General features: G+C 63.9%; 417 protein-coding genes, 4 tRNA genes and 39 pseudogenes (2 of these 460 running past the window's edge). 264 read left to right on the plus strand and 196 right to left on the minus strand.

The features are described 5' to 3' along the window. From ACHMW6_RS12575 to ACHMW6_RS12590, 4 genes and pseudogenes are all read left to right on the plus strand, one after another. Positions 1-909, plus strand: a pseudogene (locus ACHMW6_RS12575) (saccharopine dehydrogenase family protein) (it extends 221 nt beyond the left edge of the window). A gap of 13 nt (positions 910-922) precedes the next feature. After that, positions 923-2,476, plus strand: a complete 1,554-nt coding sequence (locus tag ACHMW6_RS12580) for a class I adenylate-forming enzyme family protein (RefSeq protein WP_395407417.1) — start codon at positions 923-925, stop codon at positions 2,474-2,476. 9 nt (positions 2,477-2,485) lie between these two features. Continuing rightward, positions 2,486-3,727, plus strand: coding sequence for a thiolase family protein (locus ACHMW6_RS12585; protein WP_395407418.1), 1,242 nt, complete (start codon positions 2,486-2,488; stop codon positions 3,725-3,727). Positions 3,728-3,729: 2 nt separating this feature from the next. Beyond that, positions 3,730-5,052 carry an NAD(P)/FAD-dependent oxidoreductase gene (locus ACHMW6_RS12590; protein WP_395407419.1) on the plus strand — a complete coding sequence of 441 codons (1,323 nt, stop codon included), beginning with the start codon at positions 3,730-3,732 and terminating at the stop codon, positions 5,050-5,052. Between the two features lie 76 nt (positions 5,053-5,128). On the opposite strand, the gene ACHMW6_RS12595 is transcribed toward ACHMW6_RS12590, so the two are convergent. Further along, positions 5,129-5,851 carry a hypothetical protein gene (locus ACHMW6_RS12595; protein ID WP_395407420.1) on the minus strand — a complete coding sequence of 241 codons (723 nt, stop codon included), beginning with the start codon at positions 5,849-5,851 and terminating at the stop codon, positions 5,129-5,131. A gap of 429 nt (positions 5,852-6,280) precedes the next feature. Between ACHMW6_RS12595 and ACHMW6_RS12600 the strand changes: the two genes are divergently transcribed. Further along, positions 6,281-6,520, plus strand: a complete 240-nt coding sequence (locus ACHMW6_RS12600; protein WP_395407421.1) for a hypothetical protein — start codon at positions 6,281-6,283, stop codon at positions 6,518-6,520. Here ACHMW6_RS12600 and ACHMW6_RS12605 read toward each other — a convergent pair. Next, positions 6,517-7,545, minus strand: a complete 1,029-nt coding sequence (locus tag ACHMW6_RS12605; protein ID WP_395407423.1) for an AraC family transcriptional regulator — start codon at positions 7,543-7,545, stop codon at positions 6,517-6,519. The two genes, ACHMW6_RS12600 and ACHMW6_RS12605, sit on opposite strands and share 4 nt — an antisense overlap. Before the next feature lie 122 nt (positions 7,546-7,667). Between ACHMW6_RS12605 and ACHMW6_RS12610 the strand changes: the two genes are divergently transcribed. Next, positions 7,668-8,987, plus strand: coding sequence for a spinster family MFS transporter (locus tag ACHMW6_RS12610; protein WP_395407424.1), 1,320 nt, complete (start codon positions 7,668-7,670; stop codon positions 8,985-8,987). A 6-nt stretch (positions 8,988-8,993) separates the two neighbouring features. Here ACHMW6_RS12610 and ACHMW6_RS12615 read toward each other — a convergent pair whose 3' ends face one another. Then, positions 8,994-9,854 (minus strand): acyl-CoA dehydrogenase family protein, encoded by an 861-nt coding sequence (locus ACHMW6_RS12615; RefSeq protein ID WP_395407426.1) that lies wholly within the window; start codon positions 9,852-9,854, stop codon positions 8,994-8,996. Beyond that, positions 9,790-10,281 carry an acyl-CoA dehydrogenase family protein gene (locus ACHMW6_RS12620; protein WP_395407428.1) on the minus strand — a complete coding sequence of 164 codons (492 nt, stop codon included), beginning with the start codon at positions 10,279-10,281 and terminating at the stop codon, positions 9,790-9,792. The genes ACHMW6_RS12615 and ACHMW6_RS12620 overlap by 65 nt, the downstream gene beginning before the upstream one ends. 53 nt (positions 10,282-10,334) lie before the next feature. Here ACHMW6_RS12620 and ACHMW6_RS12625 point away from each other — a divergent pair, with 53 nt between their 5' ends. From ACHMW6_RS12625 to ACHMW6_RS12640, 4 genes are read left to right on the plus strand one after another with little or no spacing between them, the layout of a single operon-like run. Further along, on the plus strand, positions 10,335-10,802 hold the full coding sequence (locus ACHMW6_RS12625) for a Zn-ribbon domain-containing OB-fold protein (protein ID WP_395407430.1): 468 nt from the start codon (positions 10,335-10,337) through the stop codon (positions 10,800-10,802). Next, positions 10,799-11,947 carry a thiolase family protein gene (locus ACHMW6_RS12630; RefSeq protein ID WP_395407431.1) on the plus strand — a complete coding sequence of 383 codons (1,149 nt, stop codon included), beginning with the start codon at positions 10,799-10,801 and terminating at the stop codon, positions 11,945-11,947. Before ACHMW6_RS12625 ends, ACHMW6_RS12630 begins: the two co-directional genes overlap by 4 nt. A gap of 6 nt (positions 11,948-11,953) precedes the next feature. Continuing rightward, positions 11,954-13,099 (plus strand): acyl-CoA dehydrogenase family protein, encoded by a 1,146-nt coding sequence (locus ACHMW6_RS12635; protein ID WP_395407432.1) that lies wholly within the window; start codon positions 11,954-11,956, stop codon positions 13,097-13,099. Continuing rightward, complete coding sequence (locus ACHMW6_RS12640) at positions 13,077-13,244, plus strand: hypothetical protein (RefSeq protein WP_395407433.1); 168 nt, start codon at positions 13,077-13,079, stop codon at positions 13,242-13,244. Before ACHMW6_RS12635 ends, ACHMW6_RS12640 begins: the two co-directional genes overlap by 23 nt. Before the next feature lie 43 nt (positions 13,245-13,287). Here ACHMW6_RS12640 and ACHMW6_RS12645 read toward each other — a convergent pair whose 3' ends face one another. From ACHMW6_RS12645 to ACHMW6_RS12660, 4 genes are read right to left on the minus strand one after another with little or no spacing between them, the layout of a single operon-like run. Then, positions 13,288-14,088, minus strand: a complete 801-nt coding sequence (locus ACHMW6_RS12645; RefSeq protein WP_395407434.1) for an enoyl-CoA hydratase-related protein — start codon at positions 14,086-14,088, stop codon at positions 13,288-13,290. 4 nt (positions 14,089-14,092) lie between these two features. Further along, positions 14,093-15,667, minus strand: coding sequence for a class I adenylate-forming enzyme family protein (locus ACHMW6_RS12650; RefSeq protein ID WP_395407435.1), 1,575 nt, complete (start codon positions 15,665-15,667; stop codon positions 14,093-14,095). Positions 15,668-15,711: 44 nt separating this feature from the next. Continuing rightward, positions 15,712-16,785 (minus strand): phosphotransferase family protein, encoded by a 1,074-nt coding sequence (locus tag ACHMW6_RS12655; RefSeq protein WP_395407436.1) that lies wholly within the window; start codon positions 16,783-16,785, stop codon positions 15,712-15,714. Continuing rightward, complete coding sequence (locus ACHMW6_RS12660) at positions 16,778-18,028, minus strand: acyl-CoA dehydrogenase family protein (RefSeq protein WP_395407437.1); 1,251 nt, start codon at positions 18,026-18,028, stop codon at positions 16,778-16,780. Before ACHMW6_RS12660 ends, ACHMW6_RS12655 begins: the two co-directional genes overlap by 8 nt. A 209-nt stretch (positions 18,029-18,237) precedes the next feature. Here ACHMW6_RS12660 and ACHMW6_RS12665 point away from each other — a divergent pair, with 209 nt between their 5' ends. The 11 genes from ACHMW6_RS12665 (at position 18,238) to ACHMW6_RS12715 (ending at position 31,468) form a co-directional block, all read left to right on the plus strand. Then, positions 18,238-19,023, plus strand: coding sequence for an enoyl-CoA hydratase/isomerase family protein (locus ACHMW6_RS12665; RefSeq protein WP_395407438.1), 786 nt, complete (start codon positions 18,238-18,240; stop codon positions 19,021-19,023). Next, positions 19,020-19,817: a glucose 1-dehydrogenase gene (locus tag ACHMW6_RS12670; RefSeq protein ID WP_395407439.1), complete on the plus strand. Its 798-nt coding sequence runs from the start codon at positions 19,020-19,022 to the stop codon at positions 19,815-19,817. The genes ACHMW6_RS12665 and ACHMW6_RS12670 overlap by 4 nt, the downstream gene beginning before the upstream one ends. Positions 19,818-19,837: 20 nt before the next feature. Next, positions 19,838-20,611 (plus strand): SDR family NAD(P)-dependent oxidoreductase, encoded by a 774-nt coding sequence (locus ACHMW6_RS12675; protein WP_395407440.1) that lies wholly within the window; start codon positions 19,838-19,840, stop codon positions 20,609-20,611. A 31-nt stretch (positions 20,612-20,642) separates the two neighbouring features. Beyond that, positions 20,643-22,757 (plus strand): 3-hydroxyacyl-CoA dehydrogenase NAD-binding domain-containing protein, encoded by a 2,115-nt coding sequence (locus tag ACHMW6_RS12680; protein WP_395407442.1) that lies wholly within the window; start codon positions 20,643-20,645, stop codon positions 22,755-22,757. Positions 22,758-22,945: 188 nt separating this feature from the next. Beyond that, positions 22,946-25,417 (plus strand): TonB-dependent receptor, encoded by a 2,472-nt coding sequence (locus ACHMW6_RS12685; protein ID WP_395407444.1) that lies wholly within the window; start codon positions 22,946-22,948, stop codon positions 25,415-25,417. 17 nt (positions 25,418-25,434) lie between these two features. Then, positions 25,435-26,772 (plus strand): FAD-dependent oxidoreductase, encoded by a 1,338-nt coding sequence (locus ACHMW6_RS12690; protein ID WP_395407445.1) that lies wholly within the window; start codon positions 25,435-25,437, stop codon positions 26,770-26,772. A gap of 16 nt (positions 26,773-26,788) precedes the next feature. Next, a complete protein-coding gene (locus tag ACHMW6_RS12695) occupies positions 26,789-27,685 on the plus strand; it encodes an SDR family NAD(P)-dependent oxidoreductase (protein ID WP_395407446.1) in 897 nt (298 codons plus the stop codon). Next, the gene (locus ACHMW6_RS12700; RefSeq protein WP_395407447.1) at positions 27,682-28,440 is read left to right on the plus strand and encodes an SDR family NAD(P)-dependent oxidoreductase; all 759 of its coding nucleotides are present in this window, start codon (positions 27,682-27,684) and stop codon (positions 28,438-28,440) included. The genes ACHMW6_RS12695 and ACHMW6_RS12700 overlap by 4 nt, the downstream gene beginning before the upstream one ends. A gap of 17 nt (positions 28,441-28,457) precedes the next feature. Further along, positions 28,458-29,759 carry a spinster family MFS transporter gene (locus ACHMW6_RS12705; RefSeq protein WP_395407448.1) on the plus strand — a complete coding sequence of 434 codons (1,302 nt, stop codon included), beginning with the start codon at positions 28,458-28,460 and terminating at the stop codon, positions 29,757-29,759. Between the two features lie 53 nt (positions 29,760-29,812). Next, entirely contained in the window at positions 29,813-30,559 is a 747-nt protein-coding gene (locus tag ACHMW6_RS12710; protein WP_395407449.1) for a TetR/AcrR family transcriptional regulator, read from the plus strand. Between the two features lie 3 nt (positions 30,560-30,562). Then, positions 30,563-31,468, plus strand: a complete 906-nt coding sequence (locus ACHMW6_RS12715; RefSeq protein WP_395407450.1) for an alpha/beta fold hydrolase — start codon at positions 30,563-30,565, stop codon at positions 31,466-31,468. Here ACHMW6_RS12715 and prpR read toward each other — a convergent pair. After that, the gene (gene prpR / locus ACHMW6_RS12720) at positions 31,433-33,406 is read right to left on the minus strand and encodes a propionate catabolism operon regulatory protein PrpR (protein WP_395407451.1); all 1,974 of its coding nucleotides are present in this window, start codon (positions 33,404-33,406) and stop codon (positions 31,433-31,435) included. The two genes, ACHMW6_RS12715 and prpR, sit on opposite strands and share 36 nt — an antisense overlap. Positions 33,407-33,535: 129 nt before the next feature. Between prpR and ACHMW6_RS12725 the strand changes: the two genes are divergently transcribed. After that, positions 33,536-34,726, plus strand: coding sequence for an acyl-CoA dehydrogenase family protein (locus ACHMW6_RS12725; protein WP_395407452.1), 1,191 nt, complete (start codon positions 33,536-33,538; stop codon positions 34,724-34,726). After that, positions 34,716-35,498, plus strand: a complete 783-nt coding sequence (locus tag ACHMW6_RS12730) for an SDR family NAD(P)-dependent oxidoreductase (protein ID WP_395407453.1) — start codon at positions 34,716-34,718, stop codon at positions 35,496-35,498. Before ACHMW6_RS12725 ends, ACHMW6_RS12730 begins: the two co-directional genes overlap by 11 nt. Positions 35,499-35,507: 9 nt before the next feature. On the opposite strand, the gene ACHMW6_RS12735 is transcribed toward ACHMW6_RS12730, so the two are convergent. Together ACHMW6_RS12735 and ACHMW6_RS12740 are read right to left on the minus strand one after the other, a co-directional pair. Then, a complete protein-coding gene (locus tag ACHMW6_RS12735; protein ID WP_395407454.1) occupies positions 35,508-35,807 on the minus strand; it encodes a hypothetical protein in 300 nt (99 codons plus the stop codon). 193 nt (positions 35,808-36,000) lie between these two features. Continuing rightward, positions 36,001-36,225: pseudogene (locus ACHMW6_RS12740) on the minus strand (TetR family transcriptional regulator); the annotation flags it as partial. A 35-nt stretch (positions 36,226-36,260) separates the two neighbouring features. Here ACHMW6_RS12740 and ACHMW6_RS12745 point away from each other — a divergent pair. From ACHMW6_RS12745 to ACHMW6_RS12760, 4 genes and pseudogenes are all read left to right on the plus strand, one after another. After that, entirely contained in the window at positions 36,261-38,201 is a 1,941-nt protein-coding gene (locus tag ACHMW6_RS12745) for an FAD-dependent oxidoreductase (RefSeq protein ID WP_395407455.1), read from the plus strand. 38 nt (positions 38,202-38,239) lie between these two features. Beyond that, complete coding sequence (locus ACHMW6_RS12750) at positions 38,240-38,680, plus strand: SRPBCC family protein (RefSeq protein WP_395407456.1); 441 nt, start codon at positions 38,240-38,242, stop codon at positions 38,678-38,680. A gap of 20 nt (positions 38,681-38,700) precedes the next feature. Beyond that, positions 38,701-39,129, plus strand: a pseudogene (locus ACHMW6_RS12755) (SDR family NAD(P)-dependent oxidoreductase); the annotation flags it as partial. 58 nt (positions 39,130-39,187) lie between these two features. Next, complete coding sequence (locus tag ACHMW6_RS12760) at positions 39,188-39,451, plus strand: SDR family oxidoreductase (protein WP_395407457.1); 264 nt, start codon at positions 39,188-39,190, stop codon at positions 39,449-39,451. Between the two features lie 7 nt (positions 39,452-39,458). Here the strand turns inward: ACHMW6_RS12760 and ACHMW6_RS12765 are convergent, their stop codons facing one another. From ACHMW6_RS12765 to ACHMW6_RS12785, 5 genes are read right to left on the minus strand one after another with little or no spacing between them, the layout of a single operon-like run. Then, on the minus strand, positions 39,459-40,244 hold the full coding sequence (locus ACHMW6_RS12765; RefSeq protein ID WP_395407458.1) for an enoyl-CoA hydratase/isomerase family protein: 786 nt from the start codon (positions 40,242-40,244) through the stop codon (positions 39,459-39,461). Next, the gene (locus ACHMW6_RS12770; protein ID WP_395407459.1) at positions 40,241-40,639 is read right to left on the minus strand and encodes a DUF6285 domain-containing protein; all 399 of its coding nucleotides are present in this window, start codon (positions 40,637-40,639) and stop codon (positions 40,241-40,243) included. The genes ACHMW6_RS12765 and ACHMW6_RS12770 overlap by 4 nt, the downstream gene beginning before the upstream one ends. Then, entirely contained in the window at positions 40,636-41,649 is a 1,014-nt protein-coding gene (locus tag ACHMW6_RS12775; RefSeq protein WP_395407460.1) for a phosphotransferase family protein, read from the minus strand. Before ACHMW6_RS12775 ends, ACHMW6_RS12770 begins: the two co-directional genes overlap by 4 nt. 14 nt (positions 41,650-41,663) lie before the next feature. Beyond that, positions 41,664-42,845, minus strand: a complete 1,182-nt coding sequence (locus tag ACHMW6_RS12780) for an acetyl-CoA C-acyltransferase (protein ID WP_395407461.1) — start codon at positions 42,843-42,845, stop codon at positions 41,664-41,666. A 31-nt stretch (positions 42,846-42,876) separates the two neighbouring features. Beyond that, the gene (locus ACHMW6_RS12785) at positions 42,877-43,662 is read right to left on the minus strand and encodes an enoyl-CoA hydratase/isomerase family protein (RefSeq protein WP_395407462.1); all 786 of its coding nucleotides are present in this window, start codon (positions 43,660-43,662) and stop codon (positions 42,877-42,879) included. A 211-nt stretch (positions 43,663-43,873) separates the two neighbouring features. Between ACHMW6_RS12785 and ACHMW6_RS12790 the strand changes: the two genes are divergently transcribed. The 8 genes from ACHMW6_RS12790 (at position 43,874) to ACHMW6_RS12825 (ending at position 52,197) form a co-directional block, all read left to right on the plus strand. Next, a complete protein-coding gene (locus tag ACHMW6_RS12790; protein ID WP_395407463.1) occupies positions 43,874-44,074 on the plus strand; it encodes a hypothetical protein in 201 nt (66 codons plus the stop codon). A 168-nt stretch (positions 44,075-44,242) separates the two neighbouring features. Continuing rightward, positions 44,243-44,581, plus strand: coding sequence for a UxaA family hydrolase (locus tag ACHMW6_RS12795; protein ID WP_395408597.1), 339 nt, complete (start codon positions 44,243-44,245; stop codon positions 44,579-44,581). Between the two features lie 15 nt (positions 44,582-44,596). Next, complete coding sequence (locus ACHMW6_RS12800) at positions 44,597-45,808, plus strand: UxaA family hydrolase (protein WP_395408598.1); 1,212 nt, start codon at positions 44,597-44,599, stop codon at positions 45,806-45,808. Position 45,809: 1 nt separating this feature from the next. Beyond that, positions 45,810-46,823, plus strand: coding sequence for an aldo/keto reductase (locus ACHMW6_RS12805; protein ID WP_395407464.1), 1,014 nt, complete (start codon positions 45,810-45,812; stop codon positions 46,821-46,823). A 25-nt stretch (positions 46,824-46,848) separates the two neighbouring features. Further along, entirely contained in the window at positions 46,849-47,715 is an 867-nt protein-coding gene (locus ACHMW6_RS12810) for a fumarylacetoacetate hydrolase family protein (protein WP_395407465.1), read from the plus strand. 70 nt (positions 47,716-47,785) lie between these two features. After that, positions 47,786-49,096, plus strand: coding sequence for an L-fucose:H+ symporter permease (gene fucP, locus ACHMW6_RS12815; protein ID WP_395407466.1), 1,311 nt, complete (start codon positions 47,786-47,788; stop codon positions 49,094-49,096). Beyond that, on the plus strand, positions 49,089-49,853 hold the full coding sequence (locus tag ACHMW6_RS12820; RefSeq protein WP_395407467.1) for an SDR family NAD(P)-dependent oxidoreductase: 765 nt from the start codon (positions 49,089-49,091) through the stop codon (positions 49,851-49,853). Before fucP ends, ACHMW6_RS12820 begins: the two co-directional genes overlap by 8 nt. A gap of 187 nt (positions 49,854-50,040) precedes the next feature. Then, on the plus strand, positions 50,041-52,197 hold the full coding sequence (locus ACHMW6_RS12825) for an exo-alpha-sialidase (RefSeq protein WP_395407468.1): 2,157 nt from the start codon (positions 50,041-50,043) through the stop codon (positions 52,195-52,197). Between the two features lie 58 nt (positions 52,198-52,255). Here the strand turns inward: ACHMW6_RS12825 and ACHMW6_RS12830 are convergent, their stop codons facing one another. Beyond that, the gene (locus tag ACHMW6_RS12830; protein ID WP_395407470.1) at positions 52,256-53,899 is read right to left on the minus strand and encodes an alpha-L-fucosidase; all 1,644 of its coding nucleotides are present in this window, start codon (positions 53,897-53,899) and stop codon (positions 52,256-52,258) included. Between the two features lie 203 nt (positions 53,900-54,102). Here ACHMW6_RS12830 and ACHMW6_RS12835 point away from each other — a divergent pair, with 203 nt between their 5' ends. The 11 genes from ACHMW6_RS12835 to ACHMW6_RS12885 all read left to right on the plus strand — a co-directional run bounded on the left by ACHMW6_RS12835 (position 54,103) and on the right by ACHMW6_RS12885 (position 65,450). Continuing rightward, positions 54,103-55,113 (plus strand): zinc-binding alcohol dehydrogenase family protein, encoded by a 1,011-nt coding sequence (locus tag ACHMW6_RS12835; RefSeq protein ID WP_395408599.1) that lies wholly within the window; start codon positions 54,103-54,105, stop codon positions 55,111-55,113. Next, positions 55,114-56,250 carry a mannitol dehydrogenase family protein gene (locus ACHMW6_RS12840; RefSeq protein WP_395407471.1) on the plus strand — a complete coding sequence of 379 codons (1,137 nt, stop codon included), beginning with the start codon at positions 55,114-55,116 and terminating at the stop codon, positions 56,248-56,250. Positions 56,251-56,298: 48 nt separating this feature from the next. Next, positions 56,299-57,213, plus strand: coding sequence for a GntR family transcriptional regulator (locus ACHMW6_RS12845; RefSeq protein ID WP_395407473.1), 915 nt, complete (start codon positions 56,299-56,301; stop codon positions 57,211-57,213). A 52-nt stretch (positions 57,214-57,265) separates the two neighbouring features. Next, positions 57,266-58,096: an amidohydrolase family protein gene (locus tag ACHMW6_RS12850; protein WP_395407474.1), complete on the plus strand. Its 831-nt coding sequence runs from the start codon at positions 57,266-57,268 to the stop codon at positions 58,094-58,096. A gap of 11 nt (positions 58,097-58,107) precedes the next feature. After that, positions 58,108-58,437, plus strand: coding sequence for an L-rhamnose mutarotase (locus ACHMW6_RS12855; RefSeq protein ID WP_395407475.1), 330 nt, complete (start codon positions 58,108-58,110; stop codon positions 58,435-58,437). An 11-nt stretch (positions 58,438-58,448) separates the two neighbouring features. Next, on the plus strand, positions 58,449-59,927 hold the full coding sequence (locus ACHMW6_RS12860) for a tryptophan halogenase family protein (protein ID WP_395407476.1): 1,479 nt from the start codon (positions 58,449-58,451) through the stop codon (positions 59,925-59,927). Positions 59,928-60,043: 116 nt separating this feature from the next. Beyond that, complete coding sequence (locus tag ACHMW6_RS12865) at positions 60,044-61,567, plus strand: tryptophan halogenase family protein (protein WP_395407477.1); 1,524 nt, start codon at positions 60,044-60,046, stop codon at positions 61,565-61,567. Between the two features lie 25 nt (positions 61,568-61,592). Beyond that, positions 61,593-62,786 (plus strand): alpha-L-fucosidase, encoded by a 1,194-nt coding sequence (locus tag ACHMW6_RS12870; protein WP_395407479.1) that lies wholly within the window; start codon positions 61,593-61,595, stop codon positions 62,784-62,786. Then, a complete protein-coding gene (locus ACHMW6_RS12875; RefSeq protein WP_395407480.1) occupies positions 62,780-62,998 on the plus strand; it encodes a hypothetical protein in 219 nt (72 codons plus the stop codon). The genes ACHMW6_RS12870 and ACHMW6_RS12875 overlap by 7 nt, the downstream gene beginning before the upstream one ends. A gap of 121 nt (positions 62,999-63,119) precedes the next feature. Next, a complete protein-coding gene (locus ACHMW6_RS12880) occupies positions 63,120-64,724 on the plus strand; it encodes an alpha/beta hydrolase-fold protein (protein WP_395407482.1) in 1,605 nt (534 codons plus the stop codon). Positions 64,725-64,745: 21 nt separating this feature from the next. Next, the gene (locus ACHMW6_RS12885; RefSeq protein ID WP_395407483.1) at positions 64,746-65,450 is read left to right on the plus strand and encodes a polysaccharide deacetylase family protein; all 705 of its coding nucleotides are present in this window, start codon (positions 64,746-64,748) and stop codon (positions 65,448-65,450) included. A gap of 19 nt (positions 65,451-65,469) precedes the next feature. Here ACHMW6_RS12885 and ACHMW6_RS12890 read toward each other — a convergent pair whose 3' ends face one another. The 3 genes from ACHMW6_RS12890 to ACHMW6_RS12900 are packed head-to-tail and all read right to left on the minus strand — an operon-like array spanning position 65,470 to position 68,458. After that, on the minus strand, positions 65,470-66,138 hold the full coding sequence (locus ACHMW6_RS12890; RefSeq protein ID WP_395407484.1) for a DUF1349 domain-containing protein: 669 nt from the start codon (positions 66,136-66,138) through the stop codon (positions 65,470-65,472). Beyond that, complete coding sequence (locus ACHMW6_RS12895) at positions 66,135-68,282, minus strand: beta-galactosidase (RefSeq protein WP_395407486.1); 2,148 nt, start codon at positions 68,280-68,282, stop codon at positions 66,135-66,137. Before ACHMW6_RS12895 ends, ACHMW6_RS12890 begins: the two co-directional genes overlap by 4 nt. Before the next feature lie 11 nt (positions 68,283-68,293). Further along, entirely contained in the window at positions 68,294-68,458 is a 165-nt protein-coding gene (locus ACHMW6_RS12900; protein WP_395407488.1) for a hypothetical protein, read from the minus strand. A gap of 368 nt (positions 68,459-68,826) precedes the next feature. On the opposite strand from ACHMW6_RS12900, the gene ACHMW6_RS12905 reads away from it, so the two are divergent. The 4 genes from ACHMW6_RS12905 to ACHMW6_RS12920 all read left to right on the plus strand — a co-directional run bounded on the left by ACHMW6_RS12905 (position 68,827) and on the right by ACHMW6_RS12920 (position 74,430). Beyond that, positions 68,827-71,145 (plus strand): glycoside hydrolase family 3 C-terminal domain-containing protein, encoded by a 2,319-nt coding sequence (locus ACHMW6_RS12905; protein ID WP_395407489.1) that lies wholly within the window; start codon positions 68,827-68,829, stop codon positions 71,143-71,145. A 34-nt stretch (positions 71,146-71,179) separates the two neighbouring features. Next, entirely contained in the window at positions 71,180-72,397 is a 1,218-nt protein-coding gene (locus ACHMW6_RS12910; protein WP_395407490.1) for a helix-turn-helix domain-containing protein, read from the plus strand. Between the two features lie 232 nt (positions 72,398-72,629). After that, positions 72,630-73,157 (plus strand): PEP-CTERM sorting domain-containing protein, encoded by a 528-nt coding sequence (locus tag ACHMW6_RS12915; protein ID WP_395407491.1) that lies wholly within the window; start codon positions 72,630-72,632, stop codon positions 73,155-73,157. A gap of 73 nt (positions 73,158-73,230) precedes the next feature. Further along, a complete protein-coding gene (locus ACHMW6_RS12920) occupies positions 73,231-74,430 on the plus strand; it encodes a XylR family transcriptional regulator (protein ID WP_395407492.1) in 1,200 nt (399 codons plus the stop codon). Between the two features lie 45 nt (positions 74,431-74,475). Here the strand turns inward: ACHMW6_RS12920 and ACHMW6_RS12925 are convergent, their stop codons facing one another. Next, entirely contained in the window at positions 74,476-76,152 is a 1,677-nt protein-coding gene (locus ACHMW6_RS12925) for a sodium/solute symporter (RefSeq protein ID WP_395407493.1), read from the minus strand. Positions 76,153-76,348: 196 nt separating this feature from the next. On the opposite strand from ACHMW6_RS12925, the gene ACHMW6_RS12930 reads away from it, so the two are divergent. Next, the gene (locus tag ACHMW6_RS12930) at positions 76,349-77,248 is read left to right on the plus strand and encodes a hypothetical protein (RefSeq protein WP_395407495.1); all 900 of its coding nucleotides are present in this window, start codon (positions 76,349-76,351) and stop codon (positions 77,246-77,248) included. Here the strand turns inward: ACHMW6_RS12930 and ACHMW6_RS12935 are convergent. Next, entirely contained in the window at positions 77,224-79,248 is a 2,025-nt protein-coding gene (locus tag ACHMW6_RS12935; protein WP_395407497.1) for a glycoside hydrolase family 2 protein, read from the minus strand. The genes ACHMW6_RS12930 and ACHMW6_RS12935 overlap by 25 nt on opposite strands. Positions 79,249-79,508: 260 nt before the next feature. Between ACHMW6_RS12935 and ACHMW6_RS12940 the strand changes: the two genes are divergently transcribed. After that, a complete protein-coding gene (locus ACHMW6_RS12940; RefSeq protein WP_395407498.1) occupies positions 79,509-80,261 on the plus strand; it encodes a cupin domain-containing protein in 753 nt (250 codons plus the stop codon). Between the two features lie 39 nt (positions 80,262-80,300). On the opposite strand, the gene ACHMW6_RS12945 is transcribed toward ACHMW6_RS12940, so the two are convergent. The 3 genes from ACHMW6_RS12945 to ACHMW6_RS12955 all read right to left on the minus strand — a co-directional run bounded on the left by ACHMW6_RS12945 (position 80,301) and on the right by ACHMW6_RS12955 (position 82,488). Continuing rightward, entirely contained in the window at positions 80,301-80,648 is a 348-nt protein-coding gene (locus tag ACHMW6_RS12945) for a hypothetical protein (protein ID WP_395407499.1), read from the minus strand. A 105-nt stretch (positions 80,649-80,753) separates the two neighbouring features. Beyond that, positions 80,754-81,407 carry a hypothetical protein gene (locus ACHMW6_RS12950; RefSeq protein WP_395407500.1) on the minus strand — a complete coding sequence of 218 codons (654 nt, stop codon included), beginning with the start codon at positions 81,405-81,407 and terminating at the stop codon, positions 80,754-80,756. Between the two features lie 7 nt (positions 81,408-81,414). Next, positions 81,415-82,488: a 5'/3'-nucleotidase SurE gene (locus tag ACHMW6_RS12955; protein ID WP_395407501.1), complete on the minus strand. Its 1,074-nt coding sequence runs from the start codon at positions 82,486-82,488 to the stop codon at positions 81,415-81,417. A 164-nt stretch (positions 82,489-82,652) separates the two neighbouring features. Between ACHMW6_RS12955 and ACHMW6_RS12960 the strand changes: the two genes are divergently transcribed. From ACHMW6_RS12960 to ACHMW6_RS12985, 6 genes are read left to right on the plus strand one after another with little or no spacing between them, the layout of a single operon-like run. After that, positions 82,653-83,867, plus strand: coding sequence for an acyl-CoA dehydrogenase family protein (locus tag ACHMW6_RS12960; protein ID WP_395407502.1), 1,215 nt, complete (start codon positions 82,653-82,655; stop codon positions 83,865-83,867). Between the two features lie 2 nt (positions 83,868-83,869). Further along, complete coding sequence (locus ACHMW6_RS12965; RefSeq protein WP_395407504.1) at positions 83,870-85,498, plus strand: FAD-binding protein; 1,629 nt, start codon at positions 83,870-83,872, stop codon at positions 85,496-85,498. 22 nt (positions 85,499-85,520) lie between these two features. Further along, positions 85,521-86,276, plus strand: coding sequence for an SDR family oxidoreductase (locus tag ACHMW6_RS12970; protein WP_395407505.1), 756 nt, complete (start codon positions 85,521-85,523; stop codon positions 86,274-86,276). Positions 86,277-86,286: 10 nt separating this feature from the next. Further along, positions 86,287-87,363, plus strand: a complete 1,077-nt coding sequence (locus ACHMW6_RS12975; protein WP_395407507.1) for a 2Fe-2S iron-sulfur cluster-binding protein — start codon at positions 86,287-86,289, stop codon at positions 87,361-87,363. A 15-nt stretch (positions 87,364-87,378) separates the two neighbouring features. Beyond that, positions 87,379-88,968 carry a FadD3 family acyl-CoA ligase gene (locus ACHMW6_RS12980; protein ID WP_395407509.1) on the plus strand — a complete coding sequence of 530 codons (1,590 nt, stop codon included), beginning with the start codon at positions 87,379-87,381 and terminating at the stop codon, positions 88,966-88,968. Further along, positions 88,965-89,129: a hypothetical protein gene (locus ACHMW6_RS12985; RefSeq protein WP_395407510.1), complete on the plus strand. Its 165-nt coding sequence runs from the start codon at positions 88,965-88,967 to the stop codon at positions 89,127-89,129. The genes ACHMW6_RS12980 and ACHMW6_RS12985 overlap by 4 nt, the downstream gene beginning before the upstream one ends. A gap of 1 nt (position 89,130) precedes the next feature. Here ACHMW6_RS12985 and ACHMW6_RS12990 read toward each other — a convergent pair whose 3' ends face one another. After that, positions 89,131-90,000 (minus strand): flavin reductase, encoded by an 870-nt coding sequence (locus ACHMW6_RS12990; RefSeq protein WP_395407511.1) that lies wholly within the window; start codon positions 89,998-90,000, stop codon positions 89,131-89,133. A 286-nt stretch (positions 90,001-90,286) separates the two neighbouring features. Here ACHMW6_RS12990 and ACHMW6_RS12995 point away from each other — a divergent pair, with 286 nt between their 5' ends. From ACHMW6_RS12995 to ACHMW6_RS13080, 18 genes and pseudogenes are all read left to right on the plus strand, one after another. Next, complete coding sequence (locus ACHMW6_RS12995; protein WP_395407512.1) at positions 90,287-91,183, plus strand: VOC family protein; 897 nt, start codon at positions 90,287-90,289, stop codon at positions 91,181-91,183. Positions 91,184-91,193: 10 nt separating this feature from the next. After that, the gene (locus ACHMW6_RS13000; protein WP_395407513.1) at positions 91,194-92,069 is read left to right on the plus strand and encodes a CoA transferase subunit A; all 876 of its coding nucleotides are present in this window, start codon (positions 91,194-91,196) and stop codon (positions 92,067-92,069) included. 10 nt (positions 92,070-92,079) lie between these two features. Further along, positions 92,080-92,845: pseudogene (locus ACHMW6_RS13005) on the plus strand (CoA-transferase subunit beta). Beyond that, complete coding sequence (locus ACHMW6_RS13010) at positions 92,842-93,747, plus strand: enoyl-CoA hydratase (RefSeq protein WP_395407514.1); 906 nt, start codon at positions 92,842-92,844, stop codon at positions 93,745-93,747. Before ACHMW6_RS13005 ends, ACHMW6_RS13010 begins: the two are co-directional and overlap by 4 nt. Further along, positions 93,744-94,835: an NAD(P)H-dependent flavin oxidoreductase gene (locus ACHMW6_RS13015; RefSeq protein WP_395407515.1), complete on the plus strand. Its 1,092-nt coding sequence runs from the start codon at positions 93,744-93,746 to the stop codon at positions 94,833-94,835. Before ACHMW6_RS13010 ends, ACHMW6_RS13015 begins: the two co-directional genes overlap by 4 nt. Next, complete coding sequence (locus tag ACHMW6_RS13020) at positions 94,832-95,590, plus strand: enoyl-CoA hydratase family protein (RefSeq protein ID WP_395407516.1); 759 nt, start codon at positions 94,832-94,834, stop codon at positions 95,588-95,590. Before ACHMW6_RS13015 ends, ACHMW6_RS13020 begins: the two co-directional genes overlap by 4 nt. A gap of 4 nt (positions 95,591-95,594) precedes the next feature. Then, a complete protein-coding gene (locus tag ACHMW6_RS13025; RefSeq protein WP_395407518.1) occupies positions 95,595-96,761 on the plus strand; it encodes an acyl-CoA dehydrogenase family protein in 1,167 nt (388 codons plus the stop codon). A gap of 11 nt (positions 96,762-96,772) precedes the next feature. Further along, positions 96,773-97,828: an acyl-CoA dehydrogenase family protein gene (locus ACHMW6_RS13030; RefSeq protein WP_395407520.1), complete on the plus strand. Its 1,056-nt coding sequence runs from the start codon at positions 96,773-96,775 to the stop codon at positions 97,826-97,828. Further along, positions 97,828-98,982, plus strand: coding sequence for an acetyl-CoA C-acetyltransferase (locus ACHMW6_RS13035; protein WP_395408600.1), 1,155 nt, complete (start codon positions 97,828-97,830; stop codon positions 98,980-98,982). The genes ACHMW6_RS13030 and ACHMW6_RS13035 overlap by 1 nt, the downstream gene beginning before the upstream one ends. A gap of 3 nt (positions 98,983-98,985) precedes the next feature. Next, entirely contained in the window at positions 98,986-99,861 is an 876-nt protein-coding gene (locus ACHMW6_RS13040; protein ID WP_395407521.1) for an SDR family oxidoreductase, read from the plus strand. 11 nt (positions 99,862-99,872) lie between these two features. Next, a pseudogene (locus ACHMW6_RS13045) lies at positions 99,873-100,997 on the plus strand (acyl-CoA dehydrogenase family protein); the annotation flags it as partial. A gap of 24 nt (positions 100,998-101,021) precedes the next feature. Continuing rightward, positions 101,022-102,206 (plus strand): acyl-CoA dehydrogenase family protein, encoded by a 1,185-nt coding sequence (locus tag ACHMW6_RS13050; RefSeq protein WP_395408601.1) that lies wholly within the window; start codon positions 101,022-101,024, stop codon positions 102,204-102,206. Continuing rightward, positions 102,203-102,985 carry an SDR family oxidoreductase gene (locus ACHMW6_RS13055; protein WP_395407522.1) on the plus strand — a complete coding sequence of 261 codons (783 nt, stop codon included), beginning with the start codon at positions 102,203-102,205 and terminating at the stop codon, positions 102,983-102,985. Before ACHMW6_RS13050 ends, ACHMW6_RS13055 begins: the two co-directional genes overlap by 4 nt. Positions 102,986-102,993: 8 nt before the next feature. Then, the gene (locus ACHMW6_RS13060; protein ID WP_395407523.1) at positions 102,994-103,464 is read left to right on the plus strand and encodes a MaoC family dehydratase; all 471 of its coding nucleotides are present in this window, start codon (positions 102,994-102,996) and stop codon (positions 103,462-103,464) included. Positions 103,465-103,480: 16 nt separating this feature from the next. Beyond that, positions 103,481-104,686, plus strand: coding sequence for an acetyl-CoA C-acyltransferase (locus ACHMW6_RS13065; RefSeq protein WP_395407524.1), 1,206 nt, complete (start codon positions 103,481-103,483; stop codon positions 104,684-104,686). Between the two features lie 40 nt (positions 104,687-104,726). Continuing rightward, positions 104,727-105,689, plus strand: a complete 963-nt coding sequence (locus tag ACHMW6_RS13070) for a WD40/YVTN/BNR-like repeat-containing protein (RefSeq protein WP_395407525.1) — start codon at positions 104,727-104,729, stop codon at positions 105,687-105,689. A 564-nt stretch (positions 105,690-106,253) separates the two neighbouring features. Then, positions 106,254-106,568, plus strand: a pseudogene (locus tag ACHMW6_RS13075) (MMPL family transporter); the annotation flags it as partial. 115 nt (positions 106,569-106,683) lie between these two features. Continuing rightward, positions 106,684-109,839, plus strand: a complete 3,156-nt coding sequence (locus ACHMW6_RS13080) for an efflux RND transporter permease subunit (protein ID WP_395407526.1) — start codon at positions 106,684-106,686, stop codon at positions 109,837-109,839. Between the two features lie 85 nt (positions 109,840-109,924). Here the strand turns inward: ACHMW6_RS13080 and ACHMW6_RS13085 are convergent, their stop codons facing one another. Next, positions 109,925-110,857 carry an alpha/beta hydrolase gene (locus ACHMW6_RS13085; protein WP_395407527.1) on the minus strand — a complete coding sequence of 311 codons (933 nt, stop codon included), beginning with the start codon at positions 110,855-110,857 and terminating at the stop codon, positions 109,925-109,927. A 170-nt stretch (positions 110,858-111,027) separates the two neighbouring features. Between ACHMW6_RS13085 and ACHMW6_RS13090 the strand changes: the two genes are divergently transcribed. Together ACHMW6_RS13090 and ACHMW6_RS13095 are read left to right on the plus strand one after the other, a co-directional pair. Further along, positions 111,028-112,062: a Rieske 2Fe-2S domain-containing protein gene (locus ACHMW6_RS13090; protein ID WP_395407528.1), complete on the plus strand. Its 1,035-nt coding sequence runs from the start codon at positions 111,028-111,030 to the stop codon at positions 112,060-112,062. A 27-nt stretch (positions 112,063-112,089) separates the two neighbouring features. Next, positions 112,090-113,238, plus strand: coding sequence for a helix-turn-helix transcriptional regulator (locus ACHMW6_RS13095; protein WP_395407530.1), 1,149 nt, complete (start codon positions 112,090-112,092; stop codon positions 113,236-113,238). A 30-nt stretch (positions 113,239-113,268) separates the two neighbouring features. Here the strand turns inward: ACHMW6_RS13095 and ACHMW6_RS13100 are convergent, their stop codons facing one another. Then, positions 113,269-113,688 carry a nuclear transport factor 2 family protein gene (locus ACHMW6_RS13100; protein WP_395407531.1) on the minus strand — a complete coding sequence of 140 codons (420 nt, stop codon included), beginning with the start codon at positions 113,686-113,688 and terminating at the stop codon, positions 113,269-113,271. Next, positions 113,685-114,536 carry an alpha/beta fold hydrolase gene (locus tag ACHMW6_RS13105; RefSeq protein ID WP_395408602.1) on the minus strand — a complete coding sequence of 284 codons (852 nt, stop codon included), beginning with the start codon at positions 114,534-114,536 and terminating at the stop codon, positions 113,685-113,687. The genes ACHMW6_RS13100 and ACHMW6_RS13105 overlap by 4 nt, the downstream gene beginning before the upstream one ends. Before the next feature lie 147 nt (positions 114,537-114,683). Here ACHMW6_RS13105 and ACHMW6_RS13110 point away from each other — a divergent pair, with 147 nt between their 5' ends. From ACHMW6_RS13110 to ACHMW6_RS13150, 9 genes and pseudogenes are all read left to right on the plus strand, one after another. Then, positions 114,684-115,469 carry an SDR family oxidoreductase gene (locus ACHMW6_RS13110; protein ID WP_395407532.1) on the plus strand — a complete coding sequence of 262 codons (786 nt, stop codon included), beginning with the start codon at positions 114,684-114,686 and terminating at the stop codon, positions 115,467-115,469. Positions 115,470-115,560: 91 nt separating this feature from the next. Beyond that, the gene (locus ACHMW6_RS13115; protein WP_395407533.1) at positions 115,561-117,282 is read left to right on the plus strand and encodes a DUF1302 domain-containing protein; all 1,722 of its coding nucleotides are present in this window, start codon (positions 115,561-115,563) and stop codon (positions 117,280-117,282) included. Between the two features lie 23 nt (positions 117,283-117,305). After that, on the plus strand, positions 117,306-118,697 hold the full coding sequence (locus ACHMW6_RS13120) for a DUF1329 domain-containing protein (protein WP_395407534.1): 1,392 nt from the start codon (positions 117,306-117,308) through the stop codon (positions 118,695-118,697). Between the two features lie 10 nt (positions 118,698-118,707). Continuing rightward, positions 118,708-119,494, plus strand: a pseudogene (locus ACHMW6_RS13125) (fumarylacetoacetate hydrolase family protein). Between the two features lie 28 nt (positions 119,495-119,522). Next, positions 119,523-120,404: an acetaldehyde dehydrogenase (acetylating) gene (locus tag ACHMW6_RS13130; RefSeq protein WP_395407535.1), complete on the plus strand. Its 882-nt coding sequence runs from the start codon at positions 119,523-119,525 to the stop codon at positions 120,402-120,404. Beyond that, complete coding sequence (gene dmpG / locus ACHMW6_RS13135) at positions 120,401-121,441, plus strand: 4-hydroxy-2-oxovalerate aldolase (protein WP_395407536.1); 1,041 nt, start codon at positions 120,401-120,403, stop codon at positions 121,439-121,441. Before ACHMW6_RS13130 ends, dmpG begins: the two co-directional genes overlap by 4 nt. Then, a complete protein-coding gene (locus tag ACHMW6_RS13140; protein ID WP_395407537.1) occupies positions 121,438-122,625 on the plus strand; it encodes an NADH:flavin oxidoreductase in 1,188 nt (395 codons plus the stop codon). The genes dmpG and ACHMW6_RS13140 overlap by 4 nt, the downstream gene beginning before the upstream one ends. Before the next feature lie 9 nt (positions 122,626-122,634). Continuing rightward, on the plus strand, positions 122,635-123,360 hold the full coding sequence (locus ACHMW6_RS13145) for an EthD domain-containing protein (protein ID WP_395407538.1): 726 nt from the start codon (positions 122,635-122,637) through the stop codon (positions 123,358-123,360). Further along, complete coding sequence (locus ACHMW6_RS13150; protein WP_395407539.1) at positions 123,360-123,863, plus strand: nuclear transport factor 2 family protein; 504 nt, start codon at positions 123,360-123,362, stop codon at positions 123,861-123,863. Before ACHMW6_RS13145 ends, ACHMW6_RS13150 begins: the two co-directional genes overlap by 1 nt. 41 nt (positions 123,864-123,904) lie before the next feature. Here the strand turns inward: ACHMW6_RS13150 and ACHMW6_RS13155 are convergent. From ACHMW6_RS13155 to ACHMW6_RS13175, 5 genes and pseudogenes are all read right to left on the minus strand, one after another. Then, positions 123,905-124,766: pseudogene (locus ACHMW6_RS13155) on the minus strand (SDR family NAD(P)-dependent oxidoreductase). A gap of 10 nt (positions 124,767-124,776) precedes the next feature. Continuing rightward, on the minus strand, positions 124,777-125,547 hold the full coding sequence (locus ACHMW6_RS13160) for an SDR family NAD(P)-dependent oxidoreductase (protein WP_395407540.1): 771 nt from the start codon (positions 125,545-125,547) through the stop codon (positions 124,777-124,779). A 17-nt stretch (positions 125,548-125,564) separates the two neighbouring features. Continuing rightward, a complete protein-coding gene (locus tag ACHMW6_RS13165) occupies positions 125,565-126,266 on the minus strand; it encodes an SDR family oxidoreductase (RefSeq protein ID WP_395407541.1) in 702 nt (233 codons plus the stop codon). 86 nt (positions 126,267-126,352) lie between these two features. After that, entirely contained in the window at positions 126,353-127,825 is a 1,473-nt protein-coding gene (locus ACHMW6_RS13170; protein ID WP_395407542.1) for a flavin-containing monooxygenase, read from the minus strand. A gap of 72 nt (positions 127,826-127,897) precedes the next feature. Continuing rightward, the gene (locus tag ACHMW6_RS13175) at positions 127,898-128,695 is read right to left on the minus strand and encodes an SDR family NAD(P)-dependent oxidoreductase (protein ID WP_395407543.1); all 798 of its coding nucleotides are present in this window, start codon (positions 128,693-128,695) and stop codon (positions 127,898-127,900) included. Positions 128,696-128,856: 161 nt separating this feature from the next. Here ACHMW6_RS13175 and ACHMW6_RS13180 point away from each other — a divergent pair, with 161 nt between their 5' ends. Next, positions 128,857-129,039, plus strand: a complete 183-nt coding sequence (locus ACHMW6_RS13180) for a hypothetical protein (protein ID WP_395407544.1) — start codon at positions 128,857-128,859, stop codon at positions 129,037-129,039. Positions 129,040-129,189: 150 nt separating this feature from the next. Here the strand turns inward: ACHMW6_RS13180 and ACHMW6_RS13185 are convergent, their stop codons facing one another. From ACHMW6_RS13185 to ACHMW6_RS13195, 3 genes are read right to left on the minus strand one after another with little or no spacing between them, the layout of a single operon-like run. Continuing rightward, positions 129,190-130,551, minus strand: coding sequence for an MBL fold metallo-hydrolase RNA specificity domain-containing protein (locus ACHMW6_RS13185; RefSeq protein WP_395407545.1), 1,362 nt, complete (start codon positions 130,549-130,551; stop codon positions 129,190-129,192). A gap of 11 nt (positions 130,552-130,562) precedes the next feature. Beyond that, complete coding sequence (locus tag ACHMW6_RS13190) at positions 130,563-130,973, minus strand: bacteriohemerythrin (protein WP_395407546.1); 411 nt, start codon at positions 130,971-130,973, stop codon at positions 130,563-130,565. 17 nt (positions 130,974-130,990) lie between these two features. Next, complete coding sequence (locus tag ACHMW6_RS13195) at positions 130,991-131,359, minus strand: hypothetical protein (protein ID WP_395407547.1); 369 nt, start codon at positions 131,357-131,359, stop codon at positions 130,991-130,993. A 131-nt stretch (positions 131,360-131,490) separates the two neighbouring features. Between ACHMW6_RS13195 and ACHMW6_RS13200 the strand changes: the two genes are divergently transcribed. Beyond that, positions 131,491-134,163 (plus strand): GNAT family N-acetyltransferase, encoded by a 2,673-nt coding sequence (locus ACHMW6_RS13200; RefSeq protein WP_395407548.1) that lies wholly within the window; start codon positions 131,491-131,493, stop codon positions 134,161-134,163. Here ACHMW6_RS13200 and ACHMW6_RS13205 read toward each other — a convergent pair. The 4 genes from ACHMW6_RS13205 to ACHMW6_RS13220 form a co-directional block, all read right to left on the minus strand. Next, positions 134,155-134,628 carry a pyridoxamine 5'-phosphate oxidase family protein gene (locus ACHMW6_RS13205; protein WP_395407549.1) on the minus strand — a complete coding sequence of 158 codons (474 nt, stop codon included), beginning with the start codon at positions 134,626-134,628 and terminating at the stop codon, positions 134,155-134,157. The two genes, ACHMW6_RS13200 and ACHMW6_RS13205, sit on opposite strands and share 9 nt — an antisense overlap. Positions 134,629-134,716: 88 nt before the next feature. After that, entirely contained in the window at positions 134,717-135,619 is a 903-nt protein-coding gene (gene ppk2, locus ACHMW6_RS13210) for a polyphosphate kinase 2 (RefSeq protein WP_395407550.1), read from the minus strand. Between the two features lie 84 nt (positions 135,620-135,703). Next, entirely contained in the window at positions 135,704-136,507 is an 804-nt protein-coding gene (locus tag ACHMW6_RS13215) for a helix-turn-helix domain-containing protein (protein ID WP_395407551.1), read from the minus strand. A 5-nt stretch (positions 136,508-136,512) separates the two neighbouring features. Further along, a complete protein-coding gene (locus tag ACHMW6_RS13220) occupies positions 136,513-137,127 on the minus strand; it encodes a LysE family translocator (RefSeq protein ID WP_395407552.1) in 615 nt (204 codons plus the stop codon). 165 nt (positions 137,128-137,292) lie between these two features. On the opposite strand from ACHMW6_RS13220, the gene phbB reads away from it, so the two are divergent. Next, complete coding sequence (phbB, locus tag ACHMW6_RS13225) at positions 137,293-138,018, plus strand: acetoacetyl-CoA reductase (RefSeq protein ID WP_395407553.1); 726 nt, start codon at positions 137,293-137,295, stop codon at positions 138,016-138,018. Here phbB and ACHMW6_RS13230 read toward each other — a convergent pair. After that, positions 138,015-138,395, minus strand: coding sequence for a winged helix-turn-helix transcriptional regulator (locus ACHMW6_RS13230; RefSeq protein WP_395407554.1), 381 nt, complete (start codon positions 138,393-138,395; stop codon positions 138,015-138,017). The two genes, phbB and ACHMW6_RS13230, sit on opposite strands and share 4 nt — an antisense overlap. Before the next feature lie 96 nt (positions 138,396-138,491). Here ACHMW6_RS13230 and ACHMW6_RS13235 point away from each other — a divergent pair, with 96 nt between their 5' ends. Continuing rightward, positions 138,492-139,364 (plus strand): pirin family protein, encoded by an 873-nt coding sequence (locus tag ACHMW6_RS13235; RefSeq protein ID WP_395407555.1) that lies wholly within the window; start codon positions 138,492-138,494, stop codon positions 139,362-139,364. 16 nt (positions 139,365-139,380) lie between these two features. Here the strand turns inward: ACHMW6_RS13235 and ACHMW6_RS13240 are convergent, their stop codons facing one another. Further along, a complete protein-coding gene (locus tag ACHMW6_RS13240; protein WP_395407556.1) occupies positions 139,381-141,624 on the minus strand; it encodes a putative Ig domain-containing protein in 2,244 nt (747 codons plus the stop codon). A gap of 223 nt (positions 141,625-141,847) precedes the next feature. Here ACHMW6_RS13240 and ACHMW6_RS13245 point away from each other — a divergent pair, with 223 nt between their 5' ends. After that, positions 141,848-144,430 (plus strand): TonB-dependent siderophore receptor, encoded by a 2,583-nt coding sequence (locus ACHMW6_RS13245; protein WP_395407557.1) that lies wholly within the window; start codon positions 141,848-141,850, stop codon positions 144,428-144,430. Here ACHMW6_RS13245 and ACHMW6_RS13250 read toward each other — a convergent pair. Next, positions 144,427-144,960, minus strand: coding sequence for an isochorismatase family protein (locus tag ACHMW6_RS13250; protein WP_395408603.1), 534 nt, complete (start codon positions 144,958-144,960; stop codon positions 144,427-144,429). The two genes, ACHMW6_RS13245 and ACHMW6_RS13250, sit on opposite strands and share 4 nt — an antisense overlap. 65 nt (positions 144,961-145,025) lie before the next feature. Between ACHMW6_RS13250 and ACHMW6_RS13255 the strand changes: the two genes are divergently transcribed. Beyond that, a complete protein-coding gene (locus ACHMW6_RS13255) occupies positions 145,026-145,499 on the plus strand; it encodes a YbaK/EbsC family protein (RefSeq protein WP_395407558.1) in 474 nt (157 codons plus the stop codon). On the opposite strand, the gene ACHMW6_RS13260 is transcribed toward ACHMW6_RS13255, so the two are convergent. From ACHMW6_RS13260 to ACHMW6_RS13275, 4 genes are all read right to left on the minus strand, one after another. Next, complete coding sequence (locus ACHMW6_RS13260) at positions 145,489-146,382, minus strand: LysR family transcriptional regulator (RefSeq protein ID WP_395407559.1); 894 nt, start codon at positions 146,380-146,382, stop codon at positions 145,489-145,491. The two genes, ACHMW6_RS13255 and ACHMW6_RS13260, sit on opposite strands and share 11 nt — an antisense overlap. Before the next feature lie 37 nt (positions 146,383-146,419). Then, positions 146,420-147,619, minus strand: a complete 1,200-nt coding sequence (locus tag ACHMW6_RS13265; protein WP_395407560.1) for an MFS transporter — start codon at positions 147,617-147,619, stop codon at positions 146,420-146,422. Between the two features lie 3 nt (positions 147,620-147,622). Then, positions 147,623-148,672 carry an NAD(P)-dependent alcohol dehydrogenase gene (locus ACHMW6_RS13270; protein WP_395407561.1) on the minus strand — a complete coding sequence of 350 codons (1,050 nt, stop codon included), beginning with the start codon at positions 148,670-148,672 and terminating at the stop codon, positions 147,623-147,625. Between the two features lie 353 nt (positions 148,673-149,025). Further along, the gene (locus ACHMW6_RS13275; RefSeq protein ID WP_395407563.1) at positions 149,026-151,254 is read right to left on the minus strand and encodes an NADP-dependent isocitrate dehydrogenase; all 2,229 of its coding nucleotides are present in this window, start codon (positions 151,252-151,254) and stop codon (positions 149,026-149,028) included. Positions 151,255-151,498: 244 nt separating this feature from the next. Here ACHMW6_RS13275 and ACHMW6_RS13280 point away from each other — a divergent pair, with 244 nt between their 5' ends. Then, the gene (locus tag ACHMW6_RS13280) at positions 151,499-151,666 is read left to right on the plus strand and encodes a hypothetical protein (protein WP_395407564.1); all 168 of its coding nucleotides are present in this window, start codon (positions 151,499-151,501) and stop codon (positions 151,664-151,666) included. An 8-nt stretch (positions 151,667-151,674) separates the two neighbouring features. Here ACHMW6_RS13280 and ACHMW6_RS13285 read toward each other — a convergent pair whose 3' ends face one another. Next, the gene (locus ACHMW6_RS13285) at positions 151,675-152,076 is read right to left on the minus strand and encodes a hypothetical protein (RefSeq protein WP_395407565.1); all 402 of its coding nucleotides are present in this window, start codon (positions 152,074-152,076) and stop codon (positions 151,675-151,677) included. 48 nt (positions 152,077-152,124) lie between these two features. On the opposite strand from ACHMW6_RS13285, the gene ACHMW6_RS13290 reads away from it, so the two are divergent. Both ACHMW6_RS13290 and ACHMW6_RS13295 read left to right on the plus strand, forming a co-directional pair. Continuing rightward, positions 152,125-153,150 (plus strand): SGNH/GDSL hydrolase family protein, encoded by a 1,026-nt coding sequence (locus ACHMW6_RS13290; protein WP_395407566.1) that lies wholly within the window; start codon positions 152,125-152,127, stop codon positions 153,148-153,150. A 49-nt stretch (positions 153,151-153,199) separates the two neighbouring features. Next, on the plus strand, positions 153,200-153,397 hold the full coding sequence (locus ACHMW6_RS13295; protein ID WP_395407567.1) for a hypothetical protein: 198 nt from the start codon (positions 153,200-153,202) through the stop codon (positions 153,395-153,397). A 124-nt stretch (positions 153,398-153,521) separates the two neighbouring features. Here the strand turns inward: ACHMW6_RS13295 and ACHMW6_RS13300 are convergent, their stop codons facing one another. Next, entirely contained in the window at positions 153,522-154,418 is an 897-nt protein-coding gene (locus ACHMW6_RS13300; RefSeq protein ID WP_395407568.1) for a LysR substrate-binding domain-containing protein, read from the minus strand. Positions 154,419-154,512: 94 nt separating this feature from the next. On the opposite strand from ACHMW6_RS13300, the gene ACHMW6_RS13305 reads away from it, so the two are divergent. After that, positions 154,513-156,003 (plus strand): acetyl-CoA hydrolase/transferase family protein, encoded by a 1,491-nt coding sequence (locus ACHMW6_RS13305; protein ID WP_395407569.1) that lies wholly within the window; start codon positions 154,513-154,515, stop codon positions 156,001-156,003. Positions 156,004-156,033: 30 nt separating this feature from the next. On the opposite strand, the gene ACHMW6_RS13310 is transcribed toward ACHMW6_RS13305, so the two are convergent. From ACHMW6_RS13310 to ACHMW6_RS13330, 5 genes are read right to left on the minus strand one after another with little or no spacing between them, the layout of a single operon-like run. After that, entirely contained in the window at positions 156,034-157,269 is a 1,236-nt protein-coding gene (locus ACHMW6_RS13310; protein WP_395407570.1) for an ABC transporter permease, read from the minus strand. Continuing rightward, a complete protein-coding gene (locus ACHMW6_RS13315) occupies positions 157,266-158,510 on the minus strand; it encodes an efflux RND transporter periplasmic adaptor subunit (protein ID WP_395407571.1) in 1,245 nt (414 codons plus the stop codon). Before ACHMW6_RS13315 ends, ACHMW6_RS13310 begins: the two co-directional genes overlap by 4 nt. A 14-nt stretch (positions 158,511-158,524) precedes the next feature. After that, positions 158,525-159,403 carry an HlyD family secretion protein gene (locus ACHMW6_RS13320; protein WP_395407572.1) on the minus strand — a complete coding sequence of 293 codons (879 nt, stop codon included), beginning with the start codon at positions 159,401-159,403 and terminating at the stop codon, positions 158,525-158,527. Beyond that, positions 159,388-160,482 carry an HlyD family secretion protein gene (locus tag ACHMW6_RS13325; protein ID WP_395407573.1) on the minus strand — a complete coding sequence of 365 codons (1,095 nt, stop codon included), beginning with the start codon at positions 160,480-160,482 and terminating at the stop codon, positions 159,388-159,390. Before ACHMW6_RS13325 ends, ACHMW6_RS13320 begins: the two co-directional genes overlap by 16 nt. Then, positions 160,479-161,201, minus strand: a complete 723-nt coding sequence (locus ACHMW6_RS13330) for an ABC transporter ATP-binding protein (protein ID WP_395407574.1) — start codon at positions 161,199-161,201, stop codon at positions 160,479-160,481. The genes ACHMW6_RS13325 and ACHMW6_RS13330 overlap by 4 nt, the downstream gene beginning before the upstream one ends. A gap of 95 nt (positions 161,202-161,296) precedes the next feature. On the opposite strand from ACHMW6_RS13330, the gene ACHMW6_RS13335 reads away from it, so the two are divergent. Then, positions 161,297-162,055 (plus strand): ThuA domain-containing protein, encoded by a 759-nt coding sequence (locus tag ACHMW6_RS13335; RefSeq protein ID WP_395407575.1) that lies wholly within the window; start codon positions 161,297-161,299, stop codon positions 162,053-162,055. A gap of 2 nt (positions 162,056-162,057) precedes the next feature. On the opposite strand, the gene ACHMW6_RS13340 is transcribed toward ACHMW6_RS13335, so the two are convergent. The 3 genes from ACHMW6_RS13340 to ACHMW6_RS13350 are packed head-to-tail and all read right to left on the minus strand — an operon-like array spanning position 162,058 to position 164,870. Then, positions 162,058-162,471, minus strand: coding sequence for a hypothetical protein (locus ACHMW6_RS13340; RefSeq protein ID WP_395407577.1), 414 nt, complete (start codon positions 162,469-162,471; stop codon positions 162,058-162,060). A 22-nt stretch (positions 162,472-162,493) separates the two neighbouring features. Beyond that, positions 162,494-163,765: an MFS transporter gene (locus tag ACHMW6_RS13345; protein WP_395407578.1), complete on the minus strand. Its 1,272-nt coding sequence runs from the start codon at positions 163,763-163,765 to the stop codon at positions 162,494-162,496. Between the two features lie 58 nt (positions 163,766-163,823). Then, complete coding sequence (locus ACHMW6_RS13350; RefSeq protein WP_395407579.1) at positions 163,824-164,870, minus strand: LacI family DNA-binding transcriptional regulator; 1,047 nt, start codon at positions 164,868-164,870, stop codon at positions 163,824-163,826. A gap of 211 nt (positions 164,871-165,081) precedes the next feature. Between ACHMW6_RS13350 and ACHMW6_RS13355 the strand changes: the two genes are divergently transcribed. The 4 genes from ACHMW6_RS13355 to ACHMW6_RS13370 are packed head-to-tail and all read left to right on the plus strand — an operon-like array spanning position 165,082 to position 170,674. Next, entirely contained in the window at positions 165,082-167,940 is a 2,859-nt protein-coding gene (locus ACHMW6_RS13355) for a TonB-dependent receptor (protein ID WP_395407581.1), read from the plus strand. 29 nt (positions 167,941-167,969) lie between these two features. Beyond that, on the plus strand, positions 167,970-169,097 hold the full coding sequence (locus ACHMW6_RS13360; protein WP_395407582.1) for a glycoside hydrolase family 88 protein: 1,128 nt from the start codon (positions 167,970-167,972) through the stop codon (positions 169,095-169,097). Then, positions 169,094-170,410 (plus strand): BNR repeat-containing protein, encoded by a 1,317-nt coding sequence (locus ACHMW6_RS13365; RefSeq protein WP_395407583.1) that lies wholly within the window; start codon positions 169,094-169,096, stop codon positions 170,408-170,410. Before ACHMW6_RS13360 ends, ACHMW6_RS13365 begins: the two co-directional genes overlap by 4 nt. 15 nt (positions 170,411-170,425) lie before the next feature. Beyond that, a complete protein-coding gene (locus ACHMW6_RS13370) occupies positions 170,426-170,674 on the plus strand; it encodes a DUF3297 family protein (RefSeq protein WP_395407584.1) in 249 nt (82 codons plus the stop codon). A gap of 1 nt (position 170,675) precedes the next feature. On the opposite strand, the gene prsT is transcribed toward ACHMW6_RS13370, so the two are convergent. Continuing rightward, entirely contained in the window at positions 170,676-172,409 is a 1,734-nt protein-coding gene (prsT, locus tag ACHMW6_RS13375) for an XrtA/PEP-CTERM system TPR-repeat protein PrsT (protein WP_395407585.1), read from the minus strand. Further along, positions 172,385-173,437, minus strand: coding sequence for a tetratricopeptide repeat protein (locus tag ACHMW6_RS13380; protein WP_395407586.1), 1,053 nt, complete (start codon positions 173,435-173,437; stop codon positions 172,385-172,387). The genes prsT and ACHMW6_RS13380 overlap by 25 nt, the downstream gene beginning before the upstream one ends. A 193-nt stretch (positions 173,438-173,630) precedes the next feature. On the opposite strand from ACHMW6_RS13380, the gene ACHMW6_RS13385 reads away from it, so the two are divergent. Together ACHMW6_RS13385 and ACHMW6_RS13390 are read left to right on the plus strand one after the other, a co-directional pair. Beyond that, a complete protein-coding gene (locus ACHMW6_RS13385) occupies positions 173,631-174,407 on the plus strand; it encodes a hypothetical protein (RefSeq protein WP_395407588.1) in 777 nt (258 codons plus the stop codon). Beyond that, on the plus strand, positions 174,407-174,823 hold the full coding sequence (locus ACHMW6_RS13390; protein ID WP_395407589.1) for a hypothetical protein: 417 nt from the start codon (positions 174,407-174,409) through the stop codon (positions 174,821-174,823). The genes ACHMW6_RS13385 and ACHMW6_RS13390 overlap by 1 nt, the downstream gene beginning before the upstream one ends. Here the strand turns inward: ACHMW6_RS13390 and ACHMW6_RS13395 are convergent, their stop codons facing one another. Further along, positions 174,824-175,744: a M35 family metallo-endopeptidase gene (locus ACHMW6_RS13395; RefSeq protein WP_395407590.1), complete on the minus strand. Its 921-nt coding sequence runs from the start codon at positions 175,742-175,744 to the stop codon at positions 174,824-174,826. It abuts the gene before it with no gap. A 474-nt stretch (positions 175,745-176,218) separates the two neighbouring features. Between ACHMW6_RS13395 and ACHMW6_RS13400 the strand changes: the two are divergent. Beyond that, positions 176,219-176,266 (plus strand): annotated as a pseudogene (locus tag ACHMW6_RS13400) (hypothetical protein); the annotation flags it as partial. 123 nt (positions 176,267-176,389) lie between these two features. Here the strand turns inward: ACHMW6_RS13400 and ACHMW6_RS13405 are convergent. Beyond that, a complete protein-coding gene (locus ACHMW6_RS13405; RefSeq protein ID WP_395408814.1) occupies positions 176,390-176,692 on the minus strand; it encodes a hypothetical protein in 303 nt (100 codons plus the stop codon). Position 176,693: 1 nt separating this feature from the next. Here ACHMW6_RS13405 and ACHMW6_RS13410 point away from each other — a divergent pair, with 1 nt between their 5' ends. Next, positions 176,694-177,215 (plus strand): hypothetical protein, encoded by a 522-nt coding sequence (locus ACHMW6_RS13410; protein ID WP_395408815.1) that lies wholly within the window; start codon positions 176,694-176,696, stop codon positions 177,213-177,215. Positions 177,216-177,610: 395 nt separating this feature from the next. Here ACHMW6_RS13410 and ACHMW6_RS13415 read toward each other — a convergent pair whose 3' ends face one another. The 3 genes from ACHMW6_RS13415 to ACHMW6_RS13425 all read right to left on the minus strand — a co-directional run bounded on the left by ACHMW6_RS13415 (position 177,611) and on the right by ACHMW6_RS13425 (position 178,810). Then, complete coding sequence (locus ACHMW6_RS13415; RefSeq protein ID WP_395407591.1) at positions 177,611-178,246, minus strand: hypothetical protein; 636 nt, start codon at positions 178,244-178,246, stop codon at positions 177,611-177,613. A gap of 70 nt (positions 178,247-178,316) precedes the next feature. After that, a complete protein-coding gene (locus ACHMW6_RS13420; protein WP_395407592.1) occupies positions 178,317-178,583 on the minus strand; it encodes a universal stress protein in 267 nt (88 codons plus the stop codon). After that, positions 178,517-178,810, minus strand: a complete 294-nt coding sequence (locus ACHMW6_RS13425) for a universal stress protein (RefSeq protein WP_395407593.1) — start codon at positions 178,808-178,810, stop codon at positions 178,517-178,519. The genes ACHMW6_RS13420 and ACHMW6_RS13425 overlap by 67 nt, the downstream gene beginning before the upstream one ends. Before the next feature lie 16 nt (positions 178,811-178,826). Between ACHMW6_RS13425 and ACHMW6_RS13430 the strand changes: the two genes are divergently transcribed. The 8 genes from ACHMW6_RS13430 to ACHMW6_RS13465 are packed head-to-tail and all read left to right on the plus strand — an operon-like array spanning position 178,827 to position 182,929. Continuing rightward, a complete protein-coding gene (locus ACHMW6_RS13430; protein WP_395407594.1) occupies positions 178,827-179,501 on the plus strand; it encodes an ABC transporter substrate-binding protein in 675 nt (224 codons plus the stop codon). Continuing rightward, positions 179,428-179,652, plus strand: coding sequence for an ABC transporter substrate-binding protein (locus ACHMW6_RS13435; protein WP_395408604.1), 225 nt, complete (start codon positions 179,428-179,430; stop codon positions 179,650-179,652). Before ACHMW6_RS13430 ends, ACHMW6_RS13435 begins: the two co-directional genes overlap by 74 nt. Further along, positions 179,652-179,828 carry a hypothetical protein gene (locus tag ACHMW6_RS13440; RefSeq protein WP_395407595.1) on the plus strand — a complete coding sequence of 59 codons (177 nt, stop codon included), beginning with the start codon at positions 179,652-179,654 and terminating at the stop codon, positions 179,826-179,828. The genes ACHMW6_RS13435 and ACHMW6_RS13440 overlap by 1 nt, the downstream gene beginning before the upstream one ends. Then, on the plus strand, positions 179,825-180,400 hold the full coding sequence (locus ACHMW6_RS13445) for an SCO family protein (RefSeq protein WP_395407596.1): 576 nt from the start codon (positions 179,825-179,827) through the stop codon (positions 180,398-180,400). The genes ACHMW6_RS13440 and ACHMW6_RS13445 overlap by 4 nt, the downstream gene beginning before the upstream one ends. Beyond that, complete coding sequence (locus ACHMW6_RS13450; protein ID WP_395407597.1) at positions 180,397-180,840, plus strand: hypothetical protein; 444 nt, start codon at positions 180,397-180,399, stop codon at positions 180,838-180,840. Before ACHMW6_RS13445 ends, ACHMW6_RS13450 begins: the two co-directional genes overlap by 4 nt. Then, positions 180,828-181,586, plus strand: coding sequence for an ABC transporter permease (locus ACHMW6_RS13455; RefSeq protein ID WP_395407598.1), 759 nt, complete (start codon positions 180,828-180,830; stop codon positions 181,584-181,586). The genes ACHMW6_RS13450 and ACHMW6_RS13455 overlap by 13 nt, the downstream gene beginning before the upstream one ends. Beyond that, a complete protein-coding gene (locus ACHMW6_RS13460) occupies positions 181,576-182,370 on the plus strand; it encodes an ABC transporter ATP-binding protein (RefSeq protein WP_395407599.1) in 795 nt (264 codons plus the stop codon). Before ACHMW6_RS13455 ends, ACHMW6_RS13460 begins: the two co-directional genes overlap by 11 nt. Beyond that, positions 182,306-182,929: a glutathione S-transferase family protein gene (locus tag ACHMW6_RS13465; protein ID WP_395407601.1), complete on the plus strand. Its 624-nt coding sequence runs from the start codon at positions 182,306-182,308 to the stop codon at positions 182,927-182,929. The genes ACHMW6_RS13460 and ACHMW6_RS13465 overlap by 65 nt, the downstream gene beginning before the upstream one ends. Here ACHMW6_RS13465 and ACHMW6_RS13470 read toward each other — a convergent pair. After that, positions 182,926-183,666: a helix-turn-helix domain-containing protein gene (locus ACHMW6_RS13470; protein ID WP_395407603.1), complete on the minus strand. Its 741-nt coding sequence runs from the start codon at positions 183,664-183,666 to the stop codon at positions 182,926-182,928. The genes ACHMW6_RS13465 and ACHMW6_RS13470 overlap by 4 nt on opposite strands. Positions 183,667-183,749: 83 nt before the next feature. Here ACHMW6_RS13470 and ACHMW6_RS13475 point away from each other — a divergent pair, with 83 nt between their 5' ends. From ACHMW6_RS13475 to ACHMW6_RS13500, 6 genes and pseudogenes are all read left to right on the plus strand, one after another. Then, entirely contained in the window at positions 183,750-184,694 is a 945-nt protein-coding gene (locus ACHMW6_RS13475) for a 4-hydroxyproline epimerase (protein ID WP_395408605.1), read from the plus strand. After that, complete coding sequence (locus ACHMW6_RS13480; protein WP_395407604.1) at positions 184,691-185,818, plus strand: NAD(P)/FAD-dependent oxidoreductase; 1,128 nt, start codon at positions 184,691-184,693, stop codon at positions 185,816-185,818. The genes ACHMW6_RS13475 and ACHMW6_RS13480 overlap by 4 nt, the downstream gene beginning before the upstream one ends. Then, on the plus strand, positions 185,811-186,089 hold the full coding sequence (locus ACHMW6_RS13485; RefSeq protein WP_395407605.1) for a 2Fe-2S iron-sulfur cluster-binding protein: 279 nt from the start codon (positions 185,811-185,813) through the stop codon (positions 186,087-186,089). The genes ACHMW6_RS13480 and ACHMW6_RS13485 overlap by 8 nt, the downstream gene beginning before the upstream one ends. Beyond that, entirely contained in the window at positions 186,086-187,393 is a 1,308-nt protein-coding gene (locus ACHMW6_RS13490; protein ID WP_395407606.1) for an FAD-dependent oxidoreductase, read from the plus strand. The genes ACHMW6_RS13485 and ACHMW6_RS13490 overlap by 4 nt, the downstream gene beginning before the upstream one ends. Further along, positions 187,390-188,302, plus strand: a pseudogene (locus tag ACHMW6_RS13495) (dihydrodipicolinate synthase family protein). Before ACHMW6_RS13490 ends, ACHMW6_RS13495 begins: the two are co-directional and overlap by 4 nt. Positions 188,303-188,327: 25 nt before the next feature. After that, complete coding sequence (locus tag ACHMW6_RS13500) at positions 188,328-189,086, plus strand: YoaK family protein (RefSeq protein WP_395407607.1); 759 nt, start codon at positions 188,328-188,330, stop codon at positions 189,084-189,086. On the opposite strand, the gene ACHMW6_RS13505 is transcribed toward ACHMW6_RS13500, so the two are convergent. Continuing rightward, on the minus strand, positions 189,083-189,505 hold the full coding sequence (locus ACHMW6_RS13505) for a DoxX family protein (RefSeq protein WP_395407608.1): 423 nt from the start codon (positions 189,503-189,505) through the stop codon (positions 189,083-189,085). The genes ACHMW6_RS13500 and ACHMW6_RS13505 overlap by 4 nt on opposite strands. A gap of 116 nt (positions 189,506-189,621) precedes the next feature. Here ACHMW6_RS13505 and ACHMW6_RS13510 point away from each other — a divergent pair. Next, positions 189,622-190,364: pseudogene (locus ACHMW6_RS13510) on the plus strand (SDR family oxidoreductase). A 126-nt stretch (positions 190,365-190,490) separates the two neighbouring features. Next, positions 190,491-191,180, plus strand: a complete 690-nt coding sequence (locus ACHMW6_RS13515; RefSeq protein ID WP_395407610.1) for a hypothetical protein — start codon at positions 190,491-190,493, stop codon at positions 191,178-191,180. A 5-nt stretch (positions 191,181-191,185) separates the two neighbouring features. On the opposite strand, the gene ACHMW6_RS13520 is transcribed toward ACHMW6_RS13515, so the two are convergent. Then, complete coding sequence (locus ACHMW6_RS13520; protein WP_395407612.1) at positions 191,186-191,608, minus strand: NUDIX hydrolase; 423 nt, start codon at positions 191,606-191,608, stop codon at positions 191,186-191,188. A 252-nt stretch (positions 191,609-191,860) separates the two neighbouring features. Between ACHMW6_RS13520 and ACHMW6_RS13525 the strand changes: the two genes are divergently transcribed. The 5 genes from ACHMW6_RS13525 to ACHMW6_RS13545 are packed head-to-tail and all read left to right on the plus strand — an operon-like array spanning position 191,861 to position 196,805. Further along, on the plus strand, positions 191,861-192,763 hold the full coding sequence (locus ACHMW6_RS13525) for a hypothetical protein (protein ID WP_395407613.1): 903 nt from the start codon (positions 191,861-191,863) through the stop codon (positions 192,761-192,763). After that, the gene (locus ACHMW6_RS13530; RefSeq protein WP_395407614.1) at positions 192,733-193,089 is read left to right on the plus strand and encodes a hypothetical protein; all 357 of its coding nucleotides are present in this window, start codon (positions 192,733-192,735) and stop codon (positions 193,087-193,089) included. The genes ACHMW6_RS13525 and ACHMW6_RS13530 overlap by 31 nt, the downstream gene beginning before the upstream one ends. 10 nt (positions 193,090-193,099) lie before the next feature. Further along, the gene (locus ACHMW6_RS13535) at positions 193,100-193,534 is read left to right on the plus strand and encodes a phosphate ABC transporter substrate-binding protein (RefSeq protein WP_395407615.1); all 435 of its coding nucleotides are present in this window, start codon (positions 193,100-193,102) and stop codon (positions 193,532-193,534) included. Then, entirely contained in the window at positions 193,534-196,176 is a 2,643-nt protein-coding gene (locus ACHMW6_RS13540) for an EAL domain-containing protein (protein WP_395407617.1), read from the plus strand. Before ACHMW6_RS13535 ends, ACHMW6_RS13540 begins: the two co-directional genes overlap by 1 nt. Then, on the plus strand, positions 196,173-196,805 hold the full coding sequence (locus ACHMW6_RS13545) for an FABP family protein (protein WP_395407619.1): 633 nt from the start codon (positions 196,173-196,175) through the stop codon (positions 196,803-196,805). Before ACHMW6_RS13540 ends, ACHMW6_RS13545 begins: the two co-directional genes overlap by 4 nt. 47 nt (positions 196,806-196,852) lie before the next feature. Here ACHMW6_RS13545 and ACHMW6_RS13550 read toward each other — a convergent pair whose 3' ends face one another. From ACHMW6_RS13550 to ACHMW6_RS13585, 8 genes are all read right to left on the minus strand, one after another. Further along, a complete protein-coding gene (locus tag ACHMW6_RS13550; protein ID WP_395407620.1) occupies positions 196,853-197,272 on the minus strand; it encodes a hemerythrin domain-containing protein in 420 nt (139 codons plus the stop codon). Continuing rightward, positions 197,253-197,816: a hypothetical protein gene (locus ACHMW6_RS13555; RefSeq protein WP_395407621.1), complete on the minus strand. Its 564-nt coding sequence runs from the start codon at positions 197,814-197,816 to the stop codon at positions 197,253-197,255. The genes ACHMW6_RS13550 and ACHMW6_RS13555 overlap by 20 nt, the downstream gene beginning before the upstream one ends. After that, positions 197,813-198,040 carry a hypothetical protein gene (locus ACHMW6_RS13560; RefSeq protein WP_395407622.1) on the minus strand — a complete coding sequence of 76 codons (228 nt, stop codon included), beginning with the start codon at positions 198,038-198,040 and terminating at the stop codon, positions 197,813-197,815. The genes ACHMW6_RS13555 and ACHMW6_RS13560 overlap by 4 nt, the downstream gene beginning before the upstream one ends. Continuing rightward, complete coding sequence (locus tag ACHMW6_RS13565; RefSeq protein WP_395407623.1) at positions 198,012-198,353, minus strand: SCO family protein; 342 nt, start codon at positions 198,351-198,353, stop codon at positions 198,012-198,014. Before ACHMW6_RS13565 ends, ACHMW6_RS13560 begins: the two co-directional genes overlap by 29 nt. Positions 198,354-198,414: 61 nt before the next feature. Continuing rightward, complete coding sequence (locus tag ACHMW6_RS13570; RefSeq protein WP_395407624.1) at positions 198,415-199,008, minus strand: c-type cytochrome; 594 nt, start codon at positions 199,006-199,008, stop codon at positions 198,415-198,417. Positions 199,009-199,020: 12 nt separating this feature from the next. Beyond that, positions 199,021-199,614 (minus strand): cbb3-type cytochrome c oxidase subunit II, encoded by a 594-nt coding sequence (locus ACHMW6_RS13575; RefSeq protein ID WP_395407625.1) that lies wholly within the window; start codon positions 199,612-199,614, stop codon positions 199,021-199,023. Then, positions 199,614-201,296 (minus strand): cbb3-type cytochrome c oxidase subunit I, encoded by a 1,683-nt coding sequence (locus ACHMW6_RS13580; protein ID WP_395407626.1) that lies wholly within the window; start codon positions 201,294-201,296, stop codon positions 199,614-199,616. Before ACHMW6_RS13580 ends, ACHMW6_RS13575 begins: the two co-directional genes overlap by 1 nt. A gap of 3 nt (positions 201,297-201,299) precedes the next feature. Next, positions 201,300-202,496, minus strand: coding sequence for an NnrS family protein (locus ACHMW6_RS13585; RefSeq protein ID WP_395407627.1), 1,197 nt, complete (start codon positions 202,494-202,496; stop codon positions 201,300-201,302). Positions 202,497-202,588: 92 nt separating this feature from the next. Here ACHMW6_RS13585 and ACHMW6_RS13590 point away from each other — a divergent pair, with 92 nt between their 5' ends. From ACHMW6_RS13590 to ACHMW6_RS13600, 3 genes and pseudogenes are all read left to right on the plus strand, one after another. Next, positions 202,589-203,047, plus strand: a complete 459-nt coding sequence (locus ACHMW6_RS13590; RefSeq protein WP_395407628.1) for an RrF2 family transcriptional regulator — start codon at positions 202,589-202,591, stop codon at positions 203,045-203,047. 87 nt (positions 203,048-203,134) lie between these two features. Then, positions 203,135-204,312, plus strand: a pseudogene (hmpA, locus tag ACHMW6_RS13595) (NO-inducible flavohemoprotein). A gap of 41 nt (positions 204,313-204,353) precedes the next feature. Further along, positions 204,354-204,902, plus strand: coding sequence for a cysteine dioxygenase (locus ACHMW6_RS13600; RefSeq protein ID WP_395407629.1), 549 nt, complete (start codon positions 204,354-204,356; stop codon positions 204,900-204,902). Positions 204,903-204,993: 91 nt separating this feature from the next. On the opposite strand, the pseudogene ACHMW6_RS13605 reads toward ACHMW6_RS13600, so the two are convergent. Together ACHMW6_RS13605 and ACHMW6_RS13610 are read right to left on the minus strand one after the other, a co-directional pair. Further along, positions 204,994-205,834 (minus strand): annotated as a pseudogene (locus ACHMW6_RS13605) (HDOD domain-containing protein). 90 nt (positions 205,835-205,924) lie between these two features. Continuing rightward, positions 205,925-207,213: pseudogene (locus ACHMW6_RS13610) on the minus strand (D-amino acid dehydrogenase). A gap of 101 nt (positions 207,214-207,314) precedes the next feature. Between ACHMW6_RS13610 and ACHMW6_RS13615 the strand changes: the two are divergent. The 3 genes from ACHMW6_RS13615 to ACHMW6_RS13625 all read left to right on the plus strand — a co-directional run bounded on the left by ACHMW6_RS13615 (position 207,315) and on the right by ACHMW6_RS13625 (position 209,665). Then, complete coding sequence (locus ACHMW6_RS13615; protein WP_395407630.1) at positions 207,315-207,809, plus strand: Lrp/AsnC ligand binding domain-containing protein; 495 nt, start codon at positions 207,315-207,317, stop codon at positions 207,807-207,809. Between the two features lie 69 nt (positions 207,810-207,878). Beyond that, positions 207,879-208,061 carry a hypothetical protein gene (locus ACHMW6_RS13620; protein WP_395407631.1) on the plus strand — a complete coding sequence of 61 codons (183 nt, stop codon included), beginning with the start codon at positions 207,879-207,881 and terminating at the stop codon, positions 208,059-208,061. Between the two features lie 65 nt (positions 208,062-208,126). Then, entirely contained in the window at positions 208,127-209,665 is a 1,539-nt protein-coding gene (locus tag ACHMW6_RS13625) for a hypothetical protein (protein ID WP_395407632.1), read from the plus strand. A 193-nt stretch (positions 209,666-209,858) separates the two neighbouring features. Here ACHMW6_RS13625 and ACHMW6_RS13630 read toward each other — a convergent pair whose 3' ends face one another. From ACHMW6_RS13630 to ACHMW6_RS13645, 4 genes are read right to left on the minus strand one after another with little or no spacing between them, the layout of a single operon-like run. Then, complete coding sequence (locus ACHMW6_RS13630) at positions 209,859-210,983, minus strand: HlyD family efflux transporter periplasmic adaptor subunit (protein ID WP_395407634.1); 1,125 nt, start codon at positions 210,981-210,983, stop codon at positions 209,859-209,861. A gap of 10 nt (positions 210,984-210,993) precedes the next feature. Further along, positions 210,994-212,451, minus strand: coding sequence for an efflux transporter outer membrane subunit (locus tag ACHMW6_RS13635; RefSeq protein ID WP_395407635.1), 1,458 nt, complete (start codon positions 212,449-212,451; stop codon positions 210,994-210,996). Positions 212,452-212,460: 9 nt separating this feature from the next. Beyond that, a complete protein-coding gene (locus tag ACHMW6_RS13640; RefSeq protein WP_395407637.1) occupies positions 212,461-213,975 on the minus strand; it encodes an MDR family MFS transporter in 1,515 nt (504 codons plus the stop codon). Continuing rightward, the gene (locus ACHMW6_RS13645; protein ID WP_395407638.1) at positions 213,972-214,409 is read right to left on the minus strand and encodes a MarR family winged helix-turn-helix transcriptional regulator; all 438 of its coding nucleotides are present in this window, start codon (positions 214,407-214,409) and stop codon (positions 213,972-213,974) included. Before ACHMW6_RS13645 ends, ACHMW6_RS13640 begins: the two co-directional genes overlap by 4 nt. A gap of 155 nt (positions 214,410-214,564) precedes the next feature. Between ACHMW6_RS13645 and ACHMW6_RS13650 the strand changes: the two genes are divergently transcribed. Together ACHMW6_RS13650 and ACHMW6_RS13655 are read left to right on the plus strand one after the other, a co-directional pair. Next, a complete protein-coding gene (locus ACHMW6_RS13650) occupies positions 214,565-215,023 on the plus strand; it encodes a hypothetical protein (protein WP_395407639.1) in 459 nt (152 codons plus the stop codon). Between the two features lie 39 nt (positions 215,024-215,062). Continuing rightward, positions 215,063-216,357, plus strand: a pseudogene (locus tag ACHMW6_RS13655) (NAD(P)/FAD-dependent oxidoreductase). 40 nt (positions 216,358-216,397) lie between these two features. On the opposite strand, the gene ACHMW6_RS13660 reads toward ACHMW6_RS13655, so the two are convergent. Then, positions 216,398-217,069 (minus strand): sensor histidine kinase, encoded by a 672-nt coding sequence (locus tag ACHMW6_RS13660; RefSeq protein WP_395407640.1) that lies wholly within the window; start codon positions 217,067-217,069, stop codon positions 216,398-216,400. Positions 217,070-217,196: 127 nt separating this feature from the next. Between ACHMW6_RS13660 and ACHMW6_RS13665 the strand changes: the two genes are divergently transcribed. After that, the gene (locus tag ACHMW6_RS13665) at positions 217,197-217,691 is read left to right on the plus strand and encodes a hemerythrin domain-containing protein (protein ID WP_395407641.1); all 495 of its coding nucleotides are present in this window, start codon (positions 217,197-217,199) and stop codon (positions 217,689-217,691) included. Here ACHMW6_RS13665 and ACHMW6_RS13670 read toward each other — a convergent pair. Together ACHMW6_RS13670 and ACHMW6_RS13675 are read right to left on the minus strand one after the other, a co-directional pair. Continuing rightward, positions 217,681-218,835 (minus strand): ATP-binding protein, encoded by a 1,155-nt coding sequence (locus ACHMW6_RS13670; protein ID WP_395408606.1) that lies wholly within the window; start codon positions 218,833-218,835, stop codon positions 217,681-217,683. The genes ACHMW6_RS13665 and ACHMW6_RS13670 overlap by 11 nt on opposite strands. Further along, positions 218,780-219,304, minus strand: a complete 525-nt coding sequence (locus tag ACHMW6_RS13675) for a two-component system response regulator (RefSeq protein ID WP_395407642.1) — start codon at positions 219,302-219,304, stop codon at positions 218,780-218,782. The genes ACHMW6_RS13670 and ACHMW6_RS13675 overlap by 56 nt, the downstream gene beginning before the upstream one ends. A gap of 170 nt (positions 219,305-219,474) precedes the next feature. Here ACHMW6_RS13675 and ACHMW6_RS13680 point away from each other — a divergent pair, with 170 nt between their 5' ends. Beyond that, positions 219,475-219,894, plus strand: coding sequence for a hypothetical protein (locus ACHMW6_RS13680; RefSeq protein ID WP_395407643.1), 420 nt, complete (start codon positions 219,475-219,477; stop codon positions 219,892-219,894). A gap of 7 nt (positions 219,895-219,901) precedes the next feature. Here the strand turns inward: ACHMW6_RS13680 and ACHMW6_RS13685 are convergent, their stop codons facing one another. The 3 genes from ACHMW6_RS13685 to ACHMW6_RS13695 form a co-directional block, all read right to left on the minus strand. Further along, positions 219,902-220,906 (minus strand): diguanylate cyclase domain-containing protein, encoded by a 1,005-nt coding sequence (locus ACHMW6_RS13685; protein ID WP_395407644.1) that lies wholly within the window; start codon positions 220,904-220,906, stop codon positions 219,902-219,904. 167 nt (positions 220,907-221,073) lie between these two features. Next, positions 221,074-223,926 (minus strand): ATP-binding protein, encoded by a 2,853-nt coding sequence (locus ACHMW6_RS13690; RefSeq protein ID WP_395407645.1) that lies wholly within the window; start codon positions 223,924-223,926, stop codon positions 221,074-221,076. A gap of 105 nt (positions 223,927-224,031) precedes the next feature. Then, on the minus strand, positions 224,032-224,859 hold the full coding sequence (locus ACHMW6_RS13695) for a response regulator (RefSeq protein WP_395407646.1): 828 nt from the start codon (positions 224,857-224,859) through the stop codon (positions 224,032-224,034). A gap of 429 nt (positions 224,860-225,288) precedes the next feature. Between ACHMW6_RS13695 and ACHMW6_RS13700 the strand changes: the two genes are divergently transcribed. The 4 genes from ACHMW6_RS13700 to ACHMW6_RS13715 all read left to right on the plus strand — a co-directional run bounded on the left by ACHMW6_RS13700 (position 225,289) and on the right by ACHMW6_RS13715 (position 226,073). Further along, a tRNA-Arg gene (locus ACHMW6_RS13700) sits at positions 225,289-225,365 on the plus strand. A 56-nt stretch (positions 225,366-225,421) separates the two neighbouring features. Continuing rightward, positions 225,422-225,498, plus strand: a tRNA-Arg gene (locus ACHMW6_RS13705). Between the two features lie 54 nt (positions 225,499-225,552). Next, a tRNA-Arg gene (locus ACHMW6_RS13710) sits at positions 225,553-225,629 on the plus strand. Between the two features lie 174 nt (positions 225,630-225,803). Beyond that, a complete protein-coding gene (locus tag ACHMW6_RS13715; RefSeq protein WP_395407647.1) occupies positions 225,804-226,073 on the plus strand; it encodes a hypothetical protein in 270 nt (89 codons plus the stop codon). On the opposite strand, the gene ACHMW6_RS13720 is transcribed toward ACHMW6_RS13715, so the two are convergent. From ACHMW6_RS13720 to ACHMW6_RS13755, 8 genes and pseudogenes are all read right to left on the minus strand, one after another. Beyond that, entirely contained in the window at positions 226,070-226,234 is a 165-nt protein-coding gene (locus ACHMW6_RS13720; protein ID WP_395407648.1) for a hypothetical protein, read from the minus strand. The genes ACHMW6_RS13715 and ACHMW6_RS13720 overlap by 4 nt on opposite strands. 97 nt (positions 226,235-226,331) lie before the next feature. Next, on the minus strand, positions 226,332-227,669 hold the full coding sequence (locus ACHMW6_RS13725) for an efflux transporter outer membrane subunit (protein WP_395408607.1): 1,338 nt from the start codon (positions 227,667-227,669) through the stop codon (positions 226,332-226,334). Further along, a complete protein-coding gene (locus ACHMW6_RS13730; RefSeq protein ID WP_395407649.1) occupies positions 227,575-227,823 on the minus strand; it encodes a hypothetical protein in 249 nt (82 codons plus the stop codon). The genes ACHMW6_RS13725 and ACHMW6_RS13730 overlap by 95 nt, the downstream gene beginning before the upstream one ends. Continuing rightward, positions 227,823-231,002: an efflux RND transporter permease subunit gene (locus ACHMW6_RS13735; protein ID WP_395407650.1), complete on the minus strand. Its 3,180-nt coding sequence runs from the start codon at positions 231,000-231,002 to the stop codon at positions 227,823-227,825. Before ACHMW6_RS13735 ends, ACHMW6_RS13730 begins: the two co-directional genes overlap by 1 nt. A gap of 6 nt (positions 231,003-231,008) precedes the next feature. After that, positions 231,009-232,261 (minus strand): annotated as a pseudogene (locus ACHMW6_RS13740) (efflux RND transporter periplasmic adaptor subunit). Positions 232,262-232,458: 197 nt separating this feature from the next. After that, positions 232,459-232,581 (minus strand): hypothetical protein, encoded by a 123-nt coding sequence (locus ACHMW6_RS13745; protein ID WP_395408816.1) that lies wholly within the window; start codon positions 232,579-232,581, stop codon positions 232,459-232,461. A gap of 48 nt (positions 232,582-232,629) precedes the next feature. Further along, positions 232,630-233,321 (minus strand): annotated as a pseudogene (locus tag ACHMW6_RS13750) (alpha/beta hydrolase); the annotation flags it as partial. After that, the gene (locus ACHMW6_RS13755; protein WP_395407651.1) at positions 233,318-233,527 is read right to left on the minus strand and encodes a hypothetical protein; all 210 of its coding nucleotides are present in this window, start codon (positions 233,525-233,527) and stop codon (positions 233,318-233,320) included. The gene ACHMW6_RS13755 and the pseudogene ACHMW6_RS13750, both read right to left, overlap by 4 nt. 172 nt (positions 233,528-233,699) lie before the next feature. On the opposite strand from ACHMW6_RS13755, the gene ACHMW6_RS13760 reads away from it, so the two are divergent. Beyond that, positions 233,700-234,653: a LysR substrate-binding domain-containing protein gene (locus ACHMW6_RS13760; protein ID WP_395407652.1), complete on the plus strand. Its 954-nt coding sequence runs from the start codon at positions 233,700-233,702 to the stop codon at positions 234,651-234,653. Continuing rightward, positions 234,650-235,596: pseudogene (locus ACHMW6_RS13765) on the plus strand (D-2-hydroxyacid dehydrogenase). The gene ACHMW6_RS13760 and the pseudogene ACHMW6_RS13765 overlap by 4 nt, the downstream one beginning before the upstream one ends. Here the strand turns inward: ACHMW6_RS13765 and ACHMW6_RS13770 are convergent. From ACHMW6_RS13770 to ACHMW6_RS13785, 4 genes are read right to left on the minus strand one after another with little or no spacing between them, the layout of a single operon-like run. Continuing rightward, on the minus strand, positions 235,589-236,071 hold the full coding sequence (locus ACHMW6_RS13770) for a sensor histidine kinase (RefSeq protein ID WP_395407653.1): 483 nt from the start codon (positions 236,069-236,071) through the stop codon (positions 235,589-235,591). The pseudogene ACHMW6_RS13765 and the gene ACHMW6_RS13770 sit on opposite strands and share 8 nt — an antisense overlap. Beyond that, positions 235,983-236,861: a histidine kinase dimerization/phospho-acceptor domain-containing protein gene (locus tag ACHMW6_RS13775; protein ID WP_395407654.1), complete on the minus strand. Its 879-nt coding sequence runs from the start codon at positions 236,859-236,861 to the stop codon at positions 235,983-235,985. The genes ACHMW6_RS13770 and ACHMW6_RS13775 overlap by 89 nt, the downstream gene beginning before the upstream one ends. Continuing rightward, positions 236,851-237,537, minus strand: coding sequence for a response regulator transcription factor (locus ACHMW6_RS13780; RefSeq protein ID WP_395407655.1), 687 nt, complete (start codon positions 237,535-237,537; stop codon positions 236,851-236,853). Before ACHMW6_RS13780 ends, ACHMW6_RS13775 begins: the two co-directional genes overlap by 11 nt. A 57-nt stretch (positions 237,538-237,594) precedes the next feature. After that, a complete protein-coding gene (locus tag ACHMW6_RS13785; RefSeq protein WP_395407656.1) occupies positions 237,595-238,503 on the minus strand; it encodes a LysR family transcriptional regulator in 909 nt (302 codons plus the stop codon). A 208-nt stretch (positions 238,504-238,711) separates the two neighbouring features. Between ACHMW6_RS13785 and ACHMW6_RS13790 the strand changes: the two genes are divergently transcribed. The 12 genes and pseudogenes from ACHMW6_RS13790 (at position 238,712) to ACHMW6_RS13845 (ending at position 251,599) form a co-directional block, all read left to right on the plus strand. Then, positions 238,712-239,383: a polyphenol oxidase family protein gene (locus ACHMW6_RS13790; RefSeq protein ID WP_395407658.1), complete on the plus strand. Its 672-nt coding sequence runs from the start codon at positions 238,712-238,714 to the stop codon at positions 239,381-239,383. After that, a complete protein-coding gene (locus ACHMW6_RS13795) occupies positions 239,380-239,622 on the plus strand; it encodes a hypothetical protein (protein WP_395407659.1) in 243 nt (80 codons plus the stop codon). The genes ACHMW6_RS13790 and ACHMW6_RS13795 overlap by 4 nt, the downstream gene beginning before the upstream one ends. Positions 239,623-239,627: 5 nt before the next feature. Beyond that, a complete protein-coding gene (locus ACHMW6_RS13800) occupies positions 239,628-240,224 on the plus strand; it encodes an MBL fold metallo-hydrolase (protein WP_395407660.1) in 597 nt (198 codons plus the stop codon). A 288-nt stretch (positions 240,225-240,512) separates the two neighbouring features. Continuing rightward, positions 240,513-241,100 carry a glycoside hydrolase family 88 protein gene (locus tag ACHMW6_RS13805; protein WP_395407661.1) on the plus strand — a complete coding sequence of 196 codons (588 nt, stop codon included), beginning with the start codon at positions 240,513-240,515 and terminating at the stop codon, positions 241,098-241,100. Next, positions 241,031-241,587: pseudogene (locus tag ACHMW6_RS13810) on the plus strand (glycoside hydrolase family 105 protein); the annotation flags it as partial. The gene ACHMW6_RS13805 and the pseudogene ACHMW6_RS13810, both read left to right, overlap by 70 nt. Before the next feature lie 54 nt (positions 241,588-241,641). Continuing rightward, a complete protein-coding gene (locus ACHMW6_RS13815) occupies positions 241,642-242,715 on the plus strand; it encodes a DUF4861 family protein (RefSeq protein ID WP_395408608.1) in 1,074 nt (357 codons plus the stop codon). A 1-nt stretch (position 242,716) separates the two neighbouring features. Continuing rightward, on the plus strand, positions 242,717-245,152 hold the full coding sequence (locus tag ACHMW6_RS13820) for a polysaccharide lyase 8 family protein (RefSeq protein ID WP_395407662.1): 2,436 nt from the start codon (positions 242,717-242,719) through the stop codon (positions 245,150-245,152). A 55-nt stretch (positions 245,153-245,207) separates the two neighbouring features. Further along, entirely contained in the window at positions 245,208-246,269 is a 1,062-nt protein-coding gene (locus ACHMW6_RS13825) for a LacI family DNA-binding transcriptional regulator (protein ID WP_395407663.1), read from the plus strand. Between the two features lie 22 nt (positions 246,270-246,291). Then, entirely contained in the window at positions 246,292-247,533 is a 1,242-nt protein-coding gene (locus tag ACHMW6_RS13830) for a glycoside hydrolase family 88 protein (RefSeq protein WP_395407665.1), read from the plus strand. Positions 247,534-247,608: 75 nt separating this feature from the next. After that, entirely contained in the window at positions 247,609-248,967 is a 1,359-nt protein-coding gene (locus ACHMW6_RS13835) for an MFS transporter (RefSeq protein WP_395407666.1), read from the plus strand. A 188-nt stretch (positions 248,968-249,155) separates the two neighbouring features. After that, positions 249,156-249,959 (plus strand): TonB-dependent receptor, encoded by an 804-nt coding sequence (locus ACHMW6_RS13840; RefSeq protein WP_395407667.1) that lies wholly within the window; start codon positions 249,156-249,158, stop codon positions 249,957-249,959. Then, entirely contained in the window at positions 249,887-251,599 is a 1,713-nt protein-coding gene (locus ACHMW6_RS13845) for a TonB-dependent receptor (RefSeq protein ID WP_395407668.1), read from the plus strand. Before ACHMW6_RS13840 ends, ACHMW6_RS13845 begins: the two co-directional genes overlap by 73 nt. Positions 251,600-251,681: 82 nt before the next feature. Here the strand turns inward: ACHMW6_RS13845 and ACHMW6_RS13850 are convergent, their stop codons facing one another. The 3 genes and pseudogenes from ACHMW6_RS13850 to ACHMW6_RS13860 form a co-directional block, all read right to left on the minus strand. After that, a complete protein-coding gene (locus ACHMW6_RS13850) occupies positions 251,682-253,415 on the minus strand; it encodes an MFS transporter (RefSeq protein WP_395407670.1) in 1,734 nt (577 codons plus the stop codon). A 34-nt stretch (positions 253,416-253,449) separates the two neighbouring features. Beyond that, positions 253,450-254,217, minus strand: a complete 768-nt coding sequence (locus ACHMW6_RS13855; RefSeq protein WP_395407671.1) for a DeoR/GlpR family DNA-binding transcription regulator — start codon at positions 254,215-254,217, stop codon at positions 253,450-253,452. 13 nt (positions 254,218-254,230) lie between these two features. Beyond that, positions 254,231-255,053: pseudogene (locus ACHMW6_RS13860) on the minus strand (NAD-dependent epimerase/dehydratase family protein). A 180-nt stretch (positions 255,054-255,233) separates the two neighbouring features. On the opposite strand from ACHMW6_RS13860, the gene ACHMW6_RS13865 reads away from it, so the two are divergent. Both ACHMW6_RS13865 and ACHMW6_RS13870 read left to right on the plus strand, forming a co-directional pair. Continuing rightward, a complete protein-coding gene (locus ACHMW6_RS13865) occupies positions 255,234-256,415 on the plus strand; it encodes an SIS domain-containing protein (RefSeq protein WP_395407672.1) in 1,182 nt (393 codons plus the stop codon). Between the two features lie 252 nt (positions 256,416-256,667). After that, positions 256,668-257,159 (plus strand): hypothetical protein, encoded by a 492-nt coding sequence (locus ACHMW6_RS13870; protein WP_395407673.1) that lies wholly within the window; start codon positions 256,668-256,670, stop codon positions 257,157-257,159. 48 nt (positions 257,160-257,207) lie between these two features. Here ACHMW6_RS13870 and ACHMW6_RS13875 read toward each other — a convergent pair whose 3' ends face one another. Together ACHMW6_RS13875 and ACHMW6_RS13880 are read right to left on the minus strand one after the other, a co-directional pair. After that, positions 257,208-258,965 carry a polysaccharide lyase family 8 super-sandwich domain-containing protein gene (locus tag ACHMW6_RS13875; protein ID WP_395407674.1) on the minus strand — a complete coding sequence of 586 codons (1,758 nt, stop codon included), beginning with the start codon at positions 258,963-258,965 and terminating at the stop codon, positions 257,208-257,210. Further along, entirely contained in the window at positions 258,949-260,130 is a 1,182-nt protein-coding gene (locus tag ACHMW6_RS13880) for a hypothetical protein (protein ID WP_395407675.1), read from the minus strand. The genes ACHMW6_RS13875 and ACHMW6_RS13880 overlap by 17 nt, the downstream gene beginning before the upstream one ends. 241 nt (positions 260,131-260,371) lie before the next feature. Between ACHMW6_RS13880 and ACHMW6_RS13885 the strand changes: the two genes are divergently transcribed. Next, positions 260,372-261,103: a hypothetical protein gene (locus ACHMW6_RS13885; protein WP_395407676.1), complete on the plus strand. Its 732-nt coding sequence runs from the start codon at positions 260,372-260,374 to the stop codon at positions 261,101-261,103. Continuing rightward, positions 261,100-262,014, plus strand: coding sequence for a right-handed parallel beta-helix repeat-containing protein (locus tag ACHMW6_RS13890; RefSeq protein WP_395407677.1), 915 nt, complete (start codon positions 261,100-261,102; stop codon positions 262,012-262,014). The genes ACHMW6_RS13885 and ACHMW6_RS13890 overlap by 4 nt, the downstream gene beginning before the upstream one ends. Before the next feature lie 43 nt (positions 262,015-262,057). On the opposite strand, the gene ACHMW6_RS13895 is transcribed toward ACHMW6_RS13890, so the two are convergent. The 3 genes from ACHMW6_RS13895 to ACHMW6_RS13905 form a co-directional block, all read right to left on the minus strand. Then, the gene (locus tag ACHMW6_RS13895) at positions 262,058-262,264 is read right to left on the minus strand and encodes a hypothetical protein (protein WP_395407678.1); all 207 of its coding nucleotides are present in this window, start codon (positions 262,262-262,264) and stop codon (positions 262,058-262,060) included. 103 nt (positions 262,265-262,367) lie between these two features. Further along, positions 262,368-262,682, minus strand: coding sequence for a hypothetical protein (locus ACHMW6_RS13900; protein WP_395407679.1), 315 nt, complete (start codon positions 262,680-262,682; stop codon positions 262,368-262,370). A gap of 40 nt (positions 262,683-262,722) precedes the next feature. Continuing rightward, positions 262,723-263,124 (minus strand): hypothetical protein, encoded by a 402-nt coding sequence (locus ACHMW6_RS13905; protein WP_395407680.1) that lies wholly within the window; start codon positions 263,122-263,124, stop codon positions 262,723-262,725. A gap of 200 nt (positions 263,125-263,324) precedes the next feature. On the opposite strand from ACHMW6_RS13905, the pseudogene ligD reads away from it, so the two are divergent. Beyond that, positions 263,325-265,833, plus strand: a pseudogene (gene ligD / locus ACHMW6_RS13910) (DNA ligase D). Between the two features lie 10 nt (positions 265,834-265,843). On the opposite strand, the gene ACHMW6_RS13915 reads toward ligD, so the two are convergent. Together ACHMW6_RS13915 and ACHMW6_RS13920 are read right to left on the minus strand one after the other, a co-directional pair. Beyond that, positions 265,844-266,875, minus strand: a complete 1,032-nt coding sequence (locus tag ACHMW6_RS13915) for a Ku protein (RefSeq protein WP_395407681.1) — start codon at positions 266,873-266,875, stop codon at positions 265,844-265,846. 10 nt (positions 266,876-266,885) lie between these two features. Further along, on the minus strand, positions 266,886-267,869 hold the full coding sequence (locus ACHMW6_RS13920) for an SDR family oxidoreductase (protein WP_395407682.1): 984 nt from the start codon (positions 267,867-267,869) through the stop codon (positions 266,886-266,888). A 161-nt stretch (positions 267,870-268,030) separates the two neighbouring features. On the opposite strand from ACHMW6_RS13920, the gene ACHMW6_RS13925 reads away from it, so the two are divergent. Beyond that, on the plus strand, positions 268,031-269,518 hold the full coding sequence (locus ACHMW6_RS13925) for a GGDEF domain-containing protein (protein ID WP_395407683.1): 1,488 nt from the start codon (positions 268,031-268,033) through the stop codon (positions 269,516-269,518). Positions 269,519-269,667: 149 nt separating this feature from the next. On the opposite strand, the gene ACHMW6_RS13930 is transcribed toward ACHMW6_RS13925, so the two are convergent. Continuing rightward, positions 269,668-270,726 carry an aldo/keto reductase gene (locus ACHMW6_RS13930; RefSeq protein WP_395407684.1) on the minus strand — a complete coding sequence of 353 codons (1,059 nt, stop codon included), beginning with the start codon at positions 270,724-270,726 and terminating at the stop codon, positions 269,668-269,670. Between the two features lie 86 nt (positions 270,727-270,812). On the opposite strand from ACHMW6_RS13930, the gene ACHMW6_RS13935 reads away from it, so the two are divergent. From ACHMW6_RS13935 to ACHMW6_RS13995, 13 genes are all read left to right on the plus strand, one after another. After that, a complete protein-coding gene (locus ACHMW6_RS13935) occupies positions 270,813-271,379 on the plus strand; it encodes a TetR/AcrR family transcriptional regulator (protein WP_395407685.1) in 567 nt (188 codons plus the stop codon). Positions 271,380-271,415: 36 nt separating this feature from the next. Then, on the plus strand, positions 271,416-273,059 hold the full coding sequence (locus ACHMW6_RS13940; RefSeq protein ID WP_395407687.1) for a SulP family inorganic anion transporter: 1,644 nt from the start codon (positions 271,416-271,418) through the stop codon (positions 273,057-273,059). Continuing rightward, positions 273,052-273,573 carry a sugar O-acetyltransferase gene (locus ACHMW6_RS13945; protein ID WP_395407688.1) on the plus strand — a complete coding sequence of 174 codons (522 nt, stop codon included), beginning with the start codon at positions 273,052-273,054 and terminating at the stop codon, positions 273,571-273,573. Before ACHMW6_RS13940 ends, ACHMW6_RS13945 begins: the two co-directional genes overlap by 8 nt. A 112-nt stretch (positions 273,574-273,685) precedes the next feature. Further along, the gene (locus tag ACHMW6_RS13950) at positions 273,686-275,923 is read left to right on the plus strand and encodes an EAL domain-containing protein (protein WP_395407689.1); all 2,238 of its coding nucleotides are present in this window, start codon (positions 273,686-273,688) and stop codon (positions 275,921-275,923) included. Next, a complete protein-coding gene (locus ACHMW6_RS13955; protein WP_395407690.1) occupies positions 275,817-277,565 on the plus strand; it encodes a DUF885 domain-containing protein in 1,749 nt (582 codons plus the stop codon). Before ACHMW6_RS13950 ends, ACHMW6_RS13955 begins: the two co-directional genes overlap by 107 nt. Before the next feature lie 97 nt (positions 277,566-277,662). After that, complete coding sequence (locus ACHMW6_RS13960) at positions 277,663-278,511, plus strand: urease accessory protein UreD (protein ID WP_395407691.1); 849 nt, start codon at positions 277,663-277,665, stop codon at positions 278,509-278,511. A gap of 7 nt (positions 278,512-278,518) precedes the next feature. Beyond that, entirely contained in the window at positions 278,519-278,821 is a 303-nt protein-coding gene (locus ACHMW6_RS13965; protein WP_395407692.1) for an urease subunit gamma, read from the plus strand. Positions 278,822-278,845: 24 nt separating this feature from the next. Next, complete coding sequence (locus ACHMW6_RS13970) at positions 278,846-279,157, plus strand: urease subunit beta (protein ID WP_395407693.1); 312 nt, start codon at positions 278,846-278,848, stop codon at positions 279,155-279,157. A gap of 7 nt (positions 279,158-279,164) precedes the next feature. After that, the gene (gene ureC, locus ACHMW6_RS13975) at positions 279,165-280,865 is read left to right on the plus strand and encodes an urease subunit alpha (RefSeq protein ID WP_395407694.1); all 1,701 of its coding nucleotides are present in this window, start codon (positions 279,165-279,167) and stop codon (positions 280,863-280,865) included. Between the two features lie 7 nt (positions 280,866-280,872). Then, positions 280,873-281,394: an urease accessory protein UreE gene (gene ureE, locus ACHMW6_RS13980; protein ID WP_395407695.1), complete on the plus strand. Its 522-nt coding sequence runs from the start codon at positions 280,873-280,875 to the stop codon at positions 281,392-281,394. After that, a complete protein-coding gene (locus ACHMW6_RS13985) occupies positions 281,394-282,074 on the plus strand; it encodes an urease accessory protein UreF (RefSeq protein ID WP_395408609.1) in 681 nt (226 codons plus the stop codon). Before ureE ends, ACHMW6_RS13985 begins: the two co-directional genes overlap by 1 nt. A 4-nt stretch (positions 282,075-282,078) precedes the next feature. Further along, positions 282,079-282,711 carry an urease accessory protein UreG gene (gene ureG / locus ACHMW6_RS13990; RefSeq protein WP_395407696.1) on the plus strand — a complete coding sequence of 211 codons (633 nt, stop codon included), beginning with the start codon at positions 282,079-282,081 and terminating at the stop codon, positions 282,709-282,711. Further along, positions 282,708-282,902, plus strand: coding sequence for a hypothetical protein (locus ACHMW6_RS13995; protein WP_395407697.1), 195 nt, complete (start codon positions 282,708-282,710; stop codon positions 282,900-282,902). Before ureG ends, ACHMW6_RS13995 begins: the two co-directional genes overlap by 4 nt. Here ACHMW6_RS13995 and ACHMW6_RS14000 read toward each other — a convergent pair. Beyond that, entirely contained in the window at positions 282,862-283,482 is a 621-nt protein-coding gene (locus ACHMW6_RS14000; protein WP_395407698.1) for a 1-acyl-sn-glycerol-3-phosphate acyltransferase, read from the minus strand. The genes ACHMW6_RS13995 and ACHMW6_RS14000 overlap by 41 nt on opposite strands. A gap of 207 nt (positions 283,483-283,689) precedes the next feature. On the opposite strand from ACHMW6_RS14000, the pseudogene ACHMW6_RS14005 reads away from it, so the two are divergent. The 12 genes and pseudogenes from ACHMW6_RS14005 to ACHMW6_RS14060 form a co-directional block, all read left to right on the plus strand. Next, positions 283,690-283,977, plus strand: a pseudogene (locus tag ACHMW6_RS14005) (VpsR-related response regulator); the annotation flags it as partial. A gap of 120 nt (positions 283,978-284,097) precedes the next feature. Beyond that, positions 284,098-285,041, plus strand: a pseudogene (locus ACHMW6_RS14010) (sigma-54 interaction domain-containing protein). A 319-nt stretch (positions 285,042-285,360) separates the two neighbouring features. Further along, on the plus strand, positions 285,361-286,329 hold the full coding sequence (locus ACHMW6_RS14015; RefSeq protein WP_395407699.1) for a hypothetical protein: 969 nt from the start codon (positions 285,361-285,363) through the stop codon (positions 286,327-286,329). A 141-nt stretch (positions 286,330-286,470) separates the two neighbouring features. Beyond that, a complete protein-coding gene (locus ACHMW6_RS14020; RefSeq protein WP_395407700.1) occupies positions 286,471-287,091 on the plus strand; it encodes a hypothetical protein in 621 nt (206 codons plus the stop codon). 38 nt (positions 287,092-287,129) lie between these two features. Beyond that, positions 287,130-287,282: a hypothetical protein gene (locus tag ACHMW6_RS14025; RefSeq protein ID WP_395407701.1), complete on the plus strand. Its 153-nt coding sequence runs from the start codon at positions 287,130-287,132 to the stop codon at positions 287,280-287,282. A gap of 53 nt (positions 287,283-287,335) precedes the next feature. After that, complete coding sequence (locus ACHMW6_RS14030; protein ID WP_395407702.1) at positions 287,336-287,767, plus strand: hypothetical protein; 432 nt, start codon at positions 287,336-287,338, stop codon at positions 287,765-287,767. Positions 287,768-287,779: 12 nt separating this feature from the next. Then, entirely contained in the window at positions 287,780-288,481 is a 702-nt protein-coding gene (locus tag ACHMW6_RS14035; RefSeq protein WP_395407703.1) for a C39 family peptidase, read from the plus strand. Between the two features lie 9 nt (positions 288,482-288,490). Continuing rightward, complete coding sequence (locus tag ACHMW6_RS14040) at positions 288,491-288,988, plus strand: hypothetical protein (protein WP_395407704.1); 498 nt, start codon at positions 288,491-288,493, stop codon at positions 288,986-288,988. 45 nt (positions 288,989-289,033) lie between these two features. Continuing rightward, positions 289,034-289,450 carry a hypothetical protein gene (locus tag ACHMW6_RS14045; protein WP_395407705.1) on the plus strand — a complete coding sequence of 139 codons (417 nt, stop codon included), beginning with the start codon at positions 289,034-289,036 and terminating at the stop codon, positions 289,448-289,450. Positions 289,451-289,475: 25 nt separating this feature from the next. Then, positions 289,476-289,946 (plus strand): hypothetical protein, encoded by a 471-nt coding sequence (locus ACHMW6_RS14050; RefSeq protein WP_395407706.1) that lies wholly within the window; start codon positions 289,476-289,478, stop codon positions 289,944-289,946. After that, a complete protein-coding gene (locus tag ACHMW6_RS14055; RefSeq protein ID WP_395408610.1) occupies positions 289,912-290,415 on the plus strand; it encodes a transporter in 504 nt (167 codons plus the stop codon). Before ACHMW6_RS14050 ends, ACHMW6_RS14055 begins: the two co-directional genes overlap by 35 nt. A 94-nt stretch (positions 290,416-290,509) precedes the next feature. Beyond that, positions 290,510-291,455 (plus strand): annotated as a pseudogene (locus ACHMW6_RS14060) (MBL fold metallo-hydrolase). Between the two features lie 143 nt (positions 291,456-291,598). Here the strand turns inward: ACHMW6_RS14060 and ACHMW6_RS14065 are convergent. Both ACHMW6_RS14065 and ACHMW6_RS14070 read right to left on the minus strand, forming a co-directional pair. After that, positions 291,599-292,000, minus strand: coding sequence for a tautomerase family protein (locus ACHMW6_RS14065; protein WP_395407707.1), 402 nt, complete (start codon positions 291,998-292,000; stop codon positions 291,599-291,601). Positions 292,001-292,022: 22 nt separating this feature from the next. Beyond that, positions 292,023-292,920: pseudogene (locus ACHMW6_RS14070) on the minus strand (alpha/beta hydrolase); the annotation flags it as partial. 146 nt (positions 292,921-293,066) lie between these two features. Here ACHMW6_RS14070 and ACHMW6_RS14075 point away from each other — a divergent pair. The 3 genes from ACHMW6_RS14075 to ACHMW6_RS14085 all read left to right on the plus strand — a co-directional run bounded on the left by ACHMW6_RS14075 (position 293,067) and on the right by ACHMW6_RS14085 (position 295,004). Further along, positions 293,067-293,819: an alpha/beta fold hydrolase gene (locus tag ACHMW6_RS14075; RefSeq protein WP_395407708.1), complete on the plus strand. Its 753-nt coding sequence runs from the start codon at positions 293,067-293,069 to the stop codon at positions 293,817-293,819. Positions 293,820-293,894: 75 nt separating this feature from the next. Then, on the plus strand, positions 293,895-294,359 hold the full coding sequence (locus ACHMW6_RS14080) for a MarR family winged helix-turn-helix transcriptional regulator (RefSeq protein WP_395407709.1): 465 nt from the start codon (positions 293,895-293,897) through the stop codon (positions 294,357-294,359). A 93-nt stretch (positions 294,360-294,452) separates the two neighbouring features. Next, positions 294,453-295,004, plus strand: coding sequence for a nuclear transport factor 2 family protein (locus ACHMW6_RS14085; RefSeq protein WP_395407711.1), 552 nt, complete (start codon positions 294,453-294,455; stop codon positions 295,002-295,004). 133 nt (positions 295,005-295,137) lie between these two features. Here the strand turns inward: ACHMW6_RS14085 and ACHMW6_RS14090 are convergent, their stop codons facing one another. The 3 genes from ACHMW6_RS14090 to ACHMW6_RS14100 form a co-directional block, all read right to left on the minus strand. Further along, positions 295,138-296,196 (minus strand): alkene reductase, encoded by a 1,059-nt coding sequence (locus ACHMW6_RS14090; protein ID WP_395407712.1) that lies wholly within the window; start codon positions 296,194-296,196, stop codon positions 295,138-295,140. A 13-nt stretch (positions 296,197-296,209) separates the two neighbouring features. After that, complete coding sequence (locus tag ACHMW6_RS14095) at positions 296,210-296,515, minus strand: ArsR/SmtB family transcription factor (RefSeq protein ID WP_395407713.1); 306 nt, start codon at positions 296,513-296,515, stop codon at positions 296,210-296,212. A gap of 79 nt (positions 296,516-296,594) precedes the next feature. Next, positions 296,595-296,954 carry a DUF1304 domain-containing protein gene (locus ACHMW6_RS14100; RefSeq protein WP_395407714.1) on the minus strand — a complete coding sequence of 120 codons (360 nt, stop codon included), beginning with the start codon at positions 296,952-296,954 and terminating at the stop codon, positions 296,595-296,597. A 128-nt stretch (positions 296,955-297,082) separates the two neighbouring features. Between ACHMW6_RS14100 and sugE the strand changes: the two genes are divergently transcribed. After that, entirely contained in the window at positions 297,083-297,403 is a 321-nt protein-coding gene (gene sugE / locus ACHMW6_RS14105) for a quaternary ammonium compound efflux SMR transporter SugE (RefSeq protein WP_395407716.1), read from the plus strand. 108 nt (positions 297,404-297,511) lie between these two features. Here the strand turns inward: sugE and ACHMW6_RS14110 are convergent, their stop codons facing one another. Together ACHMW6_RS14110 and ACHMW6_RS14115 are read right to left on the minus strand one after the other, a co-directional pair. After that, positions 297,512-298,129, minus strand: coding sequence for a flavodoxin family protein (locus tag ACHMW6_RS14110; RefSeq protein ID WP_395407717.1), 618 nt, complete (start codon positions 298,127-298,129; stop codon positions 297,512-297,514). 91 nt (positions 298,130-298,220) lie between these two features. Then, positions 298,221-299,183, minus strand: a complete 963-nt coding sequence (locus tag ACHMW6_RS14115) for a succinylglutamate desuccinylase/aspartoacylase family protein (protein ID WP_395407718.1) — start codon at positions 299,181-299,183, stop codon at positions 298,221-298,223. Positions 299,184-299,239: 56 nt separating this feature from the next. Between ACHMW6_RS14115 and ACHMW6_RS14120 the strand changes: the two are divergent. Beyond that, positions 299,240-300,286: pseudogene (locus tag ACHMW6_RS14120) on the plus strand (acyltransferase family protein); the annotation flags it as partial. Positions 300,287-300,346: 60 nt separating this feature from the next. Here the strand turns inward: ACHMW6_RS14120 and ACHMW6_RS14125 are convergent. From ACHMW6_RS14125 to ACHMW6_RS14135, 3 genes are all read right to left on the minus strand, one after another. After that, positions 300,347-300,817, minus strand: coding sequence for a hypothetical protein (locus ACHMW6_RS14125; protein WP_395407720.1), 471 nt, complete (start codon positions 300,815-300,817; stop codon positions 300,347-300,349). Positions 300,818-300,989: 172 nt separating this feature from the next. Continuing rightward, entirely contained in the window at positions 300,990-301,883 is an 894-nt protein-coding gene (locus ACHMW6_RS14130) for a pirin family protein (protein ID WP_395407721.1), read from the minus strand. 26 nt (positions 301,884-301,909) lie between these two features. Continuing rightward, entirely contained in the window at positions 301,910-302,512 is a 603-nt protein-coding gene (locus tag ACHMW6_RS14135; RefSeq protein ID WP_395407722.1) for an FMN-dependent NADH-azoreductase, read from the minus strand. A 112-nt stretch (positions 302,513-302,624) separates the two neighbouring features. Between ACHMW6_RS14135 and ACHMW6_RS14140 the strand changes: the two genes are divergently transcribed. Then, the gene (locus ACHMW6_RS14140; RefSeq protein WP_395407723.1) at positions 302,625-303,536 is read left to right on the plus strand and encodes a LysR family transcriptional regulator; all 912 of its coding nucleotides are present in this window, start codon (positions 302,625-302,627) and stop codon (positions 303,534-303,536) included. Here the strand turns inward: ACHMW6_RS14140 and ACHMW6_RS14145 are convergent. The 3 genes from ACHMW6_RS14145 to ACHMW6_RS14155 all read right to left on the minus strand — a co-directional run bounded on the left by ACHMW6_RS14145 (position 303,526) and on the right by ACHMW6_RS14155 (position 305,322). Next, entirely contained in the window at positions 303,526-303,870 is a 345-nt protein-coding gene (locus ACHMW6_RS14145) for a hypothetical protein (RefSeq protein WP_395407724.1), read from the minus strand. The genes ACHMW6_RS14140 and ACHMW6_RS14145 overlap by 11 nt on opposite strands. A 76-nt stretch (positions 303,871-303,946) precedes the next feature. Continuing rightward, positions 303,947-304,774 carry an archaetidylserine decarboxylase gene (gene asd, locus ACHMW6_RS14150; protein WP_395408612.1) on the minus strand — a complete coding sequence of 276 codons (828 nt, stop codon included), beginning with the start codon at positions 304,772-304,774 and terminating at the stop codon, positions 303,947-303,949. A gap of 119 nt (positions 304,775-304,893) precedes the next feature. Next, the gene (locus ACHMW6_RS14155) at positions 304,894-305,322 is read right to left on the minus strand and encodes a hypothetical protein (protein ID WP_395407725.1); all 429 of its coding nucleotides are present in this window, start codon (positions 305,320-305,322) and stop codon (positions 304,894-304,896) included. A gap of 269 nt (positions 305,323-305,591) precedes the next feature. On the opposite strand from ACHMW6_RS14155, the gene ACHMW6_RS14160 reads away from it, so the two are divergent. The 4 genes from ACHMW6_RS14160 to ACHMW6_RS14175 all read left to right on the plus strand — a co-directional run bounded on the left by ACHMW6_RS14160 (position 305,592) and on the right by ACHMW6_RS14175 (position 308,612). Beyond that, positions 305,592-305,891, plus strand: coding sequence for an H-NS family nucleoid-associated regulatory protein (locus ACHMW6_RS14160; RefSeq protein ID WP_395407726.1), 300 nt, complete (start codon positions 305,592-305,594; stop codon positions 305,889-305,891). 281 nt (positions 305,892-306,172) lie between these two features. After that, a complete protein-coding gene (locus tag ACHMW6_RS14165) occupies positions 306,173-307,237 on the plus strand; it encodes an amidohydrolase family protein (RefSeq protein ID WP_395407727.1) in 1,065 nt (354 codons plus the stop codon). A 39-nt stretch (positions 307,238-307,276) separates the two neighbouring features. Next, positions 307,277-307,891 carry an LON peptidase substrate-binding domain-containing protein gene (locus ACHMW6_RS14170; protein WP_395407728.1) on the plus strand — a complete coding sequence of 205 codons (615 nt, stop codon included), beginning with the start codon at positions 307,277-307,279 and terminating at the stop codon, positions 307,889-307,891. An 88-nt stretch (positions 307,892-307,979) separates the two neighbouring features. Beyond that, a complete protein-coding gene (locus ACHMW6_RS14175; protein ID WP_395407729.1) occupies positions 307,980-308,612 on the plus strand; it encodes an FMN-binding negative transcriptional regulator in 633 nt (210 codons plus the stop codon). On the opposite strand, the gene ACHMW6_RS14180 is transcribed toward ACHMW6_RS14175, so the two are convergent. Continuing rightward, positions 308,599-309,552, minus strand: a complete 954-nt coding sequence (locus ACHMW6_RS14180; protein WP_395407730.1) for a DMT family transporter — start codon at positions 309,550-309,552, stop codon at positions 308,599-308,601. The two genes, ACHMW6_RS14175 and ACHMW6_RS14180, sit on opposite strands and share 14 nt — an antisense overlap. Before the next feature lie 80 nt (positions 309,553-309,632). Here ACHMW6_RS14180 and ACHMW6_RS14185 point away from each other — a divergent pair, with 80 nt between their 5' ends. After that, the gene (locus ACHMW6_RS14185; protein WP_395407731.1) at positions 309,633-310,973 is read left to right on the plus strand and encodes an erythromycin esterase family protein; all 1,341 of its coding nucleotides are present in this window, start codon (positions 309,633-309,635) and stop codon (positions 310,971-310,973) included. A gap of 171 nt (positions 310,974-311,144) precedes the next feature. Here the strand turns inward: ACHMW6_RS14185 and ACHMW6_RS14190 are convergent, their stop codons facing one another. The 3 genes from ACHMW6_RS14190 to ACHMW6_RS14200 all read right to left on the minus strand — a co-directional run bounded on the left by ACHMW6_RS14190 (position 311,145) and on the right by ACHMW6_RS14200 (position 313,135). Further along, on the minus strand, positions 311,145-311,408 hold the full coding sequence (locus ACHMW6_RS14190; RefSeq protein WP_395407732.1) for a DUF1294 domain-containing protein: 264 nt from the start codon (positions 311,406-311,408) through the stop codon (positions 311,145-311,147). Continuing rightward, a complete protein-coding gene (gene trpS / locus ACHMW6_RS14195) occupies positions 311,408-312,430 on the minus strand; it encodes a tryptophan--tRNA ligase (protein WP_395407733.1) in 1,023 nt (340 codons plus the stop codon). Before trpS ends, ACHMW6_RS14190 begins: the two co-directional genes overlap by 1 nt. Before the next feature lie 294 nt (positions 312,431-312,724). Continuing rightward, positions 312,725-313,135 carry a hypothetical protein gene (locus ACHMW6_RS14200; protein ID WP_395407734.1) on the minus strand — a complete coding sequence of 137 codons (411 nt, stop codon included), beginning with the start codon at positions 313,133-313,135 and terminating at the stop codon, positions 312,725-312,727. A 133-nt stretch (positions 313,136-313,268) separates the two neighbouring features. Between ACHMW6_RS14200 and ACHMW6_RS14205 the strand changes: the two genes are divergently transcribed. Continuing rightward, positions 313,269-315,179, plus strand: coding sequence for a CocE/NonD family hydrolase (locus ACHMW6_RS14205; RefSeq protein WP_395407735.1), 1,911 nt, complete (start codon positions 313,269-313,271; stop codon positions 315,177-315,179). On the opposite strand, the gene ACHMW6_RS14210 is transcribed toward ACHMW6_RS14205, so the two are convergent. Next, positions 315,166-316,107, minus strand: coding sequence for an AraC family transcriptional regulator N-terminal domain-containing protein (locus tag ACHMW6_RS14210; RefSeq protein ID WP_395407736.1), 942 nt, complete (start codon positions 316,105-316,107; stop codon positions 315,166-315,168). The two genes, ACHMW6_RS14205 and ACHMW6_RS14210, sit on opposite strands and share 14 nt — an antisense overlap. Before the next feature lie 160 nt (positions 316,108-316,267). On the opposite strand from ACHMW6_RS14210, the gene ACHMW6_RS14215 reads away from it, so the two are divergent. Continuing rightward, complete coding sequence (locus ACHMW6_RS14215) at positions 316,268-316,927, plus strand: SDR family oxidoreductase (RefSeq protein WP_395407737.1); 660 nt, start codon at positions 316,268-316,270, stop codon at positions 316,925-316,927. Here the strand turns inward: ACHMW6_RS14215 and ACHMW6_RS14220 are convergent. From ACHMW6_RS14220 to ACHMW6_RS14240, 5 genes are read right to left on the minus strand one after another with little or no spacing between them, the layout of a single operon-like run. Further along, positions 316,924-317,286: an EamA family transporter gene (locus ACHMW6_RS14220; RefSeq protein ID WP_395407738.1), complete on the minus strand. Its 363-nt coding sequence runs from the start codon at positions 317,284-317,286 to the stop codon at positions 316,924-316,926. The two genes, ACHMW6_RS14215 and ACHMW6_RS14220, sit on opposite strands and share 4 nt — an antisense overlap. Before the next feature lie 29 nt (positions 317,287-317,315). After that, on the minus strand, positions 317,316-317,780 hold the full coding sequence (locus ACHMW6_RS14225; RefSeq protein ID WP_395407739.1) for an EamA family transporter: 465 nt from the start codon (positions 317,778-317,780) through the stop codon (positions 317,316-317,318). Further along, positions 317,780-318,589 carry a substrate-binding periplasmic protein gene (locus tag ACHMW6_RS14230; protein ID WP_395407740.1) on the minus strand — a complete coding sequence of 270 codons (810 nt, stop codon included), beginning with the start codon at positions 318,587-318,589 and terminating at the stop codon, positions 317,780-317,782. Before ACHMW6_RS14230 ends, ACHMW6_RS14225 begins: the two co-directional genes overlap by 1 nt. 8 nt (positions 318,590-318,597) lie before the next feature. Then, entirely contained in the window at positions 318,598-319,845 is a 1,248-nt protein-coding gene (locus ACHMW6_RS14235) for a TCR/Tet family MFS transporter (RefSeq protein WP_395407741.1), read from the minus strand. Further along, positions 319,842-320,489: an HD domain-containing protein gene (locus ACHMW6_RS14240; protein WP_395407742.1), complete on the minus strand. Its 648-nt coding sequence runs from the start codon at positions 320,487-320,489 to the stop codon at positions 319,842-319,844. Before ACHMW6_RS14240 ends, ACHMW6_RS14235 begins: the two co-directional genes overlap by 4 nt. Before the next feature lie 168 nt (positions 320,490-320,657). On the opposite strand from ACHMW6_RS14240, the gene ACHMW6_RS14245 reads away from it, so the two are divergent. Both ACHMW6_RS14245 and ACHMW6_RS14250 read left to right on the plus strand, forming a co-directional pair. Beyond that, positions 320,658-321,125: a chemotaxis protein CheW gene (locus ACHMW6_RS14245; protein WP_395407743.1), complete on the plus strand. Its 468-nt coding sequence runs from the start codon at positions 320,658-320,660 to the stop codon at positions 321,123-321,125. Between the two features lie 8 nt (positions 321,126-321,133). After that, positions 321,134-322,726, plus strand: coding sequence for a methyl-accepting chemotaxis protein (locus ACHMW6_RS14250; RefSeq protein ID WP_395407744.1), 1,593 nt, complete (start codon positions 321,134-321,136; stop codon positions 322,724-322,726). A 52-nt stretch (positions 322,727-322,778) separates the two neighbouring features. Here ACHMW6_RS14250 and ACHMW6_RS14255 read toward each other — a convergent pair whose 3' ends face one another. Continuing rightward, on the minus strand, positions 322,779-323,291 hold the full coding sequence (locus ACHMW6_RS14255) for a ribonuclease HI family protein (protein ID WP_395407745.1): 513 nt from the start codon (positions 323,289-323,291) through the stop codon (positions 322,779-322,781). Between the two features lie 63 nt (positions 323,292-323,354). Between ACHMW6_RS14255 and ACHMW6_RS14260 the strand changes: the two genes are divergently transcribed. Continuing rightward, positions 323,355-325,250 (plus strand): alpha/beta fold hydrolase, encoded by a 1,896-nt coding sequence (locus ACHMW6_RS14260; RefSeq protein ID WP_395407746.1) that lies wholly within the window; start codon positions 323,355-323,357, stop codon positions 325,248-325,250. Positions 325,251-325,294: 44 nt separating this feature from the next. Here the strand turns inward: ACHMW6_RS14260 and ACHMW6_RS14265 are convergent, their stop codons facing one another. Together ACHMW6_RS14265 and ACHMW6_RS14270 are read right to left on the minus strand one after the other, a co-directional pair. After that, on the minus strand, positions 325,295-325,855 hold the full coding sequence (locus tag ACHMW6_RS14265; protein ID WP_395407747.1) for a YXWGXW repeat-containing protein: 561 nt from the start codon (positions 325,853-325,855) through the stop codon (positions 325,295-325,297). Positions 325,856-325,966: 111 nt separating this feature from the next. Beyond that, positions 325,967-326,209: a hypothetical protein gene (locus ACHMW6_RS14270; protein ID WP_395407748.1), complete on the minus strand. Its 243-nt coding sequence runs from the start codon at positions 326,207-326,209 to the stop codon at positions 325,967-325,969. A 190-nt stretch (positions 326,210-326,399) separates the two neighbouring features. On the opposite strand from ACHMW6_RS14270, the gene ACHMW6_RS14275 reads away from it, so the two are divergent. The 9 genes and pseudogenes from ACHMW6_RS14275 (at position 326,400) to ACHMW6_RS14315 (ending at position 339,678) form a co-directional block, all read left to right on the plus strand. Then, a complete protein-coding gene (locus ACHMW6_RS14275) occupies positions 326,400-329,564 on the plus strand; it encodes a penicillin-binding transpeptidase domain-containing protein (protein WP_395407750.1) in 3,165 nt (1,054 codons plus the stop codon). 74 nt (positions 329,565-329,638) lie between these two features. Then, positions 329,639-330,769 (plus strand): hypothetical protein, encoded by a 1,131-nt coding sequence (locus ACHMW6_RS14280; RefSeq protein WP_395407751.1) that lies wholly within the window; start codon positions 329,639-329,641, stop codon positions 330,767-330,769. Beyond that, positions 330,766-331,332 carry a hypothetical protein gene (locus ACHMW6_RS14285; RefSeq protein ID WP_395407752.1) on the plus strand — a complete coding sequence of 189 codons (567 nt, stop codon included), beginning with the start codon at positions 330,766-330,768 and terminating at the stop codon, positions 331,330-331,332. Before ACHMW6_RS14280 ends, ACHMW6_RS14285 begins: the two co-directional genes overlap by 4 nt. A 120-nt stretch (positions 331,333-331,452) precedes the next feature. Continuing rightward, positions 331,453-332,658, plus strand: a complete 1,206-nt coding sequence (locus ACHMW6_RS14290; protein WP_395407753.1) for a hypothetical protein — start codon at positions 331,453-331,455, stop codon at positions 332,656-332,658. Between the two features lie 43 nt (positions 332,659-332,701). Continuing rightward, entirely contained in the window at positions 332,702-333,739 is a 1,038-nt protein-coding gene (locus ACHMW6_RS14295) for a hypothetical protein (RefSeq protein WP_395407754.1), read from the plus strand. An 83-nt stretch (positions 333,740-333,822) separates the two neighbouring features. Then, positions 333,823-336,033 (plus strand): hypothetical protein, encoded by a 2,211-nt coding sequence (locus tag ACHMW6_RS14300; RefSeq protein WP_395407755.1) that lies wholly within the window; start codon positions 333,823-333,825, stop codon positions 336,031-336,033. Between the two features lie 8 nt (positions 336,034-336,041). Further along, a pseudogene (locus ACHMW6_RS14305) lies at positions 336,042-338,325 on the plus strand (SUMF1/EgtB/PvdO family nonheme iron enzyme). A 67-nt stretch (positions 338,326-338,392) separates the two neighbouring features. Beyond that, on the plus strand, positions 338,393-338,800 hold the full coding sequence (locus ACHMW6_RS14310) for an OsmC family protein (RefSeq protein ID WP_395407756.1): 408 nt from the start codon (positions 338,393-338,395) through the stop codon (positions 338,798-338,800). Continuing rightward, positions 338,797-339,678 (plus strand): pirin family protein, encoded by an 882-nt coding sequence (locus ACHMW6_RS14315; RefSeq protein WP_395407757.1) that lies wholly within the window; start codon positions 338,797-338,799, stop codon positions 339,676-339,678. The genes ACHMW6_RS14310 and ACHMW6_RS14315 overlap by 4 nt, the downstream gene beginning before the upstream one ends. Here the strand turns inward: ACHMW6_RS14315 and ACHMW6_RS14320 are convergent. The 5 genes from ACHMW6_RS14320 to ACHMW6_RS14340 form a co-directional block, all read right to left on the minus strand. Continuing rightward, positions 339,656-340,132, minus strand: a complete 477-nt coding sequence (locus tag ACHMW6_RS14320) for a DUF1801 domain-containing protein (RefSeq protein ID WP_395407758.1) — start codon at positions 340,130-340,132, stop codon at positions 339,656-339,658. The genes ACHMW6_RS14315 and ACHMW6_RS14320 overlap by 23 nt on opposite strands. Before the next feature lies 1 nt (position 340,133). Then, a complete protein-coding gene (locus ACHMW6_RS14325; RefSeq protein ID WP_395407759.1) occupies positions 340,134-341,639 on the minus strand; it encodes an FHA domain-containing protein in 1,506 nt (501 codons plus the stop codon). A gap of 144 nt (positions 341,640-341,783) precedes the next feature. Continuing rightward, positions 341,784-342,251 carry an SH3 domain-containing protein gene (locus tag ACHMW6_RS14330; RefSeq protein WP_395407760.1) on the minus strand — a complete coding sequence of 156 codons (468 nt, stop codon included), beginning with the start codon at positions 342,249-342,251 and terminating at the stop codon, positions 341,784-341,786. After that, positions 342,252-343,832, minus strand: a complete 1,581-nt coding sequence (locus ACHMW6_RS14335) for a hypothetical protein (protein ID WP_395407761.1) — start codon at positions 343,830-343,832, stop codon at positions 342,252-342,254. It abuts the gene before it with no gap. 6 nt (positions 343,833-343,838) lie between these two features. Continuing rightward, on the minus strand, positions 343,839-345,164 hold the full coding sequence (locus tag ACHMW6_RS14340; RefSeq protein WP_395407762.1) for an FtsW/RodA/SpoVE family cell cycle protein: 1,326 nt from the start codon (positions 345,162-345,164) through the stop codon (positions 343,839-343,841). Between the two features lie 193 nt (positions 345,165-345,357). On the opposite strand from ACHMW6_RS14340, the gene ACHMW6_RS14345 reads away from it, so the two are divergent. Continuing rightward, the gene (locus ACHMW6_RS14345) at positions 345,358-345,813 is read left to right on the plus strand and encodes a hypothetical protein (protein WP_395407763.1); all 456 of its coding nucleotides are present in this window, start codon (positions 345,358-345,360) and stop codon (positions 345,811-345,813) included. Between the two features lie 346 nt (positions 345,814-346,159). Here the strand turns inward: ACHMW6_RS14345 and ACHMW6_RS14350 are convergent, their stop codons facing one another. The 5 genes from ACHMW6_RS14350 to ACHMW6_RS14370 form a co-directional block, all read right to left on the minus strand. Continuing rightward, on the minus strand, positions 346,160-347,146 hold the full coding sequence (locus ACHMW6_RS14350; RefSeq protein WP_395407764.1) for a protein kinase: 987 nt from the start codon (positions 347,144-347,146) through the stop codon (positions 346,160-346,162). A 42-nt stretch (positions 347,147-347,188) separates the two neighbouring features. Beyond that, entirely contained in the window at positions 347,189-349,663 is a 2,475-nt protein-coding gene (locus tag ACHMW6_RS14355; protein ID WP_395407765.1) for an EAL domain-containing protein, read from the minus strand. Continuing rightward, complete coding sequence (locus tag ACHMW6_RS14360; RefSeq protein ID WP_395407766.1) at positions 349,566-350,018, minus strand: hypothetical protein; 453 nt, start codon at positions 350,016-350,018, stop codon at positions 349,566-349,568. Before ACHMW6_RS14360 ends, ACHMW6_RS14355 begins: the two co-directional genes overlap by 98 nt. 132 nt (positions 350,019-350,150) lie before the next feature. Further along, positions 350,151-350,588 (minus strand): PXPV repeat protein, encoded by a 438-nt coding sequence (locus ACHMW6_RS14365; RefSeq protein ID WP_395407767.1) that lies wholly within the window; start codon positions 350,586-350,588, stop codon positions 350,151-350,153. 104 nt (positions 350,589-350,692) lie between these two features. Then, entirely contained in the window at positions 350,693-351,226 is a 534-nt protein-coding gene (locus ACHMW6_RS14370; RefSeq protein ID WP_395407768.1) for a GNAT family N-acetyltransferase, read from the minus strand. 118 nt (positions 351,227-351,344) lie between these two features. Here ACHMW6_RS14370 and ACHMW6_RS14375 point away from each other — a divergent pair, with 118 nt between their 5' ends. Both ACHMW6_RS14375 and ACHMW6_RS14380 read left to right on the plus strand, forming a co-directional pair. Next, on the plus strand, positions 351,345-352,553 hold the full coding sequence (locus ACHMW6_RS14375; protein WP_395407769.1) for a M20/M25/M40 family metallo-hydrolase: 1,209 nt from the start codon (positions 351,345-351,347) through the stop codon (positions 352,551-352,553). Continuing rightward, positions 352,514-352,777 (plus strand): hypothetical protein, encoded by a 264-nt coding sequence (locus ACHMW6_RS14380; protein WP_395407770.1) that lies wholly within the window; start codon positions 352,514-352,516, stop codon positions 352,775-352,777. The genes ACHMW6_RS14375 and ACHMW6_RS14380 overlap by 40 nt, the downstream gene beginning before the upstream one ends. 86 nt (positions 352,778-352,863) lie before the next feature. On the opposite strand, the gene ACHMW6_RS14385 is transcribed toward ACHMW6_RS14380, so the two are convergent. Further along, positions 352,864-353,718 (minus strand): MBL fold metallo-hydrolase, encoded by an 855-nt coding sequence (locus tag ACHMW6_RS14385; RefSeq protein WP_395407771.1) that lies wholly within the window; start codon positions 353,716-353,718, stop codon positions 352,864-352,866. 364 nt (positions 353,719-354,082) lie between these two features. Between ACHMW6_RS14385 and ACHMW6_RS14390 the strand changes: the two are divergent. The 6 genes and pseudogenes from ACHMW6_RS14390 to ACHMW6_RS14415 form a co-directional block, all read left to right on the plus strand. After that, positions 354,083-354,283: pseudogene (locus ACHMW6_RS14390) on the plus strand (TonB-dependent receptor plug domain-containing protein); the annotation flags it as partial. A 56-nt stretch (positions 354,284-354,339) separates the two neighbouring features. After that, a complete protein-coding gene (locus tag ACHMW6_RS14395) occupies positions 354,340-355,806 on the plus strand; it encodes a TonB-dependent receptor plug domain-containing protein (RefSeq protein ID WP_395407772.1) in 1,467 nt (488 codons plus the stop codon). Between the two features lie 96 nt (positions 355,807-355,902). Continuing rightward, the gene (locus tag ACHMW6_RS14400; protein WP_395407773.1) at positions 355,903-356,289 is read left to right on the plus strand and encodes a hypothetical protein; all 387 of its coding nucleotides are present in this window, start codon (positions 355,903-355,905) and stop codon (positions 356,287-356,289) included. Positions 356,290-356,339: 50 nt separating this feature from the next. Beyond that, positions 356,340-357,695 (plus strand): TolC family protein, encoded by a 1,356-nt coding sequence (locus ACHMW6_RS14405; protein WP_395407774.1) that lies wholly within the window; start codon positions 356,340-356,342, stop codon positions 357,693-357,695. After that, positions 357,692-359,077 (plus strand): multicopper oxidase family protein, encoded by a 1,386-nt coding sequence (locus ACHMW6_RS14410; protein ID WP_395407775.1) that lies wholly within the window; start codon positions 357,692-357,694, stop codon positions 359,075-359,077. The genes ACHMW6_RS14405 and ACHMW6_RS14410 overlap by 4 nt, the downstream gene beginning before the upstream one ends. A gap of 223 nt (positions 359,078-359,300) precedes the next feature. Further along, complete coding sequence (locus ACHMW6_RS14415; protein WP_395407776.1) at positions 359,301-360,509, plus strand: voltage-gated chloride channel family protein; 1,209 nt, start codon at positions 359,301-359,303, stop codon at positions 360,507-360,509. On the opposite strand, the gene ACHMW6_RS14420 is transcribed toward ACHMW6_RS14415, so the two are convergent. Continuing rightward, entirely contained in the window at positions 360,492-361,355 is an 864-nt protein-coding gene (locus ACHMW6_RS14420; RefSeq protein WP_395407777.1) for a DUF72 domain-containing protein, read from the minus strand. The two genes, ACHMW6_RS14415 and ACHMW6_RS14420, sit on opposite strands and share 18 nt — an antisense overlap. Positions 361,356-361,363: 8 nt before the next feature. Beyond that, entirely contained in the window at positions 361,364-362,104 is a 741-nt protein-coding gene (locus ACHMW6_RS14425) for an NF038132 family protein (RefSeq protein ID WP_395407778.1), read from the minus strand. A gap of 359 nt (positions 362,105-362,463) precedes the next feature. Here ACHMW6_RS14425 and ACHMW6_RS14430 point away from each other — a divergent pair, with 359 nt between their 5' ends. From ACHMW6_RS14430 to ACHMW6_RS14465, 8 genes and pseudogenes are all read left to right on the plus strand, one after another. Continuing rightward, on the plus strand, positions 362,464-362,883 hold the full coding sequence (locus ACHMW6_RS14430; protein ID WP_395407779.1) for a DoxX family protein: 420 nt from the start codon (positions 362,464-362,466) through the stop codon (positions 362,881-362,883). An 82-nt stretch (positions 362,884-362,965) separates the two neighbouring features. Further along, a pseudogene (locus ACHMW6_RS14435) lies at positions 362,966-364,389 on the plus strand (cytochrome ubiquinol oxidase subunit I). Positions 364,390-364,391: 2 nt separating this feature from the next. Then, entirely contained in the window at positions 364,392-365,399 is a 1,008-nt protein-coding gene (cydB, locus tag ACHMW6_RS14440; RefSeq protein ID WP_395407780.1) for a cytochrome d ubiquinol oxidase subunit II, read from the plus strand. Next, positions 365,399-365,515: a DUF2474 domain-containing protein gene (locus tag ACHMW6_RS14445; RefSeq protein ID WP_395407781.1), complete on the plus strand. Its 117-nt coding sequence runs from the start codon at positions 365,399-365,401 to the stop codon at positions 365,513-365,515. The genes cydB and ACHMW6_RS14445 overlap by 1 nt, the downstream gene beginning before the upstream one ends. Positions 365,516-365,833: 318 nt before the next feature. After that, positions 365,834-366,043: a hypothetical protein gene (locus ACHMW6_RS14450; RefSeq protein WP_395407782.1), complete on the plus strand. Its 210-nt coding sequence runs from the start codon at positions 365,834-365,836 to the stop codon at positions 366,041-366,043. 145 nt (positions 366,044-366,188) lie between these two features. Next, entirely contained in the window at positions 366,189-366,542 is a 354-nt protein-coding gene (locus ACHMW6_RS14455; protein ID WP_395407783.1) for a hypothetical protein, read from the plus strand. Between the two features lie 271 nt (positions 366,543-366,813). After that, positions 366,814-368,136 (plus strand): PucR family transcriptional regulator ligand-binding domain-containing protein, encoded by a 1,323-nt coding sequence (locus ACHMW6_RS14460; protein ID WP_395407784.1) that lies wholly within the window; start codon positions 366,814-366,816, stop codon positions 368,134-368,136. Then, the gene (locus tag ACHMW6_RS14465; protein ID WP_395407785.1) at positions 368,051-368,434 is read left to right on the plus strand and encodes a sensor histidine kinase; all 384 of its coding nucleotides are present in this window, start codon (positions 368,051-368,053) and stop codon (positions 368,432-368,434) included. The genes ACHMW6_RS14460 and ACHMW6_RS14465 overlap by 86 nt, the downstream gene beginning before the upstream one ends. A gap of 47 nt (positions 368,435-368,481) precedes the next feature. Here ACHMW6_RS14465 and ACHMW6_RS14470 read toward each other — a convergent pair whose 3' ends face one another. Beyond that, positions 368,482-368,700 carry a hypothetical protein gene (locus tag ACHMW6_RS14470; RefSeq protein WP_395407786.1) on the minus strand — a complete coding sequence of 73 codons (219 nt, stop codon included), beginning with the start codon at positions 368,698-368,700 and terminating at the stop codon, positions 368,482-368,484. Positions 368,701-369,043: 343 nt separating this feature from the next. Between ACHMW6_RS14470 and ACHMW6_RS14475 the strand changes: the two genes are divergently transcribed. Then, positions 369,044-371,107: a response regulator gene (locus ACHMW6_RS14475; protein WP_395407787.1), complete on the plus strand. Its 2,064-nt coding sequence runs from the start codon at positions 369,044-369,046 to the stop codon at positions 371,105-371,107. Between the two features lie 304 nt (positions 371,108-371,411). On the opposite strand, the gene ACHMW6_RS14480 is transcribed toward ACHMW6_RS14475, so the two are convergent. Together ACHMW6_RS14480 and ACHMW6_RS14485 are read right to left on the minus strand one after the other, a co-directional pair. Continuing rightward, positions 371,412-371,771, minus strand: coding sequence for a hypothetical protein (locus ACHMW6_RS14480; protein WP_395407788.1), 360 nt, complete (start codon positions 371,769-371,771; stop codon positions 371,412-371,414). Positions 371,772-373,102: 1,331 nt separating this feature from the next. Then, positions 373,103-373,189 (minus strand) — tRNA-Leu (locus tag ACHMW6_RS14485). 316 nt (positions 373,190-373,505) lie between these two features. Here ACHMW6_RS14485 and ACHMW6_RS14490 point away from each other — a divergent pair. From ACHMW6_RS14490 to ACHMW6_RS14500, 3 genes are all read left to right on the plus strand, one after another. Continuing rightward, entirely contained in the window at positions 373,506-374,366 is an 861-nt protein-coding gene (locus ACHMW6_RS14490) for a hypothetical protein (RefSeq protein WP_395407789.1), read from the plus strand. A 19-nt stretch (positions 374,367-374,385) separates the two neighbouring features. After that, on the plus strand, positions 374,386-376,584 hold the full coding sequence (locus ACHMW6_RS14495) for an acylase (protein ID WP_395407790.1): 2,199 nt from the start codon (positions 374,386-374,388) through the stop codon (positions 376,582-376,584). Positions 376,585-376,824: 240 nt separating this feature from the next. After that, entirely contained in the window at positions 376,825-377,055 is a 231-nt protein-coding gene (locus ACHMW6_RS14500; protein ID WP_395407791.1) for a hypothetical protein, read from the plus strand. Between the two features lie 254 nt (positions 377,056-377,309). Here the strand turns inward: ACHMW6_RS14500 and ACHMW6_RS14505 are convergent, their stop codons facing one another. The 3 genes and pseudogenes from ACHMW6_RS14505 to ACHMW6_RS14515 form a co-directional block, all read right to left on the minus strand. Continuing rightward, positions 377,310-378,557: a TCR/Tet family MFS transporter gene (locus ACHMW6_RS14505; protein ID WP_395408613.1), complete on the minus strand. Its 1,248-nt coding sequence runs from the start codon at positions 378,555-378,557 to the stop codon at positions 377,310-377,312. Beyond that, a pseudogene (locus ACHMW6_RS14510) lies at positions 378,554-379,548 on the minus strand (trans-sulfuration enzyme family protein). The gene ACHMW6_RS14505 and the pseudogene ACHMW6_RS14510 overlap by 4 nt, the downstream one beginning before the upstream one ends. Positions 379,549-379,726: 178 nt before the next feature. Further along, positions 379,727-381,103 (minus strand): pyridoxal-phosphate dependent enzyme, encoded by a 1,377-nt coding sequence (locus ACHMW6_RS14515; protein ID WP_395407792.1) that lies wholly within the window; start codon positions 381,101-381,103, stop codon positions 379,727-379,729. 167 nt (positions 381,104-381,270) lie between these two features. Between ACHMW6_RS14515 and ACHMW6_RS14520 the strand changes: the two genes are divergently transcribed. After that, positions 381,271-381,825: a thymidine kinase gene (locus ACHMW6_RS14520; RefSeq protein WP_395407793.1), complete on the plus strand. Its 555-nt coding sequence runs from the start codon at positions 381,271-381,273 to the stop codon at positions 381,823-381,825. A 53-nt stretch (positions 381,826-381,878) separates the two neighbouring features. On the opposite strand, the gene ACHMW6_RS14525 is transcribed toward ACHMW6_RS14520, so the two are convergent. Next, on the minus strand, positions 381,879-382,526 hold the full coding sequence (locus ACHMW6_RS14525; protein WP_395407794.1) for a PEP-CTERM sorting domain-containing protein: 648 nt from the start codon (positions 382,524-382,526) through the stop codon (positions 381,879-381,881). Between the two features lie 307 nt (positions 382,527-382,833). Between ACHMW6_RS14525 and ACHMW6_RS14530 the strand changes: the two genes are divergently transcribed. Further along, positions 382,834-383,295, plus strand: a complete 462-nt coding sequence (locus tag ACHMW6_RS14530; RefSeq protein ID WP_395407795.1) for a hypothetical protein — start codon at positions 382,834-382,836, stop codon at positions 383,293-383,295. On the opposite strand, the gene ACHMW6_RS14535 is transcribed toward ACHMW6_RS14530, so the two are convergent. Further along, entirely contained in the window at positions 383,292-383,633 is a 342-nt protein-coding gene (locus ACHMW6_RS14535; protein ID WP_395407796.1) for a helix-turn-helix domain-containing protein, read from the minus strand. The genes ACHMW6_RS14530 and ACHMW6_RS14535 overlap by 4 nt on opposite strands. Positions 383,634-383,748: 115 nt before the next feature. On the opposite strand from ACHMW6_RS14535, the gene ACHMW6_RS14540 reads away from it, so the two are divergent. The 5 genes and pseudogenes from ACHMW6_RS14540 to ACHMW6_RS14560 form a co-directional block, all read left to right on the plus strand. Next, positions 383,749-384,204 carry a (2Fe-2S)-binding protein gene (locus ACHMW6_RS14540; protein WP_395407797.1) on the plus strand — a complete coding sequence of 152 codons (456 nt, stop codon included), beginning with the start codon at positions 383,749-383,751 and terminating at the stop codon, positions 384,202-384,204. 11 nt (positions 384,205-384,215) lie between these two features. Next, positions 384,216-386,357 carry a molybdopterin cofactor-binding domain-containing protein gene (locus ACHMW6_RS14545; protein ID WP_395407798.1) on the plus strand — a complete coding sequence of 714 codons (2,142 nt, stop codon included), beginning with the start codon at positions 384,216-384,218 and terminating at the stop codon, positions 386,355-386,357. 80 nt (positions 386,358-386,437) lie between these two features. Beyond that, positions 386,438-386,956, plus strand: coding sequence for a hypothetical protein (locus ACHMW6_RS14550; protein ID WP_395407799.1), 519 nt, complete (start codon positions 386,438-386,440; stop codon positions 386,954-386,956). A gap of 118 nt (positions 386,957-387,074) precedes the next feature. Further along, on the plus strand, positions 387,075-389,318 hold the full coding sequence (locus tag ACHMW6_RS14555) for a carboxy terminal-processing peptidase (RefSeq protein WP_395407800.1): 2,244 nt from the start codon (positions 387,075-387,077) through the stop codon (positions 389,316-389,318). Between the two features lie 323 nt (positions 389,319-389,641). After that, positions 389,642-390,361: pseudogene (locus ACHMW6_RS14560) on the plus strand (gluconolaconase); the annotation flags it as partial. Between the two features lie 1,473 nt (positions 390,362-391,834). Here ACHMW6_RS14560 and ACHMW6_RS14565 read toward each other — a convergent pair. The 3 genes from ACHMW6_RS14565 to ACHMW6_RS14575 all read right to left on the minus strand — a co-directional run bounded on the left by ACHMW6_RS14565 (position 391,835) and on the right by ACHMW6_RS14575 (position 394,640). Continuing rightward, positions 391,835-392,695 carry a GIN domain-containing protein gene (locus ACHMW6_RS14565; RefSeq protein WP_395407801.1) on the minus strand — a complete coding sequence of 287 codons (861 nt, stop codon included), beginning with the start codon at positions 392,693-392,695 and terminating at the stop codon, positions 391,835-391,837. A gap of 263 nt (positions 392,696-392,958) precedes the next feature. Further along, positions 392,959-393,924 (minus strand): alpha/beta fold hydrolase, encoded by a 966-nt coding sequence (locus tag ACHMW6_RS14570; protein ID WP_395407802.1) that lies wholly within the window; start codon positions 393,922-393,924, stop codon positions 392,959-392,961. A 2-nt stretch (positions 393,925-393,926) separates the two neighbouring features. Continuing rightward, a complete protein-coding gene (locus ACHMW6_RS14575; RefSeq protein WP_395407803.1) occupies positions 393,927-394,640 on the minus strand; it encodes a dienelactone hydrolase family protein in 714 nt (237 codons plus the stop codon). Between the two features lie 107 nt (positions 394,641-394,747). On the opposite strand from ACHMW6_RS14575, the gene ACHMW6_RS14580 reads away from it, so the two are divergent. The 3 genes from ACHMW6_RS14580 to ACHMW6_RS14590 all read left to right on the plus strand — a co-directional run bounded on the left by ACHMW6_RS14580 (position 394,748) and on the right by ACHMW6_RS14590 (position 398,024). Then, entirely contained in the window at positions 394,748-395,629 is an 882-nt protein-coding gene (locus ACHMW6_RS14580) for a LysR family transcriptional regulator (protein WP_395407804.1), read from the plus strand. A gap of 76 nt (positions 395,630-395,705) precedes the next feature. Next, on the plus strand, positions 395,706-396,896 hold the full coding sequence (locus tag ACHMW6_RS14585; protein WP_395407805.1) for an acyl-CoA dehydrogenase family protein: 1,191 nt from the start codon (positions 395,706-395,708) through the stop codon (positions 396,894-396,896). Between the two features lie 9 nt (positions 396,897-396,905). Then, positions 396,906-398,024 carry an acyl-CoA dehydrogenase family protein gene (locus ACHMW6_RS14590; RefSeq protein ID WP_395407806.1) on the plus strand — a complete coding sequence of 373 codons (1,119 nt, stop codon included), beginning with the start codon at positions 396,906-396,908 and terminating at the stop codon, positions 398,022-398,024. A 72-nt stretch (positions 398,025-398,096) separates the two neighbouring features. Here ACHMW6_RS14590 and ACHMW6_RS14595 read toward each other — a convergent pair whose 3' ends face one another. From ACHMW6_RS14595 to ACHMW6_RS14615, 5 genes are all read right to left on the minus strand, one after another. Beyond that, a complete protein-coding gene (locus ACHMW6_RS14595) occupies positions 398,097-399,011 on the minus strand; it encodes a diguanylate cyclase domain-containing protein (RefSeq protein WP_395407807.1) in 915 nt (304 codons plus the stop codon). Further along, positions 399,008-403,339 carry a PAS domain-containing protein gene (locus ACHMW6_RS14600; protein WP_395407808.1) on the minus strand — a complete coding sequence of 1,444 codons (4,332 nt, stop codon included), beginning with the start codon at positions 403,337-403,339 and terminating at the stop codon, positions 399,008-399,010. The genes ACHMW6_RS14595 and ACHMW6_RS14600 overlap by 4 nt, the downstream gene beginning before the upstream one ends. Before the next feature lie 125 nt (positions 403,340-403,464). Further along, entirely contained in the window at positions 403,465-404,688 is a 1,224-nt protein-coding gene (locus tag ACHMW6_RS14605) for an acyl-CoA dehydrogenase family protein (RefSeq protein WP_395407809.1), read from the minus strand. A gap of 168 nt (positions 404,689-404,856) precedes the next feature. Continuing rightward, entirely contained in the window at positions 404,857-405,927 is a 1,071-nt protein-coding gene (locus tag ACHMW6_RS14610) for a phosphotransferase (protein ID WP_395407810.1), read from the minus strand. Positions 405,928-405,979: 52 nt separating this feature from the next. Next, entirely contained in the window at positions 405,980-406,708 is a 729-nt protein-coding gene (locus ACHMW6_RS14615) for a histidine phosphatase family protein (protein ID WP_395407811.1), read from the minus strand. Between the two features lie 88 nt (positions 406,709-406,796). Here ACHMW6_RS14615 and ACHMW6_RS14620 point away from each other — a divergent pair, with 88 nt between their 5' ends. Together ACHMW6_RS14620 and ACHMW6_RS14625 are read left to right on the plus strand one after the other, a co-directional pair. Continuing rightward, entirely contained in the window at positions 406,797-407,249 is a 453-nt protein-coding gene (locus ACHMW6_RS14620; RefSeq protein WP_395407812.1) for an SRPBCC family protein, read from the plus strand. 74 nt (positions 407,250-407,323) lie between these two features. After that, a complete protein-coding gene (locus tag ACHMW6_RS14625; RefSeq protein WP_395407813.1) occupies positions 407,324-407,572 on the plus strand; it encodes a transcriptional regulator in 249 nt (82 codons plus the stop codon). A gap of 69 nt (positions 407,573-407,641) precedes the next feature. Here ACHMW6_RS14625 and ACHMW6_RS14630 read toward each other — a convergent pair whose 3' ends face one another. From ACHMW6_RS14630 to ACHMW6_RS14700, 15 genes are read right to left on the minus strand one after another with little or no spacing between them, the layout of a single operon-like run. After that, the gene (locus ACHMW6_RS14630; RefSeq protein ID WP_395407814.1) at positions 407,642-408,190 is read right to left on the minus strand and encodes a prepilin-type N-terminal cleavage/methylation domain-containing protein; all 549 of its coding nucleotides are present in this window, start codon (positions 408,188-408,190) and stop codon (positions 407,642-407,644) included. Between the two features lie 24 nt (positions 408,191-408,214). Then, a complete protein-coding gene (locus ACHMW6_RS14635) occupies positions 408,215-409,015 on the minus strand; it encodes a hypothetical protein (protein WP_395407816.1) in 801 nt (266 codons plus the stop codon). Beyond that, positions 409,015-409,899, minus strand: coding sequence for an ABC transporter permease (locus ACHMW6_RS14640; protein WP_395407818.1), 885 nt, complete (start codon positions 409,897-409,899; stop codon positions 409,015-409,017). Before ACHMW6_RS14640 ends, ACHMW6_RS14635 begins: the two co-directional genes overlap by 1 nt. Next, positions 409,896-410,594 carry a type II secretion system protein gene (locus tag ACHMW6_RS14645; protein ID WP_395407819.1) on the minus strand — a complete coding sequence of 233 codons (699 nt, stop codon included), beginning with the start codon at positions 410,592-410,594 and terminating at the stop codon, positions 409,896-409,898. The genes ACHMW6_RS14640 and ACHMW6_RS14645 overlap by 4 nt, the downstream gene beginning before the upstream one ends. After that, entirely contained in the window at positions 410,591-411,331 is a 741-nt protein-coding gene (locus ACHMW6_RS14650) for a hypothetical protein (RefSeq protein ID WP_395407820.1), read from the minus strand. The genes ACHMW6_RS14645 and ACHMW6_RS14650 overlap by 4 nt, the downstream gene beginning before the upstream one ends. Next, positions 411,315-411,779 carry a hypothetical protein gene (locus ACHMW6_RS14655; RefSeq protein WP_395407821.1) on the minus strand — a complete coding sequence of 155 codons (465 nt, stop codon included), beginning with the start codon at positions 411,777-411,779 and terminating at the stop codon, positions 411,315-411,317. The genes ACHMW6_RS14650 and ACHMW6_RS14655 overlap by 17 nt, the downstream gene beginning before the upstream one ends. Next, a complete protein-coding gene (locus ACHMW6_RS14660; protein ID WP_395407822.1) occupies positions 411,776-412,432 on the minus strand; it encodes a hypothetical protein in 657 nt (218 codons plus the stop codon). Before ACHMW6_RS14660 ends, ACHMW6_RS14655 begins: the two co-directional genes overlap by 4 nt. Beyond that, entirely contained in the window at positions 412,429-413,997 is a 1,569-nt protein-coding gene (locus ACHMW6_RS14665; protein ID WP_395407823.1) for a hypothetical protein, read from the minus strand. The genes ACHMW6_RS14660 and ACHMW6_RS14665 overlap by 4 nt, the downstream gene beginning before the upstream one ends. Before the next feature lie 3 nt (positions 413,998-414,000). Then, the gene (locus ACHMW6_RS14670; protein ID WP_395407824.1) at positions 414,001-415,206 is read right to left on the minus strand and encodes a type II secretion system F family protein; all 1,206 of its coding nucleotides are present in this window, start codon (positions 415,204-415,206) and stop codon (positions 414,001-414,003) included. A 2-nt stretch (positions 415,207-415,208) separates the two neighbouring features. Further along, complete coding sequence (locus tag ACHMW6_RS14675; protein ID WP_395407825.1) at positions 415,209-416,912, minus strand: GspE/PulE family protein; 1,704 nt, start codon at positions 416,910-416,912, stop codon at positions 415,209-415,211. A gap of 11 nt (positions 416,913-416,923) precedes the next feature. Next, positions 416,924-417,757, minus strand: coding sequence for a tetratricopeptide repeat protein (locus ACHMW6_RS14680; RefSeq protein ID WP_395407826.1), 834 nt, complete (start codon positions 417,755-417,757; stop codon positions 416,924-416,926). After that, positions 417,754-418,884 carry a hypothetical protein gene (locus tag ACHMW6_RS14685; RefSeq protein WP_395407827.1) on the minus strand — a complete coding sequence of 377 codons (1,131 nt, stop codon included), beginning with the start codon at positions 418,882-418,884 and terminating at the stop codon, positions 417,754-417,756. Before ACHMW6_RS14685 ends, ACHMW6_RS14680 begins: the two co-directional genes overlap by 4 nt. Continuing rightward, positions 418,881-420,740 (minus strand): pilus (MSHA type) biogenesis protein MshL, encoded by a 1,860-nt coding sequence (gene mshL, locus ACHMW6_RS14690; RefSeq protein WP_395407828.1) that lies wholly within the window; start codon positions 420,738-420,740, stop codon positions 418,881-418,883. Before mshL (ACHMW6_RS14690) ends, ACHMW6_RS14685 begins: the two co-directional genes overlap by 4 nt. Positions 420,741-420,744: 4 nt before the next feature. Next, on the minus strand, positions 420,745-421,638 hold the full coding sequence (locus tag ACHMW6_RS14695) for an ExeA family protein (protein ID WP_395407829.1): 894 nt from the start codon (positions 421,636-421,638) through the stop codon (positions 420,745-420,747). Beyond that, complete coding sequence (locus ACHMW6_RS14700) at positions 421,614-422,351, minus strand: ABC transporter ATP-binding protein (RefSeq protein WP_395407830.1); 738 nt, start codon at positions 422,349-422,351, stop codon at positions 421,614-421,616. The genes ACHMW6_RS14695 and ACHMW6_RS14700 overlap by 25 nt, the downstream gene beginning before the upstream one ends. An 88-nt stretch (positions 422,352-422,439) precedes the next feature. Between ACHMW6_RS14700 and ACHMW6_RS14705 the strand changes: the two are divergent. The 4 genes and pseudogenes from ACHMW6_RS14705 to ACHMW6_RS14720 all read left to right on the plus strand — a co-directional run bounded on the left by ACHMW6_RS14705 (position 422,440) and on the right by ACHMW6_RS14720 (position 426,453). After that, positions 422,440-424,147 (plus strand): annotated as a pseudogene (locus ACHMW6_RS14705) (GspE/PulE family protein). A gap of 1 nt (position 424,148) precedes the next feature. Then, positions 424,149-425,379 (plus strand): annotated as a pseudogene (locus tag ACHMW6_RS14710) (type II secretion system F family protein). Next, positions 425,376-425,900 (plus strand): hypothetical protein, encoded by a 525-nt coding sequence (locus ACHMW6_RS14715; protein ID WP_395407831.1) that lies wholly within the window; start codon positions 425,376-425,378, stop codon positions 425,898-425,900. The pseudogene ACHMW6_RS14710 and the gene ACHMW6_RS14715 overlap by 4 nt, the downstream one beginning before the upstream one ends. Then, complete coding sequence (locus ACHMW6_RS14720; RefSeq protein WP_395407832.1) at positions 425,893-426,453, plus strand: type II secretion system protein; 561 nt, start codon at positions 425,893-425,895, stop codon at positions 426,451-426,453. Before ACHMW6_RS14715 ends, ACHMW6_RS14720 begins: the two co-directional genes overlap by 8 nt. Before the next feature lie 57 nt (positions 426,454-426,510). Here ACHMW6_RS14720 and ACHMW6_RS14725 read toward each other — a convergent pair whose 3' ends face one another. Genes ACHMW6_RS14725 through ACHMW6_RS14760 form a run of 8 tightly spaced genes read right to left on the minus strand, consistent with a single transcriptional unit; the run spans position 426,511 to position 431,288 of the window. Then, the gene (locus tag ACHMW6_RS14725) at positions 426,511-426,984 is read right to left on the minus strand and encodes a PilX N-terminal domain-containing pilus assembly protein (RefSeq protein WP_395407833.1); all 474 of its coding nucleotides are present in this window, start codon (positions 426,982-426,984) and stop codon (positions 426,511-426,513) included. Beyond that, entirely contained in the window at positions 426,981-427,877 is an 897-nt protein-coding gene (locus ACHMW6_RS14730) for a type II secretion system protein (RefSeq protein ID WP_395407834.1), read from the minus strand. The genes ACHMW6_RS14725 and ACHMW6_RS14730 overlap by 4 nt, the downstream gene beginning before the upstream one ends. Continuing rightward, positions 427,877-428,338, minus strand: coding sequence for a prepilin-type N-terminal cleavage/methylation domain-containing protein (locus ACHMW6_RS14735; RefSeq protein ID WP_395407835.1), 462 nt, complete (start codon positions 428,336-428,338; stop codon positions 427,877-427,879). The genes ACHMW6_RS14730 and ACHMW6_RS14735 overlap by 1 nt, the downstream gene beginning before the upstream one ends. Next, positions 428,328-428,795, minus strand: a complete 468-nt coding sequence (locus tag ACHMW6_RS14740) for a Tfp pilus assembly protein FimT/FimU (RefSeq protein WP_395408614.1) — start codon at positions 428,793-428,795, stop codon at positions 428,328-428,330. The genes ACHMW6_RS14735 and ACHMW6_RS14740 overlap by 11 nt, the downstream gene beginning before the upstream one ends. 5 nt (positions 428,796-428,800) lie before the next feature. Further along, positions 428,801-429,238, minus strand: a complete 438-nt coding sequence (locus tag ACHMW6_RS14745; protein WP_395407836.1) for a DUF6701 domain-containing protein — start codon at positions 429,236-429,238, stop codon at positions 428,801-428,803. Further along, positions 429,189-429,665, minus strand: a complete 477-nt coding sequence (locus ACHMW6_RS14750) for a DUF6701 domain-containing protein (RefSeq protein WP_395408615.1) — start codon at positions 429,663-429,665, stop codon at positions 429,189-429,191. The genes ACHMW6_RS14745 and ACHMW6_RS14750 overlap by 50 nt, the downstream gene beginning before the upstream one ends. Beyond that, entirely contained in the window at positions 429,590-430,459 is an 870-nt protein-coding gene (locus tag ACHMW6_RS14755; protein ID WP_395407837.1) for a DUF6701 domain-containing protein, read from the minus strand. Before ACHMW6_RS14755 ends, ACHMW6_RS14750 begins: the two co-directional genes overlap by 76 nt. Continuing rightward, positions 430,356-431,288: a polymer-forming cytoskeletal protein gene (locus ACHMW6_RS14760; protein WP_395407838.1), complete on the minus strand. Its 933-nt coding sequence runs from the start codon at positions 431,286-431,288 to the stop codon at positions 430,356-430,358. The genes ACHMW6_RS14755 and ACHMW6_RS14760 overlap by 104 nt, the downstream gene beginning before the upstream one ends. Before the next feature lie 163 nt (positions 431,289-431,451). Between ACHMW6_RS14760 and pilM the strand changes: the two genes are divergently transcribed. The 7 genes from pilM to ACHMW6_RS14795 are packed head-to-tail and all read left to right on the plus strand — an operon-like array spanning position 431,452 to position 437,970. Further along, positions 431,452-432,387 carry a type IV pilus biogenesis protein PilM gene (pilM, locus tag ACHMW6_RS14765; protein WP_395407839.1) on the plus strand — a complete coding sequence of 312 codons (936 nt, stop codon included), beginning with the start codon at positions 431,452-431,454 and terminating at the stop codon, positions 432,385-432,387. Beyond that, the gene (locus tag ACHMW6_RS14770; RefSeq protein ID WP_395407841.1) at positions 432,384-433,037 is read left to right on the plus strand and encodes a hypothetical protein; all 654 of its coding nucleotides are present in this window, start codon (positions 432,384-432,386) and stop codon (positions 433,035-433,037) included. Before pilM ends, ACHMW6_RS14770 begins: the two co-directional genes overlap by 4 nt. Beyond that, entirely contained in the window at positions 433,034-433,726 is a 693-nt protein-coding gene (gene gspM, locus ACHMW6_RS14775) for a type II secretion system protein GspM (protein ID WP_395407842.1), read from the plus strand. The genes ACHMW6_RS14770 and gspM overlap by 4 nt, the downstream gene beginning before the upstream one ends. Continuing rightward, complete coding sequence (locus ACHMW6_RS14780) at positions 433,723-434,073, plus strand: MSHA biogenesis protein MshK (RefSeq protein WP_395407844.1); 351 nt, start codon at positions 433,723-433,725, stop codon at positions 434,071-434,073. The genes gspM and ACHMW6_RS14780 overlap by 4 nt, the downstream gene beginning before the upstream one ends. A gap of 9 nt (positions 434,074-434,082) precedes the next feature. After that, positions 434,083-435,855 carry a pilus (MSHA type) biogenesis protein MshL gene (mshL, locus tag ACHMW6_RS14785; protein WP_395407845.1) on the plus strand — a complete coding sequence of 591 codons (1,773 nt, stop codon included), beginning with the start codon at positions 434,083-434,085 and terminating at the stop codon, positions 435,853-435,855. A gap of 1 nt (position 435,856) precedes the next feature. After that, a complete protein-coding gene (locus tag ACHMW6_RS14790; RefSeq protein ID WP_395407846.1) occupies positions 435,857-436,744 on the plus strand; it encodes an ExeA family protein in 888 nt (295 codons plus the stop codon). Continuing rightward, positions 436,741-437,970 (plus strand): hypothetical protein, encoded by a 1,230-nt coding sequence (locus ACHMW6_RS14795; RefSeq protein ID WP_395407847.1) that lies wholly within the window; start codon positions 436,741-436,743, stop codon positions 437,968-437,970. The genes ACHMW6_RS14790 and ACHMW6_RS14795 overlap by 4 nt, the downstream gene beginning before the upstream one ends. 61 nt (positions 437,971-438,031) lie before the next feature. On the opposite strand, the gene ACHMW6_RS14800 is transcribed toward ACHMW6_RS14795, so the two are convergent. The 3 genes and pseudogenes from ACHMW6_RS14800 to ACHMW6_RS14810 all read right to left on the minus strand — a co-directional run bounded on the left by ACHMW6_RS14800 (position 438,032) and on the right by ACHMW6_RS14810 (position 440,732). Next, complete coding sequence (locus tag ACHMW6_RS14800) at positions 438,032-439,021, minus strand: HD-GYP domain-containing protein (protein ID WP_395407848.1); 990 nt, start codon at positions 439,019-439,021, stop codon at positions 438,032-438,034. Positions 439,022-439,041: 20 nt separating this feature from the next. After that, positions 439,042-440,224: pseudogene (locus tag ACHMW6_RS14805) on the minus strand (pyridoxal phosphate-dependent aminotransferase). Between the two features lie 70 nt (positions 440,225-440,294). Continuing rightward, positions 440,295-440,732 (minus strand): putative toxin-antitoxin system toxin component, PIN family, encoded by a 438-nt coding sequence (locus tag ACHMW6_RS14810; RefSeq protein WP_395407850.1) that lies wholly within the window; start codon positions 440,730-440,732, stop codon positions 440,295-440,297. Positions 440,733-440,771: 39 nt separating this feature from the next. On the opposite strand from ACHMW6_RS14810, the gene yaaA reads away from it, so the two are divergent. Then, complete coding sequence (gene yaaA, locus ACHMW6_RS14815; protein WP_395407852.1) at positions 440,772-441,542, plus strand: peroxide stress protein YaaA; 771 nt, start codon at positions 440,772-440,774, stop codon at positions 441,540-441,542. A 108-nt stretch (positions 441,543-441,650) separates the two neighbouring features. Here the strand turns inward: yaaA and ACHMW6_RS14820 are convergent, their stop codons facing one another. Next, positions 441,651-442,451 (minus strand): outer membrane protein assembly factor BamD, encoded by an 801-nt coding sequence (locus tag ACHMW6_RS14820; RefSeq protein ID WP_395407853.1) that lies wholly within the window; start codon positions 442,449-442,451, stop codon positions 441,651-441,653. 66 nt (positions 442,452-442,517) lie between these two features. Between ACHMW6_RS14820 and ACHMW6_RS14825 the strand changes: the two genes are divergently transcribed. From ACHMW6_RS14825 to ACHMW6_RS14850, 6 genes and pseudogenes are all read left to right on the plus strand, one after another. Further along, a complete protein-coding gene (locus ACHMW6_RS14825) occupies positions 442,518-443,609 on the plus strand; it encodes an RluA family pseudouridine synthase (protein WP_395407854.1) in 1,092 nt (363 codons plus the stop codon). A 9-nt stretch (positions 443,610-443,618) separates the two neighbouring features. Continuing rightward, positions 443,619-444,383, plus strand: coding sequence for a peptidoglycan editing factor PgeF (gene pgeF, locus ACHMW6_RS14830; RefSeq protein ID WP_395408616.1), 765 nt, complete (start codon positions 443,619-443,621; stop codon positions 444,381-444,383). A gap of 227 nt (positions 444,384-444,610) precedes the next feature. After that, positions 444,611-446,333: pseudogene (phaC, locus tag ACHMW6_RS14835) on the plus strand (class I poly(R)-hydroxyalkanoic acid synthase). 187 nt (positions 446,334-446,520) lie between these two features. Further along, positions 446,521-447,085 (plus strand): annotated as a pseudogene (gene phaR / locus ACHMW6_RS14840) (polyhydroxyalkanoate synthesis repressor PhaR). Between the two features lie 202 nt (positions 447,086-447,287). Beyond that, positions 447,288-448,678 (plus strand): annotated as a pseudogene (gene rimO, locus ACHMW6_RS14845) (30S ribosomal protein S12 methylthiotransferase RimO). Positions 448,679-448,790: 112 nt separating this feature from the next. Further along, a complete protein-coding gene (locus ACHMW6_RS14850; protein ID WP_395407855.1) occupies positions 448,791-449,954 on the plus strand; it encodes a cystathionine beta-lyase in 1,164 nt (387 codons plus the stop codon). A 117-nt stretch (positions 449,955-450,071) separates the two neighbouring features. Here the strand turns inward: ACHMW6_RS14850 and ACHMW6_RS14855 are convergent, their stop codons facing one another. Beyond that, the gene (locus ACHMW6_RS14855) at positions 450,072-450,437 is read right to left on the minus strand and encodes a DUF4870 family protein (protein ID WP_395407856.1); all 366 of its coding nucleotides are present in this window, start codon (positions 450,435-450,437) and stop codon (positions 450,072-450,074) included. A gap of 92 nt (positions 450,438-450,529) precedes the next feature. Between ACHMW6_RS14855 and ACHMW6_RS14860 the strand changes: the two are divergent. Then, positions 450,530-451,438 (plus strand): annotated as a pseudogene (locus tag ACHMW6_RS14860) (LysR substrate-binding domain-containing protein). Here ACHMW6_RS14860 and ACHMW6_RS14865 read toward each other — a convergent pair. Further along, positions 451,435-451,782 (minus strand): GFA family protein, encoded by a 348-nt coding sequence (locus ACHMW6_RS14865; protein WP_395407857.1) that lies wholly within the window; start codon positions 451,780-451,782, stop codon positions 451,435-451,437. The pseudogene ACHMW6_RS14860 and the gene ACHMW6_RS14865 sit on opposite strands and share 4 nt — an antisense overlap. A 112-nt stretch (positions 451,783-451,894) precedes the next feature. Here ACHMW6_RS14865 and ACHMW6_RS14870 point away from each other — a divergent pair. Then, positions 451,895-452,884 (plus strand): annotated as a pseudogene (locus ACHMW6_RS14870) (CaiB/BaiF CoA transferase family protein); it runs 207 nt beyond the window's last position.

Genomic DNA, 452,884 nt, shown 5'->3' on the forward strand with positions numbered 1-452,884 from the left:
TGCGAAGGTGGTTTGCAATACTGTTGGCCCCTTCATCAATTCCGGCCTGGTCGCGGTCGAGGCCTCGCTCAAGGCGGGATGCCATTACCTGGACACCACTGGCGAGCAGGCCTACATCCGCCAGGTGCGCGACCAGTTCGGCGAGCTGTATCGCCAGGCCGGCCTGCTGGTATCGCCGTCGAATGCCTATATGTACACCTTTGCTGAAATTGCCGCCGAACTGGCGTTGGAAACGCACGGTGTCGATGCCCTGGAAACCGCGACCCTGTGCCGTGGCCCGCGTGGCGGCGCCGGCATCAGCGTAGGCTCCACCGCCACCATTTTCGAGGGCTATCGCCACGAATCCTGCTTCCTGTGGGAGAAAAAGCTGGTGCCGCACGCGGCCGATGCCTCGTTCAGCGTGGTCGATCCTGCCTTCATGCAGCCGGTATTCAGCCTGCCGTGGGGCGGCACCTCGCTGCCGGTCTATTTCGAGCGCGATTCGCGCGTGCGCAGCTGCATTTCCAGCGTAGGCTTCTACGACAACAACGCCATGCAAATGGTCCATGCCCTCGGCAAGAAATGGGAAGCAGAGTACAAGAACCTGCCACGCGAGCAGCAGGACGCCGTGCTCAAACAGATCGTTGACTCCACCACGCCCGCGATGCCGCCGCGCGAACGCACCACCGTGCAGCGCACCGTCGATTTCGCCATCGGGCGCGGTAGCTGGCCTCCGTGCGCGCCACCCTGCACGGCACCACGCCATACATCTCCACTGGCGCAATCCACGCGGCCGGCGCCATCAAGCTGCTGGACAACGACGCCGCGACCGTGGGCTTTGCCTCGGGTTCAAAGGCCTTTGGCCATCGCTACCTGCTCGGCTTCCTCGAACAGCGCGGCCTGGCGCGTGCAACCATAACCCACCTGTAATCGGGGAACGAAGATGGCTATCATTGATTTCTTCGACCGTGGCTGGCGCATCAATCCCGCCGGCGTCGCCTACATCCAGGACGAGCGCAGTTACACGTTCCAGGAAACGGGCGAGCTTTCCTGCCGTATCGCCAACGCGCTGGTCGCGGCAGGCTTCGGCAAGGAGGCCAAGGGCGCTGTATGGTCCGACAACGACGTTACCGGCTGGACTTGCACGCTTGGCCTGTGGCGTGCAGGCATGACCTATATCCCGGTCAACGGCCGCAACGTCGCCGAGGAAAACCAGTACGTCCTGGACTTTTTCGACTGCGAGGTGCTCTTCTTCCAGCAGGCGTTCGCGCCCGTGCTTGAAACACTGCGTTCGCAGTTGCCCAAGGTGAAGCAGTGGGTTTGCCTGGACGGCAGCCTGCCGTGGGCGCCATCCCTGCCGCAGTGGTGCGAAGGCCAGCCGTCCACGGCGCCGGTGGTCGATATCGGCATGGAGGCGATGGCCACGCTGTCGGCCACAGGCGGCACCACCGGCAAGCCAAAGGGCGTGATGAACACGCACCGTGCTTACCAGACTTACTTCGCGCAGTTCATGATGGCTTTCCCTTACAAAGGCGACCGCCCGGTGAACCTGGCCGCGGCGCCCATGACGCATACGGCGGGCATGCTGTCGCTGCCATGCACGGCGCAGGGAGGAACAGTGGTGGTCGTCGCCAAACCCGATCCGGCATCGGTGCTGGGGGCGATCGCGAAGCATGGGGTGACCGAACTGTTCCTGCCGCCTACCGTGATTTACCGCCTGCTGGACATTCCCGGCATCGAGAAGCTGAAGTTCCCGTCGCTGAAATGCTTCCTGTATGGCGCGGCGCCAATGTCCGTCGAAAAGCTCAAGCGCGCCATCGAGGTATTCGGCCCCGTGATGGCCGGCGGCTATGGCCAGACGGAAGCGCCGGCGTCGATTTCCTACCTGCCGCCGGAAGCTCACATGGTGGACGGCAAGCCCGCGCCGGATCAGCGGCTTGCCTCCGTTGGCCGGCCCAATCCGCTGATCCGGGTGGAAATCATGAACGAGCGCAATGAGATCCTGCCGGTAGGCGGCAGCGGCGAAATCTGCGTGCGCGGCGACCTGGTAATGAAGGGCTATTACAAGGCGCCGGACAAGACCGCCGAGACCATCATCGACGGCTGGCTGCATACCGGCGACATCGGTCATCTGGATGCCGAGGGCTACCTGCACATCACGGACCGCAAGAAGGACATGATTATCTCCGGTGGTTTCAACGTCTACCCAAGCGAGATCGAACAGGTGATCTGGGCGCATCCGGCCGTGCGGGATTGCGCGGTCATCGGCGTGCCTGACGAGAAGTGGGGCGAGGCCGTGAAGGCGGTCGTCGAGCTGAACGCCGGCCACGGCGTGGACGCTGACGAACTGATTGGCTTGTGCAAGCAGAAGCTCGGGTCGATCAAGGCGCCCAAGAGCATTGACTTCGTGACCGCGCTGCCGCGCAGCCCCGTGGGCAAGGTGCTCAAGAAGGACTTGCGCGAGCAGTATTGGCAAGGTGTCGAACGCAGGATCTGAGAGGTAAGCATGAGCAATATCTATATCGCTGGCATCGCCATGACGGTTTTCGGCCGCCACTCGATGCGCAGTGTCGAGAGCCTGGCGGATGAGGCGCTACGCGGCGCCTTGGTTGATGCGGGCTGCAATGCAGGTGATATCGGGGCCGCGTACTACTCCGGCATCACGAATGGGGCTTTGCAGGGACAGCTGTCGATTCCCGGCCAGGTGGTGTTCAGCAAGATCGGCATCGAAGGCATACCCGTGTTCAACGTGGAAAATGCCTGCGCTTCCGGCAGCAGCGCCGTACACCTGGCGGTGCAAAGCCTGAAAGCTGGCGCCTGCGACGTTGCGCTGGCCCTGGGGGCGGAAAAGATGGTTGTCCCCGACAAGGCCCGCTCCTTCGCGCTGTTCGAGGCGGGATGGGACGTTTCGCGCGTCGAGGAAAACTTCGCGACGCTGGCCGCGCTGGGCGAAGGCATCGAGCCGCCGCCCGGATCGGAATCGGACAAGCCCTACAGCCGTTTCATGAAGATTTACGCTGCGCTGTGCCGGTATCACATGGCGACATACGGCACGACGCAGCGGCAGATTGCGGCTGTCTCGGCCAAGAACCACCAGCATTCGGTGCACAACCCGTATGCGCAATTCCGCCAGTCCTTCACGATCGATGAAGTGCTGGCCGCAGCGCCGATCTCCTACCCGATCACATTGCCCATGTGCGCGCCGCTGTCGGATGGTGCGGCCGCGGCGATCCTCTGCACCGAGGAAGGCTTGCGCCGTATCGGCGCCGACCGCAAGCGCTGCATCCGCGTGGCGGCCAGTGTGATCCGGAGTTTCACACACCGGCGCCTGGACGAGCCGGAAAAGAATATCGGCCGTCTCGCGGCACTGCAGGCATACGAGTTAGCCGGGCTCGGGCCGCAGGACATGGACGTCGCCGAAGTCCACGACGCATCGGCGATGGGTGAAATCATCCAGGCCGAGAACCTGGGGCTGGTGAAGCTGGGTGAGGGCGGCCCGGCGGCGGAGCGCGGCGAATTCACACTGGGCGGCCGCATCCCGATCAACACTTCCGGCGGACTGGAGTCGAAAGGTCACCCCCTGGGCGCAACCGGCATCGGGCAGTTGTACGAACTGGTGACGCAATTGCGCGGCGAAGCGGGCAAGCGCCAGGTCGAAGGCGCGCGCCACGCCATCCAGGAAAACGGCGGAGGCCTTCTGGGGCTGGAAGAAGCGGCCCTCGCCATCCACATTCTGAGCAAGGATTGATCATGACGCAGCAAAATCCCTATCGCCCCATCGGAGGCTGGGTCGAGCAGCCGGCGGATCTGCAAGCACCGCTGGATGCACATGTCAGTGCCGACGCCGTGGTCGTAGGGGCAGGCTTTGCCGGCCTGTCGACCGCACTGGAGCTCAGCGCGCGCGGAGCGAAGGTAGCCGTGATCGAACGCGATTTCGCCGGCTTCGGGGCAAGTGGACGCAATGCCGGCTATCTCGCCGGCAGCATGGGGATCGAGTTTGACCTGTTCCTCAAGCGTATTGGCCACGAGCGCGCCCGGCGGATCGTTGAATTCTACGACGAGGGCGTGACCTATGTGGAAGGCAAGTTGCGCGAATACGGCATCGATTGCGACTACGTCAATTCAGGCATCATCCGCGCCGGCGTCCATCAGTCGCAGGAGCGCAAGCTGCGCAAAGCTGCCAAAACGGGCCTGGAGCTAGGAAGCCACACCGAGTTCCTGGATTCGTCGACAATGCGCGCACGCGGCATTCCGCCGGCATTCCTGTTCGGCTGCTATACCGCGCTTGGCGGCACGCTCGATCCCGGCAAGTATGTGATGGGCCTGCGGCGCGCGGCATTGCAGGCCGGCGTGAAGTTATACGAGAACTCGGCCCTGCATTCCTACAGCGAGGGCAAGACGGTGAAGGCGCAAACCGCGCGCGGCAGCGTCAGTGCGCCTTTCCTGGTGCTCGCCACAAATGCCTATACGCCGCAGCTTGGACTGTTGAAGGATAAAGTGGCTCCAATGCGTGTATCGGCAATCGAGACGGAGCCGCTGAGCGCTGCACAACTGGCGGAACTGGGCTGGCATGGCCGCGAAGGCATCGTGACGCCTCACTGGACCATGGAAAGCTATCGCCTCACCGCACGCAATACGCTGGTGACGACGACCAAGCAGCTTGACTACGTTTATGGCTCGCGCACACCGAACGTGCCCGATCACGCGGCCTATGCCGCGCTGGTGGCAGGCCTGCACGATCGCTTCCCGAACTTGCGCGGTATCGGCATGCGCGCCTGCTGGAGCGGCTACGTGAGCCTGGCCTATGACGCCTTGCCGGTCGCCGGCGCGGGCGGCGCCCACGGCAATGTGCTGTATTCGGCCGGCTGCTCGGGACACGGCGTGGGAACGCAGTCGCTGATTGGCCAGCTGCTGGCCGAGCGGATCTGTGGCAACGAGCATCCATTGCTCGAGGCTTTACGCCACAAGACCCCATCGACCTTGCCGGAGCCGCTGCAATGGTGTGCGCTGAAATCCGCGCTTGCGATTACTGGCCTGCTGGACGCGAACGTGAACCGGAAAGCACGCGGATAGACAACGGTTGTCTCCCATCCTTCGCGGATGGCTTTGGCCCGGCCGATAAGGTGACGCCGGGCCTTTTTTTAGTTCTTCACGAATTTCCGGGAAGGCCGTTCATCGTAATGCGCTTGCGGCGGCCATTTCGTCCGGCGCCACTCTTGCGCTGATTGCCGTTGCCAATCATGGCCGCCGGCGCGTCTGGCGCGTTTTGGCGTGAACCGCTTGAATATAAGGCGCTCGCGCGCGCGGCGGGCTGACGCAGGTCACGGGTGCGTTTTCCGCTATCCGCGCCGCGGGTTGTGCGACGTTCCGCAACGCGCCGCTCGCGCCGTCGCTCTTGCGACGGGCGCTCGGTTTGAGCACTGTCTCCAATCAAGCGCGCTATCGCCGCATTCCGCGCGGTACGGCAGACATCGGCAAGCAGCCATTCTTCACCGCCGGGAAAGCAGAGCCAGACGGCCTTCCACGCATTGCGGTTACCGCTGCCATGAAGGTTGGCAAAGCGCGACGGCGACATCGCATGCTCGCCATACTTGATTTCGCCGCCCTCCACGTGCGCGAAATAATTGTGACCGCCAAAGCTGGCGCGCAACCGGGTTCCATCGGGAAGAAAGACCTGCTTCCATTGGTATCCCGTCCCGGAAGCTGCCGCTGGCTGGGCCTGGGCGGCCGCTGCCGGCCGTACATAATTGCGTATGGCCTCGCAAATGAACGGCTCCAGGGATAAAGAATCCGACCAGCATTGGCCGGTGAATTCGCCCAAGGCTTCAAGTACGTCGCTGGGCACGCGGATCGGGTAATGGAGCTTAGACATGGTGGGTCTCCGAAAGTCGGTTTTTACTAAGCGGTACTACTTCCTTCTAAGGCCTGCTAGAACGCCCTGGCTGTTACTAAAATTGCGATTCAGAACGCGAATCGGCACTAAATGTTTGTGGCCTCTGTGTTCATTGGAGTGGGGCAGCGAGAATTAGTTTCCCTAATAGAGCAAACTCCGACAAAATAGCGACGACCCGCGCGAAGTAGTAAGGGATATCGCGTTTTAGTAAAAACCGAAAAATCAAGTCCCCCTCCCTAAACGCGCAGTGCGAGTGTGGCGTGATGATGGGAGAGCCTGCTGGCGTTTCCGGGGCATCCGTGAAGCACCTTTTTTTTGACCATTTGCCTCGCCACTGGCCAATATTCGGCGCAAGTTTGGCAGTTTTGGGCCTAGGTATCGCGGGTCATGCTTTCTATACTCGATTGCATGAGCAGAGAGAAAATTCGCAGCCTGAAGCGCGACGTCGCAATGCGTGGCGATGGCACAGCCATGCTGACATTGTTGGAACGTTCGATACGCTTCGGCCACCGCAAGCTGGCCTTGCTGCGCTGCCTGCAGGCCGAGCGCATGGGACTTCGCATCGAGGCCGAAGCCCTGCGCTACTGCCAGCAGGTTGCCGACAGCATGTCGCGCGAGGAACTGGAGCGGCTGCTGGGGGGCGCTTAAGGGGCCGTATGGCCACAATCGCCGCCGGATCTGGCCTGCTGCCGGAAGGCCGCGGGACTGGCGCCGGTCCATTTCTTGAAGGCGCGCTGGAAGCCGCTGGCTTCCGAGAAGCCCAGCTCATACGCCACCTCCGCCATGCTCTTGGTGCTGTTGCGGAGACAGCTCACCGCCATATCGCAGCGCAGCTGGTCCTTGATGGCCTGGAAGGACTGGCCTTCGTCTCCCAGCCGCCGCCGCAGTGTGGACGGCGTCAGGTTCAGCTTGCGCGCAAAGGATTCGAAGTCCGGCCACTCGGCGCTGTCCGTGCTGCGCAGTTGGCGCCGTATGCGCGCCGCCAGCCCGCTGCTGTTCTTGTACTTGACGACGATATTGGCGGGCGCTTCGCGCAGGAAGTCCCTCACGCTGCGCTCGTCCTGGATCACCGGCAGGGCAAGGCAGGAGCGGTCGAAGGCGAGGGTGGTGCTCTCCTGGCCGAAGCGCAGCTGCTCCGAATACATGCGCGGATATTCTGCGCTGCGCGACGGCTCCGGATAGGAGAACGTGGCAGCCAGCACCGGTATGCGCCGCCCCACCAGCCAGCAGGCCAGTCCATGCTGCATCATCAGCAGCGTCTCGTAGCCCAGGATGGGCGGCGCCGCCGCGCTGCGGCCGTTGCGTATCGCGAGCCGCACTTGGCGTTCGTCGCCTTCCAGGCTGCAGAGGAAATCGTCCAGCAAGAGGTTGAAGAAGCGTACCATGCGCTGCAAGGCCTGCTCCAGCGTAGCGCAGGACACCAGGCTTTGCGCCAGCATCGCAAAACTGCCAACCTTCATGCGGCGCGAATCCTGGCCGAACAATTCGTCGTCCAGCACACGGGCAACGGCCAGCCACAGGGCGCTGAATTGCTGCGGGCTGACCCGGTCCTGTTGCAGCAGCGCCGGCGGCAGGCCAGCGTCGCGCAACAGGGTACCGGCATTGAGGCCGCGCGCCAGCACCGGTTCCAGCGCGGAGTGGACGAAATAAAGGGAAACGCTGCCGTCTTCCATGGTTGCCTATCCTGTTCAGCAATGTACTCGACGGTTAACATATTACTCCGGATTTGCGGATTGACAACCGACTAGTCGGTCGAATAAACTGAAGCAAAGCCACCAACAGACTGGAGCGGTTCATGGATGTCGATCATTCGGGTAACGCAGTAGGGCAGCGGCGCTATATCCTGTTCCTGCTGTTTCTGGTTTCGGTGCTGAGCTATATCGACCGCACCATCCTCTCCATCCTGCAGGTGCCGATCAAGGCCGACCTTGGCCTGTCCGACGCGCAGCTTGGGGCGCTGACCGGCCTGTCGTTTGCGCTGTTCTACGCCACGCTGGCATTGCCGATCGCGCGCCTGGCCGACCGCACGGTGCGCAAGCGCCTGGTGGCCGGCTCGCTCGCAATCTGGAGCGGCATGACGGCGCTCACGGGGCTGGCGACAAACTTCGCGGGGCTGGTGTTCTTCCGCATCGGCGTCGCGGTGGGAGAGGCCGGCAGCATCCCGGCCACCCACTCGATGATTGCCGATATCTATCCGCCCAAATCGCGCGCCACGGCGCTGGCGTTCTGGGGCTTGTCGCTGCCGGCCGGGCTGATGCTCGGTTATTCGGCGTCCGGCGCGCTGGAGCAGGCTGTCGGATGGCGATGGGCTTTCTTCATCATCGGACTGGCCGGCCTGATACTGGCGCCGATCGTGTGGCTGACGATGCGCGAACCCGTGCGTGGCCGCTACGACCCGTCCCCGGCGCTAAACGAGGCGCCGCCGACGATGGCGGCCGCGGTGCGCCACCTGTGGGGCATACGCACCTTCCGCTACCTGACGGCGGCCGGCGCCCTGCATGCCTTTGCCTGGTATTCGGTCAATGCCTGGAGCGCCCCCTTCTATGTGCGGGTGCACGGCATGACGCTGGGCCAGGCTTCGTACTACCTGGCGGTGCTGAATGGCGTGGGCAGCGCGCTGGGCATGTACCTGGGCGGGCGGCTGGCGGACTATTACGGCAGCCGCGATGCGCGCGCGCGGCCGCGCGTGGTGGCGGTGGCGCTGGCTGTGATGGTGCCCTGCGCGCTGCTGCAGTACCTGGCCGATTCCTCGGCGCTGTCGATCGCGATGGGCGCCGTCTCGCTGACGATGATGCTGGTGTACTACGGGCCCATTATCGCTATTGCGCAGATGCTGGTGCCGGCCAATATGCGCGCTTTTACCTCGGCCGTGCTGATGCTGGTACTGAACCTGTTCGGACTTGGACTTGGCCCGCTGGTGACGGGCTACCTGAGCGATATGCTGGTGAGCCACTATGGCCTGGCGGCCGACTCGCTGCGCTACGCGATCAGTTTTTCCGTGCTGTTCTCGGGAGCGGCGGCCTGGCTGTTCTGGCGCGCCGGCGCCTCGCTGCCGGGGGAAATGCTGCAGGAGAGCGGCCGCGCTGCGCCGGCCGCCATCCGCGCGCAGGCCTAAGCCCGTTTATCGCAAGCCCAGGACCTGGCCCGCAATGATGCCGCGCTGGATTTCGTTGGAGCCGCCATAGATCGACGCGGCGCGCGAATTCAGATAGCGCGGCATGCAGGTGGCGTCGAATTCGTCGGTGCCGCCGTCGCCATCGGGTGCGGCGCCACCCAGTGCACGGTAGCCGGGGATTTCCATGGCTGCCTGAGCGACATCCTGTTCCAGGTCGGTCGATACCAGCTTGAGCACCGATGATTCCTTGCCCGGTGGCTGTCCGGCCGCCATCGACGACATCACCCGCAATTCCGTCATTTCCAGCGCTTCCAGCCGGATCTCCAGCCGCGCCAGCCGGTGGCGCACGGCGCTCGACGGTGCGGCGCCGCAGCGCTCTTTCAGGTGCTCCAGCTCGCGCCGGATCATGCCCGATGCGGAAGCGCCGCCGCGCTCCAGTTGCAGCAGGAACTTGGCGTACTCCCAGCCCTTGCCCTCCACGCCGACCAGGTTTTCAAGCGGCACTTTTACGTCATCGAAGAACACCTGGTTCACTTCATGGTCGCCGCCGATGGTGACGATCGGATCGACCCGGATGCCGGGCGATTTCATGTCGATCAGCAGGAAGCTGATGCCCGCCTGCGCCCTGGCGCCGGGATCGGTGCGCACGATGCAGAAGATCCAGTCGGCCCAGTGCGCGTGCGTCGTCCAGATCTTGCTGCCGTTGACGAGATAGACCCCATCGCGCTTCTCGGCCCGGCACTGCAGGGAAGCGAGGTCGGAGCCGGCCCCGGGCTCGGAGAAACCCTGCGCCCAGTAATGCTCACCGCTGAGGATACGCGGCAGGAAAGTCTGCTGCTGCCACGCGTTGCCAAAGGTGAAAATCACCGGCACCCACATAGCGCAATCCCATCGGGATCAAGCGCGGCGCGTCGGCCAGTGCGCATTCGCGCTCGAAAATGAAACGCTGTATCGGCGACCAGCCGGTGCCGCCGAAAGCCGCCGGCCAGTTGTAGGCCAGCCAGCCCTGGTCGTTGAGGATGCCTTGCCATTTCAGCGCCACATCGCGCGAGACGAAGGTGGCGCCGTTGCGGCGCGTGGCCTGGCGTACGTCGGGCGGCAGTTTGGCGGCAAGGAAGGCGCGCACCTGCTCGCGGAAGAGCAGGTCGTCGGCGCTGAACGCGAAGTCGATGGACATGGTGCGATCCCGGTAGTTGTGGGTGGATTGACGATAGCAGAGCGGCTTGGCTATTGTCAACCGACTGGACGGTCGATAAATTTGCCCAAACCGGTTGACTTTGACTTTGAGCTCCACTACGATCAATTTATCGACCGTCCAGTCGGTCGCATAATCGAGAAGGAGGTGTGATGAGCCGTACCCCGCAACAGATACCGATTGCCGACGGACTGTTCACCTGGCCATCGGCCGCGCCGCAACTGATCGGCGGCCAGTGCCGCCAGTGCGCCGCAGTGAGTTTCCCGCTGAAGTCTTCCTGCCCCAAATGCTGCGGCCAGGAGGTCGAACGCCTTGAGCTGGCGCGGCGCGGAACGCTGTGGACCTGGACCGTGCAAGCCTTCGCACCCAAGTCGCCGCCTTATGCCAGCGGCGAAGCACCGGGAGAATTCGCGCCGTTCGGCATCGGCTACGTTGAGCTGCCCGGCCAGGTGCGCGTGGAGGCGCGGCTGACCGAGAGCGACCCGGAGCGCCTGCACATCGGCATGCCGATGGAACTGGCCATTGTGCCGCTGCGGCGCGAGGCCAACGGGGACGAGATCATGACATTCGCCTTCCGTCCACTGGACGGTGCGGCGGCAAGCCATCAGGAGGAAGCATGACCGAAGTCGCCATCATCGGCATTGGGATTCATCCATTCGGCCGCACGCCGGGAGTGACGGGCGCCGAGCAGGGCGTGGTCGCTGTGCGGCGCGCGCTGGAGGATGCGGGGCTGTCCTGGCGCGATATCCAGTTCGCCTACGGCGGCAGCCTGGACGCCGGCAATGCGGACACCATGATCGACAAGCTGGGCCTGACCGGCATCCCGTTTACCAATGTGGCCAACGGCTGCGCCACCGGCGCCAGTTCCTTCATCGCCGCCACCAATGCCATCAAGGCCGGCGAGTACGACGTGGGCGTGGTGGTCGGCTTCGACAGCCACCAGCGCGGCTCCTTCAAGCTCGATCCGGCGGCCTGGGGCCTGGGCAGCTGGTACGGCGAAAGCGGGCTGGCGATGACCACCCAGTATTTCGCCATGAAGATCCGCCGCTACATGCACGAATACGGCATCACGGACGATGCGCTGGTGCGCGTCGCGCTCAAGGCTTTCCGCGGCGGCGCGCTCAATCCGAACGCCTGGCGGCGCGAGGAGCTCAGTTACGAGGAAGTGGCCGGCTCGCAGATGCTTAACACGCCGCTGCGCAAATTCATGTTCTGCTCCCCTTCGGAAGGTGCGGCCGCGATGGTGGTCTGCAATGCCGCCAAGGTGCGCCAGCTGACCACGCGCAAGCCGATCTTTGTGGCCGCCAGCGTGCTGCGTTCGCGCCGCTACGGTTCCTTCGAAGTGCTCAGCCCCTGTCACCCGATCGAGGATGCCGACAGCCCGACGGTGGAGGCATCGAAGGCTGCCTATGCCGCCGCCGGCCTGGGGCCGCGCGACGTGGACATCGCCCAGTTGCAGGATACCGAATCCGGTGCGGAAATCATCCACATGGCGGAAAACCAGTTCTGCGCGCACGGTGAGCAGGAGCAATGGCTGCGCGAGGGCCGCACCGAGATCGGCGGCAGCCTGCCGGTCAATACCGATGGCGGCTGCCTGGCGAACGGCGAACCGGTGGGCGCTTCCGGCCTGCGCCAGGTGTACGAGATTTGCGCCCAGCTTCGCGGCGAGGCAGGGACGCGCCAGGTACCGGGCAAGCCGCAGGTCGGCTATTGCCAGGTCTATGGCGCGCCCGGCATCGGCGCGGTCCAGATACTGAAACTGTGAGGCGCCATGGACTTCGCACTAAATGAAGAGCAGCGCATGATTGGCGATGCGCTGGCGCGCTTCGTCCAGCAGCACTACGACTTCCCGTCGCGCCAGCGCCTGCTGCGCACCGAAGCGGGCTACTCGCACGCGCACTGGCAGCTGTTTGCGGAGATGGGCTTGCTGGCGCTGCCGCTGGACGAGGAATATGGCGGCGTGAACGCCGATTTCAGCTACACGGCGCTGCTGATGGAAGCGATCGGCAAGGGCCTCGTTGTGGAACCCTACCTGGCCAGCGTGGTGCTGGGCGGCGGCGTGCTGCGCCGCGCGGCCGGCACGCCGCAGCATGCGGCGCTGCTGCAGCAGCTGGCGGCCGGCGACGTACTGCTTGCTTTTGCTCACGACGAGCCGGATGCCGTAACGCCTGGCAGGCCGGCCACCCGCGCGCGCCGCAAAGGCGACGGTTATTTGCTCAGCGGGGTCAAGCAGCTGGTCCTGCATGGCGGCGTCGCCGACCACTTCATCGTGTCGGCGAGCGATGCTGCCAGCGGCGCCCTGCTGCTGTTCCTGGTCGATGCAGCCCAGGGCGGCGTCGATATGCGGCGCTATCGCACGGTGGACGGCTTGCCCGCCTGTGATCTTCAGCTGCGCGACGTGATGCTGGGCGCCGGCCAATTGCTGGCACAGGGTGACAGCGCCGCCGCCATCCTCGCTGAAGTGCTGACGGAAGCGCTGGCCGCCTTGTGCTGCGAAGCCAGCGGCTGCGTCCAGGCGCTGCTGGACACCACGCTGGACTACGTGCGCCAGCGGCAGCAGTTCGGCCGCGCGATCGCCGGCTTCCAGGTGATCCAGCACCGGATGGCCGACTTCTATGTCGAAGTCGAGCAAATCAGGAGCATGGCGCTGCTGGCTTCGCGCAGCATTGCCGCCGCCTCGCCGCAGCGCCACCGCAGCGTGGCAGCCGCCAAAGCCTATATCGGCGAAGCGGGCGTGCGTGTCGGCCATATGGCAATCCAGCTGCACGGGGCGATGGGCATGACGGAAGAACTTGCGGTGGGCGCTTACCACAAGCGCCTGTTGATGATCCAGGCGCTGTTTGGCGATGGCGGCGCACAGGTTGAACGCTACATCGCACTGGAGCAGGGAGAGCATGATGACGCAACAACCGAGTAAAGAACTGGTGCGGGAATGGCTGCAAAGGCGCCGTGCCGAGTCGTCGCCGCCGCCGTCGATCGAGCAGGTGCGGCGCGAATTGGGCTGGAAGCTGGAGCAGGGCGTGCAGCGCTGCCTGGCCGCGGTTCCGCAAGTGTCCCGTTGAAGTACGCGGGCGCGGCTTGGGGCCGCGCCTCGCTGCCTACCCTTTATCCCCGGTGAAATTCCGGCTCGCGCTTGTCGAAGAAGGCGCGCACGCCTTCGCCAAATTCCGGACGATCCAGCAGTTCGCGCTGCCGCTGCGCTTCGTAAGCCAGCTGCGCGGCCAGGCCGTTGCCGTCGGCCGCAGCCAGCGCCCGCCGCGCTTCAATCGCAGCATGGGCGGGAGCGCGCGCCAGCCGCTGCGCCACGTTGAATGCTTCCGGCAGCAGCAGCGCGTCGTCGACGCAAGCCCAGATCAGCCCCCAGTCGCAAGCCTGCTGCGCCGGCAGCCGGTCGCCCAGCAGCATCATGCCCAGCGTGCGCGCGCGCCCGGCAAGCCGCGGCAGGAACCAGCTGGCGCCCAGGTCGGGCAGGATGCCCAGCCGGGGCAGGAAGGGAGCAAGGAAGAATGCGGATCTTGCCGCGATCACGATGTCGGCCGCGAGCGCGATGCTCATGCCGGCGCCCGCGGCGGCGCCATTCACGGCGCACACGACGGGGCGGGGGAAGTCCTGCAGGGCCAGGATCAAGGGATTGGCGACTTGCTCCATCATGTCCGCCCCGCGCTGGCCGATCGTCATGCCGTCCTGGTCCCGGTCCATGCCGGCCAGGTTGGCGCCGGCGCAGAAGGCGGGGCCGGCGCCGGTCAGCAGCAGGGCGCGCACGTCGCGGCGCCCGGCCAGTTGCGCAAGCGTATCCAGCATCTCCAGCTGCATGGCCAGCGACAGGCCATTGCGGCTGGCCGGATCGTCCAGCGTGAGGGTGGCGATGCCTGCGTCAACCTGCAGGCGTATCAGGGGCGCGCCCATGGCGTCAGCCCAGCCGGCGCAAGGCGAGGTCGCGCAGGTCGGCCTTTTTGACCTTGAGCGAAGCGGTGCGCGGCAGTTCGTCGAACACCAGCAGCACTTCCGGACGCAGGTATTGCGCCAGCCCTTGCCGCGTCAGAGCCGCATTGACGGATTCCAGCGTGGGCGGGGCGCCGTCCACCACCACGCAGGCGCAAATGCGCTCGCCCAGGCGAGGGTCCGGCAATCCAATGACGGCGGCATCGCGCACGCTGGCCTGCCGGCGCAGCGCTTCCTCGATCTCGGACGGTACGATGGTCACGCCGCCGCGCCGGATCACATCCTTTGCGCGCGAGCCGAAGGTGAAATAGCCCTGTTCATCGACGCGGCCCAGATCGCCCGTGCGGAAATACCCTTCGCCATCAATCGCTTCGTCGCTCAGCTCCGGTGCGGCGAAGTAGCCAAGGCAGCGGCTGGGGCCGCGCACCAGTACATTGCCGGTTTCGCCGGGTGGCAGCGTCTCGCCGCAGTCGTCGACGATCCGCACCTCGGCGCCGGTAATGGCACGGCCGTCGGTGCTGTCGCGTCCATCGGCATCGCCATCCACCGTGCAGGTGGTCTGGCCGGGCGATTCGGACATGCCGAACATCGGCAGCGGCTGAGCACACAGATGGGCAGCAGCGGTGCTGCGCTGTTCGGGCGTGATGCCGGCCAGGATGGCGCGCCGCAGGCTGCTGCAATCGGTGAGCGGCAGGCGAGGGGAGGACAGCAGGTCGATCACGTGGGTCGGCATGAACAGGCTGTAGCTGGCGCGGTGCCGCTCGATCAGGTCCAGCGCATGCTCGGCGCTCCAGCGGCCGACGATCACGCCGGTGGCGCCGCTCGCGAGCGTCAGCAACAGGCCAAGCACGGCGCTGCCGACAAAGCCGAACTGGCAGGCCACCAGCACCTTGTCCTCACTGTTGACAGCGTGCTGCCTGGCGACCTGCTCGGCCGCGTAGCGGATGGTGTTGGCGGAATGGATCACGCCCTTGGGCGCCCCCGTGGTGCCGGACGAATACAGCAGCATGGCCACTGCGTCGGGCGCGCGGGGCGCAGGCTCGGGCACGGCGGCGACGTCCTCCAGCAGCGCCTTCCAGCTCACGCTGCCGCTGCGCGGCTGCATGGTGACCAGGCAGGGCAGGCCGCTGGCGGCAGCCGCCCCGGCAGCCTGCTCCAGCGCTTCGCCCTCAGCGCAGCTGAACAGCACGCGGGCGCCGGCGTTGGCGATGATCGCGCCCAGCTGGACAGCCGAAAACATGGGCGGCACCGGAATGGCAACCAGCCCCTGGCGCCAGCATCCCAGCATCGCGGTGACGGATTCGATGGCGTTGCGGCCGTGGATGATCACCGCTTCGCCGGGCGCCATGCGGCGCGCGCTCATGGCGCCGGCGAAGCGGCCGGCGTCGCGCAGCAGCTCTTCATAACTGATGGTGCGTTCGCCGTCGATGAAGGCAGTGGCGCCGGCGCGCGCATGCGCCACGCGGGCCAGCGTGTCCCACAGGGTCTCGTGGCGCCAGTAGCCGTCGCGGTAATAACCGGCCTTGCGCAGTTCTTCGCTCATCGTGTCTCCTTGCGTGATTAGTATGAACCGGACGGCTGCCTTTGTCAGGCCGGCTTGCCGCCGCTGAGCTGTTCCACCAGGCGCCAGGCCAGTTCGGCGATCGGGCGCGCTTTCCTGCCCACTTCAATGCCGTCCGCGCTGGATGCATTGCCCTCCAGGGCGCGCTTGCCCACGCCTTGCGAAATGGCGGCGATGCGGAACAGATTGTAGGCGATATAGTAATTCCAGGCGGCCGGATCGAGCGGCGGCCGGCCGGTGCGTTCGCAATAGGCTTGCACGAATTCGCTCTCGGTGGGGATGCCGAGCGCCTTGTGATCCAGGCCGGCGATACTGGGGAAGACGGTCACCGGCATGTGCCAGGCCACGGCCAGGTAGGCAAAATCGGCCAGCGGATGCCCCAGCGTCGAGAGTTCCCAATCGAGGACCGCAATGATGCGCGGTTCGGTCGGATGGAAGATCACATTATCGAGCCGGAAGTCGCCATGCACGATGCTCGTCTCGTCGCCGGGCGGGATATTGTGCGGCAGCCAGTCGATCAGCTTGTCCATCGCTTCGATGGTTTCCGTTTCGGAGGCGCGGTACTGCGTCGACCAGCGCCGGATCTGGCGCGCCAAATAGTCGCCGGTCTTGCCGTAGCCTTCCAGCCCGGCGGCGCGGAAATCGATGCCGTGCAGCTGGGCCATCACCCGGTTCAGTTCATCCCAGATTTCGTGGCGTTCGGCGGGCGACATGCCGGGCAGCGACTGGTCCCAGTAGCCGCGGCCCTCGACGAAGTCCATCAGGTAGAACTCGGTGCCGATGATGCTGGCGTCCTCGCAGTACAGCACCGGCCTGGCGACCGGGAAGCCGGCCGGCCCCAGTGCGCTGATCACGCGGTATTCGCGGTCGATTGCGTGCGCCGAGGGCAGCAGGGTGCCGCCGGGTTTCTTGCGCAGCGCGTAGCGGCGGCCGTCGGCGCTGGAGACCTTGAAGGTGGGGTTGGACTGGCCGACCGGGAATTGCTCGACCAGCAGCGGCCCGCGCAGGCCGGGAATGCGGCCGGCCAGGTACTGCGCCAGGCGCTCCACGTCGAACGGTTCGCGCTTGCGCGGCGGGGCGGTCATCGTCGCGTCATCCATGGGCTTTCTCCGCTGACGGCGCGCGGCGCGCATGCTTGGCCAGTTCCAGCTTGGCGATCGTGTTGCGGTGGACTTCGTCCGGGCCATCCATGATGCGCACGGCGCGCTGGTGGGCATACATATAGGCCAGCGGGAAGTCGGCCGAGATGCCGGCGCCGCCGTGCGCCTGGATCGCCCAGTCGATCACCTGGCAAGCCATATTCGGCGCCACGACCTTGATCATTGCAATTTCGGCGCGCGCCGCCTTGTTGCCGACGGTGTCCATCATGTGGGCCGCGTTGAGGGTAAGCAGGCGGGCCTGGTCGATCATGCAGCGCGCCTGGGCGATGCGTTCATGCCACACCGACTGCTCGGAAAGGCGCTGGCCGAAAGCCACCCGTTCCTGCAGACGCCGGCACATGTATTCCAGCGCCACTTCGGCCGCGCCGATGGTGCGCATGCAATGGTGGATGCGGCCGGGGCCAAGACGCGCCTGGGCGATTTCGAAACCGCGTCCTTCGCCCAGCAGGATATTGCCGACCGGGACGCGCACATCCTTGAAGATGATTTCCATATGGCCGTGCGGCGCGTCGTCGTAGCCGAACACCGGGATGCTGCGCACCATTTCCAGGCCGGGCGTATTGATCGGCACCACCACCATCGATTGCTGCGCATGGCGCGCGGCGGCGGGGTCGGTCTTGCCCATCACGATCAGGAAGGCGCAGCGCGGATCGGCCGCGCCGGAGGTAAACCATTTGCGGCCATTGATCACGTATTCGCCGCCCTGGCGCTCGATGCGCGTCTCGATATTGGCAGCATCGGAGGAGGCGACGGCGGGCTCGGTCATGGCGAAGGCCGAGCGCAGTTCGCCGCGCAGCAGCGGGTCGAGCCAGCGCTGCTTGATCTCTTCCGAGCCATAGCGCTCCAGGATTTCCATATTGCCGGTGTCCGGCGCCGAGCAGTTGAACACTTCGCCGGACCACAGCACGCGGCCCATGATTTCGCACAGGGGCGCGTAATCCAGGTTGCTCAGGCCTTCGGGCACGCGTTCGGAGTGTGGCAGGAACATATTCCACAGGCCCGCGTCGCGCGCCCTGGGCTTGAGCTCTTCCAGCACGCTGACGGGCTGCCACGGCGTGCCCGCTTCGCGGTTGCGCTGCACCTCGGCCTTGAAGCGCTGATCGTTCGGATAAATGTGCTCATCCATGAAGGCCAGCAGTCGAGCCTTGTATTGCTCAGCCTTTGGCGTGAAATTGAAACTCATATCCTGTCCTTTCCGTTGGGTCGCAGTGATGGCGTATGGCTAGAACTTATCACCGCCTTTCCGGATTTGTCAACCGACTGGACGGTCGAATGCATTATAATTTTTTTAAAGCGCACAACGGTTGACAGTACCTCGACTGTGCATTAATCTTGATTCAACCGACCGGGCGGTCGGGAGATTTAGCACTCTACAATTTCTATGGAGGTTCCATGTCCGACGTCATTCAGTATGAAGTGAAAAACCGTGTTGCCACCATCTGGCTCAATCGTCCGCACAAGCGCAATTGCGTCAGCCCTGCTGTGCTGGAGCAGATCGGCATCGCGATCGACCGCGCCGAGAAGGATAATGATGTGCTGGCGGTCGTGGTGCGTGGCCGCGGCAACACCTTCTGCTCGGGCGCCGATCTGGGCGAACTGGTGGGCCCGCGCCTTGCCACTACCAACGATTCGATCAATCTTGCCATGGTTTCGGCCCAGACCTATGACCGTTTCTACTCCTGCAGCAAGCCGACCATCGCCGCTGTCGAAGGCTATGCGGTCGCGGGCGGCTTCGAACTGATGATTTCCTGCGACTTCGCCCTGGCCACCACTACCGCGCGCATCGGCGATTTCCACATCCGCCGCGCCCTGTTCGGCGGCGCCGGCCCGATCTACCGCCTGCCACGCTATATCGGCATCCGCCGCTCCAAGGAGCTGATGTTGACCGGTAAGCTGCTGACCGGCGAACAGGCCGCGGACTGGGGCCTGGTCAACGACGTCAGCGCGCCGGAAGACTTCGACAAGCTGATCGAGGATTTCGTGGCGCCGCTGATCGACAAGAGCCCGTTCTGCATGAAGATCACCAAGATGTCGGTCAACCGTGGCCTGGATGCCGATACCCAGAGCCTGATCACGCTCGAAACGCTGGCCTGCAATGTGGTGCACCAGTCGGCCGATGCGAAAGAGGGCGTGGAAGCCTTCCTCGGCAAGCGCGAACCGCAATGGACCGGCCGTTGAACGCGCCTGCCGAAGCCCAGGGCGTGCGCAGCCTGTTCGACCTGCGCGGGCGCACCGCCCTGATCATCGGCGGCCATGGCGAAATCGCCACGGCGATGGCGTCGGCCATCGCCGAACTGGGAGGCAATGTGGTGCTGGCCGCGCGCAAGGTGGAGCAGTGCGCGGCGCTTGCCGCGAAGCTGGTCGACACTTACGGCGCCGCCACCCTCGCTTGCGCCTGCGACATCGCCAGCGAGGAGCAGGTAAAGGCAACCGTGGCGGCCACGGTCGAACGCTTCGGCGCCATCGACATCCTGGTCAACAACGCCGGCGCATCGTGGAGCGGACCGCCGCAGGATATTCCGCTGTCCGGCTGGGATAAGGTGGTCAACGTCAACCTGACCGGCACCTTTATCGCCTGCCGCGAGGCGGCGCGCCATATGCTGGCGCAGGGCCGGGGCGCTATCATTAATATCGCCTCGATCGGCGGCATGATGTCGTTCACGCCGGAGCTGGGCCAGGTGGTGCCCTACACGACCACCAAGGCCGCCGTGCTGCACCTGACGCGCGACCTGGCGGCGCAGTGGGCGGCGCAGGGCGTGCGGGTGAATGCCATTGCACCCGGCTCTTTCGAGTCCGGCCTGCTGCTGGGCATAGCCGAGGACCAGCGCAATGCCCTGCGCAGCCGTGTTCCCATGGGCCGCCTGGGCGCGCCGCAAGACCTGGCGGGGGCGGTGGCTTACCTGGCCAGCGACGCTTCACGCTACGTCACCGGCCAGACGCTGGTGGTCGACGGCGGCGCTATCCTGGTTTAAGACTCATGGAGGATCACACAATGTTCAAGGGTAAGGTGGCAGTGGTTACCGGCGCGGGGCAGGGCATCGGGCAGGGCGTGGCCGAGGCGCTGTTCCGGCGCGGCGCCAGCGTAGTGCTGGCCGACCTCGACGAGGGGTTGGCGCGCGGCGCGGCCGAGGCGCTGGCGGCCAGGGCGGAGGGCGGCCAGCAGGCAATCTGGATGCGCACGAATGTTGCGCGCGAGGAGGATGTGGCGGCGCTGTTCGCCGCTGTCGCCAAGCGCCTGGGCCGGGTCGATATCCTGGTCAACAACGCCGGCATCATCACCAAGGCGCCTTTACTGGAGCTGGACGAAGCGCAATTCCAGCGCGTGCTGGATGTGAACCTGAAAGGGGTGCTGTTCGCCAGCCAGCATGCGGCGCGCGCCATGCTGGAACACGGCGGGGCGATCGTCAACATCGGTTCCGTGGCGGCCCATGCCAGCGTGGCGCACACGGCTTCCTACTCGGTCAGCAAGTCGGCCATGCTGGCGCTGACGCGGGTCATGGCCGTTGAATGGGGGCCGCACCGCATCCGTGTGAATTCTGTCAGCCCAAGCGGGGTGGAAACGGCCATGGGACGCGAGTTGCAACAGCGCGATCCCGAAGCCTTTGCCCGGCGCGCCCAGCGCGTGCCGCTGGCCGGCGCTTTGCAGGTAGCCGACGTGGCCGAGGCGGTGCTCTACCTTGCCTCGGACCAGGCGCGCTACGTGACAGGGCAGGACATCCTGATCGATGGCGGCCTGCTGCTGCAAAACCCGGGCTTCGTGCCCTGAGAGACTGTTCCCTATTAGGAAATCCAATCCCATGACATCCCTGGTACAACTGGAGCGGCATGGCCGCATCGGCGTGCTGCGCATTGCCAATCCGCCAGTCAACGCGCTGTCGGACGCGGTGGTGGCCGGCATGAAGGCGGCGCTGGCCGCCTTCGCTTCCGACCCCGCCTACGATGCGCTGCTGATCCACTGCGACGGACGCAGCTATATCGCGGGCGCCGACATTACGGTGTTCGAGCAGCCCGGCTACAGCGCGGCCCCTTTCAACGCCATGCTGAATGCCCTGGAGCGCGAAGAGCGGCTGGTTGTCACGCTGCTGCACGGTACAGCGCTGGGCGGCGGGCTGGAAGTCGCGCTGGCCTGCCATTACCGTGCGGCGCTGGCCGATGCGCGCGTCGGCCTGCCGGAAGTCACATTGGGCCTGCTTCCCGGCTCCGGCGGCACGCAGCGCCTGCCGCGCCTGACCGGCGCGCCGTTCGCGCTGGCGATGATGCTGGAGGGGCGCATGGTCAGCGCGGCCGATGCCCACCGTGCCGGCATGATCGATGCGCTGGTCAGCGGCGAACCGCTGCAGGCCGGCCTGGCCTACACCGAACAGCTGCTGGAACGCGGCGCGCCGCCGCGCCGCGCCAGCGCCTTGCCGGCGGATGCCCATCCGCTGCCGGCCGGCCTGCTGGAACAGGCGCACGTCGATGCTCGGCGCAAAGCAGCTTACCCTGCCGCAGCGGCCATCGTGCAGGCGGTCGAGGCGGCGGTGACGCTTCCCTATGCGGAGGGTGCTGCGGTTGAAGCGCGGCTGTTCATGGAGTGCGTGCACTCGCGCCAGTCGAAATCGCTGCGGCACCTGTTCTTCGCCGAGCGCCAGGCGGCGCGCGTGCCGGGGCTGGAGCGCAAGCCATTGCGTCCCATCGCCAGGGTGGGCGTGGTCGGTGCGGGCACCATGGGCAGCGGCATCGCGATGAACTTCCTCAATGCCGGCATCGAGACGGTGGTGCTGGAAGCGTCCGCCCCTGCGCTGGAGCGTGGCCTGGGCGCAATGCGCAAGCAGTACGAAGCCAGCGCCGCGAAGGGCAAGATCACTGCGGCCCAGCTGAATGCGCGCCTGTCGCTGCTGCATGGCAGCCTGGATTACGCAGCCCTGGCGAACTGCGACCTGGTCATCGAAGCAGTCTTCGAGGACATGGCCCTGAAGCGCCAGGTTTGCGCGCGCCTGGGCGAAGTCTGCAAGCCCGGCGCCATCATCGCGACCAATACGTCGACACTGGATGTGGACGTACTGGCCGAAGCATCCGGCCGGCCCGGCGATTTCATCGGCCTGCATTTCTTCAGTCCCGCCAACGTGATGCGCCTGCTCGAAGTGGTTCGCGGTGCTCGCACCTCGCCGGATGTGCTGACGACGGCGATGAAGCTGGCGTCCACCATCCGCAAGGTCGCTGTGGTGTCCGGCGTGTGCTATGGCTTCATCGGCAACCGCATGCTGGACGGCTATCTGCGCGAAGCCGAGTTCCTGCTGCTGGAAGGCGCCAGCCCGGCGCAGATCGATGCGGCGGTGGAGGGGCATGCGACGCTTGGCATGGCGATGGGGCCTTGCCGCATGCTCGACATGGCCGGTATCGATGTGGCGGCGAAAGTGGTCCACGAGCGGGCGGCGGAAGGCAAGCTGCCGCCGGACCGGGCCTACCGCTGCGTGACGCAGCGGCTGCTTGCGCTGGGCCGCCTGGGCCAGAAGAGCGGCGCCGGCTACTACCGTTACGAAGGACGCGCGCCATTGCCCGATCCGGAGCTTGAAGTGGTGAGCGCGGCACTGGCCATCGAACATGGCCTGACGCGCCGGCGCGACATCAGCGACGGCGAAATCGTCGAACGCCTGCTCTACCCGCTGATCAATGAAGGGGCGCGCATCCTGGAAGAGGGCATCGCCTATCGTGCCGGCGATATCGATGTCGTATGGTGCGCCGGCTATGGTTTCCCCGATCACCGGGGCGGCCCGATGTTCATGGCCGGGCAGCTTGGCCTGGCACATGTCGCTGCCCGCATTGCGCACTACGCCGCGACACGCGGCAACGCCTATGGCTACTGGAACTGCGCGCCGCTGCTTGCGGACCTTGCGGAAAAAGGCGCCGGCTGGTCGTCCGAAATACGTTGACAACCGACCGGACGGTCGATATATTTTAAGCACTCATTCGGTTTACGACCGTCTAGTCGGTCGAGTATGTGGCCACTGCGCGAAAGACGCGGGGCCGACAGGTATGCTTCGGATAACCCGATCAATCCAGAGGGGACAGTATGTACAAGAATAGAAACAAGAGGAGAGTAAGCCGGCATGCATTAAGGATGATAGCGCTGGCGAACCTGGGCCTGGTGAGCGCGCTGCCGGCGGCGAAAGCGGTGGACACCGATCCGCCAGCAGCAGTCGAAGCGGGTAGCGCCGCCACCGCAGCGGCGCCAGTCGCCGCTGCAGCCGCACCCGCCGCCGAGGAAACAGGGCAGGTGGTCAGCGCAGCACCCAGCGAGGACTCGCAAAAAGTCGTGATCAGTGCGCGCCGCCGCTCGGAGCGCATGATCGATGTACCGGTCGCGGCGACGGCGGTGAATGCCGCGGACATCCGCCAGTATGATCTGACCCAGGTGGCCAACATCAAGCTGGTCGCGCCGCAGATCACCTTCGACCGTGGCTTCACCGGCGGCGGCGCCTCGATCTCGATGCGTGGCGTCAGTTCTTCCAGCCTGGATGCAGGGCTGGAGCAGTCCGTGCTGCTGGATTTCGACGGCATGGCGATCAGCCGCGGCCGCGTACTGAACGACGCCATGTTCGACATCGACGAGATTGACGTGCTGAAAGGCCCGCAAACGCTTTACTTCGGCAAGAACTCGCCGGGCGGCGTGGTGTCGGTCAAATCGGCCTCCCCGACGCGCAAACTGAGCGGCTATGCGCGCCTGGGCTACGAGACCACGAGCGACATGCCTTCGGTCGAAGCGGCGGTGTCCGGTCCGATCAGCGAATCGACGGGCTTCCGCGTGGCCCTCTTGAGCAGCAAGAGCAAGGGTTATATTGAAAACCAGGACAAGGTGGGCGTGCCTGACCTGGTGCGCACCGCTGCCTCGGGCAGCACCTTTGTACCGGCGGCGCCGTCGCGCCTGGGCGCCGAAGAGAAGCTGGCCACGCGCATCTCGCTGTCCTATGAGAACGACGATAATTTCGACGCCTCGTTCAAGCTGCTGCTCAGCCGCTATCGCGGCCAGGGTCTGCAGAGCTTTAGTGAAGTGATGGGATGCCCGGCCGGCGTGACCAAGCCGCGCATCCTGGGCATTACCGATCCCAATGGCGACTGCACGCTGAATAACAAGTCGTCGCAAGGCTGGCTGTCTTCGACCATCATCAATGCCTGGCCGGAGGTCAAGACCAACGGCGGCGGCGAGCCCTATTCGAAGAACGACACCATCCTGCCGACCCTGACGATGAATTACAAGCTGGGCGACATCAAGCTGACATCCGTGACCGGTTACTACGATTACGACTACGTCAGCCAGGGCAATGCCGACGCCACCTCCTACTCGTACTACTGGTCGTACAGTAATGAGAAGAACAAGAGCTTCTACCAGGAGCTGCGCGCCGTCTCTTCCTACCAGGGTATGCTCAATTTCTCGGCTGGTGGTCACTATGAGAACAACCGCCGCACGCTGTATGTGGGCGGCGTCAACGGCCCGGTGCCGCGGGATGCCGCGACCGGCCGCTACGAGAACTACGACAACCAGCAGCACAACCGGAGCCACGCTTTTTCGGTGTTCGGCCAGGTCAGCGTGAACTTCCGCAAGGACCTGGAGCTGAGCGCCGGCGGCCGCTACACCCAAGAGACCAAGAAACTGAGCTCGTCCAACGTCTACGTCAATCCCAATACGGCCGGCTTCCTGCCGCAGGGCGTGCTGATCGAAGGCGAGAAAACGGAGCACAACTTCTCGCCGGAGGCGACGCTGACCTGGCACCCGACAGCGGACACGATGCTGTACGGCGCCTACAAGACCGGCTTTCTGTCCGGCGGCTATTCGAATCCGGGTACGCTGTCGCCTGTGACCAGCATCAAGTCGCTGTCGTTTTCGGCCGAAAAGGTCAAGGGCTTTGAACTGGGCGGCAAGGCCACGCTGCTCAACCACAAGCTGACGGGATCGGTCACTGCCTACCGCTATGAATATACGGGACTGCCGCTGACCTCACTGATCGCGCTGGATGCAACGCGCGTCACCTTCGTCACGCAAAATGCCGCCACCACCATCGCCCGCGGCGTGGAGCTGGAGGGAACCTACCGCCCCGTCAAGGGACTGATGCTGCGCGGCTCGGCGAGCTACAACGATGCCTACTTCTCCGACTTCGCCAAGGCGCAGTGCTATACGGGGCAGACGGCGGCGCTTGGCTGCATTGCCGATCCGGTCACCAAGGCGTCGACGCAGGACCTGTCCGGCAAGGTCGTCTACCGCTCGCCGAAATGGCTGCTGACGGCGGGTGCTGCCTACGAGTGGCTGGCGACGCCGGACTTACGCGTGAACGTGAATGCGGACGCGCGCCGCTCGACCGCCTACTACGCGGGCCTGAACCTGAATCCGACTTCCTACCAGCCCGGCTACACAACGCTGAACGCAGGCGTGCGCCTGACCTTCAACGACAAGTGGTCGTTTGCCGTCATCGGCCGCAATCTCACCAACCGCATTTATGCGACGCTGGCGGTGGACAAGCCTGGCGGCGCCGGCGAGGCCTTTGCGGTGGCGGGCGAGCCGCGCATGGTGGTGATCCAGGTGGAAGGGAAGTTCTGACAAGGCGAGGGGCGGGCATGAGTGCTGAAATCCTTGAATGCGACCTGCTGGTCATCGGCGCCGGCATGGCCGGCCTGTCGGCGGCTGGCTGGGCGGCAGAGCGCGGCGCGAAGGTGGTAGTGGTGGAGAAGGCGTCGGAGCTGGGCGGTTCGGCCGTCCTGTCGGGCGGGATGCTGTGGACCGCATCCTCGCCGGAGCGCATGGCCCTGTATGGCGGCGGCCGGCGCGACCTGGGGCGCGTCGTCTGCGACAACTATCCGGTGGCGCTGGACTGGCTGCGCCGGCGCGGCATCGAAGTCTCGCGCACCATGCAGGTGCTGCACGGCTACGGCTACCAGATCGACATCATCGGCCATTTGCGCGGTTGCGCGGAACTGGTCGAGAAGCACGGCGGCCACGTGGTTTTCGATACCACCACCACATCCCTGCTGCGCGACGCGAGCGGCAGGGTCACCGGCGGCCGCACCACCTGCGCCGACGGCGATGTGGACGTGCATGCCCGCCATACCATCATTGCCACCGGCGGCTATCAGGGCTCGCCGGAGCTGCGGGCGCGCTATATCCATCCGAATGCGGGCGGCATGCTGCTGCGCTCCAATCCCGCCAGCACGGGCGACGGGCTGCGCCTGGGACAGGAGGCTGGAGCGGAAGTAGCCGGCGAAAACCCGGGATTCTACGGCCACCTGGTCAGCGAGTGCGAAGCCTGGGGCAGCGAAACGCGCCTGTACACCATGCTGTCCCAGTACCACAGCGATCACACGCTGCTGCTGAACGAGGATGGACGGCGCTTCTGCGACGAGAGCTTCGGCGACCATAGCAACACCTATCACACGGTGCTGCAAGAGAATGGCCGCGCGCTGTGCTTCTGGGACCAGCGCGTGCAGTCCGGGCACGCCACCCAGCCCATCGTGGCAATCGCGGCGCCAATGGACCGCATGGCGGTGGCGCTGGAATACGGAGGCAAAGGCATCGCCTCCGCCTCGCTGGACGAAATCGCCGCATTCGCCAATGCGCAGGGCTTCGATGGCGCCCAGGCGCTGCGCTCGATCGCGAAATACAACCACCAGTGCCGCAATGGCTGGGAAACACTGTCGCCGCCGCGCGCCGAACATTGCCTGCCGCTGGATGCGGCGCCATTCTATGCGCTGGTGGTGCATCCGGCCATTACCTTCACTTTCGGCGGCCTGACGATCGACACGCACGCCCAGGTGCTGCGCCCGGACGGCACCCCGGTCGAGGGCTTGCTGGCCGCAGGCAGCGACGCCGGGGCGGCTTTCGGCACCGGCTACGCCGGCGGCCTGGCATTGGCAATGACCTTCGGCCTGGAAGCGGCGCGCACCGCGGGCTGGAACTAGAACAAGGGAGACGGGTATGCGGAAATTCGAAGGCCGGGTTGCAGTCATTACCGGCGCGGGCAGCGGCATCGGCGCCGCGCTGGCCTGGCGCTTTGCCAGGGCAGGCATGAAGATCGTCGCCGCCGACGTGGACCATGCCGCCGCCGACGCGCTGCAGGCCGCGCTGGCCAAGGCGGGCCACCAAGCGCTGGCCGTGCGCACGGATGTTGCACAGGCAGACCAGGTGGAAGCACTGGCGGAGCAGGCTTACCGCGCATACGGCTCGGTCGACCTGTTATGCAATAACGCGGGCGTGGTACCGTCTGGTCGCTTCCGCGCGGCGTGGGAATATACGCTGGAGGACTGGCGCTGGTCCCTCGATGTGAACCTGATGGGCGTGGTGCATGGCATCCGCAGCTTCGTGCCGCGCATGCTGGCGCAGGGGACGGAAGCCCATGTAGTCACGACTGCGTCGATCGCCGGCTTGATCAGCGGCGCGGCTTCCGTGCCTTATGGCGCGGCCAAGCATGGCGCGGTGGTCGTGACCGAGGCGCTGTATGCGGCCTTGCAGGAGCGTTCGGCGCCGATCGGCGTCACCGTGCTGTGTCCGGGCGTGGTGAATACCAACATCTATCGCTCCGAGCGCAATCGCCCCGCCGAATTGCGCCCGGCCGGCGGTCCCGCCGAGGAGGCGCCGGAATTGCAGGCGGTTGCGGCCGACCTTTACGGCGGTGCGCTTACGCCTGATGCGGTGGCCGAGCAAGTCTTCGAAGCCGTGTGGAACAATCAGCTGTACGCGCTCACCACCAGCAATTTCGATACCGCGATCCGCGAGCGCGCCGATGCCGTGCTGGCGCGGCGCAATCCGCAGTTCGCCAATCTGCTTGACATGAGCAAGCTGCGGGACGGGCGGTCAGCGCCCGCAATGTCATGAGCGGGCGTCTGCAGGGCAAGGTCGCGCTGATCACGGGCGCAGCGTCGGGGATCGGACTGGCTACGGCGCAGCGGTTCGCCAGCGAGGGCGCCAGCGTGGTGCTGGCCGACCGCAATGCGGTAGCGCTGGAGACGGCCCTGGCTTCTCTCCGCGAGGCCGGCGAAGGACATATGGCCCTGCACCTGGACGTAACAGAGGAAAGCGCTTGGGCCGCCGCCATTGCGGCCGTGGGCGAGCGGTATGGCAGGCTCGATATCCTGGTCAACAATGCGGGCTTTGGCCGCTTCTGTCCGATCGCCGAGACCACGCTGGAGGAGTGGCGCGCCATCATGGCGGTGAACCTGGACAGCGTCTTCCTCAGCACCCGCCATGCGCTGCCCCTGCTGGCGCGCAGCGGTCGCGGCGCCATCGTCAACGTGGCCTCGATGCGCGGGGTGGCGGCGGCCGCCAATACCGGCGCCTATTGTGCGTCGAAAGCGGGCGTGCTGCTGTTCACGAAGACCACGGCGCTGGAGTGTGCGGCGGCGCGCAACGGCGTGCGCGCCAATGCTGTGCTGCCCGGGCATGTCGAGACGCCGCTGACAGCCGCCGCCTATGCCGATCCGGCCATCGCCGGGCCGATGCTGGCGCACACACCGCTGGGACGTTTTGCCCGGCCGGACGAGATTTCGTCGGCCATCGTTTTCCTGGCGAGCGACGAATCGAGCTATATGACGGGCTCGGAACTGGTAGTGGACGGCGGCGTCACCGCCTGAACGCAGCGGAGGTACGCATGTCTGTTCAACTGTTGAAGAATGAAGCCGGCGAGCGGCGCTATGTGCTGTTCCTGCTGTTCCTGGTGTCCGTGCTCAGTTACGTCGACCGCACCATCCTGTCCATCCTGCAGGTGCCGATCAAGGCCGACCTGGGTTTGTCCGATTCCCAGCTGGGCGCGCTGACCGGCCTGTCTTTCGCCCTGTTCTACGCGACCCTGGCAGTGCCGATCGCGCGCCTGGCCGACCGCACGGTGCGCAAGCGACTGGTGGCCGGCGCCCTCGCCACGTGGAGCGCCATGACCGCGCTGACCGGACTGGCGGGCAGTTTCGCCAGCCTGGTGTTCTTCCGCATCGGCGTGGCGGCGGGGGAGGCCGGCAGCATCCCGGCTTCGCAGTCGATGATCGCCGATATCTATCCGCCCGACTCGCGCGCCACGGCGTTCGCGTTCTGGGGGCTGTCGCTGCCGGCGGGACTGATGCTCGGCTATGCCGGCGCCGGGGCGCTGGAACAGATGTTTGGCTGGCGCATCACCTTTGCCATTGTCGGCGGCGCCGGGCTGGTGCTCGCGCCCATCGTGCTGTGGACCCTGCGCGAACCGGTGCGGGGCCGCTACGACCCGGTGGCGGCGCAGGCGGAATCCTTCAGCACCATGCGGTCGCTGCGCTTCCTGTGGGCGTCGCGCTCCCTGCGCTGCCTGTTCGCGGCCGGCGCCTTGCACACCTTCACCTGGTGCGCGGCCAACAGCTGGAATGCGCCGTTCTATGTGCGCGTGCACGGTATGCCGCTGGCCGAAGTCGCGCGCGACCTGGCCCTGTTGAACGGCTTCGGCAGCGCCATCGGCATGTACCTGGGTGGTCGCCTGTCGGACTATTTTGGCGCCCGCAACCCGAGCGGCCGGCTGTGGGTGGTCAGCGCCGCCTTGCTGCTGCTGGTGCCCTTTGCGCTGGCGCAGTACCTGGTGCATTCCGCCGCGCTGTCGATCGCGCTGGGTGCGGTTACCTCGGTGCTGATGCTGGTGTATTACGCGCCTATCGTCGCGGTTACCCAGCTGCAGGTGCCGCCGGGCATGCGCGCCTTTGCCGCCGCGGTGCTGCTGCTGGTGACCAACCTGTTCGGACTGGGACTCGGCCCGCTGGCCACCGGATTCGTCAGCGATATCCTGGTGGACCGCTACGGCATGGCGGCGGAGTCGCTGCGCTATGCACTCAGCCTGGCAGTGCTGCTTTCCTGGGGCGCAGCCTGGCTGTTCTGGCGCGCTTCATCGCGCATGGAGCGGGAAATGCCGGTTTCGCGTATGTTTTTAGCTTCAACCGACTAGAAGGTCGAGACGCTTTCGGATATGCTTCGTCCATCAGACGAAAAGGAGTTGCCGTGAAAGCTGAACTGCTACCAGCAGAAGTAAAGAACCAGGCCGAGCGTGGTCCGACCCTCGCCGCGGAGCAGCGCATCCGCCAGATCGTGGACGAAGCGGCGAAGCTGTTCGACCAGGTGGGCTACCATTCAGCGAATATGGAAATGGTGGCCAAGGCAACGAACCTGCGCAAGCCAACGCTCTACCATTACATCAAGAGCAAGGAAGAAATCCTGCTGCGCATCCACCAGATCCTGATCGACGACCTGGCCGCCAAGCATGAGGAGCGGGTCGCCGCCGGCCTGGGTCGCGAAGACCTGCTGCTGGGCATTGTGACCGACATCCTCACCGCCATTGCCGAAAACCGCGGCTATGTGCGCGCCTTCCTGGAGCATTACCGCGAACTCGATCCGGCCATCCGTCAGCAGATCAGCGGCAAGCGCCAGGCTTATTTCAAGTGCGTGACCGACCTGGTGAAGGATGGCGTGGCCAGCGGCGAATACTATAGCGACGATGTGAACCTGTCCTCCCTGTTCCTGCTTGGCCAGGTCAACTGGGCCTACCAGTGGTATGTGCCTGGCAGCAGCCCGGCGCCCACGGTCATCGCGCGCAAGATGCTGGACACCTTCCTCTATGGCCTGACGCGCCCGGCACCGGCAGCGGCGCCTGCGAAGGCCGCCAAACCGGCGAAAGCCGCTTCCGCAACGCCCGTGAAGGCCGCGGCCAAGACCGGCGCGCGCAAGGCGCCGGCGAAACGGTCGAAGTAGGCCATGGCGGAGGACAGCGCCACGCCTGGCTGGTTCCTGGCGGCTTTGCAGTCGCCATGTTCCGGCGGGATGATCGAAGTGGATGGCTGTCCGCTGCACTACCTGGCCTGGGGCGACCCGGCCAGTCCGCCGCTGCTGCTGGTGCATGGCGGCCTGGCGCACGCCCGCTGGTGGACGGCGATAGCGCCGCAGCTTGCGCGCCACTACTACGTGATTGCGCCCGACCTGGCCGGCCACGGCGACAGTGGGCGCCGCGCCAACTACACGCTGGAAGCATGGGCCGCCGATCTGCTGGCCGTGAGTCGCGCCGCCTGTGGTGAGCGACGACCCGTGATTGTTGGTCACAGCCTGGGTGGACAGATCGCGATTACCGCCGCGGCCCTGTATGGCCGGCAGCTGGCCGGCGTGGTGGTGGTCGATGCGCCCGTGACCCGGCCCGATCCTGAAAGCGGGGCGCTGGTGCAGCATGCGCGCCCGTTGAAGGTCTATCCGGACCTGGCCGGCGCGATGGCGCGCTTTCGCCTGCTTCCCCAGCAGCCCTGCGAAAACGCCTGGCTGTTCAACTATATCGCGCGTCATTCGCTGCGGGAGGCCGAAGGCGGCTGGAGCTGGAAATTCGATCCGGCCGTGCTGTCGCGGCCATTGCCCACGTCGCTGGCCGACTACCTGGCGCGCGCGGCCTGTCCGCTGGCGATGGTGCGCGGCGAGTACAGCGCCGTGGTGCCGCCTGAAACGGCGGAGCTGATGTATGAGCTGTGCGAGCGCAGCGCGCCGCTGATCGAAATTCCCTGTTCCTGGCACCATCTGCTGATCGACCAGCCGCTGGCTTTCCTGTCCGCCCTGCGCGCGCTGCTGGCGGCATGGGAGCACGCCTCAGCTCCCGTCCGGCGCGCGCAGGCGGCGCCATAAGGTGCTGCGGCTGACTCCCAGCCGCTCGGCGGCCAGCTGCACACTGCCGCCGCAATCGCCCAGCACGGCGCGGATATGGGCTGCTTCGCTGGCCTGGCGGCTGGCGCGCAGCGGCATCGGCATCGACAGAGACGCCGGTTGCGGCGCGGGCTGACCGTCCGCTGCAAACCATTCCGGCATCAGCCTGCGCAGCCAGGCCTGGTCGATGCCACTGCCGTTGCCGCACAGCTCCGGCTCGGAAAGCAGGGCACGTTCCAGCACATTTTCCAGTTCGCGCACATTGCCCGGCCAGTGCCAGGCCAGCAGGTAAGGCTGCAGCGCCGCCAGCAAGGCTTGCTGGTGTGCGGCCGGCAGCGCCTGGGCGGCTATGCGCTGCAGGATGGCGCGCGCCACCGGCATGATGTCCGCGCTGCGCGCCCGCAGCGGCGGCACTTCCAGGCGCAGGATGTTGAGGCGGTAATACAGGTCTTCGCGGAAGAGGCCCTCGGCGATGCGTGAGCGCAGGTCGCAGTGGGTGGCGGCGATCACGCGCACGTCGATCGGCGTGGCTTCGGTTGCGCCCAGGCGCAGCACTTCGCGCTCCTGCAGCACGCGCAGCAGGCGGGTTTGCAGCGGCAGCGGCATGTCGCCGATCTCGTCGAGGAAAACGGTGCCGCCGTGGGCTGCTTCGAACAATCCCATCTTTCCGCCCTTGCGCGCACCGCTGAACGCGCCTTCCTCGTGGCCGAACAGCTCACTTTCCAGCAGGGTTTCGGGAAACGCCGCACAATTGATCGGCACGAAGGGGCCGTGCCGCCGCGAGCCGGCGCTGTGGATGCCTTGTGCCAGCAATTCCTTGCCGGTGCCGCTCTCGCCTGTGACCAGCACGGTGGACTCGCTGGCGGCATAGCGCCGCGCCAGTGCGATCACGGCGCGTTGCGCTTCGCTGTCGCCGGCGATCTGCTCCAGCCGGTAGCGCGCCACGTGGTGGCTGGGCCGCGTCGAGTTGCGGATGTGGCGGTCGGCGCGCTGCACGGCGTGCACTTCCTGGCAGGTGATGACGACGCCGCTGCGTTGACCGTTCTCCACCACCGGCAGGGCATTGGCGACAACGGTGCGCCGGCCTAAGCGGACGATGCGATCGGTTTCGCCCACATGGCCGTCCAGCGCCGGCGCCAGGACGGCCAGGGCCTGGCCGGCGGCTTGCGCGGCCGGCAGGTCCAACAGGCGGGCCATGGCGGGATTGATGGTGCGCACCAGGCCATCGCGGTCGAGCGCGACCACGCCTTCGCTCAGGTGGTGCAGCACGGCGTCGAGTTGCTCGCGCCGTGCCTGTTCTGCGCGCCGGCTGCGGCAGATGGCCAGCGCGTCATCCAGCGCTTCGCGCACTGCGTCGGCGCTCAATGCCAGCACGCCGTGCACGCCGGCCCGCCTGGCCAGTTCGACTACCAGCGAGGAACCGATGATGGCGCCAATGCCATCGGCCGCCAGTTGCGTAACGGCTTCCTGCGCTTCGGCCAGCGTGCCGTAGCAGCCCTGGCGCAGCTGCACGGTAAACAAGGGAGCCATGCGTTCCAGTTCGGCGCTGATATGCGGGTAGCGGAGGAGGGCGACTTTCGGCGCGAGCTGGCGCGCGTGGTCCAGCGCCCGCAGCAGGTCGCGCCCGCCCACGCGCAGCGGCAGTACGGGGCTGGCCAGGTGCTGGCGCAGGAAAGCCGAGGTGGCGCCGGTGGCGATGAACGCGTCGGCGCGGCCGTGCTGTTCCAGCTCGCGCGCCAGGGTTAGCGCGTCGGCCAGTGCAGTATCGATCACTTCCACCTGCGCTTGCGCCGCATAGGCGGGCAGCAGCTGGCGCGCCAGCTGCGACAGGGGGCTGGGCGTGTCCGGACGCTGCAGGTGACTAACCAGCAGCACGATGCGCGGCAATCCGGCGGCCGCCGGAGGGAAGGGGTGTTTCATCTTTGATCGCTTTCTTGCGACGGCGTGTCGCAGAATTGAAAACCGCGGGCGCGTTGCGCCCACGGCGCAGGCACGGGCCCGGAACTTGCTGTAGTCATCGCAACAGCAACCCGATATGGAAAGGCCAGGATGGACTTCACGATTTCCGAACAATTGCAGACCCTGCGTGAGCAGACCAGGCGCTTCATCGCCGAACAGGTGATCCCGTTGGAAAACGATGTGCGGCAGGGCAGCCACGGTCCGGACGAACAACTGAAGCAGGAGCTGGTGGCGCGGGCGCGCAAGGCCGGTCTGCTGACGCCGCACGCCGCGCCGGAGTGGGGCGGCCTGGGCCTGTCGCATGTGGCCAAGGCCATCGTGTTCGAAGAAGCGGGCTACTCGCCGCTCGGGCCGATCGCAATGAATATCCACGCGCCCGATGAAGGCAATATCCACTTGCTGGAAGCGGTGGCCACGCCCGCGCAGAAGCGGCGCTGGTTGCAGCCGCTGGCCGAGGGCCGCACGCGTTCCTGCTTTGCGATGACCGAGCCGGCGCCCGGCGCAGGTTCCGATCCGTCGATGATCGCCACCACGGCGGTGCGCGACGGCGACGATTACATCATCAATGGCCGCAAATGGTTCATCACCGGCGCCGAGGGCGCCGCCTTCGCCATCATCATGGCCCGCATGGAAGATGGCTCGGCCAGCATGTTCCTGTGCGATACCGACCGTCCCGGTTTCATCGTCGAACGCATGATGGATGCGCTGGACACCTGCTTCAGCGGCGGCCACGCCGTGCTGCGCTTCGAGAACCTGCGGGTGCCGGCTTCCGACGTGCTGGGCGAGTTGGGCAAGGGTTTCCGCTACGCCCAGGTGCGGCTGGCGCCGGCCCGCCTCACGCACTGCATGCGCTGGCTGGGCCAGGCGCGGCGCGCCCACGACATCGCCTGCGTCTATGCGCGCGAGCGGCAGTCCTTCGGCAAGGCGCTGGGCGAGCACCAGGGCGTGGGCTTCATGCTGGCCGACAACGAGATGGACATGCACGCCACCCGCCTCGCTATCTGGCACTGCGCGGCGCTGCTGGACACGGGCGCGAAAGGCAATGTGGAATCGAGCATGGCCAAGGTCATCAGCTCGGAAGCGCTGTGGCGCGTGGTGGACCGCAGCGTGCAGGTGCTGGGCGGGCAGGGCGTGACGGGAGAAACCATCGTCGCGCGCATCTTCCGCGACATGCGTGCCTTCCGCATCTACGATGGCCCGAACGAAGTGCACCGCATGAGCCTTGCGCGCAAGATCCTGGCGCGCCATGGGCATGAGCAGGGAGGCGGCCATGGCGCATGAGGCGGAAAACACGATGTTTTCGCTGGCCGGGCGCAGGGCGCTGGTGACGGGCGCTTCCAGTGGCCTGGGCTGGCATTTCGCGCGTACGCTGGCGCAGGCCGGCGCCGAGGTGGCGGTGGCTGCGCGCCGTACCGACCGCCTGCAGGCGCTGGTGGCGGAAATCGAAGCGGCCGGCGGGCGCGCCCGCGCATATGCGCTGGACGTGACCGAGCGCGCGTCCGTCGTGGCCTGCCTGGATGCGATGGCGGCAGACGGCGCGCCGCCGGACATTGTCGTCAACAATGCCGGCGTGACCGCGACCTGCAGTGCGCTGGCAGTGGACGATGCGCAATGGGACGCCATCCTCGGCACCAACCTGACCGGCGCCTGGTACGTGGCGCAGGAAGCGGCGCGGCGCATGGTGGCTGCGGGGCGCGGCGGTAGCATCATCAATATCACCTCCATCCTGGCCGAACGCGTGGGCGGCGGCGTGGGGCCGTACAGCGCGGCCAAGGCCGGCCTGGCCCAGCTGACGCGCTCGATGGCGCTGGAACTGGCGCGCTACGGCATTCGCGTCAACGCCATCGCGCCCGGCTATGTTGCGACCGGGTTGAACGACGCATTCCTGCACAGCGAGCCGGGCGAACGGCTGAAGCAGCGCATTCCGATGCGCCGTTTCGGCAGCTACGCCGACCTCGATGGCCCGCTGCTGCTGCTCGCATCCGGTGCGGGCAGCTTCATGACCGGCGCTCAGCTGGCTGTGGACGGCGGCCATCTGTGCAGCGGCCTGTAGTGGCGGGCGCTACGCCTGCTTGCGGCGCGGCGCGGGCCGCGCCATGCCGTGCAGGAAGCTGTCCATGATCTGCCGCGCGATCACGGACGGCGCCGGGCTGACGCCGGGCACATGCCACTGGTAGGTCCAGTTCACCTGGCCGAGCAGGAACAGGGCCGACAGCCGCACATCGTCGGTGTGATAGACGCCGTCGGCCACGCCATCGGCGATCAGGTCGGTCACGCACTTGAAGTAGGCCTGGCGCTTTTCGCTGATCTGCGCCCGCATGGCCGGATCGAGTTCGCGGTAATGTTCGAAGAAGGCGCGCACATAGCCCGCGGTTTTCGGCGATGGCGGTCAGGATGTCGGTCACGATGCCCAGCAGCAGCGCCTCGCGGCCCAGGCCCTGATCCACACGCGCCTGGTGGGTGGCGGCGAAATCATCGATCAGCGCCTGGTGGATGCGCAGCAGGATTTCTTCCTTGCTCTTGATGTAGTGGTAGAGCGTCGGCTTGCGCAGCTGCGCGGCCTCGGCCACCATTTCCATGCTGGTCGCGTGGTAGCCGACCGTATCGAACAACTGCGCGGCGCCGCGTACGATCTGGGCGATCCGCTGTTCCGCCGCCGCGGTCGGGGTCTCAGTGTTCACAGTGTTTCCTCGGATCATTAATCGACAGTTGCAGTATAACGGCAAATAATTCGACCGTCTAGTCGGTTGACATTGTAGTGTGGCTGCTGGTAAGGTCATGTCATCCGGACCTGGTGTCAAATGGGAGAGTGCGCATGGCTTACGAACGACTGTTTTCGCCTTACCAGCTGGGCGGGATGCCGCTGAAGAACCGCATCGTGGTACTGCCTTACGGGACCAGCATGGTGCATGACGGCGCCGTGACCGAAGAGGACATTGCCCACTTCGATGCCGTTGCCGCTTCCGGCGCGGCCCTGGTGATTACCGGCGCCACGGTGGTCCATCCCAGTTCGGCCATGCGGCTGCGCAAGCTGGTGGAAGTGTATGACGAGCGCGTGCTGGATGGCCTGCGCCGGCGTGCCGATGTGATCCACAGCCACGGTGCAAAGCTGTACGGCCAGCTGGTGCACCTGGGGCGCGAGACGATAGGCATGGAGTCGGATCACGCGGCGTGGGCGCCATCGCCACTGCGTTCGCCGCGCGATCCTTTTCCGCCGCATGAAATGGACCGGGCGCAGATCGCCACCATCGTGCAATCCTTCGGCCGCGCCGCTGCGAACCTGAAGCGGGCAGGGTACGACGGCTGTGAAATCCACGGCGCACACGGCTACCTGGTGGCGCAATTCCTGTCGCCTGCCACCAACCAGCGCAGCGACGCCTATGGCGGCACGCCGGAGCGCCGACTGCGCTTCCTGATCGAAGTGATCGAGGCCATCCGCACTGAATGCGGCGATGGCTTCGGCCTGAGCCTGCGCCTTTCCGCCGATGAGGAAACGGTGGACGGCCTGGAAGTGGCCGACACCATCGGCATTGCCACTGCGTTGGCAGCGCACGGACAGGTCGATGTGCTGAACATCACGATGGGCACGCGCGGCCTGTACGTAAAGGACATGACGGCGCCGGAAGCCACGGCGGCCAGCGCCGCCGCCCGCATCCGTCGCGCCAGCGGGCTGCCGGTGATCGTGGGGCAGCGCATCAGCACACCCGATGTGGCCGAGCGCGTGCTGGCCGAAGGCGCCTGCGACCTGGTGGGCATGGCGCGCGCGTTCCTGGCCGATCCGGAATGGGTGGCCAAGGCCGCCGCCGGCGAAGCGCAGCGCATCCGGCCCTGCCTGAACCTGAACCAGGATTGCCGCGCCTTTGCGCCGCACCTGCACTGTGCCGTGAACCCGCGCACCGGGCGCGAATTGTGGCCGGAATTCCGCGACGCCCGACCTGCCGCGCCGTCCAGGCGCATTGCCGTCATCGGCGCCGGGCCGGCCGGACTGGAAGCGGCGCTGATTGCGGCCCGGCGCGGCCACCGCGTGACGGTGTTCGAGGCGGCCGACGGCGTGGGCGGGCAATTCATGTACGCGGCCGCCGTGCCGCACCGCCACAGCCTGGCGCGCCTGGTCGACCAGCAAATCGGCGAGTTGCGCCGGCTGGAGGTACCGATCCTGCTGGGGCGGCGGGTGGACGGCCCGGCCGACCTGGAGGGGCAGTTCGATGCCGCCATTGTCGCCACCGGCGCCGCCGCCCGGCCGCTGGAGGAAGCATTCCGTCAGCCGGGTGTAATGAGTTGGTTTGATGTGCTGCGCGACGGCGCACCGCCGCCCTCGGGGTCGCAGCGCGCCGTGTTCGTCGACGATGGCAGCGGCTTCTGGTGGAACTACGGCGTGGCCGAAGCACTGGTGCTGGCAGGCTGGCAAGTGACGATCGTGACGCCGTCCGCGACCATCGGTCACCAGATCCCGGCCGAGAGCATGGCGCCGCTGCTGGGCAGGCTGGCGATGGGCAAGACCAGCTTCCGCGTCCTGAGCACGCTGGAGGCGGTGGCGCCGGGCGTCGCTACCGTGCTGCCGCTGGGCGGCGATGAGGCGGAGCAGCTGGAATGCGACCTGGTGGTGCTGCAGACCGGGCGTGCCGCCGTGCCGGGACCGGCGCAGGCGCTGCGCGACGGCGGCATGGCGGAGGTGTACAGCATTGGCGACTGCACGGCGCCGCGCCGCATGTCGCATGCGGTGTTCGAGGCGCAGCGCCTGGCGCGCGTCATCTAGGGAAGACTACAATCACAAGCGGAGACAAGGAGATGCACATGGCGGAACTGGAGGCAAGCGCTGAAATCGGCGCAGGGGCCGAGGCGGTATGGGCGCTGCTGGCCGATTTCGGCGCGATACAGCAGTGGTGGCCGCGCGGCGGCCCGGTGGAAATCGAGCGCGTGGAGAATGAAGGCGAGGGCGTGGGCATGGTGCGGCACATCTACAACAAGGGCGCGGCGCAGTGTGTCAGCGAGCGCCTGGAAAGGATCGATCCGGCGGCCAGGAGCCTGACGCTATCCATCGTTGGCCAGCCCCCGGGCGGCATCACGGCCTATATCGCCACCAGCACGGTGTACGCCACCGGTGCGGACAGCTGCCGTATCGAGCACAAGGCGCATGTGACCACGGTGCCTGGGCGCGAACAGGCGGTGGAACGCTTCCTGCGGCAAGCCTACGACCTGATGTTCCGCGGCCTGGCACAGGGAGCATCGTCATGAGCGCCCCGGCAGCGATGGATATGCGCGGGCGCGTGGCGCTGGTCAGCGGCGGCGCCTCCGGCATCGGGCGGGCTTGCGCGCTGATGCTGGCGCAGGCGGGCGCGCGAGTCGTGGTGTCCGACCTGGCGCAGGAAACCGGCCTGGCGGTGGTGCAGGAAATCCGCGCCGCCGGCGGCGAAGCCCAGTTCGTGCAGGCCAACGTCGCCAGCGAGAATGAGGTGCGCGCCATGGTCGGGCAGACCGTGGCGCTGTATGGCCGGCTCGATTGCGCCGTCAACAGCGCCGGCATCTTCGGCAAGATCGCGCCGCTGGAGCAGCATGAGCTGGCCGATGTGGAGCGCGTGCTGGGCATCAACCTGACCGGCGTTTTCCTGTGCATGAAATACCAGCTGGATGCAATGCTGCCCCATGGCCGCGGCTCGATCGTGAACATTGCATCGATCCAGGGGCTGGTGTCCGGCGCGGGGGGCGGCCATCTACAGCGCGAGCAAGCATGGCGTGGTCGGCATGTCCAAAGGGGCGGCAATGGATCATGCGCGCAGCGGGGTGAGGGTGAATGTGGTCTGTCCCGGAACCATCGAGACGCCGCTGGCGCAGAAGTACTACGCCGAGCGCGGGCTGCCGCTGCCGAACGATAACAGCCGCATTCCGATGGCGCGTGTCGGCCAGCCGGAAGAAATCGCATCGGCTGTGCTGTTCCTGTGTTCCGATGCGTCTTCCTATATGACCGGCGTTTGCCTGCCGGTCGATGGCGGGGTGATTGTCCAGTAGCGATGGATCAGCGGCCGTGGAAGGCCGCTGCGCGCTTGTTGAAGAAGGCGTCCAGGCCTTCGGCAAAGTCGGCGCTGCCGGCGCAGGCGCAGAAGGCCCGCTGTTCGGCTTCCAGTTGCTGCCCCAGCCCGCGTCCGAGAGAGGCGCGCAGCAGTTGCTTGGACTGTCCGTAGGCGAAAGTCGGTCCGGACGCCAGGCGCGCCGCCAGGGCCGCGGTTTCCTTTTCCAGCTCTCCGCGCGGCACCACGCGGTTGACCATACCCAGGCGCAGCGCTTCGGCGGCATCCACGGTATCGGACAGCAGCACCAGCTCCAGCGCCTTGCGCAAGCCCACGATGCGCGGCAGACTCCAGGAAGCCGAGCCGTCCGGACTGGCGCCGATGCGCGAATACGCCAGATTGAACACGGTGTCGTCGGCGGCGATACAGATATCGCAGGCCAGCGCCAGGCTGACGCCGGCGCCAGCCACGGCGCCGTGCAGGCTGCCCAGCACCGGCTGCGGCAGCGCCGCCAGGATGGCCAGCGCCTTGTGCAGCGGTTCGATGATTTCGGCCGCCGTGCGCGGCGCGGTCGCCAGGTCGGCCTGGAAGCGGGCCAGGTCGCCGCCGGCCATGAAGGCCTTGCCTTCGCCGCTGATGACGACGGCGCGCAGCCAATCCGCGCCCAGCAGCGAGCGGCTGACTTCCAGCAGGCTTTGCGCCATGTCGCGGTCGATCGCATTCAGCGCGGCAGGGCGGTGGAAGCGGATGCGCGCCACGGCGCCATCGCGTTCAAACAACAGTGGACTGCTCATGGCTGCCCCTCCAGATATCGTGGATTGCTTTGCGCGACCTTGGCGCGGCACACCATGCGCAGCGCAGCCTGTACACCGGGGTGCAGCACCGTGCCGGGATCGGCCTGGCCGGCGCGGATGGCCTGGCACAGCAGGCGGTTGCGCTGAGTGAGCTCCGCCTGCAGCCGTTCGGGCGGCACTTCAAGAGGAAGGCCGAACAATTCGCCGAGCGCCGCCACTTCGCGCTGCTCGGGGGCGTCGCCGTCTTCCAGCTGGCGGCGCGCGATGACCATCGCGTTGGCGATCATCAGCGCCTGGTGGCGCTGCTCGGGCGGCAGGGACGGCGCCAGTTCGCTGCGCAGCAGCTCGCGTGCCGTATCCAGCAGGTCCGCTGCGTTCGGGATTTCGCGCATCATGCCTCCGCTGTCATGTCGAGGATTTCGAACTCGAGTTCCGGCACCTTGTGGCCGGTCAGGGCCAGCATCAGCGAGCGTTCCTCGCCCGAACTGTGGCGCGCCGCCTGCTGCAGGGCGATGATGGCCCAGCTCATATGGGCCATGACTTCCCAGTAGTGCACCTGTGCGCGCGGCAGCGGTGCGCCGGATTCCTCTTCGTAGCCGCGATAGAAGTCTTCGCGCTCGCCGATGCCGCCGGCCTCGCGCTCATTGGCGCCGAAACGCCAGCATTTGGCGCAGAACCAGCCGATGTCTTCCAGGGGATCGCTCCAGCCGGCGAATTCCCAGTCCAGGATGGCGGTGAGGCCATCGGCATCGACCAGGTAATTGCCCGTGCGGTAGTCGCGGTGGCACAGCACTTCCTTGCCGGCCGGCGGCGCATGCCGTTCCAGCCAGCGCAATCCCCATTCGAGCGCGGGACGGGGTACCGGCTGGGTGTCCAGCCAGTCGCGGTAGCGCTGCACAAGACGCAGCGCCGGAGCGCCTTCGCTGCGCGGCAGGAAGGCCAGTTCGCCCGGCTCCGGCACGATGGAATGAATGCGCGCCAGTTCGCTGCCCAGGCGCCATGCCAGCTGCTTGCGGTCGCCGCCCAGCTTGCCATCCTTGACCAGCAGGTGGCCTGCTGCGCTGCCGGCGGCGCGCCGCATCAGGCAGAAGGGCCGGCCCAGCACCGTGCTGTCGGCGCACAGCCAGAGCGGTTCCGGCACGGTCACGCCGCGTGCAAAGGCCGCCCGCAGCAGCGCAAATTCCTCGGCGCGGCCATGGCTGACGCCCACGCCCGAAGGCGCGTCGGTGCGCAGCACGTAGTCAAACGCGCTTTCGTGAGGCCCGCCGTCGATGCTGCCCTGGATGCGCCAGTTTTCCTGGATTGCACCGCCGGACAGGCGCTCGCAATGAGTGATCGTGACCTGCCTTGCACCGGCTTCGCGCGCAATGAAGCCGGCCAGCGCATCGCGCTTGCTTGTGTCCATAACCCGCTCCCGGTTCAGGGCAGCACTTCGAACAGGCCGGCCGCGCCCATGCCGGAGCCGATGCACATGGTCACCACGACATATTTGGCGCCGCGCCGGCGGCCTTCGATCAGCGCGTGGCCGACCAGGCGGCTGCCGGTCATGCCGTACGGGTGGCCCAGCGCAATGGCGCCGCCATTGACGTTCAGGCGCTCGTCCGGAATGCCCAGCTGGTCGCGGCAGTACAGGGCCTGCACGGCAAAGGCTTCATTCAATTCCCACAGGCCGATGTCGTCCACCGTGAGCCCGGTCTTGCGCAGCAGCTTGGGGACGGCGTATACGGGACCGATGCCCATTTCGGCCGGTTCGCAACCCGCCACCGCGAAGCCGCGGAAGACGCCCAGCGGGTGCAGGCCGCGTTTTGCCGCCGCATGGTCGCTCATCAGCACGCAGGCCGAGGCGCCGTCCGACAGCTGGCTCGCATTGCCGGCGGTGATCACGCCGCCTTCGATCACCGGCTTGAGCTTGGCCACGCCGTCGTAGGTGGTGTCGGCGCGGATGCCTTCATCTTCGCCGACGGTGAGGCGGACGATGGATTCGGCGCCGGTGGCGCGGTCAACCACCTTGCTGTCCACCGTGATGGGCGCGATTTCGGTATCGAACTTGCCGGCGGCGCGCGCTGCGGCGGCGCGCTGCTGGCTCTGGGCGCCGTACTGGTCCTGCACTTCGCGCGAGATGCCATATTTCTTCGCCACGAATTCGGCCGTCTGCAGCATGGGCCAATAGACTTCCGGCTTGTGGCCGGCGATCCACGCGTCTTCCAGGTTCACGCGGTTCACATTGTTCTGCACCATCGAGATCGATTCCAGCCCGCCGGCAATGAAGACATCGCCTTCGCCGCCCTGGATGCGGTAGGCGGCGTCCGCGATGGCCTGCAGGCCGGATGAGCAGAAGCGGTTGACGGTGACGCCTGGTACGCTGACCGGGAAGCCGGCGCGCACCGCAATCTGGCGCGCGATATCGTAGCCGGTGGCGCCTTCGGGCGAGGCGCAGCCCATGATCACGTCCTCCACTTCGGCCGGATCGGCGCCGGCGCGCTGCAGGGCTGCACGGGCCACGTGCGCGCCCAGTTCGGCGCCGTGGGTGATATTCAGTGCGCCGCGCCAGCTCTTGCAGAGCGGCGTGCGCGCGGTCGATACGATCACTGCTTGGGTCATGCGCTTCTCCTGGTGATGGATGCGAATGGGCCTAGCGGCCGGTCCATTTGGGTTCGCGCTTGGCGAGGAAGGCTTCCACGCCTTCTTTCGCGTCGGCCGACTGGTGCACCACATTGCAGGCCAGCGTTTCCATCGTGATCAGGCTTTGGGTGTCGGCGTCCAGGCCGCGGTTGATCGCCATCTTGGTGATCTTCATGCAGAACGGACTCTTGTCGATCAGCGGGGCGACGAAGTCCTCGATCAGCTTGTCGAAGTCTTCCGGTGCGCTGACGTCGTTGACCAGGCCCCAATCCGCGGCCTGTTCGCCGGTCAGCAGCTTACCGGTCAGCATCAGCTCCTTGGAGCGGCGGATGCCGATATAGCGCGGCAGGCGGTAGATCGGGCCCGCGCCGCCGAACAGGGCGCGGCGGATGTGGAAGTCGCCGATGCGCGCGGTGGTGGTGGCCAGGGCGAAGTCGCAGGAAATCATCAGCTCGAAACCGCCCGCGACCGCATAGCCTTCGACAGCGGCGATGGTCGGCTTGCTGCAGGAGTAGAAGCGGTCGTAGGTCTGGGCCGAAACCATGGCCAGGTTGATCGAATCGTTGGTGGTGGCCAGGCGCGGGCCCACCAGTTCGCCCAGGTCGGCGCCCGAGCAGAAGGTGTTGCCGCGGCCGCGCACGACAACGGCAAGCACATTGTCGTCCTTCTCGGCGCGATCGATCGCGATCCCGATCTGCTCCAGTACTTCCGGACTGACGCAGTTGCGCTTGTGGGGGCGGTTGAGCCAGATGGTGGCGACCTTGTTTTTCACTTCGTACTGAATGACGTCGGACATGGAACCTCCAGGGTTGGAATGCGACCGACCGGACGGTCGGGTTACTTGAAGCTTAATGTAATCCTTGGACAGTGTCAACACGGTCCCCGGCGGGGGCAACCGGGATTTGGACTACAGGAAAAGCAGGAATTCCCTACAGTAATTGAAAATACTTGAACGTAATATCTTCAGCAACGCCCCAGCCAGGGGAATCACGCGCCCCTGCATTCGAATGGAACCCGAACGCGAACCCGAACCCGACTCGCCCGAAATGCGCGAACTGGTCGCCAGCCTGCTGGCGTTACGCGATTGCCTGGTCAACGCAGGGCAGGCGCTACGCGACATTCACGGCCAGATCGACCTCGAGGCCCAGCAGCGTGCACGCGAGGCGCTGGAAAAACTAATCGCCGCCAGCCGCCGCCAGGGCGACTGAACAAGGTCGAATAGGGCAGTCGGGCACTGGTTGCTTATGTTGCGATGCAGCATAGGAATCGGTCGTATGTTTTGAATTTATAGAATACAATTTTCAAAACACCTGCCCGGCGCCGCAATCCGGCAAAGGCAGGCCATGACCGCATTTCTTTACCTGCAAAGGACAGCCATGCCAAGCATCACCCCGGAGCAGCCCAGTAGCCTGCTGCTCATGTCACCAGAGGATAATTGCCTTATTGCGCGCGTCGACCTCAAGGCCGGGGACACGGTTTACATCGATGGCCACGCGGTGACTCTTCCCGGCAACGTTCGCCTCGGCCACAAAGTCGCCCGCCGCGCGCTGCCGGCGGGAGAGAAGGTGCTGCGCTATGGCGCCATCATCGGCACCGCGACGGCGCCAATCGCGATTGCTGCGCATATCCACACGCACAATCTCGAGAGCGACTACATCCCGACTTATACGCTGGACCAGGACGGCCATCATTTCATCGGAAGCAAAGCACAATGACCAACGCCCACTAGTATCGCCAATATTGCCCTGACGGGTTATCCGCGCGCGGACGGACGCAAGGGCATCCGCAATGTCGTTGTGGTCGCCTATCTCGTGGAGTGCGCGCATCATGTGGCGCGCCTGATCGTCAATGCCTTTCCCGGCCAGCCGGTGCACCTGATCGGCTTCCCCGGATGCTACCCGAACGAATATGCGGACACGATCATGCGCCGCGTGCTGACCCACCCGAACGTCGGCGCGGCGCTGCTGGTGTCGCTCGGATGCGAGAGCTTCGACAAGACCGGCGTAGGGCAAGCCGTCGCGGACAGCGGCCGGCCGGTCCACACGATCACCATTCAGGACGCAGGCGGCACCCGCTCGGGCGTCAAGGGCGGCGTGGAGTGGGTGCAGTGGGCGCTGGAAGACCTGGCCGGCCAGGAGCGCGTCCCGATGCGGCCCGATGAACTGATCGTGGCCACGATCTGCGGCGGCTCGGACAGCACCAGCGGTATCACCGCCAATCCGGCCGTCGGCGCCGCCTTCGACCAGCTGATCGCGGCCGGCAGCGCCTGCGTGTTCGAGGAAACGGGTGAACTGGTCGGTTGCGAATTCCACATGAAGCGGCGCGCGGTCACGCCGGAACTGGGCGAGGCGATCGTGCAGACGGTGGAAAAGGCTTCGCGCTACTACACCATCATGGGGCATGGCAGTTTCGCGCCAGGCAATGCGGACGGCGGCCTGACGACGCAGGAGGAAAAGTCGCTGGGCGCCTATGCCAAGAGCGGCGCCTCGCCGATCAGCGGCATCCTGAAGCCGGGCGATTTGCCGCCAACCGGCGGCCTTTACCTGCTCGACGTGGTGCCGGACGGCGAACCGCGCTTCGGTTTCCCGAATATCTCGGACAATGCCGAAATCGTGGAGCTGATTGCCTGCGGTGCCCACGTCACGCTGTTTACCACCGGGCGCGGCTCGGTGGTCGGATCCGCGATCTCTCCCGTCATCAAGGTGTGCGCGAACCCCGCGACCTATGAGCGCCTGGCTGACGACATGGATGTCAACGCCGGCCGCATCCTGACCGGCCACGCCAGCATCGGCGAAGTTGGCAGTGAGATCGTGGAGCTGGTTGCCCGCGTCGCGAATGGCGAGTGCACCCGTTCGGAAGACCTGGGCCACCAGGAGTTCATCCTCACCTACAAGCAGTTCGAGCCGATCGGCCCCGGCTGCCTGCCACTGAAGGCTGCCTGACATGGAGCTGGCGAATACAGGACGCCTGGCGCGCAGCGGCCTCGCGCTGACAAAGCTGGGCCTCGGCTGTGCCCAGCTGGGCGGTTTGTACCAGGCGATGACGGACGGCGATGCCCGTGCGCTGGTCGATGCCGCCTGGGACCTGGGCATCCGCTACTTCGATACGGCGCCGTACTATGGCTTCACGCTGTCCGAGCGGCGCCTGGGTGCGGCGCTGCGCGAACGGCCGCGCGGCGAGTATGTGATCAGCACCAAGGCCGGCCGCCTGATGCGCCCTGATCCGGGTGTACAGCCCGGCGAGTGCGGCTGGGCTGCGCCGCTGCCGTTCCGGCCGCATTACGACTACACGCACGACGGCATCCTGCGTTCGCACGAGGACAGCCTGCAGCGCCTTGGCCTGGACCGCGTCGACATCCTGTATGTGCATGACATCGGACGCGTCACGCATGGCGACCGCCACGCGCACTATTGGGAACAGCTGACCGATGGCGGCGGCCTGCGTGCGCTCGAACGGCTGCGCGGGGAGGGCGCCATCGGGGCGTTCGGCCTCGGCGTCAATGAATGGGAAGTGGTGGCCGACGCGCTGGACGTGTGCGCGCTGGATTGCGTGCTGCTCGCCGGCCGCTACACCTTGCTGGAGCAGGCCTCGCTGGCGCCTCTGATGGATCGCTGTGCGCGCGAAGGCACGGGCGTCGTCATCGGCGGCCCATTCAACTCCGGCATCCTGGCGGGCAGCAACAAGTTCAATTACGAGGATGCGCCGGCCGCGGTTGTCGAGCGGGTACGGGCCCTTGCCGCTGCCTGCCGCGAATTCGGCGTGCCGCTGCAGGCCGCCGCCTTGCAATTCCCGCTGGCCCATCCTGCCGTAGTCTCGTGTATCCCCGGCGCCCAGGATGCTGCACAGCTGCGCCAGAACGCGCAATGGTTTTCCCAGTCCGTGCCTGCCGCGCTGTGGCAGGCGCTCGCACAATCCGGACTGGTGGATCCGCGCGCGCCGCTGCCCCCTAGTCATTAAAGCAAACCATATTTAAAGGAGTAACATGAAACTGCTGCGCTTTGGCCCCAAAGGCGATGAGAAACCCGGCCTGCTGGACGCCGATGGTGTGATCCGCGACCTGTCCGGCGTGCTGCCCGACCTGACATCGGCCCAATTGGCGCGCGGCGCGCTGGCCCGCCTGTCCGACATCGATCCGTCGCGGCTGCCGGCCGTTGACCAGCCGGTGCGCCTTGCGCCCATCGTGGCCGACATCGGCAAGCTCATTTGCGTTGGCCTGAACTATTCGGACCATGCGGCCGAATCGGGCATGGCGGTACCGGCCGAACCCGTGCTGTTCATGAAGGCCACCAGTTCCATCATCGGCTGCAACGATGCGGTCGTGCTGCCGCGCGACTCCGTCAAGAGCGACTGGGAAGTGGAACTGGGTGTTGTGATCGGCAAGCGCGCGCGCTATGTCGACCAGGCCGATGCGCTGGACTATGTGGCCGGCTACTGCGTCGTGAACGACCTGTCGGAGCGCGAGTACCAGCTGGAACGGGGCGGCCAGTGGGACAAGGGCAAGGGTTGCGATACCTTTGGCCCGGTCGGTCCGTGGCTGGTGACCACCGACGAAGTGCCGGATCCGCAGAACCTGGACATGTGGCTGGAAGTGAACGGCAAGCGTTATCAGACGGGCAACACGCGCACCATGGTATTTACTGTCGCGGAGCTGGTCAGCTATATCAGCCGCTTCATGACGCTCGAACCGGGCGATGTGATCAGCACCGGCACGCCGCCGGGCGTTGGCCTCGGCCAGAAACCCGATCCGGTCTACCTGAAGCCCGGCGACCGCATGCGGCTCGGCATCGCTCACCTGGGTGAGCAGGAGCAGACCGTCCATGCCTGGAACGAGGAACTGATCGACGGCTAAGCGGCAGCAGGCAGGGGCAGCAAACTGGACAAACAGGCGACAAGAGCGCCGGCACGGAGACTTTGCACACATGACGGAACCCTCGGCACGACCTTCTTACCGCTTCGCACTAGTGATGATCACCACATTGTTCTTCATGTGGGGTTTCGTCCATAATCTCGATCCGATCCTGATTCCGCACTTGCGGCGCTCGTTCAGCCTGTCGGTGCTGCAATCGGCCTTCGTGGATTCGGCAGTGTTCATCGCCTATTTCGTCATGGCGCTGCCGGCCGGCTTCCTGATCCGCAAGGCCGGCTACAAGTGTGCGATCCTGGCCGGCCTGCTGCTGTTTGCCATTGGCTCGCTGCTGTTCATCCCCGCTGCGAACACGCAGCAGTACGCGGTTTTCCTGGCTGCGCTGTTTACCATTGCCTGTGGGCTGACGATCCTGGAGACGGCCGCCAATCCCTACGTGACCTTGCTGGGCAGGCCGGACAAGGCGGCACAAAGGATCAACCTGGCCCAATCGTTTAATGGGCTGGCGGCCACCCTTGCGCCCATCATCGGGGCACGCCTGATCCTGGTGCAGGGGGCCAGCGAACAGCAACTGGCCGCCATGCCGGCCGCGGCGCGCCAGGCGGCGCTGGCGGCGGAAGCGGCCAGCGTAAAAGGCCCCTATATGGCGCTGGGTCTGGTGATCCTGGCAATTGCGCTCATCTTCTTTTTCCTGAAATTGCCTGAGGCGGAGACTACGGCGGCGGACAAGCACGGCGACGCGCCGGCCGCCAGTTCGATCGGCGACACGCTGAAGGTCCCGGCCATCCGCCGCGCCGTCATCGCGCAATTCTTCTACGTTGGCGCACAGGTTTGCGTGTTCAGCTTCTTCATCCTGTTTGCCACCAGGGCGGCCGGGGTGTCGGACGTGAGCGCTGCCGACTACCTGGGCTGGGGCTGCGGCATGGCGTTCATGGTCGGCCGTTTCGCCGGCACCTGCCTGATGCGCTTCATCGCCCCTGCGCGGCTGCTGCTGATGTACGCGATGGCCTGCGCCGCACTGGCGGTCGTGGCCATGCTCACGCAAGGACTGGCGAGTATCGCTGCCGTGATCGGCATCGCATTTTTCATGTCGATCATGTTCCCGACCATTTTCTCGCTGGGTATCCAGGGCGCCGGCGCGCACACGGAAATGGGCAGCAGCCTGATCATCATGGCCATCGTCGGCGGCGCCTTGCTGCCGCTGCTGTTCGGCCTGGTCAGCGACCTGACGCACAACGTGCAATTCGGTTATGCGGTGCCGCTGCTGTGCTTCCTCGTCATTGCCTGGTTCGCGCGCGCGTCGCTTCAGGCCAGCCACGGGGAGCGCGCAGCCACCATATCAATAGGAGTCATGGAACGTGTTTAAACTGGATAACAAGAAGGCGGTGATCACCGGCGGCGGCAGCGGCATCGGCAAGGCGATTGCCAGGCTTTTCGCACAGCAGGGAGCCGTGGTGCATGTGATCGATGTCGACGATGCCGCCTGCGAGCAAGTGGTACGCGAGATCCGGGATCAGGGCGGCGTGGTGTCCGCGCATGCCTGCGATGTGACAAGCCAGGCTGAGGTGAGGACACGGCTGGCGGAGATCGGCCCGATCGACATCCTGGTCAATAACGCCGGTATCGCACACATCGGCAAGGCGGACAACACCAGCGAAGAAGACTTCGACCGCGTCATCAATGTCAACGTCAAGGGCGTTTATAACTGCCTGCACGCCGCGATCCCGCAGCTGCGCGCCAATGGCGGCGGCACCATCGTCAACATGGCGTCTGTTGCAGCCTGGGTCGGCGTCAAGGAGCGCTTTGCCTATTCCACGGCCAAGGGGGCGGTCATGGCAATGACGCTGTCCGTCGCCAAGGATTACCTGCAGGACGGCATCCGCTGTAATTCCATTTCACCGGGACGCGTCCATACGCCTTTCGTGGATGGTTTCCTGGCGCGCAACTATCCCGGCAGGGAAGCGGAGATGTTTGCGCAATTGTCCAAGACCCAGCCGATAGGCCGGATGGCCAAATCGGAAGAAGTGGCTGGACTGGCCTTATACCTGTGCAGCGACGAAGCGGCTTTCATCACCGGTACCGACTACCCGATCGATGGCGGCTTCATCACCCTGAACGGCTGATGTTGCGGGCCTGTTTTATGAATTTCACCAGGGGCTTCACAATTTAGCCCAAGCGCTTGTGCGCTATCGCTTCCTAAATTGGCTTTATATATATTGAAGACATTCTTGTGTTGGCTGCCGGCAAGTCTGCGGCGCCGGTGCAGGAATGGATGGTTCAAATATATCTATTCAATAGGAGGCAAGTAAGATGAGGTTCATCAGAACAGTGCTTCACCGCGCGGTGCCCTGGGCCGCGGCCGCAATCGGACTGGCGTCGCTGAGCGTATCGCAGCCCGCGGCGGCCTACACCTGGGACAACGTGGCCATTGGCGGCGGCGGTTTCGTGTCGGCCGTCATACCCAGCAAAACCCAGGGTATCGTGTACGCGCGCACCGACGTCGGCGGCGCCTACCGGTGGGACAACACCAATGGCCGCTGGGTGCCGCTGCTGGATTGGGTCGCGGAAGACCAGATCGGCTATCTCGGCGTGGATTCCCTGGCCGTGGATCCCAAGAACGCGGCCAATGTCTATATGCACGTTGGCATCAGCTACTTCAACGGCGGCAAGAGCGCGATCCTGCGCTCGACCGACTATGGCGCCACTTTTTCCGTCACCGACGTGACCAATCAGTTCAAGGCGCACGGCAATGGCATGGGACGCCAGAATGGCGAGCGGCTGATCGTCGATCCGGGTTCGAGCAATGTGCTGTATGTGGGCACGCGCTGGAACGGCCTGTTCAAGAGCACCAATTCCGGCGCGTCCTGGTCGCAGGTGACCTCGCTGAATGTGACGACCACACCGAACGATAACGGCATCAGCGTGGTCATGGCCGATCCTTCCAGCGTGTCCGGCGGCGTGGCGCAGCGGCTGTTTGTCGGCGTATCGCGCTACGGCTCGGTGGGCGCGAATTTCTATCGCAGCGACAATGCCGGCGGCTCCTTCAGCGCCGTTTCCGGCGGCCCATCGGGCCTGATGCCGCAGCGCGCTACGTTTGACGGCGCCGGCAACCTGTACATCACTTACGCGAACGGCGCCGGTCCTCACGGGAACCAGTCGGGCTCGGAGCCGATGGACACTGGCCAGATCTGGAAGTACACGATCTCGAACGGGGCGTGGACCAATGTGACGCCGGCCGGCGTGACGCGGGCCTTCAGCGGCATCAGCGTCGATTCTTCCAATTCCCAGCGCCTGGTCGCATCGTCTGTCAATCAGTATGCGGCACAGGGCAACGGCTGGGGTGACCATGTCTATATCTCCACGAACGGCGGCGCCAGCTGGACCGACGTGATGGCGCGCGGCTTCGCCAAGGATACGGGCGGCATCAGCTGGATTGCGAACGGTACGATCCATTGGGCCGGTACTGCGGTTTTCGACCCCTTCAATAGCAAGACGGTGTGGCTGACTTCGGGCAACGGCATCTTCAAGACCAGCGATATCGATGCCACGCCGACCACCTGGACCTTCGTTACCAAAGGGCTGGAAGAGACCGTGCCGCTGAATATGGTCAGTATCCCGGGTGGGCCGGCCTTGTCCGCGCTGGGCGACGTCGACGGCTTCCAGCATTACAACGTCTACACCTACAGCAACCCGATGTACTCGCCGACGATGGGCACGACCACGGGCCTGGCCGTGGCTGACGCGAACACGAACAGCGTGGTGCGGGTGGGGAACACGATGTACACCTCCGCCAACGGCGGCACCAACTGGTCGGCAACGACCATGAACGGCAGCAAAGGGCAGGTGGCCTTGTCGGCCAGCGGCACGGTGCTGCTGCATAGCCCGGAAAGTTCCGCGACGACTTACCGTTCCACCAATATGGGCGCAAGCTGGTCGGCGGTGGGCGGCCTGGGCGTAAGCAATGCACGGCCGGTAGCGGATCCTGTCAATTCCACCAAGTTCTACGTGCATAATCCGGGCGATGGCAGCTTCATGATCAGCACGGACAGCGGCGCCAGCTTCTGGAAGTTCAATACGCTCGCCACCGGCGGAGAAAGCATGATCCGCGCCGCGCCCGGCCGGGAAGGGGATATCTGGGTTCCGCTGAATGGCGGCGGCCTGGCGCGCACGACGAGTTCGGGCTGGCAGTTCACGAATATCGCCAATGTCACCAATTGCTTTGCGGTTGGTTTCGGCAAGGCGGCAGCGGGGGCGACGTATCCGACGGTCTTCATCTGGGGCACGGTGGGCGGTGTGCGTGGCCTGTTCCGCTCTACCGACGAAGGCGTCAGCTGGACGCGCATCAACGACAACGGGCACCAGTACGGCGGGCCGGGTAACGGCAGGTTCGTGCTTGGGGATATGAACACCTTTGGCGTGGTCTATATGAGCACGGCCGGGAGGGGAATCGTGATGGGCAAGCCGTAAGCTTGCCCGGAAGCCGGGGCGGAATCGCCCTGGCTTTATTGCAGGTCGCCGACGCGGATCAGACGATCTTCAGAGTAATGGCATAGGGCAGGGCGGCCTTGTCGGCCGGCAGCGTCACTTGCAGGCCGTCGGCGGTCTGGCGGAATGCCAGCGGCGCCTTCCTGCCCACCAGTTCCACCCGCGAGATGCTTTTCTTCAGGTGCTCACTGCCGCTGCGCATTGCGTTGATGGACACCTTGCCATCGGCCGGCCAACCCAGCACGAAGGCGTAGACTGTGCTGTCCTTGGTCGTGAAGCGAATATCGTCGGCGGTGAAGGGCTTGTTCTTGCCCTCATTAAAGCCGGCGCCGGACATGGGGGCCGCCGCTTCGCGCGTGGAAGGGCCTTCGCCGTAAATGTGCCATGGACGCGTGTCATAGATGCCTTCACTGTTCACCGCCATCCATTGGCCGATCTCTTCGACAATCACGCGCTCCTGTTCGTCGATGCTGCCATTGCCGCGCACGGGAACGCTCAACAGCAGATTGCCGTTCTTGCTGACGATGTCGATCAGCGTGTGCACCACTGTCTGTGCGCTCTTGTAGCTCTTGCTGTCGTACACCCGGCGATCGTAGTGCCAGCTGCCGATGCAGGTGCAGGTCTGCCAGGGCAGGGGTTCGATCTGGCTGCTCTGGCCACGCTCGATGTCCATGACCATGCACTGGCGCTGCACGGCATCGAGGATCTTGCCGTTGACGACCGCCTCCAGCTTTCCTTTCTGTGCAATACTGCGGTTGTAGATGTGGGCCGTGAGGCGCAGGCCGACGTCGCTGGCTGGCCACAGCGGCAGAACGGTATCGTCGAAATACACCAGGTCGGGATCATAGGAATTGACCAGGTCTACGGTGCGGTTGTAAAGCTTGTCGGCATATGCCGGGTCCGGAATCGAAGCGCCGCCGCGCCAGTGCCATTGCTCGTCCGAGACGCCGCCCTGCGTGGCATTCTTGCTCAGGGCGTGGCGTTGCGCGTAGAGCGCCTGCGGATCGCGTCCCTCCCACCATTTGCCGCTGCCGTCCGCCCTGGTCAGGTTGCCGTCATAAGGGACGCCGGCGAACGCGCCATTCTTGTCCGCGCCTTGCGCCACTTCGAACCAGGTCCAGGCATGGGCCGCATGCACGCTGACGCCGAAGCGCAGGCCGTGCTTGCGCACTGCCTTGCTCCAGCCGGCCATCAGGTCCTTCTTCGGGCCGATCCTGGTCGAATTCCACTCCGGCTGGTGCTTGCTGTCGTACAGGTCGAAGTTGTCGTGGTGGTTGGCGAGGGCAACGAAGTACCTGGCGCCGGCTTTTTTGTAAAGGCCGACCAGGGCGTCCGGGTCCCAGCGATCCGCCTGCCATTGATTGATGACGTCCTTGAAGCCGAACGCCGATGGATGTCCGTATTTTTTCAGGTGGTATTTATAGGCTTCGCTGCCTTCCTCATACATGCCGCGGGCATACCAGTCGCCGAATTCCGGCTCGCATTGGGGGCCCCAGTGGGCCCAGATGCCGAATTTCGCGTTGCGGAACCAGTCCGGTGTGCGGTAGGCGGTCAGGGAAGTCCAGTCCGGCGTGAACGGGCCGGCGGCCATCGGCTCGCGGCCGTCGGCTGCGTGCGCATACCGGGACAGCGCCAGGGCAGGGATGGCGGCAGCCATCTGCTGCAGGAGGTCTCGTCTCTTCATTCTGTTTTTCCTTCGCTAAAGTGCAACGACCAGCTATGGTGCCCGCCGAATGCCTTTTCGACAATTATAAAAATCACCAGGCGCGGACATGATTAACGCGGGTCCGTGCTGACACTCACAGTATATTTGCATCCTGCTTAAAAATGTTTTAAATTTATAGAATACCGACGAAGAACTACTGAAAAGGCAAAAATATGGGTCAGATGAAGAGTGTCGTATGCGTGGCGCCCGGCGAACTGCGGTTGGGGCATGGGCCGATTCCGTCGGCGGGGGAAAACGAGGTCCTGTTGCGGGTGCGCCGCATTGGCGTATGCGGCACGGACATGCATATCTTTCGCGGCACCCAGCCCTTCCTGCAGTATCCGCGCGTGATGGGGCATGAACTGTCGGGCGAGGTGGTCACGGCGCCCGCCGGGTCCGGTCTCGGGCCGGGCGACCAGGTATTCGTGATGCCTTATCTGTCGTGCGGCGATTGCGTGGCCTGCCGCAAGGGCAAGACCAATTGCTGCACCGGGATCCAGGTGCTGGGCGTGCACCGCGACGGCGGCATGGCCGAATATCTCGCCGTGCCCGCGCAGTTCGTCCTGAAGACCGAAGGCATCTCGCTGGACGAAGCGGCCATGCTGGAGTTCCTCGCCATCGGCATGCACGCGGTGCGCCGCGGCGCGGTGCAGGCCGGCCAGCGCGTGCTGGTGGTCGGGGCAGGCCCGATCGGCGTGGCCCTGTCCCTGTTCGCATCCCTGAAGGGCGGCGAAGTCACGGTGCTTGATACCCGGCAGGATCGCCTGGACTTTTGCAAGGATGTGTTGAAGGTCGCATATGCGGTCAAGGCCGGCGAGGGCGACCGTGAAGCGCTGCAGGAAATCACCGGCGGCGACTTCTTCGACGTGGTCTTCGACGCCACTGGCAATATCAAGGCAATGGAGCGTGGCCTGGAATTCGTCGCCCACGGCGGTGCCTACGTCCTGGTGTCGATCGTGCCGGAGCGGATTTCTTTCGCCGACCCGGAATTCCACAAGCGCGAAACCAGCCTGCTTGGCAGCCGCAACGCCACGGTGGATGACTTCCGCGAAGTGCTGGCGGCGATGAAGGCGGGCCTGGTTCCCACTCTGGCGATGAATACCCATCGGACCACGCTGGATGAATTCATCGAGACCCTACCGCACTGGATGGATCCTGCCAGTGGCGTGATCAAGGCCATCGTCGAGGTGTAAATGACCGCAATTCTGCAATTCGGCACCAGCCGCTTCCTGCAGGCCCATGTCGACCTGTTCATCGGCGAGGCGCTGGCCGGGGGGGCGGCGCTGGGACCGGTCACGGTCGTGCAAACCACGGACAGTGCGGACAGCGCGAAGCGCATCGCCGCCTTCAACCAGCCGGGCGGCTATCCGGTGCGGATACGCGGGCTGCTGGACGGTGTCGTGGTGGACCGCGTGCAAACTGTCGCTTCTGTCCAGCGTGGCCTTTCCGCGCAGCGCGACTGGGCGCAAGTGCGCGAACTGGCCGCCGGGCCGGTACAGGTCATGATATCCAATACGGGCGACAGGGGATATGAGCTGTCGCCCGACGATCATCCGGGCTTGCTGGAGGGCGATGTGGCGCCGCGCAGCTTCCCGGCCAAGCTGCTGGTGCTGCTGCACGGGCGCTACCTGCGTGGCGGCGCTCCCGTCACCCTGCTGCCGTGCGAACTGGTGGCCGGCAATGGCACGGTGCTGCGGGAATGCGTCCTGCAGCTGGCGCGGGATTGGGGTCTCGGCCTGGCGTTCGCCAACTGGCTGGCCGGCGCATGCGTGTGGGTCAATTCGCTGGTCGACCGCATTGTCTCCGAGCCGATCGATCCCGTGGGCGCGGTGGCGGAACCGTATGCGCTGTGGGCCATCGAGGCCCAGCCTGAAATGCAGCTGCCGTGCGCACATGCGCAAATCGTCGTGACCGACAGGCTGGAACCTTATGAGCGGCGCAAGCTGTTCCTGCTCAACCTCGGACACAGTTTCCTCGCCGAATGCTGGCTGCGGGAGGAACGCCCCGAGGGGGAAACGGTGCTGCAGGCGCTGTCCGATCCCCGCCTGGGCGCCGAACTGGAAGCGCTGTGGGAAGAAGAAGTCCTGCCGGTGTTCCGTGCGCTGGGCGAGGAAGAGGCCAGCCGCGCCTACCTGGACCAGGTCCGCGAACGCTTCGGCAACCCGTACCTGGCCCACCGGCTGGCCGATATTGCGAAGAATCACGAGGAAAAGAAGCTGCGGCGTTTCCAACCTGTCCTGGCGCTGGCGCGCGAGCTCGGGCTGAATATTCCCCAGGCGCGCCTGCGCAAAGCGCTGGAAAGGGCTGCAACGGGAGTTCCGGTAAAATGATGCATCGTTCACACGAGCTGACCGCCAGCGCGGCGCATTCCATACTTCATGGCCAGACCTCCCACCATCTTCAAGCGCAGCGCCAATCTGCTGCTGCAGTACATTGCCAGCCATGTGGCGGTTGGCGAACCTCTTCCGACCGAGCAGCACATGGCCGAGCTGGGCGAGGGCAGCCGCACGGCGATCCGCAGCGTGCTCGCGCATTTTCACGAGAGTGGGCTGATCAGCGACCTGAAGGAACGGCGCCTGCTGCGCAAGCCCTTGCGCAAGGATTACTTCGACCTGGCCGAGTTGCAGACGGGGGCGGACCGCATCCGGCAGGTGCTGATGGAGCGGATCTACCAGAGCGACCTGCCGCCCGGCGCGGAGTTTTCGGAATCGGAGCTGGCGCGGGCGGCGGGAACCAGCACGATCAGTGTGCGCGAATTCCTGATCGGCTTTTCGAGCTCGGGCCTGATCGAGAAGAAGCCCCGGGGCGGATGGCGCCTGTGCGCCTTCGACCGCTCTTTCGCCATGGAACTGGCCGATGTGCGCCAGATGTTCGAGTTTGCCGCCATCGACAATTTTGCCAACCTGCCGCAGGGCGACCCGGCGTTCGCCGAACTGCAGCGGCTGATTGTTCGCCACGAGCAGCTTGGTTCCATCATGCCGACGCACCACAAGGATTTTCCGGCGCTCGACCGGGATTTCCATACCTTCCTGATCGGGTTGATGAACAATCGCTTTGCACAGGGTTTCTACGATCTTGTTTCGCTGGTGTTCCACTACCACTACCAGTGGGACAAGGATTCCGAGTCGGCGCGCAACGAGTATGCGGTGCACGAGCACCTGGACATCCTGCGTGCGCTGGCGCGGCGCGACGTCGCCGGGGCGCGCGAAGCGATGCGCATCCACCTGAATTCTTCCCGCAGCACCTTGCTGCAAGCGATCCGCGCGCGCGAGATGAAGGCGCACGCGGCCTGAAGCGGCGTCCGCGGCGGCAGCATGCCTGCCGCCAGCCGGCACGGAAGGAGGCATGATGCTGGTCGACGCACATCAGCATTTCTGGCGCCTGGCGGACCGTCACGGCGCCTGGCCGCCGCTCGCGCTGGAAGCCATCTACCGCGATTTCCTGCCCGGCGACCTGGCGCCCTTGCTTGAACGGCAAGGCGTTGCGAAGACTGTGCTGGTGCAGTCCATGCCCAATGAAGAGGACACGCTGTTCATGCTGGACCTGGCGCGCCGCCACTCCTTTATCGGCGGCGTGGTCGGCTGGGTCGACATGAAGGCGCCCGGCGCGGCCGCGCGTATCGATGCCCTGGCGGCCGATCCCGCGCTCAAGGGTTTGCGCCCCATGCTGCAGGACCTGGAAGACGAGCGCTGGATCGACGATGCCGCGCTGGCGCCCGCGGTGCAGGCCATGCTGCGCCATCGCCTGAGTTTCGATGCCCTGGTCCTGCCGCGCCATCTGCCTGCCTTGCTGGCCTTCGCCGAACGCTACCCCGAACTGCCCATCGTGATCGACCACGGCGCCAAGCCGCTGATCGCGCAAGGCCTGCTGGAACCGTGGCGCAGCGATATCGCGCGGTTGGCGTCCATGCCCCAGGTGCATTGCAAGCTGTCCGGATTGGTGACCGAAGCGGGCGCGCGATGGGATGTCGAGCGCTTGCGTCCCTACGTGGGGAATCTGCTCGCCTGTTTCGGTCCGCAACGGCTGATCTGGGGCAGCGACTGGCCCGTGGTAAACCTCGCCGCTACCTACGCTGATTGGCTCGCGGCCTGCGCATCGCTGCTGGACGGCGTGGGCGCAGCGGACCGGCGCGATATCTTCGGCTTGAATGCCCGGCGCTTCTACCGTATCGATTGAGGAGTATTAGAATGCAAAGAATGGGAATGGTGATCGGCATTGCGCCGGAAAAGATCGCGGAATACAAGGCCTTGCACGCCGCCGTCTGGCCCCAGGTACTGGCCAGGCTTGGCGAGGCGAATGTGCGCAACTACACGATCTTCCTGCGTGAACCGGAGAACCTGCTGTTCGGCTATTGGGAGTACCATGGCGAGAACTTCGAGGCCGACATGCAGCACATCGCCGCCGATCCTGAAACGCGGCGCTGGTGGACTTTCTGCAGCCCCTGCCAGGTCCCGCTGGAGAGCCGCGCCGAGGGCGAACACTGGGCGATGATGGAGCCCGTTTTTCACATGGACTGAATTGAGTTGCCATGAAAATTGATCGCGTCGTTGTCGTTGGCGGCGGCACTGCAGGCTGGATGAGTGCACTGGCACTGGTGACGGGCCTGCGTGGGCGGACCGTCGAGTTGATTGAATCCGAGGAAATCGGCATCGTCGGAGTAGGGGAGGCGACCTTCCCGTCCATCCGCGACTACAACCGCATCGTCGGCATCGACGAAGCCGACTTCCTGCGCGCGACGCAAGGTACTTACAAGCTGGGAATCGAATTCCGCGACTGGCGCGAGCGGGGCGAGAGCTACTTTCACACCTTCGGCGATTTTGGGCATCTGAGCGGAACGGACTCCCTGTGGGGACAGTACCGCCGGCTGGGCGATGCTGCACTCGGCCAGTTCGGCGAGCAATGCCTGCCCACGGTGATGGCCATGCAGCAGCGCTTCTGCGTTCCGGATGCGGGTCCGGCGGAGCCCTTCAAGTATGCCTACCACTTCGATGCGGCCCTGTACGCCGATTACCTGCGCAAGCTGGCGCTCGCGCGCGGCGCGCGCCGCACGGAAGGGCGCGTCGTCGAGGTGCTGCGGCGTGAAGACGGGGGCGTGCGCAGCGTGCGCCTGGCCGATGGCAGGGAAGTTGCGGGCGACCTGTTCATCGACTGTTCCGGCTTCAGCTCCCTGCTGTTGGGGCGCACGCTCGGCGAGCCCTTCATTGATTTCAGCCGCTGGCTGCCGGTGGACCGGGCCTGGGCCTGTCCGTGCGAGCGCGGCAGCGGCGCCCTTGCGCCGTACACGCGCGCCACGGCACTGGAGGGCGGGTGGGCCTGGCGCATCCCGCTGCAGAATCGCACCGGCAATGGTCACGTGTTTTCCAGCCGCTATATCGACGAAGAGCGTGCGCGCGATCAGCTGCTGCAGCAGCTCGATGGGAAGCCGCTTGCCGAACCGCGGCTGCTGCGTTTTACCACCGGCCACCGGGCACGCTTCTGGGTACACAACGTCGTTGCGCTGGGGCTGTCGTCCGGTTTCCTGGAACCGCTGGAGTCGACCAGCATATTCCTGATCCAGAGCGGTTTGGGCAGGCTGATGGAACTACTCACCAGCGGTGCCCAGATCGGCGATGCGGCAATCAAGGGCTTCAATTCAGGGCTTGTGCGGCAGTTCGCCCGTATTCGCGACTTCATCGTGTTGCATTATTGCCTCACTGCGCGCCGCGACAGCGCATTGTGGCGCGACATGGCGAGCATGGATCTGCCGGAAACGTTGGCCTTCCGCCTGCAGGCCTGGCGCGAACACGGCGTTTTGCATTTGTATGACGAGGAAGGCTTCGATCAGCACAGCTGGCTCGCCATCTACGCGGGAATGCAGCACTGGCCCCGTTGCCAGGATCCGGTGTGGCAGGAGTTGTCGTCGAACGACGCCCAGAATGCGCTGCGCGCGCGCCGCCAGGCAATCGCGGAACTGGTCGCACGATTGCCTTTACATCACGATTACCTGAAGGCCGCGCTCGCGCGCTAATACCCGGCTTTTTCATTGAGGGGCTTGGTGATTTTCATAATTGCTGGCCTGTTCTGCGGCCAGCAAAATGGCGGGTAGCAGGGGCGCAGGCAAAAAAAAGAACGCAGGAGGGGGACATGTCCGAGAAGGCTATCCGAAAAATCGTCATCGTCGGCGGCGGCAGTGCCGGCTGGATGACCGCCGCTGGCCTAAGCACCATGTTGCGCAAGGCATGCGAGATCGTGCTGGTCGAGTCGCCGGAAATTGGCACCGTCGGCGTTGGTGAAGCGACACTGCCGACCATCCGCTATTTCAACCGGGCGCTCGGCCTGGATGAAACCGAATTTATCAGGAAGACCCAGGCCAGCTACAAACTGGGCATCGAGTTCAAGGACTGGGGGCAGGTGGGCAACCGCTTCTTCCACGGCTTCGGCAGTTTCGGTCCGCAGATCGAAAACCGGTCGCCGCACCTGCACTGGCTACGCCTGAAGCAGGATTTCAAGGATATGCCATCCTATGAAAACTTCTCGATTGCGACCGTGATGGCGCGGCAGAATCGCTTTACGCCGCCTTCGGCCGAAGTGCCCGGCATATCGGACGCTTATTCCTATGCCTACCATTTCGATGCCGGCCTGTATGCCGCTTACCTGCGGGAGGTTGCCACGGGGCGCGGCGTGCAGCGCATCGAAGGCATGATCACCGACGTCGAACAGCACCCCGAAACAGGCTTCATTACGGCCATCAATCTGCGCGACGGCCGCCGCATCGATGGCGACCTGTTCGTCGATTGCTCCGGCTTTCGCGGACTGCTGATCGAGGGCGTCTACAAGGCCGGCTATGACGACTGGAGCGCCATGCTGCCTTGTAACAGTGCGCTGGCGGTGCCCTGCGAGAAGAGCGCCAACTTCACTCCCTACACCACGTCGACGGCGCGCGATGCCGGATGGACCTGGCGCATTCCGCTGCAGCACCGTACCGGCAACGGCTATGTGTACAGCAAGGAATTCACGAGCGACGACGCGGCCGCGCGCGTGCTGCTCGATGGGCTGGACGGCAAGGCGCTCGGCGAGCCGCGCCAGTTGCGCTTCACGGCGGGCCGCCGCCGCAAGTCCTGGGTCAAGAACTGCGTTGCGATTGGGCTGTCGGGCGGTTTCCTGGAACCGCTGGAGTCGACCAGCATCAATATGATCGAGAATGCCATTGGATGGCTGATCCAGTTCTTCCCCGAGCGGGACTTCCAGCCTTCGCTGGCGAATGAATTCAATCGCCTGGTATCGCAGCGCTATGAATTCGTGCGCGACTTCATCATCCTGCACTACAAGATCACCGACCGGCGCGATTCGGAGCTCTGGCGCTACTGCGCGAACATGGCGATTCCCGACACGCTGCAGCACCAGATCGAGCTGTTCCGCGAAACCGGCCGCGTCGTGCTCTATGACCACGAGGGCTTTTCCGTATCTTCACACCTGTCGATCCTGATGGGACTTGGTGTTATCCCCAAATCGTACGATCCCCTGGTCAACCTGCTCGACTTTAACCAGCTACATGCCCATTTTCGCAACGTGCGCGATGCGGTCGCGAAGGTCGCCGGGCGGGCGCCGCTCCATGAGGACTACGTCAGGCGGCATGTGGCGGCAGCTGCCGCTGCCCGGTTGGCGTAATTTATTCGGCATTGATAAGGAAAAAATGGCAATCATTACAAAACGCCTTGCCCGGCGCCTGGCCGGAACGGTTTCCAGCCTGTTCGCGGCAATGTCGTTGTCGGCGCCCCTGTCCCTTGCCGGGGCAGCAGAAGCACCCGTCATTCAGGCTGCCGGCGACAGCGGCCAGCCTGGCAGGGACAATTGGTGGCGGGAAGCGCGCTTTGGCATGTTCATCCACTGGGGCTTGTATTCCATTCCCGGCCGGGGCGAATGGTTGCAGTGGAGCGAGCAGATTCCCGTGAAGGAGTACGCCAGGCTCGCCGATCAATTCAATCCCGCAGGTTTCGATCCAGCCGTGTGGGCCGATGTGGCCAAGGCCGCCGGCATGAAGTACATGGTGCTCACTTCAAGGCATCACGACGGTTTCGCCCTGTTCGACGATGGCGCCAACCCCTTCACGAGCGTAAACTCCGCCGCTCACCGCGATTTCGTGGCGGACTATGTGAAAGCCGCGCGCAAAGCGGGGCTCGGCGTGGGGCTATATTATTCGCCGCTGGACTGGCGTTTCCCCGGCTTCTATTTCCCCGATCTGCACCGCGATAGCGCGGAAGCGATGCGCGAGCAATACCATCGCCAGCTCAAGGCCCTGCTGTCGAATTACGGCAAGATCGACGTGCTGTGGTTTGACGGTGGCGAAGCGGACTGGCTGAATTTCGCCGGCGACTGGAGCGGGACGGAGGCAGGTGTCGGCTGGGCCAGGCGGCCGCAAGGCAAGCATTACAAGGGCGGTTTCAGCTGGCAGTCCGACAAGGCCTATGCCATGCTGCGCAAACTTCAGCCGGATGTCCTCATTAATGGCCGCGCCGATATGCCGGAAGATTTCCATTCGCGCGAGGGCGATGGCGCGCTCGGCGATTTCGATAACCGCCGCCCCTGGGAGCTATGCACGACCATCGCCGGCGCATGGGGCTACCAGGCGGGCATGATGCCGAAGCCGCTGGATCATTACATCCGTCTGCTGGTGAATGTGGTCGGGCGTGACGGCAACCTGCTGCTGAACGTCGGTCCCGTCCCGATGGCCGTATCGATGAACCGCAGGTCGAGCGCCTGCGCGAGATCGGCAATTGGCTGGGCAAGTACGGCCAGAGCATCTACGCGACCCGCGGCGGTCCCTTCCTGCCGGGCGAGTATGGCGTTTCGACCCACCATGACAAGACGATTTATGTCCACGTGCTGAAATGGCCGGGACAGAAACTGGTCCTGCCCGCCATTCCGGCCAAGATCGTCCGCGCCACGCCGCTGACAGGCGGCAAGGCGAGTTTTGCTCAGACCAGCCAGGGCATCGAGCTCACCGTGCCGGTTGCCTCCCGGGATGCGATGGACACGATCATCGCACTGGAGCTCGATTCGCCGGCGGGCGCGATCGGCACCGTGGCCGTCGCGAAGTGACCGGGCATTCGCTGCGTTCCGCGCGCATTTATCGTTTCCACGACTGGTGAATTTCGCAATTGCTCTGATTGAGAAGGCGTGGCCATAATCGCGCTACAAAAAATCTATAACGGAGCGATTGATGACCAAGACCACCCGTGCGCTGTCCCTATCTGCCTTGCTGCTGGCAGCTTTATGCACCGCGCAAGGCGTTCGTGCGGAAGATGCGGGCGCAAAGGCCGGCAAGCCAGCTTGCGCGATCACGCCGGCCCCGCGTTCCATCGAGTATCCCTGGATGTCGATCGCGCGCTGGCGCGAGATGTTTGGCGAGCAGGTTGCCCGCGCGCGGCAGGGCGATGTTGATGTGATGTTCCTGGGCGATTCGATCACCGAAATGTGGACGAAGTCCGTCTGGGACGAGAATTTCAGCCAGTTCAAGCCCGCCAATTTCGGCATTGGCGGCGACAATACAGGCAATGTGCTTTGGCGCCTGCAGGATCCGGCCATTGCGCGCCTCAAGCCGAAACTGGTGGTTCTGCTGATTGGCGTGAACAACATCAACCTGTGCGACGAAAAGCCTGAAGAGGTATTCCTCGGCATCCAGGCCGTGGTGGCGAAATTGCGCGGGCTGTACCCGTCGGCGCGCATCCTGCTCAATGCCGTACTGCCGGAAGGCGAGCTGCCCGATTCGCCGCGCCGCCGCAGCGTCGTAGAACTCGACAAAATGGTGGCGACGCTGGGGGACGGCAAGACCGTCTTCTTCCGCGACTACGGCCCGCATTTCGTCGGCGCGGATGGCAAGCTGTCCGCCGAGATCCAGCCTGATTTTCTGCACTTCTCGGAGAAAGGCTACCGCATCTGGGCGGCCGCCATGCGCCCGGACATCGAACAGCTATTGAGTAAAGACCCTAATCCGGAACAGCCTCGCCGGCCCGTGCCTGGTCCGGTGGCGCCGGGACCGGATGACGTGCGCGCTTTTCCTGTGGCGCCGGCCGGCTTTGCGGATGAACGCGCAGGTATTGCGCAAGGGCGCGTGGAAGAGTTCAGCTATGAATCGGCCGTTACAGGCGGCCGTCGCAAAGCCCAGGTCTACCTGCCGCCGGGCTACGCGGCCGGCAGACGCTATCCCGTGCTCTATCTGCTGCACGGTATCGCCGGCAACCAGGACGAGTGGCGCGGCTATGTGCGCGCCACGAAGATCTTCGACAACCTGAACGCGGATGGCAAGGCCGTGCCGGCCATTGTGGTGATGCCAAATGGACGCGCACTGCCGGACGACCGGCCGCCGCCGTCCGACCGCCTGTTCACGCCGGAGCACGTGGCCGGCTTCGCGCAGTTCGAGCAGGACTTGCTGTCGTCGCTGGTGCCTGCCATCGACCGGCACTACCCGACCCTGGCGAACCGCGGGCAGCGCGCCATCGCGGGCCTTTCGATGGGGGGCGGGCAGGCGCTGAACTTCGGCCTGGGCCACGCTGATACCTTTGGCTGGGTCGCCGGTTTCTCCTCGGCGCCCAACACGCAGGCTGCCGATGGCCTCCTGCGCGGCCGCGATGGCGCTCAGCTAGGGTTAAAGCTGCTCTACCTCTCATGCGGCAACAAGGATGGCCTGTTCGGCATTTCCCAGTCTTTCCATCGCTACCTGAAGGATCATGGCGTCGCGCACGTGTGGAACGTGGACGAATACGGGCATGACCGGGAGAGCTGGGCGGACAACCTGTATCACTTCTCGCAGCTTGTTTTCCGTTGAGCCGATGCGCACGATCCTGTTTTGGGAGCAGTCCTCTCAGCAAGTGCTTCCGCCGCCACTAGCTGCGACGCCAATGCCCTCGGCACGGCGCGCACACTGGTGCTGAAGCGCGCATACGGCGCCTGGGGCAAGGCCCAGCACGAAGCGCTGCCACTGCAACAAGGCGAAGTCGTGCTGACCTTTGATGACGGCCCTCGCCCTGAGTCGACGCCGCTCGTGCTCAAGGCGCTGGCCGACCAGTGCGTCAAGGCGACCTTCTTCATGATCGGGCGCAATGTGGAGCAATCTCCGGACCTGGCGCGGCAGGTGGTCAGGGAAGGGCATTCGACGGCCTCTCACAGCTACACGCACGCCAGCCTGCGCAAGCTCACGCCGGCAGAGCAGCTGGACGATCTGCGGTTGGCAAACGCCAGTTATCGGGCGGCCTTCGGCGCAGAGCCGCCTGCCTACCGCTTCCCGTATCTCGAGGAGACGCCAGACCTGATGGCGGCGCTCAAGTCACAGGATATCGCCGTGTTCTCGGTCGATATGGGGATCGACGATTGGCAGGAAAACGATACGACCGGCATCCTCGCCGCACGCCTGGCTGAGCGCCTGAAGATCTCCGGCGGCGGCATCGTCCTGATGCACGACGCGCACCAGGCGACGGCGAACGCAATGCCCATTCTGCTCAAAGTCCTGCAGGCCAACGGCTTCCGCATCGTGCATATCGAATGGGAAAAATAAGCTGCCGGCCCGCTGGGCCCTAGCGCAGCTTCCACAGGTCCACGGGTCCCGTGCCGTAGCGGAAATCGCTGAACACGGCGCTTGCTCCCTTGCCTTCCGGCGACTGGACGGCGAAGCCCGCATGGAAGCCGTCCGGTGCATCAAGGTTGAATTTGCGGATGATAGTCCAGTTGCGGCCGTCCGGCGAGGCATAAAAGAACAGGCCGCGCTGCTGCTTGGCGACCTTGAGATAAGTGGAGGTGGCGCTGACCGGGTAGGCGGTGGCGTCGTCGGAAAAGCCGCGGGTAATCACGGACACGATCGCCAGGCCTCCGCCTTCCTGGGCTTCGAGGCACAGCTTGGCCCAGTGCGTTGGCGTGCCGTAGAGGGCGAGGCAACCAGCGTCATACAGGGCATGCGAGCTCACGTCGACTCGCGTGCTGAAACTGAAATTTTCCCCGGCTTTGAACAGCAGCCGCGGCGCTGAGTCGGGACGATGATCGCCTTCGCCGGGCCATACGAACCAGTCGGTCTTTGCGCCGGCGGCGAGCGTGAAGCTGCCGACGCTTTCGGACGACCAGTTGGTGGTACCGTTCTGCCAGATCAGGCTTGCCGGCAGGCCCGGAAGCTTCGGCGGCTCCTGCGGGGCGGCAGCAGCCGCCGCTGCGCAGGACAGCAAAGCCGCCAGCAGTGCGCCCGAGCGCTTCATTTCGCCCCCTTGGCTGCGGCGTCCTCTTCGATGATCGCCAGGTCCCACGGTGCGAGGGTCAGGCTGTCATCCGTGCGCAGGCGGCGGTTGGCCAGAAGTTCCGTGCCCGGCTTGTGGCGATAATTGAAGCTGACAGGCGCGCCGGAATAATTGAAGTAATAGCGCACGGTGCGGCCCAAGCTGTTGGTACCGGTGCGTGCCTGCACGTTGGTCGGCAAGTCCTGGTCAGGGCCGGTCAAGCCCTGCTCGCGCAGGAAAGACTGCAGGACCGCTTTCTGCAGATTGTCCGACAGGTAGGTGCCCTCGTAGAGGACCTTGCCCGCGCCGAAATCGTTGGTGGTGATAGCGGGCCAGCGGCCAAAGAAGGGGTGATCGTAGTAAGCGAGGGCCTTGGCTTTGTCCAGCTGCAGGAACTCGGCCCAGTACTGCACCTTGTTGCTGTCGCCCGTGCGATATGGATCGTCTTTCAGGGCCAGGGGCTGGGCCAGATTGGAGAATTCCTGGTAATGGAAACCCAGCGCTTCGCGCAGCGGCCCCGGCGCCATGGTCCAGCGCACGGCGGTGTTCTCGTTCGCGAAGCCGCTCTTGAACGTCATGACAACACGGCCGCCCTTGCGGATGTATTCCTTGATGCGGCCCAGCAGCGCGTCATCGGCCACATACAGCATGGGGACGATCAGCACCTTATAGGACGAGAAGTCCTCCGTTTCCGGGAAGACGAAGTCGGTGCCCACGTTCAGGTCGTACAGCGCCCGGTGGATCTGGCGGACTAGCGAGGAGTAGTCGGCCTTGGCGCCCGTGCCGGACCACTGAGCGTCCTTCGCGAACGGCATATCCTTGATGGCGTTCAGCGAGTCGCGGCTCCACAGGATCGCTACGTCGTTGTTGATGCGCAGGTTGGCCAGCTTCGGGCCGATCTTTTGTAGTTCCTGTCCCGTTTTGCTCATTTCCGCGTACGCGCGGTTGGGCTCCATATCGTGCGACAGCACCCCTTTCCAGTAGGTTTCCTGGTTCGCGTGGATCGATGCCCAGTGCCAGTATTCGACCATGTTGGCGCCGTTGGCGAGGTGGGTATAGACATCCTGGCGGAACTGGCCGTCATACGGCGGATACTGGAAGGAGGAACTCCAGTCGGTCGTTTGCGCATTGGTTTCGAGGACCAGGAAATTGCCGCGCTTGAGCGAACGCGTGAAATCGGCCTGCAGCTTCTGGTCGGCGCCGTTGTAATACTCCTGCGGCGCCCAGTGATAGATGTTCACTCCCGCGATATCGAGTCCCTTGGCGACGGCTTCCTCGTTCACATCGTTGTGCATCGAACCGGCGAAATCGTGGGTGATGAACTGGCGCGGCGAAGCGCATTCGCGCACGAGCTGCGCCTGCCAGTGCAGGAAGTCGGTGACGCGCATCTGGCTCCAGCGCGACCATTCGAGCTTGTAGCCCGTGCTCTGTGCGCCGTCCGGGCGCGGCAGGTCGGCCCAGCTGTGCAGGTCCTGGCCCCAGTAGTTCAGGAGCCAGGCTTTGCTCAGGTTTTCCGGCGTGCCGAATTTCTTCTCCAGGTAGTGCTGGAAGCGCGCGAAGACGTCGTCGTTGGCGGCGCCGTAGCTGCTCGTTTCGTTGTCCACCTGCCAGCCGATGACGGCCGGATTGTCCTTGTAGCGCGCGGCGATCTTGCGGATCAGGCGTTCGGCATAGAAGCGGTAGGCCGGCGAATCGGTATTCATGTTCTGGCGCATGCCATACATGTTCTTTGCACCGTTGAACTTCTGCGCCAGGATTTCGGGATGCTGCCTTGCCATCCAGGCCGGAATCGAATAAGTCGGCGTGCCCATGATGACCTTGATGCCGGCCTTGCCCATGGCCTCGACCACCCGGTCCATCCACGCGTAATCGAAGCGGCCGTCTTCCGGCTCCCACAAGCTCCAGGTGGATTCGCCAAGGCGGACCACGTTGAAGCCCGCGGCCTTGATCATCGCCACATCCTTCTCCAGCCGCTCATACGGCATGTACTCGTGGTAGTAGGCCGTTCCATACAACACCGTGGGGAAGTCGGGCTGCCTGGCGGAAGGCTTTGCGGCCTCGCCGGCGTGAGCCGATGACGCGATCAGGCAGGAGAGGGCGCACGAAAGAAGTGTCCGTCTGAGCATTCGATACCTTCCTAGGCAAATAGCCAATTGTGAATGGCGGCTGCCGGCTGCGCAATTACGAAAATCACCGGCAAGCGAAATGATTTGTCGTTGATGCTGCGCTGCGAAATTTCATGCGGGGTCTTGGCGGTTTTTGCAATTGCCGCGCCATCGTGCAACTCCCACAATACGACCACATCAGAAGCCTGTTATGACAGCTCGAGTCAGGGGAGACACCGGCCGGGCGCTTTTCAAATGAAAGCTACAACAATATGAAAACCTTGATGTCGAAGGCAGTGTTTACCCTGGCGATCTGCGCGACCCCGATTGTGCAGGCGCAGGCATTTCATGGCGTGATCGGCACCATCGTCAATGCTGCCAAATGATGACGAAGCCCCGTTTCCCGTTGCCGGCATGTCTGGCCCGAATATACCTGGAACGTAACGCTGAAACGGCCCGTCCGGGCAACCAGGTTCCCTTGTAGTCTGCAGTCTCCCACTACCTCACTGGTAGATTTCGGGGTGGCCTCGGCCACCCCATTTTTTTCGCAAAGGATTCCGCCACGATGAAGAAGATCAGCCTCCTGTCCGCCGTTGTCGCACTGTGCTGCGGCACCGTACTGGCCGCGGAGACTGGCGCCGGCAATGCGCAGCCCTGGATGAATTCCCGGCTCAGCGCGGGCGAGCGGGCCGACCTGGTGGTCAGGGAGATGGCGCTGGATGAAAAACTGAAGCTGGTGTTCGGCTATCTGGGCGCCGACTTCGACGCGAAGAAGACCAGGCGCCCGGCGGAGTCGCACAAGCAGTCGGCTGGCTTCATCTATGGCGTGCCGCGCCTCGGCATTCCGCACCTGTGGGAAACGGATGCAGGCGTGGGCGTGGCAAGCCAGGCCGGCCCGGATGCGCGGCCCGGGACGGCGCTGCCCTCGGGCTTAAATACTGCGGCCACCTGGGATTTGCAGACCGCCTATTCCGGCGGCGCGATGATTGGCGCCGAAGCGCGCGCCTACGGATTCAACGTCATGCTGGCCGGTGGCGTGAACCTGATGCGCGAGCCGCGCAATGGACGCAATTTCGAGTACGGGGGCGAGGACCCTCTGCTGGCCGGCAAGATCGTCGGTGCGCAGATCAGGGGCATCCAGTCCAACCATATCGTCTCCACGCTGAAGCACTTTGCATTGAACGACCAGGAGACTGGCCGCACAACGTCCAACGTGAGGATCGATGACAAGTCGGCCCGGATGTCGGACCTGCTGGCCCTGCAGATTGCGAAGGAGGAGGGCAATCCCGGCTCGGTCATGTGTTCCTACAACCGTGTCAATGGCGTCTACGCGTGTGAGAGCAGCTACCTGTTGAGTGAAGTGCTGAAGGGGGACTGGGGCTTCAAGGGATGGGTCATGTCGGACTGGGGCGCTACGCACAGCACCGCGGCCGCCAACGCAGGGCTGGACCAGCAATCCGGCATCCCCTTTGATGTGTCAGACTATTTCGGCGGCCCCCTGAAGGAAGCGGTGCTGAATGGCTGGGTGCCGTCCGCGCGCCTTGACGACATGGCACGCCGCATCACCTACGCCATGTTCGAACACGGCGTGGTCGATCACCCTGTGTCGCCCGCTCCCGGCAAGATCGATTCCAGGGCCAACGCCGCCATCTCGCTGAAGGATGCGCAGGAGGGCATGGTGCTGCTGAAAAACGGCGGCGAGGCGCTGCCGCTCAGGCAAAACCTCAGGCGGATGGCCGTGATCGGCGGCCATGCGGACAAGGGCGTGCTGGCCGGCGGCGGATCCTCGCTGGTGTATCCCGCCGATGGCAACGCGGTGCCGGGGCTGGCGCCGCAGACCTGGCCCGGCCCGGTAATGGTCTATCCCTCGTCGCCGCTGAAGGCCATCCAGAAACGATTGCCAGGGGCCGCGGTGGCCTACAACGATGGCAGCGATCCCGTTGCCGCCGCCAATCTGGCGCGCGAAAGCGAGGTTGCGATTGTCTTTGCCACGCAATGGACGGGGGAGGGCATGGACGTGCCGAACCTCGCACTGACGGGTAATCAGGATCAGGTGATTGCAGCGGTGGCGGCGGCCAATCCGAACACCATCGTGGTGCTGGAAACGGGAGGACCGGTCACCATGCCTTGGCTGCCGAAAGTGTCCGCGGTACTGGAGGCATGGTATCCCGGCAGCAGCGGCGGCGAGGCGATTGCCAGCGTGCTGTTTGGCGAAGTCAATCCTTCCGGCCACCTGCCCGCCACGTTCCCGGCGTCGGAAGCGCAATTGCCGCGTCCCGTCCTCGATGGTTATCCGGAAATGGCGGACAAGCGCTTTGATATCGACTACCACGAAGGCGCCGCTGTCGGCTATAAGTGGTTCGACCTGAAGGGCTACCAGCCCTTGTTCCCCTTCGGTCATGGCCTTTCCTATACCGCGTTCGAGCTGTCCGGCCTGGAGGCCGCAATCAAGGACGGCGCTCTGCAGGCGTCGTTCACGGTGAAAAACACCGGCAAGCGCGCGGGCAAGGAAGTGGCGCAGGTGTACGTGTCGCCGGTCAGCGCGAAGTGGGAAGCACCGAAGCGGCTGGCTGGTTTCCAGAAGGTCGAAGTGAAGGCTGGCGCCGCGGCCAGGGCTTCGATCGCGATCGATCCGCGCCTGCTGGCGGACTACGACTCCGCCACGAAAACCTGGCGGGTCGCAGCCGGCGAGTACAAGATCATCCTGGCTGCCGACGCCGGAACAGGCCAGCGCGCCAGCACCGTGATTCGCCTGAACGAGGCTGTCTACGATGTCAACGGAAAGCGCGTGCAGGGCGACCTGCATTGGGTGGGTGAGCGCTGCTGGCATCAAGTGTCGCCATGGTCAAACCGAGCTGTTATGATGCAGGGACAGAGCCCATAATGGGGTGCATGGAGACATTTGAAGCTGGACCACAATGCAAGAGTTCTATAGGAAGGCGCTGCTCACGCTGATTCTGCTGGTGGTGGCGGACGCGCTGCTGGCCGTTTTTTTCATCCATCAAAGCTATCTGTCACTGACTTTGCTGCCGGGGCATCGGGACGGCGTTCGCTGGCACTACAGCACGTATTCGGATATCGCGACCGGGGGATCGTCCGCCGTGCGCCTGCATGATCCCACCCGGGAGCGCATGCGTTTCGACTTCCGCTTGACCGACCAGGCGCAATTCCCCTTCGTTTCCACCCAGCTGGACCTGGACGATACAAAGGGGCGCCCAGCGCTCATGAACTGGTCGAAATACAGGACCGTGACCTTCCTGGCCCGATGCGCGCCAGCCAATTCCATGATCATGGTGGTTTCCACCTTCGACGCCAAAGTCACAAAGCCAGGCAAACCTGAAACTTTCCGGTCGCCCGGTACCTATTTTTCCTGCAACGAACAAGGCGTGCCGGTTTCCCTGGACCTGACCAAGCTGACGCTGCCCGACTGGTGGTTTGATGCGATGAAACTCGATCTGTCGGATCGGAGTTATTCCCTGGACAAGGTATCGAAGATCGTGATTGGCACCAGTAGCAATACCCGCCGCAATGTGGATTCTTTTTTCGAGGCAAGTGAGCTGACATTGCGCGGCCGCGACCAACGTTATATAGTGGCCCTGGCGGTCATTATTATTGCCAGCTGTGCCGGATTTGGCATCTGGTTTTTCCTGGCTCATTCACGTGCGCTGGTTGCAAGCCTGAACAGCAAGCTAAAAAAAGATTTGCCTCTGGTGGCTTATCGCCAATTAACGCTTGAGCCATATAAAGATAAGGAAAAAGCATCGGTCCTCAGGTTTATTGCCACTAATTACACCAATACTGATCTGGATCTCGATGGCGTCGTCGCCGGCACAGGTGCAAATCGCAATAAGGTGAATGAGGTGCTGAAAACGGAACTGGGCCTGACTTTTACCAGCTATTTGAATAAATTGCGGCTGACGGAGGCCGCCAGGCTGCTGACTGAGAAAAATAGTGCTGCCGTCGCCGAAATTGCTTATTCCGTCGGGTATGCCAACGTGTCCTATTTCAACAAGCTGTTCAAGGACGAATACGGCTGTACGCCGAAGGCTTTCCGGACCCTCGCCAGCCAGCAAGGCGAGCCTGCGGAGAGTTGCTCGGATGAGTCACCTGCCGCCGAAAACCGCCACAGCGCCTGACGCGGCGCTCTCACTCCCTGCAGAAGTAATACAAATTTCTGCACTGTGCTAGTAATTTCCCCCTGTTCGTTAGTGCCGTACAGACACGCGTCCTATCCTTGAACCGGGTCCAGCTCCGCGCTGGTCCGGTACTTCCAAGTTGCAAGTTACCATAAGATCGCCGTCCTCGCGGGCCAGGCGGCGTCCGGACATCGTCCGGCATTCAAAAGAAAAACTAATATGGAGGAGAGAGGTGGTTTTAAAACCAATTTGCGCGCTGCTGCCCGCAGCGTTATTACTCGCTTTTGCCGCCAAAGCGGAAACTTATAAATGGGATGCGGTCGCCATGGGCCACGGCATTTATATGCGAACCGACGCAAGTGGCGCTTATCGCTGGGATATGCAGCGCGAGCGTTGGATTCCATTGCAGGACTGGTTACCAGAGGAACGCACGAGTTTAATGGGCGTTGAATCGGTGGCGGTCGATCCGAAAAATGCCGCCAATGTTTATCTCATGGCCGGCACGGATTATGCCAATGGCAGCAAAAGCGCAATATTGCGGTCCCGCGATTATGGCCAGACTTTCAAAATAACCGGCACTACCCCGCAATTCACAGTTCATGGCAATGCCACGACCCCGTTTGCAATCAACCCTACACCTTTATCGCGGCCGATTTCGATAACATCGCCCGCCGTTCCCGAGCCGGGCAGCCTGGCCCTGATCACGCTGGGTGTGACGGCGCCGGGCTGGCCGCGCCGGCGCAGGAAACGCCCGGTCTGACCACTGCAGCGGCCGCAGAGCCGCCTGGCCGGCCGCGGCTTTGATTTTCATTATAAAAAAGCAGGATGGAGACATGAAAACGAAAGCACACCGCATAGCGTTGCTGTTCAACGCGAACAAGAGCTTTGACCGCGAAGTCATCGCCGGTATCGCTGCCCATCTTGGCAGCACGCGCTCTGCCTGGGACCTGTTCCTGGAAGAGGACTTCCGCCTGCGCCTGGCCGGCATCGAAGACTGGCAGGGCGATGGCATCATCGCGGATTTCGATGATCCGGATGTGGCGGCGGCACTGGCGCGCTGCGACGTTCCCGTCGTTGCGATCGGCGGTTCCTATGCCGATGAATCCGAATATCCGCAAGGCGTGCCCTATGTGGCGACCGACAACTTCAAGCTGGTGAAGCTGGCGCGCGATCATCTGATCGATGTCGGCCTGCACCGCTTCGCCATGTTCAGCCTCCCCATCTCCAGGCAAAACCGCTGGGCGCAGGAGCGTGAGGCGGCATTTCGTCAGATGATGGACGAAGACGGCATCGAGGTGGAAATCTTCCGCGGCTGTGAAACCAGCGCCATGTCCTGGGACGAGGCCGTGCAGAAGCAGATTGCCTGGCTGCGCAGCCTGCCCAAGCCGGTCGGCATCATCGGCGTCACCGATGCGCGCGCACGCCAGCTGCTGCAGGCCTGCACCATTGCCGGCATCTCCGTGCCGGAGCAGGTGGCGCTGATCGGCATCGACAATGATCCGCTGGTGCGCGCACTGACCCGCATTCCGCTCAGCTCAGTGATGCAGGGGGCGCAGGAAATGGGACGCACGGCAGCGCACTTGCTGGACCAGATCCTGCACGGCATGCGCCTGCCGAATACCCGCATCCTGGTGCCACCGGCCGGTATCAACGTGCTCGCATCCAGTCAGCACCAGCCCATCAGGCATCCACACGTGATGCGCGCGCGCCACTTCATCCGCCAGTACGCCTGTCAGGGCATCAAGACGCACCAGGTGGCGGAATATGTGGGCGTGTCGCGCTCTTCGCTGGAAACCTACTTCCGCCAGGAACTGGGATGCAGTGTGCACGATGTCATCCTGAACGCCAAGCTCGATGCCGCCAAGGCAGGCCTGGAGAGCGGTCAGCGCAGCATTGCCGACGTTGCGCTGTGCTGCGGCTTCACCTCGACCCAGTACATGCACCTTGTGTTCAAGCGCGAGCTTGGCTGCACGCCGCGCGCCTATCGTGACCGCGTGCTGGGTGAACGTGAAATGGCGGCCAGCGCCGCCTGAGGTCCAAGCGTGCGCCCTTGCGGCGCACGCTTTCTCATCCCGCCATTACCACCAGGCGGTGTAGATCGTTGCCAGCATCACGCAGATGACGGCCGAGCCGAGGGCGAAGGCGCCATCGACGCGGAACAACGAGGTATCGATATGCAGGGGCTTATGCATCGGATCGCGCCGGGCTTCGGCCATCTTGCTGAGCAGGACCATGCCGGCCACCACGAACCAGAACACGATGAACATGCGGTCCAGGAAGGGGATCTCGGCCACGCCGGCGTCGGTCATCTTGGCGAAACCGACGGGGATCAGGAAGGACAGGTCCATCATCGAGGGCAGGAACTTGAGCACGATCGAACCGGCAAGGCCGCCCACGGTGGCGAACATGGCGGCGCCGGCGGTGGTCTTTTTCCAGAAGAAGCCCAGCAGGAACATGGCCAGGATGCCGGGCGATACGAAGCCGGTGTATTCCTGGATGTACTGGAAACCGCCTTTCTTGTCGATGCCCAGCATCGGCGCGATCAGCACGGCCAGCGCCATGGACACCACCACGCTGACGCGGCCGATCCACACCATGCGCTGCTCGCTGGCTCCCTTGTTGAAGGCCTTCTTGTAGATGTCCAGCGTGAAGATGGTGGCGATGCTGTTTGCCTTGCCGGCCAGCGATGCGACCACGGCGGCAGTCAGCGCGGCGAAGGCGATGCCTTTCAGGCCCGATGGCAGGAGGTTAAGCAGGATGGGGTAGGCGCGGTCCGGATTCAATTCGCCGCCCTGGTGCATGGCGTCGCCCAGCGCGCCGGATTTGTCGAGCGCATAGGCGGCGATACCCGGCAGCACCACGATCACCGGCATCAGCAGCTTCAGGAAGGCGGCAAACAGCAGCCCTTTGCGCGCGGTGGGCAGGTCGGCGCCGAGTGCGCGCTGGGTGATGTACTGGTTGCACCCCCAGTAGTTCAGGTTGACGATCCACATGCCGCCCAGCAGGACGGACAGGCCGGGCAGGTCCATGTAGTTCGGATCATCGCGCTTGAGGATCATGTCGAAGTGGCCGCGGGCACGCACGAACAGTTCGGAGAAGCCGCTCATGGCGCCGTGCTTGCCGGCCAGCGCCGCCACCAGGTCGAGCGCCAGCCAGGTGGTCACCAGGCCGCCGACGACCAGGCAGGTCACCTGCACCACGTCGGTGTAGCCGATCACCTTCATGCCGCCCAGCGTGATGACGGCAGCGAAGATGGCGAGGAACAGCATGCAGGGCAGCAGTGCGATGCCGGACAGGCTGCTGATGGCCAGCGCGCCCAGGTAGAGGATGGAGGTCAGGTTGACCACCACGTACAGGCCAAGCCAGAACAGGGCCATCGTGGTCGCCACCGACTTGCCGTAGCGCTGCTCGAGGAACTGCGGCATCGTGTAGATGCGGTTCTTCAGGTAGACCGGCATGAAGAAGACGGCCACGATCACCAGCGTGGCGGCGGCCATCAGCTCGTATACGGCGATGGCCATGCCGATCTTGTAGCCGGAGCCGCTCATGCCGATGAACTGTTCGGCGGAGATGTTGGAGGCGATCAGCGAGGCGCCGATGGCCCACCAGGTCAGCGAACCTTCGGCCAGGAAGTAGTCATGCGAAGCCTGTCCGGAGCCGGCCTGCTTGCGCCGGTAGACCCAGATGCCGTAGCCGGCCACCAGAACAAAATAGACGAGGAATACGAATAGATCGAGGGTGGAGAAAGTACTCATGGAGTGCTCGGAATGAAAGGTTGTCTCTGGCCAGCGAACCGCGTGGCGGCTCAGGCCCTGTTATTGCCGCACTGGCGGCACGGACGTTCTTGTTTGCTTGTCCGCTGCGTTCGCATTATTGCCCAAGATGGGACGCTTCAGGCTATCCGGCGGCTCAGTTCAGAAGAATCGTTCTGCCGGTTGATGATTTTCGTAATTGAAAGCGCTTTTCATGAATCGCAGAATGGCACAAAAAGGAAAACCGACTTTGATTACGACAAAATCCCTGGCAGGTACTGCAGGCATGCCGCGCGCGCCCCGAGTCTTCATGCTGCGGAACGCCGGCGGCATGACCGTGACGATCAGCGAACGCGATGCGTCCGTGGCTTCATGGCGGGCTCCGGACCGCTATGGCCGCATGGCCAATGTGCTGCACGGCGAGGGCGAGGGGTCGGGTACAGTCAATTTGCAGCCCGCCCGCTGGCGCGGTTTTCAGGCCGACGGCGTTGTAACGCTGCTGGCCCAGGGCATTGCCATCGATTTGCAGGTCCATTACCGTCTTTCCGACGATGGCTGCCTGATCGTCGACTACGATGCCATGGCCGGTTTTCCTGTTCCGCTCAAGCCGAAGGCGGCGCCGTGCTTCAACCTCAGTGGCTGCCATCAAGACATCGGCGACCACATGCTGCAGATCGATTCCGACTACTTCGAAGAAACCGGGGCCGATGGTGCGGCCTGCGGCATTGCCGCGGTGGGCGGCACGCCGTTCGACTTTCGCCAGCCGGCCGCCATCGGTCCGCGCCTGCGCTGGCCCGACGCCCGGCTCGAGATCGATCGCGGCTTCGATCATTGTTTTTTCGTGCGCAATCATGTGCACGGCGGGCAGGGCATGCTGCGCGAGGTCGCCCGCGTTTTTGATCCGCCTTCCGGGCGCTGCCTGCAGGTCAGCAGCACCGAAGCGGCAATACGATTTTCCAGCGGCCTCCGGTCACGCGCATTTTGCCTTGAGTCGCATGCGCGTCCCGGGATTATCAAAGAGAGCTGGCCGCATGTGATCCTGCAACCGGGGCAGATGTACCGGCAAACTTCGGCCTACCGGCTCTCGCTACAGGAATAGACATCGGCAATTCCGGCAGGCGCAGGGCGGTAATGCCACTCGACGGCGTCGCTGGCCGCGCCTGCGCTGACTTCGATGCGGTTAGCGCCTTCCGTCAGCCGCACTGGCCAGGTCGCGATATGTCCGACGACAGGCTGCTCGCCGAGGTCAACTCCATTGACGCGGAGGCGGGCCGTTGGCTGGTTGATGTAGACCTTCAACTGCACGTCCGCGGCCGTGCGTTGCACATAACGGCGTGAAGTGATGTACACCATCGGCGCGGAAGACCAGTTGGCCTGGTACCAGAAATACGCGTCCTTTTTTACGCTGCGATCAAAGCTGACCAGGCCTTTGTCGTTGAAGCCCGCGCTGTCGCCTTCATTGCGTCCCGCCGAGGGAAAGTCGAAACCTACCCAGATAAAGCTCGACCAAAGCCAGGGCCGCGCCTGCAACTGGCGCCATGCCGCTTCGTGATACAGGGCCTGGTATTGCTCCGGATGCCAGCGGCCGCCGGGAGCAGGGCGCAGGGGCGGATCTTCCTGCTGTTGCGCACTGGCGCCGGCGCCATACTCGCTCACCGCCTGCGGCGTGGCGGGCGTTCGGACGTGGTTCCTGTCCAGGAAGGGACCAAGGTCGGCAAACTCGCCGTCATACCAGCCGTAATACACATTGGAGCCGACAGCGTTGGTGTGCGACGCCTGCGGACCTTCAATCGGGGCGCAGCAGTTTGCATAGACTGTCGGCCGGCCGGAATCTTCACGTCGCGCCATTGCGTGCAGCAAGGACAGCACGCGAGCGCTGTCTTCATTGACCTTGTAGATCTCGTTGCCCAGTCCCCATACTGCAACCGACGGATGATTGCTGTTCTGGCGTATCAATTCGCGAAGCTGCTGGACGCTGTTCGCCTGGAATGCCGCGCTGCCGCTCACTTCCGCCGTCAGCGGCATTTCAGTCCAGAGCAGCCAGCCGAAGCGGTCGGCCAGATCGTAAGCATGCTGCGGATGCTGGTAGTGCGCGTACCGCAGGCCGGTGACGCCGAGGTCGGACAGGATCCGGTAGTCGGCATCGATGTCCGCGTCCGAGACGGCGGGGCCTTTACCCGGCAGGATGGTCTGGTGGACATTGACGCCGTGGACAGGATAAGGCGCTCCATTCAGCAAGAGGCCCCTGTCGGCGTCGAGCCGGATATCGCGGATGCCAACCTGGAAATCGAGCTTGTCCAGCACCGCGTCCGAGACGTCGGCATCCAGTTCGGCTTCACTGGTGTACAGATAGGGATCGGGGGCGCCTTGCCACAGGTGAGGAGAGGGAAGCGCGCTTTCCAGTGTGACGGTGGTGACGCTGCGCGGCGGCAGGGCCACCATTTTTCGTGCCGAGGCAACGACCTTGCCTTCCGGATCGCGCAGCCGCGCGTTGACGACTGCTCGTACTGGGCTGGGCCGGTCATTCGCCACGCGCGCAGTCCACGCCAGCGGCGTTTTCGCGGGCGTGACGCCGGGAGACTGGAAGTAGACGCCGGGACCGCCGTAGTCGAGCATGTCGAAGTGCACGTCGCCAGTCGTGACCAGGCGGACCTGCCGATACAGGCCGCCCGCCATCGTGTAGTCCCCGCCGAGCGGCGCCACGTCCGGATTGCGAGCGTTGTCGACTCGCACCAGGATTTCATTGCTGCCGGATTTTAGCCAGGGCGTAACGTCAAAGCGGAAGCGCGCGAATCCGCCTGCATGGGTGCCGGCGTGGCGACCGTTGATCCATGCCTCCGTGACCAGCATGGCGCCGTCGAATTCAAGGAAATGGCGCTGGTCCGTCCGTTTGCCGCGCAGGTCCAGGGAGCGCCGATACCAGGCCGCGCCACGGTAGTAATTGGGGTTGGCGCTGTCGCCGGCATTGAAACTGTGGGGCAGGGCGACGCTTTGCCAGCCCTGCTGGTCGGCCTTGCGGAATTCCCAGCCTGCGTCCAGCGGCACCGTAAAGCGAGCCTCGGCCCAGGCCATCAAAGGCGCCAGCAGTGCTGCCGGCACTATCCACATCCACGCGCGCATAATCCCCCGCCAGATTGAGTCAGCAGGTATTCTCCATACCCTTGCGGCGCTATGCAATTGTGAAATTCGGTAAGCGTTGCTGCGATTTTTACCGCCGCGCGACTGCCTGCGGTGCTGGCGTGCCATTTGACAGCCCAAGAACGGCGTTTTCTGTTGTTCGCGCCCATCTGAATGCGCTCAACTGCGCCGCAGCGCGTGCTGTAATACCAGTCACAGACTACTCACTCGAACAAGCGACCATGACGAATCCGCAACCAGCGTCCGCCGCGCGCCCCGGCGTGCCATCCTTCATCGACCTGCGCCAGTTCGCGCAGGACAAGAACCTGGGCAGTCCGCATGTTCCCTCGCCCGGCGAGGACGGCTTCCTGTCCCGCCGCCGCCTGCTGGATCTTGCGCAGGGACCGGTGACGGTTGGCGTTATCGTACTGGACGCCGGGGGCGGAGAAGTCAGCGCCATGCCGGCCGATGAATTCATTATCGTCACCGAGGGCCGCCTGCGGCTCTCGCAGTTGCGCGGCGTCCTGGAGCTCGGGCCCGGCAACAGCGCTGTTCTCCCGCACGGTGCGGCATTCGCCTGGTCGGCCGACGAACCCGTGTCCATCATCTTCATGCGCTACAGCGGCAGCCAGCCGGGCGAGCGCGCGCTCGTCCCGATCAAGGAAGCGCCAACGCTGGAACCGTCCGGCGCGCCGCTGGCCGAACTGCTCCTCACGCCCACGCCGGCCTGCCGCAACTACACCGATTACCGCTCGGCGGACGGAGAATTCGTCTGCGGCACCTGGGACTCCACGCCTTACCATCGGCGCGCGATGTCCTACCGCCACTACGAGTTGATGTACCTGCTGGAAGGCAGCGTCACCTTTGTCGACGAAACGGGCCGCAGTGGCACTTTTTCCCGCGGCGACATCTTCCTCGTCGAACAGCACGCCCAGTGCAGCTGGGAGAGCCGCGAAGATGTGGCGAAAGTCTACGCGATCTACCGCCCGGCATAAAGCGCCAACCACTTCAGCGCGGTGGCCGCGGCCCTGGCATCAATACAGCCCGCCGATCTTCCCCAGCATTCCAAGGATTGCCGCGCCATAGCCAATCGCGAGTCCGACCAGCCATCGCGTCGTTTTTTGCATTTCCTGGCGCAGCTCTGCAAACCCCTTGTCTGTGTGTGCGCGCAACTCAGCCAATCCCTGGTCAGTATGCGCGCGCAGCTCAGCCAGGCCCCGGTCTGTATGCTCTCGGAGCTCGGCCACTCCCCGATCGCAATGCTCACGCAACGCGTCGATGCTCGCGTGAATCCGAGCAAATTCTTGCTCAAACCGGTCCATCTGCTGCCGATGTTCTTCCACTACTGCCTCAACTTTTGCAATCCGCTCTCCATGGTCCATGGGTCCTCCCGCCCAGTCACCTCAACTTTGGGGCAGGCTGGGCGGAGCATATTGTGATTAGACAGTTAATCCGCAAAAAGTTCCCGGGCCTTTGATGACGAGCCGTTAGCGATAGCTCACCGCATAGCCGTCGAGTACCCGCTTGCCGTCGTCGGCGACGAGCCTGAAGGCCGCAGGCTGATAGTCGAGCGAGCGAATCGCGTAGCCATCGTAACTGCCAGCCAGCGTACAGCCGGCAATGGTCAGCGTGAGCGGCAGGGTGCCCGGCACGGAACTGTCGGTCCGCAGCGTGCCGGACAGCTGGCATGCCCCACCGGCCGCCGTCAGCTTGCCATCGGCATCGAGCCTGAAGTCGGCGCCGTCGCCGCCGAACCGTATGGTGTAGTTGCCCGCCAACTGAGCCAGGGTAACGGCCGACGTGCGCAGCTTCATGCTGCTGGCCTGGTTCAGCGTCACCGGTCCGGCCAGCTCGCCCGGCGCCCGGCGTATCGTCCCGCCGTCGAGGCGATACACGGCCTGTGCGCCCTGGCCGTCGTTGGGACCGACCAGAATGAAGCCGCGGCCTTCGCTATCGGTGAAGGCTTCGCCGTAGCTGCCGAGCGGGTCGCCACTTACCAGCAAGGCGGCGGTCTGGGTCGCCGCAGGTGAACCTTCCAGCACCACATTTGATTGCGGCCCGTCGCCGGAGCACGCCGCCAGGGTCAGGCAGGCAAGGCCTCCAAAAGAAGCAAGGCGCGGTTTGCACAATGGGATCAGCATGGGGGCCTCACTCGACGAAGTTGGCCAGCTTTGCGCGGATGACCGCCTCCTGCGCGCGGCTGCCCTGGTGCGTACCCTGCATCACGGCCACCGCGATGGCGCCCGCGTTGACCACGTTCTGTTCCGACTCCGGATCGTTGTCGGCGACATACGTCAAGCCGGCTGGCGCAGGCGCCGGGCTGAGAACCAGCGTCACGCCGGGCAGGGGCGGGACGCCATTGGGGAAGGCGCGCGCCAGGTAACTCTGCGCCAGCGCATCTTTCGACAGATCCTCCACGAAGTAGGGCAGCGCGATGGTGGCCAGGCCCAGCTTCGCGTACTTGAACGGCAGCGCGGCGGCCCCACCCCTGGTGAATTTGGGCAGGTTGACATTCAGCCCAACGCCGGGCGGCAGCAAGGTATCGCCGCCCACCGTCTTGCGTTTTTCCAGCTCCGCCACCAGCCGCACCACCACGTCGGCTACCTCGTATTCCGGATCGCCTTCGGCCAGCTTGTTGTAAGGGCGATAGTCCTGCGGTTGCTCGGCGCTCACGGCCAGTGCGGGAATGCCGCGGTTGATGGCGATCAGCGCCGCATTGACAGTGCCGGAGCCGTTATTGATCAAGCCCGTGTTGTTGCCGTAATTGGGGCCGGAAATCACCAGGTCGGGCGCCTTGCCGAAGGCCTTTTTTGCTGCGATATCAATGCCGTACAGGGTGGATGCCACCGGCGTGCTGTTGACGTAGTAGGCGAACGGCAGGCCGGGCAGGGTGCCGACGCCCGGCGCTCCCGCCGCCAGCACTCCACCGCGGCTGGGCGAGCTGCCGCAATTGGTCGCCGTGAGCGGTCCGATGGGACGCAGGAACCCGAGGGCGCCGCCCTGGCCACTGTTGTCGCACACCTCGGAGGAGATGATGACATTGTGGCCGGCCGCCGTCAGCCTCTGTTGCAGCGCGTGGACGGTGCTCGCTTCGCTTCCGTCGTCGTTGGTGACGAGGATGTTCAGCGCGTGCGCCGGAATGGCCGTCGTTGTGGCCGCCGCGGCGGCCAGGATCACAGGCGCCAGGGAAAGGCGCTTGAGGGCAAATGCAGGTCGTTTCATGGTGCGGTTCTCCTTTATGGTTTTTCGATGACAGCCTGACCACAGCATGGTTGATTGCCCGGGCCTACTCATCGTCTGTTCGGACGATGTGAGACCCCGCGTCTTGCCGGAACATGGCTTCAGGCAGGTGGCATCCAGACCACCCCACCATCAAGGAGCGAGACATGCAACAGAACGTGGCGCAATTCCCTCTGACCGCCGTCCACCCGGTCAGCCCCGAAGAGCTGATTGCCCGAGCCCGGGCGATGTTGCCGGCGCTGGCAGAACGCGCCGCGCAGGCGGAGAAAGACCGCAAGGTGCCGGATGAGACGATTGCCGATTTGCAGCAGGCGGGCCTGTTCAAGGTCCTGCAGCCAAAACGCTACGGCGGCTACGAAATGGATCCGGACGTCTTTTTCCAGATCCAGATGACTCTGGCCGAAGCGTGCATGTCCAGCGCGTGGGTATATGGCGTGGTGGCGGTGCACAACTGGCAGCTGGCATTGTTCGACGATCGCGCGCAGCAGGATGTGTGGGGAGAGGACGACAGCGTGCTTACTTCGTCGACTTATATGCCCGTGGCGAAAGTGGTGCCGGTCGAAGGCGGCTTCCAGTTCTCCGGCCGCTGGGGCTTCTCCAGTGGCAGTGAGCATTGCAAGTGGGTGCTGCTGGGCGGACTTGTGCCCCCGGCGGAACCGGGTGGCGCGCCGGAATACCGCACCTTCCTGCTGCCGCGCAGCGACTACCGCATCGAGCGCAATTGGGATGTGCTGGGCCTGTGCGGTACCGGCAGCCACGATATCGTGGTCGATGGCGTGTTCGTGCCCGACTACCGCACCCACAAGTCGGCGGACGGCTTCCAGTGCAACAGTCCGGGCAACGCCGTCAACACGGCCCCCTTGTACCGCCTGCCGTTCGCGCAGATCTTCGTGCGTGCCGTATCCACCGCCTCTCTGGGCGCGCTGCAGGGCGCCATCAACCAGTTCCGCGCCTATGCGGCGAAACTGGTCAGCACGAATACCGGACAAAAGACCAACGAAGACACCGGCGCGCAAATGGCTTGCGCCGAAGCGCAGGCGGCAGCCGACGAAATGCGCGTAGTCCTGCTGCGCAATTTCGCGCACATGATGGCGCTGGCCCGCGAGGGCAAGCCGCTGTCGGTGGAGACCCGCGTCGAGTACCGCTTCCAGTCGGCAGCGGTAGCCGAGCGCTGCGCCACCCAGGTCAACCGGCTGCTGCGCTACTGCGGTGGCCGCGGCATCTACCTGACCAATCCGCTGACCCGTGTATTCCTCGACACGCACGCGGCGCGCGCCCACGTCGCCAATAACATCGATCCTTACGGCCGCAACTACGGCGGCGTGCTGATGGGCCAGAACAACCGCGACTTCTTCATCTGACCATGGATAACCTCGCAAGCTTGCCGCCCCTGGTGGTGGCCGATGCCGCGCGTCAGCGCTGGGATGCGGAGTGCGACGTGCTGGTGCTGGGCTTTGGTGCGGCCGGCGCGTGCGCCGCGCTGGCCGCCGCCGAGAAGGGCGCGCGCGTCATCGTGGCCGACCGCTTTAATCGCGGCGGCGCCAGCGCCAAGAGCGGCGGCGTGGTGTATGCGGGAGGCGGCACGCCCCAGCAAGTGGAAGCGGGCGTGCAGGATACGCCGCAGGCGATGTTCGAATACCTGCGCCAGGAAACAGGCGACGCTGTCAGCCCGTCCACCCTGCGTGCGTTCTGCGAGGGCAGCCGCGACATGATTGCCTGGCTGTCCGGCCTGGGCGTCGGCTTCGGCTCGGCCATGCCGCCCCGGAAGACTTCCTATCCAGCCGATGGCTACTATCTGTACTACTCGGGCAGCGAGGCGGTGCCGGAATTTTCCCGCAGCGCCAGTCCGGCGCCGCGCGGCCACCGGGTCAAGGGAAGCGGCATGTCCGGCCGCGTTCTGTTCGGCGTGCTGCGCGAGGCCGTGGGCCGCGCCGGCATAACGGTGCGCGGCCAGGCCATCGGCCGCCGGCTGGTGACCAATGCCAACGGCGCGGTGCTGGGCGCCGAGGTCACGCAAATGAGCGGCTTTGCAGGCCTGCTGCACCGCCAGCTGGAGTGCTTTGCCGACGCGGTACACAACATGGCGCCCGGCCTGGCCGACCAGGCACGCGCCGCACTCGCGCGGCTGGAGGCGCGCCATGGACGCCAGCAACTGGTGCGAGCCCAGGGTGGCGTGGTGCTGGCCACCGGAGGCTTCATCTTCAACCGCGCAATGGTGGGCCAGCATGCGCCACGCTACCTGCGCGCCTGGCGTCTCGGCGCGACCGGCTGCAGCGGCAGCGGCATCGCGCTGGGACAGTCGGTAGGCGGCGCCTGTTCGCATATGCACAAGGTATCCGCCTGGCGCTTCATCAATCCGCCTTTCGAGTGGGCGCGCGGCATGGTGGTCGACCGCAACGGGCGGCGCATCTGCAATGAGGAAGTGTACGGCGCCCGGCTGGGGCACGCGATGTGCGAGCAGGCCGATGGCCGCGCATGGCTGGTCATCGACGACGCCCTGCGCCGCGCCGCGTTGCGCGAATGCCGCTCCGGCAAGCTGTGGCTGTTCCAGAGCGGCCCCGCGCTGATGCTGATGCTGTGGCGCGCCGTCAAGGGCGCGGACGCGGCGCAGCTGGCGTCGCGCATCGGTGTGCCGCCGGTCCAGCTGGCGCAAACGCTTGCCAACTACAACGCCGCAGCTTCCGGCACTGCACCCGATGCCTTCGGCAAATCGGCCGCCATGCTGGCGCCGCTGTCCGGCCCACTGTATGCGATCGATATTTCGATGGACAGCCGCCTGTTCCCATGCCCGGCCATCACCTTGGGCGGCCTGAAGGTCGATGAAACCAGCGGCGCCGTGCTGCGCGGCGACGGCAGCGTCATTGCGGGCCTTTATGCGGCCGGGCGTACGGCACTGGGCATCGCATCGAATCAATACGTCAGCGGATTGTCGCTGGCGGACTGCGTATGGTCCGGCCGAAAGGCCGGTGCCGCCGCGTATTCAACACATTAAACACAACAACCAGGAGACTGAAATGGACAGGGTTAAAGGCAAGGTAGTACTGATCACGGGCGCCGCCAGCGGCGTGGGCCGGGAGAACGCGCTGCTGCTGGCCGCCGAAGGCGCCAAGGTCGTGCTGACCGACGTGAACGAGGAGGGCGTGCAGGCGCTGGCGAAGGAAATCGGCGACAACGCCTATGCGCTGGTGCACAACATCGCCAGCGAAGGCGACTGGCAGCGCGTGGTAGTCGCCGCGCTGGAGCGCTTCGGCCGGATCGATGTTCTGGTCAATAATGCCGCCATCCTGGCCATGGGCACCATCGAATCGACTACCCTGGAAGACTGGCAAAGAATCCAGCGCATCAATGCGGAAGGTTATTTCCTCGGCTGCAAATATGGTGTACAGGCGATGAAGCAGCACGGCGGCGCCATCATCAATATGGCTTCGTTGGCGGCGCTGGCGGGCATGGCCCACTTCTGCGCCTACAGTGCGTCCAAGGGTGCGGTGACGGCGCTGACGCGCAGCGTGGCGGCGCACTGCAAGCAGCAGCGCTACAACATCCGCTGCAATTCCGTGCACCCGGACGGCATCCTGACGCCGATGGTGATGAACCTGATGGCGCAGACTGGCGGCGCGGCGGAAGTCAAGGTGGAGGGCGATCCGATGGCGCGCATGTGCATGCCGAAGGATATCGCCAACCTTGTGCTGTTCCTGGCGTCCGACGAATCGCGCTTCATCAATGGTTCCGAGCTGCGCATCGACAACGGCCAGTTGTCGATCGACTCGTAAGGAGGGCGACATGACCGCCGCCCTGCCTGCCGCCGCCACCACGGCCGCGCCGGAAGCGGCGTGGCACGGGCTTACCGTGGCGCGCGTGATTGCCGAAACCAGCGATGCAACATCGGTGGAGCTGCACGTGCCGCTCGAGCTGGCCGCGCAATTCGCCTACCGGCCCGGCCAGTTCCTGACCCTGCGCGTGGCGCATCCGGACGGCATGCTGTCGCGCTGCTATTCGCTGTCCAGCAGTCCGGGCATCGATGCGCTGCCGCGCGTGACGATCAAGCGCGTGGCGGGCGGGCGCGCTTCCAACTGGCTGTGCGACAGCCTGACGGAGGGCACACAGGTCGAAGTGATGGCTCCGGCCGGCGTTTTCGTGCCGGAGCGGCTGGACGGCGATTTCACCCTGCTGGCGGGCGGCAGCGGCATCACGCCAATGCTGTCGATCATCAAGGCCGTGCTGGCGCGCGGCGAGGGCAAGGTGTGGCTGCTGTATGCCAACCGCGATCCTGCTTCCGTCATTTTTCGCAACGAACTGCAGGCGCTGGCCGAGGCGCATCCGCAGCGGCTGGTCGTCCAGCACTGGCTGGACCAGGTGCAGGGCATGCCGTCAACGCAACAGCTGCAGGCATTGCTGGCCCGCCAGCCGGCCGGCCAGTATTTCATCTGCGGACCCAAGCCATTCATGGATGGTGCGCAGGCGGCATTGAAGGCGCTGAGCGTGCCGCGCGAGCGAGTGCGCGTTGAGCGCTTCGTGTCGCTTGATGTTGCTGGCGCCGCCGCCGACGCCGCCATGGAGGTGCCGCCGTCGGCGGACGCAGTGGCGGCCAGGCTGGAGGTCGCGCTGGACGGCGCAGAGCACGCGCTGGATGTCCCGCCCGGCGCCAGCCTGCTCGACACCATGCTCGCCGCCGGCCTGAAGCCGCCCCATTCCTGCCGCACCGGCTCCTGCGGCGCCTGCATGTGCAAGGTGGAGCAGGGCGAGGTGCAATTGCGCCTCAATGCCGTGCTGGACGAAGACGACCTGGCCGATGGCTGGACGCTGGCCTGCCAGGGCATCCCCGCCAGCGCGACGTTGCGCTTGCGTTTCCCCGACTGATTTTCGGATGAAGTGATGAACGACCTTGATTCCAGCCCCGTCGCCGTGCAGACCACGCCGCAAATGATGGCGGCAGCCGCTGCTCGCTGGCCCTTTGCCTGCGCCATTTATGAAGATGGCGCCAGCCTGACTTATGCGGCGCTGGATGCGTTGCGCTGGAAGGCGGCGCGTGCGCTGATCGCCGCGGGTATCGAAGCGGGCGACCGCGTCGCGGTCTGGGCGCCGAACGGCCACCAGTGGATTGCGGCGGCGCTGGCCATCCACAGCGCGGGCGCCACGCTGGTCCCCGTCAATACGCGGCTGCGCGGCATCGAAGCGGGTGGAATCCTGGCCGACAGCGGCGCGCGCCTGCTGTTCTGCTGCGGCGACTTTCTCGGCGAGTACTACCCGGCCATGCTGGGGCAGCACCGGCCAGCCACGCTGGAACGCATCGTCGTGTTTGGCGCGGCCCGGCCAGGCGCCGGCACGGAGGACTGGGACACTTTCCTGTCGCGCTCGCAGCAAATCGGGCGGGGAGAGGCTGCCGCGCGTGCCGCTGCCGTCACACCTGGTCACCTGTCGGACCTGATGTTCACCTCCGGCACCACGGGCCGCCCCAAAGGCGTGATGGCCGCGCATGGCCAGAACCTGCGCGCCGTCGCCTCGTGGGGGGCGGCAGTGGGCCTGCAGGCGGGCGAGCGCTACCTGATTGTGTCGCCGTTCTTCCATGCCTTCGGCTACAAGGCCGGCTGGCTTGCCGCGCTGATGCACGGCTGCACCATCGCGCCGCACCAGGTGTTCGATGCCGAAGCCATCCTGGCGCGCATTGCCGCCGAGCGCATTCAGGTCCTTCCTGGCCCGCCAACCTTGTATCTCAGCATGCTGGCGCTGCCCAGGCTGAAGGAGTACGACCTCTCCAGCCTGCGCGCCGCCGTCACAGGCGCCGCGGCCATCGCGCCTTCGCTGATCGAGAAAATGCGCACGGAACTGGGTTTCCAGACCGTGCTGACCGGCTATGGCCTGACCGAATCCTGTGGCTTCGCGACCCTGTGCGACGCCCGCGACTCCGCCGAGCTGGTGGCCACGACCTGCGGCCGTGCCATGCCGGGCATCGAGTTGCGCTGCGCCGGCAGCGACGGGGAGACCTTGCCGCCGGGAGAGCCGGGCGAAGTGCAACTGCGCGGCTATAACGTTATGCGGGGCTATTTCAACGATGGCGCCGCGACCGCGGGCACCGTCGGCAACGACGGCTGGCTGCGCACCGGCGACGTGGGCACGCTCGATGCGAATGGCTACCTGCGCATCACCGACCGGCTGGGCGATATGTATATCAGCGGCGGCTTCAATTGCTACCCTGCCGAAATCGAGCGGCTGCTGTCCGCCCACCCGGCAATCGCCCAGGTGGCAGTAGTGGGCGTGCCGGACGAACGGATGGGGGAGGTAGGCAAGGCGTGCATCGTGCTGCGTGCCGGCGCCCATCTGGACAGCACCGGCCTGATTGCGTGGGCACGCGGCCAGATGGCCAATTACAAAGTGCCGCGCGCAGTCGAATTCATGGACGCCTTGCCGCAGAACGCCTCCGGCAAGGTGCTCAAGTATCAGCTGAAGCCGGGAGACGCGAAGTGAGCACCTTGCCCAGCGCCGCAGCGCAACTCGAATTCTTCATGCGTCCCTTGCTGGACATCCTGACCGCTCCGGGCCACTGGCTGATTGATTTCGTGCCGCTGCTGCTGGCCGGGGCGCTGCCGCTGGCGGCAGGCGCCCTGATGCTGCTGGCGCGGCGCTAGCTCACTCGCTCCAGGGGTGGGCCAGGCCTGGATCGGTGTGCAGGATGAACTGTTTCAACAGGTTTTTCAGGGCCACTGCATCCCATTCTCCCAGCCGCGCCAGCATGTCCGCTTCCAGCGCCTTGGCTGCGGCGATGATGCGCAAGGTGACAGCGCGGCCCTGTTCCGTCAGGTGGCAGAGCTGCTGGCCGGCCGGTCCCACGGTGCGCAGCAGGCCTTTTACTTCCAGCCGTGCGATCAGCTGCATCGTCACCTGGTGGCCGGTGTAGGAAAAACGTTCATTGAAATTGCCGATGCTGCGGCCCTCGCGCACCAGCAGGACGCTCAGCACGAAGTATTCGGTGTCGCTCAGCGCGTGTTGCTGCAGGTGGGTGCGCAACTGGCTGTAGAACTGGAAGTGGGCGCGCGCCAGAAGGTAGCCGGTGAAATTCTCGCTGAAGCTGGCGTCGTCGTCCTGTGCTTCGGCCGAAAAGGCCTGCACGGCCGTCTTGGCGGTGGCAACGGCATAGCGGCCGGCCTGGAATACCAGCGGTGGGGCGTCGCTGCGGTCCATCGCCACCACTTCGCCGACGAAGATGATGTGATCGCCCCCTTCGTACTGGAAGGCCGTGCGGCATTGCAGCCGGGCGGCGCAACCGGTCAGCAGCGGCACGCCGCCGGCGCCGCATTCCAGCGTCAGGCCGGCAAACTTGTCGGCGCCGCTGCGGGCGAACTGGTTGGACAGTGCATCCTGGTCCTGCGCCAGGATATGGACCGAAAAGTGCTGGCTGTGCGTGAACGCGGCCAGGCTGCGCGAACTCCTGGCAAGGCTCCACAGCACCATTGGCGGATCCAGCGAAACGGAGTTGAAACTGTTCGCTGTCACGCCCACGGGGGCGCCGTCCGCCCCCTACGGCTGTGACGACGGTGACGCCGGTGGTGAAAGCGCCCAGCGCCTTGCGGAATTCCTGTTTATCCAGTGTTGTGTCGGTAGCCATGGCTGCTCCTGAAGCGGTTGAATGGGAATGTCCATCCGAGTGTCGCTCCGCAGGGGCGGGCAGGCATCGTCTGGCCGGACTATTTGCCTTCTGCGCCACTTAGTCTTATCAGACGATGTTGCCCCTTGTTGTTTCTCGCAGAATCAGTTTCAGGTTCAAACACAAACGAGGGGAACGAGCATGATCGATATTCGCGGACTGGGCTACATCGTGGCGCAAGCCACCGACATGGCGGCCTGGCGCCACTATGGCGAGCAGGTGCTGGGCATGATGGCGTCCGACGCGCCGGATGGTGGCCTGTACCTGAAGATGGACGAAAGGGCGGCCCGCATCCATGTCGTGCCGGGCCAGAAAGATTGCTACCTGGCGTCCGGCTGGGAACTGGCCAGCGAGGAAGCCTTCCAGGCCGCCCAGGATGAGTTGCGCCGGCGCGACGTGGTCTTCCACCTGGCCGACAGCGCCACCTGCGCGCTGCGTCATGTGCAGCAGATGCTGTGGGTGGCCGACCCGTCAGGCAACCGCCATGAGCTGTACTGGGGCGTCAAATCCGATTTCCGCCGCTTTGCCTCGCCGATCGGCGTTGCCGGTTTTGTAACCGGTGAACTGGGCCTGGGCCATGTGGTATTGCCCGCACCGGATTTCGACCAGACGTACCGCTTCCTGGCCGATGTGCTGGGATTCGGCCTGTCGGACATTTTCCGCATGCGCTTCACGCGCGATCCGGCGGAGCCTGAAAAACGCATCTACTTCCTGCATTGCCAGAATGGCCGCCATCACAGCGTCGGCATCTTCGAAATGCCGATTCCGTCCGGTTGCGTACACGCGATGGTGGAAGTACCGTCGATGGACGAAGTAGGGCGCGCGCTGGACCGCGTGCGCCAGCATGGCGTGAAGATGTCCGCCACGCTGGGCCGCCATTGCAACGACCGCATGACTTCCTTCTACATGAAGACGCCGAGCGGCTTCGACATGGAATACGGCCATGGCGGCCTGGTGGTCGACTGGGCGCAGCACTCGGTTTATGAAGCCACGGCGGTCAGCCTGTGGGGCCACGACTTCAGCGTCGGCTACCAGTAAGGAAGACGCCATGAACAAGCAAAGAACCGCGGCCGAAGTGGTCGCGCAACTGAAGGATGGCATGACCATCGGCATTGGCGGCTGGGGTCCGCGCCGCAAGCCGATGGCGCTTATCCGCGAAATCCTGCGCTCCGACCTGAAAGACCTGACCATCGTCGCCTATGGCGGCGCGGATGTCGGCATGCTGTGCGCTGCAGGCAAAGTCAGGAAGCTGATTTTCGCCTTCGTTTCCCTCGACTTCATCCCGCTCGAACCTTATTTCCGCGCGGCGCGCCAGCAGGGCGCCATCGAAGTGATGGAAATCGACGAAGGCATGCTGCTTCTGGGCCTGCGCGCCGCCGCCATGCGCGTGCCCTACATTCCGACCGCCGTCGGCCTGGGCACCGATGTGCTGCGCCATAACCCGGACCTCAAGGTCATCGATTCCCCCTACGACGGCAAGCAGTGGGTGGCAATGCCCGCGCTGAAGCTGGACGCAGCCCTGCTGCACGTGGACCGCGCCGATGTGCGCGGCGTATGCCAGGTGAAAGGTCCGGACCTCTACATGGACGACCAGTTCGCCCGCGCCGCCAGCCGTACCTATGTGTCCTGCGATGAACTGGTGGACAGCAGCTGGTTCGCGCAAGGCGACGAAGCGCGCTACGTGCACTGGGAACGCGCCGTCACCACGGCCGTGGTGCATGCACCATGCGGCGCCCATCCGACTTCCTGCGCGCCGCTGTATGGCTTTGACCAGGCGCATTTCAAGCAATACGCGGCCGGCGCGCGTGAGCCGCAAGGCTGGCAAGAGTATGCCGAACGCTATATCGCCTGCGGCGAAGAAGAGTACCTGCGCCGTGTAGGCGGGGTTGAGGCAATCCGCAAGCTGGCCTTGCCGGTTTTCTGAGGGGTACGACATGACTGCAATTTCCCTGATCGATACCATCGCCTGCGCCGCGGCCCGCGCCTGGCAGCACGATGGCGAAGTGCTGGCAACCGGCATCGGCGTGCTGCCGCGCCTGGCCGCCTCGCTCGCGATGCGCTCCGTGAATCCGGACCTGATGATGACCGATTCCGAAGCCTGGCTGCTGAGCGAACCGGCGCCGCTGGGGCTTCGCGGTGATTATCAGCTCCAGCGCGAAACCTGGATGGGCTTTGCCCGCATCTTTGACAATGTGTGGAGCGGCCGCCGCCACGCCATGGTGGCGCCAACCCAGATCGACCGCTTCGGCCAGGCGAATATCTCGATGATCGGCAACGATTACCGCCGTCCGGCCGTGCAGATGCTGGGGCGTGCGTGGCTTCCCCGGCAATTCGATCAGCCATGCAAATTCCTTCTTCGTGCCCAATCACAGCCGCAAGGTCTTCGTGGCGGGTGAGGTGGACATGGTGGCCTCGATCGGCTACAACCCCGAGCGCCTGCCGCGCGGCTACTCCTTCGACGATATCGACCTGCGCCGGGTCATTACCAATCTGTGCGTGATGGACTTTGGCGGTCCGCAAAAACAGCTGCGCGTCGTCTCGCTGCATCCAGGCGTCACGGCCGAACAGGTGCAGGAGGCTACCGGCTTCCCTCTGCACGTGCCTGCCGAGGTGCCGCAAACGGCTGTCCCCACCGAAGCCGAACTGGCCCTGATCGGCCAGCTCGATCCTCACAACCTGCGCGCAACGGTGCTGTCATGAACGCCGCTATTGAAACCGCCTTCGTCGAGCGCGAAGACAGCTCCGTCTATGAAACCGTGGAGCCGGTGCTGTATAGCGTGGCGGACGGCATCGCGACGGTCACGCTGAACCGGCCGCAATTCCACAACGCGCAGAATTCCCAGATGACCTATGCGCTGGACGCAGCATTCCAGCGCGCGGTCAACGATGATGCTGTAAAGGTCATCGTGCTGCGCGGCGCCGGCAAGCATTTCTCGGCAGGCCACGACATCGGCACGCCTGGGCGCGACATCAATAAGTCCTTCGAGCGCGTGTCGGGCTGGTATGACCACGTCAACAAGCCGGGCGGCGAGTTCCTGTACGCGCGGGAGCAGGAAGTCTATCTCGGCATGTGCCGACGCTGGCGCGACCTGCCGAAACCGATGATCGCGATGGTGCAGGGCGCTTGCGTGGCGGGCGGCCTGATGCTGGCCTGGGTGTGCGACCTGATCGTCGCGTCCGAAGAGGCATTTTTTGCCGATCCGGTGGTGCGCATGGGGATTCCCGGCGTCGAATATTTCGCCCATCCATTCGAGATGCACCCGCGCCTGGCCAAGGAATTCCTGTTCCTGGGCGAACGGATGGGCGCGCGCCGCGCCTATGAAGCGGGCATGGTCAACCGAGTGGTAGGCGCCGGTTGCAGCCTTGAGCAGGCGACTTACGACATCGCGCACCGCATCGCCGCCATGCCGCGCATGGGACTGGCCCTGGCCAAGCAAGCCGTCAACCATGCGGAGGAACTGGGCGGCAAGCGCGCCGCGATGGAAGCGGCGTTTGGCTGGCACCACTTCGCCCACGTGCACAATGAGCTTGTGTCCGGCGACAAGCTGGGAGGGTATGACGCGCGCAGCATGGCGTCGTCCCAGCGCAAGGAGCAGGCATGAACGGCCCGCTCGATACCGTGCTGTGCCAGCTGCTCGGCTGCCGCTATCCCATCGTGCAGACCGCGATGGGCTGGGTGGCTGATGCAAAGCTCGTCGCCGCCACTGGTAACGCTGGGGGCTTCGGCTTCCTGGCAGGGGCCACGATTCCGCCAGCCGAACTGGAACGCGAAATCATCAAGGTCAAGTCGCTGAGCGATGCGCCCTTCGGCCTGAACTTCCACATGTTCCAGCCCAACGCCCAGGAGGCGATGGACCTGGCCATCAAGCATAGGCTGCGCGCCGTCAGCTATGGCCGCGGTCCCGATGCGCGCGCCATCGGACGCCTGAAGGATGCTGGTGTGCTGTGCATGCCGACCGTGGGCGCCGTGAAGCACGCGCAAAAGGCGGTCGAACTGGGCGCGGACATCGTCACCGTGCAGGGCGGGGAGGGCGGCGGCCATACCGGCTCCGTGCCGACCACGCTGCTGTTGCCTCAGGTGCTGGAGGCGGTCCAGGTGCCGGTGGTGGCGGCCGGCGGCTTCTACAACGGGCGCGGCCTGGCGGCGGCGCTGGCTTATGGCGCGGCCGGCATCGCAATGGGCACGCGCTTCCTGATGACCACCGATTCGCCGGTGCCCCCGGCCACGCTGGCACGTTACACGGCCGTGCGCGATCCTGCGGCGATCCGCGTGTCGCTGGCGATCGACGGCATGCCGCAGCGGATGATTGACAACCTCTACCTGGACAAGCTGGAACAGGCCGGTCCCCTCGGCCGCATGCTGCTGGCACTGAACACGGCACGGCGCTGGCGCCGCCACACGGGCATGCGCTGGAGCGAGATGCTGGGCGCAGCCCGCCAGGCGCTGCAGGGCGACGGCATGAATGCGGCGCAAACACTGATGGCTGCCAATGCGCCGGTGCTGATCCAGCGTGCGATGGTGGAAGGCTTGCCGGACCAGGGCGTGCTGCCCAGCGGGCAGGCTGCCGCCGCGATCGACAAGCTGGAGTCCTGCGCCACCCTCATTGCGCGTATCGCGCAGGACGCTGAACAGCGCCTGGCCGACTGCGGCGCAGCGCGCCGCCACACCAACCAAAGGAACATCGCATGAAAACCCCATTCCAAACGACGGTCGCCGACGGCATTGCCGAACTGGTGATCGACCACCCACCGGTGAATGCACTGGATTGCGCCGGCTGGCAGAAACTGGCCGATGAACTGGACGCGCTGGGCCGCAACGACGCAGTACGCGTAATTGTGCTGCGCGGCGCGGGCCGCGGCTTCTGCGCCGGCGTCGATATCAAGGAACTGGCCGCCCATCCCGAACGCATCGTCGACGTCAACGCCGGCAATTACGCTTCCTTCCGTGCAGTGCACCGCAATCCAAAGCCGGTGATCGTGGCCGTGCATGGCTTCGTTTTGGGCGGCGGCATCGGCCTGGCCGGCGCAGCCGATATCGTGATCGCGTCAAGCTGCGCGCGCTTCGGCGTGCCGGAGATCGACCGCGGCGCCATGGGCGGCGGTGCCCACCTGCAGCGCCTGTTCCCGCTGCAGAAGGTGCGCCATATGTACTTCACCGGCGAGATGATCGGCGCCGATGAGGCCTACCGGCTGGGCAGCATCGAGCGTGTAGTGCCGCTTTCTGAACTGCGCGACACGGCGTTGTCCATCGCGCGCCGCATCGCCGCCAAGAGCCCGGACATGCTGCGCCTGGCCAAGGAATCGCTGAACGGCGTGGAAGACGGCAACCTGGAAGACAAATACCGCTGGGAGCAGGGCTTCACCCTGCAGGCGTATATGACGGGTGATTCGACGGAAGCGCGCGCCGCCTTCGTCGGCAAGCGCGAAGCCAGCTTCGGAGGATAGAGCCATGGACCTGCGCTATACCGAGAGCGAGCGCGCCTTCCGCGCCGAAATCCGCGCGTGGCTGGCGGAGCATGTGCCCTCCAAACCTCTGAAAAGCTTCGACACCGAAGAAGGCTTCGCCGAACACCGCGCCTGGGAGCGCACCCTGTACTCAGGCCGCTGGAGCATGGTCACATGGCCGCGCGAACTGGGTGGGCGCGGCTGCAGCCTGGTTGAGTGGCTGATCTTTGAAGAGGAGTACTGGCGCGCCGGCGCGCCGCTGCGCGTCAATCAGAACGGCGTGTTCCTGCTGGGGCCAACCCTGATGGACGTGGGCACGCCCGAGCAGCAGGCCCGCTTCCTGCCCCGCATCGCGTCCGGTGAAGATATCTGGGCGCAGGCCTGGTCGGAACCGGGCGCCGGTTCGGATATGGCCGCGATCCGCTGCAGCGCGCGGCTGGAGGGCGACCATTATGTCGTCAATGGCCAGAAGATCTGGTCCACCCGCGCCGTATGGGCCGACTGCGCCTTTGGCCTGTTCCGCAGCGATCCAATGTCCAGCCGGCACCACGGCCTGTCCTTCCTGCTGACGCCACTGGACGCACCCGGCATCACGGTGCGCCCGATCCGCCAGCTGAACGGCCAGACCGGCTTTGCCGAAATCTTCTTCGATGACGTGCGCATTCCCGTTGCCAACCGCCTGGGCCAGGAAGGCGCGGGCTGGCAGGTGGCGATGGCCACGGCCGGTTTCGAGCGGGGACTGATGCTGCGCTCCCCGGCCCGCTTCCAGGAAACCGCGCGTGCGCTGGTGGCCCTGTACCGCGAGCGCCAGGCGCAGGGCAAGGCAGATCCCGCCCTGGCCGAACAAGTGGCGCGCGGCTGGATGGATGCGGAAGCGTATGCGCTGTCGACCTATGCAACGGTCAGCCGCCTGCAGAAAGGCGGCCATATCGGCCCGGAATCGTCCACCAACAAGGTGTTCTGGTCCGAACTCGATATCCGCCTGCACGACACCGCGCAGCGCCTTGCCGGGCCGCTGGCCGAACTGACTGCCGGCGCACCACTGGCGCTGGAACATGGCCGCTGGCTTGAGGGCTATATGTTCGCGCAGTCCGGCCCGATCTACGCGGGCACCAATGAAATCCAGCGCAACATCGTGGCCGAACGCATGCTGGGCATGCCGCGCACCTGAAGGAGAGAGTGATGGATTTTACGTTTCAGGAAGATCAGACCCTGCTGGCCGATACCGTGCGCCGTTTCATGGTCAACGAAGTGTCGCCGGAATTGATACGCGAATTGTGGAGCCGCCCCAGCGGCCGCTCGCCGGACCTGTGGCGGCAACTGGCCGAGCAGGGCTTGACGGGATTGTCCGTGCCGGCCGAACACGGCGGCATGGGCATGGGCGACGTCGACTGGGTATTGCTGGCGCAGGAGTGCGGCTATCACGGCCTGCCGGCGCCGCTGCTGGAAAGTTCGTGGGTGGCCGCCGGCCTGCTGGCAGCCCTGCCGCCGAATGACACGCGCGACCGCGCCCTGGTTGGCATTGCCGACGGCAGCCTGCGCGTGGCGCTGGGCCACGCCTACAGCCCGCTGGTGGCCGACGCCGACCAGGCCCACCTCGTCCTGCTGGAGCAGGGCGGCCGCCTGTTCGCCATGCCGTCCAACAGAGTTGCACTGACGGCGCAGGAAAGTGTCGATCCTTCGCGCCGCCTGTTCACGGTGGAGTGGGAGAGCGAGCCGCAATACTGCATCGCAGAACAGGCCGCGCCGCTGATGGAGCAGGCCTTCCTGCTGGGCGCTCTGGCCGCCGGCGCGCAGTTGCTGGGACTTGCCCAGCGCATGCTGGACCTGGCCATCGATTACTCAGCCGAGCGCAAGCAGTTCGGCAAGCCGGTCGGCTCTTACCAGGCGCTCAAGCACCAGCTGGCCGATGTCGCCGTCAAGCTTGAGTTTGCGCGCCCGGTGGTCTACCGCGCGGCCCATGCGATGGCGCATGGCGCGGACGCAGCAGCGGCCCACGTGTCGCACGCCAAGGTGGCGGCCGCCGAAGCGGCGCTGCTGGCGGCACGCAATGCCATGCAGGTGCATGGCGCGATGGGCTACACCTGGGAAGTCGATTTGCAGATTTTCATGAAGATGACCTGGGCGCTGGACGCAGCCTGGGGTGAACGCAGCCTGCACCTGGCACGTCTGCGCGCCCACGTGCTGGCGCCTGATGCCGCTCTTGGGCCGGGAAGCACTTTTGAGGAGCAGGAATGATGAAGAGGACGGATGCCTATATCGTCGATGCGCTGCGCACGCCGGTGGGCAAGCGCCGCGGCAGCCTGGCGCACATGCATGCGGCGGACCTGGGCGGCTTCGTGCTGCGCGCGCTGGTCGAACGCAATGCGATTCCGGCCGACGAGGTGGACGACGTGGTGTTCGGCTGCGTCGATACCATCGGCCCGCTGGCAGGCAATATCGCGCGTTCCAGCTGGCTCGCTGCGGGCCTGCCGCTGACTGTGCCCGGCGTGACGGTGGACCGCCAGTGCGGCTCGTCGCAACAGGCGCTGCATTTCGCAGCACAGGCGGTGATGAGCGGCACGCAGGATGTGGTCATCGCCGGCGGCGTGCAAACCATGAGCAGCATTCCGATTTCGTCGGCCATGCTGGCGGGCCAGGCGCTGGGCTTTGCCGATCCGTTCTCCGGCAGTACCGGGTGGCAGGCTCGCTTCGGCAACCAGCCTGTGTCGCAGTTCCATGCGGCGCAAATGATCGCCGAGCGCTGGCAGTGCAGCCGCGCCGATATGGAAGTCTATGCGCTGGAAAGCCACCGGCGCGCGCTGCAGGCGGCCACCGAGGGCCGCTTCGACCGCGAAATCGTGCCATGCGCTGGACTCGCCCACGATGAAACGCCACGCCGCACCTCGCTGGAGAAAATGGCGGAACTGGATCCGCTGGGCGAGGGCAGTTGGCTGACGGCGGGCGTGTCCAGCCAGACGTGCGACGCGGCAGCCGCGCTGCTGGTGGTCTCGGAAGATGCGCTGAAACGCTACAACCTCACGCCGCGCGCCCGCATCCACCATCTCTCCGTGCTGGGCGACGATCCGGTATGGATGCTGACGGCGCCGATCGCGGCCACGCAGAACGCGCTGCGCCGCTGCGGCATGCGCTGGAACGACATCGACCTGGTCGAAATCAACGAAGCCTTTGCCAGCGTGGCGCAGGCCTGGCTGAAAGAGACCGGCTACCCGCACGAACAAACCAATGTCAACGGCGGCGCCATCGCGCTGGGCCATCCGCTGGGCGCCACCGGCGCCCGCCTGGCCACGACGCTGCTGCATGAACTGGAACGGCGCGGCCGGCGCTTCGGCCTGCAAACCATGTGCGAAGGCGGCGGCCTTGCCAACGTGACCATCATTGAACGGATCTGAATCATGAAACTTTGTAATGGCAGGACAGTCATCGTCACCGGCGCCGGCGGCGGCCTGGGGCGCGAATATGCCCTGGCGCTGGCAGCATCGGGCGCCAACGTCATCGTCAACGATATCCGGCCTGATGCCGCGCATGCGGTGGCCGTGGAAATCGCCGCGACCGGCGGCAAGGCAATGGCCAATTGTGGAGACATCACGACCATGGCCGGCGCCGAAAGCATCGTGGCGGCTGGCGTGGCCGTTTATGGTGAGGTGCATGCGCTGGTCAACAACGCTGGCATTTGCCGCGACCGCATGTTCGCCAGCATGGGCGAGGCGGACTGGGACGACGTGATGCGCGTGCACCTGAAGGGCCACTTCTGCCTGGCCAATGTGCTGGCGCGGCGCTGGCGCGACGCGTCCAAGGCCGGCAATCCGGTCGCGGCGCGCATCATCAACACCAGTTCCGGCGCGGGCCTGGCAGGCTCGGTCGGGCAGTCCAACTATGCTGCGGCCAAGGCGGGCATTGCCGCCCTGACGCTGGTGCAGGCGGTGGAACTGGCGCGCTACGGCGTCACGTCCAATTGCCTGGCGCCCGCCGCGCGCACCGGCATGACGCAGGACGTGTTCGGCGACATGATGAAGCCCCCGGAAGAGGGCTTCGATTACTTCGCCCCCGCCAATGTGGCTCCGCTGGTGGTCTGGCTGGCGAGCGCTGAATCGTCCGCCGTCACCGGCCGCACCTTCGAAGTGGCGGGCGGCCTGATCTCGCTGGCCGAAGGCTGGCAGGTGGGCCCCAAGCGCGACAAAGGCGCGCGCTGGCTGCCGCATGAAGTGGGCGACGCCGTGGCGCAACTCCTGGCGCAAGTGCGCGCCGCGCAGCCGGTATACGGTAGCTGAAGGCGGCCGCCATGGATTACACACTGAATGAAGAGCAGCAGATGATCCGCGACGCCGCCAGCGCCTTTCTGGCGGAGCGTTGCGACTCGGCGCGGCTGCGCGCGATGCTGGACGGCGCCCAGCCGACCGGCGGCGGGCAGGGCGCGGAGCTGTGGCGGGAGATGGGTGCTGACCTGGGCTGGTGCGGCCTGACCGTCCCCGAGGATTGCGGCGGCATGGCCCTGGGCCAGCTGGAACGCGCGCTGCTGATGGAAGAGATGGGCCGTCGCTTGCCGCCGGTGCCGTATTTCGCCAGCGCCTGCCTGGCAGCTGACGCGCTGCAATTCGCCAGTTCGTCACCCGCCGCGAAGCAATGGCTGGATCAGTTGGCCACCGGCGCGGTGACGGCGGCGCTGGCGCTGCCGCGGCTGGAGCGCTGGGACCCGTCGCATGGCACCGTGAGCGCGCAGCGGCTGGAACACGGGTACGTGCTGAGCGGCACGGTGGAGCAGGTGATCGGCGGCGCCCAGGCCGATGTACTGCTGGTGCCAGCGCTGGTGGCGGCCGATGAAGGCGGAGTAGCGCTGTTCTGCATCGCAGGCGGCACTCCCGGCGTAATCGTGACGCCTCTGCGCACCCTCGACAGCACGCGCGCCATCGCACGGCTGGAACTGGATGGCGCGCAGGTAGGCGCCGATGCCTGGCTGGGCGCTGGCGTGAAGCTGCAGGCCGGCCTGCGCCGCACCGTCACGCAGGCGACGTTGGCACTGGCGGCCGAGCAGGTGGGCAGCGCAAGGCAATGCCTGGCCCTGACCCTGGATTATGTCGGCGAGCGCATCCAGTTCGGCCGCACCATCGCCTCCTTCCAGGCCGTGAAGCACCGCTGTGCGCAAATGATGGTCGCGCTGGAGTCGGCTGCGTCGATGGTGCAGGGCGCGGCGCGGTTGCTGGATGCCGGCGGCGACATCGCCGCGGCGGAAATCGACGTGGCCTGCGCCAAACACGCCGCAAACCATGCAGCGTTCTACTGCGCCCAGGAAGCAATCCAGCTGCATGGCGGCGTTGGCTTTACCTGGGAATACGATCCGCATCTGTACTTCAAGCGCGCCCAGGCCGCCCGCAGCTGGTTTGGCGACGATGGCGACTGCCTGCAGCAAGTGGCACAGGCTCTGTCCGACGGCGTGGGCTGGGACAAAGGCGAAGCAGCACAGCCGGGCGAATTCGCGCAATGGCTGGAAGTGCAATTGTCCGGCCCCTACGCAAAGCTGCGCCACCGCGGCGGTCCGGGCGACGAAGACGCTTATCCCGAGGAACGCAAGCACTGGGAGTGCACGCTGGCCGACGCCGGCTGGACTTGCGCCGGCTGGCCGCGTGAACACGGCGGCAAGGAGCTGTCCCTGGCCGAACAGGTTTCCCATTATGAGCAGTACGCGCGCGCCGGTGGTCCTGGCCGCATGGGCCATATCGGCGAAGGCCTGATTGGGCCGACCCTGATCGCCTTGGGCACACTGGACCAGCAGCAGCGCCATCTGCCCGGTATCCGCAATGGCAGCACCTTCTGGTGCCAAGGCTATTCGGAGCCGAATGCAGGCTCCGATCTCGCCAATGTCCAGACCCGCGCCGTGCGCGACGAAGCTACGGGCGAGTGGATCGTCACCGGCCAAAAGGTGTGGACCTCGCTGGCGCATGAATCGCAATGGATCTTCGTGCTGGCGCGCTGCGAGCCGGGTTCGCGCGGCAGCAAGGGCCTGATCTTCCTGTTGATGCCGCTGGACCAGCCGGGCGTCGAAATCCGTCCGATCCGCCAGATCAGCGGCAGCGCCGAATTCAATGAAGTGTTCTTCGATGGCGCCCGTGCCCAGGCCTGCGACGTGGTCGGCAAGCCGGGCGAAGGATGGCAGGTGGCGATGGCCCTGCTGGGCTTCGAGCGCGGCTTGTCCACGCTGGGGCAGCAAATGCAATTCCTGCACGAGCTGGACCTGGTGATCGCCGCCGCCCGCGACAACGGCCGCTGGCACGACCGCTGCGCGCGTGACCGAATTGCCCAGGCCTGGATCGGCCTGCGCACCATGCGCTGCAACGCGCTGCGCATGCTGTCCGGCGCCGAGAGCGGGCAACTCGCGCCGGAATCGCTGATCTACAAATACCACTGGTCCAACTGGCACCGCGACCTGGGCGAACTGGCGATGGACGTGCTGGGCGCAGACGGCAACCTGCTCACCGGCGACGAGCGCACCAGCCGCCTGCAAGGTTTGTTCCTCTTCAGCCGCGCCGACACGATCTACGCCGGCGCCAACGAAATTCAACTCAATATCATCGCCGAGCGTGGCCTCGGCATGCCCAAGGAAGCGAGAGGCACCCAATGAATATCCCCCAATACGTGGCCGGCCACGGCCTGTTGCAAGGCAAATCCGTCCTGATCACGGCGGCTGCCGGCGGCGGCATCGGCTTTGCCGCCGCCCGCCGCGCCGCCGAGGAAGGCTGCCGCGCCCTGATGATTTCGGACATCCACGCCCAGCGCCTGGAAACAGCGGTGGCGCAACTGCGCAGCGAAACGGACTGTCCCGCCGTTTTCGGCCAGCTGTGCGATGTGTCGCAGGAAGACCAGGTGCGCGCGCTGGTGGCAGCAGCCGAGGACAAGCTGCAGGGCGTCGATGTGCTGATCAACAACGCTGGCCTGGGCGGCACGCGCCGCCTGGTCGATATGAGCGACACCGAATGGGACCGCGTGCTCGACATCACGCTCACCGGCACCTTCCGGATGACGCGCGCCATTCTGCCGGCGATGCAGGAGCGGCGCCGCGGCGTGATCGTCAACAACGCCTCCGTGCTGGGCTGGCGCGCGCAGAAGGAGCAGGCGCATTACGCCGCGGCCAAGGCCGGCGTGATGGCGCTGACCCGCTGCAGCGCGCTGGAGGCGGCCGAATACGGCGTGCGCATCAACGCCGTGGCGCCCAGCATCGCGCTGCACGACTTCCTGCGCAAGGCGGCGCCGCAGGAGTTGCTGGAGCAGCTCGCGTCGCGCGAAGCATTCGGCCGCGCCGCCGAAGTGTGGGAAGTGGCCAACGTGATGATGTTCCTGGCCAGCGACTACGCATCCTATATGGCTGGCGAAGTGGTCTCCGTCAGCAGCCAGCAGGCATGAGGAACGCCATGGAAATCCTCTCGCAGACGAAATTGGGCAGCGCCGGTGAATTCCTGGCCAGCGTTGGCCGCGAGCTGGGCGCCAGCCCCTGGCTGCTGATGGAGCAGCGCCGCATCGGCCTCTTTGCGGAGGCCACGGGCGATCACCAGTGGATTCACGTCGATCCGGTACGCGCCGCAGAAGGTCCGTTCGGCGCCTGCATCGCGCACGGTTACCTGACGCTGTCGCTGGTGAACCTGTTCCTGCCGCAAGTGCTGACGGTCGAAGGTATGAAGCTGGGCGTCAATTATGGCTGCGAGCGGGTGCGTTTCCCGGCGCCGCTTAGGGCGGGCAGCCGTGTGCGCGGCGTTTGCCGGCTGGTCGATGCGGAGGCGTTGTCCGGCGACGGCGTGCAGGCCGTCGTGCGCGTCACGCTGGAAATCGAAGGCCAGACCAAGCCGGCCTGCGTGGCGGACGTGATCAGCCGCTACTACTTTTGAGAAAACGAGGTAAACCATGCAAGAAGCAGTGATTGTTTCCACCGCCCGTACGCCGATCGGCAAGGCGTTCCGCGGTGCTTTCAACGACACCGAAGCGCCCGCGCTGGGCGGCCACGTGATCCGAGCCGCGCTGGCCAGGGTGCCGCAGATCGCCACGCACGAAGTGGAGGACGTGCTGATGGGCGCCGCTGCGCAGCAGGGCACGCAGGGCTACAACATCGGCCGCCTGAGCGCCGTGGCAGCAGGCCTGCCGTCCAGCGTGCCGGGCATGGCGCTCGACCGCATGTGCTCTTCCGGCCTGATGGCGATTGCCGGCGCTGCCAAATCCATCATGTGCGGCGAAATCGATATCGCCGTTGCTGGCGGCGTTGAATCGATTTCGCTGACGCAGAACAAGCATAAGAACAGTTTCCGCAGCCAGTCGCAGGCCGTGCTGGCGCACGACCCGGCTGCCTACATCCCGATGATCGAGACGGCGGAAATCGTCGCGCGCCGCTACGGCATCAGCCGCGCCGCACAGGACGAATACGCGCTGCAAAGCCAGCAGCGCGTGGCAGCCGCCCAGCGCGCCGGGCTGTTTGCGGACGAAATCGTGCCGCTGGCCAGCACACGGCTTCTGTTCGACCGTGAAGGCAAGCCGGCCGGCAGCGAAGAGGTGACGCTGGCGCACGATGAATGCGCCCGTGCCGCTACCGACGCGGCAGGGCTGGCGTTGCTGAAGCCGGTCTGGCAGGGCGGCCAATTGGTGGAGCAGGGCGAGTATGTCACCGCCGGCAATGCGTCGCAGCTGGCGGACGGCGCATCGGCCTGCGTGCTGACCAGTGCGGCCCTTGCGAAGGCGCGCGGACTGGCGCCGCTGGGCGCCTATCGCGGCCTGGCGGTGGCCGGCTGCGCTTCCGACGAAATGGGCATCGGTCCCGTATATGCGATCCCGAAGCTGCTGAAGCGGCACGGCATGACGGTGGCCGATATCGGGTTGTGGGAGTTGAACGAAGCCTTTGCCAGCCAGGTGCTGTATTGCCGCGACCAGCTGGGCATTCCGGACGCGCGGCTCAACGTCAACGGCGGGGCGATTGCGGTCGGCCATCCGTTCGGCATGAGCGGCTCGCGCCTGGTGGGCCATGCGCTGCTGGAAGGGAAGCGGCGCGGTGTACGCCATGTGGTCGTAACGATGTGCATTGGCGGCGGCATGGGCGCAGCCGCCCTGTTTGAAGTGTTCTAACAAAAACTGATGCGGCCAAAGAGCCGCAGAGGAGACAAGTATGTTCAAGACATTAAGGATTGCCAGCATCGCGCTCGCGCTGGCAGTGGCGGCGGGCGCCGTGTACGCCTTCGCCATGCGCCCGCACCCGGTGTTTGCTCCGACTGAAGTGCGCGCCGACCGCCTGCACATCAATGCGCTGGCGCAGGCGGGTCGGAGGCTGGTGGCGGTGGGCGAGGCCGGCCACGTGCTTTATTCCGACGATGGCGGCCAGCGCTGGCGCGATGCGGAGGTGGCGCAGCAGCCGGGTTCCACGCTGACGCAGCTCAGTTTCAGCGACGCGCTGCACGGCCTGGCCGTCGGCCACGACGGCGTGGTGCTGCGCACGGAGGATGGCGGCGCGCACTGGCGGCGTACTGCCTTTGATGCTGAACATACGGACCCACTGCTCGACGTGGCAGCCGGCGCCGACGGCGCGGCGATCGCTGTCGGCAGCTTCGGCCGCTTCCTGGTGTCGCGCGATGGCGGCGAACATTGGCAAACCGCGGCCACGCCGCCCGCCATCGCCGACGGCCACGCCAATGCGCTGGTGCGCGGCGCCGGTGGCAGGGTGCTGCTGGTGGGCGAGGCGGGCCTGTTGCAGCGATCCGCCGACGGCGGCGCTACCTGGGAAAAACTGGCCCTGCCTTACCAGGGCTCCCTGTTCGGCGGCCTGGCGCTGGCTGACGGCGCCTGGCTGGTGTTCGGCATGCGCGGCCATGTATTCCGCAGCGAGGATTTTGGCGCGAGCTGGCAGCCGGTGGATACCGGCCTGCCGACTTCCTACTTCGGCGGAGTGCAGTTGCGTGACGGCCGTGTTGTGCTGGTCGGGCAGGGCGGCGCCATCGTGCGCTCCGATGACGGCGGCAGGCATTTCCGCATCCACCGCGTGGGTGGGCGCGCCAGCCTGGCCGCCGTGCTCGAAGCGGCGCCGGGCCGGCTGCTGGTTGCCGGCGAAGCGGGCATTGCCCATGAGGCGCTGTGATGCGCCGCCCATCCAACAACACAAACGATGAGTGACATCATGAGCCAGCCAAAATCCTCCCTGTCCGCTTTTATCAATGCCTGCGGCGCGGCCTTGCTGCGCTATCGCAGCGCGCTCCTGTGGCTCTTCCTGCTCGCCACGGTGCTGCTGGGAGCGTCCGCCACGCGCCTGCGTCTCGATCCCGGGTTTGCCAAGACGGTGCCGTTGCAGCACCCCTATATGCAGACCTACACGGAATTTGCACGCCAGTTCGCGGGCGCTAACCGCATCCAGATCAGTCTGCGCTGGCAGGGCGAAGGCGATATCTACAATCCCGAATTCCTGGCCGCGCTGCGTGAAGTGACGGACGAGGTGTTCTTCGTGCCCGGTGTGGTGCGCAGCCGCGTGACTTCGCTGTTCACGCCGAATGTGCGCTATACCGAAGTGACGGAAGCCGGCTTCTATGGCGACGTGGTGGTACCAGCCCGTTTTTCTGGAAAGCCGGATGAACTGGCGCTGGTGCGCACCAATGTGGCGCGCTCGGGCCAGATCGGCCAGCTGGTTTCGAACGACTTGAAAAGCGCGATGGTGCAGGCCGAATTGCAGGAGACCGACCCGGTCAGCGGCAAGCGGCTGGATTATGTCGCCGTGGCGCGCCAGCTGGAACAGATCCGCGCGAAATATGCGGGCCGCCCCATTGAAGTGCACATTACGGGCTTTTCCAAGCTGATGGGCGATGTGATGGACGGCATCGCCGGTGTGCTGGTCTTTTTCGGTGTAGCCTTCGGCGTGACGGCGCTCCTGCTGCTGACGTACACACGCTCGCTGCGCATGAGCGCCCTGGCGCTGGCGGTCGCGCTGATGCCCGTGGTGTGGCTGCTGGGTGTGCTGCCCCTGATCGGCTTTGGCATCGACCCGATGTCCATCCTGGTGCCTTTCCTGATCTTCTCCATCGGCGTGTCGCACGCGGTGCAGATGACGAATGCCTGGCGCCTGGCAGTGCATGGCGGGGCCGATGCGCGGGCAGGCGGCCGCGCAAGCCTTCGGCGCGCTGTTCGTGCCAGGCACCTTGGCCCTGTTGACCAATGCGCTGGGCTTCCTCGTCATCATGACGATCAAGATCGATATTGTGCGCGAGCTGGGCGTGACGGCCTGCATCGGCGTGATGCTGATGATCTTGACGAACAAGATGTTCCTGCCGGTGCTGTTGTCGTATTGCGGCGAGCGGGCTGCCGGCAATGCGCCGCGCAAGGATGGCCAGCGCAGCCGCTTCTGGTGGACGCTTTCGTCCGCAGCATCGCCGCGCGTGGCGCCGCTGGTGCTGCTGTTGTGCGCCGTGCTGCTGGGTGTGGGGGCATATGGCGCGCGCGGCCTGCGCATCGGCGACATCGGTGCCGGCGCGCCCGAGTTGCGGGCTGATTCCCGCTACAACCGCGATCATGCGGCCATCGGCAGCCAGTACAACGTGGGCGCCGATGTGCTGTCCATCGTTGCCGTCAACAGCGGGGAGGGCGATGCCTGCCTGCGCTATCCGGTAATGAGCGCGATCGAGCGCTTCGAAATCCATATGCGTGGCGTGGCCGGTGTGCGCTCCGTCGTCAGCGTGCCATCGCTCGCGAAAGTCACGATCGGCGCCTATAACGAAGGCAGCCCGCGCTGGCAGGCCTTGCCCCGCACCAGCGCCGGCCTGCAGCAGGGTGCGCGCAGCTTCAATCCGGACGATGGCATGAACACGGAAAACTGCAAGGCAATCCAGGTGCTGGTGTATACGGACAACCATGAAGGCGCGACCATCGCGCACGTGGTGGCGGAAGCGAAAGCCTTCATCGCGTCCGGCCGCGCGGCCCCGGTCGAATTGCGGCTCGCCAGCGGAGACGTGGGCGTGATGGCTGCCACCAATGAGGCGGTGGAGGAGGCGGAAGTCGGCATGCTGCTGGCCATCTTTGGTGCGATTACCTTGCTATGCCTGCTGACCTTCCGCTCCGTGGCGGCTGTGCTGTGCATTATTGTGCCGCTGGCCCTCGTATCCATCCTGTGCAATGCGCTGATGCCGCTGCTGGGTATCGGCCTCAAGGTCTCGACCCTGCCGGTGGTGGCGCTGGGCGTGGGCGTGGGCGTCGATTACGGCATCTATCTGTACGAGCGTATCGCGCACCAGATGAAAGGTGTGGATCAGGATTTCCGCACGGCCTTCTATGAAGCGATGCGCCAGCGCGGAACCGCGGCGGTGTTCACGGCGGTGACAATGTCGCTGGGCGTGGTCACTTGGACTTTCTCGGCACTGAAATTCCAGGCCGATATGGGCGTTTTGCTGGCGTTTATGTTCCTCGTCAACGTGCTCGGGTCCATTTTCCTGCTGCCGGCACTGGCCGCCGGGCTTCTGGCAAGCCGCGCCAGGCCCGCGCCACAGCCTGGCGCCGCAGCCGACGTGCCCGATGAACAGGTCGAGCCGGACGTGATCGTGGTCGGTTCCGGCGGCGGCGCCATGCTGGCGGCAATTCGCGCGGCGGACAACGGCATGAAAGTGCTGGTGGTGGAGAAGTGTGCGCAATATGGCGGCACCACAGCCATTTCCGGCGGTGGCATCTGGATTCCCTGCAATCACCTGGGCGAGGAAGCCGGAGCGTCCGACAGTTTCGATGAAGCGCTGACCTATGTGCGCGCCTGCGTCGCGCCGCATATGAACGAAGCTCGGGTGCGCGCCTACCTGGAGACGGGGCCGCGCATGGTGCGTTACCTGCATGAGCGTACCCGCGTGCGCTTCACTGCGCTGCCGCATTACGCCGATTACTTCCAGCACAAGCCCTGCGCCAAGCCCGGTTTCCGCTCGCTGGACCCGGCGCCTTTCGACGCTGCGCAACTGGGCGATGATTTCGCCCTGCAGCGGCCCCCGCTGGCCGCGACCCTGATCGCAGGCCGCCTGTCGATGACCCAGATTGAGGCGCGGCTTATCCTCGGCAAGCATCCGGGCTGGATTCTCAAGCTGCTGGGCATCGGCTTGCGTTACCTGTTCGACCTGCACTGGCGCCGCCACACGCCTGCCGACCGCCGCCTGACCCTGGGCGCGGCGCTGGTGGCGGGCCTGCGCACTTCCTTGCGCGACCGTGGCGTGACGTTGTGGCTGGAGACTTCGCTTACCAGCCTGACTTATGACCAAGGCCGCGTAACGGGCGTCGTGGTTCAGCGCCGGGGCAAGAGCTTGCAGCTGAAGGCGCGCCACGGCGTGATCCTCGCAGCCGGTGGATTCGAATGGAACCAGCAGATGCGCGAGCAATACCTGCCGCAGCCGACGCGCGCCGAGTGGAGCGTGACGCCGCCCCACGCCAATACGGGCGATGCGATTCGAGCCGGACAGGCTGTCGGCGCCCGGCTCGATCTGATGGGCTATATGTGGGGCGTGCCCGCCGTGCAGGTGCCGGGCATGCCGCATACGCACCCGATCTTCGTGGAACGCTCGTTGCCGGGTTGCGTGATCGTCGACGCGGCGGGCAAGCGCTTCGCCAATGAGAACATGGCGTATTCGGAACTGGTGCAGACCATGTATGGCCGCGCCCAGCAGGGCCATGCATCGGCGGTGCCGGCCTGGATCGTGTTCGATGCACGCTTCCGCAAGCAGTATCCCTGCGGCCCGATTCTGCCAGCTTCCGTGATGCCGGACAGCCGCCTGCCGCCGGCGTTGCGCGAAGTGTTGCACAAGGCGGATTCGCTGGAGGAGCTGGCGACGCAGATCGGCGTCGATAGCGCGGGCTTGAAGGAGAGCGTGGCAGCCATGGGCCGCTTTGCGGCGGCTGGCGTCGATGAGGAGTTCGGCAAGGGCGACAACGCCTTCGACACTTATTACGGCGACATCAGCATCAAGCCCAATCCCTGCCTGGCTCCGCTGGCGCAGGCGCCGTTCTATGCAATCAAGCTGGTGCCCGGCGATATTGGCACCAAGGGCGGCCTGGTGACAGACGTCCATGCCCGCGTGCTGGGGCAGGATGGAGCGCCGATTCAAGGCCTGTACGCGATCGGCAATTGCAGTGCGGCGGTGATGGGGACCAGCTATCCGGGTGCTGGGTCGACCATCGGCCCGGCCATGGTGTTCGGTATGCTGGCAGCCGATCATCTGGCTGCGGCTAGCACGAAGTCTTCGCAGCCGGCGCAGGCTGCCGCGGAAGCGGTATCGTAAGCAAGCCGCGGACGTCCAATAAAACCAGAGGCGTAAAGCAGGTGTCAGCCACGATGTGGCTGACACCAGTTTTTTGCCGTGGGTTTTAGAACAAAGCGCGGCGCAACGCCTCCGCCCCCGTCGCCAGCGCATCGTCGGCGGCGGGCAAAGCCCCGACCATGCTGGCGAAACCGTGGAACAGCCCAGCCCACTCCCGCTCCAGCACCGGCACGCCAGCGTCGCGCAGTCGCTGCGCATAACGCACCGCTTCATCATGCAGGGGATCGCATTCCGCGGTCAGGATGGTAGCGGCAGGCAGCCCGGCCAGCGACTCGGCGCGCAGCGGGGACGCCCGCGGCGACAGGCGGTCCTGCCCGGACGGCACATACTGGCGCCAGAACCAGCGCATCAGGTCCGCCGTCAGTAAATATCCTTCCGCATAGCTGGCGTAGGAAGGCGTATCGCAACCGCCATCGAGCACCGGATAGAGCAGCAGCTGGTGCGCGAGTGCCGGCAATTCCTGCGCCGGGTCGCGCGCCAGTTGGGCGCAGGCGGCGGCCAGGTTGCCGCCCGCGCTGTCGCCCGCTACGGCCAGGCGCTGCGTATCGATGCCGAGCTGCCCGCCCTGTGCGGCGACCCAGCGCAGCGCCGCGCAGGCATCGTCCAGCGCGGCGGGGAACACCGCCTCCGGCGCCAGCCGGTAATCGACGGACAGCACGGCGCAGCCGCTCAGGCGGGCCAGCCGGCGGCAAATATTGTCATGCGAATCCAGCCCGCAGGCGACCCAGCCGCCGCCATGGAAAAACACCACGCCAGGCAGTTGACGGCCCGGTTGCGGGTGGTAGAGGCGCGCCGGCATCGGCCCGGCGGGACCGGGCAGCAGGCATTCGGTGACGCCGGCGACGTCCTCGTTCAGGGGCGCTGGTTGCAAACTTGCAACACCAGCGCGGTAATCGCTGGCGCGAAAGGTGGCGTAATCGGGGGCGGGCAGGGCGGCAAACATCGCCAGGATGGCCTGCACTTGGGGATCGTTGGGCATTGGGACTCCGTGTAGTAGTAGGGGGTGGCCGGGGTCCGCCGCGCGGACCGGCTCCCCGCACTATCGGCCCCGCCGCCCAGGCGGGCATCGTCCGTTAAGACGATGCAGCGGCGCCTGCGGACCCGTACTTTGTCGGTATGGCGCAAGACCATATCTATCAAGGAGACAGCATGAGCAAGACCTACAAGATCGAAGCGGCACCCGTCGCCGACCGCTACGCGCGCGGCTGGCATTGCCTGGGACTGGCGCAGGAATACAAGGATGGCAGGCCGCACACCCTGAACATCTTCGGCCGCAAGCTGGTGGCCTACCAGGGCGAGAGCGGCGCGCTGCACATCCTGGACGCGTATTGCCCCCATATGGGCGCGGACCTGAGCCAGGGCGAAGTCAAGGGCGATACGCTGGCCTGTCCCTTCCACGACTGGCGCTGGGGCAGCGACGGCGTGTGCCGCGAAATCCCTTACTGCAAGCGGGTGCCGCCCAAGGCCCGCATCGGCAGCTGGCCCTGCAAGGAGCAGAACCACCTGCTCTTCATCTGGAACGACCCCGAAAACAACCCGCCGCCGGAGGATGTGGCCATTCCCCCCATCGATGCCGCGTTTTCCGAGGAATGGACCGACTGGGTGATCGACCGCATGGTCATCGACATCAATTGCCGTGAGCTGATTGACAATGTTGCCGATATGGCCCATTTCGGCCACGTGCACGGCGCCAAGGTGGTCAGCTTCCACAACCGCTTCGAGCGCCATGAGGCGGAGCAGGTGATGGTCAGCCGCAGCCCGCGCCTGTCGGAAGACGGCATCCTGACCAGCACCGCCACCTATTACGGCCCGTCCTACCAGATCACCGTGATGAAGGGCGAGATGAACGGCTATCCGGTGGACTCCATCCTGCTCAATTGCCACGTGCCGATCGACCAGAACAGCTTTGAGCTGCGTTTCGGCGTGATGGTGCGCAAATTCCCCGGCCTGGACGAAGAGCAGAACCGCGCCGCCGCTCTGCAATACGTGAAGCTCACCCAGGAAGCTTTTTACGAGGATGTGGCGATCTGGCATAATAAAACCCGCATCGACAATCCTCTTTTATGCGAAGCGGATGGCCCGGTGTACCAGCTGCGCGAATGGTATGCGCAGTTCTATACCGACCTGGCGCAAGTGCCGCCGCATATGAGCGAGCGTCGCATCTTCAAAATGGATTTGGCCTGAGCGGGTGCTGCCAGCCCTTGGGGACTTATGAAGAACGCCATTGCCACCTTCCCGCTGGAGAAATTCAGCGGATTGATCGCATCCATCTACGACGGTCTGCTGGAACCTATCCCGTGGGAGAAATGCCTGCTAGGCTTGCGCAGCCTGCTCGAAGCGAATTACGTAACCCTGATCCTGCGCCAGCCTTCGGTCGGCGACCATGGCCTGATGGTGAATGTGGGCGACGTCACCACCGAGGGCCTGATTTCCTATAACAGCCACTTTTTCGCAATGGACCCATTCGTTGGGCTGCCGGGCGACCGCATGGTCACGCTCACCGACATCCTCGATGAGAAAGCCTGGCTGGCGTCGCCTTTCTACCAGGAGTTCCTGAAGCCCTACGATGTGCATCGCCTGATGGGCGCGGATATCCGCACCGCCGACGGCGGCGAGTGCCGGCTGCGCGTTTGCCGCGGCCACGGCGCGCCCAACTTCAGCAGCGCCGACAAGGAGCTGTGCGGCCTGCTGCTGCCGCACTTCAGGCGCGCCGTGCATTTCCACGGCAGGCTGGATCTGGCCGAATCGGAGCGTCGCCTGTATGCGGGCGCGATGGACCGGCTGATGGTGGCGACCATCATCCTCGACAAGCATGGCCGCGTACTGAAGACGAATACCCAGGCCGATGAATTGCTGGCGGCGGCGGACGGCATGCGCCTGGTCGGCAATATGCCCCATGCCACCCATGCCAGCGGCAACCGCGAGCTGCAGCGCCTGATCAAGCATGCGCTGGAAGGGCGCCTGCCGGCGAACCGCACCGACGTGGTGGAAGCCATTTCGCTGGAACGCCAGTCGGGCAAGCGCAACCTGGGCGTGGTGGTGCATACGGTGCAGCCCAGCGAATGGTCGGAAGGCACCAGCAGCCCGGCTGCGGCGATCTATATCCGCGATCCGGAACACAAGGCGCAGGCGCCGATCGATATCGTGCGCCAGTTGTTCAACTTCACTCCGGCCGAAGCGGGGCTGGCGGTGCAGCTGGCGAATGGACTGTCGCTGGAAGATGCGGCGCTGGAACTGGGCATACGCCGCAACACGGCGCGCGCCCATTTGCGGGCGATCTTTTCCAAGACGGATGTCACGCGCCAGACGGAACTGGTGCGGCTGCTGCTGAACAGCGTGGCGAATATGGGCATTCGCTGAGAAGGGCATCCGCAGGATGCCCAAATCATGCTATTCGACGGAGTGCGCGTCCCAGAACGCGCGCAGGCGGCGGATCTTGCCGTTGGCGTCGAACTGGAAGTTGTCGATAATGCGCAGGGTGGCGCTGCCGGCGCCGGCGTATTCCACCCGCAGGTTAAACGCGGCCACTGCCTCGTCTCCGCACACGGCCAGGCGCACCAGTTCCGCTTCGAACTTCGCGTGAGGCCCTTCGGCGCGCGCCCAGAAGGCCTGCAGCGCGGCCTTGCCGACGATAGGCTCGGCGCCGACCGGATCCTCCAGCACCGCGTCTTCCGCGAACAGGCTGGCGCGCGCCGCGCTGTCGCCGCTGCGCCAGCTGTGCAGGTAGGCGCGCACGGCCGCTTCCACCTGGGCCGGCGGCAGCTCGGATCGAATCGCCAGCAGCATTTCCTTCATCATTTCCTTGATCATTTCACGTCTCCTCTTGGTTCGGCCAGGAAGGCCAGGCAATCACGGTTGAATACTTCGCGGTGTTCCACCATCACCCAGTGGCCGCAGCGGTTGACCAGCAGGCAGCGTGCATCGGGGCAGTGCGCCAGCAGCTTGTGGGCGCCGGAGACGGGATTGAATCGGTCCTCCACGCCCCAGAAGGCTAGCACCGGGCAGGCCAGGTCTTCGAGCCGCTCCGTCATGTTCGGCACGCGCATGGTGGACAGCACCGACGGCGGCTGCACGTCGCAGATCGGCAGGCGCTCCCCGATCAGCGCATCGGTGATGTGGACGGGATCGGCCACCAGCAGCGACATCAACTCGCGCATCGTGGTGGCGTTCAGCTCGCGGTTGGCAAACAGCGACACCATGCGCTGTATGCCCTCCATCTGGAAGTAGGTCGAACGGTCTTCAACGCCGCCCGGCGCCATCAGCACAAGTTTTTCCACATCGGCGGGAAAGTCGAGCGCATACATGATGGCGATGGCGCCGCCCAGCGAATTGCCGACCAGGATGCAGCGGCGGATATCGAGGGCCTGCAGCAGCGCGCGCAGGGCGCCGACAAAGAAATCCAGCACATATTCGGCATCGGCTGGCTTGGATGACAGACCGTAGCCGGGCAAGTCCGGCACGATCACGCGGTGGCCCTGTTCGGCGAAGGCCGGGTAGTTGTGCTTGAAGTTGCTGTAGCCGCTGGCGCCAGGTCCGCTGCCGTGCAGGAACACAACAGGTACCTCGCAGTCTGTATCGCCGGCTTCGTGGTAGTGCAGCGTGAGCCCGTTGGCCAGCGGCACATAGCGGCCCTGCGGGATGGGAGTGGAAGACGTCATGTCGATCATGTCGAAGGTCCTTGTGCGGTAGGTACAAGCATCGTCGCGCAAGGCGATGCGGCCGGCATCGTCCCTTCAGACTAAGACGGCGGCCCCGCAATTTCCTACCATCGGAACATCTGAAAACAAGGGAAAAGGGAGTCGCACATGCAATCACATTTCGACAGCAACGGACGCACGTACAGTGGGCAAGTAGTCCTGGTTACCGGCGGCACCCGCGGCATCGGCCGCGCCATCGCCATGGCCTTCCTGGAGCGCGGCGCCACCGTGCTGGTGTGCGGCCGCAAGCCGCCCGAAGAACCGGTGGCCGCCGGCGGCAGGCGGGCGGCGTTTATCCGGGCCGACGTGCGCGATGCGGAACAGGTGCAGGCGCTGTATGCGGCGATCCAGCAACAGCACGGGCGGCTGGACATCCTGGTCAACAACGCCGGCGGCAGCCCGCACGTGATGGCGGCCGACGCATCGCCGCGCCTGACGGCATCCATCATCGCGCTGAACCTCACGGCGCCATTGCTGCTGGCGCAGGGCGCTTATGCACTGATGGCCGGGCAGGGCGGCGTGATCCTGTTTATCGGCAGCGTCAGCGCCTTGCGTCCGTCGCCCGGCACGGCGGCCTACGGCGCGGCCAAGGCGGGCATTGTGAACCTGGTGCGTTCGCTTGCGGTGGAGTGGGCGCCCAGGGTGCGGGTGGCGGCCGTGAGCCCGGGGCTGGTGCTGACGGACGAAGCGCTGTCGCACTATGGCGACGAAAGCCGGCTGGATGCAGTCGGTGCAACCATTCCTTTGGGCCGCCTGGCGCAGCCGGAAGAAATTGCGTCCGCCTGCCTCTACCTGGCATCGCCAGCCGCGGCCTACGCCAGCGGCTGCAACCTGGTGCTGGACGGCGGCGGCGAACGCCCGGCCTTCCTGGCCGCCGCCAATCCCGCAGCGTGAATTTGCAGACTAGTCCATTCAGCCGATGTAGCAAGGGCGGCAAAAATCGACACTGGTTCAGGCAAAGACCATTACAACGAGGAGACGAAGCATGAATCAAGCAACACCACCTGCGATGCCACGGACGTTGCGACGCATCGCTCAGGCAGCGATGCTGTTGGCCAGTGCGCCTTCGCTGGCGGCGCCCACCATCACGCTGGGCGACGAGGCCACACTGGATGTCAACGCGACCGTGAACTACGGCATGGCCGTGCGTCTGCGCGCACCGTCCGAAGTCCTGGTCAACGGCCCGGTCGGCGCCGCCGGCCTGCCAACCACCATCAATTCCGACGACGGCGACCGCAATTTCAAGCGCTACCGCCTGACGGAAAACCGCGTCAGCGCGCTGCTGGAAGGCGACCTGAAATACCGCAACCTCGGCGTTTTCGCCCGCGCCAGCATGTTCTACGACGGCGCATACAACCGCCACAACGACAACAATTCTCCCTTCACCGTCAACAAGGGCGGCGACCCGCGCGAATTCACCAGCGACGCGCGCGATTACGCGGGCCGCCGTGCGCGCCTGCTCGATGTCTATGCCTACGGTGCTTTCACGCTGGGCGAGAGCAAGCTGAATCTGCGCGCCGGCCAGCAGGTGGTGCAGTGGGGCGAAGCGCTGTACTTCCCGAATATCGCCGGGGCACAGGCGCCGGCCGACGCTACCAAGGCCAATGTGGCGGGCGCTGAAGTGAAGGACATCCTGCTGCCGACCGGCCAGGTGTCGGCGCAGTGGGCCATCACGCCGGAAGTGAGCGCGATGGCGTACTACCAGTACAAGTACAAGCCGACCGAGGTTAACCCGGCCGGCACCTACTTCAGCTACGCCGACATGATCGGTCCCGGCGCCGACCGTATCTACACCATGGCCAATCCGCTGCTGGCCAATCCCGCCACGGCGTCCTTGCCCGGCCTGCCGCTGGCGCTGACAGCGCAGCGCGGGCCGGACATCTCGCCCAGCAACCAAGGCCAGTTCGGCGTTGGCCTGCGCGTGCGACCGGTGGCGCAAACGGAGCTGGGCGTCTACTACCTGCGCTACCACGACAAGAATCCCAGCGTGGTCACCAACTTCGGCATCGCCACGCTGTATCCGGGCCTGCCGCAGGCTGGCATCCCGGCCATCACGTCGGCGGTGCTGCCGCCTGCCTTCCAGTTCCTGCCGGTGTCCTACCAGGTCAGGTATTTCGACGGCATCCATCTGACGGGCGCCACTTTCTCGACCCAGGTCATGGGCATCAGCCTGGCCGGAGAGGTGAGCCGCCGTTCGGGCGCGCCGGTGCTGGTCAACACGCCGGCAGGTCCCGTGGCTTCGCGCTCGCGCTCGTGGCAGGCCCAGATCTCGGCCATCAAGGCGATCGAAAAGACGCCGCTGGCCGACAACATGATGCTGGTGGCCGAAGTGGGCGTGCACCGTGTCGGCAGCGTCGATGCCGTGAACATGGGCGGCGTCCAGTACACGGACCTGAATGCGACCCGTACTTCCTGGGGTTATGTGCTCGGCCCCACGTTGAGTTACCAGAATGTGTTCAGCGGCTGGGACGTGGATGTTCCCATCACTTTCCAGCACCTGGTGCGCGGCGTGCCGGCCGTGGCGGGCAGCTTCGGCAGCCTGACCGGCAAGGGCGACAAGCGTCTCAGCGTCGGCATGACCTTCCGCTACCTGAATAACCTGGAACTGGGCGTGGCCTACAACGCCTTCCTGGGCCGTCCCGATCCGGTCCTGCGTCCGCTGGCTGACCGCGACTACGTCAGCTTCAACGTCAAGTACCGCTTCTAAATCCATCACAGCAGGAGAACACCATGAATACCACGATCCGACACACCATCCTGCGCGCGGTTCTGCTGGGCGCATGCGTCGCAGCGGCGACCGCGGAAGCCGCCAGCGTCGAGGACATCAAGATCCTGGGCACCACGCTGACGCCGATGGGCGCGGAAAAAGAAGGCAACAAGGACGGCAGCATTCCGCCATATTCCGGCAAGTGGCTGGGCGCGCCGCCGGGAATGAATTTCAGCGGCACCGGCAAGGTGCACCCGGACCCCTACGCCAGTGAAAAGCCGCTGTTCACCATCACCGCGCAAAACTTGGCGCAGTATGCGGACCGCCTCAGCGAAGGCGAGAAGGCGCTGTTCAAGCGCTATCCGGCCACCTTCCGCATGCCGGTCTATCCAAGCCACCGCGATTTCCGCTATCCGGACAAGGTGCTGGCCAATGTGAAGGAAAACGCCCAGGGCGCCGCAGTGTCCAACGATGGCATGACCTTGAGCGGCGCCTTTGCCGGCCCGGCTTTCCCCCTGCCGAAAAGCGGCATTGAACTGTTCTGGAATACGCAGACTGTCTGGCGCGCCAATAATGAAATCGCGATCTACGACCAGGCCGTGGTCTACCCGGACGGGAACAAGGCCTGGGGACGCACCAATTACCGCATGCTGGCAACCTTCAACAGCCCGACCTCCGACCGCAAGGCCGTGCTGGACCGCGGCGCGGGCGGCCCGTCGAACTACTTCCTGACCAACACCATCCTGCCCGAGCGCGACAAGGGCACGATCAATGTCGGTTTCGAGACCAATGATTTCGCCAACCATCCTCGCCAGACCTGGAGCTACAACCCCGGCACGCGCCGCGTGCGCCAGGCGCCGGAATTCGGCTTCGACCAGCCTTTCGGCCCCGGCGGTTTCCATACCGTGGACGAAGACCGCCTGTTCAACGGCTCGCCCGAGCGCTATGACTGGAAGATCATCGGCAAGCGTGAAATGTACATCCCGTATCACGCCAACCGCCTGGACGACCCGGCCGTCAAGTACAACGACATGCTGGCTAAAGGCCATCTGAACCCTGACCTGATGCGCTATGAGCTGCACCGCGTGTGGGTGCTGGAGGGACGCGTGAAGACCGGCATGCGCCACCTGTATGCGCGCCGCGTGATGTATGTCGATGAGGACAGCTGGAACGCCGTGATGGCCGACCACTACGATGCGCGCGGCGAATTGTGGCGCGTGGCGATGGTCAACCTGGTGTATGCCTACGAACTGCAGGGCTACCACGCGCGCGTGACCGTGTACCACGACCTGGTGTCCGGCGCCTATATGGCGGACCGCCTGACCAATGAGCAGCCGAAAGCGGCCCGCATCAACACGGGCGAACTGAAGCCCTCCGACTACACGCCAGATGCGGCGCGCCAGTCCGGCCTGTGAGGAAGCCAGCATGATCAGCAATGAACAACTCGACGCCATCGGCGATCGCCTGTATGAAGCCTGGCGCGGACGGCGTCCGCTGGCGCCGCCCAGCGAGGCGCAGTCGCAACTGACGATCGACCAAGCCTACCGCATCCAGCAGCGCATGGTGGCGCGGCGCGTGGGGCAGGGCGAGCAGGTGATCGGCAAGAAGATCGGCGTTACCAGCAAGGCCGTACAGGACATGCTCGATGTGCGGCAGCCGGACTTTGGCATCCTCCTGTCCCGGCATGGCGTACGACGACGGCGCCGCCATCCCGATGGACAGCATGATCCAGCCGCGCGCCGAAGGCGAGATCGCCTTCTTCCTGCACAGCCGCCTGCAAGGTCCGGGCGTGACAGCGGCCGATGTGCTGGCTGCCACGCGCAATGTGGCGGCCTGCTTCGAAATCGTCGATTCGCGCGTGCAGGACTGGCGCATCCGCATCGCCGATACGGTGGCCGACAACGCCTCCTGCGGCGTGTTCGCGATCGGCGCCGAACGCGTGAATCCGGCCACGCTGGACCTCGCAGCCTGCACCATGACCATCGAAAAGAATGGTGAAGAGGTGGCGACCGGCGTTGGCGCCGCGGCACTGGGCCATCCGGCCGAGGCGGTGGCCTGGCTTGCCAATGAGCTGGGCGCGCGCGGCATCGCGCTGGAGCCGGACGAGCCGATTCTTTCGGGCTCGCTGGCGGTGCTGGTGCCGGTCAAGGCGGGCGATGCGCTGACTGTGCGCATCGAAGGCATCGGCAGCTGCGCCGTGTCCTTCGTCTAAACGATTCCTTAACTTTCTAGGCACTGACATGAAAAAAATCAGATGTGCATTGATCGGGCCGGGCAATATCGGCACCGATCTGCTGTATAAACTGCGGCGCAGTCCCTGGCTGGAGCCGGTCTGGATGGTGGGCATCGACCCGTCGTCGGAGGGCCTGCAGCGCGCAGCCGAACTGGGATTGAAAACCACGGCGGAAGGCGTGGACGGGCTGCTGCCCCATGTGGTGGAAGACGGCATCCAGATCGCCTTCGACGCCACCTCGGCCTACGTGCATGCGGAGAACTCCCGCAAGCTGAACGCCCTGGGCGTGCTGATGATCGACCTGACCCCCGCCGCCATTGGCCCATTCTGTGTGCCGCCGGTGAACCTGTCCCGCCAGCTGGGGCAGAACGTCAATATGGTCACCTGCGGCGGCCAGGCCACCATCCCGATGGTAGCAGCCATTTCGCGCGTGCAGCCGGTGGAATACGCGGAGATCGTGGCCACTACGTCCTCGCGTTCCGTTGGTCCGGGCACACGCGCCAATATCGATGAATTCACCCGCACTACGGCCAGCGCCGTCGAACAGGTAGGCGGCGCCAAACGGGGCAAGGCCATCATCGTCATCAATCCGGCCGAACCGCCAATGATCATGCGCGATACCGTGCACTGCCTGACCGAAACCGAGCCGGATCGTGACGCCATCACGGCATCGATCCACGCCATGATCGCCGAAGTGCAAAAGTACGTGCCGGGCTACCGCCTGGTCAACGGCCCGGTATTCGACGGCAACCGCGTGTCCGTGTTCCTGGAGGTCGAGGGCCTTGGCGATTACCTGCCGAAGTACGCCGGCAACCTGGACATCATGACGGCAGCGGCGGCCCGCACGGCCGAACTGTACGCGCAAAGCATCCTGCAGGAGGCGGCATGACGAACAAAAAAAGCATCACCCTGCATGACATGACCCTAAGGGATGGCATGCACCCCAAGCGCCACCAGATGACATTGGAGCAGATGAAAACCATCGCCCAGGGCCTGGATGCGGCGGGCATTCCGCTGATCGAAGTCACGCATGGCGATGGCCTGGGTGGATCATCCGTCAACTATGGCTTTCCGCTGCACAGCGACGAGGAATACCTGGGCGCAGTGATTCCGCTGATGAAGCGCGCCAAGGTGTCGGCCCTGCTGTTGCCGGGCATCGGCACCGTCGATCATTTGCGCATGGCGTATGAACTGGGCGTTTCCACCATTCGCGTGGCGACGCATTGCACCGAGGCGGACGTGTCGCAGCAGCACATCGCGCATGCGCGCAAGCTGGGCATGGATACCGTGGGCTTCCTGATGATGGCCCATATGACTTCACCGGAAAACCTGCTGCGGCAGGCGCAGCTGATGGAAAGCTATGGCGCCAACTGCATCTACTGCACCGATTCGGCCGGCTATATGCTGCCGGAAGACGTGAAGCAGCGCATCGGCCTGTTGCGCGAAAAGCTGAAGCCGGAAACGGAACTGGGCTTCCACGCCCACCACAATCTGGCGATGGGCGTGGCCAATTCGCTGACGGCAATCGAATATGGCGCCAGCCGCATTGATGCGGCGGCGGCCGGCCTGGGCGCCGGCGCCGGCAACACTCCGATGGAAGTGCTGGTGGCCGTGTGCGCGCGCATGGGCATCCAGACCGGCGTGGACCTGTATCAGATCCAGGACGTGGCGGAAGACCTGGTGGTGCCGATGATGGACTTCCCGATCCGCATCGACCGCGACGCGCTTACGCTCGGCTACGCGGGCGTGTACGGCTCCTTCCTGCTGTTCGCCAAACGCGCCGAGCAGCGCTATGGCGTGCCGGCGCGCGACATCCTGCTGGAAATGGGACGGCGCGGCATGGTGGGCGGCCAGGAAGATATGATCGAGGATACGGCGCTGACCATGGCCCGCGAGCGCGCCGCGGCAACGGAGCGCGCCGCATGACCGCGGCGGCGCTGCAGCCTTTCAAGCTGGCCGGCCTGACGCTGCACAACCGCATCGTCAAGGCCGCGACTTTCGAAGGGCGCACACCGGGAGGCGAGCCGGGGCCGGAACTGGCTGCCTTCCACGCGCGCTTCGCAAAAGGCGGTACGGCGCTGACCACGGTGTCGTATTGCGCAGTGTCGCCCGATGCCCGCACCTTCGAAGACCAGCTCTACCTGCATGAGGGAGTATTCGGTGGCATCAAGGCGCTGGCCGAGGCGGTGCACGCGGAAGGCGGCGCCGTGTCCGGCCAACTCGCCCACTGCGGCGGATTCAAACGCAACACGCCGGTGGAGGCGCGCCGGCCGCTCGGGCCTTCCGGCGGCATCAACCAGTATGGCTTGCTGTCCGGCGTGCCGCTGTCGGGCGCGATGGGCAAGGAAGACTTTGCCCGCGTGGTCCGGCAATACGGCGAATCCGCCCACCTGCTGCGACGTGCCGGTTTCGATGCGCTCGAAATCCACATGGGGCACGGCTATTTGCTCAGCCAGTTCCTCAGCCCCGCCAGCAACCGCCGAACAGACGAATATGGCGGCAGCCTGCCCAACCGCATGCGCTTCCCTCTGCAAGTGCTGGCGGCGGTGCGCGCGGTTGTTGGCGACGACTTTCCCATCCTGTGCAAGATCAACCTTGCGGATGGCTTCGATGGCGGCATGACGCTGGATGATTGCGTGCAGGCTTGCCGCTTGCTGGAGCAGGGCGGCATCGATGCGATCGAACTGAGTGGCGGCTACGTCAGCCGCACGCCGATGTATCTCTTTGGGGGCGGCGGCAGTCCGCTGCCGGCCATGATACGCGCCGAGGCGAGCTCCCTGCACCGGCTGATGTTGCGGCTGGGCGGCGGGAAGCTGTTTCCGTCCTTGCCCTACCGCGATCTTTACTTCCTGGAGCAGGCGCGCCGGGTGCGCGATGCGGTGCAAGTGCCTCTGGTGTATCTGGGCGGCGCCAGCTCGGCGGCGCACATCGAAACGGCGCTGGCCGCCGGCTTCGACCTGGTGGCGCTGGGCCGTGCGCTGTTGTACGACCCTGACCTGTGCCGGCGCCTGGCCAGCGAACCCGAATATCAGAGCGGCTGCACGCATTGCAATGGCTGCGTGGCCTCGATGGCGTTGCCGGGCGGCACGCGCTGTACCTATAACGTATAAGGAGACCAGATGGAAAAGGTGATCTACGCGCTGTGGCGCGAGCCGCGCGTCACGGAGGAGGCATTTGCAGCCACCTTGCGCGGTGAATTGTCCCGGCAGTTGCTGGCACTGGGTGCGCGCGGCCTGCAAGTCAATGTGTGTGACGAAGCGGTGGCGCCGGCAGCGGCCTTGCGTCAGTCGCAGACGCAGCCGCCAATCGGCGGCGCCGTTTCGCTATGGCTGGACAGCGCCAATGCCCAGTTCCGCAAGCCTTTCGACCAGGCGGTAGCGGCCGTGTGCAGCCATATGGCAGCTTACGTGGTGTCGGAATCGGTACCGATCCGTAATACGCGTCATCCTGCCCGGCCGGGCGAGCGCACGGAGGGCTTCTCGCAGCTGGCCTTCCTCAGTGTGCCGCCACGCCTGACGCCGGAAGCGTGGCTGGATATCTGGCACGGCCACCATACGCAGGTTGCGATCGACACGCAGGACAACTTCCAGTATGTGCAGAACTTCGTCGTCCGTCCGCTGACCTATGGCGCCCCGCGTTACGCGGCGATCGTCGAGGAATGCTTCCCGGCGGCGGCGATGACCGATCCGCAGGTATTCTTTGACGCCCCGGGCGACCCCGAAAAATTCAAGCGCAACCTCGATACCATGATGGACAGCTGCAGCCGCTTCATCGATTTCGACAAGATCGACGTGGTGCCGACCAGTCAGTATGTGATGCGCCAGCCGGCATGGGAGGAACGCTAATGGACAGCACCGTAGCAGCCGCACTGGCCGCGCGCGTGGCCCGCCTTGAAGCGGTGGAAGCAATCCGCCAGCTGAAAGCGCGCTATTTCCACAGCTGCGACGGCAAGGACCCGGACGCCATGCGCGCCTGTTTCGTGCACGGGCCGGTGGAAATCGATTATGGCGCGCTGGGCACGTTCAATGACCGCGAAGGACTGGTGCGCCTGTTCACGCAGCTCGGTTGTCATCCGCACTTGCTTGAAATGCACCATGGATCGAATCCGGACATTACGCTGATCGATGCCGACCACGCCTGCGGCCAGTGGTCGCTGCACTACCAGCAGATCGACACGGAAAAGCGCATGGTCACCCAGCTTGGCGCTGTGTATTACGACCGCTACCGCCGCGTCGATGGTGCGTGGAAGATCAGCGCCACGCGCTGCGAGGTGACATCGTGCATTGTGGTGTCGATGGCGGAGGGCGTATCGCAGGTGGTGCACACTGGTCGCAGCCTGCCAGCCTGACATGCCGGGGCCAGCCTGCGGGAGCAGGCCGGCCCTTTGTCTTATTCGACGATGGCAGGATGTGCCTGAACCGGTCCGCCCAGCATGGCGCGGTGCGACGGAGGCTGTTTGCCGTCCAGATCAAGAATACCGTATTCCTCCGCCAGTTCCGCGCCTATCAGCACCTGGCCCGATTTCTCCATCATGGCAGGATCGCGGTACAGGGCGGCGATGACCATGCCGGTAAAACTGCGGGCTTTCCGCCAGCGGTTCGAAGGCCGAATATTTTTCCGGCTCGCGCTGCCATACAGCCCTGGTGCGCTCCGTATTCAATGGCCCCATCCACAGCGACACCGCCGCCACATTGTGCGGACGCAGGTCGACCGCCATGTCCTTGGCAAATTTGTCGACGCCCGACTTTTGCGCGCCATAGGCCGGACCGTGCATATAGCAGCTGGCGCCGAACGAAGAGGTGAAAACGATCAGGCCGCGGCCGGAAGCGATCAGCAGCGGCGCCGCATGATGGCTGGCCACATAGCCGGAGCGCAGGCCCACATCAAGGATGTCCACCAGGTCCAGCGGCTTTTCCCAGAAAGGACCCCTGTCGATCAGGCGGTCATGCAGGAAGGTGGCATTGTTGACGAGGATGTCCAGCCGCCCATGTTCGCGGCGGACCTGCTCGAACAGCGCCGCCACCTGGGCATCGTCCGTATGGTCGCAGGCCACGGCGATGCCCTTGCCGCCGGCGGCCGTCACTTCGGCGGCGGTGGCGTGGATCGTGCCGGGCAGGGCGGCGTCGCCCTCGCGCTGCGAACGGCCGGTGATGTAGACGGTGGCGCCGGCTGCGCCCAGCGCCAGGGCGATGCCCTTGCCCGCGCCGCGCGATGCGCCGGTGACGACAGCGATCAGTGGAGTTTGTGCCATATGGTGTCCTTTACATGCGCTGGGAGGAGAGATTGCCGCCATCGACCACGATTTCGGCCGCCGTGATATAGCTCGCTTCGTCCGACAGCAGGAAGCGCGCGACGCGGCCCACTTCCTCCGGCTTGCCCAGGCGGGACAGCAGGATGCGGCGCTCGAAGGCGCCCGGCGGCAGATGGTCGACCACCGGCTTGATCATCGGCGTCAGGATCTGGCCCGGCGAAACGGCGTTGATGCGGATGCCGTCGGCGCCTAGCGCGTCGGCCAGCGAACGCACCAGCGACAGCATGCCGCCCTTGGATGCGCTGTAGATCGGATTGACGGCGTTACCGAGCGTGGCGTTGATGGACGCGATGCCGACAATGGCGGCGCCGGGACTGGCGCGCAAATCCTCGTGCAGGGCATTGACCAGCAGGGCCAGCGGACGCAGGTTGACGTTCATGACTTTGTCCCAATGCTCGGGGGTGAGGCCGGCAATGGAACCCATGTCCACGATGCCTGCCGCGTGAACCAGGCCGCCGATCGGAGGCAGGGCGGCGCGGCTTGTCGCCAATGCTGCGGGCAATGCGGAGGCATCGGCCAGGTCGATGCCCACGCCGATAGCGCGTACCTTGTACTCGCGTTCGATGACTGCCGCCATTTCGGTGGCGGCGGAAGCATTGATGTCCCACAACGCTACGGGACGGCCGGCCTGTGCCAGCGCCTGTGCGCAGGCCAGGCCGATGCCGGAAGCGCCGCCAGTGACAATCACGGCGGACGACGGAGAAGACAGCAAATTACTCATGATGGACTCTCTCAGGACTAGAAATCATAAGGACGCATCGTGGCGTCGATGCCACCATCGGCAAACAGCACGCTGCCGTGGATGAAGGGTGCGCTGTCGCCGGCGACAAAGCCGATCAGGGCGGCGATGTCCGCCGCCTGGGCCCGCGCCCCGATCGGGGCGGTAGAGTTGCGGATCGCCGCACCATAGCGGGGATCGGCCAGTCCCGCTTCCAGCAGCGGGGTTTGCACGGCGCCTGGCGCGACTGCGTTCAGGCGCACGCCCGCCGCACCCCAGGCAGCGGCCCGCTGGCGCACGGCGCAGGCTACCGCGTTTTTCGAACTGGCGTAGGGGGCGTAGCCGGCCTGCTCGGGCGGCAGGGCCTCCAGCATGGCCAGCACCGCCTGCTCGCTGCCTTCGAGGTAAGCCTGCCTTAGTGGATTGTCCGTCCACGATTGCAAGGTGGCGGAGCTGGACGAGACCACTACGGCGCTGGCGCGGCCGCCGGCTTTCAGGGCGTCGAACAGGCCGTCCAGCAGGGCCGTCACTCCGAAATAATTGACGGAGGCGATGGCGGATACCGGTTCCGCCTGCGGGCCCAGGCCGGCGCAGCACACCAGCACATCGAGCTTATTGTCGCACAGCGCCCGTGCCGCTTCGACCGCTCGGGCGCGGCCCGCTGTTGTGGAGAGGTCGGCGCAAATATCCGCACTGCGCAAGTCCATGCCGATCACGCGCATGCCGCTGTTTTGTCAACTGTTGGCAAACAGCGGCGCCAATGCCGGAGGCTGCGCCGGTAACGATGGCTGTTTTCATGGGCAACCTCTCAGGCACGCAGGGTGTAGTGGTCCATATTCGGCGCCGTCATCGCTTCGCGGAAGCGCTGCTGCGACCATGGCCAGGTGGCAGGCACTCCCTCTGCATCCAGGTACCAGCTGTTGCAGCCGGAGCCGAATACGGTCTTCTTTGCCGCAGCGATGCGCGCGACATCGTATTCGTCCAGCGCCTGCTGCGTGGCTTCCACTTCACGGTACTCGCCGCTGCGCACTAGTTCAATCAGCTGCGACACGTATTGCCACTGCTGTTCGGCGATGTCGATCAGCGAGAAATTGCCGACCGGGCCGGTGGGGCCGTTGAGCATATAGAAATTGGGGAATTGCGGAATCGCTACCGCCAGGTAGGCGCGTGGACGCTTGGCCCACACGTCGTTCAGTTTTACCCCGTCGCGCCCCTGTACATTCATGGGACGCATGAACTGGTCGGCCTTGAAGCCCGTTGCCAGCACCAGCAAGTCCAGCTCGTGCAGTTTGCCGTCGCGGGTGCGGATGCCCCTGGCTTCCACGCATTCAATGCCGTCGGTGACCAGGGCCGCATCCGGGTGCTGGATCGCCTTGTAGTAGTCCGGCGAGTAAATCAGGCGCTTGCAAGCGATCCGGTAATCGGGCAGCAGCTTGTTGCGCAAGGCCGTATCGGGCACGCTGCGTTCGAGGTGGCCCAGGGCGATCGCTTCGATTTCCTTGATTTCGGGGGATTCGGGGTCCAGCACGGCGTTGGTGAAGCGCTCGACGTTGGACAGATAGGTCGGTTCATTGCGCAGGTCACGCAGCAGCTGGGTGTCGCTGCGGAACGCGGCCTTCTGTTCGTCGCTGAAATGCAGGTTCTCGACCGGGAAGATCCACTGCGCCGTGCGCTGGAAATGCGACACCTTGGCTGCACGGCCGGCCAGGGCAGACACGATCTGCACGCCGGTCGAACCGTTGCCGATCACGCCTACGCGCTGGCCGTCGAGCGGCACGCTGTGGTCCCAGCGCGAGCTGTGGAAGGACTTGCCTTCAAAGCTGGCCAGGCCCTTCAGCTCCGGCAGCTTCGGATGGTGCAGCACGCCGGTGGCGGCGATCACGATATCGGCCGTGTCGCGCAGGCCGCTCTTCATCGTCAGGTGCCAGCGTCCGTCCAGGTACTCGCAGCCGACGATTTCCTCGTTAAAGCGGATCAGGTCTGCGATGCCGTACTTCGCCACCGTGTGCTCGAAATAGGCCTGCACTTCGGCGCCGGGCGGCAGGAAGCGGCTCCACTCGGGATTGGGTTCGAAGGAGTAGGTGTAGGCGTGCGAAGGCACGTCGCAGGTCAGCCCCGGATAAGTGTTTTCGCGCCAGGTGCCGCCAACGCGGGCGGCTTTTTCGTAAATGACCACGCTGCTGAATCCTGCCTCGCGCAGCTTGATGCCGGCCAGGATGCCGGCCATGCCGGCGCCCATCACTACCACGCGCAGCTCGCGCTGTGTCTTTTGCTTGTCCATGTTGACCTCGGGGTTGGTTGTTACTGGCACTAGGCTATGCCAGCGGCGCGGTGCGGACTACATCCATACGGACTAGGCGCCTTGCAGCATGTCGTGGCGCTGGCGCAGCGCCGCCTTCAGCATGTCGGCGTGGGGGAAGATCCAGAATTGCTTTTGGTCGATCCCGGCCAGCACGATGCGCGCCAGTTCATCCGGCGCCATGCCCTCGGCGATCATGCCGCGCAGGTAGGTATTGGTGCCGTCGACGGCAGCGTCGCCGCCGTGCGTTTCGATGTGGCGGCAAATGCCTGTGTCCACCGGTCCAGGCAGCACGACCGACACTCGCAACGGCAGGGAGAGCGCCTGGAACTCCTGCTGCAGGGTTTCGGAATACGCCACCAGGCCATGCTTGGACACCGTGTATGGCGCCAGCCACGGCGCGGGCAGCATGCCTGCCAGCGAAGCAATATTGACGATATGGCCATGGCCCTGCTGCAGCATGCGCGGCACGAAGGCGCGCGCGGCGCGCACCACGCTCCACAAGTTCACATCCATCAGGCGCGTCCACTGCTGTTCGTCGAGCTCCCAACTGCGGCCGCTGAGCAGCATGCCGGCGCAGTTCACCAGCCAGTCGACGCGGCCAAATTCCTCGAAGGTACGGCTGGCCAGGGCGGCCACTTGGTCCGGCCGGCACAGGTCAGCGATGACTGGCGTCACGTGTACTTCCGGCGCTATTTCGGCCAACTGGCGCACCGTGTCATCGAGTGCGGCGCGGTCGATATCGGCCAGCAGGAGGTTGACGCCGCGTGCGGCGAAGGCGGTGGCGATGGCGCGGCCGATGCCGCTGGCGGCGCCGGTGACCACGGCGCAGGGAGTGGAGTGAAGGGGCATGGCGATCCTGTTGTCTTATTGGCGAAACACGTCCGGGTGGGCGGTCTGCAAGGATTCTTCGCCAGCGGGGTAAGACGGGCATCGTCCAAACAGACGATTCGGCCGACCCAGCGATCTCCTAAGTTGGAGCTATAGCGGATCAACCGCAGAAGGAGACAATCATGTACCGCAACAAATTCCTGGCCTGGGTCCTTTTCCTGGTGTGCTGCATCGGCACCGCCTTTGTGGACCTGTGGTCGCAAGCCGAAGCCGAAACCCAGGCACAAGCCGCAGCCCGCAACCTGGTCCTGCCGCCCGTTTCCCCCTACTCAATCGGCGACCTCCTCGCCCGAGCGCCCCATTAACCCCCAATTCGGGGTCAGCTCTGTCATTCGGACACACAGACAAACTCTTTGATTTATCTCAATACGCTAAAACGCGGGAATTTGCGTATTGAGGTATATCAAAGAACTGGTTCGCGTGTCCGAATGACAGAGCTGACCCCGAATTGGGCCTCAGCTCAGTTCTGCACGGTCGCGGTATTGCGGGACGCGGCAGGGCCATTGCAGGGTTTCCTCGATGCGCCGGCGCAACGCGTCCGAGGCGGCGGGTTCGCCGTGCGTGATGAAGGTCATTCGGGGCGGGCGTTGCAGGTGGCCCAGCCAGCCGAGGATTTCCTGCTGGTCCGCATGGGCGGAGAGATTGCTGATCTGGACCACGCGTGCGCGCACTGGCACATATTCGCCAAAGATCTTGACGCTGGTGGCGCCACCCACCATGGCTGCGCCGCGCGTGCCGCCAGCCTGGAATCCCGCGAAGACGATGGCATTGCGCGCGTCGGGCGCAAAGGCCGCCAGGTGGTGGAGCACACGGCCCCCCGTCGCCATGCCACTGGCGGCGATGATGACCTTGGGTGTGCGGTTTTCGTTCAGCGCGATCGATTCCTCGACCGAGGTGACGATGCGCGCCGTGCGGCATACAGCCTCGCACTGCGCTTCGTCCAGCAGGTGGTCGAGCCGGTGCCGCAGGTAGATGGACGTGGCATCGGCCGCCATGGGGCTGTTTAGATAAACAGGCAGCACGGACGGGATTTCGCCGCGCTGTTTAAGCCTTGCGATGTGGTACAGGAGTTGCTGGGCGCGTCCCACTGCGAAAGACGGAATCACGACCACGCCGCCGCGCGCCGTGGTTTCGCTTATGACTTTCCCGAGCAGGACTTCCGGGTCTTCCGGCGAATGCAGGCGGTCGCCGTAAGTGGATTCGAGCACCAGGTAATCCGTTTCTGCGATCGCTTCGGGAGGAGCGAGCAGTGGGTCGTGCATCCGTCCCAGGTCGCCGGAGAAAGTCAGGATGTGGCCGTGATGGCGCACGCGGACGATGGCGGCGCCCAGGATATGGCCCGCGCGCAGGAATTCGATGCTCAGGTGGCTGGATAATTTCTGCGCATGGCCAAATTCGACAGGCACCAGCGAGCGCAGTGCGCGCACTGCGTCGGCCTCCGAATACAGGGGCAGGGCGGGTGTGTGGCGGGAGGTGCCGTGCCGGTTGGCGTAGTTTGCTTCTTCTTCGAGCAGATGTCCGGAGTCGGGCAGCAGCAGATGGCACAGGTCCTGCGTCGCGGACGTGCAGTAGACTTTGCCGCGGAAGCCGTTCCGCACCAGCAAAGGCAGATAGCCGCTGTGGTCCAGGTGGGCGTGGGTCAGCACGACGGCGTGCAGTGTCGCCGGATCAAAGGGCAGGGCTTCCCAGTTCTGCATGCGCAGCGATTTGTAGCCCTGGAACAGGCCGCAGTCCAGGAGGAAGCGGAAACCCTGTGCGGTGACGAGGTACCTGGAGCCGGTAACGGTTCCTGTGGCGCCGAGAAACTGGATGTCCATGATCCTGCAGGCTAAACGGGCTGGCCGTTGTGCGCGGGCCCGCGTTCGCGTACGGCGCGCAGCAGGTGACGGTCCTGCGTGGCGATGTGGAAGGGCAGCCACTCCGCCAGCGCGTGCAGCGCCAGGTAAGCCTGCTGGTCGTCGCCCTGCTGCAGGGCGGAACCGGCATGGTGCAGCCCGGCCAGCATGCGGGCGTGCTGTTCGCGATGCAGGCGCGCGTCCGGACACTGGAAGGTTTCCATCAGCTCTTCCTCACGGCGGAAGTCCATTTCCATGCCCTTGACCACTTCACCGTAGCTGGTGCGGAACTGTTCCACGGGCAGTCGCAGGGTCTTTTGCAGCACTTCGAAAACAAGGCCGTGCGCCGTGTCAATCGCCGGATCGCCCAGCACTGCGCCCAAAGGAAGAAAGGATTGCTTCATATGCTCACTCCCATTCGTCATTCGATCAGCGCAGCCAGCGCCTGGCTGCGGCTCTTTAACCCGGCCAGAAGGCGGTCCGTCCGATGCACGGCCATCACCGCCCGAACTACCAGGTAGCAGGCCAGCAGGATCAGGCAGGCAACCAGCACAAGAAGTGGCAACAGCATCGCCGCCACTTCGCTGAAGCGGTAATTGCCGGACGTGGCAACCAGCAGGCTCAATACCGACAGCGGCAGCGCAAATACCGTGATCCCGGTCCGCAGTAGGGACAAGGCCGTGCGCTTTTCTGCGAGCAGCAGCTGTAACTCGTCGGAAATATCCACCTGATCCGGCGCGAATTCTGTGGCCTGGTCCATGCCTGCCCCTGTGTGAGTAACCACGTCCATGCTAGGCATCCGGGGCGGACATTTGCATGATCCAGATCAAGGAAGAGCGAAGTGGCCGATATTTGACCTTGATCATGTGATTAGTTGTTGCGTCCCGCTACTGTGCGTGGGTCAAAGCGCGGGAGAAGACCATGAGCACACGTAATCTCGAATATCTGTTCCAGCCGAAGTCTGTCGCGGTGATTGGCGCCTCGGAGCGGCCGCATAGCGTGGGGGCGACCGTGTTTCGCAACCTGCTGGACGGCGATTTCCGCGGTCCCGTATATCCGGTCAATCCCAAGTACCGCATGCTGGCCGGGTGCGAAGTCTTTCACCGTGTATCGCACCTGCCCGGCGTGCCGGACCTGGCGGTGATTTGCACGCCGCCGGCAACGGTGCCCGGGCTGATAGAGGAGCTGGGTGCGCTGGGATGCCGCGCTGCGGTCGTGCTGACGGCGGGCCTGAATGGCCAGAACGGATCAGAAGGAGCGCGGCTCAGGCATGCGATGCTGGCGGCGGCGCAGCCCTATTTGCTGCGGATACTGGGTCCGAACTGCGTCGGCCTGCTGGCGCCGGGCATCGGGCTGAATGCCAGCTTCGCGCACATGGCGGCGCTGCCCGGCAAGCTGGCCTTCGTTTCGCAGTCCGGAGCCATGGTGACCGGTGTGCTGGACTGGGCCCATTCTCGCAATATCGGTTTTTCGCGCTTCATCTCGCTCGGTGACAGCGCGGATGTGGACTTCGGCGATATCCTGGACTACCTGGCCTCAGACAGCGAAACTCACGCCATCCTGCTGTACATGGAAGATGTACGCGCGGCGCGCAAGTTCATGTCCGCCGCAAGGGTTGCCGCGCGGGCCAAGCCGGTGATCGTGGTGAAGGCGGGGCGGATGGCGGAAGGCGCCAGGGCTGCCAGTTCGCATACAGGCGCGATGGCAGGAGCGGACGATGTCTACGATGCCGCCATCCGCCGCGCCGGCATGCTGCGCGTGCAGACCACCGAGGAGCTGTTCGATGCGGTCGAAACGCTGGCGTGCGCCAGGCCCCTGAATGGCGAGCGGCTCGCCATCCTGACCAATGGCGGCGGCCCGGGCGTGCTGGCAACGGATGCACTGGTCGCGGGCGGTGGCAAGCTCGCCGAACTGTCGCCTGCAACGCTGGAACAATTGGACCAGGTGCTGCCCGCCGCCTGGCCGCACGCCAATCCCATCGACATTATCGGCGACGCACCCGGCGAACGCTATGCTGCGGCGCTGGGGGTGCTGCTGAAGGATGAGGGCGTGGACGCCGTGCTGGTCATGCATGCGCCCACGGCCATCGTGCCCGGCACGGAAGTGGCGGCCGGCGTTGCTGCGGCGGCGCAAGGCTCGTCCCGCAACATCCTGTCCTGCTGGCTGGGCGGAGAGGGCATGGCGCCGGCCCGGCGGCTGCTGGCGGAGGCCGGGATTCCAGGTTACGGCACGCCGGAAAATGCGGTCAGCGGTTTTCTGCAAATGGTGCGCTACCGCGATGCCCAGCGATTACTGATGGAAGTGCCGTCCTCACGCGCTGGCGACTTTCAACCGGAGCGCGACAAGGCGCTGGCCATTATCCAGGATGCGCTGCTGTGCGGGCGCAACGTGCTGACCGAGCCGGAAGCGAAGACGGTGCTGTCCTGCTATGGCATTCCCGTGGTGGAGACGGCCATTGCGGACCGTGTGGAAGCCGCCGCCATGCTGGCCGAGCGCATCGGCTTCCCGGTGGCCGTGAAGATCCTGTCGCCGGACGTCACGCACAAGTCGGATGTTGGCGGCGTCGCGTTGGACCTGGAATCGGCCGACGCGGTACGCAGCGCGGCCCAGGCCATGCGCGAGCGCCTGCACGCGATGCGACCGGGCGCCCACATGCGCGGCTTCACCGTGCAGCGCATGGCGCGCCGGCCGGGGGCGCTGGAACTGATCGTGGGAGCTGCCAGCGACCCCGTGTTCGGCCCTGTGCTCCTGTTCGGGCAGGGCGGAACGGCCGTCGAGACCATAGGCGACCGTGCGCTGGCGCTGCCGCCACTGAACACGGTGCTGGCGCGGGACATGGTCGGGCGCACCCGTGTGTCCCGTCTTCTGGCAGGTTATCGCGACCATCTTCCGGCGAATGTGGACGCAGTCTGCGAAGTGCTTGTACGGATTTCCCTGCTGCTGGCGGACCTGCCGGAGGTTGTGGAGCTGGACATCAACCCCTTGCTGGCGGACCAGGATGGCGTGCTCGCCCTCGACGCCCGCATGCGCGTGGCCGCGGCATCGCGCCCCGGTGCCGAGCGCTTCGCCATCCGTCCTTATCCGGCCGAGCTGGAAGAGTGCGTCGGCTGGGAGGGCCGTGAATTGACGCTGCGGCCCATCCGGCCGGAGGATGCGCCGCTGCACGTGGCGTTCTTCAAGTCCCTGGACCCGGAGGATGTGCGCTTCCGCATGTTCACCCGCATGAGCGAGCTGCCGCCCTCCCAGCTGGCGCGTCTGACGCAGATCGACTACGACCGCGAGATGGCCTTTATCGCGACGGTCAGCACGGGCGGCGTCGCCGAAACGCTGGGCGTCGCGCGCGCCGTCGCCGATCCGGACAATGTGAGCGCCGAATTCGCCGTCATCGTCCGCTCGGACCTGAAAGGCCACGGTCTGGGCGCCATCCTGATGGAAAAGCTGATCCGCTATTGCCGGTCGCGCGGCACCCGCGAGCTGGTGGGCGACGCGCTGCCGCACAACCACCGCGTCCTGCAACTGGCGCGCCGCCTGGGCTTCACGGTGACGCCGAACACCGCCAGCGGCACCACCCGCATGCGACTCCCGCTAGCTTGAGACGTTATATAGCTCGGTATGGCCGAAGCCCAGGCTGTAGTCGAGCAGGGAAATGACTGTGGGCGTGATGCGCAGGAAGAGCAGGCCTTGCCAGGGCAGGGCGGCTCCACCTGGCGCGAGTTCCTTCGCCTCGGGGAATTTGCGCAGCAGCGCTTCGGCCACGCGGCCGATTTCTTCCTCGCCCTGCACGAATTCGGCCGTGCCGCCAAGGGAGATGCCCCGAATGTGGCGCCAGTCGGCGTAGTCCAGGTTGACCGTTGCCGAGACCTTGCTGCTGTGCTGGATATTGTCCGCCTTCTGGCTTCCCAGCCCGATGCCGGCATAGAGGGTCAGCCCGTCATGGACGTAGCTGACCGTGGTCGCCTGTGGATAGCCGTCGGGCCGGATGGTCGCAAGCGTCATGTCGCGGGCTTGCCGCAGGATGTCGAGCACGCGCTCGCGTGCGGCTTCAGTGAGATGTTCCATATGACCTCCCGTCACTCATCGCCGGAATGCGATGCACTTCCCATGCTAAGAAACGGGAACGGACAAATGAATGACGGAGATCAAAAGTTCAATAGGTTTCAGGCACCAGCATGTCCGGCGGCAGCGGCTGGCGCACGTAGTCGTCGTGGTATTCGCGTTCCGGCAGCTGGATCTCCTGGCGTCCGACTTCGACGTAGGGGATTTGCTGCAGCAGGTGGTTGATGCAATTCAGGCGGGCGCGTTTCTTGTCCACGCCCTGGACGACCCACCAGCGCGCCTCGGGAATGTGAGTGCGCTCGAGCATGATTTCCTTGGCCCTGGTGTAGTCCTCCCAGCGGCGGCGCGATTCCAGGTCCATGGGGCTCAGTTTCCACTGCTTGAGCGGATCCTGGATGCGGCTCAGGAAGCGTGCATTCTGCTCTTCGTCCGAAATCGAGAACCAGTACTTGATCAGCTGGATGCCCGAGCGCACCAGCATGCGCTCGAATTCCGGCACGGACTGGAAGAATTCTTCGTATTCCGCGTCCGTGCAGAAGCCCATCACGCGTTCGACGCCGGCGCGGTTATACCAGCTGCGGTCGAAGAACACGATCTCGCCGGCCGCTGGCAGGTGGGCGACGTAGCGCTGGAAATACCATTGCGAGCGTTCGCGGTCGCTGGGCGCGGGCAAGGCGGCCACGCGGCAGACGCGCGGGTTCAGGCGCTGCACGATGCGCTTGATCACGCCGCCCTTGCCGGCGGCGTCGCGGCCTTCGAACAGGATGACCACTTTGTGGCCGGTGTGGACCACCCAGTCCTGCAGCTTGACCAGTTCGGCCTGCAGGCGGAACAGCTCACGGAAATAGAGCCGGCGCGCCTCTTTTTCCTCTTCGCTGCGGCCTGAACGCGGCAGCAGCGTTTCGGAATCAAGGTCGCGGTCATCGAGTTCCAGTTCGAGTTCTTCGTCGTAGCTGTCGATGATGTCTTTTTGCATGCGTTCGGTAAGATTCATGGTCCACCTGTCCTCGGAAGTCAGCGATATCCCGCTTGAGTCTACTCCCTGCAGGTTACATGATTGTGACTTTGGCAAAACCAGTCAGCGCCGGGGAGCGCGATAGTGGCCGGGCGTCATGGCGTGACGCGCCTTGAAGGTGCGCTGCAAATGGGCCTGGTCGGCGAAGCCCATCGCAAAAGCCGCCTCGCTGATGGACATGCCCTGGCCTAGCAGACTACGCGCCTCGTTCAGGCGCCTGTTTTGCAGGTAGTCGCCGGGCGTCATGCCATAGTGTTTGTGGAACAGGCGGATAAAACGCGAAGGCGTCATGCCGCAGGCTTCAGCCAGGGCTTTCACGCTCGGCTCTGCGCCGCCCTCATGCCGCAGGAGCGGTTCGGCCGGCCACAGCTCCGGCGGCACGGCGACATTGGCGCGGACGCCGGCCGGGCCGGCCAGGGTTGCCAGCAACGGTGGCAGTTCGGCGGCGAGCCGCTGGCTCATATCGGCTGATGCGAGGCACAGGCTGTGGACTGCCATTTCGACCGCTGGATCGGTCGTGCAGCGGGTAAGGAATTCCAGACGCGAGACCGTGATGCCCCAGTGGCGCGACATGGCATCGTGCAGCCAGTCTGCCCGCAGGAAGAGCATCCGATACGTCCAGCGCTGCAGGTCGCTGGGGTTGCAGCAGTGGACCACGTGCGGCTCGATCAGCACCACGGCGCCCGGGCCGATGCCGGTCGGCCCCTCCGGATGCTGGAAGACGGCCGTTCCGGCGTCCACGATGCCGATCGAATACTCGTCGTGAGTGTGCGGCCGGTAGCAGTCGCTGGAATTGGTGCTGACGCGCAGCTCCCACCAGGAAGCATCGGTATCGCGGCAAATCTTGTGGGAGGTCAGGGCGGGCATGGCATTCAGAATAGCATGGCGATGACCGTGATCCCGAGTAGCGCGCCGAGCAGGCGGTTGACCAGCCGTTGCCGTTGCGGCCGCGCATACCGTTCCTTGAGCAGGCCGCCGGCGGCGGCCCAGACTGCGCCGCCGGCCGCGCAGCCGATCACCGAAATCACGCAGAATTTGACCAGCGCTGGCTTGCCGCCGCTCTCTGCCGACACGAAGAGCGCCACGCCGGATACGGCGACGATCCAGGCTTTCGGGTTCAGCACCTGGAGGACGCCGCCGTCCATCAGCGCGCGCCATGCGCCTGGCGAAACCGGACTGGCGGCGCCGTCCCCGCCATCCCCGCCGTGAAAGGGCGCCGTGGCGATGCGCCAGGCCAGCCAGGCGAGGTAGGCGGCGCCGACCCACTGGATCAATTGCGCCATGCCCGGGTGAGCGAGCAGCAGGCCCGCTCCCATGCCGGCCAGCCAGACCAGCATGCCGTAACTGCTGCTCGCTCCCACCACGTACCCCAGGGGCCGCGCCAGTCCGCCGTCCAGGCCATATCGCAGCGCCAGGAGATTCACCGGCCCTGGCGTTATGGCACCGATCAGCGCAAACACCGCCATCGCTACAAGATCACCGTGCATTGCCTGCCTCCTTCATTGACTGATTGGAGACAGTTTGTGCGGCTTGCCGCGCGCCGTCTTGAACGAAATTGCACACGATTGCCGCGGCAGGGCTGGAATCGCTTGCTAAATGCTTGCCAAAAGAGCCATACTTGATTTCATCCATTTCCGGGCAGGGAGGACAGCATGGAACGAATTGCGATCGTCACCGGAGGTACGCGCGGCATCGGCGCCGCCATAGCCCGCCGGCTTACCAATGACGGGTATCGGGTTGCGGCAGTCTTTCATGGCAATGCTGCCGCGGCGGAAGCGTTTGGGCAGGAAACCGGCATCAGGACTTACCAGTGGGATGTCGCCGATTACGAAGCCTGTGCAGGCGGCGTTGCCTCTGTGGTGAAGGACCTGGGCGGGCCGGTGGATGTTCTGGTCAACAATGCAGGCATCACCCGCGATGCGATGCTGCACAAGATGACGCCGGCCCACTGGGGCGAGGTGATTGCCAGCGACCTCACGTCCTGCTTCAATATGTGCCGTGCGGTTATTGAACCCATGCGCGAACGGTTCTTCGGCCGCATCGTGAACATTTCCTCCATCAATGCCCAGAAGGGCCAGTTCGGGCAGACCAATTATTCGGCGGCCAAGGCGGGCATGATTGGCTTCACCAAGGCGCTGGCGCTGGAGTCGGCGGCGAAAGGCATCACGGTCAACGCCGTCGCGCCGGGCTATATCGCTACCGACATGGTCGCCGCCATGCCGGAGGAGGTGCTGAAAAAGATCGTCGCCCAGGTTCCCGCCGGCCGGCTTGGCCAGCCGGACGAGGTGGCGCGCATCGTCCAGTTCCTCGTCAGCGAGGATGCCGGCTATATCAACGGCGCCACATTCAGCGCCAACGGCGGGCAATACATGGCTTAAGCCTGACTCTGGGCGTCGAACGCGGCGCGGGCCGCGTCGATGTCTGCGATGTGGGCGCTGGCCCAGTTGCCGAGGGCGATAACGGGGCCGGTGAGCGAGAGGCCCAGCGGGGTCAGTTCGTATTCCACGTGCGGCGGCATCACGGAACGGACCGTGCGCTTGACCAGGCCGTCGCGTTCCAGTTCGCGCAGGCACAGCGTCAGCATGCGCTGTGACACCCCATTGATGGCGCGCTTGATTTCCGTGAAGCGGTGCGGACCTGCCGTGAGCAGCATGATGATCAGGATGGTCCATTTCTCGCCCACGCGGGCCAGCACCTGGCTGATCTTCCGGCAGTCGGCGTTTTCGAGATCGTGGGGTGGGGTGGTTACATTCATGTGACTCGCTTCCCTGCGTGTGCGTCCTTGTGTGCGGCGGCGCTTGTCGCTACATTGCCAGCCTTAGTTACGATTTTATACCGAGAGGAACGAGCAATGAACACTCCACGGCGCATCGCGCGGCGTACGCGCGGCCACGGGCATGGCCCCATCACACGGCTGATGAGCCCATCGGACCTCGGCCACATCGTGAAGCCCTTCGTCTTCCTGGACATCTTCGAAGCCGGTGGCGCCACGCTGCAGGCGCTGGGCTCGATGCCCCTGCATCCGCATTCCGGCATTGCCACCGTCACCGTCTTCACGGAAGGAGGAATGCGCTTTAACGATCCGCAGGCCGGCACCGGAACGATTGCTTATGGCGGCGTGGAATGGATGCGCGCCGGCGGCGGCGTATGGCATGGCAAGGAGATGACGCCCGACGCCGTGCCGCACATCCAGGGCTTCCAGCTCTGGCTCGCGCTGCCGCCCGAACTGGAAAACGGCGAGCCGGTGAGCCGTTATATCGAAGCCGCAGATATGCCTGCCGCCGGGCCGGCGCACGTGATTGTCGGCAGCCATGAGGGCGTGCAAAGCCCGGTGCCTGCGCCGGAAGGCATCAACTATCTGCTGGTCACGCTGGCGCCGGGCGCGCGCTGGACTTACCATCCACCGGCCGGGCACACGGTTGGCTGGCTGGCGCTGGCGAGAGGGGCGCTGGACGCTGGCACGCCTGTGAGCGCGGGCGAGATGGTGGTTTTCGAGCCGGGCGAGGCGCCGGTGGAGTTGTCCGCCGCTGGCAGCGAGCCGGCCGTCTTCGTGCTCGGTTCGGCCGTGCCGCATCCGCACACGCTGCACTTGGGTTCCTACTCGGTCCACACGTCCGGCGCCGCGCTTGAGCAGGGCGAACGCCGGATCGCCGAACTGGCGCGCAAGCTGAGGGAGGCGGGCGACCGGCGCACCTCCGCCGGCACGATTCCGGTCTTCCGTTAAGGACTTCGCGCCCTGATTAACGAACCGTCAGCAACAGCACGCCGTGGGCCGGAACCTCGACATCCATCTCGCCGGAGGTCTGCGCCAGCGCCTTCTGCCGCCACGCGTCGCGCGCCTGGTAGGGCTGGCCCGCCTGTCCCTTGCCATACAAGGCAGGGTCGAGGCGCAGGCGGCGGAACTTGCCGTCCATATTGAAGATGCCGACGGCCTTGCCGCCATCCTCCAGCGGCTTGACCCACACCTGCCAGCCTTCCTGGTCCCGCACCCGGGCGGCCGCCTTGCCCAGGGCATCCTGGTTGATGGCGAGGACTTCCGAATTGGTCAGCAGGTTCAGGGTGAAGGCATCCAGCTTGCTCAGGTCATTCCCCAGCAGCAGCGGGGCGGCCAGCAGGCTCCAGAGGCTGATATGGCTGTATTGCTCGTCTGGCGTCAGGCGTGATGGACGCGGATCGCCCCAGCCGACGTGGCCCACCACCAGCATGTCCGGATCGTTCCATCTGGCCGGACCCACGAATTGCGTGTAGGGCGCGGCGCTGAAGCCCGTTTCGAGCACGCTTTCCCACGTATCGAGGATATCGCCCGTCATGCGCCAGGCCTGGCCGCCGACATCGGCGCCCCACGTCCACACATTCTGCTCGCCATACTGGCACAGGCTGTAGACGATGCTGCGCGGTTGCGCCTGCAGCGCGGCGCCCATCAGCTGGTAAGGCTTCTGGTGTGCTTCCAGCGTGGGCGTCTTGGCGATCATGTCCGAATAGCTGCATAGATCGTACTTGAGGAGGTCCACGCCCCATTTGGCATAGGTGACCGCGTCCTGCGCCTCATGCTGGTAGGAGCCCAGGAATTTGCCGCAGGTGGTGGGGCCTGGCGAGGAGTAGATGCCGAAGCGCAGGCCCACGCTGTGCAGGTAGTCGCCCAGCGCCTTCATGTCCGGGAAGCGCTCATTGCCCAGCAGTTCGCCGTCGGCCGTGCGGGCAGACGCCTGCCAGCCATCGTCGATGTTCACGGATGTCCAGCCTTTCGCTGCAAGGCCGGAATCGATCAAGGTGCGCGCGCTGGCGCGGACCTGTGCATCGCTCACGTTGACGCCGAATGCGTTCCAGCTGTTCCAGCCCAGCGGCGGCGTGAGGGCGAGCTTGTCGCCGGCTTGCAGGGTCCAGGTGCGGCTTGATGTGCCCGCGCTGTTCTTCACATGCAGCGTGACCGCATAAGAGCCGGCGGCCGGTGTGATGCCGCGGATGATGCCCGTATCCGCATCCAGGGTCAGGCCGGTCGGCAGGCCGTCAGCGGAAAACTGCAGGGGCGCCTTGCCGGTGGCTGGGATGCGGAATACCAGCGGCGTGCCTGGGCGGGCGCCCAGCACGCGTGCACCATGAATGGCAGGGGCATCGCCATCCGGTGGCGTCAGCAGGTAGGGCAAGGGCAGACGCGAGGTAACGCTGCGGCCCGATTGCGCATCCACGAAACGCAGGCGCGCTTCCACGCCGGGACCGGTCGGCAGCTCCCAGCGCAATTCGCGGGCCTGATCCGGAGCAATCGCCAGTGCAGTGCTGCGGCGCTGCAGGGCCTTGCCGCTGCGCTGGTCGAACAGTTCCAGTTCCAGCTTGCCTTGCTGGCGCGTTGGGTATTGGTTGGCGACGTGCAGCGTGAGCGCGACTTTGCCGTTTGGCTGGAAATCGATGTTGGAGCGCTCGGGCCCAAAACGCAGGCCGTCCGAGCGGTTCGGGATGCTGAGGTAGGGCACGCCCTTGTAGAAGCCGCCGCCGCCAACGCCGTCATACACGCGCACGGCGATGACATTGTCTTTGTCCCAGTTCACCGGCACCTTGGCGATGTCCACCAGGTAGTCGCGCACCGTTTGCCAGCGCCCGTCGAAACCGCCCGGGTCTTCCGGCATGCGGCCGGTCTTGCCGATCGGGACGCCGTTCAGGAAAGTCTCGTCCGCATCATCGATGCCGGAAAGGTAGACGCGCAGGCGCTGCGGCCAGTCGCTGGTCTTTTTCAGGGAAGAGGGGATGGTCACGTGGATGCGGTACCACGAATAGCCGTCGTAGCCGTCGAATCCCTGTTTCTCGTAATTGTGCTGGGTGTCGATGGTGGCCCAGCGGCTGTCGTCGAATCCGGGCTTGGCGCGCTGCGGGTCGTCGCCGGTGGCGAAGCGCGCTTGCGGCATCTCGATATGGCCGACTGGCTCGGCGTGCGCTGCATGGATCATCAATACGCTGCTCAGGCAGCTGAGCAGGTGGCGAAGTTTTGGCATGTAGTCTCCCTGGTTTTAGCTCTTGCAATCGATTGTTGTTAGGTGATGGTAGCCCAGTACGGTGCTTGGCGGTTATGCAACTTGGCGCGTTTTCTATATCGTTTAGGAATATCGTCGCGGCCTGGCAACTGCGCATTGCAATCGATTGTAATTGTTGATTTCACGGTCTAATCTATAAATGTTCGATGCCGGACATAAGTTCAAAACATACTCAGGAGATACCATGCAACAGCATCCCCAGCGCCTGCGACTGCAACCGATTGCAGCATTGCTCGCATCCTCGTCCTTTGCCGCCTTGATCGCGGCACCGTCGCACGCCCAGGAAACGCAGGCGACGGCACCCCAGGCAGAACAGGCAGCGGCACCTCAGGCAGATGCACTCAAGCTCGAGACGGTGGTCGTTACCGCCAGTTCCGAGGGCAAATCCAAGATGCGCAGTTCCGTATCGGTTTCCGACGTCGATAACCGGCAGGTTGCGGACTTCGGCCCGCGCAGCGAAGCCGAAGTGCTGCACCTGATCCCGGGCATCCGCGCCGAAAGTTCGGCGGGGCCGGGCGGCAATTCGAATATCACGGTGCGCGGCCTGCCGATTTCCTCCGGCGGTTCGAAGTATGTGCAGTTGCAGGAAGATGGGCTGCCGGTCGTGGAATACGGCGACATGAACTTCGCCAACAACGACTATTTCGTGCGCTACGACGCCAATGTGGACCGCATCCAGACCATGCGCGGCGGCTCAGCGTCGACTTTCGCTTCCAACGCGCCGGGTGCGGTGATTAACTACATCAGCAAGACCGGCGAAGAGGAGGGCGGCAGCCTGGGGATCACACGCGGCCTGAATTTCAATGAAACGCGGATCGACGGGGAGGTTGGCGGCAAGCTGGCGGACAGCTGGCGCTATCACGTCGGCGGCTATTACCGCACCGGCGAAGGTCCGCGCAAGGCCGACTTCACGGCGCTGGACGGCTATCAGCTGAAGGGCAATGTCACGCACGACTTCAATGGCGGCAAGGGCTATGTGCGTTTCAACTTCAAGCTGCTGGACGAGAAAGCGCCAACCTATACGTCGATGCCGGCTTTCGTCAGCATCGACGGTAACACCGTGGGCGGCTTCAAGTCCGTGCCCGGTCTCGATGTCAGCAAGGACGCGACCTTCTCGATCTATAACGCCACGGTGCCGGTGGTGGGGCCGGGCAGCACGGCCATCAGCAACGCCAATCTCAATAAAGGCATCACGATGAAGTCGCGCGCCGTCGGCTTCGAGATGCACAATGAATTCGCCAACGGCATTGTGCTGGATGAGAAGTTCAAGGTGTCGCGCAACGAGTCTTCGTTCCAGACCCAGTTCCTGAACCTGAACTCCCTGGCCGACATTATCGGTGGCTTCGGCGCCGGCGCAAGCGCTGTGTATGCAAACGGCCCGCGTGCAGGGCAGGCGGTGACGCAGGCGAATCTCGCCACCGGCTTCATCTCGCAGAACGCCGCCATCAATACCCAGGCGCCGGACATGGGCCACCTCGCCAATGATGTCAGCGTGTCGAAGAAGTTCGAGCTGGGCCTGGGCACTCTCGGCGCGCGCGCCGGCTTTTACCATTCGAAGCAGGATGTCGTGCAGCAGTGGGCGATCAGCGAGCGCCTGATGGAAGTGGGACGCAACGGCGCGCTGATCGATATTCGCGACGCGAGCGGCGTCCCGCTGACCAGCATGGGCCTTACCGGCTACAACACCCAATGGGGCGGCTGCTGCGCGCGCGATGTGGACGCGCACTACACGACCGATGCGCCTTATTTGTCGCTGAATCTCCAGACGGGCAATTTCGATATCGATGGCAGCGTACGTCATGACCGCATGAGCGCTTCCGGTACCTATTCCGGTCCGGTGAAACTGGCTGGCGGGCTGGATGTGAACGGCGACGGCAAGATCGATGGCGCCGAGCGCAACGTGCTGGTCGCGGATGTGGCCCACGCCCATCCGATCAACTACGACGTCGGCTTTACCTCGTATTCGATCGGCGCCAACTGGCGCGCCAGCAAGGATTTCAGCGTCTTCGCCCGCACCAGCAAGGGCGGCCGCGCCATTGCCGACCGCCTGCTGTTCTCGTCCAATATCGACCCGGTGACGGGCGCGCTCAGCGCCGGCGCAGGCGATGCGGCGATCGCGACCGTCAAGCAGAGCGAGATTGGCGCGAAATGGCGCGGCAAGACTGGCTGGGGCAATTACGGCCTGTTCGCCACCCTGTTCCATGCCACGGTCAATGAATACGACTACGACCAGACCCGTACCGTCGGCCCCAAGCTGAATGTGATCGGCTACAAGGCAGACGGCCTGGAACTGGAGAGCGTGTTCACGGTAGGTGATTTCGCGATCAATGCCAACGCGGTCTACACCAAGGCGAAGATCACGCGCGACTTGGTCGGCCAGGCCAACGGCAGCAGCGCGGTCGGCAATGTTCCCGGCGGTACGCCGAACTGGCTGTACACGATCTCGCCGCGCTACTCCTTTGGCCCGCTGACCGTTGGTGCCTCGATCGTCGGCCAGAGCGATGTGTGGTCGAACAATGGCAACAATTTCAAGGTTGAGGGCAGGGCAATCGTGAACGCCTTCCTGCACTATGAAATCTCGCCGCAGCTGACGCTAAGCCTGAACGCCGGCAACCTGTTCAACAAGATCACGCCATCGGGTGGTATCGACCAGGGTTCGCTGGCGGACGTGCGCAGGTTGGGCGCTGTGGTAGGCGCGGCCGGCGTGGCCTCCTTCCGCCCGGAGTCGCCGCGCACGGTCAGCGTGTCGCTGCGCTACCGCTTCTAAGTCTTGATCTGGGCCAGCACCTCGCGGAAACGCGGGTGCCGGCTGGATCGCAGCCATTCGAATGCGACCATTTCCGCGGTCGCGATCTCGGCGCCGGCCCTGGCAAGGCGGGCGATGGCTGTATCGCGGTCCAGCGGCCGGCGTGAGCCGATGGCGTCGGCGACCAGCGTGACATCGAGGCCGCGCGCCATCAGGCCCATGGTCGTCTGCAGCACGCAGACATGGGCCTCGCAGCCGGCGACGATGACCCGCTTGCGTCCGGCCGGCAAATGATCGGCCAGGCCGTCCGCGCTGGCGTCGAAGTGGTGCTTGATAACGGTATGGGAGCACAGGGCCTTGATGTCAGCAAGGTTTTCGCCGAGGCCCTCGGGATTTTGCTCGGTGCCGATGACGGGCACCTCAAGCAGCCCTGCAATCCGGCCCAGGCGCAGCGCCTGATTGACGACGGCGCCGCCGTCGTGGATAACGGGCATCAGGCGCGGCTGGAAATCCACCAGCACGAGGACAGAATCATCGGGTACGTGAAGCACGGTCATTCCTTCCGGTTGCGGACGAGGTATTATCACACCTTTAGCGCCGTGAAGAGAGTTCGAAAATGAGTTTGCAGTCCGTCCGCGCATTCCTGACCGAGCATGCGCCTGACCTGGAGATCCTGGAAAAGTCCACCAGCACCGCCACCGTCGCCGAAGCGGCCGACGCCCACGGCGTGCATCCCGCGCAGATTGCCAAGACCTTGTCCCTGTGGCTGAAAGATGAAGTCATCCTCCTCATGCTGGGTGGCGACGCCAGGATCGACAACCGCAAGTTCAAGGAGCATTTCCAATCCAAGGCCAAAATGCTCAACGCGGAAGAAGTGGTGGAGTGGACCAGCCACCCGGTCGGCGGCGTCTGCCCGTTCGGCCTGCCAAAACCGCTGCGGATCTTTGCCGATCAAACCCTCAACAAATTCGATGTGGTGCTGCCGGCCGCCGGTGCGACCAATGCCGCCGTACGCGTGGAACCGGACCGGCTGGTGCAACTCGTCAAGGCGACCTGGGTAAACGTGGCGCAGGAGCCGCTCAGTCCTTGAACCGGAGCGCGTCGATCACCAGCGCCAGGGCGCGCGAGGAGTGGCGGCGGCTGGGGTAGTAGGCGTGCAGCCCGGGGAAGGTGGGGCACCAGTCTTCCATGATGCTCATCAGGCGCCCTTCGCGGACGTAGCTTCCAATCAGGTCCTCCGGCAGGAAACCGATGCCGCAACCGCTTAGCGCCGCCTGCAGGATCTGGTATGCGCCATTGCATATCACTTGCCCGTGCGGGCGCATTTCCAGCTCGCGTCCTTCGTGGCGAAGCTCCCAGGCATACACACCACCGCTGGTGGCCAGGCGCAGGCCGATGCAATTGTGCCTGGACAGGTCCTGCACATTGAGCGGCACGCGGCGGTGGGCGAAGTAGGCCGGGGAGGCGATGATCATCATGCGCATATCCGGCGTGAGGCGCACCGCGACCATGTCCTGCTCGACCTGGTCGCCCCAGCGCACGCCGATGTCGTAACGTTCGGCGGCGATGTCGATCATGCGGTAGTCGGCACTAAGCTCGATGTGAATGTCCGGATACTGCTGCAGCACGGGCGCAAGCCGCGGCCAGAGCACACTGTCGATCACGTGGTCGATGGCGGTGATGCGCACGGTGCCGGCCGGCTTGTCGCCCATATTGCTGACGGCGAGGATCTCCGCGTCGATCTCCTCCAGCCGCGGCGCCACATTCTGCAGCAGCCGTTCACCCGCCTCGGTTGGCGACACGCTGCGCGTGGTGCGCGTCAGCAGCCGAACGCCGAGGCGCGCTTCCAGTGAACGGATGATGTGGCTAAGCGCCGACTGCGTCAGCCCCAGTTTGGCGGCGGCGCGGGTGAAGCTGCGCTCGCGGGCGACGGCGAGAAATACGAGGATGTCGCTGATATTGTCGCGTGCCATCTGGTCTGCGGCTCTGGTTGAAGTACGGCCGATTCTACTACGCCGACTGGCGACGGCTGGCACGCGCGGCCAGGACTGCCATCAAGGCCGCAAGGGCAAGCACGGCAGAGCTGCAGCCGAAGGTCGCGCGGTAGCCCAGGCTGTCGAACAGGATGCCGCCCACGGTCGCGCCGGAAGCAATCGCCAGCTGCACGACCGCGACCATCAGGCCGCCGCCTGCTTCCGCATCTTGCGGCAGGGTGCGCGCCAGCCAGGTCCACCAGGCGACCGGCGCCGCGGTGCCGACCAGTCCCCAGACGGCAAGCAGGAGCGCGATGGCCATCGCGGAAGCACCAAGGATAATCAGTGCCACGGCAATCGCCGACATGATCAGCGGGACGACGACCAAGACGCGGAACAAGCCTTCTTTCAGCAGGCCGCCGATCAGGGTGGTGCCGATGAAGCCTGCGACGCCGATCAGGAGCAGCATCAGCGACAGCTGCGTCGTACCAAGCTGGGTCACCGTCTCCAGGAATGGACGCAGGTAGGTGAACAGCGCGAACTGGCCCATGAAGAACAGGCTTACCGCCAGCATGCCCAGCGCGACGGGCGGACGCCGGAATAGCGCGAGCGCGCTTCCTGCGCTGCCCGTGGCGCCGGCCGGCATCGGCGGCAGGCTGGCCAGTTTCCAGCCAAGGGCCAGCGCCGCGACGGGCACTACGCTGAAGAAGGCGCCGCGCCAGCCGATGATCGCGCCGAGGAAGCTGCCCAGGGGTGCGGCCACCACTGTCGCCAGCGCATTGCCGCCATTGAGGATGGCCAGGGCTTTGGGCACCTGATGGTCCGGCACAAGGCGCATGGCTGTCGCCACGGACATCGACCAGAAGCCGCCGATAGCGACGCCGATAAATGCCCGCGCCACGAGGAAGACCATGTAGTCCGGCGCCAGCGCTGCGACGGCTCCGGAAACGATCATCAGCAGCGTAAGCCCCAGCAGCAGTGCCTTGCGATCCAGCTTCCCGGCCAGGGACGAGATGAACAGGCTCGTTACCAGCGCAAAGGCGCCGGACACGGAAATCGCCTGCCCGGCCTGCCCCTCGCTGATGTGGAGGTCGGCCGCGATTGGCGTCAGCAGGCTGACGGGCATGAATTCGGATGCGACCAGTACGAAGGCGCCGAGCGACATGGCTAGCACGCCGCCCCACGCCGCCGGCGTGTTTTCGCGCATGGACGCGGTTGCGGAAATCTGTGGCTGCATCGTTTAACCCGCCAGCGTGGCGCTATCGATCACGAAGCGGTATTTGACGTCGCCCTTGAGCATGCGCTCATAGGCGTGGTTGATTTCCTCCGCGCGGATCAATTCGATGTCCGCGACGATGCCATGCTCGGCGCAGAAGTCCAGCATCTCCTGGGTTTCCGGGATGCCGCCGATCATGGATCCGGCTATCGCGCGCCGCTTGCCGATCAGGTTGAATACCTGGGGCGAGGGATGTGGCGAGGCCGGCACACCGACCAGCACCATGGTTCCGTCGCGCTTCAGCAGGGCGGTGAAGGCATCGAGATCGTGCGGCACCGCCACCGTGTTGATGATCAGGTCCAGCGATTTGGCCTGGGCCGCCATGGCGCCGGCCTCGCGCGAAACGACCACTTCGTCCGCGCCCAGCGCCAGGGCATTCCTGCGCTTCGATTCCGAAGTCGTGAAGGCGACCACGCGGGCACCCATCGCCTTGGCCAGCTTGATGCCCATGTGCCCCAGGCCGCCGATGCCAACCACGCCAACGCTCTTCCCCGGACCGGCATTCCAGTGGCGCAGCGGGGAATATGTGGTGATGCCTGCGCACAGCAGGGGCGCGACGGCGGCCAGATGTTCTTCAGGATGCCGCACGCGCAGCACGAAGCGCTCGTTGACGACGATCCGCTGCGAGTAGCCGCCCAGCGTATGGCCTGGGTGGTCCGCGGTCGGAAAGTTGTAGGTGCCGACCATGTTGTCGCAATAGTTTTCCTGGCCCGCTTCGCATTCCTCGCAGTGCCGGCAGCTGTCGACCAGGCAGCCGACGCCTACCAGGTCGCCGATCCGGAAGTCCGAGACGTGTTCGCCGACCGCGGACACGCGCCCGACGATTTCGTGTCCCGGTACGCAGGGGAAGAGAGTGCCTTGCCATTCCGCGCGGACCTGGTGCAGGTCCGAGTGGCATACGCCGCAGTAGGCGATTTCGATCTGCACATCGTGATCACCCGGCGCGCGGCGGGTGATGTCCATGGATTCAAGCGGCTTGTCGCCAGCATAGGCGCCATAGGCTTTCACAGTCATGAGAGGTCCTTTCAGTTCGGGAAGGCCGCATGGTAGCGGTGAACGAAAGGGGTGGGGCGGGCGCGGATTGCTTGGGCTTATGAAGGGGATTCATTAATCTTTGCCTGGTCAGGGCAAAGTGCACCTCGGAAATATTTGTTGCCGGTCACAATGTTGTCACATAGGAGGGCTATACTTTCGCCTGTCTCCTCATTCATGGCTGCACTGTGTACCATCATGGCATGAATGATTTAGCCGCCCGTTGGGCGGCTTTTTTTTTGCGCTTGCGGGCCGCAGGTGCCCATTAAAACCCACGGCATAAAGCAGGTGTCTGCCACGATGTGGCAGACACCAGGGTTACGCCTCGGGTTTTATCAGGCGCCGAGAGCCGCGTTGAAGGTCGCGCTTGGACGCATCACAGCGGAAGTCTTGGCCGGCTCAGGGAAGTAGTAGCCGCCAATTTCCACTGCGCTGCCTTGCACGGAGTTCAGTTCTTCCACGATCTTCGCTTCGTTTTCGGCCAGTGCCTTCGCCAGCGGAGCGAAGTGCTTCTGCAGTTCGGCATCCTCGGACTGGGCGGCCAGGGCCTGTGCCCAGTACAGGGCCAGGTAGTAATGGCTGCCGCGGTTATCGAGTTCGCCGGTGCGGCTGGATGGGGACTTCTTATGGTCCAGCAGCTTGCCAGTGGCTTCATCCAGCGTCCTGGCCAGGATCTTGGCCTTTGGATTGCCGGTCTTGATGCCCACGTCTTCCAGCGACACCGCCAGCGCAAGGAACTCGCCCAGCGAATCCCAGCGCAGGTGGTTTTCTTCCACCAGCTGCTTCACGTGCTTCGGAGCCGAACCGCCGGCGCCGGTTTCGTACATGCCGCCGCCCGCCATCAGCGGAACGATGGACAGCATTTTGGCCGAGGTGCCCAGTTCCAGGATCGGGAACAGGTCGGTCAGGTAGTCGCGCAGAATGTTGCCGGTGACGGAGATGGTGTCCAGGCCGCGCGACACGCGCTCCAGGGTGTAGCGCATTGCACGCACCTGGGACATGATCTGGATATCCAGGCCGGTGGTGTCGTGATCCTTCAGGTACTCTTCGACCTTCTTGATCACTTCCGCTTCGTGCGGACGGTACGGGTCCAGCCAGAATACGGCCGGCATGCCGGAGTTGCGCGCGCGGGTGACGGCCAGCTTGACCCAGTCGCGGATCGGAGCGTCCTTCACCTGGCACATGCGCCAGATATCGCCTTCTTCCACGTTTTGCGTCAGCAGCACTTCGCCGGTGGTCAGGTCGGTGATGTTGGCCACGCCGGCTTCCGGCACTTCGAAGGTCTTGTCGTGCGAGCCGTATTCCTCGGCCTGCTGCGCCATCAGGCCCACGTTAGGCACGGTGCCCATGGTGGTCGGGTCGAAGTTGCCATGCCATTTGCAGAAGTTGATCATCTCCTGGTAGATGCGGGCGAAGGTCGATTCCGGCATCACAGCCTTCACATCCTTCGGACGGCCGTCCGCACCCCACATCTTGCCGCCGATACGGATCATGGCAGGCATGGATGCGTCCACGATGATGTCGTTAGGCGAATGGAAGTTGGTGATGCCCTTGGCCGAATCGACCATCGCCAGTTCCGGTCGGTTGGCGTGGCATGCGTGCAGGTCCTTCAGGATCTCTTCCTTCTGGGAGGCCGGCAGCTTCTCGATCTTCTCGTACAGGTTGACCATGCCGTTGTTCACGTTCACGCCCAGTTCCTCGAAGGTCTTGGCGTGCTTGGCGAATGCGTCCTTGTAGAAGATGCGCACGCAGTGGCCGAACACGATCGGGTGCGACACCTTCATCATCGTGGCCTTGACGTGCAGCGAGAACATCACGCCGGTCTTGTAGGCGTCGTCGATCTGCTTCTCGTAGAACTCCAGCAGGGCCTTTTTGCTCATGAACATGCTGTCGATGATTTCGCCGGCCTGCAGCGCGACCTTCGGCTTCAGCACGATGGTCTTGCCGGAGGCGGTCAGCAGTTCCATCTTCACTTCACGGGCCTTGTCCAGGGTCATGGACTTTTCGCCGTGGTAGAAGTCGCCGTGGTGCATGTGCGAGACGTGGGTGCGGGAAGCCTGGCTCCATTCGCCCATCGAGTGCGGGTTCTTGCGTGCGAATTCCTTCACGGCCTTCGGCGCGCGGCGGTCGGAGTTACCTTCGCGCAGGACCGGGTTCACGGCGCTGCCGATGCACTTGCTGTAGCGTGCTTTCAGGGCCTTTTCTTCTTCGGTCTTGGCATCTTCCGGGTAGTCCGGCAGCTTGTAGCCGCGGCTTTGCAGTTCGCGCACGGCGGCGATCAGCTGGGCCACGGAGGCGCTGATGTTCGGCAGCTTGATGATATTGGTGTCCGGCTTCAGGGTCAGCTGGCCCAGTTCGGCCAGGTTGTTCGGGACCTTTTGCTCGTCGGTCAGGTAGTCTGGGAACTCGGCCAGCACACGTGCAGCCACCGAAATGTCGCTCGTAACGACGTCGACGCCGGCCGGCTGAGTGAACTTTTTGATAATAGGCAGCAGCGAATACGTCGCCAGCAGTGGCGCTTCGTCAGTGAGCGTGTAGATGATTTTTGAGTTCTGTGTTGCCATAATCATTCCCTAGTAGTAATCCAGGCCTGGTGGTGCCAAGCCAAAAAATGGTCTTCCGGCGGTTTCGTTTTTGTCGGTTTTTAGACCCAAGACCCGTATTTTAGATTTTTCATTCTACTTCGCGTAAACATTCCGTTCCTGCCAGTGCAATCGATACCAAAATTGATATCGATTGTGGGGAATTAGTCATTGGTATGATCATTTCTGAGCGCCTAAGATGATTTATAGCAATGAGGAGCGCAAGATGAGCCAGCAAAACCAGCCGACAAAAGAGCAAATTCGACAATATTTGCTGACCCGCCTGTCCCAGGATTGTCCGCCTCCGTCCATGACCGACATCCGCCGCCAGCTCGGCTGGGGCTTGACCGCCGCCGCCAGCCGCGATGACGCCCGTCGCGAGGAACGCGTCTGAGCTTCCTCTCACGCAAGCCCGGACATCCGGGCGAGCATTCCCAGAATTGCCGTGCCATAGGTCACGGCCAGGCCGATCATCCAGCGGTTGGTCTTGCGCTGCTCGGCAAATCCCTTTTCCATCTGCTCCCGGAGCGCGGCGAGCCCGCGGTCAGTGTGCTCGCGCAACTCGGCGAGGCCGCGGTCCGTGTGCTCGCGCAGCTCGGCCAGGCCGCTGTCAATGTGCTCGCGCAGGCGCACGAGTTCCTCTTCTATTCGTTTAAACTGTTCGCAATGCTGATCCACAACCGCCTCAAGTTTGGCCACTCTTTCGTCATGTTCCATACGCCCTTCTGCGCCGATGTGCCAACTGTCCCGCATCGCGACGCCGGGCATTTTGAGATTCGACAGTCCCGCCGGAAAAAAGTTCATTCGCGCCTGCTCGGCGGGCTGGCGGCCGCGCTGCTTGCTGTACCGGTGGTGGCGGCGACGATTGTCCGGCCGGATGACGCCCAGCTGCAGTACACAGGCCGCATCGATTTCGCCCAGCCGCAAGCGCCGGTGCTGTCCTGGCCAGGCACCAGCATCGAAGGCAATTTCACGGGCGCCACCCTGGCGCTGAAGCTGAAGGACCAATACGGCAAGAACTACTTCAATGTCTTCATCGACGGCGATCTCGCGCATCCGAAAGTAGTGAAGGCGGAAGAAGGCAGCAAAACGTATGCCGTCGCGAGCAGGCTGCCGGCCGGCCAGCACCGCTTCCTGATCACCAAGCGTACCGAGGGCGAGGAGGGTGCTACCGTCTTCCAGGGTTTGGAGCTGGCGGACGGCGGCAAACTGCTGGCGCCGCCGCTGCGCAAGCAGCGCCACATTGAATTCTTCGGCGATTCGATCACCAGCGGCATGGGCAACGAAGCGCCGGACAATGGCCCGGACCATCTGCTGAACGAGAAGAACAACTTCATGTCCTACGCGTCCATCACGGCGCGCAATCTCGATGCCGAAGCCCACATCACTTCGCAAAGCGGCATTGGCGTGATGGTCAGCTGGTTCCCGTTCACCATGCCCGACTTCTACGACCAGGTGAACGCCGTCGGCAATAACGATTCGAAGTGGGACTTCAGCAGCTGGACGCCGGATGTGGTGGTCATCAACCTGATGCAGAACGACAAATGGCTGATCGACCGCGAAAAACGCCTGCAGCCGATCCCGGACGAAGCGCAACGCGTGCAGTCGTATAAGACTTTCGTGCAGAAAATCCGCGCCCTTTATCCGCGCGCCTACATCGTCTGCGCCCTGGGCAGCATGGACGCCACGAGTGCGGGTTCCAAATGGCCCGGCTATGTCCGCACCGCCGTCGAACAGATCCAGCGCGAACAGAACGACAAGCGCATCGACACGGTATTCTTCGACTTCACCGGCTTCCAGGGCCATCCCCGCGTCAAGCAGCACCAGGCCAATGCGGCGCGGCTGACGGCCTTTATCAAGGAGAAAGTGGGCTGGTAATGTTAGTGAGCTAACCGACCTTGCGCGGCAGCGCCCGCATAGTCGGGACATGGACTCACTGACTACACTGACATCGTCGAGTGTACTGCTTGGCCTCGCGGCGCTGGGCGGCTTGCTCATGGTCCTGATCCGGCTCGGGAAAAAGACCAATCCGCCGCACTGGCTCGCCATGGTGCACGGCTTCATCGCCGCTGCAGGCGTAACCTTGCTTTGCTACGTGGCGCTGTTTGCGCCGATCCCGGGCTAGGCGGGCATCGCGCTCCTGCTGCTCCTGCTTGCGGCGCTGATCGGCGTATGGATGAATCTCGGCTACCACATCAAAGGAAAGCTGCTTCCCAACTCCGTGATGATTGTGCACGCACTGGTGGCCGTCATAGGTTTCCTGCTGCTGCTGGCGGCGCTGTTCCTGCGATAGCCAGCCACGCACGGGCAGCGAGCGACAGATAGCGCCCGTTCCACACGTGCGCCACTTCCCATGGCACCTCCGGCTCGATCACACGCACCGCGTGCAGCCGCTCGTCGGACAATCGGTGCACGAACGGCTCCGGCAGCAGCGCCACGCCGATCCCGGCTGACGCCATCTCCACCAGCCAATCCCACTGCGCACTTTGTGCCGCGATCTGCGGCTGCACGCCGGCTTGTGCGAACGCTGCGCGCAATGTGCGGGTGAGGGCGAAGTCCTCGTTCAGCATCACCAGCGGCAGATCCTGCAGTTGCTTGAGCCGCACTGTGCGCGCATTGGCGCGGAAAGTGCCTTTGACGGCCATTGCCCACACCGGGTAACGCGCAACCGGTATCGTGGCCAGTTCCAGCGCCGACTCCGCCGGCAGCACGGTCAGACCCAGGTCCAGCTCATTGGCCGCCACCTGGCGTTCGATCGCCGGCCCGGGCGCTTCCACCAGGCGCACGGCGATGTCCGGATGGCGTTCGCGGAAGGCCTTCAGCACGGGCGTGAACAGAACATTGATCATCGGCGGCATGCCAAGTGTGAGTGTGCCGCGCTTGAGTGCCTGCAGGTCGCGCACTTCCAGCATCAGCTGGCGCTGTGTGGCCAGCATTTCCTCGCCGCGCTCGAAGACGATGCGGCCAATGTCGGTCAGAACCAGGTTCCGGCCGTCGCGCAGCAGCAGCGGCGCGTCCAGTTCCTCTTCCAGCTGGCGCACCATCTTGCTGATGGTGGACTGGGTCACGTGCAGGCGTTCCGCCGCCTGCGTGAAGCTGCTCAGGCGGGCGGTTTCGATGAAGTAGCGCAGGGATCTCAGATCCATGAATAATCCGACTGATAATTTGGAAGTTAAGTCATAAAACGAATATTTTGAGATTCTATACTGGGCTCATCGCATAAGAAATATGAGGCTTATCATGTATGGAGACCGTATCCGCCACAGCGCGCTGACGGCGAAAGTAATGAGCGCGCAGCAGGCTGCGCAACTGATCAAGAACGGCATGACCGTCGGCATGAGCGGATTCACCCGCGCCGGCGACGCCAAGGCTCTGCCGCAGGCGCTGATCGAACGGGCACGCAAGGAATCCCTGCGCCTGACGCTGATCACCGGCGCATCCCTCGGCAACGACAGCGACGGGCTGATGGCCAACGCCGGCCTGCTAGCACGTCGCCTGCCATTCCAGGCCGATGCCGCGCTGCGCCGCAAGATCAACACGGGCGAGGTGATGTTCATCGACCAGCACCTGTCCGAAACCGCCGAACAACTGCGCAGCGGGAGCCTCGCGCCGATCGACGTGGCCGTGATCGAAGCGGCAGCCATCACCGAGACCGGCGCCATTGTGCCGACCATGTCGGTCGGGAACAGTGCAAGTTTCGCCAGCCAGGCCAGGCAAATCATCGTTGAACTGAATCTGACGGCGCCGCTGGCGCTGGAAGGCCTGCACGACATCTACCTGCCGGCCAACCGCCCGCGCCGCGAACCCATCCCGCTGCTTGGCTCCGGCGACCGTATCGGCAGCACCGCCATCCAGATCGACCCTTCGCGCATTGCCGCCATCGTCATCACGGAACATATGGATAGCCCGTCCAACGCCGGCGCGCCAGATGCTGAAACGGACGCCATCGCCGGCCACGTGATCACTTTCCTGGAAGGCGAGGTGAAGGCCGGGCGGCTGACGGAAGAACTGCTGCCCCTGCAGGCCGGCATCGGCACCATCGCCAACGCGGTGCTGCATGGCCTGACGAAATCCTCCTTCCGCAACCTGACGATGTTCTCTGAAGTGCTGCAGGATAGCGCCATCGAGCTGCTCGACTCCGGCCAGCTGGCACTGGCTTCCGCTTCCTCGATCACGCTGTCGGCGCGCGTTCACGAGCGCTTCCTGCGCGACATCGAGCGCTATCGCCACAAGATTGTGCTGCGTCCGCAGGAAATCAGCAATCATCCGGAAGTGGTACGCCGCCTTGGCATCATTGCACTGAATACGGCGCTGGAATTCGACTTGTACGGCAATGTGAATTCCACCCACGTGGGCGGCACGCGCATGATGAACGGCATCGGCGGCTCAGGCGACTTTGCGCGCAACGCGCACCTGTCCATCTTCGTCAGCAAGTCAGAGGCGAAGGATGGAGCGATTTCCAGCGTGGTGCCGATGGTGGCGCACGTGGACCATACCGAGCATGACGTGGATATCCTGGTAACGGAATGGGGCCTGGCCGACCTGCGCGGACTGGCGCCGCGCGAACGTGCACCGCTGATCATCGACAATTGCGCGCATCCGGACTACCGCCAGCAGCTGCGCGCTTACTTTGAAGAGGCTTTACTCCGCGGCGGACATACGCCGCACGTGCTGGAGAAGGCGCTGTCCTGGCACAGCCGCTACGACGAGCTGAAGACCATGCGCGCCTGAGCCCCGCACGTGCAAGGCGCGCCGGCGCTGCTAGCCCTCGCTGCGCAGCGCCGAGATAGGATCCAGTGCCGCGGCCTGGCGCGCAGGGTAGACGCCAAAGGCGAGCCCGACCGCCACACACAGCAACACCGCGAATAACAAGCTTAGCGGCGACCATGCCACCGACCATCCGGCCAGCCCGGCGATGGTATAGGCCACTACCGCGCCAAGCGCCATGCCAAGCGCGGCGCCGCTGACTGCGATGACCAGTGCTTCGGCCAGGAATTGTTCCACCACGTCCCGCCGGCGCGCTCCCAGTGCGCGCTTCAAGCCGATTTCCCGGCGGCGCTCCAGCACATTGGCCAGCATGATGTTCATGATGCCTATGCCGCCTACCAGCAGGGACACTGCGGCAATCGAACTCATGACGATGGTGAAAATGCGCTGCGTCTGCTGGTTCTGGCGGTACAAGCCCATCGGTACAATCAGGTTGGTATCGTCGATGCCGCCGTGGCGCTGGCTGATCAGGGCCTGCAGCACGCGCGCCGCGCTGTCCGGTGCGACCTTGCCGTCCAGCCGCACGCTGATGCCGTCGACTTCGTCAGCGATGCGCTTGAAGCTGAAGCGTCCCCGTCCGGTTTCCCAGGGCACGAACAGGCGCTCATCGTCCAGCCCAAGCTTCACACCTTCAAACTCAGCCTTGCTTGGCGTACGGTCAGCCAGTACGCCGATGACCTCCAACCAGACATGGTTAAGCTTGACGCGCTGGCCGAGTGCCGGCGCAGGGCCGAACAGGGTACGAGCCAGGCGCGCGCCCAGCACGCATACCGGCGCCAGCGTGGCGCCATCGGCCGGCGTCAGCCAGCGGCCGGCCTGCAAGGCCAGGCCGCCGTGCCCGGCGTAGCCGGGGGACACCGCAAAGGCTCGTCCACTCATTACTTGCTCGCCGACCACCAACTGGTCGACCTTGATTTCCTTTTTCAGCGCTACGGACTGAGCCCCAGGTACCACCGACAGCGCTGCCTCGCCGTCTGCGGCGGATAATCCCAGCGAGCGCGTGCGGACTTCCTTCAACTGCTCGGCTTCAGCGCCCTTGCTCTCGACCAACACATTGTTCAGGCCCAGTTCGGCCACGAGCCGCAGCGCTTCCCGCCTGCTGCCTTCGCCTACAGCCAGCATGGCGACGATGGCGCCGACGCCAAAGATCATGCCCAGCAGGGTCAGGCCGGTTCGCAGCTTGCGCCGCCGCAACTCTGCGACGGCTTCCCTCAATAGTGCCCGATTCATGTTTTCTTGTCCGCCGGCGGCAGCAGCACAACGCGTGCGCCGGCTTCCAGGCCTGTCTTGATTTCACTGCGCACCGGGCCGCGCAGGCCCAGCTCGATCTTGTGTTTGACCGGACGGCCTGCGTCGTCTGTGTACACGGCATAAGCGGAACCCTCCTGCACCAGCGCTATGTTCGGCACCGTCAGCGCCGAGGAGCGGGCGATCAGCCGCACTGTGCCATGCAGCGCCTGGCCCGGCTTCAGGCCAAGGCGGTGCGCCGCATCCGTGCTGATGGCGGCCTCAAAATTGCTGTATTTCACTGGCGACTCGGATGAGATGGCGCTGGCACTGCTGCCTACCCGGGTCACGACCAGGTCCAGTTCGGTTCCGGTGCCGGCCAGGCGCACCCGGACCGGCAAGCCCGGCTTGAGTCCGTAGGTCTGTCCCTCTGCGACGCTGAAGTGTGCTACCAGTTGATCGAGATCGGGCAGCGATCCAAATTCCTCGCCGGCCATCTGGTTGGCGCCGACCTGTGGCTTGCTGCCATCCCAGCGCGCTGCCAGCAGAAAGACGCCGTCGTGGGGCGCCACGAGTTCCAGCGATTGCAGGCTCTGGCGTTTTTGCGCCGCAGTCTGGGTCACGCTGTCGCGTTGGGAGCGCAGCACTGCTTCCTGCGCCGCCGTTCCCGCTTGGGCCTGGCCGACCTTCCAATCCAGGTAGCCGCGCTTTTTGGTCAGGAAACCTACGTCAGCCAACGCATCCAGGATGACGTTGCGGGAAAATATGCTCAGATCGACGTTGGCATAACGCTGGCTCAGGCTGAGGTCGTCCTCGACCTTGGCGCGCTCGCCGGCCAGGGTGCCGCGGTCGACGGCTGCGCTTTGGCTGCTGGCCTGCTCGGCCAGAGTCTTGCGCAATAGTTCATATTCCGCCTGTGACAGTTCCATGCGTGCCTGCGGCGCATCGAAGCGGGCTACCACCTGGCCTTTCTGCACGCTGCTGCCGTCGGCCACCATGTCCACCAGCACACGGCTGCTCCAGCCGCTGCCGGGCACTGTCAGCGGCGTGTTGGCGGCGGCCTTGATTTCGCCGTCGGCTTCCAGGGTTTCACTCCACGCCCGTACCGCCAGGGTTTCGCTGGCGCCGGCTGCTTCCGACGGCCCGCTATTGCAAGCGGCAAGCAGGGCTGCCGTGACGCCCAGCGGCGCGGCCAGCACGGCGGCAGTGGCCGCGCCAGCGGCCCGTTTACTGAAGGGGGACATTGTCTGTTTCATCGCTAGGTTGGATTGCGCAGCAGTTCCACCTGTACGGCCGCGCCGGGCTTGAGGTCTTTGGGAGGCGCGTCGAACTGAAGCCTGATGTCCCGCACCACGCCCGATTGCGCTGCCGATTTGCTGTGGAAGGCGTTCCCCAGGGCGCTGACCCGCGCCGGCAGCGATTGGCGCACGCCAGCCATCGTGACGCGCGCCGCCTGGCCTGGCTGCACGGCGGAGGCCTGCGCTTCCGGCACTTTCGCATCGACGCACAACTGGTCTGCATCGGCCAGTGTCGCCACCGACATGCCCATCCACACCTGGCTGCCGGTACTGAATTTCCCGCCATTGAAATTGTTGCGGTACAGTACCAGTCCCCGGTAAGGAGCCACCACGGTCAGGGCAGCCTGTCCCTTGAGCAGGGCCGCGATCTGCGCCCGCAATTGCGAGACTTCGGCCTGCAGCCCGGCGCGTTCGGCCTGACGGGCGCGCTGCTGGGAGGCGTACTGGCTTTGCATCAGATCGGCAAGCTGCGCCTTCTCGGTGCGTTCGATCACCAGCTTGTCGTAATCGACGCGGCGTATCAACTCTTTGGGCTGGCTGGCCTTGCGTTCGGCTTTCTCTGCGTTGCTGAGCGCCTCAGCCTGCGCCAGCGCTCCCGAACGCTCGGCCTCAGCCTGGACCAGCAGCATTTTTTCCAGGGCGCGCTCACGCTCCCTGAGCGTGCTTTGCTGCATCAGCAACTGGTTCCGGACCTCTTCCGATTCGAAAACGGCGATGGGCTGGCCGGCCTCCACCATCATGCCTTCGGGTGCGAGGCTCGCCAGCTTGTATTGCCACACAAAAGGGATGGTAGGCGGCGCGACAGGCATGGTGTGGCGCGAAGTTATCTCGCCTTCCACGGTGAGCGCGGCAGCGGCCGCAGGGGCTGATTGAGCGGACGCCTGGCCGCGCCCGGTGGCAATGGCTCGATCAGGACACTCATGCCCGCTACCAGCGGCAAACTATGATGTTCGGGCAGGTCTATCCTGACCCGGAAATACCGCCCCAGGCCCCAACGCGGCCGGGCTTCCGGCGCATTGGTGATGGTGGCCACTTTGCCGTTCAGTGCGACTCCCGGCAGAGCGTCGAAACCGAGGCGGACAGTTTGCTGCTCGTTCAGGTAAGGGCGGTCTGCTTCCAGCACCCAGGCTGTGACGCCCATCTGGCCGCCACCCAGGACCGAGCCGGCGACATTGCCCGGCCAGGCCGTGGCTCCTTCTTCCAGACGCTCGCCATTGAATGGACTGTAGCCATGCACGACGACGCCGTCGCGTGTGGCGCGCACTTCCGCCTGCGCCAGTTGGGCGCTCTGGAACGCTGTGTTGATCTGCTGTTTCTTTACTTCGAGCTCGCCATCCTCCTTGCGGCGCACCACGGCTTCGCGAGCGTTCTGCAGGCTATCCTGCTTGATGGCGAAATCGCGTGTAGCGCGGTCCAGTTCAGCCTGATAACGGTCGAAATTCAGGGGCGATACCTGCTGCCTGGGCAGGGCCGCATCGACTTTGGCCTTGTCCAGCGCAGCCTTGGCGGTGATCAGCGCCTTTTCAGCCTCCACCGCAGCGACTTCCAGACTGGCAGTCTCGCTTTCGGCACGCGCGCGAGTCCGCTCCAGTTCCGCCTTCAGGCGGTCAACATTGGCGGCGCCGGCAACTTCGATCCGCAGGACGACGTCGCCCGCCTTCACCAGGCTGCCGTCGGCAGGAAAGTTACGCAGTACCACGGGCGAACTGTTCGACGGCGGTACAAAGATGGTTTGCGTGTCCAGTGCTTCAACTTCGCCGGTAAGCAGTACGGGCCGCGGCACGGTGGTTTCTGCGCTGGCGGCTGGCGCCTGGGTTGCAGGCGGTTGGACGACACTGTCGGCATGGGTGACAGCGCTGGCGATCAACAATGCAAGCAATGGCGCCGTGCAGAGTATAGCGACGGTCGGATGCTTCATGGCTGGGCGGCGGCAATGCGGCCGTCACGCAAATGAATGGTGCGCTGTGCGCTGGCGGCTATCGCCGGATCATGGGTTACCAGAACCAGTGTCTGGCCTGCGGCGTGCAATTCACGCAGCAGGTTCATCACGTCGGCGGCGCTGCTGGAATCGAGATTGCCGGTGGGTTCGTCCGCCAGCAGCAGGGCAGGCTGGTTCAGCAGCGCGCGGGCAATGGCGGCACGCTGTAATTGTCCGCCGGACAATTGGCTAGGAAGGTGATCGAGGCGCTGCCCCAGGCCGATGCGTTCGAGTAGCTCGCGCGCGCGGTCGGGCGCAAGTGCGTCAGCCTGGCGGGCGTAGCGCTGCGGCAGCAATACGTTTTCGAGAACCGTCAGGCGCGGCAACAGGTGGAATGATTGGAACACGAAGCCGATGCGGCGGTTGCGCACGTCGGACGCGGCGTCATCGTCCAGTGCACTGATTTCGTCCTGTGCCAGGCGATAGCGGCCGCTATCGGGACGATCCGATCCGCCCAGCACATTGAGCAGCGTGGATTTGCCGGAACCGGAAGGCCCCATGACCGCGATGAACTCGCCTTGCGCAATGTGCAGGTCGATGCCGTCCAGCGCATGGATGTCGCTGCCGCCTTGCCGGTAAGTCTTCGAATGCCACTGAGCTCTATCATGCTCAGCAGTATTTGGGTTGATTATCAGTTTGTCAATTATGAAAACTGCCACTTAGGGTATTGTTTTTTGGTAATACCAAGGGTCGGTTGACAATGAGCTCATCTCCGCTTACGTTGGAGGCCCTCCATTAACTCATCGTACAACCCATGAAAGCTCTCGTCGCCGCTTCCTTAGCCCTGGCCTGTTTCTGCGCCCAGGCCGCGCAGTTCAACGTGCTGGTGTTTTCGAAGACGGGCGGCTGGCATCACGAGTCGATACCGGCGGGCGTGGAAGCGATCCGGGACCTGGGCAAGCTGCACGATTTCACGGTGTTCTGGACCGAGGATCCGAACCGCGTGTTCAACGACAAGGAGCTGTCCAAATACCAGGCCGTGGTCTTCCTGCTGACCACCGGCGACATCCTGAACGCCGATCAGAAGTCGGCGTTCGAGCGCTTCATCAAGGCGGGCGGCGGTTATGTCGGCGTGCACAGCGCGTCGGATACGGAATACCAATGGCAGTGGTACACGAAGCTGGTGGGCCACATGTTCTACGTTCATCCGACCATCCAGACCGCCGTGCTCAAAGTCGAGGACCGCAACTTCCCCGGCATGGAGCGCTGGGCGCCGCGCAACCTGGTCACCGAGGAGTGGTACGAATTCCTCCCTGCGACGTCGAACCAGCTGAAATACCTGCTGACCGTCGACGAGTCCACCTACAAGCCGGAGACCAACTGGCCCGGCAAGCCCGCCAAGGGCATGGGCAAGTTCCACCCGATCAGCTGGTACCAGAGCTACGACAACGGCCGTTCCTTCTACACCGCCCTCGGCCACCTCCCGGCCACCTACAGCGATCCCGTTTTCCGCCACCACCTGTATGGCGGCATCTACTGGGCCGCCACCGGCAAGGGCTTCAAGGCGGATTAAGTTCAGTACCAGCCGGAGACTTTGGCAAACAGCCCGGCGATCATGCAGGTATTGCCCAGCAGCGCGGCCATCAGCCATCGCGTGGAGATGGCGTGTTCCTTGCGCAAGGCTTCGAGGCCCTGGTCTGTGTGTTGCCGTAGGGCCACCAGCTCTTGATGGACGAGTTCAGTGGCATGCAGGCAGACCTGCTGCGACTTTTCCGTCGCCGCCAGGCATTCCCGCCGCGCCTGTTCCGTGGCCTCCAGGCATTCCCGCCGCGTCCGCTCGATAGCTTCCATGCAGTCTTGCCGCAACTGGTCGATTGCCTGCATACAGTCATGCAGACCTGTGTCGATCTTGTTCTCAAGACGGTCTATGTCTTCGCGAATTGTTTCCACAAAAGTCTCAACCTTTGCCAGCCGAATTTCATCGTTCATAGCCGCCTCCCGCGCAGATTGGTCAACTTTGCGGCAGATCGGCTTGGGTGGTGTTGAGCTTGGACAGGGGCGCGGGGGAAAAGTTCCCCGTGAGGCGGGCCATGCAGACGAGGCAGAGCAGGGAGAAGAGGGCAGCGCTGGCGAGGGTGAGCTGGTAGTTGTGGCCGGACAGGTCGAGCACCGGTCCCTGGACGGTGCTGACGGCGATGGTGGCGAAGGCGACGGTGATGTCCTTGCTGGCATTGAAGCGCACGAAGTCGCGCCGGGGGAACAGGGCAATCGGCATCGAGGACGCGGCCGTGAAATAGGCGCCGGATATGATCACGTGCGCCAGGAAGAAATAGCGGAAGCCATCCGCATCCTGCACAAGCGCGAATCCGCCGGCCGCAATCAGGCAATAGGCGCCCATCAGCGCGGCTGACACGCGCACGGCCCCGAAGCGGTCCACCAGCCAGCCGACGCCGAAAGCCGACGCGATCGAGACTGCATAAGCGCTGGCGGTCAGCGAACCCAGTTCGCGCAAGGAGATGCCAAGATCCTGCGCATAGCTCTGCGAGAAAGTGTTGAAGGGACTGAAGGTCACGGCCGCCAGCATGAACATCGCGCACTTCCACAGAAAGCTGCCTTCCAGGCGCGGCCAGCTGGCGTGGAAGGGCGGCGTGGCGGGCGCCTGTTCGTCCTCCAGCGGACGCTCGCGCGTGATGAGGCACATCAGCGGCAGCGCCAGTCCGAAGATCAGCGCAATGGCCAGCAGGATCTCGAACAGGTAAGCATCCGTCAGCGCGAACACGGAGGTATTGAATCCGATCGCCACGCTCAGGCCGACGATGCGGAACACGGCATAGAAGCGGCCCACGAAGCCGCGCGGGATCACATCGTTCACCAGGCCGTTATACAGGGCCGTGGTGGTAATGGCGGCACAATCGAAAACAGTCCAGAACAGGCAGAACCAGCCTATGCCCAGCGCCGTCAGGCCAGGCGACCAGCGGCCCAGCGCGTGATGCGTCAACTGGGCCAGCGCGGGCGAGAAGGCCACGCACACCATGGCGGCGGCGCCCAGCAGCGACGTCGCCAGCAGGAAGGGGCGGCGCCGACCCCAGCGGCTGCGGAAATGGTCGGAGTAATAGCCGATGCGCGGAACAACGAAAACGCTGATGATGGCCGGCAGCGTGGAAAGCAGCAGCGAGATCGTCGTGTCCGACGCGCCATAGCGCCGCAGCACAACGAGCCCGGTCGGCAGTGCCCAGCGCTCGCGCATGGCGATGCCAAGCTCGCCGATCAGCAGCCCGCACACGACTGCCGCCAGCCCCCAGGCGCTGAAACGCAGAAGTGTGCCGGCGTGCCGCATATTGTCAGGCGCGGACGGGGCCCGTGGAATTGCGCACCACCAGCTCCACCGGGAAAGCAATCTTCACGGCGCCGGCTTCGCGGCCCTGGATCAGTTCCACAACTTCGCTGACCGCCCGCGTGGCCATCGCGTGGAAAGGCTGGCGCATGGTCGTTAGAGTAGGGTAGACGTAGCTGGAGGTGGGAATGTCATCGAAGCCGACCACCGAAATATCCTCCGGCACTTTCAGGCCCTTGCTGTTGATGGCGTCCATCGCGCCAAAGGCCATTTCATCATTGGCGGCAAAGATGGCGGTGGGCGGCTGTTCGAGAGCCAGCAGCTTTTCGGCGGCAGAGAAGCCGCCCGGTTGCACGAAGGCGCCGTTGACCATCAGCGACGGATCGGCGCTCAGTCCCGCGCCCTGCAGCGCATCCAGATAGCCGCGTTCACGCTCGCCGCTCTGGCCCGTGCCGGGATTCCCTGCAATGAATGCGATGCGGCGGTGGCCGAGCGAAATCAGGTGTTCGACGGCGATACGCGCGCCAATGCGGTTTTCCGGCACCACTATCGGCATGTCGAACTGTTTGGCGTCGAAGCAGACCAGCACGGAGCTAAGCTTTTGCTGCTCCAGGTTTTTCAGGAAGCTGTCCTCCGCGGTCGGCATCACGACCACCAGGCCGTCGCACAGCTTGGTCAGCATCTCGCAGGTTTCGATGCGGCCCGGACTATCGAAGCGTTCGGCATTGAAGACCAGCATATCGTAGCCCTGGCTGCGGGCCTCGTCGCCGATGGCGCGGATGATCTCGTGCAGCACGACCGGGCCATAGCTGTTGACGAAGACGCCAATCAGGTTGCTCTTGTCGCCACGCATGCGGCGGGCGAGCTTATCCGGGGTGTAGTTCAGTTGCGCGGCAGCGGCCAGGATTCGGGCGCGCGCTTCTTCCGAAACATAGCCGACCCCGCGGATCGCGCGCGAGGCCGTAATGGGAGCGACGCCGGCGATCTTGGCCACCTCGCTGAGTTTGCTCGTCTTGCGCATATTGGTGATTATTTCACTTTGGAATGTGGTCACGATACCACATATCCGGTAGCCGATTGCATCTATTTTGTCAGCAAAATCAGACACTTAACTTGTGGTTTCGCTCATGTTGCTGATCATTTTGTGTGTGGAGATAGTATGTGGTAACGTGGTCATATGCCTGTTGTATGATGAGTTAGGCATGCAAACTATTAGATAAAAAACATCACGGAGACCAAATGAGAAGAAGATTCTTGCTACCGTCTTGCCGCTCGCACTGGCTGCGGCCTACGGAAACAATGCCGCCGCGCAGTCCGCAGCAGCCGCCGATTCGCCGGGCGCCGCCGCGCCGGCAGCAGCGGACGGCCAGGCCGCCGAAGCGCAGGCCGAAGCATCCAATACCGTGGTTGTCACGGGCTTCCGTTCCAGCTTGCAGAAAGCGCTGAACCTGAAGCAGCAGGCCATCGGCGTGCGTGATTCCATCGTAGCGGAAGACATCGGCAAATTCCCTGAATCGAACGTGGCTGAATCGCTGCAGCGCGTGCCGGGCGTGATCCTGAACCGCGACGAAAGCTCCGCCGAAGGCCAGCGCATCTCGATCCGCGGCCTGCCGACCGAGTATTCGGTAACCACGCTGAACGGCGCGCCGGTCAACACCACGTCCACCTCCACCATCGGCAGCGCGGCGCGCGGCTTCAACTACGACGTGTTCGCGTCCGAACTGTTCGGCCGCGTGGACTTCTACAAATCGCCGCTGGCTGAACTGAGCGAGGGCGGCCTGGGCGGCGTGGTGGACCTGCAATCGCCGCGTCCCTTCGACAATCCGAAGCGCACCGTGCGTTACGCGGTCAGCGGCTCCTACAACACGACCTCGGAAAAGGTCGATCCGTCCGGCTTCGCGCTGTTCTCCAATACCTGGGGCAACTGGGGCTTCCTGATCGGCGGCTCGCATTCGAAGTCCGTCAATAACCGCTCCGGCTTTGAAGCGACCGGCGGCTATAACAGCTCCTTCAACGGCAGCAAGAGCCCGGTGCAGGGCAACTTTGCGCTCGCGCTCGATTACGCCGACCCGCGCGCCAACCTGTCCGGCTATACCCGCGACCAGATCGATAATGCCTGGCTGCCGCGTATCTACCGCTTCTATGGCTCGTCCAACGAACGCCAGCGCGACGGCCTGGTTTCGTCCGTGCAGTTTAAGAACGGCAACTTCGACTTCAGCCTGGATGGCATGTATTCCAAGCTGCAGAACTCGCGCGATGAGCTGTATTACGGCATCCTGGTCCGCAACAGCAAGACCACCGACCGCAATGCAGCTGCAGGCCAGGCGGGCCACAGCGGCTTCGTGCCGCTGAACGTGAAGATCGATCCGGCCACCAACCTGCTCACCGGCACTTTCGGCAACACGTCCTACAGCAGCGGCGTGACCTATACCGAAGACGAGACCAAGTTCGGCTACATCGCCGCCAACGGCAAGTGGACGCCATCGCGCGATTTCTCGCTGACCGGCCAGCTGAGCGCCAACAACAGCAAGGCCACCAGCTACCAGGACACCCTGTCCGGCCAGATCTTTGGCGTGGATTCGACCATCGATTACGGCAGCGACCACGTATACCCGTCGATGTCCTCGCCGATCGACTACACCAACCCGGCCAACTTCTCCGGCTTCGGCATCGGCACCGGCTGGACCCGCGAGACCGACAAGGGCCGCCAGGGCCGCGTGGTGGCGGACTGGGATTACGGCCTGTGGGGCGAATGGAAGGGCCACCTGAAGGCAGGCCTGGTGTATGTGGACACCACCAAGGGCGTCAACAAGCGCAATGCCACGACGGACATGACCACCAAGCTGAATCAGCTGGGCAATGCAGGCCTGCGCGCCGGCATGACGGCCGATCTGCCGATCAGCAACCTGGATATGGGCGCCGGCTGGCCGCACCGCTTCGGCACCTTCACCCGCGACTACACCTACAGCACCTTCGACCCGCTGGCCTTCAACACCGCAGCCACCTTCACGCCGGCGCAGAGCTTCACCGCCGAAGAAAAGGTGAAGACGGCCTTCATCCAGTCCGACTTCAAGGGCGAAGTGGCGGGCCACGGCCTGCGCCTGAATGCGGGCGTGCGTTACTCGAAGACCGAAACCGATATCGACAACTTCAAGCGCACCGGCACGGGTAACACCTATCTGCCGAACTCCGAAGGCGGTGAATACAGCAATGTGCTGCCTGCCGTCAGCGGCGCCTTCGATGTGACGGAAGACCTGATGTGGCGCGCTTCCTACGGCAAGACCATCAGCCGCGCTTCGCTGTCCATCATCGCCGCGCAGACTGTGATTCCGAACCCCTTCGACAATACCGCCACCGCCGGCAATCCGAGCCTGCGTCCGCAGCAGTCGAAGAACTTCGACACCAGCCTTGAATGGTACTTCCAGCCAGGCAGCCTGCTGTCCGCCGGCTACTTCCGCAAGAAGCTGACCGACGCCACCGTGGCAAGCACCACCCAGACCACCTTTGGCGCCCTGGGTCTGCCGGATACCGCGCTGGGCGCAATCTTCTACGGCTCGAACGGCAAGGTCGATCCGAACCTGCCAATGACGCTGCGCACCTATGGCAACGCGGGCGAGCAAATCCTGAAGGGCTATGAGCTGGCTTACCAGCAAGCCTTCACCTTCCTGCCGGAGCCGTTCAAGGGCATGGGCGCGCTGGCCAGCTTCACCCATATCGATCCGTTCAACAGCCAGAAGTGGATCACCAACGCCGGCAAGGAAATCGAAGTCAACTCGGTACCGAAGTTCGCATACAGCCTGACCACCTACTACGAGAACAGCAAGGTGGCGATGCGCCTGTCCTGGAACTACAAGGGCCGTTCGCTGCACGGCGACAATCCGAAGAACAACGGCGATGACCTGATCCGCTGGCGCGCGGCCCGCGGCTACCTGGATGCCAACTTCACCTACAAGCTGAATGAGAACCTGGAGTTCCGCGTCGATGCGATGAATCTGTCGAACACGCTGTCCTACGACTACTTCGAAGACGCCACCGGGAAGTATGGCAGCGGCAAGGATACCCGCATGGACTATGCGAAGTACGACGGCCGCACCATCAAGTTCGGCATCCGCGGCAAGCTCTGATCGGATCATTCATGACGAGACGTCTTTGCTTGAAACTCGCATTGGCCGGTCTCGCCGCCCTCGCGACGGGCTGCAGCACGCAGCCTGCCGCACCGGCGGCCGATACGCGGGCCCAGGTGCTGTCTACCCTGGAACGCGCCAACAACTACTGGCAGCGTAACAACGCACCGGAAAAGTGGGCGTTCTGGGATGTGGCGGCCTATCACACAGGGAATATGGCGGCCTACGGGCTGACCGGCAATGAAAGCTGGCGCGCCTATTCCACGGCCTGGGCGAACCACAATCAGTGGATGGGCGCGAAATCGAACGTGAAAGCCAGCTGGAAGTACCAGTATGGCGAAACGGACGATCACGTGTTGTTCGGCGACTGGCAGATCTGCTTCCAGACCTATGTGGACCTCTACAACCTGGACCCGGCGAAGGACCCGCGCAAGATCGCCCGCGCCCGCGAGGTGATCGAGTATGAAATGAGTACGCCCAACAGCGATTACTGGTGGTGGGCCGATGGCCTGTACATGGTGATGCCGGTGATGACGAAGTTGTACAAGGTCACCGGCGAGCGCCGCTACCTGGACAAGCTGCAGGAGTACTTCAGCTATGCGGACAAGCTGATGTACGACAGCGAAGCGGGGCTATACTACCGCGATGCCAAATACATCTTCCCGAAGCACAAGGCGGCCAATGGCGGCAAGGACTTCTGGGCCCGCGGCGATGGCTGGGTATTCGCGGGCATCGCGCGCGTGCTGGCCGACCTGCCGCAGGACCATCCTTCGCGTCCTCTGTTCGTGGAGCGCTTCAAGCGCATGGCCGCCGTGCTGAAACCGGTGCAGCAGCCGGAGGGCTACTGGACCCGCAGCATTCTCGACCCGGCCCAGGCGCCCGGTCCGGAAAGCAGCGGCACGGCTTTCTTCACCTACGCCTACCTGTGGGGCATGAATAACGGCTATCTGGACAAGGCCGAATATGCTCCGGTGGTCGCGCGCAGCTGGCATTTCCTCAGCAAGGTCGCCCTGCAGCCGGATGGCAAGCTGGGGTACGTGCAGCCGATCGGCGAGCGCGCGATTCCGGGCCAGATCGTGGACCAGAATTCGACCGCGCCGTTTGGCGTGGGCGCTTTCCTGCTCGCGGCCACCGAGATGGCGCGCTACCTGCAATGAGGACACGCCGGCTCTTCATCGCGGGCGCCGCAGCGGCCTTTGCTGCGGCGGCGCTGGCGACGGGCGTGGCGACGGCCGCGCAGCCGCACCTGGTCGATATCGCGCCGGCGTGGGCGGCCAATTCCGTCAACGCCGTCCCGTTCCGCAAGAACTCCCTGGTCACGGAAGGCGGCTGGCAGTACGCCGCCTTTTACGACCAGGACCATTATGTGGTGCTGGCGAAGCGCAAGTCCGGCGCCGCGCAGTGGGAAATCCACCGCACGCCATACCAGGGCAATGCGCGTGACGCCCATAACGCCATCAGCATCATGGCCGACGGCGCCGGCTTTCTGCACGTGGCCTGGGACCATCACAATTCGCCGCTGCGTTATGCGCGCAGCGTGTCGCCCGGATCGCTGGAGCTGGGCGCACCGCAGGCGATGACGGGCAGCGAAGAAGGGCGCGTGACCTATCCCGAATTCCACCGCCTGCCCGCTGGCGGCCTGCTGTTCCTTTACCGAGACGGCGGATCGGGCAACGGCAACCTGGTCGTCAACCGCTACGAGGGCGGCAAATGGCGCCGCCTGCATGGCAACCTGATCGACGGCGAAGGCCAGCGCAACGCCTACTGGCAAGCCTTCGTGGACGGGCAGGGCACGATCCACGTTTCCTGGGTCTGGCGCGAATCGCCGGACGTGGCCAGCAACCATGACCTTTGCTACGCCCGTTCGCGCGACGGCGGCAAGACGTGGGAGCGCTCGGACGGCAAGCCTTATGCGCTGCCCATCACGGCGGCCAGCGCCGAATACGCGGCCCGCGTGCCGCAGAAGCATGAACTGATCAACCAGACGTCGATGTCCGCTGACGTGCAGGGCCGGCCCTATATCGCGACCTACTGGCGCGACGATGGCGGCGCCGTGCCGCAGTACCGCATCGTCTATCTGGGCGACAAGGGCTGGGCGACGGCCACGCTCGACTTCCGCAAGACGCCGTTCAAATTGGGCGGCGGCGGCACCAAGAAAATCCCGATTGCGCGTCCGCAGATCCTGGCCGCGCGGGCAGGAGGCGGGCCCGGACTGCTGGTCTTCCGCGACGAAGAGCGCGGCAGCAAAGTCTCGGTCGTCATGCTGCGCGACCTGGCGAAGCGCGACTGGCGGGTGAGCGACCTGACCACCACGTCCGTCGGCGACTGGGAGCCCAGCTACGATACGGAATTGTGGCGCACGAAAGGAGAGCTGAACCTGTTCGTGCAACCGGTGACGCAGGTGGATGGCGAAAAGCTCGGCGCAACGCCGCCGCAAATGGTGCGGGTGCTGGAATGGCGGCCGGACTGAGATATAATGCGCGCCATGAACGATACTACCGAACGCCCAGCGCTGCCCGACCGCCTGTCGGTCGATCCGAGCAGCAAATACCATGTCCGCGCCGTGCTTGAGCACGCGATCGGCATCCGTTTCAACGACAAAGAGCGCACCGATGTAGAGGAATACTGCATCAGTGAAGGCTGGATCAAGGTCGCCGCAGGCAAGTCCCTTGACCGCAAAGGCCGCCCGATGCTGATCCAGCTGAAGGGTAAGGTCGAAGTCTACTACGTCTGATTCACTGCAGTTTCTGCAACAGCGCGCGCGCTTCGTCCGCCTGGGCGAAGCGCGTGTCGCCGGACATCAGCTGTTGCAGTTCCTTGCGCGCACCCGCCTTGTCGCCGGTCCTGAATAGGCCGACCGCCATGTGATAGCGGATATCGCGCGCCTGCGGCGCCTGGATGCTGGCCTTCTGCAGGATCTGCACCCCGCGCGCCGCGTCTCCCTTCTCAACCAGAATCCATCCCAGCGTATCCATCACCACGGGCTGTTCGCCTGCCACGCGGTAGGCTTCTTCCGCGATGGGCAGCGCACGCTCGTCGCCTGCCTGCTGGTAGGCCCAGGCCAGGTCGTTCAGCGCCGTCACATTTTTCGGTTCGCGCTGCAGGGTGAGATTCAGGTGCTCTGCGGCCTGGCGGTACTGCCTGTCCGCCAACAGCGTCTCGCCCTTGTAGAGCTGCGCGCGCACATCATCCGGATGTGCGGACAGCCATTGCGCCAGCGTGCGGGCCGCATCCTGCTGCCGCCCGGCGGCACGCATCGCATTGACGCACTTGATCATCAGCTCCGTGGACTTCGTGAGCGCATACGCCTTCTCGTAGGAAGCCAGCGCCAGTGCCGGTTTGTTCTGCGAAATCAGGATGTCGCCTTCCAGCTGGTAGCCGGCGGATGCCTTCGGATAGTTGCGCTGCAGGCGGGATGCCGTCATCAGCGCCAGTTCGTGCGAACCGCGGCGCACATACAGCTCCGCCTGCGCCAGCTGGGCCGCGGGGAAATCGGGCTGCATGGCCAGCACGGTTTTCAGTGTGTCTTCGGCGGCGAGATGCTTGCCCATCACGATCTGCAGCGCTGCGACCTGCATCTGCGCGTTGGCCGAACGGGGCAGGGCGACGGCCAGCTTCTTGTAGCTTTCCAGCGCTTCGGAGCGCTCGCCATTGGCCAGCTGGCTCTTGCCCAGCAAGTCCAGCAGGTCCGGATTTTCCGGGTGGGCCAGCTGGATCTTGCGCGCCAGCGTCAGCGCCTTCTGCTTGTCGCCCGTCACCAGGTACTGGGTGATCAGGCGCACGGTCGGCGCCACGGCGTCCGGCGCGGCCGCTACCGCTTTTTCCAGCCATTGCGTGGATTCCGCTACCTTGCCGTCGGCGGATGCCAGCGCCGCCAGCGCGGTCATGGCATCCGTGTGGGACTTGTTCTTTTCCAGGAACGACGTCAGGCGTGCGCGCGCCGCTTCCGGCTTTTTCGCCGTGATGTCCATCTGCGCCAGGGCGGCGGCAGCAGAGAACTGGGAAGGCTGCAGCTGCAGGGCTTTTTCAAAGCTCCTGCGCGCAAGGTCCGTTTTTTCCTGTGCCCGATAGACCATGCCTTTCAACTCCTGGACCACGGCATTCTGCGGCTGCGCGCGTTCCATGTCCTCGGCCGCAGCGAGCGCGCGCTCGTAATGGCCCAGCCCAAGCTCGGTGCGTACCAGCGCGATGCCGGCATAGGGCGACTTCGTATCCAGTTGCGCCGCGTTCCGCAGATCTTCGATCGCCTGGGCGTGCTCGCCCTTGCCAAGCTTGCTCAGGCCGAGCGAGGTGCGCAGGTTTGCCGCATTCGGAACGAGTGCTGCGGCACGCTGGAAGAATTCGGAAGCGCGCGCGAAATCCCGCACCTGCAGATAGGATTCGCCGGCCAGTGCCAGCAACTGCACGTCCTTCTGGTTGTTTTCCAGCGCCGGCGCCAGCACATTCAGCGCATCCGGGTGAATGGCCACTGCGCAGCAGGGTCGTCGCCAGCATCTTGCGCGCGTACTCGTTGGACGGATTCTTTTCCAGGTACTGGCGCAGAGTAGTTTTCCGCCTGGTGCAGCGAGCCCAGGTTCAGGTTGACGGCGCCTGCCAGCAACAGGCTTGGCATGTGGTCGGGCGCGGCGCTCAGCACCATCTGCAGCCCCTCCAGCGCAGCCGGGTAGCGTCCACGCGAGAATTCCAGCAGCGCCTGGGTATAGACCACGAGCAGGCTGCCGGGCGTGATCGCCCTGGCGGAATCGAGGAAGCCTTGTGCCTGGTCGAATTTGCCTTCCGACACGGCGGCGTACGCCTTGCCAAACCACGCCAGGCGGTGCGTGGGATTCAGCTTCAGCACTTTGTCGTAAAGCGCCATGGCTTGCGCGTTCTGGTTCCCGGCGCGCAGCAGGTCGGCCTTGAATTGCAGGGCGTCGGTGTCGTCGGGGCCGGCGGCCAGGGCTTGATCTGCATAATCGTGCGCGCCCGCTTCATCATGTTCGGCGACAGCGGCGCGCGACATGCCGATCAGGGCGGCCACGTGTTTCGGCTGCTTCGCCAGTACGGTCTCATACGCCTTGCGCGCCGCATCCAGCTGTTCCAGGGCGACGAAGGCATCGCCGCGAACCACAAGCAGTTCCGGCGCAGCGGAAGCCGCCGCCTGCTCCGTTTCGCTGATCGCCTCCTTGTACTTGGCCTGGTTCAGCAGGGCGCGCGCCAGCACCGGCATCGCTGCATGCAGCGGGTAGCCGGCTTCGATTGCGCGGCGAATTTCCTTTTCCGCCGAGGCGCCATCGCCGCCTTCGTTGTGCGCGACAGCCAGCAGCTTGCGCGTTTCCGCGTCGCCGGGAGATTTTTCGGCTGCGTTTTTGAGCACGATGATGGCGGCATTCAATTCGTGCTTGTCCTGGTAGGCGCGCGCCTCGGCCAGCAGCTTTTCGTGGGTTGAATCGTCGCAAGCCGCCAGAGCGGCGGCAGCGGCGAGCATGATGACGGATCGGGGGCGCAGGGCAAACATCTTTCCATCTTGGCACGACCCTCTCCAAAGTGCAACATCTCATGTATCATTGGTCACAAATTTCTTACTGTCGGAAAATATTACACTTCGGTAAACACTGGATTCGCAAGTGCTTGATTTCATTGCGAACAGGTGGCATGGCGCAAAAATTGCTTTCGTTGCCGCACATCATTAGTTGAAGGGGACTAGCAACATGAAATCGCTGATCAGCGCCATTTTTGCGCTGTGTACGCTACTGGCTGCGCACGCCGCGCAGGCCGGCGGCATTAGTGACGTGGGCTTGAACGCCTACTGGGGCGCGGACAGCCATAACCGCGGGGATGTGATCGGCGACAGCGACTACGATATCTCGGGCGCCACGATCACCCGCGTCGGCAGCATCCTGACCGTCACGATCAATACGAATTTCGCCGGCAAAGCGGGCATGGACTCGCAAATCACAACCGGCGGCATCGGTTATGGCGATGTATTCCTGGCCCAGAACTGGAATCCATTCGGCGCCGACTCGCACCACGTTGGCGATAACGCCTCCAACGGCACGAACTGGCAATGGGCCTTCAGGCTGGATAACCGTTACAGCAATTCCGGCGGCACGTTCAAGCTGTACGCATTGAACGGCACCAACGCGGAGGACACGCGCACTTCCGACTACTATATGAATTGCAATGGCTGCGTATACCGCGACGGCCAGGTGACCGGGGTGAATACTTCGGCGGGCAGCAAGGCTTCGTATCAGAACATCATGGGCAACTGGTCGGTGAGCACCGGACAGCTGAAATTCCAGATCGACGTCAGTTCCAGCGCAGCCCTCATGAGCTACACCACATTCGCCATGCACTGGGGCGAAACCTGCCAGAATGACGTTATCGAGGGTATTGCCAGCGTGGTGCCGTCGCCGGGCAGCCTGCCGCTGTTGGCCATCGGCCTTGGCGCGCTGATCGCCTTCCGCCGCAAGGGGCGCAGCGCCTGATGCGGGCAGCCGTGCTGGCGCTTGCCTTTGCGGCCTGCCTGCCGGCGCTGGCCGCACAAGCTATGCTGAAACTTAAAGCCACTTCCACCAAAGGGACCGTGCTGGTCACCGCGCAGTATGAGAACCGGGGCGCCGCTGCGGTACAGGTGCCGCGCGCGCTGGCGGCCGAAAAGGAATTGACCGGCCGCCTGTTCGATATCGTCGAAGCCGATACCGGCGCTGCCATCGAATACCAGGGCATGATGGTCAAGCGCGGCCCGCTGACCGCAGCCGACTACCTCACGCTGAAGCCCGGTGCCAAACGCAGCAACACGATCGACATCACGCGCAGCTACGCCTTCCTTCCGGGCGTCCACAGCTATCTCCTCAGCTTCGAGGGCGGGGCGCCCGTCGCCTTCACCCACGAAGCGAAGTAATCACTGCTGGGCGGGCGTGTTCTCGCCGAAGTACTCGTGCGAGTCCGCATTGTCGATCGCCTTGGCGGGATCACTGATCGCCAGGCTTGAGGCGGCGGACTGGCCGTAGGCCCAGTCATCCGTGCTGGCCACCACGTTGAAGTGGCTCATCTCGTGCACCAGGGTGCCGCCCTTGGAATCGGTGCCCGTCATCGGCGCGGCCCAGAAAGCCTTGCAGACATAGATGGTGTAAGGCTGCGTCGGATAGACATAAGCGTAGTAAGTCTTCTTGCAGCCGCAGTCCACCGTGACCGGCTTGGTGGCGAAGGCGTCCTTGATGGCGGCGAAGTGCTGCTTCACCGACGCATAGCGGTTGGCGTCCACCGTGCCAAACCACTTGGTGTAGCGCGGACCGGTCTTGTTCGACGACATATAGGCATCGCCGTCATTGGCCATCGACTGCGCGGCGTTCACCGCGGAAGCGATATCGGTCTGCTGCGCCGTCGTGCAGCGGTTGAAGGCCAGGCCCTGACCCCCGGACGGCGGCGGCGCCTTCTTCTGGATGCTGCCGCGCGGCTTATTGCCGTCCACCCAGACGGACAGCGCCTCGGACTGCAGCTCGCCGGACTGCTTGTCGTCGCCGCGCAGCATCTGGGCCGACTTGCCGTGCGCCTTGCTCTTGAAGCGCACCGTGTAGTCGCCGGTGATGCTCATGTCATACATCGACGACAGTTCCACCGTGGCGTTATAGGATTTCCCCGGCTGGAGCACATAGTAGTCATCATCCTTCGGCGCGCCGCGCTTGGCCAGCAGGCCCTCATACGGCACTTTGGCGCCGTCGCGCGTCACCTCGAACATGGATTGCTCGATCTCGCCAAACGGGGTCTGGTATTTCAGCACGTTGATCGGGGCGGACGAAGTATTGGTCATCGTCACCCGCACCAGCACTTCATCATTGGGCCCCAGGGTTCGTTATCCATGCTGATGGAGGCCACCAGGCCGCCCGGTGCTGCATTCGGCGGAGAAGCAGATGGCTGCCGCGAACATCGTCAAGCCGAATTTCAAACGCATTTTCGTCTCCAGAAAACGGTGGTTGGAAGACCATCCTCACACGGATTCCGGCGCCCCGTAAACGTGATTTCGCCTTAGCCGCCCGGCCTTGGGCATCGGCGCAACGGTTTTGTTCCGAATAAAACAATGGCTATGCGAGTGTTAAGAATGAGACGCGCAAATGTTGCTTTCGATAAACAAGTTTGTTGTCTAGTTGGTCAGAATCTTTCATACTTGTGCGGCAATGCAGCATGTACTTCTTTAAGAACAGGAACTGTCATGAACCGCTTTGAACACATCACCTATTACGGTGAGCTGGCCAAGACCGGAGTTGCACCGCGCGGCGAACTGCCGGCGGACTTCACGATGAACTCCCCGGTCGGCATCGCCCGCGACAACTACGGTCACGCGTGGGTCTGCGACACGGGCAACAGCCGCATACTCGTCTTCAGCGCCGACCTCGATCATCTGCTGCACGAGATCCACGCGACGCCAGGCGGCTCGGACGCCGGCAAGCGGCTGCTGATGCCTTTCCATCTATGCCCCCATCCCGAAGAAAACCTGATGTACTTCACGGACATGGGCAATGGCCGCATCGTCGTCTACGGCTACGATGAGGACAATGTGGACTACAGCTTTGCCTTCGGCGATGCGGCGGATGGCATCAATGGCAAGGATTTTGCGCCGCTCAGCGATCCGAATGGCCTGACCATCGTGCGCGAAAAGGATGGCAACCACTATCTCTACGTCTGCGATGAGTTCTTCCACACCGAAGGCGATGACCGCAGCCGCTGCGTGAAATTCACGCTGGACGGCAAGTTCGTGCTCCAGTTCCCGCACCGTGCAGGACCCCGACCACAAGCACGACCTGCTCTGGCCGCAGGGCATTGCGTCCGACGAGCAGGGCCGCCTCTACCTGGCCAACACCGGCTACTACCAGGTGCTGCGCATCGATACAGCCTGGCCGGTAAAAGGACGAGTGGTGCAGTCGCCGGACGAGGCGTCCATCCTGCACAGCTTCGGCAATCCGGCCGGCATCGGCAAATTCAACGTGATGCGCTCCGTCTGCGTGATTGGCGACAAGGTCTTTGTGCCGGGTCAGGTGGACAATGCGATCACAGTCTATAGCGCGACCAGCGGCAAGCTGCTGGCGACCATCGAGGGCATGCTGCCGCTGTGGAATGCCAAGCCACAGGCGGTGCATTCGATCTCGGACTATGTCTACAGCGCGCTGGAGGATGCGGTCTTTGTCGGCCCTTACCAGCTGGCGCCCTCCATGCAGCCCAATGTCTACTACATCACCGAACCCTTCGCCTCCACCGTGCTTAAAGTGCGCCTGCCGGCCACGCTGGATGGCGGATGAGGATGCCGTGCTGCTGGATGCCGTCGGCCACCGCCGCGACAGCAACTCGGTGGAGCTGAAGACTTCGCAGTTCAATTGCATGTCCGCCGTGATCGGCGTGGACCCGCACCGCAAGGGCGGGGGCTCGGCGCTGCCCGTCAAGAACTGGCTCGACGGCTGGGCCTCTGCCACGGCGAGCGTTTACCAGTACTGGTACGACCAGGTGCGCACCCACAGCGGCTTCGACCCGCTGGCCGGCGTGGGTACCACCTCGTATAACCTGGACTCGGGCAACTGGTGCCTGAAATCTTTCGACACGGCCGCCAATCCAATCGCGCAGCTGACGAATATGATGCGCGGCTTCTTCGCGCCGGGCGACCTGGCGATGGCGGTCGTATTATCCGTCGCAGCCGCTGTTAGGCCAGGTTTGCCCCGGGACGCCGCTGGTCTTCATCACCAACTTCAACACCAGTTCGGTGAGCATGTACCAGTACGGCCCGAAAGGCCACCTGCTCAACTACGGCATGCCCTTCGGCCGCGAAGGGGAGGGCGGGAACGGCACGCTGAAGGCGCCGCAGGGCCTGGAAGTGAACCGCCACGGTGAAATCTTCATCGCCGATTCGCTGAACAACCGCATCTCCAAGTGGCAACTGCAGCCCAGTGGCATGGTGCAGTTCGTGAAGAACTTCCGCTGGCAGGAGAACGGCAAGGATCTGGAAACCTTCGCGCCCTGCGATGTGTCGATCGACGACCAGGACCGCGTCTTCGTCTGCGACCAGTTCAACAACTGCCTGCGCGTGTTTGACCGCGACGGCAATAGCCTCTGGAGCTACGGCAAGGCGGGCTATTGCGACGACCTGGAAAAAGACCACGACAAGTTCTTCCTGCCCGCCAGCCTGTGCGTGGACGAAAAGAACCGCCTCATCGTCAATGACCTGGTGAACCGCGCCTTCAAGGTTTTCGAGATAAAGGAGGACACGCTGGAATATCAGCGGCGAGCTGGCCTTCAAGCGCCACCCGGATGTGGGCGGCGTCTGGATGCCGTTCTTCATCTATGCGCGTGGCGGCCGGCTGTATGTGCCGGACACCACGTTCAACGTCGTCAACGTCTATTCATACTGACTAGTGCGGGCGGAACACCAGCACCGGTACTTCGGTATTCATCAGGACCCGGTGCGTTTCGCTCCCCAGCAGCATGCCCTTCATGCCCTTGTAGCCATGGGTGGCCATGGCGATCATGTCGCAGTGCCCATCCCTGGCTGCCGCCAGGATGGCTTCATACGGGTGGTCCGAGCGCAGTTGCGCGGTTTCGCAAGGCACGTTCAGGTCCCGCGCGGCGTCGGTGGCGGCAGCCAGCATGGCCATGCCTTCGGCTTCGGTCGCACGCATATAGTCGTCCCGCGAATCCCCAAACTGGGCGGGATGGACGGGGAAGGCATGGTATTCCGCAGCACGTGCAGCGCGGTGACGCGCGCGCCAGCCTCCTGGGCGAACTTCATGCATTCGAGGATGGCTGCGGAAGAGGCGGGAGATCCGTCGGTCGGGAAAAGAATATGCTTGAACATGATCGGCTCCTTGCTGAATACATGGACGGCAATGCTAGAATTGCCTTCCATTACAGTCTGCTCAGCAATGTCCGATTTCGATACGCCACACTTCCTGCGCCGCCGCCAGATCCTGGGGAGCGCGCTGGCGCTGCCGTTGGCCGGGCTGGGTTCCGCCAGCGCTGCCAACAAGCCACTTGTCGTTGGCGGACTGCCCGTCACCTGCAACCTGACACTGCCCATTGCCTGCATGGCCAAGGGGCCTCAATTTGAGTATAGCAAATACAATGGCTGGCCGGAGATCAAGGAATCGCTGATGACCGGCCGTATCCAGGCCGCCTATATGCTGGCACCCCTGGTGATGGACCTGACGGACAAGAAGATCCCGCTGAAGATCGTGTCGCTGGGCCACCGCTCGGGCGCCGTGATCATGGTGCGCACCGATTCGCCCTACAAGCGCTTCACTGACCTGAAAGGCAAGCGCATCGCCATCCCGAGCCGCTTTGCCGTCGACTTCCTCTTCCTGCGCAAGATGCTGGCGCGCGAGAACATGTCGGCCAAGGATGTGCAGATTGTCGAGATGGCCCCGCCGGACATGCCGGCCGCCCTGTATGCAAAGGCGGTGGACGGCTACTGCACCGGCGGAGCCTTTCGGCGCTGCCGCGCAGAAGGCCGGCTACGCCCGCCCGCTGGCGATGACACGCGACGAGTGGCGCAACTATATCTGCTGCGTACTGACCGTGCGCGAAGAACTGGTGCGTGAGAACCGCCCGCTGGTGCAGGACCTGGTCAATCACATCCAGGCCGCCGGCAGCTGGCTGGACGCCACGCCCGCCAACCGCGCGCCAAGGCCGCCCAGATCGCATCCGGCCGCAAGTTCTTCAACCAGGATCCGAACATCATCAAATTCGTGATGGAAAACCCCAGCGACCGCGTGACCTATGGCGACCTGCGCATGATCCGCAGCGAATTCGATGAGCTGATGCAGCTTTCCCTGGAAGCCGGCACGCTGAAGCGGCCCGTCGCTTACGAGCAGTATGTGGACGAGAGCTTCGTCAAGGCCATCAAGCCCGTGAGTATTGCACTATGAGGAGCCGTGCCGTCTTTGCCGCCATGTTGCTGGCCGCAGCCGCCTGTGCAGGCGCCGCCGAGCGCCTGAAATCCGGCACTTTCGACCCGCCACGCGTGGCGCCCGAAATCGTGCAGAAGGCCGCCGACGGGCGAGAATTCCGCCTTTCCGCCCTGCGCGGCAAGGTGGTCGTGCTCGAATTCGGCTACACCACCTGCCAGGATGTGTGTCCCGTTTCGCTCAACCTGCTGAGCCAGGCCCGAACAAAGCTGGGCGACAAGCTGCAGGTCGTTTTCGTGACGGTCGATCCCGAACGCGACACGCCGGAAAAACTGCGCAGCTACCTCGCCCAGTTCGACAAGAGCTTCATCGGCCTCACCGGCACGCCGCAGCAGATGGCGGCCATCCGCCAAGCCTATGGCATCACGGCCACAAAAAAGATGGTCGAGGGCAGCAAGACCGATTACACGATGGGGCATTCCTCCTACCTCTACTTCATCGACCCGCAGGGCAAGCTGCGCGCGCTGATGCCTTTTGGCCGTCCTGCCGACGAGATCGTGCATGACGTGAACATCCTGGCGCAAGCCCGATGACGGCGGACCGTATGTTGCGCGCGCTGGCGCTGGCCGCTGCACTGGCCGCGGCAGGCGCCGCCGGCTGGGCCGCCTTTTCGTCGATCAGCGTCGCCAGCCGCGACCAGCTGTTTGAAATCCCGAAAGGCACCTGGGCGCGCCGCATGGCCGGCGAGAAAGCCGAGATCCTGCCCGAACGCATCGAGCTGACGCTGGGCGCGAACGACGTACTCCTGCTGCGCAACAGCGACACGGTGCCGCAGATCTTCGGCCCCGTGCTGATCATGCCCGGCCAGGACTTCCGCCTGCCATTCGAGCAGGCTGCCGAATATCCCTTTGCCTGCACGGCCCACGCCAGCGGCCAGATGCTGGTCGTGGTAAAACCCACGCCGGAAGCTGGCTGGCAGCGGCTGCGCTGGCGTTTGCAAACCTTGACTGCGCTTATCCCATGGAGAAACTGAACAGGATCTGGCCGCCGGCACTGGTGCTGGCGGCGATTATCGCCATCTGGTGGGTCACCGTGATCGTGACCGAAAGCGTGATCTTCCCCACGCCTGCCCAGGTGGTCACCGGCACGCTTGAGCTGGTGGAGGACGGCACGCTGTGGGAGCATATCGGTGCTTCGCTGCTGCGCGTCGGCACCGGCTTTGCCGTCGCGGTGGCCGTTGCGGTGCCGCTTGGCCTGTGGATGGGCAGGGTGGACAGCGCCTTCCGCACGCTGAATCCGGTATTCCAGATCCTGCGCCCGATCTCGCCCATCGCCTGGATACCCATCGCCATCCTGTGGTTCGGCATGGGCGACGCATCTCCGGTGTTCCTGATCTTCCTGGCTTCGGTATTCCCGATGATCGTGCAGACGGCGGCGGGCGTGCACACCATCGAAAAACGCTATCTGCGCGCGGCGGAGAATTTCGGCGTACCGCGCACGAAGCTGTACCGGCAAGTGATCATTCCGGCTGTGCTGCCCGAAATTATTGTCGGCATGCGCATCGGGCTGGGCGTGGCCTGGCTGGTCGTGGTGGCGGCGGAAATGATCGCGCTGCGTTCCGGCCTGGGCTACCTGATCATGGATTCGCGCAATGCCGGCAACCGCTATGACCTGGTGATTGCGGGCATGATCATCATTGGCCTGATCGGCCTCGCGCTGGATGGCCTGATGCGGCTGCTCGAAGGACTCAAACAAGTGAGGTGGCGTTATGGACGCTAAGGTTGCCGTCAACAACATCCGCAAGAAATTCAAAGAGTTGCCCGTGGTGGACGGCGTCGATTTCCAGATCGGCGACGGTGAATTCGTCGCCATCGTCGGCCCATCGGGCTGCGGCAAGTCCACGCTGATGAAGATCGTGGCGGGCTTCGAGCAGCCGGATGCGGGCGACGTGCGCATCGATGGCGAACGTGTAACCCGTCCCAGCCCGAAAGGCATCGTCATCTCCCAGCACGGCTCCGTCTTCCCCTGGCTGACGGTCCAGCAAAACCTGATGTTCGGCCTGACGGGCGACAACCACGGGGACAAGGCGGCGCTGGCCGACCACTACGCGGCCATGGTGGGACTGAAGGGCTTCGAGAACGCCTATCCGCACCAGCTTTCCGGCGGCATGCTGAAACGCGTCGAGATTGCGCGCGCGCTGGTGGTCAAGCCCGAAATCCTGTACATGGACGAGCCCTTTTCGGCGCTGGACGCGCTGATGAACCTGAAGATGCGCAATGAGCTGCTGCGCGTGCTGACCGAGGAGCGCCACACCGTGCTGCTGATTACGCACGATGTGGAAGAGGCGATCTATCTGGCGGACCGGATTCTCGTTCTGTCGCCGCGTCCGACCCGCATCCAGGCCAGTTTCCGCGTCGAACAGCCGCACCCGCGCAAGCTATCCAGTCCTGTGCTGCAGCAGCTCAAGGAAGATATTCTCGTTCAACTGGGAGTCAATAATGATGAAAGTTCTCGGCAAGGCCCCATCGATCAACGTGCGGAAGGTCTTGTGGACGCTGGCTGAAATCGGCGTTCCCTACGAACGCGAAGACTGGGGCGACGGATTCCGTCCGACCCAAACGCCGGAATTCCTGGCGCTGAATCCGAATGCGATGGTGCCCGTGCTGGTGGACGGCGGCTTCGTGCTGTGGGAGTCCAACACGATCTGCCGCTACCTGGCCGGCGTCCACTGCCGCGGCGACCTGCTGCCGGCCGAGCCGCGCGCCCGCGCCCAGGTCGAAAAATGGATGGACTGGCAGGCCACCGACCTGAACACTGCCTGGCGCTATCCCTTCATGTCCCTCGTGCGCCGCAATCCGGCTTACCAGGACCCGGCGCAGCTGGCGGCCAGCGTGGGCTCGTGGAACCGGAACATCGGCATCCTGGAGCGGCACCTGGAGCAGGGCAGCGCATTCGTGGCCGGCGAGGAGTTCACGCTGGCGGACATTGTGCTCGGCCTTTCGGCCAACCGCTGGCAGATGACCTTGAGCGAGCGTCCATTCACGCCCGCCATCGATGCGTGGATGGAACGCATGGCAGAGCGCCAAGGCTTCGCCGAGCATTGCCGCAACGGCATGCCCTAGCCGCCGCGCAGCAACTGGCGGTATTCGCTGGGCGTAACGCCCGTGGTGGCGCGGAACTGGCGCGTGAAGGCGCTGTGGTCCGCGTAGCCGCAGGCTTGGGCGATGTCGGCCACACTGGCGTCGCCGGACAGCATGCGCGAGGCTGCGTCCACGCGTGTCTTGATGATCAGCTGGCGCGGCGTGAGGTGGAAGATGCGCAGGAAGTAGCGTTCGATCTGGGCGACGGACATATTGGCCGTGCGCGCCAGCTCGGGCAAGGCCAGCGGACCGTCGAACTGCTCATGGATCATGCGCACGGCGTCCGCCACTTTTTCGTAGGCGGGATTCTTGTGGTCGGCCATCGCCAGGTCGCGCGATACGCCGCACAGGCCGACAATGCGGCCGGCAGCATCGCGCAGCGGGCGCTTTTGCGTCAGGCACCAGCCCGGCGCGCGGTTCGGGTAAAGGTGCAGTTCCAGCTGGTCTTCGATTTCCACCCCATCTTCGAGCACGGCGCGGTCCTGGGCCAGGAAGCGTGAGCCGAAGGGCTGGGCGAATACGTCGGCGGCGGTGCGGCCGAGCAGGGCGGCCTTGTCCTTCACGCCGCAGCGCTTGGCCAGCGTCTGGTTGACGACTACGTAGCGGCCCTCAGTGTCCTTGACGAAGAAAACCACGTCGGGCAGGGCGTCGAACAGCGGTTCGGTGAAGAAAACGTCGCCAATGCTGGCGCCAAGGGTGGTGCGTGCACGATCTTTCATGGCGCCATTCTGCCACGATTGTGCAGATTTCGTCATCAGCAGCGCGCAGCGGATACAAGACGGCGGGGCGGCCCGCGCCTATGATGGAGCCTATGAAAACCATCTCCATCATCGATTCCCACACCGGCGGCGAACCGACCCGCCTGGTCATCGACGGCGGGCCGGATCTCGGCGCCGGCCCCCTGAATGAGCGCGTCGAGCGCTTCCGCCGCGAGCATGACGGTTTTCGTTCCGCCGTGGTCTGCGAACCGCGCGGATCGGATGTGCTGGTCGGCGCGCTGCTGTGCGAGCCGTACGCGCCGGACTGCGTAGCGGGCGTGATCTTCTTCAATAATGTCGGCTACCTTGGCATGTGCGGGCATGGCACGATTGGCCTCGTGACTTCGCTGGCCTTCATGGGCCGCCTGTCCGCCGGCCGCCACCGCATCGATACGCCGGTGGGCGTGGTCGAAGCCGTGCTGCATGAGGATGGCAGTGTGACGGTCGAGAATGTGCCGGCCTACCGCCTCGCCGTCGGCATCGCGGTCGACGTTCCCGGCTACGGAACGGTACATGGCGACATCGCCTGGGGCGGCAACTGGTTCTTCCTGGTCTCCGACCACGGCCAGGAATTGTCCGTGTCGCGCGCCCCTGCGCTGACTGCGTACACGACAGCCCTGAAAAACGCGCTGGCGGCTGCCGGCATCACAGGCGCGAACGGCGCCGAAATTGACCATATCGAACTGTTTGCCCCTTCGCGCAGCGGAGCAGGTGACAGCCAGAACTTCGTGCTTTGCCCCGGTAACGCCTACGACCGCTCGCCTTGCGGCACGGGCACCAGCGCCAAGCTGGCCTGCCTGGCTGCGGACGGCAAGCTGGCCGAAGGTGCGCAATGGCGCCAGGAGAGCATTGTCGGCAGCGTGTTTGAAGGCTCTTTCCGCATGGATGGCGAGCGCCTGATTCCGAGCATCCGCGGCAAGGCCTGGGTCAACGCCACGGCGCAGCTGATCCTGGATGCGGACGATCCTTTCATGTGGGGTATCCGGTGACGCAAAGTGCGGACGTGCTGGTCGTCGGCGCGGGTATCGTGGGCGCGGCGGTTGCCGATGCCCTGACCGCGCACGGCCTGCAGGTACTGGTGATCGAGCAGGATACCGTCGGCAGCGGCGCCACGGCGGCGGGCATGGGACATCTGGTGGCCATGGACGATAACGCGGCCGAGCTGGCGCTGACTTCCCGCTCGCTGGAGCTGTGGCGCGATTTCGTGGCCGAGCATCCAGAGCAGCATGAATACAGCCGCTGCGGCACGATCTGGGTCGCTGCGGACGAGGAAGAGCTGGCAGCCGCACGCGCCAAGGCCGCGAAGATGTGCGCTTACGGCCTGCCGTGCTCGATGCTGGATGAACAGTTGATGGCCCAGCTGGAGCCCCGGTTGCGTCCCGGCCTGGCGGGTGGACTGCTGGTGCACGGCGATGGCCTGGTCTATCCGCCAAAGAGCGCGCGCATCCTGATGGACCGCGCCCGGTCGCGCGGCGCGCAGCTGATGGCAGGCGAGGTGCGTGCGATTGGCGACGGCAGCGTGCAGCTTTCCGACGGCACCCGGCTCAGCGCAGGCAGCGTGGTACTGGCCGCCGGCTCGCGCTGCACGGCCTTGCTGCCGGAGCTGCCCGTGGTGCCCAAGAAGGGGCATGTGATGATCACGGACCGTTATCCGGGCTTTGTGCGGCATCAGCTGGTGGAGCTGGGCTATATCAAGAGCGCCCACGCGGTCAGCGGCGATTCGGTGGCGTTCAACCTGCAGCCGCGTCCCACAGGGCAGGTGCTGATCGGGTCTTCGCGGCAGTTCGATACGACCGATCTGGCGGCCGAGCCGGCAATGATGGCGCGCATGCTGCGTCACGCCTGCTCGTTCACGCCGGCTTTGGCGGACCTGAATGTCCTGCGCTGCTGGACCGGTCTGCGTGCCGCTACGCCGGACGGTTTGCCCCTGATCGGCCCCCATGCCGCGCGCCGCGGCCTGTGGCTCGCCACGGGACATGAAGGCCTGGGCATCACGACTTCGCTCGCCACGGCCGAGCTGCTGGCGGCGCAAATGCTCGGATTAGAGCAGTCCGTTCCCCACGAGCCTTTCCTCCCCACACGATTCACTCCGCTGGAGCGCGCCCGTGCCTGACGCCATCACTGTCACCATCAACGGCGCGCCTCTCGCCGTGGAGCCCGCCACCACCGTTGCCGCCGCCATCGCCCTCGCCACGGCCGCCGCCGCGTCCACGACCACGACAGGGACGGGCGCTACCCGCCGCTCGGTTGGCGGCGCGCTGCGGGCGCCCTTGTGCGGGATGGGCGTGTGCCAGGAATGCCGCGTGACTGTCAATCGCCGCGCACATGTCTTGGCCTGCCGGACGATTTGCCGTGACGGCATGCAGATCGAGACCGCCAAATGAAGCAACTGTACGACATCATCATCGTCGGCGCCGGCCCTGCCGGACTGGCGGCCGCGCACGCAGCGGCGCCAAGCGGCTCGAGCATCTGCATCATCGACGACAATCCGCTCGCCGGCGGCCAGATCTGGCGCGGTGGGCCGGCTGGTCAGCGCGACGGCCGTGCACGCGAGATGTGGCAGGCAATCACCGTGGCCAGCAACGTGCGGATCATGCCATCCACGCGCGTGCTGTACTCCCCCGCACCTGGCGAGTTGCTGGTGCAGGACGACGAGACGGCGCACGTGCTGCGCTACCAGCACCTGATCCTTGCAACCGGCGCGCGCGAGCTGCTGCTGCCATTCCCTGGATGGACCTTGCCCGGCGTGACCGGCGCGGGCGGCCTGCAGGCGCTCGCCAAGGGCGGCTATCCGGTCGAGGGCAAGCGCGTTGTCGTTGCCGGCAGCGGCCCGCTGCTGCTGGCCGTCGCCGACACGCTGAAGTCGCGTGGCGCGCGGGTCGTCGCCATCGTCGAGCAGGCGCCGCTCTCTGCGCTCGCCCGTTTCGCGTTCGGGCTGTTCGCCACGCCTTCCAAGCTTGCACAGGCGCTGCAACTGGGGCGACGCTTGCGCGCTGTGTCATATCGCCATGGCGCCTTTATCCGCGCCGCGCATGGCGATGGACGCCTGCAGCGGATCGAGCTGCATGACGGCGAGCAGATAGAGTGTGATTTTCTCGCATGCGGTTATGGCCTGCTGCCCAATACGGAGCTGGCCCGCTCGCTCGGCTGCGCTGTCACGACGTCGGGGGCGCCGCAACAGGCCGCCGTGCAGGTGGACGAATGGCAGCGCACCAGCGTCACATCGATCTACTGTGCCGGCGAAGGCACCGGCATCGGCGGCGTCGACCTCGCCCTCGCCGAAGGCCGTATCGCCGGCCTCCACGCCTGCGGCCAGGCCCCCGCGACTGGTTCATCGCCCAGCCGCCCCGCGTCCGTCGCCGCCAGCGCCGCCGAACGTGCACGCTGGAAGCGCTTTGCGGCGAGGCTGGCCAGGGCATTCGAACTAAGACAGGACGTGAAACAGCTGTGCGAGCCGGACACTATCGTGTGCCGCTGCGAAGACGTCGCGCACGGCGAGCTGAAAGAGCACACAAGCTGGCGCGCAGCCAAGCTGCACACGCGCTGCGGTATGGGCCCGTGCCAGGGCCGCATCTGCGGCGCCGCTACCGCGCAGCTGTACGGCTGGCAGCCCGACACCGTGCGTACACCCATTTCGCCGGCGCGTGCCGGCAGCATCATCGCAACCGAAGAGGAGACTTCAATATGACAGCAACAAAATCGGCCGGCGTATTCCCGGCCGTAACGACTAAATTTACCGCCGACGAGGAACTCGACCACCCGGCAATGGAGCAGCACTTCACGCTCATGCTGGACAGCGGCGTGCACGGCATCGTCACCGGCGGCTCGCTGGGCGAAGCCAGCACGCTGACCGTGGAGGAGCGGCTGGACGTGGCGAAGACCGCGATCAAGGTTGCCAAGGGCCGTGTGCCGGTGCTGGCCAACGTCAGCGATACGCGCACCAGGACCGCCGAGCGCTTCGTGCAGGAGGCGCGCGAGCTGGGCGTGGACGGCTTCATGGTCATGCCGTCCGTGCTCTATGCCGCGGACGCCCGCGAAGCGAAGGACAACCTGCGCACCATCGCAAAGGCCGCCCAACTGCCGATCATGGTGTACAACAACCCCGTCAGCTACAAGGTTGACCTGACCCCGGCCGACTTCCAGGAGCTGGCGGACTGCGAAGAACTGGTGGCGATCAAGGAATCGACCGACAACGTGCGCCGCATCACCGACCTGCGCAACGCCGTGGGCAACCGCTACCAGCTGTTCATGGGCGTGGACGACCTGTCCTTTGAAGGCCTGGCGGTGGGCGCGGGACGGCCTGCTGGCCGGCCTGGTGGTCGCCTTCCCGAAGGAGACTGTGGCCCTCTACAAGCTGATGAAGGCAAAGCGCTACGACGAAGCGCTGAAGCTCTACCAGTGGTTCATGCCCCTGCTGCATCTCGACGTATCGACCAAGCTGGTGCAGAATCTGAAACTGGTTGAAACGCTGGCCGGCGTAGGGAACGAGAACGTGCGCCGTCCGCGCCAGCCGTTGCGCGGCGCCGAGCGCGAAGCCGTGACCACGATCGTCCAGCAGGCGCTGGCGACCCGTCCGGACGTGAGCGGCCTGCTGTAAAAGGACTACTCCACGATGAGGAAGCATGCCGATCAACTACGTCCGGCGCCTGACGGGGCGCCAGCGCGCCGCGCAGTCTAACCGCCACCTCGGCGTCGCCCTGGCCTTCGTGGCCGGGGCGGCAAATGCGGGCGGCTTCCTCGCCGTCAAGCAATACACCTCTCATATGACGGGCATCGTGTCCGCTGCGGCGGACAATCTCGCCCTGGGCGCCATCGAAGCGGCCGCCGATTGTGCCGGCGCGCTGCTTTCCTTCCTTGCGGGCGCCGCCTGTACGGCCTTGCTGGTCAACTTCGCGCGGCGCCGCCAGCTGCACAGCGAATTTGCGCTGCCCCTGATGCTGGAAGCCTTGCTGCTGCTGGCGTTTGGCGTCATGGGGGCGCGCCTGCAGGCGATCGACGTGCTGGTGCTGCCTGCTGCCGTCATGCTGCTGTGTTTCATGATGGGATTGCAGAACGCCGTGATCACCAAGCTGTCCCGCGCTGAAATCCGCACAACCCATGTGACGGGCATCGTGACGGACCTGGGAATCGAGGCGGGCAAGGCCCTCTATTGGAATCGCGACCCGCAAGCCGTGCCGCGGGTGGCGGCAGACTGGGGTCGCGTTGCAGTGCTGTCTTCGCTGGTGGGCGCCTTCTTTGTCGGCGGCGTGGCCGGCGCCCTGAGCTTCAGCCGTTTCGGCTTCGCTGCCACGCTGCCGCTGGCGGCCATCCTGGTGGGGATGGCCATTGTCCCGATCATCGACGATTTGCGGGACAGGGCCAGGGCCAGGGCTGGAGCTTAGGCGCGGGCCAGGCGCGGGGCGCTGCGGCGTGCGTCCAGGCTCAGGGAACCGGCACCGAAGGCGGCAACTTGCAGCAGACCACCGGCCAGGGCGAAGTTCTTCATCAGGTGGATCAGCTGGTTCTGGTCGCCGATCGCGCCGTGGAAGACCACGCCGGTGATCACCGAGAACACCGCCAGCACGATGGCGGCGCTGCGGGTGTACAGGCCGGCTGCCAGCAACAGGCCGCCAACCACCTCAATACCGATCGCGCCGACCAGGGCTATCAGGGGGAAGGGCAGGCCCATGGCGGCGATATAGCCCATGGTGCCGGCGGGCGCCGCGATCTTGCCGATACCGCTGAAAACGAAGATGAAGGCCAGCAGCAGGCGGCCGATCAGGGGCAGGGCGGTGGTGTTGGTGGTGTTATTGGTGTTCATGGCAAACTCCTTGTCTTGGATGATTAGGCTTCGTGTGAAGCCGATGAGTGAATCTTAGATCCCGCCGTCCTATTGCGGTAGCCTATATATTTCGATGAGAAGTATCGGAAAAACAGATGAATGAGAAAGTACTGATCATTACCGGCGGCGGCCGCGGCATCGGCGCCGCCACCGCCCTTCGTGCGGCGCACGACGGCTGGGCTGTCGCGGTCAATTACCAGCGCGACGCAGCGGCGGCAGAGCAGGTGGCCAAAGCGATCCGCGCCACGGGCGGGCAGGCCTTGGCCGTGAAGGCCGATATCGCCTATCCGGACCAGATTGAATTGCTGTTCGACACAGTGGAGCGCGAACTGGGCCTGCCTTATGGTCTCGTCAATAACGCCGGCATCACGGGCGGACTGGGCAAATTCATGGATACCGACCCATCCACGCTGGAAAAGCTGTTTGATGTGAATGTGCTGGCGGTGATGCAATGCTCGCGCCGGGCCGTGGAAGCATTCCGGCGCGGCGGGCGTGGCGGCGTGATCGTGAATGTGTCGTCGACCGCCGCCACTTCTGGCAGCCCGAACGATTACGTAGGCTATGCGGCCAGCAAGGCCGCCGTGGACACGTTCACGCTCGGCCTGGGCAAGGAACTGGCGGGCGAAAGCATCCGCGTGTGCGGGGTGGCGCCCGGCTTCACCAACACGACCATTCACGCGGCGGGCGGCCAGCCGGACCGGCTGCAAAAGAAGTTGCCGCGATGCCGATGAAACGCGCCGCCGAGCCGGAGGAAATTGCCGAGGCCATAGTATGGCTGCTGTCGCCGGCTGCATCGTACATGACGGCAACAACCATTCGCTGCGCCGGCGGCGCTTGACTCATCAAGGAAAAAGGCTTGCTCCGACCTGGATTCGGGACATTCTCCTACGCAGCGTTTCTCCCTACCGTGGGACAATTTTTGCTCGCCCTAGCGGCATTCCCCACGGAATAGAAAGGAGAAACCATGAGGACCAGACACGCAATCGTTGTCGCGGCACTGCTGGCCAGCACCGCTGTATATGCCCAATCGACCGCAACCCAGGGCAGCAATACTGACCAGCAACAGAGCGCCACGCAAACGAAGAAAAAGCCCAAGCAGCATAAGGCACACACCCACAAGCACAAGGCCGATACCTCCGGCAGCAGCATGAGCGGATCCAGCGGCAGCAGCAAGGGTTCCGGCACCGCCGCCACCAGGCAGGGCGCCGTGGACTGCAACCAGGCCGGCCGTGCCGGCATGCCGGGCTGCCCGAACGACGACTTCCGGGCCGTCATTGAGGACATGCGCAATTCGGACATCAACAGTTCCGGCAACAGCACGACCGGCGCCACGGGCAGCAGCAACTACCCCAGCAATGTGCCCAGCAACACGCCGGACATGCCGCCCAGCAGCATGAACCCGAACGACACGGTGCCTAACGCCACCATGCCATCCAACCAGCTGCCGCCGGGCAGCACCACATCCGGCACCAGCACCAGCGGCAACACGGGTAGCTCGACCGCTGCGCCGCCGCCACCGATCGTCGATCCGGCCGTACCGGACGCCTATCGCAACCGGACCAATCCTGCCGTAGGCGAACCTGCCAATCCGGCCGGCCGTATCCAGGATGACCGCGGCAACACGACGCCGCCGCCGCCGCGCCAGCAGTATTAAGGCGTTTACCAGCCCAGCGACAGCAGCCGCTGGGCCATGCGCGGCCAGCACAGGGTGCGAATTTCGTCGCGCGAGGCCCAGCGGAAGCCGTCCGCTTCGGGCGTTGGCTTGCCCGTGATGTGATGCGGGAAGAAGCTGGTGCACTTCAGCTCATCCAGGCTGCACATCTTATCGGCCACTTCCACCTTGAACAGGTGGAGGCGCTTATCCGGCCGGTAGTCGAAGTCGCCGATCTCCTCGAACAGCGCCTCGTCGAAACACAATCCCGTCTCTTCGAACAGTTCCCGGCGCGCGGCCTGCAAAGGATGCTCGCCAGGGTCCTGCAAGCCTTTCGGAATATCCCAGCTGGCCGTCCCGGTCACGTGGCACAGCAGCAGTTCTCTGTTTGCATTGATAACGAGAGTGCCGCAGGAAAGCTGGCGCGCCACGGGAAGTCCTTTCAAAAAAATCAAACTTGATATTTGCAAAATAGCTAGTAACAGTACTCTACGGAAATTTCTCGACAGTTACAAATCACTGTTATAAAGTGTGAGAATTCATCGGCACCCCGCACCCGTGCCACTGCCTTCCTGCGGCTCCGATCTCCGGAAATAGTCCGCTTAATCAAAGAGTTAGAGAAAACATGCACATGCGTGCATGCGCATGCGCATGCGCGTCCGTGATTCTGCCGATACCACATCATGCCAAAGCTGCACCATTCCTTGTCGCCCATTTGCCACATACTCAGCCTCGCCGGCGTGCTGATTGCCGTTTCCTTCTCTGCACGCGCAGAGGAGAGCGACACTTCCGCTTGGCGTTTTGGCGGATTCGGCACGGCGTCCCTGGTGCATTCCACGGAAAAAAATGCGGACTTCTCGTCCACGCCTCTCAATCCGGGCCGCGCGGGCAGTTCGCGCAACTGGAGCGCGGATGTGGACAGCCGCCTTGGCGCCCAGCTCACTTATAACAAGGACCGTTGGTCGGCCGTGCTGCAGGTGGTGGCAGAGCATAACCTGAAGAACTCCTACTCGCCAGTGGTCGAGTGGGCCAATGTGAAATACCAGGCCACGCCGGACCTGAGCCTGCGCGTGGGCCGCATCGCCTTGCCCCTGTTCCTGAATGCGGACTACCGCAAGGCGGCGTACGCATTGCCCTGGGTGCGCACGCCGGTGGAGCTGTATTCCGCTCTGCCCGTGACCAATAGCGACGGCATCGACGCCACATACCGCTGGAGCGCCTTTGGCCTGCGCAATGAAACCCAGGTGCTGACCGGCCGCACCCGGGCCGATCTGGGCGACCACCTGCAGGCCCGCGCCACCAGCATGGCGGGCTTCTCCCACACCAGCCGCAATGGCGACCTGAGCGTGCGCGCCACCGCCATCAAGGGCAGGTTGCGCATGCAGATTTCGCCGGAACTGATCGGCGCCTTGCGTCAGTTCGGGCCGGCCGGCACAGACCTGGCGGACCGCTACGAGACCAATGGCAAGCGCGCCACGGTGGTCGGCCTGGGCGTCAACTATGACCCGGGCGCCTGGTTCTCATGGCGGAAATCGCGCGCATCAATGCGCGTTCGATGCTGGGCGATAAGACCGCCGGCTACGTGAGCGGCGGCTACCGCTTCGGTGAGCTCACGCCTTATACGGTATTCAGCAAATCCGTCAGCAACTCGCCCACTGCGGTGCATGTGCTGCCGCCATTTGCCGCGCCGGTGGAGCAGGGCCTGAATCAGATCCTGAGTCATACGGCCGTGCAGGACACGCTTTCGGCCGGCCTGCGCTGGGACTTCATGCCTTCCGCCGCGCTGAAGCTGCAGTACGACGCAGTGAAGCCCAAGGGCGGCACCAGCGGCACACTGTCCAATGTGCAGCCGGGCTTCCGCTCGGGTCACAGCTTCGGCGTCACCAGCATTGCCGTGGACTTCGTTTTCTGAGGGCGCCGCGATGCTGAAACATACTTTAATTTCCCTGCTGCTGGGCGCCAGCCTTTCGATGTCGGCATGCCTGGCAGCGGCCGCCGAACTGGTGGTCATCGTGTCGGCCCGCAGCCCCGTCATGACGCTGCGTGCCGAACAGGTGGCCGATATCTTCCTGTCCGAAGTGGCCACTTTCCCGGACGGCCGCGAAGCCTGCGCCATCGACCTGCGCGTGGGCTCGCCCCTGCGCGACGAGTTTTACGCCAAAGTGGCCAAGCGCAGTCCCGCACTGATGAAAGCCTACTGGACCAAGATGATTTTCACGGGCCGCGGCCAGCCGCCGCGCGAATTGCCTAACAGCGTGGAAGTGCGCAGGCTGGTGGCCGAGAACCCCGGCATGATCGGCTATATCGAACGCGGCGCGCTGGACTCCAGCGTACGCACCGTGCTGGTGGTGCACTGATGGCGGGCCGCGACAGCAAGCGCGCGCGACGGCTGCGCATGCTGCTGGACACGCACGTGTCCCTGCCCCTGTTCACGCTTGTACTGCTGACGGCCATCTGGGTCGCCACCTTCCACAGCATAGAGAATGAGCGGGTAGCGGCTCGCACCCTGGCGGCCGCGGAGGTACGCGATCTGATCGAAACCTATGAAGCCCAGGTGGCGCGCAGCCTGAATGGCATCGAGCAGACGCTGAAAGTGCTGAAGTATGCGGTCGAGCAGAAAGGCGCACTGGGCGCCTTGCCGGAGCTGGGTGCGCACGGACTGCTGCCGTCCGGCCTGGTCTTTGTCGTCAGCATTGTCGACGCGCAGGGCAATACGGTGGCCAGCAACCCGCGCAAACTCGCGATATCCGTGGCTGACCAAAGCTATTTCGAGGTTCATCGGAATGACCGCACCACCACGACCTACGTCGCCCAGACCATGCGCGACAAGGCCAACAGGGACTTCCATGTGCACTTCACGCGCCGGCTGCAGGACGCGCAGGGCAATTTTGCCGGCATCGTCATCGTGGAAGTGGACCCGGCTTATTTCACCAGTGCCTACGAGCGTGCGCGCCAGGGCGACAAGGGCATGATCGGCCTCGCGGGGCCGGACGGCGTGGTGCGCAGCATGCGCATCGGCGACAAGGTGTCCTGGGGCCAGCCGGTGGACCATCGCCTGCTGGTGGGCGGCAGTGAACCGCAGCCCAGCCCCTGGGATGGCGTCAGCCGCTACACGGCCCTGCGTCCGCTGCGCGGCTACAACTTGAGCGTGTTTGCCGGGCTCGATGAAGAAGAACAGATGGCCGGTTTCCGCAAGCAGCGCGACGAGCATTACCGCGAAGCGGCGCTGGCCAGCGGCCTGCTGCTGATCGTTGCCGCAATGGGGTGGGTCTGGTCGTGGCAGGGCGCCAAGGCGCGCCGCCGTATCCGCCGCGCGCAGGAAACGTATGCCGCTGCCTCCGAAGCAAATATGGACGCCTTCTTCGTGCTGCGCGCGATCCGCGACCGTGACGGTACGATTATCGATTTCAAATTCTCCAACGTGAATCCACGCGCCCAGCAGCTGACCGGCCGCAGCAAGCAGCAGATGATGAGCCAGACCTTCTGCACCTGGCTGCCCGCCGCGCGCCACAACGGCATGTTCGAGCGCCTGGTGCGCATCACCAATGAGGGCGGTGTGCACCAGGAGGAAGCGCCGAATTCCATGCCCCAGTTCCACGCCGATTGGCTGGCCTGGCAGGTGGTGGGTGTGGAAGGCGGCGTGGTGGCGATCGTGCGCGATATCAGTGAGCGCATGCGCAACGAGGCGCGCATCGTCCACATGGCGCATCACGACACGCTGACCAGCCTGCCGAACCGCAGCCTGATCGCCGACCGCCTGCAGCAGGCCGTGCTGGATGCCGAGCGCACCGGCCAGTCCGTGCTGGTAGCCTTCATCGACCTGGACAGCTTCAAGCTGGTCAACGATACGCTGGGCCACAATGCAGGCGACGAGCTGCTGAAGGTGGTCGCGGGCCGCATGGTGGATTGCGTGCGCCGCAACGACACCGTGGGCCGCTTCGGCGGCGATGAATTCGTGCTGGTGCTGCCGCATGTGGACGACAACGCGTCCGCCCTGGTGCCGTTGCTGGACAAGATCCTGGCCGCCGTGGTGGAACCCATCGTGCTGGAAGGGCAGAAAATGCAGGTGAGCTGCAGCATCGGCGTATCCCTGTACCCGCGCGACGGCCGCGATGCCGACACATTGATGATGCATGCGGACATGGCCATGTACCGCGCCAAGGAAAATGGCAAGAACAACTGCCAGTTCTACACGCACGAGATGAATGTATGCCTGGACGAAAAGATGGCGTTGATGGACGGGCTGCGCAAGGCGCTGTCCGAAAACCAGCTGCGCCTGGTCTACCAGCCCAAGGTGGAACTGGACACCGGCCGCATCTTCGGCGTGGAAGCGCTGCTGCGCTGGCAGCATCCGGAACGGGGCGCCATCAGCCCGGACCAGTTCATTCCGCTGGCCGAGGAATGCGGCATGATCCTGCCGATCGGCGAGTGGGTGCTGCGTGAAGCCTGCCTGCAGGCGCGCGCCTGGCAGGATGCGGGGCTGGAACCGATCAGCATCTCCGTCAATGTGTCGCCGCGCCAGTTCGATGACTGCCGGCTGGTACCCCGCGTGGCCGATGCGCTGCGCGACAGCGGCCTGTCACCGGAGTGGCTGGAGCTGGAAGTCACGGAGAGCATGGTGATGCGCGATGTGGCGCAGTCGGTGGCCAAGATGCGCGAGCTGGAAGCGATGGGTATTGCCCTGTCGATCGACGATTTCGGCACCGGCTATTCCAGCCTGGCGGCGCTGAAATCCTTCCCGATCAGCCGCCTGAAGATCGACAAGTCCTTTGTGCGTGACCTCGCCAGCAGCGAGGATGACCAGGCGATTGCGCGCGCGATCATTTCGCTGTCCCACCAGCTGCACATGCGCGTGATTGCGGAAGGCGTGGAGACCGAACAGCAGCGCAGCTTCCTGCAGCAGAACGGCTGCGACGAGGTGCAGGGCTACCTGTATGGCAAACCGGTGGCGCCGCAGGAGATTGCCGCCCAGCTAACGCAAGCTATAATGCTTGAATGAGCGAATATTCCAACGACATCTACACCGAACCGTCCCCACTGGACGTCAATACCCTGAACAATCTCGGCCCGCTGCGCGCTATGGCGGGCATCTGGGAAGGGAAGCGCGGCCTGGACATCAAGCCCAAGGCCGACGGTCCGCGCAAGCAGGCTTACGTGGAACGCATCGAACTGCAGCCCATCGATCCTGTCACCAACGGCCCGCAGCTGTTCTATGGCCTGCGTTATGTGCTGATCGTGAACAAGCCGGACAACATCAAGACATATCATGAGCAGGTCGGCTACTGGCTGTGGGAACCAGCGACCAATACCGTGATCCAGACGCTGGCCATCCCGCGCGGCCAGATCGCGATGGCGTCCGGTACCGCGGCTCCTGATGCCAGGTCCTTCGAACTGGTGGCGCGCCGCGAGACCGATACCTACGGCATCTGCTCCAATCCTTTCCTGGAATTCGGCTTCAAGACCACCGAGTACCGCATCAAGGTCACCATCAACGACGATGGCACCTGGGGTTACGAGGAAGACACCGTCATGCTCCTGCGCGGCAAGGAGAACGAGCCTTTCCACCACACCGACCGCAACCTCCTGGTCAAAGTCGCCGAGCCGACGCCGAATCCTTTGGCGCGGTGATACGGCGCGTCTGATCACGGCGGATCATTGATCCGCCGTGCCTGCGTCTACGCGGCCTCCAACCGTGCATACGCCGGATACAACTCGCTCTCCTCCCGCCGCGTGCGCAGAAACAGCGCCTTGAACACCGCATTGGCCTCGGCCCTGAACCCCTCCGGATCGGCTGCCACGCGGTTCGCCAGATTCCAGCGCTGCGCGAATTCGGTATATGCGCCGGCCAGGTCCCCCATCTCCTCCTGATAAAACCGCCCCAGCGCCGCCAGCTCGCTGCGTCCCGACTTTGCGAACGCCGGATACACCACCCGATCCTCCACCGCCAGATGCAGCTTGATCGTGGCGCTCATCCTCATCAGCAGCTGCGTGATCGCGCCCGCATTGCGTTCGATGCCGGTGGCGATCAGCTTGCGCAGCTCGTGGATGCCGTCCATGATGTCTTTGTGATCATGTTCAAATCTTTGCAGCTTCATTCTGTTCTTTCAGTTTAGGTAATTGCCACAGGCACCAGATGACGGCGATGGCGATGGAGCCGATCACCAGTCCGACGCCGGTGGTTTGTTGATCGTTCAGGGCGTAGGCGTTGCAGAGGCGCTGCGGCATGTCCTGGTACTGTATGCCCGCCACCGCCATCATCCAGCTCAGGTTCCCCAGGAAAAAGAGCTGCACCACCGCGTTGGCCCTTTGCAGCGCTGAAGGGAGCACGGCGCCCGTCAGCGCGATAGACGCGAACTTTGCCGCTTCCGCCAGCGGCAGCGTGAGGCTTTCCTCCAGCGCGCGCGGGATCATCCAGTACGCGCTGGCCAGCATCAGCCAGGTCAGGCTGGTGAAGCCATGCGCATCGATCCGCGCCAGTGCTGCCGCCGCGCGCGATTCCCGCAGCGTGCAGCCCAGCAGCGCGCCGCCAATCGCGATCAGCGGCAATTGCAGCAGCATATGCAGCGCCATCGACGCCTCCAGCCAGCCGCGCAGCAGCCACGCCGCGGCCAGCAGCGCGCCTCCCGCGACCGGGCTCATTGGCGGCCTCCGGCGGTGGCTTGCGCCAGGGCGAGCGCCGCATCCAGTGCGGCGGCGGGCTGCTCGTAGTCGACGATGCGCACCAGCCGTCCGTCGCGGTCGATCAGGTGAAAGGCCGCATTGTGTTCATACTCGCCGAGCGGCGCCGGAATCACGACCACGCCCGCGCTGGCCAGCAGCGAAGTACGCCGCGCGTCATCCGGCACCGCGGCCATGGCCCACACCTGCGGGTCCGCGCGCATGCGCTGGCGCATAATGCGCCAGCTCGGACGCCGTATCGCGCGGATCGAAGCTGATGCTGAGCAGCCGCACGCGATCCTGCAAGCCGCGCGCTAGGATCGCGGACTGCAATTGCTGGAACTCGCTGCCCACCGCCGAGCAGACGGCGTTGCAGCGCGCGTAGAAAAAGGTCGCGAGCGTCACGCGTGCCGCGTCGCGCGCAGCCGGCAAGGGCAGGGTGCGCGGCTGCTCCGCAATCGTCAGCCGCCTCCCATCTTCGGTCGAGACAACGCGGAAGCCCATCGTGGCATGCCACATGGCGGCCGCCCCGAGTGCCGCGACGCTGGCGAGCGCCGCGGCAGTCAGGAAGGTCGCGGGCTTATTTGAGCTTGACGAGATCATCATCTCCCGCCCACGGATCCTTGCGATCCCTGGTCGCCTCGCGTTCCGCCTTCACTACATCCGGTGCAATCTTCGGCGCGGCATTGCCGAAGTTCGAGCGGATGTGCGACAGCACGGCCGCAATTTCCGCGTCGTTCAGCTTATCCTTGAAGGCCGGCATCTGGCCGTTATAGGAGCCGCCCTTAACCGTCAGCTTGCCCGTAATCCCGTGCAGCAGGATGGCTGCGGCCACTTTGTCCGATCCCATCACCCATTCGGAGCCCGCCAGCGGCGGGAACACACCCGGCAGGCCGGCGCCCGTCGCCTGGTGGCAGGCCACGCACTGCGCCGAGTAGATCTGGGCGCCATCGACAGCGCCGCCAGGCGATCCGGCCGGCTTGGCCTGCAGGGTAGACAGCGTGCGCGAGTCGCCCAGCGCTGGATCGTCCTTCGGGTTCTGCATCAGGATATAGGTGATGCCCCAGCCAAAGAGCAGGCCGACCAGGGACAGCACCAGCCAGGGAATAGGCCGGTCTACCTCGGTCGGATCCGGATTCTCGCGCTCCTGGGCGCCAACGCTGCCATGTTCCATCTGGTCCCCCCTTCATTTCTTCACCTCCGGCGCAGGCAATACGGGATAGCTGTGATCCAGTCCTTGCAGATAGGCGACCAGGTCCATCACCTCCGGCTTGGCGACAACGATCTTGCCCGCCGGCGCATAACCCGGCGGCAGGTTGACCACGCGGTCGCCCGCTTCTTCCTTGTCCTTGATGTCGAACAGGAAGGGATAGGACGGCATGATAGACCCGTGCACATAGGCGCGCGGCTGGTACAGGTGTCCCAGGTGCCAGTCCGCACTGGGCTGGCGCACGCCGATGTTGAACAGGTCCGGGCCCGTGCGCATGGTGCCCAGCAGGTGCGGCTTGTCGTAGTAATAGTCGGCCGCGACGGAAGCCCGGCCCCAGCCGCGCTTGTCGTCCGGCGCCTGGGCCCGGTCGCGCGGCTGCTGCGAGTGGCAGTAGATGCAGCCATTCTCGATGTAGACCTGGCGTCCGCGCAGTTGCGCCGCCGTGTAGGGCTTCAACTGTGCCGGCGCTTCCACCGATTTCAGCTGGATGTGGGGTACGACCACCAGGGCCGACGTGGCCAGCGCGAGCGTCACCATCGCGCCGCCAAGCAGTTTGAGTTCGTCTTGCATTATCGGGCTCCTGCCAGGTTGCTATCGCTGACGCTGGACGGTTTCTCGCCGGTGTTCAGCAGGGCGGCGCCCACGCGGCCCGGACCCTGGCGCAGCGCCATGGCAAAGAAATGGACGGCAAACAGCAGTTGGCCCAGCGTCATCACGGCGCCGCCGACGGAGCGCGACTGCAGGTAAGGAATGGTGACGGTCACGGAATCCATGAAGGGACGCGCCGCATCGAGCATGGCCAGGCCTTGCAGCCAGCCGCCAATGGACAGGCCCACGAAGTAGATCGAGAAGCCTAGCACCACCAGCCAGAAGTGCGCGGCGATCAGTCTCGGATAAGGCCATTCCCAGGCCATCACGCGCGGCATCACGAAGTAGATGGCGCCGAACATGACCATGGTGAAGAAGCCGTACAGCCCGAGGTGGGCGTGGGCCACGGTGAAGTGGGTAAAGTGCGCCACCGTGTTCACGCTGTGCAGCGCCTCTACCGAACCCTGGATCGAGCTGAGGGTGTACATCATGCCGCCCAGGACGATGAAGCGCAGTGTGGGGGAATAAATCAGCTTGGAGAAATAGCCGCGCATCGTCATGTGCTGGTTGACGGAGAAGGAAATCACGGGCACCAGCATCATCACGCTCTGCACCACGGACAGCGTGATCAGCCAGCCGGGCACCGGACCGCCGATCAGGTGGTGGCCGCCGACCTGGCCGTAGAAGAAGGCCAGCGTCCAGAAGCCCAGCAGCGACAGGTTATAGGACTGCACGGGGCGGCCGATAATCTTCGGCAGGAAGTAATAGACCGAGGCCAGCGCCATCGGCGTATAAAAGAGGCCCAGCACGTTATGGCCGAACCACCAGTTCATTGCCGCCTGCTGCACACCGAAATGCACCGCCGGCAGGTTACCGACCAGGAAGAGGATGGGGAACCAGAACAGGGCCGCGCCCATATACCAGATCGATACGTAGAGATGATGCACCTTGCGGTTCTGCAGCGTGTACACCAGCGGCAGGCCGACCATGGCGCCGCCCACCACCAGCAGGATGTCCACCTGCCACGGGATTTCCAGCCACTCCATGCCGTCGGACAGGCCGACCGCAATGCAGCCCAGGCCTGCGATCAGCCCCGCGTTCCAGATCATGGCGCCGAGGATGGCCCAGCGTCCGCCCACCAGGGGCGTCTTGAGCAGGCGTGGCAGCATCCAGTTGGCCACACCCAGCGCAGCCATGGGCGCCCAGCCGTACGCAACGGCGTTCAGGTGGATGGTGCGGATGCGGCCAAAGGTCAGCCAGGCGTACTGGCTCAGCCAGTCGGGCTCATGCAGCTTGATCGAACTTGTGAGGCCGGCCAGCGAGGCCACGATCAGCCAGACCACGGCACAGGACAGGAAGACGAAAGTCACGAAGGCGCTGGAAGTGTCGGCCTCCACACGCTCTGCAAGGTCCTTGTGCAATGCGGCTTCCTGCTCGGCCGTGAGCACGGGCTTGGTTTCGCCGGGCACGGCCTTGTCCATGGCCGCGCGCTTGTCCGGACTGAGCGCCGGTTCTTCGCCGCGCCCGATCTCGCCGGGCGAAAAGATCACGTTCGCCGCCGCCGAGGTGGCGTCGAACAGTCGCTTGCGCAGCGACCAGATGAAAATCAGCAAGCCTGTCACCGACAGGATGAAAGAAGAGAGGAGCAGGGTTACGGTATCCACGGTTTATCCTTCACGGCCGTCCAGGCGAGGCTGGCTTAAATAAGGCGTGTACACGATGAGGTAGAGCAGAAAGGCGGCCGACCAGCACGCTGCTGATATAACCAAGAGTTGGTCCCGCTTTCCACCCGGAATATTGGCACACAAACGCAGCACTGCGCCGCCCTCCAAAAGGTAGTACATGAAACTTTCTGCACGGCCTGCCTTGAGCGGACGGCCCGTATGGCCGAGCGCCGTGCGCGTGACCATGCCGATGATCAGGCCCGACATCGCACCTACCGCCAGTGCATGGAAAGCAGAGCTGGCGCTGCCCAAGCCCAGAGCCGCAAAGCCCAGCAGCAAGAGGCCGCCGGCGATCCACGCATAGGCCAGATGCAGCACCCACAGCAGGGGTACGCGCAGCGTGCTTGGCGGCGCCCAGCCATACAGGCGGGCTGCATTCACGGCCGCCGCGGCAAAGGCCAGCGCGGCCGTCAGCAGGGCCGGCGCGGCCAGCAGCCAGGCGAGGGCGGTGAGAGCGATCAGGGCCAGCGCGGCCTTGTCGCGCCAGGCCAGGCTGCGCGGTTTGCTGCCCGGCGCGCCGTTGGCGGTAAACATGGGGATCACGCGGCCGCCGATCACGGCTTCCAACAGCGTGACCAGGAGGATGGCGCCATGCACGGGCGTCAGCGGCGAGATAGCGAGCCAGCCCAGGGCCGCCGCGTGATAGGTGATATTCGCCAGCGACAGCAACGCGAGAATGGCGGCGACCGGATAATTGCGGCGGCTGTTGGCGCGCAGCAGCACGCGCAATAGCGCCCACGCGGCGGCGGGCAGGAAGGCCACGTCAATGGCGCGTGCCGCCAGTGCGATGGCCGGGGCAGCGCTGCCGGTGGCCAGCATGGCGGCGCGGCCGGCGATCCAGAGCAGCGCAAGGGCGGCCAGGGAGGCGCCGCGCGGCGTCCACAGATTGGTCCAGTTGCGGGAAGCAGTCAGCAGGAAACCGACGATTACGGCGCCCGCAAAACCGAACACCATTTCGTGCGAGTGCCACAGCAGGTCGAGAGGCAGCAAGCCCTGGTAACCCGCCAGCCACAGCGGAACGGCGATTGCGGCCAGTGCCGCAGCCAGCAGGTAGAAGGGGCGGAATGCCAGCCGCAACAGGGCGGGCGGCTGCCTGGTTGTGTGCGGATCGTCAATGCGCAATAGCTGTGAGCTGCTCATGGTAGCCTCGGTTTCTTTAAGATGTATAATGAATGCTACATTAGCGCTTGGCTTAAAGCAATATTTGAAATGAATCTTTTTGTGGGTCTGCCATGAGATTGACATCCTTTACCGATTACACCCTGCGTTCGCTGATGGTGCTCGGCATGAACCGCGACAAGCTGGTCACCATCCAGGACATCGCTGACATGCACAACATCTCGAAGAATCACCTGACCAAGGTGATTCACCAGCTGGGCGCCAGCGGCCTGGTGGAGACTGTCCGCGGCCGCAACGGCGGGTTGCGCCTGAACCGTGAGCCGAAGGACATCAATATCGGCGATGTGGTGCGCGACAGCGAATCGGACTTCCATATCGCCGAATGCTTCGGCAGCGAACCAGGGGGCTGCGCCTTCCTGCACGATTGCTCCCTCAAGGGCAAGCTGGGCGCTGCAACGGAAGCCTTCCTCAAGGTCCTGGATGGCGTGACCCTGGCCGACATCCTGCCGCCGCCGCCGGGCGAGAAGACCGTCCAGCTGCATTTGCCGCCGAAGAAAGCCCACGCCGCTTAAAGCTGCAAATAATTTCCATCTTTTGTTGACAGCATCGGATTTAAATATGTATTATGAATGCATGTTTAAGCGAAAGGAGTAATGCAAATGCTGTCCCCCGAACACCGCGCCATCGTTACCGCCACCGTCCCCATCCTGGAGCAGGGCGGCGAAGCCCTGATTCGCCACTTCTACCAGACCCTGTTCACCGATTTCCCCGAGGTGAAGCCGTATTCAACCAGGCCCACCAGCATAGCGGCGACCAGCAGCGCGCCCTGGCGAACGGCGTGCTGATGTACGCAAAGAATATCGAACGCCTGGAAGCACTGGGCCCGGCCGTCAACACCATCGTCGCCAAGCACGTGGCGCTGCAGATCCAGCCCGAGGATTACGACAAGGTGGGCGCCAGCCTGCTGAAGGCGATCCGCGAAGTGCTGGGCGCCGAAACCGCAACCGATGCGGTGATCGAAGCCTGGGCTGCCGCCTACGGCCAGCTGGCGCAGATCCTGATCGGCATCGAAGGCAAGGCTTATGAAACGTCGGCTGCCGCGGTGGGCGGCTGGAAGGGTGCACGCCAGTTCGCGGTCGAATCCCGCCGCGACGAGAGCGAAGAGATCACCAGCTTCGTGTTCCGTCCTGTGGATGGCCAGCCTGTGATGGACTTCGAGCCGGGCCAGTACATCGGCATCCGCCTGTTCATCGACGGCGAGGAACAGCGCCGGACTTATTCGCTGTCCGCAGCGCCGAACGGCAAGACCTACCGCATCAGCGTGAAGCGCGAAGAGGGCGGCAAGGTGTCCGGCCACCTGCACGACACACTGAACGAAGGCTCGGTCGTGGACCTGTTCCCGCCTTCGGGCCAGTTCACGCTGGCGGAAGGCAGCAAGCCTATCGTGCTGATCTCGGGCGGCGTGGGCATCACCCCGACCCTGGCGATGCTGGATAGCGCACTGAAGACCGGCCGCGAAATCCGCTTCATCCACGCCGCGCGCCATGGCGGCGTACATGCCTTCCGCGACCACGTCGACCAGCTGGCGGCGGCCAATCCGCAGCTGACCCGCTTCTACATGTATGCGGAGCACAACGGCGAGCATCCGGCGCCGGACGCGGTGGGCCTGCTCGATGCCGGGCAGCTGGGCCAGTGGATGCCGGAGCGCGACGTGGACGCCTACTTCCTGGGTCCAGTGCCTTTCATGAAGGCAGTCAAAAAATCGCTGCGTGAGCTTGGCGTTCCTGAAGCACAGACGTATTATGAGTTCTTCGGCCCGGCCAAGGCCCTGAACTGATCGAAGTCAAGGCCGCGCGGGCCCCTTCACAGGAGGGATCAATGCACGCGCGGCTGCGACAGTTTGTCAATGCAATGACCGCCCTGGTCGATACGACGGCGGACGAAGCACGCATCATCCGGGAGGGCGGTGCGCTGCTGCGTGCACTGGTGGAACAGGATGGCTGGCTGCCCGCCGAATGCGCGCAGCCCGATCCCCAGTACTACCGTCAATATCTGCTCTATCTCGATCCCCGCAAACGCTTCTCTGTGCTCAGTTTTGTCTGGGGCCCGGGCCAGAGCACGCCGGTGCATAACCATACGGTGTGGGGCTTGATCGGCATGCTGCGCGGCGCGGAGCTGGCGCAGTCCTACCATCAAGGGGCCGAGGGACGCCTGGAGCGCTCAGGGCCGCCGCAGCGGCTGGAGCCGGGGATGGTGACGGCCGTGTCGCCCATGCTGGGCGATATCCATCAGGTGGAGAATGCCTACGATGACCGCGTGTCGATCGGCATTCATGTCTATGGCGCCGATATTGGCGCGGTTGATCGCGCCGTCTTCACGCCCGAGGGCGAGGCCAGGCCTTTCCGCTCCGGCTACGCCAACGCCTGAGAAAACCCACGGCCCAAACCTAGTGTCTGCCACATCGTGGCAGACACTTGCTTTATGCCTTGGGTTTTAAACGAGCCAACGGCGCCCTGGCTCAGACCAGCAGCGCCGCATTCATCGAGGCGGCATCGTCGGCCGATTCGGCCAGCATACGCTGCAGCTTTTCCTGATCGACAAACAGATCCAGCACGGATTCCTCGTGAGGCGCCGGGTCGCGGTCCGGATTGGCCAGCGGCGAAGGGACAGGGGCGAAGTGATTGGCCAGCAGCAGCGTATCCAGCAGGGTCTCCGGCGGAATCTGCATGAAACCGCCGCGCAGGCCCTCGATGGCGCTCGCCACCGGCTCCCGGGATGCCCAGCTTGTGCAGCACTTCGCGGGTGATGATTTCCTCGCTGGCCGGTTGCCAGTTTTCGGGATCGGGTTCCAGCAGGCCGGGAATTCGTCCGCGCGGGACAGCAGGTAGAAACCGCCCACCTCGTGCACGATGGCCGCGAACAGCGCTGTATCGGCGTTCACCCCCGTGATCTCGCGTGCAACCACGCGCGCCAGGCAGGCGACGTGGATCGTGTGCTGCCACAGCTGCTCGGCCTTGGCACGCAGTTCCGGGTCAACGATCTTGCTGCCGAAGGCGCGCACGACCATGGCCGCCGCCAGGGCAAAGAGATTGTGGTAGCCGACACGCATGATCGCCGCGCGCACATTGGTGATTTCCGGTCCCGCCGGCGCGGTTGAACATCGCCGAGTTGGACAGGGCCACGGTGCGCGCCGCCAGCTGCGGCTCGGCCAGCACCAGCTTGATAGCCTCGTCCATGGGACAGTCAGGGTCATCCAGCGCGAGCTGGACACGCAGGGCCGCATTGACACTGGTAGGGAAGACGAGATCTCCCCGTATTGCCAAGGCGGCAATGTGGCCGAAGGCTTCAAGTTTGTTCATGGGGGAAAATTATACCAGCTGGCGCTGCGGATGCCAAATAGCGCGCCGCCGCGGCCCTTTCCAGGGGCGCGGCGGCGAACGAAAAACGGATCAGGCGCCGGCGAGCTGGGGCTGGCGGGTGGTGCGCTGTTCGGTATAGCGGGCGACGGAGAGGTCGTCGGCGTAGATGGCGGGGCGCTTGGCGGACATGATGTCGGCCAGCATTTGCGCCGAGCCGCAGCTCATGGTCCAGCCCAGCGTGCCGTGGCCGGTGTTCAGGAACAGGTTGCGCATGGCGGTGCGGCCGACCACCGGGGTGCTGTCCGGCGTCTTGGCGCGCAGGCCGGTCCAGAAGCTGGCCTTGGCGGTGTCGCCGGCGCCCGGGAACAGGTCGTTGACCACCATTTCCAGGGTTTCACGGCGGCGCGGGTTGAGCGCATTGCTGTAGCCGGCCAGTTCAGCCATGCCGCCGACGCGGATGCGGTCCTCGAAGCGGGTCACTGCAATCTTGTAAGTCTCGTCCAGGATGGTCGATTCCGGCGCGCGGTTCTTGTCGGTGATCGGCACGGTGATCGAGTAGCCCTTCATCGGGTAGACCGGGATGTCCACGATGCCCTTCAGGAAAGGCGTCGAGTAGGAGCCCAGCGCGACCACGAAGGAATCGCCTTCCACCAGCTCCGAGCCGCACAGCACGCCGCGCACTTCGCCGCCGGCCATGGCCAGGCTGCTGATGTTCATGTTGTAGCGGAACTTTACGCCCAGCGCTTCGGCCAGCGCGTGCAGGCGGTTGGTGAACAGGTTGCAGTCGCCGGTCTCATCGTTCGGCAGGCGCAGGCCGCCGGTCAGCTTGTGGGCGGACGAAGCCAGGCCCGGCTCGGCGTCCAACAACTGGCCGCCGGTCAGCAGTTCGAAGGGCACGCCGGTTTCCTTCAGCACTTCGATGTCGGCAGCGGCGTTGTCCAGCTGCTGCTGGGTGCGGAACAGCTGGATCGTGCCTTGCTGGCGGCCTTCGTATTCGATGCCGGTGGAGGCGCGCAGCGCCTTGAAGCAGTCGCGCGAGTATTCGGCCAGGCGCACCAGGCGTTCCTTGTTGACCGCGTAGGATTCGGCATTGCAGTTGCGCAGCATCTGCCACATCCACTTCAGCTGGAACATGGTGCCGTCCGGCGAGATGGACAGCGGCGCGTGGCGCTGCAGCATCCACTTCATCGCCTTCAGCGGGATGCCGGGCGCGGCCCAGGGCGTGGCGTAGCCGGGGAAATCTGGCCGGCGTTGGCGAAGCTGGTCTCCAGCGCGGGACCGGCCTGGCGGTCGAGCACGGTGACGTCGTGACCTTCCAGGGCCAGATAATAGGCGGTGGTTACACCGATAACGCCACTTCCGAGAACGACTACGCGCATGGGACTTGCCTCCAGATTATTTCGTGCGGATTATTTTGCTATGATATGGACGTTGTCCTAGTTTTTGTTACTGTATATCGCCGCTAATTCAGTAAATAATCATGAGAACTCAGAAAGAATCAGTCCGCAGCCTGGACAAGATTGACAGGAAAATACTGCGCATCCTGCAGGATGACGGACGCATCTCGATGAAGGACCTGAGCGAGCAGGTTGGCCTGTCGATCACGCCTGCGATCGAGCGGGTCAAGCGCATGGAGCGGGACGGAGTCATCACCGGCTATCACGCCCGGCTCGATCCGGCGTCGCTGGGGGCATCGCTCCTGGTGTTCGTGGAAATCACGCTGAACCAGAAGTCGGCCAGCCACTTCGAGCAGTTCCGCCGCGAGGTGCTGCGCATTCCCGAGGTGCAGGAGTGCCACCTGGTGTCCGGCGACTTCGACTACCTGATCAAGGCCCGCATCCACGAGATGGCCGAATACCGCAAGCTCCTCGGCGACATGCTATTGAACTTGCCGGGCGCGGCGCAGTCCAAGAGCTATGTGGTGATGGAGGAAATCAAGGAAACCCTGATCCTCTCGACCGAAGCGGCCCAGTAGCCGGTCTTGCGCGTGATCAGCATCGCCTGATGCGCGGTCGGGCATCATGGGCTTTTTCCAGGAGAGCGCATGGCAACGCAAATGAACGACCCTGTTGCGCACAAATCAGACCTCGACGCGCTGGAAGAGCGGCTAAAGGCCCATATCGGCGCCGAAATCAGCCGGGCGAAGTTCGAGATGTTGACCTGGGGTGTTGGCATCCTGCTGGTCAATGATGCGCTGATCCTCACGGCCATCAAGCTATTCGTGTGATGTCGTGTGCCGGCCGCCTTAGGTTAGAATTAAGCTCAGCATCGGCATTGCGAACGGGGACTAATGTGCATAGCAACTACGGAACCGCCAGCCTCACGCCATCGGCCCCGCAAACAGCGGCCGCGCCGGAACTTGCCGTTACCATCCGCTCGCTGGACGAGCACCTTTCCTCCGACCAGAGTTTCGCCTCCGCCCTGGCGCGCACCGTGGGCGCGATTGCCGTTGCGGACGGCAATATGACACTGGCGCAATTTGCCGCCGTCACGGAGATTGCCGGTGACGGCAAGGCCTCCGCCGTGTTCACGGCCGTACTGCTGAACGCCATCGAAGCCGGGGTCACGCTGGAGCAGGCGCTGGGTGGACTGGCCCGCGCCAGCCAGACCACCGAACATCAGGCGCGCGATGCCGCCTACCAGCTGATGAAGCCGCTGCTGGCGCTGCAGGGATCGCAGGCGCGTCCCATCGCGCAGCGCGTGGCGCGGGCGCTGGACATCAGGCTGACGCCCGAACAGCTGTACGGCCTGCCGCCGGAACAGGAGCGCCGCCTGCTGCGCGTGGTCGGCGACAAGGCGCGTGCGCTGGTCAAGGGCCGCGGCCTGGTGGACGCGGTGGCCGACTTCGGCCGCAGCACCGGCAACAGCGAACTGCTCGACCACGCGCGCGGCTACAACGGCGGCCTGATGGGGCAGGACGAGCTGCATGCCTCCGTCCAGCACGCCGTGGCCAATATCAGCCAGGGCATCGCCACCTATGAAGAACACGCCGGCGCCATGCTGACCTGCGCCGCTTCGGCCGACAGCCTGCAGGCGACGGCCGAACAACTGCGGCGCCAGGTGCAGCAGCGGCTCGCACTGGTCGATGCGCGCATCGCCTACGAGCGCCGCACCCTGTCGCAGGATATCGAGGACGCCGTCCACGATGCGGGCGACGCCATTGAACTGGCCATCGCCGAGAGGCTCGATACCGGCCAGTGGAAGGACGAGGAAGTGTGGTCGGAAATCGCCCGCGAACAGTTCGGCATGGTGATGGAGCGTCGGCTGGACCGCGTGGTGCGGCGCAAGGAGGAAGCGCTGGACTTGCTGAACCACGACCTGTCGCTGTTCCAGTCCGATATCCGTCTTACGCCATCGAGCGCCTTCGTGCGCCAGCACCATGTGGCGCTGGCCCGCCTGATGCCGCGCATGCGGCTCGGTACAAGGGTCGCCAATACGGTCGACACGGCGGCCAATGTGACTCTGATGGGCAGCGCAGTGGCGGCAGCCGGTACGGGGACGATGGCTTATCTGTTCGGCGTGGCGGTGGTGGTGCCGGCCGTGGCGCCGGCCGCGCCCTTTGTCGGCGGCGCCGTGCTGCTGGCCGGCGCATTCAAGTGGTTCTCCGATATCGGCAAGCGCAAACGCTCCGAGATCCGCGACAAGCGGCGGGCCTTCGAGGAGGAATTGCTGAAGCGGCTGAAGGAGGCGGAGCTGGCCATTAGTCGCCAGCTGGACCGGATTTCGTCCAGCTTTCACGAATCGGCGCGGCAGTTGCTGACGCCATTGCTGCTCGAAGCCGAGGCTGCGGGGCGGGTGCAGAAATGCGCAAGCGGATTGCCGACAAGGTGATCACGCAGGCGCGGGCGCATATCGCGCAGTTGCAGACGGCGCTCGCGGCCGCGGCCGCATAGGCGTTCCCGACGGCGCACGCACGGCGGATCAATGATCCGCCCTACGCGCCGTCGATGCATTTGGATCCACATGATACGACGAGAGGCGTAGGGCGGATCATTGATCCGCCGTGCCTCCCGTCCTGCGGCGCTTAACGCACCAGGTTATGCTTGATAATCCCATCCGCCGCGTCCACAGCCTGGTCCAACGGCTGTCCCAATGCCCGCGTCGCATACACAGGCGCGGACGGGGAGGCTGAACCCAGCACCGGCCCACTGATATCACTGATATCCACCTTCACCGTCGTCGACAAGCCAATGCGCAGGGGATGCGCCGCCAGCTCCTTCGGATCGAGCGCAATCCGCACCGGCACGCGCTGCACGACCTTGATCCAGTTGCCGGAAGCATTCTGCGCCGGCAGCAGCGAGAAAGCGCTGCCCGTGCCGGCAGACATGCCCAGCACCTTGCCGTGATAAACCACCTTGGCTCCATACATATCCGCCTCGATCAGCGCCTTCTGCCCGACGCGGATATCGCGCAGCTCGGACTCCTTGAAGTTCGCGTCCACCCACAGCTGGTCCAGCGGCACGATGGAAAGCAGGGCGGTGCCGGGCGCCACGCGCGCGCCCACCTGCACGCTGCGCTTGGCCACATAGCCCGTCACCGGCGCCAGGATGCTGTTGCGGCGCGAAGCCAGCCAGGCTGCCATATAGTCCGCGCGCGCCTGCTGCACGGCCGGGTGGTCGGACAAGGACACGCCCGCCACCGCGGCATGCGCTGCCTCGGCCTGTTTCTGCGCCACGAGAATCGCGGCCTGCGCATTGTCGACAGCCTGCTTCGCGTGAGCCAGGTCTTCGCCGGACACGGTGTGGTCGGCGGCCAGCGGCGCGCGCCGCGCCAGGTCATCCTGCGCAGTGTTCAGCTGCAGCTTGCGCTGGGCGACGGCGGCGTCGTACTGCGCGGCGTCCGCATAACGCTGGCGTTCCTGGCGCACCACGGCGCCGAGGCGGGCCTCGGCCTGGCGCAGGGCCACGTCGGCATCGGCCGCATCGAGCTTGACGATGGGGGCACCCGCTTGCACCAGCTGGGTTTCGTCAGCGCGGATTTCCTCCACATTGCCCGCCACCTGCGAGGACAGCGTGACGAGATTGCCGCCCACATAGGCGTTATCCGTTTCCTGCTCTTTCGACAGCACGGTCTTGTAGTAGATCGCGTAGGCCGCGCCGGCGGCGATGAAGGCCACCGTGATGGCGGTCATGACAGTTTTACGTTTCATGTTCAAAGTCTTATTTCGTGATCAGGGGTGGAGCATCGCCTTGGTAGCCGCCGCCCAGCGAATGGACGAGGGCCACTTCGGCCAGGAGCTGGGCATGCTGCAGGCGCAGTTCGGCATCCTTCTGGCGCAGCGCGGCCTGCCGGGCAGCCAGCACGGACGAGCGATCGGCCAGGCCGTGATCGGCACGGGCCTGGGCGCTGTGCAGCAGGGATTGCGCGTCGGCGCTGGCTTTCTGCTGCTGCGCGAGCTGGGCTTCGATGCCCTGCAGGGTCAGCGTGTCCTGCGCCACTTCACGCACGGCCTGCACCACGGCGTCGTTGTACCCGGCGATCAGGATATTGCGGTCGGCGCGCGCACCCGCCAGATTGGCGGACAGGCGCTGGCTGTCGAACAGCGGCAGCGACAGCGAGGGGCCGACGAAGAAGGTGCGGCTGGCGCCGCGCAGCAGCTGCGACATCGAGACGGAATTCAGGCCGAGCGAGGCTGTCAGGTTCACGTCCGGATAGAAGGCTGCCTGCGCGGCATCGACGCGGCCCAGCGCCGACTCCACGCGCCAGCGCTGCGCCTGCAGATCCGGGCGGCGCGCCAGCAGCTCGATGCCCAGGCGCGCGGGCAGCGCGGCGGGGGCGCTGCGCAGCGCCACCGGCTTCAGGTCGGCCACCAGCGCGTCCGGGCCTGCGCCCGAGTTGCCGCCGGCGCCGAGCAGGGCGCGCAGGGCCTGCTGCTCGATGGCGTTGTCGGCGTCGAGCTGCGCCAGGTCTTTCTCCAGCAGGCTGGCTTGCATGGTGGCGCTGCGCTGCTCGTCGGCGGGCGCCAGGCCGCGCGCGATGCGCTTTGCCTTGTCCTCGATCAGCCCCTGCTGGGCGGTCAATTCCGCGAGCAGGACTTCGCGCCGCGCCCAGCCGGACTGCAGGCTGAAATAGTGTTGCGCAATGGCCGCCGCCAGCGACTGCTCGGCGCCCGCGTAGGACGCGCGGCGGGCATTCACCTCGCCGGCCGCCGCCGTGATTTCCGCCTTGTCGCGGCCCCACCAGTCGAAGTGGTAGCGGCCTTCCACGCGCAGCGTCTCTTCGGTGAACCAGGCGCCGCCGATCGGGGCGGGGAAAAGGCCGGTGGCCGAATAGCGCTGGCGGTTGCCGCCCGCGTTCAGCGACGTCTCGACGCCCAGTTCCGCGCTGCTGCGCGCAAACGCGGCCTGTGCTGCCGCAATCTGGGCGGCGGCCGTGTCCAGCGTCGGCGCGGAAGCCAGTGCTGCCTGCATCAGTCCATCGAGTTGCGGGTCGTCGTATGCCTTCCACCATTGCGCGTCCGGCCAGCCTTCGCGCGCGAGGCGGATGGAGGAGGGCAGTTCGGCCTTGGCCACATCGCGCTGAGGCAGGCGGTCGCGGTCGGCCGGAATGCCGGCGCAGCCGGACAGGGCCAGGACCACGGCCAGGGCAAGTGCCAGGGGCACGGGTTGTTTCATCATCTTCCTTTCTTAATCCATGGCCGCATGGGCCGCTTCCGCCGGCGCCGGCGCCTGTTTTGGCGCAGGGCGCATCAGCAGCAGCAGCGGGATCACCGCCAGCGTGAGCAGGGTCATGAGCCAGAAATCGTTCACGTAGGCGATCATCGAGGCCTGGCGCGTGATTTCGTTATTCAGCAGGTTCGCAGCATCCGTCGTGGCCACGTTATCGAGCAGCGACGGGTTGGCGATCGTGATTTTCTCGGCCAGCGCGGCGTGCATGGCCTGCGTGTTCCGCACCAGCAGCGTCTGCACCAGGGCGATGCCGATGCTGGAGCCGATATTGCGCACCAGGCTGTACAAGGCCGTGCCCTGGGCCCGCATCTCCGGCGCCAGCGTGGCGAAGGTCGCTGCGCTCAGGGGCACGAACACCAGGCCCAGGCCCACGCCCTGGATCAGGCCGGGCCAGACAATGTCCGACTGCGACAGCACCAGCGTGTAATGGCTCATTTGCCATAGCGAGAAGCCAGTGATGGCAAAGCCCGTTGCCAGCAGCAGGCGTACGTCGATCTTGCCCACCAGGCGGCCGACTACCAGCATGGAGAACATCGTTCCCAGTCCGCTGGGCGCCGTGACCAGACCCGCAACGGCGGCCGGATATCCCATCAGGCCTTGCAGCATGGTCGGCGTCAGCGCGCGGGTGGCGAACAGCACCAGGCCCATGATGAAGACGAACAGCAGGCCGCTGACGAAGTTCGAATTCTTCAGCAGGCGGAAATCGACGAAAGACTGGCCGGCAGGGCGCGTCAGCGTATGGCCGATGAAATAGGCAAAGCTCATCGTCATCAGCACGGCTTCCACCCAGGTCTCGGTCGAGGCGAACCAGTCATTCTGCTCGCCGCGGTCCAGCAGCATCTGCAGCGCGCCGATGGCCAGGCTGAGGGTGACGAAACCGAAGGCGTCGAAGCGCATCTTGCGCGGCGCCTCGACGGGGCGGATATAGCGCCATATGCCGTAGAAGGCCAGGCCGCCCACCGGCACGTTGATGAAGAACACCCAGCGCCAGTTATAGCTGTCCGTCAGCCAGCCGCCCAGCGTGGGGCCGAGAATGGGGCCGATCATCACGCCCATGCCCCACACGGCCATGGCGGAACCGTGCTTTTCGCGCGGATTGATGTCCAGCAGCGTGGCCTGCGACAGCGGCACCAGGGCCGCGCCGAACACGCCCTGCAGCAGGCGCGCGATGACGATCTGCGCCAGCGAGGTCGAAAGTCCGCACAGCACGGATGCGATCGTGAAGCCGGCCACGGACATCAGGAAAATCCGCTTCTGGCCGAAGCGGTCGCACAGCCATCCGGTCAGCGGCGTGGCAATGGCCGCGGCCACGATGAAGGACGTCAGCACCCAGGTAATCTGGTCCTGGGAAGCGGACAGGCTGCCCTGCATATGGGGTAGTGCCACGTTGGCGATCGTGCCGTCCAGCGCCTGGATGACGGTGGCCAGCATGATCGACAGCGTGATCATGCGGCGATGCTGTACCTCGCTCATTCGCAGCCGCCCGGTTCGTTCAGGCGCGCATGCAGCGCCTCCAGCAGCACGGTCATGCGTTCGAGTTCGCTGCGCTCGACGCCGCCCAGCAATTCGCGGCGCACAGGATCGGCGGCGGCGCGCACCCGCACATAGATGGCGCGGCCTTCATCGGTCAGGTGCACCAGCTTGACGCGGCGGTCGGTGGGCGAGGGCTGGCGCAGCATATAGCCGGCTTTCACCATGCGGTCGATCATCGACACCATGGTCGGGTCCTCGACGCCCAGGCGGGAAGCCAGTTCGGTCTGGGACAGGGGCTCGGCTTTGGCCAGGCTGGCAATGGCCATCCAGCTGGCCTGGCTCAGTCCGAGGTCCTTCAGGCGTCGGTCGATGGCCTGGCGCCAGGCGCGGGCCGTGTTGTGCAGGGCGTAGGAGAAGCGTTCTTCAATGTCCATAGAATACAAATCATTAGATATCTAAGTATTAGTTTAGCATAGTTACATAAATTACGTTGCCTGTTACCAACTTGTGCGCTGGCGAACACAGCATTCTTCAATTGCCCAAGTACAATGTAAAGGTAAGCCCACCCGCAACTCATATAATGACGATTATGAAATCCAAGATCCTCGCCGCCAGCCTGCTGGCCCTCTGCACCTCAGCCTTCGCCCAGAATGTGGGCGTTTCCGTCACCGTTGGACAGCCCGGGTTTTACGGCCGCATCGACCTCGGCAACTTTGGTCCGCCGCCCGTCGTGTACGAGCAGCCTGTCATCGTGCAGCGCCCGGTGCGCTACATCGCGGAACCGATCTACCTGCGCGTGCCGCCTGGCCACCAGAAGAAATGGTCAAAGCATTGCGCTGCCTATAATGCCTGCGGCCGTAACGTGTACTTCGTGCGCGACGAGTGGTATGTGAACGAGTACGCGCCGCGCTATCGCCACGAGCATGAGCATCGTGGCGACGACCGCCGCGACTATGACCGTCGCGACTACGACCGCCATGACGACCACGACGGCGATCACGGTCATGGCAAAGGCCACGGCAAGGGCCACGGCAAGCACAAGGACTGACCGGCGGCGCAGGCCGCCGCCAACCACCGGGAGATCCGTTTGCAGAGCAAATATGTCATCGTAGGAGGAGGGGCGGGCGGCCTGGAGCTGGCCTGCAAGCTGGGACGGAAACTGGGTCCCGGCAAGGTGATGCTGGTGGATAGCCGGCTTTACCACATCTGGAAGCCCTCGCTGCACGAAGTGGCGGCGGGCACCCTGGACATCCACCAGGAAGGCTTGTCCTACCAGATGCTGGCGCACGACAATGGTTTCACTTATGTCTATGGCGCGCTGATTGGACTGCAGGCGGCCGACAACACCATCATCGTTGGCCCGATCAGCACGGAAAGCGGCGAAACGGTGCTGCCGAACGCCGCATCCAATATGATTCCCTGGTGCTGGCCATCGGCAGCACTTCCAATTATTTCGGCGTGCCCGGCGCGCAGGAATGCACGATTTCCCTCAATGCCACTGAAGATGCGGAGCGCTTCCGCCTCACCCTGCTCAAGCTGCTGACCAAGGCCGCGCTGGAAAAGAGCGGCAGCGGCACGGTCGGCGTGGACGTGGTCATCATCGGCGGCGGGGCCACCGGCGTCGAACTGGCGGCCGAACTGCGCGAGGCCAGTGGCGTTTACGCGGCCTATGGCTTCGGCCACCTGGACCCGATGCGCGATGTGCGCATCACCCTGCTGGAAGGCGCGCCGCGCATCCTGGCGCCGCTGCCGGAGCGCGTGTCTTCCGCGGCCTTGAAGCTGCTCAATGAGCGGGGCATCAAGGTGGTGACGGATTGCCGCGTGACGGGCATCAGCCCCGACCACGTGCAGGTGGGCGAGCAGGCCTACCCCTCCGATATCACGGTCTGGGCCGCGGGGATCAAGGCGCCGGATTTGCTGAAATCCTTAGGACTGCCGACTGCGAAGGGCGGGCAGATCGAGGTGTCCGGTGAGCTGGTGGTGAAGGATCATCCGAATATCTATGCGCTGGGCGATTGCGCCATGTGCCTCGGTGCGGACGGCAAGCCGGTGCCGCCGCGGGCGCAGGCCGCGCACCAGCAGGCCGATTACCTGCTCGATGTGTTGCTGCGCAAGGATCGCGGACAGGCGCCTTCCGGCAAGCCGTATGAGTATCGCGATTATGGGTCGCTGGTGTCCTTCGGGCAGTCGACGTCCGTAGGGAGCCTGATGGGCTCCTTGCGGGGCTTTAACTGGTTCGTGGAAGGGTTCTTTGCACGGCTGATGTATGTGAGCTTGCATTTGATGCATCACCGGGCGGTGCTGGGGGCGGTAAGGACGGGGGTGCTGGCGGTGGCGCGGTTTTTGATCAAGCGGACCACGCCTCTTGTGAAGCTGCACTGATTGAGCATGCACGGCGGATCAATGATCCGCCCTACACGCCTCATTTGGGCAAGGTTATAGTCAATTTTGCACCGCCGGTGGGGTTGGGAGCGAGGGTAAGGGTGCCGCCGAGCCAGGCGGCGCGTTCGCGGGCGGCGCGCAGGCCGTGCTTCGCGTAGCAGCCCATGGCGCCGGCGGAAAGGCCGACGCCGTCATCCTTCAGGGTCAGCATGATCGCTTCATCGTTATCGTCCACGATCACTTCGATCGCGTGCGCCTGGGCGTGGCGCACCACGTTGCGCAAGCCTTCCTCCAGTGCATAGAGCAGCACCACGGCGTGCCCGCGCGGGCAGGAGGGTTCGTCTTCGGGCAGGCTGCAGCGCGCGTCGATCTGCTGGGCGGCGCCGAATTCGCTGAGGCGCTCGGTTAGCGCGGCGCGGATGCCGAGGAATTCCAGCTTGTCGTTCCATAGCCGGTGCTGCATGGCGCGGTTGGTGTCGATGATGGTGTGCAGCAGCTTCTTCATCTGCGCCACGCGGTCCTGCAGCGCAGGCTCCTGCGGCAGCTTGGACGCCAGCAGTGCAAGATGCATGGTCAGGGCAGTCAGCGAGGAGCCCAGGCTGTCGTGCATCTGGCGGGACAGGACGCGCCTTTCCTCGTCCCAGGAGGCATTCAGGTAGGCCATCAGCTCTTCCAGCTCGGCTGCGCGCTGGGCGGATTGTGGTTCAGGCATAGTCCTTCAGGATCGTGTTTTTTATTGCTCCGATCATACATGAGGTTCGGGTGAAATGACGCACATACACGCAAGCGGACGCACGGCAAGCTGAAGCTTTATCACCTTGTCAATGAGGAGCCAAGCCATGGACGCCATCACGCTGTTGAAACAAGACCACGCCAATGTGAAAGCAATGTTCAAGGAATATGAGGAGCTCGGCGATCGTGCCTTTGCCAGCAAGAAGAAGCTGGCCGACAAGATCTGCCTGGAACTGACCAAGCATGCAACCGCCGAGGAGGAAATCTTCTACCCGGCCGTGCGCGACGCCTCGAAGGAAGCGGAAGATATGGTCGATGAAGCAACGGTGGAACATGCTTCGGCCAAGGCCCTGATCTCCCAGCTGAGCCAGATGGACCCGCACGATGAGCTGTACGACGCCAAGGTCAAGGTGTTGGGTGAATACATCAATCACCACGTCAAGGAAGAAGAGGGTGAGATGTTCCCGAATGCGAAGAAGGCCGGCATTGACTTGCAGGCGCTGGGCGAGCAGATCGCCGCCCGCAAGGAGGAGATCGACTTCATTCCACCGGAACCCGCCGCCATGCAGACGACGGGCGCCGGCCGCCGTCCTATTGCTTGACGTAGGCGGGAGCGCCTGCCGTGCAGTTGCCGATGGCTTGCAGCAGGTGCTCGACGTCCACCGGCTTCACCAGGTGCAGGTCGAAGCCGGCATCCAGCACGCGGCGCTGGTCTTCCGCCAGGCCATAGCCGGTCAGCGCAATCAGCTTGATGTGGTGGGTGTCCGGATCGGCGCGCATGCGGCGCGCCACCTCGTAGCCGTCGATGCCGGGCAGGCCGATGTCGACCAGTGCGATGTCCGGATGCTCGCTGGCTGCGGTCTGCAGGCCCTGCACGCCGTCGGCGGCGTGGTGCACCTGGTAGCCGTAGCAATTGAGCATCATGGCCATCATTTCGCGGCCGTCCTCGTTGTCCTCGATCAGCAGCACGGTGGGTTTGGCCTGTTCGCTATGTTCCATCATGGTTGCCTTCTTTTCGGTCCTGTGTTCAGTGCGCGGCAAGCGCAGGGTGAAGGTGCTGCCTTCGCCGGGACCGGCACTTTCAGCATAGACGCTTCCGCCATGCAGTTCCACCAGGCGCCGCACCAGTGCGAGCCCGATCCCTAGCCCGCCCTGGGCGCGGTCCAGCGTGCTCGTGCCCTGCACGAACACATCGAAGACGTGGGGCAGCAGCTCGGGCGCTATGCCCACGCCGCTGTCGTGCACGGCGATCACCACTTCATCGTCGTCGACCTCGGCTTCCACCTGGATGTGGCCGCCGGGCGGCGTGTATTTGAAGGCGTTGTCCAGCAGGTTGCTGAAGATCTGTTCGAGGCGCGTGGCGTCGCCGTTGACCCAGCCGCCCGGCTGCGCAGCCAGGCGGATATGGTAGTCGGCCGTGCGGCCGGTGGTGCGGTAGGTTTCCATGCAGGTGGACAGCAGGCTGGCCACATCGAGCGGCACGCGGTTCAGCAGGATCTTGCCGGACATGGCCCGGCTCAGGTCCAGCAGGTCGTCGACGATGCGGCCCAGGTGATGGCTCTGGCGCTGGATGATCTGCTTGGCGCGCGCGACCGCCTCGCCCGAGGCGCCAGGCAGGCCGATCAGCGAGGCGGCGCTGCTGATGGCGCTGAGCGGATTGCGCAGCTCGTGGCCCAGCATGGCGAGGAACTCATCCTTCGCGTGGCTCTGGCGTTCGGCCATCTTGCGCTCTTCGATCTCGCGCATCAGGCGCTGGTTGCTGGCGATCAGGTCGGTGGTGCGCTGGCTCAGCTGGCGCGCCTGCTTGCGCAATTCCTCGTTTTTTTGTCGCGAGTGCCACAAACACGGAAATTTTCGCGTATAGTACTTGTGGTATCACGGGCGTGAACAAAAAGTCGACAGCCCCTTTCTGGTACGCCTTCAGGCGATCCAGTTCATCGGCCACGAAGGCGGTGATGAAAATGATGGGGATGTCGGCCGAGCGCGGGCGCTGGTGAATGGCTTCCGCCGTTTCGAAACCATCCATGCCGGGCATGTTCACATCGAGCAGGATTACGGCGAAATCGTGCGTCAGCACTTCGCGCAAGGCTTCCTCACCTGAGCGGGCCGATATGACCTCGTAGTGATCCTGGGCCGCCCACTGCGAAAGCAGGCTGGTCAATGCAAACAGGCTGTTGGCATCGTCATTGACGACAAGTATCTTGGGCTTGTCCACGTTCAGTTTGTCCCGCTTTATAAGTCTTCTGTTGCCAATCGATCATAGCGTCGCCCTCAGGCGCTGTCAAAAACCCGCCTGTCAACAGGACGCACCCCACTGTTCGCCGCCGCACAGTCAGTGCGCGGCGCGCCGTGCCATAGTGAAACCCTGTTCATTGGGAGCCGATCATGAATATCGATACCATCGTTGATAAAGAATACCTGGGCAAGTGTTTCAAGGATCTGGCGAATGCGCCCGTCAGCGCGCTGCGCGGCGTCAGCGAAAAGGATGCGGCTGCACTGGGCAAGGCGTTCGGCGTGAGCACCATCCGCGATTTCGCGACCCTGAATTTCGTGCGCTGGGCCCAGGCCATCTGCACGCTGGCCGACGAGGAGAAGATGGCGCCGGCCGAAGCGGCCAGGGAAACCCTGCTGGACGAAGCCGTGGAAATGACGTTCCCGGCCAGCGACCCGATCTCGGTCGATGCCGGCATCACGCGCATCGAGGTGGCGCCGGAAAAGGTCGACGCGAAAAAGGACCACCAGCATGCCGCCAAGGTCGAAGAATCGACCGCGGAGGGCAAGGAGACGGAGGCCAACACACACTGAGGCCACATCAGGCGGCAGTCGCCTGCACGACGGATGTCTGTGCAGGCGCCGGCGCCGGGGCCGGCGCAGCGGCGCGCTCGGCCAGCGTGCGTGCGGCGCAGAAGCGGTTCTTGCCGGCGCGCTTGGCCTCGTACAGCGCGTTGTCGGCCACGTGCATCAGGTTGTCCACGGTTTCCGCATCGTCCGGATACAGGCCGATGCCAATGGAGGTGGACAGCTGCAAGGTCAGGCCATTGATGCGGTAAGGCTCGGCCACGACTTCGATCAGCTTGGACGCCGGCTCCTGCGCGTCCGCCAGTTCCCCCACATCGCCCAGCACGATCACGAATTCATCGCCGCCCACGCGCGCCACGGTGTCGTCCTTGCGTGAGGAGCCGACCAGGCGCTGCGCCACCTGCTTCAGGATTTCGTCGCCGTAAGCGTGGCCATGGGTATCGTTGATGGCCTTGAAACCGTCCAGGTCCAGATACATCACGGCGGCCTTGCGCTGGTGGCGCGCGGCATGCTGCAGCGTGGTGGCGATGCGGTCTTCCAGCAGGCGCCGGTTGGGCAGCCCGGTCAGCGGATCATGCAGGGCCAGCTCCTGCTGCTGCTTGCTGTACTGCGCCAGCTCTTTGTATAGCAGGCGTACTTCCAGCATATTGTGGATGCGCTTGTGCACTTCGAGCAGGTCAAAGGGTTTGCTGATGAAGTCGCGCGCGCCCGCTTCCAGGGCGGCGATCTTGAAACTGGGCTGGGCCGTCAGGGCCAGCACGGGGAGGTAGCCGTCCTGCTCGATTTCCTTCAGGCCTTTCATGACCTGGAAACCGTTCAGCTCCGGCATTTGCAAATCCAGCAAGATAAGGTCGTAGCAATGCTGCCGGTGCAGGGGACATACCTGCTCCGGCAACATGGTGGCCGTGACATTGGTGTAGCCGGCGTCGCGCAGGATCTCCAACATCAGGTCGATGTTGTCCGCGCAGTCGTCGACGACCAGGATCTTGGCATTCAGGATCTCGTCAGGGCTGGGCATAATCTGTCTCGTAGGGCGAATTCTCAGTGTATCGCGCGCGAATTTGCCATGGCGCACGTGTCATAAGCCAGTGTAGCAAAGTGCGAGCAAGTTTCTTGTAGGACATTATCCCGTGTTCAGGTAGGAGCCCCAAGAAAATTATAAATCATATAACACTTTGTGGCTTTTTAGCTTAGACCCACACTCGCCACACGGGCAACAGTGGCTATCAATTCAGAAGGCTCCACCGGTTTCGGCACGTGGTCCAGGAAGCCCGACTCCAGTGCCCGCAGCCGGTCTTCCGAGCGGGCAAACGCGGTCAGCGCAATGGCGGGAACGGTGCCGCCGCGCCTGGCGCCCAGGGCGCGCACCTGGGACAGCAGCTGGAAGCCGTCTGTCTCCGGCATGCCGATATCGCTCAGCAGCAGGTCGAGTCCACCCTTGCGCGCCAGGGCCAGCGCTTCTTCCGCATTGGCGGCGGTCAGCACCTGGGCGTTGCAGTCGCTCAGGATGCGCCGTACCAGTTCGCGCGCATCCGGTTCATCGTCCACCACCAGCACGCGCAGTCCTTTCAGGTCGCGCAAACCCATCTCGGGCAGCGAAGCGCTGTTGCTGCGCTGCGGCGAATAGGACGGCCGGCTGCGCACCACGCCGGAGGCGAGCGGCAGGCGCACGGTAAAGCTCGAGCCCATGCCTTCCCCCTCGCTGTGGACGGACACCGTGCCGCCATGCTGCTCGACCAGGTGCTTGACGATGGACAGGCCCAGGCCCAGTCCGCCATGCCGGCGCGTGGTGGACGCGTCCGCCTGGCGGAAGCGCTCGAACACGTGGGCCAGGAATTCGGGACGGATGCCGATGCCCGTATCGGCAATCGTGATGTCGACGTGGCCTTCGGCTTCGCGGATGGCCACGCTCACCGTGCCGCCCTTGGGCGTAAACTTCAGCGCATTCGACAGCAGGTTCCACACCACCTGCTGCAGGCGGCTGGCGTCGCCCGCGACAAAGCCGGCCGGCGCATAGTCGCGCTCGATGCGGATGCCCTTGGCGTCGGCCGCGGGGCGCACCGTTTCGATGGCCGCGTCCACCACGGTGGAGGGCGCCAGCTGCTTCATGTCCAGCAGCACCTTGCCGGAAGTGATGCGGCTCATGTCCAGCAAGTCCTCGATCAGCTGGGCCTGGGAGCGGGCATTGCGCTCGATGGTTTCCAGGCCGCGGTTCAGGTCGTCGGGTCCGCGCGAGCCGCGCCGCAGCACCTGGGCCCAGCCCAGGATGGCCGTCAGCGGCGTGCGCAGTTCGTGCGACAGCGTGGCCAGGAATTCATCCTTCATCTGGCTGGTGCGCTCGGCTTCGGCGCGCGCGCTGCGTTCGCTGTCCAGCAGCAGCTTGCGTTCTTCGGCCGACTGCTGTGCCGCTTCGTACATGCGCGCATTGTCGATCGCCACGCCGGCCTGGGCCGCAATGCCGGACACGATGCGCTCGGTGCGTTCGCTGAACATGGCCGGCTCGGGATGGCCGAAGGACAGTGTGCCCAGCATGTCGCCGGTGCGCGACAGCACAGGCACGGCCAGGTAGCTGCGCACCGGCGGATGATCGGGCAGGTTGTCGCTGCGCAGGATGTCTTCGCCGCTCGGGCGCGGCATCGCGGCATAGCCCGCAGGCGGTACGCCGGACAAGGTATCGGGAGCGCTGCCGGCGCCGCTGTAGTGGAAAGCGCCCCAGCGCGCGCCGCTGATGCGGGTGGCCGCGTCGGTGACTTCCTGCAGCAGCGGACGCAGGTCGCGCTGGCGCGCGATGGCGTTGCCGGACTTGTTCAACAGTTCCAGCACGGCGCTTTCGTCGCGCAGCGCTTCCTGGGCGCGCTTGACCTGGTCCACGTCCGTGCTGGTGCCGAACCAGCGCAGCAGGTGGCCGCTGGCGTCGCGCACGGGGTTGGCGCGCGTCAGGAACCAGCGGAAGTGGCCATCCGCGCCGCGGATCGGGAATTCCATCTCGAAGGGCTGGCCGCTGCGCACCGACGCGCCCCAGTGCTCCATCATCGAGGGCAGGCATTCCGGGTCATACACCTGCTGCCAGCCGTCGCCCAGCACCTGGCCCGGCGTGGTGCCGGTGTATTCATACCAGCGCTCGTTATACCAGCTCATGCCGCCGTCGAAATTGGCGATCCAGGCCAGCTGCGGGATGGAGTTGGCCAGTGCGCGCAATTCCTCTTCGCTGGTGCGCAGCGTATCCTCGGCGGCCTTGCGGGTGCTGATGTCCTGCACCATGCCGGTCATGCCGAGCAGGGTGCGCTGGTCGCTGTAGTTGCCATGGCCGACCACGGACACCCACAGCCGTTCGCCGCTGCGGCGCATCACGCGGCACTCGATATTGAAATCGCTGCGATGCATATAGGCGTCCAGGAAGGCGCGCCGTACGAATTCGAAGTCTTCCGCCACGATGCGTTCGCGCAGCACAGGCCAGGTGATGGGCAGTTCGGCCGGCAGCTCGAAGATTTCCGCCGCGCGGCGGCCCAGCTTGACGCGGTCGGTGGAGGCGTCCCATTCCCAGTCGCCCAGCTTGCCCGCCGCCAGCGCCACCTGTAGCCGGTTCGCGCTTTCGCGCAGCGAGCGTTCATCCATCTTGCGCTGGTGGATGTCCTGCACATAGGCGGTCAGGCCCTCGCTGGACGGATAGGCGCGCACCTCCAGCCAGCGCTGGCGCGGCAGGTAGTACAGCTCGAAGCCGACGGACTGCTGGTTTTCCATGGCGTGACGGAACTGGGCTTCCAGCACGGTGCCGCACAGTTCGGGAAATTCTTCCCACAGGTTCTTGCCGACCAGGTCGTCGCGCGTGCGGCTGTCGTGGCGCAGGATTTCGCCGGCGCGTGCGTTCAGGTACGAAATGTTCCAGTTGCGGTCGACGACGGCAAAGCCGTCCGTGATGCTCTCCAGCACGGCGCTCATGCGCTCATTGGACCGGCGTAACTCTTCCCGCGCCTCCAGGACGGAGCGCATCAGGTCATTCGGCGGAGGAGGGCCTGCACCGGGCATTCTCGAACTCATGACTTCTCGCGGCAATCGTTATAGCGGCGGTACTTGTTGGGCCGCACCATCATTGTAGCGCTGCCACCAACAGTGATGCAGCACCGTTGCCCCGAAGGAAGGAGCTCAGGGCTGGACCGACGCGACCTGGGCCAGGGCTTGCTGCAATTGTTCAATGTCATAAGGCTTCTGCATCGAGACGGCGGGAAACTCCAGCTGGCTGGTCAGGGCCTGGCTGTAGCCGGAAGCAAACACGATGCGCAGTGCCGGGCGTTCGCGCAGCGCCTGGCGCGCCAGGTCCACGCCGGACATGCCGGGTAGGCTGACATCGGTGAACAGTACATCGAATTCCTCGCGCTGCAGGGTGGCCAGCGCATCTTCCGCGCGGGCCACGGCATTGACCGTGTGGCCGAAGGCGCGCAGCATTTCGCACACCAGGTATTGAGCGTCGAGATTGTCTTCCACCACGAGAATGCGCATGGGATCGCCTTGCGGTTCCAGCGGTGCCGCCACGGCGGACGGCGGCGCGAGCGTACACAGCAGGCCTTGCACGGCGCCGCGCTCGTCGCGCAGCGGGGTGTAGGTGAGATCGAAGCTGCGCGTTTCGGGGCCGCTGCCGCGCCACAGGCTCAGGGCTTGGGACGGGAACCGCAGGGACTGGCCTTGCCAGGCTTGCTCCAGGGCGTCGGGGTTCCAGTTCCAGACGGCGGGCGGCATCAGGGGGATAGTGCCGCCCGGCACGCTGAGGGCATTGCTGCCGGCTGTGTGCGCATAGGCGCCGTTGATGAACATGATTTGCTTGCGGCCCCACATCAGGACGGCGGGCAGGGGCAGGTCGAGCAGGATGTCCACGGCGAGGCGCAGCGTGGGCGGCCAGTGTTCGGGCGGGCCGGCCTCGCAGCGGGACCAGTCCTGGTCCGCGAGCGCCTGGTTGCCGCTGGCGATACTCTCCATTGCCGTGTGTCCTGTGCTTTATCCCTGGAAGAGGAATCGTACACCATCGGACAAAAAAATAGCCCGCCATGTGGCGGGCTTGAGGTCTATTTTCTTGGAGGAGAATAGAGGAGACAGGTGTAATGATGCTGCAGCGCGGCAACTAAATCCAATTTTCATTCATGATATGAGTCATTCGTTTCATGAATGAAGTAATAATGTCCGTTCGGCAACTCGTGCGCGCCGGGCGTCGCAAAACCGGCGGCAAAAAGAATCTGGCAAATCACACTGGACAAGCGCGCAAGTTCTCCCTATAATTTTGCCTCCTTTCGCTGCTGACGCAACGGAGGAAAAGCAGGAGTCGTGGGCTTTGGCATGTCCGGCAAGTTTGATGTTGAAAAAATCAAGCTTTCCAACGCGAAATGAACACGATATAATACTGCTTCTTAAGCGGCTGTAGCTCAGCTGGATAGAGTACTTGGCTACGAACCAAGGGGTCGTGGGTTCGATTCCTGCCAGCCGCACCAGAATTTTGTAGTATGCAGTAAATAGCGGGGTCGCCTGCTATACAATGAAGTTTTTAGCGGCTGTAGCTCAGCTGGATAGAGTACTTGGCTACGAACCAAGGGGTCGTGGGTTCGATTCCTGCCAGCCGCACCAGAATGTGTAGTAAATGCAGTAAGTAGCGGGGTCGCCCGCTATACAAAAGTTTAAGCGGCTGTAGCTCAGCTGGATAGAGTACTTGGCTACGAACCAAGGGGTCGTGGGTTCGATTCCTGCCAGCCGCACCAAACAAGAAAAGGGTTCAGATCGGGAGATCTGGACCCTTTTTCCTTTTCCGCCTTGATCCCTGTCACCTCACTGCCTCGCGCGCCCGCGCACAATGCCCCGAGCTTGCTTGACGGGGAGGGATCATGGCGAATGATGGGGAGCAGGATTTTCGAATAGCTGCGCTGGAGAGGCAAATGGTCGACGTCGCCGCTGCGATAAATGAATTGCGAAAGGATTGCGCGACTAAAGCGGAAGTAGCCGTGCTGACCGCGCGCGTTGAAAAGCTCGAGCAGGAATTCAAGGAATTTCGCATCGAATTCGTTGCGCGGCTCAAGGTCATCGAAGCGACGATGGTGACAAAGGCCGAGTTGAATCAAGTCTTCAATCGCCTCATTGGCATCATGATTCCGGTGCAGGTCGCGCTTAATGGCGGCTTGTACTTTCTGCTGCGGCAGGCGAACTAGCCGCCGCCGATACCTTCAATAATGCGGCCGGTGCCGCCGCAGTCGGGGCATTCCTTGCCGTCAGGTGTCTTGCCGCTGCCGCTGCAGACGGGGCAGATCCCTTCGCCGCTGCCGGGCGTGCCGGGTGCGGCCTCATCGCCGGGGTTCATTTTCGGGTCCATATGCCAGCCTCCGCAAAGACCCCACTTTAGCCCGGCACAAAAAAAGACGGCGTCCCAAAGGACGCCGTTGAGGGGCAATCAACTACCGGGAAAACTTTTAATTGCTGGCCTGGGCATTGCTGGCCGCGGCATCCCAGCCGCCGCCCAGCGAGCGGATCAGCGCGACCGTAGTCACGGCGCGGTTGCCGCGCAGCTGCACGGCGGAGCGCTCAACCGCAGCCAGGTTGCGCTGGGCGTCGAGCAGGTCCAGATAGCTGGAGCGGCCCGCGTCGTACAGCTTCTGCGCCAGCTCGGCCGAACGACGTGCCGACACCAGCGCCTCGTCGATCTGGGTGGTCTGGCCGCCCAGGATGCGCAGGCCGGCCAGGTTGTCTTCCACTTCCGCGAAAGCCACCAGCACCGACTGGCGGTACGACGCGACCGACTCTTCCAGCGCGGCTTCGCTGCGGCGCACGTTGGCGCTGTTGCGGCCACCGTCGATCAGCGGCGCGGAGAGCAGGGCGCCCAGCAGCCAGGAACGGCTGCTGATCTTGAACACATCCGAGAACGTGCCCGCCACGCCGCCGCCGGCCGCATTGAGGGTCAGCGCCGGGAACATGGCCGCGCGCGCCACGCCAATGCGGGCATTGGACGCTTCCATCGTCTTCTGCGCCGCCGCGATATCGGGGCGGCGCTCCAGCAGCGACGAAGGCATGCCGGCCGGGATCGCAGGCAGCAGGGACGAATCCTGCAGCGGGCTCGGACCGGCCGAATACGAGGCCGCCGGCTTGCCCAGCAGGACCGCCAGTGCATGCTCGGTCGTCACGCGCTGGCGCTGCAGGCCGATCGCTTCGGCGCGCGTGGTGGACAGCTCCGTCTTCGCACGCGACAGGTCGAACTCGCCGATATCGCCCAGGTCGAAGCGGCGCTGGTTCACCTTCACATTCTCTTCGCGCAGTTGCACGGTGCGCTCCAGCGTGACCAGTTCCGCGTCGGTGGCGCGCAGGCGGAAGTAGGTCTGCGCCACGTCAGCCTGCAGGGCCAGCAGCACGGAGCGGTAATTCGCTTCCACCGTGGACGCATCGTTGCGCGCCGCCGCCACATTGGACGACACGCGGCCGAACAGGTCCACCTCATAGCTCGCCGTCAGGCGCGCCTGGTAGGCGGTGGACGGCGACACATTGCTGCCGGCCGGCAGGCCCAGCTCCGTCGGCGACTGCTGGCCGCGCTGGGCGCCCACGCCGATGCCGATTTGCGGAATGCGGTCCGCTTCGGCGATGCCGGCGATGGCGCGGGCCTGCTTGACGCGGGCCGCGGCCACGGCCAGGTTGGCGTTGGCGCGGGTCGCTTCGGCGATCAGCTCATTGAGGGCCGGATCGCTGAACGCCAGCCACCACTCGCCGCGCGGGTTGCTGTTCCGCGGCTTGCGCCTGCTTCCAGCGGGTACCGTCCGCAGCCGTCACCACGCCTGCCGGTGCGGTGCTCGACTGCGATTCCTCGAACGCAACCGGGGTCTCGATCACCGGTTGCTTGAAGGCGGGGGCGCCGCAGGCCGTCAGCAGCAATGCTGCCAGCAGCGGGGCCACGCCTTTTGCAATCATCTGTTTCATTAGTGGGTCCCTTCCAGTTGGGCGACCGGTTCGGCCGCCGGGGATTTCTTCTCAAAACGCTTGGCCAGCGTGCGCAGCAGGACGTAGAACACTGGCGTAAGGAACAGACCGAAGAAGGTCACGCCCAGCATGCCGGCGAACACCGCCACACCCATCGCGTGGCGCATTTCCGCACCTGCACCGCTGGAGAACACCAGAGGCAGCACACCCATGATGAAGGCGATGGAGGTCATCAGGATCGGACGCAGACGCAGGCGGCAAGCCTCCAGCGCAGCTTCCACGATCGAGCGGCCATGGTCTTCCAGTTCACGCGCAAACTCCACGATCAGGATCGCATTCTTCGACGCCAGCCCCACCAGCACGAACAGCGCGATCTGGGTGAAGATGTTGTTGTCGCCGCCGGTCACCTTCACGCCGATCAGGGCGCACAGGATGGACATCGGCACGATCAGGATCACCGCCAGCGGCAGGGTCCAGCTCTCGTACTGCGCAGCGAGCACCAGGAACACCAGCAGCACGCACAGCGGGAACACATAGATCATGGTGTTGCCGGCCAGGATGTCCTGGTAGGTCAGCTCGGTCCACTCGAAGGTGATGCCCTTCGGCAGGGTCTCGGCCGCCAGTTTTTCCATGATGGCCTGCGCCTGGCCGGACGAGACGCCCGGCGCCGGGCCGCCATTCAGCTCGGCCGCCACGAAATTGTTGTAGCGCTGGACGCGGTCCGGACCATAGGAATCCTTCACGCGCATCAGGGACGACAGCGGAATCATCTCGCCCTTGTCGTTGCGTACCTTCAGCTGTGCGATCTGCTGCGCCTGCGAACGGAACTGCGCGTCAGCCTGCACGCGCACCTGGTAGGTGCGGCCGAACTGGTTGAAGTCGTTCACATACAGCGAGCCGAGGTTGATCTGCAAGGTCTGGTAGATCGTCTGCAGCGGCACGCCAAGCTGCTTGGCCTTGACGCGATCGACGTCCGCGAACAGCTGCGGCACATTGATCTGGTAGCTGGAGAACACGCCCTGCAGTTCAGGGGTTGCCCAGGCTTTCATCTGCAGCGCCTGCACGGCCTTGTACAGCTCTTCGTAACCCAGGTTGCCGCGGTCTTCGATCATCAGCTTGAAGCCGCCGGTGGTGCCCAGGCCATTGACTGGCGGCGGAGGCAGCGCCAGCACGAAGGCATCCTGCACGGCGCCCATGCGCTTGTTGATTTCGCCGGTGATGGCGCCGGCCGACTTGTCGGCGCTCTTGCGCTCATCGAACGGCTGCAGGCCGGGGAACACGATGCCGGAGTTCGGCGCATTGGTGAAGCCCACCACGGACAGGCCGGTGAACGAGATCGAGTTCTGCACGCCCGGGATTTCCTTGATGATGTCGGACATCTGGCGGATCACGTTGTCGGTGCGGTCCAGCGAGGCGGCATCCGGCAGCTGGGTAAAGCCGATCAGGTAGCCCTTGTCCTGCGGCGGCACGAAGCCTGGCGGCACGGCCTTGAACATGAACACGCCGGCCACCGACAGCAGTGCGTACACCACCAGCGAAGCGCTCTTGCGGCGCAGCACACCCTTCACGCCCGTCTCATAGCTGTGCGAAGCACGGCCGAAGAACTTGTTGAAAACGGTGAAGAAGCGGCCGAAGACCTTGTCCATGACCTTGGTCAGCGCATCTTTCGGCGCGTCGTGGCCTTTCAGCAGGGCCGCCGACAGGGCAGGGGCCAGGGTCAGCGAGCTGAATGCCGAGATCACGGTCGAAATCGCGATGGTCAGCGCGAACTGGCGGTAGAACTGGCCGGTCAGGCCGGAGACGAAGGCGATCGGCACGAACACGGCGCACAGCACCAGCGCAATGGCGATAATCGGGCCGGACACTTCCTTCATCGCCTGGATCGTTGCATCGCGCGGCGACAGGCCGTTGCCGATATTACGCTCGACGTTTTCCACCACCACGATCGCATCGTCCACCACAATACCGATGGCCAGCACAAGGCCGAACAGCGACAGCGTGTTGATCGAGAAGCCGAAGGCAATCATCACGGCGAAGGTACCCACGATGGACACCGGCACCGCCAGCAGCGGGATGATGGAAGCGCGCCAGGTCTGCAGGAACACGATCACCACCAGGGCCACCAGGATCACCGCTTCCAGCAGGGTGTGGATCACGGAGTCGATGGACTCGCGCACGAATTGCGTCGGGTCGTACACGATTTCGTATTCGACGCCTTGCGGGAAGTCTTTCGACAGCTCGGCCATCTTGGCGCGCACGTCTTTCGACAGCTGCAGCGCATTGGCGTTCGGTGCTTCGAAGATCGGGATCGCCACCGCGGCCTTGTTGTTCAGCAGCGAACGCAGGGCGTAGGAGTTGGAGCCCATCTCCAGGCGCGCCACATCGCTCAGGCGGGTCACGGCGCCGTCGGCGTTGGTCTTGATGACGATGTCGCCGAATTCCTCGACAGTGCTCAGACGGCCCTGGGTGTTCACGGTCAGCTGGAAGTCGGCATCCTTTGCCGGACCCTGGCCGATCACACCTGCCGCCACCTGCACGTTCTGTTCGCGGATGGCGTTCACCACATCGCTGGCAGTCAGGTTGCGCGCAGCGACTTTCTGCGGGTCGAGCCAGATGCGCATGGCATAGTCGCCGGAACCGAACAGCTGCACGTCACCCATGCCATGGATGCGGGCCAGCTGGTCCTTGATGTTCAGCACCGCGTAGTTACGCAGGTACAGGTCGTCGTAGCGGCCGTCCGGCGACTTCAGGTGCACCACCATGGTCAGGTTGGGCGAGCTCTTCACGGTGGTCACACCGATCTGGCGCACCTCTTCCGGCAGGCGCGGCAGCGCGCGCTGCACACGGTTCTGCACCGCGGTTTCCGCCTGTTCGACATTGGTGCCGATGGCGAAAGTCACGGTCAGCTGCATGGCGCCGTCGGACGTGTTCTGCGAGGACATGTACAGCATGTTCTCCACGCCGTTGATCTGTTCCTCGATCGGCGAAGCCACGGTTTCCGCAATCACCTTCGGGTTCGCACCGGGGTATTGCGCGCGCACCACCACCGATGGCGGCACCACGTCAGGGTACTCGGAAATAGGGAGCTTGAAGATGGAGATCAAGCCCGCCACGAAAATCACGATCGATAAGACCGCCGCGAAAATCGGCTTATCGACAAAAAAGCGTGAGAAATTCATTGTAGGTTATTCCTTCGAAGTGCCGGCCTTGGCTTCATCAGCCTTGGCGATCTTGGCGTCTTTCTTCTGTTCTTGTTTCGGTTCCTGCTTGGCAGCCGCTGCGGCCGGATCGAAGTCCATGGACACGGTTTCCGCCGTCACCGGCGCGCCAGGACGACGCGCTGCAGGCCGTTCACGACGATCTTCTCGCCCGGCTTCAGGCCATCGCGCACCACGCGCAGGCCGTCGATGATCGGGCCCAGCTTGACCGGACGGTATTCGGCTTTGCTGTCGGCGCCGACCACGAACACGAACTTGCGGTTCTGGTCCGTGCCGATGGCGCGTTCATTGATCAGCAGGGAATCGGCCTTCGCTTCGCCGCCGCCCAGCGATACACGGGCGAACAGGCCGGGCGCCAGGGAGCGGTCCCTGTTCTCGAAGGTGGCGCGCATGCGCACGGAGCCGGTGCGGGTGTCGAGCTGGTTGTCGACGAATTCCAGCTTGCCCTCGTGCGGGAAGCCTTCCTCGTTGGCCAGGCCGATCTTCACGGTGGCAGGCTGGCCTTTGTGCGCCAGTGCGCCCACGCGCAGATAGGTCGATTCATCACCGTCGAAGCTGGCGTAGATGCGGTCCAGCGACACCACGGAAGTCAGCACGGCGCTCTGGTCCACCAGGTTGCCGAGGGTGATTTCCGCTTTCGACACGCGGCCATCGATCGGCGAGACCACATTCGTATAAGTCAGATTCAGCTTGGCCGCTTCATAGGCTGCGGTGGCGGCGCGGGCGGTGGCGTCCAGTTCCTTCAGGGCCGAGGCGCGCTCGTCGAACTCGCGCTGGGCGATGGCTTTATCGGCCAGCAGCTTTTCGGCGCGGGTCAGTTCCAGGCGGGCCAGGTCGGCCTTGGCGCGGGCCGAGTTGGCAGCCGCTTCGGCGCGGTCGGCTTCAGCCTTGAAAGGACGCGAATCGATCACGAACAGGACCTCGCCTTTCTTCACTTCGCTGCCCGGCTTGAAGTTCACGGCAGTGATGAAGCCCGAGACGCGTGGACGGATTTCGACGCGGTCGATGGCTTCCAGGCGGCCGGAGAATTCCTGGGTTTCGATCACGGATTTCTGCACCACGATGGCGGCGGAAATCGGAGGACCGCCGGCGGCCGGCGCCTGTTGCGGTTTGCTGTTGGCATTGTCGCAGCCTGCAAGGATGGCTGCCGCCAGTCCACCGACTGCCAGCGCGGCGACCAGCGGCCGCGCCAGAGTCGTTAGTTGTTTCGTGTTTTTCATTTCTTAACCCCTTTGTATGAAAATAACTAATAGAGATGGCGGCGCCGCTCGTTCGCACCAGAACGTAGGAATGCAACGGCCCCTGCGCCTTCACAGGCACATTTTTTTATAGAACTGCTTTATGGAAACTAGATCGTTTACAAAATATACTGCCGGCCCGACAATATGTAAACGTTTATGTATATTTATGCTGTCATTCAAGCCGGTGGGTTCTCCGTCCCATCGAGGCCATTGATGAATCCGGCCATTTCCTGCAGGGCGAACACCTTGCAGGCACATTCGTTGCGGGCCTCCTGGTCGGGCAGAGGTACCGCAGGCATGCGCCGCACCGTCGTCTTGATTCCACAAGAGATCAGCTTGGCGCCGTATTGTTCAGCTTCGTCGCGTAATGGGTCGTCCTCGGCGGACAGGATGAGGGCCGGGGAAGGTTCTTGAGCCGGCTCGATTGCAGCGGCGAGGCGTACGGGTGGGTACGGTCGGCGGCGTTCGGCAGGTAGCCGCGGTAGGCCGCGGCACAGCTCTCGGCCATCTGGGCCTTCACGGCACAGTTCGGCATCTCGCGCATGGAACCGGTGGAGAGGCCCGGGTCCAGCATCGGCATGATCAGGATCTGGCCGGCCAGCGGCGGGCCGCCGCGGTCGCGCGACATCAGCGTCGTCACCGCGGCCAGGTTGGCGCCGGCTTCGATGCCGGCAGTCAGCATGCGCTTACCGTTCCAGGCAAGCTTGGTCTTGTTCTTCTTGGCCCACAGCAGCACGGCGTGGGCGTCTTCCACGGCGGCCGGGAAAGGACTTACGGTCGCCAGGGTGTAATTCGAGGCCAGGACCACATGATTCTTGTTGCAGCTGACCAGGTGGCGCAGGAAAGAGTCCGCCTCTTCCAGGTCGCCGCCGACAAAGCCGCCGCCATGGAAGAAGACGATCAGCGTATCGCGCTTGAGGCTGGCCTCGCCGGACATATACAGGCGGGCAGCCAGCGGCCCCTGGGCGCCGCGCACTTCAATATCGCGGATCTTCAGGTCCGGCGCGAATTCCGGCGTGGTCTGCTGCACGGCGGTCATCGTTGTACCGCCTCCGGCGCGGACGCCGTCATGGCCAGGTCAGCGGAAGCGCTGGTATCGCTCAGGACGACATGGGTGAATGCCGCCACGCCGCGGGCTTCAGCTCGCGCAGCGCTCGAATATTCATCGGTGTAGATCATGCCCGCCAGCGCAAGCGCGCTGAGCGCAATAGCCAACAGTGCAAAAATCCCATCCCGCGTTCCCATGACAAGCTCCTTAGTAAATGTTCCCACTGCAACCCACTGTAATCTTTCCCATCGGGTGAAGGTCAAGCATCCTTTTTTGCTGCAGTACGTGAATCATAAACTTCTACTAGAATGTGATAAATACCGCAATGACGAATTGATTGTTCAGAATCTCGAACAATAGGGCGTACTCATGAATAAACTGCAAGCGATGGAAGTCTTTGTGCAGGTGGTCGATGCGGGCGGCTTCACGCGCGCCGCCGAAGCCCTGCAATTGCCGAAGGCGACCGTGTCCACTCTTGTCGCCTCGCTGGAGGCTGCGCTGTCGGTCAAGCTGCTGCACCGCACCACCCGCCAGGTGAGCGTGACGGCGGATGGAGCCGCCTATTACGAACGCTGCCTGCGCATCCTGGCCGATGTGAAAGATGCCGAGGAATCGATCTCGCGCACCCGCCTGGCGCCGAGCGGCCGGCTGCGGGTTGATGCGCCGACCGGCCTTTCCGGCGATATCCTGGTGCCGGCGCTGCCGGACTTTTTCGAACGCTATCCGGACATTACACTGGAACTGGGCAGCAGCGACCGCCTGGTGGATTTGGTGGAGGAGGGCGTCGATTGCGCCATCCGCGCCGGCCAGCTGAGCAATTCCAGCCTGATTGCGCGCCGCGTTGGCATCATGAGCTTCCAGGCCTGCGCCGCCCCTTCCTATCTAGAGCAATACGGCACGCCCATGCATCCGCGCGAACTGGAGCGCCACCGCTGCGTGAACTATTTCTCCGGCAAGACGGGCAAGATCTATCCCTGGGACTTCAGCAAGGATGGGGAGCGTATCGAGATGCCGCTGCCCGGCGCGATCGCGCTGAACGACTCCAACTCCTACCTGCAGGCGGGGCTGGCCGGACTGGGCGTGCTCCTGCTGGCCGATTTCCAGGTGCGCCAGTACATGGCCAGCGGGCGCCTGGTGCCGATCATGCAGGACTGGACCACGGATTCGATTCCCGTCCATGTGGTCTATCCGCAGAACCGCCACCTGTCCGCCAAGGTGCGCGTCTTTGTCGAATGGGTGGCCGACCTGTTTTCCACCCATCCCGCCATGCGCCTGCGTCCGCTGGCGGCCCCGCAACCCGCATCCTTTGAGGCTATCGTATGACCCACCGCATCGTTTTCCTGGACCGAGACAGCATCATCGCCGACATCCGCCGCCCGGCCTTCGAACATGAATGGGCCGAGTATCCGGCCACCGCCGGCGCGCAGGTTGCCGAGCGCCTGCGCGGCGCCACCATCGCCATCACGAACAAGGTGCCGGTGCGGGCGGAGACGATTGCCCAGCTGCCGGGGCTGAAGATGATTGCTGTGGCAGCCACCGGCACCGATAACGTGGATCTGGCGGCGGCGCGCGAACGCGCCATTGTCGTATCGAATATCCGCGGCTATGCCCACGCCACCGTGCCCGAGCACACGTTTGCCCTGATTCTCGCGCTGCGCCGCCAACTGCTGGCCTACCGCGCCGACATCGAAGCGGGGCTGTGGGAAAAGGCTGACCGCTTCTGCCTTTTCCACCATCCGATCCGCGACCTGCACGGCAGCCGTCTCGGCCTGCTGGGCTTTGGCGCGCTGGGGCAGCAGGTGGCAGCGCTGGGCCGCGCCTTCGGCATGGAGGTCGCCGTTCACACGCGCACGCCCGTCGAGGGGGAGCTGAATGTGTCGCTGGACGAGTTGCTGGAAACGTCCGATGTCCTCAGCCTGCACGCGCCATTGACCGACGCCACCCGCAACATCATTGGCACGGCTGAACTGGCGCGCATGAAGGCCAGCGCCATCCTGGTCAACACGCGCGCGCGGCGGCCTGGTCGACGAAGCCGCACTGGCCGATGCGCTGCGCCGCGGCGTGATCGCCGGCGCCGGCTTCGACGTGCTGTCGAAGGAGCCGCCGTCGCCGGGATAATCCGCTGCTCCACCTGCGCCTGCCCAACTTCATCCTCACGCCGCATTCGGCCTGGGCCAGCGGCCAGGCCATGCAGAGGCTGGCGGACCAGCTGATCGGCAATATCGAAGCCTTCGTGCGCGGGCAGCCCGCCAACCTTGTCAGCTGACCATAGTGGGCGTGAAGGGGAGGCCGAGCATGATCCGGGTGCCGACGCCCGGTTCGCTGGCGATACGGATCGACCAGCCGTGGTGGTCGCAGATATCCTTGACGATGGCCAGGCCGAGGCCAAAGCCATGCGCTGCGCCGCCATCCTTTCCCGCGCGGTAAAACCGGTCAAAGACATGGGGCAGTGCGGCGGGATCGATGCCGCATCCGGAATCCTGCACTACCAGCTCGCGATTTTCCAGGCCAAGCCGGATCTGGCCCTGCTCCGTGTGGCGCACGGCATTATCGAGAATGTTGGCCAGCACGATGCGCAACGCCGAGCGGTTGGCCTCGACCCAGACGCTGCGGTCGACACTGTTTTCCACTGGGATTTTTGATGGCACGCTCTCAATCACCGCCCCCAGCACTTCGGTCAGGCGCAGCGGCTCCGTTTCGGCGGGCGTGTCGCTGCGGGCCAGCAGGAGCAGGGCGTCCACGCGTTCGCGGATGCTGGAGGCGGCGCGTCCAATCTGCTTCAGCCGGACCCCGGGATTTGCCCGCAATTGCCGCGTCGTCCACCAGCAATTCGCAGCTCGTGCTGATGGCGGTCAGAGGCGTGCGCAGTTCATGGCTGACGTTGGCCGTGAACTGCTTTTCGCGTTCAACCATGACGTCCATCCGTTCGTGATATTCGTTGACGCTGCGGGCAAGCTGCGCCACTTCGGTCTCATCATATTGCGTCGGATCGATGGGCTGGCCGGCGCGCAGACCGAGGGTCCTGACCTGCCCGGCGAGCTGCGTGATCTGCCGCACCAGCACACCGGAAAGGCGGAAGGCAAACCAGACGCCGAGGGCGGCGAAGACCGCCGTGCCGCCCATGATCAGGTTGAGCGCCCGCTTGAAGCGCGCTTCGTACACGCTGTAGTCATAGACGCGGATCAGGCGCGTGCCGGCCAGCGGCGTGATGGCCACGTGTATTTCCTTGCCGTCCACGATGATTTCATGGGTGCCGTCGGCAAGCTTCCCCACTTCATCCGGCAAAGTGATCCGCTGCCCCACGCCATGCGAAAGCCGCATCCCGAGGCGCTTGTCCACTTTCGGCAGCCGGGCGGGATCTTCCTTGTACTGGCGCAGCACTTCCTGCATATCGTCGGCGATTACGCCGTTGATAAAGTCATCCTCATGGGCCTCGGCAAAGGCGCGCACGCTGATGGCTTCCAGCGCCAGGAGCAGCAGCGCCAGTGCCGACATGCCCAGCGCCAGTTTGTGACGCAGGCTAAGCGGCATGGGCAGCCTCGCCGGCCATCTTGTAGCCGAAACCGGGCACGGTTTCGATCGGGTCCGGTTCGCCGTTGGCTGTCAGGGCCCGCCTGAGCGTGTGCAAATGGGTGCGCAGCGTGCGCGTATCCAGCGCTTCGCCCCAGACCGCCGCTTCCAGGTCCGCGTGGCGATGTACCCGGTCCGGCGATTCCATCAGGATTTGCAGCAGGCGCAGGCACTTGGGCGGAAGCTTGACCTGGCGCCCGGCCCGCCATACGGTCAGGGTGGCGGGATCCAGTGTCAGGTCGCCGGACTGCAAATGCGATGGCACGACGCGGCCGCGCGAGCGCTTGATCAATGCCGCCAGCCGCGCGTGGACTTCCTTCAGCGAAAAGGGCTTGACCAGGTAGTCGTCCGCGCCATTCGCAAAGCCTTCCAGCTTGTCGTCCAGCGTGTCCCTGGCCGTCAGCATCAGCACCGGCGTGTCGCTGCGCCCCTCGTGGCGCAGCTTTTGGCACAGCGTCAGGCCATCCATGCCGGGCAGGGAGATGTCCAGCAGGATCGCATCCCAGTGCTCGCTCTGCGCCATGCGCAGGCCAAGTGTGCCGGTTCCCGCGTGGTCCGGCACATAGCCCAGGTTCTTCAGGTAGTCATACAAGTTCGTGGCGATGACGTTGTCGTCTTCTATGATCAGGACTTTCATGACCTCTCCCGCGGCAGAGATAACACAAGTACATTGTAATACGGACAAGCCGCTTTTTCAAGCCCCGGCGGGAAGACGGCTAAGGCGCTTCTTGAGGAAATCGAGGAAGAGGCGGGTACGGGCGGGGAGTTGCCGGGTGTCGGTCACGGCATGCACCTGCACCGGGTCCATCTGCCAGTCGAGCAGCACGCGCTGCAGACGGCCGGCCTTCACTTCGATGCACGCCATCTGCGGATCGATCGCTGCAATGCACAGACCTTCCGCCGCCAGCGACATGGCGACCGCCGCGTTGTTGGTGCCGTAGCGCGCCGCCACTTCCACCTGCACAGTTTCGTCGCCGCGGCGCAGGGTGCGCCAGATATCGATCATGCCCGTATTGGCGGGGCGTCCGCACAGCACGTGATTTACCAGGTCGTTGGCGTGTTTCAGCGGCGGCGAGCGGCGCAGGTAATCCGGCGACGCGTACAGATAGCGCGGCATGGAAGCTATCTGGCGCACGATCAGCCGCGAAGGCGCGGTGGGCGCGGGGCCCATGCGGATCGCCAGGTCATAGGGCTCCGTCAGCAGGTCCACCACTTTGGACGACACATCAAAATCGAACTTGATCAGCGGGTACTCGTTGGCGAAGTCCTTGAGGATGGGCGCCAGGTAGCCGACCGCAAAGCTGGACGTGAGCGACACGCGCAGCATGCCCATCGGCCGCTCGGCCAGGTCCAGCAAGGCTTCGTGCGCGCTAAGCGCTTCCTCCACGATGCATTCGCAGCGCTTGAAGTAGGTTTCGCCCGCTTCGGTCAGTTCGACCCGCCGCGTAGAACGGTTCAGCAGCTTCAGCCCGATGGCTTTTTCCAGTTCGGCGATATTGCGCGACAGCGTGGAATTCGGCATGCCCAATGCGTCGGCCGCGCCGCGGAAGCTCTTGTGGCGGGCGACTTCGACGAACAGGCGCATGAAATTCAGCACATCCATTTTATTGCTCCATTTTCGGGATACTGAATTCAATTATACGTATTTATCCCAATAGCGAAACAGTGCAAAATATTCACATCTTGCTAAGGAGGAATTACCATGCAGACCGAAACGAAGAAATGCTTCTGGCGCGAACTGTTGAAAATCCTCGCGGGACTGGCCCACTTCTGAGCTATGATTGCCGCTTTCGCAATGCGTAGTGAGGCTGGTGTTGATTTCAAGTGTGCTGCTGGATGCTGTCCCCGGCATCCGATACGGATTCGGTTTTGAGAAGGAGCTGGTGCCGCAAGCCTTGCAGCGCTTGTGGGACCAACGCCCTGTGAAGAAGCAGGTACACGGCACGCATGCCGCGCACATCACTGCCCCGCAGCAGGAAGTCGGCCATGCCGACGCCTTCTTCACCAGCCGTCCTGAGATCCCCGTCAGCGTGATCACTGCCGACTGCGTGCCGCTGCTGCTGGCGCGCCGCGATGGCGGCGCCGTGGCCGCCGTGCATGCGGGCTGGCGCGGCCTCTATGACGGCATCATCCCGTCCGTGCTGGACCAGCTGCGTGCCGGTGAAGACTGGGTCGCCGTCATCGGCCCCACGATTTGCGCGCCGTGCTATGAAATCAGCGAAGAACTGGCGCAGGACTTCGGACAGCGCTTTGCCGCCATGCCGCGCGAAGCCGTGCTGCCGGCACACCGCCATCTGGACCTGCGCGCCGTCGCCGAGCACCAGCTGCGCCAGGCCGGCGTGAAGAATATCGAACACGTTGGCGGCTGCACCTGCTGCACGCGCGACGCGCAAGGCGACAAACTATTCCGCAGCTACCGGCGCGGCGACCGCAACTCGCAACAGCACGCCGGTCTTTACATCACCCACAAGGAGACCACTTGAAAGCATTCGCAGCCCTGATCCTGGCCGCGCTGTCGGCGTCCGCCAGCGCCGGCGCGCCTGAATGGAGCGCACCGCACCAGCCCTTCGCCATTTACGGCAATACCTATTACGTTGGCACGGACGGCATCAGCGCCGTGCTCGATTACGTCGCCGAAGGGCCACATCCTGATCGACGGCGCCACGCCCGAAGGCGGCAAGGTGATCGCGGGAAAACATCAAGACGCTGGGCTTCAGGCTGAAGGACGTGAAATACATTCTGAATTCGCACGCCCACTACGATCACTCCGGCGGTATCGCCGCGCTGCAAAAGCTGAGCGGCGCGAAAGTGCTGGCGGGTGCTGCCGGCGCCAGGGCGCTCAGCAGCGGCAAGACCGCGCCGGAAGATCCGCAGTTCGGCAGCATCGACGATTTCCCCGCTGTCGCCAACGCCCACGCGGTCAAGGAGGGCGAAGTAGTCAAGCTTGGCGAACTGTCCGTGACTGCCCACCTGACCCCTGGGCATACGCCGGGCGGCGCAAGCTGGAGCTGGAAGGTATGCGATAAAGGGCAGTGCAAGAACTTCGTGTTCGCAGACAGTCTGACCGCGGTCTCCGCGGACAATTACAAGTTCAGCGCGCATCCGGAGATCGTCGCCAGTCTCGAGGGCAGCATCGCCAGGATCGAAGCCTTGCCTTGCGATGTGTTGATCACTGCCCACCCCGGCGTGTTCGATCTGTTCGAGCGCCAGACGCGTGCCGCGAAAGAAGGCGTGGCAGCCTATGGCGACGGCGCCGCCTGCCGCACGCTGGCGGCAACTTCCCGCACCAGCCTGGCCAAGCGTCTGGAGACCGAGGCCAAGTAACCGCTCCAGGCAGCATTCGCGCAACAGTCCAGCTTCGGGTTGTTGCGTTGCTGCCGGATTGGTGATAACGTTATCGCATAACGATGGCGCAGAAGCCTGCGCCATATTTTTTATTCTGATGTGCTAACGTTATCAGCTTATTTTTGGCAGTGTTTGTAGCTTGACCCTCCGGGGTCTCCGTTTGTCCTGCGTGCAGGCGCACGCAGGACTCTTTTCTGCGCATCTGTGAGTGATAACGTTAACGCTTTAATGCCGCGCCTGGCGGCGCACCTATCAGAAGGAGACTTTATGACCCACAACAGCTCACCCGCGCCCAAATTGCGCCTTCTCGGCGCCGCAGTCTGCCTGGCCCTGCTCGGGGCCGCGCCTGCGCCATCGCTGCATGCCGAGCCGGCAGCGGCTGTGCGCCGCGCCGTCAGTCCGGCAGCAGTGCTGGAAGTGATGCAGCAGGCCGCAGACTGGCAGCTGTCCCATCCCAGCACACATCCCGAGGATGACTGGACGCAGGGGGTAGGCGAGGCCGGCATGATGGCGCTGGCGGGCATTTCGGGTGAGCGCCGCTATCGCGATGCGATGATCGCCATGGGAGAGCGCAATCACTGGCGCCTTGGCCCCAGCATATTCCATGCGGACGATTACGTGGTCGGCCAGACCTACGCGGAACTGTACCTGATGACGCGCGAGCCAAAGATGATCGCGCCGATGCGGCAGCAATTCGATTTCATGCTGGAAAATCCGCGCAACGGCAGCCTATGGTGGAAACGCCGGGCGTCACGAACCGTTCGGCGTGGTGCGACGCGCTGTTCATGGGGCCTCCGGCCTGGGCGCGCCTGTACGCCGCCACGGGCGACGAGCGCTATCTCGATTTCGCGGTGAAGAACTGGTGGATCACTTCCGACTACCTGTACGACAAAGAAGAACACCTGTATTACCGGGACAGCCGCTATTTCAAGCAGCGAGAAGCGAATGGCGCCAAGTATTCTGGGGCCGCGGCAATGGCTGGGTGATGGGAGGTCTGGTGCGCATGCTGGAGTACCTCCCTGCGCATCATCCGTCGCGAGCCCGCTTTGTGCAGCAATTTACCGAGATGTCCGAGAAACTGTTGAAGCTGCAGCAGGCGGACGGCATGTGGCGCGCCAGCCTGCTCGATCCGGCCAGCTATCCCTTGCAGGAGACCAGCGGCACCGCTCTGTACACTTATGCGCTGGCGTATGGCGTGAACCAGGGCATCCTGGACCGCGCCCGTTTCGAGCCTGCCGTGCGCAAGGCCTGGGATTCGCTGGTGCGCAACGTGAATGCGGAAGGCAAGCTGACTCACGTGCAGCCGATCGGGCAGGATCCAAAGTCCTTTGATGCGAACGCCACCGAAGTCTACGGCGTGGGCGCCTTCCTGATGGCGGGCAGTGAAATGTACCGCATGCTGCTGCTGGCATCGAACCGGCCCAGCGTCGTTGTCGTGCGCAACGACAGCGCGATGCATCGCGCAGACGAATCGGTGGAAGCGCCGTCGGCAGCGGAGGTGGCGGTGATGGATGCGGCCAACTCGCGCATCCTCCCCAGCCAGGCGCTGGGCAAGGGCGTGCTGTTCCAGGCCACGCTGGCGCCGGGTGAAACGCGCCGCTACCTGGTGCTGCCGCGCCGCGCATTACCCGCCGTGCCGCCGGTGGAATCGAAGGCGCATGCCCGCTTCGTGCCGGAGCGGCTGGATGACTTTGCGTGGGAAAGCGACCGCACGGCGCACCGCGTGTATGGCCCGGCCATCATGACCGATCCAAAGGAAATGCTGGTCAGCAGTGGCGTAGACGTGTGGTCCAAGCGCACCCGCGCCCTGGTGCTGGATAAATGGTATGCCAGCGGTGATTATCACGCCGACCGCGGCGAGGGCCTGGATTTCTACAAAGTCGGCAAGGCGCGCGGCTGCGGCGGGCTGGGCATTTTTGATGGCAGGCAGTTGCACGCCTCGTCCAACTTCAGCAAGTGGAAGGTGCTGGCCGACGGACCGTTGCGCGCCGTGTTCGAGCTGAATTACGATAGCTGGGATGCCGGCGGCCGCAAGGTATCGGAAGTGCGGCGGGTCTCGATCGACGCCGGGTCCAATTTCAGCCGGGTGGAAAGCCATTTCGCGGCCGCCGGCCCGCTGGACGTTGGCGTTGGCATTGTGGAGAGGGCAGGCGAGGGACGTTATCGCGATGGCGCCGGCTGGATGAGCTACTGGGAGCCGCAGCATGGCGCCGACGGCAGCGCAGCTTGCGCCATTGTCCTGCCGGCCGCGCGCTTCGCCCGCAACGATGGCCATTACCTGGCCATCCGCGAAGCGCAGCCAGGCAAGTCGTTCGTGTACTACATGGGTGCAGGCTGGAGCAAGAGCGAGGACTTCCCGGCGCCGGAGGCTTGGGAAAGTACGGTCAGGGATTTCGCGGCGCGCGCGGCAAATCCGCTGAAGGTGAATGTGGAAGGCGCCGTCCAGGCGCAAGCGCGAAAAGGAGGCTGATATGCGGCGCAGGCTGTTTGCGGCTATCGCCGTCGTCGCCTGCTGCGCGGCGCAGGCGGACGAATTCGACCGGATGCGCACGGCCTGGCTGGATCGCCTGACGGGCGGTGAGCAGCAGGTCCCAGTGGATCCGCAAATTGCCGGCGCCCTGGAAGCGCTGGGAAAGCAGGCCGGCGAGCAACTGACGCGCATGAACCGGAATCCGGAGGCGGTGGCCCTCTGGGCGGACGCCGCGGACTGGAACAATGCTTACCCAACTTTTGCATCGGCGACCGTCACGCGCAACTATACGCGCCTGCTGCTGATGGCGCGGGCTTACGCCACGCCAGGGAACGCCCTGTATCACGATAGCGCGCTGCGTGACGCCGTTCTGCATGGCCTGGACTGGATGGACCGCCATTACTACCACGCGCGCCAGGTCTATTATGGCAACTGGTGGGACTGGCAGATCGGCATTCCGCTGCGGCTGCTTGATACGCTGGTGCTGATGGGCGACGCCATGCCGCCCGATTTGCTGGCGCGCTGCCTGGCTGCAGTGGACCACTTCGTGCCGGAAGCGGACCGCAAGCGCACGCCGCAAGGCGCCCTGGTGCAAGGCGAAGAGGGCGGCGCCAATCTGCTGGACAAGGCACTGGTCGTGGCGCTGAGCGGCGTGCTTGGCAAATCATCCGCACGCGTGGAAGCGGCGCGCGATGCCATATCGCCAGCCCTGCCTTATGTGCGCAATGGCGACGGCTATTATGCCGACGGTTCGTTTATCCAGCACTTCACCGTGGCCTATACGGGCAATTATGGCGTGGTGGCCCTGGAAGATATGGCGCGACTGATCTACCTGTTCAACGCGGGCGCATGGCCGGTGCGCGACCCGCAAGTCGCCAATGTCTACCGCTGGGCGCGTGAGGCATACGTCCCGCTGGTGTATGACGGCGCCATGATTAACGGCGTGCGCGGTCGCAAGATATCGGCGGTTGGACAGACCGACCACAGTGTGGGCCGCAGCGTGGCAGCGACGCTGGCCGACCTGGCCCGGACCGCGCCAGCGGAGGATGCGCGTTTCCTGCGCGCGGCCGTGAAGGGCTGGATGCAGCGCGACCGCAGTTTCGGCGCCAGCTATCTTGGAACGCCGGGCGACCGCCCGCTGGCGATACACGACATGCGTCTGCTGCAGGGCATTGCCCGCGATCCGCAAGTCGGGGCGGCGCCGGAGCCATTGGGCGTGCGGCTTTACCCGTCCATGGATCGCGCCATCATGCGCGGCCCCGGTTTTGGCCTTGCATTCAGCCTGTTCTCGCCACGGATATCGGCTTTCGAATACGGCAATCGCGAGAATGCGCGCGGCTGGTGGACGGGCATCGGCATGCTCAGCCTCTATAACGCCGATCAGGGCCAGTTCGGCGGCAACTACTGGGCAACCGTGGACACTCAGCGCCTGCCCGGCACGACTACCGATCACAGTGCGAGCGGCAAGCCGCGCGAATGGTTCCACTACGCGAACAGCCAAAGCTGGAGTGGCGGGGCCTCGCTGCGCGGGCAATACGGCGTGCTGGGCATGGCCTTCAGCCTGAAGGGTGTTACCGGCAGCGACCTGGCCGGCAAGAAGGCCTGGTTCCTGATGGGCGACAAAATCCTCGCGCTCGGTGCCGGTATCAGCGCAAGCCGTTCGGCAGAAACCATTGTCGAGAACCTGAAGCTGGATGGGGCGGGCCACAATGCACTCCGGATCGATGGCCGGCTGGTGGAAGCGGCGCTGGGCAAGCAAGTGGCGATCGACGGCGCAGGCTGGGCCCACCTTGCCGGCAATGCGGCCGGCGCGGACGTCGGCTACTGCTTCCCTGAGCGTCCGGCGCTCGCGGTGCTGCGGGAGGAGCGCAGCGGCAGCTGGTCCGACATCCACGAGGCGCAAAGCAAGGCAGTGGTACGCGATCGCTACCTGAGCATCGCCTTGCCGCACGGCGCGGCGCCGGGGCAGGCACACTACAGCTACCTGATGATGCCCGGCGCAAGCGCACAGACTACCGCGGCATATTGTGCGCACCGCTCGATCGCCGTCGAAGCCAATTCGGCTGGCGCGGCCGCAGCCAGCGATGGAGCCCTTCGCGTGTACGCCGCAGCGTTATGGAAGGGCGGCGAGACGGTAAGCCTGGGCGGCCGGCCGCTGCTGAGTACCGATGTGCCGGCTGCGGTGGTCCTGCACGAGGAGGGTGGCCGTCTGGCGTTCAGCATCTCCGATCCTACCCAGGGCGCGGACAGCATCACGCTGGAGGTGCTGCGTCCCGTGGCGGCATCACTGGCGGTCGATCCGGCCATCGAGGTGCTGCAGACCCGACCCACCCTGCGCCTGCGTGTGCGGGTGGCCGGCACTGCGGGGCGTTCTGTGGAGGGAGTGTTCCAGCTTGCTGAAGGTGCTGTGGTATTTGCATCAAACCCGGTAAAATAACTTGTAACAGGCCATACGGACTGATATCGTTATCACATATCGGCAGAGGACAGCAATGAAAAAGTCGGGCGTTACCCTGGTGGACGTGGCAAAGAAGGCAGGCGTTTCGGTGATGACGGCCTCGCGCGCAATGAGCGGCGAAGGCTATGCATCGGAAGAGACCCGCGCCAAAGTGCATGCGGCTGCAGAGGCACTTGGCTACGCGCCAAACGCACTGGCCCGCATGATGAAAGGCGGCCGCACCAATGTGGTTGGTGTGGTCGTCAATGATCTGTCCTCCACTGTAGTGAATGCCTTTGTGACGGCGCTCAGTGAAGAAGTGCGCAAGTACGAGATGGACCTGTTTATCTACAACTCCCTGGGCGACCTGAGCAACGATAAGGGCAAGCGCCTGAGCCAGTTGCTGCACGGCTTGTGGGATGGCCTGATCTACGTGCTGCCGCGCATGACTGACGAGTATCTGAAGACGCTGGAAGCGAGTTCCAGCCACATCGTGCTGATCAACTACTGCCGCCACGAGACTTCCTTGCCGGTCGTTCGCGGCGACAATGTGAACGGCGCGCGGGACGCAGTGACCAATCTGATCGAGCAGGGCCATCGACGCATCGGATTCGTCCGCGGCACGCGCTATACGGGCCAGAGCGATGAGCGGGAGCGCGGCTATGCCGCAGCGCTGAAGGATGCCGGTATCACGATTGAGCCGGACCTGGTGCAGCAGGGTGATTTCGGTGAACAATCCGGCCTTGCTGCCGGCCGTGCTTTGTTGAACCTGCCCAAACCGCCGACCGCCATTTTTGCCGCAAACGACTCGATGGCGCTGGGCTGCATGAATGCCGTGCGCGAGCAGGGCTTGCGCGTGCCGCAGGATGTGTCGATTGTCGGCTTCGATGATATTGCCGCTGCCGCCGTGGCGCAGCCAGCGCTGACGACGTTGCGCCATCCGATCAATGCGATGGCCCAGGCAGCAGTGCAGGAGCTGATGCGGCGCATCCAGAACCAGCCGGGCCGTCGCCAGCGCATTGAATTCCCCAGCGAATTGGTGATTCGCGAGTCGACGGCCGCCGGCCCGGCGGCGGCGCCTGCGAAGCGCAGCAAGCCGCGCCGGCATGCAGCATGAGAAGCAGAGGAGACATCCAGATATGAGTACGGCAGATACACTGCATTCCGATGCCGCGGCGCAGTCCCGCCGCGACCGGCAGAATTTTTTTTCGATCAATGATGTGAACGTTATCATGTTGCGTAACGCTCAAACCGCGGCACTGGCGCAGCTTGAAAACAATGCCGCCAGCTTCGGTACGCGCTTTCCGGACGATACAACACAGAACCAGATCTATCCGCTGCGGCAGGTGCCCGGCTACTGGTCCGGCTCCAATGTGGGCTGGACGACGGGATTCTGGCCAGGCATGGGCTGGCTGGCGTACGAGATGAGCGGGCGCTATCAGTTCCGCCAGTGGGCGCAATCCCATTATTCGAGTTTTGCGCAGCGCCTGGCATTGCGGATCGACCTCGGCTACCACGACCTGGGTTTCATCTACGGGCCCAGCGCGGTTGCTGCATGGCGCGTTACTGGCGAATGGCGCTATCGCGCGCTGGCATTGGAAGCTGCCACTATCCTGCAGGCACGCTTCCTGCCCCAGGCCGGCGTGATCCAGGCCTGGGGCCGTCTCGACGACAGCAAGGAGCAGGGCCGCATCATCGTCGACACCGTCATGAACCTGCCGCTGCTGCACTGGGCCAGCGAGCAAACGGCCGACCGGCGTTTTACCGAGGCGGCCCGGGCTCACCTGGAGAAGACCCAGGCCCTGCTGATCCGGCCCGATGGCTCCACCGCGCACAGCTGCCACGTCAATCCCGAAACCGGTGAAGCCGTGCGTGTGAGCACGGTGCAGGGGCACGCGCATGACTCGTGCTGGTCGCGCGGCCAGGCATGGGCGATCTATGGCATGGCGCTGAATCACCGCCATGCGCCCAGCCTCGGCCTGCTGGAGTCAGCCTGCCACATGGCCGAGTACCTGCTGGCCCATATGCCCGACGACGGCATTTGCCAGTGGGATCTTGCGCTGGACTGGCGCAGCGGCATCAGGCGCGACAGCTCTGCATCTGCGATTGCGGTCTGCGGCCTGCTGGAACTGGCGGCGCAGCTGCCGGCGGGCGGGCAGCGCAAACGATTCGAGGGTGCGGCCCTGTTAATGCTGCAGGGACTCGCCAGGTCCTGCGCCGCTCCCGTCGCACATGGACATGGATTGCTGTCCCACGGTGTGTACAGCCTGCCCGAGGATCGGGGCGTGGACGAGGCTAATCTGTGGGGAGATTACTTTTACCTCGAAGCGCTGGCCAGGGTGAACAAGGGCTGGACCAGTTTCTGGCATCGCAACGCCTGAGTAGTGGGGAGCTATCGCTGAGCGATCATTTGCGCTAGCATCAATAGTGGTAGGCGCAGCAACCGGGAGGAAAGCTTGGGCCAGAAAGTCGTCAGGCAGAATGCTGTGGCGCCCGGTCCATCCGGCGCGGGCCCGACGCCGCGCCGCGTAGCGCTGCTGGGCGCGGGTCTCAGTGCAGCGCTGCCCTTGTACGCCTTTCTGTTGCTGGGTGACCTGGTCTGGTCACTCAAGGAGCGCGGGGTACAGGAGCTGGTCAAGGCCCAGCTGCGGGAAGTCAGTCAGGACGCGCTGTTGCTGAACATCCTGTTCGGTGCCTTGCCCGCGTTGCTTGCCCTGTTTGTCGGCCCCCTGGTCGGCGCCTGGTCCGACCGCACCCGCACACGGCTTGGTCGCCGTATTCCTTTTCTCCTGGCATGCGCGCTGATGCTTGCGGCCAGCCTGGTTGGACTGGCCTTTGCACAGCCCCTCGCCGCATACCTGCTTGACGGCGGCGGTGCAGGGGAGCGCGCCCACGTCCGCAACGTCATTTTTTGCATGTCCCTGTTCTGGGCCATGTTCGAGCTGTTTTCCATAACCGGCAATGCCCTGTTCATTGCCCTGATCAACGATACGGTGCCGCACGCCGTGCTGGGCCGCTTCTTCGGCCTGTTCCGCATTGTCAGCCTCGCAGTTGGCGCTGCCTTCTTTTATTTCGTGTTCGGTAATGACCTGCCGGCGATTGCCAGCAATGTCATGCTGGGCATTGCGGCGGCCTATCTTTTTGGATTCCTGCTGCTGTGCGCGGGCGTGCGTGAGCCAGCCTATCCGCCGCCAACCATCGAGCCGGTGCGGATGGGCCTGGGACGCCTGCGCGCGGAGGGCGGCAGTGCGCCATGGTTCTATCTGCTGTTGTTTGCGGCATTGGGCATTGCCACCATCTGTGTTCTGCCAGTGAACATCAACAGCTACAACGCCATCGGCCAGTTCGGCGTGGACCGCAGCAGCTATGGGCGTGCGGTGTCCATCACCTACTGCATTTCCATCCTGCTGGCGTGGCCGTTGGGCTGGCTCGCCGACCGGATACACCCGCTACGGGTAGGATTTATTGCCCTGGTTATGTATGCGCTGTCCATGCTGGGGGCGTGGCAGTTCGCGACGGGGAGTTTGTCCTTCCTGGTCTGGATGGTCGTGCACGGCGTGCTGGCAGGTGTTTTCCTGACCGGTACCGCCTCGCTGCTGCCCAAGCTCTTGCCGCGCGAGCGCTTCTCGGAGCTGGCCGCCTTCTCGGCATCGGTGACCGCCTTGCTGACGGTCGTGTTCACGCTTGGATTAGGCGTCGTGCTCGACTGGAGCGGACGGGACTTTCGCCTGATCTTCCTGGCGGCAGGGATGGTGGCCACAGTGGGCGCCTGCTTGTGGTACGCACTGTTGAAGATGCACGCCCGAAGGGCTTGAAGGGAGTGCCCTGTCGCTTTTTCGCACAGATGACAGGAATATTACTTGAGTAGCCTGATAGATGCTGATAACGTTCACACATGGTCGCAGAAATCGAAATTCGCCGCGATTTTTTTTACAACAATATGGTAACGTTCACAGCGCCGGGGCGCCGATGACGTGATAGATTTCAACAAGGAGGAGCAGCAGTGAACAGCAATACTCAATATCCAGGCGCCGGATTGGTAGTGCGGCCGGTCGTAGCCGCAGTAGCCTTGGCGCTCGCCAGCATGGCCTGTGCACAGGAAGCAAAGCAGGACGACAAGAAAGAGTCCGTGAAGCTGGAACAGGTGGTGGTGACGGCCAACAAGCGCGCCCAGAACCTGCAGGATGTGCCCCAGGCAATCACCGTGCTGAATGACGCAGTCCTGCAGCGCAATAACGTGAAAGACTTCGACGACCTGCCGGCGCTGTCGCCCGCCCTGACCGTGAGCTACAGCACCCAGCCCGGCAACTTCAGCATCAATATGCGCGGCATCGGCACCTTCTCGCTCGGCATCGGCGTGGAATCGGACGTATCCGTCATTATTGACGATGTGCCGTTCGCCATGCAGGCCAATGCCTTCAAGGACCTGGCCGATGTGAACCGCGTCGAAGTGCTGAAAGGCCCCCAAAGCACGCTGCTCGGCAAGAGCTCCATCGCTGGCGCCGTGAACATCACGACCAAGCCGATCGACTCGGTCTGGCGCACCAAGGCGTCCACCTACCTCACCAGCGATGGCGAGTGGCGCGCGAGCGGCTCCATCTCGGGCGCCCTGAGCGACACTGCCCGCATGCGCCTGGCGGTGGGCAAGACCAGCTTCGACGGCGTGGTCAAGAATTTGACAGATGGCTCTCACTTGAACGGATCGCGCGACACCAATGTGTCGGCCAAGTTCGAATGGACCCGACCGATGAATTGTCCGTGGTGTTCTCGCCGCGCGCCAGCCGTTTCACCAAGAACTGCTGCGTGATGCCGTACAACTCGATGTCCAATTTCGGCGGCGCCGTCTACAACATCAACAACGGCGCCACCTACGCGGCTGGCAACTATATGCCGGCATCCCAGGTACTGAAGGGCATCCAGCCCGGCCCGGACAATGTCTCCGTGCGCAATGATTTTCCAGCCGGCGGCAAGGCGCGTGACGTGGGCGCGGGCCTGAAGGTCAGCTATGCTTTCGGCGAAGACGGCTTCCTGGCCCGCCACACCCTGACCTCCGTCACTTCCTGGTCGCACTACAAGATGGACGACTACCAGGACGGCGACGCCACCGATAGCGACGTGCTGGGCAAGGCCCTGATCAACGGCAAACCGACCGGCTTCACCGGCGGCCTGTATCAGTTCGGGCGCTTTGACGTGAAGTCCAGGACCCAGGAACTGCGCCTGACCTCCCCGGATAAAGGCGCCTTCCGCTATCTGGCCGGCCTGTGGTACGGCAAGAACGAGTTGGAGCGCGACCTGACCCGTGCCCCGGTCACCACTTATGTGACCGATTATGGCGCGACCGCCTACAATACCAACTACGCCATCTTCGGCCAGGGCACTTATGACCTGACTCCGAAGACCAGCGTGGTGGCCGGTCTGCGCTACAACAAGGAGGATACCGGCTACACCTTCAGCCGCTACGCTCCGCCGCCGGCAACGAGCCGAGTGCTGACCGAATATTTCCAGGGCAACGACACCGAGCGCAAGACCACCGGCCGTATCGGCCTGGAGCACCGCGTCGACCCCGCCACCATGGCTTATGTGACGTATGCGACTGGCCACAAGGGCAAGGCCTACGACCTGACCAGCTCTTTCAATGCGGCAGTCGCCAAGAACCAGCCGGTGCCGGGTGAAGACGCGAAGAGCGTGGAAGCCGGCCTGAAACTGAGCCTGCTGGACAATCGCATGGCGCTGGACCTTGCCGTGTTCCGCACCACCTTCACCGGTTTCCAGCAGTCGGCAGGTTTCACCGACAACGACGGTATTTTCCGCACGACTCTGCACAGCATCGGCGGCCTGCGCACCAGCGGCGTCGAGGCTGACCTGAACTGGCGCGTGTCGCGTGAGTTGCTGCTGAACGGCTCCTTCGCGTACACCAAGGCGATCGTGACCGAATTCGAGAACGGCCCCTGCTACAACGTATTGAACGCAACCGGCACTGGCACCGTCCCGGGCGGTAACTGCGCGGCCAATCCGAAGTTCAATAACACCAACGTCGCGAACCTGTCCGGCGCAACGCTGCCCAACGCACCGAAGGTCAAGCTGAACCTGGGCGCTCAGTACGATATCGTGACCGACCGCTCGTATAACGGGTTCATCACCGCCGCCTACCGCTGGCAGAGCAAGACTCAGTTCAACCTGAACCAGGATCCAATGACCTTGCAGGGCGCCTACGGCATCCTGAACCTGGGCGCCGGCATCAAGGACAAGAAGGATGGCTTCAAGCTGAGCTTCATGGTGAACAATGTGTTCAACAAGTCCTATGCCGTCGGCCTGGCCAATAACCTGGTCAACGGAACTTGGACCGCCAAGGCGCCAAACCCGGTTGCTATCGTGAATACCACGAGTTGGACCCCGGCGCGCGACTACCAGCGCTACTTCGCCGTGCGCGCGGACTTCACTTTCTAAGTCTCTCCCAGGGCTCCGTCCCGCTGGCGTACAGGTCCTCGACCTGTACGTTTTTTTTATTCGCGCACGGCGCTGGCTGGTGTTAGCGGCGTGAGGCAGCAGGTGCGAAGTGTTCGCCGATTTCTTCCAGCGTCTTACCGCGCGTTTCGGGCAGCAGGAAGGTCGCGGCCAGGAAGTACACGACAGTGCAGCCTGCCCAGGTGAAGAACATCGGGGCATAGCCATGCTGCCCGACGGTGGGCAGGAAGATGGCGGCGATGATGGTGGAAACGAACTGGTTGACCAGCAGCGCGATGCTCATGCCGTTCGAGCGGATCGGCGTTGGCATCAGTTCCGACAGAGCCAGCCAGACACAGACGCCAGGGCCCACCGCAAAGCTGGCCATAAAGACCAGCAGGCAGGCAAGCAGCAGCCAGCCGCGCTCAGCGCGGGGTGGCGGACCAAGGCGCGCACGCTCGATTTGCAGCGGCGACCGCAAGGCTTCCTTCATGTCGTGGAAAGGATTGAGGTGCATGCGGCGGAAGACGGCGCCGATGACGCTGTCGCCATCGACTTCTGTCGGCGGCGTAATTTGCAAGGACTGGCCCGGACGCAAGGTGCGCACCTGGGTGAGCGGTCCATAGCTGTAGGCAAGTTCCAGTTGATAGAAGTCGTTGCGAGCCAGCGCACTCAGTGCCCTGGCGTCAAGCTGCAAGGCATTGGCGTGGATGCGCGAAACCAGTGCGGCCTGTACGTCGGCCTGTTCGCTTTCCGCCGCGCGGAACAGAAGGCCGGCGGCGACCAGGCCCACGACGATGCCGCCGGAGCCCAGCATCAGCAGGAATTTGCGACCTTTGCGATCCACCAGCATTACCGCCAGTATCGTCATCAGCGCGTTGACCAGCTTGAGCGCGAAGTCTCCAGCATTGGCCAGCGAGCCGGCCAGGCCGCCCTGGTCGAGGATTGTGACGGCGTAGGCCAGGACCGAGTTGATGCCGGTGGCCTGGTTGCATGCCAGGATCAGGCAGGCGAGCAGGAAGGGCAATACATAGTGGCGCTGCAGCAGGCTGCCCCTGGCTGCTGACGTGCCAGGCGCCTGTTCGCTGGCGATGGCTGCCAGTTCGCGCCGTGCGTCATCTGCAGGGCGAGTGCGGCGCAAGGCATGGATGGCGTCGTGTGTGCGGCCACGGGCCAGAAGCCAGCGCGGCGACTCGGCCAGGAAGGCTGCACCCGCCGTGAACAGCAGGCCTGGCGCGAGACTGAGCCAGAAGATGCGGCGCCAGGCGGCATCCTGCACGGCTGGCAGCGTCGTGGGCGCGTGGCGTGCCACTTCGTCCACTTCGCGGGCGACGAACAGGCCAATGGCCGCGGCCAATACCAGGCCAATGGTCAGCAACAGCTGGAACATTGCCGTGCCGCGCCCGCGGACTGCGGCGGGAAGGCACTCGGCCAGGTAGAGCGGCACCACCACGCCAATCAGGCCGCCGCTGACGCCCTGCAGCAGGCGGCCAAACAGCAGCGGCAGATAGCCGTCGGCGAGCGCGATGAGCGGAATACTCAGGCTGAAAAGTGCGCCAGCCAGCAGCATCAGGCGTTTGCGGCCGAGGAAATCGGCGAGGGCGCCGGCGGCCAGCGAAGACAGCACCGAGCCAAGCAGCACGGCGGCGACGACAAAGCCCAGCTGCTGTGCGGAGAGCTTCCACAGCTGCGCCGCGCTGGCTTCAAGATAGGGCAGGGCGCCGGCAATGATGCCGACATCGATCCCATACAGCAGGCCGCCCAGGCCAGCAACCAATAACAGATAACGGATTTGCGCTTCTGGCGCGTAAAAATTCATGATGTACTCCAGGGAGGGGGAAATAAGGCGCGGTCTATTCCGCGATCAGGACTTCAATGCCGCGCGCGGCCAGCGTGGCGCGAACGTCCGGTGCCAGGCTGGTGTCGCTGATGACGGTTTGGATGCGTTCCAGCGCGCAGGTACGGTAGGGGAGGAGTTGCCCAAATCTCGAGCTGTCAGCCAGCAGGATGACCTGGCGCGCATGTTCAATCATGTGCGCGTTCAGGCGCGCCTCCGCGCCATCATGCGTCGACAAACCGTAATGCGCGTCGCAGCCGTCGGCGCCGAGGAACAGTTTGTCGAAGCGGCCAGTGCTCAGGCTCACTTCCGCCTGCGAGCCTTGCATGGATTGGGAGGACTGGCGCAGATTGCCTCCGGCCAGCATGAGGCAGATATCCGGCGTCTGCGACAGCGCGCTGGCGATTGGCAGGCTGTTGGTGAAGATGGTCAGCGGCGCTTGCGCGGCCAGGTGGTGTGCCAGCATCAGTGCCGTGCTGCCGGCACTCAGGATCAGCTTCTCGGATGGCTTCACCAGCGCAGCGGCCCTTGCGGCGATGCGCGCCTTGCGTTCGCTGCGCAGCGCGCACTTTTCGGCCAGCGATGTCTCGGCCGGTGCTTTGCGTGCCAGCCTGGCGCCGCCATGCTGCCGTTCGACCAGGCCGGCCATTGTCAGTGCCCACAGGTCCCCGCGCACGGTCACGGCGGAGACGCCAAGGTCCTGGGCCAGGGACGCCACCCGGACCTTTGGCCTGTGCTGCAGGGTTTGCAGGATCAGCGCGCGGCGTTCCTGGCAGCTGAGCACAATGCCTCCGGCTTCAATATTGCGGGCCGTGAACGACGAAGGGGCCGCCGATGTATTGGCTGGGCAGATCGTCTTCGGCGGGGCGTTCTCCGCTATCCGGGAACAGGTGGCTGAATGCGCGTGAATTGTCCTTCGGGCGGAAACCCAGGTGGGCGGCCTTGCTGTTGTCCCACCACCTGGCATCGTTATCGGACGATCCGAACACAATCGTGTGGCCGACGCGTGGCGTCATCAGGGAGCAGCGCAGCAGCTCCACAAAATCATCATGGGACAGCCAGGTCACCATGATGCGGCGCGTGGTGGGCTGGGGCAGCACGGAGCCGATACGTATGCAGACGGTCTCGATGCCAAAGCGGTCGTAGTAGTAGCGGCTCAGCGCTTCGCCGAAGCATTTGCTGACGCCGTAGAAGCCATCTGGCCGTACGGGCATGTCCGGATCGATCACACGGGTGTTCTCGTAAAAGCCCACGGCATGGTTGGAGCTGGCGAAGATCACCCGTTTCACGCCGGCCTTGTGCACGGCTTCGTAAAGGTGATGCAGGCCGAGGATATTGGCCTGCATGATCGGCTCGAAGCGGTCTTCCACCGAAATGCCGCCGAAATGAAGGACAGCGTCCACGCCTTCCATCATCGACATGACTCCTTCCCGGTCAGCCAGGTCGCAGCACACGATTTCCTCGCCGGGCGCGGCCGGGCCTAAGATCACAGCGGTCGCTCAGGCGCAGTACGTCGGCCCACGGTTTGAGGCGTTCGCGCAGCATTTTTCCGAGCCCGCCGCCGGCGCCGGTGAGTAATAGCCGCGTGAAAGGTTTGGAAGGAGGGGGAGATTGGTTCATGGATGTTCTTTCACGAATGTATGGGAACGTTATCACTTTATGCGAACTTTCGGCAAGCGAAATGCCGCTTTTTGCATCAGCCTGGACGGCTGCAGCGGCAAATTGATCCGATTAATAAAATCAACTTGAAAAGCGAATGTGTGAACGTTAGCATATTATCGTAAGTTCGAGGAGACGAATATGACAACCCTGCATAACCAATCAGAGCTGCGATGGCTGGCTCTTGGCGGGTACCAGACCGCCGGCGAACTGTCGCGGCAGCCAGCCATGTGGCGTCGCCTGGGGGATCAGCTCCAGCAGTTGTCACCGGACTTGCGCGCGCGGACCAGGAGCTGTGCGGATGATCCCGATGGCGAAATCCTGCTGGTCGGGGCCGACGGCGCCGGCGCCGGCGCGCATCTGGCCGCGCAAGTCCTGGGCGCCGTTTGCAACGCGAAAGTGCGCGCGGTACCTGCTGCCAGCTTGTGCAGCCATCCGGTGCAGCATTTGGGTTCGGGCCGGACGCGGCTGGCGATTGTGTGCGAGAGCGACAGCGCCGGCGATATCGCTGGTTTGCTGCAAGCCTGGGCGCCTGGGGCGCTGATTATCGATCTCGTTGGCATGCCCCAAAAAAGCGAAGGGCGCGTGCTGACCCTGAAACTGCCTTGCGCGGCCGCCAGCTTCAGCATCATGCTGCTGGCGGCGTTAGGGCTGCTGGATCGCGATGCAGAAACAGATATGCTGGGCAGAATCGAGGCGCTCGCCGCGCTGGGTGCACATTGGATGGCGCGATGTGCGGCCGAATGGCACACCATGGGGCAGCGCGATATCAATCGCGTGGTCTTCGCGGCGAGCGGCGATCTGCAAATTCTGGCGAATGAGTCGGCCCGGAGAATGATGGAAATGAGCGAAGGGCAGATAGCTGGCCTTGGCGTCAGCCCATCTGGACTGCGCTGCGGCCTTAGGCACCTGCTGAAGGGGGCGACGCAGCTCGTGTTGTTCCGCGGCCAGGATGCGGAGCCGCGGCGGGTTGAGGACGATCTGATCGCGGAACTGAAGGAAGAAGATGGCTTCGCCGAGCGCGTGCTGGTTCTGGATAGCAGGGAGCTCGGCGCGCCTTCTTCATTACCCGATGCCTGGCTGGCGGCGGTCTGCGCCTTGCCCGCGCAAGTGCTGGCGCTGCACCATTCGGTTCGTTTGGGTATCGAGCCGGATCAGCTCACCCGACGCCAGGAACGTCGCGTGATCGGCGTGCCTACATTCGCTGGCCGCACGACCAAGCCGGAGTTTGACGGCCACTCCGCAAACTCAGCGAGGTTCCGCGCAGCGATCGAATTTTATGGCCTGGATCGCGGCCGCCTGAATGCGCATACCGCCGCCTGACGTTACAACGCATGCCCGCCCCGCACAGCGAACATAAAGAATTCCTGGACCATTAAACGAAGAGAGGAGTGTAGATGAAGTCGATTTGCGTCGGAATTTTTCGCAACCGCCAGCCTGCTGCTCGGCCAGGCCGCCTCGGCAGGCCTGACAACTTATACCGGTAGTGTGTTGAGCGCGCCGGCCGGCAGCTTCGGCCTGGTTGCGCCAAGGTTGTTGGACCAATCCGGGCTGTCAGCCGGCTACGTGAATGGGGTGACTGATTTTGCCCAATACGCCGCTGCAGGCGTGACCCACCTGGGATCATCCACCACCAATGGCACCGGATATATGGCGGCAGCCGGCGCTACGGTCGACATTGACCTGGGCAGCACGTTAATGCTCAGCAGCCTGGCCTTGTGGAACGATAACGACGCCCAGGGCGTGCGCAATTTCAGCCTGTCCATTGCCGATAACCCGGGGTTCAATAACGCCGTCTCACTGGGCAGCTTCGTGGCGGCTTATGGCAGCAACAATGCCTTTCTGACGTACAGCAAAGGCACTGCGGCGCAAGTGTTCGATCTGGATGATGCCGCCGGACGCTATGTCCGTGTCAAATTCGAGAGCGCCTACAGCGGCAGTAATATCAATGTCGGCGAACTGATGTTCGGCGGCTCGGCGCCCCAGGCTGTCCCCGCGCCCGATTCACTGGCGCTCACTGGCCTGGGCTTGCTCGCCCTGGTCACTTTCCGCCGTCGAAGCAAGTGAAAATCCGGCTGCCGGCATTTGCATTGCCGGCAGCCGGCATGGTGATGCTCACTGTACCAGCAATATCAGTACTGGCCGTTTGGCCGCGGTGCTGTTTTCGCGTGACGCGTAATCGGCCGAGCCATTGCTGCCGTAATTCTGTGCCGCTTCGAGGTCGAAGGAGAGCAGCTTGTTGCCGCTCATTGCCGACTGCACCTGCGCTGTCACATCGATCTGCACCGGTGTGTTGACCGTAGGGACGGCGAAGCTGCTGACCAGCGATCCATTGGCCGGCGCACTGTTCCAGGTCAGGCCAGTCTCGGCCCAGTTGGCATCGACAGACTGATACAGATTGTGCGTCATTCCCGTCGTGGCCACCGTTGTAGGCGTCAGCTTCAGGAAGGCGCTGGTGATCGTGCCCGTTACGCCGGACAGGTCGAATTTCAGCAAACCCTTGCGCGCGAAGCCGACGGCATCGTTTTTCACGGTGAGCGTGCTGGCCGTTCCGAAGTTGGTATTGGCGTAAGCGCCATCGCGCACGTAGCCGTCCGCTGCCGCCGCCAGAGAGACCGAACTGCCGCTGACCGTGAAGTGAGCCGCAAAGGATTTACCGGCCGAACCGTTCACATTGACCTGCATCTTGATGGTCGGCGTCGTCTGGGTCACGGTGACGCCAGGGTCGCTGGAGAGTACGGCAGTCGCAACACGGTTCACTTCGATATTCAGGTTGCCGGTATTGAGCTGGGTCGGGTCGGCGATGCTCACCTGCAGGTCCGAACCGTTCTGTTTCAGCATGACAGCCGACTTCTTGTCGCTGGTGATCAGCGGCTGGCCCTCCGCATTGACCGCTTTGCTGGAATCATTCCAGAAGACGGCGCCTGTTATGCCCTGGGCCATATCCTTGACTGCGGTTGCGCCCGTGGAGCGCTCAAGCACCGTGATTCCGGGGTTGGCGGCGAGAGCGGCCATCTGTTCCGCGCTGCGGTTTGGCACAACGATATAAGTGTAGGCGGCGCCGCCGGGATTGACGCCGTGGTCCAGGGCCAGGGTCAGGTAGTTGTCGCTGACCGGTGCCGGATTTCCCAGTGTATAGACGTCGCTCCAGGCGCCGGTGCGGCGTTCACGCAATCCCGTAAGGGCTGGCGCATCGGGGAAGATATAGCCGATGTCCGAGCCGGGCACGTTGCCGGCCAGATGCGCCCAGCTCACGCCAGTCATGGTTTCGGTCCAGGGAATGAAAGGCTCTTTCTCCGTGCCGTTGACCGTTAGCGTATTGATGCCATCTTCCCCCAGCCTGCGGTTTTCCACGATGGTTTCGACGTTGCGGCCGTCGGTCGTGGCAATGCCGGCGCCAACCGCGACCATCTTGTCGCCGAAGTAGAACCAGGCCTTCTTGCCGGTCAACGGAGTGCCTGTGACGTTAGTCATTGCGTAGTCCATGCCGACAGCCGCGAACTGGCCACCGAGTTCGGCGCCGCCCACACCTGTGCGCGTGTTGCCGTAGTGCTTCCATGCCACCGGCGTGCCGCTGCCGCTATGGTCGGTCGTAGTGCCCGCCAGGCGCCACATGTCCACCGTGGCCCAGTAGTTGCCGTCGTACTGGCTCTGGTCGGCGTTATACAGGTAAGTCATGCCGATGCCTGTCCACCATCCATTCAGGTTCTCGCCATTGCCGGACTCGAAGGCCGACATGCGTTTCGAGAACATGGAGAGGCCGAAAGCGTGGCCGGGCTTGCGCTGCACAACCCGGTCTGCTGAGGCGAAGATATGGGTTTCTTCCGGTTCCGGAGCGGCAGGAATATTGGGGTCGTTAAGGACCGCTTTCAATTGCGTGATGTCGCCGGGACCGAGACTTTCCGCCTGCATTCGGCGCGAAGTAGGACGCGCCGAACGTGGTGTCGCGCTGTATCCAGCCTTTCAGCACGGACTTGATCTGGGCGCCTTGCGGCGGTGGCAGCGCTGCTGCCAGGTTGACCATCGTCGCGATAATGCTGCGGCCAACAACGTGGTCGCTTACACCTTGCCTCGACAATCCGCGTCCCCGCTGGCTATCCATAACGGCGCCGTCGTAGATGAAAGGACGGAAGGCTTTCATGGCCCAGTCGTAGGGATTGTTGAGGTTTGGATCGCTGATCGGCCAGATGGAGCCGTTGAGCAGGTAGTAGAGCCGCGAGATATCGCCCAGCAGTACGGCGCCGTAACCGCCGATATAGGGTTCATGGGTGTGCTGGACGAAGGAACCGTCAATGTAGAAGCCATCGCCCGTGGTCACATAGGGCAGGGCGCCACTGATGGCGTCACGCCCCTGGGTCATCTTGCCTGCATTCTTGCCCAGCATGCCGCGCATCACGACAACAAAGGCCTTGTCCAGGAGATTGGCGCCTGTCTCCAGCGTAGCCGAACGCGTGCCGTCCGCATTGGCGCGATTGGCAGGATCCGGGACGAAGAAATCGATGACTGCCAGCCAGTTCGCCAGTTGCTCCGGCGTCAGGGAGTCATACAGCGTGACCATCAGGGCATTGAAGGGCTGCGGTGTGCCGATTTGCCAGTCCCACCAGTTGTCGTAGTAGTTCATGTTGGCGTGATAGCGGTTCGCGACCATCCATTCCACGCCAGAGATCACCGCGGCCAGCACTTCGGGATTGTTTTTCAGGTTGGCGTTGCCGTTGACATAGGCGCTGGCCAGGCTGCTCAGGCGAGTGAAGTTGGTTGTGACGGTTGCGGAAGCGTTCCAGTTCGCCGCGTTGGCCCACAGATAGGTGCGGCCTACGTCGCGTTGCATGGTGTCCCAAAGGGTCTGTGCGGCCGCTTGCGTTGCGGCGACTTGTGCCGCCACATCGGGATCGTTGTTGTCGACGGCGCCGCCGCGCGCCAGCCATTTGACGCGCAAGTCATCGTATTCATCGGCTCGGACCGCTCCGCTGAGTGCTGCAGCTTGGGCAAACGCGGCCGCGATAAGGGCTCGCAATAACCAGGTCTTCGTTTGAGGCATGTCTCCTCCGGTCTAGCTTTGCATTGTAGGTAACGTTATCACATTGAGGCGCCTGTATAGCTGGATAACGCGATTGAGATATTGTATTTATTGTCCGTTAACGTTATCTTAGTTCTGTCGAACGCCGCAACAACAATAGAAAAACAGCGTTGCCATTCCGCCGCACGCTCCTCGCAACGGGATTGCGAGTAAGTGTCATTGTGGGGTAACGTTATCATCTCTCGAGATCAGGGCCTGATTTATGTCGAACTGGAAGATAGGAGTATTCGCAGCGCTGGCCGTGGCGGTCAGTGTAATCGCGCCGGGCCAGGGGGCAGAGAGCCCAAGTGCTGCGATTTTCGTGGACTGTTCTGCGAGTGGCACGGCGGGTGCCAATGGAACTCGGGATCAACCCATCCGCAGCCTGGATTCCCTGAACGCGATCCGCTTTACCCCCGGCACCCACATCTACTTCAAACGAGGCACAACTTGCTACGGAAGTTTCAAGCCGGCCGCCGGCAGTTCGGGCGCGCCTGGCGCGGCCATCGTGGTGGATGCATACGGCGATCGATCGCTGCCGCGCCCGGTGATTGCGGCTGGTTGCCGCGATACCGCGGCCGATCCGCGTCAAGGAGAGACGGAATCGCAGAAAACGCCATCCGGCATAAGTCCTTATCATTCGCTGTGCAGGAAGGACGATGGCGTGGTTCGCGCAGCGGCTGTGCATCTGCTCAATGTGGTGCACTGGGAGATCAATGCGCTGGAGCTGAGTAACGATGGGCTGGCCGAAGCGGGCCGCGTCGGCCTGCTGGTGCAGCTGGAGGATTTCGGCACCGGCAGCCACTATCGGATCAACGACGTCTACGTCCACCATGTGCATGGGTATCTGGAGGACCGGCCCGGGCACAGCATGCCTTACAAGGCTACCGGCGGAATACTGTTCCATGTCACGCGCGACGGCGCGGGCAGAAGAAGACCAGCTTTGACGATGTGATCGTCGAAAACAGCGAAATATATAACGTCGACGGCATTGGCCTGGCAACGCGTTCGGCCTGGATGTGCCGCCCGAATGGTGCACCCTGCGGCGACTATCCGCCTTACAAAGGCAATCCAGCCCTGCTGGCTGAACAGGCCTCCACGGCGGCAAGCGAATATTACCCTTCAACGAAACTGATCTTCCGGAACAATAAAATCCATAACGTGGGCGGTGATGGCATCGTGCTGCGCACGGCTGCGGGCGCGAAGATCGAGTCCAATCTCCTCTACGATATCTGGATGCGCGCTCCCGGCAACAGTGCCGGCGCCTGGGCGATCAATACCGACGACGCCGAATTCGCATTCAACGAAATCCACAGTACGCGGCTAAGGGAACATATCGAGCCGGGCGACGGCATGGCGTTCGACGCGGATATGGGAACGCGTAACACCCGTTTCTACGCCAACTACAGCCACGACAACGCCGGCGGCATGATGCTGTTTTGCGGCTGCGGGAACGATGGCCTGGGCCATCCCGCTACTGCCTCAGGCACGGTGGTCGAGCGCAATCTCAGCCTCAATGACGGGCGCCGCATCATTGCGATGGCTGGCAGCGAGAGTGCGCTGGTCAAGGGCAACCTGATCGTAACCGACAAGCCCGGGCTGGTCGCGCCGCTGCTCGAAAATCTTCAATTCCCGACAAAGAATGCTGTTGAACTGCGAGGGAACCTCTTTATCCACGCAGCCGGGCAGGGTTCGCGTTTCCGTACGAAGAACCCGCAGGGAGGCGATGCCGATATCGTGTGGGGACCCAATGAATTCCAGGGCTTTGGCGAGGCTGCGCCGGTGGGCCAGGACGCGACGAACCATATCGCGAAATGGATGGTGGATACGGGCTTTTCCAGCCGTCGCTACGCGCCCCGAAAATGAAATAAGCCCGCAGTTGCGGGCTTATTTTTTCGTGCTGCCTGGATTACTTGGCGGCTGCGGTGGCGTCGGCCTTCATTTCCTTGTGGGCGGACTTCTTGGCTTTCTTGTGCTTTTTCGCGGGCTTCGGCGGCGCGGACTGGTCGGCTGCAGGAGCTGCTGCCGGTGCAGGCGTTGTGGCCGGGGCAGGAGTCTGGGCGAAAGCTGCGCTGGCGAACAGGCCGATGATCAGAGTCGCGATAGTCTTCTTCATGGTCAGGATCCTCTAGAGTTTGGCGTGCGGTTTGGACTGCCAACATAGTGTCGGTGTTTCCAATTGCTTTGGCAACCCGCACGCCGCTACTTGTTACGTCTTGTTACTTTGCTGCTGCAGTTTCGTCAGCCTTGATTTCCTTGCTTGCGGTTTTCTTGGCTTTCTTGTGCTTTTTCACCTGCTTCGGAGCTGCTGCGTGGTCAACGGATGCCGATTTGTCGGCTGCCGCTGCAGGCGTGGCCGGCATGGCAGGCGTAGCCGGGGTGGCGGCTGCGGCCGGGGTAGCTGCGGGTGCTGCAGGCGTTGCCGGAACGGCCTTGGTTGCCGGAGTTGCCGGCTGGGCGGCAGGCGCCGGGGTTTGTGCGAAGGCGGCGGTGGCAAACAGGCCGGCGATCAGGATGGCAACAGTCTTTTTCATGGTCATAGTCCTCTAGTGGTGCGTATTAGGTTGTAGTCGATTACTTCTTGGCCGGAGCAGCTTCTTTAGCTTCGGTCTTGGTTTCGGTCTTCATCTCAGCCTTGGCGACTTTTGCGTCGGCCTTCACTTCGGTCTTGGCAGCGGCTTTGGCGTCGGTGTGAACCTTGGCATCGGCGTGGGCTTTGGCTTCCTTCGCATCAGCCTTCGCTTCCTTGGCATCGGCCTTGGCTTCCTTGGCATCCGCTTTGGCTTCCTTGGCATGGGCCTTGGCTTCCTTGGCGTGCTGCTTGTGTTCTTCGGTCTTCACTTTCGCGTCGGTCTTCATTTCGGTCTTGGCGGCTGCTTCAGGAGCAGCAGCAGGAGCGGTGGCAGGGGCCGGGGTCTGGGCGAAAGCAGCGGTGGCGAACAGGCCGACGATCAGGGTGGCGATGGTCTTTTTCATGGTACAGCTCCTCGTAGAAAATGGTATAAATCGATTCGGTTTGCTTTCCGAAGTGCACTGTTTGCCGTGTCACTTGTGCCTAAAAACGCGGCCGGAAAACCGTTAGTTGACGGGCATTACACATCGTTACAACTAGCGAAAATGCTTACAATTGTTAGCTGTCGTACTGTCAGCGCCGCGGCGGCGCGCTACGGTGGACTATGAAAGACGCACTGAAGACTTATAAGGCCAAGCGCAACTTCAATGTCACGCCGGAACCTGCCGAAGGCGGAAAAGAGGGCGGGGAAAACCGCGTCTTCGTCATCCAGAAGCACTGGGCGTCCCGTCTGCACTATGACTTCCGCCTTGAGCTCGACGGTACGATGAAAAGCTGGGCCGTGCCGAAAGGCCCCAGCTACGATACACACGACAAGCGCATGGCCGTGCATGTGGAAGACCATCCGATTTCCTACAATGAATTCGAAGGCACCATCCCTGAGAAGCAGTATGGCGCCGGCAAGGTCATTATCTGGGATAAGGGCACCTGGCACCCGCTGGAAGATCCTCGCAAGGGCTACAGGGCGGGCAGCCTGAAATTCGAGCTGCGCGGCCACAAGATGCACGGGCGCTGGGCGCTGGTGCGCATGAAGGGCAAGGGTGAGAAGCAGGAGCCCTGGCTGCTCATCAAGGAGAGGGACGAATACGTGCGCCCCGCCGCCGAATTCAGCGTGGTGGATGAGATGCCCGACAGCGTGAAGACGCTGCCCATGCCCAATGGGGCTGCTGCCGCGGTAGCTGTTCCGGCGCCTGCCGACGCATCCGAAGTTGGCGAGAAAGCGCGCATGCCGCAGACCTTGTCACCGGAGCTGGCGACGCTGGTCGATGAGCCTCCGCACAATTTCGAGGAGTGGGTGTTCGAAGTCAAATATGATGGCTACCGCATCCTGGCCCGCATCGAAGGCAAGGAAGTGAAACTGATCACGCGCAACGGCAACGACTGGACTGCCAGGATGGAACCGCTGCGCGCCGCGCTGGCGAAAATGAAGCTGCCCGACGGCTGGTATGACGGCGAAATCGTCGTCCACGATGAAACGGGCCGTCCTGATTTCGGCCTGCTGCAGCAAGCCTTCGACGGCGCGCGTACCGCCAGTATCGTGTACTTCCTGTTCGACGCGCCATTCCTTGACGGCTATGATCTGCGCCAGGTCCCGCTGGTGCAACGCCGCGAACTGCTGGCCAAGGCCCTGGGCAAGCTGCCGGCGAAAGGCACGGTGCGCTTCAGCGCTGAGCTGAGCGCCACGCCGGCCGAAATCGTGGCGGCGGCCTGCAAGATGGGACTGGAAGGCGTGATCGGCAAGCGGCGCGACTCGGCCTATACTTCGCGCCGATCCGGCGACTGGATCAAGCTGAAATGCGGACAGCGCCAGGAGTTTGTCATCGGCGGCTATACCGATCCGCAGGGCTCGCGCATCGGCATCGGCTCGCTGCTGCTGGGCGTGTACGGCAAGGATGGCGAGCTGCATTATGCGGGCAATGTGGGCACGGGCTTCAATGAGAAGACCCTGCGCGACCTGACCGCACGGCTGAAGAAACTGGACACGGCCGAGAGCCCGTTCGCTTCCACCAAGGCGATAGCGAAGAAGTCGCACTGGGTGAAACCGAAACTGGTGGCGGAAGTGAGCTTCAGCGAATGGACGCGCACCGGGTCGGTGCGGCATCCCGTGTTCCAGGGCCTGCGCGAGGACAAGAAGCCGGAAGGCATTGAACGCGAAAAGGCAGCGCACACGGACGATGTCGAAGCCCTGGCTGCGGAAGGGGCGGGCAAGGCGCACACGCTGGCGAGCCGCCTTCCCGCGTCGCTGAAGGTGGCCAATCCGGGACCGGATCATCGACCCGACGACCGGCATGACCAAGCTTGGCCTGATCCGCTACTACGCCCTGGTCAGCGCGCTGGCGATCGAGCACCTGAAGGGCCGGCCCCTGGCGCTGGTGCGCGCACCGTCCGGCGTGTCGGGCGAGCTGTTCTTCCAGAAGCACTCCGAAGTCGGCAAGCTGCCCGGCGTGAAGCAATTCCCGCAGGCGCTGGACCCTGACCATCCGCCGATGCTGGAAATCGCCACCACCGAGGGCCTGCTCTCGGCGGCGCAATGGAATGTGGTCGAGTTCCATACGCAGAATGCCTTCGGCAAGAACTACGAAAAGCCCAACCGCATGATCTTCGACCTCGACCCCGGCCAGGGCGTCGAGTGGCCGCAGATCCAGGAAGCGGCTCAGCTCATGCATGCCTTCCTCGACGAGCTTGGATTGCCGGCCTTCCTGAAGACCAGCGGCGGCAAGGGCCTGCACGTGGTGGTGCCGGTCAAGCCGTACTACGACTGGGATACGGTGAAAGCCTTCAGCAAGGCCGTCGTCGAACACATGGCGCGCACGCTGCCTGAGCGCTTTGCCTTCAAGAGCGGACCGAAAAACCGCATCGGCAAGATCTTCATCGATTACCTACGCAATGGACGCGGCGCCACCACGGCTGCCGCCTGGTCGGCGCGCACCCGTCCGGGGCTGGGCATTTCCGTGCCGGTGGAGTGGGATGAGTTGGCCGGCCTGCGCGCCGGCGACCAGTGGACGGTGCAGAACGCCCACACACGGCTGGACAAGGGAAACGATCCTTGGGCCGCTTATACGAAAAGCGCCGCCAGCATCACGGCGGCCATGAAACAGCTGGGCGTGATCTGAGCGGCGCCTATCAGGCGGCTTTGCGGCGGGTGGTGGACTTGGCCGGGGCCTTCTTGGCCGCCGATTTCGCGGAAGTGTGCGACGACGTGCTGCGTGAAGTGGCGCTGCGGCCCGCCGCAGCGCGTGTGCTGCCGGTTTTTGCTGCAGCGCGGCGCGGCTTGGGCGCCGGCACTTCTTCCTCGTCGGCGGTTCCGCTTTCCTCTTCGGCCGGCTCTTCCCCGGCGGCCGTCTTGCGTCCTTTCGACGGCTTGGCGCCGCCCAGGCTCTGCTTCAGCAGGGCCACCAGGTCGACTACATTGGAAGCTTTCGGCGCCGGTTCCTCGCCGGATGGCGCGGTGATGGTCTTGGTCTGGCCGGCCTTGACTTTCTTGTCCACGATCTTCAGCACGTCCTCGCGATAGGTGTCGTGGTAATCCGCGGGATTCCACTCATCGCTCATGCCTTCGACCAGGGATAGCGCCATCTGCAATTCCTTGTCCGTGATGCCTTCGGTCTTGGCGCTGCCCGGCAGCTTGAGGTCTTCCGGACTGCGGATTTCGGTCGCATAGCGCAGCGTATTCATGATGATGCCGTTGCCCACGGCGACCAGCGCACACAGGTGCTGCTTGGTGCGGATCACTACGGTGGCCACGGCCACCTTGCCCGCCTTCTTCAGCGTTTCGCGCAGCAGGGCATACACCTTGTTGCCGCCGCGGCCGGGGCCGAGGTAGTAGGGCGTGTCGTAGAAAGTCAGCGGCACGGTATCGGCATCCACGAAAGCCTGGATGTCGATGGTCTGCGTGGCCTTGGGATCGGCCTGGCGCAGGTCTTCCTCGGACAGCACGACGTACTCGCCGTCCATATACTCATAGCCCTTGACGATATTGTCCCAGGTGACTTCCTTGCCGGTGCTCTTGTTATAGCGGCGGAAGCCGATGGGCGAAAAATCGCGCTTGTCGAGCATGCTGAGGTCGAGGTCGTGCGCTTGCACGGCAGAGTACAGCTCGACCGGTATGTGCACCAGGCCAAAGCTGATGGCGCCTTTCCAGAGCGAGCGTGCCATGGCCGTCTCCTTACTCACCAACGCTGCCCGTGACGGGCAGAACAATACCTGTAATATAGCTCGCGCACGATGGCGCGGCCAGGAACACATAGGCGGGGGACAGTTCCTCCGGCTGTGCGGGACGGTGATAGTCGGTGCCCTCGCCGAACTTCGCCACGCGTTCGGGCGGCGCATCGGCGGGGTTCAGCGGCGTCCACACCGGGCCGGGGGCCACGGCGTTCACGCGTATGCCTTTTTCCAGCACATTCGAGGCCAGCGACATCGTGAACGCATGGATCGCGCCCTTGGTGGTCGAATAGTCGAGCAGCTTCTTCGATCCGCGCAGGCCCGTCACCGAACCGGTATTGATGATGGACGCGCCTTTCTTCATATGCGGCAGCACGGCCTTCGCCATGTGGAAGTAGCCATAGATATTAGTCTTCATGGTCAGGTCGAAGCGCTCTTCGGAGACATCCTCCAGCGAATCCGCGTGTTCCTGGAAGGCGGCATTATTGACCAGGATGTCGACCTTGCCATAGGCCCGGATTGTTTCATCGACGGCGTGGCGGCAGAACACGGGGTCGCGCACATCGCCGGGAATCAGGAGGCAGCGCTGGCCTTCGGCTTCCACGCAGCGTTTCGTTTCCGCGGCATCTTCCTGTTCATCGCTGAGGTAGACGAGCGCCAGGTCCGCACCTTCGCGTGCATACAGCACGGCCACGGCGCGGCCAATGCCGGAGTCGCCGCCGGTGACAATGGCCGCCATCCCGTGCAGCTTGCCGCTGCCGCAGTAGTCGGGCGCCATGAACTGCGGCTTGAGTTTCATCTGGTGCTCCAGTCCTGGCTTCTGCAGGTGCTGGTCCGGCAGCGGCGTGCCGGGAAAGTCATGTGTGCCGGTTTGCGCCGCTTCCTTGCTTTCTTTCCCGGGCTGCGCCGAGCGGTCGCGCTGGTCCTGCTCCTGCTGGACTTCGCGTTGCAGATTACCCGCATCGGACTTGCTTTCGTTATGTGCCATTTTGGTGCTCTCCTCCTCTGGGAAAGCCCAGTATTGGCGCTCACAGCGATGCGAACAGTGCGCGTCCTCACATAAAAAGGATGTTGCAAGAATTGAATTTATGGCAAACTACGGGGATGTAATTTAAATAACAACAATCAACAACAATTGCGGGGAATGCCATGTCGCCAAGCGAAAGCCGCCCGGCCCCAGTAGGACTGTTCGTCAACCCGGCAAGCGATCGGCGCGCCGAATTCCAGGCAGCCTGTGGGGAAGTATTCGGCCGTCTGCTGACGGCCGATAATGCCGGCGTGGCGCAGGACTTGCTGACCGAGCACCGTATTGCACTGCTGGTGCTGGACCTGGGCGGCTACGATACGTCCCGTGCGGCCGACCTGGCAGCCCTCAGCAGTCTTGTGCGCGCCCGCGACGGCGAGCCGGTGCTGGTGATCTGCCCCTATGGCAGCACGGTCTGGATCCCCGAGCTGATGGCCTGCGGCCCCCTGCAATACCGCATCAGCCCCATTCTCGACAAGGACCTGCGCGAAGTCGTCGAAGGCATGTTGCGCGGGCCGCTCGATCCGCAAGCGAGCGCCCAGCAAGCCTTGCTGGACAAGGAAGCCGAATTGCGGGACCTGCTGGCAATCCAGCGCAGCCTGCAGCGCGCGCTGTGCCGCATGGAGGAACCGCATGCGATGGCCGCGCAGATCTGTCTCGCGCTGGGCTCTTTCCCCGGCGTGTGCCACACGGCCCTGCTGCAGATGGGGGAGCGCGGCAATCTCACCGTGATGGCGCAGGAAGCGCCCAATCATCTGGACATCGCCGCGCTGGCCGGCGGCAGCCAGCGCCTGCTCGAATCTCCGCTGCGCGACGTGTTCCCGCCGCTGCTGGCCGTCAGTTCGGGCGAACTGGTGCTGCTGGACGCGCCGGAAAAAGCGGGCGAGCCGGTAATGGCGCTGGCCCTGCATGATCACGGCGTGCGCATGGTGCTGGCGATCCCGCTGCGCAGCGAGCCGAATGGTCCGATCCTTGGCGCCGTCAGCCTGATGTTTGACCGCCATGTGCAATTCTCGCGCGAGCATTTCTCCTGCTTCACCAGCCTGGCCCAATTCATCAGCTTCGGCCTGGCGATGAGCGAGTTGCGCCAGCAGAACGATGCGCTGGCCGGCACGCTGACTGATATTTCCACGATCGATGCGCTGACGGGCGCCGTCAACCGCCGCGAGGGCGAGCGCGTGCTGGACAGCGAGATCCGCCGCGCGCGCCGCTATGGCCTGCCGCTGGCCATGATTACCTTCGACATCGACAACTTCCGCTCGGTGAACGATATCTACGGCTACCCGATCGGCGACCAGGCATTGCGCGTGGTGGCCGGCACCGTGCAGTCGCGCCTGCGCAATTCGGACACGCTGGCGCGCATGCGCGGCGAGGAATTCCTGATCATTGCCACCCACACCACAGCCATCGATGCGCTGAAGCTGGCCGAAAAGCTGCGCGAGACCATCGCCGGTACCGAGCTGCCGGGCTGCGACACCGTGACCATCAGCCTCGGCGTGGCCCAGATGGCGCCGGACGAGGGCGGTCAGGATGCGCTGCGCCGCCTGAGCGGCGCGCTGCACCGCGCCAAGCGCGCCGGACGCAACTGCGTCGAACTGGCGATGGCCAAATAAAAACCCACGGCGTGAACCTGGTGTCAGGCACATCGTGCCTGACACCTGCTTTGGGCCGTGGGTTCTAAAAAAAACGGCGGCCCGCCGATGGCGAGACGCCGCAAAAGCACGACCAGTGTGTCCTCAAATCTTCTCAAGCACGGTGCAACTTATGCGACGGGCAGTTTGGACGGGAGCAGCAATTCCGGCTGACCGCCTGCGATGCGGACGGAAGTCTGCGCGTTCACTTCATAGGGCGCGCCGAGGACGATGGCGCTGGCGGCATCCAGCCGCGCGACCTGTTCCGTTGAGAGTTTCAGCTTCAGTGCGCCCAGCGTGCCATCGAGCTGGGCGCGCGTGCGCGGGCCGAGGATGGGCACCAGCGCCGTGTGCGACACGGCATCGCGGTGCAGCAGCCAGGCGATCGCCACCTGGGTGGGCGTAGCGTCCAGTTCCGCGGCCACCGCCAGCACGGCATCGACGGTGTGGCGGTCGCGTTCCGTCTTTTCGGTATGGGTGAGGAAGCCGTTCAGGCCCTGCAGGCGGCCTTCCTCGTTATTGCGGTATTTGCCGGTCAGCAGGCCGCCGCCCAGCGGGGACCACAGGGCGCCGCCCAGGCCCAGGGCATCGAGCATGGGCAGGGCTTCGCGGTCGGCGCTGCGCTCCACCAGGCTGTATTCCATCTGCATGCCGACAATCGGCGCCCAGCCGCGCAGTTCGGCGATGGCGTCGGCACGGGCCACGCGCCAGGCCGGGAAGTTGGACAGGCCCGCATACAGTATCTTGCCGGAGCGGACCAGGTCATCCAGCCCGCGCAGGATTTCCTCCATCGGCGTATGGCCGTCGGGGAAGTGCACCCACAGCAGGTCGATGTAGCCGGTATCCAGGCGTTTCAGGCTGGCTTCGACCGATTGCACCATGGTCTTGCGGCTGTTGCCGGTCGTGTGGACCGTCGCCTGGCCGGCCGCGCCCAGCGTGTATTTGGTCGCCAGAACGAGGCGATCGCGCTCCGGCGCGATAAAATCCGCCAGCATTACTTCAGCCTGCCCGCCCTGGTAGCCATCGGCGGTGTCAATGAAGTTGCCGCCCGCCTCGAGGTAGCCATCGAACATGGACCTGGCTTCATCGCGCTCCGCGCCATGGCCCCAGCCCGTGCCAAAGTTGCCCGTGCCGAGCGCCAGTTCGGAGACACGCAGTCCAGTGCGGCGGCCAAAATTCTTGTATTGCATGCGAACCTCGCTAAAATGTTTAGATGACGCTCGTCATCGAATGCATGATATATTACGACCATAATTATTAAAGTCAAGGGCAGATCATGAGAGTGAGCAGGGAACAGGCGGCGCTTAACCGCGAACGCATTGTTGAAGTAGCAGCAAAGCTTTTCCGGGAGAAGGGCTATGACGGCATCGGCGTGGCCGACCTGATGAAGGGAGCAGGGCTGACGCACGGCGGCTTCTACGGCCATTTCGAGTCGAAGGAAGACTTGCTGGCCGAGGCTTGCGGCAAGGCCATCGCCGGCTCGGTCGAGACATGGCGCCAGCGCATCGACCGCAATCCGGCCGATCCGCTGGGCGAGCTGGCGCGCTCCTATTTGAACGAAATCCACCGCGACAATGCGGGCGCCGGCTGCGTCGTCGCTTCGCTGGGGCCGGACGTCTCGCGCGCCGGCAAGTCCGTGCAGCATGCGCTGACCGCCGGCATCGCTGCCCAGCTGGACATGCTGGCCAAGGCGCTGCCCGGCGACGCGGAGGAGGCGCGCCAACGCGCTATCGCCAGCTATGCAATGATGATTGGCGGGCTGGTGCTGGCACGGGCAGTGGATGATCCGGAATTGTCGAAGGAAATGCTGGCGGCGACAGTCGCGCAGCTGGGGCAGGCGTGATAAGGTTGCGCCTTCCCCAGTTCTTTCGGATATTGAATGTTGCAATGGTTGAGGAAGTACAGGCGCAGCCAGCTGCCCGGTGACATCAGCGCGGGTATCGTGGTCGCCATGATGATGATCCCGCAAGGCATGGCTTATGCGCTGGTGGCGGGCCTGCCGCCGGTCACCGGCATCTACGCCAGCATTCTTCCTCCCATCGTCTATGCGCTGTTCGGCAGCAGCATGACGCAGTCCGTCGGCCCGATGGCCATCGTCTCCCTGATGACGGGCGCCGTGGTCGGGCCGCTCGCGCCGGCCGGTTCCGGCCTGTACCAGGTACTGGCCGCGCAACTGGCCCTGATCTCCGGCCTGGTGCTGCTGCTGTGCGGCCTGCTGCGCATGGGCTTTGTCGCGAACTTCTTTTCCCGCCCCGTGATGAGCGGCTTTACCGTCGGCTCGGCGATCGTGATTGCGCTGGGCCAGGTCAAGCCGCTGCTGGGCGCCGATTTCCCCCATTACCACCTGCCCAGCGCCATCATGGGCGTCGGCGCGGTACTGCTGCTGGTGCTGGCGCGCAGCCATTTCGCGCGGCTGCTGCGTGCTGCGGGCCTCAAGCCGTCCACCGCGGACACGGCTTCGCGGCTGGCACCGATGCTGGTGGTCATGCTGGGCACGGCGCTGGTGCCGTTGCTGGGGCTGGAGGCGATGGGCGTGCGCACGACGGGCGCGGTGCCATCCGGCCTGCCGCAGCTGAACGTGGCGATGTCGCCCACGCACTGGCGTCCGTTGCTGCAGCCGGGCTTGCTGATCGGCTTCGTGGTGTTCCTGATTTCGATGTCGGCGGCGCAGTCGCTGGCGCTGAAGCGCAATGAAAAGCTGTCCAGCAACCAGGAGCTGGTGGGGCTGGGGGCGGCCAATGTGGCCAGCATGGTGTCCGGCGGCTTTCCGGTGACGGGCAGCATGTCGCGTTCGGCGGTGAACTTCGCCGCGGGCGCCAACACGCCGCTGGCCAGCCTGATCACGGCCGTGCTGCTGGCCGTGGCCCTGATCGCACCGACGGGCTGGCTGGCATTGCTGCCGCTGCCGGTGCTGGCCGCCACCATCATCGTCGCCGTGCTGGGCATGCTGGAGGTGGACACCTTGCGCACCGCCTGGCGCTACGACCGCAGCGATGCGCTGGCCTGGTTCGCCACCTGCGCCGGCGTGCTGGCGTTCGGCGTGGAGGCCGGGGTCCTGGTCGGCGTGGCGCTGTCCATGGGCACCCTGATCTGGCGCGCCAGCCGTCCCCATATCGCAGTGCTGGGCCGCATCGCGGGCAGCGAGCACTTCCGCAATATCGAGCGCTATCCCGCCGAAACGCGGCCGGACATGCTGGTGCTGCGCGTGGACGCCAATCTCTTTTTCGGCAATGTGGAAGCCGTCACCGAGCGCATCGAGGATGAGCTGCGCAGCCACCCGACGGCGCGCAACCTGGTGCTGGTGCTGTCCGCCGTGAACTCGATCGACACCACGGCGCTTTTCGCGCTCAAGGAATTGAACACCAGCCTGGCGCGGCGCAGCATCGGCCTGCACCTGGCCGAGGTGAAGGGGCCGGTGATGGACCGCTTGAAGCAGAGCGAGCTGCTGCATACACTGAACGGCAAGGTCTTCCTCAGCACCGCCATCGCCTGCGATCACCTGCAAGGCGTACAACATGGATAAAAAGATCGAATACAAGCCGCGCGACCCGTCCATCTGGCCGGCGCACCTGCAGGCCAAGGCCATCTGCGCGGAACACAACGCCGCCCCGCCGGAAGCGCGCGCCGCCATCCTGCAACGTCTGCTTGGCGCACCGACGGACGCGTATTTCGAACCGCCGTTCTTCTGCGACTTCGGCTACAACCTCAAGGTCGGCAGGAACTGCTTCGCCAACCATAACTTCGTGGTGCTGGACTGCGCCCTGGTGACCATCGGCGACGATGTCCTGATCGGCCCGAACACCGTGCTCTCGGCCGCCAGCCACGCCACCGACCCGGAAATGCGGCGCAAGGGGCTTGAATACGCGCTGCCGATCACGATCGGGAACAATGTGTGGATCGGGGCGAACGTGACGGTGCTGCCCGGTGTGACCATCGGTGACAACTGCACGATCGGTGCCGGCAGTGTGGTCAGCAAGGATATCCCGGCCAACAGCATCGCCGTGGGGAATCCCTGCAAGGTCGTCAAGTCCTGCTAGCCACCGTCGCGGCGCCGAGACAGCAGGAACAAAAAGTTGCACTGGATTGCAATTTCGGTATCATCCCTGCATGATCAGCGCGCAGCATTTGGAGATGGAACAGCAGCCGGACATGGGTGAGATTCTCGTGGTTGAAGACACCCCGGCGTCGCTTCGGCTGTTGAGTGCGGTCCTGGTGCAGGCCGGCTATGGCGTGCGCGAGGCGCCCAACGGCGAGCTGGCGCTGTGGACAGTGCAAACCCGTCCGCCCGACCTGATCCTGCTGGACGTGCGCATGCCCGGCCTGGACGGCTTTGAAGTCTGCCGCCAGCTGAAAGCGGACCCGCGCAGCGCCGACATCCCGGTGATCTTCCTCTCCGCCCACAGCGACACGGCCGACCGCGTGCAGGGCTTCCGCCTGGGCGCCGTCGACTTCATCTCGAAGCCCTTCCAGCCGGAAGAAGTGCTGGCCCGCTGCAGCGCCCACCTGCGCCTGGCGCGTGCCCAGCGCGCGCTGGCACGCGAACGCGCCGAACTGGAACAGCGCGTGGCCCAACGCACGGCCGACCTGACGCTGTCCTCGATGGCCTTCGAAAATACGCTGGACGCCATCATCATTACCGATGCCGATGGCCATATCCTGACCACCAATCCCAGCTTCACGCGTACCCTCGGCTACACGGAGGAGGAAGTGCGCGGCCGCATCGTCAGCGAGCTGCAGGCCGATAACAGCTACAGCGAGCAGCTGGAATCGGTGGCGCAGTCGCTGAAGGCCAGCGGGCACTGGTCGGGCGAGATCGTGGCGCGCCGCAAGAACGGCGAGCGCTGCCCGGGGCTGATCAGCATGTCCGTGGCGCGGGATGAAACGGGCTGGCGCACCAACTATGTGCTGGTGCTGACCGATATCACCGAGCGCAAGGCGGGACAGAGCATGATCGATTACCTGTCCTATCATGACCCGCTGACCGGCCTGCCGAACCGCCTGCTGGCGCGCCAGCGCTTCGAACAGTTGCTGGCCAAGCGCGCGCCGCAGCAGCGCGTGGTGGTCATGTGCCTGGACCTGGACTGGTTCAAGAACATCAATGATTCCCACGGCCGGCCGCTGGGCGACAAGGTCCTGCAGGCCGTGGCCCGCCATTTGACCACGGCGGCAGGCGAGGGCGCCACCGTGGCCCGGCTGGGCAGCGACGAGTTCCTGCTCATCCTGCTCGACGACGCGCAATTCGGCACAGCGGTATCGCTGGTGCAGCGCCTGCAGACCGGCCTGCAGCACGGCGTGGACGTGGAAGGCCACCATATCGCGCTGACCGCCAGCGCCGGCATCGCCGTCGCTCCGGCCGATGGCGGCCAGCTGGAGGAGCTGGTGCGCAATGGCGACACCGCCCTGGTGCGCGCCAAGCGGACCGCCCGCGGCAGCTACGCTTTCTACGAAGAGAGCATGGACGCGGAAATTCATGCCCGCCTGGCCATCGCCAACCAGCTGCGCGGCGCGCTGGCACGGCACGAATTCTCGGTGCATTACCAGCCGCAGAATTGCCTGCAGACGGGGGCGCTGCGCGGCGCCGAAGCCCTGCTGCGCTGGACCAACCCGGTGCTGCGCTCGGTGCCGCCCAACCGTTTCATCCCGCTGGCCGAGGAGTATGGCCAGATCGGCGCGATCGGCGAATGGGTGCTGGATTCTGTTTGCGCCCAGATCCGCCGTTGGCAGGATGAGGGCGACGGGCGCATCAAGGTGGCCGTCAACCTGTCGGCCGCCCAGTTCGACGAGGAGAGCACCGTGCGCATGGTGAAGGCCGCGCTTCGGCGCCACGACGTGGAGCCCAGCTGTCTCGGCATCGAGATCACGGAAGGCACGGTGATGGGTGATCCGGACAAGGCCGCCGCCGCACTGCAGCGCCTGAAGGAACTGGGCGTGCACATCTCGCTTGACGATTTCGGCACAGGCTATTCCAGCCTGGCCTATCTGAAGCGCCTGCCGCTGGATGTGCTGAAACTGGATAAATCCTTTGTCGACGATGTGACGAGCAAGGCGAGCGATGCAGCGATAGCGCTATCCGTTGTCTCGCTGGCGCACAACCTGGGCATGCGCGTGATTGCCGAAGGCGTGGAGACACGCGAGCAGGCCGCTTTTCTGAAGCGGAACGGCTGCGACGAGATGCAAGGCTATTTCTTCAGCCGCCCATTGCCGGCCGGGAATTCACCACATTGCTGCGGGAAAGGCGTACACTCCCGGATCTGTAATCAGACCAATAACAGGGAGATCCATGAAACTGCTGTGCGCCGCCATCGTCCTCGCCTACGCCGCATCCGCCCCCGTTCAAGCACTCGCCGCTCCCAGCGCGGCCGACCAGAAATTCTCCAGCATCTATAAGGCCGAATGGCAATGGCGCCTGCAGCAGCGCCTGGAAGACGACGAAGACGATGTGCAGGCCGTGCAGCGCGACCTGCCGCGCGTGGATACCGCCACGCAGCTGAAGCGGCAGCAGTACTGGGAAGGCGTGCTGAAACAGCTCGATACGATCAAACCCGCGCAGCTCTCCGCGCCGGAGCGCATCAATTTCGCCGTCTACCGCGCGCAGATCGCGGCCCTGCTCGACAACCAGCGCTTCCGCGAATACGAAAAGCCGCTGAACGCGGACTCCTCCTTCTGGTCGAACATGGCGGGCGAGGCGCGCAAGCCTTTCCGCACCCTGGAGGATTACCGCAATTACGTGGCGCAGCTGAACGACGTGCCGCGCTATTTCGACGAAGAGATCGCCAATATGCGCGTTGGCCTGAAGCGCGGCTTCACGCCGCCGAAGGTCACGCTGGCCGGGCGCGACGGCTCGCTGACATCCGTGACCGAGGCGAAGCCCGAGGATGTGGTCTTCTTCAAGCCCTTTAAACAGTTCCCGTCCAATATCCCGCTGGCGGAACAGGGGCCTTTGCGCGAGGCGGCGCTGAAGGCAATCCGTGAAGCCGTGATTCCGGCGCACGCGAAGCTGCTGAAATTCATGCGCGAGGAATATGTGCCGCAGGCGCGTGAACCGCTGGCGGCCGAGAGCCTGCCGGACGGGAAGGCGTACTACCAGTCCAAGATCGTCGAGTTCACGACCACGAACCTGAGCGCGGACCAGATCCACCAGATCGGCCTGGCCGAGATGGCAAAGATCCGCGCCGAGATGCAGGACGTGATGAAGCAGGTGAAGTTCGAAGGCGATTTGCCGGCCTTCCTGCAATTCCTGCGCACGGATCCGCAGTTCTACGCGAAGACGCCGGAAGAATTGCTGATGCGCGCCGCCTGGATCGCCAAGCGCTTCGATGGCAAGGTAGGCCAGTATTTCGGCCGCCTGCCGCGCAGCCGCTTCGCCATCATTCCGGTGCCGCCCGAGCAGGCGCCGTATTACACCTCCGGCCGCGGCGGTCCTGGCGTCTACCTGGTGAACACCTACAACCTGCCGTCGCGCGCGCTCTACAGCCTGCCGGCGCTGACGCTGCACGAGTCCGCGCCGGGCCATGCCTTCCAGATGCCGATCGCGCTGGAACAGAAAGGCAGGCCGCCGTTCCGCAACGCCTATATCTCGGCGTTCGGCGAGGGCTGGGCGCTGTACTCGGAGCGCCTGGGCAGCGAGATGGGCATGTATGAAACGCCGTACGAGGTGTTCGGCATGCTGAGTTACCAGGCCTGGCGCGCATCGCGCCTGGTGGTTGACACCGGCGTCCATGCGAAAGGCTGGACGCGTGAGCAGGCGCAGAAGTATTTGATGGAGAACACGGCGCTCTCCGCGCACGAGGTGGAAACGGAAGTGGACCGCTATATCTCGTGGCCGGGCCAGGCGCTGTCCTACTACCTGGGCGAGATGGCCATCATCGAAGCGCGCAGGAAGGCCGAAGCGGCACTGGGGCCGAAGTTCGATATCCGCGCCTTCCACGATACGGTATTGGAACTGGGCTCAGTGCCGCTGCCTGTCCTGCAGGCCCGCATCGATGCCTTTATCGCCGACGGGGGCAAGAGCCCGTACCCGAAAGAGTGATCGCTCCGCACCAAGGCGGTGCATCGCCCCCGCCTGGTGCGAAAAAGTACGGTCATACACAGTTGCAGCATGGCACGCATCTTGCACCAGTTGCAGTATGCGCGACTGCACTTTACATCATGACATCGATAGCACCAGCCACGGGGCCTGGCAGGCCAGCCTCACGCTCGGCTTTACACAGTCGCATGGCGCCACCCGCCTGACGCAGCGCGAGCACTCCGGCCCGCTGCGGGTGCAAAAACCGCTTTATCCCGAAGATCCGCAAGTCTGCCATGCCATCGTCGTGCATCCGCCCGGCGGCGTGGTGGGCGGCGACCGGCTGCGCATCGGCGTGCATGCGGGGACTGGTTCACATGCCGTGCTGACCACGCCGGGCGCGGCCAAGTGGTACCGCTCCCACGGCAAGGTGTCGGGCCAGCGCGTGACGCTGCATGCGGCCGAAAGAGCCGCGCTCGAATGGCTGCCGCAGGAATCCATCTTCTACAACGACGCCGTGGCCGAACTGGAACACGAGGTCGAACTCGCGCCCGGCGCGAGCTATATCGGTTGCGACATCCTGTGCATGGGCCGCCGCGCTTCCGGCGAGCGATTCACGGCGGGCCGCGTGGCGCAGCGCAGCAGCATACGCCGCGCCGGCAAGTTGCTGTGGTGGGAGCAGGGCGTGATCACGCCGGCCGCGCTGAAAAGCCGCTTCGGCCTGAATGGCCACTCGGTGTGCGCCACCCTGCTGGCGGTCGGCGAGCGCCTGCCGGCCAGCGCATTGCAGGAAGTGCGCGCCCTCGGCGGCCCGGGCTTTGGCGCATCCCTGATCAAAAACCTGCTGGTCGTGCGCCATATCGGCGACGACAGCGAAGCGGCGCGCGCGCTGATGCTCGATGCCTGGCGCGTACTTCGTCCTTATGTAATGCAGCGCACAGCCGGGCCGCTGCGTAGTTGGCACACTTGAGGCCCCCATGGATCTGACCCCACGAGAAAAAGACAAACTGCTGATCTTCACCGCAGCCTTGCTGGCGGAACGCCGCCGCGCACGCGGGTTGAAGCTCAATTATCCGGAAGCCGTCGCACTGATCAGCGCGGCCATCATGGAAGGCGCGCGCGATGGCAAGAGCGTGGCCGAACTGATGGCCGAGGGTACGCGCATCCTGAGCCGCGACGATGTGATGGAAGGGATACCCGAAATGATCCCGGACATCCAGGTCGAAGCTACTTTCCCGGACGGCAGCAAGCTGGTGACCGTCCACCAACCGATACCCTGATTTACAACCAACGGAATAAGCACCATGAAACCCGGCGAATACAAACTCGAGCCAGGCGACATCAGCCTGAACGAGGGCCGCACAACGGTCAGCGTGACGGTGGAAAACCGCGGTGACCGGCCCATCCAGGTCGGCTCGCATTTCCATTTTTTTGAAGTGAATTCGGCGCTGTATTTCGAGCGCTGGAAAGCCTACGGCATGCGGCTCAATATCGCCGCCGGCACCGCCGTGCGTTTCGAACCGGGCCAGCAGCGCACCGTTGAACTGGTCAAGCTGGACGGCGACCGCGAGGTGTGGGGTTTCAGCGCCCAGGTCCAGGGCAAGCTGAAGGAATAGGGAGACCATGGCCTCGATCACACGCCGCGCTTACGCCGAGATGTACGGCCCCACCACCGGGGACCGCATCCGCCTGGCCGATACGGAACTGTTCATTGAAATCGAAAAGGATTACGCCATCCACGGCGAGGAAGTGAAGTTCGGCGGCGGCAAGGTGATCCGCGATGGCATGGGCCAGTCGCAGCGGCCGCACGCGGAAGTGATGGATACGGTGATCACCAACGCCGTGATCCTCGACCACTGGGGCATCGTGAAGGCCGATATCGGCTTGAAGAATGGCCTGATCGCCGCCATCGGCAAGGCCGGCAATCCCGATATCCAGCCCGGCGTGACGATGGCGATCGGCGGCGCCACCGAGATCATCGCGGGCGAAGGCATGATCGTCACCGCGGGCGGCATCGACAGCCATATCCACTTCATCTGCCCGCAGCAGATCGAGGAAGCCCTGATGAGCGGCGTGACCACGATGATCGGCGGCGGCACCGGCCCCGCGGTGGGTACGGCAGCCACTACCAGCACGCCGGGGCCGTGGCACATCCATTCGATGCTGCAGGCGGCCGATGCCTTCCCGATGAACCTGGGCTTCCTCGGCAAGGGCAATGTCAGCCGGCCATTGCCGCTGGAAGAGCAGGTAAGGGCGGGCGCCATCGGCCTCAAGCTGCACGAGGACTGGGGCAGCACGCCGGCCGCAATCGACAATTGCCTGTCCGTGGCCGATGCGATGGATATCCAGGTTGCCTTGCACAGCGATACACTGAACGAAGGCGGCTTCCTCGAAACCACCATCGCTGCGTTCAGGGACCGCACCATCCACACCTTCCACACCGAAGGCGCAGGCGGCGGCCATGCGCCGGACATTATCGCCGCGGTCGGCCAGTCCAATGTGCTGCCCTCATCGACAAATCCAACGCGGCCCTACACCGTCAACACGCTGGACGAGCACCTGGACATGCTGATGGTGTGCCATCACCTCGATGCCGCCATCGCCGAGGACGTGGCCTTTGCCGAATCGCGCATCCGCCGCGAGACTATCGCCGCCGAGGACATCCTGCATGATATCGGCGCGATCTCGATGATGTCCTCCGATTCGCAGGCCATGGGCCGGGTGGGGGAAGTGATCCTGCGCACCTGGCAGACGGCGCACAAGATGAAGGTCCAGCGCGGCGCGCTGCCCGAGGATTCGGAACGCAACGATAACTTCCGCGTCAAGCGCTACGTGGCGAAGTACACCATCAACCCGGCGATCACGCACGGCGTGTCCCACATCGTCGGTTCGCTGGAAGTGGGCAAGCTGGCGGACATCGTGCTGTGGAAGCCGGCCTTCTTCGGCGCCAAGCCTTCCATGATCCTGAAGGGCGGCATGATCGCGGCCGCCCAGATGGGCGACCCGAACGCTTCCATCCCCACGCCGCAGCCGGTGCATTACCGCATGATGTTCGGCGCCTTTGGCGGCGGCCTGAAAAAGTCGCTGACCTTTGTGTCGCAGGCCGCCTTCGATGCCGGCATCGGCGAACAACTGAAGCTGCAAAAGCCCGTAGTGGCGGTGCGCGGCATGCGCGCGCTGCGCAAGCGCGACATGATCCACAACGGCGCCACGCCGGTGATGGAAGTCGATCCCGAAACCTATGAAGTGCGCGCCGACGGCCGCCTGCTGACCTGTCAGCCGGCAGATGTGCTGCCGCTGGCCCAGCGCTATTTCCTGTTCTGAGCACGCCATGCTGACCCTGCACACCAAACTTCCCTTCGCCGAGCGCATCGATGCGCGCCTGGTGCTGCCTTATGATCTGCGCGAAAAATGCCGCCTGCGCGCCACGCTGGATAATGGCGAGACCGTGGGCGTGTTCACCGTACGCGGCACGGTGCTGCGCGACGGCGACCTGCTGACCGGCGCCGACCGGCGCGTGATCCAGGTCGTGGCGGCGCCCGAAGCAACTTACCGAGTTACTTGCGGCGATGCGCACGCGCTGCTGCGCTGCGCCTACCACCTCGGCAACCGGCATACCCAGGTCCAGCTGGGTGACGGCTTCCTGCGCATCCGTGCCGATGCGGTGCTGAAGGACATGCTGGCCGGCCTTGGCGCGACGGTCGAAGAAGAACGGACGCCCTTCGAACCGGAAGCGGGCGCCTACGGCGGCGGCCACCATCATCACGGCGAGCACGCGCCGGCCGGCGCCCTCGGCCCACTCGCGCCCATCCCGCTGCGCCAGAAGATCCACCGGCCCGGAGATCCCGCATGATCGCTGCCACCCAGCTGCTACACCTGCTGCAGTTCGCCAGCCCCGCGTTGCCGGTCGGCGCCTACAGCTATTCGCAGGGCATGGAGGCGGCGATCGAGCAGGGCGAAGTGCGCGATGCGGCCAGCGCCGGCGCCTGGATCGCCGCGCAGCTTGGCGAAGTCGTCGCCGTATGGGATGCGCCGCTGTGCTGGCGCCTGATGCAGGCTTACACGCGGCGCGACGCGCATCAGGTGCGCGAGCTGTCGGAACGCGCGGTGGCCGCGCGCGACACCAGCGAATTCCGCGCCGAGAGCCTGCAGATGGGCTACTCGCTGCGCAAGCTGGTCGAAGAACTGGGCATCGCGGACGAAGGCGTGCTGGCGCTGGCGCAGCCCGGCGACGAAATGCCGCTGCCCGCCGCCTATGCCTGCGCCGTCGCCGCCCTCGGCATTCCACACGAGGAAGCCTTGCTGGCCATGCTGTTCTCGTGGGCGGAAAACCAGGTGCTGGTGTGCGTAAAGTCGATCCCCCTGGGACAGGTGGCGGGGCAGAAGATCCTGCTGGCGCTTGGCCCGGCGCTGCAGGCGGCAGCCGTGCAGGCGCGCTCGCTGGCCGACGAAGATTTATCCAACTGGTCACCCGGACTCTCGCTGCTGTCGATGCAGCATGAGGTCCAGCATGGCCGCATCTACAGGTCCTGACACCATGAATACATCGAATCCGCTGCGCGTCGGCATCGGCGGCCCGGTCGGCTCCGGCAAGACGGCCTTGTGCGAGCAGCTCTGTAAAGGCATGCGCGCACATTACGACATGGCCGTGATCACCAACGATATCTATACGCGGGAAGACATGGAAATCCTGCTGCGCGCCGAAGCGCTGCCGCCGGAGCGGCTGATGGGCGTGGAGACGGGGGGCTGTCCGCACACGGCGATCCGCGAGGATGCCTCGATCAACCTGGAAGCGATCGCGCGCCTGCAGGCGGATTTCCCGGCGCTGGACCTGATCCTGGTCGAATCCGGCGGCGACAACCTGGCCGCCACCTTCAGCCCGGAACTCTCGGACCTGACCATTTATGTGATCGATGTGGCGGGGGGCGAAAAGATCCCGCGCAAGGGCGGTCCGGGCATCACGCGTTCCGACCTGCTGATCATTAACAAGACCGACCTGGCGCCTTATGTGGGGGCCGACCTCGCCGTGATGGCGCGCGATGCGCAGCGCCAGCGCGGCGAGCGGCCTTTTATCTTCACCAACCTGCGCAGCGGCGAAGGTGTGGCCGAAGTCATCGAATTTATCCGCGAACAGGGCCTGCTCGGCTCATCACATCAGGAGGTAGCATGAAAACGAAGAAAGCAGCCGCATTCCTTGCCGCGCTGGGCATTGCCGCGCCCGCGCTGGCGCATCCGGGCCATCTGGAAGATGTCGCGGCCGGTTTTACGGCCGGCCTCCTGCTTGCCGGCCTGTTTATCGTGGCCGGCGGCGGCGTGCTGCTCAGGCGTTACCTGCGTCGCGGCGATCGGCGAGAACAATAGGCGCCGCCAGTTCAGGGTGCTTGCCTTCGTGACCGGCGTAGATGGCGCGGATGCGCGCCATGTCCTGCTCCTGGTCGCCCGTCAATTCAAGGTGATCGACGACTCCGAATGTTTTGTTAGGATAATCGATGTAGACCAGCAGCAGCGGTACCCCGGCGGCCAGCGCCAGCTGGTAGAAACCACTTTTCCAATGCGGACGGTAACTGCGCGTACCTTCCGGCGTAATCGCCAGCCAGTACCAGGGCTCCCTGTGCATGCGTTCGGCCTGCGCGCGGATCATGCCTTGCGGCGCGCTGCGGTCCACCGGCTGGCCGCCCAGTGACAAGAACCACTTCCCCAGCAGCGGGATGCGAAACAGCGAATCCTTGGCCAGCCAGCGGAAAGGCAGGGCCACCGCCCACTTCCCCAGCAGCCCCACCACGAAGTCCCAGTTCGAGGTATGTGGGTACACCACCGCGATGCCGCGCGGTCCCGGCAGGGGCCTGAACAGCATCTTCCATCCGAACATATTCAGTACACGCAGGGCAATGCGCTGGCGCCAGGTTGGCAGTTCTTCCGGCTGTAGCCTATATTGATTCATATTGTCTATGTGCTGGCGTGCGCGCCAACACTACATTTGGTGATAAAAACTTAAAAACAGACTTGCTGAAAAAATCGTCGCATTCTATCTGTGCGTGCGAAGTCCAGCAAGACCAAAAGGGCCATGAGCCCTGCAGCATGTGAGGCGTAAAACAACAAGCCAGCCGGTAGCCGAGGCTGGATCGGGCGACGAACATGTAGAGAGAACATGACAGAAAAGCGACTCTTATGTGTGGTCCTGGATGGCCACAGTACGGGAGAAGCAATCGGGGCGGTACTGAAGGACTGGGAAGTAGAAAGAGCCTCTGGCTTGAAGGACGCCAGGGAAGTCATACGCACACACCGTTACCTGGTGGGCGTATTGCTGCTCGACGCCAGCACCTGTTCGGTGGACGCGCTTGATCGCTTCCTGAGGGAGCATTGGTGGGTGAAATGGGTGGCGCTGTTCCAGTCAACGGCGCTCGATACGCCTGCGTTCCGCCGTCTGGTGCATGATCACTGTTTCGATTACCACACACTTCCGCTGGACGGCGTGCGGCTGCGCTGCACCCTGGGCCATGCCCACGGCGTGGCGGCGCTGCAGAGCCCCACCATTCCCGGCAGCCGGCCGAACGGCATGCGGCTGACCGGCAACAGCCAGGCCATCACGCGGCTGCGCCAGCAAATCCTCAAGGTGTCGCAGGTGGAAGCGCCGGTGCTGATCTGGGGCGAGAGCGGCAGCGGCAAGGAACTGGTGGCGCGCGCCGTGCATGACCATTCGGCCCGCGCCACTGCGCCTTCGTGCCCATCAATTGCGGCGCCATGCCGGGCAGCCTGATCCAGTCGGAACTGTTCGGTTACGAAAAGGGCGCCTTTACCGGCGCCGCGCGCGACAAATGCGGCCTGATCGAGTCGGCGGCCGGCGGCACCATCTTCCTCGATGAGATAGGGGATCTGCCGCTGGATATGCAGTCGAACCTGCTGCGCTTCCTGCAGGAGAAGACCATTTGCCGCGTCGGCGGCACGCGCCAGATCAGTGTCGACGTGCGCGTGATTGCCGCCTCCCACGTCAAGCTGTGGCAGGCGGTGGAAGCGGGACGCTTCAGGGAAGACCTGTTCTACCGCCTGAACGTGCTGCCGCTCGATGTGCCTTCGCTGCGCGAGCGCGGGCCGGATGTGGTGCCGCTGGCCGAGTACTACTTCAATGTCTTCGCGGCGGAACGGGCGCCCGGCGTGAAAGGCTTCAGCACGCGCGCGCTGGAAGCGATGCGCCTGCACGACTGGCCGGGCAATGTTCGGGAACTGGTCAATCGCGTGCGGCGCGCACTGGTGATGGCGGAAGGGCATATGATCCAGGCCGCCGACCTCGGGCTGGAGGATGTGTCGCCGCCGATGCTGGTCGACGCGCTGGATGGCGTGCGCATTCAGGCCGAGCGGGCCGCGCTGCAAGCCCATCTGTGCGAGGGCAAGAGCATGACGGTGGTGGCGCGCGAGCTCGGCGTGTCGCGCATGACGCTCTATCGCCTGATGGCCAAGCATGGCATCGAGCCGCCATCGCGGCGTTATGCCAATGGCGGATGAGACGGCGTCACTTGTATGTGACAGGCCTCCGCAGCCCGCCCCACAGTGCAAGTCGCTCAATCGTCTCAAACCCTGTCACACCCTTGTGACCCTTCAGTATCCGGCCCGCCAGCGACTGAACAGGCGGGCCCGGAAAAAGCCTTTAAATCCAATAGCTTCCGTCCTTACTACGCTGCTGGCACCAAGTTTGCGTAAGGCCTTCTGCCTGGGGAAAAATGCCCAGGTGGCCGAACGTTCAAAAACTACTTTTTTGGTGAGGCACAAAATGAATAAAAGCATACTGGCGACAGCGATTGGATTGATGTTCAGTCTAGGAGCTATGGCACAAACCACGGATCAGTCGGGCAATAACGATACCTCGACCACCACTCAAACGAGAACGAGGGATAGCAACAATACGAATAACGCTAACGACAACAACAACAGCAGCGGCAATGCCCGCGCCACATCCGATGCAGCAGCAGCCGCCAACAATGGTGCGACTGCAACCTCGAACATGACCAGTTCGTTCAACACTTCTTCTGCCACAGCGACCAGCACCCTGACCGGTACAGTTAGCGGCAACTCCATCGGCAACATCGGCAATATCGCCACCAATAACGGCAACGCCAACGGCGGCGCAGCCCGCGGCGGTATCGGCGGTGACGCTACCGGCGGCAATGCCCGCGGCGCTGCAGGCGGCGATGGTGCACGCGGCAGCGGCGGCGACGGCGGTAACGGCGCACGCGCAAGCGGCGCCAATGGCGGCGACGGCGGCGGCACCGGTAATGCCAATGGCGGCCGCGCCTCAGGCGGCGGCGACGCCAGCGTGGGCGATGCCAATGGCGGCGGCGCTACCAGTGGCAATTCCCGTGGCGCCAATGGCGGCGACGGCGGCAATGCCCGTGGCGCCCGCACCGGTGACGGCGGCGCAGGTGGCGCCGGCGGTGCAGGCGGCAATGCCGGCCGCGTCGGCGGCAGCAATGGCGGCTCCGGCGGCGACGGCGGCAATACCGGACGTGCCATTGGCGGTGACGGCGGCAATACCGGCCGCGCCATTGGCGGCGACGGCGGCAATGCCGGCCGTGTCTCTGGCGGCGACGGCGGCGACAGCGGCCGTGCAGCCGGCGCCTCGGCGGTGATGGCGGCGGCGCAGGCCGTGCCATCGGCGGTGACGGCGGCAGCAGAGGCAATGCCCGTGGCGCCCAGGGTGGCGACGGCGGCACCGCCGCACGCGCCATCGGCGGCGACGGCGGCAATGCAGCCCGTGCTGGTGGCGGAGGAGACGGCGGCAGCACCGGCTCTGTAAGCGGCGGCGGCGCAGGCTCAACCCAGAGCGCTGACGGCGGCCGTTCGCGCGCCGGCGGCGGCGCCGGCACAAGCACTGGCGGCGCAGCCAGCTCCAGCGGCAACGCCAGCACCGGCGGCGCAGCTTCTTCAGGCGCAGGCGGTGCGGGCGGTACTGGCGGTAATGCCGGCACCGGCGGCGCAGGCGCTACGGCCACCACCAACGGCGGCGCCGGCGCAGCAGGCGGCACGGCCAGCAGCGGCGCAGGCGGCGCAGGCGCTTCGGCATCGACCGCCGGCGGCGCAGGTGCAGGCGGCGGCGCCAACACCAGCGGTGCAGGCGGCGCTGGTGCGGCAGGAACCGGCGGCACGGGTGGCGCAGGCGCTTCGGCCGCGAACACCGGTGGCGCAGGCGCAGGAGCTGCCAGCGGCGCAGGTGGTGCAGGCGCAGGCGGCGGCAACGGCAGCAGCACGGGCGGTACCGGCGGTGCAGGTGGCGCCGGTGCAGGCGGCGGCTCCAGCGGCGCGGCATCCAACACTGCCGGCAATGGCGGCGCAGGCGGCAGCTCGGCTTCGGGCGCAGCAACCGGCGGTGCAGCCACTAACGGCAATGCTACGGCCGGCAATGGCGGCTCGGGCGGCGCAGGCGGCAGCAACACCGGCGGCGCAGCAGGCGCAGGCGGCAGCAACACCGGCGGTTCGGGCGGCGCAGGCGCAGCAGGCACTGGCGGTAACGGCGGCGCAGGCGGCAGCAACACTGCCGGTACGGCTACCGGCGGTGTAGGAAACGGCGGCTCTGGCGGTGCTGGCGGTGCCAATACCGTGAGCGCTGGCGAGTTCAATATGTCCAACACGATGACTACGGTCGCCGGCGGCGCCGCAGGCATCACGGTGGTGAGCCAGAACAATGGCTTCTCTTCCCTGATTCAGCAGAGCGTCAATGTCCAGGCAAACCTGACGGTGGGCCAACACTAAGCGCGGCGCGGTGCGCCGCTGCGGCGGCGCACTTTTCAGGACAGGAGGATGTCATGCAAACCTGGTCCGTGAAGACAGGCGGGTTGCTGGCCTGGCTGCTGTGTCTGCCTTGTGTGGCGCAGCAGATGCAGGTCGAACCTGCGCGGGATACGGTAGCGGCAACTGCTCCGGCAGTTGTGGCGCCGTCCAATCCGGGCGAACGCAGCCCGGCCCCGGTCCCGGCGCCACTCGGCGCCGGGCAGGGATCAAGCGGCGTGTTCGGCACGCCGCTCGGGGAGGAGAAACTGTCGCGCATGCGCGGCGGAACGGACACCCCCTGGAGCGATATGAAACTGAACGGCACGGTTACCGACAATAGCGCGGTGAACGTGGTGACCGGCAACAATGTGATCAACGGCGGCTCCTTCGCCAATTCGAGCGGGCTGCCGACGGTGATCCAGAATTCCGGTTCCAACGTGCTGATTCAAGAACGCCACCATCGTTAACGTTCAATTCCAATGAAACTGACATCGTTACGCTGGTTTGGTTTCACCCTGGCGCTGGCCGCGCCGGCAGTCGCCCCCACGGCTGCCGAACTGGCCAGCGTCGGTGGTGTCCCGTACCGGGTCCACGTTACCAGCATGAAGGAGGCGCGCTTCCGCACCACGGTGCGGCAGCAGTACGACTTCAGCTGCGGCTCTGCAGCGGTAGCAACGTTGCTAACTTACCACTATGACTTTCCTGTCACTGAGCAACAAGCGTTTCAGGAAATGTTCCTGACAGGCGACCAGGCGAAGATCCGGCGCGAGGGATTCTCCTTGCTGGATATGAAGCGCTTCCTTGGCAACCACGGTTTCAAGGCGGACGGTTTCGAACTGCCGCTGGAGAAGCTGGTGCAGGCCAAATTTCCAGCCATTGTGTTGATAGTTGAGAAGGGTTACCATCATTTCGTGGTGGTCAAGGGCGTCGAGGCTGACCGCGTCCTGCTCGGCGATCCGTCCGGCGGCACGCGCGCCGTGGGGCGCAAGAGCTTCGAGGCCATGTGGCCCAACCACCTGCTGTTTGTAATCCATGCACGCAATGGCCAGAACAATGGCAAGCCGCACTTTAATGAAGTCGCCGACTGGCAAGTCGCACCGCGGGCCTTCCTGGGCGATGCGGTGGACCGTGAAGGCCTGGCGAGGATTACGGTGCCCAAGAACGGCGCCGGAGAATTCTAGGAGCGAGCAATGCGCAATTCCCGCTGGATGCTTGCCTTGCTGTGCAGTCTTGCAGTCCTCCCGGCTGTTGCCGAGGATGCGACGGCCGACTGGGGCACGCCCGTACCCGATAGCGAGCTGGAAGTGGTCCGGGGGGAATTCGATACCGGCAATGGGCTGGTCGTTTCGCTGGGCATAGAACGCCTGGTGTCTATCAATGGCAACGTGGTTGCCACCACCCAATTCAATATCGCCGACATGGCGCGCATGAGCAGCGCCGAGGCCCAGATCGCACGCGAAGCGCTGCAGCCCTTCCAGTTGGTCCAGAACGGGCCGGGCAACAGCTTTAGCGCCGATGGGATGCCCCAGCTGATGTCGGCCCTCCTGATTCAGAACAGCGTCAACGATCAACTGATCCGCAGCCAGACCACCATCAACACGACGGTCAATACGCTGGCTGCGCTGAAGAGTATCAATCTGGAAGCAACGCTGCGCCAGGCACTGGCCAATGTGGTCGGGCCGCGCTGAGCGCAGCAGCATCTGTCGACGTCGTATCTTGAAAAAGGGGGAGGCATGCAGCTTGTCCGTACTTTGCGCGCCGGTTCAGCCGGCATCACATTATTGATGTGCAGCGCCGCCATGGCGCAGCTTCCGCAGGAAAACCGCAGCAACGCCGAACTGTCGGCAGAACTGGAGACGCTGAAGAAGCAGCTGGCCGACCAGCGGCAAATGCTGCAGACCTTGCAGGAAGATTTAAAACGATTAAAGAACCCTGTGGCCGCGGGCCAGCTGGAGCAGGCGCGCGGTACCGGCACCGGCCAGGCCGGCGGCCAGCCGCAGTCCCAGCCTCAGCCCCAGCCGGCGCAGACCACTGCCGCGCAGGCCGGCGCTGCGCAATCGCAGGCCGCACCGGGCGACAGCCAGCGGACGGCGGCCCAGGGGCGGTGGCGGCCAGCGCAACGATCCGGTCGGCAAGGCGCCGGAGCGTGACAGCCGGCCGCCCGAAGTGGCGCCGTTGTTCGAAGCGCCCGGCGTGTTGACGCCGCGCGGCCACTACGTGCTGGAGCCCAGCTACCAGTTCGGCTACTCATCCAGCAACCGCGTGGCGCTGGTTGGCTACACCATCATTCCCGCGCTGCTGATCGGCCTGGTAGACGTGCGCGAACTGAAGCGCAACACCAATACGGTGACACTGGCGGGGCGCTATGGCCTGACCAACCGCACCGAAGTCGAGCTGCGCCTGCCGTATACCTACCGCTCCGATTCCACCGTCAGCCGGGAACTGTTTCACCGGCACGGCAGCCGAGCGCGTATTCCAGACCAGCGGCCGCGGCATCGGCGACGTGGAAATGGCCATCCGCCACCAGTTGAACGATGGCGGGCCGGACAGCTCCTACTATGTGGCCGGCCTGCGCGTCAAAACCCGTACCGGCAAGGATCCCTTCGAGGTGGTGACCGATTGCCAGACGCGCTGCGTCGGCGATAACGCTTCCGGCACCGGCCTGCCGCTGGACCTGCCGACCGGCTCCGGCTTCTGGGCCATCCAGCCCAGCCTGACCTGGCTCTTCCCTTCCGATCCGGCTGTGTTCTTCGGCAGCGTGAGCTACCTGTACAACATCAAGCGCGATAACGTGGAACGCCAGGTGCTGAATGGCGCGATGGAACCGCTGGGGACGGTCAAGCCGGGCGCCGTGGCCGGTTTCAACTTCGGCATGGGCCTGGCGCTGAACGACAAGGCTTCGCTCAGCCTGGGCTACGATCACCAGTCGATCGCGCGCACCAAGCAGAATGGCGTCGCCGTGCCGGGCTCGGTCCGCACCCAGCTGGGTACCCTGCTGATGGGCTTTTCCTACCGCCTGACGCAGAAGCGCACGCTGAATGTGACCGTGGGCGCGGGCCTGACCCGCGATACGCCGGACGTGTCGCTGTCGGTGCGTCTGCCGACCTCGTTCTGAGGCATCAGCGCCTGGCGCGGCCCGTGGCCGCGTCAAGCGCGCGGGTCAAAATTGCGTTATCGTAATGTTTCCAACTAATTAAAGGAAACCTATGATGCAACGCACCCGTCTCGCCGCCGCCGCGGCCCTGTTTGCATTTGCTTCGGGCGCCGCGCTGGCGGCTGCACCGATGGTCAAGACCCAGGCCCCCGGCTTCTACCGCACCATGTTGGGCGACTTTGAAATCACGGTGATCAGCGATGGCACGGTGGACCTGCCGATGGACAAGCTGCTGCACAACAAGCCCGGCAAGACCGAAAAGGCGCTGGCCGAGCACTATCTGAAGGCGCCCGTCGAGACGTCTTTTCAACAGTTTCCTCATCAATACCGGCAGCAAGCTGGTGCTGGTCGATACCGGCGCAGGCAATCTGTTCGGCCCGACGCTGGGCAAGCTGCTGGCCAACCTGAAAGCCGCCGGCTACCAGCCGGAACAGGTCGACGAAATCTATATCACCCATATGCACCCTGACCACGTGGGAGGCCTGGGCGAACTGAACAAGCCTGCCTTCCCGAATGCCGTTGTGCGCGCGGACAAGCGCGACGCCGATTTCTGGCTCAGCAAGACCAACCTGGACAAGGCGCCTGAGGCCAACAAGGGCTTCTTCCAGGGCGCCCAGAATTCTCGCGGCTTATGCCAGCGCGGGCAAGTTCCAGACTTTCGACGGCAACACGGAACTGGTGCCTGGCGTACGCGCTTCGTCCAGCTACGGACATACGCCGGGACATACCACTTATATTGTGGAAAGCAAGGGCCAGAAGATGGTGCTGATGGGCGACCTGGTCCACAGCGCGGAAGTGCAGTTCGACGATCCGTCCGTGACCATTGATTTCGATACGGACGGCAAGGCCGCGCTGGCCCAGCGCAAGGCAGCGTTCGCCGCGGCGGCCAAAGGCGGCTACCTGTTTGGCGCGGCACACTTGCCGTTCCCGGGGATCGGACACCTGCGTGCGCATGGGCGGGGTATACCTTCCTGCCGGTCAATTACAGCGTCCCCCGCTAGGCTGCAGGCTGGGCTGGCACGGCGGATCAATGATCCGCCCTACGACGAGTCCCGTGTTCGTCATGCCGCCATAATCGGCCCGAAGGGCTGTAGGGCGGATCATTGATCCGCCGTGTGCCGTCGAGACGCATCCCGGCCGGATGTCACCATTTAGGCGCCATCTCCGCCAACTGCGGCACGCCGCGGCCGAAGGAAAAATTCTCATTCGGCACCGGCACCAGCGCGATGAATACATCATCCGGCGCAATGCCGACGGCTTCGTTCAGCAGGCGTGCGATGGCCGCCATCAATGCGCGCTTGTCGCTCAATGGACGGTGCGCCCCGATCAGCACATTGATGATCATCGCGTTGGCGCTGCGCTGCATGCCCATGAAGTTCGGATCGATGAACAGTTCATCGTCGCCGTGTTCGCTGATGACGATGAAACGGTCGCCCGGCGGAATGCCAAGGCCCTGCACCAGCGACTGGTTAAGGGCGTTCCCGATGGCGATTTTCTGTTCGCGGCTGAAGCGGCCCTTGGGGATGTGAGCGTGGAAAACTGGCATGTAAATATCTCCTGTCAAGAGTGGAAAGATGCTGGTGGAACCAGGCGGCGGCGGCAGCGCTGGCTTGCGGGAAGGCCGCGTCGTAGGGAGCGAAATGTCCGCCGGCGATGGTCACCAGGCGTTTCGGCTCAAGCGCTTCCTCATAGGCGCGCAGTTCAAGATCGGTGATGGTCACGCGGTCGTCGGTGGCCACGATCATCAGCAGCGGACGAGGGGAAATCCAGCTGACCCACACGCCCGGTTCATACATGCGGGCCGCAAAACTTGAGCGCAAGGTGACTGTGTTGGACCACGCGGCGCCATTCAGGTCGCGCAGATAAAAATCCAGCGATTCCTGCGAGCGGTAAGCAGCCGGCACGGCCGGGTCGGCGCTGGCGATGGCCTGGGGTGCCCGGCGCCTCGCCACCGTGAATGCGCCGCATATCGGCGGCGATATGCTCGAGCCATGCGGGCAGTGCGTCCGGCGACACGCGACGCCGGCTCTGCTCGAAGCCGCTGATTGTCGGCACCTGCGACACGACGCACTTCACGCGCGGATCGGTGGCGCCCATCACCAGCGCGTGGCCGCCGCTATAGCTGGAACCCCAGACGCCGATGCGTGAGGCGTCCACTTCAGGCCGAGATTCCAGAAAGGTGAGGGCGCGGCGCCAGTCCGCAATCTGTAGCCAGGGGTCGATGTCATGGCGCGGCAGGCCATCGCTGGCGCCGAAGTTGCGGTGGTCGTGCACCAGCACGACAAAGCCCGCCCGGGCAAAGGCTTGCGCAAACTTTTCCAGCGCATGTTCCTTGACGGCGGCGAAACCGTGGCACATCGAAATCGCCGGCAGCGGCGCGGCGCCATGGTCCTTTGGCACAAAAAGCCAGCCGCGCAAGGTGACGGCCTGCTCGCCGTCAAACTCTATATCGTATCGCTCAAACATGCTGCTCCTCTCTGGGTTGTACGTGCATATCAACGTATTTACGACATCCGAAAAATCCGGGTTTCTTTTTCTGGACAATACGAGGATATGCGCATATTATCCAGTCACCAGGCAGTTAGCAAGTAAAGAAATCAGGAGACGACACAATGGTACAAAGCACTCACCGACAAGCCGCCGGCGCAAAGCTGGTGTTCGTACATGGCTTCCTCGACAACGCCGCCGCATGGCAGCCGCTGGCCGAAGCGCTAACGGAGAAAGGCTACGCCTGCTCAATGCCGGACCTGGCCGGAGCGGGAACGCGGCAGGGGGAATCCGGCCCGTACACGCTGCAGCGAGGGGTGGACGATGTGCTCGCGCAGATCGGAACTGGCGATGCGCCAGTCGTGCTGGTTGGCCACAGCATGGGCGCGCAGATCGCGGAACTGGCGGCGGTGCGGCTGGGGAGCAGGGTGGCGGCCCTGGTGCTGCTGACGCCAACTCCGCTGGGCGGCAACGCCTTGCCGGACGATGTCCGCGCCATGCTGCGCGAGAGCGGCGCCGACGCCGCCGCTCAGCAGGGCATCCGGCGCGCGTTTTCCCGCAATCTGGACGAGGCGCAGATTGCCGCGGCGACGGCGCAGGAGGTCATGATGGGCAAGGAAGCGGTGCGCGGCTATTACGATGCATTCACTGGCGGCGATGTGTCCGGCAACGGGCCGACGGCTTGCGCGGCGCCCGTGCTGATCCTGGGCTCCGAAGATGATCCGGTGATACCGGCAGCCATGGTGCGCAGCATCCATGCGCAGCGCTTCCCTGAGGCCCGCCTGGGTTTTGTCTCCGGTTCCGGCCATTGGCCGCAAGTTGAGCAGACCGCAGCGACTGCACGGTTCACCTCAGGCTTCCTGCGTGAAGTGGTATAGCAAGGCCGTCAAGCTTGGAATTATGCGCATATCAGCGTACACTGAAGGCGTTTCAATCTCCAGGTAAAACCTAGTATGCCAACCATCAAACAGCTTGAGAACATCGACGGCCGCTGCAACTGTCTGGCGCTGCGGGCCGCGTCGCGCTACCTGACTGCCGTCTACGACCGGGCGCTGGCAGGAACCGGCCTGCGCGCAACGCAGTTTTCAATTCTGTACAAGCTTGCCAGCAAAGGGCCGACGTCGATCGGTGAACTGGCTGCCGTGATGGCGATGGACCGCACCACGCTGTCGGCCAATCTCAAGCCGATGGAGCGCGATGAGCTGCTTGAAATCGTGCCTTCCGAGGTGGACCGCCGCGCCAAGGCTGTCAAGCTGACAAAGCAGGGCAGGCTGGCGTATCAAAAAGCGTTTCCTCTTTGGGAAGCGGTGCAGGAAGAATTCGAGAGTGCCTACGGCGCCAGGGAGGCCAAATCCCTGCGCGAGTCCGCACGCTCGGTGCTGGACAGTGGTTTCGAGCCCTGGGCTGAAAAGGTCTAGGCCGGAACGCTGCTGATTCTCCGTGGCGGCAACATGCAGCGGAGCTGTGTTGTTATATATGAGTATATGCACGTAATATTGGGAGATTGGAACATGAAAAAGGCATTGGTGGGGACGACTCTGGCGTTGGCTGCGGCTTTTACCGCTTATGCGCCGCTTTCCCGGGCGGCGGGTGAAGCAGCAGTCAGTCTGGTGCAGGCCAGCAGTGTGAGCACTTCGGTGCCAGCCTCGCTGCTGGAAGCTTGCCGCAAAGGTCTGACGGGCTTCGACAAGAATGACCGCAAGGATATGATCGATGCGCTGGATGATAACGTTGTGTTCGAATTCTCTGATTCGCTGCCTTATGGGGGCACATACAACGGCAAGAAGGAATTCCTGGCGTTCTGGAAGCACGTGTACAAGGAATACGAGTACTTCAATTACGATGCCCGTGCTGTGCTGGCGTCCGGCGACTACATCATCATTCCGGTGGTGGCGCGCGCGAAGACCAAGGCGGGGTACTCGATGGAGAACGAGCACCTGTTCCTGTTCAAGGTCAGGGACGGCAAGATTGTTTATGGGCGGATTTATGCCGATACGGCGCGCGGACGGGATGTGCTGGAGGGGCATCAGCCGCGCAAGTTTCCGAAGCTGATTCTTGAGTAGAACCCAGACCGAAAGCTGGTGGCAGGGTGGTAGCCGCAGTGCGGCTACCACCAATGTGCCAGCCACCTGTTCGAAGTCCGCGGCAATAAACAGGTGGCTGGCACATCGTGCCAGCCACCAGGGTCACCCGGTTTTAAGCTTCCAGAGCCGGATAATCGATATAACCCTCAGCCGACGGCGCATAGAACAACTCCGGGCGCTGAGGGTTCAGCGCAGCGCCAGTCTGCAGGCGGCGCGGCAGGTCCGGGTTGGCGATGAAATCCTTGCCCCATGCGATTGCATCGGCGCGGCCTTCCGCCAGCGCTTTTTGCGCGCCCTCCGCGGTGAACTTCTCGTTGGCGATGTAAGTGCCGCCGAATTCCTTCTTCAGCAACGGGCCCAGAGAATCGTCGCCGACAGCTTCGCGTGCCGCGATGAAGGCGATCTTGCGCTTGCCCAGTTCACGCGCCACATAGCCGAAGGTCTCGGTTGGCGTGGAGTCGCCCATATCGTGCGCGTCGCGGCGCGGCGCCAGGTGCATGCCCACGCGGTCGGCGCCCCAGACTTCGATGACGGCGTCCGTCACCTCCAGCATCAGGCGGGCACGGTTTTCGATCGGGCCGCCGTAGGCGTCGGTACGCTGATTGGTGGAATCCTGCAGGAACTGGTCCAGCAGATAGCCGTTGGCGCCGTGGATTTCCACGCCGTCAAAACCGGCTTTCTTCGCGTTCTCGGCGCCCTTGCGGTAGGCAGCCACGACGCCGGCGAGTTCCGAAATCTCCAGCGCGCGCGGCGTGGAATACGGACGCACAGGGCGCAGCAGGCTGACATTGCCATTCGCCGCGATCGCGCTCGGCGCTACCGGCGCTTCGCCGTTCAGCAGGCTGGGGTCCGAAATGCGGCCCACGTGCCACAGTTGCAGCACGATCTTGCCGCCCTTGGCATGCACGGCCTCGGTCACTTTTTTCCAGCCTTCCACCTGCTCGTCGGACCAGATGCCCGGGGTATTTTCATAGCCAACGCCTTGCGGGGTGACCGAAGTTGCCTCGCTGATGATCAGGCCAGCCGTAGAACGCTGAGCGTAGTACTCGGCCATCAGTGCATTCGGCACGCGGCCTTCGCCAACGGCGCGCGAACGGGTCAGCGGGGCCATGATGACGCGGTTTTTCAGGGAGAGGGCGCCAATGGTGATCGGGTCGAAGAGCGTAGTCATTTGTCTTAATCCTTTAGAAAGCCTGCATATGTTCTAGAAATAGCCGATAGGTTTCCTCGTTTCGCTTGAAGAAATTCCACTGACCCACGCGCTGCACCGTCACCAGGCCGGCCTTCTGCAGGATGGCGAGGTGGCCGGACACGGTCGATTGCGACAATCCCGTCTTGCTGTCGATCAGGCCGGCGCACACGCCCATGGCGAGCGGGTGCACCTGTTCCTGGAAGTAGGCTTCCGGGTCTTTCAGCCAGCACAGGATTTGCCGCCGGACCGGATTGGCCAGGGCTTTGTGGATGGCGTCGATGTCGAGTTCCTGGATCATATTTCGGTTTTCTTCGATGCGAATATCGGAGGAGTCCGATACGCATATCGGGATTCTACGATATTCTTTCAAGGCTTGCTTAGGACATGAAAATCAATGACAGGGCGACAACAGCGGGCGCCGTCTGCACGGCCAGGATACGCTTGCTGACGGTCAGGCCGCCCCAAATCCCGGCCACGGCCACGCACACCAGGCCAAAGATGGTAAAGGCATAGGCGACAGCCGGTTGCGGATGCAGGAAGCCGAGCGCAAGCGCCGCGACCAGGAAGCCGTTGTAGCAACCCTGGTTGGACATGGCCGGTTTGACAATTTCCGCTTTCTCGGCGGAGAGGCCGAAAACGCGCCGCCCGCGAGTGGGGAAGAGTACGGTTTCCAGTAAAACGATGTAGACGTGGATCAGCAGAACGATGGCGGTAACGATCTGGGCCAGCAGGTGCATTGGGTCTCCCTCTCTGAAAGAAATTTTCCGCAATGATATACTGCCGGCTCTTTCTCCTGTGGGGACGACCCCGCCTTTGTTAAGGGAGCCGGGCGGGGACGACCCCGTCATGACTATGGGAGAGCATCATGCACTGGTTCGTCCTTTTTCTCGCTGGCCTGCTGGAAGTTGTCTGGGCGGTTGGCCTCAAATACACCCACGGATTTACCCGCCTCGTTCCGAGCGCAATTACGCTGACCGCAATGGCCGCCAGCGTTGGCTTGCTGGGACTGGCCTTGCGCCAGCTGCCACTCGGCACGGCTTATGCCGTATGGACTGGTATTGGTACCGTGGGCACCGTGATTTACGGGATTGTGATGATGAACGAGCCGGCCGGTATCGCGCGCATCGTGTGCATCGCCATGATCGTGGCCGGCATCGCCGGGTTGAAGTTATTGTCGACCCATTAACGGCCCGGTGCGGCGCGAACACGGCGGATCAATGATCCGCCCTCCCGATGTGATGCGTCTGGTCTGGCGGGACGTGTAGGGCGGATCATTGATCCGCCGTGCCTCCCGTCACGCGGCCAGGCGCTCGGCCTGCGCCAATGCGCGGCGGCCGGCGGCCAGTTCGCGCGCAACCTGCGCCACACGCGCACCCAGGTGCTCGGAAGTTTTCAGATCCGAAGGCCACGCGCCATCTTCCGCCGACTGATCGGCATTCGACTGCGCGGCCGCGCCGATAAAGAAGCTATGACGGTTCAGCGCATCTTCGGTAGTGGTCGAAGCATTATTTCCCGGACCCAGGCCGAGGTTCACCCAATGCATGCCATGCTGCGCAGCGAAGATCGAAATCTGCTGCAGGGTAGCCAGCTTGTCGCCCGCGCGCGAAGCGGCGTTGGTAAAGCCGGCGGCTACTTTGTTCTTCCAGGTGCCGCCCTTGGCGAACACGCGGTGTGAGGTGGCGTCCATGAAGGTTTTGAATTGGGCGGAAGCGCTGCCCATATAGGTTGGCGCGCCGAAGATGATGGCGTCGACCTGCTCCAGTTGATCCCAATGCTGGTCGATTTCATCGACACTGATCAGCAGGCTCTCGGTGCCGCCGGTGGCGGCGCCGCGTGCGACAGCTTCCGCCTGCTTGGCAGTGTGGCCGTAGCCCGAATGGTAGACGACAGCAACGCGGGTGTTAGTGCTCATGACAGAACTCCGTAGAAAGTGAATCGATGAACCCAGTGTAGGAGTTCACCAATTCATGATCAATCGGAGTTCCGTGAATGCATCATTCAGCTTAATTGAATGATTGGCTGACCTTGGCCAGGTAGAACCACTCCGCATTCGCCTTCGCGTTCACATCCGGGAACAGCATATAGGCGTCATACGGCGCCAGAACGGCCGTGCCGTCGGCGCGGCGGCCGATCTCGTCGCCCTGTTTCACGCGGTCGAAGCTGGACCAGGTACGGCTGAACTTGTCGTCCGCATTCAGCTTGTCATGCACTTCCATCATGCTCAGGTATTCCATTTCATCGACCGGCACCGGCTGCGGCTTCGGCGCATCGATCAGGCCGAAGTGGGCCAGCACATTCATGATGGCGCGGTAGGCCACTTCCGGTGCCTGCGGATCGGCGTGCTGGCCGCATTCCAGGGTCAGCGCCATGCCGCCGGTCGAGCGCATGAATTCGGTGGTGCCGACGCCGTACTTCAGCACTGTCTGCAGTTCGCTGTCATTGCGCAGGCGGCGCTGCACGCCGGCGCCGTAGGTTGCCAGCCAGCCGTCCACAAAGCGCTTCACGCCCAGGATGCGCGCCATCGCGCGTTCCTCCACTTCATGCTTGAAGGGCTGCAAGTCGCCGTCGTTATTGCGCGGGCCGACCATCACAAAGGGCTGGCTTTGTGCGTTGAAGGAGTGCAGGTCGAGCAGGATTTCGTGCTGGGCGAGCAGGGGGCAAAGCCAGTTGGCGATGCGGTCTTCGAAGTCTTGCGGATTTTCGTTCGGGAACAGGTTGCGGTTCAGGTTGCGCTCGCCGGAACGCTCGCCCTTGGCATAGGCCAACGGATTGGTGATCGGCACGAAGGTCACGCTGCCGTTCAGGATTTTCAGCTCGCCTTTGTCGAGTTGCTCCATCACGCGCAGAATGCCCTTGGTGCCGCAGGTTTCGTTGCCGTGCACGGCGCCGGTGATGATCACGCGGCGGCCCTTGCCCTGGCCGGTGTAATTGACAGATTTGAAATGCAGTTCGCTCGCTACAGTCATGCTTTTCCTTCTGGGTCGATAAGTGCCCGGTATTCTAGCGCAGGTACAATGCGCCCATGAGCCAATCTTCATCCCGCATCCACGGACTTGACACGCTGCGTGCCGCCGCCATCGCCCTGGTCTTCTGCAATCACTACATGAGCTTTGTGTCGCACGACGCCACTTTCGGCTGGGCGAGCGAAATCGGCTGGGCGGGCGTGGACCTGTTTTTCGCCCTGTCCGGCTACCTGATCGGCAATCAGATTTTCGCAGGCTTGCGCGATGGCGGCTTTTCGCTGGCGCGCTTTTATGCGCGCCGTTTGCTGCGCACGCTGCCCAGCTATTACGTGGTGCTCGCCTTGTATGCGTTCTGGCCGCTGTGGGCCGGCACCTCAAATCCCGCGCCGTGGTGGAAGTACTGGACCTTTACGCTGAACTTCGACCTGATTCCCGGCACACTGTTCTCGCACGCCTGGTCACTGTGCGTGGAAGAGCAGTTCTATATGGTGCTGCCGGCTGTGGCCTTGGCGGTCGCGCTGCTGCGGCGTTGGGAGCGGCGTGCGCTCGCCGTCGGCTGGACCCTGCTGGCTGTGTCGCTGGTGGCGGCGATGGCGTGGCGCGCACATATATGGACCCCGAACATGGACGTCGGCCCGCGGGGCACGGGCATCTTCTATACGCTGATCTACTACTCCACGCTGTGCCGCTTCGATGAGCTGCTGTTCGGCGTGGCGCTGGCCATGCTGAAGAACTTCCATCCGTCCGCCTGGCAGCGCGCGACCTCGCGTGGCAACTGGACGCTGGCCGCCGGTGCGGTGCTGACCGTGACTGCTTTCGCGCTCTTCATCCGCGACCATTACGGCTTCGGCATGACCGTGTTCGGCTATCCACTGCTGGGCCTTGCCTTCAGCCTGCTGCTGGTGGCGGGCATGAGTCCTCGCGGTCTGCTGGCCCGCACGCGCATTCCGGGCGCCGAGTCCATTGCGCTGTGGTCTTACGCGATCTACCTGACCCATAAGCAGCTGTGTATCATCCTCGCCAACAAGCTGGCCTGGAATTGGGACATCGGGCCAGAAGAGCCGCTCGGCATGGCGCTGCTGATCGCTGCGTCGGTGGCAGTGGGCTTTCTGCTTTACCTTGTCGTCGAAACGCCGTTTATGAAGCTGAGGCCTGCGCGCAGCGCGCTAGCCGCTCATTTCGATCACGCCGAAAGGCGACTGCATATCAGCCAGGAAGGCGAGGAGGGCGCGTACGCGGACCGGCAGCTCAAGGTCGCGGGTGGACGCAATCGCGGCGCGCAGACCGGCTGAGGCTTCGTGGATGTCCGGGCTGTCGTAAGCCTTCAGCAGCAGCGCTGCCAGCTGGCCCGCCTCTCGCTCATGATTCAGCCGCAGACGCTGTTCGATCAGTCCGAACATCACGCGCTGCATGGCGGGCGTGGGGTTGTTGATATAGCCGAAGACTTGCGGCGTATTGGTGATGGCGTCACAGATGCGGCGCTCGATGTCGTCGGGTTTGACGTCGGAAGCGATGTCGAAGTAAGCCTTGTTCCAGCGCGTGCGCGCGTACACGTGGCCGGCGGGGAAGGATTCGGCGGTGCTCAGGCCGAGCATGTCGCTCAGCTTCGAAAGCAGGTGGAGGAGGGGATTGCTCATGTCCGCATTTTAGCGGAAACAGCCCTGGGGCCGGGGGAGCGGCTCCAGGTGCTGCGGTAAATCTTTGTGCCGCGTGGGCGGCGGATCAATGATCCGCCCTACGACGCGTCCCCGGCCCGTCAGGGCTGTAGGGCGGATCATTGATCCGCCGTGCATCCTGAGCCGCGGCGGCTTACTGGCCCGCGGCCGCGCCGTGTGCTTCTTCGCCCAGCTGGCCAGCCCGGAAATCATTCACAGCCTGGAAAATCTCCTCCTGCGAATTCATCACGAACGGGCCGTACTGCACGATCGGCTCATTCAGCGGCTTGCCGGCGATGAGGATGAAGCGGCTCGCTTCGCCCGCGGTGACGGTCACGCCATCCGAACCTGCTGTATTGGCCAGGATCGCCATGCTGCGCGCCGGCACAGCCTTGTCGCCCACCTTCACTTCACCGCGATAGGTGTAGATGAAGGCATTGTGGCCCGCCGGCAGTAGCTGGCTGAAGGACGCGCCAGCCGGCAGTTCCACGTCGATGTACAGCGGCTCGGTGACTTCGCGCTGCACCGCGCCCGCCACACCGTGGCTGGAGCCTGCAATCACGCGCACCTTCGCGCCGGCATCGGTCTCGAAGGACGGGATCTCGCCGGCCTGGAAATCCTTGTACCAGGGCTTGCGCATCTTGTCCTTGGCCGGAAGGTTCAGCCACAGCTGGAAGCCTTCCATCAAGCCCGCTTCCTGCTCCGGCATTTCGGAGTGGATCACGCCGCGTCCCGCCGTCATCCATTGCACGCCGCCATTGGTCAGCAAGCCCTCGTTGCCGGCGCTGTCGCGGTGGCGCATGCGGCCGGTCAGCATATAGGTGACCGTTTCAAAACCGCGGTGGGGGTGGTCGGGGAAGCCGGCGATGTAATCGTTGGCTTCATCCGAACCGAAATTGTCCAGCATCAGGAAGGGGTCGAGGCGGCGCTGGAGCGGCTGGGTCAGGACGCGATTGATCTTCACGCCTGCGCCGTCCATCACGGCCTGGCCGTGGATGATGCGTTCCACGCCGCGGACCGTTCCGATTTTTTCGCTAGTGATACCCATAGCCGTACTCCTTTCTAACTTTCCGATTAAGCAGCGATGGCTGCGATCTGGTCGTTGGCCGATGCCTGGGCCTTGGCGACCATCTCGGCGCCCATGCCATGGCCTTCCGAGAACACGTACTGCACATCTTCACCCAGGCCGACGAATTTCAGGAACATGTCCAGGTGCATCAGTTGGGTGTCGGTCGGCGAATCCTTGTGCAGGCCGCCACGCGACAGGGCTACATATACTTTCTTGCCGGTCAGCAGGCCGACCGGACCGGTCGGACCGTACTTGAAGGTCACGCCGGCGCGGGCAATCGCGTCGAACCAGGACTTCAGCTGCACAGTCACGCCGAAGTTGTAGGTCGGGGCGCCGATCACCACAATGTCCGCTGCCTGCACTTGAGCGATCAGGGCGTCGTCCAGTGCCACGCGGGCGGCTTGTTCGGGGGTGCGCTGGTCAGCAGGAGTGAACAGGGCGCCCAGGGCAGCTTCGTCCAGCACAGGGTGTGGATCGGAAGCCAGGTCGCGACGGGTCACGCTTACATCATTGCGGCCGTCGACCAGTTTGGTCACGATCGCGTCAGCGATACGGGTGGATTCGGCACCTTGGCTGCGAGCGCTGGAGTTGATTTGCAGAATGTTCATGATGTGCTCCTTAATTTGGTTGAGTGCTGCGTCGATGTACGTACTTTAGCAATTCCAAAAACGATGCGGAAGACGTTAAAATGGACATCATTTATCCATTGGTGGAACAATCATGAGCGAACTGGACCCCGGCGACCTGCTGCTATTTGCCCGTATCGTCGAGTGCGGCAGCCTTACCCAGGCAGCAGAGCGCCTGCAATTGCCGAAATCGACAGTGTCGCGCCGGCTGACCCTGCTGGAAGGTCGCCTCGGCGAGCGCCTGCTGCAGCGAACCACCCGCAAGCTGGTGCTGACGGAGTTTGGCGAGAGCCTGCTGGAACACGCCCGCAAGGTGGCGGAAGAGACGGAAGCGGCTGCCGCACTCGCCCAGCACCGGCAGCAGGCGCCAAACGGGCTGCTGCGGGTATCGATGCCCGCCGACTTCGCCAATACGCACCTGAGCCGCCTGCTGCCGGATTTCCTGAAGAAATATCCCGCCATTGCCATCGACCTGGACTTGTCGCCGCGCCGGGTAGACCTGGTGGCGGAAGGGTTCGATGTGGCGATCCGCATGGGCGCGCTGCCGGACGATGCCTCGCTGGCGGCCCGTCCCGTGGTGCTCAGCACCTGGGGGCTGTTTGCCTCCCCGCGCTATACGGGCCTGCACGGCTTGCCCGAACATCCGGACGACCTGTTCCGCTACGACTTGCTGAGCTTGCCACGCGCCATCAATGGCCTGGCGCGCTGGAAGCTCACGCGCGGGAAAAATGTCTGGGAGCGCGATGTGCCGATCAAGACCCGCGCCAACTCGCCGGAACTGCTGACCAAGCTGGCCACGGCGGCTCTGGGCATCGCCACCTGCACCGACGAATTCGCGGCGCCGCACGTGAAAAAAGGGGAGCTGGTGCGCATCCTGCCGGACTGGAGCTTCCCTCAGAGCACCGGCTGGGCGGTTTTCCCCGGCCGCCGCCTGATGCCGGCGAAAACGCGGGCGTTTCTGGATATGCTCGAGGAGAATTTCAAGGCAGGCAACGCTAAGATTTGAGCGGGACGACGATGACGATAGGCTGCGGCGCCGGCGCGGGCTGTGCCGCTGGCGCAACCGGCGCCGTGCGCGGCACGGCATTGTTCATCAGGAAGGCAATGATCGTGACGAAAATCATCAGCGTGGACGCAGCAATGGCGGCTGACCATTTGACGGTCTGTCCGATCGTCTGGTGAAGTTCGGCCTTGAGCTCCTGGGTGCGCTGGTCAATGTGCGCATTCATCGCGTCGAAGCGCGCGTCGAAGGATTGCTTCATGGCGTCGAGGCTCGCGTCGAAGGACTGCTTCATCGAATCGAGCTTCCCGTCGAAGTACTCTTTATCGCTGGTGGTCATGGGCGGCCTCCCGGACTACCAGTTTACTACGCGTGGCGCGCGGCGGCGCCCCGGTGTGAAGCAGGCTTGATTCGGATCAGGCCTTGAGGTTGGCCATGGACTCGCCGAGGCGGACCGGGCCGGCAGGCTGCCAATCGGGGTTGAAGGCGAGGGTGTTTTCGGGGAAGAGCATCACGACCGTGGAGCCGAGCAGGAAGCGGCCGAGTTCCTCGCCTTTCTTGAGCACGATGTTCTGGTCTGCATACGTCCACTCGCAGATGGATGGCTGGCGCGGCGGGTTCACCACGCCGTGCCACACGGTCGCCATGCTGCCGACAATCGTGGCGCCAACAAGCGTCATCACAAAGGGGCCATTGGCGGTGTCAAACACGCAGACCACGCGCTCATTGCGCGCGAACAGGCCCGGGATGCCGCGCGCCGTGGTCGGGTTCACGGAGAACAGGTCGCCTGGAACATAGATCATGCGCGTCAGCTTGCCGTCGCAGGGCATGTGAATGCGGTGATAATCGCGCGGGCTCAGATAGAGATTGGCGAAATGGCCGTGACGGAATTTATCGGCCAGCGACTTGTCGCCGCCCACGAGGGCCGTGGTGGTGAACTTGTGGCCCTTGGCCTGGAAAATCTGGTCATCCTCGATATCGCCGAACTGGGAAATGCGGCCGTCCACCGGGCAGATAAAGTCCGCCTTCGCCAGCGGACGCGCACCCGGCTTCAGCGCGCGGGTAAAGAATTCATTAAAGCTGTGATAGCTGGCGATATCAGGATTCGCCGCCTCGTCCATATTCACATCGTACTTGGCCACAAACCAGCGGATCAGGCGCGTGGTCATGGCGCCGCCCTTGGCGCCGGCTACGCGGCCCGCGAAATTGGTCAGTGCGCCTTTGGGCAGCAGGTATTGAGGCAGTACGGCAAGACGGGACACGGTTCTGACATTCCATTCAATATTGATCTGCGCATTATAAGCCTCGCGCCCGGAATGGTAAAAATAATATCCTGCAGGCAATCCGGGCGCGTCGGCTACCCTCAGCGGGCCGTTAATTCGCGCACCAGTTCGCTCCCCAGCACTTCGCGCATCGTGCCGCGGTCGGCATATTCCTTCTCCTGGTTCGCGAAACTGCCCATGACCTTGGACGATACGGCATCCGCCTCGTCGCTGCGGTCCAGCGCCGCCATATTCGGATAGGTCACAGTCAGGATCAGGTCTGCTTCATGCTGATTCTTCGGCGTCGCCGCGTAAATGCGGTGGTCGACGATCAGTCCGGCTTTCTTCTGGGCTTCCATCAGGCTTTTATACGGGCCCAGCAGCCAGCGCATGTACTCGTCAAAGTGGCCGGGTTTAGTGCGGATGAAGGAAACGGAAGTGACCGTCCCTTCCTTGTACGGCCGTTTTTCCTGCGCTACCGCGGTGGAGCAAACTGCCAATCCCAGAACAATTGCGGCAATGGTTTTCATTGTAAGCCTCCCTGTTTTGGATGCCGGCACATGCCGACCTGACGAGGCTGCTCCCTTCGCAAGGGAAAGTCAACGTGATAATGCGGGGAATATTATGTCCTGATCAACTGGCAGGTATTAGATTAAAAGCACGACTGTGCAAGCGTGTGGCGCATTTTAATTATTGTTGTTAAATTAAGTGGATTAAATCGCTAAAGCTATGGTACATTGGCGACATTGAATTCTCACACATTGTCACACTAGTTTTTGACCCAACTTAGGATAGAGAGATGACGACCTACCAGGAATACCAGGCGAAGATCGCCGAGCTCCAGAATCTGGCGGAAAACGCGCGCAAGACCGAAATCAACAAGGCCAAGGAACAGATCCTTACCATCATGCGCGAATTTAATCTGACGATCGCCGACCTGGGTCCCGCGGCCAAGAGCGGCAAACCGGTGAAGCCGCGCGCTCCGGTGCCGATGAAATACCGCGACCCTGTGAGCGGCCAGAGCTGGACCGGCCGTGGCCGTGCTCCGAAATGGCTGGAAGGCAAGAAGAAAGAAGACTTCCTGATTAAAGAAGCGTAATTAGCCTGCAACGGCGGGTTTAAAAGTCCGGTTTCGGCCGGATTATCTCCGCCGTTTTCCTTAAATATGCCAATGGCTTATTCCCGCGCCGCCGCGGCGGTTCTTGTATTGCTGTCGGCGGCCGCGCAAGCGGCAGCGCCCCGTTCCGTACTGATAATTCCGGAGAAAGTCTGGACCGGTGAAGGCCAGGCGCATGCCGGCTGGTCGGTATTGGTCGCTGATGGCAAAATCCAACAGGTCGGACCGATATCAGCGCACCCGCGGACGCCGAGCGCATCAATTTGCCGGGTAAAACTCTGATTCCCGGCCTGATGGACTTGCATTCGCATGTCCTGTTGCATCCATATAACGAAACCAGCTGGGACGACCAGGTCTTGAAAGAGCCCGTGGAATACCGCGTGCTGCTCGCGAGCCGCCATGCGAGCGCCCAGTTGCAATCCGGTTTCACCACGCTGCGCGATCTCGGTTCCGAAGGCGCCGGTTATGCGGACGTGGCGATAAAACGCGCTATCGATGAAGGCGTGATTCCCGGTCCGCGCCTTTTTGTGGCCACGCGCGCCATCGTCGCCAGCAGCAGTTATGGCCCGAACGTCAAGGCTTATCGTCCGGATATGGAATTGCCCGGCGGCGCCCAGGAAGCGACCGGCGTCGACGAAGTGGTAAAGGCCGTGCGCGAGCAATCCTCGCGCGGCGCGGACTGGATCAAGGTTTACGCCGATTACCGCACCGGCCCGGATAACAGTTCCCATGCTACTTTCACGCAGGAGGAGCTGAATGCCCTGGTGCGCGCCGCCCATGAATCCGGCCGCAAAGTCGCATCCCACGCCAGCACGGACGAAGGCATGCGCCGTTCCATCCTGGCCGGCGCCGACACCATCGAGCATGGTTATGGCGGTTCGGAAGCGACCTTCAGGCTGATGGCCGAGCGCAAGGTGGCGTATTTCCCGACCTTGACCGCACCGGAAGCAAGCAGCGAATACTTCCAGAAATATGTACGCGGCGGCGCGCCCACGCCGTCCATGCAGGCGGCAGCGCGCGCCTTCCAGCTGGCGCGCAAGCAGGGCGTGACGATAGGCCTGGGCAGCGACGTTGGCGTCTTCGCCCACGGCAGCAGCGCGCGCGAAGCCGAGTGGATGGTCAGGCTGGGCATGACGCCGCAGGAAGCCCTGCGCGCCGCCACCGTCGTCAATGCGGCTGTGTTGGACCGTGCTGCCACACTGGGGCAGGTGAAGCCAGGCTACCTGGCGGACCTGGTAGCAGTGGAGGGCGACCCCACTGCCGACATCACCACGCTGTACAAGGTTTCCTTCGTGATGAAGGGCGGCGCTGTCGTCCGCCAGCCCTAGTTTCACGGCAGGCGCCCCGGATTCGTGCGATGATGAGACATGGCCGCGATTCCCTTATTCCCGCTGAACACCGTTCTTTTCCCGGACGGCTGCCTGTCGCTTCAGATTTTCGAAGTCCGCTACCTCGATATGGTGAAGCGCTGCATCGAGCATGACGAGCAGTTCGGCGTCGTCGCCCTGGTGCAGGGCGAGGAAGTGCGCAAGCCGGGTGGGCATGAAACGCTGTCTGCCATCGGCACCATGGCGCGCATTGACGAATGGAAGGCGCCCATGCCCGGCTTGATGCACATCAGCTGCGTGGGCGCGCGGCGCTTTCACATCACCAGCGCCGAATTGCTGAAACATGGCTTGTGGATGGGCGATGTGACCGATATTCCCCCCGACCTGCAAATGCCCATTCCCGTCGACCAGCAAGTGGTGGCGGATATGCTGGGCTCCCTGATCCGCTCCCTGCAGGAACGCGGCATCCACGGCAACCAGATGCCCATGCGTCCACCGTACCGCCTCGACGACGCGGGCTGGGTCGCGAACCGCTGGTGCGAACTCCTGCGCATCAACCTGGCCCAGAAACAACTGCTCCTCAGCCAGGAGAACCCGTTGCTGCGCCTGGAACTGGTGCAGGATGTCCTCGCCGACCACGGCCTGCTGAACTGAGCTGGCCCCATCCCGCGTGCCGGCGCTGGCCCTACACGGGCCGGCGGCGCCGCGGTTACACTTGGCGGATCCAGTCCCGGAGCCGCCCATGTACCTGCCACCCGCATTCGCCGAAGACCGTCTCGAAGTCAAGCACGGCCTGATTCACACCTACCCGCTGGGCACCCTGATCGTGCAGACGGAGGAGGGGCCTACGGCCGACCTGATTCCCTTCCTGCTCTATCCGGACGAGGGTGAGCACGGCGTGCTGCGTGCCCATGTGGCGCGTGCCAATCCCGTGTGGAAGGCGCTGGGCGAGGGGGCTCCGGTGCTGGTCGTGTTCCAGGGGCCGGAAGCCTACATCACGCCGAACTGGTATGAGGTGAAGCGCACCACGGGCAAGGCCGTGCCGACCTGGAACTACGCGATGGTGCAGGTGCGCGGCACGGCGCGTGCGGTGGAAGATGGGGCCTGGCTGCGCCGCCTGCTGGACGACCTGACGCAAGCGCACGAGCGCAGGATGCCGCAGCCGTGGGCAGTCAGCGATGCGCCGGCTGAATATATCGCCACCATGATGCGTGCGATTGTCGGCATTGAACTGCCCATCGCGTCCATCAAGGGCAAATGGAAAGTGAGCCAGAACCGCGAAATGGCGGACCGCGCCAGCATTGCCGCCGGCCTGCGCGAGCGCGAAGCTGCGGACATGGCGGCGCTGGTCGAAGAGCGCATCAGGCCGGGCTGATTTCTTCTTCCTGGGCGTGCACGTGGACCGACCACACCACGCCCGCAATCAGCAGCACAATCGCCGCAATCTCCAGTGGGCGCGGGAACTGGTGCTTGTAGATGAAGCCATAGAGCAGGGCAAACAGCGTTTCGAACAGAATCAACTGGCCGGACAGCGTGACCGGGACACGGCGGCTGGCGATATTCCACAAGTGGTTGCCGATCACGGATGCGCCCAGCGCAATCACGCCATTGCAGATCCAGAACAGACCCCAGTCGCGGCCCGATGCGGCGCCCGCCGCGCCGGTGACCTGGTCGTGGAACAACGCAAAGGCCACAGCACCAATCAGCAGCGCGATCACGCCGGTTGAAAGGCCGTACAGTGCCGACCATTCGCCGCTGGTGTAGTGGGGATTGCGTTTCAGGTAGCGCGCGTTGTCCAGTGTGTACCAGCTCCAGCAGAGCAGGGCGCCGGTAGCGCACAGCAGGCCGGTCAGGGTGCGCAGCAGCGGCTGTCCCGCCGCCTGGGCGTGCTGGAACACGTCGACGTTGATGCAGGTGATGCCGGCGGCGACCACCAGCAGCGGCAGCGCAAGCTGGCGCAAGGGCACGGCGCCATGGTCATTGCGGCCCATCAGCGTGACGGCGATGGGCAGCACACCGATGATCAGCGATGTCGGCGCCACGCCGGCGAATTTCACGCCCAGCGCGAGCAGCATGTAATAGATGATGTTTCCGCTTAGTGCATGGCGCAGCAGCGCTGCATAGTCGCTGCGTTCAAGCCGGGACAGCAGATTGCCCAGCTTGGGCAGCATCAGGCCGAAAGCGATGGCGCCATACGCCACATAGCGCCCCACAGCCATTTCGACTGGGCTGAATGCGGAGAGCAGCTCCGGCACAATGAACACCATCCCCCACATTGCGCCCGCCAGCAGGCCGCACAGCACACCATTCCACATGCAAGATTTCCCGAGTTAAACCTGCGACAGTTTCTCACAGCTTGCGCTATCGTGGGGCAAACGATGATTGACGGAGGTGCATGATGGACCAGGCAATCAGCGATGCACTGCGCGATGAAGCGCGGCCAATTGAAACGGATGAGGACATGGCATGGCTGCTGGACTATATCGGCGATGCCTCGATCGTGCTGCTGGGCGAAGCCACGCACGGCACGCGCGAGTTCTATCGAATGCGGGCTGAGATCAGCCGCCGGCTGATCGTGGAAAAGGGCTTTGACGCGATCGCCGTCGAAGCCGACTGGCCGGATGCGCTGCGCGTCAGCAGCTTTGTGCAGCATGGCGGCGATGACATGACGGCAGACCAGGCGCTGTCCGGCTTCAAGCGCTTCCCGCAATGGATGTGGCGCAATCAGGAGGTCGTGGACCTGATCAACTGGCTGCGCCAGCACAATGCCCACGTGGCCAGCGCCGCGCGCCGTGTCGGTTTTTACGGGCTTGATCTCTACAGCCTGCAGCAATCGATGCATGCGGTGATCGCGTATCTCGATACCGTGGACCCTGAAGCGGCGGCTCGCGCCCGTCAGCGCTATTCCTGCATCGACCACTTTGCGGAAGACCCGCAGCGCTATGGGTACGCGATTTCGTTCGGCATGCGTCCCCACTGCGAGGAAGAAGTGATGCGGCAGCTGATGGAGATGACGCGCAAGGCGGCCGCTCATCTTGAGAATGGCGGCGGCGTGGTGCCGGATGAACTGTTCTACGCCCAGCAGAATGCGCGCGTCACGCGCAATGCGGAGACGTATTACCGGTCCATGTTCCAGGGACGGGACGAATCATGGAATGTGCGCGATTCGCACATGGCGGAAACGCTGCAGGCGCTGCGCGAGCACATCGCCCAGCGCACGGGACGTCCGGCGCGCGTGGTGGTGTGGGCGCACAACTCGCACCTGGGCGATGCGCGGCATACGGAAATGGGGCAGCATGGTCAGCTGAATCTGGGCCAGCTGGTGCGGGAACGCTATCGTCCCGAGGATGTGTTCCTGCTTGGCTTTACCACGCATACCGGCACGGTGACGGCGGCTACGGACTGGGACGGTCCGGCGGAGCTGAAGCACATCGTACCTTCGCGCAGCGACAGCGTGGAGCATGTGCTGCACGAGACTGGGGTAGACCGGTTCTTGCTGCCGGTGCGCGGCGGCGTGAGCCGCTTGTCGCGGCTGGGCGCGCGCTTCCTGGAGCGGGCGATTGGGGTGATCTACCGGCCGGATACGGAGCGCATGAGCCACTACTTCTATGCCGACGCCGCGCGCCAGTTCGACGCCATTATCCACATCGACCGCAGCACGGCCTTGCAGCCGCTGGAGCGGTCGGCGTTGTGGAGGCATGAGGAGGCGCCGGAGACGTATCCGTCGGGATTGTAACGGTCCGCGAGCACGGCGGATCAATGATCCGCCCTACAGCCCTTCGGGCCAACCCCGGTCATCGGATTTCGTCGCCAACGTTCCGCCCGACTCGCGCCGTCGGATGTTGGCCGCCGGCGTTCGACCCAAATGCGTGGCGAAACGGTTTGGCCCGCAGGGCTGTAGGGCGGGTCATTGACCCGCCGCGAGCAGAAGCAAAGCCAGATTAAGTAATACGGTCACCCAGAATTTGGCAAGGAACGAGCCCTTGACCGTCTTATGCCGAAACACCTGCTGCGCCACCAGCCCGCCCGGCCAGCCGCCGACAAGCCCCAGCAGCAGCAGGGTGCGCTCGGGAGTGCGCGCGGCGCCGCGTTCGGCCGCGCGCTTATCCAATCCATAGGCGACAAAGCACAGCAGGCTGGCCGCTGCATAGAGCGCCAGTACGGCGAGCATCAGAAGTAGCTCAGCCCCAGTGCCGCCTTCACCTCGTCGCAAGTCTGCGCCGCCACTTCGCGTGCGCGGGCGGTGCCTTCCTTCAGCACCTGCATGATGTAGCCCTTGTCCTTGGCCAGTTCCTCGCGGCGGGTGCGGATCGGTTCCAGCAGCTCCTGAAGCACGGCTTCCAGGCGCTTCTTGACGACGCTGTCGCCCAGGCCGCCGCGTACATAGTGGTCCTTCATCTCCTGCAGCGAAGCCTTGTCGTTGTCGAAAGCGTCGAGATAGAGGAAGGCGACGTTGCCCTCCAGGTGGCCCGGATCGGACACTTTCAGGTGCAGCGGATCGGTATACACCATCTTCACCGCCGCGCGAACTTCGTCGGCGGTCGCGCCCAGGTTGATCACATTGCCCAGCGATTTCGACATCTTTGCCTTGCCGTCGATGCCCGGCAGGCGTCCCACTTCCGGCACCACGGCCTTGCACTCGACCAGGATCTCTTTATTGGCCAGGCGGTTGAACTTGCGCACAATCTCGTTGGTCTGCTCGATCATCGGGATCTGGTCTTCGCCCACCGGCACGATGGAAGCCTTGAAGGCGGAGATATCGGCCGCCTGCGATGCCGGGTAGGTGAGGAAACCGGCCGGAATATCGCGCTCGAAGCCGCGCAGCACGATTTCCTGCTTGACGGTCGGGTTGCGTTCCAGGCGGGCCACGGTGACCAGGTTCAGGTAGTAGAAGGTCAGCTCGGCCAGCTCCGGGATCTGCGACTGGATCAGGATCGTGGACTTGGCCGGGTCGATGCCGCAAGCCAGGTAGTCCAGCGCCACTTCCACCACATTGCGGTGCACCTTGTTGGTGTCGTCCATATTGTCGGTCAGCGCCTGGGAGTCGGCCAGCATGATGAACTGCTTGTATTCGTGCTGGTAGGCGACGCGGTTGCGCAGGCTGCCGACAAAATGGCCGAGGTGCAGCGGACCGGTCGGACGGTCGCCGGTCAGGATCACGGCTGGGGAGGTGCTTGGTGCTGGCTGGCTCATAGGGTTCCTTTGCTTGCCCCTATCGAGATGCGCCATGAAAAACGCCACCCGACAGAGGCGGCGTTGATATAGAAATCACATCACTTTTCAGTGGCCGCGCTATGTCAGCGGCGCCACCAATTCAGAACAGGGCAATGTGATTGGAAAAATTTCATCTCGCAATAGTTACAGTTTGGGCGCGATGTGTCAAGTCGGCGGCGCCGGCCAGGATGCGTCCCGGCGGATCGGGGAGATGAATCAAGTTTAGTCGTGCGGCGTAGGGCGGATCATTGATCCGCCGTCTCACCGCAGCCGTTAGCGCCTGTTCGGATCATTCGGCCGTTCGTCATACCGGTTCGGCACGCCATCGTTGTCGCGGTCGCGGTCATAACGGTTCGGGATACCGTCGCGGTCGCGGTCGCCGCGCGCCCAGGTGCCGCGCGAGAATTCCCAGCGGCCATTACTTTCCCGCCAGGCCGGCTCGCGCCAGTAATAGCCGTGGCGCGCGCGCACATACTTACCGTGCGACCACACATAACGGTTGCCGTTCCAGCGCCAGTAGCCCGGCGTCCAGACATAGCCATGTCGCGAGGCCGGAACCACCTCATCGCGCGGAGCCGGCGGGGCGGTGCGCACCACCAGTACATCAGCCGCGCTGGCGACGACCGGAAGGGCCATTGCACCAAAAGTGGAAGCCGCCATGGCGGCAATGAGCAGTTTCTTCATGATGTTCTCCTCCTCAGAGTTCATGTACCGCCAGTATGGCCAGTTGAGCCTGACTCCTCTGTGCGCACACTCTCTTACCGTGCGGCATGTCTTTTCCAGTAAGATTGCACTTTTTGCTGGCTTGGAGAAATAGATGCGTGCCCGGTTTGCCCTGCTGTCCACCCTTCTGATGTCCACCGCCTTTGCGCAATCGACGCCGCCGATGGCCGCCGATATCGGTCCGTCCTTCGAAGCCCCGAAAGAGGCCGACGATTACATCAAGCGCACCGTGATGATCCCGATGCGCGACGGCGTGAAGCTGAACACCGTGATCGTGATCCCGAAAGGCGCGCGCAAGGCGCCGATCATCCTGACCCGCACGCCCTATAACGCCAACGGCCGCGCCCAGCGCAATCTCAGCCCGCACATGCAGTCGCTGCTGCCGCAGGGCGACGAAGTCTTTGTCGATGAGGGCTATATCCGTGTATTCCAGGATGTGCGCGGCAAGTACGGCTCGGAGGGCGACTATGTGATGACCCGCCCGGTGCGCGGTCCGCTGAACAATACCAAGATCGATCACGGCACCGATGCCTGGGATACGATCGACTGGCTGGTCAAGAACGTGCCGGAAACGAACGGCAAGGTCGGCATGATCGGCTCGTCCTATGAAGGCTTTACCGTGCTGATGGCCCTGACCGATCCGCACCCGGCGCTGAAGGCCGCCGTGCCGATGAGCGCCATGGTCGATGGCTGGCGCGGCGATGACTGGTTCCACAACGGGGCCTTCCGCGTCAATACGCTGGACTATATCGCCGGCCAGACCACGGCGCGCGGCCGCGGCGAAGCGCTGGCCACCGGCGTCTATGACGATTATGAGGGCGTGCTGCGCGGCGGTTCGGTGTCCGATATCGCCAAACGCTATGGCCTGGACAAGCTGAATTTCACGAAGAAGCTGTTCGAACACCCGGCCTACGACAGCTACTGGCAGGAACAGGCGCTGGACCGCATCCTCGCCAAGCGCAAGCTGTCGGTGCCGACCATGCATGTTGTGGGCCAATGGGACCAGGAAGACATCTACGGCACCTACAAGACCTACGCCGAGTTGGAAAAGCAGGACAGTGCGAACAAGCTGAATTACCTGGTGGTCGGCCCCTGGCGCCACAGCGGGGTCAATTACGACGGCTACAACCTGGGACCGATCAAGTTCACCGGCGATACGGCGCTGGAATTCCGCCGCGACGTGATGCAGCCTTTCCTCGACCAGTACCTGAAGGATGGCGCGCCGGTTGCCGATACTCCGCCCGTGCTGTTCTACCAGACCGGCAGCAACCACTGGGAACGCCTGGCACAATGGCCGCTGTCCTGCGACAAGGGCTGCCCATCGGCTGGAAAGAGCGCCTACCTGCAGGATGGCTTCAAGCTGTCCTTCGACGCGCCGAAAGGTGAAGCCTTCGATGAATACGTGGCCGATCCCGCCAAGCCGGTGCCATTCCTGCCGCGTCCCGTGCGCATGGGCGACGGCAATGTGTGGAAGCCCTGGCTGGTGCATGACCAGCGTTTCGTGGCCGATCGTCCCGATGTGCTGAGCTATGTGAGCGAGCCGCTGAAGGCGCCGCTGGTGTTGTCCGGCGCGCCGCAGGTGAAGCTGTTCGCGTCCACCAGCGGCACTGACGCCGACTGGGTGGTAAAGGTGATCGACGTGTATCCGGACGAAGTGCCGTCGCAGCCGGAGCTGGGCGGCTATCAGCTGCCGCTGTCCATGGATATCCTGCGCGGCCGCTACCGCCAGAGCTTCGAGAAGCCGTCGCCAATCCCGGCCGGCCAGGTGGAGCAGTACAGCTTTGCGCTGCCGAACATTAACCATGTGATCCAGCCGGGCCACCGCGTGATGGTGCAGATCCAGTCGTCCTGGTTCCCGCTGTACGACCGCAATCCGCAGACCTATGTGCCGAACATCTTCTACGCGAAGGCGGCCGACTACAGGAAGGCGACCCAGCGCGTCTACCGCGGCGGCATCCACAGCAGCGCGATCGAGCTGCCGGTCGTGAGCGCTACTGGTAAGTGACGTAGGCGGCTTCCGGTTCCGGTTCCTGTCCGAGGAGGGTGCGCATCTGGCGCGCTTCCTCGACCGGCGTGCGGCCGAAGAAGCGCTTGAATTCGCGGCTGAACTGGGAGCTGCTCTCATAGCCCACGCGGCTGGAAGCGGCGGCCGCGCTCAGGCCATTCTGCGCCATCAGCAGGCGCGCCTTGTGCAGGCGCGTCGATTTCAGGTACTGGATCGGCGACGTCATCGTCACCGCCTTGAAACCGGCGTGGAAGGCGGCCATGCTCATGCCGGCTTCGTTGGCCAGCTGCGCCACGTCGATCTGCTGATTGAAATCGTTGTGGATGCGGCGCAGCGCCTTGCCGATCTTGCCGAACTGGCTGTGGTGGGTCAGCGCCGAGCGCAGCGCGCCGCCCAGGGGGCTGGTCAGCACATAATAAATAATCTCGCGCACGATGCCCGGTCCCAGCAGGCGGGCTTCCACCGGCGACACCATCGCTTCCAGCAGGCGCAGCACGGCGCCGGACATCTTGTCGTCCATCGGCGCGGACACGAAGCCCTGCGACGGGCTGGCGATCGGCACATTCGCTTCGTCCAGCGCCATCGCCACTTCGGCTGTGGTCTGCAGGTCGATCGAGATCTTCAGGCCGAGCAGCGGCTCGGCGGCGCTGGCTTCCGTTTCGGCCTCGAAGGGCAGGGGCACGGCCATCACGAGGAATTGCTGGGCGTCGTAAAAGAAGGCGCGCTCGCCGATATAGCAACGCTTGCACCCTTGGACCAGGATCGAAATGCTCGGCTCATACAGCACCGGGCGGCGCGTGCTGGGGCAACTGGCGCGCATGAATTTCAGGCCGCCCAGGGCGCAGTGATTGATGCCGTCGTTCGGCGCCAGCTGACTGACCAGTTGCACGATGCGTGCATGGCGGGCGTTGTGTGCTGCATTGTCCATTTCCGGCTTCCTCATAGTTTCAGGCAGTTATTTTGCCTCTGAATTGCGGACTTTTGTCGGGCTTTGGAGGATTAGGCAATGATCAGATAGTTTCTGACATGCTGATTGCTGCGCTGCGGCCTAAACTGCGATCCGTTGAGGTTTAGCAGGAGGGGAGCACATGGAAGCGAAAGTCATCCTTATCAGCAATGCGGTGGGTTGCGTGGGCGCGGCGGCGGCGCGCCTGCTGGCCCAGGCTGGGCACAAGCTGGTGCTGGGCGCCTGTCACGCGCAGTGCGCGGAGGCGCTGGCGCTGGAACTGCGGGCCATGGGCGCAGAGGCCGAGGTCCACGCGCTGAATGTCGCCGATGCGGACGATTACCAGTCCTTCGTGCTGGCGGCGCACCGGCGCCATGGCCGCGTCGACGTGCTGGTGAATAACGCGGAGATCATGCCTTTGTCCCGGCTCGACAACCTGAAGATCCGCGAGTGGGACCAGATGATCGATGTGAACCTGCGCGGCGCGCTGTATGGCATTGCCGCGGTGCTGCCGCTGATGCAGCAGGCGCGCTCGGGGCAGATCATCAATCTGGCTGCGCTGGCGCCGGTTGGGCCGGCGGCCAGCGTGTATTCGGCCACCAAGTACGGGCTGGCGGCGATTTCCGAAGGCCTGCGGCGCGAGGTGGATAGCGATATCCGCGTGACCGTGGTGTCCTCCGAGGCTGGGCCGGGCGAGTCAGACCCGGACGCGATTGCCCGTACCATCGCATTCGCTGTGAATCAGCCGGATGACCTGGACGTATCCGAAATCGTGGTGCGTTCGACGGCCAGTCCGTATTAGGCAAAGCGCATCAGGGCGGCGCCGGCGGCGATCAGGCTGATCGCCACGCCACGTTTTGCTCCGATTTTCTCGCGCAGGAAGAGGGCTGCGATGGCTGCTGCGAACAGGATGGCCGTTTCGCGTAGAGCCGCCACGGCAGCCACCGGCGCTGCCGTCATGGCCCACAGGGCGAGCCCGTAGGACGCCAGCGTGCCGATGCCGCCCAGCGCCGCCACGCGCCAGTGCTTGCCTGCGTATCCTGCCAGTTCGCGCGGACGGCGCAGCAGCGTCCAGCCCAGCAAGCCGCTTGCGCTCATTACGAACAGCCACATCGTGTACGCAGCCGGCGCCCCTGACTTGCGCACGCCGATGCCGTCCACCAGCGTGTAGGCAGCGATGGCGAGGGCGTTCAGCAGGGCGTACAGCGTTCCCCTCCCACGCGACGGCCCGGGGCCCGGCCGCGCGTCGGCGGGCGCGGCGAACCAGAGGCCGATATGCCGGCGCTGATGCAGGCAACGGCGCCATACTGCTGTGGGTTGAGCTGCTCGCCCAGCAGCGGCACACTGAGCACGGCCACCAGCAGCGGGGCGCTGCCGCGCATCAGCGGGTAGGCGTGGCTCATGTCGCAATGACGGTAGGCGGCGGCCAGCAGGCCGAAATAGAAAAAGTGGATGCAGGTGGACGCCGCCAGGTAAGGCCAGCTGGCTGCCGAGGGCGGCGGGAGGAAGGGCAGGGCGAGCGCCGAAAACGCCGCCGCGCCGGAAGCCACGAGCACGCTGGTGAGAAAAGGCTCCTTGCCCGCCTTGACCAGCGCATTCCACGATGCATGCAGCAGCGCCGCCAGCAGGACAACGGCAACAACGTGGCCAGGCATCAGCGGGGGCGTACGCTTTCAGACATGATGTCCGGACGGTGGTAGCGCTGGAAAGCCTCCAGCACGGCGCCCGACTTGCCTGCCTTTTCCAGCAGTTCGACCAGCGCCGCCTGGTCTTCGGCCGACAGCGAACGGCGCGAAACGTAGACGCCGTTATATTGCCAGGGCAGTTCCGGAATCGGCTCAAGCCTGATCTTTTCCAGCAAGCCGCTCACGCGCGGTTCGCGGTTGATCACACCGGCGAGAATGGTCGGCCCCATGATGGTCATGTCCACGGCGCCAAGGTGCATCAGACGCGCGACCGCCGTGGGATCGACTTCGGTAAACAGGCGGCCCTGCTTGTTCAATTCGCGGATCAGACCCTGGTAAGCCTCGCCATAGTCAAAGCCGCGCACCACCGCGACGCGTATATCGCGGCGCTCCAGCAGCTCCTGGCCGGAGGTAATCGCAGGGCGGCTGGAGGCCACGGAGATCAGGGTGGCGCGGTGCCTCATCATTGGCACGAAGATGCCGTTGACGTCGCGCGACGCAGTACGGGTGGCCGGAATCAGGATATCCGCCTTGCCGGTCTCAAACATCAGTTCCAGCCGCGCGCGCGGCACAGGCGAGAAATTGAAGTGACAGCCTTCCTTCTGGCCCAATGAGCGCAGCAGCTCCGGATAGATGCCCGTGACGCGGGCGCCGTCGATGACGATGCTGGCGCCGGTGTTTGCCACCGGCACCTGGATATCGCGCGAGCAGCCCGCCTGCGCCAGCGGCGCGGACAGAAATGCTGCTGCAACGGCAATGTAGCGGTGGAAAAAGGGCATGCCCTATATTAAACCGCCAGGCTGTGATTGCGGAAGTAGCGCCGGGCCACAAAGATGGCGATACCCTGCATGGTGGCGCAAACGAAGAAGGAAGTGCCGATGCGCCAGTCCGAAGGCGGCAGGTGGCTGACCGCGCCCAGGATGGAACTGCCCACCAGCGGCATGACCACGATCGCCGCGCTGCTGATCGACTGCAGGGAGCCCATCAGCTCCCCCTGCTCGGTAGCCGGGGTGGCCTTGGAAATGATGCCCTGCAGAGCTGGGCCGGCCGCGAAAGCCAGCAGGTTACACAGGATGAATACGTACATCATCCAACCCTGCGTCGCCAGGCCATACAGCATATAGGTGATGCAGCCGGACGTGATGCCCAGCAGGGACAGGCGCACCTCGCCGAAGCGCTTCATGAACACGCCCAGCAGGCCGGCCTGCACCACGGCCGCCGCCAGGCCCACGCAGAACAGCGCGATGCCATTTTCCGCCGGGCTCCAGTCAAAGCGGAAGTGGGTGTACAGCACCCAGGTCGACTGCAGCATCATCTGTGCGCTGGTCACCAGCGCGAAGGTGACCAGCAGGCCGCGGATATCCTTGCGGCCGGCCAGCTTGATCAGGCCCGCCAGAGGATTCACGCGCGTCAGGCGGAACTTGCCGCGCTGAGCGTGCGGCAGCGATTCCGGCACGAAGAAATAGCCGTAGATGAAGTTGGCGAGGGACAGGCCGGCCGCTACGTAGAAGGGCAGGTGCAGGTTCACGGCGCCCAGCAGGCCGCCCAAAATGGGGCCGCAAATGAAGCCCAGGCCAAAGGCCGCGCCGATCTTGCCGAAGCTCTTGGCACGGTTGTCGTGCGTCGAAATATCGGATGCATAGGCCGACGCCACCGACATGCTGGCCGAGGACATGCCGCCCACTACGCGGCCCAGGAACATCCACGCCAGGTTCGGCGCCCAGGCCGTGGTCAGGAAGTTGAAGCCCATGCCCGCCATCGAATACAACAGCACGGGGCGGCGGCCCACGCGGTCGCTGATCGCGCCCAGCATGGGCATGAAAATGAACTGCATCAGGCCGAAAGTGGCGCCGAGGATGCCGTACCACAGCGTCTGCTCCTCTCGGCTGGAAACGAACTCGCCGACCAGGATGGGCAGCACCGGCACAATCAGCCCGATGCCCAGCATGTCGATGAAGATGCAGACCAGGACGAAGTTCAGATTGCCGGTCGATGCGCTGGCCGCCGGCACGGTTTCGATGCGCTCATCCTTCATTGGCTGGCCCATTCGGCAACGAAAGTGTCGCGAAAATCGTACAGATCCTGCAGGCGCGATTCGCCCAGGCGGCGGCCGGCGGCGGTCTGCATCGTGCCCGGCAAAGTGGCCAGCTTGACATCGATGTGGTCAAGGGAATAAGCCTTGTCGTTTGGGGCGCGGTTCAGTGCCAGCGGGTCTTCCGGGTGGGCGAGGGCGCAGCCCATGCGGCCTGCCGTATAGAACATGCGGGCCAGGCCGACGGCGCCGAGTGCGTCCAGCCGGTCGGCGTCCTGCACGATCTGCGCTTCGATCGTAGTCGGCGTCAGGGCGGCGGAGAAGCTGTGGGTTTCGATGGCGTGCGCCACAGCATCAAGCTTTTCGGCGGGGAAGCCGAGTGCAGACAGCTCGCTTCGGGCCAGCACGGCCGCCTGGCGCGAGGCCAGGTGGCGTTCAGGGTGGTTCTTGGGCAGGTTCACCAGGTCGTGCAGGTAACAGGCCGCGAGGATGACGAGCGAATCCGCCTCGGGGTGGTCTGTCATCAGCTGGCTGGCATTGCGCCATACGCGGTGCAGGTGGTTTGTATCATGGGCGCCATCGTCGCCCGCCGCGGCGGCGGCCAGCGCGAGAAGGCGCGGCTGCCAGCTGCTCAGCAGTTTTTCCATTGTGATTCTTTTCTTCCGGTTTAACGGCGCAATTGTGGCATGAAACCGGCACAAGCTGTATATATCTGGCAAGCTTGAATATTGCTTAAAAGAAAAAAAGTTCGTGCCTATTTTGTTGGTGTCGGGTAACATTATCAGGTCTATTCATAAATGAATTACCTTTCCATTATGTCCACGAACACCCAACCAGCCGAATACCTCGCATTCACCCTGGGCCAGGAAGAATATGGCATCGATATCCAGAAGGTCAGCGAAATCCGCAGCTACGAAACCCCGACCCGCATCGCCAATGCGCCCGATTTCGTGAAAGGCGTGACCAATCTGCGGGGCCTGATCGTGCCTATCGTGGACATGCGTATCCGTTTCAACCTGGGTGAGCCGGAATATGGTCCGTTCACGGTGGTGATCATCCTGAACATCGGCAATCGCGTGGTCGGCATGGTGGTCGATGCCGTGTCCGACGTGACGATCCTGGAGCCGGAGCAGATCAAGCCGGCGCCGGAAATGGGCGGTTCGCTGAATACCGAATACATCACCGGCCTGGGCACGCTGGAAGAGCGCATGCTGATCCTGGTCGATATCGACCGCCTGATGTCCAGCTCTGAAATGGGCCTGATCGAGAAGATGGCGGCGTGAGGCAGACAATGAACAATATCAGTATCGGCAAGCGCCTGGCGCTGGGTTTTTCCGTGATCCTGGCGTTCGCCATGCTGATTACGGCCATCGGCATCTGGCGCCTGGAGCAGGTGGCCGACGCCACGCGCGAGATGATGGAAACGCCGCTGGCGAAGGAACGCATGATCAGCGACTGGTCGAGCAAGATAGATAGCGCTATCCGCCGCACCACGGCGATTGCCCGCAGCAGCGATGCCAGCCTGGCGGCGTATTTCGCCGAAGAGGCGAAAGCGTCCAGCGCGGTTTCGGCGGATCTGCAGAAGAGGATCGGCGAGCTGGTCGAGTCCGATGAAGAGAAAGTCCTGTTCGACAAGGTCATGGAGCTGCGCAAGGTTTATTTGTCTTCGCGTGATGAAGTAGCCAGGCTGAAAGCGGCGGGCGACCTGGATAAGGCGAATGAAGTCTTCGAAAAAGTCTACAAGCCAGGCTCCACGTCTTATCTGGACCAGGTGCAGGCGCTGCTGAAGATGCAGCGCGCACATATCGACGCTATCGCCAGGCACATTGACGAGGTGGCCGCCACCAGCCGCACGCTGCTGCTGACGCTGGCCGCCGTGGTCCTGGCCTTCGGCGCCACCTGCGCCTGGCTGCTTACCACCGGCATCACCGCGCCGCTGCACCAGGCCGTGGAAGCGGCGCGCCGTGTAGCCGCCGGCGACCTGACCGGCCAGATCGAAGCCAGCGGCTCGGATGAAACGGGCCAGCTGCTGCGCGCGCTGAAGGACATGAACCAGGCGCTGCTCAACATCGTGCTGGAAGTCCGCAACGGCACCGATTCCATTGCGACTTCGTCCAGCGAAATCGCGGCCGGCAACCAGGACCTGTCCTCGCGCACCGAACAGCAGGCGGCCTCGCTGGAGGAAACCGCTTCGTCGATGGAAGAACTGACTTCCACCGTGAAACAGAATGCCGACAACGCGCGCCAGGCCAACCAGCTGGCTGATGCGGCCGCTTCGGTGGCGGTGAAGGGCGGCAGCGTGGTGTCCGAAGTGGTGGGCACGATGGAGTCGATCAACGAATCCTCGCGCAAGATCGTGGACATCATCTCGGTCATCGACGGTATCGCATTCCAGACCAATATCCTGGCGCTGAATGCGGCCGTGGAAGCGGCGCGTGCCGGTGAGCAGGGCCGCGGCTTTGCGGTCGTCGCCTCCGAAGTGCGCAACCTGGCGCAGCGCTCGGCTGCGGCGGCCAAGGAAATCAAGGAACTGATCGGCGACTCCGTCGAAAAAGTCAGCCAGGGCAGCAGGCTGGTTGGCGAAGCTGGCAGCACGATGGAGGAAATCGTGGCCAGCGTGCAGCGCGTGACGGACATCATCAGCGAAATCACCGCGGCCAGCGCCGAACAGAGCGTGGGTATCGACGAGGTCTACAAAGCCATCGGCCAGATGGACCAGGTGACGCAGCAGAATGCGGCACTGGTCGAAGAGGCGGCAGCGGCGGCGGAATCGATGCAGCAGCAATCGGTCGGCCTGGCGCAGGTGGTCAGCGTGTTCAATGTTGGCCAGGCGGCGCCTGCCGTTTCCCGCTCCGCGGCTCGCCCGGCGTTGCGCCTGGCGTAAACCTGAAGCAGATGCTGGTGGCAGGCACAGCGTGCCAGCCACCTGATTGGCGCTATAGGTGCTGCATACCAGGTGGCTGGCACATCGTGCCTGCCACCAGCTCTTCCCGGTTTTCGACAGCCCGTTGTGACAACCGGTCCGCCTCCCCGTTACGGTGGCGCGGCACCCAGCGCACATTCACCTGCGCCAGCTGCGCCATCAGCGCACCCACCTTCTCGCGGTGCGCTTCCAGTCCCTTCGCTCCCGATCCCTGCGCCAGCAGCACATCGTGCACCACGACCTGGCTGTCGCCAAACACCAACAGTTCCGGCAGCCGCATCTTCACCGCCATTTCGAGCAGCGCAATCAGCGCGAGATATTCCGCGTCGCCGCTGTTGCCATACCCCGCGCGGCGGCTGATTTCAATGCGTTCGCCTTGCGGACCTTGCAGCAATGCGCCGATGCCGATGCGGCCCGGATTCGGATGGGCCGAGCCGTCGAACCACGCGCGCCACGCGGCAGGCGAGGAGGGGACCTTTTGCAGCGCGAGTTTTTCCGCCCTTGCTTTTTCTGGTTTTGTTGACATGAATTAGTCGATTTGCAACACTGGGGACGCTGTTTCCTAAAAATACTATCAGGGAGATCATCAATGGCTCTGTTTTACCGCATTGCCGGCTTTACCGCGCTGGCTCTGTCGCTGAATACCGCCTACGCGGCGGCATCGCCCAAAGCGCCGAAGAAATACACCATCGAGCAGTTCATGGCCACCACGTCCATCAGCGGCGCCTCGTTCAGCCCCGACGAAAAGCAGATCCTTTTCAACAGCAACGAGAGCGGCATCTTCAACGCTTACACGATTTCCGTCAATGGCGGCAAGCCGGTCGCCATGACGAAATCGACCGTGGACAGCACCTTCGCCGTCGGCTTCTTCCGCAACGATAACCGCATCCTGTTCACGCGCGACCAGGGCGGCAATGAGCAGAACCACCTGTTCGTCCGCGAATCCGATGGCGCCGAAAAAGACCTGACTCCCGGCGACAAGCTGAAAGCCATCTTCTTCGGCTGGACCCAGGACGGCACTGCCTTCTATGTGTTGACCAATGAGCGCAACCCCAAGTACTTCGATCTGTACCGCTACGATGCGAAAGACTACGCGCGCACGATGATTTACCAGAATGACGATGGCATCACGCCATCCGAAATCAGCCGCGACGGCAAGTGGCTGGCGCTGGACAAGCCGAACACCACGTCCGACAGCGATATCTACCTGTACAACCTGGCCACCAAAGAGAAGAAGCACATCACGCAGCACACCGAACCCGCGACATACGAAGCGGCGACCTTCGATCCTGAATCGAAGAAGCTGCTGTTCAAGTCCAACGCCGGCGGCGAATTCACCAGCATCCGCTCCTACGACCTGGCCACCGGCGCCGTCGCCGACGATGAAAAAGCGGACTGGGACCTGACGGGCGCGTGGTACTCGCGCAATGGCCAGTACCGTCTCAGTTCCGTGAACCAGGACGGCAGCACGGTGCTGCGCATCGTCGACGCCAAAACCGGAAAGCCGCTGCCCCTGCCCAAGCTGCCCGGCGGCGAAATGCGCGGCGCCGTGTTCTCGGAGAGCGGCAAGCTGCTGGCCTTCTACATCAATGGCGACCGCTCGCCGAACAATCTCTACGTCTACGACCTGAAGACGAAGAAGGCCAACAAGCTGACCGAAAGCCTGAACAGGGAAATCAACCCGGACGACCTGGTGGACGCGGAAGTCGTGCGCTTCAAGTCCTTCGACGGCACGGTAATCCCGTCCATCTATTACAAGCCGAAGGGCGCTTCGCTCGCCAGCAAGGTGCCGGCCGTGGTATTCGTGCACGGCGGCCCGGGCGGCCAGACCCGCCGCGGCTACAGCGCTCAGATCCAGTACCTGGTGAATAACGGCTATGCGGTCCTGGGCATCAACAACCGCGGCAGCTCCGGCTACGGCAAGAGCTTCCACATGGCGGACGACCGCAAGCACGGCCGCGAACCGCTGTGGGACTGCATCGAAGCGAAGACCTTCCTGGCAAGCCTGGGATATATCGATCCGGACCGCATCGGCATCATGGGCGGCAGCTATGGCGGCTACATGACCTTGTCCGCCATGGCGTTCCGGCCGGAAGCATTCAAGGTCGGCATCGATATCTTCGGCGTCAGCAACTGGATCCGCACGCTGGAATCCATCCCGCCGTACTGGGAAGCGCAGCGCAAGGCCCTGTATGATGAAATCGGCGATCCGGTGAAGGACAAGGAATTCCTGACCGCGACTTCGCCGCTGTTCCATGCCGCGAACATCCGCCGTCCGCTGATGGTCATCCAGGGCAAGAACGATCCGCGCGTGATCAAGCCGGAAAGCGACGAAATCGTGGACGCGGTGAAGAAGAATAACGTGCCGGTCGATTACGTGGTGTTCGATGACGAAGGACATGGCTTCAGCAAGAAGAAGAACCAGGCGGTCGCGAATGCGAAGATGGTTGAATTCCTCGACAAATACCTGAAGGGCAAAGAGTAAAAGAAAAGGCCACCGCAAAGGTGGCCTTGTTTTACCTGTGCCGATTAGCGGCGGTAGGGATTGTCCGGACGGCGGTCGTAGCGGTTCGGCACACCGTCGCCGTCGCGGTCGCGGTCGTAGCGGTTAGGAATGCCGTCGTTGTCACGGTCGCGGTCGTAGCGGTCAGGGATGCCGTCGTGATCGCGGTCGCGGCGACGGTCGTCACGGTAGCGCGGATACTCGTTGTGGTAGTACGGGCGCGGCGCCGGTGCTTCGTAATAGCGCGGAGCGTTGTAGTAGCGCGGCGCATCGTAAGTGGCCCAGCCGCCCTGGCTCAGGCGCCAGCCGTTGTCCACGCGCACCCATTCAGCCGGGTGATAGCGGTAGCCACTGCGTTCCGGCAGCCAGTGACCGCCCACCCACACGTGGTGGTAACCGTCCCAGTTCCAGTAGCCCGGCGCCCAGACATAACCGACGCGCGTCGGCGGCAGGCTTTCAAAGCGTGGCGGCGGTGGAGCGTTCCCGATCACTACCGAAACGCCCACCTGGGCCAACGCCTGGGTTGGCGCTATCGCGGCCAGACCCAGCGTCAAGGCGGCCGCAGCGATGAGTTTCGATTTGATCATGGTTTATCTCCGATAGGTGTTTCGCTGAGTTCACTATAGCAAGCCCGCGATTCCGGAGGTAAGCCTGATTCACAATATTACAAATGGCGGAAAGCATTAACACTTGGCCGTTCAGATTTTCCGCGCCTTGCGTTCCTCTTCCAGCGAAGCTGCCTTCTCGGCAGCGCTGAGGCGTTTTGCACTCACCACTACCACTTGCATACCGGGTGTGGTTGCGATCATCGGCGCCAGCGCGGCGGCCGCGTTGGCCGGCGTGGATTCGTCAACAGCGGTGCTGTCGAGTGCAAAGTTGGCTGCGCATGCCAGGCCCAGTACGACGATGAACAGGGCTTCGAAGTTTTTCAGAACTTTCATTTCTTGTTCCTCTTGCAGTGGTTGCTGGGGCATGGATAGGTTCGTGTTATCCATGTGCACACTGTAACCAACGCTTACATCCGCTGCCATGGCGGTGCGACGAGCCGTTGATTTGGCGTCGTCAATTGCAAAAATCCAGTCCTTTCCAGCGCCCTCCGCTAAGGATCTGCAGAGTACATACCGGGGAGCGATGGCCGTGAAACTGACAGGGAAGACGCCAGCGTTTGCCGCCTGGCGACGCAATTTGCGCCGCTCGCGTAATATGCGCGCCAGTCAGGCGCGTCCGTCGCGCGCGCCCGCGCTGCCGCGCCTGCGTGCCTGGCTGCTGCCGTTCGCCTGTGCAGTGCTGGCGCTCGCAGGCGCTGTGCTGATCGCCGCCCATGCGCGCCGCCTGGCGGATGCGGCCGGCGCAACGCCGCTGTCGCAGGCCGGCCGCCTCGCAGTGGCCGCCTTGCAGCCGGTTCTGCCCGGGGCGATCATTGAGGTCCCCTCCACGCAAGGCGTAACGATGACAGAGCACGAGAACGGCGCGCTGGTGATCGCAAGCGGCATGCAAGCCGCTCCGCCTGTGCGTATCGACCTGTGCACGCAACTGCGCGCCGATGGCCGCCTGACGCCCCTGCGCATAGGCCACCACTTCAGCGACGTCGAACGCTGGCAGGCGGCGGCGCAGGCGCGCGGAGAGCAGGCCACGCTGCATAACGTCCTGCTCGTGCGCGAAGAGCGCCACGTGCCCAGTGTGCTGTTGAGCGGCAGCGCGACGCCCGATATGCCATTGCGTGTGGCCTGGACCAGTGCCGATGTGCCCGCGCGCTGGCTGGGCGATGCCGGCCACGTGGAGCAGGGCGGCCAGGGGCAATTGCTGCGCCAGGGCTGGCTTGCCTGGTCCGGCGCAGCGCTGCGCATTGAACGCCGCGCCAGCGCTGCGTGTCCCAAAGCCGGCGAGCTGGTGGTGCAACTGTTCGAGCCGGCCGCGGCGCTGCCTGGCGCCGATACGCAGCGCGCCCTGCTCACGGTGTTTCCCTCGTCCGGTACGCCCGTCAGCATCCGCCTGCCTGCGGGACGCTACCAGATCCCGTCTTCCATGCCTCCCGCGTTAGAGGACGAAGCGCTGTTTAACGCGCTGCAGGCCCACGCACTCGTGCACCTGAGCGCCGAAGGCCTCGCCGAACTTGCGCCGCGCGACCTGTTCCAATGGCAGTCCGCGCCTGCAGGCAGCCGCGCCGCCTCGCTTTCGGCCTGGCGCGACGTGCGTGATGATGCGGCTACCCGCGCGCTTCTCAAGCGCGTTTACCAGCAAGCCGACGGCGCTTACGTCCGCCAGCAAATCGACATCTTCAACAGTGAGCGTCGCCTGCTGGCATGGCGCCTGCGCACTTCCGATAGCGCCGCGGTAGTCACGGTGGCTGCGGATGGCTGGATGCCGGAGACTTCGCGCCTGATGCCGGCGTCCGCGGCGCGCCTGTTCGATGACATGCCGACCGGCTGGCAGCCGTGGACCCGGGCGGGCAACCTGTCCACGGGCCGGGCGACGGTCGCGATCACATTGCCCCAGCCGGCCACCGGGCGCGAAACTGTCGAACTCCTGCTGGCCGGGCGTGTACTCGGTGGCGTAACGGGCGCGCGCTCGAGCAGCGAAGCCGCCTGCACCGGCCACGCTTGCGCAACGCCGGCGGATGTCCAGCGCCTTACGCTGCGCCCCAACACTGGCGTCACACAAGTCATCCTGCAGGCCGCTCCGCTCGATATCGCAACGGCCGCCCATCCCGGCGACGAGCAATACCGTCACCTGCGCGTGGCCGCCGGCCAGCTGCAGTGGCATACGTTGGCCAGGCAAGCGGAGATGGGCGGGGCACGCGCCGCGAGCGCCACGGCAGCCGTGCGCCTGGAAGACCGCAACGGCGCCGCGCTGTGGGCCGACGGCGTCACGCTGCCTGCCGCGCGCGACGCAGGCCTGGCGACCTTGCTGGGCGCTGGCCCCGGTCACGCCGCCAGCATCTCCGGCATGCTCGCCCGCGCTGCTGCCGGCGGCGCAAGCAGCGCGAAACTGACCCTGGACCTGGCGCTGCAATCAGCCGCCCAGGCCATCCTCGATTGCCTGGGCCTGCATCACGGCCGCTGGGATGGAAAACAATGTCACGGCGGCGAGACGCCGCCGCCCGGCCGCCGCGCCGGCTTCATCCTGCTGGATGCCGACACGGGCGACATCCTCGCCGAGGCCGGCAGCGGCACAGTGCCGGTTGGCCCGGAAAACTGGCCCGAAGCGCGCGACTTTGACCGCAGCAATCCGGCACGCAGCGCACTGCGGCTGCCGGCCCTGCAGCATGACGGCGGCGCCAACAACAGCCCGGGCTCAACCTTCAAGATCATCAGCGCCCTGGGGCTGGAGCGCGCCGCGCAGGCCGATCCGCAACTGAACGAGCTGCTGGGCGGAATGCCGCTTAATGCGATCAATGCGATGGCCGGCCAGCGCGGTTTCGCTTTCCGCACCGGCGCCGCCATTTATCCGCTCACGCCGCGCCAGGCGCACATCACGAACTACCGCGAACAAAGCATCGAACGCCGTGCCCAGGATGGCCGCCTCGGCCTGCCGCAAGCGCTGACCTATAGCCTGAACACCTGGTTTGCGTGGTCCGGCGAATTGAGCGACCGCAGCCTGTTCGGCCGTGCGCAAGGCGGCGCGCCTGACCTGCAGCCGCTGGAAGCGGGAGCACTCGACAGGACGCGCCCCATCGTTGCCGCCGCCCGCCAGCTGGGATTCGAACAGCCGCTAAGACTGGACGGCGGCCTGCTGCCGACGGACTTCGCATGGAGCAGCTATGATGCCTTGCAGGCCACCCCGGCGCACATGGACCCGGTCCACACCCGCCACGAACTGCGCCAGATGTCCATCGGCCTGCGCATGCAGGCTACCCCGCTGCAAATGGCGCTGGCTTCCGCCGCGATAGGGCGCGGCACGACGCTGCAACCGCGCATGCTGCTGTCCCTGAACGGCAGGCCGGCCACGGTGCAGGAAGGGCAGCCGCTGGGCGTGCGCCTGGACCGCATCCGCGCCGGCATGAAGGGCGTGGTCGACAGCGGCACCGCGGCAGTAGCCTTCAGCGGCAAGGAGATGGCGCCGCTGCGCCGCGGCTTGTACGGCAAGACCGGCACCGCGCCCGTTACGGACGACCATTCGACCGTCTGGTTCACCGGCTGGCTGGAGCCCGATACCCTGCCAGGACGCCCGCAGCGACTGGCATTCGCCGCCTTCGTCAGCCATTCGCAAGGCAGCGGTGGCGAGCATGCGGCGCCGGTGGTGGCGGCCATATTGTCCGCCATGGCCGCGCAGAACACTGAACAGAAGGGGAAATAGGGTGGTCCAGCGGCTATTGTTGAGTAAGCTCCTGTGCGAAGATAGGCGTGTACGCAATTTTTCGACAGGAAGGTATGCGGCTGCCAGGAACCCGCTATCAGGAACACGGTTGGGAACACGTGCGCAAGCTGCTGGGCGCCTGCTCGCTCGAGGCGTTCCAGCAATGCGATCTGCACCAGGCGCTCGATAGCGGGCGCCACGCCGATTTGCTGGACTCGTACACGGACGCGATGGTGCACGCCTTGCGTCCCATGGCGCGCCGCCTGCGTGGCGAGGCGGCCGGCAACAGCTATGGGGACAGCGTGGCCGAACTGTCGCTGGCCCTGTTGTTCGAGCTGCAGGCGCAGCCCTCGTTCTGGGGCGGGTTCATGTCGGCCGTGGCGGCCGAGCATGCGCGCTGCGGCGCCTTCTGGTCGACGGAAGCGGGCGACGGCATGCTGCGCAAGAAGGTCAACGATATGTTTGTCGTCCTGCGCGACAAGGTCGATTCGGACAATTACCAGGCTGCCACAGGCCGCGATTGCTCGCCCAATAGGATCTACACCTACCGCATGCTGGACACGGCGTATCGCGAAATCGAGCACCTGTTTGCAAACTGGGAGCGCAACGCAGAGCAGGTGGGCGCGATTCTCGGCCGTGAACTGGCCGGCTATCCGATCGAAGTACGGCAGATGGCGTCCATCAGCGGCTGCCGGGCAGAGTGGATCATCCGCTGGAGCGAGACGCTGGAGCGGTTCAGCCGTGCTCCGGGCCCTCTGCATACGAAGTCAAAGCGCTTCGCGAGCCTGAAGAATAGTCCTGACAAGATTGCCGAAATGCTCACGGAAATCGGCGATTACGAGGAACTGTCGTCCAACCAGGATTGCGACTGGCAGCAGGATGCGGAGGACGCCAGCCTGTGGCTGGAGGATTATTGGCGCGTGGTGGAGGATTCAAAAGAGGAAGTTTCTCCTTCCCTCAGCTATGATAAGCCGCAGCAGGACGCACTGCTCCTGCTGCAGGGCGAGCCGCTGGCCGTACGGCTGGCGGTGTTCCAGAAGCTGCTGGGTCCAGCGGACGACAGCTACCCCGATGAGTGGCTGGACGCGGCTACCGGCGAGCTGCCGGCCATGCAGCAATTGGCCGCGATGGGCGGCATGTCCGTGCCCACGCTGCGCAAGCGGCGCAATGAGACGATAGACAGGTTGTACGGGAGAGGGAAGTGAAATCGACAACGGCGGAGCGGAAACTGCAGGAGCGTCTGTTGCTGGCGCGCGAAGTGCCGGGCGATCGCCTGATGCTGTCCGACGGCGTGCTGCTGGCGGCGCTGGAGGGCAGCCGTGCGCTCGACGCGGCGCAGCTGGCGGCGCTGCAGGCGTCCCCGCTGACGCTGAAACGCTTCCGCCATCTGGCGCTGGAGCGGCGGCGGGCCGAGGCCCCTGCCGGCACCTTGCCCTGGCGCGGCAGCGCGGGCATGCTGCGCGCCGCGTCCACCGCTGTGGCGCTGGATGGCCTGGTGACGGACGACGGCTGCTGGAGCCTGCACTTCCTGCCCGAAGGCGATGGCTGGCAGGTGATCCTGAAGCTGGAGGCGAAAGCGGAATTTGCCGCGCAGCTGATGCGCGAGCGGCCCTTGCTGCGCGTGCTGGACGGGCAGGGCGCTGTCGTGCTGCAGGGCCGTCTCGATGCGGATGGCGAATGCGAGCGCCCCTGGCCCTTCGATGCCGCACCCTTCGATCACTTCCAGCGTTACGGCGCGCGCTTCGCCGTTGCGCCGGCGGGCCGCTGAACCATGGCACTGTTCAAGCGCTTGCGTTCGCGGGACAAGGCTTCGGCCCCGGTCCCGGCCCCGGACCTCGCGAGGCTCGGCGGCGAAGTGCTGGCGCTGCAGCTGAAATCCGGCGACGCCGTGCCGCCAGTCTGCACGGCTGTGGTGGTAGCCGAGTCCGGCCAGACGCGGCGCGCGGCCTCCTTCGGCGCTGCGCGCGTGCACCTGGGGCCTGGCGAGGTCGCATGGTGCTTCCATCCGGGCCCTTATGCGCTGGCTTTGCTGCCGTTTGCTGCCGCCGCCGAGGCGGGGCTGCGCGTGGAGTTTGTTGTCGATGCCGGCGATCCCCGCGTGGCGCAGCAGCGCTTCGATCTTTACTTGGCCAGCGAGCTTGCGCGCGACCTGGGTGCGCTGACGGTTGCTTCCTTTGCCGCCGCGGCGCAGTCGGCGCTGCAAAATGCGCTGGCAGAAGGGATGCTCGACCTGCCGCCTTGCACTTCCATTGAGGAGTGGCACGCCTTCCGCGCCGGGCTCAATGAACTGCTCTACACGCGCTTCGGCGTGACTGTGGAGGATTGCTATCCCATCGACCTGCACCCCGTCGCGGATCTCGCCGCCACACTGCGTGCCCGCGGCGCCGCCCCGGCTTCGCTGTCGCTCCTGCCGCCATCGCCCGCGGATTCGGCCGCCGCGCCCACTGCGCCGCTCGACGCAGCACGTCCTGCTGCCGCTTCCGCCGAGCCGCCTCGGGCCGCGTCCGCTGCGCCATCGGCGCCGGCTACGACGGCCAGCCCCGCGCTGACGGCCGGCACTGCGGACGCCGGCGGGCTCGCGCCGATTTATGCGGACGCGCCGCCCGCAAGCCCTGCGAGCCCGCTTGCGGCGCGCGCCGTCGAGGACGCGGCGCGGGAAGACGCGCGTGCGCTGCGCCGCCTGTTCCTCGAGCTCCCGGCGCTCAGCGCGGCGCTGCGCATGGTCACGCCGCCGTCCAGCGCCTTCGCCCGGCAGCAGGACCTGCTGCAGCGGCTTGCTCTGGCCGCGCTGGACGTAAACACCATGCCCGCGCTGGAGTTGGCAGCGCCCGGCTGTAAGTTGCCGAAACGCCTGCAGGAGCACAGGAGCTTCCATGCCACCCAGGCGGCGATGGCACTGGACAACGCCTGGGCCTTGCTGGCCCGCCTGAAACTGGCGAGCCCGGAGGACATCGTCCAGTTGTTTGACGAAGCCGACCGCCTCATCGCCAATCTTGAGTTCGCGCTGGCAGAACGCCGCGCCGTCCCGGCTGCTGGCGCGGTGACGGGGGAAGCCGAGCGGCGCGAACCTACGTTGGGGAGCCCCGGAATATGAGCCCGCTGACCCCGCCCGTCCACCCACCGCCGAGTGCCGCACCGTGCTCGCCGACGGCCGCGTGGCCACGATCACGGCCACGCGCCGTCCGCGCGCCAACCGGGCCGAGGTGAAATGCGTGGTGCCCAATGCGCCCCAGCTGAGCGAAATCATGCAAGACATCGTCCGTCTGGCGCGCCTGACGGAAGCGCGGCTCGACAGCCGTGACCAGGTCGTGCTGAGCATGGACCTGACCCCGTCTGCCGATGAGCGCCAGTGGGAGCTGGCCGCCGTGCTGGCCGACCGCGCCGTGCGCGGCGCCTGGCTGCCGGACGCGGTGCCAATCGTGGCGATGGGGTGGTCGGATAATTGGCACCTGGCCCAGGTCAGCGGCGGCGAGGCCGCAACCGCGCTGGCGGCAACGGCACTGGACGATGCGCGCTTCAGCATGGCGGACAACCTACTGCTCGGCGGCGAAGCGCCTGCCGGGCAAGCCATCGATGCCCAATACCTGGCCCACCTCGGCGCGCTGACCGGCCACGCCGACCCGGGCGCTGCCGTCTCCAGTGCGCGCGCCTGGTTCCCCCTGCACAGCGGCGGCATCAACGATGCGCTGGCCTGGGTCGAAGTCAGCGTCACGCCGATTGAAAACCCGTCCGAAGACGAAGAACAGACCATTGCCGTACCGGGCCTCGACCTGACCGCGCAGCTGGCGGTGCGGCAAGTGCTGGCCGCAGCAAGGCACTTCGACGGCAAGGCGCTCGGCCGCTGGAAAACGGTGGTGCGCTTCGCCCAGCCGCGCTTCCAGGGCGAATCCTACCAACTGGCGCTGGTGATGGCTGACCGCCTGGCAAGGGGGCGCGAATTCGTGCCGCGCGGGCGCGTGATCGCCACCGGCAGCTCAACAGCATGGCACGCCGGCCGCGTCGAATCGGTGGAGGGACGCCAGCCGAAGCTGGAGTTGATATTGAAACAAGCGGGGCCTGGCGACCGCGTGCTGCTGCCGCATGCCTGGCAGGATGCTCTGGGCCCGGATTACCAGCCCGCGCTGCGCGCAAAAGGCGCATCGCTGGCCTGCGTGGAGCGGATTGGACTGATCTGAAACGTGCGCAAGACGATAGCGGGTGCCCCTGATAAAATCCAGAGGCAGCCCATTTGAACGGTAATAACAAGGAGTCTGACAAAATGTTCAAGATGTTTGGTTTTGGCGGCGTGCAGTGCCCGCGATGCGGACACCGTAACGGCGACTCGTCAGGCTATTGCAATCAATGCGGCCTGACGCTGGGCGCCCCGCGCAGCGAACCCGTGCTGAGCGAGAACCGCTGGATCCCCGCGAGCGACGAGCTGGCGGTCTATTTCGGCGTACGCCAGCTGACCGGCATCTTCACCAAGACCCTGCGCGTGCCCGCGACAACGCGTGCTTACATCCTGCAAGGCGATCAGGCCACCGAAGTGCCGCAGGGCGAATACGAGCTGGAAGGCTTCTTCTATCGCCTGAACAACCTGCTGCGCGACCAGCACGCCGAAATTCTGATCACGCGCACCACGCCGCTGCCCGTTGAATTCAGTTTCAGCGACCTGCACACGTCCGAGTTCCTGAAAGTCTCTGCGCGCTTCAGTGTCGGCATCAAGGTTGAAAGCGTGCCGGCTTTCGCGCAGCACTTCATGACGGTGCCTGGCGCCGTCACCACGCTGAACCTGCATGAGCTGCTGGCGCCTTCCGTGCGCCAGATTGCGGCGGAATTCATCGGCGGCCGCTCCATGCGCGATATGAGTACCAACAATACGCTGCGCGAGCAGCTGAACGAACGTCTGCAAGCATCGCTGAAGCAGCGCCTCGCCGAATTCGGCCTGGCCGCCGTGCAGGTGGGCACGCTGGCGCTGCGCCACGACAAGTTCGACGACAACCGCGAACGCCTCGGCAGCCTGTGGCTGGTGGCGGACGAGCGCCACATCCAGCTGGAACACGTGAAGCAGCTGGACCAGCTGTACGACGAAGAGGAATGGCAGGCCATCTGGCGTGAAGAGCAGAAGATGCGCAGCGACTATCGCCGCGCCGAGCTGCGCCAGGATGCCAGCGTGGAAAAGGCCGAACTGGCGCTGCAGGAGGCCGAGCGCATCCAGGCCATCCGCGCCCGTGAAATCGACCTGTATGGACGTATCATCGAATCGAAGACGCGCAAGCAGGCATTCGAACGGGGTGCAGGCGCTATCCTGACCGAGCTTGAACACGAGCTGGCGAAGAAGAAAACGCAGCAGGCCGGTGAAGCGGCGGAATGGGACCATGTGCGCCAGCTGGCCCAGATCAAGATGCGCACCGAACTGGAGGTGGCGCAGCAGTCGGTGATGGAAGAGCGGGCGCTGGCTCGCCAGCGCTTCTCGCACCAGCTGCACATGCAGCAGATCCAGAACCGCGTCCAGCAGGCGCTGGCGATCGAGGATGAATCCTACCGCCGCACCCAGATCAACCTGCTGCGCAAGGCGGAAATCGACGCAAAGCAGCGCGAGCAGGAGATCGAAGCCGAGCATCACCGGGCGCGCTTCCAGGGCGTGGCGCTGACCAACGCCGCCCGCCAGCGCGAGGCCGAACGTGTGCAGGAGTGGGAAGAGGCGCAATTCCTGGCCCGCAAGCGTGAACTGGCGCGCGGCGAGGACGTGAAGGACGCGGGCGGCCAGGTGCATGTCGCGGAAATCACTGCCAGGCTGGAGGACCTGAAGCGCGCGGGCGCCAGTGCCGAATCGATCGCCCAGTACGAAAAGCTGCTGCGCACCATCGAGGCGGACGGCATCCAGCAGCGCCAGACGGTGCAGATCGAAGAACAGCGCCTGGCGCTGAAGCTGCGCGACCAGGAAGCTCAGTGGCAGCAGGCCCTGAAGAAAATGGAAGTGGAGCGCGAGGAGCGCTTCAACCGCTGGAAAATCGAATACGACAGCATGGCCGCCCAGCAGAATCATGCCTCCGAACTGGCGCGCATCGATATCGAGCGCATCGAAGCCATCGGCCGCATGAGCGACACGGCCAAGATCGCGCTGGCGTCCACGCCGAACGCGGAAGCGCTGGCCCAGCTGATGCGCATGCAGGCGCAGGCCCAGATGAGCCCCGAGCAGTTGCAGGCGCTGGCCGGCGTGGTGGCGGCGGAGAACAGCATCAGCCCCGCCGATGCCTTGCGCATGGCGCAGCAGCAGGTGCAGGACGAGCGCGCCTACCGCGACACCCTGGGCGACAAGGATCGCCTGCATCAATTGGATCTGCTCAGGCAGCACGAAGGCGGCACCGTCCATCATCACCACGCCGCAGCAGCGGCAGCGCCGCAACCGCGCCGCTGCGCCAACGGCCATGTGGTGAGCGCCGACGCGCGTTTCTGCCCTGAGTGCGGCGTGCCGCTGCAGCCCTGAAGGAAGCGATGCAGACAGCACGAGACAAGATCCGCGAACTGCGCGCCCTTTATGAAGACGGCTTACTGAGCCAGCAGGAGTTCGACCGGCGCAAGAACGCGATCCTGGATGCCGAATATGCCCCGCCGGGCGGGTCGGCCGCGCCCGTGCCGCAGCGCCAGGGCACGGAGCTGGGCCTGATGGCAAGCCAGGAAATCGGGCCGCCCAACCGCCGCTACCGGCTGGAACGCCTGATCGGAATGGGCGGCATGGGGCAGGTATGGCAGGCCACGGACCTGGCCACCCACGCGGAACTGGGCCACAGCGAACTGGTGGCGCTGAAGATCCTGCCGCCGCAACTGACGCAAAGCCCGGCCCACGCGAAACTGCTGATCGAGGAAGCGACACAGGCGCGCCGCCTGGCGCACGACAATATCGTGCGCGTCTACGAATGGGCGCAGGACCCGGCCACCGCCTGCTATTTCATCATCATGGAATGCCTGGAGGGCCAGGACCTCGATGCCTGGCTGGCCGAACATGGCAAGGCCACTGTGGAGCAGGTGGAACAGATGCTGCGTCCCGTCGCCCATGCGCTGCAATATGCCTGGGACAAGCACCGCCTGGTGCACCGCGACCTCAAGCCCGGCAATGTGTTCCTGACCAGCCAGGGCGAGATCAAGCTGCTGGACTTCGGCATCGCCTCGCGCGTGCGCAATGCCGGCAGCACGCTGGGGCTGGATACGCCGAACGCCGGCACCGCCGGCTATCGTGCGCCGGAAGCGGGCACCCACCAGGGGGCGCCGCGCCCGCAGCTGGACGTGTACGCCGTGGCCGTCATGATTTACCAGTTGCTGGAAGGCGCGCTGCCTTTCGGCGAGCAGCGCGCACCCGCCGTGCAGCCGGCCAGACCGGCCGCGCTCAATGAGGCGCAGTGGGCTGTGCTGCAGCGCGGCTTCGCGCAGGATGCCAGCGCGCGTCCGCCCAGCGTGGAGGCGCTGCTGGACGCGCTGCGCAGTGCGGCCGGACCTTCGAAGGAAGAACTGGCGGCGCGCGCGGCGGAGGAAATGGAAAGGGCGGTGCAGGAACAGGAACAGGCGCGTGAAGCCGATCTCCAGCGCCAGGCCGCAGCCGAACGCCAGCGCCAGGAAGAGTTGCAGCATCAGCTCGCGCTGGCCGAACAGCGCCGGCAGCAGGCGCAGACGGCCGCCATCGAAAAGGCAAGGCAGGAGCAATTGCGGCGCGAGCTGGAAAAACAGCGCAAGAAAGAAGCAGAGGAAGCTGCCCGTGCGCGCAAGGAAAACCTGCGCCAGCAGCTGATCGCGCGGCGCGAAGCCGATGCGCTGAAGGCGCGCCAGGCCGAGGAGGAGCGCCAGCGCAAACTGGCCCAGTTGAAGGCGGAAGCGGCCTACCGGCTGGAACAGGATCGCCACCGCAAGGTGGAAGCGGCGCGCAAGTCGGCCGAACTGGCGGCGCTGGCGGCCAGCCCGGTGCCGGATGCGAACGGCGTACTGCGCGACCGCTTTCAGGACGGCACGGGCGTGGGTCCGGACCTGGTGCTGATCCCGACGGGCCGCTTCCAGATGGGTTCGACCGAGTACGAGCACTCGATCGCCATCAAGGCCGGTTCGCAGCGCTCCATGCTGGACAAGGAATTGCCCGCCCACTGGGTTGGCATCGAGCGCTCGTTTGCGCTGGGCCGGTATCCAGTCACGGTACGCGAGTGGCGCCAGTTCGTGCGCGCCACCGGCTGGGAATCGAAGCTGGACGTGAGCTGGGGCGATCCCGGCTTCAAGCAGTCGGACGACCATCCGGTCGTTTGCGTGAGCTGGGACGATGCGCAGCTTTACGTCCAGTGGCTCTCTCGAAAAAACGGGCCAGCTGTACCGCCTGCCGTCCGAGGCCGAGTGGGAATATGCCTGCCGCGCCGGCACCCACACGGCGTTCAGCTTCGGCGACGACATCAGCACCGAGCACGCCAATTACGACGGCCAGTTCACCTACAACCACGGTGTGCGCGGCGAATTCCGAGGCGGCACAACGGCCGTCAACACCTTCCAGCCCAATCCCTGGGGCCTGTTCGACATGCACGGCAATGTCTGGGAATGGGTACAGGACGTGGTTCACGAAAACTATGTGGGTGCGCCGGCCGACGGCAGCGCCTGGGAGGAGGGCGGCGACCGGGCGCGCCGCGTGCTGCGCGGCGGAGCATGGCTCTACCAGCCGCGCTACCTGCGTTCGGCGCTGCGCAACGGCTATTCGGCGGTGCTGGCCAATGATATCGTCGGTTTCAGGGTGGCCCGTAAGCTTGCATAATCCTGTACAGTCCTATAAAAAGGTGTACATTGCCGTATATCTTTTTTGACAAGCAGGAACACAAATCATGACCATCAAAGTAGTTCGCGACCAGTCGCTGCCGATGCGGCACATTCTCCACGTGCGCAATCACATCGTGTCGGTGGACGGCACGCTGCCGGAAGGCGGCAACGACGCCGGCCCGAGCCCGCACGACCTGTACGACGCCGCCGTCAGCGCCTGCAAGGCCCTGACCGTGGTGTGGTACGCGAAGCGCAAGAACATTCCCGTGGAAGATGTGCAGGTGACGACCGAGCGTGACGACAGCGAGGAGCGCAAGGGCGTCTACCGCCTGGCGGCCACGCTGCATGTGAGCGGCCCGCTGACCGGCGAGCAGCGTGAGGAATTGCTGGCCGTCGCGCAGAAGTGCCCCGTGCACAAGCTGATGACGGCCGTGACCACTGAAATCACTACCGTACTGGGGCAGTCCGAATGAATATCGCACAAATCATCAAAGGCCATGAGCGGGACCTGGGCGGCGGCTTCGTCGTGCGCCGTTTCCTGCCGGCGGCCATCAAGCAGGCCGTCGGGCCTTTCATCTTCTTCGACCATTTCGGCCCAATCGATGTGGCGCCGGATGCGGACCATGACGTGCGGCCTCACCCGCACATCGGCCTGGCCACGGTGACCTATCTGTTCGAAGGCGCCATGGAGCACCGCGACAGCCTGGGCACCCTGCAGCGCATCGAACCGGGCGCCATCAACTGGATGACCGCGGGCCGAGGCATTGTGCACTCGGAGCGCACGCCGAAGGACCTGAAGGGCACGCCGCACCGCACGCACGGCCTGCAGTTGTGGGCCGCGCTGCCCAAGGCGCATGAGGAGGACGAGCCGGGCTTCTGCCACACGGGCGCCGAGGAAATCCCATCCAAGACCATCGAAGGCGCGGAAGTGCGCGTGATGATCGGCACCGCTTTCGGCATGACTTCGCCGGTGCAGACCTATAGCGAAACCCTGTATATCGACGTGAAGCTGCGCGCAGGACAGGGGCTGGCCTTGACCGGCCTGCCGCAGGAAGCGGCGATTTATCCGGTCAGCGGCACGATCGAGATCGATGGCGCGCCGGTGGCGTTGCAAACCATGGCGCTGCTGGATACCGCCACCTCGCAGCGCGTGCAGGCGACCAGCGATGCGCAATTCGTGATCATCGGAGGCGAGCCGCTGGATGGGCACCGCTACCTGTTCTGGAACTTCGTTTCGTCCAGCAAGGAGCGCCTGAAGCAGGCGGCGGACGATTGGGAAGCGCAGCGCTTCCCCAAAGTGCCGCACGAAACGGAATTCATCCCGCTGCCTAAGAAACCCTCGGGTCTATAAGCCGGTAGCGATCCAGAAAGCGCTGGACGGGGACGCGGCGGATCGCTTCCGCCACCACGTCCAGCGCGAGGTCGTCCAGCTTTTTGAAGCGCAGGCAGGATTTGCCCATGTCCAGCTTCTTGCCGGTCTGCGTCCACGCCGCGCGGAACCAGCGCGCGTCCTCGGTTTCATCGCCTGCACCGGGACCCCAGTAAAGCCCCATCAGGTACAGCGACATATAGTTCTTCTGCGAGGCCAGGCCTGCGAAGGGCAAGGGCAGTTTCGGGTCGCAGTGGTAGCCGGCCGGGAAAACGCTGTGCGGCACGGCGTAGCCGATCATCCCGTACTGCATGGCTTCCGCATATTGCGGATCGAGATTGGCGAGGATGACTTCCCGTACGGCGGAAATGGCGGCGCGGCGCTCTTCGGGAAGAGCCGCCAGGTATTCTTCAACGGTGGCGGCTTTCGATTGCATCTCAGGCGGTCTGCATGGCGGAGACGGTGCTGTGCAGGTCCGTGCCGCCGGTGCGGATGATCCAGCATTCCGGATAGGGATCGCTGGCGAAGCGGGTGTGCGGCGGAATGCGGCTCAGTTTTTCCTGTACCGGAGTGGGCGCCAGCGCGGTTTCCTTGCCGCTCAGCTGGTCCAGGTGCCAGAAACCGCCATTGTGATGCATCAGTACCGGCATGGCGGCGGCTGCGGGCGAGGCACCGTAGCGCGGCAGCGGATAGCCGGGATGGGTGTCCGGCTGCAGGATCACGAAGCATTCGGCGCGCGCGCCTTCGTCGATGCGGTGCAGGATCACGCCGTGCGGCATGATGGCTGATACCGTCAGTACCACGACGCCCTTGATACTGGCCGTCAGTTCAATCTTCATCCCAACGCGCAGCGGCACCGGCTTGTGCTTGCCGGGCCAGACGCCGTCCAGCAGCAGCCCATAGCGGGACACATCCTCGATTTCGAAGCCATGCACGGCGCGGCGGATCACGGCGTGGCGGCCGGAAAGGCGGCGCGTGAGCCCGGCCGTATCCTGCCCGTCCGGTGTGTAATGGGCGAGCAGAACGTCCGATTCCGGATCTACCAGCTCGAATCGCCCGAGCACGCACTCTTCCGCCGCGAACAGCCGGATATGGCGGTGCATGCCGGCTTCCGGCGCGGCGTTGATGAAGCTTGCGGCGCGGCTCGGATGCGGGTGGGCGGGAGCGGTGCGCGGCAGGTCGATCTCGATCAGGTCTTCGTCCCAGGCGATGGTGGAGAAGCCCAGGTCCACTTTGCCCTGCGGTGCGCCGAGGTCGAGATGGGCGATGCCGGCGTTGCGCGCGGTGACGTCGATGTCCATGCTGTTGCCGCCCTGGGCGGAAACTCGGGCGATCGAGGCGTCATCGGCCATCACGCGGACATTCTTGTGCGTGCTGAGGAAGGTGCGGTGGATTTCGGTCAGTGTGGCGTCCGCACGCGGCACCAGGATGACAAAAGTGCATTCCCACTTGCGCGCCGCCTGGCCGGCCTCCTGGCTCAGGACTTCGGCATTGATCTGGTACTGGCCATGTTCCTTGCCGCGCGATGAAAATTCGACAAATACCGGACGCCATTCGCCGTGCACGGAGCGCACGAATTGCTGGCGCAGGGCGCCGTTTGGAATCAGTTCGGATTGCAGGCGGATCGCCAGCTGCGGCGCGCAATCCTCGGGCATGCCGCGCAATTCCATTTTCAGCGTCTGGCGGCCGCCGGCTGCGCGCGGATCGAAGCCGCTGATATGAAGCTGGGGCCGGACGCGGATGCCGCCGCCGTATTGCACCGGCAGCGATGGCTGCGGACCGGTGCGCGCATTGCGCATCGCATTCAGCATTTCGAAGCTGTCTGGCGCCGGATCGGCGGGCGGCTGGATGGCAGGCTGGCTATGTCCGCCCGTGCACGTACTCTCCCCTGGCATGACCCAGAAGGTGCAATGTGGATGATCGGGATGAGAGCACTTATTCATGGGTAGACACGCAGGACATACCGAGACTGTACGCGTTTTACCCCGGCCTTGGCAACACGCCAGAAGCCCGATCAGGATGGTTTTTACCCCGGTATTCCGGGCGCATCAATTACGCAACGTTTTGATAACAAAAATGTACTTTAACTATTCATATTTTCTGCGTAACCACAGGCTGCTCGCCCAGCCGGTTTGTTCGCGTCCATCCGCTTCGGCCTTGATCTGCCACCAGTCGCCGCGGCGTTTGCCGGTCGGCGTGACCATGGCGCCGGCGGGCACGGTGGCCAGGCGTTCGGCACTGGTGCTCGGGTCGGCGCGCAGGTTCAGGGCGCGGTGCACGCGGAAGGGCTGGGCGGGAATCTCTGCGCTTGCGCCTATGCCTACGCCTGCGCTGACCGGCGCCGCCCTGGCGAGTGCGTTGGCGGAGACGGGCGTGCCGAAAGCGTGCATCAGCAGCGCGCCAAGCGCCCAAGTGCCGCCCACCAGGACCGCCAGCCCGCGCGCGGTGGGGCGCCGCCACCAGGCGCGCGGCGTGAGGTAGGAGGCCAGGACCAGGGTCATGGCCAGGCCCGCGCCGTATGCGGCCAGGTGGTAGGCGGTGAGGTTCATGGTCATTCAGGCATCAAAGCGCAGCACATAGTGGCCGGCCACGACATGGTGCCCGGGCGGGATGGTGAAAGCCTGGTCTGCAATGGCGGCGACGAACTGCAGTTGCTCGTTCAGGTGGTACAGCGCCTGCGTGGGCGACTGGCGGATCAGCTGCAGGCCGTCCGCAGTCGCTTCGAAGGAGAAGGCGTTGCGGGAGAGACCGATGCGGTCAGGGCTGGACGGCGCTGCCCCCGCCGCGGCAGCCTGCGTCGTCGTCAGCATCCACGGCGCGTCCAGTGGACGCAGTACGGCGCTGGGCGCGATGCTGCGTCCAAAGTCCGTGCGCGCGCCGGCGGCGAGCGGCAGACTGCATGCCTCCGCCAGCGTAAGCAGCGCGCAGTAGCGCTCTGCCATCTCCGCCGGCACTGGCTGCAGGCGCAGGGTACGCGCACCCGTCGGGGAGAAATTGGCGGGCGCCGTGACACGCTGGCGCCCCGCATCGGTAATGGCTATGAGCTCATCGGCGTCCGTCGCGACCAGGGTGATGGCGCGGTCGGCGGCGGGGTTACGGGCGATGGCCAGGGTCGGCGTGAACGGGATTTCCAGGGAAATGGCGCCGGTGTCGCGGTAGCGGCTCAGGCGGGGCAGGGCCAGCGCGGCCAGCGTGAGGCGCTGCAATGCGCCTGGGGCGAAGGTGGCGTCGCTTTCGCCTGGGCGGGCCAGCAAGGCGGCCGGCGACGGCGCTGCGGCCGGGACGGCGGTCACTTCGCCGGTATCATCGCCGGCAGCCGCCGCGCGGCGCTGCCAGACCGCCGGACGGCTTTCCGCAGGCGCTGGCGGCACCGGCGCCGGCCGCGCGCTGCGTGCTGCAGCCGACGGAGTCGGCGTTCCGGCCGCGCGCGTAATCTTCAGCAGCAGCCGTTCGCTGCCGCCCATCCTGGAACGGATGGCATAGGCGCCCAGGCTGGCGTCGAACGAGCAGTCGAAAGCTTCCTTGGGCCGCACCTGCACTACGGGTTCGCTATCCGGTCCGTCATTGACCAGCAGGATCGCCCCATCGCCGGCAAACGGCCATCCCGGCGCAAGCACGCTGGCGACAGCCTCCTGTCCGCCGATCAGCGCCAGGCGCTGGTTGGGGTAGACAGCACAAACCGGCTTCCACACGGCGCTGTCGCGCGACACGCTGACGTTGAACAGCGCCTTCTCTTCGGGCGAAGGCACATACACGGCATGCCCGAAGCAGATCTGGATTTCGCCCGGCGCCAGGTCTTCGGCGCCGGTCACGCCATAGCGCACCTGGTCGCTGCCGAGCAGGTCGCCGAAGTCTTTCTGGTGCAGGGCCGCCAGCGTTTCGGCCAGTTCGCGCACACGGTTGCCGCGGGTAAGGTGGTAATCGTCATCCACGTCTTCCTGCGGCAGGCGCAGGGTGACATGGGAAAAGCAGCGGGTGGCGGCGTGCCCGCGCTGCTCGCGCGGGCTGCGCTCGAGCAGGTCACGCAGCAGGGGACGGCGCGAGAACAGCGAAAAGCCCGGCGACTGCCAGATGGCTTCGGCGTTGAAGACGTCCGGAATACGGTCCAGGGTCTCATGTTGGACGTAGATCGGCATGATGCATCACTCCTCTAAAGATTGCGCGCTGACGGCACTGAACGCTAGCAGGGGGAGCAGGAAAAACAGCAGATGGCTGCCGCCTGCCGAGAGGAAACTCATGGGCTGGCCCATGACAGGGAAAATGGCCAGGTTCGTGCCCCACGAGAGCAGGAAATGTCCAAACACGAAAGCGGCGCCGCCGCACAGGGCAAAGCAGCGGAAGCGCGCCTGCCAGGCCTGGCGGAAGTTGCGCGCCGCGGCTGCGCTGTGTGCCGCCCGTGCGGCGATCAGCAGCAGGCCGCTGAGGAAGCCCGCTTGCAGGCACCATAGCAGCAGCGCGGGCAGCAGGCCGTGGCGGTTGAGGAAGAAGGACGGCGCGAAATCGTCCTGCACGGCGGGGATGGCGGTGCTGCTGCCGGCAGGCTGGCCCAGGGCGCGCAGGCCGAACATGCTGTCCGCGCCAGCCAGGCCGCCTTCGGCAATGGCGCTGGCGCCTTGCAGCAGCTGCTGCCCCGTATGCGGGTGGCGCTCGGGTTCGAGCCAGACCTGGAAGCGGTCGGCATAGAAGCCGCCGGGCAGGCGCGCGAGTCCTTCCGGTCCACCCTCGCGCAGAATGGCGACGCTGGCTGTTCCGGCAATCGCGATTGCTGCCATGCCTGCCACCAGTTTCCAGTTGCGCGCCGCGAGGGCATAGGCGAGGGCGGTGGCGCCGGTCCACAGCATCAGCAGCACCAGCGGCGAGTAGTCGTCGACCTGCACCAGGGCGAAGGCCAGCAGGACGAGGAAGAGCAGGGCGGGAGCGATCAGGCGCAGCCAGTGGGCGGCCAGCCTGCGTTTTACGTAATGTTTTTGCCAGCCCAGGCGCAAGGCGAGGCAGTGGGCGGTCAACGCGGTAAGGGCGAGCTTGGCCAGTTCGACGGGCTGCAGGTCGAAGACGCCGGTTTCGTCGCCCCACAGCACCTGTGCGGCCAGCGCCATCAGGGCCAGGGTGGCGTAGCTGAGGAGCAGGTATTCGGTTGCGCGCTGCGATGCTGCAGCGCGCTGCGGTGCTTGCCGCCAGAGCGTGGCGGCGGCGCTGCCGATGGCCAGCAAGGAGGCGGTTTTCTGATAGTAGCGCAGCCAGGACGTGTCCTGTGCGCCCAGGCCCAGCTCCAGCTGGGCGAGCAGGCCGGTGGCGAGCAGCAGAAGCGCACACGCGGTGGCGAGCGTGACGCGGCCCGGCGGCGCGAGCCAGATCGCCAGCGAGATTGCGGCCAGGGCCAGGGACAGCGCGGGAGCAAGCGGATGGCCGGTACGCTGCGCGAGCAATGCCGTTACGCCGGCGACCAGCAGGGAAAGGGCGCCAGCCAAAACGGCGGGGGCGCGGCGTGGGCTGCGCAGCGGCGCGCCGGCGCACCCGTCCGGCCAGCGTCGCGCCGCCCAATGCGGCGGCCGCCAGCATGGCAGCGGCAGCGACGATGATGCTGCCCGCCGGCGGCGCGAAGGACGACGGAGCGGCGGTCGCGGGCGCCCAGAGCGTGCGAGGCTGCCAGGTCCAGCTGACTTGCGGGGGCAGCCGGACTTGCGGCTGGCCGAACAGGGCCACACGCCGGCTTGGCGCCAGGAGGAAGGTGTCCGCGGAAGAGGCGAGGACCGACAGGCGGGTGGCGCCGAGGGAAATGGCGGTGACGCCGGCAAGGGAGCGGGGCGCGCGGGTGGTGTCGCTGAGGCGGAGCTGTCCATTGGCGCGGGACATGAAAGCGCTGTCCGGCGCCAGGCCGGGGATGCCGAGGCGGTTGCCGCAGTGCAGATTGCCGCCGAACTGCAGGGTGCGCGCGATGGTCAGCGCCTGCGGCGCGGCGCGGTTCCACAGCGCGATCAGGCGCGCCGGCCAGCGCGCATCGGGGCAGGACGCTTGTGCGGCGCCGTTGCGGTAGAGCGTGGCGCCGTCGAAGCGCCAGCGCTCTCCGGCGAGAAGGAATTCAGCCTGGCGCTCATCGGCGTGCAACACTGCAAATGATGTGGCGCCAAGCTGGAAGCTGGACAGCCCGGCCACTGGTGTGGTGGCCAGCGATTCGTCGCCGCCTTCCCGCGACAGCAGAGGCGCGCGGGAAGCGGCCAGCTGACGCAGCTGCCACTCGCCGCTGACCGTGCGCGAGATTTCAATGTGGGCGCTGTCGGCCAGCGGCGCGGCCAGTTCCCGGCGGCCAAGCTGCAGGGATTCGCCGGGCTGCAGGTGGATAGCAATCCGGCCCGGCTGCCAGGCATCGGGCGCGCGCAGCAGGGCGAAGACCTGCAGCCCGCACAGCAGGGCGAGGCCCAGGAGGACGAGGGTGCGCAAGCGATTCATGGCTGCAGCCAGCCATTCAGGACTGTCGGGCGGCCGAAGTGCGCCATCGGCGCGGCGGCGGCGTGCGCACGGGACGGGTCTGTCCGGTCGAGTAGCGCGAGGATGGCGGCGAGCTGGCGGCTGATCTGGAGCGCGTGGCGGGGCCGGTCGTCCGGAGACTGCGCGAGCAGGCCGCGCAGCAGCGACAGGGCCGCGCAGCGCGCAGCAACAGGCAGGTCGCGGACGAAGCGCGCCTCCTCTTCGGGCTGTAGCGTGGGTGGAACGCCGCCGTGCGTGGCGAGGAGGGCTGTGGCCCCGTCGGCGAGGCGTTCGCGGTAAGCCTGCCCGCAAGCGGCGCAATAGGAAAGCGACTCGCCGCCGGTGACGAGGTAGTAGCACAGGGCCCCCAGAGCGAAATAGTCGCTCTGCACGCCGGTGGCATAGCCGCCCCCCGGCGCGGGAAAAACTGTTCCGGCGCCTGCCAGTTGGCGGTGCCGGAATAGGTGTGGGCGTGCAGCGACTCGAGCCGGCGGTTGGTGCCGAAATCGGCCAGCTTGACGGCGCCCAGGCGCGTGTCCACCAGCACATTGGCCGGTTTCAGGTCCAGGTAGCGCCAGCCGTATTGATGCACCTTGGCGAGCGCCTGGTTGAGCTGCGCCGTCCAGCGAAACGCCTGCAGCGGCGGCGGTGGCGCGGACGCCATATGCCGCGCCAGATCGCCATCCAGCAGCTCCAGCGCAAGCACCGGCAAGCCCTCGTGCCAGCCGCTGTCCAGCAGGCGCACGATATGGCGCTCATCCCAGGGCTCGAGCGACTGCAGGAACGCGATTTCACTGGCGGCGCTGGCGATCCAGCGCTCCCGCAATGCGGGCAGGGCGCGCGACATCTGCGCCTGGTTGACCAGCTTGAGCGCCACGTCGCCCGTGCCATGCGGACCGCTGGCGCGCCAGATCACGCCATAGGCCGATCCGGCAATCTGTTCGTGCAGCTGGTAGTGCCCCAGTTCCAGTGTGATGGTGTCCATGCCTTCCCTCCGGCTATGGCTAGCGGAGGGAAAGGGAAAGACTCAGGCTTCCTGCAACTGGCGCGCGTTCAGGTAGCGGCCGTAGGCCTCGGACACTGCAGCGCGGAGGTCGTCCGGCTGCACCGGCTTCTCGATGAATTTGTAGATCGCGCCCATATTGATCGCCTGACGCGTGACATTGAGGTCGTCGTAGCCGCTGAGCATGATGCGCACGGTATCCGGATACATGCGCCGTGTGCGGCTGAGGAAGTCGACGCCGTTCATCTCCGGCATGCGCTGGTCGCACAGCAGCACGCCGATGTCATGGCGCGCCAGCAGTTCGAAGGCATGCTGGGGGCTGGTGGTGGCGAATACCGTGTAGCCCTCGGTGGACAGCAGCAACTCAAAATAGGCCAGCAGGTGCGGATCGTCGTCCAGGATCAGCAGGGCGGGACGGCCCATCTCGTCGATCGGAAGGCACTTGCCTTCGCGCAGCAGCTGCGCCAGCTCGTCGGCCGGCAGCGGCTTGCTGAAGTAATAACCCTGCACGATATCGCAGCCGCGCGCCGACAGCAGCGCAAGCTGGGCCTCGCTCTCCACGCCCTCGGCCACCACTTCCAGATGCAGGCTGTGGGACATGGTGATGATCGAATCCGAAATCGCCAGGCTGCCCGGATCGGTGGTGATGTCGCGCACGAAGGAGATGTCGAGCTTCAGGCGATCGATGGGGAAGCGTTTCAGGTAGCTCATGTTCGAGTAGCCGGTGCCGAAATCGTCGATGGAAATCTCGACGCCGATGGCTTTCATGGCTTCCATCAGCGGCACGCTGCGTTCCGGATCGTTCATCGAAATGCTCTCGGTCAGTTCCAGCTCCAGGTAGCGCGGCGCCAGGCCGGACTGCTCGAGCGCACTCCGCACCGTCTCCTCCAGGCCCGGCTGCGCCACTTGGCGGGCGGACACATTCACCGCCACCGGCACTGACGGCAGCCCGGCGTCCTGCCAGGCCTTGTTCTGCCGGCAAGCCTGCTGCAGCACCCATTCCCCGATGGGGATGATCAAGCCGCTTTCCTCGGCATAGCCGATGAAGTGTCCGGGTCCGATCAGTCCCTGCTGGGGATGGCGCCAGCGCAGCAGCACTTCCAGTCCCACCACCTTGCCCGAGCGCAGGCTGACCTGGGGCTGGTAATGCAGCTCGAATTCATTCTTCTCCAGCGCCTGGCGCAGGCTGGCTCCCAGCTGCAACTGGCGCCGTGCGCGTTCCTGCAATTCCGAGGTGAAGAACTGGAAGCCGTTGCGGCCCTGTTCCTTGGCGCCGTACATGGCCGCTTCCGCGTTGCGCAGCAGCGCTTCCGCCTCCAGACCATCCTGCGGATAGCTGGCCAGCCCGATGCTGCAGTTGATTTGCACATCCTGCCCGGCCAGGTCTACCGGCTGCGCGATGTTATCCAGTACGCGCTTCACCAGCTCGGTGATATGGGACTCCATGGTCAGCTCGTTGACGGCGTGGCTGTGCAGCAGCAGGATGAACTTGTCGCCGCTCATGCGGGCCACCGTATCGCTGGCCCGCACGCAGGACAACAGTCGGCCGGCGATCATCTTCAGCAATTCATCGCCCTTGGCGTGGCCGAGGTTCTCGTTGACCAGCTTGAAGTCATCGAGGTCGATGAAGGCCAGCATGATGTGGTCCTTGCGGCGCTGGCCGGCGACGATGGCCTGCTTCAGGCGGTCCGTCAGCAGGCTGCGGTTGGCAAGGCCGGTGAGGGCGTCGTACTGCGCATGGTGCGCCAGCTGTTCGGCATCGTTGCGGGCCTCGGTAATGTCATTGAAGATGGCGATAAAGTGTTCGGGTTCGCCTTCCTCGCCGAGCACGGGCGCCACGTGGACTTCGTTCCAGAACGGCGTGCCATCCTTGCGGTAGCTGCGCAGCACCGCATGCCCTTCGCGCCGTTCGCGCAGGGCCAGGCGGATCTCCTCGAAAGCCTGCTGCTGGTTGTCCTCGCCGACGAGGAAGTTGACGCCTTTGCCTATCGTTTCGTCAGCCGCATAGCCGGTGATGCGGGTGAACGCGGTGTTCACGTATTCGATGGGGAATCCCTGCCGTGTAAGGCTGGCGATCATGATGGCGTTGAAGCTGGACTCGATGGCGCGCTCGCGCAGGTGCAGGTCCGCTGCGGAAGCCTGCAGGGCCTTGCTCATCGTATTGAAGGACGCCGCCAGTTCGCCGATCTCGTCGCGCGAATCCAGGTCCACGCTCACATCGCGCTCGCCACGCGACAGGCGCAGCGCTGCGCTGCTGAGCAACTCAATGGGACGGGAAACCTTGCGTGAGACATACAAGGCGCAGCCGAGCGCCAGAAGCAGTCCCAGGGTGCCCACCCCGACGACAAGTCCGAGCGTTTCGCGCACCTGCTGCTCAAGCACGCGGTAGACTGGCGTGTACTCATACGTGAGGGCTGCAACGATCTGGCGCCTGTTGTCGTACACCGGTACTACAATCTGGCGCATTTCCGGCGTGTGCGCAGTCGCCTGTTCTTTCATGGTACGCGGCCGGCCATCCTGTAGCGTTTGCGCCACAACGTCCCGGCGTGGCCCCTTCTTCGATGACCTCGCCGACACCCGCCTTGTCCACGTCGGCCATAACAGTGAAATTGCGGTCGATGATTTCCAGGTCGCGGTTCTGCCGTTGCGCCATGAAATCCATGATGTCCTGGTACGTGGCGCTGTCCTGGTCGAAGGACGCCATGGTGGCGATCGCCGTCGCCACATTCTGCGCTTCGGCGACCACGGACATATGGGCGAGCTCGCGCAGTCGCTCCAGCCCCAGTGTGCCTACGCCGCCCACAATCAGGAACATCGCTGCCGTGGCGGACGTCAGCTTGGTCGAAATGCGCATCAAACCCCCAGAGCCAGCGCGTGGCTATTTGTTAGATAGTCATATTATGTAATTTAACATTGTTAATTGTATGCCATAGTTCAGGACAAAAAAAAGCCCGGCGCGTGGCCGGGCGTTTCAAGGTGGGCTGAATTACCAGCCGTGGCGGTGATGGTGGCCGCGTCCGGGGCCGTAGTAATACACCGGGGCGGGCGCGTAGTAGCGCTCACGGACATAGACCGGAGCGGGTTCAACGTAGACAGGGGCCGGGCGCACATAAACCGGGGCCGGTTCGTAGTACACCGGGGCAGGCTGCTGGTAGTAGGACGGGCCGGAATTCACGTAGACACGGGTATCCGTATAGCCACGGCCGTGACGGTAGCCGCGGTCCGGGCCGATGGCATTACCCACGGCTGCGCCAACCACGCCGCCGACCAGGGCGCCGCCGGGGCCGTTCTGGCTGCCGATCGCCGCGCCGAGAACGGCGCCTGCTGCGGTGTTGAAGTCACGGTCGCCGGCTGCGAAGGCAGCGGAGGAAGCGGTGAGGGCGGCGCCCATCAGCACCAGCCCAGCGATACGTTTGTCGAACATGGTATTTCCCCTTGTGCTTGCCCGGACCGGAATGGCCCAGGGGTCTCTCATTGGTATTCACTATATCCAAGGGGAAGCAAGTACTCCACGACTAATACAGATTCTTACAATCTAAAATGTTCCCAATCATCCCGTAACAAACTGAAGATTTTGACATCCTGGTAATGGCCGTTCACGAAGAAGGCCTGGCGCAGCGTGCCTTCCTCGCGGAAGCCGCATTTCTGCGCCACGCGGATGGAGCCGATGTTCTCCGGCGCGGTCAGCACTTCCAGGCGGTGCACGGGATTGATGCGGAACAGGTAATCGACCAGCAGTTGCACCGCCTCGGTGGTATAGCCCATGCCGGCCAGGCGCTGGTCGAACAGGCGGTAGCCGATTTCGCGGCTGCTGGGCGTGCGCGTCTTGAAGTGCGTGATGACGCCGACGATGTGGTGGGTGATCTGGTCTTCGACCACGAAGAGTTCATTGTCTTCGGTGACAAAGCCGTTCTGGGTGAATTCGCGCCGCATGACTTCCGGCGACTTGAAGAACAGCGAAAAGTACTCGCCACGCGAGGGCAGGTCGTTGACCAGCGCGATAAAAGTATTGAGGTCCGTGTTGAGCAGATGGCGGACGAGGCAGAGTTGTCCTTTTAGCATAAAACCATGGTAGGACAGGGATGCCGGGCGGTCAATACATTGTGTTACTGCAAAACATTATTAAATAGGATATTGTTACGCGTTCCTAGCGAACATCAACCATCTTCACAGGATACGTATGCAACTTCGCAAGCCCCTTCTGAGCGCCCTGGCGACCTGCCTGCTGGGCGCGGGCCTGATCGGCAATACCTTTGCCGCGCCCAATGACGCCGAAACCCTCGGCAAGATCCGCGATGCCGCCATGCAGGACGACTGGGCGTACCAGCGCCTGGAAGACCTGACCGACCTGGTTGGTCCCCGTTTGTCCGGTTCGCCGGGCGCCACCGCCGCCGTCGAGCAGGTTGCAGACGCCATGCGCAAGCTGGGCGCCAAGGTCACGCTGCAGCCGGTCAAAGTGCCGCACTGGGTGCGCGGCGAAGAGAAGGGCGAGATCGTTGATTACAAGGGCCGTCCCGCCAACATCACGCAGAAAGTGGTGCTGACCGCACTGGGTGGTTCCGGTGCGACCCCGGCCACCGGCCTGACCGCAAACGTGATCGTGATCCGCGACTTCGATGAACTGAAGGCGCGCGCCGCCGAAGTGAAGGGCAATATCGTGCTGTTCGACGTCGCCTTCGACCAGGCCATGGCCGATCGTGGCCTGGCCGGCCCGGCCTATGGACGCGGATCCAGCTTCCGTACCAATGGTCCGCGCCAGGCGGCTGAACTGGGTGCGGTGGCGGCCCTGGTGCGCTCGGTGGGCGGCGCCAACTTCCGCCTGCCGCACACCGGCCTGACCGTGCTGGCCGACGGTAAGCGCATTCCTGCCGCTGCTGTGTCGGCCGAGGATGCGATGCTGATCACGCGCCTGAGCAAGCGCGGTCCCGTGAAACTGAAATTGACCATGACGCCGCAGATGCTGCCGGAAGCGGACAGCTTCAACGTGATCGCCGACCTGCCGGGTACCGAAAAGCCGGAAGAAGTGGTGATCGTGTCCGGCCACTTGGATTCCTGGGACCTGGCCACCGGCGCGCATGACGACGCCACCGGCGTGACCGGCGCCATGGCCGTGATCAAGACGCTCAACCAGCTGGGCCTGAAGCCGCGCCGCACCATCCGCGTGGTGGCGTGGATGAGCGAGGAAAACGGCGGCGCGGGCGGCAACGCTTATCACAAGTCGAACAAGGCTGCGCTGGACAAGCAGATCGCTGCGATTGAATCCGACGGCGGCGCGGGGCGCTCCTTCGGCTTCCAGGCCAGCGTGCGTCCGCAATACGAGAACTGTTTGCCCCGCTGCAGAAATCGCTGGTGCCGATCGGCGCCGGCGTGTTCCAGCGCCGCGACGTAATGGGCGCCGGCGACCTGCATGCCATGGAGGCGGACGGCGTGCCAACCTTCCAGCCGCTGGTGGATACCAGCGCTTACTTCAACTGGCACCACACGGCCGCCGATACTTTCGACAAGGTGAATCCGGATGATGTGAAGCGGCACGTGGCTGTGCTGTCTACCATGACCTGGTATCTGGCCAATATGGAAGAGCCTATTGGACGGGCGCCGGAGCAGCTCAAGTAAAACCCACGGCAAGAGCTGGTGCCAGCCCGCGGCCCCTGAACAGGTGTCTGCCACATCGTGGCAGACACCAGGGTCTGGTTTGGGTTTTAGAAGGCGTTCAACGGAATTTTGAGGTACCGCACCCCATTCTCCTCCGCCTCCGGCAACTGCCCCGCGCTGATATTCACCTGAATCGCCGGCAAGATCAGCACCGGCATCGTCAGCGTCGCATCGCGTTTGGTGCGCATGGCAACGAAGTCCGCTTCCGTCACCCCATCCCGCACATGAATATTGGCAGAACGCTGCTCCGCCACCGTGACCTCCCAGGCGGGGCCGCGGCCCGCAGGCGGATAGTCATGGCACATAAAGAGGCGCGTCTCCGCCGGCAATGAAAGCAGGCGCCGGATCGACTGATACAACTGCGAGGCCGAACCGCCCGGAAAATCGCAGCGCGCCGTGCCCACGTCCGGCATGAACAGCGTATCGCCGACAAACACCGCATCGCCGATCTGGTAAGCCATATCTGCCGGCGTATGTCCAGGCACGTGCAGGGCGCGCGCGGTGAGCGCGCCGATGGCGAATTCCTCGTCCGCTTCGAACAGGCGGCCGAATTGCGAGCCATCCTGCTGTCCCTTGCGCGCGAACACATGCGAGAACGCGTGCTGCACGGTGCGGATGCCTGAACCAATGCCGATGCGGCCGCCGATCTTCTCCTGCAGGTAAGGGGCGGCGGACAGATGGTCGGCGTGGGCATGGGTCTCCAGCAGCCATTCCACTTTCAGCCCGTGCTCGCGGATGAAGTCCACCACGCGGTCGGCCGACGCGGTCGACGTGCGGCCGGCTTTCGGATCGTAATCCAGTACTGAGTCGATCACGGCGCAAGCGCCGCCATCGCGTTCGAACACTACATACGTGATAGTGGAAGTGGCAGGGTCAAAAAATCCTTGGATCTCGGGCTTCATAGCAACTTGATAGGTTTTTGGAGGCGGCGCAATTATATAAAGAATCCTGATATGAAGGGGATGGCGATATGAGTTTTATGATGCAAGGGCCACCGTTTGTAGTGTGCGTGGTGTAATTTGTGCTTCATGCTAATCTTTTTATACGAGGCTATAAGGAGAACGCATGCAAAGATCCGCTCTGCTGCGCATTGCCGTGGTGCTGGCATCCCTGGAGGCAGCCTCGGCCTCCGCCACGAACGTCCAGGACAGCCTGGCCAGCCTGTCGCTGGAAGAATTGAGCAATGTGCGCATCATTTCCGTTTCGCGCCGCGAAGAAAGGCTGGCTGACGCGCCCGCGGCCGTATTCATCATCACTTCCGAAGATATGCGGCGTAGCGGCTCCACCCGGCTCATTGAGGCCTTGCGGCTCGCCCCCAACCTGCAAGTGGCAACCGCCAATGCATCCGGCCAGGTGGCCAGCGCGCGCGGGCACGCCAATAGCGACGGCAATAAGCTGCTGGTGCTGATCGATGGCCGCTCCGTGTATTCGCCGCTGTTCTCCGGCGTGTTCTGGAATGCGCAGGACATGCCACTGGACCTGGTGGAACGCATCGAAGTCATCAGCGGCCCCGGTGGCACGCTGTGGGCACGAATGCCGTCAATGGCGTTATTAACATCATCACCAAGACCGCAGCGGACACGCAGGACAACGTCCTTGCCGTCACCGCCGGCAACCTGGGCAGCTATGGCAGCGCCCACACGGGCGGGCGTGTGGGGCAGGGTGCGTGGCGCGCTTATGTTTCCGGCTTCCAGATCGACCATACGAATACCGCGGCGGGCACCGTTGTCGATGATGCCTGGCACAAGCGCCAGGCCGGCTTCCGCGCCGATTGGGCAACGGGCAGCGACCAATTCACGCTGCAGGGAGACATCTACCGCGCCCGCAAGGGCCAGCCGTTGCCGGGCACGATATCGATCGGCGGCGTGAAGCTCGACCTGCGCAACGAAAACTTCAATGGCGCCAACCTGGTCGGCCGCTGGACGCGCGAGTTCGCGGATGGCGGCAATGTGAGCGTGCAGCTGACCTATGACCACAGCCAGCGAACCGTGCCGCCCACCTTCGCCGAGAACCTGGATATCTGGGACGCGCAGGCGCAGTACACGCTGGCGCCGATCGGCCGCCACGAACTGGCAGTCGGCGCCGAGCATCGCAGTGCCAAGGACAGGCTGACCAACAGCATCTACATCGCTTTCCTGCCGGCCGACGAGCGCCTGCGCTGGTCCAGCCTTTACGCGCAGGACGCGATCACGCTGACCGATAAGCTGAAGCTGATCGTCGGCATTCGCGCCGAGCGCAATCTCTACACCGGCAACGAATACCTGCCCAATGCCCGCCTGGCCTGGAAACCGACCGCCGACCAGCTCTTGTGGACCGCCGCCTCGCGCACCGTGCGTGCGCCATCGCGCCTGGACCGCGACGTGTTCATTCCGGCGAAGCCGCCGCGCATCCTTGAGGGCGGGCCGACCTTCGAATCGGAAGTGGCGCGGGTCTACGAGCTGGGTTACCGCCGCAGCCTGGAGCGGTTCAGCTACTCGGTGAACGTCTACCGCGCTTTCTACGACAAGCTGCACACGGGCGAACTGACGCCGAGCATGCGCTCGATCTTTTTCAAGAACGGCATGATGGCCTCCACCAGTGGCGTCGAAGCCTGGGCCAGCTGGCAAGTCTCGCGCGACTGGCGCCTGAGTGCCGGCGCCACGGGATTGAAGCAGAAGTTCTGGCTGAAGCCCGGCGTGCGCGATTTTGTGGCCTCGCTGGACAAGGAAGGGCGCGACCCGCGCAATACCTTCCTGCTGCGCTCGTCCCTGCAAATCCGCGAGAACTGCGACCTGGACGTGACCCTTCGACACGTTGGCAAATTGTTCAACCCGGACGTGCCGGCCTACCACACGGCGGACATGCGCCTGGCCTGGCGTCCGAAACCGGGCCTGGAAGTGGCGGTGGGAGGCACCAACCTGGCGGGGCCGGCGCACGGCGAATTTACCGAAGTAGCAACCCGGTCCCTGGTGGAGCGCGGCTACTATGTCAATGTGATAAGCCGCTTCTGAGGAAAGCCATACTGAAACCAGCGGCGTAAAGCAAGTGGCTGCCACATCGTGGCAGCCACTAGTTTTATGGTGTAGGTTCCATGCTAAGATGTCGGCATGAAAGTCCTGTTCCGTGCCCTCATCGTCTGGCTGATGCTGCTGGCGGTCCCTTTCCAGGGGCTGGCTGCGGCTGGCGCGCTGCCGTGCGCCCCGCTGATCGGCGGCGCGCAGGCCATGCCGGCCGGCGAACATGACCACGCGGCCATGCTGGCTGCGGCGGAGCAGGGCGACCAGGATGCGAACCATTCACAGCATGCCGGGAAGGCCGGCTCGCATTGTGGCGGCGTGTCCCCATGCTGTATCGGCGCAGCGCTTGCGCCAACCCTGCCCCTGGCCCAATCCGGGCCGCGCCTGACCGGCAAGCTCATTCCCAATCACGCGGCGCCTCCTGCCGCCGTCGACCTGGCCACGCCTGAACGTCCGCCCCGGCATCTCTTCGCCTGATCCGGACCGGCCCATGCGGCCGGAGTACGTCCATTCACCGAGAGAAGAATATGATCGACCATCAGCGCTGGTTGCGGCCGTCCGCCGCAGCCGCCGTGGCTCTGCTGCTTAGCGGCTGCGCCACCTTTTCCAATGACGGCGGCTTTGGCGCCGTCGCCCAGGCCACGAAAGCCCGCAGCGGCGCGGAGGCGCGCATGGCGCGCAACGACGACGACCGCCGCGCCCTCGAAGGCGAAGTGCGCCAGCTGCTCGCCGAGCCCCTGTCCGCCCAGACGGCGGTGCAGATCGCACTGCTGAACAACCGCGGCCTGCAAGCCACCTACTGGGACCTGGGCATTGCCGAAGCGGACCTGGTGCAGGCCGGCCGCATGCAGAACCCCGGCTTCAGTTTCAAGCGCACCCACGGCGACGGCGAAGTCGCCATCGAGCGCACGCTGACCTTCAACCTGCTGAACCTGATCACCATGCCGCTGTCCAGCCGCATCGAAGCGCAGCGCTTCGAGCAGGCCAAGCTGCAGGTCAGCGCTGAAGCGATCCGCGTGGCGCAGGAAACGGCGCGCACTTATTACGAGGCTGTCGGCGCGAGCCAGGCACTGGGTGCCTCCAACCAGGTGCAAAGCGCAGCTGCCGCCAGCGCCGAACTGGCGTCCCGCATGCAAAAAGGCGGCAACTGGAGCAAGCTGGATGCGGCGCGCGAGCAAGCCTTCAACGCCGAAGCGCTGGCCGAAGTGCGCCGCGCCCGCAAGCAATCCAACGCTGCGCGCGAAAAGCTGACGCGCCTGATGGGCCTGAGCGGCGCGGATGCCGGCTACAAGCTGCCTGAGCGCCTGCCCGACCTGCCGGCCGCCCCGCGCGAGTTGCAGGACGTGGAGGAGCAGGCAGTGCGCGAGCGCCTGGATATCCAGGCCGCAAGGCTGGATACCGAACACACCGCCCGCACCCTGGGCCTGAACAAGGCCACGCGCTTCATCAATGTGCTGGACCTGGGCGGCGTGAGCGAGTCCGACGGGGGCACGCGCATGCGCGGCTATGAGCTGACGATTGAAGTTCCTCTGTTCGACTGGGGCGGCGCCAAGGTGGCGCGCGCCGAAGCGACCTATATGCAGTCGGTGAACCGCCTGGCTGAAATCGCGACCAACGCGCGCAGCGAGGCGCGCGAAAGCTATGAGGACTACAAGACTTCCTACGAGCTGGCGCGTCACTACCAGGACAATGTGATCCCGCTGCGCCAGCAGATCTCGCAGGAGACGCTGCTGCGCTACAACGGCATGCTGATGAGCGTATTCGAGCTGCTGGCCGAAGCGCGCGAACAGACAACCGCCGTCCATAACTACATCACCGCGCTGCAGGAATTCTGGATCGCGGACACCAATCTCGATGCTGCCCTGGGAGGGAAACAAAAATGAGTAACCGTCGATCCTTCCTCGCCGGAGCCGCCATGCTGGGCGCCGGCATGGTCAGCCGCGCCGGCGCAGCCAGCCTGCCGGAAGCGCCCGTGCAATCGAGCGCCGCCACCACGCCGCCGCCGCTGCCGCCGAACGGCCGCCCCTTCAACCCCGTGGTCACGCTGAATGGCTGGAGTCTGCCGTGGCGCATGAAAGACGGCGTCAAGGAATTCCACCTCGTGGCCGAGCCGGTGCTGCGCGAAATCGCGCCGGGCATGGTGGCCAAGCTGTGGGGCTACAACGGCCAGAGCCCCGGACCGACCATCGAAGTGGTGGAGGGCGACCGCGTGCGCATTTTCGTCACCAACAAGCTGCCTGAGATGACCAGCATCCACTGGCACGGCCAGATCCTGCCGAGCGGCATGGACGGCGTAACGGGCCTGTCCCAGCCGGGTATCGAGCCTGGCAAGACCTTCGTCTACGAATTCGTGGCCAAACACGCCGGCACTTTCATGTACCACCCGCACGCCGACGAAATGGTGCAGATGGCGATGGGCATGATGGGCTTCTGGGTCACGCATCCGAAGGATTACCGCCAGCACGCGGTGGACCGCGACTTCTGCTTCCTGCTGAACGCCTACGATATCGAGCCTGGCAGCTCGATGCCGAAGACGAACACGATGCTGGACTTTAACCTGTGGACCTTCAACAGCCGCGCCTTCCCAGGCATCGACCCCATGGTGGTGCGCAAGAACGACCGCGTGCGCGTCCGCGTCGGCAACCTGACGATGACCAACCACCCGATCCACCTGCATGGCCACCGCTTCGAGGTTACCGGTACGGATGGCGGCTGGGTGCCGCCCACCGCACGCTGGCCGGAAGTCACGACCGATATCGCCGTGGGCCAGATGCGCGCAATCGAGTTCATTGCGGACAATCCGGGCGACTGGGCTTTCCACTGCCACAAGTCTCACCACACGATGAACGCCATGGGCCATAGTGTGCCGAACATGATCGGCGTCAGCCAGGATGGGCTGGCGGAGAAGATCCTGAATATCGTGCCGGGATATATGTCCATGGGCGAGAACGGCGGATCGATGGGAGGCATGGAGATGGAGCTGCCGGAGAACACGCTGCCCATGATGACGGGCACGGGGCCGCACGGCGACATCGAGATGGGCGGCATGTTCACCACGCTCAAAGTTCGCGAGAACCAGAAGCGGGGCGATTATCGCGATCCGGGCTGGTATCAGGCGCCCAAGGGCACCACGGCGTATGAGTGGACGGGCGAGGCGCCGCCGGTGACCAACGCGCCGAATATGCCGAACGCGCCGAGGCAGCCCGCCACCAAGGCCGACGCGCCGCCGCTCGAGGTAAAGAAGCCGCACGACCATCACCATTGACGGGCCGCGGGCGGCGCAGGCACGGCGGATCAATGATCCGCCCTACGCCTCGCGGCAACGCAACCGTCACCGACGCGTCCCCGCCCGTTCGCGCACCGCGGCGTGGCTTGGCCCGGGGCGCGTAGGGCGGATCATTGATCCGCCGTGTGTGCGGGCCCGCGGCGCATTCGGGGCCGGCTGCGCATCCGGGCGGCGGACCGGCGTGCTATATTGTCTGCCGCCCATGAAAAAATACCCCGAACAAATCGCTTTGCTGCCCTATGTCGGCAAATGGTGCGTAATCGCGGCACTGGTCGCCGCCCTGGCCGGCAGCGCGTCCGCCTTGTTCCTCGTCTCGCTGGACCTCGTCACCACCTGGCGCGAACAAAACCCCTGGATCATCTGGCTGCTGCCGGTTGCCGGCTTCGTGGTCGGCTGGATCTACCTCCACATCGGCCGTGACGTTGAAGCCGGAAACAACCTGCTGATCGACGAGATCCACGATCCGCGCAATGTCGTGCCCCTGCGCCTGGCGCCGCTGATCTTCATCAGCACCGTGGTATCCCACCTGTTCGGCGCCTCGGTCGGCCGCGAAGGCACGGCCGTGCAAATGGGCGGCGGACTGGCCGACCAACTGACCCATGTCTTCCGCCTGAAACGCGAAGACCGCAGCATCCTGCTGATGGCCGGCATCAGCGCCGGTTTCGCCTCCGTGTTCGGCACGCCGCTGGCCGGCGCCATCTTCGGTCTCGAAGTCCTGGTCGTGGGACGGATGCGCTACGACGCCATCCTGCCCTGCATGATCTCCGCCATCGTTGCCGACCAGGTCACGGCAGCCTGGGGCGTGCACCACACGCATTACGCCATCGGCGCGTTGCCGCCCGTCGGCGTATGGACGCTGCTGGCCGTGATCGCCGCCGGCATGGCCTTCGGCGTGATCGGCCGCCTGTTCGCGACCGCCACGCACGGCCTGACAGCGCTGGTCAAGCGCCATATCGCTTACGCGCCGCTGCGATCCGTCGCCGGCGGCATCGTGGTCGCGTGCGCGGTGTATTGGATAGGCCAGCGCTACATCGGCCTCGGCATTCCCGTGATCATGGAAGCCTTCCAGCACCCGTTGCCGGTGTGGGACTGGGCGGGCAAGTTCGTGTTCACCGTGGTCTCGCTGGGCACAGGCTTCAAGGGCGGCGAAGTCACCCCTCTGTTCTATATCGGTGCGACGCTGGGCAATGCGCTGGCGCCGCTGCTGCATCTGCCGTTCGCCATGCTGGCCGGGATTGGTTTCGTGGCCGTGTTTGCGGGCGCGGCCAACACGCCGCTGGCGTCGACCGTGATGGCGATCGAGCTGTTCGGACCCGAAGTCGGGCCATACGCAGCGCTGGGCTGTGTGGTGGCGTATCTCTTTTCCGGCCACACCGGCATTTATCGCGCCCAGCTACACCAGCCCCGCTAGCTTGTGTGCGTCGAAGGGCGCGTGCACCTTGATGTCGTTATCGAAGTAGCAGTAGACATCGCGGCCGGCGCGCTTCGGCGGTGGGCCTGCCACGATCAGGCGTGCATCGTCCACCTGCCCGCCGACGGCCCAGGCATCGATGCGCTTCGCCCAGTGCCTCAGCGCTGCATCGGTGTAACCGCTGGCGTAGAGCTGTTCCTGGCCGTGCAGGCGCAGGTACATGAAGTCCGCGGTCACATCCTCAAAGTCCGGCCACTTGCCGGCCGTATCCGCGACGACCAGCGCCACATCGTATTTGCGCAGCAGCTTCACGAAGTCCGGATCGTTGAAGGTGTCGTTGCGGATTTCCATCGCGTGGCGCATGGAGCGCTTGCGATCGATCTCCAGCGCGGCGCGTCCGTTCATGCGCGCTTCGTAGCCGCGCGCCATGTCCAGCGCCTTTTCCGTATCGTGCGGCAGTAGGCTGAAAAAGTGTTCTACCAGGTCGGCGTTGAACTTGAAATTGGGCGGGAACTGCCACAGAAAAGGTCCCAGCTTCTCTCGCAGCAGCAGCACGCCGGAAGCGAATACGTTGGCGAGCGGCTTCCCGGGATCGCGCAGGCGCTTGATATGGGTGATGAAGCGGTTGCCCTTGTGGGCGAACACAAAGCCGGGCGGAGTGGCGTCGTACCAGTCCTGATAATTTTGCGGACGCAGCAGGGAATAGAAGGAGCCGTTGATTTCAATGGTCGGCAGCACGCTCGACGCGAACGCGAGCTCGCGCGCCTGGGCCAGATCCTCCGGATAGAACACTCCACGCCAGCCGGCATAGCGCCAGCCTGAAATGCCGATCCGGATCTGGCCCATATCCCTCCTTATCGGCGCCGGCGTCGTTTGGCGGCTGCGCCGAGGATGGTCATGCCGGCCAGCAGCATGGCGTAGCTTGCCGGTTCAGGCACCGGCAGTGGGTTGCCATCGAGGCGGATAGCGTCGAAGGCAAGACCGGACTGGTAGTCCTCATCGTCCCAGTTAGTCACGCCGAATTCGAGACGGTAAGTGCCGCCGCCGGCGATCGTATATTTCGATTGCACCCAGCCTGTGGTGCCGCAACCGACATCGAAGCACTCGTCGGCATTGGGGCCCAGCGGCAACCAGTTGGTATCGCCGTCCTTGATCGCCACAGTCGATGGAGTAAGGGTGGCGATGGGGGCCGGCATTGCGAAGCCGGGAACGGCGTTGCCATTGTCGCTGGTGCGCGCCGTGAAGAGCAGGGCGACTTCCTTATTGCCGCCATCCAGCAGGCGTGCCCACGCATAGTCGGCGTAGCCTGCGCCGTCGGACGTGGTGTAGTTGAAGCGGAAGTCCAGCATCGCTCCGGCTTCCGCGGTGAAGGAGTTCGAACGCAGGGTCGAACCAGTGGTTCCTTCGCCCACGCCGCCTACGCCAGGCAGGCTGACGTTGGCCGTGCTGTCGGTGGTCGCCACCCACCCATACTTCGCGCCGCCGCCGGGCGACAGCGGTACGACACCGTTCGCACCCAAGGTCCCGCAATTCCCGGTGCAAGTCCAGCCGGCTGGAATGCCCGCATCGAAAGTGCCGGCGACGGACTCGGTCATGAACAACGCTGATGCTAGCAATCCAGTACCTAGTGCAATGCTTTTTATTTGCATGTTAATACCCCGAATTGTTGTTGAACGCAGCCTTCCGTGTCGAAGGCAGCGTTATTCTGTACTCGGGAGGATGGTCTGGCGAAAGGCTGCGTCAATCGTGCGCGCGATCCTGATAGCTCAGCGCTGGGGAGGATCGTGACCGACGGCGCGGCGGCGCCGCATATACTTGTTCGCGCCGCCGCGACGCGGACGGTGTGAATTAGTCCAAGCTGCGGCGGAAAGTTCCATAAATGTGGGGTCAATCTTGAAACTAGCGTAGAGTTATGGCTGAAGTTCTGATGAAACCTGTCAAAAAGAGGAGAATCATGAACACCAACGTCACACCATCCACCGAAGATGCAGGCAAGCTCGTATTGCGGGCCGTGCTGGCCATCCTGATCCTGTTCCACGGCATTTCAAAACTTACTGGCGGCATCGGCATGATCACCGGCATGATGGCCAAGCATGGCTTGCCGGAAGCACTCGGCTACTTCGTCTATGTTGGCGAAGTGCTGGCGCCACTGCTGGTGCTGATCGGCTTCTGGACGCGCGCAGCGGCCCTGGTCATCGTCATCAATATGCTGGTCGCCATCGTGCTGGTGCACATGGGCGATCTATTCAGCATGGGCAAGACCGGTGGCTGGGCGCTCGAACTGCAGGGCATGTACCTGGGCTCCGCAATCGCCGTGGCGCTGTTGGGCGCAGGACGTTACAGCGCCGGCGGTGTGGCAGGGAAGTGGAACTGATACAGTCCCCTGGTAAGATTCTGCAGCTTTTCCTTATCTCGGTAGAATCAGCGGTCGTCTCCATCCCTTAACGGAGAGCTACATGCTTGGCTTTACTGCGCTGGAACTGGCCCGCATCCAGTTCGGCTTCACGATTTCGTTTCACATTATTTTCCCGGCGATCACCATCGGCCTGGCGAGCTATCTGATGGTGCTCGAAGCCTGCTGGCTCAAGACCCAACGGGAGATCTACCGCGACCTCTATCACTTCTGGCTGAAGATATTTGCCGTCAATTTTGGTATGGGCGTCGTGTCCGGACTGGTGATGGCTTACCAGTTCGGGACCAACTGGAGTTATTTCTCCGCCTTCGCCGGCGGTATTACGGGGCCATTGCTGGCCTACGAAGTGCTGACTGCCTTCTTCCTTGAAGCCGGCTTCCTCGGCGTGATGCTGTTCGGCTGGAACCGCGTTGGGCCCGCGCTGCACTTCGTCGCAACTGCAATGGTGGCTCTGGGAACGCTGATTTCAGCTACGTGGATTCTGGCATCCAACAGCTGGATGCACACGCCGCAAGGCTATGAAATCATTGGCGGCCGCGTCGTGCCGGTGGACTGGTTCGCAGTCATCTTCAATCCTTCCTTCCCGTACCGGTTGGCGCATATGAGCGTGGCTGCCTTCCTCGCCACGGCGCTGATGGTGGGCGGCTCGGCCGCCTGGCTGCTGCTGAAGAAAAGGACAATCCCGCGATCCGCAAGATGCTGTCGATGGCCATGTGGATGCTGGTGATCGTCGCGCCAATCCAGGCCGTGATCGGCGATTTCCATGGCCTGAACACGCTGAAGCACCAGCCGGCCAAGATCGCGGCGATGGAAGGACATTGGCAGAACGAAGGCAACGAGGGCGTGCCGCTGATCGTGTTCGGCTGGCCGGACATGGAGCGCGAAGAGACCCGCTTCAAGGTCGAGATCCCGCGCCTTGGCAGCGTTATCCTGACCCACACGCTGAACGGCACCTTCCCCGGCCTGAAGGAATACAAGAAGGAAGACCGTCCCAATTCGACGATCGTGTTCTGGTCCTTCCGCCTGATGGTGGGACTGGGCCTGCTGATGATCCTGCTGGGCCTGATCAGCGTGTGGCTGCGCTGGCGAGGCAGGATGGAAACCAGCCGACCCTTCCTGCACTTCGCGCTGTGGATGGGACCAATGGGCATCGTGGCGCTGCTGGCCGGGTGGTTCACCACCGAGATCGGCCGCCAGCCGTGGACCGTGTACAACGTGATGCGCACGGCGGACGCGGTCTCCGGCCATGGCGCCGCAGAGCTGGGCGTCACGCTCGTTATCTTTGTTGTGGTCTATTTCGCCGTGTTCGGCACGGGTATCGCCTACTTGTGCCGCCTGATCCGCAAAGGTCCGCTGATCAGCGAAGGCCAGGAAGCCGAAATTGGCGGGCCAGGGCAGGGACGTACGCCGGCGCGGCCGCTGTCGGTGGCGAAGAAGTCCGACCGTGACGACGCAAGCAAGGAGTAATCATGGGCATTGATCTTTCCATCCTGTGGGCCGTGATCATCCTGTTCGGCATCATGATGTACATCGTCATGGACGGCTTTGACCTCGGCATCGGCATCCTGTATCCCTTCTTCAAGGACAAGGATGAACGCGATGTGATTATGAACACCGTCGCCCCGGTCTGGGATGGCAATGAGACCTGGCTGGTGCTCGGTGGCGCCGGCCTGCTCGCTGCGTTCCCGCTCGCCTACTCGGTTATCCTGAGTGCCTTGTACCTGCCGCTGATCTTCATGCTGATCGGCCTGATCTTCCGCGGCGTCGCTTTCGAGTTTCGCTTCAAGGCGCTGGACCATGAACGCCACTTCTGGGACAAGGCCTTCATTTTCGGCTCCATCGCCGCGACCTTCTTCCAGGGCGCGGCGCTGGGCGCCTACATCCGGGGCTTCTCCATCACCAACGGCCACTTCAGCGGCGGCCCGATGGACTGGCTGTCGCCATTCGCCATCTTCACCGGCGCCGGCCTGCTGGTGGCGTACGCGCTGTTGGGCAGCACCTGGCTGATCATGAAGACGGAAGGCGAACTGCAGGCACGCGCGTTCAAGATCACGCGTTTGCTAGTGTGGGCGATGCTGGCCGCTGTCGCCATCATCAGCATCTGGACGCCGATGATCGACGAAAGGATCGCCGCGCGCTGGTTCACCTTCCCGAACATCCTGATCTTCGCGCCGGTGCCCATCCTCGTGCTGGCGAGCGCCATACTGCTGCTTCGCGCGCTGTCCCGGCGGCATCAGATCGGCCCCTTCGTCTACACGCTGGTGCTGATTTTCCTCGGCTATAGCGGCCTGGGAATCAGCGTCTGGCCCAATATCGTACCGCCGAATATCTCGATCTGGGCCGCCGCCGCCCCGCCACAAAGCCAGGGCTTCGCCATGGTCGGCGCGCTGCTCATCATTCCCATCATCCTGATGTACACGATCTGGTCCTACTACGTATTCCGCGGCAAGGTGCGCGTGGGCGAGGGGTATCACTGATGTGGAAGCGACTTGGCTGGATGGTCCTGATCTGGGCCGCCAGCGTCGCCGCGCTAGGCGTGGTGGCGCTGCTCATGCGCCTCCTCATGCGCGCCGCCGGCCTTACTCTTTCCTAAAAAATCCGGGGTCAGCTCTGTCATTCGGACAGTCAGCGCTACCATTTGAGCGGGATCAATACGCTAAAACGCGTGTTTTTGCGTATTGAGCCAAATCAAATAATTGGTTCGCGTGTCCGAATGACAGAGCTGACCCCGAATTTCCAACAGGGCTGTGGGGGTGTTGGGGCCGGACCAACAGGTTTGCGGCACGAGTGAGCAGTTTTCGCGGGGCGTGGCCGCGGAAGTGGGGCCTGTGACCGGGTGGCATGGGGGATGCTTAGAATGGACTGAGCGCGCAGAGATGTGCTCAGTTCATTTAACTCATTGGAGAGCATCATGAAAACCTTGACCATCACTAATCTCGAATTCAAATCCGAAACCAAATCCAGCGGACCGGCTCGCGAGCTGTCGAAAGTAGAGATGACCCGCGTGCAGGGCGGACGCAAAATTGCCGTGCTGGTCGACGGCCGTCCTGGTGGCGTCATCGACGATTTCCAGCTCAATATGGCAATTTTCAGAGGCGATATCGGCGTCAAGGTCGTGTGATTTTCCCCAATCCATGGCGGAGCGCGGCGAGGTGCTAACCTCTGCCGCGTTCGCGCGTATTGATAAATTTCAACTTTCAGTTCAAAATAATAGCCAAACAGCAAGTAAAACTACTATCAAGTAACCATCTCTTAGGAGTCCCATTATGGCCAAGCGCTCGGATGTTGATCTGGTGAGCCTGGGGAGCCTGCGCGAGGCGCCGGCGGGAAGTCATCCACGGACCAGGATGACCTTGGAGGAATTAAGGCAGGTAGAAGCGCGAGCGCCGTGGGGGAATGAGCGGGAGGCTGTGGCCAATGCCGCTATTGCACGCGCAATCGAAGATGGGCAGGTCGTTCCAGCGGAGATGCTGCATGTCGTCGCCCATCGTGTGCTGGACAAAGTGGCTGCAAATATCGCCGGCGATTCAAGACAGATCGCCTGCACCAGTGAAGACATTCATTCAATCATCGCCTCGGTACAAAGCAGCGCAATCGCCCGCATATATGGGCCTGCATAGAACATCGCCGCAACGAGCCGGTAACTGAATGAACCTACCTGGGTAAATTCTTGAGATAGGCGGCACCGCCACGTGATCTCGACTGCGCACGCTCTGACACACCAGCCAAGCGCAAGCAAAACGCGTAGTTGGCTCCAGCTGTGAATTAAGCCTACTATTAGTATATACAAGCGATCGCGGGGATCGAACAGGGCAGGGCACCACCACCGGGCTACCTCGGCACTGACCTTCCCATTGGGCGAGGGCACTCCCGTACCGGGACCTGGTGACGATGGGCGAGAATGAGGTGCGTTGGCGTAACATGGATATTTCAACAGCTCTCCAGACAACTGTGCTCCGCGATGCCACAGTCGTGGCAGGCCATGCGGGCCTGCACAATGAGGTCCGCTGGGTTCACATGGTTGACCATCCGGAAATTGCGGCTTGGGTCAAACCTGGCCATTTGCTGCTGTCCACCGGCTTTAACTGGCCGCGCGAAGACGGCGATGGCAAACGCCTCATTTGCTCCCTCAAGGATCGTGAACTTGCGGGCGTTGTGCTGGCTGTCCCACACTTTCTCGATCACTTCCCTGAGAGTTCCGTCAGTGCCGCCAATGAAGTTGGACTGCCACTGCTTGAGCTTCCTTGGGAGATACCATTCAGCGCTATTACGGAAGAGATTCATGCGAATATCATCCGGCATCAGAGCGAAATCATTGAAAAGTCTGAAGAAATTCACCGCTCGCTGACCAACGCTGCTGTCGCGGCGAATTCGCTGGATGATCTGGCGAAAGCCTTGGACAATCTCCTTGGCCGCACGGTCAATTTTCTTACTCCTGACGGATTTGTGCTGGGCTCCTCGATTGGAGCAAGAAGCCGGCAATGCGATGAGCATGCTTATATGCAGGCGCTCACCAGAAAAGCCATCCTTCGTCGGATGCAACATAGCATGCATCCCATGTTGATTGACGCTGAGCCTGAAGCTGCAACGCCGTGCCGTCTTGGCTGCCCCATTCGAATGCGAGACGAACTGGTCGCTATCGTGTTTGTCGACGAAGGTACGATGCCATTTGGTGAACTGGACATCCGCGCCACCGAGCATGCCGCAATCATTGGCGCACTTCATCTCACCCAGAAAGAACTGACCCACCGGGAGAAACTAGCGGCTTTGGGGGCCATGGTGGCCGGCATTGCTCACGAAATTAATACTCCAATCGGAAATTGCCTCATGGTCGCTAGTACTCTTGCGGACCATATGCGGCTCTTATCCAAGACTGTTGCAGAGGGGCGCAGTCTCAAACGTTCGCTCCTTGAGCATGACATGATGGAGTTCAACGTTGCTAACGACATCTTGTTGCGCAACCTGCAGCGCGCTGCAGATCTGGTTACGAGTTTCAAACAAGTTGCCGTAGACCCCAAAAGCTCACAGCGTCGTGTGTTTTCGCTAAAGAATGCGATATCCGAAGTTATCCAAAGCCTCATGCCAACGTTTGGCAAGACAGGCGTCATGGTGGCTCAGAGCATCCAGGATGGAATCATGTTGGATAGCTATCCGGAGGCCACTCGGACAGGTCGTCGTCCAGCTGATAAACAACGCTTTGCTGCATGGCTTTGAAGGAAGGGAAGCAGGAGTTGTTACCGTGTCCGCACAGGAAAATGATGACCGCTTAGTTGAGATGACGATCAGCGACAATGGCACTGGTATCGCGCCCGAAAACCTCGCGCGCATCTTTAATCCATTCTTTACTACCAAGCTTGGAGTAGGTAGTTCCGGGCTCGGCCTTTATGTTTGCCATAACATTGTGACCGGCGTACTAGGCGGACATATCCGAGTCGCAAGCGAAGTTGGGGTCGGTACTACTTTTACGGTCATCCTGCCCACACGTACACTAACAGCAATGGCGGAGCGTTGAGCGCCGGCCGATCGACGCGGACGTGGCGACTGACAGCTCGAACGCGCTCACTCGATAAGCTTATAGACATCCGCAAGGTCGCAGAGGTCCCAGTTTCCGCCTGTCAGGACGAGACAGACTTTCTCATCTGGCTTCACCTTGATGGTCCCTGCCAATAAGGCGCCAATACCAATCGAAGCTGCCGGTTCAGCGATCAATTTCGCATCTCTGGCCAACGCACGCATGCCAGCGAGGATATGTGCATCGTCAAAAAAAAGGGTGTACATGAAGGATCCCTCGGAATACACAAGATGACCATGATCGATTGCACGTTGAGCTGCTGACCCAGGGCAGACTCCTGATCGAGACTGAAGCGAACGGAAATGTCAACATGGCAGAGCAGTTCGAGATCAGGGCGTAATTTTTTTAGCATCGTTGGCCGATGCTTGCCATAAATTCAAGCCAATGAGGCATCATATAGGTATTGGCCAGCCGCGTTTGCTCAGCGTCGAGCATTTGCGTGAATAGGTTTGTGATGACCAGCGAAGCGCTGCTAGGTAAGTAAGGGACCTCAGTCCCCACAGCAGTGCACGTTGCTGCTTAACGGTGTCGCTGCTAGACGAATGAGTTATGAAATCAACAGTTCAAAGCGAAGAGTTCATCAGGTTGAATTTCCCCAGATTGGCGGCTGCACTGGAATATATGCCGGTCGGCGTCACCATTGTTGATCGCGACTTGACCATACGGTTTTGGAATCCGGCGTTTTGCCAGGTACAGGGATTTCCGGTTGAAGTGATGCATCCTGGCGTCACCATGGCAGATGTGTTCCGATTCATTGCGTTGCGCGGCGATTATGGGCCAGGCACCATCGACGAACTGGTGGCCGCGCGGGTGGAACTTTGCTTGAAGTTCGAACCCCACAATTTCACGCGAACCATGGCAGATGGCGCGCAGCTCAATATCATTGGTCGCCCAATCTATGGCGCCGATGGCACGGTAAGCGGTTTCGTGACCATTTACCACGACGTGACAGCCGAGAGGCGGCATAAGAAAGAGCTAGAGGCCAAGAACAAAGAACTGGAGCAGGCCAAGCAGCAGGCCGAGGCAGCGAGCCTGGCGAAGGGACAGTTCCTGTCGAACATGAGTCACGAGATCCGCACGCCGCTGAACTGCGTCATTGGTATGGCCTATTTGGCGCTAAAGACCGAACTTGACCCCCGTCAGCGCGACTACCTGGAAAAAATCCGGTTCGCCGGCGAGCACGTGCTGGGCATCATCGACGATATCCTCGATATTTCCAAGATCGAGGCCGGCAAGATGGAAATACAGCAAGTCGACTTTTCGCTCGACGAAGTCATAACGACGCTGACGACGGTGGTGGCGTCGAAGGCTGCCAGCCGCGAGCTGGAACTGGTGTGCGAACTCGACCCCGGGTTACCGTCAATGCTGGTGGGCGATCCGCTACGGCTGGGACAGGTGCTCATCAACTACACTAACAACGCCATTAAGTTCAGCGAGCAAGGCAGGATTGAGATCCGGGTGCGCAAGGAGGCTGGCGACGCTCACCACTGCCTGGTGCGTTTCGAAGTGAGCGATCAAGGCATCGGCCTGTCCCAGGCGGAGATTGCCAAATTATTTGTCTCGTTCCAGCAAGCCGACGCGTCGACCACGCGAGAATATGGCGGCACTGGCCTCGGCTTGGCGATCTGCAAGGAATTGGCCCTGCTGATGGGCGGTGAAGTCGGAGTCAGCAGCGAGCAGAGTGTCGGTAGCACCTTCTGGTTCACGGCCCGTCTCGGCGTTTCGTCCAGGACTCTGCCTGCGCTCGTTAACCACCTCTGCGATGCCGCCGCCGGACTGCTCACTAGCGGCCACACCTCGGCCGTGGAGACGGCGCTGACGGCAGCCCGCATTCTTCTGGTTGAGGACAATGTCTTCAATCAGCAAATCGGCAAGGAGATGCTGGAAGAAGTGGGCGCCACTGTTTGCATCGCCAATAATGGCGTCGAAGCGTTGGAGATGCTCCGCCACACCAATTTTGACTGCGTCCTGATGGACGTGCAGATGCCGCAAATGGACGGACTGGAAGCCACCCGCCGCATCCGCAACAACCCTCAGCTGGCCAATATGCCGGTATTGGCGATGACGGCGACCGCCACGACCGAAGCTCGAATGCGCTGTTTGGCGGTAGGTATGAACGCTTTCATTTCGAAGCCAATCCAGCCGGCCCTGATGTGCCAGACTATCGCCAATTGGCTGCCCGGCGGCGCGCAGCTGGCAGGGCCGTCGCAGGCGCAACCAGCGACGGCGGCCGCCCTTTCGCTTGGCGGCAGCAGGCCCGTGCTCGACTTAGCGGTGCTGGCCGCTTTGCTCGGCGGCGACCCAAAGAAGGTGCGCAAATTCGCCATCAAATTCCTGCAGAATTCGCAGGACGGCATCCGCGACATGGAGGCCGCGCTGGGACGCGGCGAAGTACAGGCGGTGCGTGAATTGGGCCACCGGCTCAAATCGGCGGCGCGCAGTGTTGGCGCCTTGAGCATGGCGGATTTATGCGAGGACCTGGAGCAGCTGGCGCCGGGGGAAGGAGCCAGCGTCGTGGCGCGCGCCCATTTCATGGTGGCGCAACTGAAAGACTTGCGGGAGCGAGTGGCGGAGCAAGTCATGGATAACACGGCCAGGAATGCCGATGACTGAGCCGTAGGCAGGCGTAAGCGCGCGCTACCTCATTCGCTTAGGCACGCCAACGGACTTGGAAAGGCTGAGTTCTCTCATCTATAGAAAAGCGATGTGGCATCCACGTCAGGTACTACCGGGGATTTGCCCACACGCAGCTGCGGGCTTTCTTTTTAAACCGGATCAGTCGGTGCGATTCGGGCTTGAGCGCGATGCATGCGCGGTCTTTTGAAGATGGCTGCGCATGCGCAATCTGCGCTGACGCAACCAGCCGAACCGACTTTTCATGTCATATCCGCTTGGTCGTATGCACCTTCTTCCAGCGCTAATTGCTTTCATCCGTCCCCGCGTTTCGAACCGATGTCTGCGTCGGGTTAGATTGCTTAGTATCGTTGGCTCTTCGATTGCCAAGCGACTCGAACAGCCTTTTCATTTCGTCGCTGTGCGTGCCCTTCCAGCCATAGGTCTTGGCCTGAGCAGGCATGAGATCTTTGCGGCGGCTGCCCTTGGCGCGCGCGGTACCGGACAGCAGCCGCTGGATGACCCTGGGAGGCACGCGCTCGCTAATGAGGTAGGCCAGGGCATAACTCCATCCCCAATTGTCAGCAAGAGATAGCGCGTTATCCACGACACTTGCTAAGCCGTCGAGTGTCCTTCGATCCTCGATCGCAAATTCTGGTGGCATGTCTGTCTCCTTCGTGCATCCGCATAGTCTTCATGCAATTTGACGTTGCAGATTGCTTTATTTATTCCGACGCGCGCGGCCCGATCGGAATGACTGACGACCAACTGTACGGCGTTTAAACTGAGTGTGAATTTTCATTCTAACAAACTGATGTTCCAGAATTTTCTCGATTTGTCACAATCGGTCACGCTACGCGGAAAAATAGCGCCGATGAAGGTAGCGAAGTCTCGCCTTCGTGAGCGTTGCTGGGGGCGATGTTATTGCTCCGCAGCCGCGACTATTTGTGAGAATTCGAGAGATTGTCCGTTTACATTGACGTCATAATGGACGGGACTCTTGAAACTCCTTTACCCGCCTTTGCGCGGGTTTCTTTTCGCAGGGCTCAGGGGATCTTAGGTTGTGCTCGCGCGGACGAGCGTCAGCACGACAGTTTTTTGCCGATTTTCGTGAGTTCGTTGCGGTGCCAACCATATGGGCAAACAAAGCATCGCCCGATAATCAGGGACCGGTCTTGACGTCAGTCGTCGCTGGTTTCGCGGCGTAGCGCTTGCAGAGCCGCTTACCAGATTTGCGCAAGAATAGATTGCTACTGACGGTTTGATGCTGACGAGGGCTCCGTTTGCCCTAAATAATCTTGCTCATCAGGGCCGCGATGGTTTCCAGATAGTGCATATCCGAAGCGTCGAAATGATCAAGATTGGCGTGATGGACCACTAGATGGTGCCGGTGGGCGCACCCGAGCGCGAATAGATTGGCGCTACCATGAGCTCGTGCATTTGAACAGGGAGTTGATTCATCCATGTGAAGTGTAGAGCGGGCCTTTTGAACAGGGCCTGGCGTAAGTCAACTCAAGTTCGGCAAGCACTGTTGTGGCGCGGAGAACAGCCTGGTGGAAGGTCATACACTAATCCCGTCAATGCCGTCCACATGAAACCGCTCTCGTGATTGGCAGGGTCTAATAAACTCACTCCCGCCGATCCGGCGCTGCACCAGAGAACGCCGGGAGATTACCGCTTCCATAACGTCACCTGATCGTGAAAGGTAATTTCGGGCAATGCGTCATCGGATGCTTGGACGAACTCTGCGCGTTCGGCCAAGCGGTGCGGTCATGCCGCTTAACCTTTTGAATGCTCGCCATAGCAATACCTCACTGTTGTGTGGGGAATGGGCTCGGTCCGCTTGGGGACCGCGTGGGGAATTTCTGGGGAATGCGGGGCGCGAAATAGCGTTTTATGCGGTATTCTGCGGCAGAGTCAGGGAAGTGACTTTGATATAAGTCACTGATTCGATAAGAATTACGCTCAACAGCGGCGTTTGTCGATTTGTCATCATGGTGCCCCGAGCCGGAATCGAACCGGCACGGCCTTGCGGCCAACGGATTTTAAGTCCGGTGTGTCTACCAATTTCACCATCGGGGCACAGAGCCCGCTATTATGGCATGCCTGATCGATAACTTCCAGAGCGGATGAGCTTTGGTGCGCTGGTGACGAGAGCGACCGCGAGCAGCAGGTGAGCGATGGTGAAATGAGAGGCGGACGCGGCCCTGGACAGGTGCGGAGACGATTGTGTCGTGACGAGTGTTGAGGCGAGCAAGCTTGTAACATAGTTGGCATAACAGCAACAACCAATCTTTCAACTTGGGACTGTCCGGCGAATGGTGTAGCATGCTGGTCCATGAAAAAGGCGCGCCCGGGATTTCCCGTCCCGCGCCTGGCTTTATTTGGAATTACGAGCATGCAAATTCAAATCAATGACGTCCTGCGCGCCTATATTGATCCGCTGACCGAAGCGGAGCATGAGGCGCTGGAGCGCAGTCTGCTGGCGGAAGGTTGCCGCGATGCGCTGGTGCTGTGGAATGATGTGCTGGTCGACGGCCATAACCGCTATTCGATCTGTCAGAAGCACGGCATTCCGTTCAAGGTCACCCAGAACACGAACTTCAAGAGCATGGAAGACGTGATGCTGTGGATGATTGATAACCATCTGGGTCGCCGCAGCGTGTCCGACTTCCAGCGCGGCGTCCTGGCGCTGCGCAAGAAGGACATCCTGGCACAGCGCGCCGAGGAGGAGTCCGCCCGCCTTAAGGCGGAGGACGCGGCCGTCGCGCCGCCTGAGCCAAGCGAGGCCGAGGCGGAAGCGCCGGCAGCCAAGGTTCGCACTTCGCGTGAAGACATCGCCCGCGCCGCGCGCGTATCCAGCGCCACGCTGACCCAGATCGAGAAGATCCAGAAGAACGCGACGCCGGAACTGGTGGAAGCCGTTCGCGCGGGCACGATCTCGATCAATGCCGCGGCAACCGTGGCCACTCTGTCGGCAGAGGACCAGATCACGGCCGTGCAAGGCGGACGCAAGTTCCTGCAGCAGGCCGCGAAGGAAATCCGCGAACAGCGCGCGGCGAACCGTCCGCAGAAGCCGCCCAAGGAGGCGCAGGAGTCCGACGGCAGCGCCCCATGGGAAGGCGAGCGCACGATTCCGCTGAGCGAAGTAGAGCAACTGCGCGCCGAAGTGGCGCAGCTGAAGGAGAAGAATGCGGCGCTGCGGGCGGAAAATGCCGAGCTGCGCGAACGAATCTCGATGCTGGTGGACGCGTCCTGATAAGAAACCCGGAGAGAGTATGCCCAGACTGAGCCCCGCGCTTGCCGCGCTTTGTGCCATCCCTGTTGCGGCGATTGCCGCACCTGCTCCCGCAACAAGCCAGGTCGGCGCCGTTGAAGCGCTGCGCCTGTCGATGATCGCCAAGCGCGTGACCATCATGCGCGACAAATGGGGCATCCCGCACATCTACGGCAAGACCGACGCGGACGCAGTCTTCGGCATGCTCTACGCACAGTCGGAAGATGACTTCAAGCGCGTGGAACTGAACTTCATCAACGCCATGGGCCGGCTGGCCGAAGTGGAAGGCGAGAAGGCGCTCACGCAGGATCTGCGCATGAAGCTCTTCATCGATCCGGAAGTACTGAAGGCGCAGTACAAGGCCAGCCCCGCATGGTTGAAAAAGCTGATGGTGGCGTGGGCCGATGGCCTGAACTACTACCTGCACACGCATCCGCAGGTGAAGCCGCAGCTGATCACGTACTATGAGCCTTGGATGGCGCTGAGCTTCAGCGAGGGCAGCATCGGCGGGGACATCGAAACCGTGCAGCTGGAGCCGCTGCAGGCCTTCTATGCCAAGCGCCCGCAGCCCTCGCTGGCACGCGCCGGCAGCGATCTGGATAAGGAGCCGGCCGGCTCCAACGGTTTTGCAATTGCTCCGGCGCTCAGCAAGACCGGAAACGCGCTGCTGATGATCAATCCGCACACCTCCTTCTATTTCCGTCCCGAGGTTCATGCGGTCAGCGCGGAGGGCCTGAATGCCTATGGCGCCGTGACCTGGGGCCAGTTCTTTGTCTATCAGGGCTTCAATGACCGCCTGGGCTGGATGCACACCTCCGGCGGCGGCGATGTGATCGACGAATACCTGGAAACCATCGTGGAGAAGGACGGCAAATTCTTCTACAAATACGGCGATGAGCTGCGCGAAGTGAAAACGCGCGAAATCAAACTGCCGTACAGGACAGCACAGGGCATGGCGGAGAAAACCGTTACCGCTTACTTCACCCATCATGGCCCGGTGGTGCGCCAGGATGGCGACAAGTGGGTGTCCGTGGCGCTGATGAATGAGCCGATGAAGGCGCTGACACAGTCCTTCATCCGCACCAAGGCCCGCAACTACGCCGCCTTCTACAAGGCGATGGAACTGCGCACCAACTCGTCCAACAACACCGTGTATGCGGACGCGGACGGCAATATCGCCTACTTCCACGGCAATTTCGTGCCGATCCGCGATACGAAGTTCGACTTTACCAAGCCGGTGGACGGCAGCAATCCTGCCACCGACTGGAAAGGCTTGCACGCCGTGAAGGACACCATCCAGCTCTTCAACCCGAAGAACGGCTGGATCCAGAACACCAATAACTGGCCATATTCCGCGGCCGGCCAATACAGCCCGCGTCCGCAGGATTATCCGGCCTATATGTCGATGAATCCGGAGAACGCACGCGGCATCCACGCCGTGCGTGTGCTGCAGAACAGGAAGGACTTCACGCTGGAGAGCCTGATCGCCGCAGCCTACGACAATCAGCTGACCGCTTTCGAACCGCTGTTGCCGCTGCTGGTGCGTGCCTACGACGAAGCACCGGCCAGCGACCTGGCCAAGGCGGAGCTGATCGAGCAGATTTCCCTGCTGCGCGACTGGGACATGCGCTATTCGCTGACTTCCGTCCCGACCTCGCTGGCCATTTTCTGGCTGCAGGACCTGGTGAAGACCTATGGCCCCGAAGCCAAGACCAAAGGCATCCTGGTGCTGGACTATCTGGCTAGCCATGTCACGCCGCAGCAGCGTCTGGAAGCCCTGGTGCGCGCTTCAGACAAACTGAAGAACGATTTCGGCACCTGGAAAACGCCCTGGGGCGAGATCAACCGCTTCCAGCGCCTGACCGGCGACGTCGTCCAGCCTTTCGACGACAGCAAGCCAAGCATTCCCGTGCCTTACGCATCGGGCAACTGGGGCTCGCTGGCCGCTTTTGGCATGACGTCCAAACCGCGTACCAAGCGCATTTACGGTGAGCGTGGCAACAGCTTCGTGGCAGCCGTGGAATTCGGCCCGCGCATCCGCGCCAAGAGCGTGCTGGCCGGCGGCGAAAGTGGCGATCCGGCGTCGCCGCATTTCAACGACCAGGCGGAAATGTATGCGCGCGGCGAGTTCAAGGACGTGCTGTTCTACAAGGAAGACGTCGAAAAGAATCTGGAGCGCAAGTATCACCCGGGTGAGTGAGGGGATGTTTGAGCCAGCGCAAAGGCGCTGACGTAGCAGATGGCGAAAGCGACAGGCAGCGGATCGAAGAATTCATCTTCGTCCGCGAGCTGAATGAAGTCGGCCTCACGCCGGCTGAAAGCGAAGCTGACCGTGTGGCGCAAGCCGTCAAACTGCTGTGCGCCAAGGACAATCGCGCATACTGGCCGCGGCAGTGCTGCTGCGCAGCGGCCGCATTCTTGCAACGGCGCCCATTGAGACATGCCGACCCGCCTGACACTGGCGCGCTATGCCTTCCCCGGCCTGATCAAATCCGCCGAGCGCTTCAAGCTGCGGGTACTGGCGATTGTGTTGCTGCTCCTGTTCGGACTGGTGCTGACCTGCGTAATGTCCTGGCATATCACAGGCGGCAACGAAGCGGAGCTGAAGGTCGCCGCCAGCGGCCCGGTGCAATTCTGCGCAATGACAGACGAAGCGGGGCAGGCGCATTAACGCAACACCGAGGAATACCAGCTTTGCGCGCGCCGCAGTGTGGTCGATACGCAAATGCGCGCCGTGCGCATGAATCTGCGTCTTTTGGCTGGAGCCGTGGAAAGCTAGCTACGAGTTGACATCGGGCTGTTTTGACGGCGACTTGCCGCAGTCGCCCGACAGGGAAGTTCGCCGGCGCGGCACCGAAGATCTGGCGCAGATCGTGACCATGTTCGCTAGTCCTGCTGCAGATGGCCCTGAGCAGCTCCGCGCTCTCATTCATCGCTGGTTTCGGTGTCGAGGGCGTGTTCCTGGCGCTGGAGAGTTTTGTGCGGCGGGTGTTCAACCTCCCTGACCCTGGGAAGACCGTGCATTAGAGCCGGCAGGCAAAGCAGATAGAGCAGGGCGCCCGATACCCAGGCCAGTCCCGGCATGGAGTCGCGCGAAGCGGCATACAGAGGGCTCACCAGCAGGGGGCCGCCAACGGAAGCCAGGCTGGCCACGCTGGAAAGCACACCCTGCAGCCGCCCCTGGTAATCGGGGCCGACGCTGCCGGACAGCATCGAGTGCAGTGCCGGCGACGCCACGCCGCCCAGGCAGAACAGGGGCATCAGCGCGAAAGCCACCCAGCCCTGGGTCGCCAGCGCCATCAGCGCATAGGCGGAGGCGTCGCAGGCGATGCCGATAAACAGCGCGCGGCGCTCGCCGAAGCGCCTCGTGACGGGCCCCACGACGAAGAACTGGGCCAGCGCATGGAATACGCCGAAGCAGGCCAGCGAAACGCCGACCATTGTGCCGTTCCAGTGAAAAGTGTCCTGCCCGTACATCACCCAGATCGTGTTGCCGACCTGGGACACCAGCGCGATCACGGCATGGCACACGATCATCGGGCCGAGGAAGGGGAAGCGCTTCAGCCAGACCAGCGGCGCGAAGGGATTCAGGCCCTCGTGCGTCCGCTCGGCGCTGGCGGGGCGCGACTCGGGCAGCAGGTAGAGCGCCAGCACAAGATTCAAGAGCCCCAGTCCGGCAGCCAGGATGAAGGGGGCGCGCACCCAGATATCGCCCAGCACACCACCCACCACGGGACCGGTGACGAAGCCCACGCCGACCGCCGCACTCAGTTGGCCGAAGCGCCGCGCGCGATCCGATTCGTGGGTGATGTCCGCCACGGTGGCGAACAGCACGGAGAGGCTGGCGCCGGCCGCGCCGGAGATGGCGCGGCCCAGAAGCAGCAGCCAGAAGGTGGGCGCCACGGCCATGAACAGGTAGTCCACCGTGATGCCGATCAGCGAGGCAAGGAGCACGGGGCGGCGCCCGAAGCGGTCGCCCAGGCTGCCCATCAAGGGCGCGCAGAGGAACTGCATCAGCGAATAGATGGACAGGAAAAGACCAAAACGCCAGCCGAAGCTGGCGCTCTCGCCGACCTGGCGCAGCAGGTCCGGAAAGATGGGCATGACCAGCCCCATCCCCGCGCCGTCAATGACGGCCGTGGCCCAGATGGGCAGGTAGGCGTTCTTTTTCAGATCGCGTCCAGCGCGTTGCGCAGATCCTGGCGCAGGTCTTCGATGTCCTCGATGCCGACCGAAAGCCGGATCAGGCCATCGCCTATGCCCAGCAAGGCGCGCTGGGGCGCCGGGATCGACGCGTGGGTCATCAGGGCCGGGTGTTCGATCAGGCTCTCGACGCCGCCCAGGCTCTCGGCCAGCGCAAACACTTCGCAGCGCTCCAGGAAGCGGCGCGCGCCCGCCAGGTCGGTGTTCAGATCGATCGAGATGATGCCGCCGAAGCCGTCCATCTGCGCCTTGGCCAGCGCGTGCTGGGGATGGGATTCCAGGCCGGGTAGAAGACCTTGCGTACCTTGGGCTCCGTCTCCAGCCAGCGCGCGATTTCCAGCGCGCTTTCGCAATGGCGCTGCATGCGGATGGCCAGGGTCTTCACGCCGCGCAGGGCGAGGAAGCTGTCGAAGGGGCCGGCGATGGCGCCGACGGAATTCTGCAGGAAGGCCAGCTGCTCGCGCCAGGCAGACTGGCGGTCCTCGCCCGCCACCACGGCGATGCCACCGATGATGTCCGAGTGGCCGTTCAGGTATTTGGTGGCCGAGTGGACGACGATGTCGAAACCGAATTCGATCGGGCGCTGGACAATGGGGCTCGCGAAGGTGTTGTCTGCAATCGCAATGATGCCGCGCTCACGGCAGATCTGGGCCACGCGGCGCAGGTCGGCCAGCTTCAGCATCGGGTTGGTAGGCGTCTCCACCCACACCATCTTCGTGTTGGGGCGGATCGCGGCCAGCAGGTTTTCCGGATTGGTCAGGTCCACATAACTGAAGTCCAGTCCCGCGCTGCGGCGCCGCACCCGCTCGAACAGGCGGAAGGTGCCGCCATACATGTCGTCGCCCGCAATGATGTGCGAACCCGAATCGGCGATTTCCAGCACGGTGGAGATGGCGGCCAGGCCGGAGGCAAAGGCGAAGCCCTGGGCGCCGCCTTCCAGGTCGGCGAGGCAGCGTTCCAGCGCCCAGCGCGTGGGATTATGCGAGCGTCCGTAATCGAGGCCCTTGTGGACCCGGGGCTTTGCTGCACGAAGGTGGAAGTGGCATAGATCGGCGGCATGATCGCGCCGGTCGACGGGTCCGGCGACTGGCCCGCGTGAATCACGCGGGTGGCCAGGTGTGCTTTGGCTTTTTTATCGTTCAAGATAAGGTCCTGCGCAAATGGTTGAGGAGATCGTAGCGGGTGATCAGTCCGTAGAATTTATCACCTTCGGCCACGATTGCGGTGAGGCCACGGTCAAGGGTGTTGCGCAAAGCCTCCATGCTGGCGCCGGGCGACAGGGTTTCCACGCGCGCCGTCATGGTTTCCGCGACGGGGCCGGTGAAGCGGCTGGCGTCTTTTTCCACTTTCAGCAGGATATCCGACTCGTCGATGATGCCGGCCAGGTGGCCGTTTTCGATCACCGGCAACTGCGCCAAGTCGGCCGCGCGCATGCGGTTGAAGGCGATCATCAAGGTATCGCCGGGCGCCACGCTGACCACGTCGCCATCGTCGTAGCGGCGGCCGATCAGATCGCGCAGGTCGCCCAGGCGGGGGCGCTGCAGCAGGCCCTGATCGAACATCCAGCTGTCGTTATAGACCTTGGAGAGGTAGCGCGTGCCGGTGTCGGCCACGATGGTCACGACGCGCTTTGCCGTGGTCTGCTGGCGGCAGTATTTCAGGGCGGCGGCCAGCAGGGTGCCGGTGGATGACCCGGCGAGGATGCCTTCGGCGCGCAGCAGCTCGCGGGCGCTCTCAAAGCTTTCCTGGTCGGTGATCGTGTAGGCCTGGCGGAAGGCGCTCATGGTGGCATTAGCGGGGATGAAGTCTTCGCCGATGCCTTCCACGGCCCAGGAGCCGGTGACGTCGGAAACCTCGCCAGTCGCCACATAGCCGGCAAGGATCGAGCCCTTGGGGTCGGCCAGCACGAATTCCGTTGCCGGCGACACCTTGCCGAAATAGCGCGAGAGGCCGGTCAGCGTGCCGCCCGAGCCGACGCCCAGTACGATGGCGTCCACTTCATGGCCCATCTGTTCCCAGATTTCGGGGCCGGTAGTCGTTTCATGGGCCAGCGGATTGGCCGGGTTGTTGAACTGGTCGGCGAAAAAGGCGCCCGGGATCTCCCGCGCCAGGCGGGCGGCGTAATCCTGGTAATACTCGGGGTGGCCCTTGCCCACGTCCGATCGGGTCATGTGGACTTCGGCGCCGAGCGCCTTCAGGTGCAGCACTTTTTCGGTGGCCATCTTGTCCGGCACAACCAGTACCACGCGATAGCCCTTGTTGCGGCCGACCAAGGCCAGGCCCAATCCCGTATTGCCCGCCGTGGCTTCGACAATGGTGCCGCCCGGCTTCAGGCGGCCGTCGTTTTCCGCCGCTTCGATAATGGACAGGCCAATGCGGTCCTTGATGGACCCGCCAGGGTTCTGCGATTCGAGTTTCAGGAAAAGCCGGCAGGGACCGGTATCGAGGCGGGTAACTTCGACCAGGGGGGTGTTGCCGATCAGACCGTAAAGCGCGGCCGTACGTTCGTTTTGCATGCTGACTCCTTGCAGTCGCCGGGGCAAGCGATTGTGTCACCGGCCCCAAAGGGAAAAGCGCGCATTGTGGGGCGCGCCCGCTGAACAAAGAAGGAATGTTTCCGCAGTAGCTTATGCGGATTATAATCCCGTACCGCCGAAGACCGGCTTCGATACAACACACTGAAGTGGCAAAACTCTATTTCCGTTATTCCGCGATGAACGCGGGCAAATCGACCGCGATGCTGCAGGTTGCGCACAATTACGAAGAGCAGGGTCAGGCCGTGCGCCTGTTCACGGCCGCCATCGATGACCGTTACGGCGTAGGAAAGGTCACTTCGCGCCTGGGGCCGCAGCGCGAGGTCGAATTGTTCCATGCCGATACCAATTTCCTCACCGGGAACGAGAAGAAAGTCTCCTGCGTGCTGGTGGACGAGGCCCAGTTCCTTTCCACGGCCCAGGTCGTCCAGCTGCACCAGCTGGCCCAGACCAAGGGCATTCCCGTGATCTGCTACGGGCTGCGCACGGATTTCCGCGGCGAGCCTTTCCCCGGCTCCGCCTATCTGCTGGCCCTGGCCGACGATATCGAGGAGATCAAGAATATCTGTACCTGCGGCAAGAAGGCAACGATGAATATCCGCGTGGACGAGCAGGGCAACCGCATTCGCGAAGGCGAGCAGATCAGCATCGGCGGCAACGAGAGCTATCGCCAGGCTTGTGGCCGATGCTTCTACGCGGGCTGATCACCGCTTAAAAAACCCGGCTTGCGCCGGGTCGGATCAGAGCGACGCCAGGCTCAGGTTTGCTGGCGCTTGCGCAGTGCGGCGAGTCCAGCCAGGCCCAGGCCCATCAGCGCGAGGGAGCCGGGTTCCGGCACGGCTGTAACCAGGGCGGTGTTCAGATTGTCCAGCGAGAAGCCGCGGTCCAAATTGCCGCTGGTAGCTGTGAATGCGATGCTTGTTACATTCGCGAAGTTGATGACGAATGTCTGAAAGTCATTGATTCCGCCCGGCCCGTCATGCGCGCCGTCCAGATTCAAATCTGTCGTTATCGTGCCGCCGCCCGCAAGCTGGCCAACCAGATGCACAACGCTCGCGTCACCATTGGCGCTGAAGATATGCTCGGCAATGTCCAGTTGGCCTACGTCGAATGATCCCCCGCCCAATATGGACATGGTCAGGGTGGCTGTGCCGCTGTTGTTGTCGATTGTGATAAATGTGGTGCCGTTGGCGGGGCCGGTAACGGCGTAGTCGTGGGTGCGGTGCATGTGGAATGTAGAGGACGAGAACAGGAAGCCCCGGCTGGCCACGAAGGATTCTGTAGTGAGCCCGGAGGTTCCTGCCGCTACGGCGGTGTCCTCAAAGTCGATCAATCCTGCGTAACTTGGCGTCGCCGTCACTGCCAAAAATGCTGCTGCTATAAGGCTTTTAAATCCTGACTTCATATTTGCTCCCCTTTAAGATCAGACGAATAGCTTATTTAAGTAGTTTATCGGCCACTAAGCGGTGCTTAGCGAATTTCGGATGAGCAATAATCAGGCCAATTCGAGGAATCAAGGATTTAGAATTAAATCCGCCATATATTGTAAAAATTTCCGATATATACTTTTAAATTGCACTTAACGTTTGGGAGACGCAAAACGTTAAATACCTGCAATCAATGTTGTCTTCAATTCACCCTGTAACTGGGCTGTCATAATTGCCATGTAGCATCATTCGATCTGTTCCAGAAAGGTTGGTATGCGATCGGATGTGCTTTATGCGAAAACGCCCGCCGGGCAGGCGGAGGTGCAGGCGCGGCGCGCCGGCCTCACTGCGCGCCAACGAACCCTGCTGATCATGCTGGACGGACGCAAGCCGCTGTCCGCCTTGCTGCCGCTCCTCCCGATGGAAGAACTGGAGCCTGCGCTGGAGGCATTGCTGAGCCTGGGTTTTATCGCCGATCCCGCTGCACTGGCGGCGGCTGCGCCGAAGCCGGAGCCGCCGAGGCCCAACCCGCGCCTGATCGAAGCGAAATCCCTGATGCGCACGAGCGCGGAAAAATACCTGGGCCTGCTGGCTGCCGATCTCGTGCGGCGTATTGAAATGGCGTCTGACGAAGCCCAGGTGCAGCACGCCATCGGCATGTGGCATATGGCCATGCGCGATTCCAAATACGGCCGGGATATCGCCGGCCCCCTCCTTGAAAAAACACGCAGCCTGCTGATGGCTTAATGCGTGCGCGCCCAGGCGGACGGCGTCTGCCCGCAATAGTGGCGAAAGCGTTTCGTGAAATAGCTGGGATCCTCGTAGCCGACGAGGAAGGCGATACTCGCCAGCTGTAACTCACCCTTCAGGATCAGCGCCTGTGCGCGCAACATCCTGCATTCCTCCAGATAAGCCATCGCACTTACGCCCATGCTGGCGCGGAATACCCGTGTGAAGTGGTAGCGGCTGATATTCGCCAGGCCCGCCAGGGTGGCGAGATCGATGGGCTCATGCAAGTGAGCGTCGATGAAATCCTGGATGCGCTGCAGGGCGCGGGGGGACAAGCGGCCACGAATGGTATCCAAGCTGTTATCTCCCCATAGCAAGAAAGTGCCAGAAGAAAGCAATAGAGTACCACTGGAATTTGGGGTGAGGAAAGATAATCAATATTCGCTTTAAACCAACAATGAAGAGGCCACCATGAGCTACGTCCTGAATATCAATGGCAAGCCCCACACTGTCGATGTCGATGGCGATACCCCGCTGTTGTGGGTTTTGCGCGACGTCCTGCACATGACTGGGACCAAGTTCGGTTGCGGCATGGCGCTTTGCGGCGCCTGCACTGTTCATCTGGATGGCCAGCCCATCCGTTCCTGCAGCACGCCGGTTGAGACTGTAGGGAAGGGCAAGATCACGACCATCGAGGCGATCAGCGCGACGCCGGCCGGCAAGAAGATCCAGCAAGCGTGGATCGCGCACGATGTGCCGCAGTGCGGCTACTGCCAGTCTGGCCAGATCATGAGTGCCACCGCGCTGCTGGCCAGCAATCCGAAACCGAGCGACGCCGATATCGAGGCCGCCATGTCGGGCAATATCTGCCGCTGCGGCACCTATTCGCGCATCCGCGCGGCCATCAAAACCGCTTCGAACGCATAAAGGAGACCGGCATGAACTCTCCAACCGAATTCCGGGATTCCCGCCGTCACTTCCTGCAAGCCAGCCTGGGCGCGGCTGGCGGACTGATGCTGTCCTTCTACCTGCCGGGCGCTGCCGCCGCGGCAGCCACCACCGCGTTCAAGCCGAACGCCTTCATCATTATCGCGCCCGACAGCCGGGTCACCATGGTGATGCCTTATGTGGAAATGGGGCAGGGCACCTATACCTCGATCCCCATCCTGCTGGCCGATGAGCTGGAGGTGGACCTGGACAAGATCACCTGCCAGCACGCGCCAGCCGATCCGGCCTATAAGCACGGCATGTTCGGCGTGCAGTTGACGGGCGCTTCGGCCAGCATCCGCGCCGCCTGGAAGCCGCTGCGCGAAGCGGGCGCGACGGCGCGCACCATGCTGGTCCAGGCGGCTGCCGGCCAGTGGAAGGTGTCGCCGGACAGCTGCAAGGCGGCGCATGGCGAAGTGGTCCACACGGCATCGGGACGCAAGCTCAGCTACGGCAAGCTGGCCGCAAAGGCCGCCAAACTGCCGGTACCGAAACAGGTGGCGCTGAAATCGCCGGAGGCCTATACCCATATCGGGAAGTCCGCCAAGCGCCTCGATGTAGCGGACAAAGTCAACGGCAAAGCCATGTTCGGCATCGATGCCCAGGTGCCCGGCATGAAGGTCGCAGCCGTGAAGGCTTGCCCCGTCTTTGGCGGCAAGCTCGCATCGGTCGATGAAGGGCCGGCAATGAAGGTGAAGGGCGTGCGCAAGGTCGTCAAGCTGGAGAATGCCGTCGCCGTCATCGCCGACCACAACGGCGCCGCCAGGAAAGGCCTGGCCGCGCTGGACATCAAATGGGATGAAGGCCCGAACGCCAAGTTCTCGTCCGCCGCCTGGGAACAGGTGCTGGAAGAGGCCGCCCGCAAGCCCGGCCTGATGCATATCAAGGAAGGCGACTTCGCCAAGGCTGCAGCCGGCGGCAAGACGATCGACGCCGTCTATTTCGCGCCCTTCCTGGCCCACGCCACGATGGAGCCGATGAACTGCACGGCCCACGTAAAGCCGGGCAGTGTGGAAATCTGGACCGGCACGCAGACGCCTGAACGCTGCGTCAACTTCGTTTCCCAGGCGCTGGGCGTGGAACCGAAGACGGTGAAGATCAATAACTTCCTGCTGGGCGGCGGCTTCGGGCGCCGGCTGGAAGTGGACGTGGTGGTGCAGGCCGCGCAGATTGCCAAGCAGGTCAACTATCCCGTCAAGGTGATCTGGAGCCGCGAGGAAGACACCCAGCACGACTACTACCGGCCTTTCTACCGCGACGAACTGAGCATGGCGCTGAATGCCCAGGGCATGCCGGTCGGATTCCGCCATCGCTTTGTCGGCTCCGCCATCGAAGCGCGCTATGCGCCGGCCTGGATGGCGAACGGCGTCGATACGGATGCAATCGACGCTGCCGAAAGCCCCTACCACTTCGATAATCGCCAGGTGGAATACCTGGCAGTGGAAACCGCCGTGCCTACCGGTTTCTGGCGCGGCGTGGGCCCAACCCACAATACCTTCGTCATCGAGAGCTTCATCGACGAAGTGGCGCTGGCAACCGGCAAGGACCCCGTTGCCCTGCGCCAGGCCTTGCTCACAAAGAACCCGCGCGCGCTGGGTGTGCTGAATCTGGCGACGCAGAAAGCGGGTTGGGGCAGGAAAATGGAGCCCGGCACCGGCATGGGCGTTTCGGTCGCGTCGGCCTGGGGCAGCTATGCCTGCGCCGTGGTCGAGTGCGCCGTGAATGCAGACGGACAGATCACCCTGAAAAAGATCACCACGGCGGTCGATTGCGGCCAGGTGGTGCACCCGGAAGGCGTGCTGCACCAGGTTGAAAGCGGCCAGACCTACGGCCTGACTGCCGCCCTTTACGGCAAGCTTACCCTCGAGAACGGACGAGTGGTCCAGGGTAATTTCCACGAATACCCGGTCATGCGCCTGAACGAGGTGCCGGTCATGGAAGTCCATGTCGTGCCCAGCACGGAGTCGCCCGGCGGCATGGGCGAGCTGGGCACGGCCGTGGTCACGCCCGCCATCGCCAACGCCGTGTTCGCCGCCACCGGCAAGCGCCTGCGCCGCACGCCGTTTGAAGCCGAGCAGCTGAAACGCACTTGATTTTCCGCCAATAGACGCCGCCTGGTGCGGCGTTATAATCCTCCCCAACTAATAAGCGGGTCTGTTGGGGAGGAGATGGAATGGCAATGGTCGAGTGCGCCATGGTGGCGCCCGCCTGGCTGTGCGGGCAGCGCGACGTGCTGCTCTATCTCGTGCCGTCCCTCGTGCTGGCGCTGGTGATCCGGCGCCTTTCTTCGGTTCATCCAATTTTTTTCATGTTCCGGCTGGCCGGCACCATCTGCCATGAGCTGGCCCATTTCTTTGTCGGTCTGCTGACCGGGGCGCGGCCTGCCGCTTTTACCGTGATTCCGCGCCGGGTAGGGCAGGGCTGGGAGCTGGGCTCCGTGTCCCTGACCCGTGTACGCTGGTATAACGCGGCGCCGGCCGCCCTGGCGCCTTTCCTCGTGGCCCTGGTCCCCGTCTGGGTGGCGATGCTGCGCACTCGCCCGGGCTGGCACTTCGAACCCGTGGACCTGCTGCTGGCGCTGCTCGTGGCGCCGCAATTCCTGGCCTGCTGGCCGTCCGCCGTGGACTGGAAGATCGCGCTGCGATCCTGGCCCTATCTTGTCATCATTGCCGCTTTACTATGGTGGCTTTAAGACGTCCCTAAGCGTAGTGGCCGAAACTGCTGCGCTGGCAGGGGTATTAGCCCGTTTCATCATGTAGAATAGGCTCACACCACTGCAACACTGTGTTAACTACGTTCGGAGCAAGCCGATGAAGAAGCAAATGCTGTTAGCCGCCATGTCCCTGGCCTTTGCGTCCGCCTATGCAGGCGCGCAAGCCGACAAGGCAGCAGACGCCCCAATCAAGCCGGCCGCGCAGCAAGGCCAGGCCGCCCTTTGGGCCTCGCGCGTGCTGCCTCGCTATCACTACAAAGCCACGCCTCTGGACGATGCGATGTCGGAAAAGATCTTCGACCGTTACCTGAAGTCGCTGGATGGCGAGAAGCTGTTCCTGACCCAGGCCGATGTCGACCAGTTCGCCCAATACCGCACCAAGCTCGATGACGCCATCGTCAGCGAGAACCTGACCGTGCCTTTCGCCATGTACAACCTGTACCAGCAGCGCTTCAACGAGCGCATGGCGTATGCACGCGAACTGCTGAAGACCAAGATGGATTTCACGGTGGATGAGAGCTACCAGTTCGACCGCGAGAAGGCCGACTGGATTAAGTCCGAAGCCGAGATCAAGGACCTGTGGCGCAAGCGCGTGAAGAACGACTGGCTGCGCCTGAAGCTGGCCGGCAAGGATGACAAGTCCATCCGAGAAACGCTGGACAAGCGCTACGACAACTACGTAATCCGCGCCAAGAAGCTGAACAACGAAGACGTGTTCCAGATCTTCATGAACGCGTATGCGATGTCGATCGAACCGCACACCAACTACCTCGGCCCGCGCGCTTCGGAGAACTTCGATATCGCGATGCGCCTGTCGCTGGAAGGCATCGGCGCCGTGCTGCAGCCGCGTGACGAATACACCGTCATCCGCGAGATCGTGCCGGGCAGCCCGGCCGCGCTGTCGAACAAGCTGAAAGTGGGCGACCGCATCATCGGCGTGGGCCAGGGCGATTCCGGCCCGTTCACCGACGTGCTGGGCTGGCGTATCGACGATGTCGTGGCCCAGATCCGCGGCGCCAAGGATTCGACCGTGCGCCTGCAGGTGCTGCCGGCCGATGCCGGTCCGGATGGCAAGCCATACGTGCTGCCGCTGATCCGCAAGAAAATCAGCATGGAAGAGCAGTCCGCCAAGAAGACCATCCTGGAAGTGAAAGACGGTGCAGTGAAGCGGCGCATCGGCGTGATTTCGCTGCCGACCTTCTACCAGGACTTCGAAGCGCGCCGCAAAGGCGACAAGGACTACAAGAGCGCGACCCGCGACGTGGCCCGCCTGCTAAAGGAACTGAAGAACGACAAGGTCGATAACGTGCTGATCGACCTGCGCAACAACGGTGGCGGTTCGCTGAACGAGGCTGTCGAACTGACCGGCCTGTTCATCGATCGCGGTCCGGTGGTGCAGCAGCGCAGCGCCGAAGGCCGTGTCGAAGTCGAAAGCGATAACGTGCCGGGCCTGGCATGGGATGGTCCGGTGGGCGTGCTGATCAACCGCGCTTCCGCTTCGGCGTCCGAGATCTTTGCAGCGGCCATCCAGGATTACGGCCGCGGCCTGATCATCGGCGAACCGAGCTTCGGCAAGGGCACCGTGCAGACGCTGGTGAACCTGGACCGCTTTGGCCAGTCGGACAAGGCGCGCTTCGGCGAGCTGAAGATGACCATTGCCCAATTCTTCCGCATCAACGGCGGCACCACACAGCTGCGCGGCGTAACGCCGGACATCAAGCTGCCTTATGTCAGCGATGCCGAAGCGTTTGGCGAGTCCAGCTACGACAACGCACTGCCTTACACCCAGATCAAGCCGGCGGTGTACATCCCGGCGGGCGAGCTGAAGGAAATCGTGCCGATCCTGGACAAGAAGCATGAGGCCCGCGTGTCGAAAGACAAGGACTTCCAGTACCTGCTGGAGGACATTGCCGTCGTCAAGAAGCAGCGCAAGGAAAATCTGATCTCGCTGAACGAAGCGGTGCGCCGCAAGGAGCGCGACCAGCAGGAAGCCCGCGCCAAGCTGCGCGAGCAGCGCCTGGCTGCCGGCCCGTCGCCGGACGACCCCGTGCTGCTGCCGGACCCAAAGGAAGCGCTGAACAAGGCAATTGCCGCCAAACCGGCCAACCCGCGCGCGTCCCAGCGTCAGCAACAGCAGATGAAGGGCGCTATCCGCTCGGATGACGGCCTGCAGGCGGACGAACGCAAGCTGTCCGACGAGCTGGACGCCGAGAAAGCGGCCAAGAATGCCAAGGACGTGCTGCTGAACGAAGCGGTCCACATCCTGGCGGACGAAGTCAGCGTTCTGAAGACCGATACCCGTATGGCCAGCCGCGTCTTGCCATACACAAACGACAAGTAATGAGGAGATATGCGGCTCATGTATATCTAGTATTCCTACAATAAATTGGACTTATATACTGCGCCGCACCATACTTGCACCTGTCTCCTCTATTCTCCTCCAAGGAAATAGATTCAGCCCGCTCCCTGAGCGGGCTTTTTTTTGCCCGCAATTCGGGGTCAGCTCTGTCATTCGGACACGCAGCATGATCCTTTGATCTATCTCAATACGCTAAAACACCGCTTTTTGCGTATTGATCCATCTCAAAGAGTGTGCGTGGATGTCCGAATGACAGAGCTGACCCGAATTGACCCCGAATTGGAGGGAGACAGTAAAATGTGCGGATGCGAAATTCTTTGAAACTGAAGTTGGTGGGAGCGGCGGCTGCAGTAGCGGCGGTGGCGGGCGGATATGTCTGGTATGCGGCGCAGCCGGGTGGGCCGGCGCCGGTGAGCGTGCCGAAGGTTTTCAAGCCTGCCGTGGTGGCGACGGAGCGGTTCTGGGCAGCGCATGTGCGGACGCTGGCGGATGATGGCTTGTCCGATCCGTACGGCGTAGCCGTGGATGAGAAGGGCAATGTCTTCGTGGCCGATGGCGGCGACAGCAACCGGATCGTCGTGATTGCGCCGGATGGCGCGCGGCGTGTGCTGGCCGGTGGGGCGGAGGGCTTCCGCGATGGCATTGGCGCGCAGGCGGCCTTCAATACGCCTTCGGGGCTGGCGCTGGACCGCAAGGGCAATCTGTATGTGGCCGACACGGGCAACCATGCGATCCGCAAGGTGGCGCCGGATGGCACGGTGACTACGCTGGCCGGCAGCGGCATCGCAGGCGCGGTGGACGGCAAGGGCGCGCTGGCGCAGTTCAATGGCCCGATTGGGGTGGCTGTGGACCGCGAGGGTGTGGTTTATGTGGCCGACACGTATAACGACCTCATTCGCCGTGTTGCGCCGGATGGCACGGTGACCACTCTGGCCGGTGGCAAGCTGCCGGGCTTCATGGATGGACCGGGCGCGTCGGCCTTGTTCGATACGCCGACCGGGATTGCGGTCGATAAGGATGGCGTGGTGTTCGTTGCGGACGCGCGCAATCATGCGCTGCGCCGGCTGGGCCTCGATGGTGCTGTGACTACGGTGGCGATGGCGCCGGATGAGGATCGCAAGGCGATCATGCGGCGGCCAGTGGCGCTGGCGGTTACGCACGATGGCTATCTGTATGTGGCGACCAATGCGAAGGGACGCGTGCTGCAGTTCACACCTTCCGGAGAGATTGCAGCGCTTTCGGATGCGGATCGCGCGCCGAATCTTGCCGTAGGGTTTGAGGGGAATGTGCAGCTGTTCGGGCCGCGGGGGATTGCCGTGGCGCGGGATGGCAGCGTGGTCGTCGCCGATGCTGTGGGGCAGCGCGTCGTGCGGTTAGCTCGGCAGAAGGAAGTGCCGGCGCCCACGGCGGCGACTGCGATGGCGGGATCCCAGGGCGGGGCGATTGGCGCAGCCAATGCGGCGACCGTTGCGGACGCGCGGGGCGCGGTGCGTGCGGCGGAGGCAGCAGGAGCGGGCGGCGGGAAGGCGCAGGCGGTCATGCCCTGGCCGGTGATGCCGCAGGACCAGCCCCACGAAGTGGTGGGCCTGATGGGAGAGGTGCGCGGAAGCTATGACGGCGAGAGCCGCGATCACTTCCATGCGGGGCTGGACGTGCAGGCGCCGATCGGCACATCGGTCCACGTGATCGAAAAGGCGAAGGTCACGGACCCGCTGGCCAATTGGGCGTACGGCAGCGTAGGCGAGGGCATCAATCTCGGCACGGTGAACTACATCCACATGCGCGTGGGTCGCAACACGAAGAACCAGCCTTACGATGAACGTTTTCAGTTGCTGAAGGACCAGCGCGGTAAGCCCGAGCGCGTCCGCGTGCTGCGCGGCACGCGCTTCGCGGTGGGCGACACGATCGGCAGCGTCAATCAGATGGCCCACGTGCACCTGGACTACTTCCAGCGCGGCATGCTGGTGAATCCGCTCACGCTGCCGTTCCCCGGCGTAGTGGACACCATCGACCCGCAGATCAACAGCATCACGCTGCTCGATGATCATGACAAGCGCATCGCGCAGAAGAAGGGCAAGCCGGTGCAGCTGGATCGCACGCTCGGCGCGGTCAATGTGGTGGTCGATGCCTTCGATCAGATGGACGGCAACCAGGCACGTCGCCGCCTGGGCCTATACAAGCTGGGCTACCAGCTGATGAAGGATGGGAAACCGTTGCAAGGCTACGAGCAGCCGGTGATCACGCAAACCTACGACAAGCTGCCGCGCGACCGTGAAGCCGTGAAGGTAGTGTATGCGCCGAACAGTGGCATCACGGTCTACGGCAGCAAGGCTACGCGTTTCGCGTATGCGCTGAACAGCACACTGAAAGACGGCGAAGCCACGCCAGGACTGCTGAAGATCGCCGACCTGCAGCCCGGCGACTATACGCTGCGTATTTTACGCCGCCGACTTCGCGGGCAATACCGCAAAGTCGGGGCGCGATCTGCAGCTGACGATTTACTGAACGGAGGTGCGGCGTCCGGACAGGTTGCGCTCAGCCGGATTGCCGGAAACCTGGATGCTGCCGGAACCGCTGCCGTGCGCCTCCACTTTCTGCGACACGTAAGCGTCAATGCCGCCCGAGCCGGAGCTGGAGAGGCTCGCCACTTCGGCGCGCAAGTCCGTCAGATACATGCGTCCCGAACCCTGCGCCTGCACGTCCAGCTGGCGCACGGCGCCGCGTCCCTGCAGGCCGCCGGAACCCGTGCTGTTCACGCGCAGTGCATCGCCGCGCACCACGCCCACGTCGATGCGGCCTGAGCCCACCATGTTCACATGGGCCGAGCGCGACTCCAGGCCTTCGCCGGCGAAGAAGCCGGAACCCGTGTGGTTCAGGTCGAGGTCATCGAGGCGGCCACGGATGATCACGTGTCCCGAGCCGGTATGCGATACGCGCAGCGCGCCACCGTTCAAGCCATTCACGTCCACACGCACCGAACCGGTGGACGACAGCTCGCGCAGGCGCGGCGCCGTGAAGACCACGCGGATCGGGCCGCTGCTGCGCAAGTCCGCATCGGTCCACACTTTCAGCGTATCGCCTTCAACATCGGTATGCACCAGGGGCAGCAGGTTGCTGTCGCCATCCACGGTCAGCGTGGACGGTCCGCCAATGCGCACTTCCACATCCATGTCCACGCTGCGGCGGTTCTCGATGCGCAGCGCAGTTGTACCAGCAACGTTACGGGTTTCGGTCGCGCTGGAGCCATTGCCTTTTATGGACTCGCTGGAAGACCAGCCGTATTTCGAATGACCGTCGGGCACCACAATCACGCAGCCGCCGAGAATGGCGAGGGCGGCAATAGTCATGGTCAGGCGCATTTTTATTCCTTTTATCCGGGTTGAGATGACGGAATGCTAAGTGCTTTGAGCACGGAACGAGGGGGAAATGCGACGAATGGTCGTGTAGAGGGGATGAACTGCAAAAATACATTGGCTACGGGCACATGCGCTTGATATGATGAAATAGCCGGCTTCGTGTTGTGCTGGCCCAGTCACGGCTATATGCCTGGCTGAGCAAGAATAAAGTTAATACCCCCGAATCACCGCCGGCGATAGGCCATCACCGGCGGATTTTTTTGTCCTCAGGATTTGGCGAAGGCCAGCAGGTCAGCGTTGACCTTGTCCTTGTGGGTATCGGTCAGGCCATGCGGCGCACCCGGATACACGATGAGCTTGGCCTGCTTGACGATCTTGGCCGAGGCGCGCCCCGCCGCGTCGATAGGCACGATCTGGTCATCGTCGCCGTGGATGATCAGGGTCGGCTTGTCGAACTTCTTCAAGTCTTCGCGAAAGTCGCTTTCGGAGAAGGCCTTGATCGAGTCGTAGGTGTTCTTGTGGCCACCCATCATGCCTTGCATCCACCACGCATTAATGATGCCTTGCGACGGTTTGGCGCCTGGACGGTTATAGCCGTAGAAGGGGCCGGACGCGATGTCCAGGTAGAGCTGGGAGCGGTCTTTCTCCGAGCCGGCGCGGATCCCGTCAAACACTTCCTTCGGCAGGCCGCCTGGATTGTCGGCCGTCTTCAGCATCAGCGGCGGCACGGCGGAGACCAGGGCCAGCTTGGCGACGCGCTTCGTCCCATGGCGGCCCACATAGCGCGCCACTTCGCCGCCGCCGGTGGAGAAGCCGACCAGGATGGCGTTCTTCAAATCCAGCGCTTCGATCACCGCGGCCAGGTCGTCCGCATAGTGGTCCATATCGTTGCCGTCCCATGGTTGGCTGGAGCGGCCGTGGCCGCGGCGGTCGTGGGCGATCACGCGGAAGCCATTATTCGCCATGTGATACATCTGCGATTCCCAGCTGTCGGAGCTCAGGGGCCAGCCGTGGCTGAACACGATGGGCTGGCCGTTCTTCGGACCCCAGTCCTTGTAATAGATGTCCACGCCATCCTTGGTGGTGATGTAGGCCGCGTTCTTCTTGACGCCGGCCGGTGCAGCAGCGGCTTCGCTGGCCACGCTGGCGGCGAGGGGCAGGGCGACTGCGGCAGCAAGGCCTGCACCGCTGAACAGGGCGGAGCGGCGGGAAGTGTCGATGTGCTTATCCATGATTAACCTTTCGTCATTATGTTAGAGTGCAAGTTGGTGCTTGAAAAACTCGTCGGTGCGGCCATTGGCCAGTGAGGCATCGGCCGCGTGATAGTGGTTACCGCCGGGGCGGGCGAACGCGTGGTTGCGGCCGGGTAGCTGTACACGGTAACGTTGGGCTTGTCGGCCAGCGCGGCCTTGATATCGGCTTGCGCTTCCTTGTTGATGTATTCGTCGTCGCCGGCCAGGTGGTAAATCATCGGGCCGTCGATGTCCGGCGCTTCGTCCAGATATTTCTCGGTGGCGCCGCCGTAGTAGGCGACGAAGGCATCGGCATCGGTGCGCGCTGCGCTGAGGAAGGTCAGCAGGCCACCCAGGCAGTAGCCGGTCACGCCGACCTTGCCGTTGCCGGTTTCATGGCTGCGGGCGGCCTTGATGGTGGCGGCGATATCCTGCACGCCCTTGTCGAAGTCGAAGGCGCTGTAGAGGGCGAAGCCTTTGGCCCAGTCGCCTTCGCTGGCCTCGGACATGCTCAGTCCCGGCTCGGCGCGCCAGAACAGGTCCGGTGCGATGGCGATGAAACCCTTGGCGGCATAGTCGTCTGCAATGCTGCGGATGCCGGCGTTGACGCCGAAAATCTCCTGCAGTACGACCAGCGCCGGATACTTGCCGGGCTTGGCCGGCTGGGCCACGTAGCATTGGAAGGCCCCGTCCGGGGTCTGGATTGTCAGGCTCATGATTCGCTCCTTTGTGTTGATGTTTGGTGGAATCACTTTAGGTCCGGAAACTGCCTGTGGGAATGCCCAAGGCTGCACGTCCGTTTTGCAGATTTGCAGGGTCCTCAATGACGACTGATTTCGACTGGAACGACATCCCCCTCATCCTCGGCCTGTCCCGCTGCGGCAGCATGAGCGCCACGGCGCGCGAACTCGGCCTCGACGCATCCACCGTGAGCCGCCGCATTGCCGCTGCCGAAAAGGCCCTCAACCTGCGCCTCTTCATCCGCGATAACACCCGCTATCAACTCACTAGCGCCGGCCGCGTGTTCGTCGACTATGGCGAGGCCGTGTACGGCAATGTGCAGAGCATGCTGCTTGCGTCCGCGCAGGAGGCGGACACGGTCGCCGGCCTGGTGCGCATCAGCGCCATCGATTTTCTGTTCGACTTCTGGCTGCTGCGCGAGCTGCCGGGCCTGCTATGCGAGCATGCGGGGCTGGATGTGCAACTACTGGGCGATAACCAGAATGTGTCCTTCTCGCGCGGCGAAGCGGATTTTGCGCTGCGCCTGGCACAGCCCGCGGAGGACGCAGCACTGGTGATGCGCAAGTTGGGCGAGATCGGCTGGGCCGTGTACGGCGCGCAGCGCTTTGCCGATGCGCCGCCAAACTGCTGGGGCGCCCAGCCGTGGATCGCTTACGAGGCGGCGCTGTCGAATCTTCCCGAAATGCGCTGGCTGGATCGGATCGAGCCGCGTCCCCGCATTGCCTTGCGGGTCAATAGCCTCAGCACGATGGTGCAGGCTTGCCGGGCCGGCGCCGGCCTGGCGCTGCTGCCTTGCTTGCTGGATGAGGAGCCGGGCCTGGTGCGGCTCAGCGGCGCGGAGGTGGTCCGCGAGCTATGGCTGCTGAGCCATCGTGACGGGGGCTCGATCGGGCGCTTCAAGGCGGTGTCCGCCTGGCTTTCGCGGATTTTTGCCGACAACAAGCACAAACTCTGCGGCATCTGAGCAAAAAACTGCTGTACAATATTTTGGAACGAACGTGCTATTTTTAAGCCGCGCACGTCGATAACCAGGAGACAGCATGGATTTGAACTATTCCGCCGAGGACGAAGGTTTCCGCGCCGAAGTGCGCGCCTTCCTCGAAGCGAATCTGCCCGCCGATCTGCAGCAGAAGGTGCGCCAGCACAAGCGCCTGTCCAAAGAGGATTACGTGCGCTGGCACAAGATCGCCGCCAGACAGGGCTGGGCGGCGCCCGCCTGGCCGGTCGAATACGGCGGTCCCGGCTGGAACGCAACGCAACGCCATATCTGGGAAGAGGAGTGCGCCCGCGCCGGCACGCCGGCCATCCTGCCGTTCGGCGTGAATATGGTGGCGCCCGTCATCATGGCCTTCGGTAATGAGGAGCAAAAGGCGCATTACCTGCCGCGCATCCTGAATTGCGACGACTGGTGGTGCCAGGGCTATTCGGAGCCTGGCTCCGGTTCCGACCTTGCGTCGCTGAAGACGATGGCGGAGCGCCAGGGCGACCATTACATCGTCAACGGCCAGAAAACCTGGACCACGCTGGGCCAGCATGCGGACATGATCTTCTGCCTGGTGCGCACCGATTCCACCGTGCGCAAGCAGGAGGGCATTTCCTTCCTGCTGATCGATATGAAGACGCCGGGCATCACCGTGCGCCCCATCATCATGCTGGATGAAGAGCATGAGGTGAACGAGGTCTTCTTCGACAATGTGAAAGTCCCCGTTGCGAACCTGATCGGCAAGGAGAACAAGGGCTGGACCTATGCCAAGTATCTGCTGGGCCATGAACGCACGGGCATCGCAGCCGTGGGCCGCTCCAAGCGCGAGCTGGCATTCCTGAAGCAACTGGCCTCGCGCCAGCAGCGCAACGGCAAGCCGCTGCTGCAGGACCCACTGTTTGCGTCGAAGGTCGCCAATGTGGAAATCGAGTTGATGGCGCTGGAAGTGACGGTGCTGCGCACCATCGCGCAGGAACACCAGGGGCCGGGTCCGCAGGCTTCGGTGCTGAAAGTGCGCGGTTCGGAGATCCAGCAATGGCTGACCGAGCTGATGATGGAAGCGGCCGGCCCGGAGGCGCTGCCTTTCGATCCGGATTACCTGGAGGGACGCAGCGAGCACGCGGCAGGCGGCGATGACGATGCCGCGCCGCTGGCGGGCTACTACTTCAACTTCCGCAAGACTTCCATCTATGGCGGGTCGAACGAGATTCAGAAAAATATCATCACCCAGATGATCCTGGGACTGTAAGGGGACGGCATGGATTTCAATTTCAAGGAAGAGCAGCAGCAGTTTGCCGACGCCCTGCGCCGCTGGGTCGACAAGGATTACACCTTCGAGGAGCGCCGCAAGATCATCCATTCGGACGCCGGAGTGTCGGACGAAGCCTGGGCCACGCTGGTTGAACTGGGCATGACGGCGCTGCCGGTGCCGGAAGCGCAGGGCGGCTTCGATGGCAGCGCTGTCGATATGCTGGTCGTGATGCAGGAGCTGGGGCGCGGGCTGGTCGTGGAGCCGTATTTCGCCACGGTGATGGGGGCGCAGTTCCTCAAGCTGGCTGGCGGACAGGAGGCGCTGCTGTCCCAGGTGGCCGAGGGGTCGCTGAAGCTGGCTTGCGCGCTGGGCGAGCAGCAATCGCGCCATGACCTGGCCGATGTCGCCACCGTGGCGTCGCCGGCGCATGTTATCAGTGGGACCAAGACCGTGGTGTTGCATGGCGGTCAGGCGGGGGCGTTCATTGTGTCCGCACGCACTGGCGGTGCACAGCGCGATCAGGATGGCATTGCACTGTATGTGGTGCCGCGCGATGCGGCCGGTGTGTCCGTGACGGATTACCGCACGCTCGATGGGCAACGGGCGGCGACTGTGCGCTTCGAGAATGCGCAGGGGACGCTGCTGGCAGCCGCTGGCGCTGGCTGGGATGTGCTGGAGGCGGCGACGGATTATGGCAATGCGCTGTTGTGTGCGGAAGCGATTGGCGCGATGGATGCGATTTTCGCGGCCACGCTGGAGTATCTGAAGACGCGCCAGCAGTTCGGGGCGCCGATCGGCAAGTTCCAGGCTTTGCAGCATCGGATGGCGGATATGTTTATCCACCTGGAGCAGGCACGCTCGATGGCGATGCTGGCGGCGGTGAAGGTGTCTTCTTCCGATGCGGAGGAGCGCCGGCGGGTGGTGTCGGCAGCCAAGGTGCGCGTGGGGCAGGCGGCCAGGTTTGTGGGACAGCAGGCGGTGCAGCTGCATGGGGGCATGGGCGTGACCGATGAATTGCCGGCGGCGCATTGGTTCAAGCGCTTGACCATGATTGGGCTGACGCTCGGCGACGTGGATCATCATCTGGAGCGGTTCGCGACGCAGACTTCCTTTGCCGGGGCTTGAGCCGACGGCGGCGCATGCACGGCGGATCAATGATCCGCCCTACAGCCCCTTTGGGGCCAAACCGTACAACCGTTACGCGGCGCAGTAGCGATTGCGTCCGCTCTTCTTGGCCTGGTAGAGCAGGCTATCGGCGGTCCGGATCAGCATTTCCGGATTGCCGCCCTCGCAAGGCGCCTGCGTGGCGGCGCCGATGCTGACGGTGACGATTTCGCTCGCCGTTGACATGCGGTGCGGAATGGCCAGCGTGCGCACTTCCTGCAGGATGTGCTGGGCAACCGATTCGGCGCCCTGCGCCGCCACATTGGGCAGCAGCAGCACGAACTCCTCGCCGCCATAGCGCGCCAGCATGTCCTGCGGCCTGCCCGCGCAGTGCTTCATGGCGCTGGCGACCGCCTGCAGGCACGCGTCGCCCGCCTGGTGGCCATAAGCGTCGTTATAGCTCTTGAAGTGGTCGATATCGATCATGATCACGGACATCGGCGCTGAAGCCCGTGCGCAGCGCCGCCACTCGTTGCCGAAGGTATCGTTGAAGCTGCGGCGGTTGGCGACGCCGGTCAGCGCGTCCGTCAGCGTGAGCTCGCGCATGGCGTCGGACTGCCGCTTCAGGGTCAGGTGGGTGCGTACGCGCGCCTTGACCACGGCCATATTGAATGGCTTGGTGATGAAATCCACGGCGCCCGCCTCGAGGGCTCGCGTTTCATCCTCCGGCGTGGTCAGCGCCGTGACGAAAATGATGGGGATATCCTGCACCTCCGGCTCGGCGCGCAGCACCGCGCAGACCTCATAGCCATCCATGCCAGGCATCACCGCATCCAGCAGGATCAGGTCCGGTTGCTGGGCGTGCGCCAGTTCCAGCGCCTTCGCACCATTCAGGGCGAACAGCAGCTCATGCTCCTCGCCCAGCACATGGTTCAGGATCTGGATGTTTTCAATGGCGTCATCCACGATCAGGATACGTCCATTGCGCGACTGGTCGCCCCAGCTCATGCCCATTCCCTCCTTTTCAATAGCTCCTTGACGAGATGTTCGGCAGCCGTGAAATCGAGCGTGTCGATCGCTTCGGCCAGCGCCGGCGCCAGATCGGGGCTTGCATGCGCGATCGGCCTGCGCAAGGCCTTGTACGAGGCCAGCGCCTTCATATTGCTGTTCCTTAGCAGGGAAAGCAGGTCGGCCAGCGCGGCGTTCAGGTCTTCCGGTCCGGCTTCGCCTGCGGCGCTGGCAGCGGCGTATCCGGGTTGCGGCAGGCTGCGCGCAGTGGCGACCACGGTGCCGATTGCGTCATCCAGGTCCTGCAGCAGTGCGGACAGGGCGCTGTCCTGCTCGTCCGCCAGTGCGGCCTGGGCTTCGGCGCACAGGTCGGCGATCTCGTTCGCACCCAGGTTGGCGGCCACGCCGCGGAGGCGGTGCAGGGCCAGGTGTGCGCCATGGCGTTTGTCTTCGGCCAGCAGCTCGTTGACTTCGGCCACGGTAGCGCCCTGAGAGCGCTCGAAGCGCTTCAGCAGGGTGACGAAGGCGGGATAGTCGCCATCCATGCGGCCAAGTGCGGCGTGGAGGTCGATACCGTCCAGCGGCGCGTGTTCGGCCGAAGCGGCGGAGTGGTGCGGCGGCGTGGTGGGCGTAGCGTGGGCCCGGCCGGCGAGGCGGGTGAGCGTGGCGATCAGTTCATCCACATCGATGGGCTTGGCGATGTGGGCGTTCACGCCGGCAGCCATGGTGCGGCGGCGGTCTTCCTGCATGGCGTTGGCCGTCATGGCGATGATGGGCAGGTCCGCCAGTCCCATGGCGCGGATCGCGGCCGTGGCCTCATAGCCATCCATCACCGGCATCTGCAAGTCCATCAGCACCGCGTCGGCCCGTCCCGGCGCTGCACGCAGCATTTCGACCGCAATCTCGCCGTTGGACGCTGTTTCGACCTGCGCATTGGCATGCAGCAGGATATAGCGCGCCATTTCCTGGTTGATTTCATTGTCCTCGACCAGCAGCACGCGCATGCCGGCCAAGCGGCCCGCCAGCGGCGTGCGGCTGGGCTGCTCGGGCATTGGCGCAGCGCCGGTGAGCGATTCCAGCGCGGCCGCCTGCAACTGGTTCGGCGTGAAAGGCTTGGACAGTACGGCGTCGATCTGCAGGCTGCTGGCCAGCGGCCGCAGGTCCTCGGCCGAATGCTCGGCCGCCATCACGATCACGTGCGGCAGCACCAGGCCCGGGATGCTGCGCGCCTCGACCAGCATGCTGATGCCGTCGGCCTCCGGCATGGCGCTGTCGATGACCAGCAGGTCGATCTTCTGCTTGTGCCCGTGCAGGGTGCGCAGCGTGCGCAAGCCCTCGGCCGCGCTTTCTGCCGTCCACACCATCCAGCCCAACGCATCGCCGGCGTTTTCCAGTGCATGCAGCACGCTGGCGTTGTTGTCCACCGCCAGCACGCGCAAGCCCTGCAAAGCCGGCGGAATCTCGGCATGCGGCGTGCCGGGCGCGCACAGCAAGGGGCAGACGAAGCGGAACGTGGAGCCCGTGCCAGGCTGGCTTTGCACGCTGATCACGCCGCCCATCAGGTCCACCAGACGGCGCGAAATGGCCAGTCCCAACCCTGTGCCGCCATACTTGCGGCTGGTGCTGCTGTCGCCCTGGGAGAATGCATCGAACATGCGCAACTGCTGGTCGGAGGGGATCCCGATGCCGGTATCGTGCACATAGAATTCCAGCGTGATGCGCGGACCGTCGCGCTCCGCTTCGCGCACACCGAGCACCACTTCACCGTGCTCGGTAAACTTGACGGCATTGCTCATCAGGTTGAGCAGCACCTGGTGCAGGCGCATGGCGTCGCCCACCAGTTCGGCCGGCAGGCCGGGCGCGATATTGAAGACCGGTTCCACGCCTTTGTCCCAGGCGCTGCCGGCCACCAGCATGGCGGTATTGGCCAGCAGGTGCTCCAGGTTGAAGCGTGTCTGCTCCAGGCGCAGCTGGCCGGCTTCGATCTTGGAGAAGTCCAGCACGTCGTTGACCACGCCCAACAGCGACCTGGTCGCCATCTGGATCTTGCCCACATAGCTGCGTTCACGCCGTTCCAGCGGCGCTTCTTCCAGCAGGCGCGCCAGGCCGACGATGGCGTTCATCGGCGTGCGGATCTCGTGGCTCATATTGGCTACGAACTCGCTCTTGGCGCTGCTGGCCGCCTCGGCGCGGTCGCGGGCCCGCATCAACTGTTCGTTCAGCTCCTGCAGGCGCAGTTCGCCGCGCTTCAGTTCCGTCACGTCCGAAGCCAGGGCATAGAAGCCGCGCACGGCCTCGTGGTCGTACAGGTCCGGTATCAGGTTGATCCAGGCGTAGCGCAGTTCTCCGTTCGGCAGTGCGATCTCGCGCGCGAAGTTCTGCGGCGCGCCATGCAGCACCGCGTTGAGCTGGGGCTGGATCTGTTCGATCAGGAAGCCGGGCAGCAGGGCGGACATGTGGGCGCCTATCGTCTCCTCCTGCGACTTGCGGAACCAGTCAAGGAAGAACTTGTTGGCGAAGTGGCAGCGCAGGTCGGCATCCCAGTAGGCGACGATGCCCGGCAGGTTGTCCGTCACCGTACGCAGGAAGGCATTGCTGCGTTCCAGGCGCTGAGATGCGCTGAGCAGGGCCGCGTCCGCGCGCTTGCGCTCCGTGATGTCGAGCGAGATGCCCAGCAGGTGGGCAGGCGTGCCTCCTTCGTCGTAGAGGGCGACCTTGCGCGTGGTGAGCCAGGTTTGCTCGCCATCGCCGCGGCGCACTTCTTCTTCCTTGATCAGCATTTCGATGCCGGAGTTGAGCACGTGGCGGTCCGCCTGTTCGAAACCGGCTGCCATTTGGGACGGGAACAGGTCGATATCCTGCCTGCCCAGCACTTCCTCGCGCTGGCGGCCGAGGAATTGCTCGCCCTGGCGGTTCAGCAGCTCGTAGCGCAGCGTTTGCGCTTCCTTGACAAAGACGACCGCCGGCATGTTCTCCAGCACGGACATGAACAGCTGCTTGGAACGGCGCAGCTCCTCTTCTGTGCCTTTTTGCTCGGTCATGTCGACCAGCAGGCCGGTGATGCCGACCATGCGGCCATCGCTGGCGAATACCGGGTAGTAGCTGGCGTCGAAGTGGCTGTCCCGCTCCGGGCGCGCCAGTGAACGGCCGCTCATCCTGGTCCCGGTCACGGGCTTGCCGGTTTCCAGCACAAGGGCGTAGGCGTTGTTGACGGACGCCAGCAGGTCCGGATCGCGGATCAGTTCATCGAAGCGCTTGCCCAGCTGCTCGCTGACTTTCATGCCATTCAGCGCGGCCAGGTAATCGTTGATCATCAGGATGCGCAACTCGGTGTCGACAAAGCTCAGCCCGACCGGGACAGAGGCGCAAATCGTTTCCAGCAGGGCGTTATTGTCTTCCAGCTGGCGGGTGCGTTCATGCACCAGCTGTTCCAGTTCCTGACGGTGGCGGGTGAGGTCTTTTTCCACCTGCTGCAGGGCGCCTGCGACCTCGTTCGCTTCGCGGAAGTTCATGGGCTGGATGTTCAGCGGCGTGCCTTCCGCCAGCGCGCGCGCCGGCTCGCTGAGGGCGCGGATGGAGCGGCTGATGCGGCCGGCCATGTTCCAGGCCAGGCCGAAACCGGCCAGCAGCATCAGGCCGACGACGATAGCCAGCAGGGCAAGGTAGCTGGTTTCGCTGGGCGGGGCGGGGACGGTGACTGTTATCTGCCATGGCGCAGTCGGGCTGTTGCGGTAGGTGGCCGTGGCCGGCGGCCGGGCTGGCGTGCCGGCTGCGGCGCCGGCGCTGCTGGCGATCGTCTGGTTCTGGGCGGTCTGCACGGTAGCCGTCACGCCGGGCGTCCGCGGTTGATTGGCCAGCAGATCGTCCAGCAGCGTGGGCGCGAGCAGCATGGTCACGGCCAGTGCGGGCTGCCCTTCACGGGGGATGGGAAAGTCGAGGGCGAGCGGCCCACCGGCGGCGAGGCGCGTCAGAGCAGGCTGGCCCTGGGCGAAAACCGGTTGCAGGCGGGTGGCATTGGCGGCGCGGGGCAGGGCATCGCGGGTGGTGGCCAGCACCTGCCCGCTGGCGTCGCTCAGCAGCACTTGCTGGACGGGGAAGCCTGGCCGCAGCAGGGCGGAAGCCTGGCTGTGGAAGCCTGCATAGTCGCCGGAAGCCAGGCCGGGAGCCGCCGCCAGCGTCCGCGCGGCGCCTTCGACCGCCTGCAGCTCCCGATCGAGGGAAACGGCGATGGCCTGCGCCAGCCTTTGCTCATCAACGGGCGCCTGCGGCAGGCTGAAATGGGCAATGAAAAGGACCAGCGCGCCCAGCGCGGGCAATGCGCAGGCCAAGACCAGCAGCGTGATCTGAGAACGTATCGACGGTAAGGGTCTTCTGACATCGTCCCGCACAACGCATCCTTTCGGAATAGTGGCTGCAGGACGATGATAGCTCAGCTCACAAACTGAGCAAAGTATTACGCCCCATGCCTGGCCAACTCCAGCTTGGCAATGGCGTTGCGGTGGACTTCGTCCGGCCCGTCGGCTAACCGCAAGGTGCGATTGGCAGCCCACTGGTAAGCCAGCGGGAATTCGTCGGACACGCCGGCCGCGCCGTGCGCCTGGATGGCCCAATCCAGTACCTGCTGGGCTACGTTTGGCGCCAGCACCTTGATCATCGCGATTTCGGCCTGCGCAACTTTGTTACCGACGGTATCCATCATATAGGCCGCTTTCAGCGTCAGCAGACGGGCGGTATCGATCTGGATGCGCGCTTCCGCGATGCGTTCGCGCCACACTCCCTGCTCGGAAAGGCGCTTGCCAAACGCTACCCGGGTGTTCAGGCGCTGGCACATCAGCTCCAGTGCGCGCTCCGCCACGCCGATGGCGCGCATGCAGTGGTGGATGCGGCCCGGTCCGAGGCGGCCCTGGGCAATTTCGAAGCCGCGGCCTTCGCCCAGCAGGATGTTCGATGCGGGCACGCGCACGTTTTCAAACAGTACTTCGCAGTGACCGTGCGGAGCGTCGTCATAGCCGAAGACAGGCAGGGGACGCACCACCGTCAGGCCTGGCGTGCCGGCTGGAACCAGGATCATCGACTGCTGCTGGTGGCGCGGCGCGTCGAAGTCGGTCTTGCCCATGGTGATATAGATCTGGCAGCGCGGGTCGCCTGCGCCGGAGATCCACCACTTGCGGCCATTGATCACGTAATGGTCGCCATCGCGCTCGATGCGCGTTTCGATGTTGGTGGCGTCCGACGATGCGACGGCCGGTTCCGTCATCGCGAAAGCGGAGCGGATTTCGCCTCGCAGCAGCGGTTCCAGCCACTTCTGCTTGTGCTCCTCGGTGCCGTAGCGCTCCAGCGTTTCCATATTGCCGGTGTCCGGCGCGGAGCAGTTGAAGACCTCCGCTGCCCAGGGCACGCGGCCCATGATCTCGCACAGCGGCGCGTAATCGAGGTTGGACAGGCCTTCCGGGGCGCGCTTCGACCGCGGCAGGAAGAGGTTCCACAAGCCCTGTTCACGCGCCAGCGGTTTCAGGCGCTCGATCAGCTCCGTGGGGATCCAGCGGTTGCCTTTTTCATGGCCGTTGCGGTCCACTTCTTCGTGGAAGGCCTTTTCGTTGGGGTAGATGTGCTGGTCCATGAAGGCCAGCAGGCGGCCTTGCAGGTCCTTGCAGCGGTCGGAGTATTCGAAGTCCATTGCTTGTGTCCTTGTGTGTTGGCGGATCATGCACGGCGGATCAATGATCCGCCCTACAGTCCCGTTGGGGCCAAATCCGTTGATTGGCGCGCGCGGTGGGGCAAAAATCGGTTGGTGCGCGCGCGTTGCCGCGCCGCGTAGGGCGGATCATTGATCCGCCGTGCTGGCTCAGTCGATAGCCTTCCCCTGGGCGTAAGCCCATCCCAGCTCCGCCATAGGCTTGGCGAGCTTGCCCGATTCGAGCGCCTGCGCGCTGGCCGCTGTCCCGTCGACATAACGCTTCATGATGCCCTGCATGATGCTCGCCAGGCGGAACATATTGAAGGCCAGGTAGAAATTGAAATCCTCCAGCCGGATATTCTTGCCCGTGCGTTCGGCGTACTTCGCGATGTACTCACGTTGCGAAGGAATGCCCAGCGCCTTCAGGTCCAGTCCCCCGATGCCGCGGAACTGGCCTGGAGCGATATGCCAGCCCATGCAGTGATAGCTGAAGTCCGCGAAGGGATGGCCGAGCGTGGAGAGTTCCCAGTCCAGCACCGCCAGGATACGCGGCTCGGTGGGGTGGAAGATCATATTATCGAGGCGGTAATCGCCGTGGACGATGGACGTGTCGTCGCCTGGTGGAATATGGCCCGGCAGCCAGTCGATCAGGCTATCCATCGCCTCGATGGTTTCGGTCTCGGAAGCCTTGTACTGCTTGGTCCAGCGCTCGATCTGGCGCTGGAAATAGTTGCCCGGCTTGCCGTAGTCGCCCAGGCCGATGGCGTTGTAGTCCATGCTGTGCAGCTGGGCGATCACACGGTTCTGCTCATCGTAGATCGCGGCGCGTTCGGCGGGCGTCATGCCGGGCAGGGCCTGGTCCCACAGCACGCGGCCGTCGACAAATTCCATCACATAGAAAGCTCGCCCGATGACCGATTCGTCCGTGCACAGGCAATACTGGCGGGCGGCCGGGAAGCCGGCCTTGTTCAAAGCGTCCATCACGCGGTATTCGCGGTCGATGGCATGGGCCGAAGGCAGCAATTTGGCAGCCGGCGCGGGCTTGGTGCGCAGCACATAGTGCGTGTCGCCCTTGCTCAGCTTGAAGGTCGGGTTGGACTGGCCGCCCTTGAATTGTGCGACCTTCAGCTCGCCCTCCGGATAGCCTTCCACATGCTGGCGCAAATAAGCGTCCAGCGCGGCCATATCGAAGCTGTGGCGCTCCGATACGGCCTTCGTTCCCATGAATTCTTCGAACATAGCGTCTCCTTATTGAAGGGCTATCGTACAACAGAAAAGAACGAACGTGCTATTAATTTTGCTGGAAAGTGACGCGGAACTTCATGTACTCGGCCAGGAGTTGCTCCATCGTGGTCGTGCGCGTGGCTGTTTGCAGGGGCGCGGGCGGGGAATAGTTTGCAAAGCGCAGCACCCAGTCCTGTTGCGACTCGCCCACGTCGATCGCGTTGATGCAGCCCGCCGTCTGCGACATGCCGCCGAAGAAGGTGCGCTGGCCCTGGGTGAGGGCGTAGGACAGGATGGCGCGGTTGACGCCGCCGTGCAGGACCATCAGGACCGTGTCCCAGCTTTTGTCCGCGCGCAGGCGGTCAAGGGCAGGGTGGACGCGGTCCAGCAGTTCGCCAATGGTTTCGCCGCCGAGGAAGCGTTTGTCTTCCGCCACCACGCCTTCGAAGGCGCCGGTGAAGGCGGCCTGGATTTGCTCGTCCGGAATCGCGGAAAGGCGCCCGCCGTGGATTTCCTCCAGTTCCGGCCAGATTTCCAGTTCGATCTGCTGGCCCGTTTCAGCCAGCGCACGCTGTGCCGTTTCCACGGTGCGCGGCAGTCCGGAGACGATCACGCGGTCAAAGCGCAGTTGCTGCCGGGCGAATTCGCGGCCGGCGGCCGCGGCCTGTTCGCGGCCCGCTTCGTTGAGGGGAACGCTCTCGGGCAGGATGGGTTTCCCGCTGGCGTCGAAGTAAGTCACGCTGCCGTGGCGCATCAGGAAGATGCGGCGGCGCGGTTGTTTGGTAAAGGTAGTCATTTTTTTAGAGTATCAGAATTTTACGCAACCAAATGGTTGCATCTGTGCGGTGCGTGGCATACCATGCGCATCAAAGGAGGACGTCACCATGACTGACCGTATCGAGAAACAGATTCAATTGAAGGCGCCGGTGTCCCGCGTTTGGCGCGCACTGACCAATCATGAGGAATTCGGCGAATGGTTCAAGGTGAAGCTTGAGCAGCCTTTCACGCCGGGCCAACCGAGCACCGGCCATATCACGCATCCGGGCTATGAGCATATCCGCTGGAACGCGATGGTGAAGGAAGTGGTGCCGGAAACGCTGTTTTCCTTCACCTGGCATCCGTATGCGATCGACCCGAACGTGGATTACTCGGGCGAGCCGCAAACGCTGATCGAGTTCCGCCTGAGGCCTGTGGATGGCGGCACGCTGCTGACGGTGACCGAGTCCGGCTTCGATTCGATCCCTGAACATCGCCGCGCGGAAGCCTTCCGCATGAACGATGGCGGCTGGGGACAGCAGATGCAGAACATCGCGGAATATGTCGCTGCGCACCCTTGAGCGTGTTGCCCAGGCCCAGGCGCCGGTGTTTTCGGCGCTGGGCGATCCCCACCCGCTTGTGGCTGGTGGGACGCTTGTCGGATGGTTCGCCGCAGAGCATTTCAGAGTTAACCACGGGCTCGCAGTTGACGCGGCAGGCGATTACCAAGCATTTGCAGGTGCTGGAGGGCGCCGGGCTGGTGCGCTCGTCGCGCAGCGGGCGGGAGAGCCGCTACGCGCTCGATCCTGAGCCGATTGCAGGGGCGCGCGAGTGTCTGGAGCAGGTGTCCGCGCAGTGGGATGCGGCGCTGGGGCGGCTGAAGGCGTTTGTTGAAAAATCGTGAAAAGCTGGTCCGCGCCGCATGCCAAGGTGGCTGGCACGTCGTGCCTGCCACCAGCCTTTGCTTTTGGTTTCAGAAGAAGATCGCCGTGCGCGTGATGATCGTGCCGTTATTGGTGTATGGCCCCGTCGCCCGCACATTCCCAGAATCCGGCTTCCCATCATCCAGCTTCGCATCGATCTGTTCGGCGAATGAATCCGGCAGGTTGTCGAAACGGATGCCATTGCCCGCCCGCCCGCCGACCATATCGTTGTAGATGTAGACCGCGCCGCCTTGCGCGCTGGTCATGAAATCGGTAGTGCCGTTGTAGGAGCCCGTGATCAGTCCCGCCAGCGCGAGGTGCTGCGGCGCCAGCTGGTATTCGGTGATTTGTCCATCGCCATTGCCGTTGCCGGTGGCGCCGGGGACGTGGGTGGTCGCCATGATGTCGTCGCCGGGCAGGGCGCGGTAGCGGTCCTGGTAAGCGTTGACGGCAGCCTGCAGCGACTGCGACTGCTGGATGATGTTCTTCACCTTGGCGCTGTCGATCAGGCTCTGTCCCTTCAGCACGCCGCCCAGCAGCAAGCCAATGATGACGAGGACAATCGCGATTTCAACGAGGGTAAAGCCGCGTTGGGACATGGGTTGTTCCTTTCGTGAGTGCATTTATCTTAGCGCCCCGTCTTGCGCTGCGGCGCGCGATTCTGTTGCTTGCAAGATGCGTTCTAGTTCGCGCAGGTCCCGTTCGGAGCGGACCTGGCCAGTGGCGAGCATGGCGCCGGCCAGTTGGCGGGTGGCTTGCAGTTCATTGTCCTGCGCGAGGAGCGCATCCAGCTGCTGCGCCCAAGGCGGGGCTTGCGGCGCGCTGGCGCGCAGTTCGGCGGCGTATCGGTGTGCGCGCTGCGGGTCGTGCAGGCGGTGCTGAGCGATCAGCGCGGCATGCGCGAGCCATGACCAGCGGCGGTTGGGGTCTTCGGCGAAGCGCTCATGCACGAAGTCCAGCATCTGGCTGGTGCGGTGCTGGTCGTTGACGGCTGCGTAGACTTCTGTCGCGGCCATCAGCGGGTATTGGCTGCGCGGGTCAAGATCGAGTGCTCTTGCGAGCCAGGTTTGCAGATTGTTGTAGTCCATTTCGCGCCAGCGCAGGGGCGCGCCGGGCTGGTCGTCGTAGGCTTGCAGGTCGAGCATCAGCATCTTCGATGCGGCTTCGGGCTCGCCGATGCTTGCCAGCCGCAGTGCTTCCAGCGTGGGCGCGCGCGGCAGGTCTTGCACTTTGGGGTGCCGGGGGCTGTCGGCCGCCAGGCGCAGTGCGAGGTGCAGGCAGAGTGCGGCCAGCAGCGCCACCATCACTGCCGACGGTGCTCGGCAACGCCGCAGTGCACGTCCGGAACGCGTTGCAGGCGCGGCAAGACGGACGCCGCGGCCGCGGATGGTGGGCGAGGGGACGGGCGATGATGGTGGGCGCATCAGAAGTCCCTCCGGTGCAGGTCGAACGCGGAGGCGGCGACAAGGAGGACGAGGTAGATCGCGGTTTGCGCGCCGATAAGGGCGAGCGCTGGGAGGCTACCGCTGCCGTAGAGCAGCCAGGCGGTTTGCGTGAACTGGTCGAGGCGAGGCAGCAGCAGGGCGATGGCGTCGATGGCGGTGCTGATGGCGCGCTGCGTCGCGTCGCTGGTGGGGGCGTGGCCGAGGAGCTGGAGGGTGCCGAGGCTGCGGGACAGCAGGTAGAAGCCCGCCACCATCGCCAGCGCAGGCACTGGACGCGTGAGCGTGATCGTGCAGAACACGGCGAATGCCACGATCAGCCAGAGTTCGAGGAGCAGCGAGAGCGACCACAGCGCGGCCTGCACCGGCGCGGCGAAGAAGGCGATGACGGCGCCGAAAAGGACGGCGGGCAGCAGCGCGGCCGAAGCGAAGCCGGCCAGTTTGCCGGCCAGCCAGGCAGTGCGCGGGATGGGCAGGGCCAGCAGCATTTCGGTACCCTTGTCGGCCGCTTCGCGCGCCATGCCGGTCACCACAAAGGCCGCCATCAAGGCAACTGAGGCCAGCCGCAGCGCGGCGGCTACCAGGGCAAGCTGGGTCTCACGTGTTTCGGTCAGCGCTATCGCCGACAGCAAGCCTGAAATGCCGGCACCGGCAAGGGCAGCCGCCAGCACGAGCCAGAGCAGGCGGCCGCGCACCGCCTCCAGGAGCGTGTAGCGCGCGATCGTGCCTACTGCGGCCCATGTGGCGACACGGTATATGGCCGGCCGCGCAGGGATGAAGGCGTCAGGCGGAGGCGCGTTCGGAGCGGCGGAGGGCTGCGCGGCAGCGATGGCCGGCGCGGTGCCTGGCGAGGCGCGGTCGTTCATGGCAGCCTCTGTGCGGCGAGCATGCGGTTGTAGAGGATATTGGGCGATAGCCACACCACGATATCGTCATACGAACCGCCCGGCGCGGCTGCGTTGTCGGTGGCGGTGCGTGCAATGAAGGCGCGTCCGGCTGGCGACATATTGTACTTCTCATCGAGATTGCCGCTGCCGGCATCGGCCATGCGCACGCCGACATCACTGTAGGAACCGTAGCCGTTGCGGCCATGCGAAACAATCACCGCCGGAATATCGTTGGCCGCGCTGGCGGACACCAGGTTGCCCTGTGCATCGCGGCTGGCAATCGTGATATCGCGCGGGGTGTTGAGCCGGAATAGCGTGCTGCTGTCGCTGAAGGCCGGTGTCACGCTGTAGAGATAGAGATGGTTCCAGCTATCGAGCTTGGACAAGCCCAGGGTCGCCCAGGGCAGAAAGCCGATGCGCCGCTCATTGGTGCAGCGCGCCCCATCGCGGTCCTCCAGACCATTGGCGGCGGAGATGGCGGGACAGGGCAGATAGCCATTGCGCACGGCGAACCCCACCAGTGCGTCGCGCGCCTCTTCCATCGCGCGCTGGGTGTCGGCCACGCGGCGCTGCTCGAGCTGGACGCTGAGCGGCGTCACCAGGCCGCCGATCAGCAGGCCGACGATCACCAGCACGATCGCCATTTCGACAAGAGTGAAGCCGCGGTTCTTCATGGCAGTGTCCTGGCCCTGGCCATCAGTTCGTACATGGTTTGCAGCGGCACCACGGCCAGCAGGTCGTCGAACTCGCCGCCGGGAAGGCGCGGGTCATCGCTGGCCGCGCGGCTGATAAAGCCGATGGACGCCGTATCGTTGCCCACTTCATCGAGATTGGCTACGGCGCCATTGGCCAGCCGCAGCCCATTCGCGTGTGTTCCCAGATTCCTGCGTCCCTGGGACAGCACAACGGCCGGCGCGCACTGCGCAGCCAGCTCGCAGCGCTCCTGGCCGACGGTGTAGAACAGCAGTCCTCGCCCGTCGCGCGCCTGTACGCGCTTGGTGGCGATGGCCGACACGCGCTGGATCGGCGGGACAGTGAAGCCCGGCGTCACCGCATAGCGCAGCACCTTGCCCCAACTGTCCACGCCTTCCACTCCGAGATCGACCCAGGGCAGGAAGCCGCTGCAATCCTGCTCGCCGGCGCAGGGTTGCGCACGCTCCCGGCCATCGATGGCAGAAACCGCAGGACGCGGCAGCCGCCCATGCGTCGCGGCGAAGCCGACCAGGGCATCGGTGGCGCGGCCAAGCGTGGCAACGGTGCGGCGTTCGCGGATCTGCTCCACATTCGAGCGCGAAAAGGCGCTGATCAGCAGGCTGGCCGCGGCCACGCTGCCGACAACCAGCAGGAGCAACAACGCTGCGCCGCGTTGTCGCGTGGCGGGGCGGCGCAAGATTCTAGCGACCTGTTTCATGGATCGCTCCAGTGGCGGGATCGTAGCTCTGGCCCGGCTTGAGGACGATTGTGCGCCCCTCAATCTGCACGTGCGCGGCCTTACCCCGTTCCGTCGTCTGCGCCTCGCGCGGTTCTCCGTTCACGAAGACAGTCGTCTGCCCACCGCTGCGGCGGATGATGCCGGACAGTTGCACCTGCTCCGGCTGCGCGGGCGGCGCAGCTTCCGCACCCGGTGCGGCCCCAACGACTCCAGGCGCCCCGGTCATCGGCAGGCTGGCTGCGCCGGCGGCAGGGATGGCCATGGCGCCCGGCGAGGCGCCAGGCATGTTCGACGCCGCGCCGTTGCGCAGCGAATCCAGCTGCGCGCGCTCGCTCGGCGTGGTGAACAGGCGCCCCATCGTGATAAAGCTCTGTGCGGACGCTGAAGCGGCGGCGCAGCAAAGGGCAATGAGAAGGGCGCGCTTCACGGCCGCACTCCACTGGATGTGACGGGGGGTACGGTCAGCGTCACCCAATTCAGCCTGCAATCCGCATTGAGCGTGGGCGCCAGCGGCGCCGTGCCGGCATTGGCGGCGCGGCGGATTGTGCAATCCTGCACGGTGAATGCGCCTGCCTGGCGCAGGTCCGTCAGGAAGTGGAGCAGATCCAGTTCGTGCAGCAGGTCCATGCGCAGCGCCATGCGGCTGCCGCGCAGCTGATAGTCGCCGGTGGAAAGCTGCGTCTCGAGCAGGTAGGGCTGCTGCGGCTCGATCTCATAGCTCAGGGGCAGCAGGCGGCGCCGCTCCTGGATCTGGCGGATCGCTTCGACCCACTCCAGGCGCCGTTCATCGCCGATCAGGCCCTTGCGCCGCAGCTCGAGGAACTGAGGCTGGTACAGGCGGATCTCGGCCTTCTCCGTTTCCGCATGCGTGAGCCGGGAGCGTGCTTCGTCGCGCCGTGACTCGGAATAGGCTTCCGCCGAACGCGCCTGATTCATATGCCAGTAACTGGCGAAGACGGTGGCGGCTGCGATGCCCGCTGTGCCGGCGAATATTACAGCCGCCTTGCGGATCTGGCCGAATTCCCGCATCCAGGCTGGCATGGCGATGCGCAGGGGAGCGCTGTCCGGACGGGCCATCATGGCTGCCACACCAGGTTGAGAGCGAACTTGGCGCGTTCGCCGGCGCTGTCGGGATTGCCCGCCTTGCCACTCAGTTTGACATTGGGCCGCACGTCGAACGGCAGTTGCTCGACCGTGACCTGCATGCGCGGATGGCGCATCAGCTCCTGCGTGAACTGGCTCATGCCCAGCAGAACCTGGCGGTAATCGTTCTCGCCGGCCAGCACCTCGGCCTGCAGGCGCAGCACCTGAGACGGCGCCTTGGGAATGCCGATCAGGAGCGACGATTGCGGCGCGACCAGGGCCGCCGAGGTAGCGGCGGCCGGATTCATGGCCGTTTCCGTCATCGGCCGCACGCCGGGCACATTGGCATGCCAGTCGATCTGCATCAGCCGGATCTGCGGCGATTTCTCCAGCGCTTCGCTGACCATGTTCACCATCGCCAGCGGCCATGGTCCCTGGCGCGCCACCATCTGGTCGATCAGCACGGCCGCTTTCATATTGGCCGTCTTGTCCATTGCCGGCGGCATGTCGGACATGCTCGTCCTGTAGGCGCTTTCAAAGCGGCCCGTCTCCGCGGCCAGTTCCGCGGCCCTGGAGGCCGACAGCGCGTAATGGATCAGGTTCGCGGTGGTCCAGATCAGCCCCGCCGCCGCCAGTACTGCGCTGGATGCATACAGGGCGATGCGCGTCTGCCAGAAGCGGAAGTAGCGGCCTTTCTCGCCCAGAGGGTAGTGGCTGGACGGCTGCTCGTCGCCCAGCCAGTGCAGCAGCAGGCCGTCGGCCTGGGCCGGCGGCGCGTCCATGCCCAGCTTTTCGGCGGCGGTGTCGATCGGCTCGAAATGGTAGTACAGGTCCGTCGAATCGGTGCAGGCGGTGGACAATCCTTCGATCGCCGACGTGGGCGTGATGAGGACGACGTGCAGGACTTCGCCCCGTTCGAGCAGGCGCACGCTGGCCAGGAATTGCTGCGTGCGCGCCGTTTCGGCGGCGATCAGCCCTGGCTCGCCCGCATGCCCATCGGCCTGCACCAGGCGCGAGAACTTGAGCTGATGGTTGTGGAAATAGCTTTGCCGCATGCCTGCCGGTTGTTCGGTGACCAGCAGCAGGTGCTCATAATGCAGCTCGAGGTTCTCCAGCAGGTTGGCCCACAGGAGCGTGGCCGAATAGACGCCGGCCAGCGGCGTCTGCTGCTGCTCGAGCGTGTCGACCCACGGCGCCAGCAGGGCTGGATTGGTGAGTGCGGTGAGAAGCACGTGGTCGTCGCGGCGCCCTTCCTCTTCGCGTCCCTGCATCTTGCAGCAGCGGTAGGGCGTATCGCGGTAGGCCTGCGTCAGGCGGCGCTCGACCAGTTGCCTGCCTGCGCGGCCGCCCACATGCGGCACGAGCTGACGCTGGAAGTCCTCCTCGACCAGGTCGGCGAGCAGGAAAGCCGGCGTGGCGCCTTGCTCTTCCAGGTAAGCGGCAAAGGCGTTCGTGCCTGGACGGCCCGGTTCGAAAGTGGCGCTGTCCGACAGTTCGCCGCGCCGCCACTGGCAGGCGGTGAGGCGCTCGCTGGTCAGGTAGAAGAGCTGTTTGCGCAGCATGGCTCAGATCCTGATTGAACTGATGGTGTCGTAGATCGGACCGAGCACGGACAGCATGATCCAGCCCAACAGCAGGCCAAGGATCACCGTCATCGCCGGCTCGATCATGGCCTGCACACGCTCGATCTGCTCGCGCACTTCGCGGTTGTAGAAATAGGCGACATTGCGCAGCGCGCCATCCAGTGCGCCCGTGGTTTCGCCGACGCGCAGCATGCGCACCACCAGCGGCGGGAAGATGCCCGTTTCCTGGAATGCCGCGGCAACGGTGCGGCCCTCGCCGATCAGTTGCCCCGCGCGCCGCAGCGCAGTCGCCACGACGCGGTTGCCTGCGATGCCCTCCGAGAGCCGGATGCATTCAAGCACCGTGATGCCGGAGGCGTACATCAGCGCGAAATAGGTGGCGATGCGGGCCAGGATGATTTTCTGCAGGACGGCGCCCAGGGGCCAGGAGCGCAGCTTGAATGCGTCGAAGCGGTAGGCGGCGCGTTCGCTGTGGCGCAGCCACCAGCGCGCCCCTTGCCATGCGAGCAGGGGCAGGGCGAGAATCAGGTACCAATAGTGGACGAAGGCATTGGATACGGCGATCAGCGCACGCGTATGCAGCGGCAGCTCCTGGCCCATATTGCGGATGAAGGCGGTAAGCTGCGGCACAAGGTAGATCATCAGGAAGAACACGACACCGGTGACAATCACCGCCACCAGTGCCGGATAGGCGAGCACCTTGCGTGCCTGCGCTGCCAGTTCATCCTGCCATTTCAGGCTTTCCGCGAGGTTGGCGAAGACTTCATTGACTTTGCCGCTTTGCTCGCCGGCGCGCACCAGGCTGGTAAAGGTCGGATCGAACACTTCCGGATAGGCTGCCAGCGCATCGGAAAGCTGCAGGCCGCCTTCGATGCTCTCCACCACATCCGTCAGGACTTCGCGCAGGCGCGGGTGGTCAATGCTGTCGCGCAGGTCGCTCAGGCCATCGAGGATCGGCACGCCGGCACTGCTCATCTGCTCCATGTGGAAACTGAAGTTGATCAGATCCTTGCGCGTGATCGGGCGGCGGCCGAGGGCGATTTCGCGCGTGCGCGTCTCGCGGTAGTCGATCAGGTCCAGTTCCATGCGGCGCAGGCGCGCTTCGAGATCGGGCGCATTGAGTGCGTCCATATTGCCCGGCACGATTTCGCCGCTGGCATCCATGGCGCGGTAGAGGAACTGTTTCATGATCAGGCCAGCCTCTCCGTCAGGTCGACCACGCGCGACACTTCTTCCAGCGTGGTCACGCCTTCCAGCACACGCCGCATGCCGTCGTCCACCAGGGACGTGAAGCCGGCGCCGCGTGCGGCGTTGCGCAGCTCGCGCAAGGAGGCGCGGCGGGCGACCAGTTCATCGATGTCCGCGTTCATCTTCAGCAACTCCATGATGGCCATGCGGCCCTTGTAGCCCTGATGCGCGCACCGATCGCAGCCGACCGCACGGTAGATGGTGGCGTCGGGCGCGTCCGGGTGCAGGCCTAGCAGGCGGCGCTCCAGCGGATCGGCGGTATGCGCTTCACGGCAATGCATGCACAGCTTGCGCACCAGGCGCTGGGCGATGATGCCGATGATATTCCCCGCCAATACGTCCGCCACCACGCCGATATCGAGCAGGCGCGAAATGGAGCCGACGGCGGAATTGGTGTGCAGGGTGGAGTAGACCTGGTGGCCGGTCATGGCGGCGGCCAGCGCCATGTCGGCCGTTTCCTTGTCGCGGATTTCGCCGACCAGGATCACGTCCGGGTCCTGCCGCATCATGGAGCGGATGCCGTCCGCGAAGCCCAGTTTGGCCGATTCGTTGACTGAAGTCTGGCGGATCATGTTCATCGGGTATTCGACCGGGTCTTCCAGCGTCATGATGTTGACGCTTTCCGTGTTGATGTGGCTCAGGATCGAATACAGGGTGGTGGTCTTGCCGCTGCCCGTCGGCCCGGTGACGAGGATCAGGCCATCGGGGCGGGCGATCATCAGCTTCAGCACATCCAGGTCGTGCTCGGAAAGGCCCAGCTGTTCCAGCGGGACGATGCCTTTCTGGCGATCGAGCACGCGCAATACGAAGTTTTCGCCGTGCGTGGTCGGCTGGGCGCTGGCGCGGAAATCGATCTGGCGGCCGGAGAATTTGATCGAGATGCGGCCGTCCTGCGGGGCCCGTGTTTCGGCGATGTTCATATTGCTGATCACTTTCAGCCGCACGGCCATCGCCGGCCAGTAGGATTTGTGCAGGCTGCGGATCTGGCGCAGGATGCCGTCGATGCGGTAGCGGATGCGCAGGAAGCTGTTTTCCGGCTCGAAGTGGATGTCGGAAGCGGCGTTCTGCACGGCGTCCGCCAGCAGGGCGTCGATCAGGCGCACCATGGGGTGGCTGTATTCGTCGGACGTGGCATCGAAGCTCTGGTAGTTCACTTCACCGGTTTCGATTTCGTGCAGGATGCCGTCGATGGACAGCTCGAAGCCGTAGTAATGGTCGATGGCGTGGGCGATGTCCGAATCGTTCACCAGCAGCGGCACGATGGTGATGCCCTTGACCAGCATGGCGCTGATCTGGTCCAGCGCCACGATATTGCTGGTGTCGGACATGGCCAGGATCAGCCGGTCCGTGCCGCGTTCGTACACGATGGGGAACACGCGGTAACGCTTGGCCACGTCCTTGGGAATCAGCTTGAGGGCGATCGCGTCCACCACCAGCGATTTCAGGTCGGCGGACTGGGTCCTCAGGTTTTCGCTCAAGGCTTCGCGCGCCGTAGCCTCGGTGACGAAGCCGAGCGTGATCAGCAGCTTGCCAAGCGGTTCGCTGCTGCGGCGCTGTTCAAGCAGTGCGATACGAAGCTGGTCTTCGCTGATCACGCCCTTCTGGATCAGCAGACGGCCGAGCGGGATTTTGGTCTGTTCTGCCATGTAGTCCTGCGTCAGGGCGCGGTGGCGCCCAGCTCTTGCAGGCGCTTGCGCACGGCATTCGGGTCAAAGCCGGCCGGCGCCGCCTGCGCCAGCGCCAACGCGCGCTGGTAATAGCTTTGCGCCAGGCGGCCCTGGTTCAGCCGGTCCAGTCCGACGGCGAGGTTGAACGCGTAATCGGGGTTGGTGGGCGCGGCCGTGAAGGCGCGGAAATAGGATTGCTGGGCTTCCGGCCAGCGGCCCTGGCGCGCGTACAGGTTCCCCAGGGCGAAATGCCCGGCCCCGGATTCGGGTGTGCGCTGCAGGGTGGCCTTGAGTTTCGATTCGGCCTGTTCGATGTCGCCGGGACGCAGGGCGACCAGGCCGGCCAGGGCTTCCGCGTCATTCGGGTCGAGTTCGAGCAGTCGCACGTAGTAGTTGGCGGCGGCCTGCCGCCCATTGCGTTCGCGGATCGCCACGGCTGCGCTGCCGAGCAGGGCGTCGCGGTTGTTCGGGTCCTGCAGCAGGGCGGTGTCGTATTGCTGGCGTGCGGCAGTCAGGTCGCCGGCATTATAGGCGGACCAGCCGTTTTGCACGGCAGGGCTGACCTGGGCGGCGGCGTTGTTGCGGGTGATACGCACGTCGCCGGCGTCTGCTGGCAACGGGGCAGCGGCGGGCGTGGCCGCGTGCGATGGCGCGAGCGGCGCGCCCGCTGCTGCCGCTGTTACGTCGCCTGCGCCTCCTGCAGGGTGCGGACCTGCGGCGTCGCGCGCGGCGCGGGCTGCGCGTTCCTCGGCATCGCGCATTGCCTCTGCGCGGATGGCCGGGTCCTGTATCGCTGCCAGTGCTTCCGGCGTGGGGATGATCACCTCGCGGTTGGGACGAGTGGGCGGCGCCGGTCCGCGGCCCGCCCTCGCACCGCGTGCGATGGTAGCTGTATCGACGGCGCCGGCGGTCGATGGGTGTGCAGCCGGGGTGACCGGTGCACCGTGCGACGCGGCGGCGCCGGCGACGGCTCGGGCAATGCTGGCGTTGTTGGCGCCGTGCCCGGCGAAGCGGTAGAGGGGGACGGAGCGGCGGCGACGGCGGGCGTGGGTACTGCGCCGGGCCGGGTGGCGTCTACGCCGGGAATCACCGTGGCTGGAACGCCGCCGGGCGTCGCGGCGATGGTGCCCGGCGGCAGCATTGGCACCGGCGGCAATGCGGCGCCGGGCCGGCCGCCGACTGCACGGAAGTAGATGAAGCCAAAGGCCAGCAGGATCAGGACGAGAAGGCCAACCAGCACGGCCAGACGGCGGTTGGAGGCGGCCGAAGCGGCACGCGTGGCGCCAGGTCCGCGGCGCATGGACTGCGGCATGCCTGCGGTCGCGCCAGGGCCGGCACCGGCAGACGCGCCAGGCATCGCGCCGAAGGAGCCGCCGGGCGCTGGGCCACGGAAGCCGCCGGACAGTGAATCAGTGCCGGCGCCGGGCATGCGGGCGCCGGGCGTGCGCGGTAAAGGGTCAGTGGTGCGCAGCCCTTCCTTCTGGCTACGCGAACGGCCGAACGCTTCCGCGGCGTGGGCAGTTTCGACAGGCGAAGCGGCGTGCGGCGCTTCGTCGGCGCCTAGCCCGCCGGGCGAACGTGGCCCGTGCGGCATGTCGGACGCCAGGCGTGCCTCGGCGGCTGCGCGCGCCGCAACGGCGGGCGAACGGCGCGCGCCGGGACGCGCCTGCGGCGGCACCGGATCGTGCACGACTTCGGTGGCCGGAATAACGGGGATGTCCGCGGCGTCATCCTCAGCCGAAAGATCGGCGGCGGTAAGAGCAGGCTCCATCGGCTCCAGCGAAAACGCCGGACCGCCGACCGGATGCTCCTCGCTGCCGGCGGCGGCACGCTGGATGTCGGTCTCGATCGGCGCGAGTTGCAAGCCATCCTGTTCATGCTGCGGCTCGGTGAGCTGCACGCCCTGTTTGGCGCGCTCCGCCTTGCGCAGCGCTTGCATCAGCAGGCTCATAGCTCACCCGCCTTGCTTTGTCCCGGCAAGAGATAGCGGTATTCCTTATAGTCGCCGGACATGCTCGCGTCCTTCACGACCACGGGGCGCAGGAAGATCACCAGTTCCGTTTTGCTGGCCGTCTCGTTCCGGTACGAGAACAGGTTGCCGACCACGGGGACGGCGCTCAGGAGCGGAATGCCGTCCTTGGCATGATCGACCGAATCCTGCATCAGGCCGCCCATCACGGCGATCTGCCCGCTGTGGACCTTCATCACGGACTCCAGCTCGCGCGCCTGGATGATGGGCACCCGGCTCACCACATTCTGTTTGGACAGCTCCGGATTAGGGTCCTGCACGAAGCCGACCACGCGCGTGATGGTGGGCCGCACATTGAGCGTGACTTCATCGCTGTCCGAGATCTGCGGCGTCACGCTCATCACGAAGCCTACCGGCACGGTTTCCAGCTTCGACTCGTAAGTGGCCGGCGTGGCGATCGTGCCGGTGGTCGTCAGGACGGCGGGCGTGACTTTGAGCGTGAAGAAGATATTGTTGTCCACGACCTTCAGCAGTGCGGTCTGGTTGTTCAACACGCTGATCTTGGGGCTCGACAGCACCTTCACTTTGCCGAAGGACTCCAGCAGCTGCACGGTGGCGCTGATGCTGCCGAAGCGCGTGGTGGGATTCAGGTAGTCGAACACGAACACGCCGGGCGAGGAGCCGGGAGCGATGCCCGAGGGCAGGGGACTGGTGCCGATCTGTCCCTGCCGCACCGTGGAATTGCCATTGATGCGCGACCAGTTGATGCCCTGCTGGTACTGGTCGCTCAGCTTGACCTCGATGATGGTCGCTTCGATCAGTACCTGGCGCTTGGCGGTGGACATGACGATGTCCAGGAATTCCTGCACTTTCTCGTGCTGCCGGCTGGTCGCGCGCACGGCGAGCAGGCCGCCTTCGGGGTTGGCGATCACGGACTGCGAAACGCGTGTGCTGCTGCCGCGCGCCTGGGCTGCTGCGGCCTGGTTGCCAGGGTAGCCAGCCGCGCTGCCGGGATAATTCGGGTCCGCCGGCTGAGCGCTGCCGTACTGCGGCCCTGCGCCCGCAACCGCGCCCGCCACGCCGCCCTGTCCACCGCCGGCCGCCATCAGCGCCTGCTGCTGCAACGCCATCGCCTGCTCGCGCATCTGCGCCAGCGGATCGGTCAGCGGGTCATTCAGGTTGGTGGGGCGCAGCATGTCCCGGATATTCTTCTCCAGGCTGTACCAGAAATTATTGTCCGACCGGTTGGCAACGGAGGTCGTCGAATTGTTATTCCCGCCAGCGCCGCTCAGCGGATTGCTGGTGGTCGCCGTGGAAACCGCACCGCCGCCATATTGCGAACCGCCGGAGCCGCCTGTGGTCGAAATCTGGGTGGCGATATTCACGCTGCTGTTGGTGCTGCGCGCAATGTTGACGTAGTCGATGCGGTAGTTCTTCCAGTAGGGCTGGTCCGGCAGCACGATCAGGTTCTTGCCCTCGATTTCGTAGCGCATGTCGACCTGCTTCGAGATGCGCGAAAGCAGCTGGGGCAGGGTCTGGTCGAGCGCATTCAGCGTGACGATGCCTTCGATGGACGGGTGGATGTCCACGTTCAGGCCCGCATCGCGTGCGAGGGCAAACAGCACGGATTGCACCGGCACGCGGTGCACCGCCACGCTATAGGTTTCCTGCCTGGCCGTGGGACGGGGCCGCGGCAGCGCCGCCTCTTGCTGCACCGGTTCAGGAATCGCGCCGCCCGCCGGAACGGGCTCGCTCAGGTGCGACGGCGACTGCGGCAGCTTGGGCGATGCACAGGCGCCGAGCAATGCGCACATCAGGGAAGCCGCAAGTTTTCTCATCGATTTATCGTCGCCAAATAGTTATCTTGCCAAAATAATTTCCCCAGATTCTTTCCAAAACGATCATACTGCGATTGCGCCAATGACCTGCGCACGAATAGCTTGCCTCCTGGATCGCTTGTCGCACATGACTTGCATCAACATGACGGGCATCGTCCACATAAGCGGCCAGCAGCGCCTTGTCGGCCAGCACGTTTATGCGGCGGACAATGCCTTCCGAGCCGCTGGCAATCAGCCGCACGGCTTGCTTGCTGAAGATATCCGGCCCGTAATAACCTGCCGCGCGCAGGCGGAATCCGAGGAAATCGGGAATCTGCTCAGGCGGCATGGACGGCACGACGAAGCTGTGCGTAATGCGTTCGCGCAGCTGGCGCATGCGGGGCAGTGCCAGGTGCTGGTCCAGTTCCGGCTGGCCGAACAGCACGATTTGCAGTAGTTTGTGGCGCGCCGTTTCCAGGTTGGTCAGCAGGCGGATTTCTTCCAGCGTGTCGAGCGGAGTGGCCTGGGCTTCCTCGACCAGCAGCACGACCTGCCGGCCCTCGCTGTGACGGGCGATCAGCTCCTCATTCAGCATGCGCATCACTTCATCCACGCGCAGTCCGCCAGGCTCCAGGCCGAGTTCGGCCGCGATCGCGTACAGCACTTCCTGCGGGCCCAGGCTGGGATTCACCAGATAGAGCACGTCGATATGGGGCGGCAAATGCCGCTCCAGCATGCGGCACAGCATGGTCTTGCCGCTGCCGACTTCGCCCGTGACTTTCACCATGCCCTCACCGTGGATCACGGCGTAAAGCAGCGCGGCCAGCATTTCGCCGCGCGTGTTCCCGCTGTAGAAAAATGCGGGATTTGGCGTGATGCTGAATGGCGCCTCGTTCAGGCCGAAATGGGATTGGTACATGGTGTGGTCGCAGTCATGAAAGCGGCTTCCAGGGAATCGGCGCCAAAATGGCTGCGGCAGCCGGCTGGCGAGCCGGAGAACACGAGGCGGCCGCCGTGCAGGATGGCCATCTGGTCGCAGAGCTCATCGATGTCCGCGAGCGTGTGGGACGTGAGCAGCACTGTGGCGCCTTCGCCACGCAGGGCGAGCAGGTGCTCCTTCAGGCGCATGCGGGCGCGGGGATCGAGGCCGCTGGTGGGCTCGTCCAGCACGTAGAGGTCTTTGCGGATGAGGAAAGTGGCGGCGAGCCCCAGCTTTTGCGTCATCCCCTTCGAATAATGGCGCACGGTGCGATTCAAGGCTGACTCCTCCAGGTCCATCGCCTGCAGCATGCGGACTGCCGCGGCGCGGTCATAGCTTTGGTCTTGCAATTTCACCACGAATTTCAGGAACTCGTCGCCAGTCAGATGAGGCGGCGGCGTAAAGCGCTCCGGCAGAAAGGCGAGGGGCGCGCGTGACGCAGGTACGCGGTGGCTGGCGCCGAAGATTTCGATCGAGCCCTCATCCAGTGCACAAAAATCGAGCAGGCAGCGCAGCAGGGTCGTCTTGCCCGCGCCATTCACGCCTGCCAGGCCGAACAGCGAGCCGCGCGGCACGTCCAGGTTGAGCGCCGCCAGCACGTCGTGGCCGGCGTGTCGTTTGCTTACGTTCGTGAAGCAAATCGCTTGACTCATGGTTGGTGAATAATAACGAGTTTTGCTAGCTCGGCATGCACGGTTCGCATAAAATGGCCGCGAATATCACGATAGGGGCAAACAGCTTATGACGAGGCCGGAAAAAGTCAGGCTTGGCGAGATTCTGGTGCAGCAAAAGCTGCTCTCCGAGGAACAACTGGGCCTGGCGCTGGCCGAGCAGCGCCGCAGCGGACGCAAGCTGGGGCGCGTGTTTGTCGAACACGGCTACGTGACCGAGGAGCAGATTTCCGGCGCGCTGGCGCGCCAGCTCAACATCCCCTATATCAATCTCAAGTTCTACCACGTGAATCCGGACCTGGTGCGCCGGCTGCCGGAAACCCAGGCGCGCCGCTTCCGCGCGCTGGTGCTGGAAGAAACGCAATGGCGGCGTGCTGGTGGGCGTTTCCGACCCCACCGACCTGTTCGCATACGATGAAATCGCCAAGCTGCTGAAGCAGAATCTTGAACTGGCGGTTGTCAACGAAACCGAAGTGCTGGCCGTGATCGACCGCACCTACCGCCGCACCGAAGACATCACCGACCTGGCGCGCGAACTGGAACAGGAACTGGGCGATACGGCGGTGGACTTTGGCGTGCTGGCGGCGGCCAGCCCCGGCCTGGAAGAAGCGCCCGTGGTCAAGCTGCTGCAATCGGTGTTCGACGACGCGGCACAGGTGAAGGCGTCCGACATCCACATCGAGCCGCAGGAAAACCGCCTGCAGATCCGCTTCCGCATCGACGGTGTGCTGCACCGCCAGACCGAGGCCGATATCAAGATCGCGCCGGCGCTGGCCTTGCGCCTGAAGCTGATGTCCGACCTCGACATCTCGGAAAAGCGTCTGCCGCAGGATGGCCGCTTCGGCGTGCGCGTGAAGAACGCCAAGATCGACGTGCGTATCTCGACCATGCCCACGCAGTATGGCGAGTCGATCGTGATGCGTTTGCTGAACCAGAGCAGCGCCACGCTGCGGCTGGACGCGATCGGCATGCCCAAGCCGCTGCTGGAGAAATTCCGCGCCATCGTGCAGCGGCCGAATGGGCTGGTGCTGGTGACCGGTCCCACAGGTTCAGGCAAGACCACCACGCTGTATTGCGCACTGGCCGAACTGAATTCGTCCGAGAAGAAGCTGATCACCGTTGAAGACCCGGTGGAATACCGCTTGCCGGGCGTGAACCAGGTGCAGGTGAACGAGAAGATCGAACTGGACTTCGCCCGCGTGCTGCGCTCCGCGCTGCGCCAGGACCCGGACATCGTGCTGGTCGGCGAGATGCGCGACCAGGAAACCGCCCAGATCGGCCTGCGCGCCGCAATGACGGGCCACCTCGTGCTCTCCACCCTGCACACGAATGATGCCGCGGGCACTCCGCTGCGCCTGATGGATATGGGCGTGCCGCGCTATATGGTGGGCAGCTCGCTGCAGGCCGTGCTGGCGCAGCGCCTGGTGCGTGTGATCTGCGAAAGCTGCACCACGCCTTATACGCCGTCGCCGTCCGAACACGAGTGGCTACGCCTTGAACTGAACGACAAGGTGGATATGGCGCGCTACTTCCACGGTAAGGGCTGCTCGCACTGCAATGGCATGGGCTACCGTGGCCGTACCGGCGTCTACGAACTGCTGGAGATGACGCAGGGCGTTGTCGATGCGGCAAACAATCCGGATCCCGCCGCCTTTCTCAAAGCCGCCGCGCAGCAGATGGCCGGCCAGACCTTGCGTCGCCACGCCGTGCAGCTGGTGATCCAGGGCCGCACCACGGTTGCCGAGGCGATGCGCATCAGTAACCAGCTGGAGGATTGATTTGCCATTCTTCGCCTACAAGGGCCGCAATGCGCGCGGCGAATTGATGCAGGGGGTGCTGGAAGGCGCCGACAGCGGGGCCGTGGCCGACCAGTTGTTCAGCACCGGCGTCACGCCGATCGAGATTACGGTGACGGCCAAGGCGTCCACCGACCGCGAAGAATCGCTGTGGGAGCGGCTGACCGAGAAGAAGGTCACGCATATGGATGTGCAGCTGTTCAGCCGCCAGATGTTTACGCTGCTGAAGTCGGGCGTGCCGATCATGCGCGGGCTGGCGGGCCTGCAGGAATCGGCCATCAGCAAGTCCTTCGGCAAGGTGATCAAGGATTTGCGCGAGTCGCTGGATTCGGGCCGTGAACTTTTCGGCGGCCATGCGCCGCCATCCTTCGGTCTTCACGCCCTTTTATCTGTCGATGATCAGGGTAGGGGAGATGACGGGCCGCCTGGATGAAGTCTTCCTGCGCCTGTTCGACCACATGGAATTCGACCGCGACATGCGCGAGCGCGTGAAAACGGCGCTGCGCTATCCGAGTTTCGTGGTGTTCGCGATGGTCGCGGCGATGGTCATCGTGAATATTTTTGTCATCCCGGCCTTCGCCAAGGTCTTCGCCAGCTTCAACGCCCAGTTGCCGCTGATGACGCGCATCCTGATTGCGACGTCCGACTTCTCCGTGCATTACTGGCCGCTGTTGGCCGGCCTGCTGATTGCCGCCGCACTTGGCTTCCGCAGCTGGGTGCGCACGACCAGCGGCCGTTATGAGTGGGACAAGTTCAAGCTGCGCATCCCGGTCGCGGGCAAGATCATCCTGAAGGCGACGCTGGCCCGTTTCGCGCGCAGCTTTGCGCTGTCCGCCCGCAGCGGTGTTCCGATCGTGCAGGCACTGACCGTGGTTGGCCAGACTGTCGATAACGCTTACCTGACGGCCCGCGTGGAGCAGATGCGCGATGGCGTGGAGCGCGGCGAGTCGATCCTGCGTACGGCGGCGGCGGCCGACGTGTTTACGCCGGTCGTGCTGCAGATGATCGCCGTCGGCGAGGAGTCGGGCTCGCTGGATGACCTGATGGACGAGATCGCGCAGATGTACGAACGCGAGGTCGATTATGAGCTGAAGACGCTGTCCGCTCAGATCGAGCCTATCCTCATTGCGTTCCTGGGCGTGATGGTGCTGGTGCTCGCACTCGGCATCTTCCTGCCGATCTGGGACCTCGGCAAGGCTGCGCTGCATCGATGAGGTCGGGCTGCTTCAAAGTAAATAGTGTCGCTCATCTGCAACGCGGCGCCGGACGGCTGGAGTTTGCCGTTGTTGTGGCTGTCCTTGGCGTTTTGATGACAGTTTTTCTGCAACGCGTGCAGTTTTATCAAGCCGAAGCAGAGCAGGCCGCGATGCAAACAGTCGTGGCGCAGTTGCGCACCGCCCTTGCGGTCAAGGTAGGAGCGCGGTATCTAAGAGGGGAAAACCAGAAATTGTCGCTGTTGGCCGAGGAAAATCCCATGACCTGGCTGGAACGTCTGCCACCAAACTATGCAGGCGAGTATGATGGCGCTAAGCCGGGTAACTTACTCTCAGGACACTGGTATTTCGATAGTCACTCGAAAACTTTGACTTATTTATTGAACAAGCGAAACTATTTTTTCCCTGAGACGCAGAATCGTCATAATTTCAAGTTAGAATTTCGCCGCACCGAGGGGATTCTCACCAATTCTCACGCGACACCAGAGGCAGGCGGCTTGTCACTGGAACAGATTGACTGATCGCCGCATTTTTTTGATTTTTGGAGAACGTCGAATGGCCCCACAAAGGTTGCAACTGCGTCGCCAGGCACAAGCTGGCTTCACCCTGATCGAACTGATCGTCGTCATCGTCATCCTCGGCATTCTCGCCGCGACCGCGCTGCCGCGCTTTGTTAATATGGGCACGGATGCTCGGGCTGCCAGCTTGCGCGCTGTGCGCGGTTCCCTGGAAGCGACATCGGCAATGATTCACGGCCAGGCTCTGCTGCGGCCTGGCACGACGCCGCTGGTCAACGAGGGTGTTTCCGTCAACGTGGTTAACAATTACCCTGCCGGAGACGCGAATACTGTCGTCGCTGCGGGCTTGACCGCCAATGACTTTCACATCGTACAGGGCGGTGCGTCCGGCGTGACGGGCGATGCTAATACTCCTGATGCGCCGGCCAACGGCTTTGTGGTTGTTCCGGTAAGTCTGAACGGACAAACGGGAGGTAAAACTTGCTTCGTTTCGTATACGCAGGCTGCGAATGCAACTACTGCACCTGTTATTTCTGTGACGACGGGCGGCTGCTAAACAGGCTAAGCGCGCAAACGAAGGCCGGCTCTGCGGAGCCGGTTTTTTTTCGTCCAATCAGCACGGCGTGATAGGCGGGCCGGGGCGGATGCAGGTGCTGACTGTGCGGCGACGCTCGACGTATTCAGGGGAGGTGGATTGTGGCGCGCTGGCCGGGCAGCCGTTTACGTTGCACGCCACTGCGTCGATTTCAAAAATGCGCACGGGCTGCGCAGCCCCTCCGGTCTGCTGACCTTCGAAGAAATTCTGGTTTGGCGCGAGGGCGTTGCGACAGGTGACGGTGACCCAGAAGCCTATTTCCGCACTGAGATTCAGTACCTGGTTCTGACAAATGCCCTGGCCGTTCGCAAGTTGCAGGCCGACTTCAGTGCCCGCGCGTGCTGCCTGCAATGCGCGTGCAGCCAATTCGTCCTGCGCAGCTCCGGACTGCTGAGTGGTCACCATGCGTACCGCCGCCACGCCAAGCATGGACAGCACAACAACCACGACAATCGCGGCGATATAAGCAAATCCCTTCTGGCGTAATCTCATGGCGCGTTATCGACGTGAACGGAGTAATACAGGGTGATCGATTCACTCTGGTCGGTAAGCTGCAAGGTGATCTCGACCAGGCCATTGTCCATCGTGCCCCCCCCATTCACGGAATAGTTGAATGTGCAGGCCTGCACCCTGGTTGCGAGGGTATCTGCGGCGGTTGGCGTTGGCATCGGTTGCGTGGCGGCGAAATTCACGTTGGACACCCGAAACAGCGTGCCTCTGCCGGTTCCTTGAGCGTCCAGTCCCGGCGTTTGACAAATATAGCTGACGGCACGCTGCCCATTCGGCACAACGACAAAGCGCCCGCCATCGTAACCTGGTGGAACGACAGCAGGCACCGTCAATGTGATGCGCGCCGTACCGACTTGCGCCGCGGGCGCTGGTCCGATTGCTTGAATTTGTGTGATCGAGCGGGGCGGACTGGTGGCGGTGCCGAAAAGATCGGAGGGATCCTGATTGCCGATCACTACCCAGTCATTGGCCTGCGGCATAGGGTCCAGCGTAGTCAGAACATCGAAGCCGTTGCCAGGCGCGTTGGTGTCCAGCGCCATACTGGGATTGCCGGAATTGGCAGTATCCCAGGCGGTATCGGGTGCGACACGGAAGCGTCCACCGGAAATGGTCGGGACGAGTTCGAGATATTGTGTGCCGGTTGCCACGTCAGTTTGCTGCCGCACTGAGTTCGGCACCGATGAACGTATGTCGCGTGCCATGCGCCGCATAGCACCATCGGCCATGTCGCTCAGCGCGGCTCGTCGGCCCGACGCCAGATAGTTCGAAAAGGCAGGGCGGAAGAATACGATCAAAATGCCCGCCAGGATCCCGGACACGACCATGACCACGATCAACTCTACCAATGTGAATCCGCGCTGGCGTTGCATCGGCATTATTGTGTTCTCCAGCCACGCAATGTGTACTGTTGGGAGCCGTTGCGGATTGTCACAGTGATGTCGAGTACATTAGCGGCTGCAATGGCGCCACCAGCGAGGATATTGCCCGAGCCCTGCGCGACGGTGATTTGTACGGTATAGCCAGCCAGCAGTGGCATGGGGCTGCCGTCAATTTGGCAAAGGGGGAAGTTGTAGCCGTTATAGTCGCCGACCGTGAGCAGATTCTGGCGCGAGCACATGGCGGGAGCGCTGGCGGCAGGTGCGCCGAACGGCTTGAGTTGGACTTCTTCCATCATGCCTTCGGCTAGTGCGATCAGCTGCTTATTTATCATCGGGTCCGCACTGGCCACAGCGCTACGCGACAGCACGCCCAGCACACCAGCGAGAGCGACGGCAATGATCACCATTGCGATGATCAGTTCAACGAGAGTCATGCCGCACTGTCGCTTATTCGACATAGCCCGTGTTTCCGTTGACAGTGATATTGCCCAGGTTGGCAATGGTAATGGTGAGAGTCGCAGGTACACCGCTGTTGTCCGTTATTTGCCCGTCTGGCAGGAAAAAGAGCGCAGCAGGTGCTTGGCCGGTGGCAGTATCGGTGGCGGTGACGCTGGCGTCGCTGCTAGCGTACGCGCTGCCATCGGGGCTGGCCAGCGTTGTGTTGCATGCGGCCGCCGGATTGGCGGCCGCAATCGTTAGCGTGACGGTGGTGGTCGTGAAATTCGCGCAAACAAGCCTCCGGTGACCCACGGCAGACTTTTGGGCGTGACGCAGCGCCGCGACCACGGTTTGACGGTAAGTGGCGCTGGCAAAGGTACTTCCGGAGGATAGCAGGCGAGGTATGGCGATGGCGGAGATGATGCCAAGGATGACCATAACGGTGATCAGTTCGACCATTGTGAAGCCGTTTTGCATCCGGTTCAATTGAAGCGCTCCCGAATATGAATGGCGCGGTTGGTTCCCGGCGCATAGATGCCGAAGGAGGCGCGGGCTGATGGGTCGGCGTTGGCGCCACAGTTGCCATATTGCGAACGCAGCCAAGCCTGGGCGGAACCGGAGGTCACAGGATGGCTAAGCAGGCAGGATGCATCCTGGCTTGTGCCACCGAGGTTAATGGCGAGATCCACATAGCCTGGCGTGGAGGGTGGGCTAAGGGCAATCAAACCCTGGCCATTGACCAGTTTGAAGTTTGCGGTTGCCTTGCTGTCAGTGGTGGTTGGGCTTAGTGCGATGGCAATCGTGGCGATTTTCGTTGCATCGGCGTCCGTATCCAGACTATTTAGTAGCCATGACTGTCCTGTCCAGTATTCAGCTCCGCACTGGCATCTTGGCCTGCTGTGTGGCGCTGCCGAAGACATTGCTCAGGCGCAGGCGGCCGCTGCGGACTTCGGTGCCGCCTTCGGTAAAGGTGGCAGATGATACGACGGGTACGCTGGTTGCCGCGCGCAGGCGAATTGACGTTGGCGCCGTGAAGATGTTCGCGAAGGTGAATTTTGGCGTGGCCGAGGCAGTGCCTCCGGGAGCAAAGGCATTGGCCGAGACAGTGTAGTCCGACAGCGCGCCAATGGAAGGCGGAATCGTCGCACCCGTTGTCGGGTTGATGGCTGTTAGCGTTGCGGCGGTCGCAAAGCCGATACCCGGCTGGGTGGCAGGGTCGACGTAATAGTAATTCAGCGTCGCGCCGCCATTGGCGTTAAAGGCTGCCACGGTCACTGGTAATGGCTGGCCTGAGTAAGTGAAGGTGGCCGTGCGTGTGACAGTCGTTGTAAAGTGGTGTGGCGGAATGGCCCCGCCGCGCCGCTGTTATTCTTGCAGCTTGTGCCATTCAGATTGGAAGTGCCTGTGATGGGAAGCTTCGCCTGACCCAGATAGTTGGCGTCAGTCGCGACGATATCGGCGTTGCCCACCTCGCTCCAGTTCGGAGTGGCTGTGCCTATTCCGCTGGCAAATGTGAGCGTGGTATTAGACAGGACGCCGTCCTTTGCATCACTGGTGATAGGCTGGCAGCGCTGTTGCGTTAGCGCCGCGACATTGCCTTGACCGTAGCTCGGGGTCAGGTTATTGCTGACGTTTAACGGCTGCACCTGCGCATTGAAGGGCACTCCCGCTACATAGCTGGCATTGCCCGGCAGTTCGACGAGGAACTTGTTCGGCACGGCGATGAAATCGTCCGAGCCGTTGATACCGCTGCTGGAGGCCAGTACGTTGATCTTGCCCGCATCCGGATAGCGTACATTGGCGTTCGCTACGCCGCTGCTGTTGAACGACAGGCCCAGCGTCAGATTGCTGCCGCTGACGCAAGCCAGGTTGGTTCCCGCATTGTTGTCCGCGCCAAAGGCGGGGACCATTGCGCCAACGTGGCTGCTAACGTAGCTGCAGGAAAAGGTAACGTTCTTGGTGCCTGAAAACGCGGGCACGCATGCGGGCTGTGAACCTGGTCCCTTGCGCACCGCAGCGATCGTGAAGGGCTGAGCGCTATCCGAATAGTGATCCGGGATGTCGAAGACGAAGCCCGAGTCTGCAAAGTTGACTACGCAGTTGTCTGCTGCCGCTGGCGGCGTTCCAGCAAGTTGATGCATTGGCGAGCGCCGGCGACAGTGCGGAAGTGGATAGCGTGGCATTGCCCGGCACTGTCACGCCTACATCGACCGTGACCGAGCTGGCGCCGGCTGCGATTGTGAACGGCACTGGAGCCGAACCGCCGCTGTACATGGCGACCACAGTGCCGCTAATGCCGCTAGTGTTCGCGGTGCAGCTGCCGCCACTGTCTGCATCGCTGCAGGCGTACACGGTAACCTGCGCCGGCGTGCAGGTGAGGCCGCTGCCAGTGTGGTTCAGGCGCACATGATGGAGCGTGCTGGGCGGCGGGGGCGGGGCCACGCAAGAAGAATAGTTAGAACTACCAGTGACAATGCAAGTGCCGGTGATATAGCTATCGTTGCCCATTTTCAGGTCGCCCGCGACGTTCACGTTACCGTCGATCCAGGAATCTTTTGCTACCGTCAGATCGCCGCTGGAGGACTTTGTGATGATATTGCCAGTGAAATGGGCGTCTTTGGCGAAGTTGACCTTGCCCGTCACCGTCAGATTCATTTGGGCCGTCAGATCCATACGGAAATCGACATCATCCATGACGGTTAATGCAAAGGTATAGCCGTGGTTATCTGTCGAAAAGGTCTTGTTGGCGTCAAATTTGCCATTGACCGTCATGTTTACGGAGCCTGTGAGCGACAGCGTAGTATCTTTGCTGAGTGATATGGCGGGGCAGTCATACGCGCCACTATTGAGTAAGGTGCAATTGAACGGACTGCTGGTCAGGTCGGCCGGAAGGGTATAGCTGTCGGCTTGAGCATTGGTCAGGCCGCTACCGAGCAGCAGCGCCGTCAGGAATAGCGGTCGGATAGGCATGCCGAATCAGACCATGCGGCAACAGAATGTGTCAAGACCGTAACAGCAGCAGGGATTTTTTGCTCAGAATTTGTGAAATTTGGTTAAAGTGTAATGTAAACTTGAATATAATCAAGCATCTACATTGCAAACCTATTGCAATTTCAACATTTAGACGGGCGGCATGGGTTTTTTCACGCGCGAAAAGAAGAAAAAGGGCAGTCTCGCCATCGCGCTCGGCGCCGGTGGGGTAAGTGTCGCCGCGGTGGCACGCCAGCCGGCGGGACGGCCGCGTGTGATGCTGTCCGCCTTTTATCCGGCCGGCCAGAACGCCGTTGGCGAGACGATGGCCACTGTGGCGCGCGAGCTCAAGTCGGGCGAATACCGCTGCATGAATTTGCTGGCCGCGGGCGAGTATCAATTACTTTCGGTCGAGGCGCCCAATGTGCCGGCCGACGAGCTGAAAACCGCGGTGCGCTGGCGCCTGAAGGACATGCTCGATTTCCATGTGGATGACGCCACGATCGATGTGCTGAATGTACCGGCCGGGAACAGCGGCACCGGCCGTCCGCAGTCGATGTTCGCGGTGGCGGCGCGGAACTCCCTCATTCAAACCCGCCAGGACCAGTTCCGCGAGTCGGGCATGGGCCTGAGCGTGATCGACATTCCCGAAATGGCGCAGCGAAATATCGCGGCCTTGCTGGAACCGGAAGGACGCGGCATCGCCATGCTGTCCTTCGACCGCAGCGGCGGCCTGCTGACCGTGAGTTATCAGGGCGAGCTGTATCTGGCGCGGCGTGTGGACGTCACCCTGGAGCAGCTGCAGCAGGGCGACCGCCAACAGGCGCTGGAGCGTGTGGCGCTGGAGCTGCAACGTTCGCTGGACCACTTCGATCGCCAATACTCCTTCATCAACGTCTCGAAGCTGATGCTGGCGCCATCCGGCATCAGCGGGCTGGCGGATTTCCTGTCGCCGAACCTGTACGTGCCCGTCGAAGCGTTCAGCCTGGCCGATGTGCTGGATCTGGAAGCGGCGCCGGAATTGCATGCGATGGACGCGCAGGCGCTTCACTTCCTGACGCTGGGTGCCGCCCTGCGTGATGAGGAGGTGGCGCTGTGAGCCAGCAGATCAACCTGTTCAATCCTATCTTCCTCAAGCAGAAGAAGGTCTTCACGGCCGGCCATATCGCGCAGGTGCTTGGCGTGATTGCCTTTGGCGCGCTGGCGATAGCCGCTTATGGCGCCTATAGTGTCGGCCAGCTGGAGAACCAGGTGGCTGCAGCGCAGGCGCATGTGACGTCGCGTGAAGCGGCGCTGGTCAAGGTCAAGGCGGAATTCGCGCCGCGCGAGAAGAGCAAGTTCCTGCAGGACGAAGCCGTGCGGCTGCAGGCGGAACTGGTGTCCATGCGCGAAGCGGAGGGTGTGCTGAAGGGCGGTGACCTGGGCAATACGTCCGGCTATGCCGAGTACTTCCGCGCCTTTGCGCGCCAGAATGTGCCGGGCTTATGGCTGACGGGGCTGGACATCGTCGGCGCTGGCAAGGAAATCAATGTGCGCGGCAAGGCGCTGCAGGCGGGCCTGGTGCCCGGCTATATCGGCCGGCTGACGCAGGAACCTGTCTTGCGCGGGAAGACTTTTGGCAGCCTGCAGATCGGCGGCGCGGAGGCAGCGGCGCAGCAGGCGGTGGCAACGCCTGCCGTGCAGGCGACCAAGCCGGCGCCTTACATCGAATTCAGGCTGCAGTCGCATGGCACGGAGGCCTCCAAATGAAGGCGCTCTGGGTCAGGCTTTCGGCGCGGATCGATGCGCTGTCGCTGCGCGAGCGGGTGATGGTTTGCGGGGCGGGCATCGCCATCGTGCTGTTCATCATTTATCAGCTGGCTCTGGCGCCGCTGCTGGCGCGCCAGCAGGTGCTGCGCGCGAACCTGTCGCAGCACCAGTCGCGCGCAGCTGCCGTCGATGCGGAGATCACGACGCGCATGGCGGCCTTCAGCGCCAACCCGGACGTGGCGGCGCTGGAACAGATTGCGGATTTGAAAAAGCAGACGGCGGCGCTGCAAAGCTCGCTGCAGGCGGTGCAGCGCGGGCTGGTGCCGCCGCAGAAGATGGCGGCGCTGCTGGGGCAATTGATGCGGGCGAACAGCAAGCTGCGCACCGTTTCTGTGCGCACCTTGCCGGTGAGCGGGCTGAGTGAGATGACGGCTGCGGCCAGGGCGCCGGTGGTTACTGCGGCTGCACCGGGGACGCCCAAGCCGCGCGAGCTGTTGTATCGTCACGGTGTAGAGCTGGTGGTGCAGGGCGGCTACCTGGATATGCTTTCGTACATGGAGTCACTGCAGGCATTGCCGTCCCAGTTGTTCTGGGGTCGCGTACAGCTGGATGCGGACAATTATCCGACCGCCACGCTGACGCTCACGCTCTACACCCTGAGCCTGGACGATAAATGGATGACGCTATGAGGATCCGAGCCCTGTTGCTGCTGGTGGCGATGCCGGCGCTATGCCTGGCGCAGTCGCACGCTGTCTTGTCCGACCCTACGCGACCTCCGGCGGAACTCCTGTCGCCGCAGGCTGCGGGCAGCATGCCAGCCGCACCGGGGCGCCCTCAGCTGCAATCGGTCCTCGTTGGCAAAGGCTACGAAGGAAGGGAAGTGGCAGTAATCGATGGCGAGATCGTGAAACGCGGCGAGAAGTTCCGCGGCGCGGTGCTGGAGCACGTGGGCCCGGAAGAAGCGGTGCTGCGCCGTGGTGAACAGAAAGAAGTACTGCACTTATATCCCCTGGCGGCGGGCGGCCGCAAGAAATAGAGAACGAATATGCGAAACCTCATCCAGCTGGCAGCGGTAGCGGCCGTGGCGGCGGCCCTGGCGGCCTGTTCGGCGTCCCCACCGCGCGATACTTATGACAAGATCGGCGAGCAGATGGCGGCGGCCACCAGGCCGGCGACCGCGCCCGCGCAACCTTCGGCCGTGGCCGACGCGCTGGTGCCTCCCGTAAGCGCATTGGCCACGCAGCTGCCGAAGGCGCGCGAGGTGATGGAGGAGCGGTTCAACGTGTCCTTCAACAATGTGCCTGCACGGACTTTCTTCAACTCGCTGGTGGCGGGCACGCGCTACAACATGCTGGTACATCCGGACGTGAGCGGCAATATCTCCGCCAACCTGCGCGATGTGACGCTGGTGGAAGCGCTGGATGCGGTGCGCGAACTGTATGGCTATGACTATCGCATCGAGGGCACCAAAGTCTACATCCGTCCGCTGACAATCCAGACCCGCATGTTCCAGGTGAATTACCTGACTTCGCAGCGCCGCGGCATGTCCAATTTGCGCGTGAGCTCAACCTCGGTGGCGGATCAGACCAACAACCAGAACAACAATAACAATAACAATTTCCAGAATCAGAACAACAACCAGCAGTTCGACAACGGCACGAACGGCAACGGCAATAACAACCGCCAACGTGATTCCAGCAATGTGATCACCACGTCCGATGCCGATTTCTGGAAGGAGCTGAAGGCTTCGCTGGAAGCCATCGTCGGCAGCAAGGAGGGCGGACGCAGTGTTGTGATCAGCCCGCAATCGGGCGTAATCGTGGTGCGCGCGATGCCGGATGAATTGCGCTCCGTCGACAAATATCTCCGTGCGACGCAGCTGGCAGTGGAGCGCCAGGTGATCCTGGAAGCGAAGATCCTGGAAGTGGAGTTGAACAGCGGCTTCCAGAGCGGCATCAACTGGGCGGCGTTTGCCACGCATGGCAACAGCCGCGTTTCCGGTGGCGTGCTGTCGCCGGGGGCAGGCCTGACGCCGCTGCCGCGCAACAGCAACCCGAACGTGCCGGCGGCGCCGATCACCGGCTCGGGCCTGGCATCCGCTACCGGCTACTCTTTGAGCAATGCGGCGGAAGCGGCGGGCTCGCTGTTTGGCCTGGCCTTCCAGACCAGTAATTTCGCGGCGCTGATTTCCTTCCTGGAGTCACAGGGCACGGTGCATGTGCTGTCCAGCCCCCGCATTGCGACCATGAACAACCAGAAGGCCGTGCTGAAGATCGGTACGGACGAATTCTTCGTGACCGGCGTGAGCACCACGACCACCACCAATGCGGTGGGCGGCGGCACGGTTTCGCCGAATGTCACGCTGCAGCCTTTCTTCTCCGGCGTGGTGCTGGATGTGACGCCGCAGATCGATGACCAGGGCAATATCATGCTGCACGTGCATCCGTCCGTGAGCCAGGTGGCGACGGTCAACAAAGGGATCAACCTTGGCAGCGCGGGCAACCTGAACCTGCCGCTGGCCACGTCCACCACGTCCGAGATGGACAGCATGGTGCGCGGCCAGGATGGCAAGGTGGTGGCGATCGGTGGCTTGATGCGCCAGGCTTCGACTTCGGACCGGAATGGCGTGCCGGGCGTGGGCGGCTTGCCAGTGGTGGGCGCGCTGTTCGGCAGCCGACAGGAAGTGATGCAAAAGCGCGAACTGGTGGTGCTGATCAAGCCGACCATCGTCGAGAGTGAATCCAGCTGGAATGAAGACCTGCTGGACACCGAGCGCCGCATCAAGGCCCTCGATCCGCGCAGGGCGGGAGCACGCTGATATGTACCAGGGCCATTTCGGGCTGACCGAAGCGCCGTTCGGCATCACGCCGGACACCAGCTATTTCTTCACCAGCGCGCATTCGCAGCAGGCCTTGAATACCCTGCTGGTGGCGGTGCGCTCGGGCGAGGGCTTCATCAAGATCACGGGCGAAGTCGGCACCGGCAAGACGCTCTTGTGCCGCAAATTCATGGCGACGCTGGGCGAGGATTTCGTCACGGCCTATATCCCGAATCCCTATCTTGAACCGCGCACGCTGATGCTGGCCCTGGCCGACGAGCTGGAACTGATCCTGCCACGCGATGTGGATCAGCACCAGCTGCTGAAGTCCATCACCTTCCGCCTGATGGAGTTGGCGGCGCAGGGCAAGCAGGTCATTTTGCTGCTGGATGAAGCGCAGGCGATTCCGCTGGAAAGTCTGGAGGCCTTGCGCCTGCTGACCAATCTGGAAACCGAGAAACGCAAGCTGCTGCAGATTGTGCTGTTCGGGCAGCCGGAACTGAACAAGCATCTGGAGATGGAGTCGATACGCCAGCTGGCGCAGCGGATCACTTTCCATTACCACATGGGCGCCTTGTCGCGCGATGACCTGGAATACTATCTGGCGCACCGGCTGCGCGTGGCCGGTTTTACCGGGGCGCGGCTGTTTTCCCGCGCTGCTGTTTCGCGCCTGTATGCGGCCAGCGGCGGTATCCCGCGGCTGGTAAATATTCTGGCGCATAAGGCTTTGCTGCTGGCTTATGGCGAGGGACGGCATCAGGTAGAGCGCCGCCACGTTGGTCTGGCAGTGAAGGATACGGCGGCCAGCCAGGGATGGTGGTGGCCGTGGCTGGCCGGCGCCGCTGCCGTCATTGGCGTGGCCAGCGTGACGTGGGCTTTCGTCAAATGAGCCTGATTAACAAGATGCTGCAGGATCTGGACGCGCGCGGTGGCGGCTCTCCGGCCGCCAGCGGTGCTGCGGCCGAGGTTCGCGCGGTTGCGCCGCCGTCCCGTTCCCGCAGCGCGTATCTGGCCGCCGGCCTGGGCGCCGCCGCATTGGCCGCCGCCGGCGCCGGCTACCTGGCCTGGCAGCACTTCCGCGCGCCTTCCTCTGCCTCGGCCACCGCCGTCACTTCCGCCTCCGGCAGCGTGACCCCGGCCGCCAGCCGGCCAGCTGCCGCGAACCCGTCCTCGCGCGCCATCATCGACGCCACCGCTGCGCGCACTTCCGCGCTCCCCGCGTCGTCCGCTGCAACGCCGACGCCGTCGGCGTCCGTCGCCGATGTCTCTCGTGCCCCGGACGGTTTGAACCTAACCCGCGCGCCCAACGTGGACCGTGCAAAGAACGCGGCTAAGGCATTCGCCGACACGGCGCACGGTCTGTCGGCGAATTCCGCGCGGGCGGACGACGCTACGGTTGGCGGCGGGGCGGCCAAGGCGGCCGCTGACAGGCTGCGGGGCGCGGAGAAGCAGCGGACTTCGGCTGACAAGCCGCCGGTCGCGCGCGGAACTGCGGCGGTGGCGGCGGCACGCGGCGCCGAGGCGGACGCCGGGAGCAGCCTGAGCTCCCAGCAACGCGCCGAAAACGAATACCGCCGCGGGCTGCAAGCGCTGCATGATGCGCGCGTCAGCGACGCGATTGTCTCACTGGAGCAAGCCGTTTTCCTCTATCCGCGGCACGAGGCGGCAAGACAAACGCTGATTGGCCTGCTGGTCGAGCGTAAGCAGTATCCCGAAGCGGTCAGGCACCTGCAATTCGCAGTGGGTCTGGACCCGCGACAGTCGAATATGGTGATGCTGCTGGCCCGTCTGCAAGGCGAGCAGGGTGGGCCGGCGATTGAAACCCTGCAGCGTGGGCTGCAATACGCAAACGGCAACGCCGATTATCGTGCGCTGCTGGGCGGCTTGCTGCAGCGCGCGCAGCGCCATAAGGAAGCGATCGACCAGTACTCGGCCGCGGTGCAGATGCAGCCGGGGCAGGGCGTGTGGTGGATGGGACTGGGGATTTCGCTGCAGGCGGAGCAGCGTAAGGCCGAGGCGCGCGATGCGTTCGTGCGCGCGCGCGATTCGGGGCGATTGAGCGCGGAGTTGCAGTCGTTCGTTGAGCGCAAGTTGCAGCAGTTGGCGGCGCAGTGACCCCGTTGCGCGCCGGTCGCCGTCGCCACGCCGCGGCGTAGGGCGGATCATCGATCCGCCGTCAAAGTGCCGCCTGCGCCCCCCAGATCTGCTTCATGCTGAACCGCAGTTCGGCCTGGTCCTCGCTCAGGACCTCGGCAATCGAGCATTCCGGTTCCGAAGTGCGGCGGTGCACGGTCGCCGGGAATGGCTTTCCGGCCCGGTCGCGCAGGCAGTGGACCTCGACCACGCCGTCGCCGGAATCGCGCTGCGTGACCACGCCTAGCTCACCATTGTCCAGGCGCACCAGGCAACCTGGCGGATATTTGCCGACCTGGCGGCGGAATTGTTCCGTCAGCGCTGGGTCGCAAATGTGCTTCGTATCGCTCAGAACGCGCTCCAGCGCTTCGTTCGGCGCCAGCGAGCAGCGGTAGTTGCGCGCCGAGACTTGGGCGCAGTAGCGGTCGGCGAGGCTGAGCATGCGGGCGTTTTGCGTGATCTGGTCACGACACTTGCCTTCGGGGTAGCCGCTGCCATCATCATTTTCATGATGCAGCAGAACGGCCGAAATCCACTCTTCGTCGTCCACACCGGCATACTTCAGCAATTCGGCGCTATCGGCTGGATGGCGATGCACGATCGCCATCTCGTCCTGGTCGAGGCAGCCCATCTTGCACTGGAATTTGTCCTGGTGGCGCAGCATCCCCACGTTCATGGTCAGCGCCGCCGCAGTCAGAGACAGGATCTCGCTCGCAGTACGGCCCATGCCGCGCGCCACCAGCACCACCACCACCGCGGTCTCGATACAATGGCGCACCGCGTAAGTGCCGGCGATCTGATTGAGAAAGACGCAGGCCAGTGCGATATCGGGATTCAGCTCGACCGCGCGCACGACTTCGCGCGCGATGTGGCGCAAGTCCGCATCGGCGTTGTGTTCGTTGCGCAGGTCAGCCAGCAGTTTGTCCAGGCGCTTGTTCGCCAAGTTCAGTTCATGCAGCACCGAAGGCGGAGGATGGAGCCGCCCCGTATCATCCATGGACAAGTCGTGCAGACTGCTCAATTGCTGGTTCATGATCATCCCCTGCTGTTTTTCTAGATGCGCGCCAGCCTCTCCAGAGCCAGCGCCAGTGTTTCGTCTTTCTTGGCAAAGCAGAACCGCACAATGCCCGACTCGCGCGCCTCACGGTAGAACGCGGACACGGGGATCGCCGCCACCTTTATCTCCGTGGTCAGCCACTCGGAAAACGCGGCTTCCGGTAGCGAGGAAATCCCCTCGTAGCGCACGCACTGGAAATACGTGCCGTCGGCCGGCAGCAGCTCGAAGCGGCTGTTTTTCAGGCCGTCCCGGAACAGGTCGCGCTTGCGCTGGTAGAAAGCGGGGAGCTCGCGGTAGGGCGTTGGATCGGCCATATAAGCGGCGATCCCGTGCTGCATCGGCGTATTTACGGAGAATACATTGTATTGGTGGACCTTGCGGAACTCTGCCATCAGCGGCGCCGGCGCGGCCACGTAGCCGATTTTCCAGCCGGTGACGTGATAGGTCTTGCCGAAGCTGGACACCACGAAAAGCACGCGCCGCCAGTTCAAGGTAGCGGCTCATTGACTCGTGGCGCTGGCCGTCATAGACCATGTGTTCGTATACCTCGTCCGACAGGATCAGCATTTCGGTGCCGCGCACGATATCGCACAGCGCCTGCATGTCCGCCGCGCGCAGCACGCTGCCGGTCGGGTTATGCGGAGTATTCAGGATGATCATGCGGGTGCGCGGCGTGACAGCGGCCGCCACGCGTGGCCAGGGAATGCTGTAGCCGCCATGCTCCGCCACTTCCATCTGGACCGGCACAACCACGCCGCCGGCCAGTTCGATGGCGGGCATATAGCTGTCGTAAGCCGGCTCGATCACGATCACTTCGTCGCCCGGATGCACGGCGCACAGGATGGCCGTGGTCAGCCCCTCGGTGGCGCCCGGCGTGACTGTGATTTCAGAGTTGACGTCGTAACTGTGGCCGTAGACAGCGGCGATCTTGTCGACGATGGCCTGGCGCAGAACTGGCGCGCCGATGCCCATCGGGTACTGGTTGAAGCCCTCGCGCATGGCGGCGCTGACCATCTCGACCAGTTGCGGATCGCAGGCAAAATCAGGGAAGCCCTGGCCCAGGTTGACGGCGCCGTGCTGCATGGCCAGCGAGGACATGCGGGTGAACACGGTAGTGCCAACGGCGGGCAGGCGCGAGGCCAGGTGCGGCGTGTGGGGTGGGATATGACGGTTGTTCATTTCACCATTCTAGCGCAGCCACTTGCGCCGTGTGTTGCCCGGAAAGGACGCTACGACTGCTCACGCGTTGTCAAGCATCGAGGGTCCATTTTTCGGGCTGAATAACCTTGAACATGCCCGCCTTGGCGAGGCGTTTTGCGAGCTTCAGCAGGGCCTTGTCCTTGGTGATCAGGATGTCGGCCTGGGCGTCGCGCGCCAGTTCGAGGAATTTCTGGTCATCCCGGTCGGTGCAGACGGGCAGGCGTACGCCGGATTCTGGCGGCGCCACGACCTTGATCAGCTTATCGAAGCGCGCCGCGCTCAGGGGACGCGTTTCGTCGGTCAGCGGCAGGTGCTTGTAATGCAGGACGATCAGGTATTCGTCACGGCAGTCGGCGCGCGTGATCGCTTCCACTGCACCGCTCTCGATCGCTTCCAGCAGGGCCGCCCAGCGCGGGTCCTGGAAAACGAAAAGATCGAGGCAAACATTGGTATCGATGACGATGCGTTTCGGTGGAACGGGTATCATGTCGGCAATTCTTGTTTCGTAGTATTAGTTTGGAATCTTATGCTGATAGTGCTTTCGCCTGCAAAAAGTCTTGACCTGGAAACCCCGCCGACCACCAAGCTTCACACCCAGCCTGCATTTCTAGACCATTCAGCCCAGTTGATCGGCCGTTTGCGCGAGTATTCGCCAGCCCAGCTTGGCGAGCTGATGGAGTTGTCCGACGCGCTGTCCACGCTGAACGTGGCGCGTTACGCGTCCTGGACCCGCGATACTTCCGAGGCGCGGCAGGCGGTCATGACCTTCAACGGCGATGTCTACGACGGGCTCAATGCGCGCTCGATGACGGCCAAACAGCTTGATTACACCCAGTCGCGCATCCGCATCCTGTCTGGTCTCTACGGCATGTTGAAGCCGCTGGACCTGATTCATCCGCACCGCCTGGAGATGGGCACCCGCCTTTCGACCCCGCGCGGCAAGAACCTTTACGACTTCTGGGGCGACACCATTACCAATGCGCTGAATCATTCGCTGGAAGAGCAGGGTTCGGAAGTGCTGGTGAACCTGGCGTCGGAAGAGTATTTCAAGTCGGTAAAGCCGAAGAAGCTGGCCGTTCCAGTCATTACGCCGCATTTTGAGGACTGGAAGAACGGTAAATACAAGATCATTTCCTTCTTCGCCAAACGCGCCCGCGGCATGCTCGCACGCTACGCGGCGGTGAAGGGGATTACGGATCCGGTCAAGCTCAAGAAGTTTGATGTGGATGGGTATAAATTCGAGCCATCGGCTTCCGATGAGCGGAATTGGGTGTTCCGGCGGCGCATCGCCGACTAATACCCAGGGCAAGTGCTGGTGGCTGCCACGATGTGGTAGCCACCTGTTCCGCGGCGGTGGCTGGGTGTCTGCCACATCGTGGCAGACACCAGGGTTTGCCGTGGGTTTTCAGCCCCAGAACTTGTACCAGGGCCGCTCGCCCTTGATCGGCGTCTCAAGCATCTTACTATCCGGGAAGTTCTTCTTGAACACGCGCAGCGCGTCATCGCGCAGGATCTCGTTGCCCATCTTGTCGTAACTACGCACCATGATCGCCAGCGCCTCCTCGATCGCCGGGGAATCGGCGAAATCGGTCACAACGCCCTGGGCGCGGTTGGCGGCGGCGAGGAAGGCGCCGCGGCGGTAGTAATAGCGGGCCACATAAATCTCATATTTGGCCATCGCGTTGATCAGGTACTTCATGCGGTCGATCGAATCCGGCGCATACTGGCTGTCCGGGAATTTCTCGACCAGTGCCTTGAACGCGGCGAATGCCTCGCGGGTCGCTTTCGGATCGCGCTCGGCGGGGTCCTGCTCGTAGACGAAGTTCAGTACGCCCAGCTGGTCATTGAAGTTGACCAGGCCGCGCAGGTAATACATATAGTCCACGTTCGGGTGATTTGGGTGCAGCTTGATGAAGCGCTCAACCGCCGCCAGGGCCTGGGCCTGGTCCTGTGACTTGTAATAGGCGTAGGCGATTTCCATCTGCGCCTGTTGTGCGTAGGTGCCAAACGGGTAGCTGGACTCGAGGCGTTCAAACAGCTGAATTGCACGCTCGTAGTGGCCGCCTGCCAATTCGTCCTTGGCCTCCGAGTATAATTTCGTTGCGGACCATCCTTTGGTCTCATCGGCTTTTTCTGGTAACAAACCACAAGCTGACAAACTAAGCAGTACAACGGTTGCTGCAACTACCGAAAATTTTTTTTGCATGTTGATGTGCAAGAAGACGTTTAACTAAAAAACTACACTTGGCTGATTATAGCCTATGGGAATGCTGTGATATTGAATCGTGAGCCTAATTCGGCAGAACAATTGTCCGACCAAGATTTTGATGCCGAATTTGATGGCGACCTGCTGCCCGGTGAGGCGGGTGACCCGTCGGCGCCAATTGAACTGCAACTGACCTCCGAGGTCTGCGGCGAGCGCCTGGACAAGGTCGTTGCCCGCCTGGTGCCGCAATTCTCGCGCGGCCGCCTGCAATCCTGGATCGAAGAAGGCCATATTACCGTCGATGGCAAGCCGGCCAAGGTGCGCGCCACAGTCTATGGCGACGAGAAAATCGTCGTCCATCCCCAGCCTGCCCCGGAAGATGTGGCTTTCGAGCCTGAACAGATCGACCTCAATATTGTTTATGAGGACGATTACTTGATCGTGGTTAATAAGCCGGCCGGCCTGGTCGTGCACCCGGGCGCCGGCAACTGGACCGGCACGCTGCTGAACGGCCTGCTGCACCACTGCCCGCAACTGGGCGGCGTGCCGCGCGCGGGCATCGTCCACCGCCTGGACAAGGATACCTCGGGCCTGATGGTTGTCGGCAAGGATCTGGCGACCCAGACCGACCTGGTACGCCAACTGCAGGCGCGCACGGTGAAGCGCGAGTACTGGTGCCTGGTGTGGGGCACGCCGCATCTGTCCGGCACGATCGATGCGTCGATGGGCCGCCATCCGCGCGAGCGCGTAAAGATGGCCGTTTCGACCAGCATGGGCTCGAAGCCTGCAATTACGCATTACAAGCGCCTGGTGATCGGCGCGCTGGACCGCCGCCCCGTCAGCCTGGTTCAGTGCCGTCTGGAAACTGGCCGCACCCACCAGATTCGCGTCCACATGGCCCACCTCGGCTTCCCGTTGATCGGCGACTACGTGTACGGCAAGCCGCACCTGACCAATGTCTTCCCGCGCCAGGCCCTGCAGGCGCGCCGTCTCGGCCTCATCCACCCGCACACCGGCGAGCCGATGGAATGGACCGTCGAACTGGCGGATGACTTCAAGGAGCTGCTGGCCCGCGCCGGGATCGAAGAACCGGATGAGAACGCGATCGAAGAAGACGATTACGACTACGATGACGACGAATTCGACGACGAACAGTAATTCTTCGCCCTGGCTGGTCCCGACTGGCCGGATGCGCCGCCCAATATCGGCTTCCTCTGCACCACGCGCCTCGGCGGCGTCAGCCCGGGGCCTTATGGAGACGGGCAGGCCGGAGGTGGATTGAACCTCGGCCTGCACGTTGAGGATTCGGCCGAGAACGTCGCGCGCAACAGGGCGCTGTTACGCGCGCAGCTGCCGGCCGAGCCGGTGTGGCTGTCGCAGGTGCACGGCACCGTCGTTGTCGACGCCGCCACGGCCGCCGATGCGGGCGCCGGCGTCCCCGTTGCCGACGCCAGCATTGGCCGCTCGCCGGGCGTGGTATGCGCGGTCCAGACTGCCGACTGCCTGCCCGTATTGTTTGCTGATGTGGACGGCCGCGTGGTGGGCGCCGCCCACGCCGGCTGGCGTGGCCTGGCGGCGGGCGTGCTGGAAGACACCGTTGAAGCGATGCGCACGGCGGGCGCAGGCCAGATCAGCGCCTGGCTCGGTCCGGCGATCGGACCGCAGAAATTTGAAGTTGGTCAGGAAGTAAAAGACGCCTTTGTCGCCCGCAGTGCAGACGCGGCAATTGCGTTTCGCCGGGCGCCTGGGAGCGCCGAGGGCAAGCATCTGGCGGATATTTATGCGCTGGCACGCCAGTCCCTGGCTCGCGCCGGGGTAGCGCGCATATCGGGCGGCGACCGCTGCACGGTCACGGAGGCGGATGTTTTCTATTCCTACCGCCGCGACCGCGTCACCGGACGCCAGGCAACGTTGATCTGGATCAAGAATTAGGAGGGTTTTCGGGCCGTTTTGCTTGAGCTTCGCGCTTGCGTTTGCGAGCTTTGCCACCTGTTAGATAAAATAGTAATCCTAATGGCAACACACAATAAAGCAGGAAGGTCATGATCCCGGCGACCACGGATGGCTCCGTGAACGCCATCAGTAGCACAACATAGATCCACGCAACAGCAACAATCCACATAAGCAGTTCCAGTAACAATATTTAAATTGGAATCAATATGAACATGCCCGACCCGCAAGTTATTGCTAACGCCTGGATGTCGCAGATCAGCGACCCCAACCAGTGGCAATCCTGGTTCAAGATGATGCCGGAAATGGATGTGATCCCGGGCTCTGCCTTGTTACGCGATGCTGGCGCATCCGTAAAACCGGATGTGCTTGAAAAGCTCAAAAACGGCTACATGAGCGAATTTGGCGCGCTTTGGCAGGAGTTCATGACCGGAAAAGCTCCCGCGGTCAAGGACCGCAGGTTCTCGTCCGACGCCTGGCAGCATAATCCTGTTTCGGCGTTCCATGCAGCATCATACCTGCTCAACTCCAAATTCCTCGTGGCGATGGCGGAAGCTGTCGATTCCACCCCGCACCAGAAGGCGAAAGTCCTCTTCGCCGTGCAGCAGATCGTGGATGCCATGTCGCCGGCCAACTTCCTTGCGACCAATCCCGAAGCCCAGCAAAAGCTGATCGAAACCAAGGGCGAAAGCCTGACCAAGGGCCTGGCCAATATGCTGGGCGATATCGCAGCGCGGCCATATTTCCCTGTCCGACGAAAAAGCCTTCGAAGTGGGCCGCAACCTGGCGACCACGGAAGGCGAAGTCGTCTATGAAAATGACTTGTTCCAGCTGATCCAGTATGCGCCGAAGACCGAGCAGGTCGCCCAGCGTCCCCTGCTGATTGTGCCGCCTTGCATCAACAAGTTCTACATTCTCGACCTGCAGCCGGAAAATTCGCTGGTGCGTTACGGGGTGGAGCAGGGCAATACCGTGTTCCTGATGTCGTGGCGCAACCCGACGGATTCGTCCATTTCGAAGGCATCCGTTGACGATTACATCGATCGCGGCGTAATCAATGCAATCAATGTGGCGCGCGAAATCGTCAAGGAAGACCAGCTCAATATGCTGGGCTTCTGCATCGGCGGTACGCTGCTGTCCACTGCACTGGCCGTGCTGGCGGCGCGCGGCGAGAAGCCGGCGTCGAGCCTCACCCTGCTGACGACCTTCCTCGACTTCAGCGATACCGGCGTGCTGAATGTGTTCGTGGATGAGCCGCAAGTCCAGATCCGCGAGCAGACCCTGGCCAATGGCGGCCTGATGATGGGCCGCGACCTGGCCAGCACGTTCTCCAGCCTGCGTCCGAACGACCTGGTGTGGAATTACGTCCAGTCCAACTATCTGAAAGGCAATGAGCCGCCGCCGTTCGACTTGCTGTACTGGAATTCGGATTCGACGAACCTGCCGGGCCCGATGTTCTGCTGGTACCTGCGCCAGACCTATCTGGAGAACAACCTGAAGGTGCCGGGCAAGGTAAAAGTCGCCGGCGAGAAAATAGACCTCTCGAAAATTGAGGTTCCCGCCTTCATCTATGCGTCAAGGGAGGACCACATCGTGCCGTGGACCGCGGCCTACGACTCGCTGCGCATCCTGAACCCGAAAAAGCCGGAAAACAACCGCTTCGTGCTGGGTGCTTCCGGCCACATCGCGGGCGTGATCAACCCTGCGGCCAAGAAGAAGCGCAGCTACTGGACCAATGAAAAGCGCGCTTTGACGGCCGACGAGTGGTTCGCCAACGCCGCCGAACACCCCGGCAGCTGGTGGGGGGAATGGTCGCAGTTCCTTTCCGAGCAGGGCGGCGAGCAGGTCAAGGCGCGTGCCAAGCTTGGCAGTGCTAAGCACAAGCCCATCGAAGCCGCACCAGGCCGTTACGTCAAAGTAAGAGCCGGTTAGCAACGGTAAGTGGCCGGACCTCCTGCCGGTCCGGCCACCAGTCATTTAAGTTGCGTTGCAATAATGTTCAGAACAGGCATTAAACTTATAACTTATAGTGCCTGTCGCGAATTTTTACATCTATAATAGGCTCGGAAATATTGTCAACGGCAGGTAAACGCGCTGCAGCGCAATAAATGGACTTGTGATGAGTAGTGCAAAGAAAAGTACTGAACGATTGATCAAGAAATACCCAAATCGCCGTCTTTACGATACGCAGACCAGTTCCTATATCACCCTGACGGACGTGAAACAGCTTGTGCTTGATGCTGAAGAATTCACGGTCGTCGATGCCAAATCGAACGAGGATCTCACGCGCAGCATCCTGCTCCAGATCATCCTGGAAGAAGAGGCGAGCGGAGTACCCATGTTCTCCACCGACGTATCGGCCCAGATCATCCCGCTACTATGGCCACGCCATGCAGGGCATGATGGGTTCCTACCTCGAAAAGAATATCCAGACCTTCACCGAAATTCAGCGCAAGTTCACTGCGAATGCCGCCAATTTCGACAGCAAGGCCTTCAGCCCGGAAATGTGGACTCAGTTCATGAACGTCCAGGCGCCCATCATGCAGGGCATGATGAATAACTACATCGACCAGAGCAAGAGCCTGTTCGTGCAGATGCAGGAGCAGATGCAGAACCAGAGCAAGAACCTGTTCGGCGCCTTCCCCTTCGTTCCGACACCCCCGTCGTCCAACGACAAGAAATAAGCAAAACCGGCTTCGGCCGGTTTTTTTTTATCGCAACCAACGGCCTGGAACAGGTGGCTGACACTGGCTTTCGTCGTCCTCGGCGGACCTGGGGGCAACAAAGCCAGTGTCAGCCACCAGCTCTTCGCCGCGGGTTTTGGTTGGCGCCGCCAGCGCAATGCTATAATGCTCGATTGCGCTTGATTTTCTCTTCTTGTCTCCCATGCAATCCAAGTCTCTCTCCCGCATTACCCCCGCCGAAGGCGCTGCTGCACCGAAGGTTGGCTTCGTCTCGCTTGGCTGCCCGAAGGCCCTGGTCGATTCCGAGCAGATCCTGACCCAGCTGCGCGCTGAAGGCTATGAAACGGCGAAGTCGTATGACGGCGCCGACCTGGTGATCGTCAATACCTGCGGTTTCATCGACGCTGCCGTGCAGGAATCGCTGGATGCGATCGGCGAGGCGCTGGCCGAGAACGGCAAGGTCATCGTGACCGGCTGCCTGGGCGCAAAGAAGGACTCAGATGGCCAGGACCTGATCCAGAAAATCCACCCGAAAGTGCTGGCCGTGACCGGTCCGCACGCCGTGGGCGAGGTGATGGCTGAGGTCCACACCCACCTGCCGAAGCCGCACGAGCCCTTCATCGACCTGCTGCCACCGCAGGGCGTGAAGCTGACGCCGAAGCACTATGCCTACCTGAAGATTTCCGAAGGCTGCAACCACCGCTGCTCCTTCTGCATCATCCCGTCCATGCGCGGCGACCTGGTGTCGCGTCCGATCGCTGAACTGATGCTGGAAGCCGAGAACTTGTTCAAGGCCGGCGTGAAGGAACTGCTGGTGATCTCGCAGGACACCTCCGCTTACGGCGTGGACGTGAAGTTCCGCTCCGGCTTCTGGAATGGCCGTCCGGTGAAAACCCATATGACCCAGCTGACCCAGGCCCTGGGTGAGCTGGCGAAGCAGTACGGCGCGTGGGTGCGCCTGCACGCTATGTGTACCCGTACCCGCACGTGGACGAAATCATCCCGATGATGAGCGGCGGCCATATCCTGCCTTACCTGGACGTGCCGTTGCAGCACGCGCATCCGGATGTGCTGAAGCGCATGAAGCGTCCGGCGTCCGGTGAGAAGAACCTGGAGCGCATCCTGAAGTGGCGCGAGATGAATCCGGACCTGGTGATCCGCTCCACCTTCATCGCCGGCTTCCCGGGCGAGACCGAGGCGGAGTTTGAGTATCTTCTGGACTTCCTGAAGGAAGCGCAGATCGACCGCCTGGGTTGCTTCGCCTATTCGCCGGTGGAAGGTGCGACCGCCAATGAGCTGGCGAATCCGGTGCCGGAAGAAGTGCGCGAGGAGCGCCGCGGCCGCGTGATGCTGCTGCAGGAGGAGATTTCCCGCAAGCGCCTGCAGGCCAAGGTCGGCAAGACCGTCAAGGTGCTGATCGATGAGCTGACCCCGAGCGGCGCGATTGGCCGTTCGGCGGCCGATGCGCCGGAGATCGATGGCGTGGTGCATGTGAAGCGCCCGTTCGAGCCGCACAAGAAGCTGGCGGTGGGACAGTTCTTTGATGTCGAGATCACGCGCGCAGATGCGCATGATCTGTGGGGCGAGGCTTAATTAGAACCCACGGCGTGAAGCAGGTGTCTGCCACATCGTGGCAGACACCAGGTTTATGCCTTGGGTTTTGGTCGGCGACGCCGGCTCGCATGCCGTAGTTTAGAATTGCGGCATGAGCTCAAAACACCTCCAAACCCAACTAATCCACACCGATTACTCCGCTCCGGAAGGCTTTGCGACCTTCCCAAGCGCGATTCACCATGCGTCTACGGTCTTGTTCAAGAACGTGGCGGCCATGCGCTCTGGCGACTGGAAAGAAAAGAACGCCTATACCTATGGCCTGCACGGCACGCCGACCACCTTCACGCTGGAAGCGCGTCTGGCTGAAATCGAGGGTGGTGCGCATTGCCTGCTGGCGCCGAGCGGACTCGCGGCCATTGCCATGGTCGATTTCGCGCTGCTGAAAACGGGCGATGACGTCCTGTTGCCGGACAATGTCTACAACCCGAACCGCGAACTGGGCAAGTGGCTTTCCGCCGACTTCGGCATCACGGCGCGCTATTACGATCCGCTGATCGGCGCCGGCATCGCTGAACTGATCCAGCCGAATACAAAGCTGATCTGGACTGAGGCGCCAGGTTCGGTGTCGATGGAAGTGCCCGACCTGCGGGCGATCTGCGCGGCGGCGAAAGCGCGCGGCGTGCTGGTGGCGCTGGACAATACATGGTCCGCCGGCCTGGCCCTGCGCGGCTTCGATATGGGCGTGGACATCATCATGCAGGCGCTGACCAAGTACCAGTCCGGCGGCTCCGATGTGCTGATGGGCGCACTGATCACGCGTGACCGCGCGCTGCACGACCGCCTGAGCATGGCCCATATGCGCCTCGGCATGGGCGTCGGCGCGGACGATGCCTATCTGGTACTGCGCGGCCTGCCCACGATGAAGCTGCGCTTCGAAGCGCATGACGCCTCGGCGCGCAAGGTGGCGGGCTGGCTGAAGGCCCGCCCCGAAATCACCAAAGTGCTGCATCCAGCCTTCGAGGACTGTCCGGGCCACGAACACTGGAAGCGCGATTTCACCGGCGCAGGCGGCCTGTTCTCCGTGCTGTTCGATGCGAAGTACACGGAAGAACAGACCGACCGTTTCGTCGATTCCCTGAAGCTGTTCAAGATCGGCTATAGCTGGGGCGGCGCCAACAGCCTGTGCGTGCCGTACCGCATCCAGGCCATGCGTCGCAACTGGAAGGACGCCGGCACCCTGGTCCGATTCAATATCGGCCTGGAAGACCCGGCCGACCTCATTGCCGACATCGAACAGGCGCTGGCGGCGCTTTAAGCGTCGCGGATCGGCACAGTTAGGGGTCAGGCACGAAATGTTCATGAGCCCGCTCACCAAGCGGACTCATGTAACATTTCGTGCCTGACCCCTTAGGCGGTTTGACCCCTTAGGCGGTTAAGAATCGCCGATCGGCACGTTGTTGTTGAGGGCCGACCAGCCGCGCAGCAGGCGGTAGACCTTCCACAGCCACGCGCCAACCCAGACCACCCAGGCCAGCGGGATGCCGATGATGGTCGCGAACAGACACCAGCCGACGATCACCCAGACCACGTACCACCAGAAAGAACGGATCATCCAGCCGTGATGGCTGTAGATGAAGGTGCCCTGGGCTTCGTCGCGCTTGATGTAGTTGAGGATCAGCGGGATGAAGGACGCCAGTCCCAGCGTGAAGAAAACGCTCAGGCCGTGGCCGAGATAGAGCCACCACGCCCAGTTCTTGGCCGAGTCGGTGCGCGAGTCCAGGATGAGTTCTTGTGCCATGCTTATACTCCTTATGAAAGTATCAACGCAATTATAGCCATCTTGACAAGCGTTGGGCGCACTTTGGTAAAGTAGGGGATGGCTACCCAAACCTGCTTCGTCGGCTCGACCCGACCACCCTCCAGCTTTTCCTCTCCGTGCATGAGGAAGGAACGCTCACGCGCGCCGCCGAGCGCGAGGCCATCGCTGTCTCCGCCGCCAGCAAACGGCTGGTGGAACTGGAGCAGGCGCTCAATGTGCCGCTCTTCGTCCGCAAGACGCGCGGCATGGAACTCACGCCCGCCGGCGAAACCCTGCTGACCCACGCGCGCCGCATGCTGCTCAGCGTGGAAAAGATCGGCGTCGAACTGGCCGAACACGCGCAGGGGATACGCGGCTACGTGCGCATGGTGGCCAACCTGTCCGCCATTGTGGAATTCCTGCCGGAGGATTTGCGTGCTTTCCTGGCGAATCACGCCCAGGTGCGCCTGGACCTTGAAGAGCGCCCGAGCGACAGCGTGGTGCGCGGCGTGGAAGATGGCTGGGCCGATATCGGCATTTGCTCGGGGGATGTGGACACCCGCGCATTGCGTACGGAGCTTTACCGGCGCGACCGCCTGGTGATGGTGGTGCGCGGCGACCACGCGTTGTCGGCGCGCGGGCGTGTCGCCTTTGCCGAGACGCTGGATTACGACCATGTCGGCCTGCATGTGAATAGTTCCATCAACACGCGCATGCACCTGGCCGCGCGAGCCGCGGGGACGAACGCTGCGGGTGCCCATTCATGTGCCGGGCTTCGATGCCGTCTGCCGCATGGCGCAGGTGGGCATGGGCATAGGGCTGATCCCATACGACGTTTTCCTCGCCATCGGCAAGCCGCTCGGCCTGGCCGCGCTGGCGCTGGACGAGACCTGGGCCGAGCGCGAACTGAAGATCGTCATCCGTGACGAGGAAAGCCTGTCCCGGTCACGCAGGCCCTGTTCGGGCACCTGCGCAGCGCGGAGGCACGCGCCAGGGCTTAGTGGTGCTTGCCGTCGTAGTGGGTGACCGGCACTTGATCGAGGTCGATATCCTCGAGACAGCGCACATTGACCGCGGCCATCTTGTTGCCGTCCTTGTCCACGCCTTCCGCGTAAGGATGAATGCCGCACTTGGGGCAGAAGCGGTGCTTGATCACATGCTTGTTGAAGAGGTAGGTGCTGGCGTTGCCTTCCGGCGTGGTGAGCTTGAATTGCGCAGCAGGCACGAACCACAGCAATGAACCTTTGCGCTGGCACATGGAGCAGTTGCAGGCCATCGCGTTCTTGATTTCGCCCTCGACTTCATACGCCACATGACCACAGTGGCAGCTGCCTTTGTAATGCATGGTTGTCTCCTTGTTAACGTTCGCGATTGGCGAATGATACTCGCTTTTTTGCGTCTGGACGGAAACGCAGGGTCTTGACTATCCTGCTATCACTAACAGAAGGAGACACGCAATGAGTGGACCACTCACCGGCATCAAGGTTATTGAAATCGGCACCCTGATCGCCGCCCCATTCGCCGCCCGCCTGATGGCGGAATTCGGCGCGGAAGTCATCAAGATCGAAGCCCCCGGCGAGGGCGATCCGATCCGCAAATGGCGCAAGCTGCACAAGGGCACCTCGCTCTGGTGGTATCTGCAGTCGCGCAATAAGAAATCCATTTCGATCAACCTGAAGGCGCCGGAAGGCATCGCCATCGTCAAGCGCCTGGCCGAAAGCGCCGATGTGCTGATCGAGAACATGAAGCCGGGCGCGCTGGAGAAGCTGGGCCTGGGCTGGGATGTGCTGCATGCGCTGAATCCGAAACTGACCATGGTGCGCATCTCGGGCTACGGCCAGAGCGGGCCTTACAAGGACCGTCCCGGCTTCGGCGCCATCGGCGAGGCGATGGGCGGCATCCGTTATACGACGGGCGAGGAAGGCCGCGTGCCGGCCCGGGTGGGTGTGAGCCTGGGGCGACTCGCTGGCGTCGCTGCATGCGGTGATGGGGGCGCTGATGTCCGTTTTGCGCGTGAAGACGGGGCAGGGCGATGGCCAGGTGGTGGACGTGTCGCTGGTCGAGAGTGTGTTCAACCTCATGGAAAGCCTGATTCCGGAATATGACCTGCTGGGCCATGTACGCGAGCGCAGTGGCGGCGCACTGCCGGGCATTGCGCCATCGAACACTTACCCTACCCGCGACGGTTCCTATGTCGTCATCGCCGGCAACAGCAATCCGATTTACAAGCGCCTGATGCACACCATTGGCCGCCCGGACCTGGCCGAAGATCCGCGATTCGCCCAGAACGACGGCCGCGCCGCGCAGGTGGCGCTCATCGATGGCGCGATCGCGGGGTGGACTTCTGCGCACAGCATCGAGGATGTGCTGGCAGCGCTGGAACGCGCCGAAGTGCCGGCAGGACGCATCTATTCGGTGAAAGACATTGTCGCCGACCCGCATTACCA

This window comes from Pseudoduganella sp. UC29_106, assembly GCF_044055365.1.
Classification (GTDB): domain Bacteria; phylum Pseudomonadota; class Gammaproteobacteria; order Burkholderiales; family Burkholderiaceae_D; genus Rugamonas.

Coding starts and splice junctions, on each gene's coding strand:
- ACHMW6_RS12580 (WP_395407417.1), top strand. CDS start 923: ATGGCTATCATTGATTTCTTCGACCGTGGCTGGCGCATCAATCCCGCC.
- ACHMW6_RS12585 (WP_395407418.1), top strand. CDS start 2,486: ATGAGCAATATCTATATCGCTGGCATCGCCATGACGGTTTTCGGCCGC.
- ACHMW6_RS12590 (WP_395407419.1), top strand. CDS start 3,730: ATGACGCAGCAAAATCCCTATCGCCCCATCGGAGGCTGGGTCGAGCAG.
- ACHMW6_RS12595 (WP_395407420.1), bottom strand. CDS start 5,851: ATGTCTAAGCTCCATTACCCGATCCGCGTGCCCAGCGACGTACTTGAA.
- ACHMW6_RS12600 (WP_395407421.1), top strand. CDS start 6,281: ATGAGCAGAGAGAAAATTCGCAGCCTGAAGCGCGACGTCGCAATGCGT.
- ACHMW6_RS12605 (WP_395407423.1), bottom strand. CDS start 7,545: ATGGAAGACGGCAGCGTTTCCCTTTATTTCGTCCACTCCGCGCTGGAA.
- ACHMW6_RS12610 (WP_395407424.1), top strand. CDS start 7,668: ATGGATGTCGATCATTCGGGTAACGCAGTAGGGCAGCGGCGCTATATC.
- ACHMW6_RS12625 (WP_395407430.1), top strand. CDS start 10,335: ATGAGCCGTACCCCGCAACAGATACCGATTGCCGACGGACTGTTCACC.
- ACHMW6_RS12630 (WP_395407431.1), top strand. CDS start 10,799: ATGACCGAAGTCGCCATCATCGGCATTGGGATTCATCCATTCGGCCGC.
- ACHMW6_RS12635 (WP_395407432.1), top strand. CDS start 11,954: ATGGACTTCGCACTAAATGAAGAGCAGCGCATGATTGGCGATGCGCTG.
- ACHMW6_RS12640 (WP_395407433.1), top strand. CDS start 13,077: ATGATGACGCAACAACCGAGTAAAGAACTGGTGCGGGAATGGCTGCAA.
- ACHMW6_RS12645 (WP_395407434.1), bottom strand. CDS start 14,088: ATGGGCGCGCCCCTGATACGCCTGCAGGTTGACGCAGGCATCGCCACC.
- ACHMW6_RS12650 (WP_395407435.1), bottom strand. CDS start 15,667: ATGAGCGAAGAACTGCGCAAGGCCGGTTATTACCGCGACGGCTACTGG.
- ACHMW6_RS12655 (WP_395407436.1), bottom strand. CDS start 16,785: ATGGATGACGCGACGATGACCGCCCCGCCGCGCAAGCGCGAACCGTTC.
- ACHMW6_RS12660 (WP_395407437.1), bottom strand. CDS start 18,028: ATGAGTTTCAATTTCACGCCAAAGGCTGAGCAATACAAGGCTCGACTG.
- ACHMW6_RS12665 (WP_395407438.1), top strand. CDS start 18,238: ATGTCCGACGTCATTCAGTATGAAGTGAAAAACCGTGTTGCCACCATC.
- ACHMW6_RS12675 (WP_395407440.1), top strand. CDS start 19,838: ATGTTCAAGGGTAAGGTGGCAGTGGTTACCGGCGCGGGGCAGGGCATC.
- ACHMW6_RS12680 (WP_395407442.1), top strand. CDS start 20,643: ATGACATCCCTGGTACAACTGGAGCGGCATGGCCGCATCGGCGTGCTG.
- ACHMW6_RS12685 (WP_395407444.1), top strand. CDS start 22,946: ATGATAGCGCTGGCGAACCTGGGCCTGGTGAGCGCGCTGCCGGCGGCG.
- ACHMW6_RS12690 (WP_395407445.1), top strand. CDS start 25,435: ATGAGTGCTGAAATCCTTGAATGCGACCTGCTGGTCATCGGCGCCGGC.
- ACHMW6_RS12695 (WP_395407446.1), top strand. CDS start 26,789: ATGCGGAAATTCGAAGGCCGGGTTGCAGTCATTACCGGCGCGGGCAGC.
- ACHMW6_RS12700 (WP_395407447.1), top strand. CDS start 27,682: ATGAGCGGGCGTCTGCAGGGCAAGGTCGCGCTGATCACGGGCGCAGCG.
- ACHMW6_RS12705 (WP_395407448.1), top strand. CDS start 28,458: ATGTCTGTTCAACTGTTGAAGAATGAAGCCGGCGAGCGGCGCTATGTG.
- ACHMW6_RS12715 (WP_395407450.1), top strand. CDS start 30,563: ATGGCGGAGGACAGCGCCACGCCTGGCTGGTTCCTGGCGGCTTTGCAG.
- prpR (WP_395407451.1), bottom strand. CDS start 33,406: ATGAAACACCCCTTCCCTCCGGCGGCCGCCGGATTGCCGCGCATCGTG.
- ACHMW6_RS12725 (WP_395407452.1), top strand. CDS start 33,536: ATGGACTTCACGATTTCCGAACAATTGCAGACCCTGCGTGAGCAGACC.
- ACHMW6_RS12730 (WP_395407453.1), top strand. CDS start 34,716: ATGGCGCATGAGGCGGAAAACACGATGTTTTCGCTGGCCGGGCGCAGG.
- ACHMW6_RS12745 (WP_395407455.1), top strand. CDS start 36,261: ATGGCTTACGAACGACTGTTTTCGCCTTACCAGCTGGGCGGGATGCCG.
- ACHMW6_RS12750 (WP_395407456.1), top strand. CDS start 38,240: ATGGCGGAACTGGAGGCAAGCGCTGAAATCGGCGCAGGGGCCGAGGCG.
- ACHMW6_RS12760 (WP_395407457.1), top strand. CDS start 39,188: ATGTCCAAAGGGGCGGCAATGGATCATGCGCGCAGCGGGGTGAGGGTG.
- ACHMW6_RS12765 (WP_395407458.1), bottom strand. CDS start 40,244: ATGAGCAGTCCACTGTTGTTTGAACGCGATGGCGCCGTGGCGCGCATC.
- ACHMW6_RS12770 (WP_395407459.1), bottom strand. CDS start 40,639: ATGATGCGCGAAATCCCGAACGCAGCGGACCTGCTGGATACGGCACGC.
- ACHMW6_RS12775 (WP_395407460.1), bottom strand. CDS start 41,649: ATGGACACAAGCAAGCGCGATGCGCTGGCCGGCTTCATTGCGCGCGAA.
- ACHMW6_RS12780 (WP_395407461.1), bottom strand. CDS start 42,845: ATGACCCAAGCAGTGATCGTATCGACCGCGCGCACGCCGCTCTGCAAG.
- ACHMW6_RS12785 (WP_395407462.1), bottom strand. CDS start 43,662: ATGTCCGACGTCATTCAGTACGAAGTGAAAAACAAGGTCGCCACCATC.
- ACHMW6_RS12790 (WP_395407463.1), top strand. CDS start 43,874: ATGGAACCCGAACGCGAACCCGAACCCGACTCGCCCGAAATGCGCGAA.
- ACHMW6_RS12795 (WP_395408597.1), top strand. CDS start 44,243: ATGCCAAGCATCACCCCGGAGCAGCCCAGTAGCCTGCTGCTCATGTCA.
- ACHMW6_RS12805 (WP_395407464.1), top strand. CDS start 45,810: ATGGAGCTGGCGAATACAGGACGCCTGGCGCGCAGCGGCCTCGCGCTG.
- ACHMW6_RS12810 (WP_395407465.1), top strand. CDS start 46,849: ATGAAACTGCTGCGCTTTGGCCCCAAAGGCGATGAGAAACCCGGCCTG.
- fucP (WP_395407466.1), top strand. CDS start 47,786: ATGACGGAACCCTCGGCACGACCTTCTTACCGCTTCGCACTAGTGATG.
- ACHMW6_RS12825 (WP_395407468.1), top strand. CDS start 50,041: ATGAGGTTCATCAGAACAGTGCTTCACCGCGCGGTGCCCTGGGCCGCG.
- ACHMW6_RS12830 (WP_395407470.1), bottom strand. CDS start 53,899: ATGAAGAGACGAGACCTCCTGCAGCAGATGGCTGCCGCCATCCCTGCC.
- ACHMW6_RS12835 (WP_395408599.1), top strand. CDS start 54,103: ATGAAGAGTGTCGTATGCGTGGCGCCCGGCGAACTGCGGTTGGGGCAT.
- ACHMW6_RS12840 (WP_395407471.1), top strand. CDS start 55,114: ATGACCGCAATTCTGCAATTCGGCACCAGCCGCTTCCTGCAGGCCCAT.
- ACHMW6_RS12845 (WP_395407473.1), top strand. CDS start 56,299: ATGGCCAGACCTCCCACCATCTTCAAGCGCAGCGCCAATCTGCTGCTG.
- ACHMW6_RS12850 (WP_395407474.1), top strand. CDS start 57,266: ATGATGCTGGTCGACGCACATCAGCATTTCTGGCGCCTGGCGGACCGT.
- ACHMW6_RS12855 (WP_395407475.1), top strand. CDS start 58,108: ATGCAAAGAATGGGAATGGTGATCGGCATTGCGCCGGAAAAGATCGCG.
- ACHMW6_RS12860 (WP_395407476.1), top strand. CDS start 58,449: ATGAAAATTGATCGCGTCGTTGTCGTTGGCGGCGGCACTGCAGGCTGG.
- ACHMW6_RS12865 (WP_395407477.1), top strand. CDS start 60,044: ATGTCCGAGAAGGCTATCCGAAAAATCGTCATCGTCGGCGGCGGCAGT.
- ACHMW6_RS12870 (WP_395407479.1), top strand. CDS start 61,593: ATGGCAATCATTACAAAACGCCTTGCCCGGCGCCTGGCCGGAACGGTT.
- ACHMW6_RS12880 (WP_395407482.1), top strand. CDS start 63,120: ATGACCAAGACCACCCGTGCGCTGTCCCTATCTGCCTTGCTGCTGGCA.
- ACHMW6_RS12890 (WP_395407484.1), bottom strand. CDS start 66,138: ATGAAGCGCTCGGGCGCACTGCTGGCGGCTTTGCTGTCCTGCGCAGCG.
- ACHMW6_RS12895 (WP_395407486.1), bottom strand. CDS start 68,282: ATGCTCAGACGGACACTTCTTTCGTGCGCCCTCTCCTGCCTGATCGCG.
- ACHMW6_RS12905 (WP_395407489.1), top strand. CDS start 68,827: ATGAAGAAGATCAGCCTCCTGTCCGCCGTTGTCGCACTGTGCTGCGGC.
- ACHMW6_RS12910 (WP_395407490.1), top strand. CDS start 71,180: ATGCAAGAGTTCTATAGGAAGGCGCTGCTCACGCTGATTCTGCTGGTG.
- ACHMW6_RS12920 (WP_395407492.1), top strand. CDS start 73,231: ATGAAAACGAAAGCACACCGCATAGCGTTGCTGTTCAACGCGAACAAG.
- ACHMW6_RS12925 (WP_395407493.1), bottom strand. CDS start 76,152: ATGAGTACTTTCTCCACCCTCGATCTATTCGTATTCCTCGTCTATTTT.
- ACHMW6_RS12940 (WP_395407498.1), top strand. CDS start 79,509: ATGACGAATCCGCAACCAGCGTCCGCCGCGCGCCCCGGCGTGCCATCC.
- ACHMW6_RS12945 (WP_395407499.1), bottom strand. CDS start 80,648: ATGGACCATGGAGAGCGGATTGCAAAAGTTGAGGCAGTAGTGGAAGAA.
- ACHMW6_RS12950 (WP_395407500.1), bottom strand. CDS start 81,407: ATGCTGATCCCATTGTGCAAACCGCGCCTTGCTTCTTTTGGAGGCCTT.
- ACHMW6_RS12955 (WP_395407501.1), bottom strand. CDS start 82,488: ATGAAACGACCTGCATTTGCCCTCAAGCGCCTTTCCCTGGCGCCTGTG.
- ACHMW6_RS12960 (WP_395407502.1), top strand. CDS start 82,653: ATGCAACAGAACGTGGCGCAATTCCCTCTGACCGCCGTCCACCCGGTC.
- ACHMW6_RS12965 (WP_395407504.1), top strand. CDS start 83,870: ATGGATAACCTCGCAAGCTTGCCGCCCCTGGTGGTGGCCGATGCCGCG.
- ACHMW6_RS12970 (WP_395407505.1), top strand. CDS start 85,521: ATGGACAGGGTTAAAGGCAAGGTAGTACTGATCACGGGCGCCGCCAGC.
- ACHMW6_RS12975 (WP_395407507.1), top strand. CDS start 86,287: ATGACCGCCGCCCTGCCTGCCGCCGCCACCACGGCCGCGCCGGAAGCG.
- ACHMW6_RS12980 (WP_395407509.1), top strand. CDS start 87,379: ATGAACGACCTTGATTCCAGCCCCGTCGCCGTGCAGACCACGCCGCAA.
- ACHMW6_RS12995 (WP_395407512.1), top strand. CDS start 90,287: ATGATCGATATTCGCGGACTGGGCTACATCGTGGCGCAAGCCACCGAC.
- ACHMW6_RS13000 (WP_395407513.1), top strand. CDS start 91,194: ATGAACAAGCAAAGAACCGCGGCCGAAGTGGTCGCGCAACTGAAGGAT.
- ACHMW6_RS13010 (WP_395407514.1), top strand. CDS start 92,842: ATGAACGCCGCTATTGAAACCGCCTTCGTCGAGCGCGAAGACAGCTCC.
- ACHMW6_RS13015 (WP_395407515.1), top strand. CDS start 93,744: ATGAACGGCCCGCTCGATACCGTGCTGTGCCAGCTGCTCGGCTGCCGC.
- ACHMW6_RS13020 (WP_395407516.1), top strand. CDS start 94,832: ATGAAAACCCCATTCCAAACGACGGTCGCCGACGGCATTGCCGAACTG.
- ACHMW6_RS13025 (WP_395407518.1), top strand. CDS start 95,595: ATGGACCTGCGCTATACCGAGAGCGAGCGCGCCTTCCGCGCCGAAATC.
- ACHMW6_RS13030 (WP_395407520.1), top strand. CDS start 96,773: ATGGATTTTACGTTTCAGGAAGATCAGACCCTGCTGGCCGATACCGTG.
- ACHMW6_RS13035 (WP_395408600.1), top strand. CDS start 97,828: ATGAAGAGGACGGATGCCTATATCGTCGATGCGCTGCGCACGCCGGTG.
- ACHMW6_RS13040 (WP_395407521.1), top strand. CDS start 98,986: ATGAAACTTTGTAATGGCAGGACAGTCATCGTCACCGGCGCCGGCGGC.
- ACHMW6_RS13055 (WP_395407522.1), top strand. CDS start 102,203: ATGAATATCCCCCAATACGTGGCCGGCCACGGCCTGTTGCAAGGCAAA.
- ACHMW6_RS13060 (WP_395407523.1), top strand. CDS start 102,994: ATGGAAATCCTCTCGCAGACGAAATTGGGCAGCGCCGGTGAATTCCTG.
- ACHMW6_RS13065 (WP_395407524.1), top strand. CDS start 103,481: ATGCAAGAAGCAGTGATTGTTTCCACCGCCCGTACGCCGATCGGCAAG.
- ACHMW6_RS13070 (WP_395407525.1), top strand. CDS start 104,727: ATGTTCAAGACATTAAGGATTGCCAGCATCGCGCTCGCGCTGGCAGTG.
- ACHMW6_RS13080 (WP_395407526.1), top strand. CDS start 106,684: ATGCGCGGGCAGGCGGCCGCGCAAGCCTTCGGCGCGCTGTTCGTGCCA.
- ACHMW6_RS13085 (WP_395407527.1), bottom strand. CDS start 110,857: ATGCCCAACGATCCCCAAGTGCAGGCCATCCTGGCGATGTTTGCCGCC.
- ACHMW6_RS13090 (WP_395407528.1), top strand. CDS start 111,028: ATGAGCAAGACCTACAAGATCGAAGCGGCACCCGTCGCCGACCGCTAC.
- ACHMW6_RS13095 (WP_395407530.1), top strand. CDS start 112,090: ATGAAGAACGCCATTGCCACCTTCCCGCTGGAGAAATTCAGCGGATTG.
- ACHMW6_RS13100 (WP_395407531.1), bottom strand. CDS start 113,688: ATGATCAAGGAAATGATGAAGGAAATGCTGCTGGCGATTCGATCCGAG.
- ACHMW6_RS13105 (WP_395408602.1), bottom strand. CDS start 114,536: ATGACGTCTTCCACTCCCATCCCGCAGGGCCGCTATGTGCCGCTGGCC.
- ACHMW6_RS13110 (WP_395407532.1), top strand. CDS start 114,684: ATGCAATCACATTTCGACAGCAACGGACGCACGTACAGTGGGCAAGTA.
- ACHMW6_RS13115 (WP_395407533.1), top strand. CDS start 115,561: ATGAATCAAGCAACACCACCTGCGATGCCACGGACGTTGCGACGCATC.
- ACHMW6_RS13120 (WP_395407534.1), top strand. CDS start 117,306: ATGAATACCACGATCCGACACACCATCCTGCGCGCGGTTCTGCTGGGC.
- ACHMW6_RS13130 (WP_395407535.1), top strand. CDS start 119,523: ATGAAAAAAATCAGATGTGCATTGATCGGGCCGGGCAATATCGGCACC.
- dmpG (WP_395407536.1), top strand. CDS start 120,401: ATGACGAACAAAAAAAGCATCACCCTGCATGACATGACCCTAAGGGAT.
- ACHMW6_RS13140 (WP_395407537.1), top strand. CDS start 121,438: ATGACCGCGGCGGCGCTGCAGCCTTTCAAGCTGGCCGGCCTGACGCTG.
- ACHMW6_RS13145 (WP_395407538.1), top strand. CDS start 122,635: ATGGAAAAGGTGATCTACGCGCTGTGGCGCGAGCCGCGCGTCACGGAG.
- ACHMW6_RS13150 (WP_395407539.1), top strand. CDS start 123,360: ATGGACAGCACCGTAGCAGCCGCACTGGCCGCGCGCGTGGCCCGCCTT.
- ACHMW6_RS13160 (WP_395407540.1), bottom strand. CDS start 125,547: ATGAGTAATTTGCTGTCTTCTCCGTCGTCCGCCGTGATTGTCACTGGC.
- ACHMW6_RS13165 (WP_395407541.1), bottom strand. CDS start 126,266: ATGCGCGTGATCGGCATGGACTTGCGCAGTGCGGATATTTGCGCCGAC.
- ACHMW6_RS13170 (WP_395407542.1), bottom strand. CDS start 127,825: ATGGACAAGCAAAAGACACAGCGCGAGCTGCGCGTGGTAGTGATGGGC.
- ACHMW6_RS13175 (WP_395407543.1), bottom strand. CDS start 128,695: ATGCCCCTTCACTCCACTCCCTGCGCCGTGGTCACCGGCGCCGCCAGC.
- ACHMW6_RS13180 (WP_395407544.1), top strand. CDS start 128,857: ATGTACCGCAACAAATTCCTGGCCTGGGTCCTTTTCCTGGTGTGCTGC.
- ACHMW6_RS13185 (WP_395407545.1), bottom strand. CDS start 130,551: ATGGACATCCAGTTTCTCGGCGCCACAGGAACCGTTACCGGCTCCAGG.
- ACHMW6_RS13190 (WP_395407546.1), bottom strand. CDS start 130,973: ATGAAGCAATCCTTTCTTCCTTTGGGCGCAGTGCTGGGCGATCCGGCG.
- ACHMW6_RS13195 (WP_395407547.1), bottom strand. CDS start 131,359: ATGGACGTGGTTACTCACACAGGGGCAGGCATGGACCAGGCCACAGAA.
- ACHMW6_RS13200 (WP_395407548.1), top strand. CDS start 131,491: ATGAGCACACGTAATCTCGAATATCTGTTCCAGCCGAAGTCTGTCGCG.
- ACHMW6_RS13205 (WP_395407549.1), bottom strand. CDS start 134,628: ATGGAACATCTCACTGAAGCCGCACGCGAGCGCGTGCTCGACATCCTG.
- ppk2 (WP_395407550.1), bottom strand. CDS start 135,619: ATGAATCTTACCGAACGCATGCAAAAAGACATCATCGACAGCTACGAC.
- ACHMW6_RS13215 (WP_395407551.1), bottom strand. CDS start 136,507: ATGCCCGCCCTGACCTCCCACAAGATTTGCCGCGATACCGATGCTTCC.
- ACHMW6_RS13220 (WP_395407552.1), bottom strand. CDS start 137,127: ATGCACGGTGATCTTGTAGCGATGGCGGTGTTTGCGCTGATCGGTGCC.
- phbB (WP_395407553.1), top strand. CDS start 137,293: ATGGAACGAATTGCGATCGTCACCGGAGGTACGCGCGGCATCGGCGCC.
- ACHMW6_RS13230 (WP_395407554.1), bottom strand. CDS start 138,395: ATGAATGTAACCACCCCACCCCACGATCTCGAAAACGCCGACTGCCGG.
- ACHMW6_RS13235 (WP_395407555.1), top strand. CDS start 138,492: ATGAACACTCCACGGCGCATCGCGCGGCGTACGCGCGGCCACGGGCAT.
- ACHMW6_RS13240 (WP_395407556.1), bottom strand. CDS start 141,624: ATGCCAAAACTTCGCCACCTGCTCAGCTGCCTGAGCAGCGTATTGATG.
- ACHMW6_RS13245 (WP_395407557.1), top strand. CDS start 141,848: ATGCAACAGCATCCCCAGCGCCTGCGACTGCAACCGATTGCAGCATTG.
- ACHMW6_RS13255 (WP_395407558.1), top strand. CDS start 145,026: ATGAGTTTGCAGTCCGTCCGCGCATTCCTGACCGAGCATGCGCCTGAC.
- ACHMW6_RS13260 (WP_395407559.1), bottom strand. CDS start 146,382: ATGGCACGCGACAATATCAGCGACATCCTCGTATTTCTCGCCGTCGCC.
- ACHMW6_RS13265 (WP_395407560.1), bottom strand. CDS start 147,619: ATGCAGCCACAGATTTCCGCAACCGCGTCCATGCGCGAAAACACGCCG.
- ACHMW6_RS13270 (WP_395407561.1), bottom strand. CDS start 148,672: ATGACTGTGAAAGCCTATGGCGCCTATGCTGGCGACAAGCCGCTTGAA.
- ACHMW6_RS13275 (WP_395407563.1), bottom strand. CDS start 151,254: ATGGCAACACAGAACTCAAAAATCATCTACACGCTCACTGACGAAGCG.
- ACHMW6_RS13280 (WP_395407564.1), top strand. CDS start 151,499: ATGAGCCAGCAAAACCAGCCGACAAAAGAGCAAATTCGACAATATTTG.
- ACHMW6_RS13285 (WP_395407565.1), bottom strand. CDS start 152,076: ATGAACTTTTTTCCGGCGGGACTGTCGAATCTCAAAATGCCCGGCGTC.
- ACHMW6_RS13295 (WP_395407567.1), top strand. CDS start 153,200: ATGGACTCACTGACTACACTGACATCGTCGAGTGTACTGCTTGGCCTC.
- ACHMW6_RS13300 (WP_395407568.1), bottom strand. CDS start 154,418: ATGGATCTGAGATCCCTGCGCTACTTCATCGAAACCGCCCGCCTGAGC.
- ACHMW6_RS13305 (WP_395407569.1), top strand. CDS start 154,513: ATGTATGGAGACCGTATCCGCCACAGCGCGCTGACGGCGAAAGTAATG.
- ACHMW6_RS13310 (WP_395407570.1), bottom strand. CDS start 157,269: ATGAATCGGGCACTATTGAGGGAAGCCGTCGCAGAGTTGCGGCGGCGC.
- ACHMW6_RS13315 (WP_395407571.1), bottom strand. CDS start 158,510: ATGTCCCCCTTCAGTAAACGGGCCGCTGGCGCGGCCACTGCCGCCGTG.
- ACHMW6_RS13325 (WP_395407573.1), bottom strand. CDS start 160,482: ATGAAGCATCCGACCGTCGCTATACTCTGCACGGCGCCATTGCTTGCA.
- ACHMW6_RS13335 (WP_395407575.1), top strand. CDS start 161,297: ATGAAAGCTCTCGTCGCCGCTTCCTTAGCCCTGGCCTGTTTCTGCGCC.
- ACHMW6_RS13340 (WP_395407577.1), bottom strand. CDS start 162,471: ATGAACGATGAAATTCGGCTGGCAAAGGTTGAGACTTTTGTGGAAACA.
- ACHMW6_RS13365 (WP_395407583.1), top strand. CDS start 169,094: ATGAGGACACGCCGGCTCTTCATCGCGGGCGCCGCAGCGGCCTTTGCT.
- ACHMW6_RS13370 (WP_395407584.1), top strand. CDS start 170,426: ATGAACGATACTACCGAACGCCCAGCGCTGCCCGACCGCCTGTCGGTC.
- ACHMW6_RS13380 (WP_395407586.1), bottom strand. CDS start 173,437: ATGTTTGCCCTGCGCCCCCGATCCGTCATCATGCTCGCCGCTGCCGCC.
- ACHMW6_RS13385 (WP_395407588.1), top strand. CDS start 173,631: ATGAAATCGCTGATCAGCGCCATTTTTGCGCTGTGTACGCTACTGGCT.
- ACHMW6_RS13390 (WP_395407589.1), top strand. CDS start 174,407: ATGCGGGCAGCCGTGCTGGCGCTTGCCTTTGCGGCCTGCCTGCCGGCG.
- ACHMW6_RS13415 (WP_395407591.1), bottom strand. CDS start 178,246: ATGAAGAACGGCATCCAGACGCCGCCCACATCCGGGTGGCGCTTGAAG.
- ACHMW6_RS13420 (WP_395407592.1), bottom strand. CDS start 178,583: ATGCGTGCGACCGAAGCCGAAGGCATGGCCATGCTGGCTGCCGCCACC.
- ACHMW6_RS13425 (WP_395407593.1), bottom strand. CDS start 178,810: ATGGAAGGCAATTCTAGCATTGCCGTCCATGTATTCAGCAAGGAGCCG.
- ACHMW6_RS13430 (WP_395407594.1), top strand. CDS start 178,827: ATGTCCGATTTCGATACGCCACACTTCCTGCGCCGCCGCCAGATCCTG.
- ACHMW6_RS13440 (WP_395407595.1), top strand. CDS start 179,652: ATGGAAAACCCCAGCGACCGCGTGACCTATGGCGACCTGCGCATGATC.
- ACHMW6_RS13445 (WP_395407596.1), top strand. CDS start 179,825: ATGAGGAGCCGTGCCGTCTTTGCCGCCATGTTGCTGGCCGCAGCCGCC.
- ACHMW6_RS13450 (WP_395407597.1), top strand. CDS start 180,397: ATGACGGCGGACCGTATGTTGCGCGCGCTGGCGCTGGCCGCTGCACTG.
- ACHMW6_RS13455 (WP_395407598.1), top strand. CDS start 180,828: ATGGAGAAACTGAACAGGATCTGGCCGCCGGCACTGGTGCTGGCGGCG.
- ACHMW6_RS13460 (WP_395407599.1), top strand. CDS start 181,576: ATGGACGCTAAGGTTGCCGTCAACAACATCCGCAAGAAATTCAAAGAG.
- ACHMW6_RS13465 (WP_395407601.1), top strand. CDS start 182,306: ATGATGAAAGTTCTCGGCAAGGCCCCATCGATCAACGTGCGGAAGGTC.
- ACHMW6_RS13470 (WP_395407603.1), bottom strand. CDS start 183,666: ATGAAAGATCGTGCACGCACCACCCTTGGCGCCAGCATTGGCGACGTT.
- ACHMW6_RS13475 (WP_395408605.1), top strand. CDS start 183,750: ATGGAGCCTATGAAAACCATCTCCATCATCGATTCCCACACCGGCGGC.
- ACHMW6_RS13490 (WP_395407606.1), top strand. CDS start 186,086: ATGAAGCAACTGTACGACATCATCATCGTCGGCGCCGGCCCTGCCGGA.
- ACHMW6_RS13500 (WP_395407607.1), top strand. CDS start 188,328: ATGCCGATCAACTACGTCCGGCGCCTGACGGGGCGCCAGCGCGCCGCG.
- ACHMW6_RS13505 (WP_395407608.1), bottom strand. CDS start 189,505: ATGAACACCAATAACACCACCAACACCACCGCCCTGCCCCTGATCGGC.
- ACHMW6_RS13515 (WP_395407610.1), top strand. CDS start 190,491: ATGAGGACCAGACACGCAATCGTTGTCGCGGCACTGCTGGCCAGCACC.
- ACHMW6_RS13525 (WP_395407613.1), top strand. CDS start 191,861: ATGCCAAAGCTGCACCATTCCTTGTCGCCCATTTGCCACATACTCAGC.
- ACHMW6_RS13530 (WP_395407614.1), top strand. CDS start 192,733: ATGCTGGGCGATAAGACCGCCGGCTACGTGAGCGGCGGCTACCGCTTC.
- ACHMW6_RS13535 (WP_395407615.1), top strand. CDS start 193,100: ATGCTGAAACATACTTTAATTTCCCTGCTGCTGGGCGCCAGCCTTTCG.
- ACHMW6_RS13540 (WP_395407617.1), top strand. CDS start 193,534: ATGGCGGGCCGCGACAGCAAGCGCGCGCGACGGCTGCGCATGCTGCTG.
- ACHMW6_RS13545 (WP_395407619.1), top strand. CDS start 196,173: ATGAGCGAATATTCCAACGACATCTACACCGAACCGTCCCCACTGGAC.
- ACHMW6_RS13550 (WP_395407620.1), bottom strand. CDS start 197,272: ATGAAGCTGCAAAGATTTGAACATGATCACAAAGACATCATGGACGGC.
- ACHMW6_RS13555 (WP_395407621.1), bottom strand. CDS start 197,816: ATGAGCCCGGTCGCGGGAGGCGCGCTGCTGGCCGCGGCGTGGCTGCTG.
- ACHMW6_RS13565 (WP_395407623.1), bottom strand. CDS start 198,353: ATGTGGCATGCCACGATGGGCTTCCGCGTTGTCTCGACCGAAGATGGG.
- ACHMW6_RS13570 (WP_395407624.1), bottom strand. CDS start 199,008: ATGGAACATGGCAGCGTTGGCGCCCAGGAGCGCGAGAATCCGGATCCG.
- ACHMW6_RS13575 (WP_395407625.1), bottom strand. CDS start 199,614: ATGCAAGACGAACTCAAACTGCTTGGCGGCGCGATGGTGACGCTCGCG.
- ACHMW6_RS13585 (WP_395407627.1), bottom strand. CDS start 202,496: ATGAGCAGCTCACAGCTATTGCGCATTGACGATCCGCACACAACCAGG.
- ACHMW6_RS13590 (WP_395407628.1), top strand. CDS start 202,589: ATGAGATTGACATCCTTTACCGATTACACCCTGCGTTCGCTGATGGTG.
- ACHMW6_RS13600 (WP_395407629.1), top strand. CDS start 204,354: ATGCACGCGCGGCTGCGACAGTTTGTCAATGCAATGACCGCCCTGGTC.
- ACHMW6_RS13615 (WP_395407630.1), top strand. CDS start 207,315: ATGAGAACTCAGAAAGAATCAGTCCGCAGCCTGGACAAGATTGACAGG.
- ACHMW6_RS13620 (WP_395407631.1), top strand. CDS start 207,879: ATGGCAACGCAAATGAACGACCCTGTTGCGCACAAATCAGACCTCGAC.
- ACHMW6_RS13630 (WP_395407634.1), bottom strand. CDS start 210,983: ATGAAACGTAAAACTGTCATGACCGCCATCACGGTGGCCTTCATCGCC.
- ACHMW6_RS13635 (WP_395407635.1), bottom strand. CDS start 212,451: ATGATGAAACAACCCGTGCCCCTGGCACTTGCCCTGGCCGTGGTCCTG.
- ACHMW6_RS13640 (WP_395407637.1), bottom strand. CDS start 213,975: ATGAGCGAGGTACAGCATCGCCGCATGATCACGCTGTCGATCATGCTG.
- ACHMW6_RS13645 (WP_395407638.1), bottom strand. CDS start 214,409: ATGGACATTGAAGAACGCTTCTCCTACGCCCTGCACAACACGGCCCGC.
- ACHMW6_RS13650 (WP_395407639.1), top strand. CDS start 214,565: ATGAAATCCAAGATCCTCGCCGCCAGCCTGCTGGCCCTCTGCACCTCA.
- ACHMW6_RS13660 (WP_395407640.1), bottom strand. CDS start 217,069: ATGCCTGAACCACAATCCGCCCAGCGCGCAGCCGAGCTGGAAGAGCTG.
- ACHMW6_RS13665 (WP_395407641.1), top strand. CDS start 217,197: ATGGACGCCATCACGCTGTTGAAACAAGACCACGCCAATGTGAAAGCA.
- ACHMW6_RS13670 (WP_395408606.1), bottom strand. CDS start 218,835: ATGCGCGAGATCGAAGAGCGCAAGATGGCCGAACGCCAGAGCCACGCG.
- ACHMW6_RS13680 (WP_395407643.1), top strand. CDS start 219,475: ATGAATATCGATACCATCGTTGATAAAGAATACCTGGGCAAGTGTTTC.
- ACHMW6_RS13685 (WP_395407644.1), bottom strand. CDS start 220,906: ATGCCCAGCCCTGACGAGATCCTGAATGCCAAGATCCTGGTCGTCGAC.
- ACHMW6_RS13690 (WP_395407645.1), bottom strand. CDS start 223,926: ATGAGTTCGAGAATGCCCGGTGCAGGCCCTCCTCCGCCGAATGACCTG.
- ACHMW6_RS13695 (WP_395407646.1), bottom strand. CDS start 224,859: ATGGAGAGTATCGCCAGCGGCAACCAGGCGCTCGCGGACCAGGACTGG.
- ACHMW6_RS13715 (WP_395407647.1), top strand. CDS start 225,804: ATGGTCGACGTCGCCGCTGCGATAAATGAATTGCGAAAGGATTGCGCG.
- ACHMW6_RS13720 (WP_395407648.1), bottom strand. CDS start 226,234: ATGGACCCGAAAATGAACCCCGGCGATGAGGCCGCACCCGGCACGCCC.
- ACHMW6_RS13730 (WP_395407649.1), bottom strand. CDS start 227,823: ATGAAACAGATGATTGCAAAAGGCGTGGCCCCGCTGCTGGCAGCATTG.
- ACHMW6_RS13735 (WP_395407650.1), bottom strand. CDS start 231,002: ATGAATTTCTCACGCTTTTTTGTCGATAAGCCGATTTTCGCGGCGGTC.
- ACHMW6_RS13745 (WP_395408816.1), bottom strand. CDS start 232,581: ATGCCTGCGGTACCTCTGCCCGACCAGGAGGCCCGCAACGAATGTGCC.
- ACHMW6_RS13755 (WP_395407651.1), bottom strand. CDS start 233,527: ATGGGAACGCGGGATGGGATTTTTGCACTGTTGGCTATTGCGCTCAGC.
- ACHMW6_RS13760 (WP_395407652.1), top strand. CDS start 233,700: ATGAATAAACTGCAAGCGATGGAAGTCTTTGTGCAGGTGGTCGATGCG.
- ACHMW6_RS13775 (WP_395407654.1), bottom strand. CDS start 236,861: ATGCCGCTTAGCCTGCGTCACAAACTGGCGCTGGGCATGTCGGCACTG.
- ACHMW6_RS13780 (WP_395407655.1), bottom strand. CDS start 237,537: ATGAAAGTCCTGATCATAGAAGACGACAACGTCATCGCCACGAACTTG.
- ACHMW6_RS13785 (WP_395407656.1), bottom strand. CDS start 238,503: ATGGATGTGCTGAATTTCATGCGCCTGTTCGTCGAAGTCGCCCGCCAC.
- ACHMW6_RS13805 (WP_395407661.1), top strand. CDS start 240,513: ATGACCCACAACAGCTCACCCGCGCCCAAATTGCGCCTTCTCGGCGCC.
- ACHMW6_RS13815 (WP_395408608.1), top strand. CDS start 241,642: ATGCTGCTGCTGGCATCGAACCGGCCCAGCGTCGTTGTCGTGCGCAAC.
- ACHMW6_RS13820 (WP_395407662.1), top strand. CDS start 242,717: ATGCGGCGCAGGCTGTTTGCGGCTATCGCCGTCGTCGCCTGCTGCGCG.
- ACHMW6_RS13825 (WP_395407663.1), top strand. CDS start 245,208: ATGAAAAAGTCGGGCGTTACCCTGGTGGACGTGGCAAAGAAGGCAGGC.
- ACHMW6_RS13830 (WP_395407665.1), top strand. CDS start 246,292: ATGAGTACGGCAGATACACTGCATTCCGATGCCGCGGCGCAGTCCCGC.
- ACHMW6_RS13845 (WP_395407668.1), top strand. CDS start 249,887: ATGGACCCGACCGATGAATTGTCCGTGGTGTTCTCGCCGCGCGCCAGC.
- ACHMW6_RS13850 (WP_395407670.1), bottom strand. CDS start 253,415: ATGAATTTTTACGCGCCAGAAGCGCAAATCCGTTATCTGTTATTGGTT.
- ACHMW6_RS13865 (WP_395407672.1), top strand. CDS start 255,234: ATGACAACCCTGCATAACCAATCAGAGCTGCGATGGCTGGCTCTTGGC.
- ACHMW6_RS13880 (WP_395407675.1), bottom strand. CDS start 260,130: ATGCCTCAAACGAAGACCTGGTTATTGCGAGCCCTTATCGCGGCCGCG.
- ACHMW6_RS13885 (WP_395407676.1), top strand. CDS start 260,372: ATGTCGAACTGGAAGATAGGAGTATTCGCAGCGCTGGCCGTGGCGGTC.
- ACHMW6_RS13895 (WP_395407678.1), bottom strand. CDS start 262,264: ATGAAGAAGACTATCGCGACTCTGATCATCGGCCTGTTCGCCAGCGCA.
- ACHMW6_RS13900 (WP_395407679.1), bottom strand. CDS start 262,682: ATGAAAAAGACTGTTGCCATCCTGATCGCCGGCCTGTTTGCCACCGCC.
- ACHMW6_RS13905 (WP_395407680.1), bottom strand. CDS start 263,124: ATGAAAAAGACCATCGCCACCCTGATCGTCGGCCTGTTCGCCACCGCT.
- ACHMW6_RS13915 (WP_395407681.1), bottom strand. CDS start 266,875: ATGGCACGCTCGCTCTGGAAAGGCGCCATCAGCTTTGGCCTGGTGCAC.
- ACHMW6_RS13920 (WP_395407682.1), bottom strand. CDS start 267,869: ATGGCACATAACGAAAGCAAGTCCGATGCGGGTAATCTGCAACGCGAA.
- ACHMW6_RS13925 (WP_395407683.1), top strand. CDS start 268,031: ATGTCGCCAAGCGAAAGCCGCCCGGCCCCAGTAGGACTGTTCGTCAAC.
- ACHMW6_RS13930 (WP_395407684.1), bottom strand. CDS start 270,726: ATGCAATACAAGAATTTTGGCCGCCGCACTGGACTGCGTGTCTCCGAA.
- ACHMW6_RS13935 (WP_395407685.1), top strand. CDS start 270,813: ATGAGAGTGAGCAGGGAACAGGCGGCGCTTAACCGCGAACGCATTGTT.
- ACHMW6_RS13940 (WP_395407687.1), top strand. CDS start 271,416: ATGTTGCAATGGTTGAGGAAGTACAGGCGCAGCCAGCTGCCCGGTGAC.
- ACHMW6_RS13945 (WP_395407688.1), top strand. CDS start 273,052: ATGGATAAAAAGATCGAATACAAGCCGCGCGACCCGTCCATCTGGCCG.
- ACHMW6_RS13950 (WP_395407689.1), top strand. CDS start 273,686: ATGGGTGAGATTCTCGTGGTTGAAGACACCCCGGCGTCGCTTCGGCTG.
- ACHMW6_RS13955 (WP_395407690.1), top strand. CDS start 275,817: ATGAAACTGCTGTGCGCCGCCATCGTCCTCGCCTACGCCGCATCCGCC.
- ACHMW6_RS13960 (WP_395407691.1), top strand. CDS start 277,663: ATGCGCGACTGCACTTTACATCATGACATCGATAGCACCAGCCACGGG.
- ACHMW6_RS13965 (WP_395407692.1), top strand. CDS start 278,519: ATGGATCTGACCCCACGAGAAAAAGACAAACTGCTGATCTTCACCGCA.
- ACHMW6_RS13970 (WP_395407693.1), top strand. CDS start 278,846: ATGAAACCCGGCGAATACAAACTCGAGCCAGGCGACATCAGCCTGAAC.
- ureC (WP_395407694.1), top strand. CDS start 279,165: ATGGCCTCGATCACACGCCGCGCTTACGCCGAGATGTACGGCCCCACC.
- ureE (WP_395407695.1), top strand. CDS start 280,873: ATGCTGACCCTGCACACCAAACTTCCCTTCGCCGAGCGCATCGATGCG.
- ureG (WP_395407696.1), top strand. CDS start 282,079: ATGAATACATCGAATCCGCTGCGCGTCGGCATCGGCGGCCCGGTCGGC.
- ACHMW6_RS13995 (WP_395407697.1), top strand. CDS start 282,708: ATGAAAACGAAGAAAGCAGCCGCATTCCTTGCCGCGCTGGGCATTGCC.
- ACHMW6_RS14000 (WP_395407698.1), bottom strand. CDS start 283,482: ATGAATCAATATAGGCTACAGCCGGAAGAACTGCCAACCTGGCGCCAG.
- ACHMW6_RS14015 (WP_395407699.1), top strand. CDS start 285,361: ATGGCACAAACCACGGATCAGTCGGGCAATAACGATACCTCGACCACC.
- ACHMW6_RS14030 (WP_395407702.1), top strand. CDS start 287,336: ATGCAAACCTGGTCCGTGAAGACAGGCGGGTTGCTGGCCTGGCTGCTG.
- ACHMW6_RS14035 (WP_395407703.1), top strand. CDS start 287,780: ATGAAACTGACATCGTTACGCTGGTTTGGTTTCACCCTGGCGCTGGCC.
- ACHMW6_RS14040 (WP_395407704.1), top strand. CDS start 288,491: ATGCGCAATTCCCGCTGGATGCTTGCCTTGCTGTGCAGTCTTGCAGTC.
- ACHMW6_RS14045 (WP_395407705.1), top strand. CDS start 289,034: ATGCAGCTTGTCCGTACTTTGCGCGCCGGTTCAGCCGGCATCACATTA.
- ACHMW6_RS14065 (WP_395407707.1), bottom strand. CDS start 292,000: ATGCCAGTTTTCCACGCTCACATCCCCAAGGGCCGCTTCAGCCGCGAA.
- ACHMW6_RS14075 (WP_395407708.1), top strand. CDS start 293,067: ATGGTACAAAGCACTCACCGACAAGCCGCCGGCGCAAAGCTGGTGTTC.
- ACHMW6_RS14080 (WP_395407709.1), top strand. CDS start 293,895: ATGCCAACCATCAAACAGCTTGAGAACATCGACGGCCGCTGCAACTGT.
- ACHMW6_RS14085 (WP_395407711.1), top strand. CDS start 294,453: ATGAAAAAGGCATTGGTGGGGACGACTCTGGCGTTGGCTGCGGCTTTT.
- ACHMW6_RS14090 (WP_395407712.1), bottom strand. CDS start 296,196: ATGACTACGCTCTTCGACCCGATCACCATTGGCGCCCTCTCCCTGAAA.
- ACHMW6_RS14095 (WP_395407713.1), bottom strand. CDS start 296,515: ATGATCCAGGAACTCGACATCGACGCCATCCACAAAGCCCTGGCCAAT.
- ACHMW6_RS14100 (WP_395407714.1), bottom strand. CDS start 296,954: ATGCACCTGCTGGCCCAGATCGTTACCGCCATCGTTCTGCTGATCCAC.
- sugE (WP_395407716.1), top strand. CDS start 297,083: ATGCACTGGTTCGTCCTTTTTCTCGCTGGCCTGCTGGAAGTTGTCTGG.
- ACHMW6_RS14110 (WP_395407717.1), bottom strand. CDS start 298,129: ATGAGCACTAACACCCGCGTTGCTGTCGTCTACCATTCGGGCTACGGC.
- ACHMW6_RS14115 (WP_395407718.1), bottom strand. CDS start 299,183: ATGACTGTAGCGAGCGAACTGCATTTCAAATCTGTCAATTACACCGGC.
- ACHMW6_RS14125 (WP_395407720.1), bottom strand. CDS start 300,817: ATGAGCAATCCCCTCCTCCACCTGCTTTCGAAGCTGAGCGACATGCTC.
- ACHMW6_RS14130 (WP_395407721.1), bottom strand. CDS start 301,883: ATGGGTATCACTAGCGAAAAAATCGGAACGGTCCGCGGCGTGGAACGC.
- ACHMW6_RS14135 (WP_395407722.1), bottom strand. CDS start 302,512: ATGAACATTCTGCAAATCAACTCCAGCGCTCGCAGCCAAGGTGCCGAA.
- ACHMW6_RS14140 (WP_395407723.1), top strand. CDS start 302,625: ATGAGCGAACTGGACCCCGGCGACCTGCTGCTATTTGCCCGTATCGTC.
- ACHMW6_RS14145 (WP_395407724.1), bottom strand. CDS start 303,870: ATGACCACCAGCGATAAAGAGTACTTCGACGGGAAGCTCGATTCGATG.
- ACHMW6_RS14155 (WP_395407725.1), bottom strand. CDS start 305,322: ATGAAAACCATTGCCGCAATTGTTCTGGGATTGGCAGTTTGCTCCACC.
- ACHMW6_RS14160 (WP_395407726.1), top strand. CDS start 305,592: ATGACGACCTACCAGGAATACCAGGCGAAGATCGCCGAGCTCCAGAAT.
- ACHMW6_RS14170 (WP_395407728.1), top strand. CDS start 307,277: ATGGCCGCGATTCCCTTATTCCCGCTGAACACCGTTCTTTTCCCGGAC.
- ACHMW6_RS14175 (WP_395407729.1), top strand. CDS start 307,980: ATGTACCTGCCACCCGCATTCGCCGAAGACCGTCTCGAAGTCAAGCAC.
- ACHMW6_RS14180 (WP_395407730.1), bottom strand. CDS start 309,552: ATGTGGAATGGTGTGCTGTGCGGCCTGCTGGCGGGCGCAATGTGGGGG.
- ACHMW6_RS14185 (WP_395407731.1), top strand. CDS start 309,633: ATGATGGACCAGGCAATCAGCGATGCACTGCGCGATGAAGCGCGGCCA.
- ACHMW6_RS14190 (WP_395407732.1), bottom strand. CDS start 311,408: ATGCTCGCCGTACTGGCGCTCTATGCAGCGGCCAGCCTGCTGTGCTTT.
- trpS (WP_395407733.1), bottom strand. CDS start 312,430: ATGAGCCAGCCAGCACCAAGCACCTCCCCAGCCGTGATCCTGACCGGC.
- ACHMW6_RS14200 (WP_395407734.1), bottom strand. CDS start 313,135: ATGAAGAAACTGCTCATTGCCGCCATGGCGGCTTCCACTTTTGGTGCA.
- ACHMW6_RS14205 (WP_395407735.1), top strand. CDS start 313,269: ATGCGTGCCCGGTTTGCCCTGCTGTCCACCCTTCTGATGTCCACCGCC.
- ACHMW6_RS14210 (WP_395407736.1), bottom strand. CDS start 316,107: ATGGACAATGCAGCACACAACGCCCGCCATGCACGCATCGTGCAACTG.
- ACHMW6_RS14215 (WP_395407737.1), top strand. CDS start 316,268: ATGGAAGCGAAAGTCATCCTTATCAGCAATGCGGTGGGTTGCGTGGGC.
- ACHMW6_RS14225 (WP_395407739.1), bottom strand. CDS start 317,780: ATGCCTGGCCACGTTGTTGCCGTTGTCCTGCTGGCGGCGCTGCTGCAT.
- ACHMW6_RS14230 (WP_395407740.1), bottom strand. CDS start 318,589: ATGCCCTTTTTCCACCGCTACATTGCCGTTGCAGCAGCATTTCTGTCC.
- ACHMW6_RS14235 (WP_395407741.1), bottom strand. CDS start 319,845: ATGAAGGATGAGCGCATCGAAACCGTGCCGGCGGCCAGCGCATCGACC.
- ACHMW6_RS14240 (WP_395407742.1), bottom strand. CDS start 320,489: ATGGAAAAACTGCTGAGCAGCTGGCAGCCGCGCCTTCTCGCGCTGGCC.
- ACHMW6_RS14245 (WP_395407743.1), top strand. CDS start 320,658: ATGTCCACGAACACCCAACCAGCCGAATACCTCGCATTCACCCTGGGC.
- ACHMW6_RS14250 (WP_395407744.1), top strand. CDS start 321,134: ATGAACAATATCAGTATCGGCAAGCGCCTGGCGCTGGGTTTTTCCGTG.
- ACHMW6_RS14255 (WP_395407745.1), bottom strand. CDS start 323,291: ATGTCAACAAAACCAGAAAAAGCAAGGGCGGAAAAACTCGCGCTGCAA.
- ACHMW6_RS14260 (WP_395407746.1), top strand. CDS start 323,355: ATGGCTCTGTTTTACCGCATTGCCGGCTTTACCGCGCTGGCTCTGTCG.
- ACHMW6_RS14265 (WP_395407747.1), bottom strand. CDS start 325,855: ATGATCAAATCGAAACTCATCGCTGCGGCCGCCTTGACGCTGGGTCTG.
- ACHMW6_RS14270 (WP_395407748.1), bottom strand. CDS start 326,209: ATGAAAGTTCTGAAAAACTTCGAAGCCCTGTTCATCGTCGTACTGGGC.
- ACHMW6_RS14275 (WP_395407750.1), top strand. CDS start 326,400: ATGGCCGTGAAACTGACAGGGAAGACGCCAGCGTTTGCCGCCTGGCGA.
- ACHMW6_RS14280 (WP_395407751.1), top strand. CDS start 329,639: ATGCGGCTGCCAGGAACCCGCTATCAGGAACACGGTTGGGAACACGTG.
- ACHMW6_RS14300 (WP_395407755.1), top strand. CDS start 333,823: ATGTTCAAGATGTTTGGTTTTGGCGGCGTGCAGTGCCCGCGATGCGGA.
- ACHMW6_RS14310 (WP_395407756.1), top strand. CDS start 338,393: ATGACCATCAAAGTAGTTCGCGACCAGTCGCTGCCGATGCGGCACATT.
- ACHMW6_RS14315 (WP_395407757.1), top strand. CDS start 338,797: ATGAATATCGCACAAATCATCAAAGGCCATGAGCGGGACCTGGGCGGC.
- ACHMW6_RS14320 (WP_395407758.1), bottom strand. CDS start 340,132: ATGCAATCGAAAGCCGCCACCGTTGAAGAATACCTGGCGGCTCTTCCC.
- ACHMW6_RS14325 (WP_395407759.1), bottom strand. CDS start 341,639: ATGAATAAGTGCTCTCATCCCGATCATCCACATTGCACCTTCTGGGTC.
- ACHMW6_RS14330 (WP_395407760.1), bottom strand. CDS start 342,251: ATGACCATGAACCTCACCGCCTACCACCTGGCCGCATACGGCGCGGGC.
- ACHMW6_RS14335 (WP_395407761.1), bottom strand. CDS start 343,832: ATGCCGATCTACGTCCAACATGAGACCCTGGACCGTATTCCGGACGTC.
- ACHMW6_RS14350 (WP_395407764.1), bottom strand. CDS start 347,146: ATGGACACCATCACACTGGAACTGGGGCACTACCAGCTGCACGAACAG.
- ACHMW6_RS14355 (WP_395407765.1), bottom strand. CDS start 349,663: ATGAAAGAACAGGCGACTGCGCACACGCCGGAAATGCGCCAGATTGTA.
- ACHMW6_RS14360 (WP_395407766.1), bottom strand. CDS start 350,018: ATGCGCATTTCGACCAAGCTGACGTCCGCCACGGCAGCGATGTTCCTG.
- ACHMW6_RS14365 (WP_395407767.1), bottom strand. CDS start 350,588: ATGTTCGACAAACGTATCGCTGGGCTGGTGCTGATGGGCGCCGCCCTC.
- ACHMW6_RS14370 (WP_395407768.1), bottom strand. CDS start 351,226: ATGCTAAAAGGACAACTCTGCCTCGTCCGCCATCTGCTCAACACGGAC.
- ACHMW6_RS14375 (WP_395407769.1), top strand. CDS start 351,345: ATGCAACTTCGCAAGCCCCTTCTGAGCGCCCTGGCGACCTGCCTGCTG.
- ACHMW6_RS14385 (WP_395407771.1), bottom strand. CDS start 353,718: ATGAAGCCCGAGATCCAAGGATTTTTTGACCCTGCCACTTCCACTATC.
- ACHMW6_RS14400 (WP_395407773.1), top strand. CDS start 355,903: ATGAAAGTCCTGTTCCGTGCCCTCATCGTCTGGCTGATGCTGCTGGCG.
- ACHMW6_RS14405 (WP_395407774.1), top strand. CDS start 356,340: ATGATCGACCATCAGCGCTGGTTGCGGCCGTCCGCCGCAGCCGCCGTG.
- ACHMW6_RS14410 (WP_395407775.1), top strand. CDS start 357,692: ATGAGTAACCGTCGATCCTTCCTCGCCGGAGCCGCCATGCTGGGCGCC.
- ACHMW6_RS14415 (WP_395407776.1), top strand. CDS start 359,301: ATGAAAAAATACCCCGAACAAATCGCTTTGCTGCCCTATGTCGGCAAA.
- ACHMW6_RS14420 (WP_395407777.1), bottom strand. CDS start 361,355: ATGGGCCAGATCCGGATCGGCATTTCAGGCTGGCGCTATGCCGGCTGG.
- ACHMW6_RS14425 (WP_395407778.1), bottom strand. CDS start 362,104: ATGACCGAGTCCGTCGCCGGCACTTTCGATGCGGGCATTCCAGCCGGC.
- ACHMW6_RS14430 (WP_395407779.1), top strand. CDS start 362,464: ATGAACACCAACGTCACACCATCCACCGAAGATGCAGGCAAGCTCGTA.
- cydB (WP_395407780.1), top strand. CDS start 364,392: ATGGGCATTGATCTTTCCATCCTGTGGGCCGTGATCATCCTGTTCGGC.
- ACHMW6_RS14445 (WP_395407781.1), top strand. CDS start 365,399: ATGTGGAAGCGACTTGGCTGGATGGTCCTGATCTGGGCCGCCAGCGTC.
- ACHMW6_RS14450 (WP_395407782.1), top strand. CDS start 365,834: ATGAAAACCTTGACCATCACTAATCTCGAATTCAAATCCGAAACCAAA.
- ACHMW6_RS14455 (WP_395407783.1), top strand. CDS start 366,189: ATGGCCAAGCGCTCGGATGTTGATCTGGTGAGCCTGGGGAGCCTGCGC.
- ACHMW6_RS14460 (WP_395407784.1), top strand. CDS start 366,814: ATGGGCGAGAATGAGGTGCGTTGGCGTAACATGGATATTTCAACAGCT.
- ACHMW6_RS14465 (WP_395407785.1), top strand. CDS start 368,051: ATGGAATCATGTTGGATAGCTATCCGGAGGCCACTCGGACAGGTCGTC.
- ACHMW6_RS14470 (WP_395407786.1), bottom strand. CDS start 368,700: ATGTACACCCTTTTTTTTGACGATGCACATATCCTCGCTGGCATGCGT.
- ACHMW6_RS14475 (WP_395407787.1), top strand. CDS start 369,044: ATGAAATCAACAGTTCAAAGCGAAGAGTTCATCAGGTTGAATTTCCCC.
- ACHMW6_RS14480 (WP_395407788.1), bottom strand. CDS start 371,771: ATGCCACCAGAATTTGCGATCGAGGATCGAAGGACACTCGACGGCTTA.
- ACHMW6_RS14490 (WP_395407789.1), top strand. CDS start 373,506: ATGCAAATTCAAATCAATGACGTCCTGCGCGCCTATATTGATCCGCTG.
- ACHMW6_RS14495 (WP_395407790.1), top strand. CDS start 374,386: ATGCCCAGACTGAGCCCCGCGCTTGCCGCGCTTTGTGCCATCCCTGTT.
- ACHMW6_RS14500 (WP_395407791.1), top strand. CDS start 376,825: ATGCCGACCCGCCTGACACTGGCGCGCTATGCCTTCCCCGGCCTGATC.
- ACHMW6_RS14515 (WP_395407792.1), bottom strand. CDS start 381,103: ATGCAAAACGAACGTACGGCCGCGCTTTACGGTCTGATCGGCAACACC.
- ACHMW6_RS14525 (WP_395407794.1), bottom strand. CDS start 382,526: ATGAAGTCAGGATTTAAAAGCCTTATAGCAGCAGCATTTTTGGCAGTG.
- ACHMW6_RS14540 (WP_395407797.1), top strand. CDS start 383,749: ATGAGCTACGTCCTGAATATCAATGGCAAGCCCCACACTGTCGATGTC.
- ACHMW6_RS14545 (WP_395407798.1), top strand. CDS start 384,216: ATGAACTCTCCAACCGAATTCCGGGATTCCCGCCGTCACTTCCTGCAA.
- ACHMW6_RS14550 (WP_395407799.1), top strand. CDS start 386,438: ATGGCAATGGTCGAGTGCGCCATGGTGGCGCCCGCCTGGCTGTGCGGG.
- ACHMW6_RS14555 (WP_395407800.1), top strand. CDS start 387,075: ATGAAGAAGCAAATGCTGTTAGCCGCCATGTCCCTGGCCTTTGCGTCC.
- ACHMW6_RS14565 (WP_395407801.1), bottom strand. CDS start 392,695: ATGCGCCTGACCATGACTATTGCCGCCCTCGCCATTCTCGGCGGCTGC.
- ACHMW6_RS14570 (WP_395407802.1), bottom strand. CDS start 393,924: ATGGATAAGCACATCGACACTTCCCGCCGCTCCGCCCTGTTCAGCGGT.
- ACHMW6_RS14575 (WP_395407803.1), bottom strand. CDS start 394,640: ATGAGCCTGACAATCCAGACCCCGGACGGGGCCTTCCAATGCTACGTG.
- ACHMW6_RS14580 (WP_395407804.1), top strand. CDS start 394,748: ATGACGACTGATTTCGACTGGAACGACATCCCCCTCATCCTCGGCCTG.
- ACHMW6_RS14585 (WP_395407805.1), top strand. CDS start 395,706: ATGGATTTGAACTATTCCGCCGAGGACGAAGGTTTCCGCGCCGAAGTG.
- ACHMW6_RS14590 (WP_395407806.1), top strand. CDS start 396,906: ATGGATTTCAATTTCAAGGAAGAGCAGCAGCAGTTTGCCGACGCCCTG.
- ACHMW6_RS14595 (WP_395407807.1), bottom strand. CDS start 399,011: ATGAGCTGGGGCGACCAGTCGCGCAATGGACGTATCCTGATCGTGGAT.
- ACHMW6_RS14605 (WP_395407809.1), bottom strand. CDS start 404,688: ATGGACTTCGAATACTCCGACCGCTGCAAGGACCTGCAAGGCCGCCTG.
- ACHMW6_RS14610 (WP_395407810.1), bottom strand. CDS start 405,927: ATGTTCGAAGAATTCATGGGAACGAAGGCCGTATCGGAGCGCCACAGC.
- ACHMW6_RS14615 (WP_395407811.1), bottom strand. CDS start 406,708: ATGACTACCTTTACCAAACAACCGCGCCGCCGCATCTTCCTGATGCGC.
- ACHMW6_RS14620 (WP_395407812.1), top strand. CDS start 406,797: ATGACTGACCGTATCGAGAAACAGATTCAATTGAAGGCGCCGGTGTCC.
- ACHMW6_RS14630 (WP_395407814.1), bottom strand. CDS start 408,190: ATGTCCCAACGCGGCTTTACCCTCGTTGAAATCGCGATTGTCCTCGTC.
- ACHMW6_RS14635 (WP_395407816.1), bottom strand. CDS start 409,015: ATGCGCCCACCATCATCGCCCGTCCCCTCGCCCACCATCCGCGGCCGC.
- ACHMW6_RS14640 (WP_395407818.1), bottom strand. CDS start 409,899: ATGAACGACCGCGCCTCGCCAGGCACCGCGCCGGCCATCGCTGCCGCG.
- ACHMW6_RS14645 (WP_395407819.1), bottom strand. CDS start 410,594: ATGAAGAACCGCGGCTTCACTCTTGTCGAAATGGCGATCGTGCTGGTG.
- ACHMW6_RS14650 (WP_395407820.1), bottom strand. CDS start 411,331: ATGAAACAGGTCGCTAGAATCTTGCGCCGCCCCGCCACGCGACAACGC.
- ACHMW6_RS14660 (WP_395407822.1), bottom strand. CDS start 412,432: ATGATGGCCCGTCCGGACAGCGCTCCCCTGCGCATCGCCATGCCAGCC.
- ACHMW6_RS14665 (WP_395407823.1), bottom strand. CDS start 413,997: ATGCTGCGCAAACAGCTCTTCTACCTGACCAGCGAGCGCCTCACCGCC.
- ACHMW6_RS14670 (WP_395407824.1), bottom strand. CDS start 415,206: ATGAAACAGTTCCTCTACCGCGCCATGGATGCCAGCGGCGAAATCGTG.
- ACHMW6_RS14675 (WP_395407825.1), bottom strand. CDS start 416,912: ATGGCAGAACAGACCAAAATCCCGCTCGGCCGTCTGCTGATCCAGAAG.
- ACHMW6_RS14685 (WP_395407827.1), bottom strand. CDS start 418,884: ATGAGCCTGCTGATGCAAGCGCTGCGCAAGGCGGAGCGCGCCAAACAG.
- mshL (WP_395407828.1), bottom strand. CDS start 420,740: ATGAGAAAACTTGCGGCTTCCCTGATGTGCGCATTGCTCGGCGCCTGT.
- ACHMW6_RS14695 (WP_395407829.1), bottom strand. CDS start 421,638: ATGTACCAATCCCATTTCGGCCTGAACGAGGCGCCATTCAGCATCACG.
- ACHMW6_RS14700 (WP_395407830.1), bottom strand. CDS start 422,351: ATGAGTCAAGCGATTTGCTTCACGAACGTAAGCAAACGACACGCCGGC.
- ACHMW6_RS14715 (WP_395407831.1), top strand. CDS start 425,376: ATGAGGTCGGGCTGCTTCAAAGTAAATAGTGTCGCTCATCTGCAACGC.
- ACHMW6_RS14725 (WP_395407833.1), bottom strand. CDS start 426,984: ATGAGATTACGCCAGAAGGGATTTGCTTATATCGCCGCGATTGTCGTG.
- ACHMW6_RS14730 (WP_395407834.1), bottom strand. CDS start 427,877: ATGCCGATGCAACGCCAGCGCGGATTCACATTGGTAGAGTTGATCGTG.
- ACHMW6_RS14735 (WP_395407835.1), bottom strand. CDS start 428,338: ATGTCGAATAAGCGACAGTGCGGCATGACTCTCGTTGAACTGATCATC.
- ACHMW6_RS14740 (WP_395408614.1), bottom strand. CDS start 428,795: ATGCAAAACGGCTTCACAATGGTCGAACTGATCACCGTTATGGTCATC.
- ACHMW6_RS14745 (WP_395407836.1), bottom strand. CDS start 429,238: ATGTCTTCGGCAGCGCCACACAGCAGGCCAAGATGCCAGTGCGGAGCT.
- ACHMW6_RS14755 (WP_395407837.1), bottom strand. CDS start 430,459: ATGCATCAACTTGCTGGAACGCCGCCAGCGGCAGCAGACAACTGCGTA.
- ACHMW6_RS14760 (WP_395407838.1), bottom strand. CDS start 431,288: ATGCCTATCCGACCGCTATTCCTGACGGCGCTGCTGCTCGGTAGCGGC.
- pilM (WP_395407839.1), top strand. CDS start 431,452: ATGGGTTTTTTCACGCGCGAAAAGAAGAAAAAGGGCAGTCTCGCCATC.
- gspM (WP_395407842.1), top strand. CDS start 433,034: ATGAAGGCGCTCTGGGTCAGGCTTTCGGCGCGGATCGATGCGCTGTCG.
- ACHMW6_RS14780 (WP_395407844.1), top strand. CDS start 433,723: ATGAGGATCCGAGCCCTGTTGCTGCTGGTGGCGATGCCGGCGCTATGC.
- mshL (WP_395407845.1), top strand. CDS start 434,083: ATGCGAAACCTCATCCAGCTGGCAGCGGTAGCGGCCGTGGCGGCGGCC.
- ACHMW6_RS14790 (WP_395407846.1), top strand. CDS start 435,857: ATGTACCAGGGCCATTTCGGGCTGACCGAAGCGCCGTTCGGCATCACG.
- ACHMW6_RS14795 (WP_395407847.1), top strand. CDS start 436,741: ATGAGCCTGATTAACAAGATGCTGCAGGATCTGGACGCGCGCGGTGGC.
- ACHMW6_RS14800 (WP_395407848.1), bottom strand. CDS start 439,021: ATGAACCAGCAATTGAGCAGTCTGCACGACTTGTCCATGGATGATACG.
- ACHMW6_RS14810 (WP_395407850.1), bottom strand. CDS start 440,732: ATGATACCCGTTCCACCGAAACGCATCGTCATCGATACCAATGTTTGC.
- yaaA (WP_395407852.1), top strand. CDS start 440,772: ATGCTGATAGTGCTTTCGCCTGCAAAAAGTCTTGACCTGGAAACCCCG.
- ACHMW6_RS14820 (WP_395407853.1), bottom strand. CDS start 442,451: ATGCAAAAAAAATTTTCGGTAGTTGCAGCAACCGTTGTACTGCTTAGT.
- ACHMW6_RS14850 (WP_395407855.1), top strand. CDS start 448,791: ATGAGCTCAAAACACCTCCAAACCCAACTAATCCACACCGATTACTCC.
- ACHMW6_RS14855 (WP_395407856.1), bottom strand. CDS start 450,437: ATGGCACAAGAACTCATCCTGGACTCGCGCACCGACTCGGCCAAGAAC.
- ACHMW6_RS14865 (WP_395407857.1), bottom strand. CDS start 451,782: ATGCATTACAAAGGCAGCTGCCACTGTGGTCATGTGGCGTATGAAGTC.